General features: G+C 51.9%; 376 protein-coding genes, 6 tRNA genes and 1 pseudogene (1 of these 383 running past the window's edge). 158 read left to right on the top strand and 225 right to left on the bottom strand.

The window, feature by feature from the left end; genetic code table 11:
- Positions 1-677 carry the start of a DUF5686 and carboxypeptidase regulatory-like domain-containing protein gene (locus J3P34_RS18165; RefSeq protein ID WP_210490023.1) on the bottom strand. 1,933 nt of this gene lie to the left of the window's left edge, so only the first 677 of its 2,610 coding nucleotides appear in the window; the start codon lies at positions 675-677; the stop codon falls past the left edge of the window.
- A gap of 222 nt (positions 678-899) precedes the next feature.
- Entirely contained in the window at positions 900-1,793 is an 894-nt protein-coding gene (locus tag J3P34_RS18160; protein WP_345890378.1) for a DMT family transporter, read from the bottom strand.
- A gap of 139 nt (positions 1,794-1,932) precedes the next feature.
- Between J3P34_RS18160 and J3P34_RS18155 the strand changes: the two genes are divergently transcribed.
- Complete coding sequence (locus J3P34_RS18155; RefSeq protein WP_210490022.1) at positions 1,933-2,415, top strand: regulatory protein RecX; 483 nt, start codon at positions 1,933-1,935, stop codon at positions 2,413-2,415.
- Between the two features lie 440 nt (positions 2,416-2,855).
- On the opposite strand, the gene J3P34_RS18150 is transcribed toward J3P34_RS18155, so the two are convergent.
- From J3P34_RS18150 to J3P34_RS18120, 7 genes are all read right to left on the bottom strand, one after another.
- Positions 2,856-3,494 carry a DUF4230 domain-containing protein gene (locus J3P34_RS18150; protein WP_210490021.1) on the bottom strand — a complete coding sequence of 213 codons (639 nt, stop codon included), beginning with the start codon at positions 3,492-3,494 and terminating at the stop codon, positions 2,856-2,858.
- A 425-nt stretch (positions 3,495-3,919) separates the two neighbouring features.
- Positions 3,920-4,840, bottom strand: coding sequence for a 1-aminocyclopropane-1-carboxylate deaminase/D-cysteine desulfhydrase (locus tag J3P34_RS18145; protein WP_210490020.1), 921 nt, complete (start codon positions 4,838-4,840; stop codon positions 3,920-3,922).
- A 95-nt stretch (positions 4,841-4,935) separates the two neighbouring features.
- Positions 4,936-7,362: a YfhO family protein gene (locus J3P34_RS18140; protein WP_210490019.1), complete on the bottom strand. Its 2,427-nt coding sequence runs from the start codon at positions 7,360-7,362 to the stop codon at positions 4,936-4,938.
- 59 nt (positions 7,363-7,421) lie between these two features.
- Positions 7,422-7,718, bottom strand: coding sequence for a DUF4834 family protein (locus J3P34_RS18135; RefSeq protein ID WP_210462947.1), 297 nt, complete (start codon positions 7,716-7,718; stop codon positions 7,422-7,424).
- The gene (locus J3P34_RS18130; protein ID WP_210490017.1) at positions 7,718-8,470 is read right to left on the bottom strand and encodes an FkbM family methyltransferase; all 753 of its coding nucleotides are present in this window, start codon (positions 8,468-8,470) and stop codon (positions 7,718-7,720) included. The genes J3P34_RS18135 and J3P34_RS18130 overlap by 1 nt, the downstream gene beginning before the upstream one ends.
- Positions 8,471-8,642: 172 nt before the next feature.
- The gene (locus J3P34_RS18125) at positions 8,643-11,813 is read right to left on the bottom strand and encodes an nSTAND1 domain-containing NTPase (RefSeq protein ID WP_210490016.1); all 3,171 of its coding nucleotides are present in this window, start codon (positions 11,811-11,813) and stop codon (positions 8,643-8,645) included.
- Positions 11,810-13,135, bottom strand: coding sequence for a toll/interleukin-1 receptor domain-containing protein (locus tag J3P34_RS18120; protein ID WP_210490015.1), 1,326 nt, complete (start codon positions 13,133-13,135; stop codon positions 11,810-11,812). Before J3P34_RS18120 ends, J3P34_RS18125 begins: the two co-directional genes overlap by 4 nt.
- A gap of 728 nt (positions 13,136-13,863) precedes the next feature.
- Between J3P34_RS18120 and J3P34_RS18115 the strand changes: the two genes are divergently transcribed.
- From J3P34_RS18115 to J3P34_RS18090, 6 genes are all read left to right on the top strand, one after another.
- Positions 13,864-14,190, top strand: a complete 327-nt coding sequence (locus J3P34_RS18115) for an ArsR/SmtB family transcription factor (RefSeq protein ID WP_210490014.1) — start codon at positions 13,864-13,866, stop codon at positions 14,188-14,190.
- A complete protein-coding gene (locus J3P34_RS18110) occupies positions 14,187-14,699 on the top strand; it encodes an SRPBCC family protein (RefSeq protein ID WP_210490013.1) in 513 nt (170 codons plus the stop codon). The genes J3P34_RS18115 and J3P34_RS18110 overlap by 4 nt, the downstream gene beginning before the upstream one ends.
- A 156-nt stretch (positions 14,700-14,855) precedes the next feature.
- Positions 14,856-15,239, top strand: coding sequence for a DoxX family protein (locus tag J3P34_RS18105; RefSeq protein WP_210490012.1), 384 nt, complete (start codon positions 14,856-14,858; stop codon positions 15,237-15,239).
- Positions 15,240-15,485: 246 nt separating this feature from the next.
- Entirely contained in the window at positions 15,486-17,033 is a 1,548-nt protein-coding gene (locus tag J3P34_RS18100; RefSeq protein WP_210490011.1) for a glucuronyl esterase domain-containing protein, read from the top strand.
- Positions 17,034-17,127: 94 nt separating this feature from the next.
- Positions 17,128-18,363: a serine hydrolase domain-containing protein gene (locus tag J3P34_RS18095; protein ID WP_210490010.1), complete on the top strand. Its 1,236-nt coding sequence runs from the start codon at positions 17,128-17,130 to the stop codon at positions 18,361-18,363.
- A 263-nt stretch (positions 18,364-18,626) separates the two neighbouring features.
- Complete coding sequence (locus J3P34_RS18090; RefSeq protein WP_210490009.1) at positions 18,627-23,390, top strand: T9SS type A sorting domain-containing protein; 4,764 nt, start codon at positions 18,627-18,629, stop codon at positions 23,388-23,390.
- 8 nt (positions 23,391-23,398) lie between these two features.
- Here the strand turns inward: J3P34_RS18090 and J3P34_RS18085 are convergent, their stop codons facing one another.
- Positions 23,399-24,439, bottom strand: a complete 1,041-nt coding sequence (locus J3P34_RS18085) for an LLM class flavin-dependent oxidoreductase (protein ID WP_210490008.1) — start codon at positions 24,437-24,439, stop codon at positions 23,399-23,401.
- A gap of 219 nt (positions 24,440-24,658) precedes the next feature.
- Here J3P34_RS18085 and J3P34_RS18080 point away from each other — a divergent pair, with 219 nt between their 5' ends.
- From J3P34_RS18080 to J3P34_RS18065, 4 genes are all read left to right on the top strand, one after another.
- The gene (locus tag J3P34_RS18080) at positions 24,659-25,246 is read left to right on the top strand and encodes a carboxymuconolactone decarboxylase family protein (protein WP_210462934.1); all 588 of its coding nucleotides are present in this window, start codon (positions 24,659-24,661) and stop codon (positions 25,244-25,246) included.
- A 16-nt stretch (positions 25,247-25,262) separates the two neighbouring features.
- Positions 25,263-26,177 carry a pirin family protein gene (locus tag J3P34_RS18075; protein WP_210490006.1) on the top strand — a complete coding sequence of 305 codons (915 nt, stop codon included), beginning with the start codon at positions 25,263-25,265 and terminating at the stop codon, positions 26,175-26,177.
- Between the two features lie 284 nt (positions 26,178-26,461).
- Positions 26,462-27,271, top strand: coding sequence for a helix-turn-helix domain-containing protein (locus J3P34_RS18070; RefSeq protein ID WP_210490005.1), 810 nt, complete (start codon positions 26,462-26,464; stop codon positions 27,269-27,271).
- Between the two features lie 529 nt (positions 27,272-27,800).
- Entirely contained in the window at positions 27,801-28,616 is an 816-nt protein-coding gene (locus tag J3P34_RS18065; RefSeq protein WP_210490003.1) for a hypothetical protein, read from the top strand.
- 81 nt (positions 28,617-28,697) lie between these two features.
- On the opposite strand, the gene bglX is transcribed toward J3P34_RS18065, so the two are convergent.
- The 8 genes from bglX to J3P34_RS18025 form a co-directional block, all read right to left on the bottom strand.
- A complete protein-coding gene (gene bglX, locus J3P34_RS18060; RefSeq protein WP_210490002.1) occupies positions 28,698-30,938 on the bottom strand; it encodes a beta-glucosidase BglX in 2,241 nt (746 codons plus the stop codon).
- A 398-nt stretch (positions 30,939-31,336) separates the two neighbouring features.
- A complete protein-coding gene (locus J3P34_RS18055) occupies positions 31,337-32,815 on the bottom strand; it encodes a glycoside hydrolase family 30 protein (RefSeq protein WP_210490001.1) in 1,479 nt (492 codons plus the stop codon).
- A 142-nt stretch (positions 32,816-32,957) separates the two neighbouring features.
- Entirely contained in the window at positions 32,958-34,391 is a 1,434-nt protein-coding gene (locus J3P34_RS18050) for a glycoside hydrolase family 30 protein (protein WP_210490000.1), read from the bottom strand.
- A gap of 311 nt (positions 34,392-34,702) precedes the next feature.
- The gene (locus tag J3P34_RS18045) at positions 34,703-36,172 is read right to left on the bottom strand and encodes a glycoside hydrolase family 30 protein (protein ID WP_210489999.1); all 1,470 of its coding nucleotides are present in this window, start codon (positions 36,170-36,172) and stop codon (positions 34,703-34,705) included.
- Positions 36,173-36,420: 248 nt separating this feature from the next.
- A complete protein-coding gene (locus J3P34_RS18040; protein ID WP_210489998.1) occupies positions 36,421-38,148 on the bottom strand; it encodes a SusE domain-containing protein in 1,728 nt (575 codons plus the stop codon).
- 180 nt (positions 38,149-38,328) lie between these two features.
- On the bottom strand, positions 38,329-39,813 hold the full coding sequence (locus tag J3P34_RS18035; RefSeq protein WP_210489997.1) for a RagB/SusD family nutrient uptake outer membrane protein: 1,485 nt from the start codon (positions 39,811-39,813) through the stop codon (positions 38,329-38,331).
- Between the two features lie 10 nt (positions 39,814-39,823).
- Positions 39,824-43,105 (bottom strand): TonB-dependent receptor, encoded by a 3,282-nt coding sequence (locus tag J3P34_RS18030; RefSeq protein WP_246853772.1) that lies wholly within the window; start codon positions 43,103-43,105, stop codon positions 39,824-39,826.
- A 138-nt stretch (positions 43,106-43,243) separates the two neighbouring features.
- On the bottom strand, positions 43,244-44,281 hold the full coding sequence (locus J3P34_RS18025) for a FecR family protein (RefSeq protein ID WP_210489996.1): 1,038 nt from the start codon (positions 44,279-44,281) through the stop codon (positions 43,244-43,246).
- 232 nt (positions 44,282-44,513) lie between these two features.
- Between J3P34_RS18025 and J3P34_RS18020 the strand changes: the two genes are divergently transcribed.
- Entirely contained in the window at positions 44,514-45,110 is a 597-nt protein-coding gene (locus tag J3P34_RS18020; RefSeq protein ID WP_210489995.1) for an RNA polymerase sigma-70 factor, read from the top strand.
- A gap of 140 nt (positions 45,111-45,250) precedes the next feature.
- Here J3P34_RS18020 and J3P34_RS18015 read toward each other — a convergent pair whose 3' ends face one another.
- A complete protein-coding gene (locus tag J3P34_RS18015) occupies positions 45,251-46,090 on the bottom strand; it encodes a hypothetical protein (protein WP_210489994.1) in 840 nt (279 codons plus the stop codon).
- A gap of 133 nt (positions 46,091-46,223) precedes the next feature.
- A tRNA-Gly gene (locus tag J3P34_RS18010) sits at positions 46,224-46,296 on the bottom strand.
- A gap of 162 nt (positions 46,297-46,458) precedes the next feature.
- Here J3P34_RS18010 and J3P34_RS18005 point away from each other — a divergent pair.
- The 8 genes from J3P34_RS18005 (at position 46,459) to carB (ending at position 59,084) form a co-directional block, all read left to right on the top strand.
- Positions 46,459-47,643 carry an alpha/beta hydrolase gene (locus J3P34_RS18005; protein WP_210489993.1) on the top strand — a complete coding sequence of 395 codons (1,185 nt, stop codon included), beginning with the start codon at positions 46,459-46,461 and terminating at the stop codon, positions 47,641-47,643.
- A 591-nt stretch (positions 47,644-48,234) separates the two neighbouring features.
- Entirely contained in the window at positions 48,235-50,178 is a 1,944-nt protein-coding gene (locus J3P34_RS18000) for an LTA synthase family protein (RefSeq protein ID WP_210489991.1), read from the top strand.
- A complete protein-coding gene (locus J3P34_RS17995) occupies positions 50,178-50,327 on the top strand; it encodes a hypothetical protein (RefSeq protein WP_210489990.1) in 150 nt (49 codons plus the stop codon). The genes J3P34_RS18000 and J3P34_RS17995 overlap by 1 nt, the downstream gene beginning before the upstream one ends.
- Positions 50,328-50,452: 125 nt before the next feature.
- Positions 50,453-50,686, top strand: a complete 234-nt coding sequence (locus J3P34_RS17990) for a hypothetical protein (RefSeq protein ID WP_210489989.1) — start codon at positions 50,453-50,455, stop codon at positions 50,684-50,686.
- A gap of 396 nt (positions 50,687-51,082) precedes the next feature.
- Positions 51,083-51,541 carry a MarR family winged helix-turn-helix transcriptional regulator gene (locus J3P34_RS17985; RefSeq protein ID WP_210462918.1) on the top strand — a complete coding sequence of 153 codons (459 nt, stop codon included), beginning with the start codon at positions 51,083-51,085 and terminating at the stop codon, positions 51,539-51,541.
- Positions 51,542-51,595: 54 nt separating this feature from the next.
- Positions 51,596-52,714, top strand: coding sequence for an alkene reductase (locus J3P34_RS17980; RefSeq protein ID WP_210489988.1), 1,119 nt, complete (start codon positions 51,596-51,598; stop codon positions 52,712-52,714).
- A gap of 200 nt (positions 52,715-52,914) precedes the next feature.
- On the top strand, positions 52,915-55,863 hold the full coding sequence (locus J3P34_RS17975; protein ID WP_210489987.1) for an ATP-dependent DNA helicase: 2,949 nt from the start codon (positions 52,915-52,917) through the stop codon (positions 55,861-55,863).
- 407 nt (positions 55,864-56,270) lie between these two features.
- Complete coding sequence (gene carB, locus J3P34_RS17970; RefSeq protein ID WP_210489986.1) at positions 56,271-59,084, top strand: carbamoyl-phosphate synthase large subunit; 2,814 nt, start codon at positions 56,271-56,273, stop codon at positions 59,082-59,084.
- Between the two features lie 737 nt (positions 59,085-59,821).
- Here carB and J3P34_RS17965 read toward each other — a convergent pair.
- Complete coding sequence (locus tag J3P34_RS17965) at positions 59,822-60,223, bottom strand: thiol-disulfide oxidoreductase DCC family protein (protein WP_210489985.1); 402 nt, start codon at positions 60,221-60,223, stop codon at positions 59,822-59,824.
- Between the two features lie 182 nt (positions 60,224-60,405).
- On the opposite strand from J3P34_RS17965, the gene J3P34_RS17960 reads away from it, so the two are divergent.
- The 3 genes from J3P34_RS17960 to J3P34_RS17950 all read left to right on the top strand — a co-directional run bounded on the left by J3P34_RS17960 (position 60,406) and on the right by J3P34_RS17950 (position 62,709).
- On the top strand, positions 60,406-60,804 hold the full coding sequence (locus tag J3P34_RS17960) for a hypothetical protein (RefSeq protein WP_210462914.1): 399 nt from the start codon (positions 60,406-60,408) through the stop codon (positions 60,802-60,804).
- 164 nt (positions 60,805-60,968) lie between these two features.
- On the top strand, positions 60,969-62,411 hold the full coding sequence (locus tag J3P34_RS17955; RefSeq protein WP_246853771.1) for an HTTM domain-containing protein: 1,443 nt from the start codon (positions 60,969-60,971) through the stop codon (positions 62,409-62,411).
- A gap of 121 nt (positions 62,412-62,532) precedes the next feature.
- Positions 62,533-62,709, top strand: a complete 177-nt coding sequence (locus tag J3P34_RS17950) for a hypothetical protein (protein WP_210462912.1) — start codon at positions 62,533-62,535, stop codon at positions 62,707-62,709.
- Between the two features lie 95 nt (positions 62,710-62,804).
- Here J3P34_RS17950 and J3P34_RS17945 read toward each other — a convergent pair whose 3' ends face one another.
- Positions 62,805-63,329 carry a hypothetical protein gene (locus J3P34_RS17945; protein ID WP_246853770.1) on the bottom strand — a complete coding sequence of 175 codons (525 nt, stop codon included), beginning with the start codon at positions 63,327-63,329 and terminating at the stop codon, positions 62,805-62,807.
- 260 nt (positions 63,330-63,589) lie between these two features.
- Between J3P34_RS17945 and J3P34_RS17940 the strand changes: the two genes are divergently transcribed.
- Positions 63,590-64,957, top strand: coding sequence for a DEAD/DEAH box helicase (locus tag J3P34_RS17940; RefSeq protein ID WP_210489983.1), 1,368 nt, complete (start codon positions 63,590-63,592; stop codon positions 64,955-64,957).
- Positions 64,958-65,051: 94 nt separating this feature from the next.
- Here the strand turns inward: J3P34_RS17940 and J3P34_RS17935 are convergent, their stop codons facing one another.
- Entirely contained in the window at positions 65,052-65,432 is a 381-nt protein-coding gene (locus J3P34_RS17935) for a hypothetical protein (RefSeq protein WP_210462910.1), read from the bottom strand.
- A 709-nt stretch (positions 65,433-66,141) separates the two neighbouring features.
- Between J3P34_RS17935 and J3P34_RS17930 the strand changes: the two genes are divergently transcribed.
- Positions 66,142-67,449: a M28 family metallopeptidase gene (locus J3P34_RS17930; RefSeq protein ID WP_246853769.1), complete on the top strand. Its 1,308-nt coding sequence runs from the start codon at positions 66,142-66,144 to the stop codon at positions 67,447-67,449.
- A gap of 21 nt (positions 67,450-67,470) precedes the next feature.
- A complete protein-coding gene (locus J3P34_RS17925; RefSeq protein WP_210489982.1) occupies positions 67,471-67,836 on the top strand; it encodes a DUF3592 domain-containing protein in 366 nt (121 codons plus the stop codon).
- A 427-nt stretch (positions 67,837-68,263) separates the two neighbouring features.
- On the opposite strand, the gene J3P34_RS17920 is transcribed toward J3P34_RS17925, so the two are convergent.
- From J3P34_RS17920 to J3P34_RS17910, 3 genes are all read right to left on the bottom strand, one after another.
- A complete protein-coding gene (locus tag J3P34_RS17920) occupies positions 68,264-70,666 on the bottom strand; it encodes a TonB-dependent receptor (RefSeq protein ID WP_210489980.1) in 2,403 nt (800 codons plus the stop codon).
- A gap of 30 nt (positions 70,667-70,696) precedes the next feature.
- Positions 70,697-71,176 carry a GNAT family N-acetyltransferase gene (locus J3P34_RS17915; RefSeq protein WP_210489979.1) on the bottom strand — a complete coding sequence of 160 codons (480 nt, stop codon included), beginning with the start codon at positions 71,174-71,176 and terminating at the stop codon, positions 70,697-70,699.
- A gap of 89 nt (positions 71,177-71,265) precedes the next feature.
- Positions 71,266-72,150: a hypothetical protein gene (locus J3P34_RS17910; protein WP_210489978.1), complete on the bottom strand. Its 885-nt coding sequence runs from the start codon at positions 72,148-72,150 to the stop codon at positions 71,266-71,268.
- 100 nt (positions 72,151-72,250) lie between these two features.
- On the opposite strand from J3P34_RS17910, the gene J3P34_RS17905 reads away from it, so the two are divergent.
- On the top strand, positions 72,251-73,447 hold the full coding sequence (locus J3P34_RS17905; RefSeq protein WP_210489977.1) for a C40 family peptidase: 1,197 nt from the start codon (positions 72,251-72,253) through the stop codon (positions 73,445-73,447).
- Between the two features lie 612 nt (positions 73,448-74,059).
- Here J3P34_RS17905 and J3P34_RS17900 read toward each other — a convergent pair.
- Entirely contained in the window at positions 74,060-75,433 is a 1,374-nt protein-coding gene (locus tag J3P34_RS17900; RefSeq protein ID WP_210489976.1) for a D-alanyl-D-alanine carboxypeptidase/D-alanyl-D-alanine-endopeptidase, read from the bottom strand.
- 444 nt (positions 75,434-75,877) lie between these two features.
- Between J3P34_RS17900 and J3P34_RS17895 the strand changes: the two genes are divergently transcribed.
- Positions 75,878-76,933, top strand: a complete 1,056-nt coding sequence (locus tag J3P34_RS17895) for a S66 peptidase family protein (protein WP_210489975.1) — start codon at positions 75,878-75,880, stop codon at positions 76,931-76,933.
- 337 nt (positions 76,934-77,270) lie between these two features.
- Positions 77,271-80,171, top strand: a complete 2,901-nt coding sequence (locus J3P34_RS17890) for a serine hydrolase domain-containing protein (RefSeq protein WP_210490219.1) — start codon at positions 77,271-77,273, stop codon at positions 80,169-80,171.
- Between the two features lie 294 nt (positions 80,172-80,465).
- On the opposite strand, the gene J3P34_RS17885 is transcribed toward J3P34_RS17890, so the two are convergent.
- The 8 genes from J3P34_RS17885 to J3P34_RS17850 form a co-directional block, all read right to left on the bottom strand.
- Positions 80,466-81,356: a carboxypeptidase-like regulatory domain-containing protein gene (locus J3P34_RS17885; RefSeq protein ID WP_210489974.1), complete on the bottom strand. Its 891-nt coding sequence runs from the start codon at positions 81,354-81,356 to the stop codon at positions 80,466-80,468.
- Between the two features lie 143 nt (positions 81,357-81,499).
- Entirely contained in the window at positions 81,500-82,606 is a 1,107-nt protein-coding gene (locus tag J3P34_RS17880; RefSeq protein WP_210489973.1) for a DUF3616 domain-containing protein, read from the bottom strand.
- A gap of 134 nt (positions 82,607-82,740) precedes the next feature.
- The gene (locus J3P34_RS17875) at positions 82,741-83,226 is read right to left on the bottom strand and encodes a hypothetical protein (RefSeq protein ID WP_210489972.1); all 486 of its coding nucleotides are present in this window, start codon (positions 83,224-83,226) and stop codon (positions 82,741-82,743) included.
- Between the two features lie 70 nt (positions 83,227-83,296).
- Positions 83,297-84,412 carry an efflux RND transporter periplasmic adaptor subunit gene (locus J3P34_RS17870; RefSeq protein ID WP_210489971.1) on the bottom strand — a complete coding sequence of 372 codons (1,116 nt, stop codon included), beginning with the start codon at positions 84,410-84,412 and terminating at the stop codon, positions 83,297-83,299.
- A 115-nt stretch (positions 84,413-84,527) separates the two neighbouring features.
- On the bottom strand, positions 84,528-85,778 hold the full coding sequence (locus tag J3P34_RS17865) for an ABC transporter permease (protein WP_210489970.1): 1,251 nt from the start codon (positions 85,776-85,778) through the stop codon (positions 84,528-84,530).
- A gap of 153 nt (positions 85,779-85,931) precedes the next feature.
- On the bottom strand, positions 85,932-87,176 hold the full coding sequence (locus J3P34_RS17860) for an ABC transporter permease (protein ID WP_210462897.1): 1,245 nt from the start codon (positions 87,174-87,176) through the stop codon (positions 85,932-85,934).
- Positions 87,177-87,187: 11 nt separating this feature from the next.
- The gene (locus J3P34_RS17855) at positions 87,188-87,907 is read right to left on the bottom strand and encodes an ABC transporter ATP-binding protein (protein ID WP_210462896.1); all 720 of its coding nucleotides are present in this window, start codon (positions 87,905-87,907) and stop codon (positions 87,188-87,190) included.
- A gap of 536 nt (positions 87,908-88,443) precedes the next feature.
- Positions 88,444-89,319, bottom strand: a complete 876-nt coding sequence (locus J3P34_RS17850; RefSeq protein WP_210489968.1) for a hypothetical protein — start codon at positions 89,317-89,319, stop codon at positions 88,444-88,446.
- A 103-nt stretch (positions 89,320-89,422) separates the two neighbouring features.
- Here J3P34_RS17850 and J3P34_RS17845 point away from each other — a divergent pair, with 103 nt between their 5' ends.
- A complete protein-coding gene (locus tag J3P34_RS17845) occupies positions 89,423-90,394 on the top strand; it encodes an isopenicillin N synthase family dioxygenase (RefSeq protein ID WP_210489966.1) in 972 nt (323 codons plus the stop codon).
- A 134-nt stretch (positions 90,395-90,528) separates the two neighbouring features.
- Complete coding sequence (chrA, locus tag J3P34_RS17840; protein ID WP_428480482.1) at positions 90,529-91,671, top strand: chromate efflux transporter; 1,143 nt, start codon at positions 90,529-90,531, stop codon at positions 91,669-91,671.
- Positions 91,672-91,779: 108 nt separating this feature from the next.
- On the opposite strand, the gene rfbA is transcribed toward chrA, so the two are convergent.
- The 7 genes from rfbA to prmC all read right to left on the bottom strand — a co-directional run bounded on the left by rfbA (position 91,780) and on the right by prmC (position 98,865).
- Positions 91,780-92,655 carry a glucose-1-phosphate thymidylyltransferase RfbA gene (gene rfbA, locus J3P34_RS17835; protein ID WP_210489964.1) on the bottom strand — a complete coding sequence of 292 codons (876 nt, stop codon included), beginning with the start codon at positions 92,653-92,655 and terminating at the stop codon, positions 91,780-91,782.
- Positions 92,656-92,659: 4 nt separating this feature from the next.
- Entirely contained in the window at positions 92,660-93,667 is a 1,008-nt protein-coding gene (locus J3P34_RS17830) for an SDR family oxidoreductase (protein ID WP_210489963.1), read from the bottom strand.
- Positions 93,668-93,884: 217 nt separating this feature from the next.
- A complete protein-coding gene (gene rfbB, locus J3P34_RS17825) occupies positions 93,885-94,931 on the bottom strand; it encodes a dTDP-glucose 4,6-dehydratase (protein ID WP_210489962.1) in 1,047 nt (348 codons plus the stop codon).
- A 1-nt stretch (position 94,932) separates the two neighbouring features.
- Complete coding sequence (gene galE, locus J3P34_RS17820) at positions 94,933-95,964, bottom strand: UDP-glucose 4-epimerase GalE (protein WP_210489960.1); 1,032 nt, start codon at positions 95,962-95,964, stop codon at positions 94,933-94,935.
- Between the two features lie 9 nt (positions 95,965-95,973).
- A complete protein-coding gene (locus tag J3P34_RS17815) occupies positions 95,974-97,263 on the bottom strand; it encodes a nucleotide sugar dehydrogenase (protein ID WP_210489959.1) in 1,290 nt (429 codons plus the stop codon).
- Between the two features lie 2 nt (positions 97,264-97,265).
- On the bottom strand, positions 97,266-97,865 hold the full coding sequence (locus J3P34_RS17810; RefSeq protein ID WP_210489958.1) for an acyltransferase: 600 nt from the start codon (positions 97,863-97,865) through the stop codon (positions 97,266-97,268).
- A 142-nt stretch (positions 97,866-98,007) separates the two neighbouring features.
- Complete coding sequence (gene prmC, locus J3P34_RS17805) at positions 98,008-98,865, bottom strand: peptide chain release factor N(5)-glutamine methyltransferase (RefSeq protein ID WP_210489957.1); 858 nt, start codon at positions 98,863-98,865, stop codon at positions 98,008-98,010.
- 79 nt (positions 98,866-98,944) lie between these two features.
- Between prmC and ribD the strand changes: the two genes are divergently transcribed.
- On the top strand, positions 98,945-99,982 hold the full coding sequence (gene ribD, locus J3P34_RS17800; RefSeq protein WP_210489956.1) for a bifunctional diaminohydroxyphosphoribosylaminopyrimidine deaminase/5-amino-6-(5-phosphoribosylamino)uracil reductase RibD: 1,038 nt from the start codon (positions 98,945-98,947) through the stop codon (positions 99,980-99,982).
- Between the two features lie 192 nt (positions 99,983-100,174).
- Positions 100,175-100,657 carry a GAF domain-containing protein gene (locus tag J3P34_RS17795; protein ID WP_210489955.1) on the top strand — a complete coding sequence of 161 codons (483 nt, stop codon included), beginning with the start codon at positions 100,175-100,177 and terminating at the stop codon, positions 100,655-100,657.
- Between the two features lie 160 nt (positions 100,658-100,817).
- Here the strand turns inward: J3P34_RS17795 and J3P34_RS17790 are convergent, their stop codons facing one another.
- The 4 genes from J3P34_RS17790 to J3P34_RS17775 all read right to left on the bottom strand — a co-directional run bounded on the left by J3P34_RS17790 (position 100,818) and on the right by J3P34_RS17775 (position 104,867).
- Entirely contained in the window at positions 100,818-101,504 is a 687-nt protein-coding gene (locus tag J3P34_RS17790) for a phosphatidylserine decarboxylase family protein (protein WP_210462879.1), read from the bottom strand.
- A 113-nt stretch (positions 101,505-101,617) separates the two neighbouring features.
- Positions 101,618-102,892: a Glu/Leu/Phe/Val family dehydrogenase gene (locus J3P34_RS17785; protein ID WP_210464048.1), complete on the bottom strand. Its 1,275-nt coding sequence runs from the start codon at positions 102,890-102,892 to the stop codon at positions 101,618-101,620.
- 120 nt (positions 102,893-103,012) lie between these two features.
- A complete protein-coding gene (locus J3P34_RS17780) occupies positions 103,013-103,843 on the bottom strand; it encodes a phosphatidate cytidylyltransferase (RefSeq protein WP_210489954.1) in 831 nt (276 codons plus the stop codon).
- 79 nt (positions 103,844-103,922) lie between these two features.
- Positions 103,923-104,867 carry a CPBP family intramembrane glutamic endopeptidase gene (locus J3P34_RS17775; protein ID WP_210489953.1) on the bottom strand — a complete coding sequence of 315 codons (945 nt, stop codon included), beginning with the start codon at positions 104,865-104,867 and terminating at the stop codon, positions 103,923-103,925.
- A 56-nt stretch (positions 104,868-104,923) separates the two neighbouring features.
- Between J3P34_RS17775 and dusB the strand changes: the two genes are divergently transcribed.
- Both dusB and J3P34_RS17765 read left to right on the top strand, forming a co-directional pair.
- The gene (gene dusB, locus J3P34_RS17770; protein ID WP_210489952.1) at positions 104,924-105,922 is read left to right on the top strand and encodes a tRNA dihydrouridine synthase DusB; all 999 of its coding nucleotides are present in this window, start codon (positions 104,924-104,926) and stop codon (positions 105,920-105,922) included.
- Positions 105,923-106,378: 456 nt separating this feature from the next.
- On the top strand, positions 106,379-107,293 hold the full coding sequence (locus tag J3P34_RS17765; protein ID WP_345890376.1) for a DMT family transporter: 915 nt from the start codon (positions 106,379-106,381) through the stop codon (positions 107,291-107,293).
- A gap of 15 nt (positions 107,294-107,308) precedes the next feature.
- On the opposite strand, the gene J3P34_RS17760 is transcribed toward J3P34_RS17765, so the two are convergent.
- Together J3P34_RS17760 and J3P34_RS17755 are read right to left on the bottom strand one after the other, a co-directional pair.
- Positions 107,309-107,731, bottom strand: coding sequence for a hypothetical protein (locus J3P34_RS17760; RefSeq protein WP_210489951.1), 423 nt, complete (start codon positions 107,729-107,731; stop codon positions 107,309-107,311).
- Positions 107,732-107,879: 148 nt separating this feature from the next.
- Positions 107,880-109,580, bottom strand: coding sequence for an amino acid permease (locus tag J3P34_RS17755; protein ID WP_210489950.1), 1,701 nt, complete (start codon positions 109,578-109,580; stop codon positions 107,880-107,882).
- 137 nt (positions 109,581-109,717) lie between these two features.
- On the opposite strand from J3P34_RS17755, the gene J3P34_RS17750 reads away from it, so the two are divergent.
- From J3P34_RS17750 to J3P34_RS17740, 3 genes are read left to right on the top strand one after another with little or no spacing between them, the layout of a single operon-like run.
- A complete protein-coding gene (locus tag J3P34_RS17750) occupies positions 109,718-110,452 on the top strand; it encodes a carboxypeptidase-like regulatory domain-containing protein (protein WP_210489948.1) in 735 nt (244 codons plus the stop codon).
- 48 nt (positions 110,453-110,500) lie between these two features.
- On the top strand, positions 110,501-111,256 hold the full coding sequence (locus tag J3P34_RS17745) for a carboxypeptidase-like regulatory domain-containing protein (RefSeq protein WP_210489947.1): 756 nt from the start codon (positions 110,501-110,503) through the stop codon (positions 111,254-111,256).
- Between the two features lie 49 nt (positions 111,257-111,305).
- Positions 111,306-112,052: a hypothetical protein gene (locus tag J3P34_RS17740; RefSeq protein WP_210489946.1), complete on the top strand. Its 747-nt coding sequence runs from the start codon at positions 111,306-111,308 to the stop codon at positions 112,050-112,052.
- A 42-nt stretch (positions 112,053-112,094) separates the two neighbouring features.
- On the opposite strand, the gene J3P34_RS17735 is transcribed toward J3P34_RS17740, so the two are convergent.
- The gene (locus J3P34_RS17735) at positions 112,095-113,282 is read right to left on the bottom strand and encodes a sensor histidine kinase (protein ID WP_210489945.1); all 1,188 of its coding nucleotides are present in this window, start codon (positions 113,280-113,282) and stop codon (positions 112,095-112,097) included.
- A 181-nt stretch (positions 113,283-113,463) separates the two neighbouring features.
- On the opposite strand from J3P34_RS17735, the gene hemA reads away from it, so the two are divergent.
- Positions 113,464-114,738: a glutamyl-tRNA reductase gene (gene hemA / locus J3P34_RS17730; RefSeq protein WP_210462857.1), complete on the top strand. Its 1,275-nt coding sequence runs from the start codon at positions 113,464-113,466 to the stop codon at positions 114,736-114,738.
- Between the two features lie 380 nt (positions 114,739-115,118).
- Positions 115,119-116,072 carry a phosphodiester glycosidase family protein gene (locus tag J3P34_RS17725; protein ID WP_210489944.1) on the top strand — a complete coding sequence of 318 codons (954 nt, stop codon included), beginning with the start codon at positions 115,119-115,121 and terminating at the stop codon, positions 116,070-116,072.
- Positions 116,073-116,179: 107 nt separating this feature from the next.
- Here J3P34_RS17725 and J3P34_RS17720 read toward each other — a convergent pair whose 3' ends face one another.
- Positions 116,180-116,488: an ArsR/SmtB family transcription factor gene (locus tag J3P34_RS17720; RefSeq protein ID WP_066830613.1), complete on the bottom strand. Its 309-nt coding sequence runs from the start codon at positions 116,486-116,488 to the stop codon at positions 116,180-116,182.
- 104 nt (positions 116,489-116,592) lie between these two features.
- Between J3P34_RS17720 and J3P34_RS17715 the strand changes: the two genes are divergently transcribed.
- Entirely contained in the window at positions 116,593-117,666 is a 1,074-nt protein-coding gene (locus tag J3P34_RS17715; RefSeq protein ID WP_210489943.1) for an anhydro-N-acetylmuramic acid kinase, read from the top strand.
- Positions 117,667-118,184: 518 nt separating this feature from the next.
- Positions 118,185-119,411, top strand: a complete 1,227-nt coding sequence (locus J3P34_RS17710; RefSeq protein ID WP_210489942.1) for a Glu/Leu/Phe/Val dehydrogenase dimerization domain-containing protein — start codon at positions 118,185-118,187, stop codon at positions 119,409-119,411.
- 174 nt (positions 119,412-119,585) lie between these two features.
- On the opposite strand, the gene J3P34_RS17705 is transcribed toward J3P34_RS17710, so the two are convergent.
- Positions 119,586-119,954, bottom strand: a complete 369-nt coding sequence (locus tag J3P34_RS17705) for a hypothetical protein (protein WP_210489941.1) — start codon at positions 119,952-119,954, stop codon at positions 119,586-119,588.
- 72 nt (positions 119,955-120,026) lie between these two features.
- On the opposite strand from J3P34_RS17705, the gene J3P34_RS17700 reads away from it, so the two are divergent.
- Positions 120,027-121,139: a mechanosensitive ion channel family protein gene (locus tag J3P34_RS17700; protein WP_210489940.1), complete on the top strand. Its 1,113-nt coding sequence runs from the start codon at positions 120,027-120,029 to the stop codon at positions 121,137-121,139.
- 277 nt (positions 121,140-121,416) lie between these two features.
- Here J3P34_RS17700 and J3P34_RS17695 read toward each other — a convergent pair whose 3' ends face one another.
- Positions 121,417-122,241, bottom strand: a complete 825-nt coding sequence (locus J3P34_RS17695; protein ID WP_210489938.1) for a tellurite resistance TerB family protein — start codon at positions 122,239-122,241, stop codon at positions 121,417-121,419.
- 115 nt (positions 122,242-122,356) lie between these two features.
- Complete coding sequence (locus tag J3P34_RS17690) at positions 122,357-123,532, bottom strand: serine hydrolase domain-containing protein (protein WP_210489937.1); 1,176 nt, start codon at positions 123,530-123,532, stop codon at positions 122,357-122,359.
- A gap of 394 nt (positions 123,533-123,926) precedes the next feature.
- Here J3P34_RS17690 and J3P34_RS17685 point away from each other — a divergent pair.
- Positions 123,927-124,001: transfer RNA gene (locus J3P34_RS17685), tRNA-Val, on the top strand.
- Between the two features lie 83 nt (positions 124,002-124,084).
- Positions 124,085-124,159, top strand: a tRNA-Val gene (locus J3P34_RS17680).
- A 95-nt stretch (positions 124,160-124,254) separates the two neighbouring features.
- On the opposite strand, the gene J3P34_RS17675 is transcribed toward J3P34_RS17680, so the two are convergent.
- Positions 124,255-125,418, bottom strand: a complete 1,164-nt coding sequence (locus J3P34_RS17675) for a vanadium-dependent haloperoxidase (RefSeq protein ID WP_210489936.1) — start codon at positions 125,416-125,418, stop codon at positions 124,255-124,257.
- 587 nt (positions 125,419-126,005) lie between these two features.
- Here J3P34_RS17675 and J3P34_RS17670 point away from each other — a divergent pair.
- Both J3P34_RS17670 and J3P34_RS17665 read left to right on the top strand, forming a co-directional pair.
- Positions 126,006-127,043 (top strand): sensor histidine kinase, encoded by a 1,038-nt coding sequence (locus tag J3P34_RS17670; RefSeq protein ID WP_210489934.1) that lies wholly within the window; start codon positions 126,006-126,008, stop codon positions 127,041-127,043.
- Positions 127,036-127,731 (top strand): LytR/AlgR family response regulator transcription factor, encoded by a 696-nt coding sequence (locus J3P34_RS17665; protein ID WP_210489933.1) that lies wholly within the window; start codon positions 127,036-127,038, stop codon positions 127,729-127,731. Before J3P34_RS17670 ends, J3P34_RS17665 begins: the two co-directional genes overlap by 8 nt.
- 55 nt (positions 127,732-127,786) lie before the next feature.
- Here J3P34_RS17665 and J3P34_RS17660 read toward each other — a convergent pair whose 3' ends face one another.
- The 8 genes from J3P34_RS17660 to J3P34_RS17625 form a co-directional block, all read right to left on the bottom strand.
- Positions 127,787-128,599: a hypothetical protein gene (locus J3P34_RS17660; protein WP_210489932.1), complete on the bottom strand. Its 813-nt coding sequence runs from the start codon at positions 128,597-128,599 to the stop codon at positions 127,787-127,789.
- A 99-nt stretch (positions 128,600-128,698) separates the two neighbouring features.
- A complete protein-coding gene (locus tag J3P34_RS17655) occupies positions 128,699-130,015 on the bottom strand; it encodes an efflux RND transporter periplasmic adaptor subunit (protein ID WP_210489931.1) in 1,317 nt (438 codons plus the stop codon).
- Positions 130,012-131,367, bottom strand: coding sequence for a heavy metal-binding domain-containing protein (locus J3P34_RS17650; protein ID WP_210489930.1), 1,356 nt, complete (start codon positions 131,365-131,367; stop codon positions 130,012-130,014). The genes J3P34_RS17655 and J3P34_RS17650 overlap by 4 nt, the downstream gene beginning before the upstream one ends.
- Positions 131,345-132,598, bottom strand: a complete 1,254-nt coding sequence (locus J3P34_RS17645; protein WP_210489929.1) for a TolC family protein — start codon at positions 132,596-132,598, stop codon at positions 131,345-131,347. The genes J3P34_RS17650 and J3P34_RS17645 overlap by 23 nt, the downstream gene beginning before the upstream one ends.
- Complete coding sequence (locus J3P34_RS22275) at positions 132,585-134,477, bottom strand: efflux RND transporter permease subunit (protein WP_210489928.1); 1,893 nt, start codon at positions 134,475-134,477, stop codon at positions 132,585-132,587. The genes J3P34_RS17645 and J3P34_RS22275 overlap by 14 nt, the downstream gene beginning before the upstream one ends.
- Positions 134,470-135,747 (bottom strand): efflux RND transporter permease subunit, encoded by a 1,278-nt coding sequence (locus J3P34_RS22270; protein WP_210489927.1) that lies wholly within the window; start codon positions 135,745-135,747, stop codon positions 134,470-134,472. Before J3P34_RS22270 ends, J3P34_RS22275 begins: the two co-directional genes overlap by 8 nt.
- A gap of 149 nt (positions 135,748-135,896) precedes the next feature.
- A complete protein-coding gene (locus tag J3P34_RS17630) occupies positions 135,897-136,181 on the bottom strand; it encodes a heavy metal-binding domain-containing protein (RefSeq protein WP_210489926.1) in 285 nt (94 codons plus the stop codon).
- A 337-nt stretch (positions 136,182-136,518) separates the two neighbouring features.
- Complete coding sequence (locus J3P34_RS17625) at positions 136,519-136,908, bottom strand: HYC_CC_PP family protein (RefSeq protein WP_210489925.1); 390 nt, start codon at positions 136,906-136,908, stop codon at positions 136,519-136,521.
- Positions 136,909-137,516: 608 nt separating this feature from the next.
- On the opposite strand from J3P34_RS17625, the gene J3P34_RS17620 reads away from it, so the two are divergent.
- From J3P34_RS17620 to J3P34_RS17605, 4 genes are all read left to right on the top strand, one after another.
- A complete protein-coding gene (locus J3P34_RS17620) occupies positions 137,517-139,283 on the top strand; it encodes an APC family permease (RefSeq protein ID WP_210462807.1) in 1,767 nt (588 codons plus the stop codon).
- A gap of 203 nt (positions 139,284-139,486) precedes the next feature.
- Positions 139,487-141,016, top strand: coding sequence for a PD40 domain-containing protein (locus tag J3P34_RS17615; protein WP_210489924.1), 1,530 nt, complete (start codon positions 139,487-139,489; stop codon positions 141,014-141,016).
- Between the two features lie 265 nt (positions 141,017-141,281).
- Positions 141,282-141,488: a hypothetical protein gene (locus J3P34_RS17610; RefSeq protein ID WP_210462803.1), complete on the top strand. Its 207-nt coding sequence runs from the start codon at positions 141,282-141,284 to the stop codon at positions 141,486-141,488.
- Between the two features lie 75 nt (positions 141,489-141,563).
- On the top strand, positions 141,564-142,730 hold the full coding sequence (locus tag J3P34_RS17605) for a hypothetical protein (protein ID WP_210489923.1): 1,167 nt from the start codon (positions 141,564-141,566) through the stop codon (positions 142,728-142,730).
- Between the two features lie 585 nt (positions 142,731-143,315).
- Here the strand turns inward: J3P34_RS17605 and coaE are convergent.
- From coaE to J3P34_RS17565, 8 genes are all read right to left on the bottom strand, one after another.
- Entirely contained in the window at positions 143,316-143,912 is a 597-nt protein-coding gene (coaE, locus tag J3P34_RS17600) for a dephospho-CoA kinase (protein ID WP_210489921.1), read from the bottom strand.
- Between the two features lie 3 nt (positions 143,913-143,915).
- Entirely contained in the window at positions 143,916-144,896 is a 981-nt protein-coding gene (locus J3P34_RS17595) for a YbbR-like domain-containing protein (RefSeq protein ID WP_210489920.1), read from the bottom strand.
- 8 nt (positions 144,897-144,904) lie between these two features.
- Positions 144,905-145,240 (bottom strand): preprotein translocase subunit YajC, encoded by a 336-nt coding sequence (yajC, locus tag J3P34_RS17590; protein ID WP_210489919.1) that lies wholly within the window; start codon positions 145,238-145,240, stop codon positions 144,905-144,907.
- Positions 145,241-145,255: 15 nt separating this feature from the next.
- Complete coding sequence (locus J3P34_RS17585; protein ID WP_210489918.1) at positions 145,256-145,801, bottom strand: DUF1573 domain-containing protein; 546 nt, start codon at positions 145,799-145,801, stop codon at positions 145,256-145,258.
- Between the two features lie 31 nt (positions 145,802-145,832).
- Positions 145,833-146,831, bottom strand: a complete 999-nt coding sequence (locus J3P34_RS17580) for an isocitrate/isopropylmalate dehydrogenase family protein (protein ID WP_210489917.1) — start codon at positions 146,829-146,831, stop codon at positions 145,833-145,835.
- Between the two features lie 10 nt (positions 146,832-146,841).
- A complete protein-coding gene (locus tag J3P34_RS17575; protein ID WP_062543282.1) occupies positions 146,842-147,147 on the bottom strand; it encodes a YtxH domain-containing protein in 306 nt (101 codons plus the stop codon).
- A gap of 131 nt (positions 147,148-147,278) precedes the next feature.
- Positions 147,279-148,418, bottom strand: coding sequence for a transcription antitermination factor NusB (gene nusB, locus J3P34_RS17570; RefSeq protein WP_246853768.1), 1,140 nt, complete (start codon positions 148,416-148,418; stop codon positions 147,279-147,281).
- A gap of 1,177 nt (positions 148,419-149,595) precedes the next feature.
- The gene (locus J3P34_RS17565) at positions 149,596-150,696 is read right to left on the bottom strand and encodes a Glu/Leu/Phe/Val dehydrogenase dimerization domain-containing protein (protein WP_210489915.1); all 1,101 of its coding nucleotides are present in this window, start codon (positions 150,694-150,696) and stop codon (positions 149,596-149,598) included.
- A 146-nt stretch (positions 150,697-150,842) separates the two neighbouring features.
- Here J3P34_RS17565 and J3P34_RS17560 point away from each other — a divergent pair, with 146 nt between their 5' ends.
- Entirely contained in the window at positions 150,843-152,630 is a 1,788-nt protein-coding gene (locus J3P34_RS17560) for an ABC transporter ATP-binding protein (RefSeq protein ID WP_210489913.1), read from the top strand.
- A gap of 131 nt (positions 152,631-152,761) precedes the next feature.
- Positions 152,762-152,835, top strand: a tRNA-Pro gene (locus J3P34_RS17555).
- A 122-nt stretch (positions 152,836-152,957) separates the two neighbouring features.
- Here J3P34_RS17555 and J3P34_RS17550 read toward each other — a convergent pair.
- The 16 genes from J3P34_RS17550 to J3P34_RS17475 form a co-directional block, all read right to left on the bottom strand.
- Positions 152,958-153,638 carry a DUF2490 domain-containing protein gene (locus J3P34_RS17550; protein ID WP_210489912.1) on the bottom strand — a complete coding sequence of 227 codons (681 nt, stop codon included), beginning with the start codon at positions 153,636-153,638 and terminating at the stop codon, positions 152,958-152,960.
- A 175-nt stretch (positions 153,639-153,813) separates the two neighbouring features.
- Positions 153,814-155,835 (bottom strand): DUF3857 domain-containing protein, encoded by a 2,022-nt coding sequence (locus J3P34_RS17545; protein WP_210489911.1) that lies wholly within the window; start codon positions 155,833-155,835, stop codon positions 153,814-153,816.
- A gap of 101 nt (positions 155,836-155,936) precedes the next feature.
- Positions 155,937-157,850, bottom strand: a complete 1,914-nt coding sequence (locus J3P34_RS17540; RefSeq protein ID WP_210489910.1) for a DUF3857 domain-containing protein — start codon at positions 157,848-157,850, stop codon at positions 155,937-155,939.
- 30 nt (positions 157,851-157,880) lie between these two features.
- Positions 157,881-159,914, bottom strand: coding sequence for a DUF3857 domain-containing protein (locus J3P34_RS17535; protein WP_210489909.1), 2,034 nt, complete (start codon positions 159,912-159,914; stop codon positions 157,881-157,883).
- A gap of 392 nt (positions 159,915-160,306) precedes the next feature.
- Entirely contained in the window at positions 160,307-161,587 is a 1,281-nt protein-coding gene (locus J3P34_RS17530) for a carboxypeptidase-like regulatory domain-containing protein (RefSeq protein ID WP_210489908.1), read from the bottom strand.
- Between the two features lie 78 nt (positions 161,588-161,665).
- The gene (locus J3P34_RS17525; protein WP_210489907.1) at positions 161,666-163,024 is read right to left on the bottom strand and encodes a sensor histidine kinase; all 1,359 of its coding nucleotides are present in this window, start codon (positions 163,022-163,024) and stop codon (positions 161,666-161,668) included.
- Positions 163,014-164,393, bottom strand: a complete 1,380-nt coding sequence (locus J3P34_RS17520; protein WP_210489906.1) for a sigma-54-dependent transcriptional regulator — start codon at positions 164,391-164,393, stop codon at positions 163,014-163,016. Before J3P34_RS17520 ends, J3P34_RS17525 begins: the two co-directional genes overlap by 11 nt.
- 700 nt (positions 164,394-165,093) lie before the next feature.
- On the bottom strand, positions 165,094-166,047 hold the full coding sequence (locus tag J3P34_RS17515) for an adenylate/guanylate cyclase domain-containing protein (RefSeq protein WP_210489905.1): 954 nt from the start codon (positions 166,045-166,047) through the stop codon (positions 165,094-165,096).
- Positions 166,048-166,107: 60 nt separating this feature from the next.
- Positions 166,108-166,386: a GNAT family N-acetyltransferase gene (locus J3P34_RS17510; RefSeq protein WP_210462768.1), complete on the bottom strand. Its 279-nt coding sequence runs from the start codon at positions 166,384-166,386 to the stop codon at positions 166,108-166,110.
- Positions 166,387-166,418: 32 nt separating this feature from the next.
- On the bottom strand, positions 166,419-167,057 hold the full coding sequence (locus tag J3P34_RS17505; protein ID WP_210489904.1) for an alpha/beta hydrolase: 639 nt from the start codon (positions 167,055-167,057) through the stop codon (positions 166,419-166,421).
- Positions 167,058-167,065: 8 nt separating this feature from the next.
- Positions 167,066-167,629 (bottom strand): NADPH-dependent FMN reductase, encoded by a 564-nt coding sequence (locus tag J3P34_RS17500; protein ID WP_210462764.1) that lies wholly within the window; start codon positions 167,627-167,629, stop codon positions 167,066-167,068.
- 33 nt (positions 167,630-167,662) lie between these two features.
- Complete coding sequence (locus J3P34_RS17495) at positions 167,663-168,025, bottom strand: cupin domain-containing protein (protein ID WP_210489902.1); 363 nt, start codon at positions 168,023-168,025, stop codon at positions 167,663-167,665.
- 63 nt (positions 168,026-168,088) lie between these two features.
- Positions 168,089-169,024, bottom strand: a complete 936-nt coding sequence (locus tag J3P34_RS17490; protein WP_210489901.1) for a ring-cleaving dioxygenase — start codon at positions 169,022-169,024, stop codon at positions 168,089-168,091.
- Positions 169,025-169,030: 6 nt separating this feature from the next.
- Positions 169,031-169,741, bottom strand: a complete 711-nt coding sequence (locus J3P34_RS17485; RefSeq protein ID WP_210489900.1) for a pirin family protein — start codon at positions 169,739-169,741, stop codon at positions 169,031-169,033.
- A 99-nt stretch (positions 169,742-169,840) separates the two neighbouring features.
- The gene (locus tag J3P34_RS17480) at positions 169,841-170,377 is read right to left on the bottom strand and encodes a YceI family protein (protein WP_210489899.1); all 537 of its coding nucleotides are present in this window, start codon (positions 170,375-170,377) and stop codon (positions 169,841-169,843) included.
- Positions 170,378-170,692: 315 nt separating this feature from the next.
- Positions 170,693-171,151, bottom strand: a complete 459-nt coding sequence (locus J3P34_RS17475; protein ID WP_210489898.1) for a nuclear transport factor 2 family protein — start codon at positions 171,149-171,151, stop codon at positions 170,693-170,695.
- Positions 171,152-171,487: 336 nt separating this feature from the next.
- On the opposite strand from J3P34_RS17475, the gene J3P34_RS17470 reads away from it, so the two are divergent.
- From J3P34_RS17470 to J3P34_RS17435, 8 genes are all read left to right on the top strand, one after another.
- Positions 171,488-172,738 (top strand): efflux RND transporter periplasmic adaptor subunit, encoded by a 1,251-nt coding sequence (locus J3P34_RS17470; protein ID WP_210489897.1) that lies wholly within the window; start codon positions 171,488-171,490, stop codon positions 172,736-172,738.
- Between the two features lie 335 nt (positions 172,739-173,073).
- Complete coding sequence (locus tag J3P34_RS17465) at positions 173,074-173,763, top strand: ABC transporter ATP-binding protein (protein ID WP_210489896.1); 690 nt, start codon at positions 173,074-173,076, stop codon at positions 173,761-173,763.
- A gap of 11 nt (positions 173,764-173,774) precedes the next feature.
- Positions 173,775-176,186, top strand: coding sequence for an ABC transporter permease (locus J3P34_RS17460; protein WP_210489895.1), 2,412 nt, complete (start codon positions 173,775-173,777; stop codon positions 176,184-176,186).
- 323 nt (positions 176,187-176,509) lie between these two features.
- Positions 176,510-177,397, top strand: a complete 888-nt coding sequence (locus J3P34_RS17455; protein ID WP_210462752.1) for an STAS domain-containing protein — start codon at positions 176,510-176,512, stop codon at positions 177,395-177,397.
- 12 nt (positions 177,398-177,409) lie between these two features.
- Entirely contained in the window at positions 177,410-177,808 is a 399-nt protein-coding gene (locus J3P34_RS17450; RefSeq protein WP_210462751.1) for an STAS domain-containing protein, read from the top strand.
- Complete coding sequence (locus J3P34_RS17445; protein ID WP_210462749.1) at positions 177,792-178,205, top strand: anti-sigma regulatory factor; 414 nt, start codon at positions 177,792-177,794, stop codon at positions 178,203-178,205. Before J3P34_RS17450 ends, J3P34_RS17445 begins: the two co-directional genes overlap by 17 nt.
- The gene (locus J3P34_RS17440) at positions 178,195-179,238 is read left to right on the top strand and encodes an ATP-binding protein (protein ID WP_210462747.1); all 1,044 of its coding nucleotides are present in this window, start codon (positions 178,195-178,197) and stop codon (positions 179,236-179,238) included. Before J3P34_RS17445 ends, J3P34_RS17440 begins: the two co-directional genes overlap by 11 nt.
- Positions 179,239-179,245: 7 nt before the next feature.
- Positions 179,246-180,613, top strand: a complete 1,368-nt coding sequence (locus J3P34_RS17435; RefSeq protein WP_210462746.1) for a sensor histidine kinase — start codon at positions 179,246-179,248, stop codon at positions 180,611-180,613.
- Positions 180,614-180,676: 63 nt separating this feature from the next.
- On the opposite strand, the gene J3P34_RS17430 is transcribed toward J3P34_RS17435, so the two are convergent.
- Positions 180,677-181,099 carry a response regulator gene (locus J3P34_RS17430; protein ID WP_210462745.1) on the bottom strand — a complete coding sequence of 141 codons (423 nt, stop codon included), beginning with the start codon at positions 181,097-181,099 and terminating at the stop codon, positions 180,677-180,679.
- 341 nt (positions 181,100-181,440) lie between these two features.
- Here J3P34_RS17430 and J3P34_RS17425 point away from each other — a divergent pair, with 341 nt between their 5' ends.
- The 4 genes from J3P34_RS17425 to J3P34_RS17415 all read left to right on the top strand — a co-directional run bounded on the left by J3P34_RS17425 (position 181,441) and on the right by J3P34_RS17415 (position 185,482).
- A complete protein-coding gene (locus J3P34_RS17425; RefSeq protein ID WP_210462744.1) occupies positions 181,441-181,845 on the top strand; it encodes a hypothetical protein in 405 nt (134 codons plus the stop codon).
- Positions 181,846-183,109: 1,264 nt separating this feature from the next.
- Complete coding sequence (locus J3P34_RS22265) at positions 183,110-183,238, top strand: hypothetical protein (RefSeq protein WP_262713900.1); 129 nt, start codon at positions 183,110-183,112, stop codon at positions 183,236-183,238.
- 332 nt (positions 183,239-183,570) lie between these two features.
- Entirely contained in the window at positions 183,571-184,239 is a 669-nt protein-coding gene (locus J3P34_RS17420) for an outer membrane beta-barrel protein (protein ID WP_210489894.1), read from the top strand.
- 112 nt (positions 184,240-184,351) lie between these two features.
- Positions 184,352-185,482, top strand: a complete 1,131-nt coding sequence (locus J3P34_RS17415) for an alkaline phosphatase D family protein (protein ID WP_210489893.1) — start codon at positions 184,352-184,354, stop codon at positions 185,480-185,482.
- Positions 185,483-185,670: 188 nt separating this feature from the next.
- Here J3P34_RS17415 and J3P34_RS17410 read toward each other — a convergent pair whose 3' ends face one another.
- From J3P34_RS17410 to J3P34_RS17395, 4 genes are all read right to left on the bottom strand, one after another.
- Positions 185,671-186,189, bottom strand: coding sequence for a GyrI-like domain-containing protein (locus J3P34_RS17410; protein ID WP_210489892.1), 519 nt, complete (start codon positions 186,187-186,189; stop codon positions 185,671-185,673).
- A gap of 127 nt (positions 186,190-186,316) precedes the next feature.
- Complete coding sequence (locus J3P34_RS17405) at positions 186,317-188,083, bottom strand: ABC transporter ATP-binding protein (RefSeq protein WP_210462740.1); 1,767 nt, start codon at positions 188,081-188,083, stop codon at positions 186,317-186,319.
- A gap of 121 nt (positions 188,084-188,204) precedes the next feature.
- Positions 188,205-189,014 (bottom strand): tRNA pseudouridine(38-40) synthase TruA, encoded by an 810-nt coding sequence (truA, locus tag J3P34_RS17400; protein ID WP_210489891.1) that lies wholly within the window; start codon positions 189,012-189,014, stop codon positions 188,205-188,207.
- 178 nt (positions 189,015-189,192) lie between these two features.
- Entirely contained in the window at positions 189,193-189,651 is a 459-nt protein-coding gene (locus J3P34_RS17395; protein ID WP_210489890.1) for a hypothetical protein, read from the bottom strand.
- 275 nt (positions 189,652-189,926) lie between these two features.
- Here J3P34_RS17395 and J3P34_RS17390 point away from each other — a divergent pair, with 275 nt between their 5' ends.
- Positions 189,927-190,403, top strand: a complete 477-nt coding sequence (locus J3P34_RS17390) for a DUF4293 domain-containing protein (RefSeq protein WP_210489889.1) — start codon at positions 189,927-189,929, stop codon at positions 190,401-190,403.
- Positions 190,404-190,572: 169 nt separating this feature from the next.
- Here J3P34_RS17390 and J3P34_RS17385 read toward each other — a convergent pair whose 3' ends face one another.
- The 6 genes from J3P34_RS17385 to J3P34_RS17360 all read right to left on the bottom strand — a co-directional run bounded on the left by J3P34_RS17385 (position 190,573) and on the right by J3P34_RS17360 (position 198,120).
- A complete protein-coding gene (locus tag J3P34_RS17385; protein ID WP_210489888.1) occupies positions 190,573-191,259 on the bottom strand; it encodes a proline and serine-rich protein 1 family protein in 687 nt (228 codons plus the stop codon).
- Positions 191,260-191,409: 150 nt separating this feature from the next.
- On the bottom strand, positions 191,410-192,579 hold the full coding sequence (locus J3P34_RS17380; protein WP_210489887.1) for an AIR synthase related protein: 1,170 nt from the start codon (positions 192,577-192,579) through the stop codon (positions 191,410-191,412).
- A gap of 422 nt (positions 192,580-193,001) precedes the next feature.
- Complete coding sequence (locus J3P34_RS17375; protein ID WP_246853767.1) at positions 193,002-194,930, bottom strand: CHU_0125 family OmpA-like outer membrane integrity protein; 1,929 nt, start codon at positions 194,928-194,930, stop codon at positions 193,002-193,004.
- Positions 194,931-194,945: 15 nt separating this feature from the next.
- A complete protein-coding gene (locus J3P34_RS17370) occupies positions 194,946-195,437 on the bottom strand; it encodes a hypothetical protein (protein WP_210489886.1) in 492 nt (163 codons plus the stop codon).
- A 426-nt stretch (positions 195,438-195,863) separates the two neighbouring features.
- Positions 195,864-196,670 carry a (Fe-S)-binding protein gene (locus J3P34_RS17365; protein WP_246849914.1) on the bottom strand — a complete coding sequence of 269 codons (807 nt, stop codon included), beginning with the start codon at positions 196,668-196,670 and terminating at the stop codon, positions 195,864-195,866.
- 97 nt (positions 196,671-196,767) lie between these two features.
- The gene (locus J3P34_RS17360; protein WP_428480481.1) at positions 196,768-198,120 is read right to left on the bottom strand and encodes a 4Fe-4S dicluster domain-containing protein; all 1,353 of its coding nucleotides are present in this window, start codon (positions 198,118-198,120) and stop codon (positions 196,768-196,770) included.
- A gap of 183 nt (positions 198,121-198,303) precedes the next feature.
- On the opposite strand from J3P34_RS17360, the gene J3P34_RS17355 reads away from it, so the two are divergent.
- From J3P34_RS17355 to J3P34_RS17320, 8 genes are all read left to right on the top strand, one after another.
- Positions 198,304-198,379, top strand: a tRNA-Phe gene (locus J3P34_RS17355).
- Positions 198,380-199,008: 629 nt separating this feature from the next.
- On the top strand, positions 199,009-200,490 hold the full coding sequence (locus J3P34_RS17350) for a type I restriction-modification system subunit M (RefSeq protein ID WP_210489885.1): 1,482 nt from the start codon (positions 199,009-199,011) through the stop codon (positions 200,488-200,490).
- Positions 200,487-201,665 carry a restriction endonuclease subunit S gene (locus J3P34_RS17345; RefSeq protein WP_210489884.1) on the top strand — a complete coding sequence of 393 codons (1,179 nt, stop codon included), beginning with the start codon at positions 200,487-200,489 and terminating at the stop codon, positions 201,663-201,665. The genes J3P34_RS17350 and J3P34_RS17345 overlap by 4 nt, the downstream gene beginning before the upstream one ends.
- On the top strand, positions 201,665-204,994 hold the full coding sequence (locus tag J3P34_RS17340) for a DEAD/DEAH box helicase family protein (RefSeq protein ID WP_210489883.1): 3,330 nt from the start codon (positions 201,665-201,667) through the stop codon (positions 204,992-204,994). The genes J3P34_RS17345 and J3P34_RS17340 overlap by 1 nt, the downstream gene beginning before the upstream one ends.
- 17 nt (positions 204,995-205,011) lie before the next feature.
- Positions 205,012-205,266, top strand: coding sequence for a hypothetical protein (locus J3P34_RS17335; RefSeq protein WP_210489882.1), 255 nt, complete (start codon positions 205,012-205,014; stop codon positions 205,264-205,266).
- 93 nt (positions 205,267-205,359) lie between these two features.
- Complete coding sequence (locus tag J3P34_RS17330; protein WP_210489881.1) at positions 205,360-207,327, top strand: hypothetical protein; 1,968 nt, start codon at positions 205,360-205,362, stop codon at positions 207,325-207,327.
- Between the two features lie 592 nt (positions 207,328-207,919).
- Entirely contained in the window at positions 207,920-208,819 is a 900-nt protein-coding gene (locus J3P34_RS17325; protein ID WP_282597090.1) for an AAA family ATPase, read from the top strand.
- Positions 208,794-209,786 carry a DUF3871 family protein gene (locus tag J3P34_RS17320; RefSeq protein WP_210489880.1) on the top strand — a complete coding sequence of 331 codons (993 nt, stop codon included), beginning with the start codon at positions 208,794-208,796 and terminating at the stop codon, positions 209,784-209,786. Before J3P34_RS17325 ends, J3P34_RS17320 begins: the two co-directional genes overlap by 26 nt.
- A 120-nt stretch (positions 209,787-209,906) precedes the next feature.
- On the opposite strand, the gene J3P34_RS17315 is transcribed toward J3P34_RS17320, so the two are convergent.
- Positions 209,907-210,125: a hypothetical protein gene (locus tag J3P34_RS17315; protein WP_210489879.1), complete on the bottom strand. Its 219-nt coding sequence runs from the start codon at positions 210,123-210,125 to the stop codon at positions 209,907-209,909.
- Positions 210,126-210,435: 310 nt separating this feature from the next.
- Here J3P34_RS17315 and J3P34_RS17310 point away from each other — a divergent pair, with 310 nt between their 5' ends.
- The 5 genes and pseudogenes from J3P34_RS17310 to J3P34_RS17290 all read left to right on the top strand — a co-directional run.
- Positions 210,436-212,067: a hypothetical protein gene (locus J3P34_RS17310; protein WP_210489878.1), complete on the top strand. Its 1,632-nt coding sequence runs from the start codon at positions 210,436-210,438 to the stop codon at positions 212,065-212,067.
- A gap of 235 nt (positions 212,068-212,302) precedes the next feature.
- Positions 212,303-212,641, top strand: coding sequence for a hypothetical protein (locus tag J3P34_RS17305; protein ID WP_210489877.1), 339 nt, complete (start codon positions 212,303-212,305; stop codon positions 212,639-212,641).
- A gap of 46 nt (positions 212,642-212,687) precedes the next feature.
- Complete coding sequence (locus J3P34_RS17300; RefSeq protein ID WP_210489875.1) at positions 212,688-213,050, top strand: hypothetical protein; 363 nt, start codon at positions 212,688-212,690, stop codon at positions 213,048-213,050.
- 159 nt (positions 213,051-213,209) lie between these two features.
- Positions 213,210-213,674 (top strand): LexA family protein, encoded by a 465-nt coding sequence (locus tag J3P34_RS17295; protein ID WP_210489874.1) that lies wholly within the window; start codon positions 213,210-213,212, stop codon positions 213,672-213,674.
- Between the two features lie 5 nt (positions 213,675-213,679).
- Positions 213,680-213,832, top strand: a pseudogene (locus J3P34_RS17290) (Y-family DNA polymerase); the annotation flags it as partial.
- Positions 213,833-213,876: 44 nt separating this feature from the next.
- Here the strand turns inward: J3P34_RS17290 and J3P34_RS17285 are convergent.
- The 7 genes from J3P34_RS17285 to J3P34_RS17255 form a co-directional block, all read right to left on the bottom strand.
- Positions 213,877-214,833: a hypothetical protein gene (locus tag J3P34_RS17285; RefSeq protein WP_210489873.1), complete on the bottom strand. Its 957-nt coding sequence runs from the start codon at positions 214,831-214,833 to the stop codon at positions 213,877-213,879.
- Between the two features lie 12 nt (positions 214,834-214,845).
- Positions 214,846-215,244, bottom strand: a complete 399-nt coding sequence (locus J3P34_RS17280; RefSeq protein ID WP_210489872.1) for a nuclease A inhibitor family protein — start codon at positions 215,242-215,244, stop codon at positions 214,846-214,848.
- 15 nt (positions 215,245-215,259) lie between these two features.
- Entirely contained in the window at positions 215,260-216,111 is an 852-nt protein-coding gene (locus tag J3P34_RS17275) for a DNA/RNA non-specific endonuclease (protein WP_246853765.1), read from the bottom strand.
- A gap of 167 nt (positions 216,112-216,278) precedes the next feature.
- Positions 216,279-216,383 (bottom strand) — tRNA-OTHER (locus J3P34_RS17270).
- A gap of 283 nt (positions 216,384-216,666) precedes the next feature.
- Positions 216,667-217,785, bottom strand: coding sequence for a tyrosine-type recombinase/integrase (locus J3P34_RS17265; RefSeq protein ID WP_210489870.1), 1,119 nt, complete (start codon positions 217,783-217,785; stop codon positions 216,667-216,669).
- A 304-nt stretch (positions 217,786-218,089) separates the two neighbouring features.
- Positions 218,090-218,497: a cupin domain-containing protein gene (locus tag J3P34_RS17260; RefSeq protein WP_210489869.1), complete on the bottom strand. Its 408-nt coding sequence runs from the start codon at positions 218,495-218,497 to the stop codon at positions 218,090-218,092.
- Between the two features lie 236 nt (positions 218,498-218,733).
- Positions 218,734-219,876, bottom strand: a complete 1,143-nt coding sequence (locus J3P34_RS17255; RefSeq protein ID WP_210462713.1) for a putative sensor domain DACNV-containing protein — start codon at positions 219,874-219,876, stop codon at positions 218,734-218,736.
- A 421-nt stretch (positions 219,877-220,297) separates the two neighbouring features.
- On the opposite strand from J3P34_RS17255, the gene J3P34_RS17250 reads away from it, so the two are divergent.
- Together J3P34_RS17250 and J3P34_RS17245 are read left to right on the top strand one after the other, a co-directional pair.
- Positions 220,298-221,170, top strand: coding sequence for a DNA/RNA non-specific endonuclease (locus J3P34_RS17250; RefSeq protein WP_210489868.1), 873 nt, complete (start codon positions 220,298-220,300; stop codon positions 221,168-221,170).
- Positions 221,171-221,357: 187 nt separating this feature from the next.
- The gene (locus J3P34_RS17245) at positions 221,358-221,750 is read left to right on the top strand and encodes a nuclease A inhibitor family protein (RefSeq protein ID WP_210489867.1); all 393 of its coding nucleotides are present in this window, start codon (positions 221,358-221,360) and stop codon (positions 221,748-221,750) included.
- A gap of 10 nt (positions 221,751-221,760) precedes the next feature.
- On the opposite strand, the gene J3P34_RS17240 is transcribed toward J3P34_RS17245, so the two are convergent.
- From J3P34_RS17240 to J3P34_RS17225, 4 genes are all read right to left on the bottom strand, one after another.
- Complete coding sequence (locus tag J3P34_RS17240) at positions 221,761-221,904, bottom strand: hypothetical protein (protein ID WP_210462707.1); 144 nt, start codon at positions 221,902-221,904, stop codon at positions 221,761-221,763.
- A gap of 519 nt (positions 221,905-222,423) precedes the next feature.
- Positions 222,424-223,014, bottom strand: a complete 591-nt coding sequence (locus J3P34_RS17235; RefSeq protein ID WP_210489865.1) for a hypothetical protein — start codon at positions 223,012-223,014, stop codon at positions 222,424-222,426.
- Position 223,015: 1 nt separating this feature from the next.
- Complete coding sequence (locus J3P34_RS17230) at positions 223,016-223,828, bottom strand: metallophosphoesterase family protein (RefSeq protein WP_246853764.1); 813 nt, start codon at positions 223,826-223,828, stop codon at positions 223,016-223,018.
- Between the two features lie 809 nt (positions 223,829-224,637).
- Complete coding sequence (locus J3P34_RS17225; RefSeq protein ID WP_210489864.1) at positions 224,638-225,726, bottom strand: DnaJ domain-containing protein; 1,089 nt, start codon at positions 225,724-225,726, stop codon at positions 224,638-224,640.
- A gap of 230 nt (positions 225,727-225,956) precedes the next feature.
- Between J3P34_RS17225 and J3P34_RS17220 the strand changes: the two genes are divergently transcribed.
- From J3P34_RS17220 to J3P34_RS17210, 3 genes are read left to right on the top strand one after another with little or no spacing between them, the layout of a single operon-like run.
- Positions 225,957-226,328: a phage holin family protein gene (locus tag J3P34_RS17220; protein ID WP_210489863.1), complete on the top strand. Its 372-nt coding sequence runs from the start codon at positions 225,957-225,959 to the stop codon at positions 226,326-226,328.
- A 14-nt stretch (positions 226,329-226,342) separates the two neighbouring features.
- Positions 226,343-227,002 carry a hypothetical protein gene (locus tag J3P34_RS17215; protein WP_210489861.1) on the top strand — a complete coding sequence of 220 codons (660 nt, stop codon included), beginning with the start codon at positions 226,343-226,345 and terminating at the stop codon, positions 227,000-227,002.
- Positions 226,962-227,741 (top strand): geranylgeranylglyceryl/heptaprenylglyceryl phosphate synthase, encoded by a 780-nt coding sequence (locus tag J3P34_RS17210; RefSeq protein WP_210489860.1) that lies wholly within the window; start codon positions 226,962-226,964, stop codon positions 227,739-227,741. The genes J3P34_RS17215 and J3P34_RS17210 overlap by 41 nt, the downstream gene beginning before the upstream one ends.
- A 360-nt stretch (positions 227,742-228,101) precedes the next feature.
- Here the strand turns inward: J3P34_RS17210 and J3P34_RS17205 are convergent, their stop codons facing one another.
- The 7 genes from J3P34_RS17205 to panC all read right to left on the bottom strand — a co-directional run bounded on the left by J3P34_RS17205 (position 228,102) and on the right by panC (position 234,166).
- Positions 228,102-229,022 (bottom strand): helix-turn-helix domain-containing protein, encoded by a 921-nt coding sequence (locus J3P34_RS17205; RefSeq protein ID WP_149089989.1) that lies wholly within the window; start codon positions 229,020-229,022, stop codon positions 228,102-228,104.
- Between the two features lie 168 nt (positions 229,023-229,190).
- Positions 229,191-230,330 (bottom strand): acyl-CoA dehydrogenase, encoded by a 1,140-nt coding sequence (locus J3P34_RS17200; protein ID WP_210462695.1) that lies wholly within the window; start codon positions 230,328-230,330, stop codon positions 229,191-229,193.
- Positions 230,331-230,554: 224 nt separating this feature from the next.
- Positions 230,555-231,214 carry a zinc metallopeptidase gene (locus tag J3P34_RS17195; RefSeq protein WP_210489859.1) on the bottom strand — a complete coding sequence of 220 codons (660 nt, stop codon included), beginning with the start codon at positions 231,212-231,214 and terminating at the stop codon, positions 230,555-230,557.
- Between the two features lie 40 nt (positions 231,215-231,254).
- Complete coding sequence (gene rfaE2, locus J3P34_RS17190) at positions 231,255-231,746, bottom strand: D-glycero-beta-D-manno-heptose 1-phosphate adenylyltransferase (RefSeq protein ID WP_210462691.1); 492 nt, start codon at positions 231,744-231,746, stop codon at positions 231,255-231,257.
- Positions 231,747-231,858: 112 nt separating this feature from the next.
- The gene (locus J3P34_RS17185) at positions 231,859-232,878 is read right to left on the bottom strand and encodes a lysylphosphatidylglycerol synthase transmembrane domain-containing protein (protein WP_210489858.1); all 1,020 of its coding nucleotides are present in this window, start codon (positions 232,876-232,878) and stop codon (positions 231,859-231,861) included.
- Between the two features lie 13 nt (positions 232,879-232,891).
- Positions 232,892-233,239 (bottom strand): aspartate 1-decarboxylase, encoded by a 348-nt coding sequence (panD, locus tag J3P34_RS17180; RefSeq protein WP_210462687.1) that lies wholly within the window; start codon positions 233,237-233,239, stop codon positions 232,892-232,894.
- Between the two features lie 87 nt (positions 233,240-233,326).
- Complete coding sequence (panC, locus tag J3P34_RS17175) at positions 233,327-234,166, bottom strand: pantoate--beta-alanine ligase (RefSeq protein ID WP_210489857.1); 840 nt, start codon at positions 234,164-234,166, stop codon at positions 233,327-233,329.
- Between the two features lie 142 nt (positions 234,167-234,308).
- Between panC and J3P34_RS17170 the strand changes: the two genes are divergently transcribed.
- The 5 genes from J3P34_RS17170 to J3P34_RS17150 all read left to right on the top strand — a co-directional run bounded on the left by J3P34_RS17170 (position 234,309) and on the right by J3P34_RS17150 (position 242,211).
- Positions 234,309-235,121, top strand: coding sequence for a glycogen/starch synthase (locus J3P34_RS17170; protein ID WP_210462683.1), 813 nt, complete (start codon positions 234,309-234,311; stop codon positions 235,119-235,121).
- Positions 235,105-236,511 carry a DUF4270 family protein gene (locus J3P34_RS17165; RefSeq protein WP_210489856.1) on the top strand — a complete coding sequence of 469 codons (1,407 nt, stop codon included), beginning with the start codon at positions 235,105-235,107 and terminating at the stop codon, positions 236,509-236,511. Before J3P34_RS17170 ends, J3P34_RS17165 begins: the two co-directional genes overlap by 17 nt.
- Positions 236,512-236,553: 42 nt before the next feature.
- On the top strand, positions 236,554-238,392 hold the full coding sequence (gene glmS, locus J3P34_RS17160; protein WP_210489855.1) for a glutamine--fructose-6-phosphate transaminase (isomerizing): 1,839 nt from the start codon (positions 236,554-236,556) through the stop codon (positions 238,390-238,392).
- A gap of 517 nt (positions 238,393-238,909) precedes the next feature.
- The gene (locus J3P34_RS17155; protein WP_210489853.1) at positions 238,910-240,919 is read left to right on the top strand and encodes a DUF1800 domain-containing protein; all 2,010 of its coding nucleotides are present in this window, start codon (positions 238,910-238,912) and stop codon (positions 240,917-240,919) included.
- Between the two features lie 26 nt (positions 240,920-240,945).
- Positions 240,946-242,211: a DUF1501 domain-containing protein gene (locus J3P34_RS17150; RefSeq protein WP_210489852.1), complete on the top strand. Its 1,266-nt coding sequence runs from the start codon at positions 240,946-240,948 to the stop codon at positions 242,209-242,211.
- A 409-nt stretch (positions 242,212-242,620) separates the two neighbouring features.
- Here the strand turns inward: J3P34_RS17150 and J3P34_RS17145 are convergent, their stop codons facing one another.
- Complete coding sequence (locus J3P34_RS17145; protein ID WP_210489851.1) at positions 242,621-243,028, bottom strand: hypothetical protein; 408 nt, start codon at positions 243,026-243,028, stop codon at positions 242,621-242,623.
- 48 nt (positions 243,029-243,076) lie between these two features.
- Here J3P34_RS17145 and J3P34_RS17140 point away from each other — a divergent pair, with 48 nt between their 5' ends.
- On the top strand, positions 243,077-243,460 hold the full coding sequence (locus J3P34_RS17140; RefSeq protein WP_210462670.1) for a RidA family protein: 384 nt from the start codon (positions 243,077-243,079) through the stop codon (positions 243,458-243,460).
- A 126-nt stretch (positions 243,461-243,586) separates the two neighbouring features.
- On the opposite strand, the gene J3P34_RS17135 is transcribed toward J3P34_RS17140, so the two are convergent.
- Positions 243,587-244,579 carry a YihY/virulence factor BrkB family protein gene (locus tag J3P34_RS17135; protein ID WP_210489850.1) on the bottom strand — a complete coding sequence of 331 codons (993 nt, stop codon included), beginning with the start codon at positions 244,577-244,579 and terminating at the stop codon, positions 243,587-243,589.
- A gap of 210 nt (positions 244,580-244,789) precedes the next feature.
- Between J3P34_RS17135 and gltX the strand changes: the two genes are divergently transcribed.
- The 3 genes from gltX to J3P34_RS17120 all read left to right on the top strand — a co-directional run bounded on the left by gltX (position 244,790) and on the right by J3P34_RS17120 (position 247,699).
- Positions 244,790-246,328: a glutamate--tRNA ligase gene (gene gltX / locus J3P34_RS17130; protein WP_210489849.1), complete on the top strand. Its 1,539-nt coding sequence runs from the start codon at positions 244,790-244,792 to the stop codon at positions 246,326-246,328.
- 232 nt (positions 246,329-246,560) lie between these two features.
- Positions 246,561-246,923 carry a hypothetical protein gene (locus J3P34_RS17125; protein ID WP_210462663.1) on the top strand — a complete coding sequence of 121 codons (363 nt, stop codon included), beginning with the start codon at positions 246,561-246,563 and terminating at the stop codon, positions 246,921-246,923.
- Positions 246,924-246,937: 14 nt separating this feature from the next.
- Positions 246,938-247,699, top strand: a complete 762-nt coding sequence (locus J3P34_RS17120; RefSeq protein ID WP_210489848.1) for a TIGR00266 family protein — start codon at positions 246,938-246,940, stop codon at positions 247,697-247,699.
- A gap of 69 nt (positions 247,700-247,768) precedes the next feature.
- Here J3P34_RS17120 and J3P34_RS17115 read toward each other — a convergent pair whose 3' ends face one another.
- The 3 genes from J3P34_RS17115 to lptB all read right to left on the bottom strand — a co-directional run bounded on the left by J3P34_RS17115 (position 247,769) and on the right by lptB (position 251,474).
- A complete protein-coding gene (locus J3P34_RS17115; RefSeq protein ID WP_210462659.1) occupies positions 247,769-248,389 on the bottom strand; it encodes a c-type cytochrome in 621 nt (206 codons plus the stop codon).
- 518 nt (positions 248,390-248,907) lie between these two features.
- Complete coding sequence (locus J3P34_RS17110) at positions 248,908-250,428, bottom strand: GH3 auxin-responsive promoter family protein (RefSeq protein ID WP_486966783.1); 1,521 nt, start codon at positions 250,426-250,428, stop codon at positions 248,908-248,910.
- A gap of 314 nt (positions 250,429-250,742) precedes the next feature.
- Positions 250,743-251,474 (bottom strand): LPS export ABC transporter ATP-binding protein, encoded by a 732-nt coding sequence (lptB, locus tag J3P34_RS17105; protein ID WP_210462655.1) that lies wholly within the window; start codon positions 251,472-251,474, stop codon positions 250,743-250,745.
- 183 nt (positions 251,475-251,657) lie between these two features.
- Here lptB and J3P34_RS17100 point away from each other — a divergent pair, with 183 nt between their 5' ends.
- Positions 251,658-252,428, top strand: a complete 771-nt coding sequence (locus J3P34_RS17100) for a glycoside hydrolase family 25 protein (RefSeq protein ID WP_210489846.1) — start codon at positions 251,658-251,660, stop codon at positions 252,426-252,428.
- Between the two features lie 300 nt (positions 252,429-252,728).
- Here J3P34_RS17100 and J3P34_RS17095 read toward each other — a convergent pair whose 3' ends face one another.
- Positions 252,729-255,650 carry a S9 family peptidase gene (locus J3P34_RS17095; RefSeq protein WP_246853763.1) on the bottom strand — a complete coding sequence of 974 codons (2,922 nt, stop codon included), beginning with the start codon at positions 255,648-255,650 and terminating at the stop codon, positions 252,729-252,731.
- 514 nt (positions 255,651-256,164) lie between these two features.
- Positions 256,165-257,874 (bottom strand): single-stranded-DNA-specific exonuclease RecJ, encoded by a 1,710-nt coding sequence (gene recJ, locus J3P34_RS17090; RefSeq protein WP_210489845.1) that lies wholly within the window; start codon positions 257,872-257,874, stop codon positions 256,165-256,167.
- Positions 257,875-258,248: 374 nt separating this feature from the next.
- Between recJ and J3P34_RS17085 the strand changes: the two genes are divergently transcribed.
- Positions 258,249-258,683, top strand: coding sequence for a PH domain-containing protein (locus tag J3P34_RS17085; protein WP_210489844.1), 435 nt, complete (start codon positions 258,249-258,251; stop codon positions 258,681-258,683).
- A gap of 92 nt (positions 258,684-258,775) precedes the next feature.
- On the opposite strand, the gene J3P34_RS17080 is transcribed toward J3P34_RS17085, so the two are convergent.
- The 13 genes from J3P34_RS17080 to pdhA form a co-directional block, all read right to left on the bottom strand.
- A complete protein-coding gene (locus tag J3P34_RS17080; protein WP_210489843.1) occupies positions 258,776-260,599 on the bottom strand; it encodes a tetratricopeptide repeat protein in 1,824 nt (607 codons plus the stop codon).
- A gap of 165 nt (positions 260,600-260,764) precedes the next feature.
- Entirely contained in the window at positions 260,765-262,870 is a 2,106-nt protein-coding gene (locus J3P34_RS17075; protein ID WP_210489842.1) for a peptidylprolyl isomerase, read from the bottom strand.
- A gap of 83 nt (positions 262,871-262,953) precedes the next feature.
- On the bottom strand, positions 262,954-264,219 hold the full coding sequence (locus J3P34_RS17070) for a hemolysin family protein (RefSeq protein WP_210489841.1): 1,266 nt from the start codon (positions 264,217-264,219) through the stop codon (positions 262,954-262,956).
- A 13-nt stretch (positions 264,220-264,232) separates the two neighbouring features.
- On the bottom strand, positions 264,233-264,391 hold the full coding sequence (locus J3P34_RS17065; RefSeq protein WP_190300305.1) for a hypothetical protein: 159 nt from the start codon (positions 264,389-264,391) through the stop codon (positions 264,233-264,235).
- On the bottom strand, positions 264,388-264,957 hold the full coding sequence (gene lptC / locus J3P34_RS17060) for an LPS export ABC transporter periplasmic protein LptC (RefSeq protein ID WP_210462646.1): 570 nt from the start codon (positions 264,955-264,957) through the stop codon (positions 264,388-264,390). The genes J3P34_RS17065 and lptC overlap by 4 nt, the downstream gene beginning before the upstream one ends.
- Before the next feature lie 96 nt (positions 264,958-265,053).
- Positions 265,054-266,394, bottom strand: a complete 1,341-nt coding sequence (gene bamG, locus J3P34_RS17055) for a BamG family beta-barrel-assembly machinery protein (RefSeq protein ID WP_210489839.1) — start codon at positions 266,392-266,394, stop codon at positions 265,054-265,056.
- A complete protein-coding gene (locus J3P34_RS17050; protein WP_210489838.1) occupies positions 266,387-267,103 on the bottom strand; it encodes a type III pantothenate kinase in 717 nt (238 codons plus the stop codon). Before J3P34_RS17050 ends, bamG begins: the two co-directional genes overlap by 8 nt.
- Before the next feature lie 15 nt (positions 267,104-267,118).
- Positions 267,119-268,894, bottom strand: coding sequence for a pseudouridine synthase (locus J3P34_RS17045; protein ID WP_210489837.1), 1,776 nt, complete (start codon positions 268,892-268,894; stop codon positions 267,119-267,121).
- A 54-nt stretch (positions 268,895-268,948) separates the two neighbouring features.
- The gene (gene scpB, locus J3P34_RS17040) at positions 268,949-269,512 is read right to left on the bottom strand and encodes an SMC-Scp complex subunit ScpB (RefSeq protein ID WP_210462641.1); all 564 of its coding nucleotides are present in this window, start codon (positions 269,510-269,512) and stop codon (positions 268,949-268,951) included.
- Between the two features lie 16 nt (positions 269,513-269,528).
- Complete coding sequence (locus J3P34_RS17035; protein ID WP_210462639.1) at positions 269,529-269,912, bottom strand: TraR/DksA family transcriptional regulator; 384 nt, start codon at positions 269,910-269,912, stop codon at positions 269,529-269,531.
- Between the two features lie 423 nt (positions 269,913-270,335).
- The gene (ribH, locus tag J3P34_RS17030; RefSeq protein WP_210462638.1) at positions 270,336-270,818 is read right to left on the bottom strand and encodes a 6,7-dimethyl-8-ribityllumazine synthase; all 483 of its coding nucleotides are present in this window, start codon (positions 270,816-270,818) and stop codon (positions 270,336-270,338) included.
- A gap of 167 nt (positions 270,819-270,985) precedes the next feature.
- Positions 270,986-271,690 (bottom strand): tetratricopeptide repeat protein, encoded by a 705-nt coding sequence (locus tag J3P34_RS17025; protein ID WP_210489836.1) that lies wholly within the window; start codon positions 271,688-271,690, stop codon positions 270,986-270,988.
- A 95-nt stretch (positions 271,691-271,785) separates the two neighbouring features.
- Positions 271,786-272,832 carry a pyruvate dehydrogenase (acetyl-transferring) E1 component subunit alpha gene (pdhA, locus tag J3P34_RS17020; RefSeq protein WP_210462634.1) on the bottom strand — a complete coding sequence of 349 codons (1,047 nt, stop codon included), beginning with the start codon at positions 272,830-272,832 and terminating at the stop codon, positions 271,786-271,788.
- A 139-nt stretch (positions 272,833-272,971) separates the two neighbouring features.
- On the opposite strand from pdhA, the gene recF reads away from it, so the two are divergent.
- From recF to J3P34_RS17005, 3 genes are all read left to right on the top strand, one after another.
- Entirely contained in the window at positions 272,972-274,090 is a 1,119-nt protein-coding gene (gene recF / locus J3P34_RS17015; RefSeq protein ID WP_210489835.1) for a DNA replication/repair protein RecF, read from the top strand.
- A gap of 443 nt (positions 274,091-274,533) precedes the next feature.
- Positions 274,534-274,860, top strand: a complete 327-nt coding sequence (locus J3P34_RS17010; RefSeq protein WP_210462630.1) for a DciA family protein — start codon at positions 274,534-274,536, stop codon at positions 274,858-274,860.
- A 500-nt stretch (positions 274,861-275,360) separates the two neighbouring features.
- Positions 275,361-275,936 carry an acyl-CoA thioesterase gene (locus J3P34_RS17005; RefSeq protein ID WP_210489834.1) on the top strand — a complete coding sequence of 192 codons (576 nt, stop codon included), beginning with the start codon at positions 275,361-275,363 and terminating at the stop codon, positions 275,934-275,936.
- A 462-nt stretch (positions 275,937-276,398) separates the two neighbouring features.
- Here the strand turns inward: J3P34_RS17005 and cls are convergent, their stop codons facing one another.
- From cls to J3P34_RS16970, 7 genes are all read right to left on the bottom strand, one after another.
- The gene (gene cls / locus J3P34_RS17000; protein WP_345890375.1) at positions 276,399-277,871 is read right to left on the bottom strand and encodes a cardiolipin synthase; all 1,473 of its coding nucleotides are present in this window, start codon (positions 277,869-277,871) and stop codon (positions 276,399-276,401) included.
- 100 nt (positions 277,872-277,971) lie between these two features.
- On the bottom strand, positions 277,972-279,024 hold the full coding sequence (locus J3P34_RS16995; protein ID WP_210489833.1) for a metal-dependent hydrolase: 1,053 nt from the start codon (positions 279,022-279,024) through the stop codon (positions 277,972-277,974).
- A 281-nt stretch (positions 279,025-279,305) separates the two neighbouring features.
- On the bottom strand, positions 279,306-279,998 hold the full coding sequence (locus J3P34_RS16990; protein WP_210489832.1) for an ABC transporter ATP-binding protein: 693 nt from the start codon (positions 279,996-279,998) through the stop codon (positions 279,306-279,308).
- 37 nt (positions 279,999-280,035) lie between these two features.
- Positions 280,036-281,523, bottom strand: a complete 1,488-nt coding sequence (locus J3P34_RS16985; protein ID WP_210489831.1) for a DUF5687 family protein — start codon at positions 281,521-281,523, stop codon at positions 280,036-280,038.
- Positions 281,524-282,292: 769 nt separating this feature from the next.
- Entirely contained in the window at positions 282,293-282,931 is a 639-nt protein-coding gene (locus J3P34_RS16980; protein ID WP_210489830.1) for a hypothetical protein, read from the bottom strand.
- Positions 282,915-283,433 carry an RNA polymerase sigma factor gene (locus tag J3P34_RS16975; RefSeq protein WP_210489828.1) on the bottom strand — a complete coding sequence of 173 codons (519 nt, stop codon included), beginning with the start codon at positions 283,431-283,433 and terminating at the stop codon, positions 282,915-282,917. Before J3P34_RS16975 ends, J3P34_RS16980 begins: the two co-directional genes overlap by 17 nt.
- Before the next feature lie 829 nt (positions 283,434-284,262).
- A complete protein-coding gene (locus J3P34_RS16970) occupies positions 284,263-285,711 on the bottom strand; it encodes a Glu/Leu/Phe/Val family dehydrogenase (protein ID WP_210489827.1) in 1,449 nt (482 codons plus the stop codon).
- A gap of 230 nt (positions 285,712-285,941) precedes the next feature.
- Here J3P34_RS16970 and J3P34_RS16965 point away from each other — a divergent pair, with 230 nt between their 5' ends.
- The 3 genes from J3P34_RS16965 (at position 285,942) to J3P34_RS16955 (ending at position 291,518) form a co-directional block, all read left to right on the top strand.
- On the top strand, positions 285,942-287,318 hold the full coding sequence (locus J3P34_RS16965; protein ID WP_210489826.1) for a M28 family metallopeptidase: 1,377 nt from the start codon (positions 285,942-285,944) through the stop codon (positions 287,316-287,318).
- A 164-nt stretch (positions 287,319-287,482) separates the two neighbouring features.
- Positions 287,483-288,850 carry an HTTM domain-containing protein gene (locus tag J3P34_RS16960; protein WP_210489825.1) on the top strand — a complete coding sequence of 456 codons (1,368 nt, stop codon included), beginning with the start codon at positions 287,483-287,485 and terminating at the stop codon, positions 288,848-288,850.
- A gap of 349 nt (positions 288,851-289,199) precedes the next feature.
- Positions 289,200-291,518: a patatin-like phospholipase family protein gene (locus J3P34_RS16955; RefSeq protein WP_210489824.1), complete on the top strand. Its 2,319-nt coding sequence runs from the start codon at positions 289,200-289,202 to the stop codon at positions 291,516-291,518.
- 59 nt (positions 291,519-291,577) lie between these two features.
- Here J3P34_RS16955 and J3P34_RS16950 read toward each other — a convergent pair whose 3' ends face one another.
- Together J3P34_RS16950 and J3P34_RS16945 are read right to left on the bottom strand one after the other, a co-directional pair.
- Positions 291,578-292,576: a hypothetical protein gene (locus tag J3P34_RS16950; protein ID WP_210489823.1), complete on the bottom strand. Its 999-nt coding sequence runs from the start codon at positions 292,574-292,576 to the stop codon at positions 291,578-291,580.
- Between the two features lie 410 nt (positions 292,577-292,986).
- Positions 292,987-293,715, bottom strand: coding sequence for a head GIN domain-containing protein (locus J3P34_RS16945; protein ID WP_210489821.1), 729 nt, complete (start codon positions 293,713-293,715; stop codon positions 292,987-292,989).
- 354 nt (positions 293,716-294,069) lie between these two features.
- Between J3P34_RS16945 and J3P34_RS16940 the strand changes: the two genes are divergently transcribed.
- Together J3P34_RS16940 and J3P34_RS16935 are read left to right on the top strand one after the other, a co-directional pair.
- Positions 294,070-296,442 (top strand): TonB-dependent receptor, encoded by a 2,373-nt coding sequence (locus J3P34_RS16940; protein ID WP_210489820.1) that lies wholly within the window; start codon positions 294,070-294,072, stop codon positions 296,440-296,442.
- 21 nt (positions 296,443-296,463) lie between these two features.
- Positions 296,464-297,267, top strand: a complete 804-nt coding sequence (locus J3P34_RS16935) for a DUF4249 domain-containing protein (RefSeq protein ID WP_210489819.1) — start codon at positions 296,464-296,466, stop codon at positions 297,265-297,267.
- Between the two features lie 130 nt (positions 297,268-297,397).
- Here J3P34_RS16935 and J3P34_RS16930 read toward each other — a convergent pair whose 3' ends face one another.
- From J3P34_RS16930 to J3P34_RS16910, 5 genes are all read right to left on the bottom strand, one after another.
- Positions 297,398-297,898, bottom strand: a complete 501-nt coding sequence (locus J3P34_RS16930) for a fasciclin domain-containing protein (protein WP_210489818.1) — start codon at positions 297,896-297,898, stop codon at positions 297,398-297,400.
- A gap of 101 nt (positions 297,899-297,999) precedes the next feature.
- Positions 298,000-298,635, bottom strand: a complete 636-nt coding sequence (locus J3P34_RS16925; protein ID WP_246853762.1) for a rhomboid family intramembrane serine protease — start codon at positions 298,633-298,635, stop codon at positions 298,000-298,002.
- A 325-nt stretch (positions 298,636-298,960) separates the two neighbouring features.
- Complete coding sequence (locus tag J3P34_RS16920) at positions 298,961-299,935, bottom strand: polyprenyl synthetase family protein (RefSeq protein WP_210489817.1); 975 nt, start codon at positions 299,933-299,935, stop codon at positions 298,961-298,963.
- 183 nt (positions 299,936-300,118) lie between these two features.
- A complete protein-coding gene (rnr, locus tag J3P34_RS16915; RefSeq protein WP_210489816.1) occupies positions 300,119-302,473 on the bottom strand; it encodes a ribonuclease R in 2,355 nt (784 codons plus the stop codon).
- A 188-nt stretch (positions 302,474-302,661) separates the two neighbouring features.
- Positions 302,662-304,485 (bottom strand): ABC transporter ATP-binding protein, encoded by a 1,824-nt coding sequence (locus J3P34_RS16910; RefSeq protein WP_210489815.1) that lies wholly within the window; start codon positions 304,483-304,485, stop codon positions 302,662-302,664.
- A 253-nt stretch (positions 304,486-304,738) separates the two neighbouring features.
- Between J3P34_RS16910 and J3P34_RS16905 the strand changes: the two genes are divergently transcribed.
- On the top strand, positions 304,739-305,353 hold the full coding sequence (locus J3P34_RS16905) for a hypothetical protein (protein ID WP_210489814.1): 615 nt from the start codon (positions 304,739-304,741) through the stop codon (positions 305,351-305,353).
- Between the two features lie 59 nt (positions 305,354-305,412).
- On the opposite strand, the gene J3P34_RS16900 is transcribed toward J3P34_RS16905, so the two are convergent.
- Both J3P34_RS16900 and ileS read right to left on the bottom strand, forming a co-directional pair.
- Positions 305,413-306,030 carry a lipoprotein signal peptidase gene (locus J3P34_RS16900; protein ID WP_210489813.1) on the bottom strand — a complete coding sequence of 206 codons (618 nt, stop codon included), beginning with the start codon at positions 306,028-306,030 and terminating at the stop codon, positions 305,413-305,415.
- Positions 306,031-306,128: 98 nt separating this feature from the next.
- Positions 306,129-309,689: an isoleucine--tRNA ligase gene (gene ileS / locus J3P34_RS16895; protein ID WP_210489812.1), complete on the bottom strand. Its 3,561-nt coding sequence runs from the start codon at positions 309,687-309,689 to the stop codon at positions 306,129-306,131.
- Positions 309,690-310,402: 713 nt separating this feature from the next.
- Here ileS and J3P34_RS16890 point away from each other — a divergent pair.
- Positions 310,403-311,491 (top strand): dipeptide epimerase, encoded by a 1,089-nt coding sequence (locus tag J3P34_RS16890; protein WP_210489811.1) that lies wholly within the window; start codon positions 310,403-310,405, stop codon positions 311,489-311,491.
- A gap of 729 nt (positions 311,492-312,220) precedes the next feature.
- Here J3P34_RS16890 and J3P34_RS16885 read toward each other — a convergent pair.
- A complete protein-coding gene (locus J3P34_RS16885; RefSeq protein ID WP_210489810.1) occupies positions 312,221-313,717 on the bottom strand; it encodes a glycine--tRNA ligase in 1,497 nt (498 codons plus the stop codon).
- A 244-nt stretch (positions 313,718-313,961) separates the two neighbouring features.
- Between J3P34_RS16885 and J3P34_RS16880 the strand changes: the two genes are divergently transcribed.
- Complete coding sequence (locus tag J3P34_RS16880; protein WP_210462584.1) at positions 313,962-315,368, top strand: inorganic phosphate transporter; 1,407 nt, start codon at positions 313,962-313,964, stop codon at positions 315,366-315,368.
- A 600-nt stretch (positions 315,369-315,968) separates the two neighbouring features.
- Here J3P34_RS16880 and J3P34_RS16875 read toward each other — a convergent pair.
- The 10 genes from J3P34_RS16875 to J3P34_RS16830 form a co-directional block, all read right to left on the bottom strand.
- On the bottom strand, positions 315,969-316,448 hold the full coding sequence (locus J3P34_RS16875) for a hypothetical protein (RefSeq protein ID WP_210462582.1): 480 nt from the start codon (positions 316,446-316,448) through the stop codon (positions 315,969-315,971).
- 568 nt (positions 316,449-317,016) lie between these two features.
- A complete protein-coding gene (locus J3P34_RS16870; protein WP_210489809.1) occupies positions 317,017-318,606 on the bottom strand; it encodes an Ig-like domain-containing protein in 1,590 nt (529 codons plus the stop codon).
- Between the two features lie 67 nt (positions 318,607-318,673).
- Entirely contained in the window at positions 318,674-319,561 is an 888-nt protein-coding gene (locus tag J3P34_RS16865; protein WP_210489808.1) for a class I SAM-dependent methyltransferase, read from the bottom strand.
- 1 nt (position 319,562) lies between these two features.
- Positions 319,563-321,425: a tRNA uridine-5-carboxymethylaminomethyl(34) synthesis enzyme MnmG gene (mnmG, locus tag J3P34_RS16860; RefSeq protein ID WP_210489807.1), complete on the bottom strand. Its 1,863-nt coding sequence runs from the start codon at positions 321,423-321,425 to the stop codon at positions 319,563-319,565.
- Between the two features lie 69 nt (positions 321,426-321,494).
- A complete protein-coding gene (gene ybeY / locus J3P34_RS16855) occupies positions 321,495-321,926 on the bottom strand; it encodes an rRNA maturation RNase YbeY (RefSeq protein ID WP_210489805.1) in 432 nt (143 codons plus the stop codon).
- Complete coding sequence (locus J3P34_RS16850) at positions 321,907-322,326, bottom strand: ATP-binding protein (protein WP_123127003.1); 420 nt, start codon at positions 322,324-322,326, stop codon at positions 321,907-321,909. The genes ybeY and J3P34_RS16850 overlap by 20 nt, the downstream gene beginning before the upstream one ends.
- 33 nt (positions 322,327-322,359) lie before the next feature.
- Entirely contained in the window at positions 322,360-325,662 is a 3,303-nt protein-coding gene (locus J3P34_RS16845) for a DUF4175 family protein (protein ID WP_246853761.1), read from the bottom strand.
- A 376-nt stretch (positions 325,663-326,038) separates the two neighbouring features.
- Positions 326,039-326,812, bottom strand: coding sequence for an exodeoxyribonuclease III (locus J3P34_RS16840; RefSeq protein WP_210462575.1), 774 nt, complete (start codon positions 326,810-326,812; stop codon positions 326,039-326,041).
- The gene (locus J3P34_RS16835) at positions 326,809-327,153 is read right to left on the bottom strand and encodes a hypothetical protein (RefSeq protein ID WP_210489803.1); all 345 of its coding nucleotides are present in this window, start codon (positions 327,151-327,153) and stop codon (positions 326,809-326,811) included. The genes J3P34_RS16840 and J3P34_RS16835 overlap by 4 nt, the downstream gene beginning before the upstream one ends.
- A gap of 236 nt (positions 327,154-327,389) precedes the next feature.
- The gene (locus tag J3P34_RS16830) at positions 327,390-327,746 is read right to left on the bottom strand and encodes a carboxymuconolactone decarboxylase family protein (protein ID WP_210489802.1); all 357 of its coding nucleotides are present in this window, start codon (positions 327,744-327,746) and stop codon (positions 327,390-327,392) included.
- Between the two features lie 68 nt (positions 327,747-327,814).
- Here J3P34_RS16830 and J3P34_RS16825 point away from each other — a divergent pair, with 68 nt between their 5' ends.
- Positions 327,815-328,528 carry a ComF family protein gene (locus tag J3P34_RS16825; protein WP_210489801.1) on the top strand — a complete coding sequence of 238 codons (714 nt, stop codon included), beginning with the start codon at positions 327,815-327,817 and terminating at the stop codon, positions 328,526-328,528.
- A gap of 79 nt (positions 328,529-328,607) precedes the next feature.
- Here the strand turns inward: J3P34_RS16825 and gldJ are convergent, their stop codons facing one another.
- A complete protein-coding gene (gene gldJ / locus J3P34_RS16820; protein WP_210462569.1) occupies positions 328,608-329,795 on the bottom strand; it encodes a gliding motility lipoprotein GldJ in 1,188 nt (395 codons plus the stop codon).
- Between the two features lie 73 nt (positions 329,796-329,868).
- Positions 329,869-330,945: a PorP/SprF family type IX secretion system membrane protein gene (locus J3P34_RS16815; protein WP_210489800.1), complete on the bottom strand. Its 1,077-nt coding sequence runs from the start codon at positions 330,943-330,945 to the stop codon at positions 329,869-329,871.
- Between the two features lie 45 nt (positions 330,946-330,990).
- Between J3P34_RS16815 and J3P34_RS16810 the strand changes: the two genes are divergently transcribed.
- Both J3P34_RS16810 and J3P34_RS16805 read left to right on the top strand, forming a co-directional pair.
- On the top strand, positions 330,991-334,008 hold the full coding sequence (locus tag J3P34_RS16810; protein ID WP_210489799.1) for an AsmA family protein: 3,018 nt from the start codon (positions 330,991-330,993) through the stop codon (positions 334,006-334,008).
- Between the two features lie 150 nt (positions 334,009-334,158).
- Positions 334,159-334,950 carry a DUF4382 domain-containing protein gene (locus J3P34_RS16805; RefSeq protein WP_210489798.1) on the top strand — a complete coding sequence of 264 codons (792 nt, stop codon included), beginning with the start codon at positions 334,159-334,161 and terminating at the stop codon, positions 334,948-334,950.
- A gap of 115 nt (positions 334,951-335,065) precedes the next feature.
- Here the strand turns inward: J3P34_RS16805 and J3P34_RS16800 are convergent, their stop codons facing one another.
- From J3P34_RS16800 to J3P34_RS16790, 3 genes are all read right to left on the bottom strand, one after another.
- Positions 335,066-335,551 carry a DinB family protein gene (locus J3P34_RS16800; RefSeq protein WP_210489797.1) on the bottom strand — a complete coding sequence of 162 codons (486 nt, stop codon included), beginning with the start codon at positions 335,549-335,551 and terminating at the stop codon, positions 335,066-335,068.
- Positions 335,552-335,635: 84 nt separating this feature from the next.
- Complete coding sequence (locus tag J3P34_RS16795; protein WP_210462560.1) at positions 335,636-336,028, bottom strand: diacylglycerol kinase; 393 nt, start codon at positions 336,026-336,028, stop codon at positions 335,636-335,638.
- Positions 336,029-336,175: 147 nt separating this feature from the next.
- Positions 336,176-337,351: an acyltransferase family protein gene (locus J3P34_RS16790; protein WP_246853760.1), complete on the bottom strand. Its 1,176-nt coding sequence runs from the start codon at positions 337,349-337,351 to the stop codon at positions 336,176-336,178.
- A 600-nt stretch (positions 337,352-337,951) separates the two neighbouring features.
- Here J3P34_RS16790 and J3P34_RS16785 point away from each other — a divergent pair.
- Genes J3P34_RS16785 through J3P34_RS16775 form a run of 3 tightly spaced genes read left to right on the top strand, consistent with a single transcriptional unit; the run spans position 337,952 to position 343,814 of the window.
- Positions 337,952-341,044, top strand: a complete 3,093-nt coding sequence (locus tag J3P34_RS16785) for a SusC/RagA family TonB-linked outer membrane protein (RefSeq protein ID WP_210489796.1) — start codon at positions 337,952-337,954, stop codon at positions 341,042-341,044.
- A gap of 18 nt (positions 341,045-341,062) precedes the next feature.
- On the top strand, positions 341,063-342,532 hold the full coding sequence (locus J3P34_RS16780) for a SusD/RagB family nutrient-binding outer membrane lipoprotein (protein ID WP_210489794.1): 1,470 nt from the start codon (positions 341,063-341,065) through the stop codon (positions 342,530-342,532).
- Between the two features lie 34 nt (positions 342,533-342,566).
- Positions 342,567-343,814, top strand: a complete 1,248-nt coding sequence (locus J3P34_RS16775; RefSeq protein ID WP_210489793.1) for a hypothetical protein — start codon at positions 342,567-342,569, stop codon at positions 343,812-343,814.
- A gap of 147 nt (positions 343,815-343,961) precedes the next feature.
- Here J3P34_RS16775 and fumC read toward each other — a convergent pair whose 3' ends face one another.
- The 3 genes from fumC to J3P34_RS16760 form a co-directional block, all read right to left on the bottom strand.
- Positions 343,962-345,359: a class II fumarate hydratase gene (gene fumC, locus J3P34_RS16770; protein ID WP_210489792.1), complete on the bottom strand. Its 1,398-nt coding sequence runs from the start codon at positions 345,357-345,359 to the stop codon at positions 343,962-343,964.
- 134 nt (positions 345,360-345,493) lie between these two features.
- On the bottom strand, positions 345,494-346,210 hold the full coding sequence (locus J3P34_RS16765) for a M15 family metallopeptidase (RefSeq protein WP_210489791.1): 717 nt from the start codon (positions 346,208-346,210) through the stop codon (positions 345,494-345,496).
- Positions 346,207-346,371, bottom strand: a complete 165-nt coding sequence (locus J3P34_RS16760; RefSeq protein WP_190300310.1) for a hypothetical protein — start codon at positions 346,369-346,371, stop codon at positions 346,207-346,209. Before J3P34_RS16760 ends, J3P34_RS16765 begins: the two co-directional genes overlap by 4 nt.
- Positions 346,372-346,773: 402 nt before the next feature.
- Here J3P34_RS16760 and J3P34_RS16755 point away from each other — a divergent pair, with 402 nt between their 5' ends.
- Positions 346,774-349,647 carry a M16 family metallopeptidase gene (locus tag J3P34_RS16755; protein ID WP_246853759.1) on the top strand — a complete coding sequence of 958 codons (2,874 nt, stop codon included), beginning with the start codon at positions 346,774-346,776 and terminating at the stop codon, positions 349,645-349,647.
- 967 nt (positions 349,648-350,614) lie between these two features.
- The gene (locus tag J3P34_RS16750; protein WP_210489790.1) at positions 350,615-351,316 is read left to right on the top strand and encodes a hypothetical protein; all 702 of its coding nucleotides are present in this window, start codon (positions 350,615-350,617) and stop codon (positions 351,314-351,316) included.
- A 52-nt stretch (positions 351,317-351,368) separates the two neighbouring features.
- Here J3P34_RS16750 and J3P34_RS16745 read toward each other — a convergent pair whose 3' ends face one another.
- Positions 351,369-354,086, bottom strand: a complete 2,718-nt coding sequence (locus J3P34_RS16745) for a TonB-dependent receptor plug domain-containing protein (protein WP_210489789.1) — start codon at positions 354,084-354,086, stop codon at positions 351,369-351,371.
- Between the two features lie 199 nt (positions 354,087-354,285).
- Between J3P34_RS16745 and J3P34_RS16740 the strand changes: the two genes are divergently transcribed.
- Both J3P34_RS16740 and J3P34_RS16735 read left to right on the top strand, forming a co-directional pair.
- Positions 354,286-354,603, top strand: coding sequence for a thioredoxin family protein (locus J3P34_RS16740; protein WP_149090075.1), 318 nt, complete (start codon positions 354,286-354,288; stop codon positions 354,601-354,603).
- A gap of 8 nt (positions 354,604-354,611) precedes the next feature.
- The gene (locus J3P34_RS16735) at positions 354,612-354,854 is read left to right on the top strand and encodes a DUF6952 family protein (RefSeq protein ID WP_210489788.1); all 243 of its coding nucleotides are present in this window, start codon (positions 354,612-354,614) and stop codon (positions 354,852-354,854) included.
- A gap of 82 nt (positions 354,855-354,936) precedes the next feature.
- On the opposite strand, the gene J3P34_RS16730 is transcribed toward J3P34_RS16735, so the two are convergent.
- The 5 genes from J3P34_RS16730 to J3P34_RS16710 form a co-directional block, all read right to left on the bottom strand.
- Positions 354,937-355,545, bottom strand: coding sequence for a TetR/AcrR family transcriptional regulator (locus J3P34_RS16730; protein WP_210489787.1), 609 nt, complete (start codon positions 355,543-355,545; stop codon positions 354,937-354,939).
- A gap of 134 nt (positions 355,546-355,679) precedes the next feature.
- The gene (locus tag J3P34_RS16725; RefSeq protein ID WP_210489786.1) at positions 355,680-356,288 is read right to left on the bottom strand and encodes a TetR/AcrR family transcriptional regulator; all 609 of its coding nucleotides are present in this window, start codon (positions 356,286-356,288) and stop codon (positions 355,680-355,682) included.
- A 229-nt stretch (positions 356,289-356,517) separates the two neighbouring features.
- Positions 356,518-357,999, bottom strand: a complete 1,482-nt coding sequence (locus J3P34_RS16720) for a hypothetical protein (RefSeq protein WP_210489785.1) — start codon at positions 357,997-357,999, stop codon at positions 356,518-356,520.
- A 165-nt stretch (positions 358,000-358,164) separates the two neighbouring features.
- The gene (gene crtD / locus J3P34_RS16715; RefSeq protein WP_210489784.1) at positions 358,165-359,652 is read right to left on the bottom strand and encodes a 1-hydroxycarotenoid 3,4-desaturase CrtD; all 1,488 of its coding nucleotides are present in this window, start codon (positions 359,650-359,652) and stop codon (positions 358,165-358,167) included.
- Positions 359,653-359,781: 129 nt separating this feature from the next.
- Positions 359,782-360,225, bottom strand: a complete 444-nt coding sequence (locus J3P34_RS16710) for an SRPBCC family protein (RefSeq protein WP_210489783.1) — start codon at positions 360,223-360,225, stop codon at positions 359,782-359,784.
- Between the two features lie 111 nt (positions 360,226-360,336).
- Here J3P34_RS16710 and J3P34_RS16705 point away from each other — a divergent pair, with 111 nt between their 5' ends.
- From J3P34_RS16705 to J3P34_RS16695, 3 genes are all read left to right on the top strand, one after another.
- On the top strand, positions 360,337-361,011 hold the full coding sequence (locus J3P34_RS16705; protein ID WP_210489782.1) for a hypothetical protein: 675 nt from the start codon (positions 360,337-360,339) through the stop codon (positions 361,009-361,011).
- A 118-nt stretch (positions 361,012-361,129) separates the two neighbouring features.
- Positions 361,130-361,783: a hypothetical protein gene (locus J3P34_RS16700; protein ID WP_210462531.1), complete on the top strand. Its 654-nt coding sequence runs from the start codon at positions 361,130-361,132 to the stop codon at positions 361,781-361,783.
- Between the two features lie 253 nt (positions 361,784-362,036).
- Entirely contained in the window at positions 362,037-362,651 is a 615-nt protein-coding gene (locus J3P34_RS16695) for a DUF2939 domain-containing protein (protein ID WP_210489780.1), read from the top strand.
- Positions 362,652-362,809: 158 nt separating this feature from the next.
- Here J3P34_RS16695 and J3P34_RS16690 read toward each other — a convergent pair whose 3' ends face one another.
- The 8 genes from J3P34_RS16690 to rbfA all read right to left on the bottom strand — a co-directional run bounded on the left by J3P34_RS16690 (position 362,810) and on the right by rbfA (position 371,839).
- On the bottom strand, positions 362,810-363,952 hold the full coding sequence (locus tag J3P34_RS16690; RefSeq protein ID WP_210489779.1) for an acyltransferase: 1,143 nt from the start codon (positions 363,950-363,952) through the stop codon (positions 362,810-362,812).
- A 162-nt stretch (positions 363,953-364,114) separates the two neighbouring features.
- Positions 364,115-364,495, bottom strand: coding sequence for a DUF2255 family protein (locus J3P34_RS16685; RefSeq protein WP_210489778.1), 381 nt, complete (start codon positions 364,493-364,495; stop codon positions 364,115-364,117).
- 207 nt (positions 364,496-364,702) lie between these two features.
- Positions 364,703-365,152 carry a hypothetical protein gene (locus tag J3P34_RS16680; RefSeq protein ID WP_210489777.1) on the bottom strand — a complete coding sequence of 150 codons (450 nt, stop codon included), beginning with the start codon at positions 365,150-365,152 and terminating at the stop codon, positions 364,703-364,705.
- A 185-nt stretch (positions 365,153-365,337) separates the two neighbouring features.
- The gene (locus J3P34_RS16675) at positions 365,338-368,277 is read right to left on the bottom strand and encodes a DEAD/DEAH box helicase (RefSeq protein WP_210489776.1); all 2,940 of its coding nucleotides are present in this window, start codon (positions 368,275-368,277) and stop codon (positions 365,338-365,340) included.
- A 215-nt stretch (positions 368,278-368,492) separates the two neighbouring features.
- On the bottom strand, positions 368,493-369,716 hold the full coding sequence (locus tag J3P34_RS16670) for an FtsX-like permease family protein (protein WP_210489775.1): 1,224 nt from the start codon (positions 369,714-369,716) through the stop codon (positions 368,493-368,495).
- A gap of 173 nt (positions 369,717-369,889) precedes the next feature.
- A complete protein-coding gene (locus J3P34_RS16665) occupies positions 369,890-370,363 on the bottom strand; it encodes a GNAT family N-acetyltransferase (protein ID WP_210489774.1) in 474 nt (157 codons plus the stop codon).
- Between the two features lie 174 nt (positions 370,364-370,537).
- The gene (locus tag J3P34_RS16660) at positions 370,538-371,347 is read right to left on the bottom strand and encodes a class I SAM-dependent methyltransferase (RefSeq protein WP_210489773.1); all 810 of its coding nucleotides are present in this window, start codon (positions 371,345-371,347) and stop codon (positions 370,538-370,540) included.
- 39 nt (positions 371,348-371,386) lie between these two features.
- Entirely contained in the window at positions 371,387-371,839 is a 453-nt protein-coding gene (rbfA, locus tag J3P34_RS16655) for a 30S ribosome-binding factor RbfA (RefSeq protein WP_210462510.1), read from the bottom strand.
- A gap of 95 nt (positions 371,840-371,934) precedes the next feature.
- Here rbfA and J3P34_RS16650 point away from each other — a divergent pair, with 95 nt between their 5' ends.
- Positions 371,935-373,344 carry a hypothetical protein gene (locus J3P34_RS16650; protein WP_210489772.1) on the top strand — a complete coding sequence of 470 codons (1,410 nt, stop codon included), beginning with the start codon at positions 371,935-371,937 and terminating at the stop codon, positions 373,342-373,344.
- A 382-nt stretch (positions 373,345-373,726) separates the two neighbouring features.
- On the opposite strand, the gene rpiB is transcribed toward J3P34_RS16650, so the two are convergent.
- From rpiB to J3P34_RS16605, 9 genes are all read right to left on the bottom strand, one after another.
- Positions 373,727-374,158 carry a ribose 5-phosphate isomerase B gene (gene rpiB, locus J3P34_RS16645; RefSeq protein WP_210489771.1) on the bottom strand — a complete coding sequence of 144 codons (432 nt, stop codon included), beginning with the start codon at positions 374,156-374,158 and terminating at the stop codon, positions 373,727-373,729.
- 12 nt (positions 374,159-374,170) lie between these two features.
- Positions 374,171-375,025 (bottom strand): twin-arginine translocase subunit TatC, encoded by an 855-nt coding sequence (gene tatC / locus J3P34_RS16640; RefSeq protein ID WP_246849905.1) that lies wholly within the window; start codon positions 375,023-375,025, stop codon positions 374,171-374,173.
- 129 nt (positions 375,026-375,154) lie between these two features.
- Positions 375,155-376,429, bottom strand: a complete 1,275-nt coding sequence (locus tag J3P34_RS16635; protein WP_210489770.1) for a serine hydroxymethyltransferase — start codon at positions 376,427-376,429, stop codon at positions 375,155-375,157.
- Positions 376,430-376,606: 177 nt separating this feature from the next.
- Positions 376,607-379,009, bottom strand: a complete 2,403-nt coding sequence (locus tag J3P34_RS16630) for a T9SS type A sorting domain-containing protein (RefSeq protein ID WP_210489769.1) — start codon at positions 379,007-379,009, stop codon at positions 376,607-376,609.
- Between the two features lie 476 nt (positions 379,010-379,485).
- Entirely contained in the window at positions 379,486-382,200 is a 2,715-nt protein-coding gene (locus tag J3P34_RS16625) for a choice-of-anchor D domain-containing protein (RefSeq protein WP_210489768.1), read from the bottom strand.
- Positions 382,201-382,597: 397 nt separating this feature from the next.
- A complete protein-coding gene (locus J3P34_RS16620) occupies positions 382,598-383,293 on the bottom strand; it encodes a metallophosphoesterase family protein (protein ID WP_210489767.1) in 696 nt (231 codons plus the stop codon).
- Between the two features lie 203 nt (positions 383,294-383,496).
- Entirely contained in the window at positions 383,497-383,739 is a 243-nt protein-coding gene (locus tag J3P34_RS16615) for a hypothetical protein (protein ID WP_210489766.1), read from the bottom strand.
- Between the two features lie 50 nt (positions 383,740-383,789).
- A complete protein-coding gene (locus J3P34_RS16610) occupies positions 383,790-384,077 on the bottom strand; it encodes a hypothetical protein (protein ID WP_210489765.1) in 288 nt (95 codons plus the stop codon).
- Between the two features lie 66 nt (positions 384,078-384,143).
- Positions 384,144-385,001 (bottom strand): SDR family oxidoreductase, encoded by an 858-nt coding sequence (locus tag J3P34_RS16605; protein WP_210489764.1) that lies wholly within the window; start codon positions 384,999-385,001, stop codon positions 384,144-384,146.
- Between the two features lie 207 nt (positions 385,002-385,208).
- Here J3P34_RS16605 and J3P34_RS16600 point away from each other — a divergent pair, with 207 nt between their 5' ends.
- The 6 genes from J3P34_RS16600 (at position 385,209) to J3P34_RS16575 (ending at position 389,598) form a co-directional block, all read left to right on the top strand.
- Positions 385,209-385,454 (top strand): 4a-hydroxytetrahydrobiopterin dehydratase, encoded by a 246-nt coding sequence (locus J3P34_RS16600; protein ID WP_210489762.1) that lies wholly within the window; start codon positions 385,209-385,211, stop codon positions 385,452-385,454.
- A 103-nt stretch (positions 385,455-385,557) separates the two neighbouring features.
- Positions 385,558-386,247, top strand: a complete 690-nt coding sequence (gene rsmI, locus J3P34_RS16595; protein ID WP_210489761.1) for a 16S rRNA (cytidine(1402)-2'-O)-methyltransferase — start codon at positions 385,558-385,560, stop codon at positions 386,245-386,247.
- Positions 386,248-386,266: 19 nt separating this feature from the next.
- Entirely contained in the window at positions 386,267-387,889 is a 1,623-nt protein-coding gene (lnt, locus tag J3P34_RS16590) for an apolipoprotein N-acyltransferase (RefSeq protein ID WP_246853758.1), read from the top strand.
- A 4-nt stretch (positions 387,890-387,893) separates the two neighbouring features.
- A complete protein-coding gene (locus tag J3P34_RS16585) occupies positions 387,894-388,694 on the top strand; it encodes an inositol monophosphatase family protein (protein WP_210489759.1) in 801 nt (266 codons plus the stop codon).
- Between the two features lie 129 nt (positions 388,695-388,823).
- Entirely contained in the window at positions 388,824-389,006 is a 183-nt protein-coding gene (locus J3P34_RS16580; protein ID WP_210489758.1) for a FeoB-associated Cys-rich membrane protein, read from the top strand.
- Positions 389,007-389,265: 259 nt separating this feature from the next.
- Positions 389,266-389,598 (top strand): hypothetical protein, encoded by a 333-nt coding sequence (locus J3P34_RS16575; RefSeq protein WP_210462483.1) that lies wholly within the window; start codon positions 389,266-389,268, stop codon positions 389,596-389,598.
- Between the two features lie 36 nt (positions 389,599-389,634).
- On the opposite strand, the gene J3P34_RS16570 is transcribed toward J3P34_RS16575, so the two are convergent.
- The 4 genes from J3P34_RS16570 to radA form a co-directional block, all read right to left on the bottom strand.
- Complete coding sequence (locus tag J3P34_RS16570) at positions 389,635-390,621, bottom strand: mechanosensitive ion channel family protein (protein WP_210462482.1); 987 nt, start codon at positions 390,619-390,621, stop codon at positions 389,635-389,637.
- A gap of 108 nt (positions 390,622-390,729) precedes the next feature.
- Complete coding sequence (locus tag J3P34_RS16565; protein ID WP_210489757.1) at positions 390,730-391,755, bottom strand: SPASM domain-containing protein; 1,026 nt, start codon at positions 391,753-391,755, stop codon at positions 390,730-390,732.
- 183 nt (positions 391,756-391,938) lie between these two features.
- A complete protein-coding gene (locus J3P34_RS16560) occupies positions 391,939-393,381 on the bottom strand; it encodes a TlpA disulfide reductase family protein (protein WP_210489756.1) in 1,443 nt (480 codons plus the stop codon).
- Between the two features lie 87 nt (positions 393,382-393,468).
- Entirely contained in the window at positions 393,469-394,848 is a 1,380-nt protein-coding gene (gene radA / locus J3P34_RS16555; RefSeq protein WP_210489755.1) for a DNA repair protein RadA, read from the bottom strand.
- A 206-nt stretch (positions 394,849-395,054) separates the two neighbouring features.
- Here radA and J3P34_RS16550 point away from each other — a divergent pair, with 206 nt between their 5' ends.
- From J3P34_RS16550 to J3P34_RS16540, 3 genes are all read left to right on the top strand, one after another.
- The gene (locus J3P34_RS16550; protein ID WP_210489754.1) at positions 395,055-395,510 is read left to right on the top strand and encodes a hypothetical protein; all 456 of its coding nucleotides are present in this window, start codon (positions 395,055-395,057) and stop codon (positions 395,508-395,510) included.
- A 196-nt stretch (positions 395,511-395,706) separates the two neighbouring features.
- On the top strand, positions 395,707-396,780 hold the full coding sequence (locus J3P34_RS16545; RefSeq protein ID WP_210489753.1) for a hypothetical protein: 1,074 nt from the start codon (positions 395,707-395,709) through the stop codon (positions 396,778-396,780).
- Positions 396,781-396,871: 91 nt separating this feature from the next.
- Complete coding sequence (locus tag J3P34_RS16540; protein ID WP_210489752.1) at positions 396,872-398,287, top strand: methyltransferase RsmF C-terminal domain-like protein; 1,416 nt, start codon at positions 396,872-396,874, stop codon at positions 398,285-398,287.
- A gap of 436 nt (positions 398,288-398,723) precedes the next feature.
- Here J3P34_RS16540 and J3P34_RS16535 read toward each other — a convergent pair whose 3' ends face one another.
- Positions 398,724-399,911, bottom strand: a complete 1,188-nt coding sequence (locus tag J3P34_RS16535) for a class I SAM-dependent rRNA methyltransferase (protein ID WP_210489751.1) — start codon at positions 399,909-399,911, stop codon at positions 398,724-398,726.
- 169 nt (positions 399,912-400,080) lie between these two features.
- On the opposite strand from J3P34_RS16535, the gene J3P34_RS16530 reads away from it, so the two are divergent.
- From J3P34_RS16530 to J3P34_RS16505, 6 genes are all read left to right on the top strand, one after another.
- A complete protein-coding gene (locus tag J3P34_RS16530) occupies positions 400,081-401,070 on the top strand; it encodes a dipeptidase (RefSeq protein WP_210489750.1) in 990 nt (329 codons plus the stop codon).
- A 201-nt stretch (positions 401,071-401,271) separates the two neighbouring features.
- Positions 401,272-403,974 carry a carboxypeptidase-like regulatory domain-containing protein gene (locus tag J3P34_RS16525; RefSeq protein WP_210489748.1) on the top strand — a complete coding sequence of 901 codons (2,703 nt, stop codon included), beginning with the start codon at positions 401,272-401,274 and terminating at the stop codon, positions 403,972-403,974.
- A 123-nt stretch (positions 403,975-404,097) separates the two neighbouring features.
- Entirely contained in the window at positions 404,098-405,171 is a 1,074-nt protein-coding gene (gene prfA, locus J3P34_RS16520; RefSeq protein ID WP_210489747.1) for a peptide chain release factor 1, read from the top strand.
- Between the two features lie 118 nt (positions 405,172-405,289).
- The gene (locus tag J3P34_RS16515; protein WP_210489746.1) at positions 405,290-405,865 is read left to right on the top strand and encodes a hypothetical protein; all 576 of its coding nucleotides are present in this window, start codon (positions 405,290-405,292) and stop codon (positions 405,863-405,865) included.
- A 54-nt stretch (positions 405,866-405,919) separates the two neighbouring features.
- Positions 405,920-407,341, top strand: coding sequence for a hypothetical protein (locus J3P34_RS16510; RefSeq protein WP_210489745.1), 1,422 nt, complete (start codon positions 405,920-405,922; stop codon positions 407,339-407,341).
- 15 nt (positions 407,342-407,356) lie between these two features.
- Positions 407,357-407,779 carry a secondary thiamine-phosphate synthase enzyme YjbQ gene (locus J3P34_RS16505; protein ID WP_210489743.1) on the top strand — a complete coding sequence of 141 codons (423 nt, stop codon included), beginning with the start codon at positions 407,357-407,359 and terminating at the stop codon, positions 407,777-407,779.
- Positions 407,780-407,877: 98 nt separating this feature from the next.
- On the opposite strand, the gene J3P34_RS16500 is transcribed toward J3P34_RS16505, so the two are convergent.
- On the bottom strand, positions 407,878-410,112 hold the full coding sequence (locus tag J3P34_RS16500; protein ID WP_210489742.1) for an ATP-binding protein: 2,235 nt from the start codon (positions 410,110-410,112) through the stop codon (positions 407,878-407,880).
- Between the two features lie 168 nt (positions 410,113-410,280).
- Here J3P34_RS16500 and J3P34_RS16495 point away from each other — a divergent pair, with 168 nt between their 5' ends.
- The gene (locus J3P34_RS16495) at positions 410,281-410,580 is read left to right on the top strand and encodes an antibiotic biosynthesis monooxygenase family protein (RefSeq protein ID WP_210462457.1); all 300 of its coding nucleotides are present in this window, start codon (positions 410,281-410,283) and stop codon (positions 410,578-410,580) included.
- Positions 410,581-410,599: 19 nt separating this feature from the next.
- On the opposite strand, the gene J3P34_RS16490 is transcribed toward J3P34_RS16495, so the two are convergent.
- The gene (locus J3P34_RS16490; RefSeq protein WP_210462455.1) at positions 410,600-411,175 is read right to left on the bottom strand and encodes a hypothetical protein; all 576 of its coding nucleotides are present in this window, start codon (positions 411,173-411,175) and stop codon (positions 410,600-410,602) included.
- A gap of 165 nt (positions 411,176-411,340) precedes the next feature.
- Positions 411,341-412,876 carry a 2,3-bisphosphoglycerate-independent phosphoglycerate mutase gene (gpmI, locus tag J3P34_RS16485; protein WP_210489741.1) on the bottom strand — a complete coding sequence of 512 codons (1,536 nt, stop codon included), beginning with the start codon at positions 412,874-412,876 and terminating at the stop codon, positions 411,341-411,343.
- A gap of 142 nt (positions 412,877-413,018) precedes the next feature.
- Between gpmI and J3P34_RS16480 the strand changes: the two genes are divergently transcribed.
- From J3P34_RS16480 to J3P34_RS16430, 11 genes are all read left to right on the top strand, one after another.
- Entirely contained in the window at positions 413,019-413,420 is a 402-nt protein-coding gene (locus tag J3P34_RS16480) for a DUF4783 domain-containing protein (RefSeq protein WP_210489740.1), read from the top strand.
- 77 nt (positions 413,421-413,497) lie between these two features.
- On the top strand, positions 413,498-414,358 hold the full coding sequence (gene nadC / locus J3P34_RS16475) for a carboxylating nicotinate-nucleotide diphosphorylase (protein ID WP_210489739.1): 861 nt from the start codon (positions 413,498-413,500) through the stop codon (positions 414,356-414,358).
- A 111-nt stretch (positions 414,359-414,469) separates the two neighbouring features.
- Positions 414,470-415,069, top strand: a complete 600-nt coding sequence (locus J3P34_RS16470; RefSeq protein ID WP_210462447.1) for a hypothetical protein — start codon at positions 414,470-414,472, stop codon at positions 415,067-415,069.
- Positions 415,070-415,114: 45 nt separating this feature from the next.
- On the top strand, positions 415,115-415,426 hold the full coding sequence (locus J3P34_RS16465) for a hypothetical protein (protein ID WP_210462445.1): 312 nt from the start codon (positions 415,115-415,117) through the stop codon (positions 415,424-415,426).
- 82 nt (positions 415,427-415,508) lie between these two features.
- Positions 415,509-415,793 (top strand): heavy metal-binding domain-containing protein, encoded by a 285-nt coding sequence (locus J3P34_RS16460; protein WP_210489738.1) that lies wholly within the window; start codon positions 415,509-415,511, stop codon positions 415,791-415,793.
- 47 nt (positions 415,794-415,840) lie between these two features.
- A complete protein-coding gene (locus J3P34_RS16455; RefSeq protein WP_246853757.1) occupies positions 415,841-416,578 on the top strand; it encodes an SAM-dependent methyltransferase in 738 nt (245 codons plus the stop codon).
- Positions 416,579-416,581: 3 nt separating this feature from the next.
- Positions 416,582-417,376: a ZIP family metal transporter gene (locus tag J3P34_RS16450; RefSeq protein WP_210489737.1), complete on the top strand. Its 795-nt coding sequence runs from the start codon at positions 416,582-416,584 to the stop codon at positions 417,374-417,376.
- Positions 417,377-418,214: 838 nt separating this feature from the next.
- Positions 418,215-418,889 (top strand): DUF2939 domain-containing protein, encoded by a 675-nt coding sequence (locus J3P34_RS16445; RefSeq protein WP_210489736.1) that lies wholly within the window; start codon positions 418,215-418,217, stop codon positions 418,887-418,889.
- 97 nt (positions 418,890-418,986) lie between these two features.
- Positions 418,987-419,817 (top strand): formyltetrahydrofolate deformylase, encoded by an 831-nt coding sequence (gene purU / locus J3P34_RS16440; RefSeq protein ID WP_210489734.1) that lies wholly within the window; start codon positions 418,987-418,989, stop codon positions 419,815-419,817.
- A gap of 195 nt (positions 419,818-420,012) precedes the next feature.
- Positions 420,013-421,920 (top strand): TlpA disulfide reductase family protein, encoded by a 1,908-nt coding sequence (locus J3P34_RS16435; protein WP_210489733.1) that lies wholly within the window; start codon positions 420,013-420,015, stop codon positions 421,918-421,920.
- 147 nt (positions 421,921-422,067) lie between these two features.
- A complete protein-coding gene (locus J3P34_RS16430; protein WP_210489732.1) occupies positions 422,068-422,700 on the top strand; it encodes a hypothetical protein in 633 nt (210 codons plus the stop codon).
- Between the two features lie 64 nt (positions 422,701-422,764).
- Here J3P34_RS16430 and J3P34_RS16425 read toward each other — a convergent pair whose 3' ends face one another.
- The 3 genes from J3P34_RS16425 to J3P34_RS16415 form a co-directional block, all read right to left on the bottom strand.
- Positions 422,765-424,132 carry a deoxyguanosinetriphosphate triphosphohydrolase gene (locus J3P34_RS16425; protein ID WP_246853756.1) on the bottom strand — a complete coding sequence of 456 codons (1,368 nt, stop codon included), beginning with the start codon at positions 424,130-424,132 and terminating at the stop codon, positions 422,765-422,767.
- A 181-nt stretch (positions 424,133-424,313) separates the two neighbouring features.
- Positions 424,314-426,464, bottom strand: a complete 2,151-nt coding sequence (locus J3P34_RS16420) for an IPT/TIG domain-containing protein (protein ID WP_210489731.1) — start codon at positions 426,462-426,464, stop codon at positions 424,314-424,316.
- A gap of 595 nt (positions 426,465-427,059) precedes the next feature.
- On the bottom strand, positions 427,060-427,557 hold the full coding sequence (locus J3P34_RS16415) for a YciI family protein (RefSeq protein WP_246853755.1): 498 nt from the start codon (positions 427,555-427,557) through the stop codon (positions 427,060-427,062).
- 367 nt (positions 427,558-427,924) lie between these two features.
- On the opposite strand from J3P34_RS16415, the gene J3P34_RS16410 reads away from it, so the two are divergent.
- Together J3P34_RS16410 and J3P34_RS16405 are read left to right on the top strand one after the other, a co-directional pair.
- Positions 427,925-430,117, top strand: a complete 2,193-nt coding sequence (locus J3P34_RS16410) for a prolyl oligopeptidase family serine peptidase (protein ID WP_210489729.1) — start codon at positions 427,925-427,927, stop codon at positions 430,115-430,117.
- Positions 430,118-430,300: 183 nt separating this feature from the next.
- Positions 430,301-431,149, top strand: a complete 849-nt coding sequence (locus tag J3P34_RS16405; RefSeq protein ID WP_210489728.1) for a LytR/AlgR family response regulator transcription factor — start codon at positions 430,301-430,303, stop codon at positions 431,147-431,149.
- Positions 431,150-431,239: 90 nt separating this feature from the next.
- Here J3P34_RS16405 and J3P34_RS16400 read toward each other — a convergent pair whose 3' ends face one another.
- On the bottom strand, positions 431,240-433,318 hold the full coding sequence (locus J3P34_RS16400) for an acylase (RefSeq protein WP_210489727.1): 2,079 nt from the start codon (positions 433,316-433,318) through the stop codon (positions 431,240-431,242).
- Positions 433,319-433,669: 351 nt separating this feature from the next.
- On the opposite strand from J3P34_RS16400, the gene J3P34_RS16395 reads away from it, so the two are divergent.
- Positions 433,670-434,146, top strand: a complete 477-nt coding sequence (locus J3P34_RS16395) for a GNAT family N-acetyltransferase (RefSeq protein WP_210489726.1) — start codon at positions 433,670-433,672, stop codon at positions 434,144-434,146.
- A gap of 104 nt (positions 434,147-434,250) precedes the next feature.
- Here J3P34_RS16395 and J3P34_RS16390 read toward each other — a convergent pair whose 3' ends face one another.
- Positions 434,251-435,102, bottom strand: a complete 852-nt coding sequence (locus J3P34_RS16390; protein WP_210489725.1) for a hypothetical protein — start codon at positions 435,100-435,102, stop codon at positions 434,251-434,253.
- A gap of 59 nt (positions 435,103-435,161) precedes the next feature.
- Complete coding sequence (locus J3P34_RS16385; protein ID WP_210489723.1) at positions 435,162-435,467, bottom strand: DUF4286 family protein; 306 nt, start codon at positions 435,465-435,467, stop codon at positions 435,162-435,164.
- Positions 435,468-435,535: 68 nt separating this feature from the next.
- Between J3P34_RS16385 and J3P34_RS16380 the strand changes: the two genes are divergently transcribed.
- Entirely contained in the window at positions 435,536-436,369 is an 834-nt protein-coding gene (locus J3P34_RS16380) for an energy transducer TonB (protein WP_210489722.1), read from the top strand.
- 37 nt (positions 436,370-436,406) lie between these two features.
- Here the strand turns inward: J3P34_RS16380 and J3P34_RS16375 are convergent, their stop codons facing one another.
- Complete coding sequence (locus tag J3P34_RS16375) at positions 436,407-437,642, bottom strand: MFS transporter (RefSeq protein WP_210489721.1); 1,236 nt, start codon at positions 437,640-437,642, stop codon at positions 436,407-436,409.
- A 205-nt stretch (positions 437,643-437,847) separates the two neighbouring features.
- Between J3P34_RS16375 and J3P34_RS16370 the strand changes: the two genes are divergently transcribed.
- Positions 437,848-438,738 (top strand): TraB/GumN family protein, encoded by an 891-nt coding sequence (locus tag J3P34_RS16370; protein WP_210489720.1) that lies wholly within the window; start codon positions 437,848-437,850, stop codon positions 438,736-438,738.
- A gap of 159 nt (positions 438,739-438,897) precedes the next feature.
- On the opposite strand, the gene J3P34_RS16365 is transcribed toward J3P34_RS16370, so the two are convergent.
- The 3 genes from J3P34_RS16365 to J3P34_RS16355 all read right to left on the bottom strand — a co-directional run bounded on the left by J3P34_RS16365 (position 438,898) and on the right by J3P34_RS16355 (position 442,333).
- Entirely contained in the window at positions 438,898-439,452 is a 555-nt protein-coding gene (locus tag J3P34_RS16365; protein ID WP_210489719.1) for a hypothetical protein, read from the bottom strand.
- A gap of 37 nt (positions 439,453-439,489) precedes the next feature.
- Complete coding sequence (locus J3P34_RS16360; RefSeq protein WP_345890383.1) at positions 439,490-441,868, bottom strand: TonB-dependent receptor; 2,379 nt, start codon at positions 441,866-441,868, stop codon at positions 439,490-439,492.
- Positions 441,869-442,033: 165 nt separating this feature from the next.
- The gene (locus J3P34_RS16355) at positions 442,034-442,333 is read right to left on the bottom strand and encodes a hypothetical protein (RefSeq protein ID WP_210489716.1); all 300 of its coding nucleotides are present in this window, start codon (positions 442,331-442,333) and stop codon (positions 442,034-442,036) included.
- A gap of 385 nt (positions 442,334-442,718) precedes the next feature.
- Between J3P34_RS16355 and htpG the strand changes: the two genes are divergently transcribed.
- On the top strand, positions 442,719-444,545 hold the full coding sequence (gene htpG / locus J3P34_RS16350; RefSeq protein ID WP_210489715.1) for a molecular chaperone HtpG: 1,827 nt from the start codon (positions 442,719-442,721) through the stop codon (positions 444,543-444,545).
- 265 nt (positions 444,546-444,810) lie between these two features.
- Here htpG and trxA read toward each other — a convergent pair whose 3' ends face one another.
- The 4 genes from trxA to ygiD all read right to left on the bottom strand — a co-directional run bounded on the left by trxA (position 444,811) and on the right by ygiD (position 447,939).
- Entirely contained in the window at positions 444,811-445,131 is a 321-nt protein-coding gene (gene trxA / locus J3P34_RS16345; RefSeq protein ID WP_210489714.1) for a thioredoxin, read from the bottom strand.
- A 76-nt stretch (positions 445,132-445,207) separates the two neighbouring features.
- Positions 445,208-446,017, bottom strand: a complete 810-nt coding sequence (locus J3P34_RS16340; RefSeq protein ID WP_210489712.1) for an AraC family transcriptional regulator — start codon at positions 446,015-446,017, stop codon at positions 445,208-445,210.
- Between the two features lie 87 nt (positions 446,018-446,104).
- Positions 446,105-446,872, bottom strand: coding sequence for a DoxX family membrane protein (locus tag J3P34_RS16335; RefSeq protein ID WP_210489711.1), 768 nt, complete (start codon positions 446,870-446,872; stop codon positions 446,105-446,107).
- A gap of 236 nt (positions 446,873-447,108) precedes the next feature.
- Complete coding sequence (ygiD, locus tag J3P34_RS16330; protein ID WP_210489710.1) at positions 447,109-447,939, bottom strand: 4,5-DOPA-extradiol-dioxygenase; 831 nt, start codon at positions 447,937-447,939, stop codon at positions 447,109-447,111.
- Here ygiD and J3P34_RS16325 point away from each other — a divergent pair.
- The gene (locus J3P34_RS16325; protein WP_210489709.1) at positions 447,938-448,120 is read left to right on the top strand and encodes a hypothetical protein; all 183 of its coding nucleotides are present in this window, start codon (positions 447,938-447,940) and stop codon (positions 448,118-448,120) included. The two genes, ygiD and J3P34_RS16325, sit on opposite strands and share 2 nt — an antisense overlap.
- On the opposite strand, the gene J3P34_RS16320 is transcribed toward J3P34_RS16325, so the two are convergent.
- The 7 genes from J3P34_RS16320 to J3P34_RS16290 all read right to left on the bottom strand — a co-directional run bounded on the left by J3P34_RS16320 (position 448,117) and on the right by J3P34_RS16290 (position 453,166).
- Positions 448,117-448,707: a Crp/Fnr family transcriptional regulator gene (locus J3P34_RS16320; RefSeq protein ID WP_210489708.1), complete on the bottom strand. Its 591-nt coding sequence runs from the start codon at positions 448,705-448,707 to the stop codon at positions 448,117-448,119. The genes J3P34_RS16325 and J3P34_RS16320 overlap by 4 nt on opposite strands.
- A 2-nt stretch (positions 448,708-448,709) precedes the next feature.
- Entirely contained in the window at positions 448,710-449,033 is a 324-nt protein-coding gene (locus J3P34_RS16315) for a DUF5615 family PIN-like protein (RefSeq protein WP_210489707.1), read from the bottom strand.
- Positions 449,017-449,259 carry a DUF433 domain-containing protein gene (locus J3P34_RS16310; RefSeq protein ID WP_210489706.1) on the bottom strand — a complete coding sequence of 81 codons (243 nt, stop codon included), beginning with the start codon at positions 449,257-449,259 and terminating at the stop codon, positions 449,017-449,019. The genes J3P34_RS16315 and J3P34_RS16310 overlap by 17 nt, the downstream gene beginning before the upstream one ends.
- 140 nt (positions 449,260-449,399) lie before the next feature.
- The gene (locus J3P34_RS16305) at positions 449,400-449,777 is read right to left on the bottom strand and encodes a hypothetical protein (protein ID WP_210489705.1); all 378 of its coding nucleotides are present in this window, start codon (positions 449,775-449,777) and stop codon (positions 449,400-449,402) included.
- Positions 449,778-449,936: 159 nt separating this feature from the next.
- Entirely contained in the window at positions 449,937-450,884 is a 948-nt protein-coding gene (locus J3P34_RS16300) for an NAD(P)H-dependent flavin oxidoreductase (protein WP_210489704.1), read from the bottom strand.
- 17 nt (positions 450,885-450,901) lie between these two features.
- Complete coding sequence (locus J3P34_RS16295) at positions 450,902-452,095, bottom strand: hypothetical protein (RefSeq protein WP_210489702.1); 1,194 nt, start codon at positions 452,093-452,095, stop codon at positions 450,902-450,904.
- A gap of 72 nt (positions 452,096-452,167) precedes the next feature.
- Positions 452,168-453,166 carry a sugar phosphate nucleotidyltransferase gene (locus tag J3P34_RS16290; protein WP_210462373.1) on the bottom strand — a complete coding sequence of 333 codons (999 nt, stop codon included), beginning with the start codon at positions 453,164-453,166 and terminating at the stop codon, positions 452,168-452,170.
- A gap of 319 nt (positions 453,167-453,485) precedes the next feature.
- Between J3P34_RS16290 and J3P34_RS16285 the strand changes: the two genes are divergently transcribed.
- The 3 genes from J3P34_RS16285 to J3P34_RS16275 all read left to right on the top strand — a co-directional run bounded on the left by J3P34_RS16285 (position 453,486) and on the right by J3P34_RS16275 (position 455,435).
- The gene (locus tag J3P34_RS16285; protein ID WP_210489701.1) at positions 453,486-454,064 is read left to right on the top strand and encodes a LemA family protein; all 579 of its coding nucleotides are present in this window, start codon (positions 453,486-453,488) and stop codon (positions 454,062-454,064) included.
- 120 nt (positions 454,065-454,184) lie between these two features.
- Positions 454,185-454,646 carry a TPM domain-containing protein gene (locus J3P34_RS16280; protein WP_210489700.1) on the top strand — a complete coding sequence of 154 codons (462 nt, stop codon included), beginning with the start codon at positions 454,185-454,187 and terminating at the stop codon, positions 454,644-454,646.
- Positions 454,647-455,435 carry a TPM domain-containing protein gene (locus J3P34_RS16275; protein ID WP_210489699.1) on the top strand — a complete coding sequence of 263 codons (789 nt, stop codon included), beginning with the start codon at positions 454,647-454,649 and terminating at the stop codon, positions 455,433-455,435.
- A gap of 1,140 nt (positions 455,436-456,575) precedes the next feature.
- On the opposite strand, the gene fbaA is transcribed toward J3P34_RS16275, so the two are convergent.
- Both fbaA and J3P34_RS16265 read right to left on the bottom strand, forming a co-directional pair.
- Positions 456,576-457,643: a class II fructose-bisphosphate aldolase gene (gene fbaA / locus J3P34_RS16270; protein WP_210462354.1), complete on the bottom strand. Its 1,068-nt coding sequence runs from the start codon at positions 457,641-457,643 to the stop codon at positions 456,576-456,578.
- A 52-nt stretch (positions 457,644-457,695) separates the two neighbouring features.
- Entirely contained in the window at positions 457,696-457,977 is a 282-nt protein-coding gene (locus J3P34_RS16265; RefSeq protein ID WP_210489698.1) for a 2TM domain-containing protein, read from the bottom strand.
- A 467-nt stretch (positions 457,978-458,444) separates the two neighbouring features.
- On the opposite strand from J3P34_RS16265, the gene polA reads away from it, so the two are divergent.
- Positions 458,445-461,315, top strand: a complete 2,871-nt coding sequence (gene polA / locus J3P34_RS16260; RefSeq protein WP_210489697.1) for a DNA polymerase I — start codon at positions 458,445-458,447, stop codon at positions 461,313-461,315.
- Positions 461,316-461,373: the final 58 nt, after the last annotated feature.

Below are 461,373 nucleotides of genomic sequence, written 5' to 3'. Positions count from 1 at the left end.
TTGAGGAGGTTCTGGTAAAAATTGACGTTAAACTCCGAGGCTTGGTTATAGCTGAAGGCCCGGCTGCTACCGCTCACCTTGGAGGAAATCATGCGCTCCCGGTATTTGCCCGGCTGCATAAAACTCATCTCAGACACTGATTCTGACAGGTACAGGATGCCCGGTTTAAGGCCGGCCGGCACTTTGATAATGCCCAGCAGCCGTTTGGGCATGTTGATGAGGCGCTGCAAACCCTTCACGTATACCTGGGCAGTAAAGGCCTGCACTTCTTTTAAATGGTATTCCCGTTTGGCAATGGCCTGCTCCATGATACCGTACGCCGGGTTCTTGCCGCTGAGACTCACCCGCACCTCATTGAGGTTGTAGACATCGGGGAGCAGCTGCACGTTGAGCACAAGCGGCGTGGGTTTTTCCTCTTCCGGTACCTCAATGGCCCGGGTCTGGCTTTTGTAGCCCACGTACTGGAACACCACCGTGTGCTTGCCCGGGTCCACGTTGAACTGGTAATCGCCTTGCTCATTAGTGGTGGAACCCACGGTGGAACCCTGCAGGTACACCGTCGCGAAGGCCAGCCCCGCTCCTTTCTCATCGGTCACTTTCCCTTTCAGCACACCAGCGGTGACTACCCCCGCCAACAGGAACCAAAGGCCCAGCACAGAGGCAAGCTTACGAGACATTCTGGGGGAAAGGCACGGGTACAAAGAAAGCATGAGCAAAGGGTTTGGCTGTTTAACGAAACTGGCCTCGGTTTCTATATCAGCAGGTATTCAAAAACCTTAATATTACACTTCTCACTGAGAAACAGAGCAGTAGGTTTTAAAGGTAAAGAGAAGATGCGTTAGGAAACAAAAGCCGATGCCCATTTTAGGCCCGTTTCATTTAAAAGATGCCCAAAACGCTCAGGAAGTTGCCTGCGCGGCCTCCAGTTTACGCAATTTGCGGCTGTACTGCATGTTCAGGAGCACGCCCAGAAGCACCAGAGCAATGCCCAGATACGCATACAAATGGAACGTCTCCCCGAAGAACACCATGCCCAGCCCCAGCGCGTACAGAATGCCGATGTAGTTGAGGTTGGCCACCCGCGCCAGCTTCTCCACCTGGTAAGAACGCGTCATGAAATACTGCCCCAGCTGCGTGAGAATGCCCGTCAAACAAAGCCACAGCCAATCGTTGCCCTGCGGCGGTACCCAGTCAAAGAGGCAGAACACCAAAGACAAAGGCAGAGACACCAGCGGGAAATAAAACACGATGACCAGCGGATGCTCGGTCTCGCTCAGCTTCCGCACGGAATTATACGCCACCCCGGACAGAAACGCACTCCCAATGCCGATGAGCAGGTAATACAGCGAGATACGGGTATCCACGCCCTCAATCACCAGCACCCCCGAGAAGGAAATCAGGAAACACACCCACTGCCATGATGCCACTTTCTCCTTGGCAATGAACACGCCCAGCAAAGCCGTGAAAATGGGCGCCAGGTACTGGATGGTCACCGCGCCCGCCAGCGGGATGTTCTGGATGGTGGTGTAGAATAGAAGCAGCGAAAAACCTCCCGCCAACCCACGCAGCACCAGCACCGGCTTGCGGTTGCCCCACGGCGAAACCCCGGCCTGCCTGATCATGCCATAACTAAGGATAAGCGAAATCACCGACCGGAACAGCACCACTTCCATGGGCGGCAAATGCGACAAAAACTTGACGCACACGTTCATCAGCGCGAAAAAGAACGTGGAAAGCAGCATGTACTGAACCCCTTTGGTCATGGCGGTAAGCGGAAAAATTTGAGGCTGCAAAGGTCGGGCTTTTACTCCAAGCATTTTGCATCTCTTTTTGAATTTCGGGGCTTTAAACGCCAGCCGGGCAAACTGTTTTTGCCTACTTTTGGTTTATAGAATATACCGGCAGCGGTAGTTTCAGCTAAAAACCAGACCCGTGTTCCAGCCCAAAAAGAAGAAAGTTTACACCAAGAAAGAGGCCCTGCCCAAGATAGCCTCTTACTGCGCCTACCAGGAACGGACCCAAAACGAGGTACGCGCCAAGCTGCTGGACTATGGCCTGGACCTTGACGAAGCCGATGAACTGGTCATTCTCCTGACCCAGGAAAAACTGCTGGACGAGGAGCGCTACGCCCAAGCCTTCGTGCGGGGCAAGTACGGCCTTAAACGCTGGGGCCGCCGCAAAATCCAGCTGGGCCTCAAAGCCAAAGGCCTCTCGGACTACTGCATCCGAAAAGGCCTCCAGGAAATTGACCCCGATGTTTACTGGGAAAACCTGTTGCACCTGCTGGAGAAGAAAAACAAAACCGAAGGGGAACGCAACCCCATGGCCCGCCGCCAGAAAATCCAGTACTTCCTCCAAAGTAAAGGCTATGAACTAGACCTGATCCAGGATGCCTGGCGGGAGTTGGGTTTGTAGATGTGGAGATTTGAGAATGTGCTGATGTGATAATGTGCTAATTTCTTAATGTGCTGATGTGTTAATGTGTTTTGATTTAGCGGCTACTGGCACAGACGCTCGCAGGACCTCCGGACGCTGCGAGGTCTTTTGATCAAGCGCCATACCGTTAGCCCACATTAAATCCCCTCCTAGTTCAGGAGGGGTGCCCGAAGGGCGGGGTGGTTAACAGGCTAACAACGAGCTATGAAAGCTATACCGTTGTTGGTGTTATCACCAACAATCTATAAAAGTGCAACCACAAGGGATTGTCGCTACATCAACCTATTGAAACGCCATTACCAGTACTAGTCACGCCAGACCTTCAAAAGGACGACAAACAACCACATTCTCCCATAAAGAAATTAGCACATCAGCACATTAAGAAATTAGCACATTCTCACATCTTCAAATCCTAAAAATCACCTTTTCTTCGGCATAGCCGGAGGAGTGATAATCTGCCGCGGCATGAGGTAGACACGGCGGCCGGTCATGTTCTCCAGCATCGGTTTCAGGATTTTCTCAGCGTTGACAGAAGTCTGTTGGAGGATGCCACTGCTCAGAGCTGCCTGTTTTACGTTTTCCTCGGCGTACTTGTAACCCTCGTCTACCAGGTCAGCATCCTGGAAGTAGGTATTCTCCTTCCCGAACACCTTAGATTGGGTGTGGTCAACGCGATAGTAGCAGATCTCAGGAGCAGGCAAACTCACGTGCAGGACAGAATCCCCGATGAACTGCAGATCACTTTCCTGCAATTTCTGCAGGTCAATACAGCCCACTGCCTCACCGCCCACAATGAGGGCCACCTTGGAATCGGGCAAGAACCGAGACACTTCCTTTTTGTATTCCACCACGTCTTTGAAGTTGTAGCGCACCAACTCCAGTTTACCCATCGCCTCAATCTTGGTCAAGACAGTATTATGTGTCACCTCCACCGCAGGCTCATCGGTGGGGTTAAGAAAATTCTTCACGGGCATCAACAGGAATCGCCAAGCCAAACCGGCCACAATCAAGAGCAAGAGCCAGGGAATGAACTTACGAAGAACAAAAAGGAGTCGCATGGAATGAAAATAGGTGTATGTGTCTATATGCGAAAACCGCACCGAAAGTTACTCTGCTCGTTTTTGGCCTGTTTTCAAGAAACTAGGCCCCAAATGAATACTCAATTTGGCAGACTCTATTAAGGCATTTCTATCATAGCAATCCATCGCTGGGGCGAGTGTCCCGCTCGTGTCCGCACGCATACCTGAAGGTTCCTATTTGCTTTCCTGAGATCAAGCTCTTTAGCCTACCAAAGCCTTCCCCCCTTCCTGTCATCTTAGGAAGATTCTGTGGGCGAATCAGAAAGGCCGGGTAGTAAACGCTACTACAGTTTGCCCCCAAGATCCTTTCAGGATGACAAAAGAGTGAGTATGCGGCTTTTACTCTCTGGTATGCGTGCGGACACGAGCGAGACGCTCGCGCCAGCGAAAAGCACAGGTTAGTTTTATTTGATGATGTCCGCCGAGGGCCACGCCAACCCATACCGCTGCGCGTAGCCGGCCCAGCCTTGCTGCCCGCCGGTATGCACCGCTATCAATTTGGTGCCTTCCGGGAAATAATCTTTTCTGATTAGGTCAAATACGCCAAACAGAATCTTGCCCGTGTATACCGGGTCTAGCAGAATATCGTGCCGTTGGTGGAAGGTTTGAATGAAATCCAGGAGTTCCGGGGTGTGTTTGGCGTAGCCGCCGAAATGATAGCCCGTTTGCAGTTCCCAATTTTGGTAGGTACGTCCGGCATATTCCTGCACCAACTCTGTCACCTCATCCCACAGGAATTCCCCTCCTTTCAGAGCCGGAAACCCGATGATCTTTCCTTTGCCCACCGCGCCGGCTACTATCCCAGCCAGGGTACCGCCGGTGCCTGCTGCTACGCAGAGCATATCCCAGGGTGCGGTAAGTTCCGTGACAATCTTGGTGCAGCCTTTCACAGCCAGCAGGTTCGTGCCGCCCTCGGGGAGCAGATAAGGTTTGGGGGCTGATTTCAGGATTTCGGCCTGGAAACGGGTGTCTTGACGGAGGCGATAATCTGAGCGGCTGAGATACCGGAGTTGCATGCCGCAGCCCGTGGCAAATGCCAGAGTGGGGTTGAGCGGTAAGGTCTCCTCGCCTCTAATGTAGCCGATGGTGGAGAACCCGAACTCTTTTCCAGCAGCGGCCACGGCGGCGATGTGGTTGGAGAAGGCCCCTCCGAAGGTGACCAGCGTCTCGCAGCCTTGCTTCTGCGCCGCCTGTAGGTTGTATTTAAGTTTACGCCACTTGTTCCCGGGAATGCCCGGGTGCAGCAGATCCTCGCGCAGCACGGCTAGCTCAACTCCTTTATGGGTGAGCAGCGGATCTGAAAGCGGTTGCAGGAGAACAGGCATGCGGCAAGTCTTTAAAGCGGTAAAATACAGCAGCGCCCGCTTCTGGCCTGTTTTTGGGAAAACAAACCGGAAACGGGCGCTGCCTCTGTCAATATTTAAACGGTGGCTGGAGTAGCAGGTCTTCTACGCAGACCGTACACCACAGCCCCAATCAGGCCGGCGAACAGCAGCAACGAGGAAATAAGCGCCACGGTATTGCCCAGGCTGTACTCCTTCGGCTCAAACTTGAATTCCACCACGTGTTTACCAGCTGGCAGGTTCATGGCGCGCAGGATGTAGTTGGCCCGGAAGTGGTCTACCGGTTTGCCGTCCAGGTACGCTTGCCAGCCGTCTTTGTAGTAGATCTCAGAGAAGACCACTACGCTGGGCTGCGCTACCACGGCCGTGTATTTCAGGAAGTTAGGCTGGTACTCAATCAGTTTGATGATGGAACCGGCAGTGGTATAGTTCTGCGGCTTCACGTTCGGGAATTTAGAGACATCCACAATAGCTTCGTGCTTCGCGTCAATGCCTTTGAGGGCAGCCAATTCCTCGTCTGGAGAATTCACGGCGCGTACCTCATCCACGTACCAGGCGTTGCCCAGGTAACCCGGAATGATCTGCACCGGCTGTTGCTCCTGACCGGTGATAGCATATTTGGCGTTGAGCATGTTCAGGACCTGCACGTTGCCCTGCGCGATGTGCTGCTCAATGACATCCTGGTAGCGGCGCAGTTTGGCACCGTGGTACCCGCCAATAGACTTATGGAAGTAAGAGGTACGGGCATCGCCGAAGGCATTAGGCACATTGAATACGCGGTAACTCAGATCTTTGTCCTGCAGGATGGCTAAATCAGCGGGCGTTGGCTGGAAGTAGGTTTTGCTGTAATCCTGCTGGAAATCATCATTGTTGAGGTAGCGCTTGTCTACGGTCCAGAGGTCTACAAGAATGAGCAAACCAATCACGGCGGTGGCCATGAAAGAGGTCACTTTGCGTTTGGTGTAGAGGTAGAGCGTTCCGGCAGCCAGCACAATGAAAATAAGCGAGCGCAAGGCATCACCGCGGAGCATGGAAGCCCGGTCTGCCCGGATAGCCTCCAGCGGGTACTGGTACTGGGCCAGCTGCTCGTCTACTGCGCCTACGTAATCAAAAGTTCCGCTCAGGAGCACCAGGAGTAAACATACGCCACCTGTGGCGGCCAGCGCGATCATGAGTTTTTTCTGGAGGTTCTCAATGGGCTCATTCTGCAGCACGCGGCACAAAGCCAGAATGGCCAGCAGCACCATGGTTACCTGGGCAATCACCAGCGCCATGCTCACCGCCCTAAACTTGTTGTAGCCCGGAAAGTAGTCAAACATGAAGTAGTTGAAGGCCTCAAAGTTCTTACCCCAGCTCAGCACAAAGGACAGAATGGTGGCGCTCAAAAGCCAAATCCAGAGGCGACGCGGCGTTACCAGCAAGCCTAGCACAAACAGGAAGCAGATAATAGCGCCCATGTACACCGGACCGCCCACGAACGACTGATCACCCCAATAGAAAGGCATGGTGGCGTTCTGCAATTGCGCCTCGGGCACGCCGCCCTGGGCTAGTTGCTTGTAGGTCTCGGAGTCTTTCTCCAACGGACCTTGCGAGGCCCCGCCGTAGAAGTTAGGCACCAACAAAGTCATGGTCTCACCCACGCCGTAGCTCCACTGGAAAGCATACTCGCGGTCCAGGCCCGAACCCATTTCTGAAGCGTCTTTGCCCTGGGTCAGTTCAGAAGCGCCCCGGATGGAATATTTACCGTACTCAGCGGTGGTGTAGATACGCCCAAAACTCACGCCCGCGGCCAGGGCTGCCCCGATGGCCAGGATCAAGGTACGTTTGAAGAAATCAGCGACACGGCCTTCTTTGGCCCAGCTCACCAGCTCCACAATACCAAAAATAAGCACGATGAAGAGCAGGTAATAAGTGATCTGCAAGTGGTTTGTGCGGATGTGCATGGTCAACCCGAAGGCAAACAACGCAGCCCCCAGCCACAGGTTTTTACGGTAGGCGTACCAGAGCCCACCCAGCACCAGCGGCAGATAGGCAATAGCCAGTGATTTGGTGTTGTGCCCGGCCTCCAGAATAGCGAAGTTGTAAGACACGAACGCGTAAGCCACGGCTCCTACCGCCGCCAGCATCGGCCGCAGGCCAAAGATGACGAACATGATGTAGGCGCACAGCAGCGTGATGAAGATGTTGGAGGCCACCAGCGGCAAGCCGGCGGTGAAAAGCGAGTGCACGTACTGGAACAGGTCTCCAGAGAACTGCACGCTGATGAGGTACGCCGGCATACCGCTGAACATAGAGTTAGTCCAGAGGGCCTCTTCGCCGGTTTTCTCCCGGAAATCGGCTATCTCTTTGGCACCGCCCTGGAACTGCACCACATCGTGCTGCATGAGGCTTTTGCCGTCAAAGAAAATGGGTGAGAAATACGCTACTACCAGCAGCAGGAAAAACAAAAGCACCAGCAGGTGCGGCAGCACGTGGCGGTTGAAATCGATTTTAGAAGTGGCCATGAGATTTAATTGCAATAAAAAAGCCCGATGCGGGGCATCGGGCTTGAAAGATACTCAGTTTATTTCACTTCTTCATAATCTACGTACTCGCCGCCGGGGAAGTCTTTGCGCGGTCGCCGGTCTTCGGGCACGTACTCTACCCGCACTTTGCCCCCGCCGCCCGTTGATTGGCTTCTGGTCTGGCCCTGCGCCTGCTGGTAATGCGGTTGCTGGTGGGGCTGTCCCTGAAATGCCCCGTACTCCTGAGCCTTGCGCATCTGCTTCTGGACAAACGTTTTAAGAAGAAAGCGGATGATGTACGGCATAAGGTACCGCATCAAAAACATCACCGCCAGCATGATCAAAAAGAATTTCACTAGGCGTATGGGTTTGGTTTAAAGTAAAAGTCGCCGCCCTGGTACTGGTCTATCTCCTGCGGGCTACACGGAGATAACGTCTGTTTGTCTGTTAACGTGTACACGCCGTAACCTAAACCGGCCAAAGTCTCTACCACGGCGCGGCGGTTCTGGGCGCCGTTCAGCTCTGTCTGAATCAACGGCCTGAACTTCTTTATAGTTTCCTGCAGGTGTGCAAATACCTGGTGTTCATAACCTTCTACGTCGCATTTAATGAAATCCAGCCGATCCAGGCCTGCGAACAGCTCGTCTGGCACGCGCATGTCCACCTCATAGGTCTGGGCGTACTGCTCCTGCGCCGAACTCGCGATTTTGGTCATGCCGTGGTGCACCAGCCCGTCTCTTACCGGCGTGCCCATCTCAATGGTAGTGTTCTCGCCACCTAGGGCAAAGGGTAACAAGGTAAGATTTTCCACCCCGCTGGCTTTCACGTTGTCTCGCCAGATGCGCCCGAACAGCGGCACCGGCTCCACGGCCAGCACTTTGCCCTTCGGCCCGGCCAGCCTGGAGAGGAACGTGGAATAATAGCCCAGATTCGCGCCGATGTCTACACACGTAAACCCCGGACGGATGATTTTCTTCAGGAAGAACAGCTCTGGGTATTTTTCACGGCCCCGGCCCGAGCCCACCATGATGATGTACATCCGGCTGACCAGCCTGAGGTAGCCCTCAAACCCGAGCGCCTTGACCAATAATTTGCGGAGAAGTTTCACGCGGTAAAGTTCAGGAATATGAGGGGAGAAAACAAAGGGCTGCGTTTTGAGGGTGTTTTGAGGAAATGTCTTCTAAAGTATTTAAGATTGAAACAATTTAATCTAATGATCAAAATAAATAAATACAGGGATACTCTTAGAATTTACTCAGGACCAATACGGAAATCAGCTACTATTGTAAGCCAGAATATTTCATAAGTTGGCTATAGGAAAAGGTAGCTAACTTACCTTGTTTATCTAAATCCTCAGGTGTTCCGTAAATCCATAACTTAGAAACATATCCTTCTTTTTCTGATTTAGCATTAGTTAAAACAAATTCACCTTGAGGGCTAAACTCTATAAAATTATACTTAGCACCCCTCCCAAACTCACTTATCTTATCCCCTGATTGATTGAAAACTGTTATCTTATCACCCATCGGTGACAAAATACTAGCCCCATCAGGAGTAAAAACCGAATTACTCAAGTCATATTCTTGAAAAATTGAGGCTTGTTTGGTATTAAAATTCACGATCAAGGTTCTCGAATTACGCAACGGGTGAAATATGTGCTTACCTTTTTCCTGTAGTTGCAATCGGCTACTCAGGTTTTCCAAGATTAGAAGCACCTTAGACGCATCATTTGATGATACAACAGAACGAACCTTATCAAACCCTTTACATAATTTTTTTACATCAACGTTACTAATCACGTTTCCACTATTGTCCCTAAGCGCAACCACTCCATTACGGAAACTAACAAATCCGCTCGCATTAGGATTAATAAATGCTTGGTCTTTTAAAACTGAAATTAACTTGATATCGGCATCATATATGCTTATTCCATCAATAGAATTAATAAGCAACCTATCACTACTACCCGCAACTGAAAGAAAAGACCTTTTATCATAAGGAATGTTATCACTTTGCTTTACTGGAATAGCATGTAGAAATACACCTGTTTTAGAGTATACTTTTACTCTACTATTTGACCTTGATATAATATTCTCACCTGTACTAGAGAAAGTAACCATATGTGCGGTTTCACTACCTTTCAGCTCTTTCGCACCTTTATTACTTACATCATACAGAAGCGCCTTTTTATCTTTAATTGCCACTACCTTGTTCCCATCAGGCGAGAACTGAGCTGAAGTTATTTCTCCCCCTGTGTCTATTTCCCAAAGAACTTCACCGTTCAGGCTCACTGCTTGCAACTCTTCTTTGGGGCTTATTAGGAGCATGCGTGATCCATCTGATGAAAATTCCAAAAATTCACCCTCTTCAACCAAACCTTCATAATAATTTTTTTTATTTTGCATCATATCTAATAAAGCTCTAATTAAATAGTTTGAAGTATCAAGTTTTACTTGGTATTCAGCCAACCTATATGCAAGCGCCGGATCACTTTTTTCAAGGCTCTTGATTTTTGCAAAAGTTTGACCTACTTTATTTGCCTCCAATATTTTTTTATTTGCTTCTTTAATCTCCGCTAATTGTTTCTCAGCGAGGCTATATAGAGAATCCTTTTGAATAATATCAGTCTTCAACATTTTGTTTAATTCCTTATTCATTATAGCAATTCTATTAGCTCTATTTGCCTCTAATTTTGCTAAAACCATGCTTACAATAGACTTTCTCCTCTCTGCATTCGCAATATCTTCTTGCCGCTGAGCTTCCTTATTTTTTTTTACGGCTAATTTCGTTTGTTCTACAGCCCTCTGTTTCTCTTTCTCTGCTATATCCTTTTGCTTTTGGGCTTCATAACTCCTTTCTTCAGCTAACTTTCTCTGGATTTCAGCCTTTTTTTTCTCTTGCTCTGCTATTTCCCTTTGTTGCCTAGCAATCAAACTAGATTTTTCAGCTTTAGTTCTAAGACTGAAAGCATAAGCTGTTGTCAACAGAGAAAAGACCAGAAGTCCTATGAGAACCTTTTGTATTTTTCTTTTAAAATCAAATTTCTCATTTATTGCTTTATTAGCCTTCTCTTGCTCTTCTAACTTTATGATTGCCAAACGTTCTCGCTCCTCTGCTAGCGTCCTTTCATATTCCACTTTCCTTTCATATTCTTTTTGTTCCTCCAAAATTCTTCTTTCTAGCTCTTTTTGTTCCTCCTCAAACTTCAATCTCTCTACTTCAATTGCTTTCCTATTGTCCCTCTGTATTCTTATTGAATTTGCGTATTTATCATGAATAATTTCTACACAAGGCTTCCCGTCCACAAAATACCTCTTTAATATTTTCTTCCTTTCTAAGTTCTCTATCTTTTCAGGCCTTACATTAGGATTAGAGAATACCATATTAAGGTATACTGGCAAACGGTAGCCTTCAGGAGTAATTAATTTCTCTTCTAGCAGTTCTTTCTCATCATCGTTTAAGTCCAAACTCTTTATTGTAGAAAGATATATAGAATTAACTAAATCTTGCACGTTCACATCTTGCACTTCCTTAAACCCTATTACAGGATCTCCTTTTGTCAAAGACCTGTTGATTTGAGACTCACAGAATATACTTAAAAGAAAAGAATCTATATCTCTCACTTTAGCCTCCTCAACATCTTTTGCTTCAGTTATAATACACAAAGTTTCATCAATTGCTTGATCATTGAAAATACCATATGATGCATTTTCAATTATTCTAAAGCCTTGTTCATACGTTAAAGGGCAAAGCCTATACTGAAGGTTGCCATAAGCTATAGAAGGAATAATATTAGATAGGGAATAAAAATGACTCAAGTACTCTTCCCTAAAAGAAAACAACACTTTTACAGGAATAATAGAAGACGCATACTTATATTGCAATTCAATCCTTTGTTCTTCAGGAAGTATCTCAGGAGGATTGTTTTCTATCAGATCCGCAAGAAAATCTATCAAATTTTTAGTATTATCTCTTAATTCACTAGACTTATCTATAGTTCCTAAAGTAAAGATCTCTTCAAACTGGTCAAAAACTAGCACAGGTATCAAGCGCTTACCTGTTATGACATCCTTAATTGGAGACCTATGGAAGAATTCCCAAAGCGTTTCTTTACTATTAATTGCCTCTACCTCTACATTAAAACCTCTTTCTTTAGCTGAGTTGAATATAGATTTTTGAACCTCTATTACAAAGTCACCTTCTTTATCTGAATAATTAGGCCTTAAATAAACTGGGAAGAAGCCGTACTCCCTTAGCAAAGGAAACATTCCTGCTTTCAGTAGGGATGACTTACCCAAACCTGATCTACCATACAATAAAGAAAAGGCGTTAACTTGTACAAGCTGAAATAAATCAATAATCTCCTTCTCTCTCCCAAAGAAGATATCTTTATCTTTCTCATCGTAAGACCTGGCACCTACAAAAGGGTTTTCTTTAATTAAGGCAGTCATAATCTTCTCCCAATAATGTTTATATCACCTTCAGATATTCCATTATCATCCATAACAACATAAAGTAAGTTAGCCCCAAGTGTAGCAAACTCATTATCTAGACTTAACCCTAGCACACCTAAGTTTACTCTATTACTCACAATTGGTACCACTTTAGGGTTTCCCCTAAAATTGTCTCTATAATAAATCCATTCTTGTCTCACATAGGCATCAGGTCCTCTCCTGACAGACTCCTCAGTAATTACAGGTAAAAACAATTTACAATTCCTAATTCCCTCTTTAATCTCTTCATTTATTGAATCTCCAGGAAAGAGCTTAATTTTATCAAACCAAATATTCATGCGGTTTGCAAGCTGGCATACTATCCTTTTTACCAATAAAGAATTTTCTCTTGTATAGCTGACAAAAACAAAACTGTCACTTCTAACATCTATAACAGCTTGATCTCCCAGCAAAACTTCATGCAGCTCATCTACAATTTCAAGTGTCTGGTGATTACTTTGAAATTTAAAGCTATGTTTATCTAAGAAGAATGAATTGGTTATATCGTTACAATAATCAAAAAATACTCTGGCTTGCAGAGGGGCTCCAAAACCGAGAGAACCAGGCTTTAAAGTGTGTATTAAAACCCTTATAAGCCAATCAGGATATTGACATCCTAAAAATAACAAGGATGATTGAGAAACGACTTCTTTATAATTAATCAAATCAATTTCAAACCTTCTATTAAATTCAGGAATAAATTCTAGTATATCGTCATCAGAATAAAAGAAATTAAAAAGCCTTTCATAGTTGCGCGATCTTTTATAAGCCAATCCGAACAAATTATATACAACTCCTTCATAGCTACATTCATTCTTAATCAAATCCTCAGGCTTTTTAGGATTTTTAAGCACGAACGGAAACATTGATTGTTTCACCTCAATATTAGGGAAAGCCCTTCTTGTTGAAACTACCTCTGACAAATGGGTAGTGAAGGTTAAGTTGAAGAAATACTTGAATCTAGATACAGACACAACCTTTTCAAGATATGACCTATCTACCAGATCATGAATCTCTATTGCATATTGGGAAAGCTTCTTTATAGTATCTAACTTATTATATCTATTAGACACTAATAATTTATGAATCACATGATTGAACAAACCGAATCCATGATCGTCCTGAGGAATATCATGCTCCTCACTCTCGGCAATATGCTTTGATAAGTAATCCAAGTATGGCACAAGAACTCCATCCTTCCTAATTGGTAGCAATTCAAAACCAAAGACGGGAACTATGCTATCGTTATTTAGAATAGCCAACCTTATATCATCTATCATGATTCAAAATCCTTTAATAAACTAGGCTTATATAAAAAACACAATTAAATTTCAGATTATCTTTTATTTTAATAAATAAATAACTTTTTAAATAGTTCTTAATTTACTTTACCCTCAATAACTAATTTACATAAGATATAAATTTATCATATACAACTTGAAAAAAAATAAGACAAATTTTTATAAACCAGGATTTTATTTGCAAATTTTTCCAAACCTTTTAGAAAGTGACCCTGTGACAGCAATTCAAAACCTTTCAGCACGGCAACTATATAGATCTTCTATTTATTGAATTCACTTACTTGATGTTTCGTAAATGGTAATATTCTCACAGGAGGTCTCTTAATAATTTAACTAGGTATTATCAATTCCCCTACTAACTAGTTATATCACCACTAACTAGCCTACCCATTGTCATCTGCCTTTTACAAGGGCATTTACTCAATAAGAAAATGAAGAATCAAGGAAGCGCCACAAAAGCAGGACAGCTTTCTACCTAGAAAGCTGTCCTGCCTTGACGGAGAGGCTTAGGCTTGAATACTCAGCCAAAGAAAGCCGCCTTAACTTAAACTGTCTTATATCAACAACTACCAACGTTTAGCATCGGTGTAAATACCTCAACCTAATAAGCACTTCATCCTCCCACACTTAAAAAAATGGAGAAAAAATTTGCGCAACTAAATAGTTGCACGTATATTCGCAACCATATGGTAGCAAATAAAAAATAGATGGAGACGAGAAGAGATGTATTTCAAGCCATAGCTGACCCTACCCGGAGAGCCATTATTCTGCTGCTGGCCGTTAGCGCCATGACCCCTAACGCCATTGCCGAGCACTTCAACAGTAGCAGACAGGCCATCTCTAAGCACATCCAGGTTTTGACGGAGTGTGAGATTCTGAAACAGGAGCAGAAAGGCAGAGAGATTCACTACCACCTGAATGCCAGCAAAATGAAGGACATTGAGAAATGGCTGGAGCAGTTCAAGCAGCTACTGGCCAAGCGGTTTGACCAACTTGATGATGTATTAAAACAACTTAAATCAGATAAGAAATGAACAAGGCTATTTTATTCAACTTTCTGGTAGACAAGGAAAACAACCAGATCAAGGTAGAAAGATCATTTGAGGCGCCTCTTGATTTGGTGTGGGCCGCTTGGACCGAGGCTGCCATCCTGGACCAGTGGTGGGCGCCCAAACCTTACAAAGCCGTCACTAAATCCATGGACTTTACAGAAGGTGGCCGCTGGCACTACTATATGCTGAGCCCCGAAGGAGAAAAACACTGGTGCCTGTTTGACTTTGACGTAATAAAGCCCCAAATCTCTTTCTCCGGCTCGGATGCCTTCTGTGATGAACATGCCGTGAGAGACAGTTCCATGCCGCAAGTAAGATGGGAGAATGCCTTTAAAGCAGATGGCGAAGACACCCTAATCAATGTCCTTTTAACCTTTAAAACATTGGAAGATCTGGAAACCATTGTTCAAATGGGCTTCAAGGAAGGGTTTGCCGCCGGGTTAGAAAACCTGGACCAATATTTCCGCTCAGTTCTGCCCAAAAGAGGATAGGAAACCAACTACAAGGCAAGAGCCTCTACTTTCGCCAGAGATACAAAAGCAACGCCTCTCCAGAATATGCCTTAGGGTGCTTTCTACAGAAACTTCACTTATCAAAATAGAAATAACCTTCAGACCATTTAGCCAAACAAATAAAACTTAACAACTATGAAGCAAAAGATCTTAACCGGGCTCTGCATCCTACTCGGGTTATTACTCATCAACGGAGGCTTAAACAAATTCTTCAATTATATGCCCGTTCCCGAAGGTCTGCCAGAGCCTCTCATGAAAGATACGGCAGCCTTGGCAGAAATCTCCTGGCTGATTCCTTTAATTGGCTTCGCCGAAGTCTTAGGTGGAATACTCATCATGTTCCCCAGAACAAGGGCTTTGGGCGCCTTGGTGGTTTTCCCCGTGATGATAGGCATTCTGCTCACCCACCTTTTCGTGGACACCAGCGGGCTGCCCATCGCCATCGTGATCTGGTTGATTCTGCTCTGGGTCATTTTTGAGAACAGGAAAAGATACTTCCCCCTGATCAACCAAGCGTAAAGAGCTTCAACAGGTAGAGAACCAGCAACCTTGTTTGTGAGTCATTGCGCGTAAAGGCGTAGTTTGAAGATTTGGGTGAAGTATACCCTTCCACCAGTCACGAGGCGAAAAGGAAACCTTATAAATCTTTCCTGATTAGCCTAAATGATGTTCAAACCTTTGAGATAAAAATAACCCGGATGGTAGACAACTTCTTCTACCATCCGGGTTATTTTAATATTTATCTTAAGGCACCAATAGGTCATTATGAAAAAACTATTCTATCTCCTGCTTGCCTTCACTGTTTCCTCTGCCTCGGCGCAGCAGGCGTCCACCGGAACAGCCGCCAACCATCCTGCCCCGGTCAACTTCACCGCCGAGCAGGACCACCAGCACATGATGAAGCAGCTGGGCATCAAGGCGCTTCGGCCGGGACCCAGCGGGGATGAGAAGGCACCTAATGCGGCCAACTACGATGAAGCCAAGGCCAACCCCTACCCTAACCTGCCTGAGCTGCTCACCCTTAAGAACGGCAAGAAGGTGACCACCCCGGCCATGTGGTGGAACCAGCGTCGGCCCGAGATAGTGGAGGATTTTGAGCGGGAGATTTTTGGCCGAATTCCTAAAAACGTGCCCAAAGTAACCTGGAAGACCCTGATCTCGGAGCGGGAGATGGTGGGCTGGATTCCGGTGAACGCGAAGCAACTGGTGGGCCAGGTAGACAATTCCCAGTACCCGGCGCTGGAGGTGAATATCGCCATGACGGTGGTGACGCCTGCCAACGCCAAGGGTCCCGTGCCGGTTTTGATGATGTTCAGCCGCAGTGCTCTGCCCGCCCCGGCGCAGCCGCCCAAAGAAAGCCTGGAGAAGATCAATGCCGCCATGAAGGAACTGCTGATAAAACAGGATCCTTCGCTGAAGACGGTATTTGAGCAATATCCCGCCTTTAACCCCATTACCTCCCAAACACCTACGTTTAGCCCGCCCCAAGCCGGCGATCCGCCCACCACGCAACAGTTACTGGCGGCTGGTTGGGGTTACGTACTGATTGAACCCGGCAGCATCCAGGCCGATAACGGTGCCGGTCTCACCAAGGGCATCATTGGCCTGGTGAACAAAGGCCAGCCGCGCAAGCCGGACGATTGGGGTGCCCTGCGGGCCTGGGCATGGGGTGCCTCCCGCGGGCTGGATTACCTGGAGACCGATCCGGCAGTAGACGCCAAGCGGGTGGGCATAGAAGGCGTGTCAAGGTTCGGAAAGGCGGCTTTGGTGGCACAGGCCTTTGACCAGCGCTTTGCCGTGGGCCTCATCGGGTCTTCCGGCGAGGGCGGGGCCAAGCTGCACCGCCGCAACTTCGGCGAAGCCGTGGAAAGCCTCACCAGCAGCGGCGAATACCACTGGATGGCCGGCAACTTCTTGAAATACGGCGCCTCGGAGGCTACCTTCGGAAGCAAGACCGCCAATGACCTGCCGGTAGACGCGCACCAACTCATCGCCCTCTGCGCCCCCAGACCCACGTTTATCAGCTATGGCATCCCCGAGCAGGGCGATGCAAAATGGCTGGACCAGCAGGGCAGCTACATGGCCACGGTAGCGGCCGGACCGGTCTACAAATTACTAGGCGCTAGAGACCTAGGCGTGGGATTTGACAACAAATCGGCCAAAATGCCTGGCGTAAACGTGAGCCTACTGGACGGCGAGCTGGCCTGGCGCCAGCATGACGGCGGCCACACCGATGCCCCTAACATCAAGTACTTCATTCCCTGGGCCGATAAGCTGTTGAAGCAGAAGGCCGCCGTTGGCACCAGCCGTTAACCAGATTTCTGCGCCGCCACCCTGGGCTTTTTGGGGAAAATTTTCTTAAGTTGTCTTATCTTTAAAGCTGGTATTTGTGTTGGTAGTTTCTGGTATGACCTTTCTTAGAGCAAAATCGCTGTTTTTGGGCTGTCTCACGGCCGCTGTGTGCTGTCTGTTTCTCTCTGGTTGTGAGAAATCGGGGAAGAAGCGTCAACTGTGGGGCGGAGACGAGGAAGAAAAGCTGCAGGTGGCCATTCCGGCCTCGTTCACGGCCGACAGTATCCAGAAGCTGACCGTGAAGCTAGATTCCGTTTTCAGGCACTTTCACAAAAAACGGGGCTTTAACGGCACGGTGCTGGTGACCAAATATGACAAGGTCATCTACAAAAACGCCTTCGGCTTAGCCGATTTTTTCAAGAAAGACTCGCTCACCGTGGAGACCGCTTTCCAGCTGGCCTCGGTGTCCAAGCAGTTCACGGCCATGGCCATTATGATGCTCAAAGAAGAGGGCGAGCTCAACTATGAGGACAGCGTGCAGCAGTACCTCCCCGATTTTCCCTACCACGGCATCACCATCCGGCAGTTGCTCACCCACCAGAGCGGCCTGTCTAACTACACTTATTTCAGCGATAAGCTGTGGCCCAACCGCAACAAGAACCTCACCAACGAGGACGTGATTCAGTTGATGGTGACGCACCGCCCCCAGCCGTACTATCCGCCTAACACCCATTTTGACTACAGCAATACCGGCTACAGCCTGCTGGCCTCCATTGTGGAGAAAGTATCTGAGAAGCCTTTCGCCGAGTTCCTGCGCGAGCGCATCTTTGACCCGCTGGAGATGAAGCACACCTTCACCTACAGCCCAGACTTGCTTACCCTCACCGGCAAAATTGCCACCGGCCACACCCGCTTCCGGCAGAAACGCACCACCGATTACCTGGACACCGTACTGGGCGACAAAGGCGTGTACTCTACTGTGGAGGACCTCTACAAATGGGACCAGGCCCTGTACACCCAGAAACTGGTGAAGCACGAGACTTTGGCAGAAGCGTTTACCGGCGGTATCCTGCACAAAAAGAAAAACCAAACCGAGGATTACGGCTTCGGCTGGCGCATCCGTCCGCTGGAGAACGGCGATACCGCCGTATACCACGGTGGCCTGTGGCACGGTTTCTCTACCTATTTCCTCCGGAACCCCAAAGAACACAGCGCCCTCATCATCCTCAGCAACCTGCCCAACGGCAGCTTCAGCTACCTGCAGGACCTCCGCAAATTCCTCTATCCCGCCCACCCGGACAGTGTCGCGCATAAAGAGCAGAAACTGGCGGTTCGCGGACGGAGAAGGTAGTAGAACTGAATGAACTTAATCATTTGTCTTATGTCCGTTCACGGATAAAGTATTTTTCGACTTCAAAACGGTGCTTATTGCCTTGGCTTAAACATCACTAAATTTTTATTCAAATCCCAAAGCTATAAATCCAGAGGGGCTACCAATTATTGGTAGCCCCTCTGGATTTATAGCTTTTAACAAAGAAATAGCTTCTATATAATATAAATTCTTTATATATAGTATTATAAATATTTTATACAAAATATTACTCCTAATTCTATATGAATAGAACTCTATTACTGTTTCTATACTTATTTACAACTTATTTATCTTATGCTCAATCTGCCTCTTCAACTGGATCTTTGAATAAGGGAAGAACAGATCATGAATCTCAGCTTCTTCCAAATGGGAATGTAATAGCATTTGGCGGCAATAATCATGATGTTCAAAACTTTCAAAGGCTTTCTTCAGCAGAAATTTATAATCCGGTTACAAAGGTTTGGGAGTTAACTGATCATCTGCAAACAGAAAGGGACAATTTCACATCTGTCCTATTGAATGACGGCAATGTATTAGCCATTGGTGGGATGAATCAAAAGGAGGAGCCTCTTGCCAGTTGTGAATTGTACAATCTTACAACGGGTAAATGGCAGGCAACCGGTAAAATGGGAACCCCTAGGGCACAACATTTATCTGCTAAACTTAACGATGGCAAAATATTAGTTGCAGGAGGTTTACTGGGTAAAACCACTGAGATTTTTGATCCGGTTACAAACACTTGGTCGTACGTAGGCGAAATGGCCGTAGAACATGGAGGTGGAATGTCGCTTACCTTGTTGGACAATGGCAAAGTGTTTGCGCTTGGCGGAACTTTAAACCCCAGCAAGGCAGAAATTTTTGACCCAGCCACTTCAGAATGGACTCTATTGTCTGTTTTTACGCCACAAACGTACCTCTTCCATTCTGTAATCAAACTTACGTCAGGGAACTTATTGATAGTTGGCTCACAGTCTTCTAAAGCAACAGAGAACCTCAACTCTGTTTTATATGACCCTTCTGGTAACTACTTCTCTTCAACAGGTAACCTGGTAACCCCCGTTGGCAAAGTCTCTATGGTTTTATTAGATGATGGAAAAGTAATGCTTTACAGCATTGGGGACTTTTTTTCACCAACAGACACAAAATGCATTCAGGTTTATGACCCAAACACCGGTAAATGGACCGTACAGCCCTATTCTTTTATAGGAAATAATTCGTCTACCGCTCACTTACTGCATGACGGGAAAGTTCTATTTATTGGGGGGCAATGGACAACCGGGAACGGAGCTTCAAACAGTTGTTTGCTGGTTAACCAAAATTTCAATCCTGAATGCAGTCCTCCTAATTTGAACCTTCTTGTGAATGGAAGTAAAGGATGCAATGGGAACCAGGCTTCTATTACTATGCCTATATCTGAGAGCGGCATCTATTATGAAGCTTATGTTGGTGATACCCGTCTCACCAACTCGTTAGGGTACTCTGGTGGTGAATCCATCACTTTGTTCTTACACCAAAGCTTTTTAGCCCCCGGAAAGAACGTTATAAAAATTAAGGCTATAAAATATGGGTGTCCTAATAGGGCCTACTACCAAAGCTATTTTCTAAAGGATACAGCCATCGTTGATGTTCAGATACCTGCTGTATTCAAACCAATCATTAAAGCAAATGGGCCAACAGTATTTTGCCAAGGGGAAAAAGTTGAGCTACAAGGCCCTAGTGGCATGTCTGGTTACTTATGGAGTACTGGACAAACCTCAGAAAAAATAACCGTGACAACTGCTGGTTTCTACCGCTTAAGGATCAAAGATGCATCAGGTTGCTTTTCAGATTACTCAGCCCCAATTAAAGTATCTACCACTTTGGCTAACGCTGGAATTGCCGAGTCCTTCTGTGTAAATCAATCTGCTATTACCTTAACTGGCTTTTCTCCATTAGGCGGTACATGGTCAGGACCCGGAGTAAGTGCTGATGGTGTTCTGACACCTGCCTTGGCTGGCGAAGGCCAACACACGCTTAAGTATACGGTGTGCGGTCTCTCCGCTACTAAGTCTATCTCTGTCCTACCCAAGCCAAAAGCACCCGATTTTAATTTCTATGTTAAAAACGATAATGTCTGTTATAATGAAAGCACCGGGGTAACGGTATACAATCACAAAGGAGGGAAATTTGACATATGGAAGGGTGGCAAATTTTACCACTCCTTTTCCTCCTATAGTATCTATGGCAGTGGCTTTGACACAGGTCCCATTACAGAAGATACTCAATTTTTAATCAAAAGTATTAGTAGTACAGAATGCGGCTCAGACACTCTTACCAAATCATTTACTATACATGTTGTCACCAAACTGAATCTTACGGTTGGCACATCTACTCCTTTTGTATGTAAAAAATCTGAAGGAGAAGTATATATAATCAAATCTCAACTCGGTTTTCAATATCAAATGAAAGTAGGGAACAAGCCTATGGGCCTCCCTAAAGCAGGCAATAATGACACTTTATTCTTTGCTACTGGTCCTCTTCTGCAAACCACTACCTTCTCCTTTGAAATCACCAACACATACTGCCCAACTACTCTGCAGCAGACTGCCACTATTGAAGTGTCTGGTCCTTCTGCTCATTTTACCGTCTCTACTTACAATCCAGAAATAGGCGAAGAAGTAAAAATAATTAATACCTCTCATAATGATGGAAAAGTATACCAGTGGACCTTTGGGCCTAACGCATCTTCAAAAGGTTCTAGCCTTGAAAACCCTCCTTCACTTGTCTTTGATAAAGTGGGTTCTTCTTTTATAAAGCTGGTTTGTACAGGGGCAGAAGGCTGCCAGGATTCTTTACTGATCAAAATCAACGTAATTCCCAAAGTAGAGGAGAACACGATAAATCAGACCATTAGCGCTTCAACTAGTCCTGTCTATGCCATAGCAACCACTAAAGACGCAGCAGGCAATAACTACACGCTATTACAGGGTTTTACTAAAGTATATAACTATAGCCACTCAGGAGACAGCCTGCATGTGGATCATCCGTATTTTGACGCTTTCCATGAAGCCTCTTTTGGCTACGTGAAATTTCAATTAGTCAAATACAATATAAAAGGCACAATTGTCTGGGCCAATACCATCTACACCCAGTCTGAAATTGGAAGTGCTGAACTAAAGGTTGATTCATTAGGCAATATCTACATCGCTTACTTTCATTCTGATTATATAGACAGTGTGAACGTTGTCTCCACCGATGGGAGTATTACCAGCTTCAAACCCCCACATGACGGAAGCAATAATACAGCAGTTGTTATTCTTAAGTATGATAAAATAGGATTGCTACAGTGGCACAGCAGTTATTTGGAGTCGTATTTAAATGACAGAACCAGAATAACCTTAGACAAAGACCTTAACATCTATGTAAGCAGCTTTAGTAAGTTATACAAATTCGACCAAAACGGAACTTCTCAGTGGATGGTTAATCTAGGTTACAATGATGATGGGTATACCGATCTGAAAATTGATTCCAAGGGGAACGTACTGGGATTAAGACATAAACAATTGAAAGTAGACACCTATAACAATGCGGGCCAACTCATAGCAAGTACACAAGAACCCGTAAGCGCTGGCGCCTCCTTCCAAATGGTTCCTGCACAATTGAGAATTGATGCTCTAGACAACCTCTATATTTCAGGAATATTCTCTGGAGACTTCATTTTTAACAATCAACATTTTAAAAGTGCCACCAACTCTACCTATGACAAAAAAGATGTCTTCCTTCTTAAACTGAACAAACAAGGAGCACAGATATGGGCGAAGCACTTCAGATCTTCTGCCACTGTCGCTCTGCGCGGCTTTGACTTACGGGAAGACAAACTCGTCTTTATTGGCCAAGGAAGGAGCGGTTCCACCATTTATTACAACAATACTTCTGCCCCAGGTGTGTTTCTTAAGGAAATCCGGTTTAACCAAGAAGGAATCTATATTGGTGTTACAGACACTACCCAAACAGGAGAAATAAAGTTGGGCAAAATAGAAACAAATGAACCAACCAGTAACATATACCGCTACAGTTCTTCAGTTTCCTTTTTCAAGAACTCTATAAAAGCAAAACTAGGCTTTCATCTTTTAGGTAAGAGTGCCACCATAATGGGGAAAAATATTTCTATCATCCCGTTGTATGACTCACAATTACCAGAGGAAATAATAAGGGAAGAGCAGACCTCCTTTATTAACTTTGAATTACCCTTAGATTATTTGATTATCGCTACTCCTCCAGTGGCACAATTTAGTTTATCCGGATCACTGTGTTTGGGCTCTCCTATTGCATTCACAGACAATTCCCTTCCTTTTGCCACCTCTTGGAACTGGTCTTTCCCTGGAGGCAATCCTTCCTCTTCAACAGTACAAAACCCTATTGTCATTTATGAAACTCCTGGCACTTACTCTGTAACTCTAACGGTCTCTAACACTTTAGGAACGGGAACTCCAACTACGCAGTTAATTAGGTTAAATAATCCCCCAAAAGTGACCCTAGCCCCATTCTCTTCAATATGCCTAGGGCAACCAAATGTTTTCCTAACAGGAGGGCTTCCCCTAGGTGGAACTTATAGTGGCCCTGGAGTAATAGACGGGACTTTTCATACTGAAATAGCTGGCTTAGGTACTCATAAAATAACCTACACTTACACAGATGCAACCGGTTGCCAACAAAAGGCTGATAGAGATTTAGTGGTAAGTGTCTGCACTGGCATAGAAGACGAGGTCGGCATAAGATCCGGAATTTCCATCTATCCTAATCCTACTTCTGGCAAGCTCATCCTTGAATTTGATCTTGTAAAAAACCAGGCCTTTGAATATTCAGTGTATGATGCTACCGGGAAAGTAGTTATACAAAAGCGCGCTTCTTTTTATCCCGATGGTAGAAAAGAGATTAACTTAGGCCATCTCGCAAAGGGCATTTATCATTTGCAGGTAATCACAAAAGACAAAAAAACTATTCAGAAGAATATAGTAGTACAATAATTTAGAATTTAAAACTTCTTTCCAATCGCCTTCTTCACCGCCGGGGCCACCACTGTCCCCAATAATTCAATAGCATGCATCACCTGCGCGTGCGGCAGGGTGCCCACGCTGATGTGTAGCAGGAAGCGGGTGTTGCCAAACAGTTCGTGCTCCCAGAGGATCTTGTCTATGACTTGTTGCGGACTGCCTACGAGCAAAGAACCGCCAGGACCGCGCATGAGATCATACTGTTCGCGGGTCATGCCAGACCAGCCGCGCTCCCGGCCAATTTTGCCCATGACGTAGGCGTAAGGTCCGTAGAACTCATCGGCGGCTTTCTGTGAATCATCCGCGAGGTAGCCGTGCGAGTTAATGGCAAGCTGTAGTTTGTCCACGTTGTAACCAGACTGCAGGTAGGCTTTCTTATACAGATCAGTGAACGGCACAAAGCGCTCTGGCATGCCACCAATGATGGCCAGCGCCATGGGTAAACCGTGGGTGGCAGCCCGCACCACCGATTCTGGGGTACCGCCCACCGCCACCCAGATGGGCAGTTCCTGCTGATAAGGTCTGGGGTACACGCCCAGATCATCTATAGCCGCCCGGTGCTTGCCAGACCAGGTGACCTTTTCGCTTTTGTTCAGTTTAATGAGCAGGTCCAGCTTCTCAGAGAACAGCGTATTGTAATCCTGCAGATCATACCCGAAAAGCGGAAAAGACTCAATAAACGAACCCCGGCCGGCAATGATCTCCGCGCGGCCCTCTGAGAGCAGGTCTACGTGCGCGAAATCCTGGAAGACCCTCACCGGGTCATCGGAGCTGAGGACTGTGACGGCGCTGGATAGCTTGATGTTCTTGGTTTTCACCGCGGCTGCGGCCAGCACTACGGCGGGCGAGGAGACTATAAAATCGGGGCGGTGGTGTTCACCGATGGAGAAGACATCCAACCCCACCTGATCGGCGAGTTCAATCTCTTCCATGAGGTTGCGCATGCGCTCGTGCGGCGGCAGCAATTTGCCGGTAGCGGGGTCTGGGGTGTTCTCTACGAAGGTGGTGATGCCTATTTCCATAGCCAATGTTACGATGTCTTTGGAATAAGGGAAAGAAAAAAGCACCGGGAACAGCGCTGCACCCGCTATCCTTGGGGTAAGTACCTGTTGGTAAGATGCTGATTTAAGGCTATATTCATGAAACCGCCCCCAAAACAGAAAGCACGCAGAATACAAATACAGCCCCGTAGGAAATTCTTCAGCCCATTAAGAACAGACTGAACCAAAAACATTAAACCTATGACCTACATTAAAACGGGCGTAAACCAACCCGGCATTGTGGAACTGCTCTTTTACAAAGGCCCTACGGGCAAGGCTTTGTCTAACCTGGCGCACACGCTCCTGCACGGTCCGTCTACCCTCACCTCGGCGGAGCGGGAGCTCATTGCGGCCTACGTTTCTAAGCTGAACAACTGCGAGTACTGCCACCAATCGCATGCGGCGGCGGCCAACGTGCATTTCAGAGACACCGGCGAGACCGTGCGCTGCGCGGTTGAGAACAAAGACACCGCCCCTATCTCGGAGAAGATGAAGGCGCTGCTGGTCATTGCCGGAAAGGTACAGCAGAGCGGGAAAGCGGTCCGGCCCGAAGACATAGAGCAGGCCAAAGCCAGGGGCGCCTCAGACGAGGAAATCCACGACACCGTACTCATTGCCGCCGCTTTCTGCATGTACAACCGCTACGTAGACGGCTTGGGCACGAACGTGGCCGCAAAAGAAGCTTACCCTGAAATGGGCATTCGGCTGGCGAAGAAGGGCTACAAGTACCCGCCCTTGTTTTTGCGCAAGGCCATTGTCTGGATGATGAACAGGAAAAGCCAGAAGTGAACCCATACCATAGATCATGCTGGACATTGTAATTGAAGCCCGCAAAGCCTCCCTGGCGCCGGGCATGGACGTACGCCGCATCCTTCCCTTTCGGCTCCGCCGGATGGTGGGGCCCTTCATCTTCATGGACCATGCCGGTCCGGTAGATTTGCAGCCGCCCTTAACGCAGAACCTGGATGTTTTGCCGCACCCGCATATTGGCCTGTCTACCGTGAGCTACCTGTTTGGCGGTCAGGTCACCCACCGCGACAGCTTGGGAGTGGAGCAGGTCATCAGGCCCGGAGAGGTAAACTGGATGACGGCCGGCAGCGGCATCGCGCATTCTGAGCGCTTTGAGGACCCCGCTACTCTGGCCGGCGGTCAACTGGAAATGATCCAGACCTGGGTGGCCCTGCCCGAGAAAGACGAAGAAGCCGCGCCCTCCTTTGACAACTACAAACCAGAGCAACTGCCTATCTTCACCGATACCGGCGTCTGGATGCGCCTCATCGCCGGAGATGCTTTCGGGCTGCGGAACGGGGTTAAGACGCACTCTCCGCTCTTTTACCTGCACGTGGTCCTGGACCAAGGCGCGCGTTTCGGGTTGCCGAAGGAACATGCAGAGCGGGGTATCTACATCGCCAAAGGCAGTCTGGAGGTCTCCGGCCGCACCTACACCGTGGGTCAGATGCTGGTCTTCACCAAGGGTGTAGATCCTATTATGCTGGCCAAAGAACCCACCACGCTCATGCTGCTGGGCGGCGAGCCCCTGGGCGAAAGGTTTATCTGGTGGAATTTCGTGTCTAGCCGGAAAGACCGCATTGAGCAGGCCAAAGCAGATTGGAAAGAAGGTCGCATTCTGCTCCCGCCCACCGATAACGCCGAGTTCATACCGCTACCCGAGGACAAGTCCAAACCCGCCGGCAGCCCCGCTCCGGAGGCCCTTTCCTGAAAACAGGCCAAAAACAGAATCCTCCTTTGAAATCCTTCTGAAGAAAAATAGCACGTTTTAAGGCCGTTTTATGAAAATAGCCTTAAAACGTGTACTTTAGTTGAGCTATCCCCCTTGACTTTAGATGTTTACGCATGTGAAAATCTTCCACTGGACCAATTCCCAGCCTGAAAGAGAAGAGTCAAGCGCTCCCGGCAACGCTACTTTCAGGTAGTTTGCGGCAAGCCGATGTTTGCCCCCGATGGATGATTCAACAGGCAACTGAAGTCATTTAAGGAAGGAGCATGGAGGTAGAAATACAACGGCATACCGCTACGGCCGCCCTACAGCCTTTTATTGCCCAGTATTGGTCGGGCGCGTTCAGGGGTAAATCCATGGCGATGCTCAGGCAGAAAGTTCTTCCCTCAGGGTATATTGAATTGGTCTTGCACCTGCCCAAAGCGCGTGGCACCCTGAAGGGAAAACCTCCACAGACTTCCAGCAACGCTTTTTCTTTCTTTGGTTTCTGGACCGTGCCTTACGTGCTGCAGTTCAGGAACGAGGTGGAGACTTTCGGGATCTGTTTCAAGCCCGAGGCATTACACGCGGTTTTCGGGGTGGCGGCCGCTACGCTGCTCAACTGCCCGGCCAACCTGGAAGAAGTGCTGGGCGCCTCCTTTTCTTCCTTCTGCCGCAAGCTAGGGCAACTCAAGACCTTTGAGGAACGGGTAAACGCCGCCGACGCCTATTTCCTGAAACAAGTACCGGCCACAGATGCGCCTCCGTCCTTTGTGCAGCTAGCCGCCAACCTCATCCGCTGCCAGGAAGGTGGTACCTCAGTTGAGCGCCTAAGCCACGAGGTCTGCATCGGGATGCGGCAACTGGAGCGGGAGTTCAAGAACAAGCTGGGCCTTAGCCCCAAAACCTACATGCGTATCTTGCGCCTGAACAAAGTCCTGCAGCTCATCACCCAAAACCCCTCCCTCAGCCTGGCGCAGCTTTCCTACCTGGGCGGCTACGCAGACCAGGCCCACTTCAACCGCGACTTCAAACAAATCACCGGCGAGCTTCCTTCGGTTTACCTGGCAGAACAGGAGAACTTTCTTACCTTTTAAGCACACTCCTATTCTGCCCCTTTTCTGTGAAGTGCCCAGGTTCTGGTCAAAACTGTTTTCCTGCCAGAATCATAAAAACAGGCAGTAAACATAATGTCGGATTTTTACAAGACTCTGACACTCTCCAAGATTACCTTTGGCGCCATGCCTTGTTGAATTGCCCTCAGCAAAGGCACCGCAAAGTATCTATTGAAGTTGTTCTGTGCCTGCCGAAGGTATTTACCTGCAGTCACACACCGGGATCATGCATTTGCTGCAGCCCTTTGCCCGGGCTTGCAGCCGTAACTGAATAAGGAACTGCTTTATTCAACCTAGGCTGGGGCCTGCCTTCTGTTCTATCTGCCTCAGTACGAACACAACCTTACTACCTGCCAGAGCGTCCCCCTCTGCTTTAAAACAGTAAGCATCTCCTCCTCTTCTCCGTCAGAAGAGCCCTTTCCTATTCTCTACTCCTTCTTAACCGTGCCGCTACCTGGGCACGGCGTCTGATGTTCTGTTCAGCTTTACACTCACCTAATTAACCAACTTGATGAAAAATTCAATACTTCTGGGAATCTGCCGCCCAATGGCATCTTTCCTCTTCCTGTTATTCTTCCTGATCAGCTGCGAAAGCCCTGAGGATGTACAACCCAGTAGCATGCTATCCAAAGACCGGAAAGGCAGTTCATCTAACATCATCTATGGACGAACCATGGACTTATGGGGAGGCACGGCCCGCGTATGGGTAGAGCGGGTGCAGGGCAAACCAACCGCCATCGGGATAGAGTTGTCAGCGGATGCGCTGGAGAACCTGCCGCATGAGGTACAGGAGATTGCCTTACCATTGCCGGGCCCGCTGCATGCCACCGGATACAAGACCATTATGATAGGCTGGAACCCAGAAGGACATGAACCAGAAGGCGTGTATACCCTTCCGCATTTTGATTTCCACTTTTACATGATCACCGAAGGGCAGATCCACCGGATTATGGGTGGGATTGACCCAGGCGGGTATGACTTACTGGCCAGAGGCGTCTTCCCTGATGTGTATACCTTCGGGCCGGTTCCGTTTGCTGTTCCTCACATGGGTCTGCACTGGAGTGACATTACTTCTCCGGAGTTCTCGCCTGCCGGTTTCAGCAAGACCTTCATCTATGGTTCCAACAAAGACAAAGTCACTTTCCTTGAGCCCATGATCACCCTGGCGTATCTGCAGAGCCTGGCCCCGGGCACCTCCGTGGAAAGCCCGGTTCGGCAATTACTCATCCATGATACCCCAGCCTACTATCCTACCTCCTACACCATTACCCGCACCAGCGACTCTTACATCATCGCCCTTACAGATCTGGTGTGGAGACATAAGTAGGCCTCTCCCCTATAAAAAATCCCTGCCACCTCTATCAAAGGAGATAGAAGCGGCAGGGATTTTCTTTTGATGGGCGCAGTTTTACTTCAGCTCAAAGGTTTGCTGCAGTTTGATGTTATCTGAGGCCGTGCCAATCATGAGTTGGAACTGGCCGGGTTGGGTGATCCACTCCAGGTTATCGTTGTAGAAAGAGAGTTTCTCAGTATCAATGGTGAAGGTGATGGTTTTGCTCTCGCCTGGTTTCAGGGCTACTTTCTCAAAACCTTTAAGTTCCTTCACCGGACGAACGGGTTGGGCTACCACATCGCGCAGATAAAACTGGGCTACTTCTTCGCCGGCTACTTTGCCGGAGTTGGTGAGCGTGAACGAGGCCGTGATGGTTTCGCCTTTGCCCATGGCTGGTTTGCTCAATACCAGGTTGCTGTAGGTAAACGTGGTGTAGCTTAACCCATGCCCGAAGGCGTATTGCGGGCTTTTCACCATGTCTATGTAGCCGGAGCGGTAGTTCGTATCCTGGTCGTTCTGGCTCGGGCGACCGGTGTTATAGTAGTTGTAGTAAATCGGAATCTGGCCTTCGGAGCGCGGGAACGTCATAGGCAGTTTCCCGGACGGATTATATTTGCCATACAGCACATCAGCGATGGCGTTTCCGGCCTGGCTGCCCAGCCACCAGGTGTAGGCAATGGTAGGCACATTCTTAGCAGTCCAGTCAAACACCAGCGGACGACCGGCCATGATGAGTACCACCACCGGTTTGCCCGTAGCCTGAATGGCTTTGATGAGTTCTTCCTGTACACCGGGCAGGTGGATGTTGGCGCGGCTCTTGGCCTCACCGCTCATATTGGCCTGTTCTCCTACTGCCATTACCACTACATCGGCTTGCCTTGCTACGGCTAAAGCTTCCGCGAAACCGGATCTGGAAGTATCCTGCACTTCGCAGCCTTTGGCGTAAAGCAATTTGGTTTTTCCGGCCTGGTTCTGCAAACCTTCGTACAGCGACACCAGTTTGTCTTCTTTGCCCCAGTCAATAGACCAGAAGCCCTGCATGTCTTTCTCGGCTTTCGCCAACGGCCCTATGACCGCCACCGATTTCAGGTCTTTGGAGAGCGGCAGTACCTGGCCTTCGTTTTTCAGGAGCACGATGCTTTTGCGGGCCACGTCGCGGGCGGCTTCCAGGTGCTCTGGTTTGTTCAGGGTTTTCTTCTCGCGCTTCTCGTCGCTGAAGCGGTACGGGTCATCGAACAGGCCCAACTCAAACTTCTTGCGGAGGATGCGGCGAACGGCATCGTTGATGAGTTCTTCCTTTACCTTTCCTTCGCGCACCAATTGGGGCAGGCTGCTGATGTAGCTACGGCTTTCCATGTCCATGTCGCTGCCAGCATTCAGGGCCACCTCGGCGGCGTGCTTGTTGTCCTGTACGAAGCCGTGGGCGATCATCTCGCCAATGGAACCCCAGTCACTCACCACAAAGCCCTGGAACTTCCATTGGCCTTTGAGGATATCGCGCTGCAGGTAGCTGCTGCCGGTGGCCGGAATCCCGTTGATATCATTGAACGAGTTCATAAACGTAGCTACGCCTGCATCCAGAGCGGCTTTGAACGGGGGCAGGTACACTTCATGCAAGGTGCGCAAACTCATCTCTACGCTGTTGTAATCCCGACCACCGATGGCTGCACCGTACGCCGCGAAGTGCTTCGCGCAGGCCATCACGGCATCCACGTTGCCCAGACCTTCGCCCTGGAAACCTTTCACGCGGGCTCTGGCGATAAGTGAACCCAGGTAGGGGTCTTCGCCGGCGCCTTCCATCACGCGGCCCCAACGCGGGTCACGCCCGATGTCCACCATAGGCGCAAACGTCCAATGGAGGCCAGACGCGGCGGCCTCGGCAGCCGCAATGCGGGAACCTTGCTCAATGGCTTTCAGGTCCCAACTGGCGGCCTCGGCCAATGGAATAGGAAAGGTCACGCGGTAGCCATGGATCACATCCTGCCCAAACAACAGCGGAATCTTGAGCCTGGACTGCATGGCGGCATCCTGCAGGGCGCGGGTGAATTTCACGCCGCGCACGTTCAGCATGGAGCCGATCTTGCCCTGCTTTACATCGGTTACTTTATCGCCGGATGCCGTGATGGGCCCGGTGGCATCCTGGTCGCCGGTGTACTGGTTCAGTTGCCCTACTTTTTCCTCCAGGGTCATTTTCTGGAGCAGGTCGTTCACCCGTTGGTCAATGTTGGCGGTATTCACCTTAGCGGGTTTCTTCTGCGCCATGGCGCCGGAGCTGAGCAGCACCGCCAAAGCCAGAGAAGAGAGTTTTAGTTTCATTGGTTTAATGTTATATGCTTTGATGTTCTTTTAGAAAGCTTGATTGTATAAGTAGAAAAATTGGTTGTTTTAGCCGATTAAATAAGCATTCCGTCCCCCTTTGAAGGGGGTAGGGGGATGATTACTCGTGCTGATTACACGCATTCCCGAGCATAATGTAGGGGCAATCCCTTGTGGTTGCCCTTATATGAGGTGCGCAACTGCTTTTAGTAAAAGCTATTGGTTCCTGACGCGGCCTTGTCATCCCCCTACCACCTTCAAAGGGGGACATTCAGCAAGAGTAAGTGAAGATCATCACCTTCCGTTTTCAACCTGTTTTCTTAAAAACGGCCCTAAAAAAGGCAGACGCAAGTTTGCACCTGCGTCTGTCCCAAAAAAGTAAATCCTGAAATAATTAATTACAGCACCAGCGTAGCGATGGAGTGCGGCAGGCTCTTGGCATCGGCGGCTTTGCCGTTTATCCAGAGCTTGTAGTCCAGCGGCTTGTCGGTGGTGTTGAGCACGATCACGGCTACCTTTCCGTCTGGGTTCAGGAAGGCGGTGGTTTGCAGGGCATCGCGGTTTGAGGAGCTGATGATGCGCTTGGCACCCGGCTTCACGAACTTGGAGAAATGGCCCAGGTAGTAGTAGCTGTTAGTATAAAGCACTTTGCCGTTGCGGGTATCAGCGTGAATTGGCGCGAAGCAGAAGTTGCCCACGTGGTTAGGGCCGCCTTTCTCGTCCAGCACCATGTTCCAGTCGGTCCAGGCGGCGGTTCCGGCGTTGAAGTCGTTCACCATAGAGTAGCCGTAACGCTCGCCCAAGGCCCAGTCGTTGATGCGGTTGAAGTCAAATTTCTCAATGCAGCCCTCGGTGAAGATCAGGTTGGTCTCCGGGAAGGTCTCTTTCACCTTGCGCAGGTTGTCAAACAGCATGTCAGAGCCGGTCCAGGTCTCGTACCAGTGGTAGCCAATGCCCCACACGTATTTAGCGGCCTCCGGGTCGTTCAGGACGGTGCTAGCGCGTTGGTAGATCAAATCACGGTTGTGGTCCCAGGCAATCAGCTTTTTGTCTTTCATGCCACTTTTGTGCAGCGTAGGCCCTAAGTATTCCTTGATGAAATCACGCTCTTCCTCGCCGGTGAAAATGCACGACTCCCAGGTTTGTTTCGCCATGGGTTCGTTCTGCACGCTCAGGCCCCAAATAGGAATGCCCGCCTGCTCATACGAGTTGATGAACTTGATGTAGTAGTTCGCCCAGTTCTGACGGTACTCCGGCAACAGTTTCCCGCCGCGCAGCATGGTTTTGGTGTCTTTCATCCAGGCCGGAGGACTCCACGGGCTCACGTACATGGTCAGTTTGCCGCCTGCGGCCTGAATAGCCTGCTTGATGAACGGAATGCGGTACTGCTCATCGTGCTTCACGCTGAAGGTCTTCAGCTCCTTGTCGTTGTCCTCCACGTAAGTGTACGAGCCGCTGGAGAAGTCAGAGCTGTGGATGGTGGTTCTGCCCAAGGTGTACCCGATGCCGTTGGTAGGGTCATAGTACGCCTTCATGATCTCCTGCTGCTTGTCCTTCGGCAGTTTGGCGAAGGTCTCGGCCGTGGCATCGGTGATGGCGCCCCCAATTCCCACCATCGTCTGGAAGGTCTTGCTGGGGTCTACGAACACGCACACCTGCGTCTCCAGTGGCTGCCCGAAGTCCTGGAACCGCAGCGTTCCGTTCTGCGACAAGCGCAAATCGGTGTCTTTGGCCGTGGTGTACACCGTCACCGAACGATTGTCTACCTGAAAGGTATTGTTGCTGGTTTTGCTTTGGCTTGTTTTCACCTGCGAGCAGGAAAACGCTACACCCGCGGCCAGCAAAGTAAGGGATGCTAGGGATTGTATTTTCTTCATTTTGGAATGAGTGATTGAATGATTGAGAGAATGAGTGAATAGAAGCTGTTGTACTGCGAAGGTAAAACTGTTTTGGGCATGTTTTTCTTAAATCAACCCGAAAACAGTTTTACTCCAGCCGCTGCTCACTCCTTCTAGAAATTTACCACACGTAGGTACCTACCGCACCGGCGTTCAAGGTAGCCGCAACAGTTTTGCCCTTGTGTCTGATGTTGAAAGTCTGCGTAGTTTCCCCGTTGTTCAGCACAATGACCACACGTTCGCCTTTGGGCGTTTTGAAGGCCACGTTCGGCAAGTTAGTAGGCACGTTGGACGCGATTCGCACTGAACCCGGACGCACAAACTTAGAGGCATGGGCGATGACGTAGTAGGCCGGATTGCGGATGACCGTGTCCCCATCGATTGTCAGGGCACCTAAGCACTCGGTGCAACCACCGGGCGTGTGCGGTTTCTGCTGCGGATCAGCGGCCAGGTTCCACTCCAGCACGTTGCGGGACCAGTTGCGGGGAGCGCCTATGATGAGTTCACGCACGTGCCATTTCAAGTCGCCGGGGAACTTGCCGGGAGCACCAATCCACTGCTCGGTGAAGTACACGTTCTTGTCCGGGTGCGCATTGTGCACCTCAGACATGGCCTCAATCTTGCCGCCGTACAGGTGAAACGCTGAGCCATCAATGTATTTCTTCGCCTCGGGATCGTTCAGAATAGTGATAGGGTAATCCGGACGATCCAGGTTGTGGTCGTAGACGATGATTTTGGTTTTTACGTTCGCTTTCTGAAAAGCAGGACCTAAATGGTTCTTCACGAACACCGCCTGGTCCGGCGCCAGCATCAACAAACTGGGGTTGTTGCCCGGGTGCAGCGGCTCATTCTGCACCGTGATGGCATCGATGGTGATGCCTTCTTTGGCCATTTCCTGCACGTACTTCACGAAATATTTCGCATAAGCATCGTACCACTCCGGCTTCAGGGAACCACCTTTGGAGTTGTTGTTCGTCTTCATCCAGGTAGGCGGTGACCACGGCGAGCCCAGGATCATGATTTTGGGGTTAATGGCCAGAATCTCCTTTAAAACCGGAATCAGGAACTCACGGTCCGGCGCCAGGCTGAACTTCTCCAGGTTGGGATCGGTCTGGCCTTCGGGCAGGTCGTTGTAAGAGAACACCTTCTCGTCCAGGTCAGACGCCCCGATGCTCACGCGCAGGTAACTCACGCCAATATTGTTTCCGTCCGTTGCGAAGAGCTCTTTCAGAATCGCCGCCCGCGCTGCCGGAGTCATTTTGTGCAGGTGGTACGCGCTGCCGCCGGTCAAGGTATAGCCAAAACCGTCTATGGTCTGGAACGTCTGCTGGTCATCAATGTCAATGACGGAGGAAGTCGTAGCTGCCGCATCTGTAAACGCCAACGGCTGCGCCTGCTTCTGGAACAGCGAAGATTTATCAGCAGTTGTCAACCAAAGATCGGCCTCGTTCTTGGAGAAAAGGTTTTTGTTGGAGGTACAGCCCACCGCACCGCCCAAACAAAGCCCACTGATGAGGAGGGTGTGTACCCACTGTTTTTTGAGGGAATGAATCATGAAAAGGTATTAAAATGATATTGGCTCAGTAGAGTTAGCGTAGGTCTCGAAGACGAATCCTCGTCATCCCCATGCATCACTCCCATTAACCACTTCCCTTTTTGCCATCTTGGAAAGATAATAGCGTCTAAGAAAGGGCTACCTAGTTCGCTCACAAGATCCTTTCAGGATGACAAAGGGGTGGAGAATCGCTTTAGAATCTTACTTCTAGCTGAGTCTGAATTCAAAATTTAAAACGTACTGCCTCACTGCGAGACAGTAATCTGTTTAGGAGCTGTTTTATCTAAAACAGCCCCTAAATAGAATAAGAATTACCACACGTAGGTACCCGTGGCGCCGCCTCTCAAGGTAGAAGAGACAATCTGGCCGCGGTACCGGATGTTGAAGGTCTGATCAGAACCGGTTTCGTTCAGGACCAGCAACACCTTTTTGCCCGCCGGGTTCTTGAACGCTACGTGCTGCAGAGTGCTGAACATCTCGGTGTTCTGGGCGTTCAGCAACGTGGTTTTCACCCGCACGGAGCCCGGCCTAACAAACTTAGAAGCATGCGCGATGATGTAGTAGGCTACGTTGCGGGTAGCAGTGTTTCCGTTTACCGTTACGGCAGGAAGACAGGTGTTACAGCCGCCAGGAGTGAATGGTTGGTTGTTCTGGTCAGCGGTCAGGTTCCACTCCAGGGCGTTCTTGCTCCAGTTGCGCATACTCCCGATAACCACGTTGGTCATGTGCCATTTCAGGTCTGCGGAGAAATCGCCCGGGGCGCCTACCCATTGCTCGGTGAAGTACACGTTCTTGTCTGGGTGGGCATTGTGCACGGTGGTCATACCGGCAATGTTCCCGGCGTACAGGTGAAAGGCCGATCCATCTACATACTGCTTTGCCGCCGGATCGTCCATGATGCTGATGGGGTAGTCCACGCGATCCAGGTTATGGTCATATAGGATGATCTTGGTCGCCAGGTTCGCGGCGCGCAACGCCGGCCCGATGTTGTTCTTCACGAAATTCGCCTGGTCCTGCGCCGACATGTACATGCTGGGGTTGTTGCCGTCGTGCAGGGGTTCGTTCTGAATAGTGATGGCGTCAATGGTGATTCCGGCCGCTTTCATACCCTGGATGTAGTTCACCAGGTACTCGGCGTAATCATCGTAGTACTCCGCTCTCAGCGAACCGCCTTTGGGGCTGTTGTTCGTTTTCATCCAGGCCGGCGGGCTCCACGGCGAGGCCAGTAGTTTAATGTTAGGGTTGATGGCCAGAATTTCCTTGAGCACTGGAATATAATAGGCTTGGTCAGGCGCCAGGCTAAAGGCGGTACCCATCACATCCTGGTACGAATACACGGTGGGGCTCAGGTCAGAGGCACCTACGTTCAGGCGCAGGTAACTCACGCCAATGGTACCCTCTTCGTTGTCCACCGCAAACAATTCTTTCAACAGATCGGCGCGGCTGGTGGCGGCCATCTGGTTGAGCACGTAGGCGCTGCCAGTGGTTAAGGTGTACCCAAAGCCATCCACGGTCTGGTAGGCCTGGGTAGTGTCTATATCTATAGTCAGATTATTGTTGGCCTCGGCTTTGAAGTTCAAGGTCACGTTCTGCTTCTTGAACAGCACCGATTTGTCTGGGTTGGTGAGCCAGAAAGCTACCTGGCTGGTACCGTTACCGCCCGGGGGTGGCGGGGGGGACGGAGTTGGGTCAGAGTCGCCACCACCGCAGCTGGCCAAAGAACCGGCCAGTAACGCGAGCACACTCAGTTTAGATATTTTCTTTAAGAAGGGATTTCCCATGGTTACTTTTTGAACAGACAGGTTTAGCTTACCAGAGGGCTGCTTGAACCTGTCTCATGAAACACACGGCTGCGCTTGGCTAACCCTAACAGGTGAGCTTCGCGAACAGCTTTTTTGTTGGCAGGCTTCAGGTGTTTCAGGTCTCTTTTCAAGAAATCGGTCCTAAAACTACGCAAGGTATACCTGCACCTCTTTTGAAAGAAAACGGGCGCTTCTTCCTTCTTCTGAAGCCGAAGCGCCCGTTCTGATTATTGTTTTACAAACGAATACTCGGCGGTTTTGTAGTCGTTGGTGACGGTGATGGTGGCTTTGTAATTACCAGCCTGCGTGATGCCTTTGTAGTTAGGACCTCCGTTGGTCATGGTTCCGGTGAGCGCAATGCTGTTGGTCCCGAACTGCACATCCCAAGGGGAGTTGAACTTCAGGTCATAGTTGGCCTTTAGTGCGAACGTACCTTCAAAGGTAAAAGGGTGCTTGTAGGTCATGAGGTACTCATTACGGGCATCCCAGCCTCCGCCGGCATCATCCCAGTGGAAAAGTTTGATGTTGTAGTACTTCCAGGTAAGCTTACCGGTCTGGAAGTTCAGGGTGAGTTGGTAAGCCTGGTCACGGGAAACCACGATCCCTGCATTACCAGTCCCGAAATCAACCGGCATAGATACCGCATCTGCGTTTGGTGTGGTGGTCTCGCCTATTTTGGCGGTGGTAGTGAAAGAAGTACCAGAACCGTCATTGGCAGAGTTCAGTCTGTATTCTTTGCTTGCTTCCAGCGCCAGGAACACGTTTGATTTGAACGTGTTACCGTCTTTGGTGAATTCAGCCACCACCGTGTTGCCTTGCAATAAGAAGAGTTTATCCGGGATAGTGGCCGGAGGCGGTACCGAGGTGTCTTTCTGCAGAGAGTAAGTGTATTGCTCACCAGACAGGTTCAAGGTCACGATATGACGACCAGTAGCCGTAGCCGGGATGTCTTCAAACGTACCGGCAGGGGCCTGAGACTCCATTACCAGTTGGTTGCTGGTGCCTTTCACACGTTTCATCAGGTAACCCCAGTCACCGTTGGCTCTAAAAATGAAGCCCTCGGTTTTCTCAACGTCCAGAGAGGCTTTCCAAACACCGTTACCCTGGTACGCGAGCGGCTCCTCGGTATTCCAACCGCCGGCAAATGCACCGCCAATCACGCTCCATCTGTCAATCTTCAGGAAGCTGATTTTGTTTGTGTTCAGGTCTACAGTAATGCGGTAGGTACCAGCCCCCGGAGCGGCAATAGGAGTTCCCTTTTTACGCAGCCCGCCGTCTGTGCCCGCGCCGTACACCACAGAGGTGGCGTTCTGCTGGCTGTAGAATCTGAAAGTACCGCCCTCGGTTAAGCGGGTGTACACTTCAAATACGTTGGTCCGGTTTCCGTTGGCATCTTTCAATGGGCGCATCTGAATGGCCTGGCTTACATCGGCGCCTTTCTCAGTCGCCGTACCGGAGATGTACAGGCGGTCTGGGTGCGTCTCGTTTATGAAACGTTTAATGGAGATAGGCTTGCCTGCAGACACGGTTTCCTTGCTCAATGACTGGGCCACCACGGCCCATTTCAACTGGGCCACGGCGTTGGCGTCATAACCAGCCATGGACAAGGCCTGGTCAATCTGCACCGCGGAAGGCGTGATGAACAGGTTTTTCCCGCCGTTGCCGGTAGGCATGCTCAGGATAGGCGTGCTGAAATCTGCGTTGGCGGCAGAGTCAATCACCAATCTATAGGTGACGCCATAGTTCTTGCTGGACATTGCCGGAGCCCACTCAAAACGGGTAGTGGCGTTAGGGCTGGCCTGGTCCAGGGTGATGGTGGCATTTTCTGCCGGGTTAGCCAGCACAGGGGCACTCAGTTCCCAGTTGCCCACTGGCTCAATATTATCTTGCTCCTCGCAGGCGCCCACCACAAACAGCAGGGCCAGGAGCTGGAAAAACACGTTTATCTTTTTCATGATGACTATTTTTTAGACATGAATTCTTGAAGAGGATCTTTGGCAAACACCTGCAACCTTCCTTCCTGGCCCCGCAAAGTATTTGCGGAGCCAGTTATTTCAGGACTGTTTTTCTAAAATCAGCCCTGAAACAGAACCTCGGGGGAAAGGTTCTGAGACGGGTGCCTTGCGGCCGAAGGATTAGTTATAACCCGAGGTTTGCGTCAACTGCGGGTTACGGTTGATTTCTGACTGCGGAATTGGCAGGAACAACTCATGCGGCGCTACGTTGTACTCCTTGCGGGTATTGGTGCGCAGGTCAATCTCATTGAGGCTGTTCATCACCTGGGCAGCCACGCCGTAACGGCGCAGATCATCCCAACGGTGACCTTCCTGGGCCAGCTCCAGACGGCGCTCTTTCAGGATGGCCATTCTCATATCCTCTTTGGTAGTGGAGGTATTCGCGCCCAGGTTTACTCTTCTGCGCACGGTGTTCAGCACGGTTCTGGCTTCTTCCAGGCGGCCCAGTTCGTTCAGGGCTTCGGCTTTCAGGAGCATGATATCTGCCAGTCTGAAGAGGTACTGGCGGTTGGTGCTGGCCCAGCCGTTGGCGCTTTTCCAGCGGTATGCGAATGGCACGCTTCCGCCGGTGCTCACTGACCAGAACTCATCTGACCAAGGCGCATTCTCAAACAAGATGGTGGTGTTTCTCCGGACGTTGTCGTTCTCAGAGTTGTAGGCATTCACCAGGTCATGCGACGGGGTCATGAATTTGCGCCAGGTGTCACCGCTCAAGGATGGTGGGAGCAGCATCTGAGGGCCCCAGTTGGCTTCGTTTCCGCCAATGAACTGCACCTCCATGATAGACTCGGCATTGTTGTAATGGGCACCGTCAAACAGATCGTTGAAGTTGCTCAGCAGTTGGTAATTGGCCGGGCTGTTGATCACGGCATCGGCGTACTGCAGCACTTTGTTGTAGTCGCGGTCTGGGCGTTGGGCCCAGGCTTTCGCTAACAAGGCGTTGGCGGCACCACGGGTAGCACGGGCTTTGTTCACGCTGGCATTCTCTCCGTAGGTATCAGGCAGTCTGTTTTCCAAGGCAAAGGTCAGGTCGGCCACAATCTGGTTGTAGACCTCAACCTCGGTGGCGCGGGGCTTTTGAGTCGTAGCTGGATCAAGCGAAGTTACTGGCTCTAACACCAACGGAACACCGCCCCACATTTTCACCAGTTGGAAGTAATGGTATGCGCGCAGGAAAGCAGCCTCACCCAGGATCTGGTTTTTGCGGGTCTCTGATAACTGCGGGTCTGTGATCTGAGGTACCTTCTGCAACACCACGTTGGCTTTGGCAATGGCGTTGTAGATCTGGCTCCAGTTGTTCCACAGACGGCTGTTGGTAGGCGTGATGGCTACGTTGTCAACGGCAAAGATCTCGGCGTTGTCACCCCCGGCATAATAGTTATCAGAGAGAATCTCGCTGAACACCAGGTTATCCCAGATGTAGTACTCTGCCTGAAACGATTCATACACCCCGGTGAGGGCAGCTTCAGCGTCACTGGCAGATTTGTAAGCGTTTTCTGTGGTGGCCTCAGAAATTGGCTCCAGTTCCAGAAAGTCGTTACAGGCTGGGGCTCCCATCATGAGAGCACCGGCCAAGGTATATATTGCTATTCTGTTCAGTTTCATAAATTCTTAATTAGAAAGAAAGATTCAGACCTAAGATTAAGTTGCGCGTCTGCGGATAGGTACCAAAGTCAATGCCTTGGGCCCGGTTGCTTCCGCCAAAGGCGTTCACCTCTGGGTCAAACCCTGAATAGTCTGTGAGGGTGAACAGGTTCTCGCCGGTAGCGTAGATGCGCAGGTTGTTCATTTTGATCTTAGACAACAGCGTAGTAGGCAGGTTGTAGCTCAGGGTAAGAGTTTTCACGCGCAGGTAAGAACCGTCTTCCACAAAGCGGGAAGAGATACGCGAGTTGTCTGTGCTGGCCCAAACCGCCTTAGGGATATCGGTTACATCGCCGGGGTTTCTCCAGCGGTTGATCACGGCGATACCCTGGTTTTTAGGATCTGACATGCCTTCCATCTCTATGCGGGTGGCATTGAAGATGTCGTTGCCTTGTGAACCTTGCAGGAAGATGCTCAGACCAAAGTTTTTGAAGGAGAAGGTGTTGGTTACCCCGTAGATGAAATCTGGGTTAGGGTTACCAATGATCACGCGGTCATCCGCCGAAGGCGTGAAAGTGCTTTCGCCGTTCTTGTTGATGTAGTAAGCCATACCGGTGGTTGGGTCTACCCCGCCCCACTGGTAGCCATAGAACAGACCCAAAGGAGAACCTTCTCTTGACAAGCTCACATCACCTCTACCGGCCACTCCGCCGCCATAGAAGTTCTGACCCAAAATATTGATTACTCTGTTTCTGTTGAAAGACAGGTTCAGGTCTGTAGTCCAGGAGAAATCACCCACCAGGTTCTGCGAGCTCACCAGGAACTCAAGACCTTTGTTTTGCAGGCTTCCTACGTTGGCATCACCGCCGTTGAACCCGGTAGATCTTGGCACTTCAACCGGCAACAGCAGGTCAGTGGTTTTTTTCAGGTAAGCATCAACGGTTAACGAGATACGGGAGTTCAGGAAAGCCACATCCAGACCTACGTTGGTTTGCTCTGAGGCTTCCCAACCTAACTGGTTGTTCCCGATGGAAGACGGGTAGCTACCAGGCTGGGCCGTACCACCAATAGGGTAGTTGGCGCCGTAACCTACGCGGGCCAGGTACGCATACGCTCCCAAGCCGGTATCATTACCCACCAGTCCCCAACCTACGCGTAGTTTCAAATCATTCAACACGTTGGTTTTAGGGAAGAAATTCTCCTCAGAGATTCTCCAGCCCAAAGACGCAGAAGGGAAATAACCCCAACGTACCTCAGGACCGAACACCGAAGAAGCATCTGCCCGGAAGTTGGCGGTTAACAGGTACTTGTTCGCGAAGTCATAGGTCACCCGGCTAATGAAAGAGGTGTTGGTTTTCTCAGACTTATTAGCGTCTGCCGACTGAATCACCGCACCGGCACCAGGAGTAGTCACCGCAGTACCAGAGAACTCAGTACGCTCAATGCTGCTGTTTTCCCATCTGAATTTCTGCTGCACAGAACCCACCATGGCGCTGAAGTTATGCTGGCCCACGGTTTTAGTGTAAGAAAGGGTGTTGTCCAGAATCCAGTAGTTGGTCAGGTTGGTGCTGTTACGGCCAATTCCTTTTCTGGCGCGGCCATAGCTGGTTCTGAACGGATCCAGGAAGTAGTCATTGATGGCGCTGATATAGTCAATACCAAAGTTAGCGCGGTATTTCAGGCCTTTCAGCAGTTGCACTTCGCTGTACACGTTGCCCAAAAGACGCTGGTTACGATAGTTGCGGTCAGAACCGTCGGTGCTGGAGATAGGGTTTTCCCAGTCCTGGAACGGGTTGCTGGTGAAGGTTCCGTTAGCGTTGTATATTCCAATTACTGGCGGTGTAGATAATACGCCCAGGATCACCCCGCCCTGGTTTACAGACTGGTTATCGGCTACGTCTACGTCATGGTAGCGGGTGTAGCCCATGTTGGTACCCACGGTTAACCAGTTGGAAAGCTTCTGCTCCAGGTTCACTTTAAAGCTGGCGCGGTCCATGGTAGAGCTGCGTACGGCTCCGTTCTGCTTCATCCAACCGCCAGAGATGTAGTAGTTCGTTTTGTCAGTCTTCCCGGAAACGGCTAACTGGTAGTTCAGAGAGCTTCCGTTCTGGAAAACTTCATTCTGCCAGTCAGTATTCTCCTGGTAGCGGCTCCAGTCTGTGTTCTGGCCCAGCTCGGTCATCAGGTCACGGTACTGCTCGGCGTTCAGAACGTCCAGCGTGTTCCAAACCTGGGAAACCCCGGTGTAGGTGCTGAATTCAAAGGTTGGTTTTTCGGTTCTACCGCGTTTGGTAGTGATCAACACTACCCCGTTGGCACCCTGCGCACCGTAAATGGCGGCAGAAGAAGCGTCTTTCAGGATAGAGATGCTTTCAATATCGGCGGGGTTCAGGCTTCTGGTGTCTGTAGAAGGAACGCCGTCTACCACGTACAAAGGATCACTGTTGGCGGTGATGGAGCTGGTACCCCGGATGCGGATGTTGAAACCCGCTGATGGCTTTCCAGAGTTGGTCAACACCTGCACACCGGCGGTTTTACCCTGGATCAGGTTTCCTACCTGGGTGTTAGGGCGGGCGTCAAAGGCTTCGTTGTCAATCACCGATACAGAGCCGGTAATGTCTTCTTTTTTCTGCGTACCATACCCAATCACCACTACCTCTTGCAAGGATTTGGTATCTGGAGCCAGGGCTACGTTGATGGTAGAACGGCTTTCAATGGCTACTTCCTGGGTCATGTACCCGATGTAAGAGAGCACCAGGGTACCGGTTCCGTTTGGGACGTTCAAAGAGAAACCTCCGTTCACGTCAGTGGAAGTGGCATTGGTGGTCCCTTTCACGGAAACGGTAACGCCGGGCAATCCGGTGCCGTTCTCATCGGTCACTTTACCAGAAACCCGGAAACCGTCCTGTACCACCGGGGCCACAGAAGCTTTTGGTTGCGCTGCTCTGGTATTTCTGGTGCGCACATGAATGTTGTTATTCACCTGCTTGAACTCCAGGTTGGTGGTAGCCGCTACTTTCTCCAAGACTTTATCCAGGGGCTCATTCTTGGCCTGCACCGATACCTTAGACCGGCTAGGCACTTCGTTCTCATCAAACGTGAACTTGAACAGGGTCTCGGCCTCAACCTTCCGGAAGAATTCCTGCAGGGTGCCGTTGGTGATGGAGAGGGTGATTTTGGTTTTTTGAATAGTGCTCACCGGTGCCTTGCCGGGTGCGGCAAAACCAGATGAGAAGAAAGCCAGGTGCAGCACAAGTACCGCCAAAGCTTTCCAGGACATTCCTTTCAGGACGCCGTAAACGTTTTTTTCCATATATTGAGAGTGTTTAGTATTTAGTGTTTGAATTGCCTCATGGATCTGGATGCGCCAACATCTGGTTTCCGGAGGTAGTTGACAGGTAGGCCACCCAGTGGCTTACCTGTTAAAAAAACCGGTCATCTTCTCATAAGCTCATGGTCTTTTGAAGGTTATCTGCACTTGGTTCTGGTTCACCTGGTAAGTAAAGTTCTTCACAAAGCCAATGCCTTCCAGTACCTGGGGCAGGCTTTGCTGCCTGTATTCACCGGTGTAGCTCCACGTTTCTTTACTGGCTGGCCCCATGCCTTGCACTTCAACCTGCACGCCGTACCAGTTTTCTATTTTATTTACCACTTCTTCTAAGCTTGCTTTTTTGAAATAAAGCACCCCGTCTTTCCAGCCCAGCACTTCCTCTGCTTTATAGGTACCCACGGCATGTCTCTGGTTTCTGCGGTTGAACACCAGTTGCTGCCCCGGCACCAATTTGGCCAAGGTGGTTTCCTCTTCTGTCTCTCCTTTGCTGATTTTCACCACACCGGTAGCTAGCGCCACAGAGATGGCGGTGTCTTTAGGCTGGTATCTGATATTGAAGGAGGTACCCAGGGCCTGGGTATAGATAGTACCTGACTTTACCACAAAGGGACGGTTTTTGTCTTTGGCCACCTGGAAGAAAGCCTCGCCCTCCAGCGAGATGTCTCTTCTGTTCTGGGCAAAAGGCACCAGGTAGCGCACCTTGCTGCCCGGCCGCATCACCACCGAGGACCCGTCTTCCAGTTGCACGGTTTTCCACTCGCCGGGGGCAGTTTGCACGGCCATCATTTCCCCAACGACCATCTCCTTTTGAAAGTATTGCGAGGCCACAAACCAGATCAAGCCCAGCGGCAACAGAATGGCGGCGGCTACACGCATCCATTTGGCCCAGGCGTTTGGCTGCAGGGGCAGCACCTTGGCTTCGGGCTCCTGGTTTTGGGTGTCTTTTTGAATAAGGGCCTCTAAACTGCGCCAGGTTTTATCTGCGTTATGTGCGTAAGCCGGCTCAGACTGGTGGTGTCCCGCCTGCGCCCACAGCTCCTTCATTTCAAGCTCCTGCTCAGGGGTAAGTTTCTGATTCTTAAACCACTCCAATACCGCCTTCACCTCATCAGGGGTACATGCCCCCTTGTAAAAACGGTCTAGTAAGTGTTGATCCATGGGTTATAAAAGATTAGCGCTTTTCCTTACTACACTTAACCCCGGGCTTGCACCACCTCCGTTTTCAAATATTTTTAACAAAAGTTTCGGTTTTTGTTTTTTCTATAAAATGGTCTACATTTATCCTGAGTATTTTAGGTTTTTGAAATTGACTACTTCAAAAGGAGATCTGAGGAGTTTGGAAGAGAGAGATTGTAGTAGCATGAAAGACAGGTACTTTAACCAAGAAACCATGCAAACAGAAAGCAGGGAAAGTTTCATGGAGGACATTGAGGCCTTAACCACCGGCAACGTGGCGGCCTTTGAGCGTCTGTACCGGAAACTGGAACCCAAACTTTTTGCCTTTGCCATGAAACTGGTTAGGAACCGCGAAGATGCCGAAGAGATAGTGCAGGAGGTTTTCCTGAAAGTGTGGGAACGCCGCAGTTCCCTGGACCCTGCCCAGAACCTTGACGGGTACCTGTTCACCACCGCCAAGAACCTGGTGTACAACAAAGCCCGCCACCGGGTGTACGAGTTCGCCTTTGGCCAGTACCTGGCCGATTATGGGGCAATTTCTGAAAACTCCACCCAAACCACCCTGGAGCACAAGGAGTTGGTGCAATTATTTGAAGAGGCCTGCGCCTCTATGCCGCCGGTGAGGCGCCAGGTATTTGTCATGAGCCGCACCGAGGGCCTGAGCAATACCGAGATCGCCAGCGCTTTGAATACCAGCAACAGCAACATAGAGAACCACATCAACAAGGCCCTGAAAATGCTGCGCGAGAAGTTCAAGAGCTATGACATTGTCTATGGCTTCCTGTTGATGGTTGCTTACTTGCTACGCTAAAGCTTTTACAGGACTTCCTGAAAAACAAGCTAAAAAGAGAAGCCCTGGGCAGATGAAAGACATCAGCCCAGGGCTTCTTCGTTTACAATGCATTTTTGTTTAGTGCCAGATTTGGGAAAAACAGCCTCTAAATCAGGAAATTATCTTCCTACTTTACCCTGCCCCAGCCCAATCTGCAGACCTATAGAAGGTACAATGGTGATACCGGAGTAATCTACCTGCTCGCCTTTCAGGAGTTCAAAGGTGCCGTAATTCTGGTAGAACATAGAGAGTGCGGGCAGCAGGAAAATGCGCTTGGCCCCTATCTTGGCATTCACGAACAGGCCGTAAGACGGAAAGTTTCCCTTTCTGGTGAGGCCTTCTAGCTGCACGGCTTTACCATCGCCCACTTTTTCATAGAGCCTGCCGGGCACTAACCCGTATTCCACGAAGGTGTGGTTGTAAGCCACCCCGAAAGAGATGTTCCCGAACTCTTCATCTACCCCAAATGACCGGCTGAACACCAACGGCACCAGCACATCTCTTCTGGAGGCTTCAAACTGTAGAATAGGAGAAAGCTTGTCCAGGAAAATCTTGGACAGGACGTCTGATTTCTGCCCGGCGTACTGAAAGCCTACGCTGCCGTACCATCTTTCGGCGCTCTTGGCAGAGCCGGCCAACGGCCCCATGAACTGGTACATGGCATCCAACACGTGTACCCCCGAGGCGTATTTGTAGCCCACATCCACGCGGGGCAGCACCCCGTAGCGCACATAGAAATCAAAGTTGGGTCCTACCGGGTCAAGGGTGTAGGCAATGGCAGCCTTCGTAGCAGATTTCACCAGCCCGTCATAGTACACAGAATCACGGTTCGCGAGCGCCTTGATGGCGTCTTCGCCCACGTCTTTAAGCTGACTGATGGGTTCTGAGGCGATGTTCCCCCCAAAGTTGGCGCCCACCTTGAACTCCCCATGCGGGGTAACCCTGCCGGACTGGATCACGGAACGGGGTGCCGTACAACTGGCCACCGATACTAAAAGGACAAATGCTAGAACTTGGTAATAGCGGGGGAAATTGAGAACTCTACACTTACCCATCTTAAGGAACCGGAAAGAAGATACTTGAATGATTTAGAGCGAGAAACGGGATTCGAACCCGCGGCCCCCAGCTTGGGAAGCTGATGCTCTACCAACTGAGCTACTCTCGCTTGCTACTTAACAAAGATAGCCAGTTTTCTTTTAGACGCAAGAATTGGGCCACCTTGGTTCTCCCCGCCTTTTCTCTGGTTAGAGCCAGAAATAATCCGTATTCACCGCAGCCCCGTATGTAGATAAATACGTATTCTGTTTATTACAACCATCTCAACACTATGAAAAAGAAAATTTTAGCCTCCGCCCGCCAAGGCGGATTTATTTTGGCAGCGGCTTGCTGCTTTTTAGCCATATCCTGCGAGAGCAAACGCCCCGTGGCTGAAACCGAGAGTGTCAGCCGCGAAGGAGCCATTGACACCACCGCCGTTGACCTTGATGCTGATGCAGACACCTCTGACCAGGCAGCATCCAGCCTGAAGCCCACCGGCACCAAACCGGCCTGGGCAGACACCATCACGGGCCCTATGCAGGCAGTCATTGAGAAACTGGCCAGCTACAACGCCAAGCCTATTCCGCAACTCACCGCCAAGCAGGCCCGGCAGAACCCCACCCCTACCACCGCCGTCATGGACCTGATGAAGGAGAACAACATGCCCATGCCGCCTTCTAAGGTAGATACCGTGGGCAAAACGATTCCGGTAACGGGTGGCCAGATCCACGCCCGCGTATACACCCCCAGAACAGGTACCGCCCCTTACCCGGTGATTGTCTACTACCACGGGGGCGGCTGGGTCATTGCCGATCTGGACACGTATGACGCCTCGGCCAAAGGACTGGCTGAGCAGGCCGAAGCGGTGGTAATCTCTGTGGCGTACCGTCAAGCCCCCGAAAACAAATTCCCCACCGCCCATAACGACTCTTTCTCAGCCTATAAATGGGCTCTGAAAAATGCCGCTTCCCTCAAAGGCGACCCTAAAAGAGTAGCCGTAGTGGGCGAAAGCGCCGGGGGAAACCTGGCGGCCGCCGTGAGCATGATGGCCCGCGACCAGAAAGTGCAGATGCCGGTACATCAAGTATTGGTTTACCCCATTGCCAGCTATAACACCAATTCAACTTCTTACCAGAAATACGCCTCGGCCAAACCCCTGGACAAACCCATGATGGAATGGTTCTTCAAACAGTACCTGCGCTCCCCTAATGATGGCAAGAACCCCTGGATCAACCTGGTGGGCGCCAACCTCAAAGGCCTACCCCCTACCACCATCATTAACGCCCAACTGGACCCACTCCAGACCGAAGGCCAGCAACTAGCCCAAAGACTGGATTCCACCGGAGTAACCGTGAACCACAAGGTTTTCAACGGCGTGACGCATGAATTCTTCGGGATGGCCTCAGTGCTCCGCGAAGCCAAGTACGCTCAGGAAATGGCGGTGGCTGATTTAAGGAAGGCTTTTGAGAAGTAAAGTGTTTTTGGTTTCCTTTTTTGAAAACAGCCTTGAAACGGAGTGACGTTTCAAGGCTGTTTTTTTGTTCAGTTTTGCTTTTCTGCTTAGCTAATTTCCTATTTGTTTATTTTTTCTAATCACGTAGTCCGCTTTCGCTGGCGTGGCGCTGTTGTTTGCGTGGGTTCATGAACTGTATTGTTATATAGCTAAGCTCCGTGCGCTCATGGCCGCGAGGCCCCGCCTTCCGGCCTCGCGCTGCGCCAGCTTCCTTTGCTCCCTAGCGGTCGCAATGCCTCACGGCACCGGAACCTGACAAGGCGCTCCACCGAAAGGCTGGAAATGGGAATGCCTGGTAGGAACGCCTCAGACCTCACAGGTTTTGAAAACCTGTGAGGTCTTCTAAATACTATGACATGGTTCAAGCCTGTGACTTGGACCCAAAATGACCGGCAGTTTGCAAAGCCGTGAGGCGCCAACCTCAAAAGTAAGGTTTCTATTTTCACCCTTCTTTCCCGAAACTACCCCAGAAACGCAACTTATTCCCATGACTTGCTCCTGGTTTCTATATCTGCTTCGGGTTCAGTAATTTTGCGGTTCTTTCTTTAGGACATGATAAAATCTTTTCAGCCGAGGGCGTTGCGACGGAGCGTGCATGTGGCCATGCTGCTGGCGCTGGGCGTGGCGATGCTGCTGTACACGGTCTGTCGGCTTCTCTTTTTCTTTTTCAATAAGGGCTTTTTCGCGGAAACGTCATTCTCTGATCTGCTGTACCTCATGTGGGGTGGGCTCAAGTTTGACCTGGCGGCGGTTCTGTATACCAATCTGCTGTTCATTGCGCTTATGATTCTGCCGTTCCGGTTCAGGCATCATCCGGTGTACCGGAAGGTGGTGAAATGGGTCTTCCTGGTGTTCAACGGCATCGGGCTGGCGCTTAACTCCGTGGATTTCATCTATTATCGGTTTACCCTGCGGCGGACTACCGGCAGCGTGGTGAAGGAGTTCGCGAATGAGGACTGGGGTGGCTTCGCTTCCAGTTTCCTCGTCGATTTTTGGTATATAGCCCTGATCTGGATAGGCTTGATAGCCTTGATGACCTGGCTCTACAACCGTATCAGACTGGAGAAAGCGCCTACCTACAACCCGTGGTTTTATTATCCGTGGCATACCGTCATGCTGGTGCTTACCATTGGGCTGAGCATTGCGGCTATGCGCGGCGGTTTCCGGCACAGCACGCGGCCTATTACGTTGAGCAACGCCGGCGAGTATGTGAAGCGGCCGCAGGAAATGTACATCGTGCTCAACACGCCGTTCTCCATCATCAGAACCATCAACAAGACCAGCTACCAGAAAGTGGCGTATTTCCCCGATCAGCAAGTAGCCCAGCTTTACTCGCCCGTGCACCAGCCTGCAGACTCGGCCCAGTTCAAGCAGAAGAATGTGGTGTTGATTGTGCTGGAGAGTTTCGGGAAGGAAGCAGTGGGTGGTTATAACAAGCACCTGGAGAACGGCAAGTATACCGGTTTCACACCTTTCCTGGATTCACTCATGGGCCAGAGCAAGGTGTACTGGAACTCGTTTGCCAACGGCCGGAAGTCCATTGATGCACTGCCCAGCGTGCTTACCAGTATTCCCAGCATCCAGGAGCCGTTCGTGCTCACGCAGTACGTGAGCAACAATCTGCCCAGCCTGCCGCGCACGCTTCGGCAGAAAGGCTATTACACATCTTTTTTCCACGGGGCGCCCAACGGCTCCATGGGCTTTGATGCGTTTATGAACCTCATTGGCGTGCAGGACTACTACGGCATGACGGAGTACGGCAAGCCCGAGGATTTTGACGGCATGTGGGGCATCTGGGACGAGGAGTTCCTGCAGTTCATGGCCGGCAAGCTGAACACTTTCAAGGAACCATTCATGAGCGCGGTGTTCACCACCTCGTCGCACCACCCCTACAAAGTGCCGGACCGTTATAAAGGCAAGTTCAAAAAGGGGCCGTATGAAATCTTTGAGTGCATAGGTTACTCAGACATGGCCCTGCGCAAGTTTTTCCAGAAGGCCAGTCAGGCGCCTTGGTTCAAGAATACGCTCTTCGTAATCACCGCCGACCACTCAGCCACCTTCACCTACTATCCCGAGTACCAGACGGCCTGGGGCAACTTTGCCGTGCCCATCATTTTCTACGCCCCCGGCGATGCCTCCTTCAAGGGTGTGGAGCAAGACCGCGTGGTGCAGCAACTGGACATCATGCCCACCGTGCTGGGTTACCTGGGCTACGACCAGCCGTACTTCTCCTTCGGGAAAAACATGCTGAATCCAGCGGAAGGCAATTTCGCCATCAGCTACCAGGGCGGCTACCAGTGGACCGAGGGCGACTACTTCCTGCAGTTTGACGGTACCCAGACTCTAGGGTTGTTCAATTACCGGGAAGACAAATTCCTGAAGGAGAACCTCAAAGACAAGGAGCCGCTCATCAGGGTAGCCATGGAAAACAAGCTCAAGGCCTTTATTCAGCAGTACAACAACCGCATGCTGGAGAACAAGCTAACTGCGAAATAATGGTTAGCTGTCTGGACGGGTTTGCGCAGGTGCAGGCTTTGGGCATCAACGGCTTCCTGCCCGTGGTGGCACAGCACGGGGCCAAGTTGTATCTGGTCACCTGGGCGACGCCAGATTTGAAGGCTTTACACGAGCGCTGCAGTGGGTAGTGACGCTGCAAAAACGATACTCCGGCACCTTCTTGCGCAGTCATTGTTAAAATGGAGTTCTGGTTTCTGGCGATAAGCCGGTGTTTTCCGTAGAGGAGGATTAATCAACCTTACCTACAAGCACTATGAAAAAAGAAATCACCTCCGTGGGCGCCACTTTCCGGAAAGCAGGAATCCTGGTTGCTTTCTCCGGCCTTTTCCTGCTAGGCGCCTGTGAAACCAAAAAGCCTGCCGACCAGGAAGCCAAAGACCGGGATGACGCCGCCACAGACATCACCGAGGATGCCGACCCTGACAGCACGGTAGAATCTCCGGCCACTACCGGTTACCTACCCCAGCCTGCCCCTAGCCGGACTTAGTTCTCTACCCAACCTACCTATAGACAGCCTCCCTGGCGCAGTCTTCCAAAAACTTCAAGCCTGCACCGAGGAGGCCCAGGTGATTTCTGTTTATGGGCCGAAATTAGAGAACTGATTTAAAAACGCTTGGACCATCTCCAATCTAGTTGTTGTCCGGTCAGCTAAAGCTAGTTCCGTTTTGGCGGCAGATGTCCTTCTACAGTGTTGCAGAACCTGAATTTACAGGTGAAAATGGATCCTTATGCCGGGGTAAACCGTTTTATGGCTTATTCGCGTAAAACACCTCAGAAACGGTGATTTCCTGGAAGAAACCTGGGCTCAGCGGAACAAAGCCACTACAAATATTGTATATACAATTATAAGACTTAGATTTGCCGCATGAACGGCAGAAAGCCCATGAAATTAGAGGACGAATTGAAGCAGAAGACATTTGGCAGCCCATACCGCCGCATGGTGGTGAACGTTATGTTCACGGGCAACTGGCTGCAGAAAGCGTTTTCCTGCCAGTTGAAGCAATATGGGTTGTCGTTGCAGCAGAACAACGTGTTGGGCATCCTGCGCGGGCAGTATCCTAATCCGGCCACGCTGGGCCTGATTCAGGAACGCATGCTGGACCGTGACTCTAACGCCACCCGCCTGGTAGACAAACTGTTGGAGAAAGGCTTGGTGACCCGCTGCCAGTGCGCCGATAACCGCCGCAAGGTAGACATCGTGATCACCGAGAAAGGCTTGGAACTGCTGAAGCAGACCGACACCATTATGCAGAACCTGGAAGAGAAATACAGCCAGATTACCCCAGAAGAAGCCGTACAGATTGGCGAACTGATGGACAAATTAAGAGAACGAGAAGGTTAATATTTTTTTACCCATATAGTTGTATATACAACTTATGTTTACACAAAATAGATTATGAGCCAAATAGAAAATCAACCGCTGTTACAGCCTTATCAGAAAGGCGCTTTGCAACTGAACAACCGTTTAGTGATGGCCCCCATGACCCGTAGCCGGTCTAATAACCCTGAGAATGTACCCACCGAGCTGAACGCTGAGTACTACGCCCAGCGCGCCAGCGCCGGTCTTATTATCTCAGAAGGTACGCCGGTGAGTCCGCAGGGCGTGGGCTACATCAACATCCCAGGCATTTACTCTGCCGCGCAGGTAGAAGGCTGGAAACTGGTGACCAAGGCCGTGCACGAGAAAGGCGGAAAAATCTACGCGCAATTGTGGCACGTGGGTCGTATGTCGCACCCAGATTTCCACAACGGCGAATTACCGGTGGCACCATCGGCTATCAACCCCAATGACCAAGCGTTCACCGCCGAAGGCTTCAAACCAACCGTGACGCCACGCGCTTTGGAAGTATCCGAGATTAAAGGCATTGTAGAGGACTTCAGGAAAGCCGCTGTTAACGCCGTGGAAGCTGGTTTTGACGGGGTGGAGATTCACTCTTCCAACGGATACCTGTTCCACCAGTTCTTCAGCCGCTGCTCTAACCAGCGCACCGATGAATACGGCGGAACAATTGAGAACCGCGCCCGCTTCTTCTTTGAGGTTTTGGATGCTGTGAAGGAAGTAATTGACCTGAGCCGCGTAGGTGTTCGTCTAAACCCATCCATGCACGAGCAGTTCGGTATTACCGTTGATGAAGAGACTGCGCCTACGTTTGAGTACATCGTGCAGCGTTTGAATGACTACAACCTGGCATATCTGCACCTGACCGAGGCTTCTCCTAAAGTAGCTGCTTTACCGTACGCCATCAAGGAAATTGCCAAGCACTTCCGTCCGTTGTACAACGGCACCTTGATTATCAACGGTGGCTTCACGCAGGAAACCGGTAACCAGGTGTTAGCCGATGGCTTCGCTGATTTGGTGGCTTATGGCCGTCCGTTCATCGCGAACCCAGACCTGGTAGAGCGTTTCGCGGAGAATGCCGAGCTGAACGCCCCGGATTACAACACGTTCTACAGCAACACTGCAGAAGTAGGCTACACCGATTATCCTACGCTGGCTGAAGTTTCCGCTGCGTAATCATTAAGAACAACACACAACTGCATATATAGAAAAGGGCCGCACGCTTTGTGCGGCTTTTTTCGTTTCAGGCCTACTTTCCCCAAAACACCCTCAAAACAAACCCTCCTAAACTGCTTAGCATCCAGCACTATTTTGCGGCAAATTCCTTAGCATAGAGTACCTTTGTGGTTCTGCTTAGACGAGTGAACGAGGTCCTGATGAAAGCTGATTCCCCAACCTTTGCCATCCTGCATTTATTTGCCACCGGCCCATATGGCTCCAAACATGGGTTGCTGCAGGTGGGCGTGCTGTCGTTGCAGAAAGGGAATGCCGTACTGAAGGAATGGTTTATCAACCCCGAGGCGGAGTTTGGCCGCAGCGTGCAGAAACAGTCTAAAATCAGCAAAGAGCAGGCGAAAAGTGCTCCCTCCTGGCAGGAGCAGAAAGCCGAGGTCCAGGCATACCTGAGTTCTTTCACGCACGTGTTTTTCTTCCACGAACGGCACGAGCAAACCTGGCTGAAGCATTACATTCTGACGGGTATGCCCTCGCCACCCGTCTGCGCCGATCTGGCCGTACTGTCCTCGTTCTTTCTGCCGCACCTCAACCTGATGGAAATGGGCGATTTGGTGGCGCTTTCCACCGCCGCCCAGAAGAAGCCCGCTTCTCAACCTATGCACGTGGCTTTAGCCGCCCTGCATACGCAGCTTTTCAAACTACTGGAGGTGCTGCTGCAGAAAATCCCCAGCACCCCGGAAGATGAACCCGGCGAACCTACGCTATTCATGCAGTTGCTTCAACAGGTGCTGGACTTAGGCGCCATCTTCATGGGCACCGCCTGGCGCACCTTGCTGCATGCCGCCGAGCACATCGAGACCTTGGAGCCGCTGGATCTGCATTGGCTTACGCCGCCTGCCACCACCCAAGTGCCGGTTTTACCCTTTCACCTGCGGGAACTGCTCACCTCCTGGCTCCCCACCGTACCCGATGCCCCCACGGTAAAACCCCGCGTAGACATCGCCCAGCCGTCTGACCAGCTCATCCACGATGCCCTGCACGCCTGGTACAAGAAACACGGCCTGCCCGAGCGCTACGCTCAGATGCAGTATTCCAAATTCTGCAACAAAGCCCTCACAGATAAAGGCACGTTTGTGGCCGAGGCCGGCACTGGCACCGGGAAAACCATGGGCTACCTCATGGCCGCTGCTGAGTTGCTGCGCTTGAACCCTGGCCGCAAGGTGGTGGTGGCCACGGCGACCAAAAACCTGCAGGAACAGGTGATGCAGGGCGAGATCCCGCGCCTGCGCTTCAAGGGTGGTTTACACGCGCACCTGCGGCCCGCCATCGTGAAAGGCAAGAACAACTACCTGTGCATCTCGGCGCTGCTGGATCTGTATGACGAGTTGGTGGTGCAGGAGAAAGGCACCATTCGGGAAGGGCTGAGTTGGCTCTACCTGGTGCTGCGCGTACATCATACCCAGGGCGAGGTGGAAGAGATTCCGCACAACATCAGGGCCATTTTACCGGATACCTACCGATTGCTGTCGGAGGCGAACGCCCAGGAGGTCTGCGTGCCCAAGCTGTGCCTGGAGCCCGCCAAGTGCACGTACGCCCGCCACATGGAGCAGGCCTACGCCGCCGATATCATTGTCACGAACCACCACAAGCTGCTGCAACTGCCGCCCAAACTCACGGACTTAATCAAGCACTGCATCATTGATGAAGCCGATCAGTTCCCCGATTTCGCCCGGAGTGCCCTCAGCATGAACTTCAGCCTAGCCGTCATGGAAGCCCGGCTGCTTCGCCCGTTGTTGGGCAAAGACTACCGCAAAGGTTTCCTGGATATTGTGGCCGGAAAGGTAGCCCACCAGGCAGACACCGAAACCGCCCAACTGGTGCTGGCTGAAATTGACTCTATCCACCGCGACTGCGCCACCATCAGAACCAGCGGCGAGTTGATTCAGGCCCTGCCTATCCAAGGCGAACAGCGCTGGCAGGAGGAAGTCGCGTTGGTAGAAAACGGCCGCTGGACCAAAAGAGAATTCAGCGCCGATATTGAACAAGCCCTGCAGGAACTCTTGACGGCCGTTCAGTTTGTGGCCGGCAAGATAGACCGCATCCTCAAGCTCCTGAAAAAGCCCGAGGACAAGACCTACAGCCGCCTGGAGACCTACAGAGAAAAGGCCGCTGAGTTCGCCGATTCGCTAATGAAAATCACCAGCGATTTCCCGGCCCGCAAGTGGATTCATGTGCTGGAGAAAAGCGGCCAGAACTGGTCGGTGAGCAAGATGCCGTACTACCTGCAGGACGAGATGGACAAACTGCAGAACATCTACCCCAGCCTGTTGTTTACCTCGGCCACGCTGTATGTAGGCGGCAACACGCAGTACTTTAGAAATCAACTGGGCCGCCAGGAGCCGTTTGAACAGGAAGTGCGTTACCTCTCGCCGTTCAACTATGAGCAGCAGGAAAAGGTCCACGCAGTGGTCCCCGCGTTCATCCCCTGCTATGAGCACAAGATGGCGCAAGACCAGAAACAGGCTTGGCTGCAGACCTCCATGGAAACGCTGCTCAAGTGCATTGTGGCTTTGAACGGCAGAACCCTGGTCCTCTTCACCAGTCGCCGCGACATGGAAGATGCTTACCGATGGCTGCACCCGCGTCTACCCGCCTATGACATTGAACTGCTCAAGCAGGAAGGCACCAGCCTGTGGGAAATCAGAAGGTTCCGGCAGGAAGAGCATTCCGTTTTGCTGGGTCTGGACCGCATGTGGTCAGGCGTGGATTTCCCGGGCGTCACGCTCTCGCAGGTCATCGTTTTCCGATTGCCTAATCCATCCTTGGGTAACCCCTTGGTAGCACACCGCCGCGAGGTGGAAGGCGGTTACTTCTGGAGCAAATTCTATTACCCGGCCAGTCAGCACAAACTCCGGCAAGGCTTCGGGCGACTGGTGCGGCGCGAGAAAGACAAAGGCGCATTTGTGATTCTGGATTCCCGGGTACACCATACCGCCCGCATGCAGCACCTAAAAGACGAACTGCCCGTGGACATCACGCATTTCCACGCCGGGGAAGAAATGGAGAACTGGTTGCTTAAGACCCTACTGCCTAAACTGGAACTGGCCTCTGAGTGGGAGCGCCGCGGGGTTTCGCTTTCACAGTCTTAATCATTTCAGGCCTACTTTCCGGAAATCAGGCCTGAAACGCATCACTACCCGGTATTTTCGATGGAATGCGTACGACGTTACGGTGTAACGTCGCTACAGGGCAATATGTAGCGTCGTTGCACTGCAACGACGTCATCCAGCAGGATGAAAAACCGCTGGCTTCTAAAGCATGGCAAGTAAGACGCAAAACACCTTCCACACGCCTCAGACTTAGTCTTTATTCTGCCTTTCTAATATTCAGGAACTCTTCCCAACCCTGCTACTGTTCACAATCGGTTTCTGCCTTCTCACTGACAATCAATCAGTTTAAGCGCAGAGGCGAATAATTTAACCGCCCGAGGCAGTTTATTTCATAATTCTAAACTTTCTGCCTTAACTTTGGGCAATTTATACATACCGCTTTACTAATGCCGAAAGATAATTCCATCAAGTCAGTCTTAATCATTGGTTCCGGTCCCATCGTTATTGGGCAAGCCTGCGAATTCGACTACTCTGGCTCCCAAGCCGCCCGCTCCCTGCGCGAGGAGGGGATTGAGGTAACCCTCATCAACTCAAATCCCGCCACCATCATGACCGACTCCATCACCGCGGACAACGTGTACCTGAAGCCGCTGGAGAAGAAGTCTATCATTGAGATTCTGGAGAAGCACAAGATTGACGCCGTACTGCCTACCATGGGTGGACAAACTGCGTTGAACCTGGCGATCGACTGCGAGAAAGCTGGTATTTGGAAAAAATACGGGGTAAAAATCATTGGCGTAGACATCAAAGCCATTGAGACCACCGAGGACCGCGAGAAATTCCGCTTGTTAATGATTGAGCTGGGCGTGAACGTCTGCAAAGGCAACACCGCTACCTCTTTCTTAGAAGGCAAGGAAATCGCCCAGGAAATCGGCTTTCCATTGGTAATCCGTCCGTCGTTCACCTTGGGTGGAACCGGTGGTGGTTTCGTGAACACGCCCGAAGAATTTGACGCCGCCCTCACCCGCGGTCTGCACGCCAGCCCTACCCACGAGGTACTGGTGGAGCAAAGCATCCTGGGTTGGAAAGAGTACGAGTTGGAGCTGTTGCGCGACAACATCGGCAACGTAATCATTATCTGCTCTATTGAGAACTTTGACCCAATGGGTATCCACACCGGTGACTCTATCACGGTAGCGCCGGCCATGACCCTGCCAGACACCATCTACCAACAGATGCGCGACTTGGCTATCAAAATGATGGCGGGTATCGGTCAGTTTGCCGGTGGCTGTAACGTACAATTCTCGGTGAACCCAGAGGATGACACCATCATCGCCATTGAAATTAACCCACGCGTGAGCCGCTCTTCGGCGCTGGCCTCTAAAGCGACTGGGTACCCAATTGCCAAAGTAGCCGCTAAACTAGCGATTGGTTATAACTTAGACGAACTGAAAAACTCTATCACCAAAACCACCTCGGCGTTCTTTGAGCCCGCGCTGGACTACGTGATTGTGAAAATACCGCGCTGGAACTTTGACAAATTCAAAGGCGCGAACAAGAAATTAGGTCTGCAGATGAAGTCTGTGGGCGAGGTAATGGGCATCGGCCGTACCTTCCAGGAGGCACTGCAGAAGGCTTGCCAAAGCTTAGAAATTAAGCGGAACGGCTTGGGCGCCGATGGCAAAGAGAAAACAAACTATGACCAGTTGATGGATAGCCTGGCCAACCCAAGCTGGGACCGCCTGTTCACCATCAAAGACGCCATGAAGTTTGGTGTAGCCACCAGCACCATCCAGAAAGTAACCAAAATTGACCCTTGGTTCCTGCAGCAGATTGAGGAATTGGAGCTCACCGAGCGTGAAGTTCTGAAATATACCATCGACAATATTCCGGTGGATCTGATGCGCAGCGCTAAAGTGAAAGGCTTTGCCGATAGACAGCTGGCATACCTGCTGCGTTGCAAAGAGAGCGAAGTGCACGAGAAACGCACGAGCATGGGTATCAAGCGCGTGTTCAAGATGGTGGATACCTGCGCCGCCGAGTTTGAGGCCGTGACACCTTACTACTATAGCACCTTTGACGGCGAGAACGAAAGCGTTGTCTCTGATCGCAAAAAGGTAGTGGTGTTGGGTTCAGGTCCTAACCGTATCGGGCAGGGCATTGAGTTCGACTACTCCTGCGTGCACGGCGTACTAGCCGCCAGCGAGTGTGGCTACGAGACCATCATGATCAACTGTAACCCCGAGACCGTTTCTACAGACTCTGACATCTCAGACAAACTGTATTTTGAGCCGGTGTTCTGGGAGCACATCTACGACATCATCCTGCACGAGAAACCGGAAGGTGTAATCGTGCAGTTGGGTGGGCAGACAGCGTTGAAGTTGGCTGAGAAACTGACCCGCTACGGCATCAAGATCATGGGTACCACCTATGAGAGCCTTGACCTGGCTGAGGACCGTGGTGCCTTCTCTACCTTGCTGAAAGAAAACAACATCCCGTATCCTCCGTTCGCGAGCGTAACGTCTGCCGAAGAAGCGCTGGAAGTGTGCAAAGATTTAAAGTTCCCACTGCTGGTGCGTCCTAGCTACGTACTGGGTGGCCAGAACATGAAGATTGTCATCAACGAGAAAGAGCTGGAAGCGCAGGTACTGGACATCCTGAAAGACAATCCGGGCAACAAAGTTCTGCTGGACCACTTCCTGGACCGCGCCATTGAGGCCGAGGCTGATGCCATCTGCGACGGTGAAAACGTGCACATCCTGGGCATCATGGAGCACATTGAGCCGGCCGGTATCCACTCCGGTGACTCGTACGCCGTGTTGCCTCCGTTTGACTTAGGCGAAGACGTGATCCGCCAGATTGAAGAGCACACGAAGAAAATCGCGCTGGCCCTGAACACCGTTGGTTTGATCAACATTCAGTTCGCCATCAAGCACGGAATTGTGTACATCATTGAGGCGAACCCACGCGCCAGCCGTACCGTGCCGTTCATTGCCAAGGCTTATCAGGAGCCGTATGTGAACTATGCCACCAAAGTGATGCTGGGCGAGAAAAAGGTAACCGACTTCACCTTCAACCCGGTGAAAAACGGTTATGCCATCAAGGTTCCGGTATTCTCCCACAGCAAGTTCCCAGAGGTAAATAAGGAACTGGGCCCAGAAATGAAGTCCACCGGCGAGGCCATCTACTTTATTGATGACCTGGAAGACGAGTATTTCACCAAAGTGTACTCAGAGCGTAATTTGTATTTGAGTATGTAATTCTGGTAGCTCGTATCACATAGTCCGACGTTTACCGATAAAGAAAAGGCTGTCCCGGTTGGGACAGCCTTTTTGCGTTTTAAGGCTAATTTTAAGGAAAGAGCCTTAAAATGGGGAAAGCCTGCAGATACCCTTCCTCCTCTCCTCCTTTAAAAAAGACTTTACGGTTGGTAAACGTAGTTCAGAAATCTTGATGCTAAGTAAAGACAGAAAGGTAGTGTTGGTTGATCAAAACCCCACACTACTTTTAGAAAAGCTTTTCTGGAATGCGTCCGGACACGAGCCGGAGGCTCGCGCCAGCGGATCAGCACAGGGGCTTATGAGATTAGCGCCTCACGGCAGTTGCAAACTGCCGGTCATAGTAGGTCCAAGTCACAGACTTGAACCATGTCATAGTATTTAGAAGACCTCACAGGTTTTCAAAACCTGTAAGGTCTGAGGCGTTCCCGTCGGCGCATTCCCTTTTCCAGCCTTTCGGTGGAGCGCCTTGTCAGGTTCCGGTGCCGATAGGCATTGCGACTGAAAGGAGCAAAGGAAGCTGGCGCAGCGCGAGGCCGGAAGGCGGGGCCTCGCGGCCGTGAGCGCACGGAGCCCAGCCATGCAACAATCAAATTTATGCACCCGCGTAAACAGCGGCACCACGCCAGCGAAAGCGGACTACGCAAACACAAGAAATTCAATAGAAAGGCAATTATCCGCGCAAACCAACTACAATCAACAAAAGCCCAAGAAAAAAATCAAAGAAAGCGCGCTTTTAACTCCGGCGTAGGCAGCATACAACTCTCCTGCTGGCCAAACCAACGGTACCGGTTCTTAGAAACCCAATTATACAAAGGGTCACGGAGAAACTTCGGCATCAAGACAAACACGTACAAACCAGCCCATCCGCCGCTTAAACGACGCACAATGCGCAGGGCCGCGGTAGACCGGGTATAGATTTTTCCGTCTTCTACTAACAATACACTCTTGAATTGCTCCGTTGGTAAACCATACGCCTTTAGCACCTGCTGGCCTGTGTCAGACTGCAAAGAGGCGAATTTGAAATAACTTTTTGGATCATTATTGATCACAAACTGCACAAATCCGTTACAAAGGTTGCAGACACCGTCAAAGAGGATAGTTGGAGAGGAAGGCAGCATAAAGGCTTGGTTTGGTGGCGTGATCCCTGAAGTGGTACGCACAAGATACAACGCCAGTTAAAGAATTTCTCTCTCAATGAATAATTTTTGATGAAAACATGGCACCTTTCTAAGAAGCGTGCGTAAAAGATGAACTTGAAAAGGGAAACCAAATAATAACCATTCATTAACCTGTCAAAACTATGAAAAAGACTTTTGTAAACATGTTCGCAGTTGCCGCATTTGTAGCAGCCTCGGCACTAACTTCTTGCTCAGGCGCTTCTGAGACAACCACGGATACTACATCCACAGATATGAGCACTGAGTCTGGTACTACCGGAACTACCTCCGGCACTACTGGCACAACTTCTGGAACCACTGGTACGACTACTGGTACTACCACCGGCACCACTACTGGAACTACTACCGGTACAACCGGAACCACTGGTACCACTACTGGCACAACTACCGGAACTACTGGTACCACTACTGGCACAACCACCGGAACTACAACTGGTACTACTACCGGAACCACCACTGGAACTACTGGCACAACTGGTTCTACAACCGGCACAACCACAGGCACTACTACTAGCCGCTAGTAGTTTTCAATAAACGTTCTTTGTAACGTAATGTATTGCAGAAAGGCAAGACCCCAGGGTTTTGCCTTTTCTGTTTTCCCTTCCACCAATTCACAGACTCTATGCATCTACTTATACAGTATCTGCATCGTGTATTCTATACAGATACCCGGGCACTCTCTTTTATGCGGATCTGGGTAGCCAGTGTACTGTTGCTGGACATTGGCATCAGGGCTTCTGATCTGGAGGCGCACTATTCCAACATGGGGGTGCTGCCCTTACATGTGCTCCATGCCAATGCCTGGAACCAGTACTTCTTCTCTTTCCATGCCCTAAGCGGCCTGTGGCAGTTTGAATTGGTTCTGTTTATCATAGCCGGCGCGGCCGCTATCTGCCTGTTGCTGGGCTATCACACACGTTGGGCCACCTTCGTATCCTGGATTCTGCTGCTTTCGGTCCAGAATCGCAATCCGTTGATCACCCAGTCAGGGGACAGTCTGTTGCGGATGCTCCTATTCTGGGGGATGTTCCTGCCTTGGCACCGCCATTACTCTGTGGATGCGCGACGTTCCCTCACCTCTGAGACCACACCGCATTACCTGAGTATGGCTACCGGGGCCTACCTGCTGCAGGTTGCCTGGGTATACGTGTTCACCGCCCTGCTCAAAAGCGGCCCCGACTGGACCACCGATGGTACTGCTCTTTACTACGCCCTCAGCTTGGACCAGATTCTGATGCCGGGCGGCCGCATCCTCTATCGGTTCCCTGAGCTAATGAAGTTCCTCACGCACGCTACCTACTTTATGGAGTTATGGCTGCCATTTGTGTTACTCATTCCGTGGCGTACCACCTGGTTCAGAATGCTGTTCATTGGGACCATCGTAGGTCTGCACATAGGCATCAGTTTGTCTTTATTTGTGGGCCTGTTTTACCTCATCAGTATCTCGGCGGTCATTGGGTTGCTGCCCACCCCGGTCATGGATACCGTAGACCGCTACCTGCGCGCCGGCTATAAAAGGCTGCATAAACGTTGGGCCCGGGCTGGCAAAGGCATGCGCTCCCCTTTGGAGATTGATGTACAGTTGAAGTGGAATTCGCCCCGGTGGGCAGAAAGCTTTCCGCTTAGGTACCTGCGCGAAGGCGTGGTGCTGGTGGCGCTCATTTTGGCCTTGTGGTGGAACCTGAGCACCCTGGGCAAACCGTATTTTCAGATACCAGCCCAGATACAGTGGGCGGCGTTGGTGCCGCGGCTGGACCAGAACTGGAGCATGTTCGCGCCCAATGTTTTCAAAGACGATGGCTGGTATGTTCTGGAAGGCTTTACCAACAACCAACGCAAAGTAGACCTGAACCAGCAAGGCAAAGAGCCCGATACCGTAAAACCAGCCTCCGTGATGAGTCTCTTCAAAAACGACCGCTGGCGCAAATACTCAGAGAACTACCTGTTTGTACCCAATGAGTACATGCGGCCTTACTACTGTTTTTACCTCATCCGCCGTTGGAACCAGACCCATCCCAAGCCTGAGCAGATCAATGAACTGAATGTGATCTACATGAAGGAATTCACCCTGCCAGACTACAAAACCGCTCCCATCAAGCGCGAGGTCCTCTGTAACTGCAAGCCTTAAAACTCAATATTTAAGATTGATTTAGCCTTCTCAAATTCTTTGCGGTAGAAAAGGCATCGTTCTTTCCGGCAGCAATCGTATAAAAACTGAGAGTCTCAACCTAAACAGAAAGGAGTTTCTTATGCCACAAGGAGATAAATCTGCCTACACCGATAAACAGAAACGGCAGGCTCAACACATTGAGGAAAGCTACGAGAAACGCGGCATCAGCGAAGAAGAAGCCGAGAAGCGCGCCTGGGCCACCGTGAACAAACAAGACGGTGGCGGCAAGAAAAGCGGTTCCGGCCGTAAGAAGTAAGGACCTAGGAAGTAAGAAATACAAAAGGCGTTTAGAGGCTGTTTCAATGAAAACAGCCTCTAAACGCCTTTTTATATGATGTATCTCTGGGTCTTCTACACCTTCACCTTCCGCAGCCACTTGGCTACGGCGCCGGCTACTACACCGGCTACCAGGTAATAGCCAATGGTCAGGGCCTGGGTCTCTTTGGTTCTTCCGCTGGGGGCTACGCCTAAGCCCATCGGGCCAGGCAATATTACCCCGCCTACGCCGGCGGCCGCACCCAGAATGGTGCCGCGCCAAAGGGCCATTTTGCCACCGCCGCTGAGGCTGTAGTACAAGCCGTTGGAGACAATATCGCCCAGCAAAGACAAGGTGTGCAGTTGATCGTCATCGGGTGGGGTCTGGCCCGCGTAGCGCAGGCCTTTGGCAATGGCCCGCATCCCCAGAATATCCATCCGGGGGGCGTTGGGGTAGAAGCGGCGCACGGTCTCGTGCAGTACCGTTACAGCCATGGCGCCTGCTAGTCCGCTAAGTCCGGATCTCAGCCATTTGTTCAATCTTTTCTTAGACGCCTTCTTCGTTTTCTTAATCCGCCTGGGGGTATTGTCAAGCCCTCTTGCAGTGTTGTCTTGTTCCATAGTTTACTCTGGTTAAGCGTGTTCCTTTCTCCTCAAGCGCCCTCACGTGGACTAGTATAAACCGATTTTCAGACCCGAAGGTTGCCTTCGCTCTGGTGCCTCTTGAAAGCGGCTATCTGTTTCAAAGCCTTTTTCCTGAAAATAGGCCTAAAATTGAGACTGAATCTTTTTACCTATCTTTGTGTCTTCTAATGACGGGCGCCATTTCGCCGCGTCTTTTTTTCATGCCTGGCCAAAGCTTACGGCCGTTACAATTCAGAATGACTTTTTCAGAACTCAATTTAATAGAACCTCTGCTGCAGGCCCTGCAGGAAGAGGGATACACCACCCCTACTCCCATCCAGGAACAAGCCATCCCGCCGGTTTTAAACGGTGACGACTTGTTGGGCTGTGCCCAGACCGGGACGGGTAAAACCGCCGCCTTCAGCTTGCCGCTGTTGCAGCGCCTGCACGAGGCAGGTCCGGCCCATCCGGCCAAGGCTATCAGGGCGCTCATTCTTACCCCTACCCGGGAACTGGCTTTGCAGATTGGCGACAGCATCAACGCCTACGGCCGGTACACCAAGATCAAACACACGGTGGTGTTTGGCGGCGTGGGTCAGGTACCGCAGGTAGAGCAGATCAAACGCGGCGTAGACATTGTGGTGGCTACCCCGGGCCGATTGCTGGACCTCATGAACCAGGGGCTTTTGTCTCTGAAACACATTGAGACCTTCATTCTAGACGAGGCCGACCGCATGCTGGACATGGGCTTTATCCATGATGTGCGCAAGGTTATCGCGCAGATTCCGGCGCACCGCCAGACCCTTTTGTTCTCGGCCACCATGCCGCAGGAAATCCAGAAACTTTCTGCCAGCATTCTGCGCGAGCCCGTGTACGTAGAGGTGACCCCGGTTTCCAGCACGGCTGAGAAAATCGCCCAGAAAGTATATTTCGTGGATAAAACCACCAAGCGCGCTCTGTTGAAGCATCTGCTCAAAGGAGATGAGATCCAGCGGGCGTTGGTTTTCTCCCGTACCAAACACGGTGCCGACCGCATAGCCAAGGAACTCTCCAAAGTAGGCATCTCGGCGCAGTCCATCCACGGAGACAAAGCCCAGAGCACCCGCGTAAAAGCGCTTACGCAGTTCAAAAACCACGAGCTCAAAGCCTTGGTGGCGACTGACATTGCGGCGCGCGGGATTGACGTGGATGATTTAACGCACGTGATCAACGTAGACCTGCCCAACGAACCAGAAACCTACGTGCACCGCATAGGCCGCACGGGCCGGGCAGGTGCCGAGGGTATGGCGCTTTCTTTCTGCGACGATACCGAGCTCCCGTACCTGCGTGATATTGAGAAACTCACCAAACAGGTTATTCCGGTAGAGGAAGACCAGCCTTTCCACGTAGACTATACCAAACTGCCCCTAGCCGGTGGCAAAGGCACTGATAAAGCAGCCCGCAAAAGTGCCGGCGGCGGTGGTCAGAGCCATAGCCCTAGAGGCGGTGGCCAGGGCGGCAACAGACGTCCTGAGCAGCGGCGCAGCGGCAGCGGTCAGAACAGCGGCGGCAGAACAGAACAGGGCCAGGGAGGCAACCGCAGCGGCGGCGGCAGAAACTCCTCCGGCGGACGGAACAGCAGATAAACGTTTCCAACTAGCTATAAAACAGAAAAGCCGTTCACTAATTAGTGAACGGCTTTTCTGTTTCTGGTAATAGGTTCAAATAAGCGCTACCGCCTTAAGAGCTGTAGTCGCCGGCATTATGACCAGGAGAATATGAGTTTTTAGAGCCTTTTTGTTTTTTGCCCAGTTTTGCAACTTTGGCTTGGCCCTGGCCAATCCAGCCTTGCTTGCTGGCTACCCAGTAAGAAGCGCCCAACAGAGCAGCACCGCCCAATACTTTTTGCGTAGTGCTCATGCCGTTGTAAGAGCTGGAAACGGTAGTTCCTAAATTTTTAACCGCCTGTGGTACCTGAATGTTGCTCAGACCACTGGTAATGCTGCCTAAGATTCCTCCTTGTCCTTGTTGGCTGCCGGTTCTGTTTTGGCCGGAATCCTGTGAGTAAGAAGTAGCATCCTGTGCTGCAGCCCCTGGCTGGTTGTTAAATTGATTTTCCATAATTTTAAATGTTAGATGTATAGATCATTTTCTTCCCGAAGCAGCCTGCCTCGGCTCGCCGATTTCATGCATCGGCGAATCCATTTTATCGCAAATGCGCCCGAATAGTTGCGTTCACATCTGACTTTTCTCCAATTATTTTAAATCCGCCGGCAAACTCCAAACAGAAACCAGGCGCCAGAGTATTCCTCCCCGGATATATATAAATTTTTACCTTTTTACATGAAATCACCTCAAAAACAGCACAATATGATTACAACACCACTAGTACTTGCCCTAATCTTTTCCGTAAAAATCGCATAAAAACGCCAGCACCCGCATCTTGGCAAAGTATTAATACCTACCCTGAAAGCACGCAGTTTTTTTGCTCTTCTAAGGGAAGACCTTAGGTTTTCCAGGCTTTCCCGCCCCCTATCCTTCGGCCAGATGTCCCTTTCCTGCGGCACTCCGCAAATCCTACCCAAACCATAAAACCACCGGGCCGGTTTCCCGTTTTCCTTTTAAGCCTTCTTCCTGGAAAATGGCCCTAAAACGCTCTTCGGCTTTTCACTGAGCGGCAGTTGGCAGGTGCCAATTGATTTTTTGCCTCAAATCAGTTCTTCCCAGAAGAAGCTGTAAGAATAAACCCCGATGGCAGACTAATAGCAGTAGTTATACAGAAGAAAGTATCTTTACCCCACAGTGCCCTTGACCTTACCTTCACCAAGCTATGATCCTAAAGAAAACCATTGTCCTTTGCTTTTCCCTGTTGCCGCTTGCCGGGGCTTTTGCGCAGAAAACCACCCAACTGAAAAACATTCAGCAGAAAGACGTCACTCGCCTTGTGAGCACGCTGGCCGCCGATGACATGATGGGCCGCCAGACCTTCACGCCGGGCATTGACAAGGCCGCCGATTTTATCTCCGCGGAGTTCAAGAGCATCGGGTTGAAGCCTTTAACCGGCGACACAGATTACAAGCAGGAGTTTAAGATGTTCGCCCTGAAACCCAGCAAAGCCGATGTCACCCTCAACAAGCAGAGCCTGAACCCCGACGAGTTCTTCTACAGCACGGTGCACCGCAAGTTTGAATGGGAAGAGAAAGCCCCCAAGCCTGTGTTCATTGGCGAGAACGATGATTTCAGACAGGGGGTAAACACTGCCCGCAAAATGGATAAGGACGTTTTGGTGATGGTGCACCCCAAGCACCAGGAAATGTTCAAGCGCTACGCCAACTCGTTCCGCCAGGCCCGACCGGTGATGGAACTGGGCAAAGGCAACACGCTCATTTTCGTGCTCTCGCCGCTCACCGAGGTCACTTCTTTCAACATTGAGATCAAGAACGAGGTGGACGAAATGCCGCTGGCCAACGTGGCGGGCATGATTCCGGGCAAACGCGCCAACGAGTACGTCGTGTTCTCGGGCCACTATGACCACATCGGGACTATGAAACCCGTGGAAGGCGACTCTATCGCCAACGGCGCCGATGACGATGCCTCCGGTACCACTGCCGTGATCACCCTGGCCAGACATTTCCAGAAGCAGGGCAAACCAGAGCGCACCCTCCTTTTTGTGGCCTTCACGGCCGAGGAAATCGGCGGTTTCGGGTCGCAGTACTTCTCCAAGCAATTGAACCCAGATGAGATCGTGGCCATGTTCAACATTGAGATGATAGGCAAAGGCTCCAAGTTCGGACCCAACAGCGCCTACATCACCGGTTTTGAGAAATCAGACTTCGGGACGCTGCTGCAGCAGGCCGTGAAAGGCACGCCGTACAGCTTCCACCCAGATCCGTATCCCAGCCAAAATCTGTTCTACCGCTCAGACAACGCCACCCTGGCCCGCCTGGGCGTTCCGGCCCACACCATCTCCTCGGTGCAGATTGACCAGGACAAACTCTACCATTCCGTGAACGACGAGGTGGAAAGCCTTGACATGGCCCACATGACCAACATGATCAAAGCCATCGCCATGGGTGCCAAAGACTTCGTGCAGGGTAAGAAAACCCCTAAGCGCGTGGATAAGACGCAGGTGCAGTAGGAGCAAAAGAGTATTATAGGCTTGATAATTAGTTCTGTACTCCTTGGAATAGGACTTCTATTTTTAGTTCGTGAATACAAGTTTTCTCAATATGGCTTCCATACTACAGGGACCGTCATTGATACAGGCGGGAAATGGGTTTATAAAAGAAGAAGCGCTGAATACATGTTCTACCCAATTGTTCAATTTTACGCAGAAGACGGTAAGCTTATGCAAGAGAGACTTGCTGTAGGAACCAATGTATCTTTTCATAAAAAGGGCCAGTCCATCAAAGTAGTTTACTATGATGGATTGGTCTACCCTAGAGGACTTGGGTGGAAGCTTTTAAACTGGAGCTTTTTTCTTTCAGGATTGGGCGCTACGGTTTACCAGATCTACTACTGGTAAGTCTCCCTAAGAAGCTAATTTTTATAAATGGATGAAGCCCGTGCTTTGGGCCCCTTTCTTATAAAATGGGCCTAAAACACGGGCTTCAACTTTTAACGCTTCAACTATCTTTCCACCCCATTGTCATCCTGAAAGGATCTTGTGGGCCAACTAAAAAAGCCTTGCTCAAGCGCCATTACCGTTCGCCCACAAGATCCTTTCAGGATGACAGAGAGGGAGAATAGTACCAGCAAGAAAATAAGACTGGGAAAGCTGTTTCTAATGACCTCGTAGTGTGCGAAGTTCCTATTAGTGGCTCCTCTAAAAACAAAAGACCTCACAGGTTTTCAAAACCTGTGAGGTCTAAACCACCGACTTCCACTTTTGGCTTACTTTTCTGAAAACAGCCCTAAAACTGGAGCCGATGCTTTCAAGCCAACCCTTTTCGTTAAAAATTCCCTCTTAACGTCAGCATGAAATTACGGCCGGGGGCGCTTACCCCAGAGGCGTAGACGCGGTAGAACTTGTCCAGGATGTTTTCCAGGGCAGCCTGCACCTGTATTCTTGGGTGGATCTGGTAAGCGGTGCGCAGGTTGAGCGTGTACCAGGAAGGCACGCCCTGCGGAGTGGCGTATTGCAGGTTGTCTTCGCCCACGGGGTTGTAGTCTTCCAGGTGTTTCCAGCCGTTGTACTGCACGAAGAACTCAGTACGGAACTTAGGCAAGGTCAGGAACAAACTCGTCTTCCCGAATACTGGCGGAATATGGTCCAGCGGGGTTTCACCGGTTTCTGATTTGATTCGGCCATAGGTGTAGGTGAGCGTGGAAGACAACCGGAAAGCCGAAGTGATATCAGCGTTGATGGCGCCGCTGAAGCCGTACAAGTAGGCTTTGTTCGCGTTCACGCTGGCCACCACGCGGCTAAGCTGCCCGTTGTACTCCACCTCGTCCTGTCCCTGGAAAAGAAACGGCTGCGTAGTGATGGCATCGCGGTACCAGGTGTAGAAGCCGGTGCCCTCTACCCGCACACTCTGCGCGATGGTTTTGCCTATAGACAGCTCGGCATTATAGGTGTATTCTGGTTTCAGGTTGGGGTTAGGCACCACCAGTTGCCCGGCTACAGACTCAAACACCTTTGCCAGGTCATCTACGTTGGGCGCCCGGAAGCCCGAGGATGCCACGGCGGAAAACCGCCAGTCCTGTCCCGGCTGGTACACCAGGCCCAGATTGCCGTTCACGGCGGTGTTCTTCTGGGAGACCTCGTCAAACGGGAACGGGAAGAAGGTTTTGTCCTGGAAGTTGGCGTTCAGCTCCACGCGGCTCAGCCTAATTCCATCAGAGAAAATCCATTGCGGGGTGATCTCCCAGGTGTGCGTAAAATAGGCGGCGGCCGTACGCATGTCCGAGCCGCCGCTGGGGTAACGAGTATCCAGGGGCGAGCGCTCGCCGGTGATCAGGTCAGAGCCGTAGGCGCGGGAAGAGACATCGTTGTAGGTGCCTTCCAGGCCATAGCGCAGTTCATGGTTGCCCAGGAGTCGGCTGGCATCGGCGTTGAGGGTGTAGACATCCACGTGCTCAAAGCGGTTCTGCAGGGTGGTACGTTTGAACCGGCGGTTATGCCGACTTTCCTCCACGCTCTGGTAAGCGGCCGTCACGCGCACATTCTCCAGCCAGCCTCTGCCCTTGGTAGCGAAGGTATAGGCCGCGAGCCAGCGTTCCTGCGGACCGTAATACCAGTCGCCGTGGTTCAGGGCGCCCTGCCCATCTACCTCGGTGAGGCGGTCGTAGCGCGGAATGTCTGAGGAGGTGGAGAACTGCACGTTCAATAGATGTGAGGTGTTCGCCGAGGGCTGGAACAGGATTTTCTGCAGGGCATCGTACTGCTTGTAGCCGGTGAATTTCTGCACGTTGATGTTCTCGTTGGGCACTGTCACGTCTTTGCCGTCCTGCCATTGGGCGTAGGACGGGCGCAGCCCCCAGGTGCCGTAGAACGGGTTGCGGTTCCTGCCCTGGCGCAGATCCCCAAAGTCTGAGTAAGTGAAGCTGGTGAAGCTGCCCCATTTCTGTCCGCCTACTGAAAAGTCCACGTGGCCGGTTTTCTCCTGGTTGGCCGTGGCGTAGCGGGTGAAGGCGCCGCCCGTCACGCGGGTGCCGGCGCTGTCGCCTAGCACAGGGCTTTTGGTGTAGAAATGCACCACGCCGCCCAGGGCATCGGACCCGTACACCACTGATCCAGGGCCAAACACCACCTCCACTTTCTCCAAGGCCGCATTGTCTACCGTGATCACGTTCTGCAGGTGGCCGCCGCGGTAAATGGCGTTGTTCAGGCGCACGCCGTCAATCACCATTAACACCTTGTTCGCCTCAAAACCGCGCAGGATGGGACTTCCGCCGCCCGCCTGGCTTTTCTGCACCAGCACCTGGCCGCTTTGCTGCAGCACATCGGCGGAGGTTTGATTGCTTTGGAAGGCCAGTTCACGCGCTTTCAGTACTTGGATCTGCTGCGGCACATCGGCACGCTTCTCCTCAAACTTACTCGCCGAGACCACCACTTCGTCCAGGGAATAGCTTCTTTCCGTGAGGCTCACCCGGAAGTTCAACGCGGCCAGTTGGTTTACGGCCAGGGTACGTGTCTGGTAATCGGTGCGTTCAAAGCGGAGGCTGTCGGTGTCAAGGAAACCCTGAGTGTTGAATTTGCCCCGGGCATCGGTGAGGAGCGCGTTGCCGCCCTGCGTGGGTATTACCCGCACACCGGCCAGGGGCTGCAGGTTGGCCCGGTCTTGCACCACGGCGGTCTGTGCCGAGGCCGCCAAAGGCACCGCCACCAGCAACAGAGATAGAAATGACTTCATATGGGGATAGTAGAAGTTGGAGAAGGAAAATCAGAGCGCGAGCTCCATCTTTATATCGGCGCGTTTGTATTCTTTCAGTTCATCGGGCACCTCCACAAAACCCAGTTTGTGGTACAGGTGCAGGGCTGTTTCCAGTTTGCGGTTAGAGAGCAGCATGAGCGTAGTGGCGCCCAGCTCGCGGGCTTTCTGGATGGCGGCCTCGCCCAGGCGTTTGCCAATCTTCAGGCCTTGGGCCTTGTCGGTGACAGCCATTTTGGCCAGCTCGTAGGTCTGGTCATCTACTTTGATCAGGGCGCAGGTACCCACAATCTCGCCGTTGTACTCGGCCATGAAAATGTGGCCGCCCTTGGCGATGATGTAGCCGTCTGGATCACCCAGGGATTTGTGGTCCAGTTCTTCCATCTCAAAGTAATGCTCAATCCAGGCTTGGTTCAGCTCGCGGAATCTGGCGGCGTGGGCAGGGGTATAGTCAATAATGGAAACAGAGGGAAAAGTAGATGCGGAATTCATGGTGAGGATTTGTTCTTGCCGCCAAAGATACTGAAACCCACCTGCGATTCTGAGGTGTTTTTCTCAAAAACTGCCTAAAACAGGGCTGACTAATACTGCACCGGCTCGCAGATATCTTCGTCACAGACCAAGCGGCTTAGCACGGGGTCTGCCAGCAGTTCCTGCAAGGTGTAATAGCGGCCATTCACCTCAAATCGGTTGTAAAGTAACCTGATGCCGTGGCTGTAATCTGTGTACCAGGCCACGTGCCCCAGGTACAGCGGCTGAATAGGTCTGCCATCTGGCTTATGCCACCCGTAAATGGCCACCCGGTCTTTCTTCTCCAGCCGCAGCAACCGGGGCGATAACACCACATCTTTCTTATGCCCGGCAATGAGCAAGCCCTGCTTGTTTTTACCCTTCAACTGCCCTTGTATGATTTGGTTATGCTCCAGAAAGGTGGTGACGCTGTCACGGTGCTGGGTAAGCGGGTACGGCTCCAGTTTCACATCGGCGGCGGCGTAAATAGCGTCTACAATCTTACGGGTGGGTAAGGTACAGCTCCAGGCCTCTGCCACGGTTTGGGCATTTTGGGGTTGCAACGGTACCCGGACAAAGTCTTTGTTTCCGCCCACCGCCAGATAGTCCAGCAACGGAAAGCAATACCCCCTCAACGTGTCTCCCTGCGGGCTTACAGCCAACAACGGAACACGTTTGGTTTTCCGGAGGAAATCAGGGCCATTTGCTTCTGTCAGAAGTTGGTGCAGCAGGTAAGTTTCCCGTTCCTCTAATGATAGGCTTCTAAGCGCCCCTATGATTTCCGGCCCGGTGGGTTTATTAGTTGAACCCAGCTTGGCAGTTGAAGGTTGACTAACAGAGGTCTGTGTAGAGTTTGAGGAGGATGAGCAGGCACTCATACCTAATAGCAGGAGCATAAAGCCTGGCCCAAACAGAAACAGCTTGCAGAACACGCAGGGCCGATAGCTGCTTCTCATTTTAACTTGTTTTAATAGCACTTTCTAAAATTAATTAATAATTACCTTACAAGATATATAGCCAAACCCTTAACTTAACCGCTAAAGGTTTAATCATTGCATGAAAAATATAATACCTGTTTTATTTCTCGGGTTTCTGGCGGCCTGCACCAGCAGCAAACCCCTCCCAGATTCAGTCCAGGCAAACGCCACGGAGGCTCCAACCGCTACACTGGCGCCCCACGTGGAAGCCATCAGGCAGCAGTTTGCCCCAGATAAAAGGGTAGCGCTCTTTGATGTGAAAACCAATGGCCCGGTGCTCACCGGCGAGACCAATGTGCCCGCCGCCAAGACCGCCCTGCTGGAGCGCCTGCAATCGGCGGGCATCTCTTTCCAGGACAGCATCCAGGTCTTGCCGGAAGCGGGGCTGAATGACAAAACCTATGCGGTGGTTACTTTGTCCGTGGCCAACCTGCGCTCAGAACCCAAACACCCGGCGGAGCTGGCCACCCAGGCTACCATGGGCACTCCCTTGCGCGTCTGGAAACACAAAGGTGGCTGGTACCTGGTGCAGACCCCAGACAAATACCTGGCCTGGGTAGACGGCAGCGGCATCAAGGTCATGGACAGTACCGCTTTCAATGCCTGGCAGCAGGGCGAGAAACTCCTGTACACCAATCCCTACGGTTTTGCCTACGCCACGCCCAACGCGCAGGGCGCCACCGTCTCTGACCTGGTGTACGGCGATATGATGGTGCTGAAAAAGCAAACCAAAGGTTTCTACGAAGTCTCTTTCCCCGATGGCCGCTCGGCCTTCGTCTCCGCCCCTGAGGTTCAGAAATACACTGACTGGGCGGCCACGCGCCGGCCTACGGAACAGAACCTGGTGGAAACCTCCAAGCGCCTGCTGGGCCTTCCCTACCTCTGGGGCGGCACTTCCTTCAAAGGTGTAGACTGCAGCGGCTTCACCAAAACGGTGTATTTCATGAACGGCCTGGTCCTGCCCCGCGATGCCTCCCAGCAAGTGCACTCCGGCGAATTGGTTGACACCAAGGACGGTTTCCAGAACATGCGTCCCGGCGATCTGCTGTTCTTCGGGACCCCAGCTAAAGACGGCAAACCTGAGCGCGTGGTGCATGTGGGCATGTGGATAGGAAACAACGAGTTCATCCACTCGGCGGGCCGCGTGCGCATCAACAGCATGGACCCTAATGCTCCTAACCACGACGCCTCCGAACTGAAACGTTTCCTGCGCGCCAAACGCATCTCCCCGCAAGCCTCCCTCATTGACCTAAGAACCGCCTCGCTGTTCCAATAAGCAATTGACAATAATCAAAGCGCCTCGCTTTTAGCCTGACTCTCACAGAACAGGCCAAAAACGAGGCGCTTTGTTTTACCATTTTTCCCGTTCGCAGGACGATGCAGGCATTGCAGCGACACAAGCCAAGACAGCTCACCTGCGGCGGGTCGGGGCGAAGGCCTACAGTGAGGCCGAGGCCCGGCCTGCCGCACGCTTGAACGGGTCATTTGGCGATAGCCTACATGAACTATGAAGCAGATAACTTTTCTAGGTGGTACCTTGATTGAAGCCTCACTGTCCGAGCGTCAGCGAGTTTGAGGCTTCTTGATTCTTTTGGTTACTTTTCTCATCAAGGAGAAAAGTGACAAACCTCTCAGGGAGAGTCCTGAGTCCAGAGTTCTATGTCATAGAGTAGGAAGTAATATCTCCAAAGTGATTTTGAGGCTGACGCCTCACTGCAGTTGCAAACTGCAGCCCATAGTAGGTCCAAGTCACAGACTTGAACCAGTAAAGAGGGGAATAGGTCCAAGTCACAGGCTTGGACCAAGGGAGTTAGATAAAAGTCCGTTTCAAGGCTGGTTTTACCAAAATAGCCTTAAAACGGACTTTGCTTCAACAGGAGAGCTACTGCTAATACTTCTCGTGCACCTCAGTCATAATACGCACCATCTCATTACGGATATCACCGGAAGAGACACTGAAGTTATTGTTCATGAAACTGAAGAGAAGCAGTTTTCCGCTTTTGGTGAGGAGGTAGCCGCTTTGATTGTGCACGTGGGCCAGAGTACCGGATTTCCCGAAGACAAAGGGAGGCTCGGCTCTGTAGATGTTCCGGAAAGTGCCGGGTCGGCCGCCGGTAGCCATGAGCGGAAGCAGTCGCTCAGTAGGACGTTCCTGCTGGAGTTTCTGCAGCAGCGCGATGATACTGCGCGGCGTGAACAGGTTCATGCTGGAAAGACCAGAGCCATCCACCCAAACGGGAGCATCAGGTAGGTCTGCCAGGTAGGTTTTCACGGCGTACTTGATGCCGCGCTCAATGGATAACGTGTCTGACAGGGTGCCGGAGCAAAGGGCCATGAGCTGTTCGGCCATCAGGTTATCGCTCACCTGCAGCATGCGCTTGTACACCGAGTCTGAGGGCAGGCCATAGAACGTCTGGGCGCCCTGAGGCAGGGCACGCTTCTTCAACAAGGTCACTTTCCTTTTCAGGGTATCGGCGAGGAGCCGCACGGTCATGTCAGGAGACGGGATGAACGGCACTTCCACGGAGAAATCCGCCGAGGCGTGCTTGGGATAATAGGTCAGTTCATTCGTGCGCCAGGCCCGCATAAAGGTGTCATTATGCGGATAACGGGCGGTATCGGTTTTGATGGTAGGCTTGAAGATGGCCGGCGTGGTAGTGTAGCGCTGGGTGGGGCCTCCTTTGCGGGTAAACTTCACAATGTTGCCGTGAATGGGGAAAACGCTGCGCTCGGGCTGGTAGTAATAGTTATAATCGTCCCAGCCCCAGTTGGTGGCGAAGGGCGTACTGGCGAAGGGAGCCTCCAGGTAGTACAGCTTCTCTTTGCGGTTCTTCAGGAAGTCATAGGCGCGGGTGTTCTTCAGGTCCATGTGGGTGAAGGTAGGGTCGCCGGTGCCCCAGAAGATCAGGGAATCTCCGTGCACCACATATTTGAGTGCCGGAATAGAATCGCCCAGCATCTTCAAGCTGGCATAGAAGGTAAACAGCTTGGTATTGGAGGCCGGCACAAAGTATTTATCAGTGTTATGCTCCACCACCATCTTTCCCAGGGCCGGGTCATACAGCGCGAAGCCCACAAACCGGTTCTTCCCAATTTCAGAAGCCAGCACCTGGCGTTTGATTTCCTCTGGTCCGTACGGCGGGGGCGGCGGTGGGGCCGTCGTGACTACCGGCGCTTGTTTAGGTGTACTACAGCCCAGCAGAAACAGCAGGAAAAGGCAAGAAAACGAGAGCCATGGGCGGCGCGGGAGACGAAGGAACATACAGGAACAGTTTAGAACCCATAGTTAATCCAAGATTCTGACAGCATCAAAATTTACTTCAGAAAATTGTGACTGGTCTTCTGTTCAGGACTATTGCAGCACGCATATCGTCCCCCTTTGAAGGGGGTAGGGGGATGACAAGGCAGGTTAAAGAGCCGTTCTTCTATAGCTACAAAGCAAAGGCAATTACAAGGTCTTGTCTTTACTAAAGATTAGAAATGCGTTTGCTCAGCACGAGTAATCATCCCCCTACCCCCTTCAAAGGGGGACGATATGCGTGTGAAAGCATGCGCACACATCAACCATCACCAGCCATTAATAAACCGTGCTGCTTATCCATTTTGAGCCTGTTTTTGAAAAACGAAGCTTAAAACACCCGAAACAGAAACAATCTCTTTATTTTAACGCGGTGTTTTCCCACCCATCTGCTAAACCTTCTGACTTATGATACTCCGATCTCGCCGCGAGGTGCTGGCTTCGCTTTCTGTGGCCGCTGCGGCTCTTCCTTTGCTGGGCTTCAGGCCGGCTACTGCCCCTGAGAAAGGTCCTAAAACCATTGTGCCGCCCCGCCTCAAGCCCGGCGATACGGTAGGGCTCATCTGCCCGGCGGGCGCGGCGTTCAGCAAAGAAGTGGTGCAGATCACCAAGGAGTCTATTGAGGCATTGGGCCTGAAGGTGAAGATGGGCAAGCACGTGTTTGACCGGTTCGGGTATCTGGCGGGCACGGACCAGGCGCGAGCCGAGGATGTGAACACCATGTTCGCGGATAAATCTGTGCAGGGCATCCTGGCCATCCACGGAGGTTGGGGCTGCGCCCGATTACTGCCTTTACTGGACTACAAGACCATCCAGAAGAATCCTAAACCGCTCATCGGGTACTCAGACATCACGGCGCTGCTTTTGGCCATAAACGCAAAAACTGGCCTCATAACGTTCCATGGGCCGGTGGGCTCCGCTACCTGGAACAAGTTTTCTGTTGACTCTTTCCGGCAGGTCTTGATGGAGGCCAGTTCGGCGTTGTTTGAGAACCCTAAGGAATTAGGCGATAACCTCACTATCACCAAAGACCGCATCACCACCATTACACCCGGCACGGCGCAGGGCAAACTGGTGGGCGGCAATTTAACAGTGCTCACCGCTATTCTGGGCTCAGATTATCTGCCCAACTGGAAAGACGCCATCCTGTTCCTGGAAGACACCAACGAGGCCGTGTACCGGGTAGACCGCATGCTCACGCAACTGAAATTGGCTGGCGTGCTGGACCAGGTCAAAGGGGTGGTGTTTGGCAAATGCTCTGACTGCGAGCCCAGCAAGGGAAGTTACGGGTCGCTCACGCTGGAGGAAGTTTTGGAGCAGCACCTGCAGCCTTTGAAGATTCCGGTGTATTCCGGGGCCATGATCGGCCACATCACCCACAAATTTACCGTACCAGTAGGAGTTGAGGCCGAGATAGACGCCACCGCCGGAACTATCAGGTTATTGAAGAGCGCCGTGGCTTAAAACTGGAACTTTGCTCCTTTATGAGCCTGTTTTCCAGAATTATGCCGTAATTTGCACTCTTACGCGCTACGTACTTCCATTATCCTTGCTTTTTGCCTTGAAAAAACTCCGTTTTCTCCCCCTCGTCTTCATTTTTCTGTTTGCGGTAGGGTTCTTTTCCCTGCACGGCCAGACCCGCGGCAAAAAATCCGCTAAAACCACCAAAACCGTTTCCAAAAAGGCCTCGGCGGCTGCCAAAAAGAAAGCCCCGGCCTCCAAAAAGGTAACGGCAACCAAGAAAGCGGCAGCCAAAAAACCCGCGGTGCCGGTGTTTAATCCTAAAACCGATCCGCCATTTATGGGCGCGAACCAGAAATGGGTAGATTCCGTGTTCAAAACCCTCACGCCGGAGGAACGCATCGCGCAGCTGATCATGATTCCGGTGTACTCCAACAAGAACCAGGCGCACATTGACTCCATCAGCCGGTTAGTGACTACCTACAAAGTGGGTGGATTGATCTTCTTCCAGGGCGGACCGGTACGGCAGGCGCACATGACCAACCGCTACCAGCGAGAAAGCAAGGTGCCGCTCATGATCTCTATTGACGGGGAGTGGGGTTTGGGCATGCGCCTGGACAGCACGGTATCGTTCCCGTACCAGATGAGTTTGGGCGGTATTGAAAACGAGAAGCTGATCTATGACATGGGCGCGGAGATAGCCCGCCAGTGCCGCCGGTTGGGCATCCACGTGAACTTTGCGCCGGTGGTGGACGTGAACAACAATGCCAACAACCCCGTGATCGGGTTCCGCTCCTTCGGCGAAGACAAATACAACGTGACCCGCAAATCCCTGGCCTACGTGAAAGGCATGCAGGACAACAAGGTGATGGCCAACGCCAAGCACTTCCCCGGCCACGGCGACACCAACGTAGACTCGCACTATGGCTTGCCGGTGCTGCACTTCTCTAAACTGCGTCTGGACTCTACCGAGCTGTACCCGTTCAGAGAGCTCATGAAAAACGGTCTGGGTAGTCTGATGGTGGCGCATATGAACATTCCGGTGCTGGACAACACCAAAGACGTAGCCTCTACCCTCTCCAAGAACATTGTGAGCGATCTGCTCAAGAAGGAAATGGGCTTCAAAGGCCTGGTTTTCACCGATGCCCTGAACATGCAAGGCGTGGCCAAGTTCTATGCGCCCGGCATTGTGGACGTGAAGGCCCTGCTGGCCGGGAACGATGTCCTCCTGAACACCATGGATGTGAAAACCACCATTGAGGAGGTGAAAAAAGCCATTGCGAATAAGGAAATCACCCAGGCCGAGGTAGATGCCCGTTGCCGGAAAGTACTGGCCGCCAAACAGTGGGCGGGTCTGGACAAGTGGCAACCCATTGAAACCAAAAACCTGATCCAGGACCTGAACAACCCCACCGCCGATTTCATCAACCGCCAGCTGACCGAGGCCTCGCTCACGCTGCTGCGCAACAAAGACAACATCCTGCCTATCAAAACGCTGGACACGTTGAATATCGCTGCGCTGGCGCTGGGCACCAGCACTGAGACTGAATTCCAGCGGAACCTGGCCAAGTACGCGAAAGTGGACAACTTCTTCTTGCCGCCTACCAGCTCCATCGCTGACCTGCAGGCGCTGAAAGACAAGCTGAAAAATTACAACACCATTTTAGTAGGCGTACATAAGCTGCAACTGAAGGCCTCAGGCAACAACACCTTCGGGATTACCGCCGAGATGAACCTGTTCCTGAAAGACCTGATCCGTTCCAAACAGACCATTGTGACCGTATTTGGCAATGTGTACAGCCTCAACCGTTTTGAGGATATTGAGAAAGCGCACGGCGTGCTGGCCACCTACCAGGAGAATGCCTTAACCCAGGACGTAGCCGCCCAGATTATTTTCGGGGGCGTGGGCGCCAAAGGCAAGCTGCCGGTGAACGTATCTAACTACTTCAAGATCAACAACGGACTGAAAACCGATGGTGGCCTTCGTCTGGCCTACACCCAACCAGAAGCCGTAGGTCTGCGGTCAGAGGATTTTGCGCAGATAGACACGCTGGTGAACCAGGCCATTAGAGCCAAAGCCACCCCGGGCGCCCAGGTGCTGGTAGCTAAGAACGGAAAGGTGATCTATGCCAAGTCCTTCGGGTATCATACCTATGAGAACCAGACGCCGGTGAAGAACACAGACCTTTACGACCTGGCTTCGGTGACCAAGATCACTACTTCCCTGGCGGCGTTCATGAAACTGAACGGCGAAGGCAAATTTGACGTGGACAAAACCCTGGGCGAGTACCTGCCCATGATGAAAGGCTCTAACAAAGAAAACCTACGCTACCGCGACATCCTCACGCACCAGGCCGGCCTCAAATCCTGGATTCCGTTTTGGAAAGAGGCCGTGAAAAGCAACGGCGAGCTGAAGCCGAACATCTTCAAAGCAGACTCTTCTGATAAATTTCCGTACCGCGTGGCCCAGCACCTGTTCATCCGGAAAGATTACGCCGAGGAGATTTACAAGGAGATCAGAAACTCGCCGCTGAACGACAAACCAGGCTACGTGTACAGTGACCTTTCTTTCATTCTGGCGCCGCTGGTGGTAAAGAACATCACCGGAGAGGATTTTGAGACGTATCTGAAAAAGAACATCTACGGGCCGCTGGGCGCTTCCACGCTAACGTTCAACCCTTACAAGTACTACCCGCTCTCCCGCATTGTGCCTACCGAGGTGGATACCCTGTTCCGGAAGCAGTTGCTGCACGGCACCGTGCATGACGAGGGCGCTGCCATGCTGGGCGGCATCAGCGGTCACGCTGGTTTGTTCGGGACCGCGAATGACCTGGCTAAAGTGATGCAGCTGTACCTCAACGACGGTATCTATGCCGGCAAGCGCTACATCGCCAACAAAACGGTGAGCACGTTCAGCAAATGCCAGTTCTGCCCAGACAACTACCGCGCCCTCGGGTTTGACCGTCCGTCCAAGCCGGGCACCGAGAACGGGAACGCCGCCAAGAGTGCCCCAACCGAAAGCTTCGGGCACACCGGCTTCACGGGCATTTACACCTGGGTAGACCCGGTGAACCAACTGGTGTATGTGTTCCTGTCTAACCGCGTGCACCCCACCCGCGAGAGCTCGGTTCTGAGCAAACTGAACACCCGCACCAAGGTAATGCAAGTGGTATACGATGCCATTGACAAATCCCGGATCACCCCGCCTAAACCTGATACCGTGGAAAGCAAGCGCAACTAACCACTTTCAGTAAATAGTCAAACAGAAGAGCCGCCCTGGTAACCCGGGGCGGCTCTTCTGTTTGGTAAAGGTTCTGAGTTTAGGAACGTTTCTAGGAGTTTTTTCTGGGAAAGAGGCCAGAAACGAAGCATCCTTCAGGATTACCCCACCCTATTGTCATCTTGGAAAGATCTTGTGAGCGAACGGTAGTTGCGATTACTCCAAGGCTTTTCTAGTTCGCTCACAAGATCCTTTCAGGATGACAATAAAAATAAAGAAGTCAGGAGGGGAATTTCTATTACTCCAGTTCAGACCTCAATTACTCAAGGTGAGCTGGAATTGTGGGGTGGCGAAGCTGATAGCATCGCCTTCGCGCTGACTGGTGCTTACCCATTTGCCCTGGTGGTAAATCCAGCCGTTGGGGCTGCGTTGGTCAGGACCGTAGCACCGGATGCTGGGCTCGTAGGAGATTCTGGCGGGTCCTTCCTTGGCGCCGGTCTCGGGGTCAACGGCCTCATAGCGGTTCTTCTTGATCACGAGCCACTCAAACGCGATGAAGAAACCCTTGGCTGGCATCTGCAGGTCATGCTGGCTTACATCCAGGGTCACGGTTTTGATGCCTTTCGGGGCCAGGCCCATGAGGGGTGTGGAAAGCAGATCGGAGCCGGGGGCGCCATCCTCGCCTACCCGCAGGAGGCGGAGTTTGAAAGAGGCATTTTTGAGATTGCTCAAGGTCACGATAGAGATCTGGTCCAGGAAAGGCGTGGCAGCGTAACCGGTTTTGTAAGGGATATACTGGGCCACAATCCAGGGCGTGCCGTTGCTCCCGAAGGAATACTCAGTGTTATCATCCAGTTTGTTGATGACAAGCTTGGTGCGTTTGGTGCTTTTCTTCACCGTGACCTCGTTAAGGGCCACCGCCGAGGGCACCAAAGCAATAGTCAGATTTCCGCCCGAGATAGGGAGGCGCGTTCGCTCATAGCCTAAACAGGAAATGACCAGCGTTTTCCCCTGCAGCTCCGCAGAGGCAAACCCGAACTCGCCTTTCTCTGAGGAGGTGGTGCCCAGGTTCTCGTCCTCTACCCAAATGTTGGCAAAGGCCACCGGTTTGCCCGTGGCTTTGTCGGTGACGGTGCCTTTCACTTGGCTAAATCCGGTGCCGGCAAAAAACAGAACCATCAGAAGCAGGGCGAAAACGTGTTTCATGGGGCGCGAGTACGGGAAGGTGAATTGTTCCGGGGCTGTTATACAGAAAACAGCCCCGGAACGGTCATGTTTGATTTGAAGAGAGTAATCTTTTTCTCAACGCCAGGCCAAGCAACTTATTTAAAAGCAAGCTTTAAATTTCACTAGTCCTTGATGCGGTATACATCGGCGGTGACAGCATTTTTATCTGTTTTACGTTCGTCTTTGGGGCTGTCGAAGACCACCAGCAGGTGTTCCTCGTCAAAGATGCCCAGGCCTTCGGCTTTGTCCAGGCCCGAGTGGGAGCCGCTGCCGTGGGGCACATCAAAGAGGTGATCCAGTTCTTTGCGGTGCACCATCTGTTCACCCTCCAGGGACTGCACCATGGCGTTGGGCCAGCGGTACACGGCAATGGTGCCGTCCAGGTCCATGGTGGGGCCCGCCAGGATGTAGAGGTCATTATCTTTGACGCGCAGTTCCCGCACACCTTTGCCTACCATGTGCAGGAAGTGCTTTTTGTATAGCGAGCCATCTGCGTTGGCCTTGAGCTGCAGGGTACCTTTCTCTTCCCCGTCCTTTAACTGCAGCTCCACTATCATGGACCAGCCGCGCAGCACCGGTCCGCGCAAACCCACAAAGATGCGGTCTTCGTGCACGGCCAAGCCCTCAATGTCAAACCCGTTGTCTTTCCCCGGAATGGGCAGGAAATCCTTTAGGTGGATGTCATCCTGGAAGGCATCCATAAGTTGGTTTCCCGTTTTGGTACCCACCAGTTGGGCGGCCCGAAGCTTTTTGGAGGGGTCCTCGGGATCAGTGCACTTTTTGGCCAGGGTATACTCGCCGGTTTCGGGGTCCTGCACCAGCGGGATACGGGCCAGCAGGTAGCGGTTAGGATCAGATGAGACCTTGGCCAGCCTCTTGATCTGCTTTTCCACGGAGTCTTCTTTGCGTGGTTTCTTGCGCTTGAGGCTATGGGAGCCTACCAGCCAAAGGTATCCCCCGCCTTCGCCCAGACCTTCAATGTCAATCTCTGAATTGGTGCCATCGGGCAGGTCCAGGTACTGGCTCAGGTCAAAGTGCACGTGCTCGCCGAAGGTCTGGTCACCGGTGAGTTTCAGGCGCTCCAGGGTGGTTTGCTCATCGCAGCTCATCCAGAGGTAATCGCCGGTGCGCAGTACGGCGGAGAGGCCGTCGCGCACGTGTTTGCCGGTGGCGGTGATGCTGTGCTCAGACTCAAAGTGCAGTTGAACAGTGAAGGCGGGGCTTTTCATTTTGGTTTTTGGTTGGGTGAATGCCTGGGTGGCAGAAAAGGGTTTTACGGCTCTTTTCCGGGAAACAAAGCTAAAACAGAACGCGACAACCCCGGGCAGAGTTGTCGCGCTTTGAGAGGAAGTGGGCAAAGGTTTTATCCTTCATCAGATTCAGAAGCTTCTTCTATGTTGCTGTCCTCGGCAGATTTGAAGTTAGGGAACGCTTTGTTGCCTTCTTTGATGGCTCTGTCCAGGGCCGGATTGGCTTGCAGGCGTTTGGCTACGGCAGGGTCCAGCATCACCTCAAAGATGGTTTTGAAATAAGGCTTGGACTGGAACCGCTTCTCAAAGGCCTCTTTCTCGGCACCTTTCAAGTTTTTATGTTCCTGGGCCCACTTCTCCAGCTCGGGCTTGAGTTTGTGCATCTCGGCGCCGGCCTCATCAGAGGCGGTTTTGATGAGGGCGATGGTTTTCTCGTCGTTTTTCTCCAGGAAGGCCGCTTTCATCCTGGTGGCATAGGTGTTCAGGATCTTGTCCATCTTCAGCTCGGTAGGACTGATACCGCCCGCCTGTGCCGTGAGCATGAAAAGGGAGAAGACCATGCTTAACATCCCGGAGGCAATCCACTTTGTTTTTTTCATCTGGTTTGATTTGATGTTTGAAACACTGTTTTCTACCCGGCTTGCGGCCGCGCTTACTTTCATTTATTCACTACGAGGCCTTCTTTTCCTCATCCGGCGAGGCCGCCTCCACCACTTTCACTTTGTCGCTGGCTTTGAGGCCGTCTACCACCTGTATGTTGATGCCGTCAGACAGGCCGGTTTTCACCAGTTTCTTCTTGAACTGCTGAGGCCCGGTTTCCACCTCTACAAACACGCTGTCTTTGCCTTTCTTCCCGAACTGCAGCAAACCTTCCTTGATGGCCAGCACGTTCTGTTTCTGGTCCAGCACGATGTCGGCGTTCGCAGAGTAGCCAGCCCGCAGGAAATCGCCGGGCTGCAGCATCACCTGGGCTTTCACCTGGAACTTCACGGCGCCTTCCTCCAGCACGCCTTTGGGGGCGATGTACTCCAGCTTGGCCTTAAACACTTTATTTTCGATAGCCCCGATGGTGAGGTTCAGGTCCATGCCCTCGCGCAGTTTGCCCACCTCAGACTCATCAATCTTGCCCTCAAAGATGAGGCTCTTCATATCGGCTACAGCCGCAATGGTGGTACCCTCGTTGAAGTTGTTGCGCTCAATCACCGAGGCGCCCACTTTCACGGGCACATCCAGCACCATGCCGTCCACGGTGGAGATGATGATGTTGGAGCCGCCCGTCCGCCGCGAGGTGCCTGATTTCACCAACTGGCGGTTGTTCTCTGCCGCGGTCAGGTCTTCCCGGCGCAGCTTGTAGTCCAGCACAAACTTGTTGTATTCCTGCTCCGCGATTACTTTTTGATCATAAAGCATCTTCTGGCGCGCCAACTCCCGTTTGGCCTGCTCAAACGCGATGCGGGCCGTCTGCACGCTGGTCTCGGCGTTGTTCACGCTCACCATGTTGGGCACTATCCTGATTTTGGCAATGGTTTGCCCGGCCCTTACGCTCTGGCCCGCCTCCACGTACAGTTCCTCCACAATACCGCTCACCTGCGGCTTTATCTGGATTTCCTTCCTCGGCACAATGGAGCCCGTAGCCACGGTTTTCTTCACAATATTGGTGTAAAACGGCTTCTCGGTCTTATACACCACCGGATCAGCGTTCGATTTCTTGTAGAAGTAGTACCCGATCCAGACGCTGCCGGCCAGAAACAAGACGATGAACAACCCTAGAAATACCTTTTTCATTGGTTTAATGTGCTAATGTGTTAATGTTCTGATGTGCTATCTCAAATCCCCGGCTCTTGTAGTGCCGCAGAGGTGTTTTGGTGTCGTTTTCTGTAATTCGGGCTCAAAATGGAATTTACTCATCCTTCAAAGCCTCTACCGGGTTCACCCGGGCGGCTTTGGTAGCGGGGATAAGACCGGCAATGGCGCCCATCACCACCAGCAGCACCACGGCCATCAAAGCCACCTGCGGATCAACCTCAGGGCTGGCGAAGAAGCCGGCATCCACCTCAAAGCGCACCATGAGGTAATTGATTAAAGCCACTAGTCCGGTCCCCACAATTAAACCAGAGATGCCTGCGATACTGGTGATCACCACCGATTCCTGCAGAATCAAGCTGATCACCGACCAAGGCGTGGCGCCCAGCGCTTTCCTGATACCTATTTCCTTTGTGCGTTCCTTCACCACGATGAGCATGATGTTACCCACCCCGATGATGCCCGCAATGATGGTCCCGATGCTCACAATCCAGCTGAACCCTGAGATGCCGGCAAACAGCCCCTGCACGTCTTTGAACTCCTTCTCCACGTTGGCCGAGCCGAAAGCTTTCAAATCTGTAGGAGCTACCTGGTGACGCTGTGCCAGGAGGGTTTTTACCTTCTCCTCCACTACTTCGGCGGGCACGCCCGGTGCGGGAATGATCTTGAAGTGCCCGATGCGGTTAGGCTGGTTGAAGGTTTGCTGCAGCGTGGTATTGGGGATGTAAATGGTCTGGGAGGCGTACACAATGTCTTCGCCTTTGCCTACCGGCGTGAACTTGCCTACCACCTGGAAGTAACTGCCCTTAATGTTGATGTATTTGCCAATAGGGTCTACACCCTCCTTAAACAGCACCTCCTGCACGCGCGGCCCAATCACGGCCACTTTGCGTTTCTCCTCAATGTCAATGCGGTTGATGAAACGCCCGGTAGAGATGGTAAGCGGATCCACGTACAGCATCTCGGGGTAATCGCCGCTCACGTTGAAAGATGAGTTCTTATTGGCGTAGCTAACGGTGAACGTGCCATCCAATCCGTTGCTGGGTGACAGGATGCCCACCTCAGGCAACTGCTCCTGAATGGCTTTCACATCATCATTGGTCAGGTGCACAAACCGGCCGGCCTTAAGGCCCATGTAAGGTACGCTGGTGCGCTGCGTCCAGACGAATACGGCGTTCTTGGCGATGTTGAAGTCATTGGTGATGCCGTGCTCCAGCCCTTTGCCCGCGCCCAGCAAAAGCACCAGCATGAAGATGCCCCAGAAAACGCCAAACGCCGTCAGCGCCGTCCGCAGCTTGTGCTTCTTGACAGTGGCGTAAATCTCAGCCCATTTGTCTACATCAATCATAAGTGGGAATTCTGAGTCCTGAGTCTATTGTCCTGAGTCAATAATCGTTTTAAGCCTGTTTTCCGGAAATCAGCCCGCAAACAGCTTCTGAGTTCCTTGGAAAGAAGGTGTGGGGGCACCTGTCTGCACAAATTCCTAATTCTTAATTTTAAACTACTCTGCTCTGAGCGCTTCAATGGGTTTGATGCTGGCAGCTTTCAGGGCGGGCATGAGACCGGCTATGGCCCCGGCCAGCACCAGCAGCACCGTGGCAGAAACCGCTACCCCCAGGTTCACGCCAGGGTTGGCGAAGAACGGCAAATCGGCGCCGGATTTCTCCAGAGCATAGCGCATCAGGTCCAGCAGACCCACGCCGGCCAATAGTCCCAGATAGCCCGAGAAAGCCGTAATCACCACCGATTCCTGCAAAATCATGCTCACGATGGACACCGGCGTAGCTCCTAAGGCTTTCCGCACGCCGATCTCGCGGGTGCGTTCCTTCACAATGATGAGCATGATGTTACTCACGCCCACAATGCCCGCAATGAGCGTACCTATGCCCACCACCCACACAAACATATTGATGCCGTTGAACAGGCCCATAACCTGCTCGTACTCCTTCTCGCCGTTGTTAATGTCCAGCGCCTGGACATCCTCCTGGGAGAATTTATGCCGCTGGGCCAATAGCGCTTTCACCTTTTCTTCAATCACCACCGCCTTCACGCCAGGCTGTGCCACCATGGCCACCAACTGTACCTGATTGGGCTGGTTGTAGGTAGTCTGCAGGGTGGAGAAAGGAATATAAGCCCGTTCCTCCCGGCGACCGCCGTTGTTGCCACGCACCGTGAAGATGCCCACCACCTTGAAGTGGATGCCCTGGATGTTCACGTACTCTTCCAGGCCGGTCTTGTCTTTGAACAGCACCTCGCGCACTTTCTCGCCCAGCACAATGACCTTCCGTTTCTCTTTGATGTCGTTCTCGTTGAGCAGGCGACCCACTTTCAGGCGCTCGCCGTTGACCTCCAGAAACTCCGGCGTAGACCCGAAGACCTGGTAAGAGCCGTTCTCGGTTTTGTAGTTGATGGTGTACTCGCCCCAGAGGCGGTTGCGCGGCGAGATGATCTGCACCTGCGGCACTTCGCGCTCAATGGTGGCCAGGTCCTCGTTCGTGAGTTTGATCTCGCGGCCCGGCCCCAGACCAGCATAAGGCATGGAAGACTTGCCGCCGGAGAAGAATATCCCATTCTTGGCTCCATCCCCGAAGCGGTTGAACACCCCGTTCTGCAAGCCTTGCCCGAAACCCAGCAGCATGACCAGCATGAAAATGCCCCAGAACACGCCGAAGGCTGTGAGGAAGGTACGGAGCTTGTTTTTCCGGATGGTGCCCAGAATCTCCTGCCATTTGTCAACGTCAAACATGCGCGGCGATGTTAAGCTTGGGTATAGGCAACAGGCGTCAGGAATTCCTCGGTTTTATTCCCCAGACCATCATCCAGGATGAGGCCGTCTTTCAACCGGATCACCCGTTCGGTCTGGTCTGCGATGTCGTTCTCGTGGGTCACAATCACCACCGTGATGCCTTGCTTGTGCACTTCCTTGAAGATCTCCATCACCTCGTAGGAAGTGTTGGTGTCCAGGGCGCCGGTAGGTTCATCAGCGAGGATCAATTTGGGCTTGCTGATGAGGGCCCTGGCGATGGCCACGCGCTGCCGCTGCCCCCCAGACATCTCGTTGGGCGAGTGCTCGGCCCACTCTTTCAGACCCACGCGGTCCAGGTACTCCAGCGCCAGTTTGTTGCGTTCCTTCCGGCCCACTTTCTGGTAGTAGAGCGGCAAGGCCACGTTCTCCATGGCATTTTTGAAAGACAGCAGGTTGAAGCTCTGGAAAACGAAGCCCAGGAACTTGTTTCTATAGTAGGCGGCTTTGGCCTGAGAGAGGTTCTTGATGGGTGTGCCCGCCAGGGTGTAGTCGCCGGAGTCAAAGTCGTCCAGAATACCCAGGATGTTGAGCAGCGTGGATTTGCCAGACCCTGAGGAACCCATGATGGAGACCAGTTCCCCTTCCCGCACGTGCAGATCAATTCCCTTCAGCACATGGAGCTTGTTCTGCGCCATGGCGTAGTATTTATGGATGTTCTGGAGCTGTATCATGGTCAACGCTGGTGAAATGCCCTAAACAAATGCTCTCTGCCGAAAAGCGTCACCCTAAAGATGCAGGTTTTCCGGCGGTGGTTGCCTGCACAAAAAAATTTGCTGTTTTGGGCCCGATTTTCTCTAAACCTGCCCAAAACAGCCTCTGTGAAAGCGACTTACCTTATTTGTAGCATTCACCAATTATTTATTACAACTCTTTCAAGACAAATATCACAGGCTTTTCCCCTATCTGCAGCAGCAAATTGTTTTAGGCCGATTTCTTAAAAACAGGTCCAAAACATATTTGCCCCCAAGCCGAGAGTCATTCCCTCTTCTGTCGTCTTGGAAAGATCTTGTGGGCAAACGGCCATAGCGCTTCTCCAACGCTTTTCTAGTTCGCCCACAAGATTCTTTCAGGATGACAAAGGAGAGAAGAAATTGAAGAGACAAGGCATGCCTTTTCTACACGTTTGCCACCCACATTTCAACTTTTACCCAACAAAAAAGCCGCTCCTTCTTAGGAGCGGCTTTGCTGAAAACGGGCCGGAAACAGATTACTGCGCCAGCGTGATTTTGCGTTCAACCGTGTTGAACGGGCCAGGGATCACCTTACCCGCGTTATCGATCAGTTCCAGTTTGAAGGTGTTCTCGCCCATAGGCAGGCCTTCTACCAGGTACGGCAGCCACTGGTCCAGGATGAACTCATTGCCGTTGATGGTAGCGCGCACCTTGTTGCCGTTTTTGGCTAACTCTGTGTTCACCAGGTAGAAATCAAGCATCACCTTGCGGGTATCGGCGCCTTTGTACTCGCCTTTGGGGCGGCTGTAGAACAGGTGCTGGCCTTTCTCATCAAACTTGGCCGCGCTGGCCGGGGCATTGCCTACGTTGATCACGCGCAGGTCATAGGCCTCGTCATGCTTAATGCTCTCGTGGTAAGAGCGTGACAGGAACGACAACACCACGTGCTGACCCGGCTTAATCGCTTTCTTGAACGTGGGTTTGTAGTGCGCGGTGTAAGGCTCGTTGTCCACAATGTTGTGGATGTGCTGGCCTTCTTTGGAGTTGGCGTGCTCGTGGGTGCCCGCGTCTGAGGTTTGCTGGCTCAATTGGAAGTTCTTCACCTCGTAATTGAACTGCACTGAGTCACCGGTTACTTTACCGTTCTTTTCGGGTTGGTTCAGTTCCAGGTCGGCATTCGGGAAATCCACGGAGTTACTGTAGGAGTAGACTTTAAGGCCTCCCTTTTCCATTGGCGTGCCCATGGCGCCCTGGTGCTGCACGCCGGCGGTGTCATGCGCCATGCCAGAATGGTCAGCAACAGCTGTGGTATCTGTTACAGTTGCCTCAGTATCAGAGGCACGTTTTCCATCACAGGCAGAAGCCAGCAGCATGGCCGCTATCGCTACAAAAGACAAATGTTTCTTTTTCATAGTTTAGGTTTTCGTATAAATACGCAGAATGTTTCAAAGATAGAAATTTCGTAACTTGTGCCGCATTTAAAATGAGTTTTTCAAAACACGTCAAGACAGGTTTATGAACGATAAATTATTAGAGGAAATCCCATCGCTGGACCTCGCCGATTTCACCTCCGGCGACCCGGCCCGCAAAGCGGCCTTCGTGAAAGGAATGGGTGATGCGCACCAGAATATCGGCTTTGCCGCCTTGAAAAACCACGGCCTGAGCGATGAGTTGACCGACCGCCTGTACGCGGCTATCAAAAAGTTCTTCGCCCTCCCAGATGACGTGAAACAGAAGTACGAGATCCCGGGTCTGGCGGGCCAGCGCGGCTACGTAGGCAAGGGAAAAGAGCACGCCAAGGGCCGCAACACTGGTGACCTGAAGGAGTTCTACCACGTGGGCCAGGAAGTAACCGACAACGATCCTATCAAAGAAGAATATCCAGACAACGTGTGGCCTGAAGAGGTGGCCGAGTTCCGGGAAGTGGCCTTGGAGGCGTACAGCCGTCTGGAAGCCGCCGGTAAGCAGGTTCTGCGCGCCTTGGCCTTGTATCTAGGTCTTTCCGAGGATTACTTCGATGCCAAAGTGCACAACGGTAACAGCATCCTGCGTGCCATCCACTACTTCCCTATCGAGAACCCGGATGCCGTACCAGCCGATGCCGTACGTGCCGCCGAGCACGGGGACATCAACCTCATCACCCTGTTGATGGGCGCCTCCGCTGATGGCTTGCAAGTGCTTCGCCGCGACGGGAAATGGATTCCGATCACGGCCCTGCCTGAGCAGATCATTGTGAACGTGGGCGACATGCTGTCGCGCCACACCAACAACAAGCTGAAGTCCACCATCCACCGCGTAGTGAACCCGCCGCGTGAGCTGATGCACACATCCCGCTTCTCTATTCCGTTTTTCATGCACCCGCGCTCAGAGATGGACCTGACCTGCCTGGAAGGCTGCATTGACGAGCAGAACCCGAAACAATTCCCAGACATCACTGCCGGTGAATTCCTCAACGAGCGCCTGGTGGAGCTGGGTCTGAAGAAATAAGCTCTTCTTTTGACTTTGAAAGGAGCCTTTAGGGGCTCCTTTCGTTTTTTAAGTCTATTTTTATAAAACAGGCCTAAAAACGCTTTCAACACTAAGTTCTATTGCGCCCTCGTAATTATATTTTCCTAAAGGATGTGGCTTCGCTCTCGCTCACGGCGTTTGGCGGACCTCAGGCGCATATTGCCATGATGCTGCGCCTGCTGGTGGAAAAACGGCGCTACATCACCGAGAAAGAGCTGCTGGAACTCAACGCACTGTGCCAGATTCTGCCCGGCCCCTCCTCCACCCAGACCATCACGGCCATCGGGTTCAAAGTGGGAGGCCCAAACCTTGCCTACCTCACCCTATTGGTCTGGATTGCGCCCGCCGCCATCATCATGATTGCTGCGGCCCTCATCATTTCTTTTCTGGAAGGCAAAGGCGCGCCCCTGGGTTTCACCCGGTTTATCCAGCCCATGGCCGTGGGTTTCGTGGCTTTTGCTGCCTGGCGGATCAGCTCTAAAGTGGTCTACACCAAAGGCGGGATTGTGATTATGGTGTTTTCCGCCATTCTGGCCTTCTTTTTTAGGTCGCCATGGGTGTTTCCTGTGCTCCTGCTGATAGGCGGTAGTCTGACTGCACTCAGGTTCCAGAAGCAGCCGGTGCTGGAGAAGCAGCCAATGAAGATAGAATGGGCCAATTTCCTGTTGTTCCTGGGGGTCTTGATTGCGGCGGCTTTGCTGGGGCGATTCACGCAACTGCGGGCGGTACTGCTATTTGAAAACTTCTACCGCAACGGCAGCCTCATCTTTGGGGGCGGGCAAGTACTCATCCCCGTGATGTACACCGAGTTTGTGGAGTTCAAAGGCTATCTCAACTCCAAAGAGTTTTTGTCTGGCTTCGCGCTGGTGCAGGCCTTACCAGGTCCGGTTTTCTCTTTCTGCTCTTATATCGGCACCCTGGCCATGCGGCCCTACGGTTGGGGCGGGCAGATTCTGGGTGGTGTGGTGTGTACCATCGCTATTTTCCTGCCAGGCACCTTCCTGATCTTCTTCGTGATTCGCTTTTGGGAGGAACTCCGCAAGTACCGGGTGATCCAGGCCTCGCTAGAGGGCATCAACGCCGTAGGCTGTGGCATGGTGTGCGCGGCCGCCATTATGCTCTACCATCCCATCGAGAACACGCCTTATAACTTCGGGCTAGTCGTACTCACCTTCGCGCTGCTGCAATGGACCAAGATTCCGGCTCCAGTCCTTATTTTGACCGGCTTGGTAGTGGGTCTGATCTTTCCGAATTAGTCAGTTTTGAGCAACTTTTCCTGAATCAGCCTTAAAACGAAAAGCCCTGTGAGAAGAACTCAATCTCACAGGGCTTTCTATCTACCTTTCTATCTACTATATAGTTTCTTATAAGCTGTTCTGCTCTTTCAGGACACTTAGCAGGTAATCGCCGTAACCGCTCTTACGCAGAGGCTCGGCCACACGCTGCAACTGCTCGGCATTGATGAAACCCATGCGGTAGGCCACTTCCTCAATAGACCCGATCTTCAGTCCCTGGCGTTCCTCAATCACCTGCACAAACGTGGCCGCCTGCATCAAAGATTGGATGGTACCCGTGTCTAACCAGGCTGTTCCGCGGTCCAGGATGCCTACTTTCAGTTTGCCCTGACGAAGGTACTCTTTGTTCACATCGGTGATTTCGTACTCACCACGGGGGCTGGGCTCCAGATTCTTGGCAATTTCTACCACGTCATTATCATAGAAGTAAAGGCCCGGAACTGCGTAGCTTGACTTAGGCTGCTTCGGCTTTTCTTCAATGGAGATGGCTTTCATGTTCTCGTCAAACTCCACCACGCCGTAGCGTTCCGGATCATTTACGTGGTAGGCATACACCACCCCACCATCCGGGTCATTATTGGCTTGCAGGAGCTTGCTCATTCCGGAACCGTAGAAGATGTTGTCTCCTAAGATCAAGGCCGCTTTGTCATTCCCGATGAAGTCAGCGCCTAACACAAAGGCTTGGGCCAATCCGTTAGGAACTTCCTGCACCTGGTAGCTGAAGTTACACCCAATCTGGCTGCCATCGCCCAGCAGACGCTCGAACATGGGCAAGTCATGGGGCGTGGAAATAATGAGAATGTCTTTGATGCCGGCCAGCATGAGCGTGGACAGCGGGTAATAGATCATGGGTTTGTCATACACGGGCATCAGCTGCTTGCTAACGGCGAGCGTGAGCGGGTGTAACCTTGTTCCTGAGCCTCCGGCTAAGACGATTCCTTTCATTCTCTTATTTCTGGTTGTATATAAAATCTTGGTTGTCACGGAACCAGGCCAGGGTTCTCTGCAGCCCTTCCTGGATTCTGATTTGTGGGTTGTAGCCCAATAAGCGTTGCGCCTTGGAAATATCAGCCAAACTGTCGCGGATATCACCGGCGCGCTCAGGGCCATACTCCGCCTGCACGTCAACGCCGGCTTCCTCTTTTAGGATGTTGAAGAGGTCATTCAAAGAAGTCCGGTCACCTACCGCGATGTTGTAGACCTGGTTGATCGCCTCAGGGTTCACTACCAACGCAGCGCGGATGTTTGCTTCCACGCAGTTCTCCACGAAGGTAAAGTCACGGGTTTGCTCACCGTCGCCGTTCATTCTTGGTCCGCGGTTGTTCAGCACGGCATCAATAAACAACGGAATCACGGCCGCATAAGCGCCATTAGGGTCCTGTCGCGGACCGAAAATATTGAAATACCGCAGCCCGATGATTTCCATATCGTAAGTCTTGCCAAACACATCGGCATACAACTCATTGGCGTATTTGGTAACCGCGTAAGGAGACAAGGGTTTCCCGATTTTATCTTCTACTTTAGGCAAAGATTTGCTATCCCCGTAGGTGGAGGAAGAGGCGGCGTACACAAAGCGCTTCACGTTCTGTTCTTTGGCGGCCATGAGCATGTTCACGAAACCACCCACGTTCACCTCATTAGACGTCACCGGATCCTTCACGCTTCTCGGCACCGAACCTAAAGCGGCTTGGTGTAATACCACGTCCATTCCCTCGCAAGCTTTCATGCAGGTTTCCAGATTCCGGATGTCGCCTTCCAGCACTTCCAGACGGTCATTATCTTGGAAAGCCCTCAGGTTTTTATGGAAACCGTTGGAATAATCATCCAGCACCCGCACTTTCTTGGCATTGTACTTCAGAAGATATTCTACCAGGTTAGAACCAATAAATCCGGCACCGCCGGTCACTAGAAAAGAAGTCTGCTCCAGGGAGCCGTTATGAAAAGGATGCTCGTACACAGAGGAATTAAATTATGAATTTAAATGAGTTTTAAGGTTACTTTGAGAAAACTGGCTTAAAACCACAGTTCCCTTTTACCCAATTTGGTTCGCTTGAATATGGTGTTATCTCTTTCAAAAGGAACCTTTATTCTGCTTTGCAGTTAAACAAAGATGCGTTTACAGGCTGTTTTCATGAAAACAGCCTGTAAACGCATCTTAACTTTGATTCAGTGATTTAGCGGGCATACTGCTCATTGTAGTACTCCTGGTAGCTGCCGGAGGTCACATTCTGCAACCACTCCTCATTTTGCAGATACCAGTCTACCGTTTTCTCCAGACCTTCCTCAAACGTAACGGATGGCTTCCAGCCCAACTCGTTCATGATTTTGGAAGAATCAATGGCGTAGCGTAGGTCATGCCCGGCTCTGTCTGTCACAAAGGTGATAAGTTTGCGGGAGGTACCTGGCTCACGGTTCAATTTCTGATCCATGATGTCGCAGAGCAGGTGAATGAGGTCAATGTTGCGCCACTCGTTCACGCCACCTATGTTGTAGGTATCGCCTTCTTTGCCTTTGTGAAACACATCGTCAATGGCACGGGCGTGGTCAATCACGTACAACCAATCTCTGATATTCTCACCTTTGCCGTAAACCGGTACCGGTTTGTTGTTCTTGATGTTATTCAGCGCCAGCGGAATCAGCTTCTCGGGGAAGTGGTTTGGCCCGTAATTATTAGAGCAGTTAGACACTTTCACCGGCAAGCCATAGGTGTGGTAATACGCCCGTACAAAATGGTCTGAACTGGCTTTAGAAGCCGAGTAAGGAGACCGCGGATCGTATTTTGTTTCCTCCGTGAACATGCCTTCCTCGCCCAGTGAACCATACACCTCGTCGGTGGAGATGTGGTAGAACACTTTGCCGGCGAAATCAGACTTCCAGAGTTCTTTGGCGGCGTGCAGCAAATTGCAGGTCCCGTTCACGTTGGTGCGCACAAAAGCCATGGGATCGGTGATGGACCGGTCCACGTGCGACTCCGCGGCTAGGTGCATCACAGCATCAAACTTATGCTCCTGGAACAACCCGTTGATATACTCCTGATCGGTGATGTCGCCTTTAATGAAGGTGTAGTTAGGAGCATCTTCAATGTCCGTCAGGTTCTGAAGATTGCCCGCATAGGTAAGCTTATCCAGGTTGAATATCTGGTAGTTTGGATACTTGGTCACAAATAGCCGCACTACATGGGAACCAATGAAACCGGCTCCGCCTGTGATTAGTATTTTCATCTTACTTAGAGGTTACCTTCATCAATTGTTGCTGCCAGGCCCAGGAACTGCCCAAGCTATCTTCCAGTGATAATGACGTTTTAAAGCCGAGTTCTTGGGTGGCTTTGGTCACATCGGCGTAGATGGCAGGAACGTCACCGGCGCGGCGCGGACCAATTTTGTAGTTGAATTTCTGGCCGGTGGCTTTTTCAAAAGCTTTGATTACTTCCAGTACGCTGCTACCTTGCCCGGTCCCGATATTGAAGACTTCGTATGGTACGGCGTCTGGTTTCTCCAAGCGTTTGATGGCGGCTACGTGTGCTTTGGCCAAATCCACTACGTGGACGTAATCACGGATATTGCTTCCGTCAGGCGTATCGTAGTCGGTCCCGAACACGGTTAGACTCTCCCGGATTCCGGCGGCTGTTTGAGTGATGAAAGGCACTAGGTTGCTTGGGATACCCAGTGGCAACTCCCCAATCAGGGCTGATTCATGTGCGCCTACCGGATTGAAGTACCGAAGGGCAATGGACTTCACAGCATAGCTTCCGCTGTTGGCCACATCCTGCAGGATTTCCTCGTCAATCTTCTTGGTATTGCCGTAAGGCGAGTTGGCTTTCTGCGTAGGGGTTTGCTCTGTTACCGGTAGCTTCTCGGGAATACCGTAGACCGTGCAGGAAGAAGAGAAGACCAACTGAGTTACCTTATTGGCTTCCATCACCTGCAGCAAGGTTATCAATCCGGCCACGTTGTTGTGGTAGTACTTCAAAGGCTCTTTCACCGACTCTCCTACCGCCTTATAAGCCGCGAAGTGGATTACGCCGGTAATATCGCCTTCTTTTGAGAAAACTTCCTGTAACGCAACGGCATCGGTGCAATCTACTTTATAGCAGGGTACTTCCTTTCCCAGAATCTGGGTAAGACCCTCCAGCACTCGTTCCTCAGAATTGCTGAAATTATCAACGATGATGGGTGTATAACCAGCCTGCGCCAGTTCTACCACGGTGTGGGAGCCAATGTAGCCTGCTCCGCCGGTAACAAGAATTTTACTCATAAGAATAGATTATAAGCTCCAGTAAGGCAATGTATTGATTTTTCCGCGATAAATCCCTTTTAGGTCGATGACAATAGGACTATCAGCGGAGATGCTTTGGAAATAGTTTTCGTCCAGCTCCAGATAATCTTTATGGTTTACGGCCACAACCACCGCATCATAGTCATTGCTTGGGTTAGCCGTTAAGGCGAAACCATACTCATGCTCCAGTTCATCCGAAGAGGCATACGGATCCACCACGTCTACCTGCACCCCGAAGCTCTTCAGTTCGTTGATCACATCGGCCACCTTTGAGTTACGGATATCCTCTACGTTCTCTTTGAAGGTAGCACCCATTACTAACACTTTGGCTTTAGAGATGGCTTTCCCTTCCTTGATCATCATTTTGATGGCTTTGCTGGCTACATAAGCACCCATGCCGTCGTTGATGGTACGGCCGCTCAGGATGATTTTGGAATCGTAGCCCAGCGCTTTGGCTTTGTAGGTTAGATAGTAAGGATCCACCCCGATGCAGTGGCCACCTACCAGACCCGGGAAGAATTTCAGGAAGTTCCACTTGGTGCCGGAGGCCTCCAACACTTCGTAGGTATTGATGTTCATCCGGTCAAAGATGATGGACAGCTCATTCATCAAGGCGATGTTCACGTCGCGTTGAGTGTTCTCGATGATTTTGGCAGCCTCAGCCACTTTGATGGAAGAGGCACGGTGCACCCCAGCCTGAATCACCAGCTCATAAACTTTTGCAATGATGTCCAGCGACTCTGCGTCACAACCGGATACCACTTTCACAATCTTGGTAAGCGTGTGCTCTTTGTCGCCTGGGTTAATGCGCTCAGGGGAGTAACCTACTTTGAAATCAGCAGGGAATTTCAGACCAGACTCACGCTCCAGGATTGGAATACAGTCTTCTTCGGTGCAGCCTGGGTAAACGGTAGACTCATACACCACATAATCGCCTTCTTTCAAAACCTTACCTACCGTGGTGGAGGCACCTAGGAGAGGCTTCAAATCTGGCAAAGCGTGGTTATCAATAGGGGTGGGCACGGCTACAATGAAAAACCGGGCTTCTCTTAAAACTTCCAGGTCATTGGTGAAGGTGATATCACATCCTTCAAACGCAGATGCCTCCAGCTCACCGCTTGGATCCACGTTGTTTTTCATCAACTCTACCCGCTTGGCATTGATGTCAAACCCGATAACACTGATTTTTTTGGCGAACTCCAGGGCAATGGGAAGTCCTACATATCCTAATCCGATGACAGCCAGTTTGGCTTCTTTGTTGAGGAGTTGCTGGTACACAGTTAATCTATTTGAATGGACGATTTAGTTACTTGATTATTGTCTAATTTATATTTCTCGCCCGTTTCCGGGCAAATAGCTTCATTCATGTCATCAAAGGCCAGCTTGTGCCCAGCCTCACTGACCCAACCGTGCTGCTTAGAGGGGTTTCCGTAGACCAGGGCATAAGGTGGCACATCTTTAGTCACCACGGCTCCGGCACCAATTAGGGCGTAAGCCCCAATGGTATGGCCGCACACCACAGTGGCGTTGGCCCCGATGCTGGCACCCTTCTGTACCAGGGTCTTCTGGTACTCTCCCCGCCGGTTAATGGCGCTTCTGGGGTTGAGAACGTTGGTAAACACCATGGAAGGGCCTAAGAAGACATCGTCCTCGCACACCACCCCAGTGTAAACCGATACGTTATTTTGGATTTTGACATTCTCCCCCAAGACGACGCCGGGGGAAATAACCACGTTCTGCCCAATATTGCAGCGCTTCCCAATGACACAATCAGACATGATGTGTGAGAAATGCCAGATCTTGGTCCCCTCCCCAATGGTACAGCCTTCGTCAATGACAGCGGTTTCATGGGCGGTGTACGTGGAAGCAGGTTGGTTCATGGTACTGGAGCTTGTTCAAAGAGCCGGACTCTTTACGGATAACCGTCTTATTTGGATATCATTTTTTTGCAGCCGCAAAGGTAGGGGTTTTTATAATAATTCCCGGTAACGTGGTTGTATTCATCACGCTTTCAGTAGAAAATCATTCCCAGACTGCTTCAGATACCCGGTCTTTTCCCCGCAGATCCTTATAAACTTTGATTTCCTGATAGCCCATTTCTTTCAGCATTTCTAGTGTCTCTTCGGCGAAGCGCTCATTTATTTCAAAGTAGAGTTTGCCCCCCTTCTTCAGCAGTTGCTGCGCCACCATCGCAATGCGTCGGTAAAAAAGCAAGGGATCTTCATTGGGAACAAACAGCGCCAGGTGCGGCTCAAACCCCAGCACGTTCTGCCGCATTTGGCCTTTCTCTTCCTCCAGCACGTACGGCGGGTTACTGATCACGGCATCTAGACTTTCCGGCTCCATAGCTGGAATCTCCTGAAGGATATCGTGCCGGAGCCAGGCTACTTGCGGAGCCATTTTTTGGCCGTTTGCCTTTGCGACTGCCAATGCCTCTGCAGAGATATCCAGTCCCCAGACACGGGCATTTGGCAATTCAGCCGCGAGCGTAATAGGAATGCAGCCGCTACCGGTGCCTATATCCAGTAGCTTTATGTCCGGACGATGCTGATAGGTTCTGATGACGCGCTGCACCAATTCTTCTGTCTCGGGGCGGGGAATGAGGACGGCCGGTGTGACCGCAAACTCACGACCATAGAAGGAGGCTTCGCCCAAGACATATTGCAGAGGCTCATGTTCCAACAGCCGCTCCAGGTAGCCCTGCACCTGATTTTGCAGTTCATCAGAAGCCTCCTCTTTCCGCCGGCGCAACAGCTCAAACCTCCCTACCCTTAATGCATGTTGCAGGGTCCACTCGGCTATGGTGCGGGCCTCCGGGGCTTCATAGAGCGTTTCCAGTTGGTGAGCCAGGTGCTCTAAAATAGCTTCAAGGGTCTGCATAAAGGTCAGTTTTAGGCAATTTCTGAAAAAACACCCGATATTCGGGCATGGATCACCAAAGGGCGCGTAAATACAGGTAATGCATACAGAGGAAAAATACATGCGGCGGGCGCTGGATCTGGCAGCCGTAGGCAGTGGCTACGCACGCCCTAATCCCATTGTGGGTTGCGTGGTAGTTCACAAACACAAGATCATAGGCGAGGGCTGGCATCAGCAGTACGGCGGCTCCCATGCCGAGGTCAACGCCATCAACAGTGTGCAGGACAAAAGCCTGCTCCCCCACAGCCGTGTGTACGTCACGCTGGAGCCTTGCTCCCATTACGGCAAGACCCCACCCTGCGCTGACTTCCTCCTGGAGCATGGCGTGCGCGATGTCATAATCTGCAACACAGACCCCAACCCGCTGGTGGCGGGCAGGGGGATCAAGAAACTACTGGATGCCGGCTGCAAAGTCCATATCGGGGTACTGGAACAGGAAGGACTGGAGTTGAACCGGCGGTTCTTCACCTTCCAGACCAAAAAGCGCCCTTACTTGGTCCTGAAGTGGGCCGAGTCATCGGACGGGTTCATTGCCTTGCCTGATTACCAGGCGACCCAAATCTCCGGCCCTATGGCAAAGCAACTGGTGCATAAGTGGCGCACCGAAGAACAAGCCATCATGGTGGGCACCCGCACGGCAATCCACGACAACCCACAGTTGAATACCCGGCACTGGCCCGGCCAAGCCCCCTTGAGAATCGCCATCGACAAACAATTACAGATTCCCGAAACGCACCACCTGCTGGATGACAGCCAGCCCACGGTTATTTACACCTTACAAGAGAAGGCGAGCGGCGCCCAAACAGAATTCGTTCCCCTGCCCACTAATGGCGTTTTCTTAGACCTGATGCTAGCCGATTTATACCAGCGAAACGTGCAATCCATTTTGGTGGAAGGGGGCACCGTATTACTGGAGGCGCTGCTGCAGAATAATCTATGGGATGAGATCAGGGTTTTCAGAAGCCCGAAGAAACTGGCGCACGGCATCAAGGCACCACAGTTGCCGAATCTTCAGTTTGCCTCCCGGAGAATGGTGAGAGACGATGAACTGACGATCTACCGAAATTATCACTCCTAGCAACAGCCTCTTTTTGTCTTGTTTCGCCAAAAACAGTCCCAAAACTGAAAGTTCCTCCAGCACCCTTTCCCGCAGCATACCGGCAGCATTTGCGTCAGGAAACCCCTAAGGTTACCTTTGCCGTTCAAGAAAACGTTGTGCTTTACAAATCATTAGCACATCAGCACATTTACCAATTAGCACCTTACCCACATGGCCGAAGACTTATTCATTGATACCACGCTCTCCAAAGAAGAGAAATACAAAACCCTGCTTCCGCAGATCGAAGCCTTGGTAGCCCCGGAAACTGACCTGATCGCCAACCTTTCCAACGTGATGGCGGCTCTGAAAGAGACTTTCAACTTTTTCTGGGTGGGCGCTTACCTGGTGAAAGAAAACCAACTGGTGCTTGGGCCATTCCAGGGACCGGTGGCGTGCACCCGCATTCCGTTCCACAAAGGCGTGTGCGGCGCCTGCTACACCCGCCGCGAAACCATCCTGGTGCCGGACGTAGAGGCTTTCCCCGGCCACATCGCCTGCAGCAGCGCTTCCAAAGCCGAGATCGTAGTACCCGTAATCAAAAATGGCGAGGTGAAGATGGTGCTGGACGTAGACAGTGACCGCCTGGATGACTTCGATGAGGTGGACCAGAAATACCTGGAGCAACTGATGAAGCTGGCTGAGAACTGGTTCTAAGGTCTTATAAGATAGCGCGTATCAGGTAGTACGCCATTTCAGGCCCGATTTCTAAGAAACACCTGTAAAACGAAGAAGCCTCATCTTTCCCAGATGAGGCTTCTTCGTTTTATCAGAAATTAAAAAGTCTTGTTACTTAATACCTGCTACGTGACACCGACTATCCGAAGAAAGAACCGGAAGCGCTGGTTTTCAGCTGCGCGATGACGGTCTGACCACCTTTGGTTTTCTGGCCCAGTTCTACTTTCACCTCGGTGTCTACCGGCACGAAGATGTCTACGCGGGAACCGAACTTGATGAAACCGAACTCTTCGCCCTGGTTTACCTCATCGCCCTCGGTCACGTACCACACAATGCGGCGGGCCATGGCGCCGGCAATCTGGCGGAACAATACCTCAGGGCCGGCCAGCGATTCTACCACTACTGTGGTGCGCTCGTTCTTGGTGCTGGACTTTGGGTGCCAGGCCACCAGGTAATGCCCAGGGTGATATTTGAAGTATTTCACGATGCCAGACACTGGGTTACGTGTGATGTGCACGTTAATAGGCGACATAAAGATGGAGATCTGCTTGCGCACATCGTTGAAATACTCAGGTTCCTCCACGTTCTCAATCACCACCACTTTACCATCGGCGGGTGCCACCACCAGGTCCTCGTGCAGGAGCAGGTTGCGGTAAGGGCTGCGGAAGAACTGCAGAATGAGCAGGAAAACGATAAAGGAAACGCCAGAGAAGATCCTGTTAAAAGTTAAGTGCTCGCTGTTGAAGTAGTAAAGCGCCATGTTCACGACCAACATCCCTAATAGGGTAAAAAACAGAATCTTTCGTCCTTCTTTATGAATTTTCATTAGATACTCTTTGGCTGATTAAGCAAAAATATAAAAAAAACCGCCCCCTGTCTAGAAAAAAGACAGGAGGCGGCAAGATTATATACTTCCAGACGTTGCCGGAAAGCTTCTACTTAGAAGCCTCCGCGGAATTTATACGTCTGCGCTACTTTGTCAATGGCCACAATATAGGCGGCAATCCGCATGGGTACGCCGTATTTCTGGGAGGTGGCGTACACCTTGTTGAAGGCCTCAGTCATGATCCGGTCAGAGCGCTCGGTCACCATGTCCAGGCTCCATTTGTAGCCCAAACGGTTCTGCACCCACTCAAAGTAAGACACGGTCACCCCACCGGAATTGGCCAGGATATCCGGCACTACCATAATACCTTTCTCGTTGATGATCTTGTCAGCGTTGGCCGAAGTTGGTCCGTTAGCACCCTCCACAATCAGTTTGGCCTGGATCTGGTCAGCGTTACGGGCGGTGATCACGTCTTCCACGGCGGCAGGCACCAGCAGATCCACGGCAGAGGTCAACAGTTCATCGTTGCTGATGGGTTCTGCTCCGGCGTAGCCTTCCAGACGGCCGTTGTGCGCGTTCTTGTAGGCAATGGCTTCCTCTATATTGATGCCGTTCTCGTTCCAGTAGGCGCCGCTCACGTCACTCACGCCCAAGATTTTCACGCCGCGCTCAGCCAGCAGTTTGGCTGCCCAGGAACCCACGTTCCCGAAGCCCTGCACCGCAGCGGTAGACTGCGTTGGGTCCATGCCCAACACTTCCATCGCGGCCATCGCCGATACCATCACCCCGCGTCCAGTAGCTTCCACGCGACCCAAAGAACCGCCCAATACCAGCGGTTTACCCGTCACCACCGAGTTCACGGTCATGCCTTTGGTTTTGGAGTACTCGTCCATGAGCCAAGCCATCTCGCGCGGGCCGGTACCCATGTCCGGGGCCGGGATATCCTGGTCTGGACCGAAGGTGTCAATCAAAGCCACGGTGTATGCGCGGGTCAAACGCTCAATCTCACCAGCAGACATGGTAGTAGGGTCACACACGATCCCGCCTTTGGCACCGCCGTACGGAATATCCACCACGGCACATTTCCAGGTCATCCAGGCAGCCAGGGCTTTCACCTCATCCAGGAAAACGCCTTTGTCATAGCGGATACCACCTTTAGACGGACCTAATATATTAGAGTGCACCACCCTGAATCCCTCAAACACCCGCACGCTGCCATCGTCCATGGTAACAGGAAGATTCACAATCACTTGCCGGGTAGGGGATTTCAGAACTTCATACGTCTCATCATCCAGACCCAACACTTCCGCCGCAATGTTGAAGCGGGACATCATAGACTCAAAGGGATTCTCTTTGTCTTTTATAGGAGCTGGTTCTTTATAAGCCATCTTGCTGTTGTATGCTGCCATAAATTATAAATTTTGCAATTCAGGGGAATTTATTGGCGGCAAAATTATCAATTTTATAACACTAAACTAAAATAAGCGCCTTTTATAAATAAGGAAATTTTACCGCACAAGTTCCAGGAAAGCCACCAGGAACGGAATTACCAGTATTAGGCTGTCAAACCGATCCAGAATGCCGCCGTGACCGGGAATAAGGGTGCCGGAGTCTTTCACGTTCAGGCTTCTCTTCAGCATAGACTCCACCAGGTCACCCAGCGCCCCGAACACAGACACCAGGACGGCCACGCCCAGCCAATGCTCCAGTTCCAGGTCCTGGTAGTAAAGCGACAATATCCATGCCACGCCAAGCGACAAAAGCACGCCGCCTACCCAGCCCTCCCAGGTTTTGCCGGGCGAAATACGCGGAAATAATTTATTTTTCCCAAGGGTTCTGCCCGCCGCGTAGGCCCCCGTGTCTGAGGCCCAGATGAGAAACATGACGCCCAGAATAATCTGCCAGCTGTATCTGTCTGGCAGGAAAGCAAGTACGTGCAAGAGCGTAAACGGAGCGGCAATGTAAAAAACCCCTACCAACGTGAGGGCCACATTGGTGAAAGGCTGCTCTTTTTTGCGGTACAGCTCGGCTACCAGCGCCAGCAGCATCACCGGGGGCAAAAGAAAAAGCCAGTCGCTGCCCACATCGCCACGCTCCACAAGAAAGCCCAGCACGTACAGCCCAAGACCCAGAATGGTCCCAATCACTCTGTTGGGCTGGAACCCCTTATCAGAAAGTAGGCGGTAAAACTCCAGCAGGCCCAGCACCGTGAGCGCCAGGAACAGCCCGAAGAACGTCCACTCATGAAAGTAAATGGCGCCAATAAAGACTGCCCCGCCAATCACGCCGGCCAGGAGGCGCAGCTGCAGATTGTTCAATTGTTTTTTCTCTGTTTCCATTTAAAAGGATTGGTAATACGGCATAAGGCAGCAAAAGGCTGACTTGGGGCTGTTTTAAGGCTGATTTCAGGAAAAGGGCTTAGAAACGGGCTTCCTCCTCTACGGGTGCCGGCAAGCGCCGGAAAGAGGTGTACAAACCGTACAATAGAATGGCGGTGAGACCCAGGGAAATCAAGGACAATGGCCAGGAATTAGGCTCCGTTGACTCCACGTTCATGGTTACGGCCTGCCGCTGGGCCAGAAACATCATGAGCACCATGAAGCCGTTGTTCATGAAGTGCCCGATGATAGGCACCCAGATATTCCCAGACCACCAGTACAGATACCCGAAGATCAGCCCCAGCATAATGCGCGGCACCACGCCGTAGAACTGCAAGTGAATGATCCCGAAGACAATGGCAGACACCCAGATGGCCAGGTGCGGGTTGCGCCACCAGCGCTGCAACTCCTGCTGCACAATGCCCCTGAAGGCCAGCTCCTCGCCAATGGCGGGCAGCACCGCAAACACCACCATGCCCAGAATCAGCTGCGGAATAGTATTTATTTTGGTCAGTTCCAGGGTCAGTTCCCGCAGGGCTTCTTCCTTGGCTTTGGCCCAGCGCTCAAAGCCCTCCAGAAAAGCCGGAAAATCTACGGTTGCATTCCAGTGCACCACCCAGGAAGAAGCCGGCAGAATCACCAGCAACAGCACGGCACTCCCTAAAAGCAGGTAAAACGGCACCACCGCCCTAGGCGAAAGGAAAGCGCCGGGCCTATGGGCGTTCACCCGCAGGAAAGCGAGCGAGGCTACTGTGAATCCCACAAAGTGCACCATGCCCTGGAACAGCACCAACGCGCTGCGGCTCTCCGGGTAGGCAGAAGGCTTACCCAGCATCTCGGCGGTCTGCACCACCCCGTAGCCCCAGATCATTTTCACCAGCACCACCGCCAGGAAATTCCCGATGAACAGCCCCGCCACCACGAACACGATAAACAACAAAAGTGACTTTAACGGATGCAGGGTAGGCGAGATGAAACCTTTCATATAGGCGGTGTGGTTTTAATGAGGTAAATTTACGCGAAATATTTAAACTCATTCACGTGGTAAAAATCGGTCAGATAGAGCTACCAGACTTCCCGCTGCTGCTGGCGCCTATGGAAGACGTCAGCGATCCACCCTTCCGGGCAGTGTGCAAGGCCAATGGCGCCGACTTAATGTATACGGAGTTCATCTCCTCAGAGGGCCTTATCCGCGACGCGGCCAAGAGCCGCCAGAAACTGGACATCTTTGACTACGAGCAACCCATCGGGATCCAGATCTTCGGTTCCGATATTGATTCCATGCGCGAATCGGCGGTGATCTCGGCGCAGGTGGGCCCGGATCTGATAGACATCAACTACGGCTGCCCGGTGAAGAACGTGGCCTGCAAAGGCGCCGGCGCGGCCCTGCTGCGTGATATCCCTAAAATGGTGGCCATGACCTCAGCCATTGTGAAAGCGGTAGAGCCTTTCGGGTTGCCGGTGACGGTGAAAACCCGCCTGGGCTGGGACGACTCCACCAAGAACGTGGAGGAAGTAGCCGAGCGCTTGCAGGACATCGGGATCAAAGCCTTGACGGTGCACGGCCGCACCCGCGTGCAGATGTACAAAGGCGAGGCCGACTGGACCCTCATCCGGAAGATCAAAGAGAACGCCCGCATCCAGATCCCCATCTTCGGGAACGGCGATATTGACACGCCGGAAAAAGCCGTGGAGTACAAAAACACCTACGGGGTGGATGGCATCATGATTGGCCGCGCCTCAATCGGGTACCCCTGGATTTTCAGGGAAATCAAGCATTACCGGGAGACCGGCGAATTGTTAGCCCCGCCTACCATCCAGGAGCGCATTGACATGTGCAAAATGCACTTTGACAAGAGCCTGGAGTGGAAAGGCCCGCGCCTAGGCATCTTTGAGATGCGCCGTCACTACGCCAACTACTTCAGAGGCTTGCCTAACGTGAAAGGTTACCGCACGCGCCTGGTGCAGACCGAAGACCCGCAGGAAATCTATGCTATCCTGGACGAGATTGCCAATTCCATGGAGTACGCTGAGGCGTAAAGCTTTTAGATTATAATAAGAAGCGTTTCAGGGCTGATTTACGAGAATCGGCGCTGAAACGCTTTTTTGTTTGCAGAGGCATCAGTCTTCGGCACAGACGCTCGCAGGACCTCCGGACGCTGCGAGGTCTTTTGAGCAAACGCTATTCTGCGGGTGAAACAGCGAAAAGGTTGTTGGAAATTGGCACGTACAACTTTGGCGAACGCCTTTTCACCACCCCATCCTACAAGCAATTCTCCTGAATCAGGAGGGGAGTTTCTGGCTGCCAGCGCTATACCGTCTACTCAGAAGACCTCGCAGCGTCCGGAGGTCCTGCGAGCGTCTGCGCCAATACCTTTTCAAGTCTGTTTTCCCAAAACCAGGGCTAAAACAGATTCAGCCCTGCTATCCTTCACTCAACCTCTTATTAGTTTAGAAGCATCCCTTATCTTTGCACTTCATTTTCAAGCTATTTCCGTGTCTACTGAAGTCTCTTCTCCCACTCTTGCCAAACCTGCCTCTTCTACCCCCGCGCTGGCGTGGATCATCCTGACCGGATTGGCTCTTATCTGGGGCACCTCGTTTATTTTGATCAAGAAGGGCCTAGAGGTTTTCTCCTCTGATGAACTGGGCGCCATCCGGATCACGATTGCGATGCTGGCCTTACTGCCTTTCGCGCTGAAGGGGTTGAAAGCACCTAAACCCGGCCAGTGGAAGTTCCTGCTGCTAAGCGGCCTCATAGGCAACCTGATTCCGGCTTTTCTTTTTGCCTATGCTGAGACGAAACTGGCCAGCGGCCTGGCAGGCGTGCTGAATTCTTTAACGGCGCTGTTCACGCTTATTATAGGAGCCATTTTCTTCCGGCAGAAGATCACGCTGCTGCGGGTGCTGGGGATTCTGATCGGGATCATTGGAACGGCGGTGCTTATTTTCTCGGGCAACGCCCAGGAAACCTCGTCCAATTCTTTCTATGGCTTGTATGTGGTGCTGGCCACTGTGCTGTACGGCGGAAGCCTGAACATCATAAAACACTGCCTTGCCGGTATTAAGCCTTTGACCATGGCTAGCCTGGCTTTGCTTACAGTGGGGCCGTTGGCCTTTGCGTATCTCTGCACCACCCCGGCGCTGGAAAAACTGGCCACGCAGCCTCAAGCCTGGGAAGCTTTGGGCTATATCACGCTGTTGGCCGTATTCAGTACCGCTATTGGGTTGGTGTTCTACAACAAGCTCATCCACATGACCAACACGCTTTTCGCGAGCACCTCCACGTACCTCATGCCTATTGTGGCCTTGATCTGGGGCGTAGCCGATGGGGAGACCATTCACCTGATGCACTACGTGGGCATGGCCATTATTTTGGGTGGGGTATTGCTCGTGAACCGGGCTAAATAGAGGAAGAAGAGATAACTACCGGTCGGCGCGGCTTTTCAGGAGCCAGGCTACAGCATCCTGCTCAGACAGGAAAATACCCATCTTGGTTAGGTCGCTGTACTGTTCCAGGAACTCAAGCCCAACCGTTTCCTTAATATAATTGAAGTGCGTGGGAGTAACTAGGTTGGCGCAGTAGCTTTGATGGTTGCATTCTTCTTCCATGGAGGGAAAGAAATTCTGAAGCAACCAAGCCTCGTCATCGGCAGACACCTGGCCCCGGCTTCGCAGGTCAAACATGTAATAGGCTGTCTTCACCTCTTTGGCCATATCAAGCGCCTGCAGATATCCCTGCCGCAACTGCACAGAATCGGGACTCCTATACCACCGCAGGAACAGGATATCCAAATCCCTTCGGTAAGTCAGGTGCAGATTACTTTCAATGATCTCTCTCTCAACCACAGCCTCAGCTTTTCCTTTTAATATGCAGACACGCCTCTGCCTGCCTAAACTATAGGAAAGATACCACCTAATAGGGAGGAAAGAAAAAAATTTGCAACCTTTTAGCAACAATAGCGTAGTTGCCGCACTACAAGCAAATTTGTACGCGCTACACTACTTGCCGGCGCACCGCCAGTTTACTGTGTTTGTAGCTGTACCCGAAGTAGATAGCTAAACCAATCAGCAGCCAGACGGTGAAAAGCAGCCAGTTGTTCACGCCCAGTTGGGTCATGAGGTAGAGGTTGGTCAAAAGCCCCAGCACCGGCAGCAAAGACAGGTTCCGTCTGAAAGAAACCCAGGCCATGAGCACGCAGGAAATCAGGAACACCAGCATAGGAATCTGGTGGCGGAACTCTTCATAGCCACCGCTCCAGGCCACCGCCCCCCAGAACTCATCAATGGCTGTTCGGTTATACATTAATACCAGCACGCCAATCACTCCCAGGATGAGGGGCACCAGGAATTTGCCGTTGAGGTAAGGCACCTTGAAACGGGCCTCGGAAGTACCGTGGGGGTCAATCATGAGAATACCGCCACACACCAGGGCAAAGGCAAAGAGTGTTCCAATGCTGGTCAGGTCAATCACCAGGTCCATGTTCAGGAGCAGGGCCGGTACGCCCACAAAGAGACCGGTCACTATGGTGGAGAAAGACGGCGTCCTGAAACGCGGGTGAACTTTTGAGAACAAAGGAGGCAACAATCCGTCACGGGACATGGTCATCCAGATACGCGGCTGCCCGATCTGGAACACCAGCAGCACCGAGGCCATGGCGAAGATGGCGCTCACCGCCACCACACCGGCCAACCAGTCAACCCCTACTTTGGTGAAGACATACGCCAACGGATCGCCCACGGCCAGTTCTTTATAGGATACCATTCCGGTAAGCACCAGTGTGATGATCACGTACAGAATAGTACAGATAATGAGTGCATAAATCATAGCGCGGGGCAAATCGCGCTGCGGATTTTTACATTCTTCGGCGGTGGTACTAATGGCGTCAAACCCGATATAGGCAAAAAACACCGCTGATACGCCTTTGAGCACGCCACCTATGCCGTTAGGAGCAAACGGGCTCCAGTTGGCAGGGGTAACGTAGAAGATCCCCACGGCAATCACCACCAGTACTACCGCCATTTTCAGTAATACCAGCAGGTTAGAGGCGTTTTTAGACTCTTTTATCCCAACATACACCAAAGTAGTGATCACGGCATTGATTATAAACGCCGGCAAATCTACCACCAGTTTTCCGCCCAGGAAATTAGGGGCTGCCAGCCAGGTATTGTACGCCTCCAGCTGCACCGGATCTGCCGCAGAAAGCGGTTGCCCGGCCTGCAGCAGCGCCACCACTTCGTAGTAACCTTTATGGGCACTTTGGGTTCCCATGGTAAGCCAGGCCGGAATATCAAGTCCAACCCCGCTCATCAGCCCAGTAAAATAATCGCTCCAGGAGATGGCCACCACAATGTTCCCCACCGTGTATTCCATGATCAGGGCCCAGCCGATGATCCAGGCTGCCAACTCCCCGAAGGAAGTGTAAGCGTAAGTGTATGCCGAGCCGCTCACCGGAATGGTAGCCGCAAACTGCGCATAGCACAACGCCGAGAACGCACACGCAATGGCCGTAAAGACAAACAGCAGAGACACCGCCGGACCGCCCTCGTAACTCGCATTCCCGATGGTACTGAAAATACCGGCCCCAATAATGGCGGCGATCCCCAGGGAAGTCAAGTCCCTTACAGTAAGGTTACGCTCCAGGCCTTCCTCCACAGCCCCTGGGTGGGTGGCTACATCGGCAGGCGGGGTATGCAAAACAGCGGTTAAACTCTTGCGGCGAAAAAGACTTTTTAAATTCACTTGGTCTGTTGGGTGTAAAAATTCAGGGGAAAAGTTAAGCAAAATATTCTGAAAGCGGCGAAACCACGCTATATTTAGACAAACCGCCACCCATGCCCACCCAGCGCCTCACCGTCTCTGTGCCCCAACCCTGCCATCAGGATTGGCAGTCCATGACGCCTCTGTTTCAGGGCCGATTTTGCCAAAACTGCGCCACAACAGTGGTGGATTTCACGGCAATGTCTGATGCGGAAATAGTGAAATGGCTCTCTCAGCAGAAAGGTCGGACTTGCGGAAGGTTTAGGCCAGATCAACTAGGGAAAGAGCTGGTAGCTTCTGGTAACAGAAAGCGCTGGACTTGGCGAGCCATGGTTTTAGGTCTTTCAGCGTGGTTAAGCACGAAGACCGTGGAGGCACATACGCCATCCTTTGCCTTCCCATCTTCCATTAGAGACGTTACGCCACAAGAAGACATCTATCAGAAAACTTTTGCCGCAGATAGTTTAGTTGTACTCAAAGGGAGAGTGCTGGATGCAAAAGACCATACCCCTATACCAGGAACAATGGTGCACCTCAAAGGCACTTCAGAGGCCGCCCCTACAGATGCAAACGGATACTTTTCACTAGGTCTTCCACCGGCCATAGAACCCAAAGAACAAACGGTTATTTTCTCCTTCATCGGCTATAAAACCCAGGAGAGAAAAGTGTCAGAATTACTTAAGCGAGACATACTAATCATTTCAATGGCAACCGATGACCATTGGATAGGGGAAGTTGCCGTAGCGGATTATGGCAAATGGTATTCTCCACGTCGCTTATACTTCAGGGTTAGAAATCTCTTCCGCTGATAGCCTGTTTTTGCCCCACTTTTCAGAAACCAGCTCAAAAAAGAAGCCATGCCTACTCGCCAACTCACCGTCACCATACCACAGCCTTGCCACGAGGATTGGGCCTCTATGACACCCCAGAATAAAGGCCATTTCTGCCAAAACTGCCAGAAAACGGTAGTGGATTTCACCATGATGTCTGATGCGGAGATGGTAGATTTGTTAGGGAAAGAAAATACTTGTGGGCGTTTCAGGTCAAACCAATTAGGAAGAGAGTTAACAGCTCTTCCCGTACCCTCAAGAAAGTGGGCTTGGCGACCAGCCTTGCTGGGCCTATTTGCTTGGTTCAGTTCCAAGACGGCAGAAGCACAGACATCAAATGCATCAATTCCTGCACAGGACCGTGCGCAGGCCTTACCTTCTATAATCCGCGATTCCGCCGTAACCCCTTCTTCTGTTTACAGAGGCATAATTGTAGATTCTATCAGCCTGGAGCCCATACCTGGTGTCACTGTGCAAGTCGCGGGAACTTCTATAGCAAAACCTACCGGCGTTCACGGAGAATTTGAAATTATGTTTCCGGAGGGGACAGCCACAGAAAAGCTATCGCTCGTCGTCTCTTTTATTGGCTACATGACAGAAACTATTCCTCTGAAAGAATTAAACTCCAATGTTTCCAATGAAATCAGATTGCGGCTAGATCGCGCTTCCTTAATAGAAGTTGTAGTGGTGGCGGGGAATGTACAACTAGTGAGAAACCCACCGGTTCAGCAAAATAAGCCGCAGCTTAACTTCTTCCAGCGACTAAAAGAAAAGCTCTTTTAGTTTTTATTTCTAGCCTCTATTCCGGAAATCAGCCTCAAAACAGGAACTCATGTTCAGAGACAAAATCAGCCTCACCATTCCAGAACCTTGCCATGAAAGCTGGAATAAAATGACACCAAATGAGAAAGGCAGATTCTGTCAAAACTGCCAGAAAACGGTAGTAGATTTCACGATGATGTCTGATGTGGAGGTGGTAGATTGGCTGACAAAACAATCTGGGAATGGCTGCGGAAGATTCCGCGATGATCAACTCAACCGGGAATTTAGACCCAAGGCTAGCTCCAGAAAGAAATGGACTTTACCTGCTTTGGTCTTGGGTTTAGCAACATGGCTAACTGCTCGCCCAGCTGCCGCCCAGCAAATCCAACAACGCAGCACAGAAATAGAACTCTTACCAACACCCAAGACTCTACTTTCTCCCACTGCTCCTGCGCAGGACAGCACCGCTGTAGGCGGAAATGTTCTAGCAGGTAAATCAGCAGTCATAATCATTCGGCTGAATGACTCCGTGGAAACAAAGGCAGATGGTTTAGGTAATTTTCGTCTACCGTTTTCTAGAGCAATACCGCTAGAGAATCAATGGTTAGTGATTTCAGCTATTGGGTACCAAACTCACCGGTTCCGCCTTTCAGAATCGGAAAATCTTCAAGCAGTTAGGATTGCGCTGCTACAAGACAAACCAACCCATAATTCATTTCAGGGAGTATTGGGAGGTATTTCAGTGAGCGGGCTTCCAGTAAAAGACACTAGCTTTCCCAAAAACGTGCTCTACCGAATAGAAGACTTTTTTCGCTAATCCGTTTAGCACCTCTTTTCCAGAAAACGCCTCCAAAACACCCTACCTATTCAACACTACTCTAAACGTAGTACCCTTCCCTACTTCAGAGGATTTCACGAACAGCCGGCCTTGGTGGTAATTCTCAATAATCCGCTTGGCCAACGCCAGACCTAAGCCCCAGCCGCGTTTCTTAGTGGTATAACCGGGCACGAACACTTCTTCCTGCTTCGTCTTAGGGATGCCTTTGCCGGTATCCTGGATGTCCAGCGCGATGGCGTCTTTCACGTTGGCTTTCACCAGGCGAAGCGTAATGCTGCCCTTGCCTTCCATGGCGTCCACCGCGTTCTTGCAGATATTCTCTATCACCCACTCAAAAAGCGGAATGTTCACTTTGGCCGTGGTCTCCGGCGGAAACTCAGATTCTATAGAGAAAGCCACTTTGTTAGAGACGCGGTTGCGCAGGTACCCAATGGCGTTTTCCAGCACCCGTTGCAGCGGCTCGTCCTTGAGCACCGGCACCGACCCAATGTTGGAGAACCGCTCAGTGATGATTTCCAGGCGGCGCACGTCTTTACCTAGTTCTTCAATAATAGGCTCGTTCTCAAACCGGGGGCTTCCTTTAAGGTACTCGTACCAGGCCATCAAAGAAGAGAGCGGCGTGCCCAACTGGTGAGCAGTTTCCTTCGCCAGCCCCACCCACACGCGGTTCTGCTCCGCTTTGCGCGAGTAACTGAAGGCGTAATAGGCAATCACAGAAAGACACGCGATGACAGTGAGCTGCACGTACGGGTAATAGCGTAACTGCGTGAGCAACTCAGAATCCTTGTAGAAAATGTAGTTCTTGAACTCCTGCTGGTAAGACACCACAATGGGCTTATGCTGCGCCTTCATCTTGGCTATTTCGCGCTGCAAAAGCCTTTTTTTGCGGTTTTCTGAAATTTTTTCGGGAATATCAAGGTTCTTATAGGCGATAACGTTCTCTTTCTCGTCGGTTTGGATAACGGGTACGGAGCGGTTCGCGTCAATGATCTCCTCCTGGATGAACACCAGGTTGTCTGAGTCAATCTCGGCGTTGATCATGTAGCGCAGACCTTTGGCGTACAAATCAATGAGTTGCTGTTCCCGCTCAGAAAGCTTGGCTACCAACAGGTTAGTGTAGATGACGGTGGCCGCGCCAATAATCAGTGCAATGGCAATGATGAGCAGCTTTAACCTGGATTTCCTGGAATAAATGGAGGTCGGGATCATGTACAAAGGCAACGCTAGAGGAAATACGCCCGTCTAGGGATTGGGTTCTCTCTTAACGAAGATAGTAGCCCGAGCGTCTGTTATCAGCAATTTGTAATGAGTATAAATAAAAGAAAGATACAAAAGTAATTCATTATTAAAAGTATGTGCTGTAATTTTGCATGCTATTTCAAACTGCCGTATGCTTCACAACTTTAGAGCCGTCAGTCTTTCTTATAAAAAAGCTCCCTTAGACATAAGAGAGCTTATCGCCTTGGATGAGGGGTCGTGCCGACAGTTCCTGCAAACGCTCAAAAATTTCATTCAGGCAACTGACATATTAGTTCTTTCCACGTGCAACCGCACCGAGGTTTATTACACCTCTGATGATGACTACAGCCACGAGATCGTGAAGCTGCTGGGCATCAGCAAAGGCATTTCCAATATTTCCCAATACCTGGATTATTTTACCATCGTGAACGAGCATGCAGATGCCGTTCAGCACCTGTTCAACGTGGCCATGGGCCTGGACGCGCAGGTGGTGGGTGACATGCAGATCTCTAACCAGGTAAAACAAGCTTACCAGTGGAGTGTAGACAACGAGGCCGCCGGACCATTCCTGCACCGCCTGCTGCACACCATTTTCTTCACCAACAAGCGCGTAGTACAGGAGACCTCGTTTAGAGACGGCGCTGCCTCTACATCTTACGCTGCCCTTGAGTTAGTAGAAAGCCTTACCGCCGATATCGCCAACCCTAAAGTTTTGGTAGTTGGTTTAGGCGAGATTGGCGCCGATGTGTGCCGCCACCTCTCTGATTCAGACTTCCAGAACGTGAAGATCTCTAACCGCACCAAAGCCAAGGCCGAGATTCTGGCCGAAGAGTGCGGCCTGGAAGTGGTTCCGTTCGAGAACCTGGTGGAAGCCATGAAAGAGGCCGATGTCATCATCTCCTCCGTAGCCCGTGATGAGCCATTCTTCACCAAGGAAATGGTGAGCCGCCTGAACGTGCTTACCTACAAGTTCTTCATTGACCTGAGCGTGCCCCGCAGCGTTGAGCCGCAGATAGAGCAGATTCCGGGTGTGCTGGTGTACAACATTGACACCATCCAGAACAAAGCCTCTGAAGCCCTGCAACGCCGCCTGGATGCCGTGCCGCAGGTAAAGCAGATCATCAAAGAATCCATTGCCGGTTTTGAGGACTGGAGCAAGGAGATGAACGTGTCGCCAACCATCCAGAAGCTGAAGAACGCGCTGGAGACCATCCGCCAGGAAGAGATGGCGCGGTACATGAAGAAACTCTCTCCGCAGGAAGCCAAGCACATGGATGACGTAACTAAGTCCATGATGCAGAAGATCATCAAGCTGCCGGTACTGCAACTCAAAGCCGCCTGCAAACGCGGCGAGGCCGAAACCCTCATTGACGTGCTCACCGACCTCTTCGACCTGGAGAAACAATCCGCCGAGAGCCACTCCTAACTAGAATTTCATTATTGACCATACCAATCGGGACGTTCCTCCAAAGAGCGCCCCGATTTTCTTTTTGCGGATACCCTGAACGATGTTTCTGTTGCAGGCCATTGTAGGGGCAGTCCCTTGTGGTTGCCCGCATGCCGGAGCAAAAGCGAAAGGGCAACCACAAGGGATTACCCCTGCAATCGTTTTCTGCCTCCTTTCAAAAAAACAAGGCACAAACAGGAAACTTAGTTAATTTCACTCGCCATTGTTGGTGTTATCACCAACAATCCATTCGGCGTCTGCTACTCCCAAAAGGAAACCACCAAATCCATTTTAAGCCTGTTTTCTTGAAAAGGGGCCCTAAACAGAAAACATCACCGGCTACGCTTTATCTTGGCGCCATGAAAAAGCTGCTCCTCGTCCTCTCCCTGGCTTTATTGTCTTTCCCAAGCCTTGCGCAAGTGAAATGGTCTCCTTCCCCAACGCACCAAGCAGGGCTGCCGACCTCAGTGAAAGTGTTTACTACATCAGACTCGCTGGATGGTAAGCCGTTTAGAGCCTATTACTTGGAAGCAGACCTCAAAGACCCCAAACTGGAGATCGTGGCCAGGGTTGGCAACGGCCAGCGCTTTACGCCCAAGCAGTACTATGAGCAGGAAACCGGCAACGTGCTGGCAGTAGTGAACACCACCTTCTTCTCCTTCGCAGACAACAGCAACCTGAACCTGGTCATCAACAACGGGAAAGTTCTGGCTATGCAAGCGCCAGTGTGGCGAAAGAACCCCAACGGCACTGATACGCTCACCTATTATCCTACCACCGGCGTCATCGGGTTCTTCCGCAACCGCACCGCCGATGTGGCTTGGGCATACAATGTGGGCAAGAAGAAGAAAACCATGGAACTGGCGGCACCTTATGCTGCCGGAACCAATGGACAGCCGGCGCCGGCACCTTCCAGGCGCACCGCCAGGCACATGAAACGCTGGAAACCGCAAACCGCCGTAGGTGGCGGGCCGGTGCTGGTGCAGGATGGCAAAGTACATGTCACCGCTCAGGAAGAGATGCGCGGCGGCGCCAGTTTCATCGGGCCCAATCCGCGCACGGTGATGGGCTATACCCCAGACCAGAAACTGATTATCTTGATGGTGGAAGGTCGCAACAAAGGCATTGCCGAGGGGGCCAGTTTAGACCAGTTGGCCCAACTGATGGTGAGCCTGGGCTGCCGTGAGGCCGTGAACCTTGACGGCGGTGGCTCCAGTGCGCTGTACGTTAAAGGAAAAGACACCATCAAGCCCTCAGACAAAGAAGGCCAGCGGCCGGTGCCGGCCGTGCTGGTGCTTAAATACAAGGAGTAGGGAAAAGCCTAAAAAATTAAAACCGTTTCTGGCCTACTTTCTTGAAAACAGGCTGGAAACGGTTCCGGGGATACTTACTTGACGGGGGAAACTAGCAGAAAGGAATGTTACAGGTCGCCGCAACACTCCTCCAGGCAGTCAATCACATCAATCAGCTTAGGGATGGAGAGAGAATAATAGATCTTGGTGCCAACCTTGAAAGACGAGAGCACCCCCTTGTCTTTCAGCGTGATCAAGTGCTGTGAGGCAATGGCTTGCGGTAAATCCAGGTATTGGTAGATCTCCGTCACAGTCATCTTGTCTTCCTTACCCAGAAGATCCACGATGGCCAACCTTTTTGGGTGCGCCAATACCTTCAGCATTGAGGCAGCCTTATCAATCTTCTTAGATTCCACTCTGGATAATAAACTTTTCATAAGGACACACAAAAATCAATACTACAATAGACGCGTCTCCGCGCCTTTAAACCCGCCCTGCAACCCGTTTTGCTTCATACCTGAACATTACGTTACTTTAACGCATGGCGACTTACCATGTTATAGGTATTATGTCGGGCACTTCGTTAGACGGAGTTGACTTGGCTTATTGCAGATTTACGTATAATGATGACAATTGGATATATAAAATACTTAATACTGAAACAGTTCCATATTCAAATATTTGGGAACAGCGCCTGGCGGGCCTCACGGAGGTTTCTGCCGCTGAAATAATCGCCACAGACCGCGCCTACGGGCACTTTTTAGGAGAGCTGACCAAAGACTTCGTGGCGAAAAATAATTTGGCGGTTGACTTCATCGCCTCGCACGGCCACACGGTTTTCCACCAGCCCCAACTGCACATCACGTTCCAGGTGGGCAGCGGCGCCTACCTGGCCGCCGAGGCCGGTCTGCCTGTGGTCTGCGACTTCAGAACCCTGGACATTGCCCTGGGCGGACAAGGCGCCCCGCTCGTACCCATCGGGGACCGATTGCTGTTCTCTGAGTATGATTTCTGCCTGAACCTGGGCGGCATCTCCAACATCTCGCAGGAAGGCCCAAATCACCGCGTGGCGTTCGATATCTCCTGCTGCAACATGCTCCTGAACCCCCTGGCCGAGCAACTGGGCCAGCCCTACGACAAAAACGGAGACCTCGCCCGCACTGGCCAGTTTGACCAGACCCTCTTCGATCAACTCAACGAGCCCGCCTATTTCACGGCTCCTTTCCCCAAATCAATAGGAAAAGAGTGGGCCGATACCCATAGCCTAAAAACGCTGCAAGCCTCTACCGCCACAGTAGAGGACAAATTGCACACCGCCTGCCACCACATCGCCTGGCAAATAGCCCAATCGGTAAGGCGCTACACGCCTCAGGGCCGGGGCAAACTGCTGCTTACTGGCGGAGGCGCCTTCAATTCTTTCCTGGTGGAGCAGATCAGGTACTACCTGGGCCCCAACTTTGAGGTAGTAGTCCCCGAGCCCGAGCTTGTCAACTTCAAAGAAGCCCTCATCTTCGCTTTCCTGGGCGTGCTGCGCTGGCGACAGGAACCCAACTGCCTCCGCAGCGTCACCGGCGCCCGCCACGACAACTGCGGCGGTGCCATCTACTGGAACTGAGTTCCGGGGCTGTTTTAGGGAAATAGGCACAAAACGTTATTCTGAGGCTCTCGCCTCACGGAAGTTGCAAACTGCCGGTCATTTTGGGTCCAAGTCACAGACTTGAACCATGCTAAATATAGAAGACCTCACAATATAGGAGACCTCACAGGTTTTCAAATCCTGTGAGGTCTGAGGCGTTCCTAACAGTGTATTCCCTTTTCCAGCCTTTCGGTGGAGCGCCTTGTCAGGTTCCGGTGCCGTAAGGCATTGCGACTGAAAGGAGCAAAGGAAGCTGGCGCAGCGCGAGACCGGAAGGCGGGGCCTCGCGGCCGTGAGCGCACGGAGGGAAACGATGAAACAATAAAGCTCATGCACTCACGCAAACTGCAGTACCACGCCAGCACAAGCGTACTACAATTGCACAAAGCAACCTTCAACCCAAGTTCCCCTATATAGCGTCAGCAAAACTTAAAATTCCCATTAGGCTAACAAGCGTTATGCCGTACCTTTGCGGGAGAACGCAACCCCAAACCTTTATGAAAGACCTCCTCGCCAAATTTGAGAACAAGCGCCCTGAAATCGTTTTTGAGTGGAAAGATGCTGAGACCGAAGCCGAGGGCTGGGTGGTCATCAACTCTTTAAGAGGCGGGGCAGCCGGCGGAGGGACGCGTATGCGCAAGGGCCTGGACAAGCGCGAGGTGGAGTCGCTGGCTAAAACCATGGAGGTGAAATTCACGGTTTCCGGTCCAACTATTGGCGGCGCAAAATCGGGGATCAACTTTGACCCGGCAGACCCCAGAAAGCAGGGTGTGCTGGAGCGTTGGTACCGGGCGGTGTACCCGTTGCTGAAGAACTACTACGGCACCGGCGGTGACCTGAACGTAGACGAGATCCATGAGGTGATTCCCATCACGGAGGAATACGGCCTGTGGCATCCGCAGGAAGGCATTGTGAACGGACACTTTAAGGCCACCGAGCCGCAGAAGATAAACAAACTGGGCCAGTTGCGCCAAGGTGTGAGCAAGGTGCTGGAAGATGCCCACTACTCCCCTTCCCTTTCCCGCAAATACACCGTAGCTGATATGATCACGGGATACGGCGTGGCCAAGGCGGTAGCGCATTATTATGAACTATGGGGCGGCGAACTGCAAGGCAAGCGCGCCATCATCCAGGGTTGGGGGAACGTGGGCGCGGCAGCCGCTTACTACCTGGCGGCAGAAGGTGCTAAAATTGTGGGCATCATAGACCGCGTGGGCGGACTCATCAAAGGAGAAGGCTTTTCTTTTGACGAGATCAACGCTTTGTTCCAGAACCGGGTGGGCAACACTTTAACGGCCGATAACCTTCTCTCCTTCGAAGAAACGAACAACCGCATTTGGGATCTGGAGGCCGATATTTTTATTCCGGCGGCGGCATCCCGGCTAGTGTCTACTGAGCAGATTGAACGCATGAAGCAGCACGGCCTGGAGGTGATTTCCAGCGGGGCCAACGTACCATTCAAAGACCCGGAGATTTTCTTCGGGGCTACGGGCGAGTTCGCTGACCAGCAGGTGTCCGTCATCCCGGACTTCGTGGCGAACTGCGGCATGGCACGCGTCTTTGCCTACCTCATGGAGCAGGACGTGGAAATTACCGATGAAGCCATCTTCACCGATATCTCCCGCACCATCCGGCAGGCGCTGGAGAAAGCCCATGAGCGCAATCCAAAGAAAACCGAGATCGCGAAGACCTGCTTTGAAATCGCTTTGAGCCAGTTGCTGTAAAGACCTGAACAGGCCAACCAGCGCATCTGCTGCCTGGCTTAGAATCATAAACAAACACCCTAGCCGTTTTACCTTTGATTTCACAAAATCGGGTTAAAAACGGCTGGGGTGTTTGGCATTTAAATCATAGCATGACAATCCTTTCAGAAGAGGATTGTGCCCAAGCTTTTTTTCTTACTGCTTCTTGAAGCCGGCGGCCAGCAGTTTAGCTACGTCCTGCTCCGCCACCCTTACTTTGAAGGTGCGGCCGGTAGGGCATGAACAGGCGGCACAGGTGATCAGGTCGGCAGGGGCCGGTGTCATGCCCACCTCCAGCACCGTTAATCCCTGGTCCTGCACGTACTTTTTCACGCAGACCTTTACGTCTGGGTTGTTGTTGCAGTAACCCCAAGGGTTATTGTTGCATTGCAGCTCGCTGTAAACTAGCCATTGCCCCGTGGAAATGCCACCGCCCTCTTCCGCGGCCTCAGATGGCATCTGGCAGGCCACCGCATTGAGAAACAGGCCCAGGGCAAAAATCTGGAATAAGATTTTTCGTTTCATAGATTTGCTGGTTCATTTACAAGATGACCCTTGCACCCGTGTTTTGGTTGCAGGCCGCTTTAACTTTTATAGATGCAAGAGCAAGTTTCAGATATCCTTAAGTTCGTTTTCCTGGGCAACACCGTGCAGCAGTACCTCATTTTTGTGGGCATTATGCTGTCTGGCTTCCTATTCAAAACCGTAGTCTCGCGGCTGCTTTCCACCATTCTCTTCCGCGGCATCATCAAGCGCATCAACCAGGATGTGACCAAAGAAGAGTTCAAGCGCCTGCTGGTGACCCCGCTGGAGGTGCTAGCGTTCCTGGTGTTTCTTTACATCGCCTTTGACCGGCTCAACTATCCGCCGGAACTGGGTTTGCCAGGCAAAGAGGAACTGGGCCTCAAGCGTATTCTACAACGCATTTACAGCATTTTCCTTATCTGCTCGCTTACATGGGTGATCCTGCGGCTGGTAGATTTCATCGGGATGATGTTCTCTAAACGTGCAGCCCGCACACTCTCCAAGCTGGACGACCAACTGGTGCCGTTCTTCGTGGATTTTTCCAAGGTGATCATCGTCATTATCGGGTTCTTCGTGATCCTGGGCACGGTGTTCAAGGTGAACGTGGCGGGCTTGGTGGCCGGTCTGGGGGTGGGTGGTCTGGCCATCGCGTTTGCCGCCAAGGAAAGCCTGGAGAACCTGTTGGCCTCCTTTACCATTTTCCTGGATCACCCCTTTGTGGTAGGCGACCTAGTGCAGGTAGGCGAGATTACCGGCACCATTGAGAAGATCGGCTTTAGAAGTACCCGCATTAGAACGCTGGAGAAAAGCTACGTGACGCTGCCCAACAAAAGCATGATTGACAAGCCCCTGGACAACCTTACGCTGCGCACCTTCCGGCGGGTGAAATTTGACCTCACGCTTACCTACAGCACCACCTCAGAGCAACTCAAAGCCATTGTGGCCGATATCCAGCACCTCATTGACGCTTATCCGCGCACAAACCAGGATGGCCGCGTGCGCTTCTTCAACCTGGGTCCGCACTCCAAAGACATCATGGTGCTCTACTTCATTGACACCCTGGACTACGACCAGTACATAGACGTGAAAGAGGAAATCAACTACCAGATTGTGGAGATCGTGGAAAAACACGGCGCGGAGTTCGCTTTCCCAACGCAAACGGTGTACATGAAGCAGGAAGCGTAGGAGATTTGGGGATTGGGAAATTTGAAGATGTGAGGATGGTTTAATGTAGGGGCACCCTTGTGGTTGTCCTAGCCCTGTAGCACCACCTCGTTACAGTGTAACGAGGCTACATTTTAATCCTGTAGCGACGTTACACTGTAACGTCGTACGCATTGCCACTTTGCTTCACGACTTTGTTATTATCACCACCAATGGCGAAATAAAGAACCCTTGTTTCAGTGCCGATTTCCAAAAATTGACACTGAAACAGGGGTTCTGCTTTTATCTGGAAATCAGCTTACCAGCCGGTGCCTCTGCGGCCTCCGCCTAGGATACCACCCAGCAGACCGCCTAAGCCGCCGCTGCCCATGCCGCTGCCGTAACCTCTTCGGCCGCCCAGGCCACCCAGGATAGAGGCCATAGAGCCCAGGCCGCCCATCCGGCCACCGCCGTACATGCCGCCGCCCATCATACCGCCACCTAACAGACCACCAAGCAAGCCTCCCAGGCCTCCGCCCATGCCCATACCGCCTCCCATCATGCCACCACCGTAGCCATGGCGGCGGCGGTTCATCATGCCGCTGATGACCATGGGAGCCAGGATACCCAACATGCCGGTCACCATGCCTGGGGAAATGCCCGAGTTCTTGAACATATCCCCGAAGCCGCTTTTACTCATGAAAGATTGCGAGGTAGGGTCTTCGCCTTGCTGTTGTGCCTGGTTGGCCTTGTCCACAAACTGGTCCAGGATACTGAACTGCTTCTGGTCAATGCCCAGGTATTTGCCTATCTCGGCAATGCGCTGCTGCTCATCGGCGGTGTATTCCCCGTCAGATTTCGCGAAACTGATGATGTCAGTAATGAAAGAAAAGCGCAGCGGACTGCCTTTGAGTACATCCAGGCAGCGTTGCAGGCTTATCTGCGAGGGGTTCTTGGCGATGGAGACTACTTCCTGCTGCAGGTTTTCGGGCAACTCCGCGGCCTCGCCCAGCAACTGCAGAAAGGCTAGTTCTTCTTCTGACACATGCCCGTCTGCCGAGGCAATGGTGGCCAGCGCACCCAGATAGGCGCCTTTTTCCTGATCTGAGTACTCCTTGAGAAGCGTGGTGGGTTGTTCAGCCATAGTTTTTTTGCGTTGGTGTAGAATAACACAAACGACAAGGCTAAAAACGAGTTGGCGTTTAAGGGATGTTTTCTCTAAAACAGCCCCTAAACACCAACCTGGTACTATCTCTTTTCTACTGCTTTACCGCCGCTATGATGCGCTTGAAGAACTCATCGCCGTTGGTGCCGTGCCAGCGCCAGACCACCACCAGGTCATGCTCCGGGTCTACCCAGATGGTGTTGGAACCGGCGCCCAAAGCCGCAAAACTGGTGGCCGGTGCGTTGGGCCATTGTTTTTTCTGGGTGTTCAGCCACCAGAGGTAACCGTAATCTGGCCCGTGCGGACCGGGGGTGGTGGCTTCCTTCACCCATTCTTTAGACACGATCTGTTTGTTTTTCCATTTGCCCTGCCGCAGGAACAGGTACCCGAAGCGGGCTTCGTCGCGGGTGTTGATCCAGAGGCCGCCGCCCCAACGCGTGCCGCCGCTCACGCTGGGCAGCTGTTTGCCGTCCACGTCCACCACAGAGTTCCGGTACGGCAGGTACTGCCAGGTCTCAGAGGCGCCAATAGGATCCATGACTTTCTCCTTGAGCACCTGCGGCAGGGGCTTTTTCCAGAGCCGCAGCAAAGACAGAGACATCCGGTTAATGCGCACATCGTTGTACTCATAGAAGGTGCCGGGCTCCTTCAACTCGCGGGGTTTACGCTCGCCGCTGCCAAATTCCTCTTTGCCTACAAAGGTGTGCGTCTTCCCGAAGAGCTCTCCCTCCCACTCGCTCGTCTGTTGGGCGTGGTGCTGCCAGGTAATCTTGCGGTTGTGCTCAGAGTCGTAGCCCCCGTCTTTAATGTATTGGCCCACCGGATCGTGAATGTCCTTGATCATGCCCTTGTCCACCGTGATGCCCAGGATGGTTGACAGAAAACTCTTCGCGATGCTGTAGGTTGGGTCCACGCTTTTGGTTTCGCCCCACTCGGCCACAATGTAGCCGTGCCGCAGAATGATGCCGTTCGTGCCCGCCCGGCTAGAAGGGATAGGCCCCAGCAGTTTCCCGAAAACTTCTTCCTGGTTGGAGAAATCACGCGGCCACTTAGTTTCCTGGGTCTGGGCGTACAGCACCGCCTGCGCCAGCAACTCGGGGTCCATGCCTATCTGCTCAGGGGTACGCTTTTCCCAAGCATCGCCTTTCTCCGGGTAGTAGACTTTCGCGTTCCCCGATGTGCTTTTAGAAGTAGTGGTACCGGTATTGCTCTGGCAGGCGAAGAGGCCCAGAAATACCAACGGGAGCCACGGGCGGAAATACTTTTTCATGAAGGCAGGTGCGTTCGTTTTCAGCTTGTTTTCGGGAAAATACGACAAAAACGGTTCACTCCTCTTTTCGGCCCAAAGGTAAAATCAGTTCACTAGGCGGAGGTCATGGCTTGCTCCAGGCCTGAAAACCTGTGCCACTAAGTTCGACTCTAGTCAGGTTTTGCCAGCCTTTACCCAACTACCGCAGACATGAACAGACTTTTTCTCCGTCTTATCATTCTCTTTAAAGAGTGAGTAGCTTCCTGCAAATGAATATTTTACCTCCGCTTTCCGTCTCAGGCGCCCACCTGTCGCATAAATTTTTATCTACTTTTTTGGGCCAGCATTTGGTGATTAAAATTCTACCTGCCATATTTGCATCATCAAACGGAGACAACAGGTCTTCTACCGATAAGGGATGTTAGCTCAGCTGGTTCAGAGCATCTGCCTTACAAGCAGAGGGTCGCTGGTTCGAATCCAGCACGTCCCACTAAGGAAAACCTCTCCTTCTAGAGAGGTTTTTTTATGGAAAGATTACCCTTGAGGACACACGGTCTTCAACACCACAAGTTTGGGATGTTAGCTCAGCTGGTTCAGAGCATCTGCCTTACAAGCAGAGGGTCGCTGGTTCGAATCCAGCACGTCCCACTTAAGTAAAAAGCACTTATCAGGTTCGCCTGGTAAGTGCTTTTTTGTTTTATGGCTATTTTATGGCTTTTGCCCTCAAACTGAGTTGCGGCAGCTCATTTCCCTTTCCAACTCTTCAGGCTCACTGACCCTTGCTTTTGCATCAGGGTTTCCACCACGTATCTGCCCAGTTCTCGGCCCATGGCCAGGCCTACCTCATTGTCTGACCGGAAGTGGATGCCGGCGTAGAACCTTGAATCGGCGCAGTCTTTGGCTAGTTTCCGAAAATGTTCTGCATCGGCGGGGAAGAAGTAAGACAGGATCCCGCATGACGTGGAGGCCGCGGCGGCGTGGCCCGATGGATAACCAGGGAAGGGCGGCGTGGAGATCAGGGGCTTGTAGGTGGAGTCATACTGGTTGGGCCTGACGCCCCAGTAGGCGTACTTGGCATCCATAATGGCGATGGCTGCGTCATGGTAGCCGGTACTCAACACACAGTAAATGCGGGCTGCTGCGGGGGCGTCATCCTGCAGGCGGTACTCAAACATTTTCTTGCCGGCCAGATCGGTCCAGAGGTCTCCGCTGTTAGCCCAGAAGTAGGCGGTGGCGGCAGATTTGAACGTCTGCTTGAATTCTTTCATCTCCTTCATGTCGGCGGCGAAGTCTGGGGGAGCGGGTGGCCTGAACTGGCTAGCCGACTTCAGCACCAGGGGCACATAGGAAACCAGGTTGATGCCCACCGGGTACTTGCCGGTCCACTTCTTAGGGTCTTTGTTCATTTCACCCTTCCAAACCGTGGCCGAGCCGTCCTGCTTCGCCTTTTCTATAACCTGCTTGGCTACCTCTTCGCCCAGTTTCCAGCCGGCTTCCACATCGCTGGGGAACTGCACGCCCGCATCTATGCGCGACTGGGCCGCGGCCCGCCCCAGCTGCAGAATGGAATCGGCTTTGGCAGGGAAGAAATAGGCCAGCACGTGGGCGGCCGCGGCGGCCGTTACCGTGTGCTCACAGGGGTAAGAAAAAGTTTGTGGTGCATTGATGGCAGGCTTCAGCGAAGGGTCTACCTGGTGGGGACGTTTCCTTTGGTATTTGGCTTTCTCGCGCCAGGCCAGCACCGTGGCGTCATAGATGGCCATGTTCATCCACGCTGAGGGCATCCTTAACGCTACCTCAAACTTCTGGGCGGTTAACTCGGGCACCAACTGGTTCCAGCGGTAGGCCGGGGCGCCCGCATCCCAGTATTTGATCGTCTTCATTTTGGTCTCGTCAAGTTTAGCCACGCGCTGTTTAACGGTGCGCAGTTCAGCTTTTAACACCGCTGAAGAAGGGGGCGGAAGTACGGTTATTTGCTGCTCCCTATCCACCAACCAGGTATTCCAGTTGGCTGCCTCATAACCTGGAGACTGGGAGAAACACGGAAAGAACACCCCATTGGCGAAGAACAGGGTAAAAAATAGGAGCCTAAATTTTCTTTGAGGATTTGTGAGGTGCATAATGGTTAGACTAAATGAGTTGGGCTAAAAAGTTTGCGCAGTTTGACTCCGTTTTTACATATAGAAACTTATATATTGAAACGGATTCCTGATGATCAGCTGGAGCTCCCGGGGATGATGACACAAGGATATACAATAAAACTGAAGGCAAAAGCGGCCGTCAACAGACAGCACGCTTTGGTCAACAAACAACGTTTTTAAGCCGATTAGCAGAAAACAGCCCCAAAACAAAAGAGCGTATTTCTAAATAAGGAGAAGCGTTCGGAACACAGCCCATTGACCTTGACCGGTTGTCTGTGCGCGGCAAACCACCTTCTATAGACAGCCATAAGAACGGATTCAGATTTACCGAAATAAATCCCATAATTAGCAGCATGAAGAAAACACTGGATAGAAAGCGGGTGACACTCTATGCGGGCATAGGGCTGGTCTTTCTGTTGCTCTGGCTGTTTTCTGATCTGGCCAAGAACCCCGATTCCTTTGGGCAAAGGGCGCTGAATAACATTTGGCGGGTGAGTTATGTGGTGGTGCTCAACTACGTGCTGTTTGAGTTTACCCTGGCCCGGGTAAGCTGGAAAAGGATCTTCAGCTCGCTGTTTCTCTTTGTGGCCCACGTCATGCTGTACTCCTGGGGCTTGTATGCCTGGCGGTTCATAGGCATCCAGCTGGGGGTTTACACTGCGTTGAAGACCTTTCCCTCGGCGGAGGCAGGGGCCACGGAGCAGATGGGGTTCAGCGTAATGTCTATCTTCTTCTTCGGGGTGATCAGGCACATTTATGACTTTATCCAACTGAAGCATGCTGCCCAGCAACTCCGCATTGAAAAGCAGGAGGCAGAGCTGAACTACCTCAAGTCGCAGACAAATCCGCACTTTCTCTTCAACACCCTGAACAACATCTATTCCCTGGCCCGCGATAAGTCTGATTTGGCTCCGGAGTCCATCCTGCGGCTTTCTAAGATCCTGCGGTTTATGCTCTATGAGGCCGGCGGCTCTTTTGTAGCCATAGAACAGGAATTGAAAATCATCAGCGACTACCTCGCCCTGGAGCAGCTGCGCTATGATGAGACTTTGCGGGTCAATTTCAACTATGACGTGGAAGACATGAAGCAGGCCTTACCGCCATTATTGCTCATGCCGCTGGTGGAGAATGCGTTCAAACACGGCGTGTCCGAGACCCGAGATCAGCCCTTCGTGGACATCCATTTATCCGTGAACAAGCGGCAGTTGGTGTTTATCGTAAAGAACTCTACGGAGGCATCGTCAGAGGAAAGGCCGGTGAAAGAGAACATCGGGCTTTCTAACCTCAGGCGGCAACTGGAACTGCTTTACACAGATTACAGCCTTTCTGTGCAACCCGGTGACTATGTGTTTACGGCAACTTTGAAAATAAACCTCGCCAGCCATGTCTAACATCAAGTGCATCATAGTGGAAGACGAGCCCCTGGCCGTGAAGGTCCTCGCCGATTACGTGTCGCAGGTGCCGTTCCTGGACCTGCAGGGAACCTTCAAAGACGCAATCCTGGCCACGGACTACCTGCGTGACCACGCCGTGGACCTCATCTTTCTGGACATCCACCTGCCTAAACTGAAAGGAATGGCTTTCCTGAAAACGCTCGCGAATCCGCCTGAGGTCATTATCACCACCGCCTACCACCAATACGCCGTGGAGGGTTTCAACCTGAACGTCACCGATTACCTCTTAAAGCCCATTGAGTTTGAGCGGTTTCTGGTAGCGGTTAATAAAGTAAAAACCGCCCATAAAGATAAACCGGGCACTCCTGCCCTTCCCCAGGAAGCCAAAGATTATCTGTTCCTGAATGTGCAGAAGAAGAAGGTGAAAATCCTGTTCTGTGATATCCTGTACATAGAAAGCCAGAAGGAATACATCAAACTGGTCACTACCAAAGGAGAATACCTTTCCAAGATGAGCACGCATGAGATTGAGTCTCTACTGCCGGCTCATCTTTTCAAAAGGATTCACCGCTCGTTCATTGTGTCTAAAAACAAGATAGACTCTTATACCATGGAGGAGGTGGAGGTGAATGGCGTCTCCATCCCTATCGGGCGGGGCTACCGAGATGTGCTGGCGGAACTGTAATGCTAAGTCCCACTCTTGTAACAAAAACCAATACCTGCTATAGCTGAAAAGCGGTTTACACCCGGTGGCTGCCAGCCTTCTTTTTCACTTTCCGCATGGCAGAAGACGAGACGAAGTAAAGCACAAACCCAGACAGGACCGTTATCAGCCCGAAAAACGAAAAAGCCTTTAAAAGCAAATTCCCTATGTTATCGCGGGTTTGGAAATCCATGGTGTGCAGCATCCAGAGGAAGTCAAACATGCGCCACTGGTTGTGCCGGATGGCCTGGAAAGTGCCCAGCTCCGCAGAGACATACACCGTGCAATTGGGTTCGCTGAAAGTAACAGCCCAGGCGGGCAGAGGCTTCTCGCGGTATTCATGGTGGCCACCCACCTCGGTGAGGTACTCTACTTTCTCCACCTGGGCTGGTGCCACTACGTTATTTAGGGCAACCTGCACCGCAGTCTCCTTGTTGAGTGGCGCCATTAATTGGCCTGTTGTGGCATTGGCCAGTTGCACCTTGCTGCTGGCGCCTGCGTGTCCGCCGCCGTGCGCGTCACCTTGCTGGGCATTTTGGGTAGTATCTTCCTTGGAGAAGTAGCGAATCTGGTATGTGGGCAAACCCAACACCTCCACCAACTGAATGGAGTTGATAGAATCCACAGCGGTAGTGGCCTGTAGTTCCCTCAGGGGTATTTGCGGGGAAACCAGGTTCAGGGCGGCGGGCAGATACCTTTTCTCTTTCCGGAGGTGATCGCCGTGCACCTTGTCTATGTCATTCCAGCTAAAGTACAAGCCGCCCAAGGTCCAGAAAAGGAACTGAATGCCCAGAATAACCCCAAAATAGCGGTGGAACTTCCGGATATAGTAATGCCTGCTTCTTACCATACCGGCAATTTACGACAAGAGACAGATTAGCCGCAGCGTCCATCATTTTTATGGCTGTTTTCTGAAAACAAGCCCTAAAACGACTTTGCTTTTGCGTGGTTAGTGGTTGTGCCCGGCCATGGGGTCTGAGCCTTTCTTCAGCACATATTCACTGTAGAGCAGGTAGGCGCCCGTCACCACCACGGTGTCTTTCTCGGTAAGGCCGCTGTTAATGGCCACTTGGTTCGCACTTTCCTTGCCCAGGGTCACCATTCTGGAGGCAAACGTATTCTTGCCCCTCTGCACCCAAACGTGCGCCCCTTTGGAGTCCCGGATCACCGCATCCAGCGGCAAGGTCAGGGCCTGGTTTGCAGCCGCCGGCAACGTGATAGTGGCCTGGGTTCCCGGAATCAATCTTCCCTGCGGATTGGGTAAAGCAACCCGTGCCACCACTACCTGGCTGTTCTGCCGGAACTCAGGGTTGATGAAAGATATTCTGGTTTTGATGGGAGAAGTGGCTCCGGGCACGGTGACTTCCACCTGCGTGCCTACCTTCAGTTGGTTTGCTTCCTGCGCGTACAGCTCCGCCTCGGCCCAGATACTCCCGAAGCGGCTCAGCCGGTACAGCGGACTTCCTTCAGCCACGTACATTCCCTCGGCGGCGGAGATCTCCGTCACGGTGCCCGAGGTGGGCGCCACAAACGTGATGCGGGTGTCAAACCGGCGGGTACGGCCAATGCGGTTGATTTGCGCGTTGGTAAGACCCGATAGCTGCAGTTTTCTTTTGGCAGCATTCAGAATGGAAGCAAACTGTTGCTCGCCGGGGAAAGCCTTCACCTGGTCCAGTGCCAGCAGGTATTCCTGCTCCAGCGTGAGCAACGTCTCGCTATATAGGTCATAGAGCGGTTGCCCTTTGCGGATGGGCTGGCCCGTTTCCTTCACGTACAGCCTTTCAATGCGACCCGCCGCCCGGCTGCTGATCAGATCGGCCTGGGTCTGGTCCACCACCAATCTTCCCGTAAGCACCGTATTGCTGCCCACTTGCCCCATCCGGGCCGGGCGTGTGGTTATGTTGCCCAGTTGAATTTGGTTATCGCTGAGCATGATGCTTTCCGTTTTAGGGCCGTTTTTCTGATTTTGCACCGGAACTAAGTCCATCCCGCAGATGGGGCATGAACCCGGCTTGTCCTCTACAATCTGCGGGTGCATGGGACAGGTATAGGAGCTGGCCGTTTTGGCCTCGGTTTTCTGTTTTTGGACCGGAACCAGATCCATGCCGCAGACCGGACAGGAGCCGGGCTCGTCTTCCACTATCTGGGGGTGCATGGGGCAGGTGTAGGTGGTGCCCGCCTCGGCGTGCTGGTGCTCGTCTTTTCCGGTACAGCCCACCACAAAGACGGCCAGCAACACGAAGAATAGGTTCTTTAAAGTTCTCATTGGTTATTCTCCTCCACCCTGATAAAGCTTTCACTGTCTACCAGGAACTGCGCGTTAGCGGCAATCACATCCTGCGCGGTCAGCCCTTGTACAACTTCCACCCGTCCGTCGGCGCGCTGGCCCACCTGCACGGAAACCGGTTTAAACACCCCATTGACTTTGAGGAAAGCCACAGACTGGGTACCGATGTCCAGCACGGCTTCTTTGGGCACCCACAAGGCCGAACCAGTGCTGTAGCTGGTTTTTCCGGTGATGACCTGTCCGATCAAAGCGGAATTCCCCTGCGCCGGTAAGGAAGCCCGCACCCGGGCAAAGTTCTCATTCGCCTCGAAAACCGGCTCCACCAGGTTCACGGTAGACTGCAGCGTTTTCCCCGGCAGTTGGTTGAAAGTGATGGTCACCGGCGTTCCCTTTCTGAGCTGATTCACCAAATTGCTAGCCACGTTGAACTGCGCCCACACCTGCGAGGCATCTACCACTTTGAGCAGCGCCTGCCCAGTGGTCACGTACATCCCCTCCCGAATGGCGAAGCCTCCACCCTGCCCTGGTGCCGAAGGGGTGCTTGCGCCGGGCGCTGCCCCTCCTGCGGGAGCCGCACCGCCCCCCATGCCGCTCATCCCATCTCCTCCACCCGCAGACGCGGCAGCAGAAGGAGCCACGGTTGGCGCTGCGTTAACAGCAGGGTCAAGCACGTAGCCCGTGTAAGGACTGAACACCGGGAAAGTATAAGACTCTCTGCCCGTTCTGGCCAGTTGCTTGATCTGCGCTTCGGTGACGCCTAAGAGCCGCAGCTTTTGCCGCGACCCCGAGATAAGCGCCGAGTTGCCGGGGTCATTCTGCAACAGGTAAAGGAGTTCTTTCTGGGCGGTCACCAGTTCGGGGCTGTAGATATCGTAGAGCCGTTGGCCTTTGCGCACCGGTTGGTAGTTGAATTTAACGTACAGTTTTTCAATTCTTCCCCCAAAACGCACCGGGATGATGTACTGGCGCCGCGTGTTATAGGTCACCACGCCGTTCATGGTGATCTCATTCTCCACCTGCTCCTGCACCGGGTGCGTGGTTTGGATGGAAGAAATCACCGTCTGATTCGCGGGTTGCAGCAGGTAGTTCAGGTCGGTTGGCACGACGGTGGCTGGCGCATCTGCGGGTTGTTTGGCCACCAGGTCCATGCCGCAGATGGGGCAGGAACCGGGTTTGTCCTGCACAATCTGCGGGTGCATGGGGCAGGTGTATTCCATGGCGTGGACGGCTGCTTCGGTTCCCGCGCCGTGCTTGTCTTTGCAGGCCGAGAAAAAGAACGGCAACAGCAGGATGAGCAACCCTATCAGCTTATTTCTCCAGTTCTTTCTCATAGTTCACACCAATCAGGTAAAGCTGTTCCAGGTTGTTGAGGTATTCCATTTGGGCCATGTTCAGGGCTTCCCAGGCGTCAATGACCAGGGGCAGCTGGCTTGTGTTCTGCTCGTAGCTCAGGAGCGTGGTTTCATAGTTGCGCCGCAGCGCCGGAATAATCTTCTTCTCGTAGTTCTGCACCTGGGTGCGTTTGGCCTGCAGCTCCAGCCCCATGCTGGCCACCATGTTGCGGGCCTCGTTCAACAGGTTTTCGCGGCCCTTCTGCATGCCTTGTATCTCCAGGTTCATGGCCTTGAGATTGGACTTGTACATTTTTGAAGACCAGGGCGCGATGGGAATGGAGACCATACCCATAAGCGTGTACACTTGGGGCATCATCTTGTCGCGGGGCATCATGTTCTCAAAACGTACCCCAAACTCCGGCTTGCGTTCCATGTTCTCCAGCCGTAGGTTGAGTTGCATGGACTCAATGGTGCGGTCTATCTGGCGCACATCGCTGCGGGCGGTGCTCAAAGCTGCGGTATCCGGTAAGGGCAGCAACTCCGGAGTCTGCACGGTAGTGTCTATCCTGAAACGGGTTTCGGCGGGCAGATTCATAAGCATGTTCAGCTGGATGTTCTTTAGGATGATCTCGCTGTCGGTCATGGTGAGCATGTTTTCCACTTCGCCCAGGCGGCCTTCGGCTTTGTAGATACTGCCCAGCGAGCTTTGGTTATAAGGGTAGCGGACCTTGCTCAGCTTGAGCATGAACTGCATGATGCGCTGGCTTTCGCGCAGCACCGACTTTTTCTTCTCCAGCACCACCCACTGGTAATAGGCGGTCTTGGCCTGCGCCCTGAACTGGTTCATCATCACCTGGTGCTGTTCTTCTTCTATGGAGGCCCTGGATTGCAGGTACTTTTCCTTGGCCTTCAGCTTCGCCGGATTGGGAATGTCCTGTTCAATGGCGGTCATCAGCATGCCTTTATCGCGGTCTTCCATCACCGTCTGGCCCGGGTACGGCACCATGAACACCCCTGCACCCACCATGGGCGCCATCCAGCTTCGGGCACCTTTGGCGGATTCTTTTATCGCCTGGGTTCGCAGATCATGCTCCTGCAACATGAGGTTGTTGAGGTGCACGGTATGGATAACGGTTTCCAGGGTATACACCTCCTGGGCCCTGGAACTGAGCGCTGGCAGCAGCAACAGGCCGGCTAAAAGGTAGTTCTTATAATTAATGCTTAACATCGTAGATTTCTAGTTTGCCGTGTTTCTTCAGCTCGTACTCTTTGGTCATTTCAAACACCACGGGGGTCACCAGCAGGATGTGGATGGACGAGGAGAACACCCCGCCAATCAAGGGTAGCACAATGGGCAGCATCACATCGGTGCCCACGCCGGTAGCCCACAGAATGGGAATCAACCCGAACAGCGAGACAGAAACAGTCATGATTTTGGGGCGCAACCGCTTGGCCGCCCCCTGGAACACATATTCCCGGATATCCTGCTTGCTGATCGTCTGGCTGGAGTTGCCTTTGAGAGCAACCAGCTCGTTCATGGCTTCGTTCAGGTACACCACCATCAGCATGCCCGTCTCCACCGCCATCCCGAACAAGGCAATAAAGCCCACCGCCACGGCTACGGACAGGTTGATGCCGTAGAAGTACACAATGAACACGCCGCCCACCAAGGCAAAAGGAATGGTGATTAGGTTGAGCAAGGCCTCCTTGAAGGATTTGAAGGAGAAGTACAGAATCAGGAAGATGATGAGGAGCACCAGCGGGATAATGATCTTCAAGGTCTGGTTCGCCCTGAGCTGGTTTTCCCACTGCCCGCTCCACTCCAGGTGGTAACCATTGGGCATGCCCGTCACCTGCTGATTGATGGTGTTGATGGCTTCCTGCACGGTGCTGCCCAGATCGCGGTCCCGCACGTTGAACAACACGGCTCCGCGCAGCTGCGCGTTCTCCGAGGCGATCATGGGCGGCCCATCCACAAACCGGACATCGGCCACGGCCGAAAGCGGCACGGTTCCCGCTGTCCCGGATTGGATAGGGATGCGGCGGATGCGGTCCAGGCTGTTGCGGTACTCCTGGGCCAGGCGCAGGTTAATGGAGAAGCGTTGGCGGCCCTCAATGGTGTTGCCAATGGTCATGCCTCCTAGCGCCGACTCCACAATGCTGTTCACATCATCCACCGACAGGCCGTAGCGCCCCAGTTCCTCGCGCCGGGTCTGGATCTCCAGGTACCGGCCGCCGGTCACCGGCTCAATGTACAGGTCCTTCACGCCCTCCACCTTTTGCAGGGCATTGCGCACTTTCTCGGAAACCGCGGCAATGGAATCCAAGTTTTGTCCGTAGACCTTCACGCCTACATCCGTCCGGATGCCGGTGGCCAGCATGTTGATGCGGTTGATGATGGGTTGTGTCCAGCCGTTGATCACACCCGGGATCTGCAGTTTTTGGTCCAGTTCCGCGATGATCTGGGCTTTGGTCATACCCTCGCGCCACTGGGACTGCGGTTTGAGCTGGATAATGGTCTCAATCATACTGATAGGCGAGTTATCCGTGGCGGTGCTGGCCCGGCCGGCTTTGCCCAACACCTGCTCCACCTCGGGCACCGACTTGATGATTTTGTCCTGCACCTGCAGAATGCGTTTGGCCTCGGCGTTGGAGATATCGGGCAGGGTGACGGGCATGAACAGGATGGAGCTCTCGTCCAGCGGCGGCATGAACTCAGAGCCCAGGCTCATGAGCATGGGAATACTCACCAGCAGCGCCAGCAGGTTCACCCCGATGGTGGTTTTTCGCCATTTGAGGCACCAGCGCAGAATGGGGGCGTACACCCGCTCCAGCCCACGGTTGATGGGATTGGCGCTCTCGGGTTTGAACTTGCCTTTGAGCAGCAGCGACAGCAGCACGGGCGTCACGGTGATGGCCACAAAGGCATCCACAATGAGAATGAAGGTCTTGGTCCAGGCCAGCGGACTGAACAGTCTCCCTTCCTGCCCCGTGAGCAAAAACACCGGCAAAAAGGAGGTGATTATGATGATGGTGCTCCAAAACACGCTGGGGCCCACCTGCCTGGAGGCTTTCTCTATGATGGTCAGTCGCGTTTGCTTATCCATTTTCTTCGGTTTGTTGGGCATCGGCTAGATGCCGGTAAGCGTTCTCCACCATCACAATGGCGTCATCCACAATCACCCCAATAGAGAGGGCAATACCCGTGAGCGACATGATGTTGGAGGTGATATCAAAGACATTCAACAGGATGAACCCGATGGCCACGGATAAAGGCAACTGGATGATGATGATGAGGGCACTGCGCCAGTGGAAGAGGAACAGAAACACAATGGCCGAGGCTACCAGCATCTCCTCTATGAGCGTGGTTTTGATGGAGTCCACCGATTCATTGATCAGCCCGCTGCGGTCATAGACAATGTTGAACTTCACGCCTTTGGGCAGGCCCGTAGACACCTCCTCCATTTTGGCTTTCACATTCCGGATGACCTCGTCGGCGTTCTCACCGTAGCGCATGACCACGATGCCGCCCACCGCTTCGCCCTCGCCGTTGAGGTCAAAGATGCCCAGGCGGCTCTCGCCCGTCATCTGCACAGTGGCAATGTCGCGCACGCTCACCGGGATGGTGTTCTGCGTGGCGATAGGGATGTTCTCTATTTCCTCGGTTGACTTAAGATAACCGGTGGTTTTGATGATGTACCCGATGTCGCTCATCTCAAACTTGCGGCCGCCGCTCTCGTTGTTGTTGGCCCTTACCGCCGCCATGACCTGAGGCACCGACAAATTGAAATAAGTGAGTTTATTGGGATCAAGGGTAATCTGGTACTGTTTCTGAAAGCCCCCAAATGAGGCGATCTCGCTCACGCCCGGCACGTTCTGCAGCGCAAATTTCACGTACCAGTCCTGTACGGCGCGCTGCTCGCCCAGATCCATTCCCGAGGCGTCCAGCGTGTACCAGAGGATGTGGCCCACGCCTGTCCCGTCCGGTCCCAGGGTGGGGATGGCGCCCTCGGGGAGCAGGCGGTTGGCGTAGTTGAGGCGCTCCAAGACCCGTTCTCGGGCCCAGTAGATATCGGTCTGGTCCTGGAAGATGATGTAGATGAAACTCATCCCGAACATGGAGACGCCCCGCACATATTTCACCTGCGGCATGCCCTGCAGGTTGGTCACCAGCGGGTAAGTCACCTGGTCTTCAATAATCTGCGGACTGCGGCCCATCCACTCGGTAAACACGATCACCTGGTTCTCCGATAGATCCGGGATGGCGTCTACCTTGCTGGTGGTCACCGAATATACGCCCCACCCGAACAGACCGGCCGCGATGAGCAGCACAATCACCCGGTTCCGGAGCGAGAAAGAAATTAAGTTGCCTATCATAGAATGATGGAATTATCCTGCCGGCGCCACGGCTCCCGTTGCCCAAGCCCTAGGGCGTTCTGAGCCTGTTTTGATGGAAACAGGCTCAAAACAACCGGGCCGGCCTGGAGCTTGGGAAGCCACTGGCGCCTGAGGCAGGACATTAAGACTTAGTGTTGATCGCCTTCGTGGTGCTGCTGGGCAGCGGCGGCAGAGTCAAGCTTCTGGCCGGGTTTTACTTCTTCCAGGAACATGCCGCACTTAGGGCATTTGCCTTTCTCCTGACTCACCACCTCGGGGTGCATGGGGCAGGTGTAACTCACGCCCGCTACCTGGGCTTCTGTGGTGGTGGTAGTTCCTTCGGCGGCTTTCTGTTCTGAGCTAGAACCGTTGCAGGCAGTGAAGAGAGTCAGGCCGAAGAAGGCCACCGCGATGTTGATTTTGAGAGATCTCATAAATAGATATGGTTTGGATAAAAGGAAAACTACCAGTCTACCTCCCGGAAACAGTTGTTCCGGCAAGGCTGTTGAAAGACACGCTCCGGCCATAGCAACGCTAGAGCCTGAGAAAAGAAGGACAGGAAAATGAAAGCGTGAATGCTGTAAAATCAGGTTAGGCAAGCAGGCAAGCCCTGGCTTAAGCCCCAGCCGCTCTGGAAGAAAATAGCGTCAGATACCCGCAGCTATGACTTAAAGCCACCCGCACAGGTCATCAAAACAGAACTGATTTTACAGAACAGAAGGCAGCCAAAAACAACAGAATAGCGGCCGCTTCTGAGAAAAGAGAGGAAAACTAGATAAGGAAACTTTGGTGCAGGATACCGATTTCTCGGCCCGAGACAGGCGGCGGCAGGGTTACCCGCGGAAGGGTCTCCAACAGCACCGGCCAAATAGCCTGGGAAAAGCCTGGGTAGCTTACCGGCTTGGCTACGGCCTTTACCACTTGCTGGGCAGAGACGCTGAAGGTACTTGTAGAGGCTACGCTCCGCTGCATCACGCAGGTGGCGTCATTGCAAGGGGCTTGCTTTTCCTTGGCCTTTTTGCTGCAGCAGCAACCAGAGTCCATGGAGAGGCTTAGCGCTACACCATCTTTCTTGCCAGCGCAACGCATAGGATCCACACGGAAGCCGAAGGAGCCCATCAAAAGGGCTACTACCAAGCTGAGGTGAATAAATCTGTGCATTGCCTTCATGTGGCTTGATGTTCAACTGTTTACTGCCTTAACGCGCTCTGTGGACCAGAGTTGTGCAAGACCTGTGTTATTACCTGCAAAAGTAAAGACATCACCGGAACTGCTGTTATACAATTTTATTCGGTTGTTACATAAATCAGACAGCCACCCTCAAAAACCTGATGTTCTTTTGCCATTAAATATAGACAAACAAAGATATTGCTTCTATTCAACCATAGCCCTTCAAAGAGATTTATATCGGCCAAGGCCTGAAAGCTGTTTAGGGGCTGTTTTTCCTGAATCAGGCCTTTTCTGAGGGAAGGTGCTCTGAGCCTACTTTCATCCTCGTCACAGGCCTTGCCGCACCGGGAAAACCCAACTTTCAACCAGTCCTTTAAACGCCCGTATAGCATCCGCTGATCTGTCTGTTTTATAGAGAAACGGGGTGAATCACAATTCAGCAATTTTGATATCTTCGTCTCAGACTTCCCTCGTATAGGGGTTGGGTTGAAGATGTGCTTACCAAACTTTTACCTGTTTAGCTTACAGGGGTGCTGAAAAGCCTCGGTTAGCCAGGGTTCATAAGCTGCCACGTGGCAGACTTATTACAAAAAAGACGGATGAAAAAAGACCTTACAAACTCAATCTCGCCCACGCACGCGCCCAAACTAAAAGAGTTGGCGGCCACTGCCATCTGCGGGAACGATATTACCTCCTCCTGCCTGTATGTATCGGCGCTGGCCATCATCTACTCGGGCCAGTACGCCTGGATTGCACTGCTGCTGGTGGGTGGGGTACTGTATCTGTTCCGGAGCATCTATGGCGAGGTGGTGGGTGCCCTACCCCTCAACGGTGGAGCCTACAACGCACTGCTGAACACTACCAGCAAAAGCACAGCCTCCATGGCAGCCTGTCTTACCCTGCTGTCTTACATGGCCACTGCGGTGATCTCGGCCAGTGAGGCCATGCACTACGTGCACCACCTCTGGGAAGGGCTTCCCATTATCTATGCCACCATTGGCTTGCTGGCCTTTTTCATGGGCCTGACCATTATGGGGATTGGGGAGTCTTCCATAGTGGCTATCATTATCTTCATTACCCACATGTGTACGCTCACCCTGCTGGTGCTGATAGGATTCTACTATCTGTTCAACCATGGGTTTGATACGCTGGCCCTGAACTACAGCCAACCTTTGCAGGGAAGCATCTGGCGGGCCCTTTTCTACGGGTTTGCGGCGGCCATGCTGGGAATCTCCGGCTTTGAGAGCTCGGCCAACTTTGTGGAGGAGCAGGCTCCGGGCGTGTTCGCCAAGACCTTGCGCAACATGTGGCTGGCAGTGACCATCTTCAACCCCCTTACCGCTTTCCTGGCTATCGCCATCATTCCGATGGCCCAGGTAGCCGAACATCAGACCGCTTTGCTTGCTTATTTGGGGGAAATTTCGGGCGGCCATTGGCTCTCCATCCTGGTCTCCATCAACGCGGCCATGGTGTTGAGCGGGGCGGTGCTCACGTCTTATGTGGGCGTGACCGGCCTGGTGCACCGCATGACACTGGACCGCTGCCTGCCCCAGTTCCTGCTCACCACAAACAAAAGAGGCTCGGCGTACCTCATCATGATCAGTTTCTTTTTGCTGTGCGTATCCATTTTGTTGATTACCCGCGGAGACATTGCGGCACTGGCGGGCGTGTACACCATTTCGTTCCTGTCTGTGATGACCTTATTTGGGGTGGGCAATATCCTGCTAAAGATGCGCCGCAACCGCCTGCCGCGGCCGGTACGCGCGCGTGGCGTGGTGGTCTTTGTCGCTATCTTGGCTGTGGTAGCGGCCTTGGTGGGAAATGCCCTGCTAAACCCAGCCTACGTGTGGGTTTTCCTCAAGTATTTCATTCCTACAGTTTCGGTGGTGTTCATCATGCTGTTCCGGATCAGGCTGCTCCGTTTGTTTGCGTACCTGCTGCAGCAGATAGAGAAGCCGCTGGCCAAAATACTTCCCTTCACCTCGTACACCACCATGCGCCTGATCACCACCATCCGGTCACAGGAGTTCGTCTTCTTCACCCGCGGCGATAACATTGCCAACATCAACCAGGTGATGCGCTACATTGTGGAGAACGAGCAAACCAGCCGTATCAAAATTGTGAACGTGCTGAGGGAAGGCGAGGCTCCGCCTAAAAAACTGATGCACGAGGTAGAAGTCCTGGACCGGGCCTACCCCGAGCTGGAGGTTGATTTCATTGTCATCAGAGGGCACTTCGGCCCCGATCTCATTCAGGAACTATCCTCCAAGTGGAAAATCCCGAAAAACTTCATGTTCATTGGCTCGCCCGGTGACCGCTTCGTTTACGGTCTGCAGGAACTGGGCGGCGTGCGCCTGGTGATCTGACAACGATCGGCTGTTTTAAGCCTGTTTACTGAAAACCGCCTAAAAACAAGTAACCTTAGAAAGCCCGGGCTGCCATGGAGCAGTCCGGGCTTTCTGCCTTCTTTCCTGAAAAGGCCCCTAAAACGATTGCTGCGCCTTGATTTTCAGTAAAATACCCTATCTTATTGGGTAAACAGATCATCACTGACCTAACCTGGCCCAATATGAAAAAGAATTCCTGCGGTTTGCTTCTCTTTTGCACGGCTTTGCTTGTCCTCATCAGTCTGCCCGCCTTCTCGCAGCAGAAACCAATTGGGGTGTTTGACGGCAGCAAAGACATTGGCAGCGTGCTCAAACCCGGCTCCGCCACGTACAACCCCAAAACCCAGGAGTACGAAATCGCCGGCTCGGGCTACAACATCTGGTTTGACAAAGACGAGTTCCACTACCTCTACAAGCGCATGTCCGGTGATTTCATCCTCTACACCCGGGCCAGGTTCGTGGGCAAAGGCGTGGACCCGCACCGGAAAGTAGGTTGGATGGTGCGCAAAGACCTGGACGGAAACTCGGCCCACATCAACGCCGTGGTGCACGGCGATGGCCTGACCTCCCTGCAATACCGCAAAGCCAAAGGCGACAGCACCCAGGAAATCAAATCAAGTTTGACCGGCGCCGACGTGATCCAACTGGAGCGCAAAGGCAATACCTTCACCATGCGGGTGGCTAAATTCGGGCAGCCGTTTGTGACCGAGCAGGTGTCTAACCTGGATCTGGGCCAGGATGTGTACGTGGGTTTGTTTGTGGGCTCGCACAACAAAGACGTGCTGGAGAAAGGCATATTCAGGGATGTACGCCTCACCGTACCCGCCCCGGATAACCTGGTGCAGTACCGCCAGTACCTGGGCAGCAACCTGGAGATTCTGGACGTAGCCACCGGCAACCGCGAGATCATCTACACCTCGCCCAAATCACTGCAGGCCCCCAACTGGACCCCCGACGGCAAAACCCTCATCTATAACTCTGATGGCCTCATGTACACCTTTGACCTGGCCACCCGCAAACCCAAACTCCTGAACACCGGCCCGGTCAAAAACAACAACAATGACCATGTGCTGTCTTTCGGGGGCAAGATGCTGGGCCTGAGCAGCGGCGTGGAGGAACTGGGCGGCTCCATCATCTACACCGTTCCGGTCACCGGCGGAAACCCCAAACAGATCACGCCCCGAGGCCCCTCCTACCTGCACGGCTGGTCGCCGGATAACAAGACGCTTACCTTCACCGCCGAGCGCAACGGCGAGTATGATATCTACACCATCCCCGCCACCGGAGGCCCGGAGAAACGCCTGACCACCGCCAAAGGCCTGGATGATGGCTCTGAGTACTCGCCTGACGGCAAATACATCTATTTCAACTCCAACCGCACGGGCACCATGCAGATCTGGCGCATGAAACCCGATGGCACAGCCCAGGAACCCGTTACCAAAGGCGACTTCCATGACTGGTTTCCGCACATATCGCCCGATGGCAAGTGGCTGGTGTTTGTGTCTTTCCTCAAAGAAGAAGTGCAGCCCGGTGACCATCCGTTCTACAAACATGTGTACCTGCGCCTGATGCCTGTAGCCGGTGGAGAGCCTAAGGTCATAGCCTATGTATACGGTGGGCAAGGCACCATCAACACTCCCTCCTGGTCCCCGGATAGTAAGAAAGTCGCCTTCATCAGCAATTCAGATATGGGTTCTGCGGCTGTAAAATGAAATGAGGGTAAAAGTGAAAATACAGGCGCTAAACGGCGTATCTTTTTCACTATTTCTTTTGCCTATCTCCTGCTCAGCCAAAGCAAAAGCCTTCCTGTTTAGGAAGGCTTTTGCTTTTATCTGCCCATAAATCATTTTATTTCAATAAGTTCTATGGCCATACCAAACTAGCGTCTTTTTTTTTCGTTGTATGAAGTAGCCATTGAGGAGGTTTCACACCTTGTAAAACAATGGTTTATAATAACCACCGATTGAAGAAGTCGTTATGGAAGAAGATACCCACATCTTGCTGAGACAAGGTTGGCGCTGGAGCCTGAAACCCGTTTACTTCATGGGTTTCAATATCTCATGGTTGGTGATGGAAGAGGTATTCATCAGTCCATTTGACCATCAGAAATATCCTTTCACTGAGGCCATGCACCTGGCCAGGTTCTACCAGGCTTGGCTGAACTTCCAGAGAAAACTGAGCTGACAAAAGAGAGAACGGCTTTGCATGGTGCTTCTGGGGCAATTGCATACTTTTGCCTTTCTTAGCCCCCTTCTGGATATGCAGTTACTTGAAGTTACCAACGCTTCCACCATCAAAGCCTTCTTAGACCTTCCTTCCTCCATTTATCAAGACCATCCCAACTGGATCCGTCCGCTGGACAAGGACATTGAGCAGGTATTTGATCCTAAACAAAACCCCAACTTCAGGAACGGAACTGCCATCCGGTGGATTCTGCGAAACAGCCAGGGACAAACCATTGGGCGGGTGGCGGCCTTCGTGAACAACAAAACCAAGAACGCTTCTGAGTACGTGACCGGGGGCATGGGCTTTTTTGAGTGCATCAATGACCAGTCGGCCGCCAATATGCTGTTTGATGCCTGCCAGAAATGGTTGGCGGCACAAGGCATGGAAGCCATGGACGGGCCTATCAATTTCGGGGAGCGTGACCGGTGGTGGGGCCTGCTGGTGCAGGGGTTCACGGAGCCAAACTACGGCATGTTCTACCATCCGCCATACTATCAGCAACTATTTGAGGGCTACGGTTTCCAGGTGTATTTCAAGCAGTACACCTACTACATGGATACGCACGCGCGGTTCGGGGAGAAGGTGTACCAACGGGCTGCGGCATTGGACGCCACACCGGGGTACAGTTTCGGGCATCCTTCTAAAAACAACCTGGAAAAACTGGCGCAGGACTTTCTGGAAGTCTACAACAAAGCCTGGGCCGGGCACTCGGGTATCAATGAGATGACGCTGGAGAAAGCCCTGAAGATGGTGAAAAGCATGAAACCCGTGATGGTGGAGCAGATCATCAACTTCGTGTATTTTGAGGAGAAACCCATCGCGTTTTTCATCATGCTGCCCGAGCTGAACCAGATTTTCAAGCACCTGAACGGCAAGTTCAATTTACCCGCCAAACTCAAGTTCCTCTATCACCGCTGGCGCTACAACAAACGCAATGACAAGAAAGTCTTTGGGGTGATTTTTGGCGTAGTGCCTGAGTTCCAGTCAAAGGGCGTTGATTCCTACATGATTGTGCATGCCCAGGGCCCGTTGAACGACTATGGCGCCCGTGAGATTGAGATGAACTGGGTAGGTGATTTCAACCCGAAGATGATGCTGGTGACCCGGGGTCTGGGCGCCCGCATTTACAAAACGCATGTCACGTACCGCAAGATCTTTGATCCTTCCAAGCCTTTCACCCGGTATCCTATTATCAAATAAGTACTTTCTGTTTTGAGTGAGTTTTCTGAAAAGGAGCTGTAAAATGGGATGATTGCTTGGGCTTATTTTTGCAATCGTAGTCTGTTTGTGCTGGCGTGGCGCCGCAGTTTGCGTTAGCTCATAAGCTGGGTTGTTGCATCGCTAGGCTCCGTGCGCTCACGGCCGCGAGGCCCCGCCTTCCAGTCTCGCGCTGCGCCAGCTTCCTTTGCTCCCTAGCGGTCGCAATGCCTTCGGCACCTGAACCTGACAAGGCGCTCCACCGGAAGGCTGGAAAAGGGAATACGCCAACTAAGCGGAGATTCTCCCCTTGAGGGGAGCGAAGAGGGGTGTTTACACCTGCCAGTCTTGGCGCTTGCTCTCCACTTACCATGGTTCAAGTCTGTGACTTGGACCCAAAATGGTCGGCAGTTTGCAACTGCCGTGAGGCGTTAGCCTCAGAACCACTTACTGGGTCAGCTTGCACGCTGCTTCAGGGCCTCTACTCGTCTGAATCATCATAGAAGAAATTCCCTATTGAGAAGGCCGAAGAAGGGAACTTACATTTTCTATTCCTATCCTATTTTCTTAAAACCAGGCCTGAAACGTCTACTTGGCTAATTGCAAAAAGCGCTCGTGCAGTTGAACTACCTGGGGCAGCACCAAGCGAGTGTCATCATTGTAGAGGACAAATTGGGCGCGGCTCACCCTTTCTTCTTCTGAGAGCTGTTTGGCGATGATGGCTTCTACCTCGGTGGCGTTGCGGTGGGTGTCGCGTTGGAGGGTGCGGGCCAGGCGCAGGGATAGTGGCGCTGATACGGTGAGCACGTGGTCTACCTGGGTGTAGGCGTTGGACTCAAACATGAGGGCTGCTTCTTTGAGGATGTAAGGAGCCCGTGCCTGTTGCTCCAACCAGGAGTAGAAATCTTTGCGCACCTGCGGATGCACCAACCCGTTGAGTTTGGCCAACTCGGCAGCATTATGGAAAACCTTCTGGCTGAGGTAAGAGCGGTTCAGGTTTTGCCGGGCGTCAAAGGTTTCGGGCCCGAAGGCAGTGATGAGCTGTTCGCGCAGTTCCGGACCATGGTTCATGACCCACTTGGCGCGGGTGTCAGAATCATAGACCGGCACGCCCAGCAATTGAAAACATCGGCAGACAATGCTTTTGCCCGAGCCAATACCACCGGTGATGCCTATCTTCAGCATGGTTTACTGCGGAGTTAAGGATATTTTCACCTTGCCTGGCATAATGGCTACTTGTCTGGTATTAGGCGATTTCTGCAGCACGGTGGGCACAATGGTGGAATCTTCGGGGTTGAACTTCCTGAAATCAAGGGCTACCTGGAACTGCTCGGGCTGAACCACCTCCCGGTGACGGGGCAGGTAGGAATAGTGGAGGACCAAGGGCCCGTTTACCAGCCGCAGTTGGTGACCCGCAGGGAAATTTTGCAATACAGGCTGTACGGCAATCTCTTTGCGCTCCAATGGCACCACGTTAAAGTGCACCTCGGCCTCGCTCACGTCTGCCTTTACTAGGGAAGTGAAATCATGGGTAACCGGTACCTCGCCTTTATACGGGCCTGTAAGGTTCTGCACCGGCAGGGCCAAAAGGAAAGGATTGGGAAATTGCTTCAGGATCAGTTCCGGCCCGGTGAAGGTCACGGAGTCAGGCAGGATCTTGGCCGGGCCTACAAACGCGTGGCTGGCGGCTACCTGTATTTGAGTGGTGTCAATGGCCAGTGGGAACTTGCGCGAGACCAGGCGGTCAAAGTCAAAGCTGATGGTGTCTGTCACCACGAAGTTAAGGCTCAGGCCATCCAAGACGTTAGCAATAGCCGGTCGAAGGGCTTGTCCGGGTAAACGCTTTAACTGGGGCAATCCACTAATGGTGAGTTGCGCTGGCCTTACGTTGAAGAGCAGGTTTTTGCGGAGCAGTTTCCATCCTTTGCCGGTCACGTTGATCATCACCTCCTCGGGTAATGGTTTCACCGGCACCAGTTGCCTGGGGTTGTATTTGAACAGGATGGGGTAAGAGACCTGGGTGGTATAGCTCTTGTTGAGCGCGTTAAGCAGCCAGAAAGTAGAGGCCGTAAAAAAACAAAGCAACACCACCCTCCAGTACTGTTTCTGCTTGGGCGAGAATGGCCTCAGTAACCAGAGGAGGGCGTGCTTTGTCTTGTTAAATGGCAAGGTGGCTTTTAGGTGTTAGGGGTATCGGCGGTGGTGTTGGCATTCACCCGGCTAGTGGCTTCCACCGCAATCGCTACTTTGTCAAACTTAAGTTTAATGCCTTTGTCTACTTCAATCCAGACGGTGTCATCGTCTATGCTAAGCAAGCGGCCGTGCATACCGCCAATGGTTACTACGTTCATCCCGCGTTTCAGCTCCTCGCGGAATTTCTTCTGGTCCTTGGCTTTTTTCTGCTGCGGGCGCACCATGAAAAAGTAGAACACCAGAATAATCAACCCGATGAACAGGAAGTTGGAATAAAGGTTTGCGCCCCCAGGGGAGGCTTGCAATAATACAGTTAACATAAGGATGTTCTAAAATTACATGCGAACAGGTCCGTCTGCTCCTGCTTGTGGCACTGCGCCGGTGATGTTGGTTTTAATGCTTACCTGGTTGATCTGCGGATCAGTGTTGGCCGTGATGGTGATCTGTTTAGACTGCTGCCCGGTTTTGCCGGTTGGGTCAAATACCACTTTGATCTGACCAGTCTCACCTGGGGCAACTGGCTCATGCGGCCACTCTGGTACGGTACAGCCGCAGGTAGCGGTGGCGTTCTCAATAATCAACGGCGCTTTACCGGTGTTGGTGAAAGTGAAAGTATGCTCTACTTTCTTATCGGCTTTGATGTCCCCGAAGTCAAACTCGGTTTCCTTGAACGTCATGACCGGCTTAGGGGCATTAGGGTTCACCGCCTCCTGGCCCGTTACGTTGGGGTTGGTGGCGGGGTCATTGGCGGCAACGGCAGCGCTGCCTTCAGACGCGTTCTGCTCAGTGGCAGTGGCGGTCTCTTCTGTTGCTTTTTTCTCGCAGCTAGAGGTCCAGAGGCCACCGGCTAGGAGCAACGCGATCACAAATTGCTTTTTCATATTATTTAGCCTGATTTAAGTACAGGACAAGTTACAAATTAGAAATGATATGCTGCGCAAATTCTGAGGTAGAGGCGGTTCCGCCTAAATCACGGGTGCAGCAGCTTTTATCCAGCAGGGTTATTTCCAGGGCATTGTCAATGCGGTCTGCGTGCTCATGCAAGCCCATGTGCTGCAACATCATCAGGCCTGAACGCAACAGAGCAGTTGGGTTGGCCAATCCTTGACCGGCAATGTCAGGGGCAGAACCGTGTACGGCTTCAAAGATGGCCATATCGTCACCTATGTTGGCACCAGACACCACACCTAATCCGCCTACCAAACCAGCACACAGGTCAGAAAGGATATCCCCGAAGAGGTTGGTGGTCACAATCACTTCAAACTGCTCTGGCTTGCTCACCAGCTGCATGCACATGTTGTCAATGATCTTCTCGTCCCACTGCACCTCAGGAAACTCTTTGGACACGTTGGCAGCGGCCTCCAGAATCAACCTTCCGGCCGATTTCAGGATGTTGGCTTTATGCGCTACGGTTACTTTGGGTCGGTTGTGCTTAGCAGCGTACTGGAACGCGGCGCGCACAATTTTGTGGCAGCCTTCCACGGTCACGCGGGCCACGGAGTCAGAAATCCCCAGACGCTCATCGTACATCTCCAGGCCCGAATAAAGGCCCTCGGTGTTCTCTCTGAACAGCACCAGGTCTACGTTGTCAAAGCGGGTTTTCACGCCGGCCGTGGTTTTGGCAGGGCGCACGTTAGAATATAAATCGAATTTCTGGCGCAGCTGCACGTTGATGCTCTTGAACCCTTTGCCCACCGGCGTGGTGATAGGGCCTTTCAAGGCGATTCTGTTACGCTCCAGGGAGTCAATGAGGGATTGCGGGATAAGCTCGCCTTTAGAGTCAAAGGTAGTTTGGCCGGCGTTTTCTTCTTCCCAGGTAATGGGCACTTCTGCGGCTGCAAAGATCGCCTTTACGGCTTCTGTGATCTCAGGACCTATCCCGTCGCCGGGAATAAGGGTAACGGTTGTCATGGTCAGGGGCTTATATTTCCTTTTTACTGTTTATTTCGTTGATGAGGGAGTCCACGTCCAGCAAAAGGCGCTCGGCTTTGTCACGGGCGTCTTTGATCACGCGCTGCCCTTCGGTTTTGGCGGCAGAACCTTGTTCTTCTCTTCCGGCAATCAGGTCATTGGAAAGCTCCAGCAGCCTGGCGCGGTATTTCTCTAATTGAAAACTCAGTTTGTCACGGGTTTCACGGCCTTTTTCCGGCGCAAACAGGATACCTAATACCGCCCCTGTGGCGATACCGGAGGAAAAGGCAAGGATAGCATTGGTTTTTTTGCCCATAGTTTAGGTAGTGTTATAGTAGGTTGTATTTGGGAGCCGCACCGCGTTTAGGGCTTGTTTTAAAAAAAACAGCACCTAAACGCTGCACGCAAAGCTCATTTATATTCCTTACGAACGAAAACCGGCCGAGATTATTTGTTGTCCAGCAATCCTCTGCCTGATTTCCGGATGGCACCGCTGGAAAGCAAATCCTGCGAGAGCTTGTCCAGCACCCCGTTGATGAACTGCTTGCTTTTAGGCGTGCTGTAAACCTTGGAGATGTCAATGTACTCGTTGATAGTCACTTTCACGGGGATGCTCAGGAAAATGTGCATCTCGCAAAGTGCCATTTTAAGGATGATCTTGTCTAGCTGGGCCACGCGCTCCACATCCCAGTTTTGCACGCTCTCAGAGATCATGGCCTCGTACTTCTCGTCGTTCTTCAGGGTCTCATTGTAGAGGTCCTCAAAAAACGCCTTGTCATCTTCCCAGCTGGCAGACAGGTCCAGAAGCGGCAGGTTCTCATCGGTTTTCTCCTCCAGCATCTTGATGGATTTGTTCACCAGGTTTTTCACCACCGATTTGTTCTCAACCCAGTTCAGGTCTTTTTCCTCAAACAGGGTCTGCAGGTTCTCGTCCTTAAAGATAACGTTTTTGAAGATATGTTTGAGCAAATCATGGTCCTGCTCATAGGTAGGCTCCTGAATCTGCAGATAAGCCAGCACTTCCTCATCGGTCTTGAGGTTGTTGCGGTAGATCTTCTGGATGACCTCCATCTCACCGGCCCAGCTCAGGTTTCTCCGGATCACACGCTGCTCCAGGAATTTGTTGGCCAGCAGTTTCTGCAGGGCTTTATTGTCCAGCAGTTTACGCAGGTTCACGTCTTTGCGCTCAGTAAAGCGGGTGGCCGCTTTCTGCTCCTCGCCTTCAATGAGGTTAACCAGTTCCTGGCCCACCAGCAGGGTAAGCAGGTAGCGGTCATAGATTTCCTCTGCGGCGGTGAGCATTTGGTTCCCAAAATATTTAAGGTCTTTGCGCAGGGTGTTCTGGTAGAAGTTGACGGCTGCCTGGGCAGCGTCCAGGATTTCACGGTCTTTTTCCTCGGTGTCAAACTTCTTGGTCTCGTACCATTCTTTGAACAGCAGGCTGGCGATCTGCTTCTGCCCTTCCAGTTTTTTACGGTCCTGGACCTCAATGGCCATCAGGTCGGGGGCAAATCTGTCCGCAATCAAGTCCAGGGCCAACTGGTAGTCAGACCCTTCTGCCTGCACATAGGCGTAAATAGCTTGCATGGCTTTGATTCGGAGTATTCTGCGGTTGAGCATGATAATAAGGAAAGAACGTGGTGAACGTGAAAATTACGGTAAAAGTTGGCTTGAAATGGGCCACCTTGAAGGCTTATACGGCCCGGCCCCCAATTCAGCCGCAAAGGTCCGAACTAACGGGGCAAGAAGCAAACCGGAGTTATTTTAATTTAGTTTCGCCTGTGGCGAGGTTCCTCCATGCTTGCCTTTTGTCACCGCCGTTGTTGGTCTTATTACCCGAAGACGTAACCTGCACCTCTCCATCTGCCGCTTTTGCTTCATTTTCTGGAAAACGCCTGCAAAGCACAAGGTCCCCTTTTGAAGGGGGTAGGGGGATGACTTCTTCTGCAGATCCTTCTTCTCTCTTCTCTGGTTCAAGTTTTCAACTTGGACCTATCATGGTCTGCAGTTTGCAACTGCAGTGAGGCGAAAGCCTCAAACTACTATGGCAAGGGTTTACTTCCGTGACACTCTTTCTTCTGCCTATAATTTCTAATTCTTCCTTGCCAAGCCTCAGAACTGCAGCCGCGGTCTGCGAGCGTTTGTCACTTTTCTCCTTGATGAGAAAAGTAACCAAAAGAATCAAGAAGAAAAGAAACTCGCTGACGCTCAAACAGTCTTTTCTTCAGTAAGGGTACCACCTGGCAAAAGCCTTTTGTTTCATGGTGAACTTACGCCACTGCCAATTGAGTAGCCACTACTTGCGCTCGTCTGAGGTTGGGTTACGCACGCGCCCAACCTCCGCCTCCCTGCCTGGAACTGCGTTGCATCAGAACCGCTGCAATGCCTGCATCGTCCTTCCGGACGGGTGGAATCTTATCTTCTCCAGGCCTAGTTCCTACAATTTTGAAAATGTAGAGACAAGGCATGCCTTGTCTCCAGCGGGTCCTCCGCAATAAACAGTAGCTACCGGAAATAACAGTTTCTACCGCAAAAGGCACCCTCGTGCCCCTATATTTGCCTTGCCTCTCACCTCCAAATGTCACCCGCCGTTGTTGGTGTTATCACCAACAACCAAAACTGCCATTCAGCCAATTTCTTACACATTCCAAAACTCCCTTCCTCGGAGGGGTGGGTTAAAAAGCAGAATGCGTTTCCAAGCCAGTTTTCTCAAACCAGCCCGGAAACGCATTCACTATCTTTAGCTCTCTAGCGAGAGGTGCAATTAGTAGGTCTGCTTGATCTTGGCCATGTCATCTACGCGTTTCTGCGCGATTTCTGTGGCGGCTTTCTGGGTGTGCGTACCGTCTGCCTCGGCTTTGGCGAAGATGTTGAGCGTGGTGTTATAGATCTGTTCGGTCTGCTGCATGGCCCACTCGCGGTTCAGTTTCTTCACCTCTGAGTACACGTTGATGATACCCCCGGCGTTGATCAAAAAGTCTGGGGCGTACACGATGCCCATGTCTACCAGCGCTGGTCCGTGGATGTCTTCGTTTTTGAGCTGGTTGTTCGCGCAGCCGGCAATCACCTGGCACTTCAGGCGAGACAGGGTGTTGTCGTTGATGGTGGCACCCATGGCGCAAGGCGAATAGATATCTACATCTACGTCATAGATTTCGTCCAGACCTACTACGGTGGCACCGGTAGCGGCCGAGATGCGCTTTAAGCGCTCCTGATCAATATCGGTGATGAACAGTTGGGCGTTTTCTTTCACCAGGTAGTCAATGAGGTAACCACCTACGTGACCTGTTCCCTGCACGGATATTTTCTTTCCGGCCAGGCTATCAGAGCCATACGCTTTTTTGGCGGCGGCTTTCATACCCATGTAAGTTCCGTAAGCCGTAACCGGCGAGGGGTCACCGCTACCGCCCTGGGATTCTGGCAAACCAGCCACGTATTTGGTCTCCATGCCAATGTAGGCCATGTCCTGGGTAGTCATGCCCATGTCCTCGGCGGTGATGTACTTGCCGTTCAGGTTGTTCACGAACCGCCCGAACTTGCGCATCATGGCCTCGGTCTTGTCTTTTTTGGAGTCGCCGATGATCACGGCCTTTCCGCCGCCCAGGTTCAGACCTGAGATAGCCGATTTAAACGTCATGCCGCGCGAAAGACGCAGTACATCGCGCAGCGCTTCTGCCTCAGTTGCGTATGTCCACATACGGGTACCACCCAGGGCAGGGCCCAGCACGGTGTTATGCACGCCAATGATGGCTTTTAAGCCGGTGTCATGGTCATGGCAGAACACCACCTGCTCATGGTTGTATTCGCTTATTTGGCTGAAAACCGAGGTTTCCTGCTCAGTAGTTAGATCTTTAACTTCTATCATGATTTGTGTTTACCTTAAATACCAATCATACTTTGTTAGATATTGGGGAAGCTAATCGGTAATTTTGATGCAAAATTAAATTTATATTTTTGAAGACCAAGAAAATCCTAACAAGTGTTAGTACGTATTTTCTTTAACCGAAGCCTGTGAAATCACTCAAATACCTGAATAAATATCTGCTCAAATACAAATTCCGGTTCTTCTGGGGCATTGTGTTTGTGATTGTCTCCAACATCTTCGCCATTATTCCGGCGCAGGTGGTACGCCACGCCTTTGACCTGGTGCGCGAGGGCATTACCATGTACAACCTCCACGACGGGTTCGCCCAGCAGGAAGATGTATATGATTCCTTCGCCCGAAGCACTTTGTTCTATGGTGCCGTGATTGTGCTCATGGCCCTCTTGCGCGGCATTTTCCTGTTTTTCATGCGGCAGACCATCATTGTGATGAGCCGACTTATTGAAAACGACCTCAAAAACGAGATTTACGCGCACTACCAGACGCTGCCGCTCTCTTTCTACCGCAAGAATAACACCGGTGACTTGATGGCGCGTATTTCTGAGGATGTGAGCCGCGTGCGCATGTACCTGGGGCCAGCCATCATGTACGGCATCAACTTGGTAGTTTTGTTCCTGATGGTGATTCCGTACATGCTCTCGGTGAACGTGGAGTTGACCATTTACACGCTGTTGCCGCTGCCTATCCTGAGCGTGAGCATCTATTACGTGAACAACATCATTGAGAAGAAATCTGACGAGATCCAGAAAAGCCTGAGCGGCATTACCACGTTTGTGCAGGAGGCGTTCTCGGGCATCAGGGTGTTGAAATCGTTTGTGCGGGAGCAGGATTCGCATGCCAACTTCACCACCGCCAGCAACACCTACAAAGACAAATCGCTGGAGCTGAACTTCGTGAACTCGCTGTTCTTCCCGCTCATTCTGTTTCTGATTGGCTTGAGTACCATCATTACCGTGTGGTTTGGGGGCAAGGAGGTCATCAACGGCAGCATCACGCCCGGGGTCATCGCGGAGTTCCTCATCTACGTGAACATGCTTACCTGGCCGGTGACGGCGCTGGGCTGGACTACCTCCCTGGTGCAACGGGCCGCGGCCTCGCAGCAGCGCATCAACGAGTTCCTGCACACCAAAACCGATATCATCTCACATGAGAACCTGGAGAGAGAGATCACCGGCGCCATTGTCTTTGACGAGGTCGATTTCGTGTACCCAGACACCGGCATCCACGCACTCAAGAAACTCTCCTTTGAGATCCATCCCGGCGAGACGCTAGCTGTGATTGGCAACACGGGTTCGGGCAAGAGCACCATCGCGGCGCTGCTGTGCCGTCTGTATGACACCACCGGCGGGCGCATTCTCATTGACGGCGAAGACATCCGGAACTACAGCCTCTCCAGCCTCCGGAGCCAGATTGGGTACGTGCCGCAGGACGTGTTCCTGTTCTCAGACACCATCCGGAACAACATCGGGTTTGGGGTAGAGGCGCTGCCCGAGGAGAAGATGCTGCAGGCCGCTAAAGACGCCGCCGTCTACGACAACATCATGCACTTTCCGGCGCAGTTTGACACCGTGCTGGGCGAGCGCGGCATCACTTTATCCGGCGGTCAGAAACAGCGCGTATCCATCGCCCGCGCCTTGGCCCGCGAGCCCAAGATTTTGATTTTAGACGATTCACTCTCGGCGGTAGACACCAAGACCGAGAACGCCATCCTCAACAGCATGCACCGCGTGATGGAGAACCGGACCTCCATAATTATCTCGCACCGCGTGAGCTCCGTGAAACTGGCCAACCGCATTCTGGTGCTGGACGATGGTGTGGTGGTGCAGCACGGCACCCATGAAGAGTTGATGCTGGAAGTAGACGGCCTGTACCGCGCCCTCTACGAGCGCCAGCTGCAGACCGAGGACATGGAATAAAGCTGTTTAGGGCCCGGGTTCTGAAAACCGAGCCTAAAACAGCTTTATTCTGCTAAATTCCTGCACACATTTTTCAGGACACCTTTCCTCAAATCTGAAATTTGTTTTACTTTGCAGCAGATACCAATGATCGGGATGTAGCGTAGCCTGGTATCGCGCCAGCATGGGGTGCTGGAGGTCGCAGGTTCGAATCCTGCCATTCCGACGAAAACAAGAAAGCCCGTTGTTCTCTAAGAGCAACGGGCTTTCTTGTTTTTACGCTTTTCTGTTTTTCGGCTGATTTTAAGAAATCGGCCTGTAAATGGCTATGTGCTTTAAACCCGGCCGCTACTCCATCCGCCCGAAATCGTGGCGCAGGAGGAACATGGTGAAGTGCTGGTGGTTGCCGCCGCCGGCCAGTTGAGACATCCACATGCCCTCCAGAGTGAGATGCTTGCTGAACGTGTACCCTACCCCACCGAAAACCCGGTTAGAGTCAAAGGGCTGGTCGCGGATGATGACCCGTATCTCGTTGCGCAGAATACCATACCAGGGTCGCTCCTCCTCTTTCTTAGGCCCGAATGGTATCCGTAGGGCCACCTGGTAGCGCAGGCGCGTGTGATAACCTTGGGTAAGCCACCGTTCCTCTATTTGATACCTATGCACCATGCCCACATTGCCAAGCTTACCTCGCACGGAAACCTGCTGGTAAAGCCGGTCCTCATTGGTGAGGTTGGTTTCCTCGGGGGAAACGTAGTTGCGGTTGAACAGGTGCGCGTAGCCAGCCCCAAAAGTGACCGGAACCTCTTTCAGGTTATACTGCAACTCGGCACCCAGGAATCCCACCCTGGGGTCTTTGAAAGGTTTGTAGGTGCGGTACTGAAAATTGGTATTGACCACCCACCGGGGGCTGACCCAGTAAGACCCTGAGTACTGCAACCAGTGGTTGACATTATTAGGCTGCCCCTGCGCAACCAACGCCAGACCTAACCCACACACCAGGGACACCAAAAACAGCCGTAACTTCATTTTAATCTTTCCATAAATAACACCAAGGAGGGGTAGTCCTCACCATTTTGGCTCTATAAAAACCAGAAAGCCCTGCGCATGGGCAAGGCTTTCTGGGTGTGGTTGGTTTACTAAGAGCTGCTACTCCTTGAAGTGTTTCCGGGGCATTTTAGGTAAAACCCCCTTAAAACATGGATCAGCTTTTCTTCTTCAGTACAATTTTCTCTGCGTGCTTGGCTACCAACCTATTATAGAACTCCCGCAGGTTTCCGTACTCAGAGGCATCAAATAAGGTTTTGTTTATGTTAAGTTTACTGATGATCTGCAGCTGTCCGTTGGTCATCTGCACCACGTAGGAGAACTTTGCGGCGTTGCCAGGCAGTACAGAAGTGGCACTTTTAGGCATTTCCTCCACCTCGTACCCCTGCGGCAACTGGTAGGTAAACACGTAGGTCTCGTCTACCGGCGTCCCGAAATCAATGGGGTACAGCCGGGTGGCCAGCTTGAACGGGTTCTCTCCCAGCCCGTGGGTGAGCATTGGGGAAATGTAGAGCAGATCAGCGGAGTTGGCCTCGCCGGTTTTGCTGAGCTGATATTCTTTCTTGAAAGACTCCTGCAGGTTCTCCAGGTTATGGATCTTCACGCCCTGGCGCACCCAGTCTGTTCCGGCGTTGGCAAACTCCTTCAGGTACGCCTCCTGGCCTTTGTCCCGGATGGCGGAACGGGCCTGCAGGGCCGGCACCCCTTGGAAATTCTCAGTTAGCAAAGCGCTTACCTCACCAGTTGGCTGGATTTTGATGTTCCCGGAGACCAACTGGGCATTTCGCTCTGAGCCGGTGAGCGGCAGCCATTTCCCGGCGGTGCCGGTCATAACCCAGCCCTGCACGTTAAGGCAGCGCAATGGCAGCATCCCGAAAGGCAGGTCCTTTTCGGTGGCATCCAGGAGGTAGTTTTTACCCCCTATGGCAACGTGGGAAATGACGTAGTCAAACTTGCTGATCATGGGCGAGTTGGTCACCGGGCGACCGTGCTCACGGGTACTCACCAGCATGGGGTTGGCGTCAAGGCCCGCCTGGCGCAGCATGGCGGTGAGCACCAGGTTCACCTCAGCAGAAGACCCCAGCCGGTTGTCAAAGGCTTTGCGGAGGTTCTCAGTGTAGATGCGGTGCTTGCCATCCCAGCGCATGTTGTTTTTCACGAAGTTCAGGACCGCTTTCACTTTCTCCATGGAGTCTGTCTTACCGGCGATGAGCCCATCGGTGGTTTTCTTCAGGAAGGTGGCGTTGGCGAGCTGGCCCCCAAACTCCTCTTCCTTCACCATTTCTTTGGTGAAACTTTCCCAGTCTCCGGTCATGTACACCGGCTTCTGCTCTGGGTATTCCACCTTGGCCAGTTCAAACTCTATTTTGGAGAGGTAATCCTTGGCATTGGTAAGGTAAGGCTCCTCAACAAAGGCGGGCACATCTTTCATCACCCACTGGTACTGTACTATAGACATGGACATAGATCCGCTTTTATCCACTTTGGCCAAACCCACATCATCGGTCCAGGCAACGGGCACCGTCTTGCGTTCTAACTTGGCGTCTTTGATATGGTACGGGTGCCCTCCGTACGTAATGTGCTTGTAATCAAAGAAAGGCACCATGCCCACGCGGTACTCGCTCCACTTCACCGGGACGCGGTGCTGGAACTCCCACTCGCGCAGAAGCTTGAAGAAGTCTGAAGTGATGGTATAGGAGAGCTCAATCACGGAGCCTACTTTCACCCCGGGCATGGTAAGCTTTTTCAGGTACCAGTTAGCGTCCTGCTTTTCGTCAAAGATGGCGTTTTCATCCAGCTTCACCTTTACCATCTCGCCGTTCTCCAGGTTGTACGTAAACCCTTTCACGTTTGAGACCTCTTCTTTTTTGCCGTCGCGGCGGCGGTAATACGGGATAAGGAAATCGGCCTGGTCCAGACCGCTCTTCTTCAGGATCTTTATCCTGACGATGCGTTTGAACTGCAGTTGGGTGTCTTTGGTGAAGCGGAAGGAAGACTCGCCCAGGTCATACAGTACCACGGCTGCGGCACTGGTATCCGGGGCGTAGGACGTCATCTTCAGCTCCTCGGGCGTGACCTGGCCCAGTTTGAAAGGATCGGCGGAGAAGCCCGGCGTGCTGAGGCCCATGGCCAGGCACAGCAAGACAAGCCAAGGCCTGAAAAACACATTGGTATTCATAAAATAAAGGGTTGTGGGGATGGATTAAGTGCTGCGTTAAAAGCCCCGGGCAGCGCTGAAACAACACCACACCACCCGGGGCTTTGATAAATTTACCTGAATCAGGTGGTTTCGGCGGCCAGCACCACCTGCTGCTGGTCTGCCCTGGAAACCTGCTTGAGGAAGTTGACCAGTTCTTTGTACTGCTCTGCCTTATGACGGCCTTTATGCATGGTAAGCTGGCGCACGTAGATAAGCTTGGTGCCTTTCATCTGCACCTGGGCCTGGTACTCGCCAAAAGCGGTAATGATCTTCACCGGCTGGGGCATACTTTCGGCTTTGTAACCGGCCGGGATCTCGTACTCTACAGAATCTACGTCATGGAAAGACATGGGCCAGATGACCTCATGCTTCCGGCTCTCAGCCACGGCGGGCGCTGAGCTCCAGCGGTTCATGAGGTTAGGCGTGATGAAAAGACGCTTCCCGCTCACCGAGGCCAGTCTGGGTAGTTCCAGTTGCAGCTTCTCTTTTACAATAGGGGCGTTCTTTACCTTCTCCAGGTTGTAGGTCTTGATTTCAAACGCCGGGATCTTGGTGTTTTTGTACAGCCATTTCAACTGTTCCTCAGGGTTGTAGTGCTGAAGCACGCCATTGCGCTCCTCGTGCTGGATTCCGGTGTAATTAGTAAGCGCTTCTCCTACCCCACTTCCCTGGGCGTTCAGTTTTACCTGTATCGTGCGTCTCTGGATGTTATCAAATGCCTTGAACTTGGGCGTAGACACCAGTTTACCGCCATCCGGGGTGATGAGGAGCGAGTAACGGTCACCAGTAGAGGAACCCGTGTACCCGGCATCGGCCATTTGGCTGGTGCATTCAAGCCAGATAGAGTCTTTGGCCATGGGCACACAAACCACCACGTGGTTGAACTGGCTGTTAGGGAAATCCTTCAACACGGGGCGGTCGTCTTCTCCGGCATAGATAAGGGCGTAATGGCTCTTGATCCCGGCCACTTCCAGCAGGGCTTTGGTGTAATTGCTCAAGGCCTTGCAGTCGCCGTAGCCTTTGCTGTCTACCATAGAAGCCTCAAAAGGCTGCCAGCCGCCAATTCCCAACTGGATAGACACGTAGCGCGTCTTGTTCTGCATGAACTGGTAAATGGCTTTGACCTTCTCCTCTGGCGTGCGCAGGTCTTTCACCAAAGCCAGAATCTGCCCCTTGGTTGCCTCCGGGATTATATCTCTGCCCTGGTTCAGCTTGTTCTGCCACTCCCCGAAAGACTTCCAGGTCTCCAGAGTTCCGGCGTAGCCCTGCACCTCAAAACTGGCCGGTGCCGTACGCACCAATGGCACCAACTCACTGAAGGCCGGGCCGAAGGGTTCCCGCTCAATAGGTGCCAGGTCTTTCACCTGCCATTGGTACACCTGCTGCCCTCCCTCCTGCTTTACACTTGCCTTCTCAGGCACCAGTTGTTCATGGTACCGCAGCGGCATGCCGGCGGGCATGTTTACCTGGAAGGTGGCTTTCTCTACCGCCAGTTTCTCCCCGTCCAGAGGACGCCACTGGGTATAGAACAGCATGTTGTTAGACGTGGTCTGGTACTCAAACTCTACGGTATAGGGGTAAGAGGAATGGGACACGCCCGCCACCTTCACCCGGTTATCCTCATAGAGGGAGAAATCGCTGGTATTGCTGTAGTCCTTGATGTCAGACGCTTTCAAGGTGCTGGCTTTCTTACCGAACATATCATAAAGCGTGCCTTTGATATAGTCTACCTTGTTGAGTTTGTCATAAGGCACCACCAGTTGGGCATAACCCTTTCCTTCTTCGTTCAGGACGGTGATGACCCGCCTGATGCGTTCTGTGGCCGTTTTTGGAGAAGTCACCGTAAACGTGGTTTCCTCTATCCGGACCACGGCGTTGGCGCCTTTGGACAAGGCTGGGCTGATGGTTAATGCCGCGTAGGTGGGCGTGTCTCCGGCCCGGGAAGTGGCACCCACCAGCAGGCAAAGCAGGAGCGCCAATAGTCTTTTTTGCATGGTTTTAAGGAAAATGAGCCAAAAACAAGATTAACCCTTCTTTTTCAAGACAATCTGCTCTGCGTGCTTCGCTACCATCTGGGTGTAGAACTGCTTCAGGTGCTCGTACTCCTCGGCGTAGAAAACCGGCTTGGCGATGGTCACTTTGCTCATTACCTGGATTTTATTGCCCGTTACCTGCAGCATATAAGTGAATCTGCCGCCGTTCTCCGGCAGCGCCAAAATTAGGTTCTTGGGCATTTCCTCAATGGCGTAGCCTTCCGGGATGATGAAATTGCAGATGTACACCTCCTCAGAACCATGACCGAAGTCAACAGGGTATTTGCGGGTGGCGTTTTTGAAGGGGTTATCCTCCTGCGTTTTCAGCATCATGGGGTTAAGGTAGATGATGTCTTTGTTCTGGGTATCTCCCACGCTGGTCACCTCATACTGCAGGGCTAAAGGTTTGTGTAGCTCCTTCAGGTTCTGCAGAACCGGCGTTTTCCGCTCCAGTTGGGTCTGGGTGCTCACCAGTTTCTCCAGGTACTTGGCCTCCCCGGCTTCCTGAACGCTATGCCGTGTGTTCAGGGCCCACAGGCCGCTGGTAGACTCCATCACTTTCCCGCTGAGCACGCCGGTGGCCAGAATCTGCACGTCTGCGTTGATCAGCTCAGTGGTACGGCTGGAAGACTGCAGCGGCACCCAGTCACCACCGGTTTTGGTCACTAGCCAGCCATTGCCGTTGAGGCAACGCTTAGGCAGCATCCCCATTGGCATCAAAGGATCAGTGGCGTCCATCAGAATTTGCTTATCACCCACTTTGGCATAGGCAATGACATAGTTGAAGCGGCTAAGGATGGGCGAGTAGGGAACGCGTCCGTTGTCACGGGTACTCAAGATCACCGGATTGGCCTCAAACCCCGCATCGCGTAGCATGGCTACCAGCATCAGGTTGATGTCTGCCACGTTGCCGGTTTTATTGTCAAAGGCTTTGCGCAGGCTGGTGGTCACGTATTTGCCGCCGTTCCCGTTCCACTTCACCGAGTTCTTCACAAACTCATAGATGGTATTGAGGCGGGTTAAGGTGTCTTTCACAGACTGCAGGGCGGCCACCTCGTTCTTGAAGAACCCGGTGCGGTTCAACTGCAACCCAAAGCTTTCATCGGTCATCAGTTCCTCAGAGAGGCTGTTCCAGTTGCCGGCAATCCTCTTGGCAATCTGGTTAGGGTACCGCACCCACTCCAGCTCGAATTCAATTTTGGAAACGTAGTCATCCAGGGTGGTGATGTGCGACTCTGGGGTGATGGCCGGCACGTCTTTCATAACCCAACGGTGGTTCATGCTTCTGGCCGAAACAACTTCTGAACCGCCGGAGGTACGGCCTCCGCCCATGCCCGCTTCAATGGAACTGCTCCAACGCACGGTAAAGGTCATATTGCCGGGAATAGCCTCATTTATGGTAAATGGCTCATAGCCCTGCGGATTCTGCTTGTACTCAAAATACTCTGGGATGGTGGCTCTGTATTCACTGTAGACTACAGGAATGGATTTCTGGAAAGTCCAGTCACGCAGGTTGAAAAGAAAGTCTGAGGTAATGGTATACGAAATCTCCAGCACCGATCCCTCTTTCACGGCTGGTAGGGTGAACTTTTTGTTTGACCAGTTGGCACTGGCTTTTTCATCAAAAACGGCTTTATCCTCCATTTTCACTTTCACCATTTTACCGGCTTCCAGGTTGTAGGTGGCGCCTTTGATGTTGATGACCTGCTCTTTGTCACTGTTGCGCTGGTAATACGGCACCACTACGTTTGCCCAGTCATAACCAGTCTTCTTTAGGATCTTTATGCGTAAAACGCGCTCAAAATTCACTTTGAAGTCTTGGGCATACGAGAAATAAGACCGGCCGTAATCCGCCAGGATAACGGCGGCGGCGCTGGTGTCTTTGTCATAGACTTTCATCTTGAGCTCTTCTTCGGTCACTTTCCCGAATTTGACCGGGGCATCCTGGCCAGCGGCCGCAAAATGGAACAGAAGGAATACCACAGCCAGTAAAGACCGTGTGTTAAAAAGGGTAGAATTGGGCATAGAGCGGGGTAAGGTTTAAAATATATAAATAATTGAATGAATTCGTTATGTATGCATAGCTTTCCCCCATAGACCAGAGAAACAGCCTTTATTATTCACTTTGTCTAAAGGAGCCAAAAAGCACTTTCAGAAGAGATTATTATCCAGAGGATATTTTATAAAAATTTAGTACCGATGTAAAGATTAGATCCTTACACCGCCTATCCCCGCAGAACCCACTGCACTTTTCTCAAAAAAATGGTATTAATGGTTGTTCTTACTGAATCTGAACCCAATATATAATTATTCCATCTAAAAACTTCTATACCCCAACCTAATTCAGAAAAATTCTAATATAATTATTCAAATTAGCTCGTCTCCCTCAAGCGGACTAAAGCCACTGCCAGAATTGCCTATTTTGAGCTTGGCGTATAGTCCAGGGGCAGCATCTCGGCCAGCTTTTCCCAGCCCCAATACCCTTCTACCAGGTGCGAGTAAGGGTTCAGGATCATGCCGTTGGGCTCAATAAAAGTGTAGGGCTCCGTTAACGTGAGCAGCGAGGTCTGGAGGCCAGGCGGCCGAGGCTTAGAAAAAACCCGTTGGTTTACAAAACCCGGCTCCTCCTTTTCTTTGGTGTACACCACATTTAGATTATCCTTGAACTGCAGCCGCAGTCTATCGCCAGAGACATCCGGGGCTATCAACTGGTCATAGGGAATAGGGTCTTTGTATAGATATGCCACAGTCTTGTCCAGCCCGGCCATCCGGCTCCAGTAACTGAGGCTGTCTTCCTGCGCGCTCCCCTTGTTTATTTTTATGGTGGTAGCCATCTGCTGATCCCTGGCCCGGTTCAGCCCGGCCTGAATCTCAGCCTCGGGTGGCCGGTTTGGATTGGGCCGCCGCTCCAGCCTTCTTACGTTGAAGCCCTCGGCCTCCAGGTTTCTCTGGTAAAGGGCGCGCGTGAAATGCATGAGTGAGCCATTGTAGGCTTTGCGCCGGGCTTCTTCCCAGCGGTTCTGCTGGGCCTTGCTGCGGGGTTTCATCTCCTCAAACCTGGGGTACCCGGCATGAAACGTCTGGCCATGGGCAAAGTCCACCTGGAAGTCTTCCAGCACAAAGTGCAGCCGGTAACCCAAAGCCCTGTTTTCTATGATCAATGGTTTAGAGGCCTCGGCGGTCAGCAACCCCGCCTCAGGATCAAAATGGAAATACAGCACATCGGCGTTGATGATCTCGGTTTTGGCCGCGTTGGCCGTCTGCCCTATAAAGTTCTTAAGAAAGATGGCGTAGTTCTGTTTCCAGTTGGTGTCTGGCCTGATGACGATTTCCTGCAGCGCATTGGCCTTGGGCACGAGCTCAAACCTGAAGGAAAGCTGCTGCCCGGCCTGCAAAGTGAATTTATGCGACAGCGTTTCGTAGCCCAGGAAAGACACTACCAGTTCATGGGTGCCCGCAGGCAGGGAAGAAAGCTTGAAGGTGCCGTTCTCGGTGGAGTTGGTGCCGTAGGTGGTTTGGGCGATGAAGACAGTGGCAAAGCCCAACGGCTTCTTGGTTTGGGCATCAACCACGGTACCGGCCACGCTGGCAGAACTCCCCGCCTGCCCATGCGCAGGTCTGCCCAAGCCGCACCACAGCAGGAACATCAATGCCAGGATACTAAGCGGGTGCGGGAGTTTAAAGGCCGGGGGAAACATAGCGGAAACTTATCTCAGGAAAGATACGCATCTATCAGAAACAGCCCCCCGTTTTTAACATCCTTTAACTAAAACGGCCTAAAAACGCATGGTGAACGTGGTGCCCTGCCCCAGCTCTGAACTTACCGTGAGCGAGCCTTTGTGCAGGCGCATGATCTGCCGGGACAAACTCAACCCGATGCCGGTGCCAGTGGCTTTGGTGGTGTAGAAAGGCAGGAAAATCTGCTCCAAGGCCTCCTCGGCAATGCCGCTCCCGTTGTCGGTGACCTGGATGACCACGCGGCTGTCCTGGTCGGGGAAGGCTTCTATCTGCAGGGTTTTGGTGGGTTGGTCAGCCAGGGCGTGGATGGCGTTCCGGATAAGGTTGATGAGCACCTGCTCCACCAGTTCGCGGTCAGCGAGGACCTGCAGTCCGCCCGAGGGGTAGTTGACCAGTAGCAGGATGTTCTCGTGCATGAGTTCTTCCTGGAAAAGTGTTTGCAGTTGCCGGAGCATATCGGGCACGGAGAAGAACTGCTTTTTGGGTACGGGTACCCGCGCCAGGCTCCGGAAATCCTGCACAAAACGCACCAGGCCCTGGCTTCGGCGCTCAATGGTCTGCAGGGCCATGCCCATGTCCTCGGTTTCCTCGCGCTGCAACAGAATCTGTCCGTTGGTCTGCGCCTCCAGCACGTCCTGGATATCGGCGGCCACGCTGCCCGCCAACGAGGAAATTGGGGTCACGGAGTTCATGATCTCGTGGGTGAGCACCCTGATGAGGTTCTGCCAGGCTTCCATCTCCTTCTCCTCCAGCTCCCGCTGGATGTTCTGAATGGAGGCCAACCGGAAATCATCGCCGCGCATGACCAGATCCACCACAAACAAAGACACCGGCACCCGCTCCTTGCCATGCTTTAACTGCAGCACCTTGCTCTGCCCGGCGGGTAAAGTCAGCAACTGCTCCACCAGTTGGGGCGCCTCATCCTTAAGATGTTCCACGTGGGAAAGCTGCGAAACCTGCAGTAGCCGCTTGGCCGCGTTGTTGATGAGCTGAATCTCGCCCGTTTTCCTGAACGTGATGATGCCGATGCCGATGTGCTGCACCACCGTTTGGTAGTACTGCGTAGTGGCCTCCTTCTCAGAGCGGATGTCGCGGAACTTCCGGATGACCTCGTTGTAGCGCTGGTAGAGTTCGTCAAAGACTTTGCCCTCACCGCGCGAGGAGAAAACCTCTGAGAAATCATCGTACTTGATGGTGTTCAGGAATTTGATGAGCCGCTCAGTAGTGTTTTCAATAAACAGGATCAGGGCCACGGTCTGCACCACAATCAAGACGCCCATCGCTACCTGCGTAGCCACCAGCGAAGACTTGAAATCGAGCCGGAAAAACAGGAACACGGAAACCACCAGCAGCAGCACCCGCAAAATGACCTGAAACCGGAAGTTCTTAAAGCCCATATTTCTCCAGGCGGCGGTACAAGGATGCGCGGGACAAGCCCAGTTCTTTGGCGGCTTTGGAGATGTTGCCGTCGTACTTGCCCATCGCTTTGACTACCGTGGCACGCTCCACCTCATCCAGGTTATGCGTTTGGGGCACGTTTTCAGCAAAAGAAGGCTGTTGCATCTGCAGGAAAAAAAAGTCCTGGGGCTGCAGCACGTGGTTTTCTGAAATGATGGAAGCGCGCTCCAGCACGTGCTCCAACTCCCGGATGTTGCCCGGCCAGTCATACCTTTTCAGCCGCTCCAGCGCCGCCGCGGAGACCGACTTGGCAGGCTGCTTGTACTTCTGGGCGTAGCGTTTCAGGAAATGGTCTACCAGCAGCGGCAGATCCTCCAAACGATCGCGCAGCGCCGGCAAATTCAATTCAATGGTATTGATGCGGTACAGCAAGTCCTGCCGGAAACGCCCCTGCTGCACCATCTGCTGCAGGGGCATGTTGGTGGCGCAGATCAACCGCACATTGATGGGAATAGGCTGCCCGGTCCCTACCCTGATGACCTCACGACGCTGCAAAACGGTGAGCAGTTTGGCCTGCATGGCCAGGGACAGGTTGCCAATCTCGTCCAGGAACAACGTGCCGCCGTTGGCCATCTCAAAACGGCCCACGCGGTCTTCCTTCGCATCGGTAAACGCGCCTTTCTTGTGCCCGAAGAGCTCGCTTTCAAACAAGGTCTCCGTCAAAGAACCCATGTCCACGGAGATGAACACCTTATCGGCGCGGGCCGATTGTTGGTGCAGGCTTCTGGCAATGACTTCCTTGCCCGTCCCGTTCTCGCCCAAGAGCAGAACATCGGCATCGGTTTTAGCCACGCGGTTCATGAGGTGCAACAGTTGCTGCATGGCGGGGCTCTGGCCCGTCACCAGATTCACGTCCTGGCTCAGCTGCGAGGCCAGCGCGCGGTTGGTTTTCTTCAGCGTTGAAATCTCTTTGTAGGAAGTCTTGAGCTTAGAAGCGGCGGATAAGGTAGCGATAAGTTTCTCGTTCTGCCAGGGCTTGAGCACGAAATCGGTGGCGCCTTCTTTCAGGGCCCGTACCGCCATCTCCACATCCCCGAAAGCCGTGATCATGATGACCACCGCGCTGGGGTCTTTGGTCAGGATCTCCTTCAGCCAGTAAAAGCCCTCATTGCCGCTGGTGGTGTCTTCCATGAAATTCATGTCCAGCAGAATGAGGTCATAGGTATCCTGGTTGAGCAGGAACGGGATCTTGCGCGGGTCTTTCTCAATAAGCACCTGCTGGGCATACTTCTTCAACAGCATCTTGGCTGAGAAAAGAATGTCCTCGTTGTCGTCTATGATCAGGATCTTACCTAGGCTCTGTTCCACGGGTTTTGGTTACGTTTTGTATAAAGTACACCTAAACTGTGCCATACCCGGCAAAAGGCGCTTTCTGGGCTGGCAAGGTGAATTTACAAAATCCCCGGATAGCGTGGTGTTCAGGGCTGAACAAAAAAGTGTCCGCTGGTGAACAGTTGAGAAGGAAGGAGATAAGGCAGTGCATGATTTCAATAGATGGAAAATTGCAGATGTAGGGGCAATCCCTTGTGGTTGCCCATGCGCATTCCTCTTGAATTCTGATCCTTAGTGATAACACCCACAACGGCAGGAAAACGCCAATCTCCTTCTTTAGAGAACACGCATATCGTCCCCCTTTGAAGGGGGTAGGGGGATGACAAAGGCGCCTAAAGAACCGTTGGCTTCTCTACAGAGCAGAAATTTCAATGGCACCGAAGCCACGGAAGTAACTTCCGCGCCATAGAATAAGAATTTGACTCTCTGGAAAGCCATGCTCAGCACGAGAAATCATCCCCCTACCCCCTTCAAAGGGGGACGATATGCGTGCAAGAAGTTGTCTTTTATCATCTGTTGCCGCCGTTGTTGGCGTTATCACCAACAATCCCAATGTCCGTGGCATGCGCAAGGGCAACCACAAGGGGTTGCCCCTACATTCTTATGATGCACAACCTCTGTTTTAGGTCCTCTTATCTAGAAAACAAGCTTAAATCGGATGTTTTTACTGCGGCACTTAATCAGCCTTAACGGTGGCAGCGGCGGCGTTTTGGTAGGGCTTCCCGATGAGCATGACTTCAAAGGCATTACTCACGCCTTTGAGGTTGATTTTAGCGGTCCTGACGGAGAAAGGAGGATTCCTTAGCATCCCGTAGGCGGCCTCAGAGATCACGAAGCTGTTGTTCAGTTCTTTGGTGGCAGCCTGGAGGCGCGCCGCTACGTTCACCGGGAAACCCATCACCGAGAGGCTGTTGTTCAGCCCGATGCCCACGTTGCCGTAGATCACCTGGCCCACGTGCAGGCCAATGCCTACCTCAAAGAAGTGGTTGAAATAGGCCCGCATGTAAGTGTTGTTGAAGATCTTGACATCCTCCAGGATCTTAATCCCGGCAAATACCGCCGACTCGGTGGCCATCTTGATGTTCGTGTCCAGTCCGAAGACGGCATACACGCCATCGCCGGCGGTGTCTATGATCTTACCGCCGTAATGCTCAATGGCATTTCTAAAGAGGGTGATAATGCGGCGCATGATGTGGATCACGTCAAACGGAAGGTTGGCTTCCATGAAGGGCGTGAAATTGCGGATGTCAATGAAGAACAGGGCCATTTTGCGCCGTTTCCCTATGGCCTCTGAAGGGTCTTCCTTGATTCCGTTGATGAAGATGAAGCGATCTATGTCATCTTTGATGAGCCTGTGCACCTGCACGCCCTCTCCCCTCACGTTGGTCTGGCAGGCCAGTCGGACATTATCGGGGAGTTTGCGCACTTCCCGCACCAGCCTTTCGCAGCTGTTTACCTCAGAGAGCTGCTCAGCGCCGTTCAGCACCAGCACACGGCAAGTGGTGCACTGCCCTTTTCCGCCGCAGGCATGGTAATGCGGGATACCCGCCGCCAGGGAAGCCTCCAACAGGGTCTGGCCATCTGCTATTGAAACTTCTTTCTCGCCTTTGAAATCTACCTGCACGTTCATCCTGCTTAAGCGTTAACGGTTACAGATAAAACCTGCGGCTTGCCTGGAGCGCACCGCTCCTTACTTTTTCACCAGCGATTGGTACTCGGGGTGTTTTTTCAGGTAAGCCGCCATGTACGGGCACAGCGGAATCAGCTCCATGTTCTCTTTTTTCAGGTACTCCAGCACCTGTTTGGACAAGGCCGCTGCAATGCCCCGGCCCTCCAGCTCTTCGGGCACCTCGGTGTGCAGTACGGTCATAACGTTGTCTTTCAGCTTATAACTCACCAGGGCGGTTTTGCCTTCAATGGTGGTCTCAAACTGATGTTTAGCCGTGTTGTTTTTGATCTCCTGTTCCATTCAGAGGGTTCTTTCTCTCTAAGATAAGAAGATTATTCACTCTCCTGGGTTCTGGTCAGGATTTCTTTCGCCAGTTCCAGCTCTTCCTGCAGAATGGTATGCGGCCGGCCTCTGTAGATCTTTTTGGTAACCACCGCGCCGTGCGCTTCCAAGGTTTTCACCGTCTCCTCTACCCGGCTCACGGGCACGTGGGGGTCTGGGTCACCGGTGGTAATCAGAACGGGGGTATTTTTGAAATCGCCTTTGTAGTGGCTGGTGTTCAGTTGCGGACCTATCAACCCGCCGGTGAAAAGGAACAGACCGCCAAAGGGCTGGGCGTTTCTAGCGGCGTACTCGGCGGTGAGGCAGGCCCCCTGCGAGAAGCCCAGCAAATAGATGTTCTGGCTGCTGATTCCCTCGCCCGCCATGGATTTCACCAGGTCATGGATCTGCTCCAGGGCCGAGTCCAGCGCCGGTTGGTTTTGCTCTGTGGGCGCCATGAAGCTGTAGGGGTACCAACTGTGGTTCGTGGCCTGCGGGGCAAACAGCGAGAAATCCGCTACCGGCAGGTAATCAGCGAGCGACAGAATGCTCTCTGCCGAGGCACCCCGTCCGTGGATCATGATCAGGGCCTTGCCCGTCTGGGACAAAGGCTTGCCGTGGGTGATGACGTGTCTTTCGTGCGTGTACATAGGCAGCTTTATTGTATAACCTGGTTAACCTGGGTGGCCTGAATGGCCTGCCCTAACCACAGAAAATCTTCCAGAAATTTATCCAGGCGCCCACTGTACGCGGCATCGGTCAACTGCCCGTCCTGGAACAGCGTCTGCACTTTGGGCGTGAGGAGCGCATTGGGCAGCACAATCCCGTTCAGGGTTAGGGCGTAGTGCTGCAGGCTTTTGGCGGCGTTGATTCCGCCCAGCATGCCTGCTGAGACCGCCACAATCCCGAACGGCTTATGGAAATACTCTTTGTAGAAATAGTCCAGAGTGTTTTTCAGAGCGCCGGAATAGCTGCCGTTATGCTCCGGCGACACAATCACCAGGCCATCGCTCTGGGCAATGGCGGCGCTGGTTTCCTTCATCAGATCAGAAGGATTGGGGGTTTTGTCAAAGATGTTTTCCAGCAGCGGGAAATTGAGTTCCCGCACGTCCAGCAGATGAACGCTGTGTCCTTTTGCTTCCAGTCTTCTCCCCACTTCCAACGCCACCTGGTGTGACTGCCGCTGCGGGCGGGCACTCCCAGATACTACTACCAGTTTCATGTGTGTTTATTTAGAATGATGGGTAAACTGCTATTATGGTTTCAAGGTAACAAAAATGGAGTTCCTAACCGCGGGTAACAGGTTTCTGGTGCGGTGTCCTTTGCCATTGGTGTCTTCCACCAGCAGAATGTCTCCGGCTTTGAACTGCCGTTTCTCGCCCAGAGAGGTTTCTATCTCAATCTCGCCGTCCAGCAGCACAATGTATTGCCGGGCAGGCGCGCAGTGGAAGTCATAGTCATAGCTGGGCAGCACCTTCCGGAAGATGATGCTTTCCACTTCCTCGGGATCAGACAAAAAGCCAATATCCCCTGCGGAGCGCAGGGGCTTGGCAAGTTGGGCAAAATGGCTCTCGCCGCTTTCATCCGCGTACACGCGGGTGATGTTGAATACTTCCATTCTGGGTCTGTTTTTCCCGAAACGGCCCTAAAACTGTTTCGGGAGATTTGATCCTAAACTAACTTAGTCCAGGCTTGGCAGAACCGCTTCAATCTCGGCGCGGTGCGACTCATATTGTGGCGGTAACAGCAGGCTGGAGCCCAACTGGTCCCAGGACTCGTCAATACCAAAACCCGGGTTATCAGTGGCAATCTCAAACAGCACACCGCCCGGCTCCCTAAAGTAAAGCGAATAGAAGTAGTTGCGGTCAATCTTTTCGGTGATGTTAAGACCAGCCTTGGCCACTTTCTGCCGGAACGCCATGAGGGTTTCCTCGTCTTTCACCCTAAAGGCGATGTGGTGGTTGGTACCGGCCCCGCCGATGCCGCGGGCCTCGTTGGGCAGCTCCACCAGGTCAATGATGGCTGCGTGCTCCACCGCATCGGTGATGTAGCGGTAACGGTTACCGCTTTTCTCCTGCAAGGTGTAGCCAAACACATCGGTGAGGACGGCGGCGGTGCCTTTGATGTCGCGCAGGGTAAGGGTTACGCTGTGGAAACCTTTGGTGGCCACGTTGGCTTTGATCTCGTCGGTTTCCCAGGCCAGGCGGTTGTCCGGATTTTTAGGGATTACCAGCTCCAGTTTCAGGCCATCGGGGTCCAAGAACGTGAGGTACTGCTCCCCGAATTTCTCTGAGGGCTTGTTGTAGATGACGTTGTGCTTCTCAAAGCGGTCAATCCAGAAATCAAAGCTGCCCTCTGGCACGGAGTAGCCGATGTTGGTGGCCATACCGGTGCCGGCGCTGCCGCGGCGGGCGTCTTCGTAGGGGAAGAACGTCAGGATGGTGCCCGCACTGCCGCGCTCATCGCCGTAGTACAGGTGGTAGGTACCCGGATCGTCAAAGTTGACAGTCTTTTTGAGCAGGCGCAGACCCAGCACTTTGGTGTAGAAGTCCACGTTCTTTTTGGCCTTTCTGGCAATAGCCGTGATATGGTGCAGGCCTAATATTCTGTTTTCCATGATGGCTTAGTGATTGATAGGCACCTCTATGAGGAGGAATTTGCTATCGGTTGAAAAGCTGAAATCTAACTTATCTGTCTCCCAGATGCCTACCGCGTCGCGCTGGTTCAGCGTCTGGCCATTTACCTGAAGCGTACCGCTGATGTTGAAGACGAACACGCCTTTGTTCAGCGGGTTGAAGGAATACGTGAGCGGCTGCCCCTGTTCAAAAGAACCCAGGGAAAGCTTCGCGTTCTGGTTTATCCAGCAGTGGGCCTGGCCTTCCTCGTTGCTCACGATGGTGACCAGCTGGTTCAGCCGCTTTTCCTCCGGGAAGAACCGGCGCTGGTAGCGGGGCGTGATGTTCTGCAGCTTGGGCTCAATCCAGATCTGCAGAAAATTCACCTCGTCCTGGCCCACGTTGTGTTCCTCGTGGCGCAAGCCGCTGCCCGCGCTCATGATCTGCACCCAATCTTTGTGCACCACCTCTTTGTAGCCCAATGAGTCTATGTGGTTCATGGACCCCGATAGCATCACCGAGATGATTTCCATGTTGGCGTGCGGATGGATGCCGAAACCGTTCTCGGGCTGCACGTAGTCATCATTGAATACCCGCAGCAACCCAAAACCCGCCCGCACCGGGTTGTAGTGGCTAGAGAAACTGAAGATGAAATTGCTCTTCAGCCAACCCAGGTCTTTGAGGCCTCGGTCAGCGGGGTTATATCTTTCAAATTGCATTTTAGGTCTATTTAATGATGTTTGTACGAGCGAAACCCGAAAAGGAACAGATTGTACTAACCGGAAACCGAAACCGCAGCCTCGGTTTCCGGCAGCGCCTTAACCTTGTTTCACCAACTGGATCTCGGCCTGCAGTTTGATCTCGTCGCTTACTACCACGCTGCCCGCCTCGGTTACGGCGTTCCAGGTAAGCCCGAACTCTTTGCGGCTGATTTTACCTGTTACTGTGAAACCAGCTTTAGTCTGGCCGTAAGGATCTATCACAATACCCCCGAACTCCACTTTCACCGTCACTGGCTTGGTGATGCCTCTTATGGTCAAATCGCCGTGCAGTTGGTAATCATCGCCGCCTACGTTCTCGTATTTGTTGCCCACAAACCGGATCTCGCCGTGATTTTCCGCATCAAAGAAATCAGCTGATTTCAGGTGGGTGTCGCGCTGCTCGTTGTTGGTGTTGATGGAGTTCACATCGGCGGAGAACACTACGCTGCTGGCGCTGGTAAACTGCTCATCCTCGGTCTCCGCCTCCACGTTGAAGCTCTGGAAATAACCCGTCACAGTGGTGATCATCAAGTGTTTCACTTTGAACTGTACTTCTGAGTGCATTGGGTCTACTGCCCATTTGGTAGTTGCCATGATTTTGATTTTAAAAGGTTAAAGTCTACTTTTTAGCTCGGTTATTGAAATCCTATGCACAAATGTATATACATTTAATGTACATACATATAATTATGCCTAAAAGTTTCGAAATATTTTTCTCTGGTCTGAGCAGCGCTTATCTAAAGTACTTTAAACCACAGAAAAACTGCCTCGGCAGGCTGTAGGCCTGCCACCCAATCGCTATTTGCCCCAGCGGCTTGACCTTCACCCAAACACAACCTATCAACAACAAAGAAAGCCCTGTTTCCGGGATATTTTTCCGGAAACAGGGCTAAAAGCAACAGAGCAAACCTATAGCTTTTGTTGCCGCACAGACTGCCACAGCACGTTCATGACCCACCACTTGCCTTGTTCTTTCACCAGGTGGATGTAGTCAATGCCCCACACGGCGGTTACTTTCGCCGAGGCGGTTTTATCGCAGATATCCAGGATCTGTACTTTCTGCACCGAGTTCTCATTGGCCTGCTTGCCGTCGGCATTCCACCGTTTAGCCAGACTCACCAAGGCCGGGAAAGGCATCTCCAGTTGTTTTGAATAGGCCTGGTTCGCGGCCGAATAGGAGAAACCGCGCTTCTGCAGCAAGGGATGCACGCTGCGGTAGGCAATGGTGGTGTCTGCCTTGTAAAAGGCCTGAATGTAGTCTTGGCAGGCAGCGGTTACCCCGGCCTTGTCCTGCTCCGTGGACACGCACTGCGCCCAACCAGCCGAGAGGGAGAAAGAAAACAGTAAAGCGGCGAACAGTTTCTTCATGGTATATTTAGGGTTTAGGTGAGACGAGATGGGAAATTGCCCGCTGCCGGATTTTTGCAGGAAATCGCGCTCAAGTTGAGGAAAGACCTGGCTAGGCTACGGTCAGGTTATCACTCCCTTATCCGGGAAGCGAAGCTGCTTTTGGCCTGTTTCCCAGAAAAGACGCAGGAAACCCCGGGTGGCTGCACGCTTTGCCCGGGGAATGTTCGGGCATGAACAAAAAGTGTACGCCAGCGGACACTCTTCGCTACACATGAATTCATATTTTATTGATTTACAGCATTTTATAAACCCGGCACAGCAATTGGGAGAGAATAACAAAATTGCTTTAACACCATGGACCGTATCATAGAAAAGAAGCGTTGGACGCCCAAGAAAATAGCAGCCTACATAGGGGGCATCCTGCTCGTAGCCCTGGTCACCTACTTCATCGCCTTCGCCGATAACAGCTCTAAGCTGAACGTGGAAAGCCAGAAGATCACCATGGCCACTGTGAGCCAGGGTTCTTTCCAGGAGTTTATTCCGGTAGATGGCACCGTGCACCCCATCAAAACCATTCTAATCCCGGCGGTGGAAGGCGGCACCGTGGACGAGAAGTACCTGGAGGGCGGCAAGCCGGTGAAACAAGGCGACCCCATCCTGAAACTCACCAATAACCGCCTAGTGCTGGACTTCATGAACCAGGAAACCCTCATGAATGACCTCATCAACAACCTGCAGAACTCTAAACTGAGCCTGCAGCAGAACAAATTCAATCTTCGTCGCCGCCTGGCCACCTTAGACGCGCAGGTAGACGCCGCCAAGGATATGTATGAGCGCAACATTGCCCTCTACGAGGCCAAAGCAGTTTCTCAGCAGGAGTTCTTTAATTTCAAGAGAGAGTATGAGCGCCTCAAGGCCGAGCGGGCCATTGAGCAGGAATCGCAGAAGTTTGAGGAGAACAACGCCCGCCAGCAGATTGCCCAACTGGAAACCACCATTGCGCGCACCAGCCGCAACCTGCACATGATGGAAGACAACCTCAAGAACCTCTACATCAAAGCACCTATCTCAGGGCAGCTTTCCTCTATTCAGGTAGAGTTGGGTACTCCGGTGCAGTCTGGGCAGGTGATTGGCCAGATAGATGATCTGAGCGGCTTCAAAGTGAAGGCCGAACTGGACCAGCACTACGTGAGCCGCGTGTTCGCTGGCCAGCAGGGCTCCTTCACCTACAACGGCCAGACTTACCCGCTGGAGATTGCCCTGGTATACTCTGAGGTGACCAACGGCCGCTTCCCCATTGACATGAAATTCATTGGCAAGGTACCGGAAGGCATCCGGCGCGGACAGACCCTGCAGATCAGGTTGCAGCTCTCTGACCCGGCCCCGGCGGTATTGCTCCCAAGAGGCGGCTTCTACCAGAGCACTGGTGGCGCCTGGGCCTACGTGCTGGATGAATCCGGAAAAGTAGCCTCTAAACGCAGCATCCGGCTGGGCCGCCAGAACCCAGAGTACTACGAGGTCCTGGAAGGCCTGAAACCTGGCGAGCAGGTGATTGTCTCCTCCTATGACGCCTTCAATGATAAGGATAAGCTGGAGCTTAAATAGTCCTGAGTTCTGAGTTGAAGAACACACGCATTCCGTCCCCCTTTGAAGGGGGTAGGGGGATGACAAAGACGCGAAAAGAACCCAAAAGCCTCCCCTCGGTCTGTCCCCTGACAGATCGAAACAGAAAATCGAAAATGGCCTGTCAGGGGACAGGCCATGGGAACAGGCAGTTGAAGAACTGAAAAGCAGTTGAATAAAAGATTAGATAATGAACCTCGGGAATGATTGATCAGCAAGAGTTATCATCCTCCTACCCCCTTCAAAGGGAACGATCAAAACGAGAAGAACAATAAGCGATATAACAATCAACAACCAGCAATAAGCAATTAAAAGATATGTTAAAGACCGTCAATCTTCAGAAGAAATATACCACCGATGAGGTGGAGACCACCGCGTTGGTGAATGTGAACCTGCAAGTGCGCCAGGGCGAGTTCGTGGCTATCATGGGACCATCGGGCTGTGGGAAATCCACGCTGCTCAACATCATCGGGTTACTGGACAACCCCACCAGCGGCGAGTTCTATTTTCTGGATAAGGAGATCTCTAGGTTCAGTGAGCGCCAGCGCGCCAACCTGCGCAAAGAGCACCTGGGCTTCGTTTTCCAGAGCTTCAACCTCATTGATGAACTGACGGTGTACGAGAACGTGGAACTGCCTTTGATTTACCTGAAGGTGGGCAACGCCGAGCGCAAACAGCGGGTGGAGCAGGTGCTGGAGCAGATGCAGATCGCGCACCGCCGCAACCACTTCCCGCAGCAGCTCTCGGGCGGTCAGCAGCAACGGGTGGCCATCGCCCGCGCCGTGGTGTCCAAACCTAAATTACTCCTGGCGGATGAGCCCACCGGTAACCTGGACTCGGCCCACGGCCAGGAAGTGATGCAGCTCCTGAGCAGCCTCAACGAGCAAGGCACCACCATTGTGATGGTAACCCACTCCCCCACCGATGCCGACTATGCCCACCGCATTGTGAACCTGTTTGACGGTCAGATCATCTCTGAGAATGTGAAAGAGCTCGCCATCCTGTAAGCCCGGTAGCCATGTTCAAAAACTATTTTTTAGTTGCGGTGCGTACCCTGCGCCGCAACCTGGGGTATACTATGCTCAATGTGATAGGCCTGGCCCTGGGCATCACCTGCAGTCTGCTGCTATACCTGGTCATCCGGCACGAGCTCAGCTATGACACCTTCCACAGCAAGGCAGACCGCATCTACCGCATCAACGTAGACAAACTCACCGCCAATGGTCCAGAGACCAACGCTGGTACTCCTTTCCCAATGCTGGCCACCATCAAGGCTTCTCTGCCCGAGCTTTCCCCGGCCACGCACCTGTACAACACCGAGGGCGGCACCTTTACGGTGCTGTCTAACAATGATAAAGTGCCGGCCAAGAAGTTCAGGGAAGAGAAAAACGTGCTGTTTGTGGAGCCTGCCTTTTTTGACCTGTTCGATTTTCCTACCGGCAGCGTCAACGCCAGACAGGCCCTGAAAGACGTAAACACTGTGCTGCTCACCCAAAGCATTGCCAACCGGTATTTCCCCGGTGAGAACCCCGTGGGCAAGGTCCTGCGCATGGACAACGTGGTGAACCTGAAGGTAACCGGCGTGATCCCAGACGCCCCGGAGAACACAGACCTGCCTTACCTCATGCTCATAGACTATGAGTCTTCCAAGAAGATCAACACGTTCATGAACGATTCCTGGAACAGCACCAACAGCAACCAGCAGGTGTACTTTGCCATGTCTCCGGGTTCTTCTTTGAAGCAGGCCGAGGACCGGCTCAACCAGATCACGTCTAAGTACCGGCGCATCTCGCCCGGCGAGAAGGAACGGTACATCTTCCAGCCCTTACTGCAGATGCACTTTGATGATGAATATGGCACGCTCAGCAGCCGCACCATCAGCAAGACCACGCTCTGGGCCCTGGGTCTGATTGGCATGTTCCTGGTGCTGGTGGCGTCCATCAATTTCGTGAATCTGGCTACCGCCCAGGCCCTGCGCCGGTCCAAAGAGGTAGGCATGCGCAAAGTATTGGGCGCCAGCAAACCGCAGCTTATGACGCAATTCCTCTGCGAGACCGGGCTCATCACCTTGGTGGCCCTGCTGCTGTCAGTAGTGTTTGCCGAGTTGCTGCTGCCTTTCCTGAACCAGTTACTGGAGTTGCAGATTTCTTTCTCCATTTTGCATGACCCGCAGATGCTGCTCTTTTTGCTGGCGGTACTGGTGGCGGTGACTTTCTTCGCGGGTTTTTACCCAGCCCTGGTAATCTCCGGCTTTCAGCCTATCTCTGCGCTCAAAAGCAAGGTGGCTACGGCCCGGGTGGCAGGTTTATCGCTGCGCCGCACGCTGGTGGTGGTACAGTTCACCATTTGCCAGGTCCTCATCATCTGCACCATCATTGTGCACAACCAGATGGAGTATTTCCGGAGCGCCTCGCTGGGTTTTGACAAGGAGGCTATTGTGAACATTCCGGTGCCGGCTGGTAAGGCGGGAGACCTGATGGCCCTGCGCCCACAGCTGGAGTCCCATTCTGCGGTGAAGTCCACCTCATTTGCCATCGCGCCGCCCTCGGCCAACATTGACATGAACTCCTCTTTCCAGTACGATGACTTTTCTGTGGACCGCAACTTCAGCGTGAACTTAAAGCTCGCCGATGAGAACTACCTGAAAACGTTCAGTATTCCGTTGCTGGCCGGCCGCATGTACGAGAAAAGCGATACCATGCAGGAGTTTGTGGTGAATGAGACGTTCCTTCAGAAAGTGGGCGTTAAAGATCCGCAGGAGGCAATAGGCAAAAAACTGCTTGTGAACGGCGGCCAAAACGAAGGCAAGATTGTGGGCGTGGTCAAAAACTACCACTTATCATCGCTACGCAATGAGATTCCGCCGGTGGTCATGTCCACCATGACCCAGGTGTACTTCTATCTCAACGCCAAAATAGAGCAGAAAAACGCAAAAGCCGCCCTGGCCCACCTGCAGAACGTATGGCTGACCGCCTACCCAGATGACGTCTTCTACTATGAATTCTTTGATGATTCCATTGCCCGGTTCTACGAGGAGGAACAGCGCCAGGCGCACCTGTTCAAGGTCTTCTCCTTTATTGCCATTGTCATCGGTTGCCTGGGCTTGTATGGGTTGGTGTCCTTTATGGTGGCGCAGCGCACGAAGGAAGTGGGCGTTCGCAAAGTGCTGGGGGCCTCCTCAGCGAGCATCGTGGGCCTTTTCTCCGCCGATTTCGTGAAACTGGTCTTGATCGCCTTTGTCATTGCCGGCCCTATCTCCTACTACTTCATGGACAAATGGCTGCAAGACTTCTCGTACCGGATCAACATAGGGTACTGGGTGTTCCTGGCGGCCGGCGCCCTGACGCTCCTCATTGCCCTCACCACCGTGAGCGTGCAGGCGTTGCGGGCGGCGTTCTCTAACCCAGTGCGGGCGCTTAAAACCGAGTAGCCGCCTCTCCATTCCTGTTTAAGAGCCGATTTTCTAAAACCAGCCCTGAAACAGAAAACCGCTACTCTCACCGCTTACTCCCTTTTTAACTTTCTGCCTTTTTCCCCGCCGTCTTCCCGGCGGGGATTTTTTATGCATCCTCATTAAAACCGGCCTTCTTTAAAAACAAATTCCTGGCGTACCCGTTTAGCCGCTTTATTTATTACTTTTACCCCAAATTATTACTTTCAACCCAAATGCCTCCCCCATATTAAGGGCTGTTTTCAGGAAAGAGGCACAAAAACGCAAATTTGTCTTCTTACTCCCTGACAACCCAACCCTTTATGAACAAAGAAAGCGCCGCAGCACTCAAAGGCAAGAAAAAGCAAATCCTGGATACCTGGATGTCCAACCAGACCAAAGATGCCGCCCTCCGCGATGACCTTATGAGCGTAGCTGAGTTGCAGCAGCAATCAGAAGAATTCCTGAACTCCCTGCTGAAAGCCTTTGCCTCATCCCAGGCAGAAAACCCTGACTCAGCGGGGTATGAGCCCATCCACGATATCCTGAGCGAGATTTCCATCTCCCGGGCGCGTCAGGGCTTTTCTCCCCGCGAGACCAGTGCCTATATCCTCAGCCTCAAAGAAGTACTGAGCCAAATGCTGGAAGAGCGTTACAAAGAAGACACAACCGTTTTGTACCGCGAGATCATCTCCATGAATAAAATCATGGACAGCCTGAGCCTGGTAACCACAGAAACCTACATCAAAGGCCGCGAAGAGGTAATCCTGCGCCAGACCAGCGAAATGAGCGAGATCTCCACCCCTGTAATCAGGGTATGGGAAGGCATTCTGGCGTTGCCCATCATCGGCACCCTGGACAGCGCCCGCACCCAGGTGGTGATGGAGGCCCTGCTGGAGGAGATTGTGGCCACCGGCAGCCGTATTGCCATCCTGGATATCTCCGGCGTACCTACCGTTGACTCCCTGGTGGCCCAGCACTTGATTAAAACCGTGAGCGCCGCCAGACTGATGGGTGCCGAGTGCATCATCAGCGGTATCCGCGCCGAGATTGCCCAGACCATTGTGCACCTGGGCATTGACCTTACCAACATCTACACCAAAGCCACGTTGGCCAGCGCCCTGAAGATGTCTTTCTCCATGCTGAACATCCAGGTGTCCAAAGCTGCCCAGAACGGTCAGATAGGGTCTAAACAGAACTTCGGGTTTTAAGGAAACGCTGCCATGGAAAGAATACCTATTTTAAAGATGGGCCCCTTCCTGCTGGTAACCATCCAAGTGGATTTATATGACCGGCTGGCCCTTACCCTGGAGAACGACCTCATCAACATGGTGAGCAAGACCGAAGCCAAGGGTGTATTGATTGATATTTCTGCCGTAAGCATAGTAGACTCCTTCATGGGTCGTATTCTGGGCAATATTGCGTCTATGTCTAAAATCATGGATGCCGCCACTGTGGTGGTAGGCATGCAGCCAGCGGTAGCCATTACGCTGGTAGAACTAGGTCTTACCCTCGCGGGCGTTCACACTGCCTTGGACGTGGAGCAAGGCATGGAACTGTTGCGCAACAAAATTGGCCAAATAGACACCGACGAAGAAGGCCTCTATGATAGTTTTATCTAAGGAGAAGCTGAGCATACAGAAAGAGCAGGACGTAGTTTTGTTCCGGAACCGGATAAAGGAGCTGGCTACTAAAATTGGCATGAGCCTGGTGAACCAGACCAAGTTGATCACGGCAGCCAGTGAATTAGTCCGGAATATGCTGCGCTACGGCGGCGGCGGCATTACCCACCTGGAGATTGTGAGCAAAAACAGCATCCCGGGGGTGCGCCTGGTCTTTGCCGATGAAGGGCCCGGCATAAAAGATGTAACCTTGGCCATGAAAGACGGTTATTCTACCGGAAAGAGTTTAGGACTGGGCTTGCCGGGTGCCAAACGGCTAGTGAATGAGTTTGACATCAAAAGCGAACCCGGCAAAGGCACCACAGTCACCATAATACGGTGGAAAAATGGACTTTAATTTTGCTGAACACCATCATTTCCCGCTGGCAGACAGGACCTTCCTGAACATTATCCGGCGCGATATTGCCAAAATTGCCGAGGCCACCGGATTCACCGAAACCGAGGCCGGCCGCGTGAGCCTGGTAATCACGGAAATGGCCACCAACCTGGTGAAACACGCCGACTCCAAAGGCGGCGAGCTGTTGGTGAAGGCCATCTGTGAGGAAAACGGGAAAACCTGCGGCGTGGAACTGATCTGCCTGGATAACGGTCCTGGCATGAGTGATCCACAGCGCATGATGGAAGACGGCGTCTCCACATATGGCAGCATGGGTCAGGGTTTGGGCGCCATCAAACGGCAGTCTGACTTCTTTGACATCTATTCCCAGCGCGGTATTGGCACGGTGATTCTTTCCCGGGTCTACCGGAAAGGTAAAATCCCTAAATCGGCGGCCAGAAGCGAGCAGAAATTCCAGGTGGGCGCGGTACTGGTACCCAAACCCGGCGAGAAAGTAAGCGGCGACGGCTGGGGGCTGCGGCTGTCTCTCCAGGGAGCGCATCTGCTGGTGCTGGACGGACTGGGCCATGGGGAACATGCCCATGAGGCCGCCCAAAACGCCTTGCAGGCTTTTAAGCAGCAACCCAAACAAACGCCTTCCGAGATGCTGCGCGGTATTCATGCCCTCATTAAACGCACCCGCGGGGCGGTGGGCGCCATTGCCCAGTGGAACACAGAAACCAATAGCCTGCTGTTTTGCGGCATCGGTAATATTGCCGGACGGGTCATCATGCCAGACAAGTCCAAAAGCCTGCTGTCTTATAACGGCACCCTGGGCATGAGCATGCCTAACACCATCAATGACCAGCACCTCACCTGGGAAAGGGGCAATATCATGATCCTGCACTCAGACGGCCTGAAAAGCCGGTGGGATTTAAGCAAGTACCCGGAACTGACCAGGCATGACCCAACGTTGATTGCAGCAGTACTCTACAAAGACAATACCCGCACCACCGATGACACTTTGGTAGTGGTGGTGCGCGCTACTGATTGAATCTGTTATGGACCAGCCCATCACCACCATAAAGCTGCAGAACGAACTGGATGTTGTACTGGCCTACAAAAGGGCCATGCAGCTTTCTGAGTTCTCGGGGTTACCCGTGGCCTCCCAGACCAAGTTCGCCACGGCTGTTTCTGAGATCTGCCGCAACGTATTGGAGCACGTGGGGGAAGGCACCATCAGGTTCAACATGCTGGAAAACCGGGGCATTATGCTGCTGGAGGCCTTTGTGACCGACCGGGGACGGGGCATCCCTAACGTACAGACCCTGCTGGACCGGCAATACACGCCTCCGGCCGGCGGCAAAGGACAGGGCATCTACAGCTCCCGTAAACTGGTGGACTACTTTTTCCTGGACAGCGATTTTGAGAAAGGCACCCGCGTGCGGCTGCAGAAGCGCATCCCTAGTAACCATCCGCCCATCAACAAAGCCATTATCCAGGGGTGGGCGGACTATTTCAACCATGAGTCTGAGATATCGCCTTACGCCGAGATAAAGCGGCAGAACATGCAGCTCATTGAGCTCATGGAGCAGCTGCGGGTGCGCACCATTGAGGCAGAATACCAACTGCGAGAAATCCAGCACCTGAACCAGGAACTACAGACCTCTAACCAGGAAGTGAACGCCCTGCTGCAGGAACGCGAAACCAAGAACCAGCAGCTGGAGAAAGTAAACAAGACCCTGGATGAATTCGCGCACACCGTGACCCATGACCTGAAAGCGCCGCTCCAGAACATAAAAGGTCTGGCAGATGCCATCACCGATTTCATGGAAGAGGGCAGCATTGAGGAGGCCCAGGCCGTAATGCCCATGATCCAGCTGCAGCTCAAGCGCATGGACCACCTGATCACAGACGTGCTGGCGTATTCCCTAACCGGGCGGCAGCAGATCCAGAAAAAGCCGGTCTCCGTGGGTAAACTGGTGTACAATGTTGTTACTTCCCTCACCGTACCCGAGGGTATTTCTATCTACATCCCAGACAACCTTCCGGTACTGGAGGCCGAGGAGATTTATCTGCAGCAGATTTTCAGCAACCTGCTGAGCAACGCCGTGAAGTACCATGATCTGCCCACCGGTAGCATTTGGGTAAGGGCCTATGAAAGAAACGGCTTCTGGGAGTTTGTGGTAGAGGATGATGGCCCCGGCATTCCGGCCGCCGATCAGGAGAAGATCTTTGAACTGTTTGAGACCACCAGTGACGTGAACCACGCCGACAGCACTGGCATTGGCCTTGCCATTGTGCGCAAGATCATGGAAGAGAAAGGCGGCCGCGTATGGGTACAGTCAGAAGACCGGGGAACGGCCATGCATTTCACCTGGCCCTTTGAACCAGACACTGTCCGGCAAATAACCGACCACCTGGTCTAAGCCCCATATAAAAGCAAAAGGCGCAGTGATCCTGCGCCTTTTGCTTTTTAGAGATAAGTAAACTTAGTTTTTCTGGTAATAGTCGGCCATGATTTCTTTGACGTCACTCTCCGTCAAGGCCTTGGAGAAGTGCTTCTTCACAGATTCATAGCCTTTCAGGCGCTCCAGGTCATAGAAACTGGCTGAGGAGGTAAGCATAAGGATGATCATGCTACCGAACTGCGATAAGGCTTGGTTGTGGTACTCGTCCAGAAAGCTGAACCCGTCCATCACCGGCATTTTGATGTCAAGGAAGATGAGGTCTGGGTATGCCTGGCCACTCTGGGCCGAATTCTGCAGATACTCAAGGGCTTCCGCTCCGTTTTTCTTGATCAGGATTTCTTTGGCCACGCCCAACTTGGTTAATAAACGCTTATTCACAAAGTTGGTGGTATCATCATCATCAACCAACATGATCAAATTTAAGGGCTCAAACTGAGTCTTCATGCAAAAGTTTTAAGAGGTAGGTAAGAAAAGGTCCCTTTGTCTTCAACCGCCAAATATAGCAAAACTGTGGTAATTTTTATTTTAACGTAGTTTTTAAAGCCAGAAACCAATGGCTAAACGCAAGGCCCGTTTTCTTGTTCTGCTAAAAATTTCTGCTCCCTGCCCTTTGCCTGGGTTTGTTTAAGCCCTGTTTTTCTGAAAACGGCCCTGCAACCAACTTTAACACAATCTGTGGGTATTGCGTATGAGGAAATGGATTGACATCGCGCCTCGTACGTTTTTTCCCTTTGTACAAAGATCCGGATGCACCCGTTTACTCGTACTTATAAATCATTGAGAACATGGCCATTAACCTACAGCAAACCAGTGCCCGCCTGAACTTCTACATGCGCATAAAAGAGTTGGACGTGTACCAGCTTAGTGTGCTTACCAAAACGCCACCAGACGTTGTGGGCTGCATTCTGCAGGGGGAAGATTATTGTATGGATGACCTGGTTACGCTGCTGAAGCAGTTGCCGGACCTGAACTCCAGGTGGGTGATCTACGGAGAGGGAAACGTATTTAAATCTGAGACGAAAGAAGGCGAAGGTGCTTTGCCCACCGGCCTAAAGAAAGACCGTTCTGCTTACTTAGCCGAGATGCAGGCCTTGCTCCACCAACTGGAGGAGATTGACAAACAGAAGCAGCAGCAGAACCACTTAGACCAGCTGCGCAACAGAATAAGGGATCTGACCAAGCATATTTAGGCCCGTTTCTGGCATAGTTTTAGCAGATTAGCTTAAAACTGCACTACTCATGCACGGGAATGGTAGACGGAAGCCTGCTGGCCCCGTTATCTGTTATATCTCTGTAGAGTTGGAAACCAAACAACCCTAAGGCCAGTACTATGCACAAAAGCGTGAGGTATTGCCTAGGTGTTTTAGGGGGTTCTTTGTCTGGCAGGAGGCCGTTCTCCGGACAAGGTCACCACCAATTCCAGAATACCCCAGCCGCAGCTGCCACATACTTATAGGAGAATGCCGGCAGAAGCGCAATCCCAAGCAGCAGAGTTACTGCCAGTATTCGCCCTGTTTTTGATTTCATTTCTACAACTGGTGCCCATGGCTTAAGACAAACGAGAAGCGCTCAATAATGCCTTGGCCCTGATAATAAATTTAAAGGAAGTAACGTGTTTAGGTAGGGGTAAAACCCTGTAATTCAATCTTTATAGTAGGAGGTATACATATTATGGGACAACACCGAAAACTAGAATTGCCGAAAGAGTTGTACTACTGCAACCGAAACCGATGGGGTTTTGAGTCAACCCACAACCCCCCGCTGGTGCTGCAAGAAACCATGCCACCAGTAGCTCCGCTGGCTGAGATTTATAACTTCTGCGGTTATACCTTCTCAGATAACTAGGAATACTTTAGCAATAGATACCCAAGTACTAGCCGCAGGCCGCTTTCTAGTGCTTGGGCTTTTTGTTGCCCTTTTTTTCTGTTTCGCTGTTGAGATCATAACATCTGGGTTCTTCAAAAACCCTAATAGTGGTTCCTTTTTTTTCAGAATACCTCTTCCTACAGCCATTTCCCGGGTTTTTAATGCACTTTAAGCCACCTTTTGTATTTAAACCTAAGGCACTTTGTACATTCTAGGGTTTAAACTCTGATTAAACCCACAGCCATAGCCAGGCAATCTCAGTATTTCCCGCCTTCCATGATGCTTTTTTAACCTCTTATAGAAAAAGTCTAAACATTTCTGAATCTAAATGGTTAAAAATTGAGCCAATCACCATGAAACAAGGGTTTTAACAACCATAAAGCATTTGCTGCTATTTTTAAAATACAATTTGATTCTATCTTTTTTACCGCAACCAGCACCCTGTATTTAAGTATAACTACTCACAAACTCTTGCATGAGGGGAGGTTAGGAGCAATGATGAAAAAACTGAGGCAGGTAAATTTGGAACTAAATAATTTAAAGACGAAAGCCAGAAACATTTTCAGACGCGGATACGAGGATCTAACCATGTTGATTTACTACCATGACTTGAAACAGCAATTTCAGCTCCTGATTGTAAACACCAACAACCTGCTGCTTCTGAAAAGAGAGATCACCCGGGCCGAGGCGTTCAGGATCATGAACACCCGCGCTTAGACTAAACTGTACCCCTATATGGGGCTTGTATATAATAGATAGGGCGCAAGCCAAGCATAAACGAAAGGACCAGCCGTAGAAAGCTGGTCCTTCTTTTTTGTGTTTGCTGTCGCGTCTTTAAAGTCTTTTACAACTTTCTACAGGGTACAGTAATTTGAGCCAATGTTGAAGCCTCCCCCTTTGTGACTATTAATAGATGTTTCTACCACCTGACAGGTGTTTTTATCAACATTTCGTTTAACTCCGCTTTTCTCTAAACCCCTTCAATTAACTTTATCATGAAATAAATACATCTATAAATTCATTATTATTTAATCCCCCTTCCACACTTCATGAAAAAGCTTTTAGCGGCACTAGCGTTCTGCAGCATGTCTTCTATGACTTTAGCCCAGGACTTTGGCAAAATGCTCATTTCAGGATCTGCGAGCTTCTCCACAAACAAAACTGAGAACGTAGTTACTTATGGTGAGATGAGAAGTACCAGGTTTGCCATCAGTCCAAGCGTTGGATTTTTTGTAAACCCTAAAATAGCCGTGGGCGCCTATGGCAGCTATTCTTTGAACTCCGCCCCCTTTACTTTGGGCCAGTCTAGTTCTGGAGAGTACCCTATTATAGAAAATAAAATTTCCGCCTACAGTTTTGGATCATTTGCCCGCGCCTACCAGCCCATTGGCACCAAGGTCGCTTTCTTTGGGCAATTAAGTGCCTTTTATACCCGTTCTAAAACAGAATACGATGAGGGGGAGCTCTCCTCTTCTCTTCATTTCCATGAGACATCCTCTAAGGGAGGCGGCGTAACCCTTTCCCCAGGCTTTGTGTTTTTCCCTTCCAATTCCATAGGGCTGGAATGTCTTCTAGGGAGTATTGCTTACTCAAGAATGACATCACAGATTGAAAAGCCGGTTTCCTCCACTGTAAACAACGCCTTTGATGTTAACATAGGGTTGAGAGGCTTATCCTTGGGCATCTCCTTATATCTGGGCCGAACTACCGCTGAATAAACAGCATATCTTCTATATAACACAAAAGCCGCTGCCTGCCTGTGGCTTTTGTGTTTATCGCATTACCTCAACTCACCGCATCCTGCACTGCTCCTCTGCCGTACCCTTGCGTATGCGTCACTTTAGAGATTGGCTCCTTTTTTCTCTGCTGCTTTCCCTTTTCTCCTGCACCTCGGCAGACACAGAGCGGGGTTTAGAGACCCTGCCGCTGGTTAACAGCCAAACGCCGCTAACCGTCATCGCGCTGGGTTCCTGTAACTCTCAGGACCGGGAGCAGCCGCTGTGGCGCGAGATCCTCAAGAACGAACCGCAGCTCTGGGTCTGGCTGGGCGACAACATCTACGGCGACACCGATGACATGCGTGTTTTGAAGGCAAAATACGAAAAACAGCTCCAAAACGAGGATTACCAAAAGCTAATGCAGACAGTGCCGGTGATTGGTATCTGGGATGACCATGATTACGGTCGCAACAACGCCGGCAAAGAATACAAACACAAAAGCCAAAGCGCCCAACTATTCTGGGATTTCCTGGATGAGCCCCTGCAGAGCCCGCGTCGGAAGCAGAAAGGCGTGTACAGTGCCCACACCTACGGCCCGCCGGGCCAGCAAATCAAAATCATTCTCCTGGACGGACGCTACCACCGCGATTCCCTACGGGGAGGGGAACCCGCTTACCAGAACAACCTTAAAGGCGACATGCTGGGAGAAACGCAATGGCGATGGCTGGAGAAGGAGCTCAGAAACAGCAAGGCCCAGTTTCACCTCATCGGGACGGGGTTGCAGATTATCACCAACGACCATGGCTTTGAGCGGTGGGGCAACTTCCCCAAGTCCAGGGAGCGGCTGTTCAACCTCATTGCCAAAACCAAAGCGCCCAACGTGATCCTGCTATCCGGGGACCGGCACTTCGCCGAGCTTTCCAAGATCTCGTGGCCCGGCGTGCCTTACCCCATCTATGACTTCACCTCCAGCGGCCTCACCCACAGTTGGATGGGCGGGCTGGTGAATGAACCCAACCGTTATCGCGTGGGGCAGATGCATGACAGACTCAACTTCGGGGTGATGCGCTTCCACTGGGAACAGACCATTGCCGCGGTAGACTTTGAGATCAGGGGCCGGGATAACGAGCTGCACCAACTGGTGAAGGTAGAATATGCGCTGCCCAAAACATCAACGGCAGCATCAGCAGCCAAACCACCTATTCTGCAGGAAGGTCAGAAGGCCAAGGTCCTGCACAAGTAAACCTCTCATCTCCTGAGATTCTCAGCATAAGAAGATGCCGTAACGAGGAGAAAACCGAAAGACTTCTCACAAAGCAATTGAACACGGCTCCACCGGCTTAAAAGCAAAAGCGCCTCAGGACAGATTCCCAAGGCGGTTACGTTTTGAGGCCGTTTTCCTGAAATCGGCCTTAAAACAGATAATTACTTCTAGGTCAGGGCCACCTCAATGACGGCTGGTTTGCCCTCTGGGAAACGTTCCACGTAAAACTCCTGCAGTTTGAGCTTCTGCTCCTCGGCGTACTCAAAGAGGGTGCTGTAGATGCGTCTGGGGGCAATGGTGATGTTGGCGTCTACCTCGCCTCGCAGGACTTGCCGGCCGGCGGGAACCACCCTATAAGTGAATCCGGAGGGTAAAGCAGCACTGGAATCCTTCACGGCTACGCCAATAAAGGCCTTGAGTGTTTTAGAGGCTTTGCCAGGGTTGTTGTAATAGATGCCCGCGAAATCACCGGAGAGTTGCTTCTGCTCCACGGCTTTGCCTACCTGCTGATAGATCTGGCCCAGCTCCTCAGAATCAGTGCTGCCTTCATAGTATTTGCCGGCCACAATCACCCCAGAAGACGTTGCCCGGGAAACCTTCACTTCGGCGAAACCGCCCATATAAGTATACACCACTAGTCCCAGACCAATGATCACCGCCAGGACAATCAGAAACTTTTTACCCATCTGTTTATTTATTCTCTTTGCGCCGCTTAGGGCAAGGCAAAGGTAAGGCTCAACCGCAAACCAGGCACCAGGTAAAAACCCGTTTAAGAGCCGATTTTCTAAAAACAGCCCCTAAACGGGTTTTCCTTTATACGAAGTTCTTGTACTGCATCTCGTGAAGCTGGGCGTAGTAGCCGCCCGACTGGATCAATTCCTCGTGACGGCCGCTTTCCTTGATCTCGCCGCGGTCCAGCACAATAATGTTATCGGCTTTCTGGATGGTGGAGAGGCGGTGGGCGATCACGATGGAGGTACGGCCCTCCATGAGCTGCGCGATGGCGAATTGGATCAGTTCCTCGGTCTCGGAGTCCACGCTGGAAGTGGCCTCGTCCAGGATGATGATTTTGGGGTTGTACACCATGGCGCGCACAAACGAGATCAACTGCCGTTGCCCCACGGAGAGCGTGGCGCCGCGCTCCATCACGTTGTAGTGCAGACCACCCGGCAGGCGTTCAATGAACCTGTCGGCGCCCACCAGTCGGGCGGCTTCCCACATCTGGGCCTCGGTGATGTCTTTGTTGCCCAGGCTGATGTTATCGGCGATGGTGCCGGAGAAAAGGAACACGTCCTGCAATACCACGCCAATCTGGCGGCGCAGCAAGTCCAGGTCGTACTCTCTAATATCAGTGCCATCTACCCGGATGGTGCCTTTGTTGATCTCGTAGAAGCGGCTGAGCAGGTTGATGATGGACGTCTTGCCTGCCCCCGTGGCGCCTACCAGCGCTACTGTTTGTCCGGCATACACATCGAAGGAAACCCCACGCAGCACCCAGTTCTCGTCATTGTAAGCAAACCAGACATTCTCAAACTGCACATCGCCGTTCACTTCCTCGGGCGCGTGGGTCCCAGAATCAGAGATCATCTCCTCGCTTTCCAGCAGGCGCATGATCCGCTCAGAGCTCACCACGCCCAATTGCAGCGTGTTGAACCTATCGGCAATCTGCCGGATGGGCCTAAAGAACATGGCAATGTACATGATAAAGGCGATGAGCGAGCCCAGCGTCACGGTATCCTGGATCACGCCTTTGGCCCCGTACCACACCAACAGACCCGTTCCGGCCGCGCCGATGACCTCGGCCACCGGAAAATAGATAGAGTAGTACAGCACCGATTTGATGTTGGCGCGGGTGTGTTCTTTGTTGATGGCCTGGAACTTCTTCATCTCGCGCTCCTCGTTGTTGAAAATTTGCACCACCATCATGCCCGTGAGGTGCTCCTGCACAAAGGCGTTCAGTTTGGCCACCGCGCCCCGCACTTCCTGGAAGGAGGCCTTCACCTTCTCCTTGAAAATATAGGTACTGATGATAAGTAGCGGGAACATGGAAAGGCTCACCAATGTAAGCTTCCAGTCAATCCAGAACATGTAGGCCAGGATGAAGAGAAGCTGCAGCACATCGCCAATCATGGCCGCGAGGCCTTCGGAAAATACATCAGACAGCGTTTCCACGTCGCTCACGTTCCGCGTCACCAACGTGCCGATGGGTGTGCGGTCATAGAACTTGAGCCGCAGCTTGAGGATGTGCTCATACAGCTTCACCCTGATGTCGCGCACCACGTACTGGCCCAGCCAACCGGCAAAGTAGGTGTGGAAGTACGAGACTGCCGTGTGGGCCACCAGCAGCACAATGAGCCAGATGAACATGCGGTTCACCCCTTGCCAGTTGTACTGCAGAATCTGCTTGTCCACCATCTCCTGGATGAGGAACGGACGGATGGTAGCCAGGATCGCCGAGGCCACAGTTAAAAAAATCACCAGATAGAACACCTTCTGGTACGGTTTCACAAACCGGAATATCTTGCGCAGGACTTCCCAGTCAAATGCGCTTCCGGTCTTGCTGCCTCCTATTTCACTCATTAGATCAATTGCTGGTTAAGTCTGAACCCGGTAATGCCGGGACCAAAACGTAAAAGTAAGGTAAGCCTCTCTGCATTTAGGCCTTGGTTTCTTAAAAGAAAGCGTAAAACAGGAGGTTTGGTTACGAGGATGGTTCCTCTGTTCTCACCTGTGCGGCAAGGACTTCCTCAAAGAGTACCCGCTGTTGGGCAAAATAGTTCTCCGGATATTCCACCCGGTGCAGAAACAGCCCCTCGGCAGGGGCGGCACCACTAGCCAGAGACCGGTCCTGGCGCTGGATCAGGTCCCGGAACTGAGCCACGGTAAGCTTACCTTTGCCCACGTCCAGCAAGGTTCCTACCACCAACCGTACCATGCCGCGCAGAAAGCGGTTGGCCTTGATGGTGAAGATTAGCTGCGGTCCGTTCTCCTGCCAGAAAGCCTGGGTAATGGTGCAACGGTAGTGCTTGGTGTCGCCTTTCACTTTGGAGAAGGTGGTAAAATCCTCCAGTTGCAGCAAGACCTGCGCCGCCTCGTTCATTAGAGCCACGTCTGGTCTGCGGGAAAGATGATACGCGTGCCGCACCAGAAAGGGGTTTTTCTCCAGGGTGATGCGGTATTCGTACGTTCGGCTGGTGGCATCAAAGCGCGTGTGCGCCTCGGGGCCTACCGGCAGAACCTGCCCCACGGAAATGTCAGGGGGAAGGATGCGGTTGAGCCTGTGCTGGATTTCGGCTGGTTTGTAGGCCTGCGGCAAGTCTACGTGCACCCATTGCTGGGTCGCGTGTACGCCCGTATCGGTGCGGCCGCTGCCTATGGTCTCCACCTGGAGTAACCTGAACACCGTGCGCAGGCAGTTATCCAGCACCTCCTGCACCGTGAGTGCATTGGGCTGTATCTGCCAACCGTGGAACCTGGTGCCGTCATACGCCACTTCTAAAAAATACCGCATGCCGCAAAGATACGCAATTACCGGGTGAGTCTCAGGCTCTGGCGCACTACCCCAGAACGGTCGGTTCTGTTTTGAGGCCGTTTTCTGAAAAACAGCCCCTAAACAGCCTTATGCCTTCCGCCGGAAAACACCCAGGAAAAAAAATCGGCCTCTGGAGAAGAGGCCGATTAGCTAGTATTTAGAACGGATTGGCGAAGGAGTTGCCCGTGGGCGAATTTCTATCTGCCTGCCAGGCGGCCTGACGGGCATCGCGTTGGCGCTCGTACTTGGTTTGCAGGGCTTGTCTTTCCTGCTCGTAGTCATTCTTCAGGCGGGCCATCTCCTGCTCATAAGAACCGGTGGTATTGCCGGCCTTGGTGAGGCGGTCATTCAGGCGGTGTTGCTTCCGGTTGTATTCCTCTTTAAGGTTCACCTGGTCGCGCTCATACTTAGCTTTGGCCTTGGCCGAGGCCTGCTGGTATTTCTCGTCTTTGCGGGCTGCCTTGGCCAGCAACTTGGCTCGCTTCTTCTCGGCTTTGGCAGATTGCTTGTCTCTGATCCCTGTTGAATACTTAGTCCCGGCAAGTTCTACTGCCGATGCTGTTCCCCCGCTTACTAACAGCAACCCTACTAAACTGAATACCGCAAGTCTTTTCATGATTCCAAGATTTTTATATAACTGGCTTTGCAACGTTCATGCCAACCAGAGCAAGTTAACCGCTTTGGCCAGACCAAAAAATCTTTTCTTTGCACACCTGTGTGTGGAAAACCACCCTTCAGCGGTGGAATACCTCTTCAACCAACTAATCCTCAGAACCTTAGTTTCCACATTATTCCTCCTCATCCCTGGCCTAAAGGATTGGTCTGGGGCGGGTATCTTGGTAAGCAAGATTTATGTAGTTTTGTAAAAGATATAGAAACCAATAAATAATTATGATTCAGAGAATCCAGAGCGTTTTCCTGTTTTTGATTGTGGTAGCCATGGTGGCTTTGTTTTTCCTGCCAATCTGGGCTAAAACCAATCCGGCCAACAACCAGGAGTACGCCTTAACCGCCTTTTCCTTAGGTCCTGTGAATGGCGCTGCCGATGCCGCCTCTACCAACACTATTTTCATCGCTATCCTGGCCGGGGCTGCCGCCCTTATTGCCCTTTATGAGATTTTCCAGTACAAGAACCGCCTGACCCAGATGAAACTGGGTTTGCTGAACTCACTGGTGATGGCCGCTCTCATGGGCTGCGCTTTCTATTTCTCCTCTTACGTGGGCGAGGACCTGATTAAAACCAATACCCAGGGCGAGTACCTCTCTGGTTTCTACCTGCCGGCTTTCGGGTTGCTCATGAACGTACTGGCCAACCGTTTCATAAAACGTGACGAGGACCTGGTGCGCTCTATGGACCGTCTGCGGTAAATCATACGGTTTAAGCTTAAAAACAGAAAGGCCCTGCTTCTAGAAGCAGGGCCTTTCTGTTTAGGGCCTTTTGATAATTAGCTAAGGTGTTCTGGCGGAGAAAACTCGCCCCTACCCCTCCAAGGAGAGGAATTTCTCCTTATGTATTTTCCCTAGTCCAGTTTAGCTTCTATCGTTTGTACAGGAAGTCCTGCAACTCACGGCGGTTACTGCTGAATTCCAGGGCATCAAAAACGCGGCTGAAGCGTTGGCGGTCGCAGACGTAGTCATAGGCGAATTTGGCCAGCGCTACCCTTCGGTCCTCAAAAGAGATGGCTTTCATGAGCAGGTAGAGGTCTTCGGTCATAATGCCGCCAACCAGTTTTATCTCGCCCTTGGCGATTTCCAGCCGCCGATCATCAAATCCTTCGTCCTTCATGAACCGGAGCACCCGGTCCACATCCTGCTGATCCATTACGTACTGACAGGCCACATTTCCGCCAGCGGGAGGCAAAGGACGGGAATAAGGCACATCCTCCACTTTGCGCAGCACCAGCGGGAAAGTACGGCCCGGCACGGTAGGCACCAACGTATACACGCTTTCATAACCACTGGCCAGGATGACCTCGGCGGTGATGTTCTGGGCCCGGCGGCCTCTGCCCAACACCCGCAGGTGCAGGATATGCCGGCCCGCCGGCAACTCGCCCACGGCTACCCTGGGCGCCGGAGATGGATTGATCAAACGGCCGCCAATGGTAAGTTGAAAATATTCGCCGCGCTGGGTTTCCACTAGAAGGGCGGCGTCCAGGGCTGGCTGTGCCTGCACTAACTGCATCAGGCACAGCATGAGTACACTCAGGATGTAAAAACGTTTCATAAGAGTAGTGGCTAACTGCTAAGTAGGTTATAACCCAATATTGTGCCAAACCTATATAACAACAAAAGTCCTTTCTGCTTAAAGACTGTTTTCAGCAAACAAGCCCCTAAACAGAAAGGACATTTATTTTTATCCTCCTGCTCTTATCGTTTATCCCTGGTAGTAAAACTGACCGTACGGGCTCTTGATGGTGAGTTCGTTTTTCTCGCTGGCCTCTACCCGCCCAATGATCTGCGCGTCTAGGTTGAATGACTGACTGATGCTGATAAGGTCCCGCGCGATGGCCTCAGGCACATACAGTTCCAGGCGGTGGCCCATGTTGAAGACCTTGTACATCTCCTGCCAACTGGTATTGCTCTGCTCCTGGATAAGCCTGAACAGCGGAGGTACCGGCAACAGGTTGTCTTTGATGATGTGCACGTTCTGGGTAAAATGCAGCACCTTAGTCTGCGCTCCGCCGCTGCAATGCACCATGCCGTGCAGCTGGCTGCGGTAGTCTTTCAAAATGGCCTGTACCAGCGGTGCGTAGGTTCTGGTAGGCGACAATACTAGTTTGCCCACAGTTAAGCCCGTTTCCTCATTGATATCTGTCAGTTTGCACGAGCCGGAGTACACCAGGTCAGAAGGCACGGCCGGGTCAAAGCTTTCCGGGTATTTCTTGGCCAGGTAATTGGCAAACACATCATGGCGGGCCGAGGTTAAGCCGTTGCTGCCCATGCCGCCGTTGTACTCGGCCTCATACGTAGTCTGACCGTAAGACGCGAAACCCACGATTACGTCACCGGGTTGGATGGTGTGGTTAGAGACCACATCTGAGCGTTTCATGCGGGCCGTTACGGTGCTGTCCACAATGATGGTACGCACCAAGTCGCCCACATCGGCGGTCTCGCCGCCGGTGCTGTAGATGCCTATTCCATTGTCGCGGAGCATCTGCAGGACTTCCTCGGTACCGTTGATGATGGCGGCAATGACTTCGCCAGGCACCAGGTTCTTGTTCCGCCCGATGGTGGAAGATAGCAGGATATTGTCGGTGGCGCCCACACAGAGCAGGTCATCGGTGTTCATCACGATAGCGTCCTGCGCGATGCCTTTCCAGACAGAGAGGTCGCCGGTCTCGCGCCAATACAGGTAGGCCAGGGCAGACTTGGTGCCGGCGCCGTCGGCGTGCATGATGTTGCAGAACTCAGGGTCGCCCACCAGCAGATCCGGGATGATTTTGCAGAACGCTTTGGGGAACAGGCCTTTGTCAATGTTCTTGATGGCGTTGTGCACATCTTCTTTGGAGGCGGACACGCCGCGTTGCAGATACCGGTTTTCCATGGCGGGAAAGATAAATTAGAAGCCGTTTAGGGCCAGATTTCACAAAACAGCCCTAAAACGAAGAGCCGCCCTTTGCTGGGCAAAAATAAGAAAGCCTCCCGGTTATGGGAGGCTTTTCTTTTGGTATTTCAAGTCGAGTACAGATTAGCCTGTGTTTTATTTAACTATTCGCTGGCGCGAGCCTCCGGCTCGTGTCCACACGTATTTTAAAATTACATCTTCCCTCTGCTGTCATCTTGGAAAGATCTTGTGGGCGAACTAGAAAGACGTTGACATAAACGCTTCTACAGCTTGTTCATAAGATCTTTCCAAGTTTACAAGAGAGGGTCATTGTTTCATTTGAAATGCATGTTTTCAAGAATGCGTGCGGACACGAGCCGGAGGCTCGCGCCAGCGTTCAGCAGAAGACTCGCTTTACTTCTTTACGGAGCCGGCTCGTCAATGCGGGTCACCTTGAATTCGGTGCGGCGGTTGCGCTGGTGCTGGGCCTCTGTTTTGGCGTTGCGCACCACTGGTCTTGACTCACCGTAACCGCGGGCTGTGATGCGTTTCTTATCTATGCCTTTGGAGATGATGTAATCCACCGCGCTCTGCGCTCTGCGTTGCGACAGGTCCTGGTTGTAGATGTCCACGCCGCGGCTATCGGTGTGCGAACTCAGCTCAATGGTGATGGTGGGATTGTCTACCAAGGTCTGCACCAGTTTATCCAACTCCACCGCCGCATCTGGGCGGATGTTGGCTTTGTCGTAGTCGTAGAAGATGTTCTCCACCACAATGGCTTTGTTCTTCACGATTTTGGCGAGCGTGAGCGTGGTGGTCAGCCTGATCTCGGTTAACGGTTTGGTCAGTTGGCTCTGCGGCGGGGTTTTGCCCTGCGTGATCACCGAGTTCCGGGCCGCAAAGTAGCCAGTTCGCTCCGCGATGACCGAATACACGCTGGCCGTATCCAGTTTGAAGGTGAAGTTACCGCTGGCATCTGAGGTGGCTTCGGCTACTTTCTGGCCCTGGGCGTTCTGCAGCGTTACCCGCGTGCCCAGCATGGGGGTGGTAGCGTTGGTTTTCTCGTTGCGCTCCAACACTTTTCCGTCTACGAAGAAGTTGACCAGCTTGGGTTGCCGTTTCGTGAAAGAGTACAGGTCATCGCCGCCCAATCCGCCGGAACGGTTAGAGGCGAAAAAGCCCTGGTCTTTGCCAGTAATAAGGATGGAGAAATCATCGCCCACTGAGTTGATGGGCGTACCCATGTTGATGATGGAATCGCCATTGATCCGGAAGACATCCAGTCCGCCCAGCCCAGGGTGACCGTCTGAGGCAATGTACAGGGTTCCGTCTTGCGCTACGTACGGAAAGGACTCGTTGCCCGGTGTGTTGATGGTAGGCCCCAGGTTTTCGGGTCGGGAGAAACGGCCGCCTTCATCCAAGGTGGTTTTCCAGATGTCGCGTCCGCCCTGGCCACCGCGGCGGTCAGAGGAAAAATAAAGGGTACGGCCATCGGGAGCAAACGCCGGGGACGAGTCCCAGGCTACCGGATCATTGAAACTGGCGGCGCGGGGCTCAGACCACTCTCCGGTTTTGTATTGCGAGATGTAGAGGTCTACGTTGGCGCTGCCGTTCTTTTTGCCGGTGTTGCCCCGCGCGAAGATCATGGTACGGCCTTCATTGGTGAAAGCCGGGGATGCGTCATGCACCTCGGGGGCGTTGAGTTGCGCTGAGAAAGGTCTTACCGGAGCGGCCGTGTTGCCGGTATCAGCCACGGGCACTACGTACAGGTTCAGGAAGCCCTCGCCATTGCCTTTGTATTTGGCTTCTTCGCGGGAAGAGGAGAAAATGACCTCGTTGTTCAGGATGATGGGCGAGAACTCAGAGGCGGCGGTGTTGGCGGCGGGAACCGGCCGTACAATCTTGTATGTGGGCGTATTCACGATGCTGGCCACCTGCTTCAGGTTTTCCACCTCTCTTTGGGCCAGCCGGATGAGCGTCTTGTTAGAAGCAACGGCCAGGTAGTTCTGCAGCTGCGTGGCGGCTTCCTCGTATTTGCCGTTGGCCTTTAATGCCATGCCGTAGCGGAACATGGTCTCCTCGGTTTTACGGGCATCCAGGGCGGCTTTGTAGTATTGCTCAGCCTGCGACAAACGGTTAGACAGGCGGTACGCCTCGGCCAGCTTGAAATTGACCTCAGCCCCGGTGCGGCCTTTCTTCAAAGCGGCCTGGTAGTGGTCAATAGCCAACTGGTACTCCTCTTTCTCGAAGTTCTTGTTGCCTTTCTGCACGGAGCTTTTGAAGGGCCCGCAAGCCGCCACCGCCAAAGACAAGGCCACTCCCATTACAAGCGTTCTGTTCTGTCGCATCATGTGCATTCCTACGCGTTATTGGCCCTGGAAATACCGAGCCAGCCAAGTATCTTTTGCCGGTTTGGGCCACTGCTCCTGGAGCGCCCCCACCGTTGGAATCAATGTATCGAAATAAAGAGAATCAGGCGATAAAGCTCCTACCGCCACCTCGGCTTTTATTCTGGCCAGGGGAAGCGTCCGCACACCACCTTCCTGCCTGAAAGCCAGTTGGGTACGGTCAAATAATTGAACGTTGAATTCCTGCTCTAATTGCCTTAAAAAGGCGACTGATTTATCAATGGAACACCCGCTGGCCGAGGCCACTTCTTCATTGGTGGCCAGAAACAGGAAGTGATGTTCCTTTATGCTGAAAGATGCCTGTAAATCGCGGCCGTGGCTGCTCCACTCCGTTACGAAATCCTGGAGTAGCCCGTTCATGCGCGCCTCCTCCCCTTCGGTCAGCGGACGGTCTATCTGGTACACCCACACCCGGCTATACGGCGGTAATTGCTCAAAAGGAACGTACATTTTTTGTAATATGCTAATTTTAAATAGACACAGTTAGATACAAGTATCGCGTATCATGTATCAGGACTGTGCATTGTTGTTTTCAGGCTAATTTTCTGGAAACAGACCTGAAACGCTTTTCTCCTGCTGCACCACCTCGTTACAGTGTAACGAGGCTACATTTCCGGCCTGTAGCGACGTTACACTGTAACGTCGTATGCCATGCCCATAGCCTAACAGCTAAATCGCAGTCAAACCCTTCCGCAAGTTCTCAACTCGTGTTTCTACCTTCTTTGGTATTCACGCAAGTTGAAAACTTGCGACAAGAATAGCTCCAAGTTAGAAACTTGAAGCAGGGTATACTATTTCAAGCCTGTTTTCTGAAAAACGGCCTTATATCGCTTCTGCTCTTCTCCTAAAGTCGTGCTACGCGATAATTGATACCAGTTACGCGTTAATCCCCTCGGCCTGCGCGATGAGTTCTGCGATGTCAAATACCTGCACGGAGTCTTCTTTGTTCTGGCTTTTCACGCCGTCAGACATCATGGTCATGCAGAACGGGCAAGCACTGGCAATGATAGTGGCGCCGGTCCCGATGGCTTCCTCGGCACGTTCCACGTTGATGTCTTTGTTTCCGGGTTCCGGTTCTTTCCACATCTGGGCACCGCCGGCACCGCAGCAAAGGCCATTCGCACGGCTGCGTTTCATTTCCACCAGGTCAGCGTCCAGAGCGGCCAAAACCTCACGAGGCGCCTCATAAATATTGTTCGCGCGGCCCAGGTAACAGGAGTCATGGAAGGTGATGCGCTTACCTTTGAACTCGCCGCCGCCGGCAATTTTCACTTTGCCTTCGTTGATGAGGTTCTGCAGGAACGTGGAGTGGTGAATCACCTCATAGTTTCCGCCCAGCGCCGGGTACTCGTTCTTGATGGTGTTGAAGCAATGCGGGCACGCCGTCACGATGGTCTTGATGCCGTAGCCGTCAAACGTGGCGATGTTGGTCATGGCCTGCATCTGGAACAGGAATTCGTTGCCTGCACGCTTGGCGGGGTCTCCGGTGCAGGTTTCCTCCATGCCCAGCACGGCGTATTTGGTGCCTACGTGCTCTAAAATCCGCACAAAGGCACGGGTAACATTTTTATATCGGTCGTCAAAGGCGCCGGCGCAGCCCACCCAGAATAATACTTCGGGAGTTTCACCACGGGCAGCCAGGTCGGCCATGACAGGTACTTGTATCTGTTTTCTTTCTGACATCAGGGTAATGTGCTAATTAGATAATGTGCTCATGTGCTAATTTATTAGGCATGTCGCACAAAAGCTAATGCTTGTTAGGCAAGCTGCTGTTTAGAGGCTAGTTTTTAGAAACGGTGTATAAATCATCGGCCCAGTTGAACCGGTCAGATGGAGAGAAGGCCCACGGCGCGCCGTTGTTCTCAATGTTATTGAACATGGTGTTCAGAGACGCCGGTGCCGCCGATTCTTCCAGCACCAGATAGCGGCGCAGGTCAATAATGGTAGACAGCTGGTTGATGTTCACGGGGCAAGACTCCACGCAGGCGTTGCAGGTGGTACAGGCCCACAGTTCCTCGGGCGTTACGTAGCCGCGCAACAGGGTCCGCTCTTCGGTTACTTTCACGCGCTCAGATTCCTGGCCGTAGTGCGCCGGGTTGAAGAGCAGCGGCGACTCGCCTTTCTCCTCCATCCGGTCACGGGTATCCATCACAATCTTGCGCGGTGACAGCAGCTTGCCGGTAAGGTTGGCCGGGCACACGCTGGTACAGCGGCCACACTCGGTGCAGGTGTAGGAATCAAGAAGCTGTTTCCAGGTAAGGTCTTCCACGTCTTTGGCTCCGAACTTCTGTGGATCAGCGCCCTCTGGGGCGGGTGGCACTACGTAAGCTGGGTCCAGCATGGCTTTGATCTCGTGCGTGATGCTCTCTACGTTGCTGAACTGACCTTTCGGCTCCAGCTTGGAGTAATACACGTTGGGGAACGAGGTAATGATGTGGAAGTGCTTGGAGCTGGGCAGGTAGTTCATGAACGCCAGGATACCCAGAATGTGCACCCACCAGCCAATGCCGGCAATCACCTGCAGGGTATTCACATCGCTCCCAAATAGGTCCACCATGAGACCGCTTACCGGGAATGCCCCCGCCAGTTGGTGTCCGCTCAGTTGCGCCAGTTTCTGGTCTGCGATGTTGAAGGCGAACAAAGCCACCATCAGCACAATCTCGGTGATCAGGATCACATTCGCATCCATTTTAGGCCAGGCGCGCATCTCGGGTCCGCGGGTCAGGCGCGGCACTTTGGTGAGGTTACGGCGGGCCAGGAAAATCACGCAGGCAATAATTACCAGAAGACCCAGCACCTCATTGATGGCCATGAGCACGCTGTACACCGGCCCCAGCACCCCCAGGATACGGTGCGTCCCGAAGACGCCGTCAATCAGAATCTCTATCAATTCCACGTTGATCACCAGAAATCCGATGTACACAAACAGGTGCAGCACGGCGGGCAAGGGCCGTTTAAACATTTTTTGTTGGCCAAAAGCGACTAATAAAAGGGCCTTCAAACGCTGGGAAACATCGCCTGAAATGGTCTTGTCCCTACCCATGTTAATGTTGCGCACAATCTTACGGATCTGCCACACAAACAGGCCGATACCTGCCAACGCCACCACCAAAAAGATAATATTACTGATCACAGAAAGGATATTTTAGACATGAAAACTGCTTGTACTACGAACGAATTTAACAAAGTATTCTGAAAAGGGCAGAAAAGATTTTTTTGCAAGAAGTTTTGCAAATCCGCGCAGGCTCCTTACATTTGCATACTTTTTCACCAGAACGGTAGCGAAACACCTCCGGGACGGTTGCTAAAAGATGCTGGTGATGTAGCTCAGTTGGTAGAGCAAAGGACTGAAAATCCTTGTGTCGTTGGTTCGATTCCAATCATCACCACCAGCAGAAAAGAGAATCCCGCTTCAGATAATGGAGCGGGATTTTTGTTTTCCGCTCATACACAGAATTTTAGCACTCTCTTCGAGCGTTTTAAATCATTGTGCGACCATTCGCATACGTCTAGTGCAATATACGCACACCTCAGCGAAAAGCATAGACGCTCCAGTTTCTGACACATCAACTGACGCATTTACTGACGCACTACTGCATCTCACGTCATACATTCTACTATCTTAGGGGTTAACATTACTACTGCATTGTATCACCTCAATGAAAAACCACGCGCTTAAGATCAAAAAAAGGAAACAGGAGATATCCTCTAATGGAGAATTGTTCGAACTAACCTCTCCTATACCATTGAGTCTTAGAGAAGTTTACCTGTTAACAAAGTCACTCAAAGACGAAGGTTACAGGATCAGGACCAATAAAGTTAAAGGAGGTATCCTTGTCTACAAAGCAGTACAACCCGGTCCAAAAGAACTTGATAACTAGCAGCAGAAAGAAACACAGACTGTACCATTATTAACAACAGGATGCATCCTAGCTGGTGGAAGTATCTTGGAACAACAACCCTTCCTTTTTAATACACAAGGTTGTTACCTTAGCATGATTAACCATTTACCCTCATAATTTTGATTACTGGAGAACTGAAGAGCAAGATTGACAAGGTATGGGAAGCGTTCTGGACCGGCGGTCTGTCGAACCCCATCACCGTTATTGAACAGATGACTTTTCTGCTGTTTATCCGCAGGCTAGACGAACTGCACACCCAACGCGAGCAGAAAGCAGCATTCTTGAAAAAGGAAATAGAAAACCCGGTTTACCAAAAAGACGAGTACGAGCTGCGTTGGTCTTACTTCAAGAACACGGACCCAGATGTAATGTACCGTCTCTTCACGAAGGAGAACGGGGTATTTGATTTCCTGAAGAACCTGGGAGCGACAGACGGCACCTTCTCTAACTATATGAAGGGTGCAACCTTCATGATTCCTACTCCCCGCCTGCTTGCTCAGGTGGTGGACATGCTCAGCGGCATCAACATGGAAGACCGTGACACGAAAGGGGATGTGTATGAGTACCTGCTGAGCAAGATTGCCAGTGCCGGACAGAACGGTCAGTTCCGAACCCCCCGCCACATCATCAAGATGATGGTTCAGCTGGTAAATCCAACCCCAGAAGATATTATTGCAGATCCAAGTGCGGGGACCTGTGGTTTTCTTGTGGCAGCGGGTGAATACTTACGGCAGAACTATGCAAACGAACTTCTTAAACCTGAAGCACAGCAGCGCTTTCAGACGCAGACTCTCTTAGGAACTGAGTTCGATCCTACGATGATTCGTATAGGGGCAATGAACCTGATGCTGCACGGAATGGATAACCCCAATCTAGTTGCGGTAGACGCACTAAGTGAAGCAAACACTAACTTCACAGAGCGTGCAACGGTGGTTTTAGCAAACCCACCTTTTAAAGGTTCACTAGACCGGGAAGCAGTTGATCCAAAGTTGCTGAACATTGTTGACAGTAAAAAGACTGAGCTTTTGTTCCTAGGTTTGATTTTAAAAGGACTGCAGCTTGGTGGACGTGCAGCCGTGATTGTACCAGACGGCGTGTTGTTCGGCAACAGCAAGTCACATCAGCTTATCCGCAAGACCATTGTTGACCAACATAAGCTTCAAGGAATAATTTCCATGCCGTCAGGTGTATTTAAACCTTATGCAGGAGTAAGTACTGCTGTATTATTGTTTACTAAAACTGATAGTGGTGGAACAGACAATGTTTGGTTCTATAACATGCAAGCCGATGGGTACAGCTTAGATGATAAACGCAACCCAATAACAGATAACGATATACAAGACATTATAGATCGCTGGAGCAACAGTTCCAACGAAGCTGCACGGACTCGTACAGACAAAAGCTTTTTTGTACCTGTAGAAGAGATCCGTAGCAACAATTACGATCTCAGTATCAATCGATACAAGGAAGTAATAAATGAGCAGAGACAATTCGATCGTCCAGAAGTAATTATTCTACAAATAGAAGAACTTGATCGGGAGCGCCAACAGCTCTTAGATGACCTTAAAACCATGGTTTTATCTGATTTGCTTGTGATATGACCCGTATAAAGAAGGCTATTAAAGAGTTTTGCTTTGTTACAGATTATGTTGCAAACGGAAGTTTTGCATCACTGAAGGAAAATGTCATTTATAAGAACTCCCCTGATTATGCAGTGTTAGTCAGGGTTACTGACTTTACAAAGAACTGGAACAACAATTACGTTTGGGTAGATGAAGCATCTTTTAGATTCTTAGGGAAAAGCACCCTAAATCCTGATGACTTGATAATGGCGAATGTGGGTGAAACAGGGAAATGCTTTATAGTTCCAGACTTGGGACAACCAATGACATTAGGTCCAAACGCAATCCTAATCAGACCGGATTTAACTGAAAGTACATCTCGCTACTTATTCTACTATTTCACTTCTGAAATAGGTAGACAATCTATTGAAAAGATCTCATCAGCAACAACTCAGAGCAAGTTCAATAAAACATCCTTTCGAGAGCTCGAGATTCCCTTGCCACCTCTCCACATCCAGCAGCAAATAGTGGATACACTAGACAAAGCGAATGATTTGCGAAAAAAGGATAAAGAGCTAATCCGAAAGTACGATGAACTTGCAAAGAGCATCTTTTACGACATGTTTGGGGACCCAGTAACCAATGAGAAAAACTGGAAAATAACACCTCTTGGTGAGCTTGGGATATGGAAAAGTGGAGGTACTCCCTCAAGAGCAAACTCATCGTTCTTCGAAGGATCTATTCCTTGGTTATCATCAGGTGAACTGAATGACATGTATGTAAGTAAGAGTAAAGAGCATATCACTCCTGAAGCAGTAAGAGACTCAGCTGCTAAAATTATCACACCTGGTAGTTTGCTACTTGGAATGTATGATACAGCAGCACTTAAATCTTCTATCACTAAACATGAGCTATCTTGTAATCAAGCAATAGCATTCGCAAAGCTTGATGATAGCCTTTGCTCCACGCAATTTGTTTACTTCTACATTCAAATGGCTAAAGAGCATCTTAAACGAGGACAACGCGGGGTCCGTCAGAAGAACTTGAATCTCTCTATGGTTAAGGAACTACCAGTCATAGCTCCTCCCTTAGAAATGCAACGTGCTTTCACATCTATCCTGAATGACTTGTACAAGCAGAAAAAGATAGCGGAGCGAAACGCACAACAATCAGATGTCCTTTTTAATAGCATGCTCTGGACGAACTATAACTAATGTCGAACTTCTCATTCCTCACTACCAACTGGAGCAAGCTTGCTCTATCTCTGCAACAAGCGGAACAGCAGGTTTACACCGCTGCGCCCTATGCTGCTGTATTGTGCCGAAAGTCATTGGAGGAGTGGATACGTTGGATATATGAGAATGATGGTGAGCTAGAACTTCCTTACGACACATCGCTTAATTCATTGCTTCACCAGCCGGATATGCGGGAACTACTCGCTCCTTCCCTGTTCAAGCAGGTAAATCTCGTTCGGAAGCTAGGTAATGACGCAGCTCACAGCACCATAACTGTAAAACCCGAACAGGCATTACACGTGCTGCAGATTATGCACGGATTTGCTGTTTGGGTGGTGCAGATGTACAGCGCAGAAAGAGTACCTGTACCAGCATTTGACGTGGAGCTGGTACCTAGAGAGGCACCCGCTACCAAGTACAAAGACAGAATTAAAGAACTTGAAGAAGCGTTCCGGCAGACTCAGGAACTAAATCGGAAGCTGCAGGAAGAACTGGAGCGCACAAAGGAGATAAAGGAGTCTCATGCGAAGGTTCCACCTCCTGCTGACCCTAACGAAGCGGTTACTCGTGAGCTCTATATCAACCTACTTCTTCAGGAAGCTGGTTGGAACCCCACTGGTCCGAACGTAGCGGAGTACCCTGTGACCGGTATGCCAACTGGAAACGGAGTGAACAACGGACCGGGTAAGGTAGACTACGTGTTATGGGGTGACAATGGCAAACCCTTAGCGGTAGTTGAAGCTAAACGTACCAGTAAAGATCCCCGCGTTGGGCAGAACCAAGCAAAGCTCTACGCTGACTGCCTGGAACAGATGCACGGTCAACGTCCAGTGATCTTCTATACCAACGGTTTCGAGACTTGGATGTGGGATGACAAAGAATACGCTCCCAGACGCGTGCATGGGTTCTACAAGAAAGAAGAACTAGAGCGGCTGATCCAGAGAAGAGAAACCCGTTCTCTCCTGTCGGAAGCAACCATTGATCCGGCTATCGCAGACCGCTACTACCAGATAGAAGCTATTCGCAGCGTGGGCAACGTGCTGGAGAACCGAGGACGCGAAGCACTGCTGGTGATGGCCACAGGTACTGGCAAGACTCGTACTGCTGCTGCACTAATCGATGTTATGAGCAAGTGCAGTTGGGTAAAGCGGGTGCTGTTCTTAGCAGACCGCAATGCATTGATCTATCAAGCAAAAAACGCTTTCACGAACAATCTTCCAAATCTACCAGCGGTTGATCTCACTCGGGAGAAGGATAACACGCACGCACGGGTAGTGTTCTCCACCTACCAGACAATGATCAACCAGATTGATCAGAACTATAACAACGGGTTGCGTCACTTCGGTGTAGGACACTTTGATCTAATCATTTTTGATGAGATTCACCGCTCTGTCTACAACAAATACAAAGCGATATTTGAGTACTTTGACGGATACCGCATCGGACTCACTGCAACTCCAAAAAGCGAAGGAGATCGGGATACTTATCACCTGTTCGGACTGGAACCCAACAACCCTACTTTTGCTTACGAACTGGATCAGGCAGTCGCTGATGGGTACTTGGTACCACCAATGAGCGTCTCTGTTCCTCTGAAGTTCCACCGAGAAGGGATTAGATACGCAGATCTCTCACCGGCAGAGAAACTGCAATACGAAGAGAAGTTTGCGGACCCTCTTACCGGTGAATATCCTGATGAAGTGGACAGCGGTGCGCTAAATTCATGGTTGTTCAACATCGGCACTGTGAACCAAGTTCTGGCATACCTGATGCAACACGGCATCAAGGTAGCTGGTGGTGACCGTATCGGAAAGACCATCATCTTCGCACGCAGTCACCTTCACGCGAAGTTCATAGAGGAACAGTTCAATAAGCAGTACCCACAATACAAGGGTGAGTACTGCAAGGTGATTGACAACTACGAGGAATACGCGTACGATATTCTGAAGCAGTTTTCTGAGAAAGATGGTAAACCCCACATAGCTATCTCAGTGGACATGCTTGACACCGGTATAGATGTTCCAGAGGTAGTTAATCTGGTTTTCTACAAACCTGTTCGCTCCAGTGCTAAGTTCTGGCAGATGATCGGACGTGGTACACGCCTATGCCCTAAACTGCTAGGTGACGAGCAGGACAAACAGGAGTTCCTCATCTTTGACTTTTGTGAGAACTTCGAGTTCTTCGGTCAGAACCCTAATGGAAAAGACAGTAAGACGGGGAAATCACTTACACAACGGCTGTTTGAGCAGCGTCTGAAGCTGATCTTCCACCTTCAAAAGAAAGAGGAAGACGAGTATCAGCAATACGCACAAGAACTACGCACTTATCTTCACAGCCAGGTGAACCAACTGGAAGAAACCAGCTTCCTAGTGCGTCAACATTGGAGGGTAGTGGAGAAGTATAAAGACCTCTACTGCTTCAACGCTCTGAACGAGCTAGATGTGAAAGAGCTGGTAGACCACATTGCACCTATCGTGTTCGAGTCAGAGGAAGACGAACTCGCCAAGCGCTTTGACCAGCTATGCTTCACCATGGAGTTGGATGTCATACAAAGCGGTTCTATTGCAGCTCACCTTGTCCAAGAAGTCCGCTCCCTTGCTGACGCACTTTCTAAACGGGGTGCAATTCCAATGGTAAACGCCAAGATGGACCTCATCAAGCAGGTACAGGGTACAGCTTACTGGGGAACTGTGAATCTAAAACAGTTGGAGCACCTTCGGAAAGAGCTAAGAAACCTGATGCGGTTCATCAAATCTGAGAAGCGTCCACCTGTCTATACAGATTTGGATGATGAAGTTCTTCAAGTAACTGCACCCCAACCAGTTGTTATCACCTCTTCTAACTTGGAGGTATACAAGAAGCGAGTAACCCAGTATCTGATGGAGAACAGGACCCACCTGACTATTCATAAGTTGCGCACGAACCAGAACATCACACTGGCAGATCTTCAACAACTGGAGCACATGCTGTTTGAGCAGGGAGAAATAGGAACCCGTGAACAGTTTGAGAAAGCGTACGGAAAGCAACCTTTGGGTAGATTCGTACGCTCCATCGTAGGTTTAGACTTGAACTCAGCTCGGGAAGTGTTCAGCAAGTTCATCAACAATCCCACACTGAATGCTCAACAAATTCGGTTCATGGACATGATCATCCAGTACCTGACCACTAACGGAGTCATTGAAGCGGAGAAACTCTTTGAACCACCCTTCACAGAAATATCAGGTGGACTTCTAGGAGTGTTTAACTCTGACCAAGCTAATGAACTGGTGACCCTGATCGGACAAGTGAACAGCTATGCTGAAGTAGGGTAAACTTGATAATCATACACATGACAGAAGAAGCATTTGAAGAAAGAACTCAGCATCTTAGAAAGCTTGAGTTAAGTCCGGATCTTGAAAAGATAGTAAAAGGTTTGATGCTCCATAACCACACAAGAACCCAAGCAATCCAGCGGTTGATGGATAACGGTTTACTTTTGCAACTAGGTCCAGGTACTGCGCGGCTATTAAGCAATATGGAAAGAAATGGTATACCAAGACTGCTAGGACTCCAACTTCTGAGAGAAGAAGGACTGATAGATTAAACCAAAACAGAAATATTGAATCCCCACTCTTAGGTAGTGCCTATAACGACAATTGCCTAAAGATAAGCATTCACCGAATGGAATGCGCACAACATGGAAGAACACAACCCAAAGGTCATCTCAAAAGAGCTTGAGAATAACACAGCTACATGGAAAATCCACAATGGCACTAAGTTGAGCGAAGTCCTTGACTTTCTTCCTTTTGGTATCGTCAACAAAACAGAAACAGGGATTGGAGCAACCACTCTTGAACTGAACTCTGAGAGAAACTCTATTATTGTAGAACCCCTCCGAGTTACAGCTTCAAGTAAAGCAAAGAAAACAAAAGGGTCTCTTTACGTTGGTAGTTCCACCAAAGCACATCCCCATAAAGTAACTGATGAAATTATAAAGAAGTATGTCTCTACAACGGATGGTAACTGTAAGAAGATTATAGTTGTAGCAGACAGTCTTCCCCGCGTTATAGAAGCGATAGGGAACGATGTGTACAAGGACTATTTCCTAATGATCGATGAGATCGATGCTTTTCAGAATGACTCCAACTTCAGGGACAGTATGGAGAAGTGCTTAGACATTTACAAACGATTTCCAGTCACAGGTCGCGCACTGGTTTCTGCAACCCAAATTGGATTCTCTGATCCTGAGCTTGAGAAAGAACACCTTACAACTATAAAGTACGAAAGTCCCTCTAGTAGAGAAATTGCTTTAAATCATACTGATAATGTACCAGGGACAGCATACGAAACTATAGTAAAGCTGCAAAAGGAACATCCAGAACAGAAAATCGTTGTTGCCTACAACTCTGTCAATGGGTGTGTAGCGTTAGCGAATCTACTTGTGAAGGATAAAGGATTTTCTCCGGACACAATCAAAATCTTGTGCAGCACCGCAAACAAGGACAATGCAGGGAAGTACTTTGCCGAACTTGATGGAGAGACTCTTCCTGGTTCACTTACATTTCTCACGTCAGCATACTTCAATGGATTTGACTTGGAGGAGAAGTACCACCTAGTATCTGTCTCAGATCCTAAGCTGCCAGTAACTGCGTTATCGGATCACAAGTTAAAACAGATTGCCGGAAGATCTCGCAGAGGGCTATTATCTGAAACAGTTGTGTATGGTACAACAAATGAACTCCCTGAAGAGATCACAACCGCAGACAAAGAAGGATTGATCAGAGCTGCAGTAGACGAGATTAAAGCACTCGAATGCATAGAGAAGAACTTTCAGAGTAACCGCATCTTAAAACACAGCTTGCATAAGATTAGGGAGATGATAGTGGAGAAAACCCGTCACATGAAGTACTCCCTTGTACGTATGGATGTAGACCGAGCACCTAAAGTCTCTTACTTCAATATCGATGCTTGCTTAGAAACCATACGGGTAAACAAGGAAGTGTATCAGGAAGAGCACTCTTTGAAGAAGCTTTTAGAAAAAGAGAATACCATCACACACTTTCGTTCTTCAGTCTCAAAGACTATTGTCAAACACGACTTTGCCAAAGATGCAGGAATAAGAAAGCGCAATGTTGAGCAAGCAATCGCATTGCTTAGAGATGTATCTACTGCAGGTGAGATCCGTCAGTTGTTATATCAACCAGAATTATCAAAGTTACAAAGAAAGATTATTGAAGGGTTTCAATCGCTCTGGAACAACATTAACAGAGAACAGTTGTTGGAGAACCTTGAGTCCTGCAATCTGAACCGTGATAATAGAGCGTGGGACAACTTTCATTATGCTGCTCACTTTGCAGCTTTACATGATAACCATCCCTTCAAACAGAGAATCTCACGCCATTTCAAGGTTGGTGATCAACTTACAGGTGCCCAAATCTTAAGGAAGCTTAACGCAGCTTATGAAGAATCACAGGTACACCAAAAGATTGAATCTGAAGTAAGCGCTGTAAAAAGACTCAAGTTGTACTTCAACATCAACTCTAACAAGAGAGATGCTGCTAACAAAAGAACACACCGGATTATTTCTGAGAACCCCAAAGGTGTGATTGTTATAAAACACATAACCGATACCACCAGTTTTGACCCTGCAGAGTTTAGCAAATAGTTCTTCTAACGTGTACAGATGCATAGTAAAGACGCGTATCGAACTATAATCCACTTTGTCCCACTTACTCGGTTCTTATTAAGGGGAGTAAGTGGATATTGCTGTTTTCAACATCTCGCCCGCAGGTAAAACGACTTAAAAGCACGCGTATCTGCATTCACTCGCATCATCGCGAAGCTTTAATACTGCAACCTTATACGCAATCTGCCCCAACCTATATAAATAGCTATGACGGTGATCTACACTCTCTCCTCTTACCGGATGGAGAATTTTGTTGTATGCTCACGCAAACACGCTCTATCGTATACCCGCGAATCTTTATCTTCCCAGCGCCGGCACAATCAGTTTCTCTGTAAATAATATATAAATAGCTATAACTTCAGTAGTCACGGCAGCAACAACACTTTGTATGCGCACGTGTGCACCATCTATAGCTTCACCCCCCCGGTACGGGAGCTAGTTCCACTCCCCCCCTATGCGTCAAAGTCCGCAAAAAATCACACCTGTCGCAGACCCAAAATTCTGACTAGACAAGGTACCCACCCCCCTAGTGAAGCAGTCATAAACATGTTTCACTACAAGTCTTCACATCATGGAATTACGAAGAGCAAACCGCCAACGGTCAAAGATCCGCCTGTTGCTACAGTCCCCGAGCGGAGGTGGCAAAACGATGTCAGCACTGCTGATCGCAAGAGGTATCACGGAGGGGGACTGGTCAAAAGTCGCCGTCATCGACACCGAGAACCACTCTGCCGACCTCTACTCTGATCTCGGTGAGTACCAGGTACTGCACCTTGCACCACCGTTCACACCTGAACGCTACATACAGGCGATCCAGACCTGTGAGAACTCTGGTATTGAAGTCATCATCATTGACTCTATCACGCACGAATGGGAGCACCTTCTGGACTTCCACGGTTCCCTGCCCGGCAACTCTTTCACCGCATGGAGCAAGGTGACCCCACGCCACACCGCTTTTATTCAGCAGATGCTCCAGTCTCCTTGTCACATCATCGCCACAGTACGCTCAAAAACAGAGTACGCCATGTCTGAGAAGAATGGCAAGCAAGTGCCGGAGAAAATGGGGATGAAAAGCGTGCAACGGGACGGGATCGACTACGAGTTCACGGTTGTCTTGGAGCTTGACCTGAAGCACAACGCCACCGCGTCCAAAGACCGTACCCGTCTGTTCATGGACAAACCACCTTTCCGGCCGAGCGAAGAGACAGGAAAGCAAATCCTATCCTGGTGCATGAGCGGTTCGGCAGAGGTATTATCCTTAGATGATGAACAGATACATCAGCAGGTGTCTCAGTGCGCCAGCCTGAGCGAACTCACCGCGCTTTACCACCGCTGCTCAGATACGCAGAAGGAGACTCTGGTCGCATTGTTCCAGCAGCAAAAGCAGTTCATCTTACAGTCAAGTCTTTTAACCAATCAACTCCTAAACCAAACAATTAACAAGAATGGAAGCAACACACGCACTCGCTAGAATTCCAAGACCTGCAATGCAGATCAACAGAGAGCTGGACCAGAAATCCAGCTCTCGCGCTTTTATAGAAGCCAACACCACACCAGTAACGTTCGCAGAGATACAGCAGGACCACATCATCCCTGTCTTCGTCAAAGACAACGAACCGCTGATCTCCCAGTCTGATTTTATCTTGGCTACACAGGAAGCAGTTAGTGATCTCTTCCGGGGAGAGACCATTCTCAAACCGGAGATCCGCGTTTCTCACCCGATAAAGGGACGCATTCCCGAAGCGAAAGACAAACCCGCGAATCAGCTGCAGGAATGGGAACGGACGATATATTACGAGCGGATGATGCACGTGGTAGAGATCCCCACAGTCATGGATGTCATCGACGGGAACACGCTCACACTGATGGTGGGCGGGGTTAAGGCGTACAACCTGGACAACCTCTACAACAAGAAGGGGGCGGCTGAGCACTTCAAAATCTTCATCGGTTTCCAGAACCTGGTATGCACGAACCTCTGTGTGCGCTCCGATGGATACGTGGCAGATCTACGCGTAACGGACTTGAACCAGCTTCGTGAGGGGATTTACAATCTGTTAGGGAACTACGATCAGCACTATCATCTGAGACAGATGCAAACGCTCACGCAGTACTCCATCACGGAGCAGCAGTTCGCGCACCTTCTCGGACGGTGCAGGATGTACAATTACCTGCCGCCAGCGGACAAGAAGCAGATCCCCGAACTGCTCTACGGAGACTCGCAGCTTAACTCCGTGACAAGCGATTACTACCGTGACCAGAGCTTCTGCCGACAGGAGGATGGGAACATCAACCTATGGCGGCTGTACAACCTCTTCACCGGTGCGAACAAGTCCACCTACATCGATCAGTTCCTCGACAGGAGCGTCAATGCGCTGGATTTTGTGTCCCAAGTGCAGCACGCGCTTGACAGTGGGAGCACCAGCTGGTTCCTAAGCTGAATCGGCATTCCATTTTGTATGTGGAGGGGGAACGCACATTTAGTGTAGCTCCCCCTCTACTACAGCTTGTCACCTCTTCGTCTGAGTAAATATTGCTACAGACTATGAACGAACCCCATCTTAGTCCATTGTGCTTGCGATGCCTGCAACGATGAGTCCTAATACAAAGTCAAACACTTTTCCCATTATTCCCCATACTATAATAAAAATGACTGCACCACCGAAGCTATCTGGTTCAACGAGGTTCCATGAAACCACTCCTGAACCAATCCAAGAAGTCATTGTTGCGATGAACATTAAGATTGCTAGAATACCACCTGTAGAGTTAGAGTTTCCCATATAGAATATTAGCTAGAGTATATATGCGGAATATCTAATATTTTCCACAGAAAAGCAAATTGTCAACACAGTATATCTCCCAGTATCTCCCAGAGAGTTCTTATTGCAGCTTCTCAACAAGAACCTCCAAGTGATACCATACCAGATAGCAATAACTTTGAAGCTAAACTCTAGAGGTTTAAACTCCACAGGTTTAAACTCCATCGCACTTCGTCTCTTTCTAGGTTTTCTGCATATCAACAGCAAAACCGGAAATTCTTATTGTTTAATATATATTATTTTCGATATTAACTCTCCAACAAACATCAACATGGAAGTCATAGGTATACTCTTCACCTTTTCTATAGTAATCTGGATACTGCGCGCTGCATATAAATCCATCACTGCCGCTCAAAACGGCAAACAGCTTAATAGTGAGCTTTCCAAAGCAAGCGACGATATTCTTAACCTTCTGCTACAACGCTCCCCGGACACTGCCATTGAAAAGCACAAAGCTCTGAAGCAGCGAACTGAGTATTTTATCCAGTATAACATGGTGAAGGAAGATGAATATCCTAAACTACTTCCCGCTTACAGTTTATTTCTGGAAAACTATGATATTGCAGAGAAAGAGTGTAGAAAACCGTTGTCAACCTACCCTCAAAACGCAGCGAATCTAGCTGTGCAACAAAGGACAACCAACCAAAGGGAGAAGAACAGTATGGTTGCTTCGCTGTCAGAACCCAAAGTTTCAAAACCTAAACGGACGGTAAAAAAAGACACACACACAAGTGAAGAGACATCGGCATCTACTCAAAAAAGGTTGTCCAAGAAGCCGATACTCAGTCACAAGACTTCTATAAATCAAGATGATGTTGCTGCTGACGTTCATACAGCAAACTACATTGTTGGGATAGTTCCTAATAAAGACAGCGGTGCACTTTTCACGGCTTACCCTAGGAATCCCGAGTTCGGCTATATCCATCTCTCGCAGACCGATATGTTAGCCGACGACGAATGGTTGCGCTTCAAGACGCGCTCCACGCTCTTGCGCGCGCGCGTGGAAGAACTGGCGCTCTTCATCAACACGTTCGCCAAGGGTGGCAAATTGCCTGGAAAGATCGTCGTGAGAGAGTTCTTGGAGAGTCAGCTGCTGAAGGGTGAGCTGCCAGAACAATTTGCCTCGCGCGTAGATCAGAAGGTTGACTACGAGGTAGCGATTGCTCCGTTTATCAGGCGCTCTGGGAAAGACGGTCCAGAGCTAACCTTGGGAGGACAGAGGATACTGCGCTTTACAAACTATGTGATACATGCGTCAGATGAGGACTTTGACGAAATTATCCATCCTGACAACCTAGATGCAGTGACTAAGTTGAAAAACTCTCAGCATAGGGCTAGTGCACCACTTGTACAAGGTACTATACCTGCAAAGATTCAAGATAGCAAAGAGGAGAAAGTTTGGAATTTAGATCGAATAACTGTCATTGACACTTTCTCTTTGAAAATTGTTAATCCGTTCTACCTAGCTTTCAAGGATGAGCATGACGCCCTAAAGCTCCCCGTGTGCTACTTTTTTGTGTCGCTGGTTCATCAAATGAATCTCATCACAGAAAAGGAGAGCTTGATGTGGTTGAAGACATTGCTTTTCTCACTTGAGCTACCTGAGAGTAAAACAATAGCGGAAGGTGTTACCTTGAGTCCGATGTTCGAGGAAGCTAAATGCGGTGAAGCGATATTCTCACCTTTAGAAATAATGAATGAAAAGCAGGGACTACTTTTTACCTGGATGCTCTACAAAATTCTACAGGACCATAAAAACCAGAAAGGAACGTCCGAGTACGCGTATTATAAAAAAATGCTTTCTTACTTACCATCTGAAGTTTTACAATACAGCTTTTTACCCCACTCTGTTTTCCTTGATAAGGTAACACATGTTACAAAAGAACTGGTCACAAAACAGTAGTAGCATGGATGCGGTGCAAAGTGCTTGAATAGTTGTAGGTCTACCTTTTGACAAACCTTTATAATTGAAGACCTTCTCACCCATGAGACAGGGTAGTCTCACCAGTGAGACGTTGGTCCCAGGTACAAACTGACAGAAGGAGTTACATTGACAAGGAACGTGCTTTAAATATTGTACTCTAAAGCGCAACTGTCCTACTTTTCGTCATCTTGGTTTCCCATACTTATACGATTACATGGGTGATATCATCAAAGCAGCTTGTCCCTGTGGGTTAACCTCTAAGCAGATCTACCGTGGGATCGGGTTCGGTTATTTCGAGACAGGTTACTTCTGCGAACCAGCATACTGTGATACATGCGGTATTGTGGAAGGAAAAGATGCAAGTAAGAGCTTTTCCAAATGCCCGAGCTGCCGCAGCAAGGTGAAGTTCTATAATCCACAGCTCAACGAGCAGGAAGAAGAAACGACCGGTGAACCAGCTTTCTCACACTACCTTGCGGGTAAAAAGCAGTGGCACTGCCCCAAGTGCAAGCAAGACACCTTGAAATTTGAGAACCTCGGATGCTGGGACTGACCTGCAGTACTTCACAATTCGACTTCCAGGAAACAGACGAACAGCAATGATTTTCGAGTTCAGCATGGGTGGGTACTACGCCACCAACTATTGGGTACGCTATAAATGCGGGGTGCTGCTGTGTCACACCTCGGATTACCCAATGCCGCCTATCCCTGAAGAGATGCTGATTGTGCAACTGAAAGACGAAAGCTGGAACCTGTTTCTTGCGTTTCTATCAGAGTGCACTTGGGAGAAGGAGTACTTGACCGATGTCTGCGACGGCATTCAGTGGGAACTCAGGGTGAAGCGAACCGGCGTCAACCTCAAATTGTATGGTTCCAACGCTTTCCCGGATGATTTCTCCGTGTTCATCGGACTGCTAAATACCGTGATCGCTGAAGCAGGGTTCAGCATATCCCTTCCGTGACCTACGCTCCTTCCGACAGGAGAGTTACTAACATTTTTGGGGTTGTTAACACAACTTGTCAACAATGTTAGAAAAACAGGTACAAGCATTCGCCTTTTCTATATAGTTTCGCGTAATTACTAACTTTATTAGTATTCGTAATACTCCGAAGGTGTTGATATGAGCTGCGCAAAGATAATACCTATTGATTCCTCGGTTCTGGAACTCTGTCCGGTTGAGATTCTAGAAGGACTGGATGTCCCCTTATATGCTTCTTACATCAGCGCAGGTTTCCCGTCTCCCGCCGATGACTACCTGGAGGACAAAGTTGAGCTGAGCAACTACCTAGTTCAGAACCCGACTTCCACTTACATGATGAAAGTCAAGGGTAATTCCATGCAAGACGCCAACATTCATGAGGGAGACCTGCTGGTGATAGACAAAAGCCTGAAGCCACGCGACGGGCTGCCGGTGGTCTGTTTCTTGGACGGGGAGTTTACCGTGAAGACGTTCCGATATATCAGCGGGAAAGTGTACCTGGAACCCGCCAACCCTGCGTACCCTCGAATAGAGATTACCGAAGAGATGGACATGCGGGTCTGGGGTGTGATTGTCTGGATACTGCACAAACCGGTAAAACAATGACTACCTTGTTTGGGTTGGTGGACTGCAACAACTTCTACGCCTCCTGTGAGCGCGTCTTCCAGCCTTCGTTGAATGGCAAGCCGGTGGTGGTACTCTCCAACAACGACGGCTGCGTGATCGCTCGCAGCAACGAGGCGAAAGCACTGGGGATCCAAATGGTAGGTTCATGGCGAGCATAAGTAAACACAAATGCTCATCAACTCTATCTTAACATCTCTTTAGCATCATTTATAGCAAAAGAATCCCCACGCAGGAAAACATTATAAGAATTAAGAATAATCTGGTCTTTAAGACTCAAGCTTTCAAAAGTGCGGAGAACGCTTGGGAACAAGTTTATATAGTCAGCAATAAAAACACTGGTGAGATAAAAAACATACTGCAGCTTAAAGGTTGTTAACTTCAGAAATGCTCTATCGTCACGAAACATTCCTCTAAACTGAAATACGGATACATTAGATGGATGTGCATACAGAGAGAGGTATGTGTACATAGCATCTAAGATCCCATTCCCATCACCAATCACCTTTGTAACACTTTGCCAATGCAGGAAAACAACTTCTGAGTCTTTGAACTGTAGTAAATACTCTTTGTCTTCCAACCTAGCTCTTATCTTCTTCTGATTCTTATCATTGAGGCTCTTGAACAAACTCGTGCTCTCTATCTCTGCTACAAGTGCGTCAAGCTGTTTTCTCTCATGCTCTATCTTCTGAGTATTCTCTTTAGTAGTAACAAGCGATTCAAATCTCTGGCGATACTTCAACCCCGCGTGTACCCATAAACAATACAAGATTGTCTTCTCATCCTGAGACTTTGTGTTACGATAGATCACATTGAACATTGCAACTGTCTCGTAAAGATTCCTGGTCAAAGAAGCTACGATTGTGGGATCTATGATGCTATCTAGCTCAGAACCATAAGGAGAAGAGTAGGAGACCCCGTGCTCAACCATGTTCTTAATATACAGAATCTTAGTTAACACCATCTGTAACACCACCTTGGCATCTGCATCAACTTTGTTAGTAGGTGTATCCTGTCTATGGTTGTCAACTACTCTAAATAAAAACTCTGAGTAAATGTTGAGAAGGTCAACACAATCACTAATATGCTCACACCGGCGTAAACGCATGTATTCTTCTAGAAATGCTCTTCTATCTATCATCTTAAAAAGTGTTCACGTTTCTACTTGCAGAGTTTTCAACCCAATCAACAGGTTATCAGGAGTCCATCCCAGCAAATATGCTTCAATCTGCGTCTGACCAATCCTGTACACTTTCACCATGGTAAGGGTGGCAAGCAGAAGACCTTGGAGCTGCCGAAAACGCTCAATCTCCGCTTGCTTCTCAGCACTGGCTCCCTCCCACACTTTGGTCATGTTGCGCAGGAAATAGGATAGTTCCTGCTCTTCGACCGGAGAATCTGCGGGTTTGCTTAAGAGCGAAAGCAGCCGTTCACCGTTAAACCCTTCGCTGGGTTGTTGTCCAAGGTCTAAGGGTTCGAATGGTGCATCCGTCTCACTCAGCATGTAAAGTCCCTGGGCTGCCTGCAGTATCTTCTCTAAAGTCTGTTCCATAGGATTGAGTAGTAATTATTGCGTAGGACCGGTATCCACCTTAGCTTCTAGGAATGACTCTAAATTGTCGGGAAGATTGGCGAGCAGATCATACCCTGTGGATGCTTCAATAGCGTCCACAGTGGTCCTGTACGTACCCCAGGAAGGATTGACGGAGTTGATGTTTGGGGTATTGACTGCAATCACCCTCGTGCTCGCTGTGATTCTGTTCACATCATCATCTCCTTCCGGCAATACCACGACCACCTTCCAGATCTGGCTGGGAACGGTAACCCTGCCCTCGTCAATGGTAGTCATCCTGCCGTTGCTACCCGTTCCGCCGGCCCCGTAGCTTCCCATGATTACGTACACTTCATTTCCCGCTTGCACCAGAGAACGCGTGTAGTCCTCCAGTCTCGCCCAGGTCTGCTGGTTGTTGTTTGGTGCCTGTGGGATCATGTTTGTCATCAGGAAAGTAGCTGAGTTGTCTTCCACGGTCTTGGTCCTGTCAGCGGAGGGAGTGTTGTGCCCCCTGTCGAACCCACTACCTCGGTAGCTGTCCTCGTCCACCCGGTACCACCCAGAAGGCAGGGAAGTGTCTGCCCTAAAATCGTCCTGACGGGGTGCATTACCCAGCCAGTCCGTAGTGATATGCCAGCTCACCCAGTTCGGGGTACCCCTGTCTCTGCTGTACGACAGCGCATACTGCGGTTTCTCCATCAGGTAATTGTTAGCGTTGCTTACGTCCGTGGTAGCATTGCTTGGGTTTCCAAAGGTGAGATGCTCACTGAAGACCAAGTCCGGTGATTTTTTAGGAACTACCTCTGTCTCCTTACAGCCGATGAGCACTAAGCAGATGATGGTGATATAAGTAAGGTGTCTTCCCATGAGCATGCAACGACCAGGATTCTCAGGTATTCTACTTTGGAAACTTTACTATAGTTTGGTGAAGCAGCTACAAAGACTCATAGCAGTCTCAAGATTCCTTCCCCTATCATTGTTGCTATATGAGCTTCTTGCGCAAAAAAAAAGCTCAACATTACGTTGAGCTTTGATGGTGGGAGGAGAGGGATTCGAACCCCCTCACCTTGTTATTCCAGTAAAATGTCTTTCGATGCTCTCCAGCATGATCAAAGCGTTTGTCGTAAACCTACCCTCCCATAACAAGGAACGCTCCAATAATTAGTGTTGTTTTCATTAGATTAAAGTCAATACGTTCAACTAATTTTAGGATGGTGAAGACTACAAAATGTCCGATCAGTAGGTCTAAGACATACTTCACTAAACGTGAAAGAGTAGGTTCAGCAACAAACGCAGTGACTGCTAAAGCAGACGAATCGATAAAACAAAGAACCGAAGTTGTAAATGTCTTTGGTAACACAGTACCTACTACAAAGTTCAGAGTAATTTTCTTACTTTTCAAGTACCCGAGTAAACTTTTTCTTACAGCTCTGGCATCATTGAGCTTTCAACTTGTATAGCACCTATGCTACGGAGGTATGTCATACTGGTGTTGAGGTTTGAATGCCCCAACAACTGCTGAAGGAGTTTCAGGTTCTGTGTACGGGTAAAAACATTTACTGACGCTGCATGACGGAAGCTATACAGAGTCTGCTGCGGTTGGATCAAACGAAGTTCTGACATCTTTGCTTTCGCACGTGACCACATAGTATTGAAGTAGGATTCGTTGAACGGTTCAAGAGAACTAGTGAAAATGTTCTCTTCCGGCTGGAGATCACCAACCTGTCTTCTTACCAGTTCTTCACGCACGAACTCCGGTACCGGTAGACTTCTGATGCGACCACTCTTGTTCTCCTTTCCGTCAAGAGAGAAGGTGGTAAAGTCTTCATTGAAGTGTCTGCGCTTGAGTAATCGGATCTTGCGGTGTGGGCGAAGTAAGGTCCCATACATCAGCAGCGCACACAAATACAGGTTAGGGTACTCACCTTTCAGGAAACTTAACACAGGCGCAAGTTGCTCAGGAGTGTATGCCTGGTGTAATACTGCTTTCGCTTTCCGCTTACTTGTCTCCAGCACAGGGTTCACTTTGCAGAACCCCTGCTTTACAAGCCGTGAGAAGACCGCTGCAAGCGTTCGGCGTTTATTCTGGTAGTATGTACCCGATGAAGAGAACTGCTGAAGGAAACGCTCTATATCCGCTGACACGACTTTCTCTGGCAGCGCATCTCTTCTTCCATCAGAAATAAGGAACTCAGTGAAGTTCTCAACAACTTTGATCATGTCTCGTTGGTAGACGCTGCTGTACGAGCTTCCCTGTACATCTTTCACCACCTGCTCAAGAAGCTGAAGTAAAGAGCGCTTCTGCACCTTGGGTTTCTCCTGCTCAGGAGTCCACCCCGTCAGGAGTGCTCTGGTATAACTTCTCAGAAGCTGCTTTAGCAGACGCTCCCGTGCAGCATGGGTATCACAGCTGTTGGGTGCACAGTTAATACCAAGCGCTTTCCCGTTGTAGAAACGGTACCGTTTGCCGTCGTAATAGAAAAGGATGTACCCGCGCTGATTAAGATCTTGCGGGTTGATGATTTTTGGATCAGTGAACATGTGACAGTATTAAGGATTACTGACGCATGCGCTGACGCACAATGATGAGCTAACCAGAAAAACTGCATTAGCTGTCCGTAAAGAGCGCTCTCAGTTGGTAGAGCAAAGGACTGAAAATCCTTGTGTCGTTGGTTCGATTCCAATCATCACCACCAGCAGAAAAGAAAATCCCGCTTCAGATAATGGAGCGGGATTTTTGTTTTTGGGATGTTTTATGAAAACAAGCCTGAAAGCGCATTGATCCTGGCGAACGATGCTGCCCTGCTGCCAAAGCCGACGCTCCCGGTGCAGGAACAGCAAACGATTATTCTGCTTTAGGCAACAGCCGATGGTGGTGGAAGGTCTCCATTCCCAGCCTGCTCAAAGTATCCCTCTCAAAATCAAACTCAATCAGGACGGCGGGCTCCTCGCCTACTACCCACCCGTCATGGCCGGGCTCTATGGCTACTACCTGGGGCGCCACGAAGTCTTCGGTGATACCATCGGCGTACAGGATTTGGAGGTGCCCCTTGGCCAAGAAACCCAGATGGGCGTGCATGCAGAGATCAGTGCCCACAATCTGTTTCATGTGGGTAGACCACTTAAAGCCCGGCGGATACACCACCCGCTTTACCCGTGAATCACCAGTCCGCACAAAGTCCATCAGAACGCCTCCTACCTCGCGGTGCTCGGCTCCGGGCATGGGTGCCAATAGTGTGTCTGTTGTTTCCATAGTCTTATTTCTTGAAGGTGTGGGAAAGCAAATTGTCTTGAAGCAGTACCTATTTGCAAACTTGTAGCGCTTGCCGCAGTTCCTACTTTAAGGTAAGCTTTTATTAGTGAATCCTTTACAAGCGTGACTAAATTATTTCTGCCAAACAATTCTGACTGGTCTTCATAGATCAGAAACCAAGGCCAAACAGATAATGCTGTTTCCTCCTTTCTTTCATCAAACCAACCCCAAAACACCTACAACAGCAACGTATCTACCCGATGGGCGTGCACCATCATCTCGCAGGGTGACCAGCTGAAGATGGTGAAGCGGCCGTCTTGGGAAGCTACCAGGGCGGTGGCATTGCGCTGGTCATGCACAAACTGGGCGGCAGAAAGGTGACGGGTGCCACCGTTGTTGCTGGGGTGCATAATGACGGGCTCGTTCCCCAGCACCGGCTCTGTGAGGGCAATCTGCTCCACCAGGTCATTGCCGTCTGCCCGGATGATCTTCACCCCGAAAGCCAGCAACTCATGCTGGTCATTGATGATAGTAGCGCCGTCTACCGCCGTGAGGCCTGCCAGGCCGTCAATCTCCCGGCGCAGGGCGCCTTGCCAGATGCTGCGGCTCCGGTCTTCCTTTTCCTGCCGCATCAGCTCGGCCAGCGCCGAGAAAGCCGGCGAGATGGCGTACTGCACCGGGTGCAGAATGGACTGCTGCCAGGTTTCAGAACCGGTAGGCACCACCAGCAGCGTACCGCCCCTACCGTGCGCCCGCATAGACACGGCAAGCTGCACCAGAATGTTCACCGAGTCGTCCCAGGTGGAGGGAGTATTGAAACCCAGCAGGGAAGTCAGTACCTCGGGGCAATCGGGTAGGCTGTCGTTGCGCTCATCTATGAACTTGATCACATCGCCCTTGAGCACGGCCACGTTGGCGAACTTCCCGAACCCGCTAGACCTTCTATGCTTCACCACCAGCAGACCTGGCTCAGAGACGTCCAGCACAAAGCAAAAACTGAGGATCTCTCGGGTGGTGCCCCACATGTACAACTCGCCATGCTCTTTCCAGACCCCAATATGGATTCCGGGGCGCTCTACGCCGGGCGCCAGCTTGGTGAGGTTATGGGTGGTAAGCGGGAGCCGATGGGCAAACAAAAGCGGTTTCACGGCTTGGTCTGGGGGCAGAAAAGCCAGGGAGATGCGGGGCGACTGCCCTTCTTCCTTTCTGAGGCTGGCCCAGAAAGCGGCATCAATCAAGGCCTCAATCACCTTTACCGAGGGGGTAGGCGCCAGGTTCAACTCTCCACGTTCCTGGGCTTCAGTCTGGTGGTGGGCAAAATGAGCTTCTATGGCTGGCGCCACGGTTCTGGCCGCAGCATAGGTGGTTTTACGATTCATGCAATCTGGATGGTCAATGGTATACGAATCCGCGGGTAAGGGCCTGCCCTGTGGTTTTCCTGGCATTTTTGGCTTGGCCGACGATGGACAATAAGCATCCCCGGTTTCAGAATCTAACTTACATTTTGTTTCGCTGTGTACAAGCCCCTAATCCAAATTGTTTCACCGGGCCCAGATATCAGATTACCAGTGGTAAAGCGCCTCACCTACTTGAAATTTCCTTCTACCCTCCTAGCCCCTCCTTGTTTTCGGCCTGATTTCCAAAAAACACTTGTAAACCCTTCCGTCGTGCTTTCCTGCCCCAGAGTTGAGTTTACGATTATTTAACATGAATTATTCCTATCTAAATCCTTGCAAGTAGCTCTTTGCAAGCTATCTTGCTTTAAATAATCAAACTAACCACCCAACAAAACAGCCCCTCATGAAGAATTTGTACCGTTCCTTGCTCATGGCTTTCACCCTGGGCTTTGCTGCTTCCTGCTCCGTGGAAGACGTGGAACCCAATCAACCCCTGAGCCACACCTCCACCGACAGCGCCACCGCCACCCAGGACAGCCACCTGACCATGGGTAATCCCAGCGCCGCCGGCACCAGTTACAGCAACTACCTGGTAAGCAAACCACAATACGTGATGTCCTACAACAGCTATCGGGGTACGCCCAACTGGGTAAGCTGGCACCTGAGCAGCGCCTGGGTAGGCAGCGCTCCCCGCCAGGATGATTTCCGGGCAGATACCTCGCTCCCCAGCGCCTTTTACCGGGTGCAGTCCACAGATTACACCGGCAGCGGCTTTGACCGGGGCCACAACTGTCCCTCGGCAGACCGCACCCTCACCACCACAGACAACTCGGCCACGTTCCTCATGTCTAACATGATTCCGCAGGCCGGTCCAAACAACCAGCAGACCTGGGCCAACCTGGAGAACTACTGCCGCACCCTAATCAGCGCCGGCAATGAGTTGTACATCATCATGGGAAGCTACGGCAAGGGCGGCACCGGCAGTAACGGATACGCAGAGACTCTGGCGGCCGGAAAAATCACCGTGCCTAATCGTATCTGGAAAGTGATTGTGGTGCTGTCCAACGGCTCTGGTGATGCAAGTCGCGTCACTTCCAGCACCCGCGTAATTGCTGTGAATACGCCTAACACTACCAGCATCAGCAGCACCTGGGGCACGTACCGCACCACGGTAGATGCCATTGAGGCAGCTACGGGCTATGACCTGCTCTCCAACGTATCGGCTAGCGTACAGAGCACCATTGAAGCGCGCGTAGACAGCGGTCCTACCCAATAAAAGCGCCAAAGGTGAAAAGAAACCGTAAAGCTTGGTGAATCTTGCCTGATAAAAAGAAAGGATCCTGCGCGTGAACCTATGCAGCTTTTTTCCGCTGCTGCCGTTCAAGCCCAGGATCCTTTCTTATATGGGTGCAAATTGAATGAATACGTTGCCTCTGTGAGGCGCAAATTAAAAGCTTAACCAGATGTCTACACTTCTTCAGGACTTAGCGCAGGCAGCCCAGGGCTTGCTGTTCATCAGTGAAATCGAGGCTCCGCTGGAGCCTTTCACGCTGCCAGCCGGTACTTCCATCCAAACCCCCGCCGATTTTCTGAATGCTATAGGAAAGCCAGACCAGCCGGCGGAAGAGGTAACCCTTACTTATTTTCTCCGGAACATGGTACGCACATACCCTGAGCAAGACCACACGCAGCAGGCTGTTGCCCAGCGGTTCATGGCCTTGCAAGGGTGGTTAGAGACTCATTTACAGGAAATACGCGTGTACCGGATAGGGCAAGTACAGGTACAGGCCTACGCCGTAGGGAAAACCCCGGAGGGATCGTGGCTGGGACTGAAAACCACGCTGGTAGAAACGTAAACCCGCGGCCTTAAGGCAGCAATTCTTGTACAAGTTTTTCCATAGAGGAAGTTTTGAGGTAGGGTTCCAGTTGCGCCTGGGAGGTAAACGTCCTGATCATGCCAATGCTGCCGCAATGCTCCAGAAGCCAGACCTCGGCGTAAAAGGTCCCCATAAAATATAGACTGATGTGGCACCAACCCTTGAGGCGTGCGTGTAGATACCTGCCGGTGCTTTGCACACAATTGATTTGCTCTGTCAGGGGTAGTTGGCTGAACTCCTTCACTTTTATTTCCATCTCTGCGTGGCCTTTATTGTAGTCTCATACGCTCCAGAAGACTGCTTTAGTGCTTAAGGTAGCGTTTTTTTATTTTTCTGCGGCGTAGAAAGGACCCTAATCTTTTCACCTTTCTTTTGGTGCGGTCTGCCTGGCCACAGCAATTGGGTTTATGTCTGCCTCTTAACTTAAGGTTCCGGCACCAGACCCTCTCCCTTCCAGGCGGCAGCCTCCCGGATACTCAGAAATTAACTTAGCATCTAAAACGCAGGCATTTAACCGTTGGTTTGTCTCTACTTTTATTATCTAATCTTCTTCTTTATTGGGTACCATTTTCGGCGCATTTTCTTTAAAAACGGCCCCAAAACAAGCCCAGCCCCAAGTAGCCTGGGGAGCAAACCAACTTAATAACGCTTTCTACAGCCGCATCTTAGCGCCCAGAGCCAGATGGAATATCTTAGCGGGGTTCAGGTAGCGCGGGTTCTGCACGTAAGAGATCAGGTATTCTCCCATGGTTCCCATCTCATAATAGCCGCTGAAACGGTTCAGCTTTTCTACCCTGGTGAGGTTCACCTGGCCGCCCGCAAAAAAGTACAGGTGAAGCGCGGTTGAAAACCGATAATAGCTGTTAGGGTACCGGCTGAGGAACCGCTCAGAGGCGAAATACTCATCCCCGAAGGTGTAGCTCAGTTGCATGCCGGTAGTAAGCGGATACCAGTCTACCTTCTCTATCTTGATGGGTTTGGTAGCCAGCCATGATGATTTCACCGCGACGGTAAGCAGGTGATCTCCGCCCACTTTCTTGGGCAGATACCCAAAAGACACGTCCGTTTCCAGTTTCCGGTTCAAAGACTGCCGCCCCACCCCCACCGACACCAACCCGATATCACCGGCGAACTGGGTTTTCAGGTAGAACGGCGACAGCTCTTTTTCCGGAGTTTGGCAATGGCCGGGGAAAGCCCATAGAAACAGACCCAGCCCCAAAAGGAATTGCGTGAAGCGCTTCATCTTAGTAGGCTATTTTCTCCACAGAATATCCCTGGTCCCAAACCTTGAGGTAAGTAAACCCGCGCCGCTTTACCGTGGTGGTCACGTGGTAGAGGACATCATCGTCATAGGCCTTCTCTGAACTCCAGCCATGCTGATGCCCGTGCAGGCTCAACGGTACCCGGCCGCTGGAGGCCAGCGCCCGGTGAAAATCCATCTCCAACTCAGGGTCAAAATCAGAATCAAAGGGCGGGATGTGTGACACCACAATAGCCTGGTTCCAGTTCTCCCCGGCCGCGGGCCGAAGCTCATTCTCCAGCCACTCCAGGTTGGGGATGTTCCCATTGAAGCCGTACTCGCGGCCGTTGGTGTCCAGGAAAACAAACTTGGTGTGGCCGTAGGTAAAAGCGTAGTTCAGGTCGCCGTACATCTCGGCGTACACCTTGCGCGCGTTGCCCAGCAAATCATGGTTCCCGATGACGGTGAGGTAAGGCCACCTGAGGTCTTTCATGATGTCATGCACCCATCGGAACTCCCTGGACATGCCAAAGTCAGAGATATCACCCAGGTGAATCACAAAGTCTATGTCTGGGAAGGAATTGGCTTTGTGCACAAAATCCACGGTCTCGTCATAGAACCGCTGGGTGTCGCCCATAACCAGGATGCGCAGCGTATCGCCCGGTGATTGGCCGGCCAATTGCCGAAGGTAAAAAGCGGTGAGGTTCTTCTCCTCGGGTTTCAGCCGGATCTGGTTGGGATGGTATTCAAAGAGATCTGAGCAGGAAACCAGGAAGAGCAGGAAGATGGAAAAAAGGAGGGGTAAAGGTTTCATCATAGTAAGCGGAAAAACTAAAAAGCCTTGGCTTCTTAGGAGTGATTTCTGGGAAAAGAGGCTCAATTCTCTTCCCAGCGTCAGGGATGCCACCTACAAGGTGATGGCAAGATCAGCGAACATTGTTCTGTGCCTGGCCTTTCAGGAAACAGAGGCGCCACAGCAGAACGGCGGAATCAAAAGCAGCCACTGGCCTGGCCAGGAACCGCGTTTCTCAAATGCAATTGTTTCTCTCTTTCTTTACGTTTCCTGGCGCAGAAACTCCATCAGAAAATCACAGGCCTTTTTGTTACTATTAACATCTGCATCGGGCTATATTACCTAAAGGCTGATAATCTGGGTAGCCAGGAAAGTGTACCAAAGGTAAGGTCTGGCTGGATTTTTCCTATCCCGAGAAGGCCTATCGGCACTAAACCATAGCAGGTATACAAGGAGAAATCAACCGTGTTGAAACCGGAACAGGCCACTTCTTGGGCTGAAGCTCTGATGATTCAAATCCCAGTTTTTAGAATGATTTCTGAAAAATACTCCGAAAATGGAAGAGCTTATAGAGCACAGGAAAGATCAGACTGAGAAAGTTTGCCAATCTAGAACGCATCTCCTTCTGTGACCGGGCACGCTAGAGCAACGTTATTGCAGTTCGCCCATAAGATCCTTTCAGGATGACAAAATGGGGAGGGAAAGGCAAAACAGAAAGGAAGGAGAACGGTGGACCAGGCTTTTAGAACATAGTTAAAGCTTGTACAACATCGCTCAAGATTAAGCTCGGAAAGCTAGGCTAGGTCAGATACCTTTTATGATTGGCATTGACTTTATGGCTGGCACTGGTATTTCACTTCCTGGGCGGCCAGGGCGAAACCCAGTTGGGCGGCTTTGACCAACAGTTCACAACCGAGGGTGGAGTCGCCCTGGGCTTGTTTTATTTTGGCCTGGAGGTAAAAAGCCTTTGGGTTGGCGGGAGATTGACGCAGGGCCTGCTCAGTGTCTAGCCAGGCTTTCTGCAATTGCTGCATTCTGTAGAGAGCGAAGGTACGGTACAGCAGGGCCTCGGTGGTGTGGGTTGAAGAGGCCGGGGCTTTCCGCAGGTAGGTGGTGATATCAGCCTCGGCGGCAGGCCAGTTGTCTTCCAGTTGCAGGTGTACCACGCCGCGGTCCAGATAGGCGCCGGCTTGGGCCCCGTCCAGGGCAATGGCTTTGTTCAGGTCATGGAGGGCTTGCTGGTACTGCTTGGTCTGCAGATAACCCTTGCCCCTGGCGGCATACCAGGTAGCCTTCGGGTTTTCGCTTTCGCGCAGTACCGCCGAGTAATCTTCAATGGCACCAGCGGGGTTCTTGAGGTAAGTCAGCCGGAGAGCGCCGCGCCGTACCCGGGCACCTTCCAGGGCTGGCTTATGCTCCAGCACGGTGGAATAAGCCTCATCAGCCTGCTTCCAGAGGCGTTGCTTCTCTGCCTCCTGCGCCTGCTTCAAAGCCCGACTGGAGGCAATCTGGCGCCAGCCAAAGTAGAGGCCCATCACCAGCAACACGGCGGCTACCACCACTCCCAGCACCACCTGCAGGTCATGCCGGGAGAAGTGCGTGTGCTTCTGAGGCCGCTGCCGGTAATGCCGCTCCCTGAATCCGGCGGGCTGGCGCGTGTGGTGGTAGCGGGGCATGGCATGGGCTTGGGCCTGCCGCTGACTTTTCTCATACTGCTGCTGCAGGTCAAAGGCGGCGCGGCGCCGGGGGTTGGAGAGCACCTGGTAGGCATCATTCACCTGCTTGAACCGCTCCTCGGCGTAGGTGTCGTGCGGGTTCTTGTCGGGGTGCCATTTGAGGGCCAGCCTTTTGTAGGCGGCTTTTATCTCAGCGGCCGATGCGTTGGGGGAGACTCCCAGAATATGGTAGTAGTTCTTTTTCAATGGTCATAGGGCCGGCAGGCCATCTGCAAAAGTACGAGTTAGCCCGGCTGCATGGGTGGCGTTTTGGCCTTATTTTCTTTTAAACGGCTCTTAAACGGCGGCAGATATCCAATGCCAAATGGTATCCGTAAAATGCCTTATCCCGTATGGAACTCTAGGGAAGATTATTTCTGGAATATTTTTCAGCAGATGTTCCGTATATCTCCTACGCACCATCAACTAGAAAACACATGGCTACCGAAGACAAAAGTAAAACCGACAGCATTATAGCAAACCTGATGGGGTACATAGATACCCGCATTGACCTGGTGAAGCTTGATCTGCAAACCAAACTGAAAAGCATCTTTGTGAGTACGGTGCACGGCGTGCTGCTGGGTCTGGTGGGGTTGATGGTGCTGCTGTTCCTCAACGTGTTCATTGCACTACTGTTGAACGACTTACTTGACAGCCACTTCTGGGGCTTCGGGATTGTCACACTTTTTTATCTTATCTTGCTCGTCATATTAATTGTGGGGCTGGACAAGAAAGTATTCCAGGGCATGGCCGACAAGGCTTTCCGGAATACCATTTACAAGACTGATGAATCTGAACAAACCATCTAACTATACCTGCTGCCATGAGCGAACTAACCAATCCGCTTTTTGATGATCCGCGCGAGTTCCTGGAACGTCAGAAAGAAGAATATAAGAATGCCTTACTCAGCGATGTCACTGAACTGAAAGACCAGTCACAGCAGATCGGGAAGAGCATTGCCATTGCCGGCGGCGTGCTGGCGGGCATCTACCTGATCAGCAAAGCCTTTGGCAGGGGGAAAGACGCAAAACCTAAGAAGAGAAGGAAAAGCAACCGCCTGGAGAACCCGGCCCGCTTCAAAGGCGCCGAGGACCGCGCCTGGATCTCGTCCATCCCTGATGTGGAGGACGATGAGCCGCTCTACAGCGCCATTGAGCGCACTTACCCGGCGGTCTATCACCCTAATACCGGCACTGTGGCCACCTCTTCTTACCGCTCACGACACAAAGAGGAAACTTCCGGGCTCAAGGCGTTTTTCCAATCAGATTTATTTAAGATATTGGAGCAGCAGTTGGCGGCTTTGGTGGTAGTGTACCTTTCAAAATTGGTGGAAGAGCATCTGCACCAACCGGCTACTACCTCGCAGCCAATTCTAACCCAACCTCTTCTAGTGGAGGAAAACACCACTGTTGATTACCAGTCACAGCCTGACGTTAGCCCGAATGCCCAATCACCTGAATCACCATCTTTTTCCGATATCTAATACCTCAGACACCGCCAACCACCCAAAACGGCTGGCGGTGCTCCTGGACCCAGACCACCTCACCGTAGCCCGCTGCCAGGAGATCCTGGCGCTGAGCCACCGGCACGAGGTGGATTTCTTTTTCATGGGCGGCAGTCTGATCTCTAACCCAGACCAGACCTCCTTTGTGAGCTACATCAAGCAGCACAGCTCCATTCCGGTGATTCTGTTCCCCAGCAGTGGCCTGTACATAGACCCGCAGGCCGACGGCATGCTGCTGCTTTCGCTTATCTCGGGCCGCAACCCAGACTTCCTCATCGGTCAGCACGTGGCCGCGGCGCCTTTGCTCAGATCCAGCGGTTTGCCCCTCTACCCTACCGGTTACATGCTCGTTGACTCTGGGCGGCAGACCACGGCCTCCTACATGAGCGGCACCACGCCTATCCCGTATGACAAACCCTCCATCGCCGCCGCCACTGCCCTAGCCGGCCAGATGCTGGGTTTGCAGTACATGTACCTGGACGGCGGCAGCGGCGCCATGTACCCCGTGAGCGCTGCCATGATCCAGGCGGTGCGCCAGGCCGTTTCCGTGCCCATTATTGTGGGCGGCGGCGTGAACACAACTGAGAAAGCCGAGGCCGCCTGGAAAGCCGGCGCCGATATTCTGGTAGTAGGTAACCACATTGAGAAAAGCCCGCAGTTCATACAAGAGGTGAGCGAGGTAAAGCAGCGCTTCAACGTGGCACTGCCGCAGGAGTAAACTGATAAGACAAGCAACCATCCCTTGCCCCTCCTTAACTAAGGAGGAGAGCTATTCGCCTGAAAGGCTTTAGGGCTGATTTTGGGGGAATGACGTCTAAAACGCTTCCCTTTATAAAACTCCCAAGCCTCAAGAACTGTGAAGCTTTTCTTCCGCGAGTTCACCCTTTTAATCAAAAACCTGCCAACAGCCGTAAGCGCCTGCCCAATCCTATTCAAGGTTCAGCAGACCAACTTCCCTCCTGCCTTAGGAGGGATGCCCGAAGAGCGGGGTGGTAAATCGCCTCTTTCCCCCAAAACACCCTAAAAACAGAAAGGCCCGCTTTTGGCGGGCCTTTCCTTTTCATCTATGTGCAAGTGCTTACACGTTCATGGATGACTCACGGCGGCGCATTTTACCGGCCGGAATCCCGAACATCATTTTGAAGCGACGGCAGAAATACGCAGTGTCTTTGTATCCCACGTCTTTGCCAATCTCTCTGATGCTCTTCTTGGTAGTGCGCAGCAAGAATACGGCACGCTCCATGCGCTGGTATTCAATGTAGTCCTGCGGGTTGATACCGGTGAGCATCTTGAAGTACTGGCCCACATAGTCCTCAGAAACGTTGGCCACGTTGCTGAGCACCTTGTTAGACAAGTCGCCGCCCAGGTTCTCCTTGATGTAGTTGAACAGGTCAATAAGGCGCGGATCTTTGAAGTAGGTGCTGTTGGTAGCCAGCTGCTCCACAAACATCTTGTTCTTTAAGATGTAGCGGATCAGTTCTACCACCATCTGCTCTGTGTACAGGCTGATGATGCGCTCCTTGCCCGGCAGATCCTGCATGCTTTCCTCCACAATCTTGATCACCAGCGTGGCCAGCTTGTTGCTGGTAATCACAAACGCCGGCACCTCAAGGGAGGTGAAGAAGTTCACAGAGTCAAATACCTTGGCCTCAAAGCTCACAAAGCTGTGGCTGTCATCGGCTTCGCCGATTAAGTCAAGGTCATTGTTGCTTTTGAAAAACTTATCTTTGGTGGTGATATAATCATCATTGGAGATAACCCGGCTCTCGGTATCGCCATAATAAAGCTTGGTACTACGGCCGCCTGGAATGAAGAGTAGCTGACCCTCTTCTGCTACTTGTTTATCGTCTCCGAAAGCAACAATGCCATTGTGCACTAAAATAAGGTTGTTTCCAACATCATAGTAGTTACGCACCGTCAGCGGCTGCTGCAACACCAGGTTTTTAGCCTTGATGTAGCGCACTTTCAGCGACTCAATTATTTTATTGTAATCTTCCATGTAAGGGCACTTATTAAAGGGTTTTAACTTATGTTGATTTTTTAAGTTGTCTGTCGGTTTAAAATTAGTACTTATCTTTTAAGTTATCAAACAAAAAAGGTAGATATTTATAAACTGACAATTACTATATACCCTTATATCAACAATAAACGTTATTAATCCCCTTTTCTATTTCAATATCTCCCTAGAGATTACTATTTTCTGTATCTCAGAAGTTCCCTCGTAAATTTGCGTGATTTTGGCATCGCGCATGAGGCGCTCTACGTGATATTCTTTCACAAAGCCGTACCCACCATGGATTTGAACAGCCTCAACGGCCGTATCCATGGCTACTTTGGAGGCGAAAAGTTTGGCCATTGCCCCGGATTTTGAGTAATCGCGGTGGGCGTCTTTATCGGCGGCAGCCTGCAGGCAAAGCAAGCGGGCTGCGTCAATATTGGTGGCCATGTCTGCCAACTTGAACTGGATGGATTGGTGTTGCGAAATAGGCACACCAAACGCTTTCCGCTCCTTAGAATACTTCAAAGACAACTCATAGGCGCCGGAGGCGATGCCCAGGGCCTGCGAAGCAATCCCGATGCGGCCGCCGTTGAGGGTAGACATGGCAAACTTAAACCCGAAGCCATCCTCCCCGATGCGGTTCTCCTTTGGAACCTTAACGTCTGTGAACATCAAAGAGTGTGTGTCTGAGCCTCTTATGCCTAATTTATTTTCTTTTGGCCCAATCTCAAAGCCTGGCATGCCTTTTTCCACGATAAGAGCATTGATGCCCTTGTGACGCAGCTCTGGGTTGGTCTGCGCAATCACCAGGTACACAGAGGCGGTGCTGCCGTTGGTGATCCAGTTCTTGGTGCCGTTGAGCAGGTAATGGTCGCCCATGTCCACGGCGGTAGTACGCTGCATGGTGGCGTCTGACCCAGCCTCTGGCTCAGAAAGGCAGAAAGCGCCAATGATCTCGCCGGTAGCCAGGCGCGGCAGGTATTTCTGCTTCTGCTCCTCAGAGCCGTACTTCTCCAGCCCCCAGCACACCAGGGAGTTGTTCACAGACATGACCACCGAGGCGGAGGCATCTACCTTGGAGATCTCTTCCATGGCCAGCACATAGGAAACGGTGTCCATTCCGCCGCCGCCGTACTTAGGATCCACCATCATGCCCAGGAACCCCAGCTCGCCCATCTTCTTGATCTGCTCCGCCGGAAACTTTTGGTGCTCGTCACGTTCAATCACGCCCGGCAACAGTTCTGTCTGGGCGAAGTCGCGGGCAGCTTCCTGCACGGCCAAATGCTCTTCCGTTAATTTAAAGTCCATATAAGGTGTTTATTATGAATGCTATGGTGTGAGAATGATAAAACAAAAATAATGAAAAAATAGTATGCAAGCAGCCTACTATACCTGCAAACGCAGACTAAAGCTAACATTTGTTCGGTTTTTTGGCTATTTACTGAATAACAGCCTAAAAACGAAAAGGATGCACAAAAAAAGAGGATAGCTTCCGCTATCCTCTTTTTTACATATAATTGGTTTAAAGGTTCCTAGTCTCTACGGCCGGTAAGCATGGACGCATAGTAGAGCAAGGTAGCCAATGAACCAATGGCGGCCACCACGTACGTCATCGCGGCCCATTTCAAAGCGTCTTTGGCCATGCCGTGCTCCTGGGTAGTTACCACGCCTCTGGTGTCCATCCAGGCCAAGGCCCGCTTGCTGGCGTCAAATTCCACCGGCAGGGTGATAAAACTGAACAGGGTAGTCAAGGCGAACAGCAGCACCCCTACCGCCAATGGAATGGGTGTGGTCTGAATCATCAGCACCCCGATCAACAGAATCCATTGCATATAACGGCTGGCCACGCTCAAGGCAGGCACCATGGCCGAGCGGAACTTCAGGAAGGCGTACGCTTTGGCGTGCTGCACGGCGTGTCCGCATTCGTGAGCCGCCACGGCCGCTGCCGCTGCGCTGCGCCCCTCGTACACCGGCTCGCTCAGGTTCACGGTTTTATCTGCGGGGTTGTAGTGGTCCGTCAGCCGGCCGGGGGTGGAGATCACGCGCACATCGGTGATCCCGTTATCGGCCAGCATCATCTCCGCGACCTCGCGGCCACTAAGCCCAGATCTTAGGCCCAGTTTGGAGTACTTCTCGAACTTACTTTTCAATGTCCAGCTGACCAGCGCCGAGGCCAGCATCATTGCAATCATGATTATCCAAATACCGCCCATTTCTCTCTTTCTTTTAAGGTTAACTGTGTTGGTCGCTCAGGATCTTGTTCACCACCTGCGAAGTAGAGTACCCCTTCACCAACGGAATTGTTTTCACGGCACCGCCTCTGGCTTGCACTATATCATGTCCCACGATATTCTCTATGGCATAATCGTCGCCTTTCACCAGCACGTCCGGTCCTATGGCTTGGATCAACTCGCGGGGTGTTTCCTGGTCAAACAACACTATAGCATCTGTAAACCAAAAGGATGCCATAACCCTTATACGTGACATTTCGTCTTGCAATGGCCTGGATGGCCCTTTTAATCTACTGACAGATTGGTCAGTATTCAATCCCACCACCAGTTTATCGCCTAATAGACGTGCCCGCTCCAAGTAATCCACGTGACCCACGTGCACAATATCAAAGCAGCCGTTGGTGAACACTATTTTCTGGCCCTGCGCCCGCCATTCTTCTACTTTGGTTAAAAGCCGGGAGAGCGACATGATTTTCTCTTCTGAAGGAAGCATAGGATGGGAAACGGTTAGATGGTACAATATAAAGGAGCGGTTCCTGGGAAAAGAACGCAAAAACCCGGCTTCTGTTTTCAAGCCGATTCAAAGAAAACGAACCGGAAACTGCTTACGCGACTTGCCTGGCGGGTTGGTCTTTGCCTTTGGTCTGGCCCAAGCCGGCCACCAGGCTGATGCCGCCCATGAGCACCACCAGCAGGGCGCCCGTGGTATGAGTGATGAGGGCATAGGCCATTCCCTTGTCAAGAGGTACGGCGTACAGCAGCAGAGCGGTTCTTACCAATATGTGGTACACGCCAATGCCGCCCTGCACCGGCGCCGACATTCCCAGGCCACCTACCACCAGAATGGCCATACCTGCCTGCCAGGAAAGTCCTGAGGTACCGGGTAAAGCAAAGAAAGCCAGGTAGCTGCCCAGGTAATAGGTAAGCCAGATGAATACGGTATGGAAAATGAAAGCGCCTTTCTGCTCCATTCTCGCTACGCTAGAGATTCCCTGCCACAAGCCTCGTACAAACGCACTCAACTTCTTAAAGAAAGTGTTCTGCCGCAGTTTGGCGATGTTTCGGTACACAAACCAAATCATGGCTCCCGTCCCGAAAACAGCTACAGCCGCCAGTACATACAGCGTCTGCAGGTTCTGCTCCAGCCCGTGGAATTTCTCAGAGAAGATTTCCAGGAAGAAATCTTTGAGGCGGTCAAACTCCAGCAACAGCGTAATGCCCATGCACGAGAGCAACATCAGCAGATCTATGACCCGCTCTGTGATCACAGTACCCAGGGAAACGTTCACCGGTATGCCGGATGACTGCCTGAGCAGAGTACACCTGATGACCTCGCCCGCGCGCGGCAGCACCACGTTGGCCAGGTAACCCACCATAAGGGCATGATAGGCCTGCATGACCTTAGGCTTATACCCCAAAGGTGCATACTGCATCCGCCAGCGGATGGCGCGGCTCACGTAACCAGCCACCGAGACAAGCAAGGTAACGGCTACCCAAAAGTAGTTCGCCTGGGAAAGCTCAGCTTTTACCGCGGAGAAGTTGATACTACGCAAGGCATACGCCATCAAGAAAACCGATACCGCCAGCAGCAGCAGGTACTTCAGTACGTTGATGGTTTTCTTCATGCCGGGGCGGGAACTACACCAGGCGGTTATGCTGGTCTGGGAAAATAACGGTGGGCTCGTGGGTGCGGGCGTCCGCGAAATTAATCAGGGCGTAAGAGATGATGATAATGATATCCCCTACCTGCACCCGACGCGCAGCCGGGCCGTTGAGGCAAATCATACCAGAACCTCTTTCTCCTTTTATAATATAGGTCTCAAAACGCTCGCCGTTGTTCACGTTCACGATCTGGACTTTCTCATGGGGAACCATGTTGGCCGCATCCAACAGATCTTCGTCTATGGTAATGCTTCCCACGTAGTGCAACTCGGCCTGGGTTACTTTGGCCCGGTGTATCTTGGATTTAAGAACTTCAATCTGCATCAAAACAATCTAAAAACATGCAAAGTTATAGATTATTTATGAGACAAACAGGCAGTTGACTTTTTGGTTTTAATGCAAGAATAGAATCTACAACAGCATATTATCAATGAGCCGCACCTCGCCCAGGAAAGCCGCCAGGCACAGGGCCACCGGCACACCCGCTGAGATCTCTTCTACCGGCTGCAGGGTCTGTGCATGCACTACCTCCAGGTATTCCAGCCTGATTTCCGGAAAAGAGGCCAAAAACGCCTCCGTCTCCTTTTTGGCTTCTGCCACCGGTTTAGACTGAAGCTGTGTTTGCAGGAGCTGCAGGGCTTCGTAGAGGTGCGGTGCAACCGCCCGCTGTTCCGGCGTGAGGCGCCGGTTGCGCGAGGACATGGCCAGGCCGTCTTCTTCCCTGATGATGGGGAAACACACCAACTCCAGGTCAAAGCTCAGGTCCAGCACCAGTTGTTGGATAATGGCAAACTGCTGCAAATCCTTCTGCCCGAAGAAGGCCTGGTGCGGCTTCACTAGATGGAAAAGCTTGCTCACCACTGTGGCCACACCGTTGAAATGACCCGGACGGTGCGCGCCCTCCATTACCTGCTCCAACTCCCCAAAATCAAAAGACAACCGGGCTTTCTGCCGATACATCTCCTCTGCCGTGGGCGCAAACAGCACATCGCAGCCTTCCTGGTTCAGCATCTGGGCATCCGCCTCCAGCAGCCGGGGGTAAAGGCGGTAATCCTCGGCGTTGTTGAACTGCACCGGGTTCACGAACACGCTGCAGACGGTGATATCGTTCTGGCTTTTGGCCGCCCTGATGAGCGACAGATGGCCTTCGTGCAGGGCGCCCATAGTAGGGACAAACCCAATGCGTTGGCCTTGCTGGCGCAGCATCTCGGTGTGCTGCCGGATATCAGATAAAGAGGTAAGCTGCAACATGGAGGGCTGCGGGTTTAATATTGAATTGGCAAAAGACGCCAAAGGTATGATTTTATTCAAATAAATTGAGAATCAGCTGATAATTGCTTAATTTTGCATTTCGCAATTACTATTGCCTGTTTTATTTTAATCACTCCAACCTATGTCCAAATTGAGAATCTTATACGCGGCTACTGAGATTGATCCCTTTCTGCAAACCACAAAAGTAGCGGAATTCCTGAGGATGTTGCCACAAGCGATGCAAGAGCGTGGGATGGAAGTAAGGATTTTTGTGCCTCGGTTTGGTTTGATCAACGAGCGCAAGAACCGCCTGCACGAGGTGGTTCGCCTTTCTGGCATCAATATTGCCGTTGGCGAAGAGGAAAAGCCCCTGATTATCAAGGTGGCCTCTATCCCGAATGCCAAACTCCAGGTTTATTTTATTGACAACGAAGACTATTTCCACCGCAAGTCCGTTTTGGTGGACAAAGACAATAAATTCTATCCAGACAATGATGAGCGGGCCATCTTTTTCTGCAAAGGCGTGTTAGAGACGGTGAAGAAACTGGGTTGGGCCCCGGATATTGTACACTGCAACGACTGGATGACGAGCCTGATTCCGCTGTACCTGAAGAGCACCTATAAGAATGACCCTATCTTCAAGACGGCCAAATCTGTGTTCTCGGTTTACAACAGTGAGTTCACCCACAAATTTGAGGGCGATCTGCTGGAGAAAGCCAAGATGCTGGACATTGAAGACGAGATGCTGACGAACCTGAGATCAGGTGACTTCGGTGCTTTCATCAAAATGGGTCTTCAGTACGCTGATATGGTGATCAAATCAAACGAGGACTTCAGCGACAACCTGAATGCCATGTTTCAGGAGTATAACAGCACCAAGCAGATCAACACCATTAGCTCAGACGAAAACACCCTGGATTCTTACTTTAACTTGTATAATGAACTTGCGAATTAGTAAAGCAGCTGCTGTACTCTTTATTTTCTCTTTCTTTTTCACTGCGTGCGAAGACCCAACGGCTATTGGTTTGGAGCTGCAGGAACCAGGTACCCAGATAGGCACTTCTTATACAGACACAGCTACAGTAAGAGCTTCTACTGTTTTACTGAAAGACTCTATTATTGGCTTGGGCGCGGCCCGGGTACAGGTAGGTAGAATCACTGATCCTGTCTTTGGAACCGTGACGGCTAAAACGTACGCAGAGTTTGCCCCCCTGACTTTCCCTGCCAACGCTGATTCCATTGATGTAAGCAAAGGCGCCGACTCCTTGGTCATCAACCTGGACTACAACTATGCTTTCGGGGATACTACCAAGGCCATAGCCATGAATGTCCACCGTCTGACCCAGACATTCAGAGATGATGAGACCTATTTCATCAATGAGCCGATGGCGTACAATGAAACTCCGGTAGGGACTGTGACCTTCAGCCCCCGGCCCAGCACTACCTACAGAAGCACCACCGATACGACCAAAACGCTGCCGCTTTTATTGAAAATCAAGATAACCGGCGCTTTCGCGAATGAGGTTCTTCAGGCTTTGGCGCAGACTTCCTCCACCCAGACGTTTGCCAACGTCATCAATGGACTGGCTCTTGTACCCGCCAACGGTTCTGATGAGCAAGGCAGCATTGTAGGGTTCCTGCCCACTTCTGCCAACACAACGCTTACGTTGCACTACAAGTCAAAGAAAAACATCGCAAAGACTACTTCGCTGCTGTTCACTGACCGTTATTACAACCATATTGATGCAAACCGAGCCGCAACGCCACTTGCTTCTTTAATCGCCACCGGCAATACCCTGTCATCTGCCAACGCGGGAAACCGCACCTTCCTTCAGGCTGGGGCTGGGCTGGTTACCAAAATAGAATTGCCTTACCTTGCTGAGTTCCGTAAGACGCAGTCCGGCGGAGAACAGAACCTGGCCATCAACAAAGCCGAACTGATTATTCCGTTGGTAACCTCCACCGTGATCTCCGCCAGAGACTCCGCACTTTTGCCTCCAGTTATTACCGTAGTGGAAGCAACCACCTCTAACCGAATTGCGTTGAACGCCGGAGTACCAAGTGCGCTGCTGGCAGAAAATTCTACCGCTCCCGCTACCCTCCAGTACAGAGGGGCAAAAGGAGGCTATGTGTATGTGGTCAATATCACTAGCTACATGCAGAACCTGCTTTATAACAGAAGAACGAACAATGGACTTATTCTACTGCCTTCCAACGTGAGCAGTTCCCTGTCAACACCTTCTAACCTGGCACAGACCATAAACCGCGCTATTATAGAAGCGAATCAAAGCCTCAGCGCTGAGCGCCGGATTAAGCTAAGACTCTTCTATTCAACTGCTCAATAATAGTTTTTATATACCCCTAGCTTAACAGTAGATTACATCACTATGTGTGGAATAGTAGCTTATGTAGGGCAGAGAGAAGCCTGCCCCATTATCTTAAAAGGATTGAAGCGTTTGGAGTACCGCGGTTACGACAGTGCCGGTGTAGCTTTGTTAAACGATGGTGATCTTAAAGTTTATAAGAAAAAAGGTAAAGTCGCTGATCTAGAAGCGCATATAGGTACCCAGGACACCAGCAGTACCATTGGGATTGGTCATACCCGTTGGGCAACCCACGGTGAGCCGAACGATGCCAATGCGCACCCGCACTATTCCTCCTCCAAGAAGATCGCTATTATCCACAATGGTATAATTGAGAACTACGCCTCCCTTAAAAAACACTTGATCAACAAGGGCTACGAGTTCCACAGCGATACTGACTCTGAGGTATTCGTTAACCTCATTGAAGATGTACAGAAAAACAGCAATGTTTCTCTGGCTGAAGCCGTACGTCTGGCCTTGCACGAGGTAGTGGGCGCTTACGCCATCGTGGTTATCTCCCATGACTCACCTACTCAATTGGTAGCGGCCCGCAAAGGTAGCCCGTTGGTGATTGGTGTAGGAAAAGGCGAGTACTTCCTGGCCTCAGACGCTACCCCTATCATTGAGTACACGAATGAAGTAGTGTATTTAAATGACTATGAAATTGCCGTGATCAAAGACGGAGTAATGGACATCCGGACCAAAGAAGATGTGGTGCAGACGCCTTACATCCAGAAACTGGAGCTGGAACTGGAAGCCATTGAGAAAGGCGGTTACCCGCACTTCATGCTGAAAGAGATTTTTGAGCAGCCTCGTTCTATCATGGACAGCATGCGCGGCCGTCTGGTGGCAGAGAACACGCAGTTAACCATGTCCAGCATCAGAGAGTATGCTACCCGTTTCAAGAACGCTGATCGTATCATCATCGTGGCCTGCGGTACTTCATGGCATGCTGGTCTGGTGGCCGAGTACATGATTGAGGAGTTTGCCCGTATCCCGGTAGAAGTAGAATATGCCTCTGAGTTCCGCTACCGGAACCCGGTGATCCGTGAAGGGGATATTGTTGTGGCGATTTCTCAGTCTGGTGAGACCGCAGATACGCTTGCCGCCCTGGAACTGGCCAAATCAAAAGGCGCCATGATCTTTGGGGTGTGTAATGTGGTAGGTTCTTCTATTGCCCGGGCTACCGATGCTGGTGCCTATACCCACGCTGGTCCTGAGATTGGGGTGGCTAGCACCAAAGCCTTCACTGCGCAGGTAACGGTTCTTTCCCTTATCGCGATGATGATTGCCGAGATGCGCGGCACAATGGAGTTGACTGCTTTACGTAGCTTAATGCTAGAGATGGAGAAAATCCCGGCTAAAGTGGAGCAGGCACTTCAGTTAGACAAAGAGATCCAGGCTATTTCTGAGATCTTCAAAGACGCCACTAACTTTATATACCTGGGCCGTGGTTTCAACTTCCCGGTAGCTTTGGAAGGCGCCTTGAAACTGAAAGAGATCTCTTACATCCACGCAGAAGGATATCCGGCGGCAGAAATGAAGCACGGACCTATCGCGTTGATTGATGAGAACATGCCAGTGGTGGTAATTGCCACTAAAGACAGTTCTTACGAGAAGATTGTTTCTAACGTACAGGAAGTAAGAGCCCGTAAGGGTAGAGTGATTGCGGTGGTTACCGAAGGTGATACCGTAATCCCGCAGATGGCTGAATTCGTGATTGAGGTGCCTAACACCCATGAAGCCTTGATGCCGTTGATCTCGGTTATTCCTTTACAGTTGCTGAGCTACCACATTGCGGTACTGCGCGGCTGTAACGTTGACCAGCCACGTAACCTGGCTAAGTCTGTAACTGTAGAGTAATTTCTACCAATCATAAATCTGAAAAGGGGAAGCCAAACAGCTTCCCCTTTTTGTTTAGGTTAATTCCCAAAATTGATTTGACTGCTTGTTTTGGACCTGTTTTTGTTAAAACAAGCTCAAAACCGGAGACTACTTCTGTTCTTACAAAAATCCAGCTTTAAAACGAAAGGCACTAAGCAGAGCACCCGAGGAACTACTCTGGGAATGATGACAAGAGCTTGGTTCTAACGGTAAATGGCTGTTTATTAGCCAAGTACTTGGGATTCTCGCAGAATATCTTTTTATTAACATTAAACCATTACACCCATTCTCCGCTCTATAGGAAAAAGCGGATACCTCAGGTTAAAGGCTCCATGCTTCCTTTGCCGTTCTCACTTTGGAATGAACCAGGAAGCATGAGCAAACCATTTATATAGTACCATGCACACGGGTTTGGCGGCAGAACAATATACTGTTAACCGTAACCCCAGCCTTGAGAAAGAAAGTAACCACTTAAAATATCGGCAGTATGCACCGTATGTTTAGATATCCCGGTCTGACGCTGGTCTTCATCCTTACTTCTTTGCTGCTTTCCTCATTTGAAAGTGCAGAGAAACCGGTGGCAAACGTGCCCAAATTTCCTTATAAAAAGGCGGGCCTCACCGAGCGGCAAGCAGCAGCGCATCTACTTAGCCGTTTCACCTTCGGGTCCAAGCCGGGCCAGGTAGATGAGGTGGTGAAAATAGGGCTGGAGAAATGGTTTGCGCAGCAGCTCCAGGCCAATCTACCAGACCCTGAACTGGAGCAGAAGCTTGCTCCCTATCGCTCTTTGAAAATGTCAAATGAGGAGATTGTGTACTATTATCCGCAGAAAGGGCAGATTCTCAAATTAGGGATGCAGGAAGGTGTCTTTCACATAGACTCCCTTAAGAACAGTGAACTGACCAAAGAAGGCAGAATAGCGCAACGGGAGAAACTGGGTGCCTATATGCGGGAAAAAGGCTTCAGGCCGCAGGGGGAACTTCACAATGCGCTCTTCAATCAAAAAATCCTGCGGGCCACTTACTCGCAGAACCAATTACAGGAAATCCTGACCAGCTTCTGGTTTAACCATTTCAACGTTTCGCTCACGAACAAGAACTGCGACCTGTACCTTACCTCCTATGAGCGGGATGTGATCAGGCCTAATGTATTGGGTAAGTTCGAGACTATTTTGCTGGCCACGGCTAAATCACCGGCTATGTTGGCCTACCTGGACAATTTCAAAAGCGTAGCCGAAAAACAAAGCCTCACCCCGGAGCAGAAAAAGCGGCAGGAGCGCCAACAACTAATGCTGGAGGCCCGCCTGACCCAAGACACCGCGCTACAGCAAAAGCAATTGGCTCAGAAAATAAAGACGGTTAAAAGAGGTGCGGGCTTGAATGAGAACTACGCCCGCGAGATCATGGAACTGCATACCTTGGGAGTAGATGGTGGTTATACCCAGCAGGATGTGACGCAAGCAGCCCGCATCTTAACTGGTTGGACCATCAACCCCGAGATGAATCATTTTAACCTGAAAAAGCCAGCTTCTGAGCAGAACCCAGACCGGGCTGCTTTGCTGGCAAAACAAGGCAGTGTGCAGGAAGGAGACTTCTTCTTCGCGGCCAATAAGCATGACCAGGGACCGAAAGTAGTGCTGGGCACCAATTTCCCGGCTAACGGCGGCTACGAAGAAGGCCTGCGGCTGATCAATTTACTCGCTCACCATCCATCAACGGCAAAGTTCATCTCTAGAAAGCTGGCTATCCGGTTCGTGAATGATACGCCGCCCCAAAGCCTAATAGACAAGATGGCCAAAACCTTTCGGGAGAAGGATGGAGACATTAAGGAGGTGCTGCTGACCATGGTCACCGCGCCCGAGTTCTGGAGCAAAGAGGCCCTGCGGGAGAAAACGAAATCGCCGTTTGAACTGGCCATTAGTTCAGTGCGCAGCCTAAACGCTGATATTCAGGACCCCGCTCCATTGAATGCTTGGATCACCAAAATGGGCGAGCGAATCTACTACTACCAGGCTCCTACCGGCTTCCCGGATAAAGGCGCTTACTGGATCAACACCGGCTCCTTGCTCAACCGCATGAACTTCGGGTTGGCTTTGGCTTCGCAGAAGATAAAGGGCATTTCCTTTGACCTGGTGGCCCTGAACCAAAATCGGGAACCGGAAAGCGCCGAGGCGGCTTTGCTCACTTACAGTCAGTTCCTGCTGCCCGAGCGCAATCTGGAGGCCACTATCAAACGCTTAACGCCTACCCTCACTGATCCTAGTTTCGGGCAGAAGGTAGATGCAGCGGCTAATAAAAAGCCAGTGGCAATGCAGAACGAAACCCGGGAGCAAGAGGATGAGATGATGATTGAAATGCAGGAGAAAAAAGGCCAGGACGGTAAAAAGAACCAGAAGAAAGACCCTGCCATGCCGATGAACCCCAAAGCCCTGAAAGGCACCAACACGCCCATGCTGGCCCAGGTGGTGGGCATCATCATCGGGTCCCCTGAGTTCCAGCGCAGATAATCTGTTTAACCCGCAAAAAAATTGAGATGACTACCAGAAGAGGATTCCTGAAATCAGGGGCACTGGCGCTTTTCGCGGCGGGCCTAGGCGGCGTACCTAATTTTTTGGCGCAGGCGGCCAGTAGCAGCAAACTGGTGCTGCCCTACAAGAAAAACAAGATCCTGGTCTGCATCTTTCAGCGGGGCGCCATGGATGGCCTGATGGCCGTAACTCCCTTCACCGATGAATTCCTGCAGCAGGCGCGACCCGGCCTGTTCATGACTGCTGCGCAGAGTTCGGCCAATCCCCTTGTGGACCTGGACGGACGTTTCGGGTTGCACCCGGCCATGCGGTCGTTTGAGCCCTTGTTCCGGGAGAAGCGCCTGGCCATTGTGCACGGTATGGGATCGCCCAACCCCACGCGCTCACACTTCGATGCGCAGGACTACATGGAAACGGGCACCCCTTTTGACAAAGGCACCGCCAGCGGATGGCTCAACCGGGCGGTGGGTTTACTAGGCCACGAGCCCACCCCATTCCAGGCAGTCAGCCTCACCTCCTCGCTGCCCCGCTCGTTCTACGGCGACCATGCCGCTATTGCCATCAGCAACCTGCAGGATTTCGGGGTGCAGATGCGCGGAAACCAACAAGGTGCGGCGTTGGCCTCCAAGAACTTTGAGGATTTGTATGACCAGACCTCGTCTTCCCTGCTGAACAAAACCGGCAAAGAGAGTTTTGAGGCCGTGAAGATGCTGCAAAAGATTGACTCCAAGAACTATATTCCGGCGAATAATGCGATCTACCCTAACTCCGGGCTGGGAAAATCACTGAAGCAGATTGCCCAGATGATCAAAATGGACGTGGGCTTGGAAGTGGCTTTCGCCGAGTCCGGCGGATGGGACACGCACTACAACCAAGGGACCTCCAACGGCACCTTCGCCCGCAACGTGAATGACCTGAGCCAAAGCATCACCGCCTTCTGGACAGACCTGGACGCCTACCAGGATGACGTGAACGTGATGACGATGACCGAGTTTGGCCGCACCGTGCACCAGAACGGCAGTAACGGCACCGACCACGGCCGAGGCTCCTGCCTATTCATCTTAGGCAACGATGTGAACGGCGGCCTGGTACACGGCCATGTGCCGCCGCTGGCCAAAGAAAATCTGGAAGACGGCCGCGACCTCCCCGTCACCACCGATTTCCGGAGTATTTTCAGCGAAGTAGCCGGGAAACACCTGAACATCAAGAATGACAAAGTCCTCTTCCCTGATTTCACGGGAGAGAAGATAGGCGTCATGCGGCAAGTCTGACGCTTGACCTAACGATTTCAACTTATAAAAACAGTAAAGGCAGCGTTACGGCTGCCCTTACTGTTTTAAGCTGGTTTTTGGGAAACAGCCTTAAAACAAGCTTCGGATACTTCCCCCCGCTGGCGCGAGCGTCCCGCTCGTGTCCGCACGCATTCCTGATAACACGCATCGCAGGTAAATAGCTTACCCCTTATTCTTGTCATCTTGAAAGGATCTTGTGGGCAAACGGTAGAGTCGCTGCTTCACTGTCTTTCTAGTTCGCCCGCTAGATCCTTCCAAGATGACAAAGGGACGTGATTATCAGCAATGCAGGCGGACACGAGCGGGACGCTCGCGCCAGCGAAAGCTTATTGAAAGCTATTCTGTTTTGTGGCTGTTTTTGCCAAAAGAAGCGGAAAGCTTCTACTTCTTAAACCTTCACCAATTGGTAAAGCGAGGCCAGGAACACGAAAGCCTTGTCAATAGAGCGGTGGGAATCCTCGCGAAGAGGGACTACTTCCAGAACTTCTTTGTTCACAAGTGGTTCGCCTATTAATCCGGCTAGGTTGAAATTGAGTGGGGAGTAAGCTGAGGTAAACTCCGTTAGGTTTAGATGGTTTGCGTTGAAGAACACGGTTAGTTTGTCGCCTTTGCCTTGCTGGTTGTACTGTGCCAGGCGCTCTGGTCTTTCATGTAGAAGCAAATCAATCACTAAATCGGCTTGCGGAAGCCAGGCCTTCAGTTCTGCCGGGTCTTGTAAATGCAAATAGGCTCTGTTATAGAATTTAAGGCTTACTTCTGCTTCTTGCTCTTCCGTGGCTAAAACCAATGTGTTCATATTTCTGTACCTTTAAGCCTGTAAAGATACAGATTAACCATTTTGCATATGGCAACCAACATCATAGAAAGCAAATCTGCCCCGGCCCCCATCGGCCCCTACAGCCAGGCCGTAATGGCCGGTAATACCTTGTATATCTCCGGCCAGATCGCCCTGGATCAGGAAACTGGCCAGTTGGTACAGGCTGATATCCAAACTGAGACGCACCAGGTCATGAAGAACCTCCAGTACATTCTGCAGGAAGCCGGCATGGACTTCTCTAACGTGGTGAAATGCAGCATCTTCGTGAAAGACCTGGGCAACTTTGGGGCGATTAATGAGACCTACGGAAGCTATTTCACCAGCAATCCGCCGGCCCGCGAAACCGTGGAGGTAAGCCGCCTGCCCAAAGATGTGAATGTGGAGATCTCCTGCATCGCGGTTAAATTCTAATGAGTGATGGAGAGATTGAATGAATGAGAGAATGGAATTGTAATGGAGTCTACCTGATATATTTTAAGGCAGTCTTCAGGAAAACAGGCTTTAAGCAGACATCCGTCCTTTTATTCTCTCATTCATTCAATCCTTTACCTTCTCGTCAACTTCACAGTCTTCGCCTTTGGCTTTGGCCTCATTAGGGCCTGGTTCATCGTTCACGGGGGCATGCCCCACCTCCACTTCTTTGTTGATGACCCGTACCGCGTAGGTGGAAGGATAGATATCTGCGCCGTAGCGGCGGGCGTACACCAAAGTGAACTGTGCCCCGATGAAAACGATCTGCGAGGTATAGAACACCCAGGTGAGCACCACAATCACCGAGCCCGCAGCCCCATAGATACCAGCAAAGTCGCTGTTCCCCAGATAGAGGCCAATTAATGATTTACCCAGCGAAAAGAGGACGGCCGTGACCAGGGCCCCAATCCAGACATCGCCCCACCTGATTTTGGCATCGGGCAGGAATTTATAGATCAACGCGAACAGAAAGGTGACCACCCCCGTGGAACCTACCCAATTGACAATCCAGGTGAGTTGCAGGACAGACTCATCAACCCGGTTAGTCAGAAAAGAGGTAATGGCCACCAGCGCCGTGTGCACCACCAGACTCACCAGCAGCAGAAACACAATGGCCAGAATCATAGCGAAGGATAGCAGCCGGTCCCAGAGCAGCTTCAGGTACTCGTTTCGGGGTTTGGGTTTCACGCCCCAGATCTGGTTCAGTGACTCTTGCAGGGAGACAAAAACCCCGGTGGCCCCTATAAGCAATGTAAACACCCCCACCACGGTGGCAAAGGTAAAGTCAGCCGATTGGTTGATGTTCTCTACCATCTCCTGAATATCGTAGGCCCCTTTACTGCCCAGAAGATCGCGCAGTTGTTCGTACACCCGGCCCCGCACCGCATCTTTCCCAAAGATGGCCCCGGCGGTATTGATCATGATGATCAGGATAGGCGGCAACGCGAATATGGTATAGTAAGCCAGGGCCGCTCCTTTCTGGAACGAGTTGTTGTCCAGAAAATCCAGCCAAACCTCTACAATGATACTCCAAGCCTTCTTTAGCTTACTTTTCAGCATGTAGTTTATTTTCCTCCTTCATACGTACTAAAAGCGGCAGGTTTACAAACTTATTGGAACACAAGTGGTTTCCTTAGCAAAAGCCCTGAGAAGCAGGGAAAACCAGCCTGGAATAATTAGTAAACAGAGGCGCAAGGTTTTAAGGATAAAAGCTTTACGGAAGACTTGAAATACCGTACTTTTGCACCTCGATTGAAATACCTATACAACATGGAAAGAGAAGTACGAGTACGCTTTGCCCCTAGCCCAACCGGGCCGCTGCACATTGGCGGGGTACGCACAGCGCTGTATAATTACCTTTTTGCTAAAAAGATGGGCGGTAAAATGATACTGCGCATTGAAGATACTGACCAAACCCGCTTTGTGCCCGGCGCCGAGCAATACATTTTTGACTCTCTGGAGTGGTGCGGCATTAAGCTGGACGAAAGCCCGGTGCACGGCGGTCCGCACGCGCCCTACCGCCAGTCTGAGCGCAAGCCCATGTACATGGACTACGCCCTGCAACTGGTGAACGCCGGCCACGCCTACTACGCCTTTGACACCGCCGAGGAACTGGAAGAGATGCGTGAGCGCCTCAAGGCTGCCAAGGTAGCCACCCCACAGTATAACGCCATCACCCGCGCCACCATGAAGAACTCCCTCACCCTGCCTGAGGATGAGGTGAAACGCAGATTGGAGAGCGGTGACCCATACGTGATCCGCCTCAAAGTACCACGCAAAGAAGAGGTTCGTCTGAAAGACATGATCAGAGGTTGGGTAATGGTGCATTCTTCGGCCATTGATGACAAAGTACTGATGAAGTCTGACGGAATGCCAACGTACCACCTGGCCAACATCGTGGATGACCATTTGATGGGCATCACCCACGTGATCAGAGGCGAAGAGTGGTTGCCAAGTGCACCGCTACACGTGTTGCTGTACCGCTACTTTGGCTGGGAAGACACCATGCCGGAGTTCGCACACTTACCATTGCTATTGAAACCAGATGGTAACGGTAAACTGAGCAAGCGCGACGGTGATAAGTTAGGTTTCCCGGTATTCCCGCTGAACTGGGTAGATCCGGTGACCGGCGAGAAATCAAGCGGCTACCGCGAGGCTGGTTACCTGCCAGACGGTTTCGTGAACTTCCTGGCCTTCCTGGGCTGGAACCCAGGCACGCAGCAAGAGATCTTCTCTATGGAAGAACTCATTGAAGCCTTCAGCATCGAACGCATCGGGAAATCCGGTACCCGTTTCGATATTCAGAAAGCCCGTTGGTACAATGAGCAATACCTGCGCGCCAAACCAGACGCAGAATTAGCTCAGTACCTGTTGGCGGCCCTGCCCGAGCAAGGCATTGAGTGCTCTGAGGAGCGCGCCGAGAAGATCGTTAGCTTAATGAAAGAGCGCGTGACCTTCCCGCAGGATTTCTGGAAAGAGGCTGCTTACTTCTTCGTGGCGCCAACGCAGTACAATGAGCAGGTAGCGGCCAAGAAATGGTCGGCTGTTGCGGCCGGAGCATTTGAGGAATTCAGAAACGAGCTGGCTTCTCTGCCAGAGTTCAACGCTGATTCTGTGAAAGCCCTGTTGCTACAGGTTCTGGAGCGCAATGGCTTGAAGATTGGCCAGGTAATGCAGGCCTTGAGAATAGCCCTGACCGGCGTAGAGGCAGGTCCAGACCTGATGGCCATCATTGAGATCATCGGAAGAGAAGAGACTGAAAGCCGCATTGACGCCGCGTTGACCAAGCTGGCCCAGTACGCTGCCTAACGCTAATTTCTGCGTAGGCAGAGAAATACGACACATATGATTTCGGGGCTGTTTTCTAAAAAACAGCCCCGAAATGTTTTAAGACAACCACCAAATCCGCCGTCATAAACAAGCATCTGGGGCTTGCTTATGACGGCGGATTCTTTTTAATTCGTTTATCCTTCTGCCAGATTTCCCGTTTGTAGTAAAAGCAACTGGCCCGGCGGCTTGCCTGGGCGTAAACTTTACTACTATGGCAAAGAAGAAAGCAGACAAGGACAAACCAGAGAATAAACCGGAGAAAAAAGCGAAGGTGCACCCTGAACTGGAGGGCTTCGAGATCAAGATCAATCCCTTGGGGGACATCACCTCTAACTTCAACATTGACCAGCTCAATTCTTTCCTGGACCGCAACGTCTCAGACAAGAAACTGGTAGGTGACCAGGGCAAGAAACGGCCGCAGGAAGAAGACGAGGAATTCCCCATTGAGGAAACCGTGGATGAGGAAGAGAACGAGGAGGATTTCTTCAAGAAAGGGACATCTTTTGATGATGAGGCCGATGATGATTTCTCTGACAAAGGGAAACCAACGGACCCTAAGCCGAAGAAAAAATAAACCTAACCTCACATATGACATCCCACGAAGTAGATTACCGCATTTACGGCTCAGACATTCAGGTACTGGAAGTAGAACTGGACCCGCAGGAAACCGTGATTGCCGAGGCCGGCGCCATGGTGTTCATGGAAGACGGCATTCAGTTCGAGACCAAGATGGGCGATGGCTCCAACCCTGCCTCTGGCTTCTTAGGCAAGCTGGTGCAGATGGGTAGCCGCGCCATTACGGGTGAGTCGCTGTTCATGACGCATTTTACCCACCGTGGGTATGGCAAAGCCAAAGTGGGCTTCTCGGCTCCTTACCCGGGCACCATCATGCCCATCAACCTGGCCGAGTTCCCGCAGGGTTTGATTGTGCAGAAAGACGGTTTCCTGGCCGCGGCGCTGGGTACCCGCATTGCCATGCACTTCAACCAGCGTCTGGGCGCAGGCTTTTTCGGGGGTGAGGGTTTTATCATGCAGCGCCTCACCGGCGATGGTCTGGCCTTCATCCACGCGGGTGGCACCGTAATTGAGCGGCACCTGCACAACGAGACCCTCCGCATTGATACTGGCTGCGTGGTGGCTTATGAAAACGGGATCGATTTTGATATTCAACGCGCAGGCGGCCTGCGCTCTATGGTGTTCGGGGGTGAAGGCCTGTTCCTGGCCACGCTCCGGGGAACCGGCCGGGTTTGGATCCAGTCCATGCCGGTGAAGAAACTCATCCAAGCGTTGATGCCCTACGGCGGCAATACAAACAAAGAAGGCGGTTTGCTGAGCAGCTTCTTGGAATAGCGTTTCTTTGTAGAGATATTTTAAACGGAAAGGGAGAAGGCACATGTGTCTTCTCCCTTTCCGTTTAACCTAGGCTGCGGGCGGAAGAGGTGCCGGCACCACGTTCTTCACGGGTTTTATAGACTTAAGGTACGTAAAAATGGCCTCTATGTCTTCATCTTTCATTTTACTGTAGTGCGGCCAGGGCATGGGCGGAAGTATTTGCCTAGTATTGTCCATACCTTTGTATTTCCCTTCACGCAGCGCTTTCTTGAAGTTATCCAGCGTCCAGTTACCAATACCGGTAGGGTCTGGCGTTAGGTTCGCAGAAAAAGAGGTACCCCAGGGCCCTACCGCCGCCGTATTATTCATACTGAAAAGCACCCATCCGTTTTTTCCCGCACCTGCAGGCATAGGTGGAAGTTTTTCGGATGCAGGATGCCCAGACAGGAACCGATCAGGGTCTGGCGTCATGGGTGGTATCTTGTCTGTGGGAGTAAGTTTGGGCGAGTGGCAATCACTGCAGGCCCCGATGGTGACCAAATACTCTCCCCGTTCTTTCAGTGCCTCCTGGCTCAAGATCGTAGGCTGCGTGGATGATTCGGTCACGGCATTGACGATCCCGGCCTCGGCAGTTTTGTTTTCCTTGGGTTTGCTCTCGCAGCTGTAGAATAAAGCGGCGACACACACAATGGCAAGAACTCTTTTCATGGCTTTAGTAAGGTTAAAGTTGGAAAGGCGAATGGTTACAGCCGTATAGCGATTCCTTTGCCGGAACTATACTCTGAATTTCACGTGAAGAGTACTAGAAACTGTGGGGGACTTTCCTGATGAACCGTATTGGTTTCTCCGGCTACCTAGACGCCGGCACTTTGGGTCTTCTACTTCCTGGCAGAAAGCCTAAGAGTAGCTTTAAAGGCGTGCTATCTGCTTTACTGGAAGAGCGATGTTATTCTTGAAAATACTTCAAGTGGTATAAAGATAGAGTAATTATGTATTTATACAAATTTTACCTGTATAAATACTATTTATTGCAACAGTAGTTATGATCCTGATATTATGACCTGCCTCAAAATCAGTGGCTTCTTTTGAGCCTCTTTTTCTGAAATGCCATGCAAAACACCCAGGTCAAAAACTAAGGTTATAAGCCCGCTATTCCAGAGCAGTTTACGGGAAAACAGGCGCTAAACGCCGATACTCACAGGTTAGCGGAAGGTTCTCCCTTTTGGCTAAGAAAGGTTATTTACTGCCAGAATCTCCTCCAGGTACTCACGGTTATTTGCAAGGCGCGGCACTTTGTGCTGGCCACCCAGTTTGCCTTTGTGCTGAAGCCAGTTCAGGAAGGCCCCAGACGGAGCCACGGTGATGAGCGGTGCCTGCAAGGCCAGGTCTTTCTGCCGTTTGGCATCATAGTCTGAGTTGACTTTGCGCAGGGTTTGGTCTAAGACATCGGTGAAGTGCGCTAAACTGGAAGGCTGCTGGGAGAATTCTATGACCCATTGGTGCCCGCCTTTGCTCTTGCCCTCAAAGTACACCGGCGCGGCCGTGAAGTTGGTGATGGTGGCGCCAGTGGCCTCGCAGGCCTTCGTAATAGCGGTCTCGGCATTCTCTACCACCACCTCTTCGCCGAAGGCGTTGATGAAATGCTTGGTTCTGCCCGAGATCTTGATGCGGTACGGATCCAGAGAGGTGAACTTAACGGTATCTCCTATTTTATAGCGCCACAGACCGGCATTAGTGGAAATCAGCAAAGCGTAGTTCTTACCAAGCTCCACCTGGTCTAAGGTCAGCACCCTGGGGTTTTGCTGGTCTGCTTCTTCCATGGGGATGAACTCGTAGAATACGCCGTAATCCAGCATCAGGAGCATCTCATCTTTGAGGCTGGGCTCGTCCTGTATCCCGAAGAAGCCTTCCGAGGCGTTGTAGACCTCCAAGTAGTTCATCTTCTCAGAAGGAATCAGCTGCCGGAACAGTTCTCTGTATGGACCGAAAGCCACCGCTCCGTGGGTAAACAGCTCTAGGTTAGGCCATACCTCGGTGATGTCTTTTGCGCCTGTTTCTTCCAGAATGCGGTTTAGAAGCACGTAGGTCCAGGTGGGCACGCCCGAAAGGCTGGTCACATTTTCTTTGACGGTGATCTCTACCATCTTCTCAATCTTCTCTTCCCACTTGTCCATGAGCGCCACCTTGAGCGGCGGCGTGCGCATGGCCTCAGCCCAAATAGGCAGGTTCTGCATAATCACCGCCGAGACATCGCCGCAACGGGTATCTGAGTTGAATTCGTTGGGATGATGGCTGCCCCCGATGGAGAGGCCCTTCCCCGAGAAGATCTTGGTGTCTGGGTAGTTGTTCACGTAGATGGAGAGCATGTCTTTGCCTCCTTTGTAGTGACAGTCTTCCAGGGCCTCGGGGGTAACGGGAATAAACTTGCTGCGGGCGTTGGTGGTACCCGATGATTTGGCAAACCACTCCACCTTGCTGGGCCACAGCACGTTCTGCTCGCCACGCATGACGCGCTCAATGCAGGGGTACAGATCTTCATAGGCGCAGACCGGCACGCGTTCCTGAAACTCGCGCACGCTCAACTTATCTGAGTAGCCGTATTTCTGTCCCCACTCGGTATTCTTGGCCGTGGAGATGAGGCTGGTGAACAATTCGTTCTGAACATCATGCGGGTACTTCCGGAAAAGGTCTATCTGATGGATCCTCTTCTTCATTACCCACGTCACAAGCGAATTGATTATCTCCACTATCTAATTGTTGATTGTTAGTTGTTGATTGTTGTTTTCCTAGCTACGTTTTCAGGTTGTCATTCGTCACTTTGATGAGGCCATTGATCAAGAGAGGCAACCGCAGTAAGCGCTGGAATATGTGCTTGTACTGTTCTACAGAGATTAAGTTTCTAACCAGTGATGTAAGCGAGGAAACCACTTTTCCTGTTCGCCATTTTGGTTGCAGAAGGTAATTGCGTTGAAAAGAAGCCTTTCTAGTTTGCCCATAAGATCCTTTCAGGATGACAAAAAATCAAAGGCCGCCAAAACAACAATCAGCAATCAACAATAAGTTAGACTTTCCGCTTCAGCTCGAAGTGCTTACCCAGGTAAACGCGGCGCACCTGCTCATCGGCGGCGAGCTCCTCGGCAGAGCCGGCTTTTAAGATTTTGCCTTCAAACAATAGATAAGCGCGGTCTACGATGGAGAGCGTCTCGTTCACGTTGTGGTCAGTGATGAGGATGCCGATGTTCTTGGTTTTTAGCTTGGCCACGATGGTCTGGATCTCCTCTACTGCAATGGGGTCTACCCCGGCAAATGGCTCATCCAGCAACACAAAAGATGGGTCTACAGCCAAAGCGCGGGCGATCTCGGTACGGCGTCGCTCACCCCCGGAGAGCACCACGCCTTTGTTTTTGCGCACGTGCGTGAGCGAGAACTCCTCCAGCAGCTCCTCTACTTTCTCGCGGCGCTCCTGCTTACTCTTGCCCGTCATCTCCAGCACAGACATGATGTTCTCCTCCACCGTCAGGTCACGGAACACCGATGCCTCCTGCGCCAGGTAGCCTACGCCTCTTTTGGCTCTTCGGTACATGGGCAGTTCAGTGATGTCTTCCTGGTCCAGGAAAATACGCCCGGAGTTTGGTTTCACCAGCCCTACAATCATGTAGAAAGAGGTGGTTTTTCCGGCGCCGTTAGGGCCCAGCAGCCCTACAATCTCTCCTTGGTTTACTTCCACACTCACATCGTTAACTACCGTGCGAGACTTGTATTTTTTGAACAGGTTTTCAGAACGTAAAATCATTGCCTTAAAATTAAGGAATAAACCGCAGATGTGGTACGGTAACGCAAAAGAGCTGCAGCTACGTACGCAGGAACCACAATGTTCCACATAGGAGTATAAATTTTCAAACAAAGTGATTGACCCATAGGGATATTCCTTGCGCAAGCTGTCATTTAGCTGTAACTTATACCTCTTCTTTCACCCATGCGTTTTCCATCTATGTTTTCCTTCCTGAGGAAAGTTGCCCTTCGTGCTGGAGTGGCGGCGGCCTTATTTACTTTCTGCGTGGCCCTGCTGAGTGCCGGCAACGATCCTGTGTCGTTTCTGCATGGCATTGACGTGTCAAGGTACCAGCGTGAGGTGAACTGGGAGCATGTGAAAGACTCCAATATCAACTTCGCCTTTGTGAAAGCCACTGAGGGCGATTTCATGAAAGACCCTTACTTTGACCGCAACTGGGAGCTCAGCCGCCAGCACGGCATCAAACGCGGTGCCTACCATTACTACCAGCCTTGGGTGAGCGTTGAAAAGCAAGTTGCACACTTCAAAAACACCGTTACCCTCCTACCCGGCGATCTGGCCCCAGTGCTGGATGTGGAAGCTTACGCCAGCGACATCCCCGATGCCCAGATGCGCAGTGGTATCCGCCAGTGGCTCACCGATATTGAGAAGCACTACGGCGTGAAACCCATCATCTACAGCTATCAGAAGTTCTATGACAGCAAGCTCCGGGGCTATTTTCCGGGTTACCATTTCTGGATCGCCCGCTACCAAAACGCCGAGCCCTCCATCCACCCCGGTGACAAGATGGCTTTCTGGCAGTATTCAGAAAAAGGCATCGTAAGAGGCATTGACGCTCCCGTAGACGTAAACTGGTTCTACGGTGATTTAGAAGCTTTAAGTGCTTACTGCGTGCCTGCTGCCAAGGCTGTTCCTGCTCCAGCCACTACTCAGGTAATGGCCCAGTCAAACTAGTTTTAGCGCTCTTTTCCTGAAATCAGGGCTAAAACAGAATCGTCTTCTTCCTGATCCCAAACCAACCCCAGGCTTTCGCCTGATTCCGTGGTAAGGGCACCTCTTTAGCCTTTGCAGCGCGAAGGGCCTGAACCCCGCTCACGCCATATCCTTCCAGACCTCAGGTTTTTCGGGTTGATTCCTTTTTATCTAACATGAAATAAATCCTTAGGCTTGTAGTCTTTTCATAAAAAAAGCCCATCCTCTTCTCACCGAGGATGGGCTTTTTAGCTGTTTTCAGGAAATCGGCCTGAAAGCGGGTTATTTCGTGGTAGTAGGCTGCGCGGTTACAGGAGTAGTTGGTTGCTGACCGGGCGTTGGCGTGGTAGTGGCCGGTTCCTCAATCAGTTCCAGACCGTACTCTTTGCCTTTCACCAGCGTTGGTACGCCTTTCTTCATCCAGGCGGGCTCCGGGGCGCCTTTGAGGTAATGGTCAAAGAACTGCGACATGCGTACCGAGAGGTCTTTGCGGTTCTTGCGCTGCACCAGGTTGTGGGCCTCGCCGTTGTACACCAGAAGCCAAACCGGTTTGTTCAGACGGCGCAAAGCCATGAACATCTCAATGCCCTGATACCACGGAACGGCCCCGTCATTGTCGTTGGCCATCATCATGAGCGGGGTCTCCACCTTGGGCACGAAGAACAGCGGCGAGTTCTCAATGTACTGCATGGGTTTCTCCCACAGCGTTCCCCCGATGCGGCTCTGGGTGCGCTCGTACTGGAACTGGCGGCTCATGCCCGTTTCCCACCGGATTCCGCCGTAGGCACTGGTCATGTTGCTCACGGGCGCTCCGGCCATGGCGGCTTTGAACATGTTGGTACGCGTCACCAAATAGGCCACCTGGTAACCGCCCCAGCTCTGTCCCTGCAAAGCCATGTTTTTCTCATCCACGAATCCTTTGGCTACCAGGCTCTGCACGCCCGGAATGATGCTGTGGTAAGCACTCTCGCCGGGGTAACCGTCTTTGTAGATGATATCCGGCACAAACACCAGGTAACCCTGACTCACGAACAGCGGGATGTTGATGGTGGAGGCACTTGGCGCCGGCGCGCGGTAGTTGTGCAGGGTCTCGGCATTGCGCTCATAGAAATACACCAGCATCGGGTATTTCTTCTTGGGATCGAAGTTCTCTGGTTTGAACAGCAGGCCTTCCAACGGCACGCCATCGTCTGAGCGCCAGTTGACCAGTTCCACGTTGCCCCACAGGTACTCACTCTGCTGAGGGTTGGCGTTGCTGATCTTTTGCGGTGCATTGAAGCTGGTATTAGTCACCCATACATCTGAATACTCCCTGAAGCTGGCTCTCCGGAAAATGAGGCGGTCACTGCCTTTGGCTTTGCGCACGCCCGTGAAACTGTACGGCTCCATCAGGATTTTCTGCGGCGCACCGGCTTTGGCCACGTAGTCGGTGAAGAAACCAGCGTCTTTGGTTTTCAGGTCCAGGGCACGCAGCAATAGTTTCTCCTCGGCAGGCACCACCCGTTGGCTGGGGTTCAGGCTCACGTAGCGGAACTGCAGGCTGTTCTGGCGGCCATAGCCATCGGTGATGTTCACGGCAGCGGCTTTTCCCGAGGGATCCAGGCGCCATACGTCGTAACGGTCGTTTACCAGCAGGTACTGGTCATCTTTGGTCCAGCCAGTGAGGCCATATTCCTCCGGCAGGGTGGGCATGTCGTTCTGCTCATCGTAGAAGGCCACTTTCAGCTTTTTGGTCAGGTTCACCGGGTTGCCACCTTTCACGGGCATGGCTTTCCAAGAACTGTCCGAGGGCTCGTACCAGTACAGGTATTTGCCGCCCGGCGATAACCTGGGTGTGCCCCGGGTGTCTTTCACGGCCAGTTTACGGCTGCCGTCTTTCAGGTCAATGAGCCAGGCATCCTGCCGCGAGGGTGTGTCATAGCCCACGCTCAGAAGGTAGTTCACGCTGCTGCTTCCTACGGCCACATCGGCGGTGCGCCCGGGGTTCAAAGCCACATCCGGGATCTCCAGCGTAGCCAGTTGCACCATTTTTTTGCCTTTGAGGTCATACACAGCCAGGAACGAGCGTTTCTGTTCGCGCTCCAGCTGCTTCAGCTGCATGGGCTGGATCAACGGATCGCGGTAGGTCCAGACATCTAAGCTCACTTTGTCTTCCTCCAGCTTGGTGGTGTCTTTCTCGTACTGCGTAGGCCTTGGGAACGTCCCGAAGAACAGGCGGTCGCCTTTGTCTGAGAAACCCAGCTGGGCGTGCTCGCTCACCATCCATTTGGCCGGCATGCCTTTGTAAGCGGTATCAGCGAGGACGCGGGTTTTGTTATCCTTAGCAACCCAGTGCAACAGCTGGAAGTACCGGAGGTCTTTGCCGGTACTGTCTTTGCTGGAGACGAAGGCCAGTTGCTCACCGGCTTTGTCTGTTACCAAGTTCTTGTAAGTCACGCGGCCGCTGTCTACCGGCATGGCTTTCCGCGCCGAGGTATTGAAGACGTGCAGACTGCTCTTGCTCTTGGCGTTCTTACCGGCCTGCACGAAGAACAAGCGGTTGCCTTTGTCTGAGAACAGGAAATCAGTCACGCGGTCAAAGCGGTACTCCTGACCGGAGGGCAGGTGGCGCAACACCAGCTCGGTGGCGTCTTCTTTCTTGCCGGCGCCATTGGCCGGCGCTTTGCTAACGGTTGGCGCTGAGGCTGCGGTTTTGGTAGTGTCTTTGGCCCCTCCTTTGGTGGCCAGGGGTGCCTCCATTTGGTAAGCCAGCCACTCGCCGCTCTGCTTGGGCAGCTTGTAGGATTTCACCCGCGCCACGTACTGCGTGTTGCCTTTGCCCAAGTCCAGGATAGCCAGGGAATCCTTGGGCATCTCCTCAGGCTTCTTTTTCTTCAGTTTGGCCTGTCGGGTAGCGGCATAAGCAGGCTTGATCTGGAAAATGGCGAAGCGGCTATCTGCCGTGAATGCGCTGCGGTACCCTCTAGGGAAAGTCTTACCGGAGTTCTGGCTCAGGTCTCTCAGGTGCAGCACCCCGTCACCTTCCTGCGGATTCACGGTGTACAGCAAGTATTTCCCGTCGTTGGAGAGCGAATCTCCTTCCACGCTTTTCCACGAGTCATAGACGTCATGGGTCAATACTTTTTTGGCGGGCGTCTGCGCCTGTGCCGTCAAAGCACCAGCGCTCAGCAAGAGTCCCGCCAAAAGGATTCTGGGTTTCATCATCAATAGAGCTTGTTTGTGTAGGATGGAAATCTAAAAATACACCATCTGCCCCTCACATGCGAACTTATCCACAGCTAAATGCTGCTTCTAATGTGTTTTAGGGAAAATAGCCTTGGAACGATAACCCACCTCTACCCCTCCGAAGAGGGGATTTCCACATGTGTCACGAGGAAGTCGTGCCGCAGTTTGGGTTAGTGATGATAACACCAACAACGGCGGGGTTCTCCGTCGGAAGTACAGCCTGCTCAAAAGACCTCGCAGCGTCCGAAGGTCCTGCGAGCGTCTGCGCCAATGGCAGGAAATGTAGGGGCAATCCCTTGTGGTTGCCCTAAATGGTAGCCTTCGTAATGGAGGTGACTTTTGGGAGTAAGCTACAAAGTGGAACGATCAGGCAGACCATCCGTCGTGTGAAGCAGTTGGAACGGCCAAGGGCAACCACAAGGGATTGCCCCTACATAATATTTATACCCTGCTTTTGGGAAAACAGGCTTAAAATAGCAGATTACAGATTTGTTTATCCCGCGAAACGGATGTCTTTGATGCGCAGCTGCAGGGTTACATTGCCCCGAAAGACGTTCTCTTCTATGGCGTAGCAGACATCGAACGGAATGCCTTTCTGGATGCGTGGGTAGTACTCGGCCATGCCGAAGGCGATGGCATCGAAGAAGGTCTCCCCGTCCTGGGTGAGGCGCAGTTTGAGGTGGGCATCGCCTACCACGCGGGCCGAGCCGGTGTCATACACGCAGGTGCTCATGAACACGGGCGCCATGTTGCCCGGACCGAACGGCTCCATCTGCCGGAGGATGTTGAAGAACCGCTGGTTGATTTGGTGAAACTCCAGCGGAATATCGATCTCTACCATGGGCACCCGCTGCTCCTCCCGGATGGTTTCGGCCACGATTTGCTCAAAACGCTCTCTAAACGCCGGCACGTTCTCTACGGGCAGGGTGAGGCCGGCAGCGTACATGTGCCCTCCAAACTGATCCAGCAGGTCTGAGCAAGCCAGAATGGCTTGATGCACGTCAAACCCATGCACGGAGCGGGCCGAGCCGGTGGCCTTGCCGTTGGACTCCGTGAGAATGATGGTGGGGCGGTAGTATTTCTCAATGCAGCGTGAGGCCACAATGCCTACTACGCCTTTGTGCCAGCTTTCCTTGAAAAGGACGGTGGAGCGGGCGCTGCGCAGGAAATCATCGTCCTCAATCATCTGCAGGGCCTCTTTGGTGATGCTGGTGTCATGGCCGCGGCGCTCTGAGTTGGACACGTTGATCTTCTGCACCATGTCAAAAGCCTCTTCTTTGGTTCTGGCCAGCAGCATGGCCACGGAGCGCTTCGCATCGCCCATGCGGCCGGCGGCGTTGATGCGCGGCGCAAACCCGAATACGATCTGGGTTATGTCCAACTCGCTGCGCAACTCGGCAAGTTCTTTCAAGGCGGCCAAACCGGGGCGTAGAGGCGCGTTATTCATGCGCCGCAGCCCGTGGTAGGCTAGAATGCGGTTCTCCCCGGTGATGGGCACAATATCTGCGGCGATACTCACCACTACCAGATCCAGGAGTTGGAGCAGGGGCTCCTCGTCAAAGCCCTGCTGCTGGCAGAACGCCTGCATGAATTTGAAGCCTACGCCGCAGCCGGCTAGTTCCTTGTAAGGGTACGGGCAATCGGCGCGCTTGGCGTCCAGCACGGCCACGGCCTGGGGCAGTTCCTCATCGGGTAAGTGGTGGTCGCAGATGATGAAGTCCACGCCTTTGGTGTTGGCGTACGCTACCTTGTCAATGGATTTCACGCCGCAGTCCAGGGAGATGATCAGGCTGAAGTCATTCTCCTGGGCATAGTCTATCCCCCGGAAAGACACGCCGTAACCTTCTGAGTAACGGTCTGGGATGTAGTACTCAATCCGGTCCTGGAAAAAAGGCTGCAGGAAGCCATACACCAGGGCCACCGAGGTGGTGCCGTCCACGTCATAGTCGCCGTAGATGAGGATGCGTTCCTGGCGGTGCAGGGCATCTACGAGCCGGTTCACGGCCTTGTCCATATCTTTGAGCAGGAACGGATCATGCAGGTCTTGCAGCGAGGGACGGAAAAAGGCTTTGGCCTCGTCAAAGGTGCAGATATCCCGCTGGCAGAGAATGGCTGCCAACGCAGGAACCAGGTTCAGGCTCTGGGCTATATGCTGTACTTTTGCGGCGTCCGGCGCGTCCTTAACTACCCATCGTTTCTGCATCGGCTGTTGCTGCGGCTTAGTCTGTGAAATGAGGTCACAAAAATACGAAATCTGCGAGAGAACCGGGCACTCCTTTTGGCCGCTGGCTGTTTTTAAAACCAGATCGTTTTCCCTTAGCTTTACGGCCGTGAAAAAACTCAAAGCCTTTTACCACAAATACAAAGACTACGGCCTGGTAGACGGCCTCATGTACCTTTCGTTTTTCCTGTTCTTGGCCATGCTGTTTATCTTCTTCCGGGATTAGCGTTTCAGGTTTGTTTTAAGGAAATCAGGCCCAAAAGACTTTGGAAACGGGCGTCGCTATAAAGCGTTGGTTCTTCCTTCTTGGTTTTCTCTCTGGTATTTCTACCTTAGGCGCACCAACCCGTAAGGCCATGGCTTCTGTGAAATTCACTTCATCAAAAAGCTGGTTTATCACGCTCACCATTTGGGGCACCGTTGCCTTACTGGCCGTATTGCTGATTCAGGAACTCCGAAGTGGGATGTCGTTTCCAAGAAAGCTAGGGCTGCTAGTTTTCTGCCTCCTTACCAGCGGCTTGTTGCTCTGGACCTGGTTTGGCACCCATTACCTCATCTCCGGGGAGACACTCCAATACAGATGCGGGCCGCTGCACGGTACTATCCCTATCCGGCAAATCAGGGAAGTAAAGCAGAATCAATACCTATGGGCGGGACTCAGGCCGGCGCTGGGGTTACATGGCTTGGTCATCAACTACAACCGCTGGGACACCATTTACCTCTCTCCTGCCCAAAAAGAAGCCTTTCTCAATGCCCTGCAACAGGTGAATCCGCAGATTGTGGTGGAATAATATCATCTCAATAAAAAACCGGCTGCCTTTTTAGACCCACTTTCGTGAAAATGGACCTAAAACAACAGCCGGATTCTTGCAAAACCTCCTTTCTACACTTTATCCCCGCGCAGTTTTCTTAGCCTTTTGCGGGCCTCAGCTACGAAGACGCTGCCGGGATGCTTCACCAGCAGTTGGTTGTAGAGTTCCTGGGCTTTTTCGGGTTGCTTGAGGTTTTCCTCGTTCAGTTTGGCCAGCAGGAATAGGGCATCATCTGAGAGGATGTCGTATTTAGGGTTTTCGATGATGAGCTGCAGGTTCTTGGCGGCCTCCTGGAACTGACCTGTCTGCTGCAACAGCTCTGCCTTCTGGAAATAGATCTCATCAGTGAGGCTGTGGCCGGGGTACTTGGTGAGCAGTTTGTCCAGGGCGGCCATGGCCTCGGGATATTTGTGCTGGAATACCAGGAAATCAATAGCAGCGTACTCTTTGAGCGCCGCCGCCGAGGTATCCATTCCCGTGTTATCAATGATGAGCAGGCTCAGATCCAGGGCATCGTTGGCGATCTCGCGGCTGGTGGCCAGTTTCAGGATGTCCAGGTGGCTCTGGGCCAATTCGAAATCACCTTTGTAGTAGCTGAGGCGAGCATTGCGGAGTTTGGCCTCATGGCCCAGCGGCTGTTCTTTGTGCGTTTTCTCTACCTGGCTGTACAGCAGGGTGCTTTCCCAAGGCTCACCCCGCAAGAGGTACACATCGGCGAGGGCCAGTTTGGCCTCGGCCACCACGTTAGGATGCGCCCTGGGCATGTCAATCACTTCCTGCAGGTTTTTCACGGCCGCCTCCTGCGCGCCCAGATAGAAGGCCTGCAACTCACCCAGTTCTTTGATGACCTCAGCGGTACGGTCGTTGCGGCCCAGTTCCTGCAGCAGCCCCTCGTACTCTTGGGCCAGCAGCTTTATCTTCTCTTTATCTAAGGGGAAAGTATTCTTAACCTGCTCCTCGCGGGCCTGGATGATGCGTTGTCGTGCAATAGGATACAACTCGCCGGTGCGGTACTGCTGCATCACGTAGGTATAGCCCTCAATGGCCGTAGCGTAGTCTTTGTTCCGCAGGCTGATATCTGCCATGGAGAGCACCCGGGCCCCGCCGCCCTGGGTACGGCGGTCCAGCGCCCGCGTCTGCAGGAGTGCCGGCCCGAAGTCTTTGCGCTGCAGAAGGGTCCAGATGAGCAGTTCCTGCACGGAGGTGGCATCCGGCTCGGCCTGCACGGCAGTCATGAGGCGCTGTTCCAGCATGGAGAGGGATTCCTCATCGCGGAGGGCGTTCTGCAGCATGTTCTGGGCGAACGTAAGCGGTACGTTGCTGCTTCTCACCTGCCGCAGGACCTCCTCAATCAACAGATCGGTTTTGCGCTGGTAGGAATAGAGTTGGAGTAGTTGGGCCGCGAAGGTCTTATCACTGCCGCTCAGCTGGCGAGCCCGCAGATACACCTGCTCGGCATAAGGGAGCATATCAGCTTGCTGAAACGCCGTAGCGATGCCGTACACGTTCTCGGGAGTGGCGGTCTGCACTACCTGGGCCCATTTCTTTTCGGCGGCGGCGGTATTGCCGGCGGCCTGCAGCACGCGTCCCTCGTCTATGGCATAGGCCGGCACGCCCGGATGCCTCTTCTGCGCTCGCTTTACCAGTTTCTCGGCTTCTTTGAAGTTGCGCAGGGCTAATAGCGTGGTCAGGTAATCTGGGTACACCAAGCCAAACTGCACGTCTTGCTCCACCAACTGCACGAATAGCGCCTCGGCTTTGCTGTATTCACTCTGGCGCAGGTACTCTTTAGCCAGGGCCATCTGCTCAGGAACGCTCTGGGCGCTGACCTGTGGCACAGCCATACCCAAAATGCCTAAGGCCAGAAGCCAAATCAACAATAACTTTCTCTTCATGGTATTCTCCAGCTAAGCTATTCTTCCTTAACGTATTCTATGCCTGTTCAATATACTGTTTTAACCCCGATTTTTGAAAATAGGCCGCTAAACGAATATGTCGGAAAACACAAGAGCCGCGCTGGATGGCGCGGCTCTTGCAATATTTCTGAAAACCGGTTTGGCTTAGAAGAATCTAACGCGGTTGTCTTCAATCTTGGCGTTTTTGCGAACGGCCTCATACAAGGCGCTTTGTACACGTCCGGCACGGGTGCCTTGCAACTGCTGCTTCACAGAAGCAACATCGGCTACCGGAGCGGCTGGGGTCAGGCTGTTCAACTGCACGATCACGATACCGCCTTCTCCGTCAATAGGGGCGGAACGCTGACCTGGCTTCAGGCCGAAGATCTTACCAACGGCAACCGGCTCCAGGCCTAAGCCCGGGATAGTAGCGGCACCTAAAGTAATATCGTTGGCCGGACGAACCAGCGCATCTGGGCCATATTTTGCAGCAATCTGATCCAGGGTACCGGTGGCAGAAGCCAGTTTCTCTTTGATTTTCTGGCCTTTCAGCTCGTTACGTACAGCGGCAGTCAGTTCTTCACGTACATCGGCTACTTTGGCGGTTCCTTTTTCACGTTTGCCGGTCAACACTGCTACCACGTATTGGTCATCCATGGTGATCACCGGAGAGACTGAACCTTCTTTGGTGTCTTCAGAGAAAGCCCAACGTACCAGTTCACGCGCATTCTGCAGGTTGTTGATAGAACGGTCAGCAGGGTTGATGTTCTTGGCCTCTACTTTAGACAGGCCTTTCTCGCTGGCGATGGTCTTGTTGAAGCTCTCCAGGTTGGTGCTGTTGGCGGCGATAGCACCGGCACGGCTGAAAGCAAGCTCACGAGAGTTGTCACTTGGCGTAAGGGCGCGGGTTACCTGGGCTACCTGGTAAGTTTTGGTAGTCTTAGGCTCAGTAATTTTCACGATGTGGTAACCGTAGTCTGTCTCTACCAGGTTTGGCAGCAAACCAACACCCGGCGCGGCGAATACTGCTTTCTCAAAAGAAGGCACCATACGGCCTTGGGTGAACCATCCTAAGTCACCACCTTGGGAGGCAGTTCCGTCAGTACCGTGCTGGGCAGCCAGTTGGGCGAAGTCAGCACCGCCTTTGATCTGGTTCAGGATGCCCTGGGCTTTGGCTTTCGCGGCGGCTTTGGCTTCTGGGGTGGTGTTGTCTGGCTTGATCAAGATGTGGCTGGCACGAACAGAGGCTTGACCGCCTTCTTTCACATCCATGATCTTGTACAGGCTGAAGCTTCCGTTCTGGGCGAAAGGTCCGTATAGCTTGCCTTTTTCCAGCGCCTGATTTTTAAGTTCTTCTGGCAACTCGTTCGCCGGCACGTAAGCTGGGTTGAACGGCGTCTCAGATTCAGCTTTCACAAACAGAGAGTCGTTCTCAGTAGTGGCGAAACGTGTGGCCAGTTCAGAGGTCTCTTTGCTGTAGTCTGTGCTGTCTTCTTTAGAGGCGGTTACCGGTACTGTTACATAAGTAATAGAGCGGCCTTCCTCAACCTCAAATTTCTTTTTGTTTTTGTTCAGGTACTCGCTCAACTGGTCATCGGTTACTTTGATGGTAGAGTCTGCGATGCTGAAGTAAGGCACAAACAATGAAGTTATGGTGGCCTTGGTGTTTTGCTCAGCGTTGAAACGCTTGGCTTCTTCTGTGGTCACGTAGTTAGAAACCGTGAACAGATTATAGTATTTATTGCGCAGACGGTCTGTAGCCAGATCCTGCTCGTATTTACGCCAAGCGGCTTGTTGCTCCGGAGGCATGCTGCCCAGGTTACGCAGGGTTTGTTTTACCTGCTCTACGCTGAACTGGCCAGTCTTAGGGTCGGTGAACATCTGTTTCAGGGCCGGGTGAATGTTACGGCCTTGTACCATGTCTACCTGCTCATCGGCGGAAACGCCAATGCCTACTTTCTCAAATTCATCCTCAAATGCGTATTTGAACACTAATTGGTTCCAGGTCTGCTCGCGCAGGGAAGACAACTCAGCTTCTGAAGGCTGGCGGCCGTACTGGCTGGCGTAGTTGTTTTTAGCCTCCTCAAACATGGCTTCAAATTCCTGCACAGACACTTCATGCCCGGCCACTTCTCCTACTACCATCTTGTTGCCGAACAGGCGGGAATTTGGTCCCAGCAAGTCTCCCAACACAATGAAAATGAGCAAGCCAATGGCTATGGCGCCAATGGCGAACCCTGACTTCTCCCGAATCTTGTTAATTAATGCCATGTAAGTATTAGACGTATTTTAAGCGTTATGCAAAATAATCGCAATAAGTGATAAAATCAAAATATAAGTCTCTATAGCGCAGGTTATTCTTCTGGAGAGGCCAACCTTACTGAAAGATGTACCGTATTGATGCGGTGCTCATCCATAGAAAGGATCCTGATCTCAAATGGCGGGACCACTATCACATCGCCCGCCTTGGGTATTTCCTCCAGTACAGACAAGATAAAACCACCTAAAGTTTCATAGTCGCCCTCGGGCAGGTTAAGCTCGTACTTCTCATTGAGGTAGTCTATTTCCTGACGGGCGCTGAAGAGGTAAGAACCCGGCTGGGGCAGCGCCTGCTCCAACAGATCCTCCTCGTCATACTCATCATTGATATCACCCAGGATCTCTTCCATCACGTCTTCCAGGGTCACAATCCCAGAAGTGCCACCAAACTCATCCAGCACCAGCACAATGCTGCGGTGTTCGGTGATGAACTTCACAAAGAGCTCGCGGGCCAGCATGGTCTCGGGCACGGCTTCCATGGGCGTAAGGATCTCTTCTACCGTAGCCGGATTGTTGAACAGGGAAAATTGGTGGCAGTAGCCCAGAATATGGTCCAGGGAGTCCTGGTAGATGAGGATTTTGGAGTGGCCGGTCTCAATGAACGCCTCCCGCAGAACCTGTACGCCTTCTTCCAATTCTATGGCGTCAATCTCGGTGCGGGGCACCATACACTCCCGTACCTTCACGTTCTTGAACTCCAAGGCATTGTTGAAGATCTTGCTGTCCACCTCGCTAGAGGGCGCCAGCACAATCTCATCCGGGGAGGAGAGCCTTACCGCAAAGGGCTGAAAAGCCAAGGCGTTGGCCAGAACATCAGTCTCGTTTTCGTCCTCATTTGAAGAAAACAGGCCTGAAACCGCGGTAGACAGAAAAGTAATGGGGTAAAAAAGCACAAAGAAGAAGGCTACCAGCGGAGAGATCACTTTCAGCAGACTGGCGGCCGCCACCAAGCTGGCCAGCATACCCACCACCAGAAACAGCAGCCAGGCCAACAGGATAGTGGCCAGACCCGCCAATGCAAACGCAAGGAAAAGCTGTAAATACGGCTGCAGTAGCGCAGAAAGGCTTCCCAAGCCTCCTAAACCCAATAAAAGGAAACCCAATCCCAGACCTAACTGAATGGTGAACAGCGTCTGCTTCTCACGGCTCAGGAGAAACCCGATGATGGACTTTTGGTTTTCCGTGACCTGTAGTCTGATGTAGGCCCGCCCAATCTGCCGCAAAGCCACCTCTGCCACACTGAAGAGTAAAAGCAGCAGGAATCCTGCCGCGGCAATCATATACATGTAGGCAAGGTCCATAAAGCGGGGAAGATCAATGCTTTGCCTTGTTCATACGGAAAAGCATGAGAAAGATAATGGACAACATGATGATCCAATAGCTTTGCAGCACGCCGTTCACAATGGACTGGTGCACGCCAATGACCAGAAAAGCAACGGCCAGGGCCATATAGATGGTTTGTTTTAAGGTCATTGCTTTAAGACAAAAGAGCCGGAGAATTGCTTTAAGGTATAGTCAGAGAAATCCTGTTTGGCAGTAAGGCCCACGCCTGTTACCACTTCCTCAGTGCTGGTGATACGTACAAACTTGTCTGTGAAAATGCTTTGCTTCTGACGCTCCCAGAACAGCTCCTCGGTGTTCAATTGTTCATTCTTCACGATGTTTTTCACCACCACATCGTTGCGGGCCACATACTGGTCTTTGGCTTTGTCATACCGGCCGAACTTGGCCGTGATGATGGTAGTAGGCTTGCCTTCTTCGTAGAAGGTGATGTACATGCCCTTGGAGTAAATAATGTCTCCGTTCTGGAGCTGCTGTTCTACCGGGGCACTCAGCTTCAGTTTCATCTTCGCCGAGTCACTGTAGATGGTGACCTGGTTGTAGGTTTCTGAGGTGGGACCCTTGTACTCAATGGGCTTGATATTCTCGTCTGCCTTCTTACAACTCCAGCTCATCATCACGCCCAGGAGAAACACCCAGAGGAGCGGTGTCTTGATGCCCCAATACTTTGTCAGCAGCACTTGAATCTGATTACTCATTCCTTTAAACGGTTCAGATACCAGACCCAAAAATCAACTGTAGATTCAGGGGCCTGGTATCTGTCTTTTTATCTGAGTCTGTACGATGAATGTGGCTTAGTCAAACTTCCGTTTTATAAACCACCGGTTGTTGAAGGTGATGCCCAGGTTCACCCGCAGATACTGTTCTTTGAGGCCCGTGTTCTCCGCTTTCAGCTGCCCTACGGTGAAGCTGGTATTCAGGAGCGCCTGGGTGTAGTCTGGCGGACGGACGCCTCTGCCCAAAGGCAGGGAAAAACCAAAGGTAAGGGCCATGTCTTTCAGGTCATGGGCCCTTGGGGTAGCGTTACCCGGTGTAATGGCATTAACCTGGTTGTTTCCGTAGTAACCGCCAAAGCGGTAGGTTACCCTTTTAAAGTAAGAGCTCACCGAACCCGCATCTGGCGTGATCTCAGAACCAATGCCAATGCGGTATCCGTCTCCCAGTTCCTGACGGCCGCCTTCTTTGGCCAAGCTGAAGCCTCTGTATTCTGAGCCTTTGGTTTGGGTATAGTCAGCGCCCACCGACCAGTTTTTGTTATTATCAAAAGACAAACCAAGCTGCAGTATATGCGGCAGGGTGGTGTAGCCTTCCAGACTGTCGGTTACCAGGCTGGAGATCAGGGACTCATCCAATAAACGACGCTCCTGGGCTACCTGCCGGTCTGTGCTGATGTTGGCTTTGGTGGTATAGGTACCGCCAATGCCTAGGCTGGCTTTATCGCTTATCTTCTTCCGGTAGTGCAAGCCTCCTTTAAACATGAGGCCAGTGTACTTGGAAGTAGTGTGGATCAAAGTTTTCTGCAAAGCGCTGGTAGAATCTTCTCTATCTACCAGAATGGTGGATTCCTGGCGGTCAATGGTCCCGAAAAGGTAAGACCCGGAAACACCCGCGGTTAAGCCATTGGCGATTCTGAAACCGTGCGCAAAATAAACCTCGTTGATGCCCCCGGTGCCGTTGTACTCATTGTAAGAGGTAACGGTAGATCCTGACCCGGCCACTGGCGCCGTGGAGATAGTAGTGTAGTTCACCCGGCTGTAAGGTCTCAGGCCAATAGAAGTAGTCCATCGGCGCGAAAGCGGCAGAGCCAAAGACAGGTAACCAAGATTGGCGGTACCGTCTACCTGGGAGGTGTTCTTGTCAGACAACCGCTTCAGTTCAGAGGCTACGGCGGCTTCAAACGTCACGGAGTTGTTATAGTACAGCAGGGCTGGGTTAAGGTCATTGATGAGAGCAGCACTCCCGTTGGCCACCCCCACCTGTCCCATGCCGGCGCTGCGGATAGACCCGGTGCCGTGCACCAGATCGCCCACGCCGAAGCGGGAATAAGGGGAATTGGAAAGCTGTTGCGCCTGTAGTTGCTGTGACCCAATAACTAAACCAGAGATCAATAACAGGGCGCGGAAAGGCTTATACATTATACTCAAGTATTCGGTTTAACCCGATTAAAACCAATTCGGGAATGACAAAGATGCGTGCTTTTACTGTACTTTCAAAAAACGGGGCGTCGCCGCCGCACAGAATAACCGTCAACGGTTTGTATTGACGTTCATAATGTTGAATCATGCCTTCGGCCTCTGCCACTGCGCCGTAGAGAATGCCTCCTTGGATGGCTTCGGCGGTGGTTTTGCCGGGCCTGGGCGGTAACTCGTAGCCTTCCAGCAAGGGCAGTTTCCCGGTGAAGGTATGCACCGCCTGGTAACGCATAGTTACGCCCGGCGAGATGCTGCCGCCCTGGAACGTTCCATCGGCCTCCAAAAGGTCATAGGTGATGCAGGTTCCTGCGTCTATGATGAGGCAATGGTGGTCTTTGAACAGGTACTGGGCCCCTACCGCTGCCGCCAACCGGTCTACGCCTAAAGTATGGGGCGTGCCGTAGTTGTTGTGCACCGGCACCGGTGTCTGGGCATGGAACAGAATCCTTTGCCCCGACACCGGGATGTGCTGCACCAGTTCAGCCGATTCCTGGCTCACAGAAGACATGATGGCGTTTTGCAGGTTAACGCCCGCCAGCTCTTTCCCCAGTGCGGGGAAGTCTGGACAGGTGAACTGTTGCACCAAAAGCCCGTCTCTGAAGAGACCGGCTTTAATGCGGGTGTTACCCCGGTCTATCGCCAGATTCAGCATTCTATGAACGACAGATTACATAAAGTATTTCAGACGCACTACTTCTTTTTCGGTGAGGAAACGCCAGTTGCCTCTTGGCAGGTCTTTTTTGGTTAAGCCAGCGTATTGCACACGATCCAGCGTCACTACATCGTAGCCCAGGTGTTCAAAGATGCGGCGCACAATGCGGTTTCTTCCAATGTGGATTTCAATGCCCAAGAACTTGTTGCTTTCTCCCAGGAGCGCTACTTCATCAACTTCGGCTTTGCCGTCTTCCAGCATTAAGCCGTCCTGAATCTGCTTCACGTGTTCCTGCGTGATAGGCTTGTCCAGTTCTACCTGGTAGATTTTTGACACTTTGTTAGACGGGTGCGTCAGTTTCTGGGCCAGTTCACCGTCATTGGTGAAAAGGAGCAAACCGGTGGTGTTTCTATCCAAACGGCCAACCGGGAACATACGCTCTTTGGAGGCATTCTTCACCAGGTCCATCACGGTCTTGCGGCCTTCAGGGTCATCGGTGGTGGTCAGGAAGTCCTTTGGTTTGTTCAGGAGCACGTACACCGTTTTCTCACGGCTCAGGGTCTTGCGACCATACTGCACGGTATCCGTTGGCGCTACTTTATAGCCCATCTCGGTAACCACCTGTCCGTTTACCTTGATCTCGCCGGCGGCGATGAGCTCATCTGCCTCGCGGCGGGAGCAGATCCCGGCGTTGGCGATGTAGCGGTTCAGGCGCAGGTCTTCGTTGCCATAGGAGTCGTCTCTTTTCTTGCGGCGCTCTTCGTAGCGTTTCAGGTTATAGAAAGGTGCCTCCTGGGTTTCTTCGTCTGAACGACCAAAGCGCCCTTCTTTGAAACCTTTGCCGCCGCGGTCTCCGCGCTCAGGGCGGCTGTTGCCACGCTCTGGACGGTCATCACGTCTCTGGAAAGAAGGACGGTCCTCGCGGCCGCGGTTTTCACGTGGAGCACTGCGGTCAAAGCCTTTGCCCTCTTCCCGGCGGGCCGGACGCTCAGCGCTGTTTTCGTCCCGCTTTCCGGAAAACGGCCTGTTTTCGCGCGGTGCATCTCTGCGGCTGTCATCTGAACGGTTGAACCTGTCCTCACGGCGGTCACCTCCCCTGTTAAAGCCACGCTCTTCTTTGTCAGCGCCTCTTTCTCTGCGGTCATCGCCGCTGCGGTTGAAACCACGGTCATTGCGGTCAGAGGAGAAACCACCTTCGCGGCGATCTCCACCACGGGCTGGACGGTTATCTTCTCTGCCGGCGCCGAAAGACGGACGGTCTGTGCTACGGCGATCGCCGCCCCGGTCATCACGGTTGTTGAAAGAACGGCGTTCGCCTCTTTCGTCACCACCACGGGCTGGGCCTCTGCCACCTTCCCGACGGTCATTGAAAGAACCACCACGGCGGTCATCTCTGCCTTCGCGGTTGAACCCGCCTTCTCTGGCTGGTCTGCGGTCAGAGCGGTCCTCGCCTCCGCGTGGGCGGAAGTCAGAACGGTCATTGTTGCCTCTGTCTGGCCGGTCAAACCCACGGGCCGGACGGAAATCGCCACCTCTACGGTCGCTTTCCCTTCTGGGCGCACGTTCTCTGTTCTCGCGGTTGGTATTTATATCGCCCTCGCGGTCGTCGCGGCGCGGTCTGTCTGAATTATCTGAGTTTCTGTCCCGGTTGCGGAAGCCCTCTTCGCGGTTACCTCCTTCTGGACGGTCAAAGCGGGTGCCTCTGCCAAATACTTTCTTTCCTTCGTTCCAGGAATTGTTATTCCGTGGACGTTCGTTGCCTTCTTGAGGCGTATCTTCGTTTCTAGCCATGTTGTTGTGAAAAACTGCAGTATCGCTACTGTATAAAAGATGTGATTGTAAAAATTAGAGCGCGGCGGTCTCACCGATGCTGTTCTCTTCCGGGGCAAGGTCTCTGAGCTGCGGAAGGTCTTTGAGGTGGTTGATGCCAAAATACTCCATGAACTTCTGGCTGGTGCCAAACAGGACGGGGCGACCGATGGTATTGGCTTTGCCTTTGATTTCCAGCAGGCCTTTCTCCAGCAGGCGCTGGATGGCGTAGTCACAGCTCACGCCTCTGATCTGCTCTATCTGGGAGCGCGTGATGGGCTGTTTGTAGGCAATGATGGCCAGGGTCTCCAAGGCAGAGGCAGAAAGCTTCTTCTTGGATTTGTGTTTGAGTAAAATACTAACCGAGTCCTGATAGGCCGGCTTGGTCAAAAACTGATAACCACCCCCAATTGCGTATATCTGGAAAGCGAAAGCATCAGTAGAGAATTGAGCATTTAACTGCTCAATTCCCTCCAATACATCACTTACGCTCACCTCGGTGACCAGGGCCTCGGAAAGGCATTTCTGCAGTTCCTCTATAGACACGGGCGAGGTGGCACAAAATATCAGCGCCTGAAGATGGTTCAGTAACAGGTTCAAATTCTATGCGATTTAATTAGTCGTTGCGGCTCATTTTGGCCTCAATGGTGTGCTGCGTGTGCGGCACCGCCTTCAAACGCTCCTTCGGGATCAATTTGCCGGTCTTGATGCATACCCCGTAGCTTCCGTTCTTGATCCGGATGAGGGCGTTCTCCAATTGCTGGATGAATTTCAACTGCCGTGACGCCAACTGGTTCAAGCTTTCTTTCTCCTGGGTATCTGCACCGTCTTCCAGAACTTTGGAAGTAGAGGCCGTATTGTCAGTTCCGGAATCATTTCTGCGGCTCAGGGTCTCCTTTATAAAGGCTACCTCTTTGCGGGCGTTATTTAGTTTCTCAATGATGATTTCCTGAAATTCGTTCAATTCCTCTTGAGAATACCGCTGTTTTTCTTCACTCATGGCTTTAAGGGTTCGTAACAGTTTAGCTATAGTTTGTTAGTATAAAAGGTTAGCAGCCAAGCTAGAAGATCCTTCTTAGTAAAATACGCAGAATTTATACGATCCCCTGATTAATGAAAGTACTGCTACTTATTTTTTGCGCAAAAATACAATTAATATTTCTATAAAGTAAGCAGAGAATCAAAATGATAACTGAAATCTATAATTTTATTGTAATTAACTACTACTTTCTACTCTGTACCTGCCTTTTTGGGCCTATTTTTCAGCTTTTTGCCTTAAAACAGAAGCAGGTTTTCAGACTGTTTTGGAGGGGGGAATACAGCCTGTTTTTTACCTTTTAACATCTAAGGAATGTCTATAAAAGCAAGAAGACCAGCTACATCATAACTGGTCCTCTTGTTTAAACGTTTAGCACAAAATGTTTTAGTTAACCCAATTCAGCATCTGGATGGCGGTAGCCGCGGCTTCCACGCCTTTGTTCCCGTGCTTGCCACCGGCGCGGTCCCAGGCCTGCTGCTCATCATTGGTGGTAACCAACCCAAAGATTACGGGTTTGTTGAACTTGAGGCCTACCTGCGTGAGTCCCTGGGCTACGGCGTGGCAGATATAATCATCGTGCTTAGTTTCACCTTTGATGACTACCCCTAAGGCGATGACCGCGTCTATCTCGTTGCTCTGGGCCAGGAACTGGGCGCCCAAAGTCAGCTCAAAGGAACCGGGCACGGTGTTGCGGTAAATGTTCTCGGGCTTGGCGCCATGCTGCAGCAGCGTCTCGTAGGCGCCTTTGCACAAGGTATCGGTGATTTCTTTGTTCCACTCGGCCACTACCAGGCCAAACTTCTTGCCTGAAATATCCGGGAGATTATCTGAGTTATACTCACTAAGGTTTTTAAGGGCGCTTGCCATCTTTAAGGGAGTTTAAGGGAGCGTTGGTATCTCTGGACTTTGCGGTTTAGGCCTTTTTCGCCAAAAACGGCCCAGAAACGGTTCTACGCAAATTTGCATAAAAAAACAGAGCGGCTGCCGAATTTATTTTCAGCAGCCGCTCTGTTTTTATTTAACTCTAAGGAGCCTTATTTCTTGGCTAATCCCTCGGCACGGGCCTTGTATTTCTTGGCCTCGTTTACCTCTGGGCTTAACGGGTAGTCATTGATCACGCGGTCATACACTTCCACAGCCTCGGCGTACTGGTTCGCGGCTTCGTGGGCCACGGCAGCTTTCATGAGGTACTGCGGAGAGAAGAAGTCGTTGGCTTTGTGCTCAGCGGCTTTCTTGTACAGGGCAGCAGCCTCTTCTTTCTTGCCCAACTCCAGGTTAGCATCGCCTTGCAGGCTGTAGGCACGGGCCTGCAACAGAAGGTCATCAGACTTGAATTCCTCCAAGTAGTTCAGGGCCTCCTGGTATTTGCCTTGCTTAAGGGAAACAACACCCGCGTAGAAGTTAGCCAGTTTACCAGCCTTGGTGCTGCCGTACTCATCGGCCACGGCTTTGAAACCGTCGTTTTGGCCATCGCCGTTCAGGGCTTTGCTCAGGGAATCAGCTTCTAAATAGTATTCGGCCTGGAACATGGCCGCCAATGCTTCCTGGTTTTTGGTCTGCTGGTTCTGGTAATACAGGAACCCTCCAACCACAGCGGCAGCAATGGCTACAAAAATCCCGATGAACAGGTTTTTGTGACGCTCCACATAACTCTCCGACTTCAACAACCGGTCAGCCAGCGCATCCGGGTTTTCTAATAGCTCGAATTCGCCTTCTCGCTTAATTGTGTTATTTGACATCAGTAATTATAAAAAAGGATTTAGATGCTGTTCTTGAAAAAGCCCTGCCCGTTGAACCACAAATCGTTAGCTCAGGTTCCCACGGCCCTGGTTTTTTAGTCCATCACGTAAGGATAGTCTTTCTCTACGTAGATATCGGTGTACAATTCCTCGGGGGCTGGATAAGGAGATTTCTCGGCGAACTCCACAGATTCCTGCACCTGGGCCTTGATCTTATTATCAATCTCTTCCAGTTCCTGCTCCGTGGCGAAGTTGTTTTCCAGGATGGTGTAGCGCACGCTCTCAATGGGGTCCTGGTTGCGGTAGCTTTCCAGCTCTTCTTTGGTACGGTACTTAGCCGGGTCAGACATAGAGTGGCCTTTGTAGCGGTAAGTGCGGAATTCCAGGAAGGTTGGACCCTCACCGGCGCGGGCACGCTCAGCAGCGCGGGCTACGGCTTCGTGTACATCCTCGCAACGCATGGCGTTCACGGGCTCAGACGGCATGTCATAAGACAGACCCAGTTTGTACAGCTCGGTCACGTTAGACGTACGCTGCACGGAGGTACCCATGGCGTAACCGTTGTTCTCCACCACAAAGATCACGGGCAGCTTCCACAGCATGGCCATGTTGAAGGCCTCGTGCAGGGCACCCTGACGAACGGCACCGTCACCCATGTAAGTGATGGCTACGTTACCGGTCTTGTTGTATTTCTCAGCAAATGCCAAACCAGCGCCAAGCGGAACCTGGGCACCCACAATACCATGGCCACCTACGAAGTTTACTTCTTTATCGAAAATGTGCATGGAACCGCCTTTGCCTTTAGAGCAACCGGTGGCTTTGGCGTACAGCTCGGCCATCACAGCGTTAGGAGAAGTTCCTAACCCAAGCGGGTGGGCGTGATCGCGGTACGCGGTGATCCATTTATCGTCTTTGGTGAGGGCGGTGATGGCACCGGCCGCACAGGCTTCCTGCCCGATGTAAAGGTGACAGAAACCTTTGATTTTCTGCTGGCCGTATAACTGACCGGCTTTCTCCTCAAATTTGCGCATGAGCTGCATCATCTCATACCAGCGCAAGTAGGTCTCTTTTGAAAATGCTGGGGCAGCGTTTACCTTTGCCTTGTTCGCATCTTTCGTCTTCGCTGCTTTCGTCTCTGCCATACTGTATTTGTATTGGTAAGGGTTAAGTCAAAAATATTGAGACCTCGCCAAAAGCTTTATCAAGGTAGATGTAGCCTGGACTCGGTTCCGTAAGGTATTCTAAACATGCGAAATTAAGTAAAAATCTGTAAACAAGTTCATGCTCCTCGAAAATCTACACGTACTGCACTTCAAGAATTACGAGGAAGCCACCCTGCCTTTTTCTTCGCACATCAACTGTTTCATTGGCGACAACGGCAGCGGCAAAACCAACCTGCTGGACGCCATCCATTATCTGTCGCTCACCAAAAGCGCCTTCACCTCCTCTGACCTGCAGAACATCAAAGAGGGCGAGGAGTATTTCATTGTACGAGGCCGGTTTAAAACCGAAGAGAAAATAAGTGCGGTTCAGTGTTATTTAAAGACGGGCCAGAAAAAGATTATCACCTTAAACAAAGCGCCTTACGAGCGGGTGAGCGAGCACGTGGGCAAGTTCCCGGTGGTGTTGATCTCGCCGTATGACACCGACCTGATCAGAGAAGGCAGCGAGGAGCGCCGCAAGTTCTTTGACTCGCTCATGGCCCAGCTGGACCACTCCTATCTGGACCTGCTTATCCAATACACCTATATTCTCAAGCAGCGCAACTCGCTTCTGAAGCAATTCTATGAGAAAAGCTACGTAGATAAGGAGTACCTGCAGATCCTGGATGAGCAGATCATGCCTTTAGGCACCGAGCTGAGTATCAGGCGGGCCGCTTTCCTGGAAACGTTTGAGCCCGTGTTCCAGCGCCATTACCAGCACCTCTCAGACTCGCATGAGGTAGTGACCCTCGGGTACCAGAGCCAGTTGATCCGGCAGAACTACGCCTATCTGCTGGACCAGAGCCACCGCAAAGATCTGCTCCTGCAGCGCACCACCGTGGGCCCGCACAAAGACGATTTCGTGTTTTTGATGGACGGGAAGAGCGTAAAGAACTTCGGATCGCAGGGGCAGCAGAAGAGTTATGTCATTGCTTTGAAGCTGGCCCAGTTTGAGGTGCTTTCTTCAAAAAATGGCCAGAAACCGCTCCTGCTCCTGGACGATATCTTTGACCGCCTGGACGAGAAACGCATCACGCAGCTCATGCAACTGGTAGCCAACAACACCTTCGGGCAGATCTTCCTCACCGACACGCACCTGGAACGCACTGACAAAATTCTGCAACCGCTTTCTAACAACATCCGCCGGTTCAGAATCTCCGAAGGCACTGCTGTGACCATTGAGGATGAAGACCTGTAGCGGCGTTACACCGTAACGCCGTGGTTCTACGCAGCGGAACTGGGTCAAATCACCTGACACCACTTCTTGCAACCCTGTTTCCTGCTGTGTAGTCATGCTCGTTCTAGTGGAGGCGTTTTCGTTTCATGGAGCCTCGGCGTAACAGTGTTACGCCGCTACGGTAGAATTTGGTTCTCATTCGCTCCTATAGACGTTCTCATCAACTAGCACCACAGCAGTTCTCCTAAATAAATCTGTCCTCATCACCGTAAAAAGAAAAGAACTCTCGTATCAGGAGGAGGCGCTTTGAGGGTGTTTTCTGTAAAACAGTCTGTAAATAGCAGGTGTATAACTGAGGTTGATTTGGGGATAACCGAGTGGGTAAATTCATCTGGCCAAACCTCACCGAAACGCTTGAGATTAGAGTAATTTAGCGCCGTAGCAACACCTTAAAAGAGCCTCCTATGTCCCTGCGTCCGCTTAACCCCAGAAACCCGTTCATGCGCAAAGCCGATACTATCTCCTTGAAAGACAGTATTGATGCCATGCTCAAAGCCTATAAACTGAACGGAAAACTAAACGAGGTGCAGTTGGTGAGCTCCTGGGAAAAGATCATGGGCAAAGCCATCTCCATGAAAACGCAGGAGGTATTTGTGCGCAACCGCAAACTGTACGTGCGCCTTTCCTCAGCCCCGCTTAAGCATGAACTGAACATGGCCCGGGGGAAAGTGATGGCCTTGATCAACATTGAAATGGGCGAGCAGGTGGTTGATGATGTCATCTTCCTGTAGGCATTCAAACTATTGAAATTCGCCATTTCTGACGTATGATCTCAAAACATAGGTGGGTATTTACCCTTTCCCTGTTAACCCCATTGCTCCTGATAATGGCTGTTTTCTCAGCGGGCGGAGGTCATGGTTGGTATGGACCAGCGTTTTTTCTATTTCCCTGGGCATCAATTGTAATGGTATTCACAGCTTCCGAGGCAATGGATATGGAATTCCTTATCATTGGTTTAGGCCTACTTCAATATCCCATCTACGGATTTTTGATTGACTTAACTCTGGGTACATCACGCTTCAAGAGCACCTTCATGGGTTTGGTGGGATTACACTTTGTCTTTTTTATGCTATTACTACTCTATAGCAATAATACTTGGCGCTAACTGCTTGAGCGCTCATTGCAATTAGAAAGCAAAACACTCCTCCCTCTCTGTAATTTTCTGGCAAAACAGAGGATAAGCAGGTTTCCCGTTTTAGACACTTTTCCAGAAAACAGCGTAGAAACGGGCATGCAACCACCCAGACTTGAACCAGATTTATTCCGCCCGGTTTCCCACTCCCGTACCACGCTCACCGAGCTGATGATTCCCAGCTACGCCAACTTCGGCGGTAAGATCCACGGGGGTATTTTGCTTTCGCTCATGGACAAGGTGGCCTACGCCTGCGCCGCCAAGCACGCGGGCAACTATTGCGTTACCGTGACGGTAGACGGCGTCCATTTTCTGCAACCCGTGGAAGTAGGCGAACTAGTCAGCCTCATGGCCTCGGTGAATTACGTGGGCAAAACCTCGCTCATGGTGGGCATCAAAGTAGTGGCCGAGAACGTGAAATCTGGGTTTATGAATCACACCAATACCTCATACTTCACCATGGTGGCCAAAGGCGAGGACGACAAACCTGCCCAGGTTCCTGGCCTGCTCCTGGAAACACCGGATGACGCCCGCCGCTTTATTGAGGCCATCCAACGGAAAGAAATCAAAACCCGCTCAGAACAAGAATTTAAGGAGATCAAAACCAACCTGGAACTGCGCCAGAACATTACGGCCCTACTAGGGCAACGGTGCCAATTGGGGTTTGAGCTGTAGTCTACTTTAAGGCAGTTTTTGAGCACTTGGGGTAAAAACGGGAGCCGTGGTTTTGCAAGGTATTGAGGAGACTGCTGGTAGAACTACTTTCCAAGGGGGAACCTACCCCTTCCAGAGGGGAATTCCTCCTACCAAAGACAAAGCCAAATCATTGATGCATTCTCCAAAAACCTTGTTCAAGTCTGTGACTTGAACCTACCATAGCCGGAAGTTTAAAACTTCCATGGAGTGCCGCCTTAAACCAGCTTTGCTGATGCCGTGGCCCTAAGCCTCCTGCTTTTCCTCGGTCTGTCCCCCGACAGGCCAACCCATTATCCGCCTTTTTTCGGTTTGTTATTTCCGTCTGTCAGGGGACAGACCGAGGAATGAGCTTTTTGCGCATGACTGTTTCATTCCAAGTTTAGCTTAATCTAATCTTCAGTATTAGTCTACTAGGAACTGATATTTTCCAACCTCCTCCTTCTAAAGCAGCGGTGAGAGCAGGCGGGCGAGTTTCTCGAAGAGCTGCTTCAGGCGGGGTCTTTGCCTCCAGGCTTCCAGGTCAATTTTGGTGGCGTGCTCCAGATCCCGGTAAAAGATGCCGCGGAGCTGCTGGGAGAGATCTGTATCATAGACAACGGCATTCACCTCAAAATTCAGCTCAAAGCTGCGGTTATCCATGTTGGCGGTGCCCACCATGCTCACGGTGCCGTCAATCACGGTGGTTTTAGAATGGATAAAGCCTTTCTGGTACAGGTAAATCTCCACCCCGGCATGGAGCATATCGTCATAGTAAGACCAGGCCGCCGCGTTCACCAGCGCCGAGTCTGAGATGCCCGGCACCAGCAGTTTCACTTTCACGCCACCCAGTGCCGCCACCGTGAGTGCCTGCAGAATGCCTTCGCCGGGAATAAAGTAGGGCGTGGTGATGAGCACTTCTTCCTGGGCCAGGTAGATGGCCTGCAACAAGGAGAATAGAATGGTGGGCATGGGTGAATCTGGGCCGCTGGCGGCTATCTGCACGGGCGCATGGCCATCTGGGAGCGGCGGGGTCAGGAAATACCTCCGGTGCGGCGGCAGCATTTGTCCCGAGGCAAAATTCCAGTCGCAGAAGAAAAGGTACTGCAGATAGTAGATACCCGGACCGTCAATACGCAGGTGGGTATCCCGCCAGTACAGCCGTTTGCTTTCCTCGGGATGGTTAATGTAACGGTCGGCCACGTTGATGCCACCCACAAACGCAATTTTGGCGTCTACCAGAATGATCTTGCGGTGATTGCGGTAGTTCAGGCGGTTGGCCAGCAGCAGGAAACGCACCCTATGGAAAGGGAAAGCCTCCACGCCCGCAGCCCGAAGCTCGGCCACGTATTTCTTCCGGATAGACCGGCTACCGTAGTCGTCATAGATGAACCGCACCTGCACGCCTTCCTGCGCCTTCTGAATGAGTAGGTCTTTGATCTGGTTTCCGATGACATCGTCTTCAATGATGTAATACTCCAGGTGGATGTGGTGCCGGGCCTCCCGGATCGCCTGCAGCACCTCGGGGAATTTCTCTTCGCCATTCAGCAGCAGCTTCACCCGGTTCCCTCCCGTGAGCGGACTAAGCCCGTCGTTGAGTAAGAGCTTCACCAGTTCCCGGTAGCCTTGCACCTTCTCGTTGCTGGCCGCCAGCGTTTCCGCTGAGTAAGTTTCCACGCGGTGCTCCAGCTTCTGCAGGAAAATCTCATCTTCCACCAACTTCTTGCTGTAGATCCGGCGCTTCTTGTAGTTGATCCCGAAGGAGAAGTAGATGATGATGCCTACAAACGGCACAAAGATGGTGAACAGCAAATAGGCCAACGTTTTAGACGTAGAGCCCGTGTCATAGATAATGCGCAGGCACACCAGAGCCACCACCGTAAAGTAGACGATGTTCCAGATCAATAACCAATCTACGCTGTTCAGCAGGTACGCCACAGAATCTATGTTTCAGGTTTGTTTATGGAAATTTAAGCGTAAAACCACTTTAGCGTACGCTTTCGCCACACAACCCCAAAAGAAGCGCTTTGCTGGTTGCTTATTGCTCTCTGGGCTTCGCCCGATGTCTTTCCTCCGGCACCCCGAAGATGGCCCCATACATCTGCTGCAGGGTTTCTTTGGTCCAGCCCTTCACCCGGCCGCGCTGCATGACCAGTTTGTTGTCGACGCCTGCGGGGCTCAGGAAATAATGGAACGTGAAGCGGGCATCGGGGTTTTGCCAGCCCAGGATCTGCCCGTACCGCAGCACATTGAACACCAGCGTATCGTTCCAACGCTCGGCGGTGTAGTAGCCGGCGGCAAACCGTTTCAACTCCTGCACTTCCTCCGGGCTTACCGCCGAAGTCAGCAGTGCCTCATTTTTTGGGAAAAGCCTGAAATCCGTGGCATAATCATCCGGCGCGAAAACAGAGCGATGGCCCACGTAATAACCACTATCAGTAGCGGCCACGGCGTACCACAGCCAGTTATTGAACGGCGTAGGCGTGACCATGAGGCCAATATGCGGCACCTGCTTGTTCGCCAAAGAAGCTTCTATTCCCTCCTGGATGAGCGATTTATTTACCACCGCATACAGCAGATACAGCCCCGCAGGCAGCAAGCCCACCAAAGCCCATCGCTTTCTTACCGGTAAAGGATTTTTGAGAATCAACAGCGCAATTAAAGCCGCCACAGGCCAAATGGTGAAGAACGGATCTGCTACGTACAGCAGGTGAAAAGAGAACCGTTGGTGACTGAACGGCTCCAGCAATCCGGTACCGTAGGCGTTACAGGTATCCAGCAGATCATGGGCAATTATCTGCACCACAAAAAACAGGAAGAACTGCTGCCACCGTACCCCGCTGCTCCGGTGCCACTTACCCGCCAAAAACGTGAGCAGCACCGCCAAAAGCAGCCCGAAGAAAAAGGAATGGGTAAACCCGCGGTGTACCAGCAAATTCTCTGAGGGATGCAGCCAAAGCGCCGCCACCACATCCATATCAGGAAGGTTCTGGGCCACCACGCCGTAGAGCAAAGCCCGCTTCCCCAGCTTCCTGGAGAGCATGATCTCGCCGAGGCAGGCGCCCAAAGCAGCGTGCGTGAGTGAATCCATTTGGTTTCTGTTTGGTGTTTCTCTACGCACAGGAGCCAAAAGGCGTTTTGCAGCCGCTTCTCAGAAATCGAGGCTAAAACAGAGTTAGGCTCCAGACTTTTAATGGCGCCATTACGGCTTTGTTCTTACCAGTTATCATCAGAAACCATCAGGCATAAAAATCCCTCTTTCAAGGCTGTTTTGCAAAAAACGGCCTTGAAAGAGGGATAAGTCAAATCAGTTTGCGTGTGGATTACTCTTACGGAACCAGATGCTTTTCCACAAGTTTCTGCTGTGGATATCTATATCGTAAAATAACTTTCCAGCTGTTTGAGCGTGGTTTCGTCGGTTTTCATGTCTTCTATGACTTGGCCTTTCTCCAGCAGCACAATGCGGTCACAGACCTCTATTACGTGGCTAAGGTCGTGGCTGGAGATGAGCAGGGTCATGCCCTGGCGTTTGAGGTCTTTCAACAAGTTCTTGAGCCTGATCTGGGAGCTGGGGTCCAGGTTGGCGAAGGGCTCATCCAGGATCAAGAGTTCCGGGTCAGACATGACGGCGGCGGCTACGCCTACCTTCTTCTGGTTGCCCTTGGAGAAATCCCTGATGTACTTGCGCTGCTCCAGAATCTCGCCGTTGAAGAAATCGCGGAAGCGGTCCAGGAAAGCCTGCACGTCTCCGGTGGTCAACCCGTTGAGCTTGCCAATGAAAGCGAAATACTCCTCGGGCGTGAGGAAGTCAATGAGGAAGCCTTCGTCCAGGTGCGACCCAGTGTACTGTTTCCAGTCCTCGGTGGCGCGCACGTTCTCGCCCTTGCTGAACACCTCGCCTTTGGTAGGGCGGATCAGGTCCAGGATCATCCGGAAGAAAGTGGTCTTGCCAGCGCCGTTGTTGCCTACCAGGCCAATGGTTTCGCCTTTCTGTACGGTTAGCGCCGGGATGTTCACCACCGTTACGCCGTTGTAATTCTTTTGGAGATCGCGTACTTCTATCATCTCGTTATGCGGCTATTTTTTGAAATCAGGGTTAAAACTAAGCTTGCCGGAAACCGGCCGCAATGGCGTATTTCTCGCGCTGGAAACGGTTGACCACTATGCCCAGCAACTGCCTATGGAAAAGGAATCCCAGTAGACCAATGATGCCCACGGCCGCAATTCCCCACCACGGTTTGTCCATCAGCCCGAAGGGCAGATACACCAGGATTGGCAAAAGCAGCGCCGGCAGCATGAGAATGAACTGTGAGGCACCCACGCCCTGCCAGTTGAAGGAAGCGCTCTTGCTCAGGTCAATTCGCTTTTTATTGTAAGTACTCAGGTACAGCACCACAAAGGTGTTCACACCTATATTGTAGAGAAAGCAGGCCGTGTTGATGAGCATGATCTTGCCTCCGCTACCCGGCATGAGGCCATACAGCAGTGTCACCAGGTAAGCGATGGTACAGGCGGGCACAAACATCCAGAACTTGCCAAGGTAGAAGGTATATGGGCTCAGGCGCTTGGTAAGCAGGGCATCAAAGTGGGCGCTCTGCCAGCCCGGCACAAACTGACCGTAGCTCAGCATCATGAAACCCGTCATGAAAATGCCTGGAAAGATGAGCATGGCAAACCCCTTGGTGTACATTTCCTGAGTGTAGAAGATGAACCCATAAGCCAGGAAGAGGACAGACATCATGGTGGTGGACTTAGGCCGTTTGTGGCGCATGATCAGCTTCAACTCCAGCCCAATGAGCGTACCCAACTCCCCGAACCGCTGCAGGAAACCGATCTCAGCCGAAGTGCCCACCTTAGACTGTTTACTGATGCGCATTTCCTCTGGATAGGTGTGGGCAATCAGGAAGCGGTAGTTAAGCAGGTATACTGCCACCAGTAGCGCCAAAGGCACCAGCACCCAGACAGGGTTTTGCCCCAAGGCCCGGAAGAACGATCCGGAGGCCGCTCCTACTGAGATAAGGTTAAGGTAATCTAATGTGGCCAACGCAACTATCGCCAACAGGAACCCGAAGGTCACCAAGGGTTTCTCTACCAACTGTCGTTTAAAGTAAAGCGTCAGGAAATTGTTGATCAAGGTGATCAGGAACAGCCCCAGCACCCACATCCAGGCTCCGCCTAGTCCGTACACCTCCGGCAGCACTTTGAGCGCAAACGGGATGAACAACAGCAAAGACATGTAATTGAAGAAGCTGGTAATAGATTTCCAGAGCACAAAATGCACCAGTTTGCCTTTGCCCACCGGCAGGTGCAAATACGGCTGAATGCCCAGCACCGGCAACTCCTGCATGAAGAACCTAAAGGCCAGGTCAAACAGGAAGTAATACAGCAAAGCCCCATTGATCACCGCCACCGGATCTTTGTCTGGCCACGCCTTCTCAATAATCACGTCCATAAACGCACTCAGCGCCACCACATACAGCAGCAAAAGGAGCATGAAGAAGCCCAGCACCAGGTTCACGGCAAGGTTCTTCTGCCATACACTGGAACGAGTAGCTTCTTTCCATTGATGAGAAAGTAGAAGTCTGATCATAAAGGGAAGGTAGTAAGGAAGGCTGTTCCATTCGTTAGTATCCCGAACTGCCTAAATATTACAGCCTTGCCCTGCTTTTTCTTTGTCTGCCAAGGAAGTCTGTAGGATTTGTTGGAGTTGGCTGTGATTGCGATGGGAACGGTAAGAGGCAAGGCGGTGCCTGGTCTCTACCTTTTCTGGGAATGTTGGAATGCGTGGACCGGCAGGTGTAAACATTCCTCTACTTTTTCAAAGGAGTAATCTAGGAATATAATGAAAGGGGGAAGATTGAGGCCGAGGAGAACAATGGAGTAGGCAAAAAGCTTGTTCTGAGGCTAGCGCCTCACGGCAGTTGCAAACTGCCGGCCATTATAGGTCCAAGTCGCAGACTTGAACCATGGTGAATGAACCTACCCCTACCCCTCCGAGGAGGGGAATAAAAACCTGCCATATTTTGGGGTGGTTCGATGTTGCGAGCTGCAAAGGCTTTAACCAAAAGCACCAATTCCAGCCTTTCGGTGGAGCGCCTTGTCAGGTTCCGGTGCCGACAGGCATTGCGACCGAAGGGAGCAAAGGAAGCTGGCGCAGCGCGAGGCCGGAAGGCGGGGCCTCGCGGCCGTGAGCGCACGGAGAGATGCAATGCAACAATACAGTTCATGAACCCACGCAAACAACAGCGCCACGCCAGCGAAAGCGGACTACGCTTGCAAAAGAAAATAGAAAGCTAATAGCAGCACAAACGAAATGCATGCTAAGAAAACATCAATTCTTTAAAAGAAGATAAATCCAGCTATGCTGCTACCTCCACACTCTCCAACTCACTATAAGCAGCTTTCAGCGCCTTGAGATGGCCGCCGAACATCTGCCGGATGTACCACTTCAAAAAGAAATAACCCAACACGGCGCCAATGACAAACCCGATGATGAGGCGAAGATACATTTGCTCCCAGGGCAGGTGCGAGATGTTGATGCCTTTGGCCAGCTTAAGATATGCCAGTTGGCCAGCCGCCAACCCGATGGGCGCCAGCAACATGTTAGTCCAGAAGTAGAGGCGGGTGAGGCCGGTGAGCATTTCAATAAGGTTACGCAAGGTAGACCTGAGATTGGCGGTGGTCACGTTAAGGCCTTTCACATAAGACAGCCTTGCCCAGAAATAACCCAGAAACGGTAAACACACCACCATTACTACCACGCATAAGACCTGGAAGGCAGGGTCTTCTTTGACCAGGATGGTGCCCGCCCCAAACAACAATACCGTAAAGACCTGCACTACTAACTCAAAGTAAATGTTTCGTTTGAGTTTAGTCAGGGCGTTCTCGGTACGGGCCTTGAGCAAGCCTGTGATCTGGTGCTCGGTCACCTGGTGCTCCGCCGCCGCCTGGGCCGCGTATACCTTCCAGGTATCTTTGAGGCTATCTAAATTCATCATACACCGGGGTTAACAGCTTCTCTAGTTTCGCTTTGATGCGGTTCAACTTCACACCTACGTTTGATTTGGTGATACCTATGATCTCAGCCATCTCATCGTAGCTTTTGTCTTCCAGGTACAGCATCACAATGGCCTTCTCCACCTGCGAGAGCTGGTCAATGGCGGCGTAGAGATATTTTATTTTCAACTCGTATTCAGCGGAGGTATCGGGCGTGGCCGGAATCTGCAGGTCCATGTCTGAGAGAGAGCCGTGGTGGGGGCGGCGGCTGTCTTTCCGGAAACTGGAGACGGCGGTGTTCAGCGCTACGCGGTACATCCAGGTACTTACCTTGGACTCGTGCTTAAACGTGGGATAGGACCGCCAAAGTTGCAGCACTATGTCCTGAAACAGATCTTTCCGCTCCTCGGGGTCCCGGCAGTACATGCTGCACACCTTATGGATCAGAGCCTGATCCTGGGCAATGAGCTTGACAAATTCTGCGCGTAAAGCCGGATTCTCCACCGTGGTACGTAAAGGTTTAAGGTATTAGTAGCCTTGGCCCCAGGTAAATTACACTTTCTGCCGGAAATAACGGCTCCTTTGACTCATCAGAGTTATTATGGACCTGATTTTCAGAAAATGGCCCTGAATCATCAAGCTGAAGTAAGGACCTGTAAGCACCCTCTTTACTGCCCTTTAGGGGGAATCTCTGGTATGGAGGTAACCATGGTAAGGCAAATAAAATCCTGTGAGCAGAACGAAAGGTTAACTGAGGCTTTCGCCTCACGGCAGTTGCAAACTGCCGGCCATTCTGGGTCCAAGTCACAGACTTGAACCAGAGAAAAAGAAGAAATGGAAAGGAAGTTGCCTAAGTTGAATCCAAAACGATGCAGCAGGTGTAAACACCCCCTTCGCCCCCCTCAAGGGGGGAGTCTCAGCAGGAAAGACGCTCGCAGGACCTTCGGACGCTGCGAGGTCTGAGGCGTCCCTTCCTACGCATTTCCTTTTCCAGCCTTTCGGTTGAGCGCCTTGTGATTTTCCGGTGTTGGGCAAAGCCCAACATTCCGATGGCTTCAGCCGAGGAAAGGAAAAGAACACAGCGCGAGGCCGGAAGGCGGGGCCTCGCGGCCGTGAGCGCACGGAGCTTAGCTATACAACAACCCAGTTTATAAACCTACGAAAACTGCGACGCCACGCCAGCACAAGCAGACTACTCATGCCCAACAAAAAACCACAAAAGCAACGCCATAACCAAACAATAAAATAGAAACGCCTCGCCAGATCCACTCCAGCGAGGCGCCCCTTTCCTGCCTGTTTCAATAAAAACAGCCCGAAAACAATTCGTAAACCATCACGGGAAAATACCCAGTGACTGATAACTCACGCCAATTTTCTCAATGGCGGCGTAGAAACCGGCAGTGCGTAGATCCGTGATGCCTTTGATTTGGTGGGTTACTTCGCGCATCTCCTGGTAGGCCGTTATCATGGTGTCTTCCAGGCCGGAGTAGACCAAATCCCGTTCATCAGCGCCGTGGATGATCAACAGCTTTTCCTCGGCGGAGAGGCTCTTGCCGGTGGTTTTCTCAATGGTGCTCACCAGGCGCTTGAGACTGGCTTCCTCGGCGCGTTTGCCCATCCGCCCGAAGCGCACGTTGGAGAGGTTCTTGAGCCACTCAAAATAGGAGACGGTCACCCCGCCGGCATTCAGGTACAGGTCTGGGATAATGACTACGCCACGGGCGTGCAGAATCCGCTCGGCCTCCTGGGTAACTGGTCCGTTGGCGCCCTCGGCGATGATTTTGGCCTTGATGCGCTCGGCGTTTCCGCTGTGGATCTGGTTCTCCAGGGCAGCCGGTAGCAGCACATCGCAGTCATACTCCAGCATCTCAATGGAGTTCTGGATGAAGTGACCGTCTGGGTGTCCTTCAAAGCTTTCGTTCTGCTTGCGGTAGTGGAAGATGCTGTCAATATCTACCCCGTCTGGGTTATAGATACCGCCCTCGCGCTCGGCCACGCCTATGATAATGGCACCCTCGTTCTGCAGGAACTTGCCCGCATGGTACCCTACGTTCCCCATGCCCTGAATAATGATTCTCTTGCCGGCCAATCCGCTGGTGAGACCCAATGGTTTCAGTACGGCCTGGTCCTGCATGGCTTCCCGCAGCCCGAAGAAAATGCCCAGACCGGTGGCCTCGTTCCGGCCCCGGATACCCCCCTGGCCCACTGGTTTACCGGTAACGCAGCCCAGCGCGTTGGTTTCCCCAAATTTGAAAGCATGGTAGGTATCGGCAATCCAGGCCATCTCGCGGCCGCTGGTCCCGTAGTCCGGGGCGGGTACGTCTACGGCCGGCCCGATGAGGTTTTTCTTGATAAGCTCAGAGGCAAACCTGCGGGTTACTTTCTCCAGCATCTCCACAGAGGAGGTTCTAGGGTTTATTTTCACGCCGCCCTTGGCCCCGCCAAACGGCACATCCACTACGGCGCACTTGAAGGTCATGAGGCTGGCCAGCGCCACTACCTCATCTTCGTCTACGTGCATACTGAACCTGATACCGCCTTTGGTGGGCAGCTTATGCTGACTATGCTGGGCCCTGATTCCCTCAAACACATGTACCTGCCCGTCTACCTCCACAGGGAAATTGACTTTGTAGACGCTGTTGCAGACCTTGATCTGCGCCAGAATACCGGGATGAAGTTTGGAATGTTGGGCAGCCTGGTCATAGTAGTAATGGACACTATCCAGAAATTCTCTGCCGGGTGACACAGCGGGGCTCTTAATGGATGACACGGATTGACTCATAGTTTCTGCAATTGGTGGTTTAGGTAAAACGTACTAACACCAGTTCACGTTGCTTTGCCTGTAAAATGTTCCACGGAGAACATTTTTGCACCCTGCCGTTTCTGCCTTCTTTTCTGGGAAACAGGGCCTAAACCGTTTTTCGCTTTCTGTCCAGCGCTTTACCATTGGTTTCTGCGGAATAATCCGGAAATTACAGGTCAGGTTATACAAACAAAGCCACAACCCCATTTATGTTTACTTCTGTTTCCTCGTTCGCCCGTGCGGGTTCCGCCGCCCTGGGTTTACTTTTCCTTTCCAACCTTACCTCGGCCCAGGACATCATCAGAACCGATCCCACCATCAAAACCATGACCGAGCAGGTCTCGGCCCAGGAACTGGAGCGTTTGGTGCGCGGGCTGGTAGGCTTTGAGACCCGCCACTCCCTCAGCACGGTTAAAGACAAGAAAAAAGGCATTGGCGCGGCCCGCAACTGGGCCCAGGCCGAGCTGGAGAAAGCCGCCGCCACCTCGGGCGGGCGCATGACCGTAACCCAGGACAAATACATTGTGAAAGCAGATGGCCGCCGCATTAAGGAAGACGTGGAGATGGCCAACGTAATGGCTACCCTCAAAGGAACCGACCCTAACGATGACCGTGTGTTCATTGTGAGCGGCCACATAGACTCCCGCAACACCGATGTGATGGACGTCAAAGGCAAAGCCCCGGGTGCCAATGATGATGGCTCCGGTACTGCCGCGGTTATTGAACTGGCCCGTGTCATGGCTAAGCAGCAGTTCCCGGCCACCATCATCTTTGTGTGCGTGCAGGGCGAAGAGCAAGGTTTGTACGGGGCCAAGCACCTGGCCGAAAAAGCCAAGGCCGAAAACTGGAACCTGGTAGCCATGCTCAACAATGACATGATTGGTAACTCTTTCTCTGACGAGACCAACCTCAAAGACAACACCCGCGTGCGGATTTTCTCTGAGGGCGTGCCCGCGTTTGAGACCCCGGAGATGGCTGCCCTGCGCAAAAGCATCGGTGGGGAGAACGACAGCCGCAGCCGCCAGCTGGCTCGCTACATGAAAGAGATGACCGCCCGCTACGTGCCGCAACTGGAAGTTGTACTGAACTACCGCACCGACCGTTTCCTGCGCGGCGGCGACCACACGCCGTTCAGCCAGGCCGGTTTCACCGCCATCAGGGTGTGTGAGATGAACGAGAATTACCGCTACCAGCACCAGAACGTACGCACCGAGAACGGCATCAACTACGGCGATTTCCCGGAGCACGTAGACTTTGAGTACGTGCGCAAGAACACCGCCATGAACCTGGCTACGTTAGCCAACCTGGCCTTGGCACCGGCCTCACCCGAGGAAGTAGGCGTAGTCACCAGCAACCTCACGAACCAGACCGAGCTGCGCTGGAAAGCCCCGTCAAAAGGTGAAAGGCCAACCGGCTACTACATTCTCATGCGTGAGACTTCTTCGCCTATGTGGGAGAAGAAAATCTACGTAGACGGCACCACCACTACCCTGCCGTACTCCAAAGACAATTATTTCTTTGCCGTGCAGGCAGTAGATGCTGAGGGGCACGAAAGCTTACCGGTGGTTCCCAAGCCTCTCCGGTAAAGAGCAATTCAGGCCTTTTTTCCTGAAAACACCTTCAAAACAGCCCGGCATTACAAGTGCCGGGCTGTTTTGGTGTAAGGCTGTTTCTTTTGGTTTACTTCATGGGCAAAGAACCGTAGACTTGTACATTCAACTGTTTTATCTTGCCTGGAGTACAACTATCCATGCGCTCAACCGCTGTCTTACAAACTTCTAAGTCCTCGTTCCTGACCTGGCTCCGTGAACCGGTAGACAATGCGCCGCTTATTGTGTTCAGGTGGCTGTTTGGCTTGCTGTTGTTTCTGGAGACGGCCGGCGCCATTCTAACTGGCTGGGTGAAGAAAAACCTGGTAGAGCCTACGGTCTTTTTCCCGTTCATCGGGTTTGAGTGGCTCAGGCCTTTGCCCGGTAACGGCATGTACTTCTACTATGGCACAATGGCCGTATTAGGGCTACTGGTGATGGTAGGGCTGTATTACCGGGCCAGTATCATTCTCTTCACCGTGCTTTGGTGGGGCGCTTACCTCATGCAGAAAACCAGCTATAACAACCACTATTACCTGTTGCTGGTGCTGTGTTTCCTGATGCTGCTGGTGCCCGCCCATGCGTACGCCTCTCTGGATTCCAGGCGCAAGCCGGAGCTGAAATCCCTTTCCTGCCCCCGCTGGTGCCTGCTGGTGTTTGTGGCGCAGATGGCAATTGTCTATACCTATGCCGCCGTTGCTAAAATGAATGCAGATTGGCTGGCGGGTATTCCCATCAAAGTCTGGTTTGGGAACAAAACGCAGTTCTGGCTCATTGGCGGGCTTCTCCAGGAGGCTTGGTTTCAGAAGCTGGTGGTGTACGGCGGTATCTTCTTTGACCTTCTCATTGTTCCGCTGCTGCTCTGGCCACGTACGCGGGTCCTGGCCTTCTGCATGGCCATCTTCTTCCACGGCTTCAACTCGGCTATCTTCCATATCGGTATTTTCCCGTACCTGGCGCTGGCCTTGTGTTTGTTCTTCTTTCCGCCGGAAACCATCAGAAGAATGTTCCTCCGGAAGAAGCCGGTATTTACGGCCACTGAAAACCCCATTCAGGAAATAAGCACCGGAGAAAGGATTTTCTTCTGGTTTCTAGGGGTGCATTTCCTGATACAAGTTCTTCTGCCGCTGCGGCACTGGTGGTTTCCGGGTAATCCTAACTGGACCGAGGAAGGGCACCGCATGTCTTGGCACATGATGCTGCGCACCAAAAGCGGCTATGTAAGCTTCAAAGTACTGGCCGACAACCAACTGTTCTGGGAGTACCCAGAAAACCATCTCACCCCAAAACAAGCCCGTACCGTAGCCACGCACCCGGACCTTATGTGGCAGTACTGCCAGTTCCTGGAGCGTAAGTACCGGCAACAGGGCTACAAGCAAGTGCAAGTGTTTGCCCACACCCAGGTGAGCCTCAACAAACGTCCTTCCCAACCTCTGGTAGATTCTACGGTGAACCTGGCCGGGGTTCCCTGGTTGCCACATCAGCACTCTCCCTGGATTGTCCCGCTGCAGGAGACCAAGCGCCCTTGAATTTCCCTACCTCCCGCAATGGTGTTTTGCGGCTGAAATCCTTAAAACGGACCTGAAACGGAACTTCCTTTCTCTGCATCCAAGCTCGTGTTCCTCTGATTTGTGCAAGATTCCTGGGCAGATTTGCCTTGCCTTTGGCGGGTAAGATAAAACCAAGCCTTTTCTGCTTCAGGACTCCAACCTTTTCCGGGCTATGCCAGTAAGTGCTCCTAAGCGGCTTTGCCTTTGATTTTTAGTGTTTCTTACCGGTTTTCTCGTTTAACAGAAAAGTCCCCCTTTCTGCTTCCAGGAGAACAGAGCAATTGCAATAAGCCAATTCTTTCAGATTCATTTTCTAGTCAGATTTCATATGATTAAACTCTTATCTCGGTTAAGGGTATTCCTGTTCCTGCTGTTATTTGTTTCCTGGCAAGCCTCTGCCCAGAAAGTGGGCCTGGTGCTCAGCGGCGGCGGCGCCAAAGGCTTGGCCCACGTGGGCGTGCTCAAAGTGCTGGAGAAAAACAATATTCCCATTGACTACATTGTGGGCACCAGCATGGGCTCTGTGGTGGGTGCGCTGTACGCCGCCGGCTACTCGCCCCAAGACATTGAAGACCTGGTGTTGTCGCCAAAATTCCAGTACTGGGTTTCTGGCCGGCCGCTGGAAGAACACGCCTTCAACTATTTCAGCTTAGACCCCTCGCCGGCAGCATTGCGCTTACCCATTTCCCTGCAGAAAAGCATCAAAGTACAGACCACCAGCGGACTGGTGAGCGACGTGAACCTGAACTATGCCCTGGCTTCTACCCTGGCGGCGGGCGGAGCCATCTCTAAGTATGACTTCAACAGGTTGTTTGTGCCTTATCGCAGCCTTACCGCCGAGATCTTCACTCGGCAGCAGATCGTGCAGCGCGGCGGGTCTCTGGCCGATGCCGTACGTAACTCCATGGCAGTGCCGCTGGCGTTCCGCCCCATCCGGCAGGCCGATGGGCGCTACCTCTTTGACGGGGGCTTGTTCAACAACTTCCCCACCGATGTGATGCGCTCCGAGTTTAAGCCGGACATCATCATTGGCGTGAACGTGGGCGATGTTTCCTTCAAGAAATACCCGCATGAAAAGGACGATGAACTGTTGAGCTCTTCCCTGGTTTTCCTGGGCTTTGACGTAGCCGATACCCTGGCGGTAGGCCCTAACGGCATCCTCATCCAGCCCGATCTGGAAGGGTACGGCACCACTGCCTTTGACCGCGTGCGGGACCTGATTGATATCGGGGTAAAAGCCACCGAAGAAAAGTTGCCGCTCATGAAACAGCGCATCCGGCGCGAGGTAGACTCAGTGAGTTTGCAGCAAAGACGGCAGGCGTTCCAGAAGCAGGCGCCGCCGCCGCGTTTCGCCAGCGTCAAGATCCAAGGCCTGAAAGAAAACCAGCACAACTACGTGCGCAACTTCTTCCGCCGCGGCGATGACAACCAGTATGAGATTGGCGACATTGAGGAAGGCTACTACCGCTTAGCCGCCAATGATTTCTTCAAAGGGATTTATCCGCGCATCCGTTTTGACAGCCTGGCCGGAGGTTATGAACTCAGCATTGACGCGCAGCAGAGCAACAACGCCACCGCCGAAGTGGGGGCCGTTTTCAGTACCCGGCCGGTAGACAACCTGTACCTGGGCCTGGAGTACCGTTACCTGAACCGGTTGCTGTACACCATGGGCGCCAACGCCAACATAGGCCGGTTCTATACCGCCGGGCAGTTCGGCTTCCGGGTGAATATACCGGCCAAGCTGCCGTTCTACGTGGAACCATCGGTGATGTACAGTTCCCTCAACTACCGTGACGTAAACGATTTCCTGAACCGCGATGCCGCCAGCACCCAGGTGCGCCAGCGTGATTTCAAGCTGGGCGTGCAAGCCGGGTTCAGCCATAATTTCAGGAGTAGGGTGGTAACGGATGTTTCCTATTTCTCCAATGAAGACGAGTACGCCAATGTCAGGACTGTTTCCTCTGAGGATGTGCTGGACGAGACCGATTTCACCGGCTACACAGCGGCTATTCGGTTTGAGCGCAACTCCCTGAACCGCAAAATGTACTCCACGCGCGGTCGCCGGGCGGTGATGGGCATCCGGGGCGTGACGGGCGAGGAAGCCTACAAACCCGGTACTACCTCCCTGAACCCGGACAGACGCACAGCAGACCATCAATGGCTTCAGATCTCTGGTACGCTGGAAGAGTATTTCCCTTTTAATAAGGATAGAAGCACCTGGGGCTATTTTCTGGAAGGTGTAGTCAGCACGCAGGGCACCTTCTCCAATTACCGGTCATCGCTCACCAGTTCTCCAATTTTTGCGCCACTGCCAGATTCCCGCACGCTGTTCCTGGACAAGTACCGCGCCAGCAGGTTTGGGGCAGCGGGTTTGCGGTACTCTACCACCTTCCTGACCAAGTTTGAATGGCGCACCGAAACCTATGTACACGTGATTCATGGCTTACTAGAGGAAGGCCCTATGCAGGAAGCCATCAGAACCAAAGGGTTTGAGCGCCCAAGACTCACGGCCAGCACCGGGGTTATTTTGCATCTGCCCATAGGGCCGGCGGCTTTGCACTTCATCCACTATGATAATGATGAGCATCGCTGGGGCGTATTTGGGCACGTTGGTTTCCTGTTGTACCGGCCACGCACGCTGCAATAACCGTGCAGCGGGTTTAGGGGCTTTTTTCAGAAAAGAGGCGCTAAAACAGAACCTGTAGGTCAGTTCAGGGAAAGCAGGTTGTAGTAGTCGTAGACGGTTTTCAGGAAGGGGATGGTCTGGCCGTGCTGTACTTTCTCATACAGGGTGCTCACCAGTTTACCATCAGCATCATACGTGTTGGATTCTTGTAAGACGAGCTGCTTATTGCGGTAGATGTGTTTCTGGGTGACCTGCCCCTGCGCATTGTAAGTGATGGTAAGAACCTCAGGCTGGGCCGTGACCGGATGGCGGATCTCCAGCTTCTCGGGTAATTGGGCCGCATTGTAACTGATCTTGATGTTCTTGACAGGGCCGCTGCCATCCATGCTCAGGAGTTTTCTTCTCACCACCAGTCCGTTCTGCTCCTGGTAATGCCAGTTAGAGCCCTGCTCTTTCAGGAGGTGGTCTAAGCTGTACCGGTGCACGAACCTCTGGTAGGTAGGCGTATTGTTCACATTTTGGTACGTTACTTTCTGGTCCTGTCCCAGGTGGTCAACGGCCACTGTGGCCAACAGAAGCTCCTGACCTTGCTCCAGGGCGTAAATGCGCTTGCTTTGCACGTACTGGGGCAGGTACTGCAGGTTACGTTTGTATTTGATGCCCACGGCGCTCAGTTCATGGGTGGTCACGGAGTGATAGTTGTCCTTGATCTCGTCGCCGGAGGCTATCTCCAGGATGACCTCAAACAAGGTGGCATCGTTTTTCAGTTGGGTGCCCTGAGTTTTGCCCAGGATGAGGATTGCGTCAAGGCCCTGCTTCTGCGCTTTTTTCCTGAGTCGCTCCACCAACTGCGCGTACGCCACCTCGCCTTCTGCTTTCTCCTCCACCACGGCAATTTTCACATAGGCTGTATCAGAGGGTCGCTCACCGGGGAAAAACACCTCCACTTCCTGGCTGTGGCTGGGCGTAGGCAGCGATGACAGCCGGTCACTAGAAGCCACCGGCTCATAGACCCGCATGCAGGCGGTTTGAAGAAACAGAACCAAGAGCAGGAACGCCGGGGAGAAATAGGTTTTCATAGAAGTGTTAGTTCGGGGCATCTTCTTCTTGAGACCGATAACCGGCGCTTTACCCCCATATTCTCTTCAGTGGCTAAGATAAGGACAGAAAAAAGCCCCGTTTCTTTGAACACAGTTCTTTGAAACGAGGCTTAAAACAGAAAAGGGTATTGATTACATTTCAGGCAAATAGTATAACTTCAGGCCTGGCAGTTCACCAGAAGTGAAGGGAAATCGGAAGCTTTATTTCATGTCTCTCTACAAACACCAGATCCAAAAAATCTGAAGAAATGCAGCCCTATTTCCCCTACACCCTGGCTTTTACCTGTTACACTATTAGCAGGTAAGCCGTTTTAAAGCCGATTTCCGGAAAACAGGGTAAAAACGATGTCTTTCTTTAGCCCTCCGGAACGGCAGATAACTCACTTGAATTAACCGCGTTTCTTCACGGTGCCGCTGCCACTCACGCGGCTGTCTACGCTGGGCGAGCCCTCATAAGAAACCCGGCCGCTGCCGCTGATGCTGGATTTAAGCGTAGAGGTGGCGTTGATCTCGCAGGTGCCCGAGCCGCTGATGCTTACCTTGGCATCGGAGGTCTTGAACTCAAAGCCTTTGAGGGAACCTGAGCCGCTCACCGAGATGGTGCTCTGCTGGCCTTCGCCTCTCAGTTCAATGCTGCCGGAGCCCGAGATACGGCTGGACAGGTCCTCTACGTTGGCGTTCAGCTGGATGCCACCGGAGCCGCTCACCGCCAGGTCCATGGATTTGGCCTTGAAAGTACCCTCCCCTTTGATCTTGCCCGATCCGCTTACCGCCAGGTGGTCTACCATGGGTACGGTGATGTAGATAGTCACGCGGTCATTGTTGTTAGAAGACCAGTTCCAGTTTCTGTCCTCGTCTTTTCTCTTGATGGAAAGGCGGCCGTCTTTCACTTCCGTTACCAGATCTGCCAACTGGTCTTTGTCGCCCTCTACTTTCAGGCTTTGGGTGCTGCCCTGGCGCAGGATCACGTTGGCCGGATAAGCCAGCCCTATGGCATGGAAAGCCGGTACATTACGGGTTTGCTCATCAAAAACAGAGCGGCTGGCCACCCTGAAGGAAGACAAGGAGGCAATGAGGGCCAGTACAGCCAGCAGAGGAAACAAGTTGGTTTTTTTCATAGAAGTAAGCGTTACGTTTCATTCTAAAGATGAGCCATACCCGCTAAGGGTTGCACGGCCGTGCGCATTTATTTGCCGTTTTCCCTAAAACAGCCTCAAATCACAATTCCTCAGTTCAGACAATTCCTCCCCAAGCCTCTCAGGAATTTTAATTCTGGGATAGAGGTGCCGAATTCTGAAAATCCCTTTCAGGCCGTTTTCCTGGCTTTTGGCCTCTATGCTGTGGTTGTTTCAAGCCTTATTTATCCAGGTTGGGCTAAGAATAGGCCTTCTCCGTCATATATAGAAATGAAGATATAGGGGTAAAAGATAGGTTTGCGGTCATATTCCCAATGTACCAGAGATTACATAGTTATGATTTTCAGCAAACCCTTTCCCATTTATCACAGAAACCTGCTGTTGTTGTCTTTCTGCGTGTTCCTCTCGCTTCTTCCATTTGCCGGGAATGCCCAACAGAAACTCACTCTCAGCGGCTACGTGAAAGACCAATCCTCCGGCGAGGGCCTCATTGGGGCCACTGTGAGCGTACGCGAACTCTCGGGCGTGGGCGCGGCCACGAACGAGTACGGCTTCTTCTCCCTTACCCTGCCGCAGGGCACCTACACCGTGGCGGTGAGCTATCTGGGTTTTGCCACGCACACCCAAACCGTAAACCTTTCCTCCCCGCAGAAACTTAACATTGAGCTTAGAAGCGACCAGACCACCCTGCAGGAAGTAGTGGTCACCAGCACCGATGTAAAGGACGAGAACGTGCGCAGCATGGAAATGAGCACCATGAAGATGCAGGTGGCCGAGCTCAAGAAAATGCCGGCGCTAATGGGTGAGGTGGACGTGATTAAGGCCATCCAGATGACGCCGGGCGTGCAGACCGCCGGTGAGGGCACCAGCGGCTTCTACGTGCGTGGCGGCGGAGTGGACCAGAACCTGATCCTGCTGGATGAGGCCCCAGTGTACAACGCCTCCCACCTCATGGGCTTTTTCTCGGTCTTCAACGCCGATGCAATTAAGGACGTGCAGCTCTACAAAGGCGGCATTCCTGCGGAGCACGGCGGTAGGTTGTCCTCTTTGCTGGACATCCGGATGAAAGAAGGCAACAGCAAGCGCTTCGCCGCCTCCGGCGGAATCGGGACGCTGAGCAGCCGCCTCACCGTGGAAGCGCCGATTGTGAAAGACAAGGGCTCGTTCATCCTCTCGGGCCGCAGAACCTACGCCGATGTGTTCTTCAAGCTCAGCTCAGACGAGGGTATCAAAGACAACCAGCTCTATTTCTATGACCTGAACCTGAAAGCAAACTACATTCTGGGTCCGAAGGATAGGCTGTTCGTGAGCGGGTACTTCGGGCGCGATGTGGCAGGCAACAACTCCGGCGCCTTTGACTGGGGCAACGCCACGGCCACCCTGCGCTGGAACCACCTCTTCAACGACAGGCTGTTCACCAACACCACCCTCATCTTCTCCGATTTTGACTACTCGCTGGGCTCCAAAGAGAAATCCTCTGAGTTCACCTGGACCTCGCACATCATTGACTACAGCCTCAAAAACGACTATACCTATTACCTGAATCCGCAACACCAGTTCAAGTTTGGGTGGGTAGGCACGTTCCACCGGTTTCAGCCGGGCGTAGTAAAACCGGGCCCCGAGTCGTACTTCAACGAGATCAGACTGGCGGGCAGCAATGCCCTGGAAGCCGCCGCGTACCTGAGCCACCAATATGAGATCACGCCGCGCCTTTCCATGGAGTACGGCCTGCGCTTCTCCTATTTCGCCAACGTGGGCAAAGGCACCATCTACGAGTACGCCGAGGATGGTTTCACCAAAATAGGGCGCAAAGACTACGGTTCTCTGGAGGTGATTAAAGACTACATGGGCTTTGAGCCGCGCTTCTCGGCTAAGTACCAGCTTGACGAGAAAAGCTCGGTGAAGGCCTCTTACAACCGCATGCGCCAGTACCTGCACCTGCTGTCTAACTCTACCGCCTCCCTACCTTTTGACGTGTGGGTACCCAGCAACCACTACACCAAACCACAGATCGCCGACCAGGTAGCGGCCGGGTACTTCCGCAACTTCCAGGATAACATGTTTGAGGCCTCGGTGGAGGTGTACTACAAATGGATGCAGAACCAGATTGACTACAAAGACAACTCCGATGTGTTCCTGAACAACCGAATTGACACAGTGCTGCTGCGTGGCTCTGGTACCTCTTACGGCGCGGAGTTCCTGCTGCGCAAGCAGAAAGGCGATTTCACCGGCTGGATTGGCTATACCTGGTCTAAAACCGATCGTACGGTGCCCGGCATCAACGGCGGCAAGGCCTATCCGGTACGTTATGACCGCCGTCACTCGGTTAATGTGGTCACTACTTACCAACTGAACCAACGCTGGAGCTTCGGGGCCAACTGGACGTACGCCACCGGGGGAGCCACCACCATGCCTGTGGGCCGTTTTGAGTACGAGGGGCACTCCTATCCTATCTACTCCTCGCGCAATGGCTTCCGGTTGCCCGCTTACCACCGTTTGGACCTGGCCGTGACGTATGACCGTCCGCGCAGCCTCACCGGTAAGAAGCACGACAGTAGCTGGAGTTTGTCGCTCTACAATGCTTACAACCGCAAGAACGCCTTCTCCATTGCCTTCCGGGAGAACGAAGACGATGCCAGCCAAACCGAGGCCGTGAAAACCTACATGTTCGGGATCATCCCGGCTATTACTTACAACTTCAATTTCTAAGTGAATTACCCAGAATAGATCATGAAAAAGTATTTGTTTTTCCTGGTTTCCTCTCTGCTTTTATTCAGCAGCTGCGAGGAAGTCATTGACTACGATCTGCCCGAGGACGCCGCCAAAGTAGTCATAGAAGGGCTTGTCACCGATCAGCCGGGCCCTTACACCGTGCGCATCTCTACCTCAAAAGGCTACCTGAACCAAGGTCCGGCCGCCGGGCTGGAAAATGCGGTGGTGCGTATCAAAGACAGCGAGGGCTTTGAGGAAATCCTGCAAGCCAAAGGCAACGGCCTGTACCAGACCAGCCAACTGCAAGGCAAGCGCGGCAACACCTACCACCTCAAAGTGCAGCTGAACGGCCAGGAGTACACCGCCAGCAGCTTCCTGAAACCCGTTAGCACCTTGGATTCTCTTACCTACCACTTCAAAGAAGGCAACGCCCAGGTAGACGAGGGCTACTACGGCACCATCTTTTTCCGGGAACCGGCCGGCAAAGGCGATCTGTACAAGTTCAACATCTACGTGAACGGCGAGCGCGACAAAGAAATAGTAGCCATCAACGATGACCTTTACGACGGCAACTATGGCGACCCCGAGATTGGCATTGAACTAAAAGAAGGCGACGTGATGAAGGTAGAAATGCTCTCGCTGGACCGGCCCGGGTACGAGTTCTTCCGCGTGCTGTCGCGGATGCAGTATTACACCGGCGGACCTTTTGATGCCCCACCAGCCAACGCACCCGGTAATATCAGCAACGGAGCCATCGGGTACTTTGGGGCCTCGGCGGTATCCAGCATTGAGCGTAAGGTGGAGGCAGATAACATCCGGTAATCGCTTCTGCCTTCCAATGCGTTATTGCGTTGTTTTTCAGAAACCAGCTTAGAAACAGACCGATGAACCGAGCCTAAAACAAAAGGGCCTGCTATGGTAGCAGGCCCTTTTGCATTCACACATGCTTTTATCAAAGCGTACTGGAGCTGCTTTGGATGGCTCCGCTCAGCTGGTGCCAGACGCCGTTCATATACAGTTGGTCTGATTTCACCAGGCGCAGGCCACTCACCATAACATTTCCTTTCTTGCGGCAGACACGCAGGTTGTTGCCGCCCATTGATTTTATATCAGCGCCGTCGCGCAGGTCCTCGGTGGTGAGGGTTCCTTTCACAATGTGCTGCTCCAGGAAGCTTCTGAGCTGTTCCGGTGAATCGTTCTGGTGTTGGGTTAATGCCTGGCCTGAGGGCGCAAAAAAAGTGTATTCCCCCCCATTGGTGAGCATGGGCATTAAGCCTGCTTTGGTCACCAGGTCCAGGAGCACAGGGTCTTTCTGCGCAATGCCTTCGCCCAGGCTGGTTTGGTTTACTTTAGAAACAGCCGCCACCTTGGCCACCAGAGACTGGGCCTCGCCGTTTGCCTGCAAACCCAGGCAAATGCAAAACACCAGACATATCTTCGTAAAATTCAACATCTATCTACCCTCCTGTTTTTTAAAAACACTGTAATACAATAGTATACGTAATTTTCAAAGAAAAGGCGAAGCCCTACCGCTAGGGTAAATACAAAAGAACCCTAACCAGCAATGGATTGGATAATAGTTTGGAAGAAATTCAGCAGCTGACTTGGTATTAGAATGATGCTCACCACAAACCCGAAAGCCGCCCCATAGAAGTGGGCGCTGTGGTTGATGCCGTCACCGCTGGACCTTGTGCTCAGGTAATAGGAATAGAAAAGATACAGTGCCCCGAAGATGTACCCTCTTATGGGAATAGGAATAGGGAAAATGAGCATCTCTGTGAGCGGGTTGAAATAGATGCTGGCAAAGATGATAGCCGCTACCCCGCCCGAGGCGCCCAGAGAGTAGTACCGGCTGTCGTTTTTATGCTTGAAGTACGTGGGCAGGTCTGAGGCAATGATAGCCACCAGGTACAGCAGCACGTAGAGAATGGCCCCGGTGGTAAACCCGAACACGGCCATGAACTGGTTCTCCACCACCCCCCCGAAGAAGTACAGCGAGAACATATTGAAGAAGAGGTGCATGAAGTCGGCGTGCAGGAAGCCCGAGGTCAGCAGTCGCCACCACTCATTATTGCGCGCCACCGACTGCGGATGGTGCACCCAATTCTCCATCAGGTTCTGGTTCTGCCAGGCAAACAAAGAAGCGAGGACGGTAACGGCAATGATGATAAAGGTGATGGAAATGGGCATGTGGCTCTAAATAGGTACAGAAAAGATAGGGCAGCAGCCCCAGACAATGGCCCAAGTTAGCAAAACCTGCGCAATTAAGATGATGACCGGCATTCTCCCTGGGGTATTCTAAGAGAAAAGAATCACTTTTTGCGGCCAAAGCAACTCAGACAAAGCAACCAAAAGCATAGAAGTTGTTTTACGCACCAATCACGAAAAACAGGGCTAAAACAGCTTACCTTCAAGTTCAATTGGCTTGAAAGTAGAAAGCCATTCCCCAGATCGGCAGCACCGACTTTCAGTCTCTCCCATTGGTTATGGTGTTACCTGTAGTCGGTTTCAGATTCTAGCTCTCGCGCTCAATCAATTGCAAGGCAAGTTGCCGGAGCAGCTCTTTTTTGCTGTTAAGGGCGTTGACCTCGTTCAGGTGGTGCAACGCTTTCTGGAAGTAGTGGTTGATCTGGCTGTGGGTAGTGCCCTGGATGTCCAGCTCGTCATAGATGGATTTCACGGCCTGCACCTTTTGGGCTTCCTGACCGTTGCTGCCCTGGCCCTGCCACTTTTTCAGTTCCTCGCGCTGAGTGGCCGAGGAGCGTTCCAGGGCTTTCAGCAGCAGGTACGTTTTCTTGTCTGAGACAATATCACCGCCCACGCGCTTGCCAAACTTGGCCTGGTCACCGTACACATCCAGCAGGTCATCGCGGAGCTGAAAGGCAATACCCATGTTAATCCCGAACTCCTTCAGGTGGCGGGCATCCTCGGCGGCGGCGTTGTTGAGCAGCGCGCCCAGTTCCAGCGCGAAGCCCAGCAGCACGGCCGTCTTGAGTTTGATCATCTGCAGGTATTCCTCAATGCGCACATCCTGGCGGCTCTCAAAGTTCATGTCCAGCTGCTGGCCCTCGCAGACCTCGGCGGCGCAGGTACTGAACAGTTGCAGTACCTTGGGTAACTTCAATGGGTCTACGCCCAGAAAGCATTCATAGGCGCGTACCAGCATCACATCGCCGCTGAGAATGGCGGTGCTGGTGTTCCATTTCTCGTGCACGGTTTCCTGGCCTCGGCGCAAAGGCGCGTTGTCCATGATGTCATCGTGCATGAGCGTGAAGTTATGGAAAACCTCTACCCCCACGGCAGGCATCAGGGCCTTCTCCACGTCGTCATGGAAGAGGTAAGCGCCCAGGACCGTCAGCAGCGGACGCACTCTTTTGCCACCCAGATCCATCATGTAGCGGATAGGGGCATAAAGTTCATCGGGGGACTGCCCGTACCGGAGCGTGGACAGCGTCTGTTGTATACGTTCTGAGAATTGGGAGATATTCACAGGAGTATTTTTTAAGCGATTGGGCAAAGTCCTTTGGTTTAGATGAAAATGCGGCTTCTTTACTTACCGCCAAAGCTACAGTAAAATAAAGAAACCGCATTTTTGTTTTTACTCACAAGCCTTAAAAAGCGTTTCAAGGCCCTTTTCAGCAAAGGGACCCGAAAATGCTTTCAAAGAAACCGCTTATTTCTTCACGGTGTCAATCAAGATCAGGTCAATGGTACGCTCCAGCACGTTGGCGGCTTTCACCTCCACTATCACCTCATCGCCAAACGAGATAATGCGTTTGTTGTTCTGCCCGATGATGCGGTAGTTAGCCGAGTCCAGTTCGTAAAAATCGTCCTGCAGATCTGCCAGGCGAACCATGCCTTCGCACTTGTTCTCCTCAATCTCCACGTACATGCCCCAGTCAGTAAGACCAGACACGATGCCCTTGAATTGCTGCCCAATGAACCCGCTGATGTATTCCACCTGCTTGAACTTGATGGAAGCGCGTTCGGCATCGGCGGCGCGTTTCTCCATGTCTGAGGAGTGCAGGCTGCGCTCTTCAAACTCTTCCTTCTCGGCGGTGAAATCCTTCTGCTCATACTGATGGATGAGGCGGTGCGCCATCATATCTGGGTACCTTCTGATAGGCGAGGTAAAGTGCGAGTAGTGCGCGAACGCCAACCCGAAGTGGCCTTCCTCCTCGGTGCTGTACTTGGCCTTGGCCATGGTTCTGATGGCCAAGCTCTGCAACACGCTCTGTTCCGGCTTGCCCTGGGTCTGGTCGGCGAGCTTGTTCAACTCTTTGGAGATGTCCTTGCCTTCCTCCAGGTCTACCTTGTACCCGAATTTGCGCGCGAACACAGAGAAGTTCATCAGTTTCTCAGGATCAGGGGCGCCGTGCGTACGGTACACCATGGTCAGCTTCTTGTTGCCTTTGCGCTGCTTGTACACGTGCTCGGCTACGTACTTGTTGGCCAGCAGCATGAACTCCTCAATGAGTTTGTGCGCGTCTTTGCGCTCTTTCACGTAGAGGTGCAGCGGCTTGCCATTCTCGTCCAGCTTGAATTTCACCTCAATGGTCTCAAAGTTCACGGCTCCGTTCTGGAAGCGTTTGTCTTTGAATTTCTTAGCCAGTTCGTTCAGCTTCAGAATCTCCTGCGCGTAGTCACCTTCGCCGGTTTCAATCACCTCCTGGGCTTCTTCGTAGGCGAAGCGGCGGTCTGAGTGGATAATGGTACGACCTACCCAGTAGTTGTGGACCTTGGCGTTGTCATCAATCTCAAACACCACCGAGAACGTGAGCTTGTCTTCATTGGGCCGCAGAGAGCACAGGCCGTTAGACAGGCGCTCGGGCAGCATGGGGATGGTACGGTCTACCAGGTACACCGAGGTGGCCCGGCGGTAGGCTTCTTTCTCCAGTCTGCTGTTAGGCTGCACATAGTGCGTCACATCCGCGATGTGCACGCCCACTTCCCAGTGGCCGTTCTCCAGTTGGCGCATGCTCAGGGCATCGTCAAAGTCTTTGGCGTCTGCCGGGTCAATTGTGAACGTGGTGATGTCTCTGAAGTCGCGGCGCTTGGCGATTTCCTCCTTTGTGATAGCCTCAGGAATAGCATCTGCCTCTTTCTCCACCGACTCCGGGAACTCAAACGGCAACCCGAACTCGGCCATGATGGCGTGGATCTCGGCATTGTGCTCCCCGGCCGGTCCGAAGACGCGGATGATCTCGCCCGTTGGGCTTTTCTGCGGGTCCTCGGGCCACTCCGTTACTTTCACCAGCACCTTGTCGCCGTGGTTCGCATCGGCTAAGCCACGTTCACCCACAAATACGTCAAAGTACATTTTCTTCTGGTCGGGCACAATGAAGCCGTAGCCTTTGGACATCTCCAGGCGACCTACAATCTCCTCGCGCTGGCGCTGGATCACCTCCACCACTTCGCCCTCAGGACGTTCGTTCGCCCGGCGACTTTTGCGCAGTTGTACACGCACGGTATCGCCGTCCATGGCAAACATGAGTCTTTCTACCGGTACCCGGATGTCCTGCTCGCTTTCCTCGGTCACCACGTAGGCGTGGCGAGCGTTGGCTAGGTCCACCTTGCCTACCATGGTAGGGCCTCCGCGGCGGGAGACGGTGGCACCGCGGTCAGAATCTCTCTCTCTGCGGCTACCGCGCTCAGGGCGGTCAAAGCTTTTCTCCACGCTGCCTCTGAACTCTGGGTTCAGGATATAGGAATCGTCCGGCAGGAAAATCAATTCGCCGTTCTTGCTCATCTTTTTCAGGAGACCGGAAACCAGTTCGCGGCCTTCTTTGTCGGTGACACCCAACCGGCGGTGTAGCTGGCGGTACGTGAATACCTTCTTAGGCTCCTGCCCGAAGATATTCAACAGCACCTCCCTGGACACTTGGCCAGCCGTATTCTGGCTGCGGCCACTGCGTCTGCCTGAACCTCCGTCTTTTTCACGGCGGGGAGCGCCTTTGTCTTTTCTGTTATTACCAGACCTGGAGGCAGAATCTCTGCCGGCACCCGGGCCTCTTCTTTTTCTTTCCATTAATTCTTTTCTATTTCTAATAGATTCTGTTTTCAAAGGCAGAACCTGGGCGGCATTGCAGCCGTCAAATAAGTTTCAATCCTGCTTTCCTTCTACGTTGGAAAGTGTTTACCAAATGCTGTTTAAGACCTGATTTTTGGGAAACAGGGTAAAAACACCTTTGCGGGGGGAAGCACCTGCAAATATATCTATTGTTCTATACTTGCTTTGTACGCTTTTCGTTTCTCCTCCGCCGCTAAAATATCCTTCAGTTCTCCAGCCGGTACGGCCTGAAGCAAGGCTTTGGTGTAAGGCTGCTGCGGAGAATTGAAAATCTGGTGCGCGGATCCCTCTTCCACTACGCGGCCCTGGTCCATCACCAACAGGCGATCAGATATGAACCGAGCCACAGAGAGGTCATGGGTGATAAAAAGGAGCGTGAGGTTGAAATCGCGCTTGAGACGGTTGAGTAGGTTCAGGATTTGGGCCTGCACCGATACGTCTAAAGACGAGACAATTTCATCACAGATGATACACGTGGGTTCCAGTGCCAACGCTCTGGCAATGCAGATGCGCTGTAATTGGCCACCGGAAAATTCATGGGGATAACGGTGAAAATGCTCAGGCAGAAGCTGCACGGTCTCCAGTAATTCAAGGGTGCGCTGCCTTCTCTCCTGCTGGTTATGTAACACCCCGTGTACCTGCATGGGTTCCATAATGGATTCCCCTATTTTCATCATGGGGTTCAGCGAGGCCAACGGGTTCTGGAAGATCATCTGGAAGTCTTTCCGGCTTTTCCTCAGCTCCTCAGCAGGTAAATGGAACCAATCTGTGCTGTTGAAAACTACTTTGCCCGAGTTGGGCTCTATCAACCGCAACAAGGCCCGTCCCAGGGTAGTTTTCCCACAACCAGATTCGCCTACGATGCCTAGAGTCTGGCCCGGGAAAACTTCAAAGGAAACCCCGTTTACGGCTTTCACAATCTCTTTTTGCTGCCAAAAGAACAATCTGCTTCGGGTGAATTCCACATGGATATCCTGTACTTGCAGGATGGGTTCCCCTGCTTGTTCTTCAGCCCTTGATGGGTCCTGATTTGCCTTTATCTTCTCGGGCTTTTCCACTGCTTTCTGAGGTCTTTCTGTTTGGGAGCCGCTTTCCTGAAAACGGCTTTGAAGCTCTCCGGAAACGAAGTCTGAAAGGGTGGGCAAAACGTTTCTCTGGGTCTGCAAGGTGGGCCTGCAGGCAAGCAAGGCTTTGGTATACGGATGCTTTGGGTTGCTGAAAATCTCCGTCACTGCACCCTCTTCCACCACGCGGCCCTGGTACATCACCAATATCCGGTCAGCGATCTCGGCCACTACCCCAAGATCATGAGAAATGAACAGCAAAGCCATCTCTTTCCTCAGCCGAAGTTCATTAAGCAACTGCAGAATGCCGGCCTGTATGGTGACATCCAACGCCGTGGTAGGTTCATCGGCGATGAGGAGAGAAGGCTCGCAGGCCATGGCCATGGCAATCATGATCCGCTGCTTCTGCCCCCCAGAAAGCTCGTGTGGAAAACGCTTGAAAATCTTTTCAGGCTCAGGTAGCTTCACCAACTCAAAAAGCGCCAACGTGCGGGAATAAGCCTCTTTCTTGGAAATGGGCAAGTGGATGAGCAAAGCCTCTGCTACCTGTTTTCCACAGGAGATCACGGGGTTCAGAGAAGACGCTGGGTCCTGAAAAATGATGGAAATCTCCTTGCCTCTTAACTTAGGGAGCTGCTTTTCTGAGAGTTTCAATAAGTCTATCTGACCTAAACCCGGGGACTGGAACGTAGCAGATCCCGAGGTAAGCACCCCGTCCCGGGGCAAGAGCTGCATGAGTGATAAGGCGGTTACCGTTTTACCCGAGCCGGACTCCCCCACAATGGCTACCGCCTCTCCTTTCCTGACCTCAAAGGAAATCCCGTTTACGGCCGCCACTGCTTCCTGCCCTGCCTTGAAAGCGATGTTCAATTGGTCTACCTGTAACAAGGAGGTGGCTGAGGACATGTAAAATGGGTAATGGGGAAAGGCAGAATCAGTTTAAGGGAATCCCTTCAGGTAAGTTCATCGGTCATACCTGAATACAAGCTAATGATTGAGGCGGAATTATGGCAGGATTTTGGCTAGATTCCTTCAAAAACGCCTTCAAAGCCTCTATATAGCAGAAAATTTATTTAGCGGCACAACTTAAATAATTAAACCTGAGTATTGTCATTACCGCGTGCCCATCCCCTTTTCCTTTGAATTAAGACCCGTTTTTATGAAACACGTTAACTTCCTAAGTAACCTTCTGCTGAAAAGCGCTTTAGTTGGGTTCTTCTTCCTGTTTGCCGTACAAGGTGTCTCGGCGCAATACCGCTATCCAAACCACTTCAGAACCGGCGTGAACTTTGCCTATATCCTGGACGGAGACAACAGCGGGGCCTTGTTCTCTCAGCAGTATACCCGTGAACTCACCGACCATTTCCATTTCACCGTCTCCGGGGAGTACCTCAGTTCGTCCCGCTACGATAAGAACATCCAGCTTTTCACTTCCCGGAAAGCCTTTGTCATGTTTGACGCCTCTTTCTATTATGACTTGTATGAGACGGAGAAGTACACCTTTAAATTCGGGGTGGGGCCTGCCGTACGGAGGCGCTCAGAGCTGGATCTGAAAAAAGGAGATATTCCCCAGGGAGCCACTACCACGCCGGGCAGAAACGCAGATGAATTTTTCGTGCATATCCGGGAAAAGGACTTTGGAGGCAAAGCGGTCTTCGAGACAGATTTCTTTGATGACACTCGCTTGTTCTTCGGGATGCGCGCGGCAGGCTATTTCTACAATAAAGGCACCTCCATTTTCGCCGTTGGCTTGAACATGGGCTACTCTTTTTAGGCTGATTTCAGAAAAACACCCATAAAAAAGAGGGCTGCCCAATTGGACAGCCCTCTTTTTTACGCCTCTACAATATTTATTTCGTGTTTCTCCTTTACCGGCGGATGGTTCAGGAATCTATTCTGGTTGAAGATGATGATCAGAACCCCTACGAAGATAGCAGCATCGGCAACGTTGAAGATAGGCCACAGCGACATGGGTGTTCCTCCAATGATAGGAATCCAGTGCGGTACGATGCCTTCCCATATATCAATGTAGAACATGTCAATCACCTGGCCGTGCAGCCACGGGGTGGAAACTCCGTAAGGCGCGTTGTCCAGAAATACGCCGTAGAAAACACTGTCAATCAGGTTCCCGATGGCGCCGCCCAGGATCAGGCCCACACAAAAGATTAGCCCTTTGTGGTAACGGTTTTGAACGAGGTAGTACACCAGGTACCCGATGGCTACCATGGCCACCATCCGGAAGACCGTCAGGATGATTTTGCCATAGGCCGATCCCAGTTCCACCCCGAACGCCATGCCCGGGTTAAGGGTGTAATGCAGTTTGAACCAGTCTCCAAAGACAGGGATCTGCCCGGGCAAGCCCATTTGCATCTTTTCGTGCACCAGCATTTTCACGGCCTGATCCACCGCGATCACCAGCAAGGCAACCAGATAGTATTTTGCGTACTTCATGATTAAGGTTTAACCGGTCGTTTAGCGCTTCTTTTTCTCAAAAGAGGCTCCAAACGGCCGGCGTTCAATCTTCTTTTAAATTCCTGGTAAGCGTATTCTTATCTGGCTACTTCCAGCCTAACCGGCAGGCTGAAGCCTTCCATGTCCAGTACGGCGGCTTCGGCATCTGCCAGGCTTGGAACCAGGGTCAGTTCCACGGCCTGTACTTCCTCGGAGATGTACCCTCCAAAAGCTTGAACGGCGGCGGCTACTTCTTCATTGCCATCCTGCAGGAAGACTCTGATTTTATCCTGCACGTCCAGACCGGTGTCTTTGCGCAGGTTCTGCAGGCGGTTCACCAGCTCGCGGGCCATACCTTCCAGACGGAGTTCCTCGGTCACGGTGATGTCAAGGGCAACGGTCAAGGCTCCTTCCGAAGCTACGAGCCAACCGGGGATATCCTCACTCATGATCTCCACGTCTTCCCGGCTCAGCACGGTGGTGTCATCTTCCACCGGAATCTCGAAGAAACCTTCGCGCTCCATCTTGGCGATGTCTTCCTGGCTCATCTGCTGGATCTGGGCGGCCACCAGCTTCAGCTTCGGCCCGAATACCTGACCCAGACGCTTGAAGTTAGGTTTGATCTTCTTCACCAGGATGCCGGTGGTGTCTTCCAGGTACTCCAGGCTCTTCACGTTCACCTCAGAGAGAATCAGGTCTTCTACGGCTTGCAGCTGGGTCTTCATCTTTTCATCTAGAATCGGAATCAAGATGCGGCCCAGCGGCTGACGCACTTTGATCATGTGCTTCTTGCGCAATGAGTGCACCAGAGAAGATACGCTCTGCGCCAGTTGCATGCGCTGCTCTAAGTCTACGTCTATCAGATTCTCGTGTACCTGCGGGAAAGCCTCCAAGTGGATTGACTCGGCTTTGCTGCGACCACTCACTTGGTTCAAATCCAGGAACAGGCGGTCCATGTAGAACGGTGCAATCGGCGAAGCCAGTTTGGCTACCGTTTCTAAACAGGTGTACAGCGTTTGGTAAGCGGCCTGCTTGTCCTGGTTCAGTTCGCCTTTCCAGAAACGTTTGCGGTTCAGGCGCACGTACCAGTTACTCAGCTCATCGGCCACGAAATCTTGGATAGCACGGGCGGCTTTGGTTGGGTCGTAATCATCAAAGTAGGCGCCTACCTCTTTCACTAGCGTGTTCAAACGGGAGATAATCCAGCGGTCACTCTCAGTGCGGTGCGCTACCGGGATCTCGGCTCCCTCAAAGGTGAAGCCGTCCAGGTTAGCATACAGCGCGAAGAACGAGTACGTGTTCTGCAGTGTGCCGAAGAAACGACGCTGTACCTCAGTGACCCCGTCCAGGTTGAACTTGAGGTTATCCCATGGTGGGGCGTTCACGATCATATACCAACGGGTGGCATCGGGGCCGAAGCGGCCGATGGTCTCAAACGGATCCACGGCGTTGCCGAGGCGCTTGCTCATCTTGTTTCCGTTCTTGTCCAGCACCAGGCCGTTCGCGATCACGTTTTTGAACGCCACGCTGTCTTCCAGCATCACGGCAAGCGCGTGCAGGGTGAAGAACCAACCACGGGTCTGGTCCACGCCTTCGGCGATGAAGTCAGCGGGGAAGTTGGCTTTGAACGTTTCCTGGTTCTCAAATGGGTAGTGCCACTGGGCGTATGGCATGGCACCGGAGTCAAACCACACGTCAATGAGGTCAGTCTCGCGCTTCATGGGTTTGCCGCTCGGGCTTACCAGGATGATGTTGTCTACGTACGGACGGTGCAGGTCAAAGCCTTCGTAGTTGAAATCGGTGATGCCAAGTTCAGCACGGGGCTCCTCGGTACCGGTGGGGCTCAGCGCGAACTCGCCTGCGAATTCCAGCAGAGTGTTGGTCTGGTGCTGGGCAGGCGTGCCGGTGGCTTTGCCTTCGGCTTTCTTGGCTTGGCGCAGCGGGTTCTCTTTCATGAAACCGGCATCTAAGCTGCGCTCAATCTCGCGGTCCAGCTCAGCTACGGAGCCGATGCAGATTTCCTCGTCGCCTTCTTCAGTGCGCCAGATAGGCAGCGGCGTTCCCCAGTAGCGCGAGCGCGACAGGTTCCAGTCCACCAGGTTCTCCAGCCAGTTCCCGAAACGGCCCGAGCCAGTTGATTCCGGTTTCCAGTTGATGGTTTTGTTCAGGTCAATCAACCGCTGCTTCACCGCGGTGGTTTTGATGAACCAGGCATCCAGCGGATAATACAGAATCGGTTTATCAGTGCGCCAGGAGTGCGGGTACGTGTGCTCGTACTTCTCTACCTTAAAAGCCTTGTTCTCTTCCTTCAGGATGATGGAGATGATGACATCCGTGGTTTTATAATCCGGGTGGCTCTCATCTTCATTCGTGTAATTTTTCACGTAGAAGTCATCGGCCCCAAGCGGCTTGTGGGTTTTGATGTTATACTTCGCAACGCCTTCCTGCAGTCTTACGCCAATCTCGTCAATGAACTTTCCTCTCCTGTCAACAGTAGGGAGCTCATTGCCCAATTCGTCTTTGATGGTGAGGGCCGGAATGCCGTGTTGTTTGGCTACCCTAAAGTCATCGGCCCCAAAGGTTGGTGACGTGTGCACCACGCCGGTACCATCTTCGGTGGTCACGAAATCTCCGGCCACCACCTGGAACGCTTTGTCGGCATCGTAGAAGGGCTGCAGATACGGCATCAGTTGCTCGTAGCGGATACCCACCAACTGTTTACCGGAAAACTCCTGCACAATCTCAAAAGGGATGGCTTTGTCTCCGGGTTTGTAGTCAGAAAGCTGCAGGTCTTTGTTCTTGTCTGAAAAATACTTTCCTACTAATGCCTTCGCCAGCACTACACTCACAGGTTTGTGGGTGTACGGATTGAAGGTATTTATCTGCACATAGGTGATCTTCTCCCCAACGGCCAAAGAGGTGTTGGAAGGCAAGGTCCAGGGTGTGGTAGTCCAGGCCAGGATGTAGACCCCATCATTAGACCCAGAGAAAAGGAACTCCGAGGCAGAATTCCTGATGACTTTGAACTGCGCCACGATGGACGTATCCTTCACTTCCTTGTAACAGCCCGGCTGGTTCAGCTCGTGGGAGCTGAGTCCGGTTCCGTCTGAGGGCGAGTACGGCTGAATGGTATAGCCTTTGTACAGGTAGCCTTTGTCATAGAGTTTCCGGAGCAGCGCCCAGTTGGATTCTATGTATTGGTTGTCAAAGGTGATGTAAGGTTTGTCCAGGTCCACCCAGTAACCCATGCGCTCAGTAAGGTCATCCCACTGATGTTTGAAGCGCATCACGGTCTCGCGGCAACGGGCATTGTACTCCTCCACCGAGATGGTCTTCCCGATGTCGTCTTTAATAATGCCCAGCTCTTTCTCCACCTGCAGCTCAATGGGCAAGCCATGGGTATCCCAGCCGCCTTTGCGAACTACCTGGAAACCCTGCAAAGTTTTGTAGCGGCAGAAAATGTCTTTCACGGCACGGGCCATCACGTGGTGAATACCCGGCGCGCCGTTGGCAGAGGGTGGTCCCTCATAAAAAACAAAGGTGGGCTGCCCCTCACGGGTCTCCACCGATTTTTCAAAGATGCGGTTCTCTTTCCAGTAGGCTCTCACCTCTTCGGCCAGACCCGCATAGTCCAGTTGCTTATACTCGTTGTATTTCACCTTTAATGTTTCTCTGGTGTACTCGCTGTTATTCTATTCCAATCAGTACCGGGTTGGCGGAACGCATACCCCTCTAACCCGAAATCTGTAAAACCTTTCCGAGGCGGAATAAATTCTATATACCTCGTTCGGCTCAATTTAGCAAAGTTAAGCAATAAAAAACTTGCGGAGAGATTCCAAGGCTTTTTTCCGTTTCAGGGCTAGTTTTTTGAAAACAGGCCGGAAAGGGTTCACTGCTTATCTACTGTGATTAGAGGAAGTAACCAGCAGTAGATTTAACGAAGTGCCTTCGCTGGCGCGAGCGTCTCGCTCGTGTCCGCACGTATTCCTGAACGCTCCTTAGTTTGTCATCCTGAAAGGATCTTGTGAGCAAACGGCAGTAGCGTTTCTTTTACGCTTTTCTAGTTCGCCTACAAGATCTTTCCAAGATGACAGGAATGTGTGAATGGGATATACCCGGAAATGCGTGCGGACACGAGCGGGACGCTCGCGCCAGCGATAGGGTATTTACCATCTCTGTTTTCCCATACATGATGTCGTTGAAAACTCTTCGTTTTTGAGGCGATTTCTGAAAATCACCTCAAAAACGAAAACCTGGTTTTTCACAGGATAACTTCCATGCTTTCGGCCTTGGCAGATTTTATTCGCTGTTTTCTTATCGGCGGCATTTGCTTTCTTTGTTTCTTTGCCGGCACACCTATAAACAAAAAAGCATGAATTCTACCCAAATCGTTTCTGTGAGTTATCAACCGTTGAATTTGCCTCTGATTGAACCTTTCGCCATTGCCACGGGCACGCAGTACCAGGTGGAGAATGTGGTGGTGCAGGTGCAGCTGGCAGATGGGACCACCGGTTTGGGCGAGGCGGCTCCGTTCCAGGCGGTGAGCGGCGAGACGCAGGAAAGCACCCTGGCGGTACTGCAGGATTTAGAGAAACACCTCATCGGTAAAGACGTCAAGAACTGGCGCACTCTGGCCAAGGACTTGGATAAACTCGCACATGATGCACCCGCTGCCAGGTGCGGGGTAGAGATGGCCATCCTGGATGCGCTATGCAAACATTACCAGATGCCGCTGTATGTTTTCTTTGGGGGAGTGCAGACGCAGTTGGTAACGGACCTCACCATCACGGCCGGCGATGAGGCCCATGCTGCCGCCTCAGCCAAGTCCATCGTGGAACGTGGGTTCTCTATTATAAAGGTGAAGACTGAGGGAACCGATGTGGATTATGATCTTCGCCGACTCCAGGCAATCCACAACGCGGCGCCGGGGGCAAAACTGATTGTAGATGGAAATTGCGGCTATAATCTGGCCCGCGCCCAAGCCTTTGTCAACAAAGCCGCCGAAGCCAAAATCCCGATTATCTTACTGGAACAACCACTTCCACGTGATTCTTGGGAAGACTTGGCCGTGTTGGCAACCACTTGCCCTTTCCCCATCGCCGCTGATGAATCTGCCCGAAGCGCACAAGATGTTTCACGGTTAGCACAGGACCGAAGCGCCTCGGTTGTCAACATCAAATTGATGAAGTGCGGCGTGTTGGAGGCATTGCAGATGGCAGCCTTGGCGCAGGTCCACGGATTGGGTCTCATGATTGGCGGTATGGTGGAGAGCATTCTGGCCATGACCTTCTCCGCTCATTTCGCCGCCGGCATTGGTGGGTTCGGGTATATAGATCTGGACACTCCTTTATTTATAGCGGAGCATCCGTTTAGCGGTGGATTTGAACAAGTGGGTGGGAATCTCCGCTTGTGTCCTGAAGTAGCCGGACATGGGGTTACCCTCGCTCCTACCCTATCCTGAGGAAATCCATCTGCAAATTGAAAAGCGAATCGGGCCTGTTTTGGTGAAAACAGGCCCGATTCGCTTTTTTTGTTTATGTACTTTTATTGAAGTCTCCTTTAGAATTTCCATGGTTCAAGTCTGCGACTTGGACCTACTATGATCTGCAGTTTGTAACTGCAGCTGAACTAAATTCTTGATCTTTCGCTGGCGCGAGCTTCCCGCTCGTGTCCGCACGTATTGCTAATGGCGCTTTCTTCCTTTGTAAAGGTCAAGCTTTAGGTCTATCAAGCTATTTACCCCCTCTTCTGTCACCTTGGAAAAATCTTGTGGCAAACGGCAGAAGCGTTACTTCAATGCTTTTCTAGTTCGCTCACAAGATCCTTTCAGGATGACAAAATAATATAGAGTATGCAGATTTTATCTCAGGAATGCGTGCGGACACGAGCTGCAAGCTCGCGCCAGCAGTTTACTCCCAGCAATTTACTCTATTAATAAGGTGAACGTCTTTTGAAGCTAACGCTTCACTGCAGTTGCAAACTGCAGCCCATGGTAGGTCCAAGTCACAGACTTGAACCATGAGAATTGTTTTGATAAGGAGCTTATACATCCAAGTGGAAAACCTACCTTCAGGCGCTTGCTTAATCTTAGTTTATCCCACACAAAATAGGCCTCCGCATTTCTGCAGAGGCCTTTTCTGTGTTATTGCGTTTATAAGCTGTTATTCAGAAAACAGCAGATTTCCACAGGTTAGATTTTCTCGAAAATGCGCTTGAAGCTGACGGCATCACCGATGTATTGACGAAGTTCAGAGATGTGCATGCGCTTCTGCTCGCGGCTATCGCGGTCGCGGACGGTGACGGTGTCGTTCTCCAGAGTCTCGTAGTCTACGGCGATACAGAACGGCGTTCCGATCAGGTCCTGGCGGGTGTAGCGTTTCCCAATGGCATCACGCTCTTCGTAGATGATATTGAAATCGTATTTCAGGTCATCGAAGATCTGCATGGCTTTGTCTGGCAAACCGTCTTTGCGCACGAGTGGGAAAATGGCGGCTTTCACCGGGGCAATGGCCGGGTGGAATTTCAGGAAGGTACGGGTTTTGGTGGCGTCCCCTTCGGTTACTTCTTCCTCAGTGAAGGCGTTGCAGAGCGTCATCAGGAACAGACGGTCGGCGCCCACGGAGGTCTCTACCACGTAAGGCACGTAGTTTCCGTAGGGTTTGCCGTCTTCGTTCAGGTCGTTGTCAAAGTACTGCTGCTTTTTGCGGCTCAGGTTCTGGTGCTGTGTTAAGTCGAAATCAGTTCTTGAGTGAATACCTTCTACTTCTTTGAAACCGAACGGGAATTCGAACTCGATGTCCACGGCGGCATTGGCGTAGTGGGCCAGTTTCTCGTGGTCGTGGAAACGGAGTTTTTCGGCGGGCACACCCAAAGCTTCGTGCCAGTTGCGGCGCATGGTTCTCCAGTGCTGGTACCATTCCATTTCGGTGCCAGGGCGTACGAAGAACTGCATCTCCATCTGCTCAAATTCGCGCATTCTGAAGATGAACTGGCGGGCCACAATCTCGTTACGGAACGCTTTACCTATTTGGGCAATTCCGAAAGGCACTTTCATGCGGCCTGATTTCTGCACATTCAAGAAGTTCACGAAGATTCCCTGGGCAGTTTCGGGGCGTAGATAAATGGTGCTGGAGTCCTCGGCTACGGATCCTACCTGTGTGGAGAACATCAGGTTGAATTGGCGTACTTCTGTCCAGTTAGAAGTACCTGATATAGGGCACTTTATGTTTTCTGAGATAATCAATTCCTGTACGCCTTTCAGATCCTCGGCACCCAGCAAACGGCCCATTTCCTGCAGCAATGATTGGGCTTTCTCCACATCGCCGGCTTTCTCGTACTCGGCGGCTTTTTCCTCAATCAGAACATCGGCGCGGTAGCGCTTCTTGGAGTCGAGGTTATCAATCATGGGGTCGTTGAACGAGTCTACGTGGCCCGATGCTTTCCAAGTATTGGGATGCATGAAGATGGCGGCGTCAATGCCCACCACGTTCTGATGCAGTTGGGTCATGCATTTCCACCAAAGCGTTTTGAGGTTGTTTTTCAACTCCACCCCATTTTGCCCGTAATCATACACGGCCTGAAGTCCGTCATAGATCTCGCTGGACGGGAACACGAAGCCGTATTCCTTTGCGTGCGAGATGATATCTTTTAACTGTGCGTTCTCTGTGGTTTTCTCAGTTGTGCTCATGGGCGCAAATATAGAGGTTTCGTTGGCACTTTTGGCAAAACAACGTATGGGTTTGGTTAGAGAGATACCGCCTGCGGGGCGTAAATGTTCTGTCTGGCCCCCTGATTATGAGTGGAGTTAACGCATGCTTCGTACTTTTACTGAGTCTAAAATTGAAGGGGGCAGCATTCCTTAACAATTCGGTAACATTGCAAGGTATTTAAACCCTTAATTTTGGCAGCTTTTTTCTCACCTATAATACATTATGTTTGGACTAGAAACGGATCTTTTGATCTTGCTGGTAATCTGCTTACTGGCCGCGTGTGCATTTGAATTTGTGAACGGTTTCCATGACACGGCTAATGCTGTGGCCACCGTTATCTACACCAACACCTTGCGCCCCTGGGCAGCGGTTGTCTGGTCTGGCTTCTGGAATTTCATTGGCGTTTTTGCCGGCGGTATTGGGGTAGCCATGGGTATTGTGTACCTCTTGCCCATCGAAACGCTTATTGACCAGGACGTCTGGCACGGCATTGCTATGATTGGGGCTTTATTGATAAGCGCCATCATCTGGAACGTGGGTACCTGGTACTACGGTCTTCCTTCTTCCAGCTCGCACACCCTCATCGGCTCTATCCTGGGATTAGGGATCGCCTATTCGCTGCTGCCTTCTACCACTGAGGCTACCTTTGCTTGGTCTGAGGCCACCAAAACCGGGATGTCTCTTCTGGTATCTCCTTTCCTGGGTTTCACGTTGACCGTTTTCCTGATGTTCCTTTTGAAGCGGTTCGTGAAAAACAAGACTATCTTCAAAGAGCCGCACAAACGCAAAGCACCGCCTTTGTGGATCCGTATCATTCTTATTATCACCTGTACCCTGGTATCTTTCTTCCACGGATCAAATGACGGCCAAAAAGGGGTTGGTCTGGTGATGCTGATCTTGATCGCGATTGTGCCTTCTTACTATGCCTTGGACCGGGACAAAGATCCGGCGGGCCTGTTGGGTTCCGTTACGCAGGTTGAGCAGGTATTGACCAAAGTAGACAGCACCGTTCTTTCTGCCACTGATGCCAAGCAATTAAGCCTTTTGAATGCTGAGACACGCGAAATGAGAAGCCTTCTTACCGCTAACCCGTCTACCGAAGCTTTACCTAAAGACAGCCGTTTCCTGCTTCGCCGTGACATCCTTTTGATCACCAAAGGATCTGATAAGTTGATGGAAAGCCAGGATATTACCCTAAGCCAGCGTGACCGCGATCAATTAAAAGCTGGGGTAACCGGCCTGCGCTCTTACACAGACTACGCGCCTAACTGGGTGATCATGATGATTGCGCTTTCATTGGGTATCGGGACTATGATTGGCTGGAAACGCATTGTGAAAACCATTGGCGAGAAAATAGGAAAGGAACACCTTACCTACGCCCAAGGTGCTTCGGCTGAGTTCATGGCCGCCAGCGTAATTGGTTTCTCCACGTTCGTGTTCAAACTTCCGGTGAGTACCACCCACATCCTTTCTTCCGGTATTGCCGGTAGTATGGTGGCCAACCGCGGGATCAAGAACCTGAATGCCGGCACCATCCGGAACATTGCCCTGGCCTGGGTACTGACCCTGCCGGTTTCCATGTTCTTATCCGGAACGTTGTTCCTGATCTTCCGCTGGATGTTTGCCTAAACCACCTTTACCTCAAAATAAAAGAGCCGCTGCAGTGATGTAGCGGCTCTTTTATTTTACCCCGATTTGACCTCAACTGCCTACCTGATCTCTGCTCTCCGTTAAACCTAAAGCTGGTTTAAGGCTGATTTCTGTAAAACAGCTCCCAAATGGAACGGCAATCTGAATCTGTCTGGAGTCTTGGCTTATTTCATCTCTTTTAGCGTTCATCTAAGGCTTCTTGAGCCAAGCTCAAGATGAACCTAAACCCAAATAGGCAATTCGTGAATAGAGGCCCTTCTTAAGGCTGCAGCTTGATCTGGCTAATGAGGCTCGTTATTCCTGGCCCGATGTCTGTACGGTCTTAAAAATGGCTTCTATAAGCCCTTTATTTTAGAGGTTCCACGGGTATTTTCGTGGAACCTCTAAAATGAACCTCTTCAGGATTGCGTATTAAGTGAGAACCGGGCATGTGTTTTGGTATACCCCAGCCATTTTAGGCTTGTTTTTGGTAAAACATTGGCAAAACACCTAGATTGGGAACTGGCTATAAACAGAAAGAACCGCTTTAGGCGGTTCTTTCTGTTTAATAGAGTATGTAGCTATTACTGGTTGATGCCCTTAGCCTTCTTTTGGCCAAAGTACTTCCAGGTTATCGTCCATGTGTACTCCGAAGTTCACCGCCAGTAGCTTGCCTTCTTCAAAGTACAGGTCAATCATCTCGCGCTCGTAAGAAAGGCAGGTCACGTTGTTCTCGATTTTCTCCTTTTCCACGTTCTGCACGCCATTCTGCTTGAACAGATCTTCTACTTCCTGCTGGCTCATTTCAAAGATCTTCTTCCCGAACAATGTTACGTTGGGGTTGGCGGTCTCTATGCAGCTCAGGCGGTAGTCGTCTTCTTTGTCAAAGTAGAACGAGAAGCCGCTGTCCCAGTAGTTCCAGGCCTTGTGCTCAAACTCATCTTCCTCGTCAGACTCTTCTACTTCCTCGGGCTCGCCCATGATCTCCTCCACATCATCCATGCTTAACCCGAAGTGTAAATCGCCAATGCCGTATCCCAGCTTTATCTCATTGTCAAATTGTTCTTTGTCCTGTTCCATAGTTTCAATTGGTTATATGGTTCCGTTTCCGGGTTTATTTTCCTAAAACTACTCAAAAATAGCGGGTCTTCCACAATTGGCCCCTGTTCGGGCCATCTGCGGCAAAACCGCGCCGCGCCCCAGCTCCCCCTTCTCATTCCTGATTTTTCGGCTTTTCCCACTTTTCCACGGAGTCAACTTGATATCTATTATAAAATGATTTTTTAAAAAAAGAATCTTGTTCGTCATTAGGGCTGTGCAGAAGTGGATAAAATTTCTTGTCCCCACGTTTTCCCCGCACTTCTGAAATATCCTCGCAGTAGTCCCATTTATTCCCAAGTCTCTGTGGATTCTTTTACCATCTTTATCAAGCACTTACGGGAGCTTTCCACTTCTTCACACAAAAAGGCGGGGAAAAGGCCCAACGTTTATACTCACGTGCATAACTTTTCGAAAATTCTGTTTTTATGCACGGCCACCCACAATTGCATGTTTGAACGTAGAATCTTCGGTTTTGGGTTTTTGATTTATCAGACTTGCGCCGGTTTTATCCATATTCTTGTCCACAGTTATCCACCCCGTTTCCACGCTAGAACTCTATGACCTGGGATTCAATTTCCCAGTTGGCCCTGAGCTCCCAAATGTCCTTGGGTAAGACTACCGGCTCGGGCAATCGGCGCTCCTTCAGGAGGCCGTTGTCCCATTTTCCGTTGCCGTTCAGGTCTACCAGGATCCTGATCTGATATGACCCCGGCTTGAGATCGTCCCAGAGAATAGTCTTTTGGTTCTTCACTTCCTCCACCACGGCATTCTGGGACAGGAGCTGCACAATGAAGTTCTTCTGGGTAGTTTTCAGGAGTACTTTCAGGCTACCGGCATCCACCTTATCGCTTACCTCCAGGTTCTGCGGCATTTTGCCATAAGGTTCCCCGATGTAAGGCAAGACCTTGGTCGTATCCATGTTCACTTCGATCTCGCGTTTGGCTGCGAGCGGCAACCGGAAAGTGATCTGGGTGGTCTCGGGGTTGAACCGGAACTCTGAGGTGTCTTTGGTGGAGACGGTGGTCACAGAATCCAGCACGAAGGAGAAGGCCCCCACCGGATTCACCACTTTGGTGGGTACCTCAAACTGTACCCTGATCTGCTCGCCGGGTTTCACGGGTGACCCGTTCAATACCGCAAAGCTGTTGTTACGGCGAGGGGACGCTTTCCCGCTGAGGCGCACGGCCACAGTATCCAGGCGGGAGTTGCTGGCGCTATCCTGCACTTCCACGAGCCACTGTTTTTCATCTGGTTTGGCTGGGAACAGGCGCAGGGTTTTCCCGTTGTTGGCTATGAGGTACCTCATGTTAGGATCTTTGTCAGCGGCGGTAACCCTGGCTTGGGCTATTCCCTCATTGTACTCCACCTCATACATGTTCAGGAAACTTCTTCTGGCCACTACGTTGGGCCGGGTCACATCTTGCGTATGCAGGCGCAGCTGAACGCCCTCAACCGAGGGCCGTACTTTGATGGTGTCTGTGGTGTAGGCGATGAATTCATTTTCATTGTCGTACCGCAGGTTGTTGTTGGTTTCAGTTAAGCCGTAGATGAAGTAGTCTCCTTCTTTGATGTTCCTGAAGTTGAAGTTTCCGCTGGAGTCTGTGTTGGTCACGTACAGCGGCCGGCCTTTGGTCACTTGGGAAGTATCCGTTACCGGGTATAAGAGCACGTTCACTTCTTTTGGCGGCGTGTTGCTGAACAGCAGGTTGGCCTTGCCGCTTACCCTCCCCGAGTCTAATAAAGGACCAGTACTGAAAGTGACGACCACGTTGCGGGCCGGGTTTTTCTCCGTGAGATCTGCTAGGCTGTTTCTGAAGTTGAGGCTATAGGTGGTGTTCTCGTCCCAAGGCTTGGAGAAGGTAAGTTCTATGGTCCCGTCTTTAACCCTGCTTTTGTAATTGTTGTCTGTAAACGGCGCGATGATCAATTGCCGGGTGAGGTCTACGGCCTGAATGTTTTCATCGAAGGTCAGGACAATTTCCTCGGGCTTTACATTGGTCTGACCATTCTTAGGGTTACTGGATACTAATTTAGGAGCGGTTACATCTTTGGCTCCCCCCTCAGGACTACTGATGCTGGCGCATCCACTCATGAACAGGGCAAGACCTGTAAGTGCGCTTATAAGCTGCTTTTTCATTTTTAGCTTTAAAATGGAAATGACCTTACAGTGTGAACTGCAAGGTCATTATTCTTAGTGTATGGGGTTATTTTTTCTGGGCGATGAAGATCTGGCTGGAATAAGAATTATCATTCTTGGCTCCATGCAGGTTAGACCTGAAGCCGGTGAAGAACGAGTCCAGCATCTTGGTTTGCCCGTGCTTGTACTTTCCACTGAGGATGCTCACGTAATACGAATCCCACTTCATAGGCAACACTTCCTTCAGATCCAGTTTATGCTTTCGCAGAAGCTTCTGCATGCTGGGTTTGTTGAAGTGGTACAAGTGCCGAGGCACATCATACGCGGCCCAATCGGCCCCGTACTTCTTAGCGTCATAAGAATCAGCATTCGGAACGGCGATAACCACATGACCTCCTTTTTTGGTAGCGTTCACCAGAGCTTTGAGCGTTTCGTTCAGCTGGTGGATGTGCTCCAGTACGTGCCACATGGTGACTACCTCAAACGTTTCCTGGCCAATTTCTTCTAAACTGCCTTGAAACAGTGGCTTGCCAATTTTCTCTTCAGTTTGCTTTCGGGCGACTTCATTAGGTTCTACTCCTTCTACTTGCCAGCCTTGTTTTTGGCAGGCCTGCAGGAAATACCCCACCCCGCAACCGTAATCCAGGATTCTGCCTTTTGCTCCCAGTTTGTTCACCAACTCCACCTTGTTTTTTACCGCCATAGATCTGACTAGACGGTAGGTTTTGTTCAGCAAACCTTTGCTGGTGTCTGAATGGGAAATGTAAGCTTCGGAGGCATAGTACGGGGCTATGCTGTCTTCAGGCGGGCGCGGGTTCGTGAATTTGAGCTGGCAGTTGGTGCACTGCACAATCACGAAACTCTCCTGGCTGACGCTCTTGTCTTGTACTACTAGAAAATTCTTAAACTCTGTTTTTGAACAAATGGGGCAATGGTCTAGCCGTTCGTAGGTCATTCTATTTTCCTAAATATACCATCAGGATAGAGATATCTGCGGGAGATACGCCACTGATGCGCGATGCTTGTCCTAAGGTTTCGGGCTGGATTTTGAAAAGCTTCTCGCGGGCTTCGTTGGAAAGCGCCGTGATGGTTTTGTAGTCCAGCCGGTCTTTGATGCGGTAGTTTTCCAGTTCCTCCATTTTAGAAGCCATCTGGTTTTCTTTCTCAATATAGCTCGCATATTTCAGAAGAATAACCGCCTGCTCCAAGCTATCGGGTAAATATTTGCTCAGGTACAATTTGAGGCTCTCTGATGATTCCACCAGGTGCTCCAATTCTACATTCGGGCGTTTCAGCAGGTTGCCGGCTTTGGCCCGCTCGCTGATAGGCGCGGAGTCCAGAGAAAGCAGCATGGCATTCACTTCTTCCGGCTCAATTCCTTTCTGCTGCAGATATGTGAGCACTTCCTGCGTCTCTTGTCTCTTGCGGTTCACTTTCTGCAGTCGCTCTTCTGAGGCAAGACCCAGTTGGTAGCCTTTCTCTGTGAGGCGAAGATCAGCGTTGTCCTGACGAAGCAAGATGCGGTGCTCCGCACGGGAGGTGAACATCCGGTAAGGTTCGTTTGTGCCCTTGTTTACCAGATCATCGATTAAAACACCTATGTACGCCTCTGATCTTTTTAAGACGAACGGTTCTGAGTTATGCACCTTATTATGGGCGTTAATTCCCGCCATAAGGCCCTGGCAGGCCGCTTCCTCGTATCCGGTGGTACCGTTAATTTGCCCTGCGAAGTAGAGGTTATCCACCAACTTCGTCTCCAGCGTAAGGTTCAATTGGGTAGGTGGGAAGAAGTCATATTCGATGGCATAACCTGGCCGGAACATCTTCGCGTTCTCAAATCCGGGGATCTCGCGGAGGGCTTTGAACTGCACATCCTCTGGCAATGAGCTGGAGAAACCGTTCACGTAAACTTCCACGGTGCTCCATCCTTCCGGTTCCACGAAGATCTGGTGACGGTCGCGTTCCGCGAAGCGGTTGATCTTGTCTTCAATGGATGGGCAGTAACGCGGACCTATCCCCTGGATTCTTCCCTGGAACATGGGCGATTTCTCAAACCCAGTTTTCAGGATCTCATGTACTTTGGAGTTGGTGTAAGTGATATAGCAGCTCCGTTGGTTGGTGAGCGCCGGGGTATCGGTGTAGGAGAACTTGGATGGATTCTCATCTCCTTTTTGCTCTTCCATCACGTCATAGTTCAGGCTGCGGCCGTCTACGCGCGGCGGGGTTCCGGTTTTCATGCGACCAGCCTCAAAGCCCAGCTGCACCAATTGCTCGGTGATTCCTTTCGCGGATTTTTCGGCGGCTCTGCCGCCGCCCAATTTTTTCTCCCCGATATGGATAATGCCGTTCAGGAAAGTACCGTTGGTTAACACCACGGCTTTGGCTCTGATCTCAATGCCTAGGCTGGTTTTCACCCCTACTGCCTGGCCATCTTCCACCAGAATCTTGGAAACCATCTCCTGCCAGAAATCTATGTTAGGTGTTTGCTCCAGGGCCATTCTCCATTCCTCGGCGAAACGCATACGGTCGCTTTGGGCACGCGGGCTCCACATGGCTGGGCCTTTGGACATGTTCAGCATCCGGAACTGGATCATGGTCTTGTCCGTGATAATTCCGCTCATGCCGCCCAAGGCGTCAACTTCTCTTACAATTTGCCCTTTGGCCACGCCGCCCATAGCTGGGTTGCAAGACATTTGGGCAATGGTGTTCATGTTCATGGTTACGAGCAATACCTTCGACCCCATGGTGGCGGCCGCATGTGCTGCTTCGCATCCGGCATGTCCCGCCCCAACTACTATTACATCATAACTTGTGAACATAGTGTGGATTAGTGTGATGTTTCACGTGAAACATTGTTGATAAGTGAGGAAAACTCTAGAAAGAGGTGTTTACAACTTCAGCAGATCTAAACACTCATTTTCCTTGGTTCGCATTAAAGCCTTCTTTTCAGGCGTTTTATCGTCAAAACCAAGCAGGTGGAGCAAGCCATGCGCCATTACCCGGTGGAGCTCTTCTTCTGGGGTAATGTTGAAAGTAGCGGCATTGTCCACAATGCGATCTATACTAATGAAAACATCACCTTCAATAACTCCTTCAAAGTCGGAATTATCAAAGGTGATGACATCAGTGAGCGTATCATGATCGAGGTATTCTACATTCATCTGATGAAGATATTCATCGGAACAAAAAATGTAGTTCAAAGATTCTATTTCGAAGTCATATTTCGAAATTATTTCTGAAAGCCACGTCTTGACCTTCTCTTCATTTTTAACCTCAAATTCTACCTCTTCGGTAAAGAACTCAATGGGTAGTTCCTGCATTCTCAATATTGAAAGTTAAAGAAACGGTGCGGCCGTCATTGCTGAAAGAAACATCGTCGCAGAGGTTACGCATTAAGAAGATACCTCTTCCGCCGGGGTTCTCCAGGTTCTCTGGGGCAGTAGGATCAGATAAGGTCTCTGGGTCAAATCCGTTTCCTTCGTCCTGTACTTCAAAGCGCAGTTGGTTGGGCTCTACAAAAAGAGAAAGATAGACGTTCTTATCTTTATCAAACTTGTTGCCGTGTCTAATGGCGTTGTTCACAGATTCCGTCACGGCAACCATGATATTACCATAGATGTCATCCTCAATCTGAAATTTCTCCCGGGAGTTGTCAATGAAGCTCTCCACGATGCGGATATTCTCAATGATAGAAGGAATCTGAATTTTTACTTGATTCATAATATGTACACTATATCTGAAATGTCTGCAAATCTAATAACCTAATCGCTTAAAATAAGCATCTACTTGCTTTTTATAATAAGGTGTCAAAGCCGGTAGGTTCTGACGGAGCGATTCTGTCTGCTGTTTCTGCCGTTCTTGGTACTTCTGAAGCGATGGCGGAATACGGGCGGGCAATTCCTTGGCGGTATTTGCCTCTCGTTTCTCGTCCAGGTCGCGTTCATTGGCGGCTTTCTCAGCTTGCAGCAAACGAGTCAAAATCTCCTTCTGCCGCATCATGGTCTGCTCTGTAAGACGTTTATTAACGAGATCAGTTTCGGTTTGTTCCATGAGCTTGCTCAAATTACTGAGTTTCTCCCCTCCTTCTTTACCCCCCGGCTGGGTAGGCGAAGGGGCCAGTTCCTTCATGGCATTCCGGAGCATTTCCTGTTGCGCCGCCAAACGGGCCAGTTGCTCTGACAATTGCTGACCACTTTGGCCGCTTTTCTGCAACTGCTGGATCTGCTCATTCAACTGCTGCTGCATCTGCCCCAGGGCACCCGGCTGGTTCTTGCCGTTCTTGCCTTTGCCTTTCTTTTTGCCGGGGCCGGCTTGCTGCATGGCCATCATGGCCTGTTGCATCTGTTGCTGCACATCACTCAGCATCAAGGCCAGGTTGTTCATGGAGGTCATGGCCAATTGCTGATGCTGACCCGTCTTGGGCAGGTTACTGTCCTTGATGGCCTCAGAACTGTTCTGCATTTCCCCTTCCATGGCACCCACCTCGCGGGTCACAAAGGACTGAATCTGCGGCACGCGTTTGGCCAGGGAGAGCAATGAGTCTTCAATGATCTTGGCGTCATCTGAGAGTTTGATTTGCTGTTGGGCCAGCCCGATGAACCTTGGGTCGCTCTGCTGCACGTTCCGGAAGTCCTTCATCAATTTCTCCTGGTCAAAGGACAGTGTTACCAGGTTCTCCAGGATGTCCCGCAGATGGTCCAGGTTCTGCTGGGCCTGCTGCATGTCGCCTTCCATTTCCTGGCTCTCCATCTGCTGCGACATCTGCTTCATCTTCTGCGCCGCCGATTTCTGTGACTGACTCGCTTTCTTGTTCTGGCCTTTCTGCATAGACTCCTGGGCATTCTCCTGCTCCTGCTCAATCTGCTCCTCCATCTTCTCGGTGTCCGGGATATCCTCAGGGTTTTCCAGCTGCTCGTTCATCTTCTCAGCCTCTTTGAGGTCTTCCTGCATCTGTTTGAATTCCTCTTGCAGTTGCTTTTGTTCCTGCTGCAGACCCTGATCGGGCTTGTTGTTCTGCTCACCGGTTTTGTTCGCCAAATCTTCCTGCTTCTTGGCCAGGTCATCCAGCTTCTGTTGGGCGTTGTCAAGTTTCTGCTCTACCTGCAGTTGCTTGAACATCTCCAGTAAACGGTCCAATTCTTTCTGCAGGTTCTCTTCTTTGTTGTTGAGTTTGTCCAGAAGCGGCTGGATCTGTTCTGGCCGAGGTTGTTTCTGTTCCAGCAGTTTCTCCAGTTGCTCATAAAGCTTTTTAGTTTCCTCATCCAGCAGTTGGTCCATCATCTTCTTGAGTTGATCGCGTTTTTCGGCTAGTTTTTCGTTTTGTGGCGAGAAACGCTCCTGCTGCTGGTTCAATTGCTCGTTCATCTTCTGCAGTTGGGCCAGTTCTTCCTGTAGAGCCTTCTTCTTATCGGCGAGTTCCTGCAGGGCTTTTTTATCCTGGTAAGAGAGTTCTTTCTTCAGTTTGGTCTTTTCCTCGTTCTGCTCCAGGGATTTCTTCAACTCCTCGGCCTTGGTAAGCGAAGACTTCATCTGGGACTGCACCTGCTGCGAGGATTCTTCAATGGATTTCTGCACTTCAGACGGGTCTGGGTACTTGAAGATGAAGGTAGAAGTACGGGCGCTTTTTGGTTGGGGCACCTGGTCGTTGTCGGTTACTTGCACGAAGTACTCCAGTCTGTCGCCGGGCTGCAGGTTCAGCGGCTTCAGGTTCATCTGCCGAAAATATGACTGCGTAGCCAAAGAACCGCTGAACGGAATAGAAACCGCTTGGTAGCCTGTGGCAGCTTTGTTTCCTCTGAGTACCCGGTAGTGCAGGGAAAGATTGCTGAAGCCGTAATCATCTGAGATGGTCCCACCTACTACTAAATAAGAGTATAGCACCGAGTCACGGAACTGTTCCAGGGTGATCTCAGGATTACGGTCTGGAATAACAGTGATCTGGTGCGAGATCTGCTCTTTGTTCTCTGAGTAGCGGTTCTTGAGGTGCATGCTGTAGCGTTGGCTTTGCATGAACGTCTTCCGAACCACGTATTCTTCGTCTTCGGTTTGCGCTTTTACTTTCTGGACCGGCACATTAAACTGTAGCCAGAGCGAATCAGCGTTGTCTGCGGCCAGGCGCCAGGTCACTTGCGTTCCCTCGGGGATGGTGAGGTCTCCCGTGTTGTCCAGGATTTCTGAAGGACGTTTAGTGTACGCCGGGTATCTCAGTTGAGCCTTCAACTGCCGAAGCATGGGTCTGGCCACTACGGTTAAGCGGTTTTCATCTGAATAGAAGCCGGCGCCGGTCAACTGGAAATCCACAGACTCCTGCACTTGCTCAAAATCATAGACGTAGGTCTGGTCTTTCAATTTCTTGAGCGGCATCTGCCGGCCGTCAATGACCAGAAACACTTCCTCAGGTATTCGGTTACCTTCAATGTTTACCTTCAGCTGGAAGTCCTCGCCTTTGAAGGCCTGCAAGGAGGAATTCTGGATTTCAAACTGGAAAGGAGCTTTGGGGGCATAATGCCGCTTGAAATGGATAATGCGTTCCGTTCCCTGCACAAATAGAGTCGGGTAAATGAAAGCCAAGACTACCACTAAAGTGAGCGGCAGCAGCAGGTATTTGTAGTAAGAGCGGTTCTGGGTGAATTTAATCCGTTCCGGAAAGCGGTACCCTACCAATTCCTCTGAGCGTTGCTCCACACTGGCGGCCACCAGGTCATTGCCCATGGCTACGTTTTTCAATTGCAGTAGATTGAGCAGGTGGTCCTGTATCTCGGGGAAGTAATGGGAAACCTGTTGGGCGGCCTGCTCATCGGTGAGGAGTTTTTTCAAGTTGGTCAATCCCATAATAGGTGCCCAAAGCCACCTAATCACGGCAAAAGCACTGATGGCCAGAAACGAGAATAGCAGAAAGGCTCGTACCTCCGGCTGGAAATAGAAGAAATACTCCAGAACGGTGATGAGCAGATAAGAAGAAAGCACCAACCCCAACGAGAGTAAAGCACCTTTAAAAAGCAGGTTCAGGTAGAATTTGCGTTTAAACGCCTGAAGCTGCTGTAAAACTGTATCCAAAGAACCGGCAGCCCGCATAAATGAGATAAGATTAGAGTAGCCCGAAACAACGGTACGGGAGAAATGAGTACCAGCCGCTTCCTTTTATTGTCATACGTATTTAATCAGCAGAGTATTAACTCTTTTGCTTACTAATTTATTGTTAATTCTCTGATTTGGGAGCATTCCGCAGGGTTTTTGGGCTATATTCCTCAAATCAGGTGAAAAACGAGACGGCGCAGGAAAATGGTTCCTGTGGATAGGTGGCAGATGGTTTGCCCTGCTCTATAATATAAGGAGCGGCGCTGTCCACAGAAGAAGTAAAACAAAAATGCGTTTCTTGCCTGTTATCAAAGAAACAGACCAGAAACGCATTCATAAGGTAGGAGGATAAAACCTAGTTTTCCACGGGGTGCATCTCCAAAAGAATAGGGCAATGGTCCGAGTGTTTAGCCTCGGGTAAGATAGCCGCCCGCTTCATCAAAGGCTTCAGATGCTCAGAAACCAAGAGGTAATCAATCCGCCAGCCCAGGTTCTTGGCCCGAACATTGGCCCGATAACTCCACCAGGTGTATTGGTGCGGCTCCTGGTTGAAGTGCCGGAACGAATCAATGTAACCATCTTTCAGGAAACTGGAGAACCAGTTCCGTTCCTCGGGCAGGAAGCCGGAGGAATTAGCGTTTGATTTGGGGTTGTGGATATCAATGGCCTGGTGGCAGATGTTGTAGTCGCCGCAGATCACCAAACCGGGCACCGTGTCCTTCAGACCCTGAATGTACTGTTGAAAATCGCGGAGCCACTCCATCTTGAATGCTTGGCGGTGCTCGCCGCTGGAGCCTGAAGGCATGTACACGTTCAACACCGAGTAGCCGTCATAATCTGCCCGGATCACTCGGCCCTCGTGGTCGTACTGCTCAATTCCGCAGCCAATGCACACGTTTTTAGGCTCCTTTTTAGAAAGGATGGCCACGCCGCTGTAGCCTTTCTTGATGGCCGGATGCAGGTACACATGATACCCGATTTCTTCAAAGCAGGCTTTGTCAAACTTAGTCTCGTCGGCTTTGATTTCCTGCAGGCAAAGCACGTCTGGGTTGGCGGCTTTCACCCAATCCAAAAAGCCTTTGGAGATGGCAGACCTAATGCCGTTTACGTTGTAGCTGATAATCTTCATGAATTCATTTCGTCAAAGTACTCCAGGGCGTGCCACTTGAGCATGCGCTCCTGCTCTTTCAGGTTACAGGCCGGCAGCGGCTTCACCGATTTCCAGTGCGGCCAGCCTTCCTGGTCCAGACCTTCCAACTCATAGTAGCCAGACAGACTCAGGAGTTTGCAGGTGGCAATGTGCATCAGGTCCTGCTTCTCTTCTTTGGTGAACTCCCGTATCCCCTGCCCTAGTTCCTGCACGCCAACCAAAAATAGGATGGCATTGAGGTCGGGCTTTTTCCCAAACTGTTTCTTGATGTCCTGCCGCAACGCGGCCCACCTAACATCAAAATCTTCTTCGTTCTCCATAGAATTTCTGTGTGCATAAGTGGTAAAGTGCCGGAGTGGATTTCTCTGCCTTTTCCACCATTTTCTTAACTCGTTTTAGACCTGATTTGATAAAAACAGCCCTAAAACGCTGTTTTAAGTAGATTACGTCTTCTTATCTTCTCTGTGATTAGATGAAGTAAAAAACAGTAATCCACAAGTACAAACAACGGCTTTAGGGCTGTTTTCCCGAAAACAGGACTGAAACAGAAATCGTTCTAGGCTTGGGTCTGGCCTTCGGTTTTCAGTTCTTCCCAGTACTCCACAGCTCTTCTGAAGTGCGGGATCACGATGGAACCACCAATCAGATTGGCGATGGCGAAGACCTCGTACACTTCCTCATCAGAGAGGCCGCACTCAAAGCATTTGCCCAGGTGGTACTTGATGCAGTCGTCGCAACGTAATACCATGGAGCAGGCCAGGCCCAGCATCTCCTTGGTTTTCACGTCCAGCGCACCTTCTGCGTAGGCATTCGTATCTAAGTTGAAAAAGCGTTTGATCACTTTGTTATCCGCCTCCATGATCTTCTCGTTCATGCGGGTGCGGTAGTCGTTGAATTCTGTTACTAAGCTCATTTTATGCGTCATTAAAGGCGGCATACTGCGCCGCTATGTAAAGTTACACCAAAATCCTAAAGTAGTCTATGTTGCCACCGCAGTTGGGCCTCCGTACGCTTTACCACGATTTCCTGGCGCTGCTTTTCCCAGAGGATTGCCGGGCCTGCGGCGGCGATTTAGCCATGGGTGAGGAAATCATCTGCAGCTACTGCCGCATCAAACTTCCGTACACCAATTTTCACCTCTCCCCTACTGACAACCCTTTGCACCAGGTTTTCTGGGGACGGGTTCCCATTCAACTGGCGGCGGCTTACCTTCTCTTCCAGGAGAAAGGACGCGTGCAGCGGCTGCTTCATCAGTTGAAATACAAAGGCCAGGAAGAAGTAGGTGAGTTATTGGGAAGGTGGTTCGGTGCTCAGCTTAAAACGCACGAGGAATTCAGGGCTGTGGAGGTAGTGGTACCCGTACCCATGCACCAAAGCAAAGAGCGGCAACGCGGCTATAACCAAGTCCTGGGTTTTGCGAAGGCGATTGCGGATCACCTGGAAGTACAGTTGGCAACTGACGTCCTCCGGAAAAACCGACTTAGTGCTACCCAGACCACCAAGAACCGGCAAGCCAGATGGGAAGCCATGCAGCAACTATATGCCATCCACAAGCCGGAAGCCATACTGGGGAAACACGTCTTACTCGTAGACGATGTCATTACCACCGGTGCTACCATAGAAGCCTGTGCCCAGGTTCTGCTCAAGTATGGGGCCAGGGCCGTAAGTGTGGCGTCTATTGCTTACACCTTATAAATAGCGTAAAAGAAAATAGTCATAAACAAGAAAGGCCGGATATACCAGCCTTTCTTGTTTATGACTATAAAATGATTTCTTATTTGTTTGAGCCAGTGTTGATCATGGCGCAACGGAAACCAATGGTAGAGGTAGCTGAATCCTGCTCCATGTAACGACGGGTTCCTGGAGACAACCAGTAAGCCACGTCTTTCCAGGAACCACCTTTGTACACGCGCACGGTGTTGGTGATCAGAGACTGGAAGCCGGCTACATCATACATTGAAGAGTCATCCTGCACACCGTTACGACGCACTGGGTTTAGGTCTTCCACATCCTGGAAAGAAAGCGGACGGTACACGTCTTGTACCCACTCGTTCACGTTACCAGCCATGTTGTACAGACCGAAGTCGTTTGGCGGGTAAGCGTACACATACTCAGTGATCATGGCACCGTCGTTCAATGAGCCAGCAATACCGGCGTAGTCACCACGGCCACGTTTGAAGTTAGCCAGGAATTGGCCTTGACCTTTGCCGTAAGGGTTACGCACCTGGTGTCCATCCCAAGGATAGATACGCTTGTTGGTTTGGTTTTCTTCTTCGCTCAATTGGGTTCCAATCAAAGCCTGGGCAGCATATTCCCACTCAGCTTCTGTTGGGAGACGGTAATTGGGCAGAATGGCGCCAGACTCAATTGGAGGAGTTGTGCCTTCAGCTAATTCGCCATCATAGTCAGCAGCCAGGTTTTTGTTTACCATGGCAGTTCTCCAGGTACAGTAATCCTGGGCCTGTAACCAGCTCACCCCTACTACCGGGTAGTAACGGAAACCTGGGTAACGCAGGTAATAGTTTACGTAAGGGTCGTTGAAAGACAATTCACGCTCCCAAACGGTGGTATCTGGCAAAGCCTTGGCGTAGATTTCTTCAGAAGAGTCTTTTCTGATGTAGTGCAGATACTCCAGCCAGTGAATGTTGGCCACCTCTGCTTCATCCATGTAGAAAGACGCCACTGTAACGGTACGCTCAATGTTGTCGCGGGTCATGGCCACATCTTCCTCAGAAGAACCAAGGGTGGTTCTACCGCCTTCAATAAATACCAAACCGGGTCCTTCAGGTACGTCGCTATAGTCGGCTACAGCAAAACCACCTTCTTCATCATCATAGGCAATCCCAGTGGCAGTACTGTTTTTGCCGGGATCCTGGCTAGTGGGACGGTTGTTTTTAGAGCAGGAGGAGAAAACGATTGCTCCCGCCGCCAACACGTACATTAAGTGTTTAGAAACTTTCATAAAATTGGTAAATACCGGTAAGATTGTATTCTTTAGATCAAATGTGGCTTTTAACACGCAATAATATAGAAAATTAGAATGCCGGGCAAGAAATCCGATTGTATTTCTTGTCTGACCCAGACCTTTTAAAAATCTTCAAGTAATCCACTTTCTCAAAGGAAAGAACGAGCTCATGCGTAGGGCCTATGGCAACCGGGCTGGCCGCAAGCGGATGTCGGTAGGCATATCCTATTTTAAATCCTTTATGTGTAACGCCAACTATCCCCTGAATAGTGCTTGCAATTGAAGTATTTTTTGCGCCCGGTAACAAGGTGGTTCCCAACCCTAACGTAACCGGCGTGATATTGGCGTAAATAGTTGCGTCTAAGCGGTTAAAGCTTCGCTGGTGCGTATACGAAATAGTGGGTATAAAGCTGATTTCCTCAAACCTATCCCGGTTGAAATAGCTCCTCACGTAGAACTTGTAACCCGTCTGAAATTGCAGAACCGGAGCCGCTGTACTGGCTGCCATCTCCCCTACTTTGGGATTATTCAAATGGTGCCCCGAGACGCCCAACCAGAACTGCGGCGTGAACAGCAGCAGCCCACCGGATAAAGTTAGGTAAGAGGTTCTGTCCAATCCAAAGGTCTCGGCGGTAGGGTTGGTGACCGTACCGTTGGAGTTTAGCTGGTCTTCAAAGATGAGCCCGTTGGCAGACGGCTTCTGCGACCCGTAACCCACCTGCATGCCGGCACTTAAATCCAATTTGTCCTTTAATTTGGTATGGTAAGCGTACAGCAGGCCAGCCTGTATTTTCTGGTACCCGCCTGCCGGTGCCTTGTCTGCCATGAACGTAGCACCTACTGCATTTTTGTTCTGGGAAAAACGGTACTCCCCGCTGGCCCATTGGGTGCTGTAGCCGCCGTTGACCCCCGTCCATTGTGACCTGTGGCCTGCTGTAATGCTGTAGTCAGACAATAATCCCGTGAAAGCCGGGTTAAGAAAGAGACGGTGCGCATACGGCAGGGTGCTGGTGCTTTCCTGTGCTAAGGCTCCATTGGACAATAAGAGCAAAGAGGAAACCAGTACCCCTGACTTTACCAATCCACCTTGCCACCGGTTGCACCCACGGCACACAAATTGCAGGAACCCATGTAAGCGTATATTCATTTGAAAATACCTAAACTTACAAGCTGAAAACACATCATTAATAACATGAGGAAAGTATTTATAGGTCTGGCAGTATTTATTGTGGTATTGCTGGCCGCGGCTGCTCTCATCCCCATCTTCTTCAAAGATAAGATCAAAGAGCGCCTGGATAAAGAGATTGCCAAAAGTATCAACGCCCGCGTCTTATACGAAACAAATAACGTAAGTCTGTCACTGTTTCGCACATTCCCAGACCTGGGCCTGAGCGTGAAAGAACTCACCATTGTGGGCAAAGATTCTTTCCAGCGCGACACCCTCGCCTACCTGCCTGATTTCAACCTGGGCCTGGACCTGATGAGCGTCATCTCCGGCGACCAGATTGAGATCAACTCGGTGCAGATGAACGAGCCGCGGCTTAAGCTGCTGGTGCTCAAAAGCGGGAGAGCCAACTGGGACATCTTCATCCCAGACACCGCCGCCACCCCAGAAGCCCAGGACACCGCAGATTTCAAAATGGGTATTGAGGAATGGAAAATCAACAACGGCCAGATTGTCTACCAGGACCTGAGCATTCCTTTTGGGGTAAATGCCTACAATGTGCAGCACACCGGTAGCGGTGACCTGGCCAAAGACGTCTTCGATATGGAGACCAAGACCCAGGCCGAGCGCTTCACCATGACCTATGGCGGCGTGAACTACATTGAGAACAAGAAACTGGATGCCGATGTGACCATGGCCATGGACCTGGCCAACATGAAGTACACCTTCAAAGACAACAATTTCCGGATCAATGATTTTGCCCTGGGTATGGCCGGCTCCATTGCCATGCCCACCGATGACATCAACCTTGATTTAACTTTTAAGGCCCTGGAGACCGATTTCAAGAACATCTTCTCCCTGGTGCCCGGCGTGTTCACCGACAAGTTCAAGGACGTAAAAACCGATGGTAAGGTAGCATTCAACGGTTACGTGAAAGGAATCTTCAACGAGGCCTCTATGCCGGGCTTCGGGGTGAACCTGAAAGTGAACAGCGGAACCTTCCAGTACCCAGACCTGCCGCAGGCTGCCAGGAACATCAATATTGACATGAGCGTGAAGAACGCAGACGGCAACATAGACCATACCTTGGTAGACGTGCGCAAACTGCACCTGGACCTGGGCAAGAACCCGGTAGATGGCCGCGTAGTCATTGACGGGTTGGAGCCGATGAAGATAGACGGAAACCTGAAAGCCAAGTTAGACTTAGCCGAAGTAACCAAAGTATTTCCGCTGGAGGGTACTACCCTGCGCGGTTTGCTGGATATAGATGCCAATGCCAAAGGCGTGTACTTCGAAAACCACATGCCCGTGGTTACCGCCGCGCTCAACCTCACCAACGGTTACGTGAAGTCCTCTGAGTTCCCGGCGCCGCTGGAGCAGGTGAACGTCACCTCCACAGTAGTGAACCGCACCGGCAACGCCGCCGATACGGACATTCAGGTTTCCCGCTTCAAGATGCTGCTTGACAAAGAACCGCTGGAAGGCCGCGTGTCCATCAAGAACCTGGCCCAACCCCAGTTCGATGCCGACATCAGAGGCGTGCTGGATCTGACCAAACTCACCAAGATCTTCCCTATTGAAGGCACCACCCTCAGCGGACGTCTGAACGGCAACATCCTGGCCAAAGGCAAGATGACCGACGTAGACGCCGGCAGATACGGCAACGTGCAGGCCAGCGGTACGGTACAGATCACGCAACTGAACTACAAGAGCACCGATCTTCCGCAAGGCATGCGCATCAACTCGGCCAAGGCTACTTTCAACAATGAGAAGGTGGCGCTCCAAGGGCTTGATGGTTTCCTGGGCAAGAGCGATGTGCAGATGGACGGCACCGTCTCTAACTACATGGGCTACCTGTTTTCAGAGAACCAGCCTTTGCGCGGCAATTTCTCCCTGCGGTCCAACAGTTTCAATGTGAACGAATGGATGGTAGATGAGCATACCGGCCAAACGGTGCCCGCCTCAACCCAGCAAGCGCAAGGCGTGGTACAGGTACCAGCCAACCTGGATATGGTGTTGACAACCCAGGCCGGAACCGTTATCTATGATAACCTCAAGCTGCAGAATGTGAAGGGTAAAGTGAGTCTTAAAGACCAGATTGCCAGGCTGGAAGATGTTTCTTTCAACACGTTGGGCGGGCAGTTTTCCACTACCGGTTCCTATGACTCCAGAGACCTTATCCACCCTAAATTCTCCTTCGGGCTGGACATCAAGAACCTTGATTTTCAAGAGTCCTTTAACTCATTTAATACCATTCAGCGCCTTGCGCCCATTGCCAAACTGTTGAAGGGCGAGTTTTCTTCTAAGTTTAATTTCAGTGGAGAACTAGGCAGTGACATGATGCCGGTGATGAGTTCTCTTACAGGAAAAGGCATGATTGAAGTGGTAGAAGCCGTGGTTGCCAACGTGCAAGCGCTAGCCAAAATCAGCCAGCTGACCAACCTGAAGGAAGTGCAGAACTTCACCCTCAAGAACCGGGGCTTCGCCGCTGAGATCGTGGGCGGGAACCTGGTGGTGAAACCGTTTGACTTCGCCGTTGGCGATATCAAAATGACTGTGGGAGGCACCAACAACGTGAGCGGGAAAGTAGACTACGTGGTGGCCATGGATGTTCCTTCCGGTAAGGTAGGCAACGCTTTGGCCGGCAAAATCACCAGCCTCACGGGGGTACAGAGCCTCAACGGTCTGGAGCGCGTGACCCTGCAACTGGGCGTGACCGGAAATTATAATGACCCGGCCGTGGCACTGAAAGGCAGCAGCCTCAAAGCCGAGGCCTCCTCGCTGGTGAAGCAGGTGGTCACCAGCAAACTGGAAGGCGTGAAAGAGAAATACAACGTGAACGTGCCCACGAACAAAGACAGCCTCAAAGTGGAATTGGCCCGAAAGCAGCAGGAAATGGAATTGAAGGCCCGCCAGGAACTGGAGCAGAAGCGCCAGGAAGCGGAGCAAAAGCTCAAAGCCGAGGCCAAGTCAAGGCTGAACAAACTTCTGGCTCCCAGAAAGCCAACTACATCAACACCAGCAGATACCACCAAGAAGCAGTAAGAATAACCATATAAATAGAGCCGTTTTTAGCCCTTTATCTTAAAATAGACTAAAAACGGCTCTATTTTTGTTTGGCAACCTTCCGCAGGCCTTGCGTATAAGGTGGCGGCCGCCAAAACTGGTGGTCTTGTTCCTATTCACCTTTCTATTATGAAAAAACGATTGCTATTTGGAATGCTGTGGACGGCAGCCGTAGGGTTTGCCGCTTGTTCAGATGAAAATGACCCGGCCGGTTCTTCCCGCATGGAGGTACGCCTAACCGATGCTCCCGGGAACTATGAAGAAGTAAACGTGGATATCCGCTCCGTGCAGATCCACCGCGAAGCCAACGATGATGAGGCTGGTTGGGAAACCCTGGAGACCATTCATCCTGGCGTATACAACCTCCTGGACTTCGCCAACGGCCGCGATACATTGCTCGCCAGCGCCAACCTGCCTGCCGGACGTATTTCCCAAATCAGATTAGTATTAGGGAACAACAACACGCTCAAATTGAAAGGTGAGAACACTACCCGTCCGCTTACCACGCCTAGTGGCCAGACCTCGGGCCTTAAACTGCAGATCAACGCAGACCTGGTGGCCGATGTAACCTATAGATTACTGTTAGACTTTGATGCGGCTAAGTCAATTGTTCCACGTGGGAACAGCGGTCAATACAACCTGAAGCCGGTTATCCGCACGTATGCGCAAGCCATTGCGGGTGGTATCAGAGGCACCGTGACCCCAGCCGCCGCCAAGCCCGGCATCCTGGTGATATCCGCGGCCAATGACACCATAGGCGGTTTCACTGATGACGCAGGCCGCTACCTGATCAAGGGCATCCCGGCGGGAACCTACAAAGTGCAGTTCAGCACCACCGCGCCTTACCAGAACAAAGAACTCACCAACATCACGGTCACCAATGAGACCATCACCGATGTTCCGGCGGTAGACCTTAACTAGAAAGAAAAGCAGCAAAAATGAAGAGGGGAGCCCATTATAGGCTCCCCTCTTCATTTTTATATCATGATCTGTTTTCAGGCTCATTTTAAGAAATTAACCTGAAAACAGGATTGGATCAGATCTCCAGGTCCTGGCCGTAGCGAATGCGCACGTAGGTTACGTAGTCTGAGTTGATGGGCTCATGCCCAGCCAGGCGCAGTTCACGAGCTACCTGACCGCGGTGGTAGGTAGCGTGGTTGATGGCGTGGGTAAGGATGTCCTGCACTTTGGTGGAGTATGCTTTCCCCTGGGTGTTGGTGTATTCAATGGTGCGGTTCAGTTCGGCATCATCGGCTTGATCATACAGCTCCGCCAGTTTCGCCGAGGTCTGCTCATGCAATTGGTGCAGCTCAGCCAAGCTATGGCGCTGCAGCACGGTTACCGGGCTATTAGTGCCGGTGATACGGGCAATCCAGATGGCCTGGGCGTTCAGGACGTGGCTGAACATGAGTTGCGCGTAATCAGGGAGGTCTCCCTCAATGCGGTCAAAGCTTTTGAGCACGCGCCAGTTCGCCCAGATGTTGTATTCAGTGAGGTTTCTAAGTACGTCGTTAGTAGTCATGGGTCAGGTAATTAGGGGTACAGGAAGGCTTTCTGCCGCTCCGGTTTGGGCAAAAGTAGTAAACGTGACGGTTAGAAAGAATGTTTACGTATACTTTTGCAGCAGGGCCCACACGTAAGGCAAGAATACCAAAAGCCCCGCCAGAGCCGCGGTAATGGAAGCAATAAGCACCGCGCCCGCCGCAATGTCTTTGGCTTTGCCCGCCAGCGGATGCCGTTCCGGCGACACTAGGTTCACCACCACCTCTAGGGCCGTATTGAAGAGCTCGGCCATCCAGACCAGCCCGATGCAGAAGATGACAATAACCCATTCTACGGTAGTCAGCCCAAAGTAAAACCCGGCCGTCACCGCCGCCCCGGCCGATAGCACGTGCCACCGCAGGTTGATTTCAGACCGGAAAGCCGCCGTGATTCCCTTCAAAGCATACCCGAAACTGTTCAGGCGTCTTCTAAAAAAGGTGGGTTGTTGTGGTTCCATCTTGGGTACTTACGCAAGGCAAGCCGGGCAGGTGCAATTTCTATTCTCCATCACCTGAAGTGAATGAACATCTAACTGCGTTTTAAGGCCATTTACACAAAAATGGCCGCAAAAAAGTGTAGGCTTGCCAATTGACTAAGGAATTGATCATACTTTGATGATGATGTTCTTCCGGTACATGGCATAGAGCAACACCATGAAGAAGAGAATCCAGGTGATGGCCCAGGCCAATGAGGCATTGATGGGGCTCAGGTACGGCGTGTAGAAAGACTCGTAGAGGAATGTCTTGCTGTCTACCTCACCGGCCGGCGTGTCTATCTTGATCATGGACAGGATTCTGGGCAGAAGTCCGGAGAGAAAGAAAACAGTGATGGCATTCACGCCATATACCAGAAACGGTGTGGTGAATCTTCTGTAGCCTTTCACATCAATAAGCCAGTAGCACAGCCCTAAGCCCAGCATAGCTAACCCCGAGGTGTACAGCACAAAGGAACTGGTCCAGATGCTTTTATTGATAGGAAAGTGCAGGTCCCAGATGAGCCCCAGGCAGGTACAGATCACTCCCCATACCATAAGCCAAGCTATTTTGTTTCCGGGATCGTCTTTCTTTTTGAGCCACTGCCCTACCAACACGCCAGATAGTGCGGTAGCCACGGCCGGGAACGTACTTAGAATGCCTTCCGGGTCCCAGACCTTGGTTGATTTCCAAAGGTGGCCAGGTAGCAGTTTGTTGTCCAGCCAGGCGGCCAGATTAGTGGTAGGTTGCAGGTTGGCCTCCCCTATGCCGGGCACCGGGGCAAACATCATCAGGGCCCAATACCCTATCAGTAGAAAAGCGGCAATCAGGATCTGAGTACGGCGCTCAGTTTTAAGGAAGATAATGGCCGCGATGATGAAAACCACCCCAATGCGCGCCAATACTCCCGGTATCCGGACCGTTTCGAAGTCAAATTTGGGAAACAAGGCCAGAAACAAACCCAGGGCAAATAGGGTAAGCCCGCGCCTGATAATCCGGAAGATGGTAGCCGTATGCTGCTCAGGACGCTGTTTGGCGCCGGACAAGGCATAGGCAATAGACACACCCACTATAAAAAGGAAAAACGGAAAAACCAGATCGGTGGGGGTGCATCCGTGCCATTCTGCGTGCTTGAGCGGAGCGTAGATCTTGCCCCAATTGCCCGGGTTATTTACCAGAATCATGCTCAGCACCGTGATTCCCCTGAAAACATCCAGAGACCTGAGCCTTGTTTTATCGAGTTTCGTCAAGGCCTCTTGCGAGATCATTTCCGCTGGCGCCGATGTTGAAGTAGAGATTGTATTCATAGAAGATTATATCAGAGGTGGGAAAACAAGATGTTTAGCTAAGGTGCAGTACCACAGAACTTTGTAAAAGACAAGATAGCAGATTTTGCCAGTTTTACACTAGAAACCCAAGGAAATCTGCGGCCTGAGACCAAGATAGGTGGAAAGGCACTGATTTAAGTATTTAGCTGGGTCCTTTCATTTGTGTTAGTAAATTATTTAAGAAAGTCTTCAATAGTCAAAAATAAAAATTAACACGTGTCGGCTTTAAATTAAAAATACTTACAATTGCTAGTGATGCTTTGCTAGGTTTTTTATAATTTTCCAATCAAATTTCATATAGACTCTACCCTATACTTAGGTAAACTGGTGAAATCACCGTTTTAAGGGCCTTTTCTGAAAAATTCACCCTAAACAAAGCAATTTTTGATGAAAAAAATAAATTGCGGCTTAAAGAAGAGTAAGTTTTTAGCAAATCTATAATTTTGCGCCTGCCTTGCCAATCAGTGGTTTATGCCAAGGTTTACCTACTTACCATCTATCTTCATACATTGATTTATTCACTTTCCCAGAATTCCGCAGATCAACAACAACAATCAGTACACCCCTAAATCCTTATTTATGAGAATAATGTTACGGCTAATTCTATTTGCCCTGTGCATCTGCATTGCGCAGGCGGGTTTTGCCCAAAGCAGAACCATTACCGGAAGGGTCACCTCTTCTGAAGACAACTCCGCCATGCCCGGCGTAAGTGTGGTAGTAAAAGGGTCCTCCAACGGTGTCTCCACCGATGCCGAGGGCAGATACTCTATCCAGGCGGCGCCGGGTAGCGTGTTAGTGTTCAGCTTCATTGGTATGGTTCCGCAGGAGCGCACCATTGGCGTAGACAATACCATCAACATCGCGCTGGTTTCAGATTCCAAGGCTTTGGAGGAAGTGGTAGTAACCGGTTTCAACATTGCCCAGGAGCGGAAGAGCATCAACTATGCCGTGCAAGAGGTAAGCGGTGCGGCCCTGGAAGAGTCTCGTCAGCAGAACGTGGTGAACGCCCTGCAAGGGAAAGTGGCCGGGGTAAATATCACTAGTTCCGGCGGGGGTGCCGGCGAAGGCTCAAGCATCGTGATCAGAGGGGGTTCTTCTATTGACGGTGACAACCAGCCTTTGTTTGTGATTGACGGTATTCCGGTAGACAACTCTTCGTTCCAGGAGTCTACCGCGCCTGGGGCCGGTAGCGGTTTCAACGGGATGTTGGGTCGCTCGGTGGGTGCCTCTAACCGTGCTGGTGACATCAACCCAGATGACATCGCTTCTATTACCGTTCTGAAAGGACCTGCCGCGGCAGCGCTTTATGGTCTGCGTGCCGGTAACGGTGCCGTGATCATCACTACCAAAAAAGGCGTGGCTGGTCAGACCTCTATTACTTACAACGGTCTTTTCTCAATGGACCAGGTAAACAGACTGCCTGAAGTGCAGCAGGTGTACCAGCAGGGAACCAACGGGGTGTTTGACGCTACTACCCGCAGATCTTGGGGACCTAAGTTCCAGGAAGGGCAACCTGTCTACAACAACGTGGAAGATTTCTTCCAGACCGGCTTTAAGATGAACCACAACCTGAGCATCTCGGGTGGCTCAGAGAAAACCAGTTTCTATATCTCCGCAAACCACTTAGACCAGGGTGGGGTGGTGCCTGAGACCGAATATGAGAAGAACTCTGTGCGGGTGTCTGGTACAGCTAAATTCAATGATAAGCTTTCTTTTGACGGATCTGCCAACTACTTGCAGACAAGCGGTAAAAGAGCCTTGCAAGGTCCGGGTCTGTTTGGCGGAACCGGTGGTTTCCTGGTAAGTATCTTTAACTGGCCATTAAACGACAACATGTCTGACTGGCAAAACCCAGACGGTTCACGCCGCAGATTGTTAGAGAGCGTAACCGGTGACATTGACAACCCTTACTTCACGGTTAACAAAAACCCACAGACTGACCGCACGGACCGTATCATCGGGAACGTAGGCATCACCTTAGATCCTACAAAATGGTTAAAGATCAACTACCGCGTTGGTACCGATGTGTACACCGAGCGTACCCAGAGTGTGCGTTCTCCAGGTACTTCTTTGCCTAACAACCAATCTGGTGGTCTGGCCATCTCTGTGAATCAGTTCCAGCAGTACACCTCTAACTTTGTGGTAACCGCCAACAAGAACATCACTGAGAAATTTGGGGTGGGCTTGGTATTGGGTAACACCGTAGAGCAAACCGAGACCAAAGGCGTTGACTACTTAGGTCTGATTTTCCAGAACCCCGAGTTTGTGGGTCTGAACAACACCACCAACCGCAGCGTGATCCAGCGGAACTCTCTGCGTCGTCTGATTGGGGCGTTTGGCCGGGTAAGCTTTGACTATGACAACTTCCTGTTCCTGGAATTGCAGGGCCGTAATGACTGGTCTTCTACCCTTCCGGTGAAAAACCGTTCTTTCGCCTATGGTTCTGCTAGCTTAGGCTACGTGTTCACCGAGCACCTGCCGCTTAGCTCAGGCTCTTTCCTGAAGTTTGGTAAATTCAACATCTCCTACGCGCAGGTAGGTAAAGACTCGCCTCCTTACCGCGTTACTTCTCCGTTGACCAACAACACCTTCCTGGGTGGTGGTTTCCGGAACAACTTCTTCGGTGGTAACCCAGAGCTGAAGCCAGAGACCAAGAACTCCTTTGAGACCGGCCTGGACTTCAACTTCTCTAAAAACAACCTGCGTTTCAACGTTACTTATTATAATGACAGAACCGTTGACCAGATCATTGCGCCGCGTCTGAGCCAGGCTTCTGGTTTCATTCTGCAGTACGTGAACGGCGGAACCGTTGAAAACAAAGGGGTTGAGGCGATCTTGTCAGGAACTGCTATCCAGAAAGGTGGCTTTGCCTGGGATGTAGTAGCCAACTTCTCCCGCAACAGAAGCAAAGTGGTGAGCATCCCTTACCCATTAACCGAGATCTACCAGTCAGATGCCTGGATCGTAGGTTTTGCCAGAGGCGGTGTGTTCCAGGGCGGTTCTTTGAGCGGCCTGAGCGCCATGCAGTATGAGCGTGCCCCAGACGGCCAGATGATCATCAGCGCCGCTGGTTACCCAACCTTTGTGGACCAGAAATTCACGTATGCCGGTGACCGCGCCCCTAACTACACCCTGCAAATCACCAACACCTTCAACTACAACAACCTGTCGCTTTCTTTCCTGACAGATATCCGCAAAGGCGGGGTGGTAGTGAACGGTAACGAGGCTACCCTGGTAAACAGTGGTTTGAGCACCCGTACGTTGGACCGTTACAAGAAAGCTGTGTTCCCAGGCGTAGTAGCCGTGACCGGTGCCGATGGAAAAGTAACCTACGTGCCTAACACCAGAGAAGTAGAGTTGACTGAGAGCTACTACCGTAACATCATGTCTGTGGTAGGTGACGATTTCATTGAAGATGCTTCCTGGATCCGTCTGCGTTACGTGACCCTGGCCTACAAATTGCCTAAATCAGCTTTCGGCCGCATTCCTTTCAAAAACGTGGAACTGAACTTGACGGGCCGTAACCTTGTCCTTTTGACCAAATATTCAGGATCTGACCCAGAAACAGCTTCTGCCGGAGCGGGTGTTCGTGGTGGTGGTTCCGGTGGCTTCGATTACGGAAGCGTACCAGGTACCAAAGGTGTTGACTTCGGCGTGAAATTATCCTTCTAGTTTATTGAGACTCAAATCATGAAAAAATTTATCATAGGTTTTTGCGCAGTGGTAGGCTTAGGGCTTACCTCCTGCGACAACTTTTTGGATGTCAATGAAGATCCAAATAACCCGGTTTCCACTACGCCTAATTACCTGCTGCCAAGCATCATTGGCAACGGCTTGCAGGTGCAGCTTCTGTCTGAGCTGAGAGTGGGCCAGATCACGCAGAACATTGCCGGTAGAACCGCTAACATCACTACTGACCAGTACTTCTTCACGCCAAGTAACTCTACCTCTACCTTCAACAACACCTATTACCTAGTGGGTAGCAACATTGGCCCCATGATGGAGTCAGCGGCGGCTGAGGGTTCTCCTTATTATGTAGGAGCCGGCAAAGCCATGAAAGCGATCATCATGGCCCACCTGACAGATATGCTGGGCGATGTTCCTTACACCGAGGCGTGGCAAGGATACACTAACATTGCGCCTAAGTATGATCCGCAGGAGCAGATCTATTCTACCATCCTTACCTTGTTAGATGAGGCCGAGGTGGAGTTCTCTAAACCAGCCACCGAGAACAAGCGCCCGTTCTATACCGCTAACCCGGTAAGCGGAGACATCCTGTACCAGGGTGATGTAAGCAAATGGATTAAACTGGTGAACTCTATCAAGGCTCGTCAGCTGAACCACTTGACCAAGAAAGCCAATTACAACCCAGATGCCGTTCTGGCCGCCATTGACAAAGGAATCAAATCTAACGCAGATGACGCTATGTTGGGCTACAGACAACCTACCAGTGTGGAGTCTGCCACTACCAGCATCTTCGGGCCTACCAGAGCCAACTTTGCGAGCTACACCTTCGGTAAAATGTTCGTGAACCTGCTGAACGGAGCCACTTTGCTGGGTGATGCCACGGCGGCTGATGATCCTCGTTTCCCTATCATCTCCCCAACCCTGAGCAACGGAGCCGTACCGGGCGCTGGTTCTTCGCCCGCCCTTGCTGCCACTGATATCTATGGCGGTTACTACTCTACTGACAACAGTCCTTTCCCGATGGTGACCAATGCTGAGATGCGTTTCATTGAGGCAGAAGCTGCTTTCCGGAAGGGTGACAAAGCCCGTGCCTTTACCGCTTACAAAGCCGGTATCACTGCGCACATGACCAAGCTGGGAGTAGCTGCGGCTGCCCAGGCTACGTACATGGCCAGCGCGGCCGTAGCCCAGAGCGAGACTACCCTGACCCTGAAGAACATCATGGAGCAGAAGTACATTGCCATGTTCCTGAATCCAGAGTCATGGTCAGACATGCGCAGATTTGATTTCGATCCTACCATCTACCCTGGTTTCCAGATGCCAACCGGCGTGAATGCCCTGCTGAACGGTAAAGTAGTTCGTCGCCTCCCTCCTGCCCAAACTGAGACGCAGTTTAACCCAACTGAAGTAGCCAGAATGGGCTGGGGTGCCCAGGATTACGTGACCATCCCGGTTTGGTGGGATCAGCAATAGTAGGTTGTAGTAAAGGAATTAATCTAAAGAAGATATGAAAAGCATTTTTAATAAATACCTGGCCCTGCCTGCTATAGCTTTCACATGTTTGTCTTTGACATCGTGTGAAGAAGATTACGAGCCACCCTACAAAATCACTGAAGACTCTTTCCAGATTTTCCAAGCTACCGGTACACTGCCGATTGCAGCCAAGTACGCGGCCGGTGAGACCGTGAAAGTGGAGTTGGTGTACAATAAATCTGATGTAAAGGAAATCGTGCTCCTGCAGAAGTTTGATAACCAGGACTCCTCCGTGGTGAGAACACTTCCGGCCCAGGGCGCTTTCTCAAAGATCAAGAGAGCCGATACCCTGGTGGTGGAGTACGTGGTACCTGCAGGCTTAGCTAACAAAGCCACCGTACGGTTAGATGCCAAAGCCATTGGGTTCAACAATGCCTCTAAAACCAGAAGCGCATCTTTCAGAATAGCCGAGGCTACGCCTACCATCAAGATCAAAAGCGTAGCGCACCGTTCTGCCGTGACGGCCGGAGCCAACACCGCCAATGATGTGATCCGTTACGAATTGGTGCTGAACGAGGGTGGCGTAACTTCCGCTACTGCTACTACTTCTGCTTCTGCCATCCTGTTCAAGGACCTGGACAGCTTGAACGTGTACGCTACCGTGGGCACCAACCCAGAGACCAGAATTGACAGAATCGGGTTGACCAAATCTGGCGCCGCGCTTACCAGAAACGTGGATGTGAAGGTTCCGGCCAACGCCGTTGGTCAGGACGTGGTTTTCCGTTTCGAGGCGAAAGCGGTTTCTCCTAAGAACGCTGCTTCTGTTTCTTCGGCACCGGTGAGCATTGTGGCTGCCACTCCTTTCACGGGAACTGCTACCGCTACCATAGGGATCAACGGTGATGCCGCGGCCACTTCCTTCAACTTTGTGGGAAGAGCCAATGTAGGAACCGAGACTGCCACCACAAACAAGGATATCACGGTGACCAGCGTAGGGGGCAACAAGTTTGCGGTAAAAGCCGAGAACAAGACTGCTTTTGTGAAAACCACGGCTACCGTGTACAACAGCGCTACCGTGAACAGCGTGCGCCAGGCGTATTACACTGCTTCTGCGGCCACTCCAAGCCAGGTAGTGACTTCCATTGCTGACCTGGTAGTGGGTGATGTGTACATCGCTAAATTGGTGGATACGAACAACTACGTGATCTTCAAGGTGACCGGCATCAACAGAGCCGGCGCCGATAACCAGACCACCGCAACGTTAGAGTACAAGTACCTGTAACCATAAAGAATAAAAAGAAGGGCCGCACATAAGAGCGGCCCTTCTTTTTTGACCTTACTTAGATAAAAGAGAAAAGCCCTTCCGCAGCAGCAGAAGGGCCTTTCTCTTTAAGGGCTGTTTTTGCCAGAAGAGGCTAAAAACCCGGAATTACTTTTTCAAGCTTCCGATCATGTCCTCCGGACGTACCCACTCGGTGAACTGCTCATCGGTGAGCAAGCCAAGGTCAAGGGCGGCCTGGCGCAGGGTGGTGCCTTCTTTGTGGGCTTTCTTCGCTATTTTAGCCGCGTTGTCATAGCCTACGTGCGGGTTCAGGGCAGTCACCAACATGAGTGAGTTCTCCAGTTGGCGTTTGATCACCTCGTAGTTCGGCTCAATACCTACGGCGCAATGCTTGTCAAAAGAGTCGCAGGCATCAGCTAATAAGCGGGCGCTCATGAGCAGGTTGTAGATCATTACTGGCTTGAACACATTCAACTCGAAATGACCGTTCATCCCTCCTACCGAGATGGCCACGTCGTTCCCGATTACCTGGGCGCACACCATGGTCATGGCCTCGGCTTGGGTTGGGTTCACTTTGCCTGGCATAATAGAAGAACCCGGCTCGTTCTCTGGGATGATGATTTCCCCGATACCGGAACGCGGACCAGAGGCCAGCAAACGGATATCATTGGCAATCTTCATCAGACTCACTGCCAATTGCTTCAAGGCACCGGAAGTCTCCACGATGGCGTCATGGGCAGCCAAAGACTCAAACTTGTTCTCGGCAGTTTTTAAAGGCAAGCCTGAGAACTCAGCGATTTTCTGAGCCACCAGCTCGGCGTAGCCTTGCGGCGTGTTCAAGCCTGTTCCTACGGCAGAACCACCCAAAGCAAGTTCGCTCAGGTGATCTAAGGTATTTCTGAGGGCGCGCATGCCGTGGTCCAGCTGAGACACGTAGCCAGATAGCTCCTGGCCCAGGGTTAAAGGCGTGGCATCCATTAAGTGCGTCCGGCCAATTTTCACCACGTTCATGTACTCCTGTGACTTGGCGTACAGAGTATCGCGCAGTTTCTGCACCATCGGCAGGGTATGCTCAGCCACTACCTTGTAGCCCGCAATGTGCATGGCCGTCGGGAAGGTGTCATTGGAAGACTGCGATTTGTTTACGTCGTCGTTCGGGTGGATTTTCTTTTTCTCGTCCATCAGATCGCCGCCCAGCAACACGTGCGCGCGGTTGGCTACCACTTCGTTCACGTTCATGTTGCTCTGGGTACCAGAACCGGTCTGCCATACTACCAATGGGAACTGATCGGCTAGGTCGCCAGCCAGGATCTCATCGCACACGCGGCCGATGATCTCGGCTTTGTCCTGGGGAAGTACGCCTAATTCGGCGTTGGTGTACGCGGCTGCTTTCTTTAAGATAGCGAAAGCGTCAATCACCTCAGTAGGCATCAACTGGCCCCCGATGGTGAAGTTTTCTTTGGATCGTTGGGTCTGGGCACCCCAGTATTTATCGGCGGGCACCTCTACCGGGCCCATGGTGTCTTTCTCTATGCGTACGCTCATGTCTGTTAGAAAATGGTTAATACTTTAGATAGCTCAAAACTACGCAATTATTCATAAAAACGGGCGACGATCACGCCTCCCGTTTCTGGTCTGTTTTCTAGAAAAGAGCCTTGAAACAGCAGCTTTCTTAAGGGTTATTGCTTCATCTTTTTAAGTTCCTCAAACCTAATGTCCATCAGCGGGTACTTAGCCCAGTCATTGAAGTCAAAATGCCACCATTCATTTTGGAAAACGGTGAAACCGTGGCGCTGCATGGTGTTGATAAGCAAGGCCCGGTTCTTCTTCACCTGCGCAGAGACATGTGGATAATCCGGGTGGGACTGTTTTACTGTGGCATCATACGGCGTGGGCATCTGTAGTTCCTTCCCGTCTTTAAGGGTGATAAGGGTAAGGTCCATGGCACAGCCGCGGTTATGGCGGGAGCCGTCTTTAGGATTAGCCACATAGTCTTTCTTCTTTACTTTTTTGAAGAAAAGCTCCGTGACGTGGTAAGGGCGGTAGCCATCATAAATCTTCAAGCCCAATCCAAGCGGTTTCAGTTCCGCCTGTATCGTTTTCAGGGCATCGGCCACGGGTTTGCGGGCGTAGGCAGTGGCAATGGTATAGACCGGCTCCTTCACCAGATTATCTGCCGTGGCATACTTGATGTCCAGCACCAGCCCCGGTATGTAGGACTGCAGTTCCACCAGTTCCTGGTCTGGGTTCTGTGCTACTAGTTTCTGGTACAAATCGGTGGAAGTCACCACGGGCAGGCCATACTTGTTTTTAGGAATGGAAAGGGTAGCTGGTGCCTGCGCCCAAGTGGAAATGGCGACAAACCAGAAGAGTAAAATGAGGTGCAGTTTTTTCATTTGCGTCTATAAACCACGTACGCCAGAATACCAGATACCAGGAAAGTGAGCAGCCTTAACCATTCAATACGGCCGGTGGTGAAATAGGTAAGACAAAGGGCGGTCCAGGCGAGCAGTGTACCAAGGATAAAGAGAAATAAGATAAGCCTTCTGTTTTTCATGTAGGTGTAGGATGAAGACGGGCACCAGCAGCGGCCAGTCATGACTTTTCTTTTACTATGCCTCAACAACTATTCCCCTGAAAAAACTCATTTATAGCCTCTTTTTATAGAACGAGGATTAAAACGGCAGATGGGTTCAGAGGTAAGAAGCATTAAATATAGATAAATAATAATATTACCGGAGCACGTTTAAGCCGGAGGATTCCTCTTTCTCCCTAACTTCTCTCCGTTGGGTTCATTCAAATGCTTTAACGGTGTTTTCTGGAAAACAGGCCTAAAACAGAAAGGAAACCTGAAATGAAAAGGAAGGTGTTGGCTGTAATAAATACCTATCTTTCCCTACTAATACACCGGCCGCTGTAGGTCTTATCTAAACAAGAGAACAAACCCTTTTCCCTTACCATGAACAGAAGATTAAAAGTAGCTTGCCTTTCTGTGTTGATGGGCAGTATGGCCTTGAGCCCTGCCCAAAGCGTATGGGCGCAGGCCTCCAAGAAACCTGCCGCCAAAACCGCGGCCAAATCTTCCACCGCTACCCCGCAATTCGATCTGAAGTCTGAGAAGTACAAGTTGGCCAACGGACTGGAAGTGGTGTTGCACCAGGACAAATCAGACCCCAAGGTAGCGGTGGCCATCATGTACCACGTAGGCTCTAACCGTGAGAAGCCAGGCCGCACGGGATTCGCACACTTCTTTGAGCACATGCTGTTCCAGAACTCAGAGAACGTGGGCAAGGGCAACTTCATCAAGAACGTGAACCAGATCGGGGGTACGTTCAACGGCGGTACCTTCACCGATGGCACTGTGTATTACGAGGTGGTTCCCAAAGACGCGCTGGAGAGAATCCTTTGGATGGAGTCTGACCGCATGGGCTTTTTCATCAATACTGTGAGTGAGTGGGGCCTGGAGAATGAGAAGCAGGTGGTGAAAAACGAGAAGCGCCAGCGTGTGGATAACCAGCCTTACGGACACACCAACTATGTGATCCTGAAGAACCTGTATCCGGCAAGCCACCCGTATAATTGGGAGGTGATCGGGTCACTGGAAGACCTGCAGAATGCTACGTTAGGCGATGTAAAGGAATTTTATGAACAATGGTACGGTGTGAACAACGCCACGCTGGTACTCACCGGAGACTTTGAATCCGCCGATGCCAAGAAACTGGTAGAGAAGTATTTCGGGGAATTGAAGCCACACGCCCCAGTGAAACCTTTAGCTCCTATGCCGGTGAAACTGGCGGCTACCAAGTCACTTTTCCATGTGGATAACTTCGCCAACCTGCCGGAGCTTACCATGGTGTACCCCACGGTAGAGCAGTACCACAAAGACTCTTACGCCTTGAACATGTTAGGCAGCCTGTTATCTGATGGCAAGAACTCGCCGTTTGAGCGCATCATTGTAGAGGAGAAGAAACTGGCGCCTGGTGCCTCTGCGGGCCAGTCATCAGCCGAGATTGCCGGTACCTTCAGAGTGCGGGTGCGCGCTTTCGATAAGAAGGATCTGGACGAGGTGCAGGCTGCCGTGTTCGCCGCCTTTGACAAGTTTGAGAAAGAAGGCGTGAACGAGAAAGAACTGGAGCGCCTGAAAATCCGCCAGGAAACTGCTTTATACAACGGTATCTCCAGCTTGCTGAACAAGGCCTTTCAATTAGCCCAGTACAATGAGTTTGCCGGTGACCCAAGCTTCGCGAAGAAAGACATCGCCATGACGCAGGCCGTGACCGCACAGGACATCATGAACGTGTACCGCAAGTACATCAAAGGCAAACCCTATGTAGCGACCAGCTTCGTACCGAAAGGCCAGGAAGAGCTGGCGCTGAAAGGTGCCGTGAAAGCCGAGGTAGTGGAGGAGAAAGTAGTGGCCGGCGCCGAAGGAGCCAATACCGGCAAGGAACCGACTACCTTCGTGAAAACGCCGTCTAAAATTGACCGCAGCAAAATGCCGGAGTTGAGCAAGAACTTCAGCTTCAAAGCCCCTGTTATCTGGACCTCGCAGCTCAAAAACGGCATGAAAGTTTACGGCATTGAGCAGAACGAACTGCCGTTGGTGCAGTTTAGCATCCAGATCAAAGGCGGCATGCAGCTGGATGATGCCAAGAAGATAGGCACCGCCTCACTGGTGGACGCCATGCTCATGGAAGGTACCAAAAACAAGACCCCGCAGCAGCTGGAGGAAGCCATTGGGCAATTAGGAGCCTTCGTCAACGTGAATTCATCCTCTGAGGACATCACCATCTCGGGCAACACGCTTTCCCGCAACTTCCCGCAGGTAATGAAACTGGTGGAGGAGATTCTGCTGGAGCCGCGCTGGGACGAAGCCGAGTTTGCCAAAGCCAAGCAGGCGAAACTGAACCAAATAAAGCAGAACCAGGCCAACCCGGGTAGCATCGCCTCGCTGGCCTTCAACAAAGTGTTGTACGGCGAGAACAGCCGCTTTGCCTACCCTACCATCGGGACCATGGAAACGGTGCAGGGCATCACGCTGCAGGACCTGAAGGATTACTACCAGAAAAACTTCTCGCCGAGCATCGCCAGTTTCCAGGTGGCCGGTAACGTGAAACAGGCCGAGGTAGCCAAAGCATTGGCGGGTCTGGAGCAGAAATGGGCCGCTAAAAACGTTAGCTTGCCTACGCCAATCACTGCTACTAATAAACCAGCCGCCCGTCTGTACTTCATAGACCAGCCAGACGCGAAGCAATCAGTGATTTACGCGGGTTACCTGGCCGTGCCAGTGGGCTCCCCAGACTATGCCGCCTTGCAGGCTATCAACCACAAACTGGGCGCCGGCTCGGCCTCTACCCTGTTCAACGTGCTGCGTCTGCAGAAAGGCTACACCTACGGGGCCGGATCGGGCTTCTCGCGCCGACCAACCGCGCCAGGTATATTTGCCGCTTCTTCCAGCGTACGTACCAACGTGACTAGGGAATCCCTGCAGACCCTGGATGAAATCCTGAAAACTTACGGTACTACCTACACCGAGCAGGACCTGGCTACCACTAAAGGCGCTTTGGTCAAAGAGACTGCGTTGAGCTACGAAACCCTGGGCAGCCTGGTAGGCTTGCTGGAAAACATCAGCACCTACAACCTGCCCCTGGATTACCTCAAACAGAACGAATCCGCTATCCAGAACCTGAGCTACACGCAGGCCAAGAGCCTTATCAACAACTACATTGACCCCAACAAAATGGTCTACGTAGTAGTAGGCGACGCCAAAACCCAATTAGCTGGTCTCAAAGACCTGGGCTTGGGAGAGCCGGTAGTATTGCAAAACAAATAAGCCGGAAGAACCTTCTTGCTTATACCAAAAGCCCGTTGCCCACGCAGCGGGCTTTTCTTTTTGGCTTTGTTTCAGGGCTATTTTGGAGGAAATGCCTAAGAAGCGTGAACCCACCCCAACTCCTCTGAGGAGGGGAATCTAGCAATGCGTGAGAAGGTTGTTGAGCCGTAGTTCTGGTTGTTGGTGATAACACCAACAACGGCGAGTGAGGTTGCGAGAGAACGGAAAGAAATGTAGGGGCACCTCTTGTGGGTGCCCCTTTCAGGTAGCGTCTGTCCTTTGCGAAGGAAACCCGCTGGAGACAAGGCATGCCTTGTCTCTACATGATCAGGTACTCCGAGAAGACACCATAACCATCTGTATCCTGCGGCGGGCCGGGGCGAAGGCCTACAGTGAGGCCAAGGCCCGGCCCGCCGCACAGAAGAACAGTTCAGGTGGCAATGGCCTGCGTTGGCAATGCAAAAGATAGCTTTAGCCGGGTGGTACTTTAAGTGAAGCCTCACTGTCCGAGCGTCAGCGAGTTGGAGGCTTCTTGATTCTTTTGGTTACTTTTCTCATCAAGGAGAAAAGTGACAAACGCCCGCAGAGCGCATCTGCAGCCTTGAGGCTTGGTAGAAAGGTAGTAGAAAGTAAAGGCCCAAAAAATGGTTTTGAGGCTAGCACCTCACTGCAGTTGCAAACTGCAGCCCATGCTAGGTCCAAGTCACAGACTTGAACCAGAGAAAGAGAAATTAGAAAAGGAACCACCACCTATACCCATCAAAATGGCAGCAAAATAGAAAAGCGCGGAGAATCAATCACCTTATTCCCTTCAGGCCTATTTTCCAAAAACACGGCAAAAGCCCACCATTACCAAAAGCTTTTATCTAACTCCCCCAAGCGGGAAACCGTACGTTGTGTATAAGCTATCCAAGCCCCATCTTTGCCATTTGTAAGGCGCCTGAGGCGTTGGTTTGCATTGATACCCATGATAAAACAGAATTCATACTTAGTCCTGCTTGCGCTTAGCTTTTTCACGTTGGCCTGTGAGCCGGAAAAACTGGAGCGAGGTAAGGAAATGGCCGTGGAGGCTGAGCGCCACAAAGTGAAGCGGATCACGCAGGAAGACATGGAGAAGCAGGCCTTGCTGGCCGGCGATACCATCATCAGGTTGGTGGAGGGCGCTTTCCTGCAGCTAGCCGAGAGCCAGCCTAAAGAGCAGGCGTTGTTTGTGGCCCAACCAGACAAACTGCCTACAGTTAACAGCATCCTGCAACGCTACAACGCCACCTTAACCCGGCAGAAGTTCAGTTCTGAGAACGAGGCCAAACAGTTCCTGACCCAGAACCAGCTTCTTGCCGAGGGCGGAAAACCGGTGCCCCACGTGGAACTGCAGGTGCGCGAGGGCCTTTTCCAATACCAATGGCCTATTGAGATTAAAAGAAGGAACTGCGCCAGCTGCGATGAGCCCAGCCTCTTGGACTATACCTCCTCCACCCTGGATCAGTTGCGCGTGTTCTCGGCGCAGGGCCAGCCCAACGGCTTTGAGGAAGGACAGGTAAGAGGCATATGGGTTATCTTATTCCCTCGTCAGAAAATCATTGAGCAGATCACGTTGAAGACCAAGCCCTCCCGACGCGGACGGGGCGGGTTCTTCGGGACCAAGCCTGATACTGCCAAATCCGAATAAGAACGATAGTAACCAGTTTCTGCCTCGGTTTCTCTAAAATGAGCCAAAAGCCTTACCTCACCTGGAACGTGGTGGCTAGATGCCCCAGCTTACCGGTAGGAGTCATCCCCTCTAAGACAGCCCGGTAGGTGGTTCTCTGGTCAGCGGTGAAGAAGGTGATCTCGGCTTTACCGGAGGCGTCTGTCTGGATGCTTGGGTTCCAGACAAGCGTGGTGCGCAGGTCTGGCATGACCACGTTGCTGGTGTCTGGCTTATCATAGCGGGGCAGGTAGAATTCACGCGCTTTCTGGAAGTACAGTCCCTGGTAGGTAGCCATGCCCGGCATTTTCCCCGAACCAGCTGGTCTCTCGCTCTTATCAGGTCCTTTCTTGGTGGTGATGGCAATGACTCCGTTCCCACCGCGGGAGCCGTACATGGCTGAGGAAGCCCCCGGTTTCAGGATCTCTATCGCTTCTACCTGGTTGGGGTTCAAAGATTGGACAAAGGAGGCATCTGTCTGGGTGCCGTCTATCAGGAACAGGGGCTGTCCCCCACCCCGCATGCTCACCATGCCGTTGGTAACCTGCAAACCGGCTACCCGGCCCTGCAAGCCCTGGATGATGTCTATGCCGCGCGGAAGTTCAGATCCCCTTAACACGCGATCGGCGGTGGTGTGCAGGCTACCGGCAGCGGGTTTGAACTCCTCCTGTTGTTTCTTGCCGCGCACGTTTACCTGCTGGAGCAAGATGCCGCTCTTACCTGAGAACTGGTCCAGTTTCAGCTGCTCGCGGTTGCGCTGCAGGTAAGCCCAAACCTCGTTGGAATACGGCGCCGGAATAGGCTCATACGGTACTTGCGGGAAGGCTTGGATCTGCGGCAGGTTGTTGTCCAACTCCACAAAGGCGGAAGCCACGCCCTTGGCAGATTGTACCGTAATGCTGGAGGTATCCGGGAAACCGGCCAGGCTGAACTGGAACTTGCCGCGGTCATCGGTCTGGAGTTTGATGGTGGCCATGGGGTTGTTGCCGTTCATGAGCATGATGTCTGAGTAGGCATCCGGCTGACCAGTGATCTTGGTCACCGTGCCGCTCACGTACAGGTCCCTTTCGGCGCGGTACGGCAGCTGCGGGAACTTGTCTTGCAGAATCTCTTTCCAGACAAACCTGCGCCAGCCTTGGGTGAGCAAAAGGTTATCCAGGGCAAGCACCACCTCGGGCGCAGCCGAACTGAAGTAGTAGGAAGGGTCTTCCACGTGCCCTTTCAGATCTGAGCTGAGGAGTAGGTAAGACACCAGATTAGCCACGTGCGGCGAAGGGGTGACGGTTTTCTGGTCGGTGATGGCCAGGGAGAAGTTTCCAGCCACGGGGGCGCCGGTCTCGTCTTTGGCCTGCAGTTGCAGCGTCACTTTCTCGCGGGGTTTGTAGGCGGGCTTGTCTGGGGTGATGGTCATTTGTACCTGCGGAGCGTGGTTTACAAACACCAGGCGCTCGGCCAGGGGCTCACCGGTCTCAGAGAAGACCGTGAACTGCACCAGTCCGGAGGGGAACTTGTTTTTGGGCACTTCCATCTGGAAGACCTCCTGGGCTACTGGGCTGGAGGCTGCGTACAGCACCTCGCCGCGTACCTGTGCCACTAGGTGCAGAGACTTGGGTTTGCCCACGCTGTCCTGTTTAAAGCCCAGGCTGTAGAACTTGACCCTGATGTTAGGCCCCGATTTGCCGTCTACTGAGAAGACGAAGCCTTTTTTCTGCGGCACCGGCAAGGGGTATTCCTTCGCTGCGCCTTTAGGAGAAGTAATGCGGGCCATGTACTGCTGGTTGGCCTCGGGGATGAAGCCCAGGCGGCCCATCCCAAACTTGAGGCTTTTGAAATCAACTACTTTCTGGCCCTGCTGGTTGTAAATGGCGCCTTGCACGTCTTTGCCCACGCCATTGGCATCTACCGCTTTGAAACCTACCATATTCCAGAGACCAGCTACCAGATGGCCACCCTCGGGGAAGAACTGCACATCCAGTTGGTCTTTGGGCGTAGGAATGGCAATGGTGCGGTTGAGGTTGCCGGCCTGTTGCTCTATGGTCAGAAAGAGTTTAGGGCTTGAGGTCTCATTATGGGGCAGAAACAACCGCAGGGAAGATTTACCCTCAGCAGAGGTAGTGGCCTTTTTGGCGGACCCTATTTTGTCAAAGTTGGTGGAGTAGGAAAAAGTGGTCTGGGCCAAAGGCTTTGCCGCGTAGTTCTGCAGGCGCAGGTTCACCAGCACAGAGTCGCCGGAGGGTTGGGGCTTGAAGGTGAAAGCGGTGGTAGTAACTACGTCGTTTTTGCGGGGGCTCCAGACGGTGATGTTTTGGTGAAAGAAATAGGCCTCGTCAAAGTTCTGCATCCAACTGGTGTAGGCGCGCAGCCGGTAAGTGCCCTCGGGCATGTCATCGGGCAGGGAGAAATCGCCGTGGCCTTTGCCTTTGTCCAGTCGCACCACGCTGGTCTTGTAGAACGTGTTGTCTGGGGTGATCAATTCTACGTACAGCACCTTGCTCATGTCGCTGGGCACGTGGTCATGCGCGTTGACCAGGTAAGCCTTGAACCAGATGTCCTCGCCGGCGGCATAGTACGGTTTGTCCAGGTGCAGGTACACTTTCTCCTGCGGGTATTTGTTGTGCAGCGTGGTGAGTTTGGCTACTACCCGGTTAATGACCTCATTCTGCTGCCAGGCCGGCGGCGCAAAGGCTGCCAAAAGGCCCACCATGGCCAGCAGGAGAAAGAAAAAGCTTTTGGGAAAACGGCGAAATGACATACGGCAAGAATGATTAAGGCCCTGAAAAAGCACCAAGACCTGAGTACATCCGGCGCTTTCCAGAGACAACGTAATTTACTTCGGTCTTTTACATAATAAAAGTGACAGGCGTATTTTGGGCTTTATTTCTGAAAAAGAGGGCAAAAGCGTTAAATTTGCGTAAGATTTGAAATTTTAATGTACCTTCATATTTAAACCTATGGCTATTATCCAAGCTACCGATACAGATTTCCAGGATGTGCTCAAGAATAACGAGCGCGTGGTGGTGAAGTATTTCGCCGATTGGTGCGGCAACTGCCGTCTGTTTTCCCCTAAATTCAAGCGCATGTCTGGCAACGAGGAGTTCGCGAACGTGGCTTTTGTGGATGTGAACGCGGAGACCAGCCCCGAGGCCCGCAAACTGGCCGGCGTAACCAACCTGCCTTTCTTCGCGGTATTCAAAAACGGCGAACTGGTAGAAGGCGCTGCCACCAGCAAAGAAGACTTTGTAACCGAAATGGTTCGTAAACTAGCCTAATTTCCCCCATGAAGATACCAGCCATCAAGAAACTGGTGGAAACGCAGACCATTGAGAGCCTGCGCGAAGCCGAGGAGCAACTGATCAACGAAGAAACCCCTGCCTTTGAGATTGAAGGCGCCGACGAAGGCGAGAAACTGACCCACGTGTTTGGCGCCATCTGGATCCTGAACCACATGGGCGACCATAACTCTGATTTCAAGACCGCCCTGCGCGAGTTCACCCAAAAGGTACGTATCTCTATCAGCTAAGACAGAGACGTTGCCGTAAAACCAAAAAAGCCTGCTAAAGATGTTTAGCAGGCTTTTTTTGTTAAAAGAGGTATGAAACGGTTTACCGTAGCTTAGAAAAGAAATCCTCGGCGGTTTTCATGGCTTCCTCCGTACAGATGCCGCGTATGTAGTACAGGAATACACTCCGGAAAACCTCAGAGATGTCAAACCTGTCTGGCGGGAACGTCATTGGGTTCACAACCAGGCCCAATTGCTCCAGCATGATCTTGGTGACCAGCTGAATGTTAAGATCCTGCCGGAATTCCTTTTGCAGCACGCCCTCATTGAGTAGGTCATACAGCAGGTGCGTGGTATAGTCATTGGAGTGGTTCCAGTAAAGAGCCCAGGCGGCGGGGTAGTTCTCCTGGATTTCCATGAGCACGGTAGGCTGCGAGGAGCGCAGCGTGTCCAGGCCCAGTTTCACCACCAGAAGCAGCCGCCGAAGCGGGCTAGGCTCCCCAGCAAAGATACGTTCATGGTCTTTTTTGCGGCTTTCCAGATCATACTGCACCACCTGGGTGACCAAATCTTCCATTCCCTTGAAAAACTCCCGGTACGTGGCCGAGGAGATATCAACACGGTCCAGGATTTCCTGTTCATTCAAATGGGCCACGCCCTCCTGCCTGAAAAGGTTGAGCACTTCCTGTAAAACAGTTTGCTTAAATGTCATCTATAATCTGAAAAATCGGGTTAAAACCAGATAATGGCGCGCAATTCAATGGCTTACGAACCACAAAGATATTGTTTTCTTTCTAGCGGAAATAGGTACTTCCCGCAGAAAGGAGCAAAAAGCCCGGTGGTAGGCTAAAGAGTAAAACTAGAGAAAAAGTTCTCCAGTTCTTTGTTGCCCTTCTCAGTGGAAATGCCTTTGAGGTAATACAGGAAAATGCCCCTGAAAACCTCAGACAGGTTGTAACGGTGGGGCGGGAAAAGGGCCTGGTTCAGCAAGATATTGATCTGTTCCAGCAGTACCTTGGTGACTACCTCAATGTTGAGATCTGGCCGGAAAATCTGTTGCTGAATGCCCTTGTTCAGCAAGTCATGGAAAAGGTAATAAGAATGCATCTGGGCGTGGCGCAGATAAAGGGTCCAGATGCGGGGATAAAGGTATTGGAGCTGGATGAAATAGTTGGGGTTGATCTGCTGCAGCTGTCTCACGTGCTGCTTAATGACCTGCATGATCTTGCCTATGGAATGGTCTACCTCCAGCAGAAGCTTGTCCTGGATCTCTTTCTGCTCAGACAGGTAAAGCTCCACGGCTTGGCGCAGGAAGTCCTCCTTATCGGTGAAAGACTGGTTGAAGTCCTCCACAGATAAACCGAAGTTCTGCATGAGCTGCCGCTCTGTTAAGTCTTTGACACCGTTGGCAGAGAAGGAGCGCATGGCCGTGCGTAAGAGCTCGTCCTTGGTCATTTTCGGGTTCCATTAAGCAGGGGTGGGCTTAACAAATATAGTAAATTTTAGATGAGAACAAAGCTTTAAATAGGGTGGATAAAGGGTTATTTCAGACCACCATTTATTATCCACAAACACTTACATGTTGCTGATATTCAGTAATGGTTGAATTGTTTAAGGCCTCAGGAAAGGAAGAAAAAGGAAGTATTATCAACACCCATTTATAGCCTTGTTTGGCAAAAACAGCCTATAAACCAACGGGATGTTTCAACAGAGACAGTGCTGTTTGCTGATGATGGTAAAGGGCTTTCTTCTTCCGGTACAGGCGCATGTATACCTGGCCTTTCTTTACCTCATGAATCACGACCCAGTGGTGTCTTAACTCGGCCAGTTCGTAGTCATTGAAGCCGTTGAACACATTAGAGTAGAAGATGTAGGTTTGGCGGGTGAGGTCCTTGGCTGGGAACTGCCGGAAGTCATGGGTGAGATCCGTGTCAGCGGGAGCGGCTAGGTTGGGGAAATCGCTGCCCACCTCCTGCCACGGGATCTGCTGGCGGTCTAGATAGGCGATCATCTGGCGGCGCAGTTCAAAGTAGGGCAAGTGGGCCAGTGTGGCATCCCAGCCTTTGGCCACTCGCTCGGGGTAAACCCAGAAGTGCCCGCTTATTAAACTCGCAGCCAGAATTAGGTACACGGTGAGCCCAACCCGCCGCGTCAGGACCTGGTCCAGCAGATGCACCGCCAGCAGCCCTAGCAAGACATACACCACCAGCCAGTACCTATGCCCGATGGGGTTGGTGAACCAGACCAGCACCGCTATCAAGGTCAAGAGCGGGACCAGCAACAGGATGAGCAGTTCCTTCGTGGGTTGGGCAAACTCATTCCTTATCCGCCAGAGCAAAATGAGCCCCGTAAGCCACAGACCCACCCGCCCGAAGTCAATGAGCCGCCAGTTGATCAGGAACAGGTTGCGGGCAAATTCCTGGGCGCTGACAATGCCCGCATACGCGCTCCAGTCTGAGGAAGGCGCGTACCCCACCCACCCGAAGTGCCGGTAATGCAGCCACAGCCAGAGAAGAAGCAGCAAACCCGCGGGCACGTACGGCAGAAGCAATTTGCCCAGCGCTGGTACAGACAGTTTCCCGTATTCCTGCCAAAGCAGAAACAAGTGCGTGAAAAACACCGCCACCAGCATGATCTGGCTCCTGGGCGTATGGATGGCCATGAACCCCAGCGCCACCGCAAGAAGCACCGGCCGATGTTGCAGAATAGCATTGAGGCAGACCAGGTAGAAGAACAGCAGTACAATATCCGGGGCCACCTGCGCGCTTTGGGCCAGTACCGTTGGGTCCAGGAAAATGAGGAGCATGCCCAGGAGAACCCAGGAAGAAGGCAGAAAGCGCCGGGTCAGCAGATACACCTGCCAGACAATACCCAGCAGGAAAGGGAGCATCAAGAAATGGCTCACCGCTACGGATTTCCCAAATAGATGCCACCCGGCCGCCAAATACATCCCGAAGAGCGGCGGGTAGCCCGCCATCTGTTCCGGCACATACAAGGTGGTGAACCTGGTCTGGTAGTACCACTGCCCGTATTTAGAAGCCAGCAGAATACTGTCCCAGAAAAAGCCGTTATCCCGCACATGCCACGTGAGCCACACCATGAGCCCCGCAAAGGGAAGCACCACGGGCAGCGCCTGCCGGACCGATGAAGCAAAAGGCGTTCTCAAGCAGTTTCTGGAAACGGTTTAGGATGACGGACTTTGAAGTTCAGTGTCTGCAAAGAACAACAATTGCCCCAGAAAAACCACCCGTAGCCAAGGTAATCTTCCATAGGGCGGAAACCAGATTTCAGCCTGTTTTCAGAAAAGGAGCTTAAAATGAAAACGCTTGCCTCAGGCCTGCACCTCTGATCTTACCACCGGCACTAAGTCTGCCGCTATTTTGGCCGAGAGCAGGCACAGCGGAATGCCGCCGCCCGGGTGTACGCTGCCGCCTACAAAGTACAGGCCTTTGAGTTTATTGGTGAAGTTAGGATGCCGCAGGAAAGCCGCCATCATGTTATTAGAAGAACTACCGTACAGGGCACCCGCAAAAGAAGACGTATCTGCCTCAATGCCGCGGGGGTCCCAGACCTTCTCCACCGTAATAAGTGCTTCCAGGTCCACACCTAAGGCCTGGCTTACTTTCCTGACCACCTGCTGCCGCGTTTTCCGGATGAGTTCGTTCCAGTCTTGCCCGGCGTTGTGCGGTACGTTCACCATCACAAACCAGTTCTCGTGCCCGGCAGGTGCATCTTCTGGCGTGTATTTGGAGGTGATGTTCACGTACACCGTAGGGTCCTCGGCAATGGTGCCTTTCTGGAAGATGTGCGCAAATTCCTGCTGGTAATCCTGGCTGAAGAAGATGTTGTGCAGGTCTAGCTCAGGGAAAGTGCGCGAAATACCCCAGTAATAGATAAGCGCCGAGCTGCTGCGCGGTTGCCGCAAGGTTCTCTCCGGCGCGGGTTGTTTGGGCAGCAGCTTGCGGTAAGTAGGCACTACGTCCATGTTGCTGACTACTACCTCGGCTTCATACGTACCCTGCGCCGTGCGCACGCCCGTGGCCTTTCCTCCCTGGGTAATGATTTCCGTAACCGGTTCATTGTACCTGAATTGCACGCCTAACTCCTCCCCCAGCCTCACCAGACTCTCCGCGATGGCGTAAATACCACCCTGCGGGTAGAACGCGCCTATGTTGAATTCCAGGTGCGGAATAAGGTTGAGGGTGCCGGGTGCCTGGTAAGGGTCTGAGCCGTTGTAGGTGGCGTATCGGTCCAGAAGTTGCACCAGGCGCGGGTCTGAGAAGGCGCGGGCGTTGGCAGCATGCATGGTAGTGGTGAGGCCCAACTCGGGCAGGGCCGGCAGCGTCTTCAGCACATCGGGGCTGAGGTAGGTATCAAGTTTGTGCAGCGATTTATGCAGGAACGTATTAGCGGTGGCGTGGTACAGGCGGGCCACTTTCTCCAGGTGCCGGTGCAGTTTTTCTTGCGGAATACCCAGTTTGCTCTCTACTTCGCGGGCGAAATCGTCTGCGGCGGCATGGGCGGTGAGGCGCGTTCCGTCGGGCCAGAAGTATTGGGTGACAATGGGCAAGCGCTGGTATTGGAAGTAGTCTTTGGGATTTCGGTTGGCAAGGTTGAACAGGTCGTCTACCAGGTGCGGCAGCGTGAACAACGAGGGGCCGGCATCAAACCTATAGCCACCCGGCAGGGTGAACTGCGTCATTTTCCCCCCGAAGGAGGCGTTCGTTTCCAGCACCGTCACGGCGGACCCTTTCACCGCCAGCCTGATAGCCGCCGCGATGCCCCCAATGCCCGAACCAATTACTACTGCTTTTGCCATATCGCCAATCTACGCAGTTTCGCGCTTTTTCCAGACCATAACCTGTTCCCCGGGCAAAAGGTTGGAAGAATCTCTTTCCAGGCCATTACGTTTCAGGCCCAATTTCCCGAAAACAGCCTCTAAACCCTCCTACCCCACCTTCCCGAAGAACCGGCGGTACACCGGTCCTCTCAAGGAGAACTGCGCATACATGACGGGGTAAAGCAGCAGATCCAGGGGGCGGGAACCGGTGCGGAACTCAATCTGCTCATGGATGATGCTGTACCCTTTCTCCTGGGTGATGAGGTGGCGGTGGCGCCAGAAGGTCAAAGGTGCCGGCAGTTCCTGGCCCTCGTCCACAAACCAGCTTTCCCGCTCGTTTTCCTCCCGCTCGGTGATAAGGCTGGTCCAGCGGCGCCTGATGGGGCCAGCCTGCAGTTCTATCTCCACCCTGTCACCGGGGAAACTTCCATCGAAACGTAAAATTTTTAGCTGGGGGAATGGGGGTGAAAGGGCCCTGAACAGGTCTACTGTAAAACCTTCTAGAATAGCCCGGTGGTGCTGGGCTACCTTGAACTGGAGATGGAGTTTCATGCCGGCAAATTGGTACAGTTACTTAACCTGTTCCCTGCGGCATTGTTCCGGTAAAAGGCCCGCAAAGAAGGAAAGCATTTGTTAAAGTAAGCATCAACCTGTAAAAAGAAAATGAGAATTACGCTTCTGGTGATCATGACGATGATAGTGGTAGGACTGGGCAGCTGTAACCATTCCCGGAACATGTACACCAGCCCTGCTTTTGCTGCGGCGGCCAAACACCATAAAACCATTGCTATCCTTCCCTTTGATGTGCAGGTGGGCCTGCGGCCGAACCAGATGCGCAAACTGACCCCTGAGCAGCTGTACGCGCTGGAGTTGCAGCATGGCAGGGCGGTGCAGAGCGCGTTTCAGATCCATTTTCTCAATAAGGTGAACAAAGACGGAGAAAAGGTAGCCGTGCAGGACGTGAACGTGACCAACACCATCCTGAAAGAGCACGACATCCAACCGGAGGAAATCCCCAACTATCTGCCCGCCGAACTGGCCCAGATGTTGGGCGTGGATGCGGTACTGGTAGGCTCCCTCACCACCGAGAAGCCGGTTTCCACGGCGGTGGCAGCGGCCGTCGCGATCTACACTTTCCTTTATACGCCTTACGTGGGCGGTGCCGGGCCTACCAACTCCGGCAACACCATGATGCGGATCTATGACGGAGCCTCGGGAGATCTGCTGTGGAGCTATGACAAGGCTTTGTCCAGAGGTATTGGCAGCGATACCCACAACATCATCAAAGCCATTACCCGCAAAGCCACCCGGCAAATTCCTTACGCCAAAATGAAGTAGTCTGCAGGGCAAAGTTTTTGCTAAATAAGCTGTTTACTATATAGTAAATAATTAATTAAAATTTGTAAGTTCACCTGAAAACCAGTATTAACCCTTCATTCTAAAAAAACCAATTATCATGAGATCAACTTCATTATTTTTCATCCTGGTGGCCTTGCTGGTAAGCTTGGGTGCCTCTGCCCAAACAAAGGAAATCTACACCAACCCGGCGTTCGCCAGCATTGCCAAATCGCACAAAATGATTGCCATCCTGCCCTTTGACACCAAAATTGGCTTGCGTCCTAACCAGATGAAAAGCATGACGCCAGAGCAGATCAAGGAGATGGAAGTGAAAGAAGGCCTGGCCGTACAGAGCGCCCTACAGACTTATTTTCTGAAAGTGAGCAGCAAGGATGACTACACCATTGGTTTCCAGGATGCAGCCACTACCAACGCCATCCTGCTCAAAAACAACATCACCCCGGAAAATATCAAGAGCTTCACCCCTGCTGAGTTGTCTAAAGTACTGGGCGTGGACGGTATCATCACCGGTACTTTCAGCACCGACAAGCCAATGTCTGACGGTGCGGCCCTGGCCATGACCTTGGCCGTAGGTTTCTCCGGCGCCACCAACTCCGGTAAAACCGCCATCAACATCTATGACGGCGCCTCCGGCGATCTGCTCTGGAAATACGAGAAAAGCCTGTCGCGCAGCTTCGGGAGCGATACCAACTCCATTATCACTACCATTATGCGCAAAGCCTCCAAGAAATTTCCTTATACCAAAAGCTAATCTGAAGGCTTAAGCCGCATCTAAGTTTTAGGCTGACATCGCCCCCTGATACATGGTTATCAGGGGGCGATGCTGTTATAGGGCTGTTTTCCTGAAAGTGGGCCCAAAGCCTCCATGAAGTAAAAAGAGGTATGCCAGGTGGGGTCTATAAATAATGGTATGTTAAATATTTTTAGTAATATTACTAGCCTTCTGCGCCGGAAAAAGGCTGTCTTTTGTATTTATTGATCAAGATTTAATTATACATTCTTACATGAAAAAGATTTTACTTCTCTTGGTAGTGGTGGCGCTCTGCGCTGGCGGGTATTGGTTCTATAACCGGGCAAAAACTGGTCCTGAAGCCTCTATTGTGGAGATAAGGGCAGCGCTGGAAGCCAAAGACATGGAAAAGCTGCAGAAGTACGTAGACTTTAAGCGCACCTCCAGCAGTATTGTAGAGCAGAGCCAGAACATGGTTGTTGATTTATTACCAGAAGAGCTGCAAGGAGCCGCCAACTTGCTCAGAAAAGGACTAAAAGCGAAAAATCAACTGACCTCTGCCGTGCGCAACCAACTCATCCAGAGCGTGGAGACAGTGTCTGGGCAGAAGGTGCCCGAGGTAGCCGATGTGGTTAAGCTGCTGCCGGTGGGCCGCCTGGTGAACGAGAAGATGCTGCCCAAGCTGGAGTTTGAAGGCGTGGACCACATAGACCGCCAGGATTCCATCGCGCTGGTTGGCCTCAAAGTAAGACCCCAGAACAGCAATGAGTCTCTGGTGCTGGAATTGCGCATGCTCCAGAAAGAGGATTACTGGCAGGTGGTTGGGGTGAATAACTTCGGGGAGGTGCTGCCCCAGTTAATCTCCATCGGGAAGAAAAACAAAGACTAGGTTACGGTAGAATAAGCTTTATCGCCGTTTTCCTGAAAACAGGTATAAAACAGTTTCCATAAAGAAAGGAGCACTACTTAGCGGTGGTGCTCCTTTCTGTTTTTTTTAGGGTTGGCCTCTACAAAATAGCTGGACTTGTCCAGGCACGCACTTACCGCTTATACAATGAACAGAGATCTTACCACGGGTATTTTCCTCAGAGCCCACACCGCCAATAAAGAGCTGAACAGAATGACCATCGTGTACCCCACATTCATGCCTAGGGTAGCTGAGAAAGCCATGGGTTTGTAATAGGGCTCCAGAAGCGAACCGATGATGATGTGGATGAAGTAAATGCCCAAAGAGTTCTTGCCAACAAGCGTAACCACTTTCCCCCAAACCCCTCGGTGTCTGTAGGGCAGCACTAGGACGAAAATGGCTACCACGTTGATTAAGGTGAAAATGGTGTCATAGCCAGACCAAACCAGGTCAAGGATGCTGTTCTGCCTCACAGAGGCCAATACGCCATAAGAGAATAGCATGAACATAGAGAGTGGGAGAATAATCCAGGCCAGTGTGCGGTATTTCTTAAGGTGAAGAATCTCTCGCTTGGCAAAAAGCAGTCCGCCCAGGATAAAGTAACCGATGGTATAGCCGTGGATTCCCCTGAAGGGGTTGAACTCACCGAAGTAGTTCACGTCAAAGCCTCTGTTCAGGAATCTTTGGGAGAAGAAACTGGCCGCAGTCAGGAGCATGCCTACAAACGTATTGCCAAACGTGAGCAGCATGACAAAAGCCAGGAAGAAGTAAATGCTTTTGGTGCTGTGCTTGTAGGTGGTAAACAACAGGGGCAAAAAGATATAGATCACCACCAACGCCGGCAAGAACCACAGATGGGTGGTCCAGCCTTCCTTTATCTGCCACACGCTTTTGAGGATCTCCTTCACCGGCAAAGTCTCTCCCCTGATCACCATCAAAGCTGCAAAAGTAATAACCGCCCAAAGTGTGACGAGCAATACCATCCGGATGATCTTAAACGTGTGTCTTCTAAGGTTTAGGGTAGGTTTGTTTAGGAGCAGAGCCCCGTTTATAAAGAAGAAAATAGGCACGCAGGTGCTTAGAACAGAATTAAGGAAGTAATACGCGTACGTGGAAAAGCTGGCATGGTGCAGGAAGTCTATCTCAGTGGTGCTGCAGTGGTAGACCACCACAAAATAGATGGCAATGGTTTTGAGTAAATCAAAGTAATCAAAATTCTCTTTGAGGTGCTTTTCCGTGTATATCCGTTGCCATGGCTTGCCTGCGGTTGTTTCTGCTAACATACTTGTCTAGATAGGTGGACAGCCTACCCGAAGCAGAGCGGCTACACGAAATAGGTAAATATTTTTTCTCCTTTCGTATAGTACGTTATTATTTTGGTACTTTAATATGAAAATTTTAAATTTCTTACTTAAAAAGAAGATTGTAGTGAGCAGGAGGTTTGCTTACGCGTCATAAAAGAACTCCATGGTATACTCATGGTATTCTGGTTGGGTGATTCCGTTTACATAAACCAGATTATGCGCTTGCGTGTACTTTTCTTTGTAAGCCTGGTCTATGAGGGAATTTGTTTGGCTATCCGTCAAAGGCTTACCATTCACCGGAATAATCTTGTCTCCGAACTTCAATTGGCCAATCCCTTCCTCTTTAAAGGCAGTGAACCAGCTTCTATTGCTCTTTGACCAACTTCTGGCAAACACTCTTCCGTTTACTTCTACCATCCAGATGTCTAAGAATCTATGGCCGTCTTTCCCGCCCTTCACCCCTGCTAGTGTATGAGAGGCCAAATAGTCTATGAATTCCTGAGGAAAGGGATGATTTGCCACTTATCTTAATTTGAGTGTTAGAGATTGTAAAAGGCGATATTTTTGCCTAAAGGGATAAATTCTTCGGCTATTATCTAAGTAACTCCCAAATTTAGCAGAACTGAATAATAGAAATCCCTTAGGAAGGTTTATACTTTAATTGAACTCTATTTGCTTGTAAAAGACACTTATATAAGGAAGGTTGTCTCAAGGGCAATTATGTAAATACTACTTAACTTGAATGCTATTGGGTAGGAATAGAACGGTAATATCATTAGCACTTTCTCTGGTGAATTTTTCTATATTCTTGTTCTTTAGAAATAGAGTTCCCACCATTGCCATCCCATCATTATTAGTCATTTCAAATTTATAATGGTCTTCATGTTTGAAACATGAGCTAACCAAAAATTCTTTCTGGTTTCCGTTTATGTCTTCAACTAATTTGCCAGTACCATCACTAAGTATTTGGATATAGAGATTTATTTTTGCCCGATCTGTTCGTAAGCTTTGATCTGAACCAAATATTTCAGAATAGATGTGGGTAAAATAGTACTTCGTTATAAAGTTGGAAACTTGCTTCGTATCCGGATCGACATTAAAGGTGTAAGTACCGCGTTGGGCAAATGAAGAAAAGCTAATTAATACTATACTTATGGTAGTTAAGAGTATTCGTTTCATAATATATTATTTTTATTTCCTTAAGATGCAAACATCTCTTTGAAATAAAAGCGTACTGCTATATAATATTCATGTAAGTAACTTATACTGCCATTTAACAACAATACAATGGATTGTTGTAAGTGATTGTAAAACAGATTTATATCTTAGTTATTGAGAACTTTCCTAAAAAAGCCTCTAAACGCTTAACTCAGCAAACTCTCAATATCCTCTTTGGTGAGGCGTTTGATGACGGCTTCGTCGGTGGAGATGAGGTCTGACACCATCTGGAGTTTCTTGTCTTGCAGGGCCAGGATTTTCTCTTCCACGCTGTTCTTGGTGATGAACTTGTAGGTGAAGACGGTATTCTGCTGCCCGATGCGGTGGGCGCGGTCCACGGCCTGGGCTTCCACGGCGGGGTTCCACCAGGGGTCCAGGATGAACACGTAGTCGGCGGCGGTGAGGTTGAGACCCACGCCCCCGGCTTTGAGGGAGATAAGGAAGACCGGCAGTTTAGGGTCGTTCTGGAAATTAGCTACCTGAGCCTGGCGGTCCTTAGTAGAGCCGTCCAGGTAGGCGTATTTGATCTTACGCTCATCCAGGGCGGCCCGCACAATGTCCAGGTGCTTCACAAACTGACTGAAGATAAGAACCTTATGCCCTTCGTTGACCACGGTTTTGGTCAGGCGCAGCACCTCGCCCAGTTTGCCAGACTCCGCATCAGATTCCGGATCAGCCATGCGGGGGTGATTCGCGATCTGGCGCAGTTTCATGAGGCCCTGCAAGAGCATGAACTGGGACTTGGCCGTGCCCTGCTCCTCAATGTTCTTCAAGATCTTGTTGCGGTAAAAAGACTTGGTCTCCTCATAGGCATGTTCCTGCTCCTCGGTCATCTTGCAGTATGCGATGTGCTCAATCTTCTCGGGCAGTTCCTTGGCTACCTGGCTTTTGTGCCGGCGCAGGATAAACGGCTTGATGAGTGCATGCAGGCGCCGGGTTTTGTGCTCGTCCTTCAGCTTCTCTATAGGCCGAAGGAATTCTTTCTTGAAGAAGTTCTGGGTACCCAGCAAGCCGGGGTTGATGAACGACATCTGGCTCCACAGATCCAAGGTGCTGTTCTCCACGGGTGTACCCGTCAAAATCAGGCGATGTTTGGACTTGAGCTCCCGGATGCTGATAGACGTGTTAGAATTTGGGTTCTTGATGGCTTGGCTCTCATCCAGGATGATATAGTCAAACATGTACTTCTTCAGGATCTCGTGGTCCAGGCGCACAATGCCGTAAGACGTGAGAATAAGGTCATAGTGTTTGAACTGCGCCACGCTTTTGTTCCGGTAGGTGCCGGTGTAAGTGAGAATGCGCAGTTGGGGCGTGAACTTCTGAGCCTCGGCGAGCCAGTTGTAGACCAAAGAGGTAGGCATCACCAGCAGAGAGGCCGTCTGAGCGCCGTTTTCCTTGCGGTGCTGCAGCATAGCCAGCGTCTGCACGGTTTTCCCCAGACCCATGTCATCAGCCAGACATCCCCCAAAATGGTAATCCTGTACAAAATGCAGCCAGTTATAACCTGCCTTCTGGTAAGGGCGCAACTCGCCCTTAAAGCCGGCGGGCAGCGGCCGGTCTTCCACGGCCTCAAACTCGCGGAGCTTCTCCAGTTTGCGGCTCATGGTCACGTGGGCCAGGTTGCCGTTCTGCAGGTCGCTCACCAAAGAGAGATGATGTTTGCGCAGTTTCAGCTCCTCGTCGCCCTCAGAGAAGGCAAACAGCTCCAGGTACTGGGTAAACCATTCCTCGGGAATGATGGCGATCTGGCCGTTGGGCAGCTTGTACTCGCGGCGTTTGGTGAGGATGTGGTTCCTGAGCTTGATGAACGGGATCTCGTAGGGCCCAAACCGCACCGTGCCGTAGATATCGAACCAGTCATTGGTCTCGTTGATACCCACGTTCACACTTGTCTCGCCTATGAAGTAGTTTTTCTCAGACTGGCTCTGTTTGAGCGTAAAGCCCAGTTCTTCCAGGTCCTTGGCGTAGGTGTTCAGCCATCCGAAGGCCTGGGGTTTGTCCATGACCGCTTTGCCGTTCCTTACCTCCAGGCCGCGGTTTGAAAGCTCACGCAGGAAGGAGGTCTCACGGTCCAGGTCACGGTGCAGGCGGTGGAACACGTAGGAATCCGGGGTTTTCTCCACACTCACGCTGATGTTGCGCGCTTCCTGGGTACCTACGGTGTAAGTGCCGTACTTGAAGCTCAGCTGAAAGACGATTTTGTCGCCCTCAGACGGGTTCTTGATCTCCTCTTCTTCCTCGTCTTCGCCAGTAGTAGCGAATAAGGCCGGGGAAGGCTCGGCCACCGCCAGTTCAGAGAACAGGAGCTGTGGCTGCGGCACGTAGCGTTCAGATTTTATATCGAAGCCCTTGGCATAGACGTCAAACTGCTCTACCAGCGGGGCCACAAATTTACGGTAATAGCTTTCCTCCACGTTGCGCGGCACCACAATGAACTTTTTATTGAGGAAAGGCTGCAGCTTTTTGCCGTCTACCTGTTTCTCAAAGCTGTAAAGCACATCGTTGAGCAAAAGCCAGGCGGGCTCTTTGCACACCAGCACCGCGTCTTTGTACTGAAACTCCAGGCGCTCACCTTTGTACTTGATGGTGGGGAAATAATGGGTGTTGTCGTCGTTGCGGCGGAAGTGGAACAGCACGGTGGCTTTCTCAGAGGCCATGTTCAGGCGCTTCCAGGTGGGCTCGCCGTCCTTGCCCATCACAAACACCATCTTGTCCTGCAAGAGCTCCAGAATGCGCGCCATGCGGCTCTGGATGTAATGGTCTATGCTCTCCTGCAGAAGCTTGTCGCCTTTGGCGGGGTCGTAGGTCTTGAAGAAGAAATCTGAGAGGGTGGTTTTCTTCAGGGCGAATCTCTTGAACACCGCATCCTGCTGTATCTGGTCAGTGAGTTCAATCAGCTCAAAGTCCACGTCGTTGAGACGGGAGGCGAACTCATCGGCGTTCTTGCTGGAGATGTTCTGGTGCTGGAGCGTGAGCTGCCGCTTGGAGTTGACCTGCACCACGAAAGACTCAAACAAATAGCCCAGGTATTCATGCTCAAAGAGAGAATAGATTACTTGAAACGGCTGTGTTGTGTATACTTTCATGGCAGAGGCTTCCAATCCCAATATTGAAAGTACAACAAAATCTTTTTTTACCCGCAGAAAAAGGCAGAAATTTTAGCAAATTACCATCTTTTAAGTAATGACAATCCTATTTTAGAGTCATTTTCTTAAAATTTTGCAGATAACAAACGTTAGGAAATCAGGGGATTGGGCCCAATTGTTTAGGGGCTGTTTTCAAAAAAGAGGTCCTAAACCGATCAAAGGTTCTCCCTGATGGTAAGGGCGGCGGCGCGGCGGGCCGGCCGGATAGACACCAGGAACGTGATGAGGATAATGGCCGCTGCGGTAAGCAGGAAGTCTGTAGGCCGCATCAGCACGGGGTACGCCTCCACCACCGAGGTACTCATGCCCATGGAAACCCACCCGAACGTCTGCTGCAGCCAGCAGATGGTACCACCCACCACTAAGCCCACAACGGCCCCGGTAAACGCCACAATAGCGCCCTCCAGCAGGAATACCTTTCTGATGGTGCCCGGGTCGGCGCCCAGCGAGGCCAGGATGGCAATGTCTTTCTGCTTGTCCAAGACCAGCATGGAGAGCGAGAAGAAGATGTTAATGGAGGCAATGAGCAGCACAAACGTGAAAGTGACAAACACAAACAGCTTCTCCACTTTCACGGCCCTGAGCAGGCTCACATGCTGTTCTTCGCTGTCTTGCACGTTGAAATCCTTGCCCAGCAGTTTCTGCAAGTCAGACTTTACCTGGTCAATGTTGTCCAGGTTATCGGTTTTGATCTCCAGTGAGGTGCGCTTGTTGCCGTAGCTCAGCAACTCCTCCGCGAAGGCCAGCGGCACAAACACGTATTGGTCATCGTACTGCCGCTCAATGGCGAAGATGCCGCCCGCCTGGATGCCAAGCTGCCGGAAAGCATTCTCTGGGTTGATGATGGTTTTCTTTCCAGCTTTGGGATACAGGAACTGCAACGGCGAAAAAGGGTTCTCTGGCCTGATGGAGAGCTGGTACTGCACGCCCCGGCCAATGAGGGCAAACTGCTGGTTTCCGCGTTTGAGGTGGTAGTCGCCGTCTACTATAGCTGAGTCAATCTGGTTCTGCTGAAAAAAATTATCCGTCACGCCTTTCACCTTCACCACCATCTGGCGGTCGTTGTAGCGGAGCAGGGCGTTGTCTTCTATTACCTCGGTGAGCAGGGCCACGCCCGGCGTCTTTCGGATTCTATCCAGGAACTGGGCGTTCGTCTCAAAGGATTTGCCCTCCACGGCCGTGATCTTGATCTCGGGGTCAAACTTGCCGTACAGCGAGCGGATGAGGTCTTCCAGGCCGTTGAACACCGAGAGCACCACAATGAGCGCCATGGTGCCCACCCCCACGCCAATCATGGCAATGATGGAGATGATATTGATGATGTTGCGCTTCTTCTTGGAGAAAAAGTACCGCCGGGCGATAAAAAGGGCAACGTTCATCTTTGGGTAAATGCGTGGATTAGTGAATGAGAGATTAAGTGAAGGAGTGATGGAAAGAATGGGTAAGACTCATCCATCACTCAGGTCACCTTTACTGTTCTGTGGCAAAAGGGTTATGTTTTCTTCTAGGCCGGTATCCGTTTCAGGGATATTTCTGTAAAAAGAGGGCCAGATTACAGCTCCTTCACGGGTTGCCCCTGAACGGCTTTCTGCATGCAAACGCTGCTTTCTATGTTCTCGTATTGCCCGAAATTGGGAATGACCTTGAAATTGCTCTTGGTGTACAGCCTGATGGCCTCCGGCTGCGCTTTGCCGGTCTCCAGGATCAGCGTTGAGTAGTCCAACTCGGCGGCCCAGCACTCAAGTTCCGCCAGGATTTTCCCGGCAATGCCCTGCCCCCTGAACTCAGGCAGCACAAACATCCTTTTCACCTCCACGGTGTCCTGGGAGTAGGCTTTAATGGCCCCGCAACCTACCGGCACCTCATGCAGGTACGCCACCACCACGTGTTTGATGGCCGTGATTTTATTGAATTGTGCAAAAAACGAGTGGTCGTCCCCGTCCCGCACGTGAAGATCGGCATCTAAAAGGGAAACAAGCTCTACAAAATCCGGGTTGGTTGAATCTGTCCTGACTAACTCAATCATCTTGGAGGTTTATAAGGAATAGCAGAGATATACAGGTGAAGTTAGCAGTTCTTGGCAGATTGTCAAAGCCCGGAAGGCGACGCCTGTTTTGGGGCCGTTTTCAATAAAATAGCTCCAAAACAGTGAGACTTCGTCTTTGTATCTTCCAATAAGCTAACTAATTGCCTGCTTTCGCTATTTCCAGGCTTTCACAATAAGGCCGGTACCGGTGGGGTGCTTGCCGTTGGTGTCCAGCCAGTTCAACAAGAGGCAGAACGGATACACCACCAGGTAGTAAAACGGCAGGATGATAAAGAACAGCTTGCTGGCTCCCAGCATTAAAATAGGGTACTTCATGCTCAGGCGCCAGGAGATCTTGCCGGGTGCGCCGTAAGAGTAATGCGCCTCAGTGCGGCTGAAACCGGCGCTCTTCAGTTTCTGCTGTATTTCCTGGATGTTGTAGCCGTCGCGGACGTGTTCCTCAATAAAGGAGCTCTCATCGTCGCCGTGTACGTCTGAACCACCTTGATCCGATGGCGTGGAGATGAGCACCATGCCGCCCGGCCGCAGAGACGCGTGGAAGTTTTTGAACACCTCCACGTCTTCCAGGATGTGCTCCATTACGTCTACACTCAGCACCAGGTCAAAGGCCTGCGGCTCCCGGTAGGTAACCAGGTCCTCTTTCCGGAACATCACGTTGTGGCGGCCTATCTTCTGGAAGAAATTGCTGCAATCCGCTATCTGCTCGTCTTTCACATCCACGGCCAGGATACGCCAGTTGGCCCCCAAACCCGAGAGATAGTAGCTGTACTGCCCGAAGCCCGAGCCGGCGTCCAGGATCTGCACGGGCTGCTGGCGTTTGCCTTTGGCCCAGGCCCGCAGCTCTTTATGGATGTGCCACGTACGCAGCAGAAGCAGGTCTAAAAGGTTGTAAAAAAGCTTGCGCAGGAAAGGGGTCTTGTTGAAGGCCTCGCCCAGAACGCGTTTAATTGGATCGTACTGCATGGGTGGGTTTAGTAGCTGGCTTGGAGAACGGGTAACGGATTAGCGCCCGTCGGCGTCTTCCTCATCGTCTTCGCCATCTTCGTCAGATAGGTAGTAGTCTTCTTCGGTGCGGAAGGGATTGGTTGGGTCTTCTTTTGACTCGGACGGGATATCCAGCTCAGAGATGATCTTGTCCATTTTGGCGGCGTACTCGGCGGTATCGTCCAGGTAGAAGATCAGCTCCGGGATCACGCGCACCTGGTTCTTGATGCGCTTGGCCAGTTCGTGCCTGATGGTCTTGGTATGTACTTTTATCTCATTGAGCAGATTGCGCCCGTTAGGGTTAAGCAGCAGGCTCAGATGCACTTTTGCCACACCCAGATCTGGAGACACGGCTACCCCGCTCACCGATATGTAGGTGCTCTGAAACAGGTGGGAAACATCGCGCTGGAAGATCTCAGCAAGCTCCTTCTGAATCAGTCTGGCGAATTTTTGTTGGCGTTTACTTTCCATGGTTCCGCAAATATCGTATTAATTTCACATTTTTACCCCACAAACCGTCCTCCTCTTTGCCGCAAGGTCAGAGCGAAGGCTAAGCCGCGCATTGCTTGATACGATTCTTCCGCAGTTTGTTTCCGTCCAGGTGGGTGGTGTTGGTACTGCTGTTTCTCCTCATCCGGCTTCCATTGCTCATTTTTGGGCTCCCTGCTACCCTCTCAGAGCTGCACCACGTGCTTCTGGGAGAGCGCCTGCACGCCGGTTTTACCCTCTACCAGGATGTCTATGACACCACGGCCCCGCTCTCAGCGGCCGTGTACTGGTTTCTGGACATGGTAGCCCCGCGCTCTTATCTGATGCACCGCCTCCTGGCCACTTTCCTGATAGGTTATCAGGCTTTCCTGCTTAACTATGTCTTTAACCGCAACCAGGTGCACCCCTATAGGTCTTACGTGCCGGCCTTGCTCTACATGCTGTTCGGGAGTATTTTCTTTGAGCTGGATGTGCTTTCGCCGCTGCTGCTGGGCCATACGTTCGTGATCCTGGCCGTGTACAGCCTTACGGCTATCTCCAAAGAGGCCGCCAACGCCCGCCGTCTGTTCAAAGCCGGCTTCATGCTGGGGCTGGCCGCGCTGTGTTACCTGCCCTTCGTATGGTTTCTGTTTTTAGGCTTCTTCGCGATCATCTACTTCGCCTCTGGGGCCTTCCGAAGCACGTTGCTGATGCTAACGGGCTTTGTGTTCCCGTTCACGGTGGTGCTCACCTATTTCCTGTACCAGAATTCCCTGGGGCCTTTCCTGGAGCAGGGCCTGACCTGGTCCTGGCAATTTTCCTTTGATTTTGGGTTACCCATGGCGCAGGTCATGACCGTGGCGGCGCTTCCGTTGGGTATTCTGGTGTTGTCTTTCCTTAGTCTGCCGCTGGTCACGCTGGGACCCAATTACCAGGCGCGTTTCCTGCAGATCATGCTCATCTGGACCATTGTGGTGGTGCTGGTGCTGTTGAATGGCCACGATGCCTCGGCCAAAGGCCTGGTGCTACTATTGCCGCTCATCTCCTACTTCGGGATCTTTCTCTTCAGTTGGTGGGGAAGCCGTCTCTGGATTGCCGAGCTCCTTTTCCTGGTGGTGGTTGCTGCCGTGGTGGCCGTGCGTTACAATCCGCTGGGGCTGGTGTACCCCGCCCTCCGCTTGCAGCCTGAACTGGTACAGGTACGGGAGGCGCCCAAATACCAGCAGGTAAAAGGGCAGCAACTCCTGGTCTTAGGCCCAGATCTCAACTATTACCAGAACAACAGCATGGGCTCTCCCTACCTGCGCTGGGACCTGGCCAAACCGTACTTCGGGCGCCTGAGCCACTATGATGCGTTGTTCACCATCCTGCAGGACCTCCGGCAGAACCCTCCTGCCTACATCATAGACCAACAGAGCCTCATGCCCGAGCTGCAATACAAGCTGCCCTTGGTGTTCCAACGCTACGAAAAAGTAGAAAACGGCCCCATTTACCGTAGGGTGCGGTAAGTTTCAGGTGTGGGTTCTGGATTGCGGCTTTTGGGATGTTTTTTGGAAATCGGGCTTGAAACAGGAACCCACCCCTACCCCTCCAAGGAGGGGATTCTCCGGTTGTTGGCGCAGTAGCTTTGGGCAACCGTATGTATGCGGTATTCTCCAAAACGGGATGTAGGGGCAATCCATTGTGGTTGCCCTTTTCAGTTTCAGGTGAGGCTATCGCTATTTCTTGCTGGTAACTGTTTTCCAATTCTCAGCTTTCTGATTCAGGCTCCTTTTTCAGAAAATAGCCCTGAAACAGCAAGGGCGTCTACAAGAGGCGTCCCTACAATTCAATCAATATTTTCAGACTCAGGACTCTGAACTTAAGACTCAGAACTCGCGCGATGCGCCGCTAAGCGCAGGCAATCTTGTCTACGCGGGTCTGGTGACGTCCACCCTCAAACGGAGTGGTTAAAAAGGCTTCCACCATCTCGCGGGCTACTTCTTCACTCACGAATCTGGCAGGCACGCAGAGTACGTTGGCATTGTTGTGGGAACGGGCCAGCTCGGCGAGTTCTTTTTGCCAGCATAGGGCTGCCCTGATGCCAGCGTGTTTGTTTGCGGTGATGGCTACGCCGTTGCCGCTGCCGCAGAGCAGGATGCCCAGTTCGTATTCTTTGTTTTCCACCGCCGTGGACAGCGGGTGCACGTAGTCTGGATAGTCCACAGAGGCCTCTGAGAATGGTCCGAAGTCCTTCACCTCGTGACCCAGTGCCTCCAGTTGCTCTTTCACCATCCCTTTGTATTGGTATCCGGCGTGGTCGCCGCCTAGTGCTATTTTCATCTTAGTCTTTCTTTAAGAAGTAGCTTGTTGGTTCAATTTTGCCAAATCGCGGCGGCGCACCCACCAGGAGATGTTGATACTCACCTCGTAGAGCAGCAGCAGCGGAATGCCCATCAAAGTCATACTCAGCACATCCGGCGGCGACAAGATGGCCGCCACGAAGGCAATTACCACAATGGCGTGCTTGCGGTAGATGCGCATGAGCTCCGGAGACACAATACCCGCCCGTGACAGAAAATACACAATCATGGGCAACTCAAACATGATTCCGCAGGACAACACCAGCGTAACCAGCGTAGAGATGTAAGACGATAAATCGAACTCATTGGCGATACTTGGGTCTACCTGGTACGAGGCCAAAAAGTTGATGGAGAGCGGCGATACAATAAAATACCCAAACAAGGACCCTAGCAGAAACAGGAATGACACGAAGAACACCGCTCCTCTGGAGTTCTCGCGCTCATTGGGGTACAGACCTGGTTTAATGAAGCTCCAGATTTCCCAGAACAGGTACGGGAAGCCCAGCAGCAACCCAATCACGAACGAACTGGTAAGGTGCATGGTGAACTGCGAGGAAAGTTCGCGGCTCTGCAGCGTGAAATCCAGCTTGTTGATGCACAGGCCCGGCGAGCTGATGGCCGCGCCTACCTCGCAGAGTTTCCTGTAAGTGAAAAAATCGGTACGCGATGGACCCAGGATAATGTCATGGAAGACAATCTCCTTGTTGGCCATGGCAATGCCCGTGAACACCACTACAGCCGCGGCCGAACGGATCAAATGCCACCTGAGAATCTCCAGGTGGTCCAAAAAGGTCATTTCATGCTCTTCTCCGCTGTGCGCTGCCACCTCTCCGGAACGTTGTGCCATTGGTATTTTAATGTTTTACAAATAGGCAGGAGTGTTAACCCTCTAAGTTTCGCGGGGTTTATGGGTCGTTTTCCAAGAAACCCCGCGAAAAGTCTTGTGTCTAATGTCTTGCTACCTGTGTCTGATTACTTAGTAACTGAACAACGGGAATTGTTGCATCCAATTGTTGATTTCTTTTCTGGTATCTGCCAGGATGGTCTCGTTGTCATGGTTCATGAGCACGCGGTCAATGTAGTCCACAATGCGGTCCATTTCTTGTTCCTTCAGTCCCCGGGTAGTTACGGCGGCGGAGCCGATTCGGATTCCGGAGGTCACAAAAGGAGATTTATCGTCAAACGGCACCATGTTCTTGTTGATGGTGATGTCGGCCTTGATCAACGTGTTTTCGGCCAGTTTCCCTGTAAGGTCTTTTGAACGAAGGTCAATCAGCATCAGATGGTTATCGGTGCCCGAGGAGATGATTTTGTATCCGCGGTCTACGAACGATTTGGCCAAAACCTGCGCATTGCGCTGTACCTGGGCCGTGTATTCTTTGTAAGAAGGCGATAGCGCCTCAAAGAACGCCACCGCCTTGGCCGCGATCACGTGCTCCAACGGTCCGCCCTGCGTGCCTGGGAATACGCCGCTGTCCAGCAGAGAAGACATCATGCGCAACTCGCCCTTAGGGGTTTTCAGCCCGAATGGGTTCTCGAAGTCTTTCCGCATCATGATCATGCCGCCGCGTGGCCCACGAAGAGTCTTGTGGGTAGTGGTGGTCACGATGTGGCAGTGCTCAAACGGATCGTTCAACAGGCCGGTGGCGATCAGACCTGCCGGGTGTGAGATATCGGCCAGAACCAGCGCACCTACCGCATCGGCGGCCTCGCGCAGGGCTTTGTAGTTCCAGTCGCGGGAATACGCCGAGGCGCCACAGATGATCAGTTTCGGTTTTTCGCGCTCGGCTACTTCCCGTACTTTGGTCCAGTCAATCTCACCGGTCTCCGGCTCCACGCCATAGAAAGACGGTTTATACAGTTTCCCGGAGAAGTTCACCAAAGAACCATGCGTCAAGTGCCCGCCGTGTGATAAATCGAAGCCCAGGATCTTGTCGCCGGGGTTCAGCACCGCCAGCATCACCGCCGCATTGGCCTGCGCGCCGGAGTGCGGCTGCACATTCACCCATTCAGCCCCAAATAGTTGCTTCGCGCGGTCAATAGCCAGCTGCTCAGACTGGTCCACAATCTCGCAGCCACCGTAGTAGCGCTTGGCCGGCAGACCCTCGGCATATTTATTCGTCAGCACACTGCCCATGGCCTCCATCACCTGCTCTGAAACAAAGTTCTCAGAGGCGATGAGTTCTATGCCGTGCAGCTGGCGCTGGTGCTCTTTCTGGATAAGATCAAAGATTTGGGAATCGCGTTGCATTTGAATTCTGTTAGTGGGTGCCCAAAAGTACGGCCATTGTAGCAAATAACCAATGGTTTAGCCCGCCAAGGCGCAAGAGAAAGCCGTCTTTGAGTTTTAGAGCCGTTTTCCGGAAAACAAACAAAAAACCCTCAGGCACTGCCTGAGGGTTTTCTGGGTGAATAGATGATGTACTGCTTATTGTTTGATGAGGCGCTGAGAAAGACGCTCGCCGTCCAGTTCAGTTACCAACAGGTAAATCCCTGATTTCACTTTGGCGCCCATCACCAACTCTGCCTCAGAAGTGCCTTTAGCCACTTTGATTTTCTTCTCCAAAGCAACGTTGCCCTGCTCGGTCATGAGTTTCACGCTCATTTCACCGGCTTTCTCTGCGTTTACCGTCAGCTTCACTTTATCCGTGAACGGGTTTGGAGAAGCCTGCACGGCCGTTGCGTAAGCCTTGTTGTCTACTTTCAGCGTCTGGCTGTAAGTAACAGTGGCGTCTGCATTGGTGCGCTTCAGGCGGTAGTAGTTGGCCGGGCCGGCCGCCGGGGTGAAGTCCTCTGCATGGTACACCGCTACTGCCGCATTGTCGCTGTTCTGTCTCGGGGCATTAGAGATGATGGTTTTGAACTCTTTGCTCTCCGGGCTGGAAGCTCTTTCTACATCATAAGAAGCCGTTGTTCTGCCAGGAGCCATCCACTTCAGCTTCACCGTCTTCGCGTTCCAGTGGGCAGTGAAGTCCATTTCTTCTACTGTAGCAGTTGGCTCTTCTTTTACTGGCTGTGAAGCAACAAAGTCGATGGCTGATGTGCCGTTGTGTAGGTAAAACTCACCTAATTTTGTTAAACCATTCAGCTCTGCGGAGAAATAATTTCCAACTTTATAGAAGCTAGCATTCGTGATTAAAGCAGTAGTTCCGTATTTGGTATTGTTGTCTAAATACGTGCAGTTTTCAGATGAATCTGTAGCACTATAGGTGGTGAATACCAGGTCATCAAAGGTTGTGCTGCTTTGATCTGCGCCTTGGTTATTCAGAAGCTCTGATTGCAGGCCAAAGATTTTTATGCTTACTGGTTTGTCAGTCCTTATTAAAGAATCTGCTTTAACAGACCAGTTTCTAGGAGTTAACTTGATATCTGCCCCATTAGCTCCTTTTACTGCGCGGGTTTGGGCTGAATCTATGGTGAAATTGATGGTTACTTTACCTAAGGCATTTCCGCCGTCATGAATCGCCCCTATCAGTTCATAGTTGTATCTGATTTCCTGCCATTTGTTTTCTCCGTTTGAAATAATAGAAGTAGTTACCTGGCAGTTGTTCAGGTCTCCGGCGGTTTTAGGTGTATAGACTTCTGAGGCGCAGCTGGTGAAATTCCATCCTGAGGTATTTCCTACTCTCTTGGCGTTTGCTCCCGCGAAGAATGTACCTGATCCTACAGCCTTGATATCCGAAAGGAGTAAGTAATCTGTACATAACCTAAAGCAAGTAAAGTTAATAATTGCATTCTCTCCATTTACTGAGGAGTTAATGGAAGTATAAGGCTCTGTACCAGACGTTGATAAAACTTCTATTGTTTGTGTCTTACCTGCTTCTAACGTTAAGTTATTGCCCACTGGCGTGGTGTTAGTAATAGGTAAAGAAAGCTCAATAAATGTATTGCTATCATATATATATGACTCTGGGCCTAATAGAGCAACTGATTTGTAGCTTAAGCCTCCACCTTTAAAAAAATGTGCTCCTGGGCCGTTTAAGATAATTGTTCCTTCTGATGCAGAAAGAATAAGGGAAGAGGATACCTCCCAAGTGTCTAAGTTAGATACTTGGGAAGTGCCTAATTCTAAGGTTCTGTTTTGTTCACCTAAAGATTTGAATGATTGGGCAGACACAGAGAAATTATTAGTCTTAAGTGTTCCTTCTAATAATGTAATGGTGCCTCCGGTTCCGGCTAGTAAGTTGCTTTGCATCATCCAACTTCCCGGACCATTGAAAGAAACCAATGAACCTTTAGGAAATGATTTACTTAGAAGATTGATCGGAGTGTCTTGAGTAGATGATTTGAATTCAATATTAAACGTACCAGTGCTTGAGAAAATAAGATTGCTGTGGGCTTGTAAAGAGCCGAAAACTTGTAAAGCTGCATTGCTTATCTCAAAAGTGGTTGGCCTGATGTTAACCCAGGAGATATTCTTTACTTGTGCCTCTACATCAACTACAACCGTCTGCCCAGAAAACGAGAAGGATTTCAAGTCAAATACCACATTATCATTAGCAGAAGGTAAAGCAGTATGCTTTTCGGTCCCTCCGCTTGAAGTAGCCCAGTGGTTAAGGTCACTCCAGGCTCCGCTTCCTCTATTGTTTGTACCAAAGGGCACCCAATAAAAAGTCTTGGCTGCAGGCGCAGGATCTTCTGGCAAGGAGCCAAATAATGTTCCATATAGCAGAGAGAAATTAGCCAGAGACGTTATAGAGTTATCTGACTTGAAGGTTCTTGGTTTTAGGTAATGCCTTGCCCCAAAGCTAGGAGAAAGCGAGCCATAGACTAAAACGATGCAGAAGGTAAGACATAGAACCCTCCTTAATTGAGTAAAAGTTCTTATCATAATTTTTAAATAAAGGGTTAAGGTGAAATGGTGTTGGCTTATGCATTATGCAGTAAATAGTTCAATCGTGATCGAACCCTTTTTCTTGCACAAATTCTATAATAAATTGCTAAAGGGTGATTTCAGCTGATTATTACTTTTATGCTTTGAATCGGCTTTATTCTCCAATTTAGTTGACCAATAGATATATTACCTTATAATCTCGACTAATATATAGTATAAATATATATAGGCAACATTAAGTTATTAAAAATTTATATTTCATTCAAAAATTTATATCTCTTGTTTGACTTTTCATATGCCCATTGAAGTAGTAATTGGCACCTTTGGCAACGAGGTTAGTTTCATGAAGCCCAAGGTTCAAGCCAAGCCTATGGTTTACTTTTTAGTGTCTGGGAAAAAAAGATAAAGGCCGGTAGTTTATAGCATAAAAAAAGGGAAGCATTAGCTTCCCTTTTTTTATGCTATAATAAAGTCTATTGCTTCACTACTCTAGTGGTAGTAACCTGATTGTTTACTTCAGTAGAAAGGATGTACAGGCCTACGGGCAAAGAAGCTTTGCTCACGGGGATTTCAATAATTGAGGCACCCTTTTCAACTTTGAACGTTTGTTCAAAAGCTTTCTTACCAGTAACATAGTAAAGAACTACATTCAATTCACCTGATTGAGTTGCCTCAATTTCTACATTAAGGTTTTGGCTGCCATTAAATGGATTTGGGTAAACTTTCACAGAATTTAGTTCTGAAGAGTTATTAGCTGTTGCCTTTACTGCAACCACCTTGCTGTACTCAAACTTGCCATTTAAATCTACCTGTTTTAGGCGGTAGTAGGTAATACCTGTTTTAAATGTATTGTCTACATAATTGTATGAGGTCAATGCAGAGCTATTGGTCACCTTGCTATCTACCTGTGCAATAGTTTTAAATTCATCTTTCGGATCTGAGGCTGACTGCACTTCAAAGAAGTCGTTGTCTTTTTCAGAAGCAGTTTGCCAAGTCAAAATAGATCCTTTTGCAGTGGAAGTTGCTTTCAAGTTTACCAACTCTACCGGAAGGGTGCTGGTTTCTAAAACCAAGAAAGAAGACTGAGCAGATCCTCCTGAGTTTGTCACCACCAAGTCGCCTGATTTAGCGCCCGGTGGTACAACGGTAACCAAGCCGGTGGGGTCAGTGTCATCAAATTCAGCTGCTATGCCGCCAAATGTGACAGCGGTGATATCGACCAGGTTGTTGCCGAGAATAGTAACTATAGTGCCTACCGGGCCACTATTAGGATCAACTTTAGTAATGGTCGGTGCAGGTGAGATCACGGTTACAGTAAAATCGTCAGTGCTTTCGGCGTAGTCTGCACCTGCCACCAGTAGTGTCCCGGATGCAGCACCCACCGGAACATCAGTTATGATTTCGGTGCTGCTAACGTATTCGTATACATCAGAGGACACAAATTCGCCGGCCTCGTCTTTGAAGTAAACATAGCCAGTTTTACTAAAGTTGGCTCCCGTAATGGTAACTCTGGTGCCAACCGGACCCGAAACTGGTGAGAAGGAGGTGATAACTGGAGCTTTAAGAATAATAAAATCCTTTGTGCTCACAGATGATCTTTCTGCCGCTCCTCCATTATAAAATATAGTAACTGGGCCTGTTTCAGCATCAGGTGGAACATTAGCGGTTATTACTTTATCAGTGATAGTAATAGATGCATCTACTGAGCTCCCCTTGAATCTTACTCTCACAGTATTTGTAAGATCTGTACCAATTATTTTAATTGTCGCTCCTGCCAAGGCTTCTGCAGGGTCAAAATCTGTTATTGTTGGAGTTCTTAAAACGCCTGAGCCAGCAAGGTTTATGATGTACGGGTTTTCGTCAGCGTCATTGTTAGCAATAGAGATAGACGCTACTTTGCCTAACACAGAGGTTGGCTTGAACACCACCTTGAAAGAGGTGGAACCCCCTGGGACGACCAAGTTGGTTGATGGTTGCTCGGTTATCTCAAACTGGTCAGCGTTTGCTCCCGACAAAGCCAGTGAAGTTGGTAGAGATAGGTTCTGGGTTCCCGTGTTCTGAATGGTGAATGTTACCGGCGCACTGGTAGTGTTGATGTTCTGCTGGTTAACAAAAGTATAGGTGGAGCCACTGGCATGCTGAGTGCTGGTGCCCGAGAAGAGGTTGACCTCAGGGCCTGCAACTCCCGAGCCAGCAAGGTTTATGATGTACGGGTTTTCGTCAGCGTCATTGTTAGCAATAGAGATAGACGCTACTTTGCCTAACACAGAGGTTGGCTTGAACACCACCTTGAAAGAGGTGGAACCCCCTGGGGCGACCAAGTTGGTCGATGGTTGCTCGGTTATCTCAAACTGGTCAGCGTTTGCTCCCGACAAAGCCAGTGAAGTTGGTAGAGATAGGTTCTGGGTTCCCGTGTTCTGAATGGTGAATGTTACCGGCGCACTGGTAGTGTTGATGTTTTGAGGCGCAAAAGTATAGGTTGAGCCACTGGCTTGCTGAGTGCTGGTGCCGGAGAAGAGGTCGATCTCAGGGCCATAATCGGCAAGTAATACCTTGTCTAATAAGACTTGGGAAGCATTAGAAGGAGTTTTGAGATGAAACCTTATGTATTTAGCTGAAATATCTGGCTTAGCTGAAGCTGTGTCTGAGTTTGTGGTGGTATTTAAAACAATTTTAGTTCCGCCGGTGCCAAATGTGCGAAGAACAGGAAGGCTTGCCCAGTCAATGCCATCTTTAGACTGTTGAACCTCAAAAGAACCATCAAAGTCGCCTGACATGCCTGGTTTAAGCTTGTAAGCTATCACGAAAGTTAATTTTCCTGCTCTTTGAGGCGCTGTAGAATAATTGATTGTAAGAGAGCTGCCTTGTGTCGTGAATGCCGCAGATTTTGACAAGCCTGAATTGTATTGTGTTGATACTCCGCCATTAGGAACATAAGTGCCAGTTCCACCTAAGTTGTTGGTATACGTTGATAGGGCAGGGCCGTCAACAGTCCAACCTGTTGGAAGAGCTGAACTCCAGGTAGCATTAGCTGCAGTATTTCCACCATAGGCAGTTGGTAAACTTGTTACCTGCGCCTGGGCTTGTAGCACAGACGCCATTCCGCAGAGCATCAAGACTAAAAATAGCCAAGCCCTGCTTACACTTTTTTCCCCGGAAGCACTTCTTCTGAGTAAATTTTTCTCCATAAACGCTACTTTATAATTGATAAACTTATTTGTATTCCTATTTTAGTTTGCTTTCTCCTGCCCGCCTGTTAGCCTTCTTTGTCTTTTTCTTATTTAAATATTGCTACTTAAAATATAAGTATAAGTACTATGTTGTCTCGCTTGGGGCAGGCGAGCTACGGGTAAAATTACTAGAATGTTTAAGATTGTCTAAATATTCATTATAATTTTTTTGCCATAGGATTCTAGGCAATTTCGGTAAATTGATAAAGCACTATTATGTAAAGTGTGTTTATAGTTAATAGGTAGGGTTTTTGGTAAAATCAAAAAGAAATTGCTGTTTCATTAATTTATAAAAAATATGATAATTGGAAGTATATATTAATGTTTTGAAATATAATGCACGAAATATTCTAAACTACTTTATTTTTATTGGGTAAGGTTGGTCTTGGTTATGTAGGAAAAAAAGTCCTATTTTATCTAAGTTGAACGCACAAAGGTTGCCAAATTCTGTATTCCGGTAGAATACACAGCCGGCATCCAGGTTAATGGCGGGTCTTTTTTTTGCTACCGCTTTTTCAATGGTGGATTGTGGGACGGGAAGGTGACCGTGGAGGAGTCGGCGGCCGCCTAGTTTGGCAAGGGTGGGTTGCATTTGCCCGGTGTTTAGCAGAAGGTGGTTGCTGGTAAGTAGCGGGTTGTTAAGGCTGAAGTCTAAGCCGGCGTGTACCAATACATAGTCATCCAGCACTACCATAAGGGGCAGAGACCTGATAAAGGAGAGGTATTCTGAGTCAATGTCTTTGATTTGGGTTACGCCAAAATTCTCCAGGGTTTTCTGTTTGTCCTCGGGAGTGAGCCAGACAGTGTGTTCTCCCTGGTCAACGGCATCTAACAGAAGTTGGTCATGGTTGCCCCTGATGCAGGTAAGTCTGTAGCCTTGGCGCTGGAGCGAAAAGATATAGTCCAAAACGCCTTTGCTGTCCGGGCCTTTATTGATGTAGTCTCCCAAGAGGTAGAGATGGTCCTGGGGTTGCAACCGGATCACTTCTTCCACCATCTTGCGGAAAGTGACAAGACAACCATGGATATCTGAGATCGCGTACCGGGCCATGAAGCAAAAGTTAGAAAGTGGTTATGCCTACCATCGGCTTTGTCTAGTTAAAGCAGATGGGCTAAAAAGATGAATGAGTAAACGGAAAGTTAAAACTCATGGAAACGGTATTTAGCGCCTGTTTTCCTTGAAACTGCCTGAAAACGGCACAAAAAAGCACCTCCCGTTCAGGAGGTGCTTTTCCTCTTCAAGTGAAGAATACATCAAGATCCGCCGTAGCTGGGTTTGTTGATGTCTGGTTTATGGAGATTGCGGTTAGGATGGGTGATGGCCTCCGGGGCTGGATTGCCGTTTTCATCCAGGAATCTGTCCGCTATTTCTTCGCTACGATCAATCGCGTCTGGGCCACCAGTGGTTTTAGCACCGGCTTTGCTGATGCCTTCACCGGTAGGTTCACCTTTCTGTGACTTTGAGTCGTGACTGGTGTTCTTGCTCTTATATGGCATGAGTTCCTCCTTTTCTATTTAGTTAAACATTCAAAAGCTTTGGGTCGGCATCAGGTGCCGCGGCCTTCGCCGTCGGTCCGCATGTTGTCTTTGGGCGGCTCGTTGCTGTCGGCTTCCTCGTTCACGCTCACGCCGGTTGGTCCGTCTGAGCTGTCAGAGCCATAGCCTTCTTTGCCGTCGCGGTTCCCGAAACCACCGCGTTGTGCCTCGTTCTTAGGCGGATCAGCACCTGGTATGATATGCCCCGCCATCATGTCTTCCATGTTGGTGGCGGTATCATCTATCACCCGTACCGGACGGTCGTGTCCGTTGGGGTGGCCGTTATTGTCAGTAGCCATAGGCGTATGTAGTTAAAGTGTACTAGTTCCCCTTTTTACTGTTTCCACGTGGAAAGGTTGAGAGAATTACCCACCTATCTGTTCGCCGCCGTTCACGTGAATGGTCTGCCCGGTAATGTAAGAGCCGTCTTCTGAGGCCAGGAAAACATACGCCGGCGCTACTTCAGAGGGCTGTCCTAAGCGGCCCATTGGCTGGTCTTTTCCAAAATCCCCTACTTTTTCCAGGGTAGCCGGAATTAGCGGGGTCCAGATAGGGCCGGGAGCCACGGCGTTCACCCTGATGCCTCCTTCAGCCAGGTTTTGGGAGAGCGAACGGGTAAAGGAAGTAATAGCGCCCTTGGTAGAGGCGTAATCCATCAGGTGACTGGAGCCCCGGTAAGAAGTGATAGAGGTGGTGTTGATGATGCTGTCCCCTTCCTTCAGGTGGTTCAAGGCCGCCTGGGCCACATAGATGTAGGCGAAAATATTGGTCTTAAAAGTTTTCTCCAGTTGCTCAGGAGTGATCTCGCGCAGGTCGTTTTTCTCGTGCTGCTCGGCAGCGTTGTTCACCAAAATATTGAGGCCGCCTAGTTCCTGTACCGCACGCTCCACGGCTTGTTTGCAGAAACTCTCGTCACGCAGATCGCCGGGGATGAGCACGCATTTCTGTCCTTCGGCCTCTACCATCTGGCGGGTGTCTTGCGCATCCTTCTCTTCATCAAGGTACACAATGGCCACATCGGCACCCTCACGCGCGAAATGAACGGCCACGGCCCGGCCAATGCCGCTGTCCCCTCCGGTAATCAAGGCTTTTTTGCCCTTCAGTTTCTCACTGCCCTTGTAGTTCTCCCTGATTACAATAGGTTCTTGCTGCATCTGGTGTTCATGACCGGGTTGGTGTTTCTGGTGCTGATCTGGAACTTCCTGCGGATATTCTGTTGCCATTTCTATAGTAGTTTTTGTCTGTTATTGGTTTGATTCATTACTGTTCGGGGCCTTAGCCGGGGAAACAGATTAAGAAATACGAGGAAGTGTCTGGAGTTAGCTACGTTTTACCATCGTTTTCATAAAAAGAGAGTAAAAACACGGAGACGCCGGTAGGCAGGAAATACCAAGGCAGGTAGCTCTTTATCCCCACCGGCAAACGCACCTATGTGGACCGAACAAGACAACCATCTTACCCGCAGCTTCAAGTTCCGCGACTTCAAAGAAGCCTTCGCGTTCATGACCGAGGTGGCCATAGTGGCCGAGGAAATCAACCATCACCCCTGGTGGAGCAACAGTTACAACAAAGTGGAGATCAGGCTTACCACCCATGACGCTGGCAACACCGTCACCAACCGTGACCACGTGCTGGCCCAGCGCATCAGTGCCCTGGCCGAGCGATACGGAGTCTAGTTCCTGATTCGGGAGCGTTTCCCTATAAATAGGCTGAAAGTGCCTATTTTACTCAGAACTCAGGACTCAAGACTCAGAACTCAAATTTCCGTATCTTTGAGCTATGGCCGAACCCGTAGAAGAGACCAGTCTGTATTTAGTGCCCACACCCATCGGGAACCTGGAGGACATCACCCTGCGGGCGATCCGGATTCTGAAAGAGGTGGACGTGGTGCTCGCCGAGGATACCCGCACCAGCGGCAAATTGTTGAACCACCTGGGCATTGACAAGCGCATGCACAGCCACCACCTGCACAACGAGCACAAAGCCGTAGCACACCTGGTGGAACGCCTGAAGAAAGGCGAAAAGATGGCCATGGTCTCCGATGCCGGCACGCCCGGAATCTCGGATCCCGGTTTTCTGCTGGTGCGCGCCTGCGTGCAGGAAGGCATCAAGATAGAGTGTCTGCCCGGTCCTACTGCATTTGTGCCCGCGCTGGTGAAATCAGGCTTCAGCACAGATAGGTTCACGTTTGAGGGTTTTCTGCCTATCAAGAAAGGCCGGCAGACGCGGCTGCAGAGCTTGGCCCAGGAAGAGCGCACCATGATTTTCTACGAGTCGCCGCACCGGGTGCTCAAGACGCTGGAGCAGTTCAAAGAAGTGTTCGGGGCGGAGCGCATGGTCTCGGTGAGTCGCGAAATAAGTAAGATGTTTGAGGAAACCCTCAACGGCACCTTAGATGAGATGGTGCAGACGTTTACAACCAAAGCAATCAAAGGAGAATTTGTCATTGTTGTCCAGGGAAACAAATAATCGTTTTTACCTCCCGCTGTTGGCGTTTCTGAGCGCCTTTCTGCTGTGGTTGGGTTGGCCGGTGAAACCACTGGCCTTTGTCTTGTTTATAGGCTGGGTGCCGTTCCTGCTGCTGGAAAAGGCTATTTCTGAGAAAACGGCCCCTAAACGCGGGCGCACGTTCTTCAAATATGCCTACCTCACGCTGCTGCTCTGGAACATCTTCACCACGTATTGGGTGAGTTACTCCACGCTGGGCGGCGGCATTGCGGCCGTGGTGTTCAACGCGCTGTTCATGATGATGCCCATGATGGCCTTCTTCTGGACCAAGCGCGCAGCCGGACGCACCATAGGGTACCTGAGCTTGCCCATCTACTGGATCGCGTTTGAGCAGTTTCACCTGAACTGGGACCTGAGCTGGCCCTGGCTCACGCTGGGGAACGGCTTTGCTTCGCTGCCCAGTTGGGTGCAGTGGTACGAGTACACCGGTTTCCTGGGCGGCTCGGTCTGGGTGTGGGCGGTGAACCTGGTGGTGTTCTTCGCGCTGACCTCACCGGAGAAGAAGAAAAGCAAATGGCTAGCTCCGGCATTGGCCTTTATTTTACCGCTGCTTCTCTCCTTCTTCATCGGGAGTCAATACCAGGAAAAAGGCGAGTTGGCCGAGGTGGTGGTGGTGCAGCCTAACGTAGACCCGTACAAAGAGAAATTTGAGGGAGGCGAAGGCTACATTCCGTTTGAGCAGCAATTTGCGCGTCTGCTCAAGCTCTCAGAGGAGCAAATCACGCCCAACACCAAATTCGTGCTCTGGCCCGAGACCTCCATCAGCAACGGCATCAACTGGGAAGAAGGCTTCGAGCGGAGCCCGGTGAGTTACGCCCTGCGCGATTTCCTGGCCCGCCATCCTGGTGTGGAACTGGTGTCCGGCATTACCTCGGCTAGACTGTACCCGGATTCCACAAAGAGAAGCAGCACGGCCCGGTTCCATGAGCAGATCGGGTATTACGATGTCTACAACGCAGGGCTCCATTTCAAGCCAACGGGGCAGCATGAGTTCTACCACAAGTCCAAGCTGGTGCCGGGCGTAGAGAAGACCCCCTACCCGGGCGTGTTCAAAGTACTCAAAGCCTTTGCCATTGATTTGGGCGGTATTGCCGGGAACATGGGTACGCAGGAAACCCGGGCTATTTTCCAGCACAGCCAAGACCCCAAGCTGGTGGGGGCGCCGGTGGTTTGCTATGAATCCATCTACGGCGAGTACGTGAGCGAGTACGTGCGTAACGGGGCCAGCGTCATCTTCATCATCACCAACGATGCCTGGTGGAGCGACTCGCCGGGCTACAAACAGCACTTGGCCTACGCCTCTTTGCGGGCCATTGAAACCAGACGGGCCGTGGCGCGTTCAGCCAATACGGGTATCTCGGGGTTCATAGATCAGAAAGGCGAGCTGCTGCAGAAATCGGGGTGGTGGGTGCCGGCGGCGCTGCGTGGCCAGATCAGGTTCAACCAGGAGCAGACGTTCTATACCCGCCACGGCGAGCTCATCGGACACGGCACACAATGGCTCGCGCTGGGTCTGGTGGTGTTGGCCATCGTCCTTGGGTTTACCCGCCGGGCACCTAAAAACGTAATCAACACGCATTCCGCGCAGCGGACCCATACCTAAAATTATGAAAGACATATCCGCTCTCCGCGATCAGGTAGTACAACTCACCAAAGAAGTAGGCAAGTTCATTTTGCACGAGGCCGCCAACTTCGATATCTCCAACCTGGAGCACAAGGGCTTGAACAATCTGGTCTCGTACGTAGATAAGGAGGCCGAGGAGCGCCTGGTGGCTGGTCTGGAAAAACTCCTGCCCGAGGCTGGCTTCATCACCGAGGAGGAAACCAAAATGGAGAAAGGCGAGGAGTTCAACTGGATCATTGATCCGCTGGACGGCACCACCAACTTCATTCACGGCTTGCCGGTGTACTCGGTGAGCATCGCGCTTATGCAAAAAGACGAGCTGGTGATTGGCGTGGTTTATGACATCACCCGCGATGAATGCTATCACGCCGTGAAAGGCGGCGGGGCCTTCTGCAACGACCGCAAGATTTCCGTGTCCGGTGCTCCTTCCCTGGCAGATTCCCTCATTGCCACTGGTTTCCCCTACTACAGCTTTGACCTCATGCAGAAATACCTGCAGGTGATGGGCTCTTTCATGCAGGGCTGCCACGGCGTGCGCCGATTGGGTTCTGCCGCGCTGGACCTGGCTTACGTGGCCTGCGGCAAGTTTGAAGGCTACTTTGAGTTCAACATCAACTCCTACGACGTAGCAGGCGGTGCCCTTTTGGTGCAGGAAGCCGGCGGGCAGGTCACCGATTTCAGGGGCGGCAAGAACTACGTCTTCGGGCGCGAGATCTGCGTGAGCAACAACCCCAAGGTGCAGCAGGAAATGCTTCAGCTCATTGAGCCGTTCTGGAAAGAGTAGCTTGTCGCGTTTACGGGCTGTTTCTGAAGAATCGGTCGTAAAATGGCACAGGTAGTTTCAACCGTGAAACCGGTAATTCCCAGCTAATCTTTAAACTATTTCTACCTTTGCCGGCGTTACCCACATGTTATGGTACAGGAAATCATCATCGTCTTAATCTTTCTGCTGGCGGCAGGCTATCTGCTCCGGATGGGCTACAAGAGCTTTTTCTCCAAAGAGGCTGGTTGCGCCAAAGGCTGCGGCGGCGCTTGCTCCACCATTGACCTGGCCAAGATCCAGCGGGAAATAGAAGCTAAAAAGGCCTTCAAGTAAAAATCTTGTTCTTACCGATATCCATAGAAAGCCGTTCCAGCAGGAGCGGCTTTCTGCTTTTATGGCTTTCTGTTTAGGGTCTATTTTTCTGAAAACAATGCCAAAACAGGTTTCCAGGGCAAAGTGCCCCAAAGGGAAAAATGGCCTTCAGGTGCCTCTAATATCATTTATTTTGAATATTGCTGGCAACCAGACCGGATTTTTACGTATAGTCCAGAAACCACCAATTGATACGGAAAACATCTAAAGATATCAGGTTATGCAAGACAAAGAACAATTAACCAGCCAAGTGAAAGTAGAGGCGAAGCTCAACCAGGAGGGCTTCACAGAAGACTTCAGAGTGACTGAAGACAACCGCCTCGTAAACCTGAAAGGCGATAAAAGCTATGGCGTGGAAGAAGTGAGGATTGTGGATTTCTATCGTTTTGAAGGCGACACTGACCCAGATGATATGGCCATTCTCTATGCCCTTGAGTGCACAGACGGCACCAAAGGAACCATCTCCAACTCCTACGGCCCTTACGCCGACCAAAACGTGGATGCTTTCCTGAGACAGGTAGAAGACCTGGGCAAGAAGATAGACAAAAAGTAGGCATTACTTTTTACCCCAAAGCAAAACGGCCGGAGACTATTCTCCGGCCGTTTTGCTTTGGTTCTGGTTTCCGTCGTCAGAAGGTTCCGGGTCTTTGGGTGTTACCTTCAGTTCCACCGGATGGTCTATCGGCGAGGCCGGTTCCTTCATCTCAATAGACAGGTCTTTGCCGCCTTTCACCCCGAAGTTGAGCGTGGTGATTGGGAACGGAATCTCTATTTTATGCTGGTCAAAGGCCTTTTTGATCTTGATGATGGCCTCGCTCTTAGCGTACACAAAATCTGTCTGGCGTTTGTAGGTGATCCAGTAGCGCACCAGAAAGTTGATGCTGCTTCCCCCAAACTCCTCGTACACCACCTCCACTTCTTTGCTGTCAATCATGTTCCTGATACCCACCATGGCGTCTTTCACCACCTGCTGTACCCGTTCCAGGTCCTCGGCGTAGGAAACACCCACCTTCAGGTCAATCCGGCGGATGCCGTAGTGCGAGAAATTGGTGAGCGCCGACTCAAACACCTTGCGGTTAGGCACCTTCACCAACTCGCCGGTCTGCCGCCTGATATCCACGGTACGCAGGTTGATCCGCTCAATGGTCCCGAAGTGGTCATTGGTGTCTATCACGTCGCCTACCACAAACGGTTTCCTGAACGCGATAATCACCCCCGAGATGAAGTTGGCGGCAATGTCCTGAAACGCGAAACCCAAGGCCAAACCAATGATACCGGCACCGGCCAGCAAGGTGGTCACCGTCTTGTCCAGCTTCAGGATGCTCAGGGTAAAGAAGATGCCCAGGGTAAGCGTACTCACGTACACGGTAGTGCCCACCAGGTTGTTGAGGGCGCTGCTGTGGGTAAACCGGATGAGCAGTTTGTCTGAGGTCCTTCTTAAAAGCCGGGCGGCAATAAAGGTAAGCACCAGCACCAGCATGGCCAGGAACAGGTTGGGCAGCATGAGCACTATCTGCCTCAGCCAAATCTCCAGCTTGCGCCAAAGGAGTTGAAATGCTTCGTTGATTTCAGTCACGGGGATGATAATTGAATAACCTTGAAACTCTGCCCAGAGCCAAGCCTTGGGGCTAAATTCCTCATACGGAATATAAGGCAATCCAGCTAAAGAAAGCAAGAAGGGTTTCTAGCCCCAGACTTTGGTACCCTCAGAGCAGTTGCGGCACATCTCTATCTGGCTTCGGCCTTGGAGCAGCGAACCCCTGAACTTGCGGTAACCATCGCTTTTCCAGAGCTGTCTAAAACTCTGTTGCTGCAGGTTGCCTAGTCTGTAATGGGCGTCTTTGTCAAAGCAGCAGGGTACCACCAGCCCATCCCAGGTGATGACGCAGGAGTGCCACATCTTCCAGCAGCCGTCAATGAGCTTGTTTTTGAGCGTGTAGGTGCCGTTGGGCTGCTCTTGGTAGCGCGAATAATAGTCTATGGTAGGAATAAGCGGCGAGCCCTGGGCATAGTCATAAATCTGCGCGGTCTTGAACCAGACATCGTCCACGCCCAGTTCTTTGGCCAGCTGTTTGGCGTCTTCAATCTGGTGCTCATTGGGGCGCACCACCAGAAACTGGAAAATGAGGTACGGGGTCTTTGATTTGAGCTCGCGCTTGTATTTCACCAGCCGTTTGGTACCCTCCAGCACCTTGTCCAGCTTGCCGCCCACCCGGTACTGTTTGTAGACCTCCTGCGTGGTGCCGTCCAGAGAGATGATGAGGCGGTCCAGGCCAGATTCCACGGTTTTGCGGGCATTTTCCTCGGTGAGGTAATGGGCGTTGGTGGAAGTGGCGGTGTAAAGACCCTTGGCGGAGGCGTATTTCACTAAGTCCAGGAATGATGGGTGCAGGTAGGGCTCGCCCTGAAAATAGAACAGCAAGTACAAGAGCCGGTTGTGCAACTGGTCAATGGTCTGCTTGAAGAGTTCGTTGGAGAGCATGCCCGTAGGACGGGTAAAAGACCGCAATCCGCTGGGGCACTCGGGGCACCGCAGGTTGCAGGAGGTGGTTGGCTCAAAAGAGATGCTCACCGGGTCTCCCCAGTGGCGGGGTTTTTTGGTGAGGCGGGCCAAAGCGTAGCTGCTCACCACCTGCAGCGCGTTCCAGAAACGGCGCGGGGTAAGCTTAGACGCTAAATTCAATCCATCCTGAAACGTGCCTCGGGTCAAATGCTTGGGTGCTTATAAAACAGGTGCCACCTTCTGCGGATAGCACCTGTTTCTGTTTTAAACCTGTTTAGGCAAAAGTAGGCAAAAAAGGCGAGGCTGTGTGCTGTAGCGGTGGCCAGTTTCCTTTGTTATACTGAGACCTTTATCTTGAAAGATGCCCGAAAGTTTGGGTTAATCTATGCCCTACTTCTTGGCGGTCTTCCGGTATTGGTCCACGGCGGCGGCAATGTCACGGGCACCTTCAGCGTGGCCGGGACGGCGGGCGTTGGTGCTGATGAGGGTGCCGTCTGGGGCAATCATGAAATAACCGGGGAAGGATTTCACGTCATAGTCCTTCAGGATTTTGGCCGAAAGGTCTGGCGCGTACAAATGGATGCCCGGCAGTTTCTTCTGCGCGATGCCCGTCTTCCAAGCGTTGAAGTCTTCGCCCACCGATACCTGCAGCAAGACAATGTCTTTGTCGGCTAACTGCTGGGCAAAGTATTTGTAGGCTTGCTGGTCTACGTTGCAGATGCCACAGTGTGTGCGCCAGAAGCCCAGGTACACAATCTTGTCTTTGAAGCTGCTCAGGGAAACGCTGTCGCCGGTAGAAGAAAGCAGGGTGAACGCCGGGGCGGGGCTGCCCAGTCCTACTCTTCTGAACTGCTTGTATTGCGCGTGCACAAACGAGATGAAGTTTTGGTCCTTGGCCTCTTTCTGGAAATCGGAGTACATGGCATCAGCGTCTGGCACGTACCCGAACCTGAAAGCCTGAGAAAGGATGCGGGCCATCATCATGTCACGGGCGGTGCCCTGCAGTTCCTGCTTCACCAAACCGTACATGACTGGGTAGTAGTCGCGCTCCAGGTTGGCCGGTTTCTGCTCCAGGGCGCGGTATTGGAAATAGTTGTTCAGGAAATCGAGGTAAGCCTGGTTTCTCATGGCGCCAGGGGCGTTAAGGTTTACCTTCTTCAGAAAGTCATAGTAATTAGGTGAAAGCTGGGGCGGCAGATCACCCACGCGTTTGCGCACATCCACGTAGGTGAGGCGGTCATTGGCGTAGCCAAATTCAATCTGCGCCCGTGCGTAGCCTTTGAATGCCTCAGAGACTTTAGCGGTTTTCAGGAATTTCTCCAGGAATTTGATCTGGTCCTCGCGGCGCTCCTCCAGAAAAAGCAGGAACTCCTTTTCACGCTTGTGGATGTTGTCTGGCAGCACCTGGTAGTCTTCCTCCTCCTCAAACTTACGCTCAAACTCCAGCAGAAAATTGTTCTCGTCAAAACCCTGCCCCTTGAATTTCACCGTAGAGATAAAATCCTCCGCATCGGCGCGCACCTCCAGGTTATCGCCAGGCTGCAGGAACAGCATGATGGACTCGGGACCGTGCACCAGTTCAGCCAGCATGGGCTCATTAACCGGGGCCGTGAGGGTGAACTCGCCGTTCTTGGACAAAGCCACCGTGTGCGACTCACCGGAGTAGGAGGCCGGAACGGTGTAAAGCTCCAGCAGTACGCTGTCACTTACCGGCTCATTTATTTTACCGGTGATGGTTACCGTGCCTTGAGAAGCGTGAGCGGAAATAGTGCTAAAGCAGAGCACCAGGCCCAGCACTAAAGAAGTCAATAATCTGTGAGGGGTGAAAGACATCTTGAAAATCAATAAAGAAGATACAATCTTTGATTCAGTAATGGTTTTCTAACGCCACCGGAAATAAAAATAGTTCAAAGGATTGGCTTATCCAAATAAACCACTGAAGACTTCCTCCAGCCTGCTGGCCGCGTGAATTCTGATGTTAAACCGGCTCAGGTCCACCCCTTTCTTGTTGTATTTGGAAATATAGATGTCCTGAAAACCCAATTTCTCAGCCTCTGAGATGCGCTGTTCAATGCGGTGCACGGCGCGCACCTCACCGCCTAAACCCACCTCAGCGGCAAAGCAAGTGGTGTGCGGAATAGCCACATCTTCAAAAGAAGAAAGAAGAGCGGCGCAAATGGCTAAGTCCAAAGCGGGGTCCTCCACTTTCAAACCACCAGCGATGTTCAGAAAGACGTCCTGCATGCCTAGTTTGAAGCCCCCGCGCTTCTCCAGCACGGCTAGCAGCATGTTCAGGCGCTTGGCATCGTAGCCGGTGGTACTGCGTTGGGGCGTGCCGTAGGTAGCCGGCGTCACCAGGCTCTGCACCTCAATCAAGAGCGGCCGGTTGCCTTCCATGGTGCCCCCAATGGTGATGCCGCTGAACGCCTCCTCTCGCTGCGAGATCAGGATCTCAGAGGGGTTGCTCACTTCCCGTAAGCCCGTGCCCAGCATCTCATAGATGCCCAGTTCAGACGTGCTCCCGAAGCGGTTTTTGGTGGTGCGCAGGATGCGGTAGGTCATGTGGCGGTCGCCCTCAAACTGCAGCACGGTGTCCACCATGTGCTCCAGGATCTTGGGCCCGGCCAGGTTGCCCTCTTTGGTGATGTGCCCGATCAGAAACACCGGCGTGCCGCTTTCCTTCGCAAATTTGAGCAGCTCGGCGGTACATTCCCGCACCTGGGCCACGCTGCCCGCGCCGCTCTCAATAAAAGACGAGTGCAGCGTCTGGATGGAGTCAATGATCAGGACATCGGGTTGGAGCTGTTCTATCTGCTTGAAGATGTTCTGGGTGCCGGTCTCTGTGAGGATGAAGCAGTTGGGATGTTTGGTGCCCAGGCGCTCGGCGCGCATCTTGATCTGCTGCTCACTTTCCTCGCCGGAGATATAGAGCACGCGCTGGCTGCGCAGGCTCAACGCGATCTGCAGCATGAGCGTGGATTTTCCTATGCCGGGCTCGCCCCCGATGAGGACCATAGAGCCGGGCACAATGCCGCCGCCCAGCACGCGGTTCAGCTCAGCGTCATCGGTGATGACGCGGGCCTGCTCAGAATAGGTAATCTCCCCAATGGGCTTGGGTTTGCTGGCCACCTGCTGGCTGCTGGTGCCCACTTTCCAGGCGGAGGTGGGCGTCACATCCTCGCGGGCCACTACTTCCTCTACGTAGGTGTTCCACTCGCCGCAGGCCGGGCAGCGGCCTATCCATTTAGCCGACTGCGCGCCGCAGCTCTGGCAGAAATATGCTGTTTTGATCTTAGCCATAAAATTGATTTTCCGCGCCGCGAAAACGGCGAAGGTAAGGAATTGCGGTAGATTAACCGGATACAGAGATAACAACTTCTATCCTATAAATACTCCGTTTTGGGCCGCATTTTCCAAAAATAAACCAAAAACACCAGCATCTCTTTCTTCTGTTCAGCCATTTGGGCGCGGTTTTCGTTCATAGATTTCTAGCTAAGTACAAGACCATGAAGAAGATAAAAACCCTCACGCTGTATTTGTTCTTTCTGTTGACTGCCGGCCATTGTTTGACTAGTTGCCAGACCACTGCTCCTGCCGGCACTGAGAATACAACCGCCACCTCCAATGCTGAGGAAGATACCACTCCGGCCGGACCCAGGTTCTCGCCGCAGCGCGTAGACGTAAGAGGCACCATCACCCAACGGGAATACAACCAGGGCCAAATGCTCATTCTGGTGGAAGGTTTCCCCGATAGGTTTTCCCGTTTCGGGCGGGCAGTGGTGCTGGTAACGCCCATAACCCAGATTGTGGGCCTGGACGGAAAGACCATCAGTCTGAGCGAGCTGCAGACCGGGCAGCAGGTGGCGGTGCAGTTCAGGGGCCGGTTCCGGGAGTCTGTCACGGGTTTCGCGGCCCAAGCGGTCGCCCGCAAGATGTGGATTGAGCCGTTGGGTGGTTATTAGCGACCGCTTCAGCCTAAACGGGTGCCGTTAGCTTTGATTTGACGAGCGCGCAGCCCTTAATATAATATAGACGAGCCCGGAAGCTGGAGCAGGCGGGAACTGGCGGGCCTGGAAATATGTAGCGGAAGCCTATCTGCTGATTATGAGGCGATTTTTGTAAATTGCACGCAAATCAGGTTTGGCTTCTGTTTACTATATGTCTGGGACTTTTCTTCGTGCTGCGTTGGCCTTTTGCGGGCTGCTTTTCACCTTCTCAATCGCTGCATCGGCGCAAGCCGGCAAACCCATCAAGATCGCGGATCTGGAATTGCAGGTAGCGGGCATCGGGCAACCAGCCACGCAATTGCAGTACGCCTTCCAGGCTGGCGATGTGCTGGTGCTGGACCTGGAGAACAAAGCCAAGACGAACTACAAGGTAACGGTGCAGGAGTATTTCTCCTCTTCGCCGCTGTACAGCATTGAGGAAACGAAGAAACTGAACAACCTGCGCCTCACAGCGCCGCAGAAATCGGTGTACACCATTACGCTGCAGAGTCTGTCGCAGACCAGCACCAAGAGCCATTTCACGCTCACCCGCATTCCTAAAAGCGAAGCCACGCAGAATTTTAGCACGTTGGTGGCCTGGCGCACGGTCAAAGACACCCTCTGGACCACCACCACCGAGAAAGTTTTGGTGAAGAATGACCTCAAATCTGAGACGGTGGTAGACAAAACCTTCCGGCTGGCGTCGCTCACTAATATCACCAGCAACAACCGCAGCACCGAGCGTTTCAAGCTGCCAGCTGGTACCAAGCACTGGGTGTACTGGGTGGGTGTAGGGCAGGAATCTGTGCAGGCGCTGCAGGAAACGGGCAAAACGCTGGCCAAAGGCGCCACGGCTTTGCTCACGGGCAGCAACCCGTTGGTGGCTTTCGGGTTGGGGCTGTTGCCGCAGCTGCCGCAGGTAAAATCCAGCGGGTACATCAGCTACCATCTGTTCAACAAGAACAACGCCTACCTGTTCAAGGAAGACGAAGACGGCTGGAAACCCTACGGCGTGGCCAGCGGCAAGGATGTTCTGTCTGATTACGGCAAGGTGCTGATCAACCAGACCCCCAAAACCGATGACGGCTACCTGTACCTGGGCTTCGAGAACCCCAGCACCATTACCGGCCTGGACCTGACCCTGAAAGTGGTGGCGTTCATAGACAATCCTGTGTACCAGACCCGCACCGTGCGCAAGCCGGCCAAAATCACCACGCGCCGCGAGCCCATCCTGGCCGCGGACTAATTCTGCTTTCGGGCGCTTTTTAGGGAAACAGGCCAAAAACAGAAGTAGTATCTTTGCAGGAGCTTCGGCCTAAGCCCGGGCACCTAAGTTTATGAGCCTAGCACTTCCTGCTCCTTTCCAGACCCGCATGCAGACGCAATTGGGCGAGGCCTACCCCGCCTTCGCCGATGCCCTGAACCAACCCTCGCCTACCAGCATCCGGGTGAACCGCGCGAAGATGCCGCTACCCACCAGTTTGCCCCAGGTGCCCTGGACAGAGACCGGGTTCTACCTCTCAATGCGGCCCAGCTTCACTTTGGACCCCATGTTCCACGGCGGCGCCTATTACGTGCAGGAAGCCAGTTCCATGTTTCTGGAGCAGGCCTTGAGGCAGAGCGTGAACCTGAGCGAGCCTTTGGCCGTGCTGGACCTGTGTGGCGCCCCGGGCGGAAAATCCACCCACATCGCCTCATTGCTCTCTGAGGAAAGTCTGCTGGTCGCCAACGAAGTCATCAAGCCCAGGGCCAATATCCTCGCGGAGAACATCCAGAAATGGGGCTCCGGCAACGTGGTCGTCACGAACAATGATCCAAGCCACATAGGCCAGCTCACTGGTTTCTTCGATGTGATGGTGGTAGACGCCCCCTGCTCCGGCGAGGGCATGTTCCGCAAAGACCCCGATGCCGTGAACGAATGGTCTGAGGCCAACGTGAAACTCTGTTCTGAGCGCCAGCGCCGCATCCTCATGGATGTCTGGGATGCCCTCAAGCCCGGCGGCGTGCTCATCTATAGCACCTGCACCTACAACCTGGAGGAAAACGAAGAGAACCTGGCCTGGCTATCCAAGCAACAAGATGCTAAATCCATCTCCCTGCAACTACAACCTGACTGGGGCATCACCGAGACCGAACTGGAAGGCATGCACGGCTACCGCTTCTACCCACACCGCACCCAAGGCGAAGGTTTCTTCCTGGCCGCCGTGCGCAAAACCGGTGGCGATGAGGCGCGGGCCTACCGCAAGAGCAAGCGCCCGTTCCTGGTAAGCGCCTCCAAGCAGGAAAAAGCTTTGGTGCAGGATTGGCTGAAAGAGCCCCAAAACTGGGAACTGGTGAAGCACAAGGAAACCCTCCGCGCCCTGCCCCAAGCCTGGATGCTGGAACTGGAACAACTCTATGAGAACCTGCGCGTGGTCTACGGCGGCATTGAAGTAGCTGAGGTCATGAAGAACAACGCCAAGCCTCTGCCCGCCCTGGCGCTGTCCCAACATGTATCAGAAGATACTTTCCCCCGCGCCGAGGTGGATCTGGCCACCGCCCTCAAATTCCTGCACCGTGAAGACATAGTCCTGGAAAACTCCGCCAACGGCTGGGTACTGGTGCAGTTCAACGGCGTAGCCCTGGGCTGGGGCAAGAAGCTCCAGAACCGCGTGAACAACCACTACCCCAAAGAATGGCGCATCAGAATGAGCCTGGATGAAGCTTTGAAACCGGAGAACGTACAGGGGCTGTTTACGCTGGGAAGCTTTTAGTATCGCGTATCAAGTATCACGATGCTGGGCTGTCTTCCTCATCATCGCAACTTTCTCTATTGTCATCCTGAAAGGATCTTGTGGGCGAACTAGAAAGGCGTTTTTGCAAGCCACAGCAGCCTAATTTGAGTTGATTGACGTCACTGTTTCGCTGCTTGCCCATTCACCACCCCGCCCTTCGGGCACCCCTCCTAAATTAGGAGGGGAGTTTTGATCTGCCTGCGCTATACCGTCTGCTCAAAAGACCTCGCAGCGTCCGGAGGTCCTGCGAGCGTCTGCGCCGATTACCGTTCCGGTTAGTCACAAAAAGAGGAAGGCCTCTGCAGTTTATTCGCTGCAGAGGCCTTCCTCTTTTTGGTTTTATGGCTGTTTTTTTCAAAGTAGCCTTGAATCCCCTCTAATACTAAAGTCGTGCTACTTGCTACCTGATACGACCTTATTCCACGTACAGCACCAACCCTTTGAGATACTCGCCTTCCGGGTGGAAGATGCTTACCGGGTGGTCGGCGGGTTGGGAGAGGTGGTGCATGACTTTCACGTTGCGGCCGGCTTCAATGGCGGCGGCCATGACGGTGCTGGCAAAGAGATATTTGTCCACCACCCCGGAGCAGGAAAAGGTGAAGATGATGCCACCCGGTTTAATCTTCTGGATGGCCTCGGCGTTCAGGCGTTTGTAGCCCATGAGCGCGTTATGGCGCACCTTCTGGCTTTTCGCGAAGGCGGGAGGGTCCAGCACAATCAGGTCGTAGAGGTCTTCTTTGCCGCGCAGGAACTCAAAGGTATCTACGGCATAGGCCTCGTGGCGGTCCTGGCCGTTGTTCAGGGCGGCATTCTGATCAGTCAGCTCGATGGCTTTTTTGGAGACGTCCACGGAGTGCACGGCGGTGGCCCCGGCGTTGAGCGCGTAGATAGAGAAGCCCCCGGTGTAGCAGAAGGTGTTCAGGATGGTTTTGCCTTTGGAGTAATGCGCCAGCAGTTGGCGGTTCTCGCGCTGGTCAATGAAGAAGCCGGTTTTCTGGCCTGTTACCCAATCTACCAGGAACTTGTTGCCGTTCTCGGTGACCACGTGCGGCGTGGGCGTCTCCCCAATGAGGTAGCCGTTCTGGCCTTGCACCGGACCTTTGGCCGGCAGGGTCTCGGCGCTCTTGTCGTATACGGCAGTTAGTTTGCCGTCATAGACTTCCATCAGCGCTTGCGCGATGTGCTGTCGCACGTGGAACATGCCTACGTTGTGCGCCTGCAGCACAGCAGTATTGCCGTACACGTCAATGATGAGGCCGGGCAGGTTGTCGCCCTCGGCGAAGACCAGGCGGTAGACATCGGTATCGGGGGTATCCAGGAAGCCCTGCTCGCGCCGATAATCCACGGCCCGCTGCACGCGGCTTTTCCAGAAAGCGTAATCAGGCTCCACCTCCTCAAAAGAGAAAATGCGTACCGCGATGGAACCCGGCTGGAAATGCCCGAGGCCCAGGAACTCGCGCCGGTTGGTGTACAAGGCCACGATATCGCCCTCCTGCACCTCGCCTTCCACTTTTTTGATAGCCCCCGAGAAAACCCAAGGATGGAAGCGTTTGAGGGAATGTTCTTTGCCTGCGTGTAATAATATAGAAGGAAGATTTGTCATAAAGAGAGAAGTACGCGCCGGCGGCAGCGCACGTTTTTGAGTTGTTTTTGCAAAATTCGGGAAAAAATCCGGCTTTTGGGCTGCGGCCCGGCAGTTCTTCGTAAACTCTGGCTTAGTTAGATTTCTTTGAACCCGTATTCACGCCATCGCGCCTTCACCTATTCACAATTTGGAAGATTCCCGCCTGCCCATCGTTGACCTGCACTGCGACCTTACCGGTTACCTGGCCTGGATTCCCGGGGCTACGCCCTTGGACGTGAACCGCATTGGCTGCGCCATCCCACATCTGCAGGCCGGACGGGTAAGGCTGCAGACCATGGCTTTCTTCACGCCCACCGAGCCCGGCAGCGCCGCTTTTACCCTGAAGCAGGCCCGCCTGTATAGAGACGATTTGCTCCGGCAAGAAGACGTTTTTGCCCCGATTTGCCCAAAAGACCTCCAAAACCAGGTCCTGCACGGTGACCGGATTGCCATGGTGGCTGCCATTGAGAACGCCTCGGGGCTGTGTGAGGAGGAAGAACCTTTAGAACTGGCCTTTTCCCGGCTGGAGGAAATCATAAAACTGGCGGGGCCGGTGCTCTATATCAGCCTGAGCCACGTGGACGAGAACCGGTTCAGCGGCGGTAACCTCACACCCGGCATCGGGCTGAAGCCGGATGGCGAGGAGCTGCTTCGTTACCTCAGCGGCCGGCGCATTGCCGTAGACCTGGCCCACGCCTCAGACGCCGCTGCCTTCGATATTCTCTCTTTCATTGACCAACAGAACCTGAATATCCTCGTCATGGCCAGCCATTCCAACTTCCGGGAAGTGTGCGACCATCCGCGCAACCTGCCGCAGGAACTGGTGCAGGAGATAGTACATCGCCAGGGACTCATCGGGCTCAACTTCCTGAAGAACTTTGTGCACCCAACCCACCCCGAGGCCCTGCTGGAGCATATCCGCTACGGCTTCAGGCACGCGCCCCAAACCCTGGCCTTCGGCGCCGATTTCTTCCAGGAATCCGGTGTGCTGGGCGAATCTTATTATCATGAGGAACATCGCTCAGCAGCCCGGTACCAATCCATTCTGACGGAGCTAAAGCAGGAGTTTTCCCCGGAGCAGTTAATGGACCTCAGCTACCGGAACGTGCTCCGGTTTCTGGAAAGGCTGTGGGGCTGACCCGAAGAAAGAAATGTACATAGCGTTTCAGGGCAGATTTACGGAAAAGCGTCGGTAAACAGTGGGCTATAACTTGTATGAGGCAGGAGAAATAAAGTATATAAAAAGGGCTATGTCTTGTAGTCAGGGTAATCAGGGATTTGGCTATATTTAAGAGTATATCTGGTATTCCTATTCAATCTATTATCCTTTATCCCTTACATGCCCCCAAGAATAAGACTAATCCCCTGCCTGCTGCTTTTTGTTTTAGCCGCACTTTTCGCATTTGGGCCTAAAAACGCGTCCTTCCTCACCAGTTTTGAAGAGATTATTGCCCGGTTCCAGCTCCTCGGGAAGGAATATCCGCAGGAGAAAGTGTACCTGCACCTGGATAAACCCTACTATGCCGCCGGCGAGAATGCCTGGTTCAAAGCCTATTTGGTGAACGCCAATGTGCATACGCCCAGCCAACTTAGCAAGGTGCTGTACGTGGAGTTAATCAACCCCGAGGATTCTGTTTTCAGCCGGGTAGCGGTGGACGTGCAGAACGGGCTGGGCCACGGTGATTTCGCCTTGCCAGACACCATGCCGGCCGGGCAGTACCGGCTGCGGGCCTACACCAGCTGGATGCAGAACTTTGATGAGGAGTACTTTTTCCACCAGAACCTCACCATCTACAACCCCAGGATGGAGGATGTGGTGCCTTCCATGGCTTTCGAGGTGAAGCCGCAGAGCAATGGAGACTCCGTGCAGGTAAGCCTTTCTCTGAAGAACCACCAGGGAGAGCCACTGACCAATACGCCCTTCACTTACCTTACCCAAACAGGACGCAAAACATCATCCAGACGCAAAGGCGTAACCAATGGCCAAGGATTGTCCCGGTTTACGCTGTTCCTGCCAGAGGCCGAGGACCGCCAAAACGCCAAACTGCAGCTAACGGTAGCCGAAGGCCAGGAACCGTACGTGAAAAGCTTTCCTATTCCGCTGCCCAACCCTAAACCGGATCTGCAGTTCTTCCCCGAGGGCGGGAACCTGATTGCGGGCATGTGGAACGTAGTGGGTTTCAAAGCCGTGGATGCCACTGGCCTGGGTGCAGACGTATCCGGCGCCCTCTATGACCAGACCGGCAAGAAAATAACCGATTTCCAGAGCTTGAAGTTTGGGATGGGCCGCATCAGGTTCATGCCTTTCAAAGGAATGAAGTATGAGGCCCGTTTGTCGCTGCCCAACGGAAAATCCGCCGTGTATCCCCTGCCCGCTGCCAAAGAGCAGGGCGTGCTGATGACCGTGGACAATGGCAACCTTGAGAACATCAAACTGAAAGTTTACCTGCTGGGCTTCGCCGATGGCGTGAACCGACCCAGAAACCTTCATTTTTTGGGCCAGAGCCGGGGAGAGATGTATTTCAAAGGATCTGGCAGTACAGATAAAGACCTGGTGGTAGTGGAAGTGCCCAGAAAGAGCTTCCCGGATGGGGTTTCCCAGATCACCCTGTTCTCAGACACAGGCGAGCCGCTGGCCGAGCGCCTTATCTTCGTGAACCAAGGCCGGCAGCTGCAGTTAAGCCTCACTTCTGATAAAACAACCTATAAACCCCGGGAGAAAGTGACCATGCGCCTGCAGGCCAAAAATGAGGCGGGCAATCCGGTGGTGGGCCATTTCTCCGTAGCCGTCATGGATCAGCAGAAAATCATGCCGGAAGCCAACGGCGGCAACATCCTCACCAACCTGCTGCTTACCTCAGACCTGCGCGGGCACATTGAGCAGCCCGGTTATTATTTCTCCGGGCAGGACTCTGAGGCCGTCCTGGCGCTGGATAACCTCATGCTTACCCAGGGCTGGCGCCGGTTTGTGTGGCAAGACCTGCTGCAGAACAAACCTCCCCAGCTTACCCATCCCATTGAACAGGCGCTCACGGTGAAGGGTACGGTACTGAAAACATCGGGTAAGCCGGAGCCCAACGCCGTGGTGAACCTCTTCGAACTTAGCAACATTGCCGGCATGCTCACCGATACCACAGATGCGCAGGGCAGGTTCATGTTTGGGGTGGCCGGCCTGGATGACAGCGCCCGCATTGTGGTAAAGGCCCTCTCGGCCAAAGGCAAAAATGCGCTGGAAGTGGTGCTGGAGAAAGCATTGCCGCTCACGCTGGTGAAACCAAGGGCTCCGCTGGCCCCGCCGCCCGGACCTTTCTCCCAGGAACTAGCCAGATACCTGCAGGGCAACCGCGAGCAGCTCAAGCTAGACCAGTTATCCGGGAAAAGTATTCTCCTGAACACGGTGAACATCAAAGGCCGGAAACAGAAAGAGGAAGAGGATTATTTCAGCCGGGGCCTTTACAGCATGCCAGACAGGAGCATCAAAGCGGCAGACCTGCCACCGGGCATGAACCTTATTTCCAGTCTGCAGGGCCGCATCCCGGGAGTATACGTGGCAGGAGACCAGATTTCCATGCGCGGGGGCGGAACGCCGCTTTTCCTGCTGGACGGGATGCCCATAGAGATCGAATTCATCAGGACTATCTCCATGAGTGACGTGGACCGGGTGGATGTGCTGATGCCCGGCGCGTCTTCGGCCGTTTACGGCTCGCAGGGCGGGAATGGTGTGATTGCCGTTTCGCTCAAACGCGGAGGCTCCGCCAGGCCTGATTTCTCCCGCTGGAGAGGTATTGCGTCATACAAGGGAGTCCGGTACCAGACCGCCCGGGAGTTCTACATGCCCCGCTACGATGTCCCCGCTGAAACCGAACTTCCTGATCTACGGAGTACCATCTTCTGGGCACCTTCCATCACCACCAATGCCTCTGGTACCGCGGAGTGGACCTTTTTCGCCGCCGATGCTGTTACAACTTACCAGGCAGTAGTGGAGGGGATCACTGGCCGGGGACAGATAGGGCGCGGGCTGGCGACTTTGCAGGTACGGTAAAGAACCTGCTTAGGCAGAGCGCCTTGTTTTACGGGCCTTTTCCCTGAAACAACCCTAAAACGCACACAAACAATTGCGCCGGAAATTATGTATCTTTGCGGCCTGAATTAAGTAAAGCAGAAGATGTTAGATAAACTGGAAGCCATAAAACAACGGTTTGAAGAGGTTAATGAGCAACTCATCCAACCAGATGTTGCCAGTGACCTGAAAAGATATAAGGCCCTGAACAAAGAATTCAAGGACCTGGAGAAGATTGTGGCCGAGTATGAGCGTTATAAGCTGCTGCTCAGCAACATTGAACACACCAAAGAAGTCATTGCCACGGAGAAAGACGAAGATTTCCGGGAGATGGCCAAAGAAGAGCTGGACGAACTCCTGCCGCAGCGCGACGAGATGGAAGAGGTCATCAAGGAAATGCTCATCCCCAAAGACCCCAACGACAGCAAAGACATCATCATGGAAATCCGGGCCGGAGCCGGTGGCGACGAGGCCTCTCTGTTTGCCGGTGACTTGTACCGCATGTACAGCCGTTTCGCGGAGAAGCAGGGCTGGAAAATGGAGGTCATTGACGTGATGGAAGGTACCGCCGGCGGTTACAAAGAGGTGATCGTGGGCATCTCCGGCGAGGACGTGTACGGCAAGCTCAAGTTCGAGTCTGGTGTGCACCGCGTACAGCGCGTACCCGCTACCGAAACCGCTGGTCGTATCCACACTTCGGTGGCATCGGTGGTAGTATTGCCCGAGGTAGAAGAGCTGGACATCGAACTGAATATGAATGATATCCGCAAGGACCTTTTCATGTCTTCAGGACCCGGTGGTCAGTCGGTAAACACCACGTATTCTGCCGTGAGATTAACGCACATTCCTACGGGTATTGTGGCCCAGTGCCAGGACCAGAAATCACAGCTTAAGAACTTTGACAAAGCCTTGGCCGTGTTGCGTTCCCGTATTTACGAGATAGAACTAGCCAAGAAAAACGAAGCCGAAGGTGCCCAGCGTAAGAGCATGGTGGGCGGCGGCGACCGTTCAGACAAGATCAGAACATATAACTACCCACAGGGCCGCGTTACCGATCACCGCATCGGATTAACCGTGTACAACCTGCCAAGCGTGGTTGACGGTAACATTGACGAGTTTGTGGAGCAGCTTCGTATTGCCGAGAACGCTGAGCGTTTGAAAGAAGGCGTACAGGCCTAAGCCAACCCATACCAGAAAGCGCAGTTCAACAGAGCTGCGCTTTTTTTATTTCTCTGTTTCAGGCCCTATTTCTTGAAAACGAGCTAAAAATCCCACACCATTATTTTCGTTTTCACCTATGAGGCTCCTCCTTTTACTTTTTACAGGGTTATTGTTCTTGTGCCCTGCCGCTTATAGCCAAACCGACAAAGAAGCTATCTCTAGGAATGTTACGCGCTATTTTACGGCAGTGGAAAAAGCCGATAACCAGACAGTAATGGACCTTACTTATTCCAGAGTTTACGAGCTTATCCCCAGAGAGAAGATGCGGGAAATGTTAGAAAATTTGCATAGTGATCCAGAGTATAAGATCACTATTTCAAATAACTCTATCAAGAATATCACAGAGGCAGTCCTTATTGCCGATACTAAGTACGCTAAGGTGGATTATTCTTTTACCATGGTGATGAAAATCAATAAACCAGAGGAAAAGAAGTCCGACAAGGACAAATTTGATACAAGGGCCGCTACTACTAATCTATTTAAAAAGATGTACGGTGAGAGTAATATCACCTATAACCAGCCGGAAAATCAGTATGTGATCAACATCCAGAAGCAAATGTTTGCAATTCTTGAGCCCAAGACGCAGCAATGGACGTTCATAGGCAATGAGAAAAACTTGAAACCTTTGCTGGAAAAGATATTACCTCAGTAGTTATTGACAGAGTAGAAGGTATTAGAATGCCTGCACTGCGCTAAAAGATCATACATGAAGCACACGTTTCTCTTTAAAAGGTTCCGTCTTTGGCTGCAAAGCCTGGCCCTGGTCTGCTTAATGGGTTGGTGGATGAGCGCCTGCACGCCCCGCGATGAGGAAATCACCGCCGATGCCGGGGCCCTGCTCCGGCTGGAGGCTGATACGGTGCTGTTTGACACGGTTTTCACGGAGGTGGGTAGCGTGACCCGGCGCCTGAAAGTCTACAACCCCAATAAGAACGCTGTCCGGATCTCCGAGATAAAAGTGGGCGGCCTGGCGACCTCGCCGTACCAAATTTTTGTGAACGGAAGGCCAGGCCCGCAACTGCAGGACGTGGAGCTTCGGGGTGAGGACAGCCTGCTGGTGCTGGTCCAAGCCACCATCAACCCCAACGCGCAGGAGCAGCCTTTCCTGGTGAACGACTCCCTCCTGTTCCTCACCAACGGGAACCAGCAGAAGGTGAAACTGGTGGCCTATGGGCAGAACGCCACCTATTACCGGCACAACTACAACACGGCTCCCGCCGAGGTCTGGTCTGCCGCTAAAGCGCACGTGATCTATGACTCGGTGACGGTGCCGGCCGGGCAGACGCTCACCATCCAGAAAGGCAGCCAAATCCATCTGCACCGCAACGCTAAGATCAAGGTACTAGGCACACTCAAGGTAGAGGGTGAGCCCCAGAAGCGGGTGGTGTTCCAGCAGGTGCGCCTGGAGGAGCAGTACCGTAACGCGCCGGGCCAGTGGCGGGGTTTGGAGTTCCATCCTTCCAGCCAAGGTAATGAGATCAACTTCGCCGAGCTGAAGAACGCAGTCACGGGCCTTTACCTTAAAGCCGAGGGGAACCAGGTGCCCCAGGTCACGCTTCGGAATAGTTTTCTGAAAAACATGCTGGAAATAGGCGTGCTGAGCCACGGCGGCGAGGTGCGCCTGGAAAACAGCATCATCACCAATTGCGCCGAGTATGCCGTGGCCGGCCTGGGTGGCGGCCGGTACGATATCATCTTCAGTACGCTGGCCAACTACGCGAATGATTTCGTGCGTTTCGGGCCTTCGTTTACCTTTCAGGAGAAATATGAGGTGGAGGGCAAGCTGATTAGAGAAGGCAGTTACGTGGTGAACGTGGTCAACAGCATTCTGTGGGGCCGGCAGGAAGAGGAACTGCAGTTCGGGAACATGGGCAGTGGCTCCAGCAGAACCATCCGGAACTCCTTCCTGAAAACCCAGGCTTATAAAACCGAGTTCGATAAGAACGCAAACCAGCTCAACGTAGACCCGCAGTTCCGTGATGCGCCCAAGTTTGATTTCCAGATCATCAAGCTCTCGCCGGCGAACGCAGCCGGAACGCCGGTGCCCGGCATCACGGTGGACTACGAGAACAAACCGCGCGATGCCCAGAAACCCGATGCCGGGGCCTTGGAAGTAGACTACCAATAATTTACCCTTAGCTGTATGAAGTGGTTCCAGAAAACCCTACGCTTACCCGCCGTGAAACGCGGCTTTCACCTCATCACCGATCTGCTGGAGGCGCATTTACCCGAGCTGGAGGAGATTGAAGTGGGTTTGGCGCACATCTTCATCCAGCACACCTCGGCCAGTTTGTCCATCAACGAGAACGCCGACCCCACCGTGCGCCACGATTTTGAGCAGCATTTCAACCGCATGGTCCCCGAGAACGCACCTTACTACCGCCACACCCTGGAAGGCCCCGATGACATGCCCGCCCACATTAAGGCTTCCCTCATGGGCGCCTCCGTGACGGTGCCCATCACCAACGGCCGCCTGAACGTAGGCACCTGGCAGGGCATCTACCTCTGCGAGCACCGCAACCACGGCGGCAAACGCACGGTGGTGGTCACCCTGCAGGGCAAGTAATTAGCATGAAATCCGAAAGCCGATTTAGGCCCGTTTTCCAGGAAACGGGCTTAAATCGGCTTTCGGATTTATCACAAAAACAGTAGTTGGATTTTGTTCTAACGGATGGCCGGTGAGTAGTCAATCTGCCCGAAATTCACGGTGAAGGCCGTGCCTTTGCCTTCTTCGCTTTCCACGTCAATGGTGCCACCCAGGGCTTTTACCTGCATTCTGGTAAGATACAGCCCTAAACCTTTTGACTGGTCGGTGACGTGGAAGACTTTGTAGAGCCCAAATAATTTGTCTCCTATCCGCTCCAGGTCCATGCCCAAGCCGTTGTCTGATACGGACAGATGAACGGTGTCTGCGTTGCGCCAGCTCCTGATTTTTACCTCTGGCTGCCGGTCTGGAGAGCGGTATTTGAGGGCGTTGGAGATGAAGTTGTGCAGAATGCTTTCCAGGTACAGCTTGGGGATGTAAATGGTGGCCACTTCCAAATCCGTGATGATCTGGGCATCGGTTTGCGCGATGACGGCGGCCAGGTTCTGCTTTTCTTTTTCAATGAGCTCAGCCAGTTGTACTTCCTCCTGCGGCAAGTCCTGCACCAGGTGCGTCTTCAGGATCACGTTTAGGTCACTGATGGTCTCATACATGTTGTCGCTCACCTGGTTCACTTTCTCCATGGCGTAGGCGGCGCTTTCCTCACCGGGTTCTGCCACGTAGAACTGGTGCAGACTTTTAATGGTGGCCAGCGGCGAGCGCAGGTTATGTGAGATGATGTAGGCGAAGTCCTCCAGCTGGGCGTTGCGGGTGCGAAGCTGGTCTGCGTTGGTCAAAAGCTCTTGGTTCAGTTTCTGTAACTCGGCGGTTTGGTTACGGAGCCTGATGGCAATAAGGTCTTTGAGCAATGCCTGCGTGATCTCCACTTCGTTCAAGGTCCAAGGCTGGGATTTCCCTCTGACCACCTCTATCCATTTCTCAAAAGACTTCCGGGGATGAATGCGCAAACCATCGGTTTCCATGGGCTTTTCTGGGTTGCCGGCCCAGATTCTGGTTTCCCTGATCTCGGGTTTGAAGAACAGCAGGTACTCCTGGTTGTAGCGCGAGATCTCCAGCGCCAGCAGCCCGCTGGCCACCTCACGGTAGGTTTCGGCCTGGGGCCACTCGGCAGACAAATTGCGGGTACAGAAAACCCCCTCAGAGACATGCTCAGAAAGCCAGCGCGTAAGGCTCTGGATGGCTTCCGCAGAAGGGGTCTGCCCGAAGGTGGTCAAAGATTTGTCAAGCAGCAGGGCGGCGCCGTGGCTCTCAGTAAGGTCTAGTAAAGAAGGCTGCGGTTTGAACAGTCCCTCGGCCAGGTCCATGCCGCTGTTGAGGCGCTGCACCAGGGTGCGCTCCACTTGCCTATACCGATTGAACTGCTCCTGGTCCCGTTTCTCCTGCAAAGAGGCAATCACGTTCCCGAAGGTCTTCGCCACCAGATCACAGAGCTGCCGGCGCCAGACGTCAATGTAGGTGGGTTCCACGTTGTGGCAGGCAATCACGCCCCAAAGTTGGTTCTTGACCAGGATGGAGAACGAGATGGTAGCCGCCACGCCCGTATTCCGGATGTATTCCAAATGGATCTCAGACGGATTACGCAGCTCTGAACACAGGATATTGGTAGGTTGGCCGGTGCCGGGGTTGAAGTACGGGTAAATCTCTACTGCCTCGGCGTCCACGTTGGGGATCTGGCGCACGTGCTTCTGCTTCAACAGCTCCCGTGCCGGGGCCGGAATATCAGAAGCCGGGAAATGGTGCCCAATAAATGAGTTCAGGCGCACATCTCGGCTTTCGGCAATCACATCGGTGTTCCACTCCTGGTCAAACTGGGTGATGTCAACGCGGTCATATTCCAGGATGGTGCGCAGCGTGTGGGCCACGGCCTCAGCCACGCTCTCAAGGGTATCTAGGCTGTTGAGTTGGTTGTGCAGCTGCCACAGAATGGTGTTGTGGCGCAGCTTCTCGGCGTCTGGGTACGGGGCGCTGGGCTCGCCCTCCAGAATCAGTTTGCCGCCGGATTTGTGAAAATGGCCAATAAACGGGCGGTTGCCTAATGTGAGGAACTGAGAACCCGTATAGGCAGAGTCAAAAGTCGCATCATTTGCAGAAAGCAGGGAATGAAGCGGTTGGCCCAGGAGTTCCTCCAGCCCGAGAGAGAGAAACTGGTCTACGTTGCGGCTGGCCTGCTCAATGGTGAGCGTCTCTTTGTCTAACACCAGCAGGAACCCGTGCGATTGAATCCGGCCGATGAGATGGATGGGCTCTTTGTCGCAGTTAGAGAGGTCTACCTGGTGGTTGTGATAATTTTGCATGCTACTTCTTGCTTCCCCGAGCTAAGGGGAAAGCCCAGCTGCGAAAATGCGGTTAACGGTGATAGGTTCAATTACGTTACAAATTTCCTTAACTTACCGGCTGTCACACCTTACTAATCTGAACGCTTTCTTACCACAAGGTAGTATTCAGTGTTTATACGTACAAATATGTTTATTTCTATCAGTACATTTACTATTGCCAACGACACTGAAGCCAGCGTGAAGGAAGCCTTCCGGAACCGCCCGCACCTGGTGGACGATGCACCGGGTTTCCTGAAACTGGAGGTTCTGTCTCCGCAGGACAATCCCAAGGAAATCTGGCTTAAAACCTATTGGCAAGACGAGGAAAGCTTCAAAACCTGGTACAAGAGCCACCAGTACCATGACTCGCACAAGGGCATTCCCAAAGACACCAAACTGGTACCGGGCAGCGTGAGCGTGCGCTACTTCTCCCTGGTGGGCGAATAAAAATTAAAACGATAAGGGACTATTGGGCCACTTCCCCGGTGACACTATAGCGCTCGGCGCCCATCAGCAGCAGCTTCTGGGTCTCGTCCAGGTGGTAACGCACCAGGTGCGGCGCGGTGCCGGAGTGGGCCTCCAGGTGCAGTACTTTTTTGGTCCCGAACAGCATGTTGTCCTGCAGAATGGTGGCGTCTAGCTGTACCAACTGGCCTTTGGCATCCAGGGTGTAGGTGACTTCCTGCACGTTGGTGCTCGCATCTTCCTTGGCCTTGTAGCGGCGCACCTGCTGACCTAAGGCGTCTGAGGAGGTCTCTACCGTGAACAGCCCTTTGAGCGCAGGTTTGTTGATATCGGCATCGGCGAAGGGTGCCAGTTCCTCGGTCCAGTTCAGGGAGGAGATGGTCTTGGTTTCTTTCACGGTACCATCTTCCGCTACGGTTTTGCGCACCTGGGCTTTCTTTTGGTTCAGCGCCAAGGCCTCACGGTCCAGGAAACCTACCAGGTCATACGCCTGGTGCGTACTCTTCACCGCCGGGGCCACGGTTCCCTCGTCCTGGCAGGCACTTGCCCCCAAAACTAAAGCCGAAAGCAGGACCAAGGTTGATTTTTGATACCAGAAGCGAAGAGTAGTAGCGTTGAACATGGACGGGGAGAAAGAGAAAGCTGTAAATGGTTTTTGGCTTGTTTTACGCAAAACAGATGAAAAACGGAGATAGAAAAGCAGCAGGTGCTTCGCTATCTCCGTTTCTTATTTAAGGTAAGGCTATTCTACGCTGGGGATCAGCAGCGAGGTACCACTCATATCGGCAGGAGCCTGAACGCCCAGCAAGGCCAGTACGGTAGGCGCGATATCGCCCAGTTTGCCGTCTTGCAGCTCGCCTCTGTAGTCGTTATCGGCTAAGATCACGGGCACCAGGTTGGTAGTGTGGGCGGTGTTTGGCGTGCCGTCTGGGTTGCGCATCACATCAGCGTTGCCGTGGTCGGCGATGATAATGGAGGCGTAGCCGTGGGCAAGCGCCGCAGTCACTACGGCCTCGGTGCACTGGTCTACGGTTTCCACGGCTTTCACTGCCGCTTCAAACACGCCGGTGTGGCCCACCATGTCTGGGTTAGCGAAGTTGAGGCAGATGAAGTCCACGGTCTCTCCTTCAATTTCCGGCACAATGGCGTCTCTGATGTCAAAGGCGCTCATCTCGGGCTGCAGGTCATAGGTAGCCACTTTGGGAGATGGGCACAGCAGACGCTTCTCGCCCTCAAACGGCTGCTCACGGCCACCGGAGAAGAAGAACGTCACGTGCGGGTATTTCTCGGTTTCGGCAATCCTGATCTGGGTTTTGCCGGCATTCGCCAGTACCTCGCCCAGCGTGTTGGCCAGGTTGTCTTTGTCGAAGATGGGGTGAACGCCTACAAAGGTATCATCATAGTTGGTGAGCGTGTAGTAACGGAGTTTCAATGGCGTCATGTCCTGCTCAGGGAACTCGCGCTGCGTCAAGGCCTGCGTGATCTCGCGGCCACGGTCAGTTCTGAAGTTGAAGCAAATCACCACGTCGCCTTCCTGGATTTTGGCAGTAGGTTCGCCGTTCTCGTTCAGGCACACAATGGGCTGGATGAACTCATCGGTGACGCCGTTGTCATAAGACTCCTGCACGGCTTCGCGCCAGTTCACGGAGCCTCTGCCCTGGGCATGCACCAAAAGGTCATAAGCCAGTTTTACGCGCTCCCAGCGGTTGTCGCGATCCATGGCGAAGTACCGCCCGATGATGGAAGCCAGCTTGCCGCCGGTAGCGTCCAGGGTGTTCTGCAGATCAGTGAGGTAGTCCAGACCGCCTTTAGGATCGGTGTCACGGCCATCGGTGAAGGCGTGAACATATACGTTGGGAGCCCCTTGCTCCTGCGCCAGACCGCAAAGTGCCTTGAGGTGCTCAATGTGGGAATGGACTCCGCCATCGGATACGAGGCCTATGAAATGCACCGGTTTGCCGTTCTCGCGGGCGAACTTGAAAGCGTCTTGCAGGATGGGGTTCTGGCCCAGAGTTTTCTCCCTGATGGCTACATTCACCTTCACCAGGTCCTGGTACACCACGCGGCCGGCGCCCAGGTTCATGTGGCCTACTTCAGAGTTCCCCATCTGGCCCTCAGGCAGCCCCACGGCCTCACCGGAGGCTTGCAGGCGCGCGTGCGGAAAACGGTGGAACAGGGAATCCATGAAAGGAGTATTGGCGTGCTCAATCGCCGATACGGAAGGGTCTGTGCCCAGGCCCCATCCGTCTAGAATCATCAAAAGTACCTTTTTGCTCATGCGCGTAAAGATACAAGCCTCTGGTGAAAAAGAAGCGTCTGCCGTTTGATTATGGAGATTTCCTGTATCTTTAGGCCAGTGAACTAATCAGCCTTTGGCATAGTTTTGGCATTGAAGTAGTAAAACCTGCTTAAAACGAGACATGAAAAATTTAAAGAGATTGATGGCGATGACCTTGGTGCTGTTGGGAATGCTGGTAGGCGCCGGACAGGTAGCGGCTCAATCTGACGTGATGGGTGGAATCCAGGCGGCGATCAAAAGCGGTTCATCCCGCGAACTGGCCCGCTACTTCAATTCCAAGGTAGACGTGAACATTGACGGCGACAACGGCAGCTACAGCCAAAGTCAGGCCGAGATGGTGGTACGCAATTTCTTCAGCAAGAATGCCCCGGTAAGTTTCAGCTTTGACCACCAGGGTGGTTCAGAAGACGGCCAGCGCTACGCCATAGGCAAATACAACCACAAAGGCGGCCGCTACAACGTGGTGGTGAAGGTGAAGAAATACGGCGATGCCTATAAGATTGACACCATTGAGTTTAAATAACAGAATATAATTGCCCCTAACAGGACAATCCATAGAAAAGGCACCGATAGTTCGGTGCCTTTTTTTATTTTTGCATCGTGAAAGCATCCTACCTTACCCAAGAAGGCATTAGGGCATTTATCCGGCAGGCCCTGCAGGAAGACGTAGCCGACGGCGACCACTCGTCATTGGCCTCCATTCCCGAGAGTGCCCAGAACCAGGCCAAGCTCCTGGTGAAAGACCGCGGTGTGCTGGCCGGGGTGGAACTGGCCTGGAAGATTTTCCATGAGGTAGACCCCACCCTCCGTCTGGAGGTGTTTTTGCAAGACGGGGCCCAAATCAACCACGGAGACGTAGCCTTCACCGTGCACGGCAAAGCCCAGTCTATCTTGACTGCCGAGCGCCTGGTCCTGAACTGCATGCAGCGCATGAGCGGCATTGCGACCTACACGCAGAGCCTGGCCAAGCTCATTGAAGGCACCGGCGCCAAATTGCTGGACACCCGCAAGACCACGCCTAACTTCAGGATGATGGAGAAATGGGCGGTTCTGATTGGCGGCGGCGCAAATCACCGATTTGGCCTCTTTGACATGATCATGCTCAAGGACAACCACGTAGACTATGCAGGGGGCATTAAACAAGCCATTGAAGCCACCCACCGCTACCTGGAGAAGCTGGGCAAGCCGTTGAAGATTGAAGTGGAGACCCGCAACCTGGACGAGGTGCGGCAGGCGCTGGAGACCGGCGGTATTGACCGCATCATGCTAGACAACTTTGAAGTACCTTTGCTGCGCGAAGCAGTGGAGCTCATTGGCGGCCGCTATGAAACCGAGGCCTCCGGCGGTATCACCGAAGAAACCATCAGAGCCGTAGCCGAGACAGGCGTGAACTACATCTCGGTGGGCGCTTTGACGCACTCTAACCGCAGCCTGGACCTTAGTTTGAAGGCATTTAAGTAGAAAGACCCAATAAACATCAATTAAACCAATAAAGGTAGAAGCGTAGGAAGCAGCAGGTTGGCAAGTGAATCATCATGTTACATGATACTTGCTACGTGATACCAGAGAATTATGCAACAACCAAATCAACGCGGCGGACAGCGGGTACAACAGCAGCAGCCTTTCAACCCCCTGGCCATCCGCACAAAGAAAAATCAGTTAGACAAGAATGATTACGCCAAGATGGCGCTGGTGCAGGTATGGAGAAAAGAATGGTGGCGGGCGCTTATTCCGCTGGTGCTGTTCTCTCTGCCAGCGGTTTTCGCCTTCTCATGGTGGTGGGTTGCGGGTGCCGTGATCATGACGGTACTCTACATTCTGGTGCGTTCTGCGCAGGTCATGGGCGTGACCCAGATGGAGCAGAGCAACGTGCTGTTTGAGCGCGTCATGTTTGAGATTGACCAGCGCCAGATTCTCATGAAACGCAATGACAAGGAAGGCATGGCCCTGCAGTGGGAGATGATTGACCGCGTGGTGCAGACCAAAGATGCCTACCAGATGTACCTCAAAGGCCCTGCCGCCGACCAGCTGCCTACCGGCTGGAAAGGCTGGGTAGCCAAGAATTTCAACGTGCCGGTGTTCCTGCACCTGCCGTTCAAGATTTTCAACAGCCCCAATGACATCAAGCTCATGGAAAGCCTGTTGCGCCGCAAAAACTTTATTCCCGCGTAAGCGTCTAAAACCAGAGAACCCGTTTACGACCTAAATTTCCTAAAGATGATAAAAAATACCCTTTCCGTATTCGCCGTGGCCGGTGCGCTTTTGCTGGCTTCTTGCAGCAGCCAACCTTCTGACCTGCGTCCTGAGGTTAAAGTTTCTGATGACAGCGTTCCTCCCGGAATGCGCAACAACACCGCCAACATTGACAATGCCCGCAATGATGAGGAAACCCGGGAAGATATCCTGATCAACCACGACGAGCACGAGAACCAAACCAAACCAGGTGCCCAGAAAGGCACGCTTCCTACCCAGAAAAGCAACCAGCAGAACGCGGTAGAAAACAACGAAGCAAAAGACCTGCACGAATAATCAACCTTAGCTAGAAGCCCGTTTTTGGCTTGTTTTCCCCAAAACAGACCAAGAACGGGCTTTGGCGTACCTTCTGATTTCTATGAGAAAGACTTTCCTTGCCTGGGCCCTTCTGCTGGGTACCCTGGCTTCTGTTTCTTCCTGCAACAGTTCCCCCAAAACGGAGGAACCCGCCGCAGCTACTGACGCGCAGCCAGGCACTGCCGTAGAAGGCACCGCTGCCCAAGGCCAGCAGCTGGCTTATATCTGCCCCATGGAGTGTGAAGGCAGCGCCAGCATGGAGCCCGGCAAATGCCCCGTGTGCAACATGGACCTGGAGAAGAACCCTGCTTACCAGGCCTCTGCAGACAGCACCGCTACCCTGTAAGCCCTGGCCCTGTAGCCACGTGCTGCCCGCTTTTTTCCCGCACCCGCATGATACAGCACCCGGAAGACTGGTTTCATACCTGGTTTGATTCTCCGTATTACCATCTCCTGTACAAGAACCGTGACACCCGCGAGGCCCAGGACTTCCTGGACAACCTCCTGCGGCATCTTCGGCCCAAACCCACTTGTCAGCTCATGGACCTGGCCTGCGGCAAGGGAAGGCACTCGGTCTACCTCAACCAGAAAGGCTATACGGTTACCGGGCTGGACCTCTCTGAGCGCAGCATTGCCTATGCCAAGCAGTTTGAGAACGAGAAGCTCCACTTCTATGTGCATGACATGCGCGAGGTGTTCAAACCCGAAGCGTTTGATTTCATCTTCAACCTGTTCACCAGCTTTGGGTACTTTGCCGCCGATTATGAGAACGTGATCGCGCTCAGGGCCAGCACGGCCTCACTCAAACCCAGGGGCAAGATCATCATTGATTTCATGAACACGCCACGGGTGATCAATCGGTTGGTGTCCAGGGAGACGAAGGAAGTGGGCGGCATTGTCTTCCATATCACCCGTAGAGTAGAGGCTGGCTTTATCATCAAGACCATTAAGTTTGAGGACCAGGGCCAGACACATGAATTTATAGAAAGAGTACGGGCGCTGCAGTACCAGGAATTTCTGGAGTACTTCCAGATGGCCCAGCTCCGGTTGGCAGACGTGTTCGGGGATTATCACCTGGGGCCGTATGATCCGGAGAAGAGCGAACGTATGATTTTCATCCTGAAGAAATAACCCATGTTAGTAGCGGTCTCTGTTCTGTTTTTTACCGTTTTGCTCGCCGGCTGGCTTGTGCGCTTCCTGCCCCAGGACAACCAGCGCTGGCTCAAATTGCTGCTGGCGTTCAGCGGGGCGTACCTGTTTGCGCTCACCATCCTGCACATTCTCCCCGATGTCCTGCTCAGCACCCAGGACCCGCACCGCGTGGGGTTCTACATTCTGGCCGGCTTCTTCCTGCAGTTGGTGCTGGAGGTGTTCTCGCACGGCGTGGAGCACGGCCACATCCATACGCATCCGCAGGGGAACGGGCACCATCACCACAACCACGGCACGGTGCCGGTGCTTTTGCTCTCCTCGCTCATCATCCACTCCTTTCTGGAGGGTAGCGTGATGGTGCAGAGCCGCATGGCTGCCCAACAGGTGCATGAGCACCTGCACGCCCATGTTCATTCCCAAGTTGGCGACAACTTCTACCATATTCTGGCCGGCATTGCGCTGCACCACATTCCGGCGGCTATTGCCTTGATGTCGGTGTTGGTGGCGCAGCTGCACAGTTTTAAAAAGGCGTTCATGTATCTGCTGTTGTTTGCCGCGGCCTCGCCGCTGGGCTTGCTGTTCAGCAATTACGTGGCCCTGGAGAAACTGCTTTCCAGCGAAGCCTACACTGTGCTCTCGGGATTGGTGGTGGGTAACTTCCTGCACATCTCCACTACCATCCTGTTTGAGACCAGCCCAGAGCATAGGTTCAACCGGGGCAAACTGCTGGCCACCATCGCCGGGGCTTTGATCGCCATTGGGGCGGGCATGCTGTAGAAATCCGGCCGGTAATTCTTAGGAGAAGCACTGCCGCCGATCTGTTTTACGCCTCATTTTCAGAAAACTGGCGTAGAACGGATCGGCGGTTTTTCTTTGGCGCTTTGCCCGGAAACGCTATCTTCATAAAACCCTTTATTGTATGGTCTTGAAAGCTTCTGATTTCTAATCCATTTTATGTATTACAGGCTAATATATGTATCTCTGGCCTTTATGATGATATCTCATTTTGCCTTTGGCCAAGATGAGAATCTGCTTGGAAACAATAAGTTTAGGAATGGCAATCTTAATAAAGCCTATGTGACAGACATATTAAGTAAGCACCCCTGGACTTTGATTAGAATTGACTCCACTTGCTTCGATGAAGGTATTAGCTCGAACACAGTTTCAAATAAGCACTTACTTAGGATTAAGTCTGGTGGGAGCGTAGAATCTGCAGAAGCAATGTTTAGCAGATATAAGTATGATGACGCCAAAAGGGATATCCTGTTTTACAATAGGGAAAATGATGAGTTTTTAGCCCTCTTTCTAACCCAAAAAAGTGGGATTTACTTCCTTGCAGTTCGGAAGCGCAGATTGAATGCCGAAGACTGCTTTACTGTAACCTATACATTCAAACAGGTGATAAAATGACTTTAAGAACTAAGGTAAAACGAGCAACTGAAGTTTAAAGAACTACACCATACAGCACTGTTACACGTCACCATCAGCAGACGGCCTCGCTAGTCGTTTATACTAGCCGGAGGTAAAAAAGAAATTTGCCGGTACTGCCTGCGCCGGGCCGGCGAACGCATAGGTTTTACGTAGAAAGGTTTCTACTCAGATTGAACATAATGCTATGAAGAAAATCATGGTTTGGCTCTCCATTCTGGTGTTGGTGAGCGCTGTGGGTTACTGGCTCTACAAACGCTACGCCCAAGGCCCCGAGTTTTCCTTGTACCAGATAAAGAAGGCGGTAGACAACCGCGATCTGGCGGCACTGGAGAAGTACGTGGACGTGGACCGCACCACCGCCAGTTTCCTGGACCAGGCCGTACAGGCGGGCATGGCCGAGTTGCCCCAGAAAGAACAGGCCCTGGCCGCGATGGCGCTGGGCATGGCAATGGCCTCTAAAAAAGAAGAAGTGCTGCAGACCCTCCGGGGCGGGATTGAGGAGTACGTGGCCCACCGGAAAGGCCTCAATGGCAGGCCTGAAACCGTGAGCGAGGAAGAGTGGCAGCAATTGCAGGCGGTACTTCCTATCCAGAAGCTTTTGAAGGAAAACCCGCTTTCTAACGGTCGGCTGGAGGGTATTTCCTACGTGAACCGCACCGATACCGTGGCCGTGGTTGGCCTTGACCTGCGCGTGCCTTCCCAGCCCAACCCCGTAATTGTGGAGGTGAAGATGCGGGATCGCGACGGTTACTGGCAGGTGGTGGGTCTGCCCAACGCCGGCGTGGTGATGAAGCAACTGGGGCTCCTGGAGACGTTCAAACAGTTCAAGAACCTGCCTCAGATGAAACTGCGCCTGTGATCTCAGGAGCACAAATCCTTTTCCTATCTCTTTTTCCCTTTTGAGGCTGTTTTCTGAAAAATAGCCTTAGAACAACCTGCCTGCCAATTCTCAGCCCATGGTTAATTTTCTGCTCATTGACTGCCCAGACCGCAAAGGCCTCATCTTCACCATCACGCAGATTGTCTTCCGCAACAACCTCAACATCACCAGCAACGATGAGTTTGTAGACCGGCAGCAAAACCATTTCTTTATGCGCGCTGAACTAGCCGGACAGGTGCAACCCGAGGCGCTGGTGGCCGAACTCAGAGCCGAGCTGCCACCCGAAGCCCACATCCGACTGGAGCCGGAGCGCAAAAAGGACATCGTGATCCTGGTTACCAAAGAGCACCACTGCCTGGGTGACCTGCTGCTGCGCCACGAGTACGGCGATCTGAATGCCAATATCAGGGCGGTGATAGGTAATTACGCCGAGTTGGATTCGCTTGTGTCACGGTTCGGGATTCCGTTCCACCACGTATCGCATGAAAATAAAACCCGCGAGGAGCATGACCAGGAGATGAGCCAGGTCATTGCCGCTTACGCCCCCGAATACGTGGTGCTGGCCAAATACATGCGGGTGCTGAGCCCCGGTTTTGTGGCCCAGTTCCCCAACCGCATCATCAACATCCACCACTCGTTCTTGCCTGCTTTCATTGGGGCCAATCCGTACCGGCAAGCTTATGAGCGGGGCGTGAAGATTATAGGCGCCACGGCCCATTTCGTGAACAGTGACCTGGACGAAGGCCCCATCATTGCCCAGAACGTGATCCAGGTGAACCATACCCAGGATGCCCGTGACATGGCCCAGTCGGGCCGTGATGTGGAGAAGATTGTGCTAGCGCAGGCCCTCAAACTGGTGTTCGCCGAGAAGGTGTTCGTGAGCAACAACAAAACCATCATCTTCTAAAGGACCTCGGTCCCGGCCGATTTCTCCCAGCTATGGGCGGCAAGCGTGCCGTTAAGTGCGTTTTGGGGTTAAAAATCAGAAAGTTAAACCTTTGTTAAACCTCAGGTGGGCCTAGGTTAAGTACAGTTATTTCTTCATATTTACCATAGTTGTTCCCGCTAGGGAGATGAGTTCACTTGGTTTAACGGTACAATCATGAAGAATCTACTACTGCTACTGCTAGTCTTGGGCTGGCTTCCGCTGGCCCAGGCCCAAACCCCCACTGGCTCCCTCACCCTGAAACAGGCGCAACCCAAAGCAGGTCAGGAAGTACGGTTCACCTATAACCCGGCCGGTACGGTCCTGGAGAAAGCCGCGAGTGTTACGGCGCTGGTGTACGCCTATGACCAGAACAAACCCAAGGTGCATGAGATAGAACTCAGGAAAGTCAAAGTCGGCTGGGAGGGCAGGTTTACGCCTGAACCTGGGGTAGACGGCGCTGTGCTGCTTTTCAGGGAAGAGGAGACCTATGATCGCAACAATGGCAAAGGCTATCCCTTCTATTTCTATACTGCCAAAAAGCAGCCGGTGCAGGGCGCGTTGTACGGTCTGGCAGCGGCTTACGCAGAATGGGGCGGTATGGTGGGCATTGAAAACGATGGCCCTAAGGCGCTGGATCTTTTAAGCCAGGAAGCTGCCTTGTACCCGGCCCAAAAGCGGGAAATGACCCAGACCAGAACCTACGCCCTGAGTTATGCTTACAAAGGGGAAGAAAGCAAGCAGAAAGTGCTGCAGGAACTGGAAGACCTGTCAAAAAAGCCTAATCTCACGGCCAAAGAACTGGGTTTCCTTGCCAACTACTACAACCGCCTGGAGCAGAAAGACAAAGGAGAGGCTTTCGCCCAGCAGGCCCGCGCCCTGGAGCCTAACGGCGAGTTTGTGCAAATCCAGCGCCTGATGGAGTATTACAACACGGAAGACCCCGCCAAAAAGAAAGAACTGGCCCTGGCTTTCGTGAAGGATTACCCAACCCACGAGCGTGTTACGAGTCTGTTGAACGGCATCGCGCTGGAATACGCCGAGGCAGGCAACTGGTCAGAGTTTGAGGCTTTGTTAACGAAGTACCCGGTCATGGCTACCTCCACCTTGTACAATTCGGCAGCCTGGCGTCTGTATGAGAAAGGCGAAGACCTGGCTAAAGCCAAAGCCCTGGCCCAGAAAGGCTATGAACTGGCCCAAAAAGAAGTCCAGCAACCCACTGAGCCTAAGCCAGACCTCTATGCAGCCACTGACTGGCAGAAGAGCCGCGAATATACCTTAGGCCAGGTGGCCGATACCTACGGTGCCATCCTCCTCAAAGAAGGCGACAAAACCGCTGCCGAGAAATACCTGGCGGAGGGCTACAAGTACACCCGCGGCAACAGCCCCGATATCACCGAGCGTTACGCTGAGGTTCTTGCTTCTGGAGGGGACAAAGCCAAAGCCCAGAAAATCATGGAGGAAATGGTGGCCAGCGGCAACGGCACCGCCAAAGTAAAAGGCTACCTAAAAGACATCTATACCCAACTGCAGAACGGCGAAACCGGGTTTGAAGCTTATCTGGCCAAAGTGGAAGCCCCCGCCATAGAAAAGCTCCGCACCGATCTAAAACGGAAAATGATCCTGGAATCCGCGCCCGCCTTTGAACTGCGCGACCTCAGCGGCAATGTCGTGTCCCTGGCCTCGCTCAAAGGAAAAACCGTGGTAGTGGATTTCTGGGCAACCTGGTGCGGCCCCTGCGTGTCCTCTTTCCCAAGCATGCAGCAGGCGGTGAACAAATTCAAAGACAACAGCAAAGTGGCGTTTGTGTTTGTGAACTCCTGGGAGAACGGGAAAGACAAAAAGAAAACCGCCTCAGATTTCATCAGCAAAAAGAATTACTCGTTCCAGGTGCTGCTGGACGAGGAAAACAAGATGATAGACGCCTACAAAGTCCAGGGCATCCCCACCAAATTCATCCTGGACGCCAACGGCAACATCCGGTTCAAAAGCGTGGGTTTCTCCGGCAACAGTGACAAAGCCGTGCAGGAAATCAGTATGATGATTGACCTGCTCCGCCCTGAGATGTTAACTAGCGTGAAATAACCGTCAAGATTAGTTTAGATAAACAAAGAAGGCCACTGCGTGATGCGGTGGCCTTTTTGTGTTGATTTGTGGAAATCAGCCTCTAAGCGCATCCTTTCTATGCGCTAGCCTACTATTAATTGGGTTGAGCCTTAAACGAAACCAGCTATGTTATTCAGGTTATTCTCCGCCCTTCTTTTAATTGGTTGTGTTTCTTGTTCTTTGAGTGATCCCAAAGCGGATTATCATGCTTTAGCGGCAGCCCAGATAAAAGAAAAAGGGTTTATAGCTTCAGGCGTTCTTGGCACTCCCAATGTATTAATTCAGGCAGAAGATTTCACGGGAGTGATTTTTGACAAAGGAAACAAAGACATAGTTGATGATAGCGCCTTTACCCCAACAGTAGAAGAGGCGATCCTAGCAGAGAATATCATGCGGAATTGTTTCGACATCAATACGGTGGATTATGCTTTTGATTCAGCCTATATAAATAAAAGAGAAATTGAACCGCTGATGGAGTACCGAAGACAGTATTCTGGATTTTATAACGAAGAAGGAGAGCGGGTAATAGGAGTGAATTGTTTCAGACATACCAAAGAAGACTTTCATTCTTCTCCCCAATGGTTAAGAAGAATGAAATATGTCAAAGATGGTGGAAATAGATTCTGGAGAATAGATGTGAACTTAAAGACGAAGCGTTGCGGAAGATTCAGAGTTAATGGACTTGCTTCCCAGCAAAGGCAGTTATTCAAAGCCTTCCTAGTTCGCCCACAAGATCTTTCCAAGATGACATGGGGGTAAGTGTCCTGCAAAGAACAGTCAGCTAAGAATAGTTAGCAATCAACGATCAGCAATCAACAATTCCCTAATACATCCTGGGCAAGTCAATCCCTTTAATTTTCCGGAACAGGCTGATGGCGCTGCTGTCGGTGAGGCCTGAGATGAAATCGGTGATGTTGAGGATCTTCTCGTAGTTGTCCTGGGAAAGCTGGCGTTGTGGGCCCAGGAACTGGTCGGGCACCAAATCCAAATATTTGCGGTGTTTTCCGGAAAACGGTTCGAAAACGGCTTTCAGGAAAGCTTCCAGCAAACCGCCCAGCACCTCAAAGCCGGCGGCTTCAATCTCCAGCACCGGGCGGTGGCGGTAGATGCGGTCTATGGAGATTTTCTTGATCTCGTCCAGCGCTGCTTTCTGCTGCACCAGATTGATCAAAGACTGGTCAAAGGTGCCGTTCAGGATGGCCTCTTCGTTCTCCAGGAAAATGCCGGCGCATTCATAGATCAGGTTATTGATGATCACGGCCCGCCAGACGCCCAGTTGCTCGCGCCAGTCATGGAAGGTGGTGCTGTGGGTTTTGCCCGGGCGTTCGTTCAGGAGCGGGTGCAGCAATGATGCGGCTTGCTCAAAAGGGATCAAGCCCAGGCGGCAACCGTCCTCAAAGTCAATGATGCGGTAACAGATGTCATCGGCGGCTTCTACCAGGAACGCCAGCGGGTGACGGTGGAATGCGTGTTCACCGGCCGGCAGCATGCCTAGTTCCTCGGCAATCTTCCTGAAATGCGCCTGCTCGGCTTGGAAGAACCCGTACTTTTTCTCGCTGGCTTTTTTGGTGCCTTTCACCACGGCGTCTGAGGGGCGCGGGTATTTGGTGAAGGTGGCCAGGGTGCTGTAGGTGAGGCGCATGCCGCAGGTGCCGGTGCTCTGGCCCGGGTAGGTGTGCGTGATGATTCTAAAACCGGCGGCGTTGCCCTCAAAGTTCTGCAAATCAGAAGCCTGGGCTGCGGTCAGGTCTTTCAGATAATCAGCGGCCTCAGAACTCCGGAAGAAAGAGGAAATAGCGTCTTCGCCGGAATGTCCGAAGGGTGGGTTCCCGATGTCATGGGTGAGGCAGGCGGCCGCCACCATGTCCCCGACATCAGATTCCAGCATGCCGGGGTGCGTCTCCAGAATGGCCGGGTGGCGCTCCAGCAGCACCTTGCCCACCATGCGACCCAGAGAACGGCCCACGCAGGATGTCTCCAGGCTATGGGTAAGCCGGTTGTGCACGAAATCGCTCTCGGGCATGGGCATGACCTGCGTTTTGTTCTGCAGCCGCCGGAAAGGCGTGGAGAACACCAAACGGTCATAATCGCGCTGGAATTCCCCGCGCACCGACTCATCGGTGGCGTGTTCTTTGGTCTGGAGGTCAAAGCGTTTCTTGGAGATCAGGCGCTCCCAATTCATCTGTGGCATGGCAAAACTCTAAGCCCCGAAACTACGCCTCCCCAACGTGCAATGCAAGCCAAAACTGCCCCAAGAGAAAACTCTGTTTCAGAGCGGTTTTCCTCAGAACGGCCCTAAAACAGATGGGGTACGGAAAGCCAAATGTTTCCGTACCCCATCTGTTTTCAAAGAAGCTTAGCCCAACAAGCGGCTAGTCTAACTTCAGGTACCTTAAGGTGCCGCTCTCGCGCGATGTGGACCACCTGATGAGCAGCAGGCCCCGCACGATTGGAACCTCGTCATCATCGTTTCCGGGGAACAGCGTGAGGTCATAGCGGTTGGCTTCTGGGGTTACTGTCACCTCAAAACTGCGGTAAAGCCGGCCAGTAACATCATAGATAGACAGTCGCACCCTTTCGTCCTGGGCAACATTAAAGAAGAGGGAGGTCTGGTTTCCGCCGGGGTTAGGGGCCAGTTGCCGCACAAAGCCCGGGCCGGCCACCTGCACCACATCAGAATACTCGGTTGTATTGTTCGTCCTCACCAGGCGCAGGCGATAATAGTTGAGTTGGGAGAAAGGGTTGGCGTCCACGAACTCATAAGAACGGGGGGTAGTGGAACTGCCGCTGGCGTTCACGGTGCCAATGGTGGTATAGTTCTCCCCATCGGGGCTTCTTTCTATGGCGAAAGCCGTGATGCCGTTTTCCTGCTGGGTAGTCCATTGCAACAGCACCGTGCCCTCTGTGGTGAGTTCTCCCGTCAGGTCAATCAGCTCCACCGGAATGGCGCAGGCGTTGGCGGGCTTGGGAACCATAGGGTCCACATTGCAGGGAATGGAAGTAGTGCTGCGGGCCATGACAAACTTACCACCGTCAATATCGCTTATCTGGTTCAAGGTTCTGGAAGACGGACCCCGGGCCACCGCGTAGTGCATGATGGCTCTGGGCAAAATAAGATGGCTTAGCTGATGCCCGTGCCCTAACTCATGCACCAGCACCGACGGAAAATCGAACTGGGTGTTGCCGGAGGCATCGGGGCCGTACTGCCAGTCACTGCGCGGAGAATACTCCATGTCTATCTCCTCTACCCAGAAATTCACCGTAGTGCCCGAGATACAGCCTTTGTACCGGCTAATGGTTCTGCCCAGCACGTTGGCGGGCAACTCGCCGGAACTGGCGAACCGTACCGAGTTGATGTTGTCATCGGCGGTGCTGGCCACCGGCTCATTGGAGGCGGTAATCCAGTTCACGAAAGTGTTGCAGGACCACTCGTTCATAGACCGCTTGAAGGCATACAGCGCCGGGGTATTGGTCTCAAAGTTGGCCGAGAACCGGAACGTGTACCCACCCAGGTTGTTTTGGTCAATCAGGCGGGGCTGGAAGCTCTGCTCTGGGATGTTGCGTTCATCGTCTTCATAGCTTACGTTGGAGTACGCGAAGATAATGGTGAGGGGAGCGGCCGAGGTGGCTGTATTGGGATCATTGTTCACCACCCTGAAATCGCCGGTGCCGGCGGTGCCCCCGTCTATGCCGTAAGAGGGTACTTTCACTTTTATCTGGGTGTTGGTCCAGCTCACATAATCGGTGGGCAGTGGCTGGATAAAGGTCTTGCCGCCGTCATCGGCGTTGCGGAACTCCACGTAGCCGTTGCCTCTCGTTGCCCCAAAGTTGGTGCCGTTGATGGTGAGCACATCGCCGGTGCCCGCCCGCAGGGTCAAAGGGCTGAAACTGGAGATAAGCGGAATAGCCCGGCGCTGGTTCTGGGTGCTGGCTTTGGGTTTCAGGGCCAGTTCCAGTTCTGGGTTGGCTTTTACGGAGCGCATGGGAGTGCCGGAGAGGCGCGAAAGCGAACCGTACAGTTCCAGCGGAATAGAGCCGTATTGGGCAAACGGGTCTTTGGCCGTGCCTTCTGCTAACTGGTACCTGATAAAACCCTGCATACTCCCGAAAACCGTGTAGCGGCTCTGGGCTTTGCCCGGTTGCAGAAAGAAAACGCCCTGCTGGTTTTTCTTCAGTTGCAGGGTGGCAGAGTACGTGTGCAGGTCCAGGCCTACACGGCCGCCCTCGGTGATGATTTCCACGGTGGTAGACGCCGGGGTGCCTTTGAACACTTTGTAGATTTCTACCTGGTTGGCGGTGTAGATGTTCTTGTGGCCTTCATCCCAAAAAGAGCGTTGGCCTATCACTTTCCCTTCCACCACCACTTGGGCGGACTGGGTGCGCTCTTCCAGAGACAGCGGAATAAGCAGACATGCGTCCTGGGCTTGCGCGGCTGAAGTGCCCAGCAGGCTCAGGGCCAGCAGAATGACAGAAAAAAGGTTCTTAGGTAAGCAAGAGAAAAGACGGGTAAAGCGATGCTTCATATTGTGACTTTGGATAGAGACTGCTGGTTGGAAGATAGTGCAGGGTAACGCCGGTTGTGAAAGATACTGGTCTGGAGACATCAATGCAATATCACTACGGATAAAATAGCCGCCACGGTTGGGTGCGATTGCTTCTGCCGGTAAAAAAATGAGGCACTTACCCAGTATAGATAAATGCCTCAAAGCTAAACAGAAACTACTTCGGGTTGAAAACGGGAAATGTGGGTAAGTTATTGTGGCTCAGGATAAGAGAGCCGGTGATTTTGGCCTCTTTTCAGAAAACCGGGCAGGAAACAAACCGGAAACTGCCTTACCAGGGAAGTGTAGAGGTAAGAAAGGGCTTCACACTTAACATAATGGGTAAATGCTATCAGAGGAAGGAGCAACGGCACGCTGATTTCTGCCGCCGGTAAGGGTGAAAGGGTGGGGCCTGGAAACGCAAAAGGATCCGGCTAAGTCAGTCGGATCCTTCTGGTACGTTACACAACAACTATTTCCCCCTTAAAACGGAAGTAGGTTGTGGTATATTGTGTGGCTGCAAAAGTTTATTTTGCGTTTTAGGGCTTTTTTCTGAAAAGGGGCGAAAAGCTACTCTTTATTTGAGTTTGGCTCCTTTCTGGGCAAACCACGGGTGCAGTTCCATGATCAGGCGACCGGCTTTCACGGCTGGGTCAGCCTCGGTGAGGGCTTTGGCTTCTTCCATGGTCTGGACGTTGAAAATGAAAATACCCCGCAGGTCGCCGTCATCCATGAACGGGCCGGCCAGGGTGAGTTTGCCCTCGGCGGCCAGCTTGTTGATGTGGGCCATGTGCGCGTCCTGTATCCTCATGGAAGTCAAGGAGTCTTGGTTGCGGTTGGGGCCTTTCCTCAGCAAAGCCATGTAGTAAAGCTTCATCTCGCCCTCGGCTGGCTCCTTGATTACGGGTTTCATCTGTTCCTGGGCGGCAGGTTTGGCGGCCTCTTTAGCTCCTTGTCTGGCCGGGGCTTTCGCGGCATGTTTGGCGGGTTCTTTGGCAACGGGTTTGTTTTGGGCCTGGGCAGAGGCAGCTCCCCAGAAGAGTCCGGCCAAAAGAAGAATGTGCTTTAATTGCATGGTTGTGGTAGGGTGTGTGGGTCTGAACGCTCAAAAGTCCTGAAGATAAAGGTTTGTGCAGGTAAATGACAAACCCGCCGCTGCTCTCCGGGCCAGCTTGTCTCTGGTTCTGTGCAGCGCCGCGCCAATATTCTTTATTGGGAATATAAGAATGTTTTCTCAAATATAGTATAGCTGGCTACAAGCCCATGGGTATGGCTTCTCAGGCTCAAACGCTCTCAGCGTTTTCCGGATTATAGCCCGAAAAATAACCCTGAAGAGGCTTCCATTTTGTAGATTTGGGATGGCCCGGTAAGTTTTCTTTAGGGTGCTGGCCATAAACCCGCGCTTTTTTGATTTTTAACTGGTGAAACTAACGCACATAAACATGAACAAGTCCTTTACGTTTATCTGGGTTGCTGCCCTGGCGGCGATGACCGGCTGCAAAACCAGCACGCCCACTGCTTCACCCTCCGCTGAGGCAAGCGCCGCAGCACCTGCGCCAACTGCGGCAGCCAAACCTACTACCCTTATGTACCCCAAAACCGAGAAGATAAACCATACAGACACCTACCACGGTACCCAGGTGCAAGACCCGTACCGCTGGCTTGAAGCCGATACCGCTCAGAACGTGGCTTCCTGGGTAAAAGAGCAAAACGCCGTCACCTTTGACTACCTTTCCAAAATCCCGTTCCGGGAGCAGATTCAGAAACGGCTTACCCAGCTTTGGAACTACTCCAAATACGGCGCGCCTTTCCGCGAGGGCGATTACTATTACTTCTATAAAAACGACGGACTGCAGAACCAGAGTGTGCTTTACCGCCAGAAAGGCCTGAACGGCACCCCTGAATTGTTCCTGGATCCTAACAAACTGTCTGAGGACGGCACCACTTCCCTGGGCAGCCTGGATTTCAGCAAAGATGCGAAGTACGCGGTGTACACCACCTCCACCGGCGGCTCTGACTGGCGCGATGCCTACGTGCTGGACGTGGCCACTGGCAAAAAGCTATCGGATGAGCTGCACTGGATCAAGTTCTCGGGCACCAGCTGGCACAAAGACGGCTTTTTCTACAGCCGCTACGCAGAGCCCACCCAGGGCTCCAAAATGGCCAACAAGAACGAGTACCACAAAGTCTACTACCACAAAGTAGGCACGCCGCAGAGCCAGGATCAGCTCATCTGGGAAGCCAAAGCGCACCCGCTGCGCCTCCTGTTTGCCAGCACCACCGAGGACGAGAAGTACCTCATTCTGACGGCATCGGAAGGAACCAGCAACAACTCTTTGTACGTAAAGGACCTCTCCAAAGCCAACAGCCCCATCGTGCCGCTGGTCCAGACCTTTGACAAGGAGTTTGGCGTGGTGGAGAACATCGGCGACAAGCTTATTGTGCTCACCAATCAGAACGCGCCCAAATACAAGCTCATTGAGATAGACCTCAAGAAACCGCAGCAAGCCAACTGGAAAACCCTGGTGCCCGAGACCGATAATGTACTGAACTACGCCTCGCTGGTAGGTGGCCGTTTGATCCTGAATTACATGAAGGATGCCGCCACGCTGGTGCGCGTGCATGACACCAGTGGCAAATGGCTGCATGATGTGACCCTGCCCACCCTGGGCACCGCCGATGGTTTCACGGGAAAAAAGGAAGACAAAACCGTTTTCTACTCTTTCACCTCCTACACGTATCCTACCACCATTTACCAGTACGATGTGGCTACGAACAAATCCACTTTGTTCCGGAAATCTGAGGTAGACGTGAACATGGAAGGCTACGAGACCAAACAGATCTTCTACACCAGCAAAGACGGCACCAAGGTACCCATGTTCATCACCCACAAGAAAGGCCTGGTGCTGGACGGAAACAATCCTACGTACCTGTACGCCTATGGCGGATTCAACGCGTCCATGACCCCGGGTTTCAGCATTGCGCGCATGGTGTGGCTGGAGAACGGCGGCGTATTTGCCGTGGCCAACATCAGAGGTGGCGGCGAGTACGGCGAGGCCTGGCACAAAGCGGGCATGACCCCCAACAAGCAGAATGTCTTTGATGATTTCATCGGGGCCGCCGAGTACCTGGTGAAGCAGAAGTACACCTCGTCTCAGAAACTGGCCATTGCCGGCGGTTCTAACGGTGGCCTGCTCATTGGCGCCGTGGTAAACCAGCGCCCTGATCTCTTCAAAGTGGCCTTGCCAGCCGTAGGCGTGATGGACATGCTGCGGTTCCATAAGTTCACCATCGGGTGGGCCTGGGTGCCGGAGTACGGTTCCTCAGATGATCCCGCGCAGTTCCAGAACCTCATGAAATTCTCACCCATCCACAACATCAAAGAAGGCGTGAACTACCCCGCCACTCTGGTCACCACCGCCGACCACGATGACCGTGTGGTGCCGGCGCACTCGTTCAAGTACATTGCTACGCTGCAGGAGAAAGGTGCCGGAACCAATCCGTACCTCATCAGGGTAGACGTGAAAGCCGGGCACGGTGCCGGGAAATCCACTACCGCCCAGATTGCGGAGGCTGCCGATGTCTGGTCTTTCGTGTACTATAACATGGGCGTGAACCCGTACGCGGCGCAATAGAAGCCTAACCTGTCATATAGCCAAAAGCCGATATTCCCCTGGAGTATCGGCTTTTGTGCTTCTTTTGGGAAATAAGGCTATAAACACATTTGGAATTTGAGATGAAAAAGAGAGCCGCTTGGGTTGGTGTCCTCTCCGGCAGATGATTATCTTTAAAGGGCAATCCACCCTATCTCCGCAAGCATGGCACGTTACCCCGACCTGAAAACCAGATTGGCCGTAGCGCCCTTCCTGGGGCTGCTGTTCAGGCACGTGGGGGAGCCAGCGCCCCTGATTGAGCTATTGCGCAACCCCGATTACTACGCGGACCTGGCTGTCTGCATGGTATCCATCTGGGCGCTCTGGGAGTACAACCGTTGGATCATTGAACGGCTGGACCAACGCTACTCCTGGCTCACGGCACCTTTTGAGCGCCTGTTGCAGCAAGCCTTTCTGGGCATCGGGGTTACGCTGCTGCTGGTTACGCTCATCTCCTTCGTTTACAACGAGTTCATCATGGCCGCGCAGCGCGCCGATGTGTTCAGTGTCACGGTGGTGTTCGTGACCGATGTGCCGGTGGCTTTCCTGATGTTTACGGGCCTTCACCTGCTGTATGCCCTGCTGCGGGTGCAGCAAGAGTACGAAACCAAACTCCAGGACCTGAAACAGGAATCAGTGTTCATTTTGGAACCAAAACCCGAGGCGCCTACCCGCAACATCATGGCCCAGCAGGGGAAATCCCAGGTGCCCGTGCCCCTCACCGAAGTCGCGTATTTCTACAAAGCCAAAGAACTCACCTTCCTTCGCACCTTTCAGGGGAAAGATTACCTGGTAGACGAGACGCTGGAGCACTTTGAGAATACCCTCCCCACCGAAGTTTTCTTCCGGCTGAACCGACAGGTGCTGGCCCAGATGAGCGCCGTGCAGCGCTTCTCCTCAGACGGCACCGGCCGTCTGCTCATTTCCCTGGACCCCGCCTTCAAAGAGGAAGTCTTCGTGAGCCGAAGAAGGACCCCGGAGTTCAACGCCTGGATGCGGGAGTACGCCCTGTAAACTGTCTTTCTCTGTTTTGAAGCCATCTCTATGAAAACAGCCCCAAAACAGAGAAAGACAATTTAGGCGAAAGCTAACCCACGGACCTGGCTACTGGTTCATCTGCAACTGTTCCCGCTTCTCCATATTCTTCAGGATCTCCTGTTTCTCCAGCAAGGCCGGCCGAAGCTTCTTTTCTGACAGCAACTGGAGTTGGTCACCGCGATGTTTGCTGCCGGGCTGGGTGGCGTTGCCGTAGCTGAGCAGTACCTGGGCTCTTACCTTGTCCCCGAACTCGGTGATGGCCACGTAGGAATCCCCGTGGAAGGCGTATTCTTTGTTGTCATCGGCGCTGTAGTAGTACATGGTCCGGAAGACGCCGTAGTGGCCGGGCGCGCCGTTGCCGGGCACGTTGTAATCGCCCACCCTGAAGCGGTACACTTCGCCCCAGGCTACATCAAGAGCGCCGTAGCGTTTCTCTACTTCGTTGGCGGTGGTCACCAGCAGGGCCACGGCTTTTTGCGGATCCTTGAGGCCGTCTGGCGTGGTGAAGGGTTGGTCGGGGTTCCAAGGCGTGGTGAACATGTCTTCGCGCATTTTGTCAAACCAACGGGCGAACAGGATGGCGCCTTTGCTGTGGGCCTCGGTTTGTCTGTCCCATTTCTGCAACACGGCGGCGGCTCTTTGGGCTACCGGATCAGGGTGTTTTTGCACCGCTTTGAGCAAATCATCCAGAAAACGGTCCCCGGCTTCCATGCCGGTGTTCATCTTGTAGGCCACCAGTTCGTCAAAGGAAATAGAGGTATCGTCTTTGAGCATGTTCACGGCGCGCTGTGGGCGCAATTGCGTTTCCAGCGGGGCCATGTAGGCGGGGAAATCAGCGGGTTTAAGGGCTACGGGGTAGGTGCTGGTCCATGGGGCGTCGTTGGCGTTCTGCACGAAGCCGGTGCCGGGGTTGAAGACTTTGGGCAGGTCTTCGTAGCGGTGGTAGGAGTTCCAGATGTACTTGGAGGAGCGTCCGTCTACGGTGCCGTTCCAGAACGCCCAGTCACCTTCGGGGCGTTTGGGCACGTTGCCGTTGAACAGGTACAGGATATTGCCGGCCTTATCGGCGTAGATGATGTTGAACAGCGGGTTCTGCATCATTTTAATCGCCGCTTCAAACTCCTGCCAGTTTTTGGCCTGCGCCATTTTGTGGTACTGCGTGCCCAGCAGTCCGTTCTCCAGCCCGGCAATGCGCACGGCATAGGCCTTGCCGTTCTTCTCTCCCACCACCGGGCCGTGCTTAGACGACGCGAGGACCAGGTTCTCCGTTTTCACAGAACCATCAGCTTGCCGGATCTTCAGCGGCACGGTCCTTTTCTCGAAGGCCTGTACTTTGCCATCCAGCAGGTAGCCGCCGTTCTGCAGCGTGAGCTCGTAGCGGTCCGAGGCATCGATGGTGTTCACGGTATGCGTCCAGCCCAGGTGATCGTTGAAGGCGATGTTCAAAATAGGCTGGCCCACCAATGACACCCCATAAGCGTTGAACCCCGGAGCCGATAAGTGCGCCTCAAAGAACACGAAGAAATCTTCCCAGGGCAGGTGCGGATTGGTCACCAGCATCGCTTTCTTAGACGCGGACCGGGACGGCGCAATGGCATAGGCGTTGGAGCCCGGAGTAATCTCGCGCACCGCCGCCCTGATGTCATCGCTGCCCAGGAATTCCAGGCAGATCACACGGGAACTATGGGCCAGCACATCGTAGGCGGTAATGGGCAGCACTTGCTTTTTGGCCGCATCAATGGCCTCTGGGTGCATCTGCGCGTAGGCATTCACCCCGCGCACGAAGGCATCCAGATGCTGCTTGCCCTCGGGTGGCTGTTGGGCATACTGTTTCCTGGCGGTTACGGGTAGATTGAAAAGGTGCACCTGTTTATCGGAATCGAGGTATTTGTCGCCCCAGTATTCCGAGGCGCGGCCCCGGGCCTGTCCGTAGAGTTCCAGGAGGAGGTTGGCGTGGTTGTGCATCTGCGCCCACCCGAAGGCGTAGTACATCTCAGCGGTGTTCTGGCTGTAGACGTGCGGCACGCCGTATTTATCCCAGATGATTTCTGAGGGAGTATTTTGGGCCTGCCCATTGCCGATGGCCGCGCCCAGTATGAACGCCAGCAGCGCGAAGGCTTTGAGAGGTAACAGTAACTGCTTCATAAAGCCAGTGGAATGACGTGGTACTTGCTGTGCCTCGGTGACTGGGTGTTTTAAGCTTACATTTTCCATTTTGGGTCTATCATTTTTTGTTTTCAGGGGATGGGTTTTGCTTTGGAAGACGAAGGCGGTTCAGCCGTTTGTCTGAGGCAATATTAACCAGTTTGGGAACTGAAAACCGTCCTGAATCAGCGGATGAGACGTATTCTGGGGTGAGTGGTAGGTGTTTAAAAGGTGAATGGCAGCCTGAGCCGGGCTGATGAATTTGGGAAAGCAGCGCCAAGGTCTTTTGGTTTAGGCCGGGGAGGCGTAATTTGCAGCACCATCGGCCGAGAGGCCTTTTAGAGAAGCATTATGAGCGAAACCATAAAAGTACGGAGAGGCATCGAGGCCGATCTGCCCGGCGTGCACGCCCTCATTGTAGAACTGGCCGTTTACGAGAAATCCCCCGATGAAGTCACCAACACCATTGAAGACATGCGCCGCGACGGTTTCGGGGGGCGGCCCATCTTTGAGTTCTTCGTGGCCGAGTCTGCCCAGGAAGGTATTGTGGGCATCGCGCTCTATTACACCGCCTACTCCACCTGGAAAGGCAAGATGCTGTTCCTGGAAGACATTGTGGTGACTGAACGGCTGCGCCGCCAGGGCCTGGGACGGATGCTGTTCAATGCCGTGGTGCAGACCGCCAAAGAAGAGAACTACAAGCGCATGAAGTGGCAGGTGCTTGACTGGAACGAACCCGCCATCAACTTCTACCGCAGCATAGGCGCCAACCTGGACGGCGAGTGGATCAACTGCAACCTGAGCCACGAGGAACTACAGCAGTTCTAATATATTGCGCCTACCAAATAAAAACGGCCCGAAAAGCAAGATGCGCTTTCGGGCCGTTTTGTGAAAATAAGACCGTAAACTAAGGTCAGGCTTTCTTTTGAATATCAATGAGCTTTCTGAAGGTTTTTTCTTGTCAGTTCTTTGATTGTTTGTCTTTGACCTGCTGATGCTGGTTTCATTAACTCAGATTCAAATTGGCGATCAGTTAATTCAACTAAATTACCCACTAGGTCGCCAGAGAAGCCATACTTCGTAGCACTTAGATCATAGCAAATATCTACTTGTATAGAATCCACTTTTTCGAAAAGGTGTGAGATCGCTTTAAATTTTACAGGGAAAATCCACCTTATGCTTGCTGTATCTTCCCATTTTGCGAAGTTTATAACCATTACTTCAGCACTTTCAAACTCTTCTTTAATTGGTTTAGTCTTTTGGTTTATGCGGGTAGTAGCAATTAAGTTATGGCCATATCCTGTCTTGTAATCTGACTCCAATACAACTGCCCCTCCAAAATTCCCATTAGCGAGTTTGAAGGTGATACAATCTCCTTTTATGAAAACAGGTTGCCTGTTAATTTTCTTCTTTCTAGTCTTTGCTTTAGGCCTTTCGATTTGAAGGTCAGACAAAAATTTATCAAGAACCATCTTCCGCTTCTTGATGTCCCTTGCATCTGCATCTAATTTCTGCCAAATTTCAAGGTCTGAGCCAGACTCAACTATCTGCTTCACTCTTGCTAAAACTCCAGAGTCTAGTTGTTTACATTCCCACTGCGCTTTTGCTAATGCAAACCAAAAGTTATTACTGTCATCCTCGTCATTAATGATTTCTGAATTACCAGAAACGAGAGCCTCTGAGATTCCAGGAACCTCTTGTCCGCTGTGGTAAAGGTCAAAGAAGGCCGAGTAGATATCAGCGTATGTGTCATTAGAAGAAATTGAGATACCCCAAGCTCCCATGCTATGTGTAATTTATGTGTGTTAAGGGTTTCTTCTAAGAATGAACAACTAATAACTAATTATTCTACCACTTCCAGTACGGTTCTGAAGGCGGCATACTGACCTGCATACTTAGCCTGCATTTTGGCCTGCATGTTCTGGTCATGGTCACGGTGGTATTCCATCAGGTCATCCATGTGGCGGGCGAAGTACTGTACGGCGTAGGTGGTGCCACCGGTATCTTCCTCTTCCATCACTTTGGCAATCTGGAACTTTACGAAATAAGTAGTGGCCATCACCTCAGGGATATGCGTTTCCTGCATCCACTGGAGCCACTCGGCGGCCACGGAGTTGTCTATGCTAACGGTCTCGTTGAAAAGAATCATTCCTAAAAATAGTGCTTATCTTGCAATAACAGAAAAAGTGTGCAAAATGTGCCATGAGCCAGAGGCGAATGGCTTCAGTAGTTATGAACAAACAAGTAAACGTATTGCTTATCCTATGCCTGTGGTTTTTTGCTGCCGGCACCTGCTTCAGTCAAACAGATTCTACCATTACTTACCTAAGCGCTGACTTTGATGAGGTTCCGCAGCCCGAGGCTGCCTATTATAGAGTAGTGCGCATTACAGACCCCAAAACTGGCCGTGGGTATCAGAAAGATTTTTTCATCAACGGCGAGAAGTATGAGGAAATCAACTTCAGCAAGGTCGATTCTGTGCGAGATGGGCTCTCTCTGAACTGGCATCGGAATGGACAACTGGAAAAGCGAACCATGTATGTTAAGAATCAGGTGGTAGGAAAATCAGAGGCTTGGTTCGAAAATGGAAAGTTAAGATGGGAGCAACCCCATGTAAATGGGAAGTTGGAAGGAGATATGAACGTATTCCATCCTAACGGACAACGGAAGCGGCACGAGGTGTATGCGCAAGGCAAATTAGTGAAAGGCACCTGCTATGATGAAAACGAGCAAGAGGTTCCGTTCTATCCGTTTGAAGTGATGCCGCAATTCCCTGGCGGCGACAAGGAGATGTTCAAGTATTTAGCCCAAAGTTTCAGGAAGGGCATAAAGGCACACCCCAAGAAAGTGAATGGATTGGTTGTCTTTTCATTTGTGGTAAACCAGAATGGTGACGTGGTCCAATTCAGGGTAGTGAAGACTACGCATGAGTTCCTGGGGGAAATCGGGCGGAAAGTGGTGCAAGCCATGCCCAAGTGGTCGCCCGGAATCCAAGACGGAGAGAAAGTGCCCGTGAAATATACAGCTCCAATAAGATCAGAGGCATTTTAAGTTTAGGGCCTGTTTTGAGAAAAACAGGCCCTAAACTTTATTCAGTGTAGTCCAGGTCTTTGTGGAAACTCTCGGGCAGGGTACTAATGGAGATGAGCGCGATGATGATAGTGATGGCGCCCAGCAAACCGGCGGTAGTCAGCAGGCCTAAATCATCCTGCAGGCTTTTGAAAGACAGGGTGAGCGCCACAACCGCCCCGCGCACGAAATTGGGAACGGTGGTAGTAACGGTAGCCCTGATGTTGGTGCCGAACTGCTCTGCCGCGATGGTCACGAACACCGCCCAGTACCCGCTCCCGAAACCCAAAGCCACGCACAGGGCATAGAAGTACGCTTCGCTGGCGCCCTGGGCCAGCAGGAACAAGGCCACAATGCCGGAAAGCAGCAGCAGGAACAGCACCACCACCCTTTTGCGGCTCCGCAGTTTCTGACTCAGCAGACCACTGGCAAGATCACCCACCGTTAGCCCGAAATAAGAGAATCCGATGCCTTTGGCTGCCGAGATGGGAGCCGTAATGCCCAGAGCCTGGCTGATCTCGGGGGAGAAGGTGATAAGCACGCCAATCACAAACCAGATGGGCACGCCAATAAGGATGCATTTGAGGTATTTGAAGAAGCGGGTACCGCTGGTGAACAGGCTCAGAAAATTGCCCCGGGCCACCTCCTGTTTTTGGGCTTTTTCAAACATTCCGGACTCGTAGATCCCAATCCTCAGGAGCAGCAGCAATAAGCCCAGGCCGCCGCCTACAAAGTAAGCCGTACGCCAATGGAAGTATTCGCCTATGATACCCGCCAAAATAGCCCCCGAAATGCCCACAGAAGCCACAATGGTGGTTCCGTAGCCCCGTTTCTCCTTGGGCAGAACCTCAGAAACCAGCGTGATTCCCGCGCCTAGTTCGCCCGCCAAACCTACCCCGGCAATGAGCCTAAGCCAGGCGTAAAGCCCCAGATCCGTCACGAAACCATTGGCGATGTTCGCGGCAGAATACAAGAAGATAGAGCCAAAAAGCACCGAAATGCGGCCTCGCTTGTCGCCTAGTACACCCCAGAAGATTCCGCCCAGCAGCATGCCCGTCATTTGCATATTTATTAGATGCACTCCCTCCTCTAGCAAGGCTGCCGGGCTGGTGATGCCTATCTCCTTCAGGCTCGCTATCCTTACTATACTAAAGAGGACAAGGTCATAAATGTCTACAAAGTAGCCCAGGGCTGCCACAATAACGGCGGTATTTAGCAGTTTACTCTTTGTGGCCGGAGAGGTGGTAGGTTGCATAAAGGAGAAACAGGTTTTAAGGGTGAAAGCGGAGTAGGACTTTAGTTATAATTCTGTATTCATGCCCATATGGGGGTAATTTCTTTATCGGCAGGAGGTTAGGTTTGAACGGGTAATCTTCCGGTTTCATCGGAATAATAACATAGACCGTATGGTGCTCTAAAAAAAAATTATAATTTTGTTAAAGTTCTGTAACCTTCTTTCTATGGGCACGTACCAACGCGGCATTTTTTGGTTTTTCTTCCTGAGTCTCTTCCTCGGCGTAATGCTTTCTCCTGAGAAGGGAATGTGCGCTACCCCAAATGCCCAAGGCAACTCCCTGCTCTGGAAAGTAAGCGGCAAAGGAATAAAAACCTCCTATCTCTACGGAACCTTCCACTTAGTACCAAAAGATCAGTTTGTTCTGCCTAATAAGGTAAAACAAAAAATGATAAAGTCCGAGACTGTGGTCTTTGAAGTAGACCTGGACAGCCCCAAGTTAACCCGCCTCATCTCAAAGTCCATGCGCATGAGTCAGCCGCTGGAGTCTCTGATGACGGTGCAGGAATACAGCCTTCTTACCAGCTTTGTGAAAGACACGCTGGAGCGCAGCATGCAACAGTTCCGCTACATAAAGCCCGGGTTCCTGGGTCAATTGCTTCTTTACCCAAAATTGCTGGGCTATAGCCCCGAGTCTTATGATCTGGCCCTGCTGGACCTGGCCAAAAAGTGGCACAAGAATGTGTATGTGCTGGAAACCCCCGAAGAGCAGGTGGCCCTTTTTGACCAATCTACCCTTGAGGACCAGACCTCGCAGCTACTCAACAACGTGAAGCAGTTTGACAAACAGCGCAAGCTCATGAAGAACATGCTGTCACTTTACCAACAGGAAGACCTCAACGGATTATATAATCTGATTACCTCCCAGGAAGACGCCGCCAAATCAAACGACATGCTGCTGGATGAGCGTAACCACAAATGGTTAGCCCCCATGGTAGACATGATGCAGAAAAGCCCCTCTTTTGTAGCCGTAGGCGCCGCCCATCTGGCCGGCGAAGAAGGACTCATCCAACTGCTGCGTGCCCAGGGCTACAAAGTAGAGCCAGTACTTGACTAATATATTTTAAAGCAGATCTATCTAAACCCGCAGCAAGACCCGCTTCATCTCCTGAGGCGGGTTTTGCATTTCTGGCCCCTTTGGAAGAAAACAGGCTAAAAAAAACAAAAAAGGCCCCGGCATGTGCCGGGGCCTTTTACACTATTGGGGTTATTACCCTTACTGGATGGTGATCGGGAAGCTTACCTCGGCGTCTGTCTCACCGGTGTTGATGGTGCTGGTAGCGCTTTTAGAGTTAGGCTGATGCTTCAAGACCACTTGCAGATTGCCGGTAGAGGAGGTAGTAGTCGTGATTCTGGTGTGGATGCCTACCGGACGGTTGTTGCTATCTGTGTCATTATAAGCCACAGATAGGTTCAGGCCATTGGAAACCACGTAGAAGAACTGGTGCTCATCGCCTTCTTCCTCCACTTCCTCAGTGATGTCCTCTGCGGGGTTTTTAGACTCATCCATCACTTTCACGGAGACGTCATAGGTTTTGTTCGCGGCCAAAGTAGCGCCGGTAACGGTAGGTGCCTGGCCTCCGTCGCCATCCAGATCACGGTACGTGGCGGTGACAGTAGCGCCGCCGCCCTGTGGAATCATGGTCAGCTGCAAGGTGGTGATCAGTTCTTCCTCGTTCGTAGGAATTGGATCTTCGTCATTGCTGCAGGAAGTCATGAACACAGAAGCAGTGAACAAAAGGGCGAGAGAAGGTTTCAAAAATAATTTCATATGGGTCTTAGGTCTTAAATCAAGTGAAAAATCAGATTTAGAAATTCAGCGGGATACTCACCCGCAGGGTAATGGACCGGCCTATTTCATCGGCGTAGTACCTGAAACGGTTCAGGTAATCGCGGTAGGCGGTGTTTAAGAGGTTGCGGCCAATGAGGCCTACCTCAATCTGCTGTTTGCCTAACTGCAGGGTGGTCCCGGCCTCGGCGTTCAGCAGGAAATAGCCAGCAGGTGGCATGGCGTAATCCCGGGCCAGGTAATTGTCTGGGATATGACGCTGCCGGGGCACGGCCAGGCCGCTGATTTGAAGAAAGTTTTGCGCAAATACTCCCTGGGTTCCCAATCTTTCTACGGAATAGCGCAGGCTGTTCTCATAGCGGTCTGTTGGAATCCAAATCAGGTACTCATCGGCGGTACGGTTGTAGGCCCGCACCAGCGAGGCTTTGGTGGCGAACAGAAGATGGTCCGTCAACTGATAAGACGCACTCACATCCATGCCGGTAAAGGTAGCATCGGCTTGTTTTTGCCGGGCCGTCAGGAAAGCGCCTCGGATGGTGAGCGTAGGCACCGTATCCGGCTCCTGATAGATGTAGTTGTCTATGAAGTTGTGGTACACACTGATCTCACCGTTCAGGCGCTTGTTCTGCACGTAAGCCAACGTAGCCATGAAGTTGTAGGCCCGCTCCACCCCCAGATTCGCGTTGCCGTACTCGTAGGTACCCGTACCGTGGTGAATGCCGTTGCTGTACAGCTCACTGGTAGTAGGCGAACGCCAGGCCGTGGAGGCATTCAGGTTCAAATCAAGGTGCGGTCCGAAGTGGTAGATGGCGCCCAACGTACCAGACAGGTTCTGGAACCGGTGCGTAGGCGTGAGCAGTTCATTGTCCAACTCAGACTGACCGGTTTTCTGCGGTGTGTCTTTGCGGAACAATTTGGCTTGCAGATAGCGGTAATCGTACCGGAGTCCTGCTTCCACGTGCCATTTACCTTTCTCCCAGTTCTCAATCCAGAACAGTCCACCGGTGTGGCTTTGGAAGAACGGCACGAAGAACCTACCCTCGTAGCGGTTGAACTGGTACTGGTACGTGGCCCCGATGCTGCCTTTCAAATTCCAAACCAAGGGATGTTCCCAGACGACCTCGCTGCTGTGGGTGGTGATCTCAAACCGTAAACCAGGGGTGCTTTGGTCGCCGTGGGCATCATACTCCTCGCGCTGGTTGTATTGCCGGGCGTAGGTGAAGAGCAGGCGGCTGGCCGGACCTGTGCGGTAGAAACCGTGCAGGCGCATCAGATCATGGGTCACGTTCTGATACGGTACCCCGATGTCATAGGTGAAAGCAGCCTCCGGCTCCGGACGTTCCCGTTGCAGGGCGTTGCGGATGTCGGTAAGGTTGCCCACGTGCGAGGCCGAGAATACGCCCAGCCTGGTGTCAAATCGGCTGAAAAAGGCATCTACCCCGAATTTTTGGCGGGTCCAACCGGCGGCGGCAGAGAAGTTCTGCTCCTGATAGCCGGTGTTGGCCAGGTAATAGTCGGGGGTTCTGCTGTTTCCAGCCTTCTTGAGCGTGCCTTGCAGACGCCAGCTCAGCGACGGGATACCCGCCGGATTGCTTTCCACCATGCCCGACACCACGCCCTGGCGGTTATGGCTCACGCCTACCAGGTTCAGCTCGGCACTGGTTCCAGTAGAGTCTCGCAACGGTTTAGGCTCCACCAGAATCACGCCGCCAATGGCATCGGCGCCGTAGCGTACGCCGGCGGCACCTTTCACCACCGTCAGTTCAGAGGCTACAAACGGGTCAATCTCAGGCGCATGCTCAGAACCCCATTGCTGGGCCTCGTGGCGCACGCCGTTGTTCATGACCAGCACGCGGCTGCTGTGCAGGCCGTGAATCACTGGCTTGGCGATGCTGGGTCCGGTCTGGATGCTGGTCACGCCGGTCATCCTTTCCAGCGACTGGGCCAGCGACTGGCCGTGGGTCTGCCGCAGTTCCTGTCCGTTTAGATGACCCGTGGCCTGGGGAATTTGCTCACGCTGTTTGGCGATTCGGACCTCCACCGAGTGCAGTTGAAGCGCGTCTGGATGCAGCCGGAAGTTGATGACCTCCGGGGAGCGAACCGACTTCTCCAGCCGTTCTGGGTTGTAGCCAATGTAAGACACCACCAACCGGTACGTACCGGGGCAAAGGTCATGGAAATGGTAATGGCCGTTGGCATCGGTGATGCTGGTGTAGGGGGTTCCTTCCAAAACCACGGTGGCACCAATCAAAGGGCTGCGGTCTTCATGGTCGGTGACTTTGCCGGAAAGCGTGATGCCGCAGTCTGCATCGGCAGGAGCATCTGTTCCGGTAAGTATAGGACCATTCTGTGCCAGGACACGGGCAGAAGCCAGGCCAATACACAGTAGTAGCAGCACCAAATATTTTAAGTATTTGCGCAACTCAGTAAGAAAAAAGAAATGGGAAAAGGAGGAGCGTCCTCCAAACCGCCTTCAAGGGTTGAGTTTAGGGCCTGTTTTTACAAAAACAGCCTGTAAACGGAGCCGCAAGGGAGTACCTGCCCAGTCTTGAAGGAAAAAGAATTAACTGAGCTGGGCTACAGGCGGGCCGCGCGGAGAGGCGGTATGCGGATAGCTGAACTTCCAGATGAAAGCGTAGCCATCCTGGTAACTGTCAACCAAAGGAATAGGAGCGGTAAGCTCCACTATGGTCTCTGAGGGTTGAAAAGGGGTGTTGAACAGCTCGGCCGTTGGACAGTGCGTGTGCTTCTTGTCAATATGGGGCCGGTTCTCATCGTGCGGTTTATCTTCTGAGTGGGCGTGGGCGTGCAGTGCCACCAGTACCTTTTCAGGTACCATCACCCGCATAAACAGCAGGAGCAAAAGGTAAGCACTTATATTCCTTAGACTTCGCACAACTAGAAGGTTATCCGCAAATATAGCACCAGCATTCATATTTCAGAGTGAAACTGCCGGGTATTGGTGTAATACGAAGGTCAAGCCCAAAAAGAACAGGTGCTTCCCTGCAGGAAGGCGTTTTTATTTTAGGGCCGTTTTTCAAAAATCGGCCCTAAAACAGGAAGAGCCGTTTACAGGAAGAGGGATTGCCCTCCGATCTGCAACCTACCGGCAACGTGCAAGATGCATTTGGGCGAGACGCTTCACCTGAAATCCTGCCATCCTGTCATTTTGAATGGTACTGGAACAGCTTTTGCCAAGACACTTTCACAAAACTGCAACACACATCATTATTTACATAGATAAGGAAATGGAAGAAAAAGGCACGATTTCGATTCACACCGAGAACATTTTCCCCATCATCAAGAAGTTCTTGTACTCAGACCACGAGATTTTCTTGCGTGAGTTGGTGTCCAACGCCGTGGATGCGAGCCAGAAAGCCAAAAGCCTCTCCAGCATTGGCGAGCTGAAAGGTGACCTGGGCGAGCTGAAGGTCACCGTGAAGGTAGACAAAGAGAAAAAGCAGATCATCATCTCTGACAACGGGATTGGGATGACCGCCGAGGAGATCAAGAAATACATCAACCAGATCGCTTTCTCTGGCGCCACCGAGTTTGTGGAGCGCTACAAAGACTCTAACGCTGACAAAAGCCAGATCATCGGGCAGTTCGGTTTAGGGTTCTACTCGGCGTTTATGGTGGCCGGTACTGTGGAAATTGACACCTTGTCACACCAGGATGGCACTGAGGCCGCTCACTGGATCTGCGACGGTTCCACGGAGTTCTCTATCACCAACGGAACCCGCACCGAGCGCGGAACGGATGTGATCTTGAACATCGCCGAGGATTCTGAGGAGTTCCTGGAGGAAGCCCGCCTGCAAACCATCCTGAACAAATACTGCAAGTTCCTGCCTATTCCGGTGGAGTTCAACGGCGAGACCATCAACAACCCGAACCCTATTTGGACCAAGTCTCCGTCTGAACTGACGGATGAGGACTACAAGAACTTCTACAAAGAACTGTATCCGTTCTCTGAGGACCCACTGTTCTGGATTCACCTCAACGTGGATTATCCGTTTAACCTCACCGGTATTCTTTACTTCCCTAAAGTGAAGAATGAGTTCGATTTCCAGAAAAACAAAATCCAGCTCTACAGCCGCCAGGTGTTCATCACTGATGAGGTGAAAGACGTGGTGCCGGAGTTTTTGATGCTGTTGCACGGCGTGATTGACTCGCCGGACATTCCGCTGAACGTAAGCCGCTCGTTCCTGCAGGCCGATGCCAACGTGAAGAAGATCAACACCTACATCACCCGTAAGGTGGCCGACAAGCTGAATGAGATCTACAAGAAAGACCGCACCGCCTACGAGGAGAAGTGGAACGACATTGCGGTGTTCGTGAAATACGGCATGCTTTCAGACGACAAGTTCTACGAGAAAGCCAAAGACTTCACCCTGCTGCAAAGCACCGACGAGAAATTCTACACGCTGGAAGAGTACCGCAACCTGGTGCAAGCGAACCAAACCGACAAAGACGGAAACCTGGTGATCTTGTACACCACCGATGCCGAGAAGCAGCACGCCTTCATTGAGACCGCCCAAACCCGCAACTACGATGTGGTGAAGCTGGACTCCATGATTGACCCGCACTTCATTGGCCAGTTAGAGCAGAAACTAGAGAAAACGACCCTAAAACGCGTAGACGCCGACACCATTGACAAGCTCATCCAGACCGATGCCAAGCCGGAGAGCATTCTGTCTGAAGACGAAACCAAGCGTTTAAAGGAGCTTTTCGAGAAAGCGATCTCTAACCAGAACATGACAGTAACGGTAGAAGCCCTGAGCACCGATGACTCCCCTGTAATTATCACCCTGCCAGAATTCATGCGCCGCATGAAAGACATGAACCGCATGGGCGGCGGTGGCATGATGATGATGGGCAACCTGCCAGACATGTACAACGTGACCATCAACGCCAACCACCCGATCAACCACCGCATTTTGAAGCACAACGATGAGCGCGGCGAGAAGATAGCGAAACAAGCCTATGACTTGGCGCTTTTGTCGCAGAACATGCTTTCTGGTGCTGCCTTGACTGCCTTCGTGAAACGCAGCGTGGAACTGATTGACAAAGAATAGTCTGCCGTTTCAAAGCGGTTTTTACTAAAAGAGCCCGGAAACGTAAGTTTCCGGGCTCTTTGCTTTTGTGCACTTTCCTTCCTCTTCTGTCATCCTGAAAGGATCTTGTAGGCGAATGGGAGTAGCAGCTATTAAATGTTTTCTAGTTCGCCCACAAGATCCTTTCAGGATGACAGAAAAAGGAATATACTGATGATAGGAAGAAGAGAAGTGACTAATTTGGATATTCCATGTAACGCGATTCAATACACCTAATATTTGTCTGTTACAAATGCGCAGTCAGTTTTTGCTCCAGCACCTTCTTGGGCACTGCGCCCACTTGCTTCTCTACCACTTGTCCGTTCTTGATGACCAACACGGTGGGCATGCTTCTGATGCCGTATTTAGCGGAGATGATGGGGTTGCTGTCCACGTCCAGCTTACCGATGATGGCTTTACCCTCGTATTCCTGGGCCAGTTCCTCTACCAACGGACCGATCATCCGGCAAGGACCGCACCACTCGGCCCAGAAGTCAACCAACACGGGTTTGTCTGATTGCAGCACCTCCTCAAAGGTGGTGTCTGTGAAATGAACTGCTTTTACCATTTTGCTTTCGTTTAAGTACAGAGCAAAAGTAGCAGCAGCGGCGCATGCGGGATTGTATCAGAACGACATTCTGTGGTTAGATGCGGAGGCCCGGGGCTTGCGGGTCATCAGCGAAAAAGGTGCGGGGCGTCACGCCCGATAATTCCTTGAAGTCGCGGTTGAAGTGGGCCTGGTCATAGTAGCCGCTGGAGAGGGCCAGTTGGGTGAAGCTTTGCTCCGGAGCTTGCTGGTACTGTTGCAGGGCGTACCGGAACCGCTGGATTTTGGCATACTCGCGCGGGCTGAACCCCAGCAAATTTTTGAACCGCCGCTCAAACTGCCGCCGCGAGGTGTGCATCTGTTCGTAGAGTTTTTCCACATCGGGTTGCTGCCCGGCGTCAATCTCCGCTTTGATCAACTGCTGGAGGGCAGCATCCGGGGTTTTGTCTTGCAGTAGTTGCTTCGTAAGGAAGTGTACCAGCAGCGCTAGGCGTTCATCGGTGGAAGCTGAGTTGGTGATCTGGTCTTCCAGGTGCCTCAAACTGCTGCCGAATACCTCCTGTACTGGCCTCACCTGGTCTCTTACTTCCTTCCCCGGGGTTTTGAACAGCAGACTAGCCGTGTACGGGTACAGCGCCGCCCCCAAGATCCCGAAACTCTCCTCTGTCACCAATTTAGTAGGCTTGCTGGATGGTCCCTGCAAATAGAACTCAGGCATGGCCTGTTCTGAGCCGGGCGCCACGAAGGCTCCTTTGTAGTGGAACGTGAGTTGCGCGCAGCCGTTGGCCACCGAGCTGAAGTGATATGGCGCGGAGATGTCCTGCCCCTCGGCAATCCAGAAATAACGCACGTACTCCGCCAGGTGCGGCGGCGGTGGAATCTGCCGGTAGGAAGTGGTGTGCGCCATAGAGGAGAAAGACTTTCGCTTGTCACCAGAACCTCGCACAGAGGAATTCTGCTCCGCTAAAGTAAAGAATCCAGACCATTTTACCTGCTACGCCACCACAGAGGCAAGTTGGGGCGCCCGCTCTGTTTTCCTCCTGTTCCGCCAGAGATACACCAGCAATACCAAGAGAATCAACCCGGAATTAACAGCCACCAACGTCGGAACAAAGGGTGACACAAAGCCCAGCGTCATCAGCCACATATTGGCAATGGCCTGCGCCACCAGCACCTTCTCCAGCTTCCTGAGGATGGCCGAGGTGAGTAAGATGGCCCCCGCCAGCCCGAAGGTCAGTAATCCGGCGAAATTGGTGAGTTGGTATTGGAAAGGCGCCAGTGCCATGGTCAACAAAGCGGCGCCCAAAATAATCCAGGGCAGGCGCCCGTGTCGGAGCGTTTCTATTCTTGACGGAGTTGCCGCGGCTGTCGCCTCTACTGAAAACAGAAACAGGAACCGCTGGTACTCATAAAACAACAGCAAGAGGTTGAGGAGCAGGAAAACGGCGTTCACGTAAGGCGTACCAGCCCAGTTCTGAGAAATAGTGACGGCCAAAATGGAAATGTTCATGGGCACCAGCATCACGGCACCCAGCGTGCTGAACCGCTGGCTCAGCAGCAAAGCCCCGCATACCACCTGGCAGCACGCTACCACCTGCGCAAACAAACCCAGACCGTACTTCGCCAGGGATTCCTCCAGCCACGGCGGCCCAATCAACTGCCCAAAATGCCCGTGCGTGAGTTTGCAGATGCCCGCCGAGAAAAACACGTAGCCCAGAAACAGGCGGATGAGCAGCACCAAAAAGTCTTTGTTCTTGAGCATGGCTTTGTAGTTTGATTTACGTTTCGGGGCTGTTTTCCGGAAAACGGCCCCGAAACGACTACAAGTAAAGAAGCCGGTAAGAACTGTGAAAATCTTTTAGACCAACCGCCTCAACACTTAGACCAACCCGGGTTTTCACTTCCCCCGGGTTGGGCGTTTATGGGCCGTTTTTAACAAAAGAGGCCAAAAACGCAGGTTCTTGGCCTCAGGCAAAGGTTAAGTCAAGGATAGGGCGCTTAGGCGCCTATTTTCACCGAGGTCATGGTCAGGGAACCGCCCACCATTTTGTCGTTGAAGAAAGTGGCCTCCTCCTCTTTGCCCTGCAAGCCAAGCGTGTACATCAGCGGCAGGTAATGTTCCACCGTCGGGATGGCCAGAAGCGCTTCCTTGCCCAAGGTCTGGTAGTTGATGAGCGGCTGGTGATCGCGGGTAGAGATAAGATCCTTGAACTTCTCGTTGATGGTCTGGGTCCAGTCATAACCGCCGCCGTTGATCATGCTCCAGTCCATCATGCGCAGATTGTGCACCATGTTGCCGCTGCCCACAATGAGCACGCCTTTCTTGCGCAATTTGGTCAGTTCCCTGGCCAGGTCATAGTGGTACTGCGGGCCTTTGGTGTAGTCAATGCTGAGCTGCAGCACGGGCACGTTGGCCTCGGGGTACATGTGCCGGATGATGGTCCAGGTACCGTGGTCCAGGCCCCAGTCGTGGTCCAGTTCCACCTGCGTGGTGGTGATGAGCGCAGCGGCTTCCTTAGCCAGGTCCGCATCGCCGGGTGAGGGATACTGCACCGCGAACAGCTCTCTGGGGAAGCCCCCGAAATCATGGATGGTCTGCGGGAAGTCCATGGCCGTGATCCTGGTGCCCTTGGTAAACCAGTGCGCCGATACCACCAGCACCGCCTTGGGTACCGGAATTTCCTGCGCCATCTTTTTCCAACGCTGACTGAATTCGTTGTCCTCGATGCCGTTCATCGGCGAGCCGTGCCCAATAAAGAGCACCGGCATGGTATAGTCCTGAGGGGTTAAATCCTCGGTGAATTTTCTGAAAGCACTTAAAGTTGTCATGGCTATTGCTCCTCCTGCAACTGATTTTATAAAGCTTCTTCTTTCCACGGATGTTGCTTTTAAGCGTGAAAAAGGGTTTGAGCCAGAGGATGGAGTCATCTGTAAAACAGTGTCTCTCCTGCCTCAGGTTCACTATACAAAGATCAGGAGGCCAGGGCATGAAAAGAATAAGGTAGTTTAAGAAATCGCCTGGTGGTAGAGGTCCAACCCTTCGGATTTGATGGAGCTGAAGAACTCGGGCGTGATGCCCAGGTACGAGGCGATGTGGTACTGCGGAATGCGCTGGCTAAGGGTGGGGAACTTGAGCAGAAAATCGCGGTAGTTCTCGGCGGCGGTTTGGGTCATGCCAGAGAGCATCCGTTTCTTGAAGGCGAAGTAGCCGTTTTGGAGCAGTTTTCTGTAAAACAGGTTAAAAACAGGTTGTTGCTGCGTGAGTTCCTCAAAAGCAGTGCTGCTGATCTGGGCGTACTGCGTGGGCTCCAGCGCCTGGATAGAAAGTAAAGCCGGTTTATTGAAGGCGATGTCACTGATCCAGTACCGCTCCACGGCAAACTCCAGGTTCACTTCCTTGCCCGCCTGGTCAATGATGAAAGAGCGCAGGCAGCCACTCAGCACAAAGTACAGGTAATGGTTCTGCTCACCGGTGCGCAGCAGGAATTCCTTTTTCTTCGCCTCACGCAATTCACAGATGGCCATGAACGCCGCTTCCTGTTCCGGGGAAAGGGAAACATGCTGGGCTAGGGCGGCTGTAAGGAGGTCCTGGGGCAAAATCAAATAGAAATAACAGTTGGGCCAGGATTCAAAGGATGAGCTAAAACCTCTTCGATAGCGGCAACCATCGTGCTCAACGTCACATAAGTATTGTCTGGGGCGGCCAATACAAGGACTGGGAGAGCGTACTTCTTGAAGTTCTGCTGAAACAGGAGGTTCTTATCAAAAGTAAGCAGGGCGTCAAAGTCTTCTGAAATGAGCAACTGCATTAGTTCCCCGTTCTTCTTCCCCTTCCAGCCTTTGTCACGAACGGTATAGATTTCATGTTCTGCAAAGTGGGCTTTGAGCCGTTTAGGTAAGTTCTCATCAAGCAGCAGTTTCATAGAGCTGCTCAATATTTTTTGACGTCATCAATTTTTCCGCGATTCCTAAAACGCCCACCGCATGTTCCCTGTGTACCGTAGGGAAATCCTCCAGAAACTCATACAGCGATATTCCCTTTTCCAGGTGAGAGAACAGGGCCTCAATAGGAACCCTGGTTCCTTTGAAAACGGGTTGCCCTGATAGAATATCCTGGTCAATGGTGATAAAGTCTTTGATGGCTGCCATATCCAAATATACGCATAATGCGAAAAAGAGGCATTGACTACCACTACCTACAAAATCAATCCCTTGCCTATTAAAATCCTGCTGCAGCTTCCACAGTATTCATATAAGCCATGGTGGCAGAGAGAAGGTCCTAGCCGAGTTTACTGTTTTGTCACCCGCAACTCCATGCGTGAGTCGGCTAGGATGGAATTATGCTCGTAGAGCGACATGGTCAGCACTGATCCCTGTAAGGTGGCTTCCAGGCTGGAGGTGCACCCGCAACCCTTTCCCGACATGAGGTAAGACAATTGGCTGCCTATCACATCAACTTTTATGTAGTTCTGGATGCGGCCGGTGGGCAGCTCTACCGTCACATACACCTGGCTGTCTTCCTCGGGGTTTCTGCCTATGGTTACCAGTACATTGGTATACGCCGTGTCTATCTGGGTGCCGCTTTTTGTGTCCAGGTAGTTCTCTTGGGCTGTGCCTTTGTAGGTGCCTATAAACTTTTGTGGGAAGTCCAGGTCCTCTTCTTCCAACTCTTTTTCTGCGCAGGAAAAGAGAAGCAAAACCAAGGGCAAAAGATACCAGGTTGATCTATGGAAGGCACGGAAGAGAAACATGGGCAACTTCGGTGATTAAGCGGAACGGTATACGTTCTTTACATAATGACAGCGAGCCACGGCCTTTCCCCTATCCTAAGACCAGGCCCCGCAGAACTTTGCCCGGGCCTCCAGAAACTCCTGCCACATCTCATGTAGGATCTCTCCGGCCGGTTGAATCTTCTGGACAATGGCGGCCGCCTGGCCAATCTCCAGTTCGCCTTCTTCCAGGTCACCCTCGTACATGCCGCGTTTGGCCCTGCGCGAGCCCAGCAGCTGAGCCAGTTCCAGGTTGCTGGCACCCCGGAGTTCAGCGGCTTTCACATCGTGGTAGAATTTGTTTTTGAGCAGGCGCACCGGTGTGAGTTGTTTTAGGGAAAGCTCCGTGTCGCCTTCTTGGGCCGCTACCACACGGTCTTTGAAACTCTGGTGGGCGCTGGATTCCACACTGGCCACAAAGCGACTGCCCACCTGCACGCCATCTGCACCCAGGGCCAGAGCCCCGAAGATTCCGGCTCCGTTCGCCACGCCGCCGGCGGCAATCAAAGGCAGACTCACAGCCTGGCGTACCAGCGGAATAAGGCAGAAGGTGGTGGTTTCCTCACGGCCGTTGTGCCCTCCGGCTTCAAACCCCTCGGCCACGATGGCATCTACCCCGGCTTCTTCGCATTTGCGGGCAAACTTCACGTTACTCACCACATGTATCACCTTGGCGCCGTTGTCCTGCAGCTTTTTGGTCCAGGTCTTAGGATTCCCTGCCGAGGTCACCACCACGGGCACTTTCTCTTCCATGATGATTCTGAAGTGTTCGTCCAGGTCTGGGTATAGCAGCGGCACGTTCACCCCGAAAGGTTTATCAGTGGCCTTTTTGCATTTCTGGATGTGCTCGCGCAGGACATCGGGGTACATGGAGCCGGCGCCAATGAGGCCCAGCCCACCGGCATTGCTCACCGCCGAGGCCAGTTTCCAGCCGCTGCACCAGATCATTCCGGCCTGAATAATGGGGTATTGGATATTGAAGAGTTGGGTAATTCTGTTTTGCATGTGTGGTTAAAAGAAATCTATTCTACTACCAGATACGGGACATCCAAAGCCCCGGAGTACAGCAACACCGGAATGGTTTCTCCCGCGGGTATTTGCTCATAATATTCCTCCGTGACGGTGATGTCTTCGGCCTCTTTCCTGGGGCCCCAGGGAGCAAGCGTCAGGTAGTATGTGGTGGTTTTGCCGTTGGAGATGTGCTTGTCAGTAACCTGGGCTTCAAACTCCTGGGGCGCGGAGTTGTCCAGCAGGAAGTTTGCCTCCACACTTACACCGTAACCATAGAAGGACAACAAAAGGAAAATAAGTGCCGCAATGGTGGCGTCCTTCAGCTTTGTGTATTTGAACTCATTTGTGGTGGAAAGGAGAAAAGCAAAGGTAAACGCAGCAACACCTGCTACCCAGGGCAAAATGTCTGCAAAACGCAGTAATTCTACATCCATGAGTGCTCTCAGGGCTATTCCTATTCCGGCAGCCAGAAGCCCTGGGGTGATAGACGGATGGGCACTGTTGTTTTTGGTATTCAGCCTGAAAATGCCTTTATACTTGAAGCTAACCAATGTTAGAACCAATGGGTACACGGCACCAGCTAACACAGCCCATCTATAAGGCTCCGGATAGAAAACAAGCCAGGCCATGATGGCATAGCCAATGCCGTTGAGCCAGAAAGCTACTTTGCGGGCCTGGGTCAGAGTTGCTTCCCGCTCTTGCTCCGTAAGCCCCAGAGTCTGGTCTGAGAGGAGCTGCTTTTCCTCTTCCTGAAAGGTGACAAGGTCTAAATTAGGCCCGTGAAAAGCCACCCATTGCAAAATCTCCTGATTGTCTGCTATATATTGTGAAATCTTGAGCTTGGGGCCTTTAGGGTCTTTAGGAAAAACCCTAATGTAGGTGTCATCAGCGGTGTACCCTTTTATGTCCTCGGCCAGCAGTTCTTTTTTGCCCAAAGCCTCTATTTGGATGATGCGTCCCTGCCCTAAGATTACCTTTCCTTTCACTGACTCTAGCAAAGCGTACAGCATGAACACGGCAAAGCCAATTCCTACCGGTACCAGGAAATAAGCCGCGCTGGGCTGCATTGTCTCATCTATGAAAGGAAGTACACATATGAAAATGGAGCCCCCCAACATGAGGACACATACTACAGAAAGGAAGATGCGCCAAGCGGCGCTAAGACGGTATTCTTTAGAAGGGCGGGTTTGGGTAGTGTTACTCATCTAAGCAGGTCTTGTTCACTTGCGTGAAATGATGTTTGTTTGGGCTTGAAGTCTTTCTATTTGTTATGCTTTTTAATGGCTGAAATCAATCTCGGTGCTGTCTCCGATGTTCAGGCGCTGGCTGAGGCCTTTGAGCGCGGAGTCTGAGCCCACCAGGGAATCTTCCAGCACGGCGTACCCCAGTTCGGCGTAGCCGCCAATGATGGAGTTGCGCACGATGGTGTAGTTGAGGATGGCGCTCTCGCCTATGGCCACGTTGGGCCCCACAATGGAATTGGAGATCTGCACGCCTTTGCCAATGCTCACCGGCGGAATGATGATGGTATTGGGGAACTCGGGGTACTCGGCGCGTTTGAACTCGGGGCGGTTCAGGAGCGTGGCGTTGGCCTGAAGCAGCGTGTCTTTACGGCCGCAGTCAAACCACTGGTCTACGGTGTAGGAGACCATCTTTTCGCCGTGCTGGATCATGTGCATGAGCGCATCGGTGAGGTGGTGCTCGCTCTGCGTGCGGATGTCATTGACCACAATATGTTCCAGGGCCTCCACCAGTTTGGCCGGGTGTGCGATCTTGTACAGGCCCACCAGCGCCGAGTTTGACTTGGGAATCTTGGGTTTCTCAATCACTTTGGTGATAAAGCCTTCGCCGCCCATCTCCGCGATCCCGAACATGGTGGGGTTTTTCACCGATTTCACCGCCAGAATGGTGTGCTCTGCCGCCAGAAATTGCTGCATGTCTGCGTCCACAATGGTATCACCCAGCTGGATCAGGACCGATTCCTCGTTCCGGAAGGTTTCCCGCGCCGACCAGAGGGCGTGACCCAGGCCTTCGCGCGGCTGTTGCACCACAAACTCGGCTTCAATATGCGGGTACTTGCGTTGCACGTAGTGCATAATCTTCTCGCCCAGGTAACCCACCACCAGCACAAACTGCGTGATTCCCGCCGCCTGCAGCCGCTCAATGATATGGCCCAGAATGGCTTTGCCGGCAATGGGAACCAAGGCCTTGGGTTGGGTGTGGGTGTGGGGCCGCAAGCGGGCGCCCATGCCAGCCACCGGAATTACTGCTTTCATACTACTTTCTAGAAGGCTTTTCACCACAAGCTACGGAATTCTTGTGGTTTTCCTGCACACCCGCCCAGCAGGAGAAAATCAGAAAATCTGGCGGATAGGAAATTTAAATAGCGCTTTTTGAATATTTAAGCCGAACCTCCTTATCTTTAGTCGTCTGTTCTTCAGGCGCTTCTAACACGTTGCCTAGGCTCCCGTTTACCGGCTGTTTACAGGAAAACGGGGCAAAAACGCACATTTCTGTCGCGGTTGCGTATAGAGGGTGCCAACGGCTATTAATACGCAAGTAATTACCACCATTCTGAATAAACTACCTTCAACTATGAAAAAACTATTGCTTTACCTTGTGGGTTTCGTGATTCTGGCCTCGCAGAGCTCCTGCGGATACAATGAAATGGTGCAGAAAGACGAGGCTGTCTCCAGCCAGTGGGCCCAGGTGCAGAACTCCTACCAGCGCCGCGCCGACCTGGTGCCTAACCTGGTGAACACCGTGAAGGGTGCTGCCAACTTTGAAAAAGAAACGCTGACCCAAGTAATAGAGGCCCGCGCCAAGGCAACCAGCATCCAGCTCAACGCCGATGACCTGACCCCCGAGAACTTGCAGAAATTCCAGGCGGCGCAAAGCCAGCTGAGCGGCTCGCTCTCCCGCCTGATGGCTACCGCCGAGGCCTACCCTGACCTGAAAGCGAACCAGAACTTCCTGGAGCTACAGGCCCAGCTGGAAGGCACTGAGAACCGCATCTCCGTGGAGCGGCAGAAATTCAACGGCTCGGTGCAGGACTACAACACGTACATCAGGGCTTTCCCGCGCAACTTCTTCGCCGGCTGGTTCGGGTTTGAGAAGAAAGGCTACTTTGAGGCCGAGGCCGGTGCCCAGAAAGCCCCAACGGTACAATTCTAAGCAGTATCAGGTAGCAAGACTTCAACTTCTGTTTAGAGGCTGTTTTCACAAAAGCGGCCTCCAAACAGAAACTGCCATTGACTCAGGACTTATCACTCAAGACTCAGAACTCTCCACACCATGCCCCGCGACATCATTACCGAAGCAGATGAGGCCATCATAGTGCAGGCCATTCAGGAAGCTGAACGCAACACCTCCGGCGAGGTGCGGGTGCACATTGAAGGCACCTGCGAAGGCGAAGTGCTGGACCGGGCCACCCAGGTGTTTGCCTATCTGCACATGCACCAGACCAAGCTGCGCAACGGCGTGCTGTTCTACGTGGCCATGAAAAGCCACAAGTTTGCTGTGCTGGGCGACGCCGGGATCAATGCCGTTGTTCCTAAAGATTTCTGGGTAGAGATCAACAAAATCGTCATCGCCGATTTCAAAGAGGGCAAGTACGCCGATGGCCTCCGGAAAGGCATTACCATGGCGGGCGAGCAACTCAAAAGTTATTTCCCTTACGCCGGAGACCATAAAGATATCAACGAGCTGTCTGACGATATCTCCTTTGGTAAAAACCTGGACGAGAATCAAAAATAAATGAGAAAATCAATCAGGCTTCTGGGGATTTTGTGGCTGTTGGCATGGCCGGTACTGGCGCAGGATTTTCCGCCCCGCCCTTCTCCGCCGCGCCTGGTCAATGACCTGGCCGATATCCTGAGCCCGCAGGAGGAGCAGGCCCTGGAGCAGAAGCTGGTCAACTACAATGACAGCACCTCCACCCAGATTGCCATTGTTAACATCACCTCTATTGGCGGGTATGACATTTCTGACTACGCCTTTAAACTAGCCGAACAGTGGGGCATTGGTCAGCAGGGCAAAAACAACGGTATTCTTATTCTCACCGCCGTCAATGAGCGCCGGGTGTTCATAGCTACCGGTTACGGAATGGAAGGCGTAGTGCCTGATGCCATTGCCAAACGCATCACCGAGTACACCATCAAACCAGAGTACCAGCAGGGCAATTACTACGCCGGCTTGGACAAAGGCACCAGCTTCATCATTGACGTGGCCAGCGGCGAATACAAAGCAGATCCCCGGCAACAACAAGGCGACGAAGGCGGAGGTATTCCTTTTCTCTGGATCATCATTGGTATCCTGATCCTTATCTTCATCATCAGCCGTCGTGGCGGCGGACGAGGTGGTCGGGGCGGCGGCATGCGCACCCTGGGCGGACCATTCTTCCCACCTGTGATCTTCGGGGACTTCTCCGGCGGACGCGGCATCTTCGGAGGCGGCGGTGGCGGCTTTGGAGGTGGAGGAGGCGGTGGTTTCGGCGGCTTCGGAGGAGGTAGCTTCGGCGGCGGTGGCGCCGGCTCAAGCTGGTAGAAATAGTTTGTTTTCTGCTTTAGCGGAAAAAGGATATAAGAGTAAGGCGCTTTGGGGCTGTTTTTTAGAAAATGGCCCCAAAGCGCTTTCTTGTTTATTTAGTAATTCTTGCCTGTCAGTAGACTTGAATGAACGCGGATTTTCCCTTTGAAAATGGAAGAGAATGTGAATGCTGACTTTTCTAATTTTTATCTCTGGCTCAAGTTTTCAACTTGGACCTACCATGGCCTGCAGTTTGCAACTGCAGTGAGGCGCGAGCCTCAAACTCGTATTTCGCTTGCGTTGTGCGGAGAGTTAGCGGCAGCGCTTTCCGCACTTCCCGGACAGCCAATCTCCTGATTGGCGAATTGGAAGCGGTTCCAGTTGGTAGTATATCGCCCTGTTGGTGTTTTCTCCAACGACCTCAAATAACTTCTATTCACTTACCGCAGTTACCTCCCACTTCCTTCTTACCAAGTCTCATTGCTGCAGTCGCGTTCTGCGGGCGTTTGTCACTTTTCTCCTTGATGAGAAAAGTAACCAAAAGAATCAAGAAGAAAAGAAACTCGCTGACGCTCAAACAGTCTTTTCTTCACTTTCTGTAACACCCCGCTGCCGTACTCTGTTGCATAGTGAACTTACGCCACTGCAATTTGAGAAGCCACTGCCTGCGGTCGTCGGAGGTTGGGTTACGCATGCGCCCAACCTCCGCCTCTCTGCATGGTCCGGCCCTGGCTTTAGAGCCGCTGCAATGCCTGCATCGTCCTAGCGGACGGGTGGAGCGTTGGCGTGTTTGCCTTGTTCTCCTCGTTTGTAGAATGTAGAGACAAGGCATGCCTTGTCTCTGACGCGTCCTTCGCAATAGACAGCAGCTACTGGAAATAACCTGTAGCTACCGGAAAGGGCACCCACAAGAGGTGCCCCTACATAATCCTTCCCGTTCTCCTAGCAACACTCCCCGCCGTTGTTGGTGTTATCACCAACAACCAAAACTGCCGTCCGAACGCTACTTGACGTATTCTAGAATTCTCTTCCAAAATAGGCTGATTTCACTTCCAAACCCTTATAAAACAAGAAAGCCGATCCTAAAGGATCGGCTTTCTACCAGCGCTGCTGTCTTAGAAATAGCACATCAGCACATTAAAAAATTAGCACATTAAACTATGCGTTACGGTTGATGCAGTTCAGGTCTTGGAAGGCTTCTTTCAGGCGGGCCACAAAGGTTTCTTCGCCGGCGCGTAACCATACGCGGGGGTCGTAGTACTTTTTGTTAGGGCTGTCTTCGCCGGTTGGGTTACCGATCTGGGCTTGCAGATAGTCTCTTTTTCCTTCGTAGTAATTTTTGATGCCGTCCCAGAATGCCCACTGCATGTCAGTGTCAATGTTCATTTTGATAGCGCCGTACTCAATGGCTTCGGTGATTTTCTCTTTCTCAGAGCCGGAACCGCCGTGGAATACGAAGTTTACAGGGTTGGCCTGGGTGCCGTATTTCTGCTGGATGAAATCCTGGGAGTTCTTCAGGATCTCGGGGCGGAGCTCTACGTTGCCTGGTTTGTACACACCGTGCACGTTCCCGAAAGCGGCTGCCACAGTGAAACGGTTACTGATTTTGCCCAGTTCTTCGTAAGCATAAGCTACGTGCTCTGGCTGGGTGTATAAGTGCGCGCTGTCTACGTCTGAGTTGTCAACGCCGTCTTCTTCGCCACCGGTTACGCCTAATTCAATCTCAATGGTCATGCCCATCTTAGACATGCGCTCAAAGTATTTGGCAGAGATCTCAATGTTTTCTTCCAGAGGCTCCTCAGAAAGGTCCAGCATGTGGGAGCTGAACAAAGGCTTGCCATGCTGGGCGTAGAATTTCTCGCCGGCATCTAGCAGACCATCAATCCAAGGCAACAGTTTTTTAGCGGCGTGGTCAGTGTGGAGAACTACAGTTACACCGTAAGCCTCGGCCAGTTGATGTACGTGGTGGGCACCGGAGATAGCACCGGCAATGGAGGCTGCCTGCCCTTCGTTGCTCAGGCTTTTGCCGGCATAGAATTGGGCGCCGCCTTGGGAGAACTGAATGATAACGGGAGAATTCACCGCTTTGGCCGTTTCCAACACCGCGTTGATGGAGTTGGTACCAATTACGTTTACAGCGGGAAGCGCGAAGTTATTGTCGTTGGCGTACTTGAATAAGTCCTGCACCTCGTCTCCGTACAGAACCCCAGATCTAAATTTAGGCATGGATTTGCTAGTTTTGGTCTACTAGCAAAACTAAGTAATAAATCCGTTAGTTCTAAAGATTCTTGTTTCTGGTTAGTTTCTGGTACTCGCGTTCCACGGCGTAGTCCTGGGAACTGTAGTAGGCATCATAGTAATTGAAGGCAAGTCCTATTCCCCAGCCAAAGGACATCCAGGCAGGCCAGGGCAACCCCATGTAAGTGTAATTCTGGTCTTTGGTAAAGAACCACACCAGCCACACCACCAGGTTAATCAGCAGGTATGTAAAAAGGTGCCGCCTGAAAGCCACGCGCTTTTTGGCCAGTTTCCATAAGAACTTATCTTTTTCTTCTTCCATCTGCTTTCCTATAAGCTTATTATATAGCAAAACATAAATATAATGCTTTAAGATTGAGATTTGCCTCTTTTCAGGTTGAAGTTTGTACAAATCCTACACATGGGGCCTGGTAACGCGCAAATGCAGACGTCCTTTACCTCTATGTCTACGAGAGTTAACCGCAAAACGGATTTTATGTTGGTAAAATGAAAAGAGGAGGAAAGCCAAGGGCCTTTTTAGCTTGTATATTAGTTCTTTGCGGGGCCACTAGCCAAACCCATGTACACGTGGACAGCAGTTTCTAGTTGTATGAATTACCAGAAGCAGTGTTAGTTCATCCAGAGGCAGAAGCATGGTGGCATCCCGTTTTGGGACTTATTTTTTCAGAATAACATAAAAACGGCGGGCTTTAACTTTTTGCCTGATCCAGAGTTTATACAAGAGTCACCATTGCATACGCGCGGCTTTGCCCGTACCTTCGCTAACCTATGAGTACACCAGACAAACGCCTTTTTCTGCTAGACGCCATGGCGCTCATTTACCGCGCCCACTTCGCCTTCAGCAAGAACCCTAGAATCAACTCCAAAGGCATGAACACCGGGGCCGCACTGGGCTTTACCAACACCCTGGTAGACCTGCTTAACCGCGAAAAGCCCACCCACATAGGTGTTTGCTATGACGCCCCCTCTAAAACCTTCCGCCATGACAGCTTTGTGGAATATAAGGCCAACCGGCAGGCCATGCCCGAGGATATTTCCATCGCCATACCGTACGTGAAGAAGATTGTGGAGGCGTTCGGAATTCCGGGCATGATGATGGACGGTTTTGAGGCCGATGACATTATTGGCACGCTGTCCTGCAAGGCCGAGAAGGCCGGCTACGATGTCTTCATGATGACCCCAGACAAGGACTATTACCAGTTGGTGACGGACCACGTGTTTGTCTACAAGCCGGCGTTCCTGGGCAACGCCATTGAGGTGATTGACAAGCCCAAAGTGCTGGAGCGCTGGGAAATCAGCGATGTGAAACAGGTCATTGACATCCTGGGTCTGCAGGGCGATGCCGTGGACAACATTCCGGGAATACCCGGAATTGGCGAAAAGACCGCTAAAACGCTCATCCAGCGCTTCGGGAGCGTAGAGAACCTGATCGCCAACGCGCATGAGCTCAAAGGCAAGCAGAAAGAGAACGTGGAGAAGTTCGCCGAGCAGGGACTCATGTCCAAAGAACTGGCCACCATTCACCTTGATGTGCCCATTGACTTTGACGAGGAAGGGCTGCGCTACGATGGTCCGGACATGGAGAAACTGGCCGCTTTGTTTGACGAGCTGGAGTTCCGGCAACTGGCTACCCGCGTGCTGGGCACCGCCTCTCCGGCCGTTCCCAAACCTGTGAGCAACAAACCCACCGTGGGCAAAGGCCTCAAGTCAGATAAACCCATGGGGCAGACCTCCCTGTTTGACATGCCCGCCGCCGAGACCATGGAGACGGCAGAAGGAACTGATGCAACTGCCGCCGGAGAGGATTATGCCCCCCGCGTAAGAAAAACCATTGACACCACGCTGCACGAATATCACCTGCTCACCACCCCCGAGCAACGGCAGCAATTGCTCAAATATCTAAAACTGCAGAAAGAGATTTCCTTTGACACCGAGACCACCAGCATTGATGCTATCACGGCCCGTCTGGTGGGTATCTCGTTCTGCTACATGCCGGGTGAGGCCTACTACATTCCCGTGCCGCCACACGATGAAGAAGCCGCCCGCGAGATTGTGCAGGAGTTTAAGGAAGTCTTGGAAAGCCCCACTATTACTAAGATAGGCCAAAACATAAAGTATGACCTGGTAGTATTACAGCGCTACGACATTGACGTGCAGGGACCGCTCTACGACACCATGCTGGCCCACTACTTGCTTGAGCCCGACATGCGCCACAACATGGACCTGCTCGCCGAGACGTACCTGCACTACACGCCTATCGCGATTGAGACGCTGCTGGGCAAAGGCAAGAATCAGCTCACCATGGACAAGTTGCCGGCCCTGCAGATCTACGAGTACGCCTGCGAAGACGCCGATATCACCCTGCAGCTCAAGAACTATTTTGACCCGCTTTTAGAGAAACAAGGCCTGAAACGCCTTTTCAACGATGTAGAGAACCCACTGCTGCGCGTGCTGGGCCACATGGAGCGCGAAGGCGTTAGCATTGACGCCGAAGCCTTGGCCGAGTCCTCCATCGTGCTGCAAACCGATATCAAGGAGATAGAGCAGAAGATCTTCAACCTGGCCGGCATGGAATTCAACATCGGGTCGCCGAAGCAGTTGGGTGAGGTGCTGTTTGACCGCATGGGCCTGGGCGGAAATAAGATCAAGAAAACCAAGACCGGGCAGTACGCTACCGGTGAGGAGATTCTCTCCAAGCTGGCCTTTGAGCACGAGATTGTGCAGCTCATCCTGGACCATCGGCAGCTGACCAAGCTCAAGAGCACCTACGTAGACGCCCTGCCGCAATTGATCTGCACCGAGGATAACCGCCTGCACACGTCCTACAACCAGGCCGTGGCTGCTACTGGGCGTTTAAGCTCTACCAACCCCAACCTGCAGAACATCCCAATCCGGACGGAAAAAGGCCGCGAAATCCGCAAAGCGTTTGTGCCGAGGGATGAAGACCACGTGCTGCTCTCCGCTGACTACTCGCAGATTGAGCTCCGTATCATGGCGCACTTCAGCAACGACGCTACCATGAAAGAGGCCTTCCAGAAAGGCTTGGACATTCACGCTTCTACCGCCGCCAAGGTGTTCCACGTGCCCGTTGACCAGGTAGATTCTGACATGCGCCGTAAAGCCAAGACCATCAACTTCGGGATTATCTACGGCATCTCGGCCTTCGGTTTGGCAGAAAGATTGGCCATTCCGCGCCGCGAGGCCGCCGAGATCATTGAAGCGTACTTCCAGGAATTCCCGGCCGTGAAACAGTACATGGACAGCGCCATCAACCAGGCCCGCGACCAGGAGTTTGTGGAAACCCTGCTGGGCCGCCGCCGTTACCTGCGTGACATCAACTCGCGTAACCAGAACATCAGGGGCTACGCCGAGCGAAACGCCATCAACGCACCTATCCAGGGCACGGCTGCTGATATCATCAAGATTGCCATGATCAACATTGACCAGTGGCTCCGTGAAGAGAAACTGGCCAGCCGCATGATCCTGCAGGTACACGATGAATTGGTGTTTGATGTGCTTAAGGAGGAGTTACCCATTGTGCAGCCTAAGATAGAGGACTTGATGAAGCACGCTTTCCCATTGAGCGTACCTATGGAAGTTGGCCTGGGTACTGGTGAGAACTGGCTGCAGGCGCATTAAGTGTTCTAAAGCCATTTTTCCTAAAACAGGGGAGAAACAAATGCCCATAAAACAGGAA

Origin of the sequence: Rufibacter aurantiacus (assembly GCF_017916345.1) — a bacterium.
Classification (GTDB): Bacteria; Bacteroidota; Bacteroidia; order Cytophagales; family Hymenobacteraceae; genus Nibribacter; species Nibribacter roseolus.
Note: the sequence above shows the minus strand (reverse complement) of the source record. Positions and strands in the feature narration are given on the sequence as shown.

Coding starts and splice junctions, on each gene's coding strand:
- J3P34_RS18150 (WP_210490021.1), bottom strand. CDS start 3,494: ATGCGACTCCTTTTTGTTCTTCGTAAGTTCATTCCCTGGCTCTTGCTC.
- J3P34_RS18145 (WP_210490020.1), bottom strand. CDS start 4,840: ATGCCTGTTCTCCTGCAACCGCTTTCAGATCCGCTGCTCACCCATAAA.
- J3P34_RS18140 (WP_210490019.1), bottom strand. CDS start 7,362: ATGGCCACTTCTAAAATCGATTTCAACCGCCACGTGCTGCCGCACCTG.
- J3P34_RS18125 (WP_210490016.1), bottom strand. CDS start 11,813: ATGACTGCCTTAATTAAAGAAAACCCTTTTGTAGGTGCCAGGTCTTAC.
- J3P34_RS18120 (WP_210490015.1), bottom strand. CDS start 13,135: ATGATAGATGATATAAGGTTGGCTATTCTAAATAACGATAGCATAGTT.
- J3P34_RS18115 (WP_210490014.1), top strand. CDS start 13,864: ATGGAGACGAGAAGAGATGTATTTCAAGCCATAGCTGACCCTACCCGG.
- J3P34_RS18110 (WP_210490013.1), top strand. CDS start 14,187: ATGAACAAGGCTATTTTATTCAACTTTCTGGTAGACAAGGAAAACAAC.
- J3P34_RS18105 (WP_210490012.1), top strand. CDS start 14,856: ATGAAGCAAAAGATCTTAACCGGGCTCTGCATCCTACTCGGGTTATTA.
- J3P34_RS18100 (WP_210490011.1), top strand. CDS start 15,486: ATGAAAAAACTATTCTATCTCCTGCTTGCCTTCACTGTTTCCTCTGCC.
- J3P34_RS18095 (WP_210490010.1), top strand. CDS start 17,128: ATGACCTTTCTTAGAGCAAAATCGCTGTTTTTGGGCTGTCTCACGGCC.
- J3P34_RS18090 (WP_210490009.1), top strand. CDS start 18,627: ATGAATAGAACTCTATTACTGTTTCTATACTTATTTACAACTTATTTA.
- J3P34_RS18085 (WP_210490008.1), bottom strand. CDS start 24,439: ATGGAAATAGGCATCACCACCTTCGTAGAGAACACCCCAGACCCCGCT.
- J3P34_RS18080 (WP_210462934.1), top strand. CDS start 24,659: ATGACCTACATTAAAACGGGCGTAAACCAACCCGGCATTGTGGAACTG.
- J3P34_RS18075 (WP_210490006.1), top strand. CDS start 25,263: ATGCTGGACATTGTAATTGAAGCCCGCAAAGCCTCCCTGGCGCCGGGC.
- J3P34_RS18070 (WP_210490005.1), top strand. CDS start 26,462: ATGGAGGTAGAAATACAACGGCATACCGCTACGGCCGCCCTACAGCCT.
- J3P34_RS18065 (WP_210490003.1), top strand. CDS start 27,801: ATGAAAAATTCAATACTTCTGGGAATCTGCCGCCCAATGGCATCTTTC.
- bglX (WP_210490002.1), bottom strand. CDS start 30,938: ATGAAACTAAAACTCTCTTCTCTGGCTTTGGCGGTGCTGCTCAGCTCC.
- J3P34_RS18055 (WP_210490001.1), bottom strand. CDS start 32,815: ATGAAGAAAATACAATCCCTAGCATCCCTTACTTTGCTGGCCGCGGGT.
- J3P34_RS18050 (WP_210490000.1), bottom strand. CDS start 34,391: ATGATTCATTCCCTCAAAAAACAGTGGGTACACACCCTCCTCATCAGT.
- J3P34_RS18045 (WP_210489999.1), bottom strand. CDS start 36,172: ATGGGAAATCCCTTCTTAAAGAAAATATCTAAACTGAGTGTGCTCGCG.
- J3P34_RS18040 (WP_210489998.1), bottom strand. CDS start 38,148: ATGAAAAAGATAAACGTGTTTTTCCAGCTCCTGGCCCTGCTGTTTGTG.
- J3P34_RS18035 (WP_210489997.1), bottom strand. CDS start 39,813: ATGAAACTGAACAGAATAGCAATATATACCTTGGCCGGTGCTCTCATG.
- J3P34_RS18030 (WP_246853772.1), bottom strand. CDS start 43,105: ATGGAAAAAAACGTTTACGGCGTCCTGAAAGGAATGTCCTGGAAAGCT.
- J3P34_RS18025 (WP_210489996.1), bottom strand. CDS start 44,281: ATGGATCAACACTTACTAGACCGTTTTTACAAGGGGGCATGTACCCCT.
- J3P34_RS18020 (WP_210489995.1), top strand. CDS start 44,514: ATGCAAACAGAAAGCAGGGAAAGTTTCATGGAGGACATTGAGGCCTTA.
- J3P34_RS18005 (WP_210489993.1), top strand. CDS start 46,459: ATGAAAAAGAAAATTTTAGCCTCCGCCCGCCAAGGCGGATTTATTTTG.
- J3P34_RS18000 (WP_210489991.1), top strand. CDS start 48,235: ATGATAAAATCTTTTCAGCCGAGGGCGTTGCGACGGAGCGTGCATGTG.
- J3P34_RS17995 (WP_210489990.1), top strand. CDS start 50,178: ATGGTTAGCTGTCTGGACGGGTTTGCGCAGGTGCAGGCTTTGGGCATC.
- J3P34_RS17990 (WP_210489989.1), top strand. CDS start 50,453: ATGAAAAAAGAAATCACCTCCGTGGGCGCCACTTTCCGGAAAGCAGGA.
- J3P34_RS17985 (WP_210462918.1), top strand. CDS start 51,083: ATGAAATTAGAGGACGAATTGAAGCAGAAGACATTTGGCAGCCCATAC.
- J3P34_RS17980 (WP_210489988.1), top strand. CDS start 51,596: ATGAGCCAAATAGAAAATCAACCGCTGTTACAGCCTTATCAGAAAGGC.
- J3P34_RS17975 (WP_210489987.1), top strand. CDS start 52,915: ATGAAAGCTGATTCCCCAACCTTTGCCATCCTGCATTTATTTGCCACC.
- carB (WP_210489986.1), top strand. CDS start 56,271: ATGCCGAAAGATAATTCCATCAAGTCAGTCTTAATCATTGGTTCCGGT.
- J3P34_RS17965 (WP_210489985.1), bottom strand. CDS start 60,223: ATGCTGCCTTCCTCTCCAACTATCCTCTTTGACGGTGTCTGCAACCTT.
- J3P34_RS17960 (WP_210462914.1), top strand. CDS start 60,406: ATGAAAAAGACTTTTGTAAACATGTTCGCAGTTGCCGCATTTGTAGCA.
- J3P34_RS17955 (WP_246853771.1), top strand. CDS start 60,969: ATGCGGATCTGGGTAGCCAGTGTACTGTTGCTGGACATTGGCATCAGG.
- J3P34_RS17950 (WP_210462912.1), top strand. CDS start 62,533: ATGCCACAAGGAGATAAATCTGCCTACACCGATAAACAGAAACGGCAG.
- J3P34_RS17945 (WP_246853770.1), bottom strand. CDS start 63,329: ATGGAACAAGACAACACTGCAAGAGGGCTTGACAATACCCCCAGGCGG.
- J3P34_RS17940 (WP_210489983.1), top strand. CDS start 63,590: ATGACTTTTTCAGAACTCAATTTAATAGAACCTCTGCTGCAGGCCCTG.
- J3P34_RS17935 (WP_210462910.1), bottom strand. CDS start 65,432: ATGGAAAATCAATTTAACAACCAGCCAGGGGCTGCAGCACAGGATGCT.
- J3P34_RS17930 (WP_246853769.1), top strand. CDS start 66,142: ATGATCCTAAAGAAAACCATTGTCCTTTGCTTTTCCCTGTTGCCGCTT.
- J3P34_RS17920 (WP_210489980.1), bottom strand. CDS start 70,666: ATGAAGTCATTTCTATCTCTGTTGCTGGTGGCGGTGCCTTTGGCGGCC.
- J3P34_RS17915 (WP_210489979.1), bottom strand. CDS start 71,176: ATGAATTCCGCATCTACTTTTCCCTCTGTTTCCATTATTGACTATACC.
- J3P34_RS17910 (WP_210489978.1), bottom strand. CDS start 72,150: ATGAGAAGCAGCTATCGGCCCTGCGTGTTCTGCAAGCTGTTTCTGTTT.
- J3P34_RS17905 (WP_210489977.1), top strand. CDS start 72,251: ATGAAAAATATAATACCTGTTTTATTTCTCGGGTTTCTGGCGGCCTGC.
- J3P34_RS17900 (WP_210489976.1), bottom strand. CDS start 75,433: ATGTTCCTTCGTCTCCCGCGCCGCCCATGGCTCTCGTTTTCTTGCCTT.
- J3P34_RS17895 (WP_210489975.1), top strand. CDS start 75,878: ATGATACTCCGATCTCGCCGCGAGGTGCTGGCTTCGCTTTCTGTGGCC.
- J3P34_RS17890 (WP_210490219.1), top strand. CDS start 77,271: ATGGGCGCGAACCAGAAATGGGTAGATTCCGTGTTCAAAACCCTCACG.
- J3P34_RS17885 (WP_210489974.1), bottom strand. CDS start 81,356: ATGAAACACGTTTTCGCCCTGCTTCTGATGGTTCTGTTTTTTGCCGGC.
- J3P34_RS17880 (WP_210489973.1), bottom strand. CDS start 82,606: ATGAAAAGCCCCGCCTTCACTGTTCAACTGCACTTTGAGTCTGAGCAC.
- J3P34_RS17875 (WP_210489972.1), bottom strand. CDS start 83,226: ATGAAAAAAACAAAGTGGATTGCCTCCGGGATGTTAAGCATGGTCTTC.
- J3P34_RS17870 (WP_210489971.1), bottom strand. CDS start 84,412: ATGAAAAAGGTATTTCTAGGGTTGTTCATCGTCTTGTTTCTGGCCGGC.
- J3P34_RS17865 (WP_210489970.1), bottom strand. CDS start 85,778: ATGATTGATGTAGACAAATGGGCTGAGATTTACGCCACTGTCAAGAAG.
- J3P34_RS17860 (WP_210462897.1), bottom strand. CDS start 87,176: ATGTTTGACGTTGACAAATGGCAGGAGATTCTGGGCACCATCCGGAAA.
- J3P34_RS17855 (WP_210462896.1), bottom strand. CDS start 87,907: ATGATACAGCTCCAGAACATCCATAAATACTACGCCATGGCGCAGAAC.
- J3P34_RS17850 (WP_210489968.1), bottom strand. CDS start 89,319: ATGAAAAAGAAACATTTGTCTTTTGTAGCGATAGCGGCCATGCTGCTG.
- J3P34_RS17845 (WP_210489966.1), top strand. CDS start 89,423: ATGAACGATAAATTATTAGAGGAAATCCCATCGCTGGACCTCGCCGAT.
- rfbA (WP_210489964.1), bottom strand. CDS start 92,655: ATGAAAGGAATCGTCTTAGCCGGAGGCTCAGGAACAAGGTTACACCCG.
- rfbB (WP_210489962.1), bottom strand. CDS start 94,931: ATGAAAATACTAATCACAGGCGGAGCCGGTTTCATTGGTTCCCATGTA.
- galE (WP_210489960.1), bottom strand. CDS start 95,964: ATGAGTAAAATTCTTGTTACCGGCGGAGCAGGCTACATTGGCTCCCAC.
- J3P34_RS17810 (WP_210489958.1), bottom strand. CDS start 97,865: ATGAACCAACCTGCTTCCACGTACACCGCCCATGAAACCGCTGTCATT.
- prmC (WP_210489957.1), bottom strand. CDS start 98,865: ATGCAGACCCTTGAAGCTATTTTAGAGCACCTGGCTCACCAACTGGAA.
- ribD (WP_210489956.1), top strand. CDS start 98,945: ATGCATACAGAGGAAAAATACATGCGGCGGGCGCTGGATCTGGCAGCC.
- J3P34_RS17795 (WP_210489955.1), top strand. CDS start 100,175: ATGGCCGAAGACTTATTCATTGATACCACGCTCTCCAAAGAAGAGAAA.
- J3P34_RS17790 (WP_210462879.1), bottom strand. CDS start 101,504: ATGAAAATTCATAAAGAAGGACGAAAGATTCTGTTTTTTACCCTATTA.
- J3P34_RS17785 (WP_210464048.1), bottom strand. CDS start 102,892: ATGGCTTATAAAGAACCAGCTCCTATAAAAGACAAAGAGAATCCCTTT.
- J3P34_RS17780 (WP_210489954.1), bottom strand. CDS start 103,843: ATGGAAACAGAGAAAAAACAATTGAACAATCTGCAGCTGCGCCTCCTG.
- J3P34_RS17775 (WP_210489953.1), bottom strand. CDS start 104,867: ATGAAAGGTTTCATCTCGCCTACCCTGCATCCGTTAAAGTCACTTTTG.
- J3P34_RS17750 (WP_210489948.1), top strand. CDS start 109,718: ATGCCCACCCAGCGCCTCACCGTCTCTGTGCCCCAACCCTGCCATCAG.
- J3P34_RS17745 (WP_210489947.1), top strand. CDS start 110,501: ATGCCTACTCGCCAACTCACCGTCACCATACCACAGCCTTGCCACGAG.
- J3P34_RS17740 (WP_210489946.1), top strand. CDS start 111,306: ATGTTCAGAGACAAAATCAGCCTCACCATTCCAGAACCTTGCCATGAA.
- J3P34_RS17735 (WP_210489945.1), bottom strand. CDS start 113,282: ATGATCCCGACCTCCATTTATTCCAGGAAATCCAGGTTAAAGCTGCTC.
- hemA (WP_210462857.1), top strand. CDS start 113,464: ATGCTTCACAACTTTAGAGCCGTCAGTCTTTCTTATAAAAAAGCTCCC.
- J3P34_RS17725 (WP_210489944.1), top strand. CDS start 115,119: ATGAAAAAGCTGCTCCTCGTCCTCTCCCTGGCTTTATTGTCTTTCCCA.
- J3P34_RS17720 (WP_066830613.1), bottom strand. CDS start 116,488: ATGAAAAGTTTATTATCCAGAGTGGAATCTAAGAAGATTGATAAGGCT.
- J3P34_RS17715 (WP_210489943.1), top strand. CDS start 116,593: ATGGCGACTTACCATGTTATAGGTATTATGTCGGGCACTTCGTTAGAC.
- J3P34_RS17710 (WP_210489942.1), top strand. CDS start 118,185: ATGAAAGACCTCCTCGCCAAATTTGAGAACAAGCGCCCTGAAATCGTT.
- J3P34_RS17705 (WP_210489941.1), bottom strand. CDS start 119,954: ATGAAACGAAAAATCTTATTCCAGATTTTTGCCCTGGGCCTGTTTCTC.
- J3P34_RS17700 (WP_210489940.1), top strand. CDS start 120,027: ATGCAAGAGCAAGTTTCAGATATCCTTAAGTTCGTTTTCCTGGGCAAC.
- J3P34_RS17695 (WP_210489938.1), bottom strand. CDS start 122,241: ATGGCTGAACAACCCACCACGCTTCTCAAGGAGTACTCAGATCAGGAA.
- J3P34_RS17690 (WP_210489937.1), bottom strand. CDS start 123,532: ATGAAAAAGTATTTCCGCCCGTGGCTCCCGTTGGTATTTCTGGGCCTC.
- J3P34_RS17670 (WP_210489934.1), top strand. CDS start 126,006: ATGAAGAAAACACTGGATAGAAAGCGGGTGACACTCTATGCGGGCATA.
- J3P34_RS17665 (WP_210489933.1), top strand. CDS start 127,036: ATGTCTAACATCAAGTGCATCATAGTGGAAGACGAGCCCCTGGCCGTG.
- J3P34_RS17660 (WP_210489932.1), bottom strand. CDS start 128,599: ATGGTAAGAAGCAGGCATTACTATATCCGGAAGTTCCACCGCTATTTT.
- J3P34_RS17655 (WP_210489931.1), bottom strand. CDS start 130,015: ATGAGAACTTTAAAGAACCTATTCTTCGTGTTGCTGGCCGTCTTTGTG.
- J3P34_RS17650 (WP_210489930.1), bottom strand. CDS start 131,367: ATGAGAAAGAACTGGAGAAATAAGCTGATAGGGTTGCTCATCCTGCTG.
- J3P34_RS17645 (WP_210489929.1), bottom strand. CDS start 132,598: ATGTTAAGCATTAATTATAAGAACTACCTTTTAGCCGGCCTGTTGCTG.
- J3P34_RS22275 (WP_210489928.1), bottom strand. CDS start 134,477: ATGGATAAGCAAACGCGACTGACCATCATAGAGAAAGCCTCCAGGCAG.
- J3P34_RS22270 (WP_210489927.1), bottom strand. CDS start 135,747: ATGATAGGCAACTTAATTTCTTTCTCGCTCCGGAACCGGGTGATTGTG.
- J3P34_RS17630 (WP_210489926.1), bottom strand. CDS start 136,181: ATGAGATCTCTCAAAATCAACATCGCGGTGGCCTTCTTCGGCCTGACT.
- J3P34_RS17625 (WP_210489925.1), bottom strand. CDS start 136,908: ATGCACAGATTTATTCACCTCAGCTTGGTAGTAGCCCTTTTGATGGGC.
- J3P34_RS17620 (WP_210462807.1), top strand. CDS start 137,517: ATGAAAAAAGACCTTACAAACTCAATCTCGCCCACGCACGCGCCCAAA.
- J3P34_RS17615 (WP_210489924.1), top strand. CDS start 139,487: ATGAAAAAGAATTCCTGCGGTTTGCTTCTCTTTTGCACGGCTTTGCTT.
- J3P34_RS17610 (WP_210462803.1), top strand. CDS start 141,282: ATGGAAGAAGATACCCACATCTTGCTGAGACAAGGTTGGCGCTGGAGC.
- J3P34_RS17605 (WP_210489923.1), top strand. CDS start 141,564: ATGCAGTTACTTGAAGTTACCAACGCTTCCACCATCAAAGCCTTCTTA.
- coaE (WP_210489921.1), bottom strand. CDS start 143,912: ATGCTGAAGATAGGCATCACCGGTGGTATTGGCTCGGGCAAAAGCATT.
- yajC (WP_210489919.1), bottom strand. CDS start 145,240: ATGTTAACTGTATTATTGCAAGCCTCCCCTGGGGGCGCAAACCTTTAT.
- J3P34_RS17585 (WP_210489918.1), bottom strand. CDS start 145,801: ATGAAAAAGCAATTTGTGATCGCGTTGCTCCTAGCCGGTGGCCTCTGG.
- J3P34_RS17580 (WP_210489917.1), bottom strand. CDS start 146,831: ATGACAACCGTTACCCTTATTCCCGGCGACGGGATAGGTCCTGAGATC.
- J3P34_RS17575 (WP_062543282.1), bottom strand. CDS start 147,147: ATGGGCAAAAAAACCAATGCTATCCTTGCCTTTTCCTCCGGTATCGCC.
- nusB (WP_246853768.1), bottom strand. CDS start 148,418: ATGCAAGCTATTTACGCCTATGTGCAGGCAGAAGGGTCTGACTACCAG.
- J3P34_RS17565 (WP_210489915.1), bottom strand. CDS start 150,696: ATGATAGAAGTTAAAGATCTAACTACTGAGCAGGAAACCTCGGTTTTC.
- J3P34_RS17550 (WP_210489912.1), bottom strand. CDS start 153,638: ATGAAGTTACGGCTGTTTTTGGTGTCCCTGGTGTGTGGGTTAGGTCTG.
- J3P34_RS17545 (WP_210489911.1), bottom strand. CDS start 155,835: ATGAATACCAATGTGTTTTTCAGGCCTTGGCTTGTCTTGCTGTGCCTG.
- J3P34_RS17540 (WP_210489910.1), bottom strand. CDS start 157,850: ATGCAAAAAAGACTATTGGCGCTCCTGCTTTGCCTGCTGGTGGGTGCC.
- J3P34_RS17535 (WP_210489909.1), bottom strand. CDS start 159,914: ATGCCCAATTCTACCCTTTTTAACACACGGTCTTTACTGGCTGTGGTA.
- J3P34_RS17530 (WP_210489908.1), bottom strand. CDS start 161,587: ATGTTTCCCCCGGCCTTTAAACTCCCGCACCCGCTTAGTATCCTGGCA.
- J3P34_RS17525 (WP_210489907.1), bottom strand. CDS start 163,024: ATGGGCTTTAAGAACTTCCGGTTTCAGGTCATTTTGCGGGTGCTGCTG.
- J3P34_RS17515 (WP_210489905.1), bottom strand. CDS start 166,047: ATGAACGTGCAGGTAGATTTCAAAGGCGAGAAAGAAGTTTCAATAGCA.
- J3P34_RS17510 (WP_210462768.1), bottom strand. CDS start 166,386: ATGGAACAGGAGATCAAAAACAACACGGCTAAACATCAGTTTGAGACC.
- J3P34_RS17505 (WP_210489904.1), bottom strand. CDS start 167,057: ATGTACACGCACGAAAGACACGTCATCACCCACGGCAAGCCTTTGTCC.
- J3P34_RS17500 (WP_210462764.1), bottom strand. CDS start 167,629: ATGAAACTGGTAGTAGTATCTGGGAGTGCCCGCCCGCAGCGGCAGTCA.
- J3P34_RS17495 (WP_210489902.1), bottom strand. CDS start 168,025: ATGGAAGTATTCAACATCACCCGCGTGTACGCGGATGAAAGCGGCGAG.
- J3P34_RS17490 (WP_210489901.1), bottom strand. CDS start 169,024: ATGGAAAACAGAATATTAGGCCTGCACCATATCACGGCTATTGCCAGA.
- J3P34_RS17485 (WP_210489900.1), bottom strand. CDS start 169,741: ATGCAATTTGAAAGATATAACCCCGCTGACCGAGGCCTCAAAGACCTG.
- J3P34_RS17480 (WP_210489899.1), bottom strand. CDS start 170,377: ATGGCAACTACCAAATGGGCAGTAGACCCAATGCACTCAGAAGTACAG.
- J3P34_RS17475 (WP_210489898.1), bottom strand. CDS start 171,151: ATGAAGAAACTGTTCGCCGCTTTACTGTTTTCTTTCTCCCTCTCGGCT.
- J3P34_RS17470 (WP_210489897.1), top strand. CDS start 171,488: ATGGACCGTATCATAGAAAAGAAGCGTTGGACGCCCAAGAAAATAGCA.
- J3P34_RS17465 (WP_210489896.1), top strand. CDS start 173,074: ATGTTAAAGACCGTCAATCTTCAGAAGAAATATACCACCGATGAGGTG.
- J3P34_RS17460 (WP_210489895.1), top strand. CDS start 173,775: ATGTTCAAAAACTATTTTTTAGTTGCGGTGCGTACCCTGCGCCGCAAC.
- J3P34_RS17455 (WP_210462752.1), top strand. CDS start 176,510: ATGAACAAAGAAAGCGCCGCAGCACTCAAAGGCAAGAAAAAGCAAATC.
- J3P34_RS17450 (WP_210462751.1), top strand. CDS start 177,410: ATGGAAAGAATACCTATTTTAAAGATGGGCCCCTTCCTGCTGGTAACC.
- J3P34_RS17445 (WP_210462749.1), top strand. CDS start 177,792: ATGATAGTTTTATCTAAGGAGAAGCTGAGCATACAGAAAGAGCAGGAC.
- J3P34_RS17440 (WP_210462747.1), top strand. CDS start 178,195: ATGGACTTTAATTTTGCTGAACACCATCATTTCCCGCTGGCAGACAGG.
- J3P34_RS17435 (WP_210462746.1), top strand. CDS start 179,246: ATGGACCAGCCCATCACCACCATAAAGCTGCAGAACGAACTGGATGTT.
- J3P34_RS17430 (WP_210462745.1), bottom strand. CDS start 181,099: ATGAAGACTCAGTTTGAGCCCTTAAATTTGATCATGTTGGTTGATGAT.
- J3P34_RS17425 (WP_210462744.1), top strand. CDS start 181,441: ATGGCCATTAACCTACAGCAAACCAGTGCCCGCCTGAACTTCTACATG.
- J3P34_RS22265 (WP_262713900.1), top strand. CDS start 183,110: ATGTTGATTTACTACCATGACTTGAAACAGCAATTTCAGCTCCTGATT.
- J3P34_RS17420 (WP_210489894.1), top strand. CDS start 183,571: ATGAAAAAGCTTTTAGCGGCACTAGCGTTCTGCAGCATGTCTTCTATG.
- J3P34_RS17415 (WP_210489893.1), top strand. CDS start 184,352: ATGCGTCACTTTAGAGATTGGCTCCTTTTTTCTCTGCTGCTTTCCCTT.
- J3P34_RS17410 (WP_210489892.1), bottom strand. CDS start 186,189: ATGGGTAAAAAGTTTCTGATTGTCCTGGCGGTGATCATTGGTCTGGGA.
- J3P34_RS17405 (WP_210462740.1), bottom strand. CDS start 188,083: ATGAGTGAAATAGGAGGCAGCAAGACCGGAAGCGCATTTGACTGGGAA.
- truA (WP_210489891.1), bottom strand. CDS start 189,014: ATGCGGTATTTTTTAGAAGTGGCGTATGACGGCACCAGGTTCCACGGT.
- J3P34_RS17395 (WP_210489890.1), bottom strand. CDS start 189,651: ATGAAAAGACTTGCGGTATTCAGTTTAGTAGGGTTGCTGTTAGTAAGC.
- J3P34_RS17390 (WP_210489889.1), top strand. CDS start 189,927: ATGATTCAGAGAATCCAGAGCGTTTTCCTGTTTTTGATTGTGGTAGCC.
- J3P34_RS17385 (WP_210489888.1), bottom strand. CDS start 191,259: ATGAAACGTTTTTACATCCTGAGTGTACTCATGCTGTGCCTGATGCAG.
- J3P34_RS17380 (WP_210489887.1), bottom strand. CDS start 192,579: ATGGAAAACCGGTATCTGCAACGCGGCGTGTCCGCCTCCAAAGAAGAT.
- J3P34_RS17375 (WP_246853767.1), bottom strand. CDS start 194,930: ATGATGCGACAGAACAGAACGCTTGTAATGGGAGTGGCCTTGTCTTTG.
- J3P34_RS17370 (WP_210489886.1), bottom strand. CDS start 195,437: ATGTACGTTCCTTTTGAGCAATTACCGCCGTATAGCCGGGTGTGGGTG.
- J3P34_RS17365 (WP_246849914.1), bottom strand. CDS start 196,670: ATGTCAGAAAGAAAACAGATACAAGTACCTGTCATGGCCGACCTGGCT.
- J3P34_RS17345 (WP_210489884.1), top strand. CDS start 200,487: ATGACCCGTATAAAGAAGGCTATTAAAGAGTTTTGCTTTGTTACAGAT.
- J3P34_RS17340 (WP_210489883.1), top strand. CDS start 201,665: ATGTCGAACTTCTCATTCCTCACTACCAACTGGAGCAAGCTTGCTCTA.
- J3P34_RS17335 (WP_210489882.1), top strand. CDS start 205,012: ATGACAGAAGAAGCATTTGAAGAAAGAACTCAGCATCTTAGAAAGCTT.
- J3P34_RS17330 (WP_210489881.1), top strand. CDS start 205,360: ATGGAAGAACACAACCCAAAGGTCATCTCAAAAGAGCTTGAGAATAAC.
- J3P34_RS17325 (WP_282597090.1), top strand. CDS start 207,920: ATGGAATTACGAAGAGCAAACCGCCAACGGTCAAAGATCCGCCTGTTG.
- J3P34_RS17320 (WP_210489880.1), top strand. CDS start 208,794: ATGGAAGCAACACACGCACTCGCTAGAATTCCAAGACCTGCAATGCAG.
- J3P34_RS17315 (WP_210489879.1), bottom strand. CDS start 210,125: ATGGGAAACTCTAACTCTACAGGTGGTATTCTAGCAATCTTAATGTTC.
- J3P34_RS17310 (WP_210489878.1), top strand. CDS start 210,436: ATGGAAGTCATAGGTATACTCTTCACCTTTTCTATAGTAATCTGGATA.
- J3P34_RS17305 (WP_210489877.1), top strand. CDS start 212,303: ATGGGTGATATCATCAAAGCAGCTTGTCCCTGTGGGTTAACCTCTAAG.
- J3P34_RS17300 (WP_210489875.1), top strand. CDS start 212,688: ATGATTTTCGAGTTCAGCATGGGTGGGTACTACGCCACCAACTATTGG.
- J3P34_RS17295 (WP_210489874.1), top strand. CDS start 213,210: ATGAGCTGCGCAAAGATAATACCTATTGATTCCTCGGTTCTGGAACTC.
- J3P34_RS17285 (WP_210489873.1), bottom strand. CDS start 214,833: ATGATAGATAGAAGAGCATTTCTAGAAGAATACATGCGTTTACGCCGG.
- J3P34_RS17280 (WP_210489872.1), bottom strand. CDS start 215,244: ATGGAACAGACTTTAGAGAAGATACTGCAGGCAGCCCAGGGACTTTAC.
- J3P34_RS17275 (WP_246853765.1), bottom strand. CDS start 216,111: ATGGGAAGACACCTTACTTATATCACCATCATCTGCTTAGTGCTCATC.
- J3P34_RS17265 (WP_210489870.1), bottom strand. CDS start 217,785: ATGTTCACTGATCCAAAAATCATCAACCCGCAAGATCTTAATCAGCGC.
- J3P34_RS17260 (WP_210489869.1), bottom strand. CDS start 218,497: ATGGAAACAACAGACACACTATTGGCACCCATGCCCGGAGCCGAGCAC.
- J3P34_RS17255 (WP_210462713.1), bottom strand. CDS start 219,876: ATGAATCGTAAAACCACCTATGCTGCGGCCAGAACCGTGGCGCCAGCC.
- J3P34_RS17250 (WP_210489868.1), top strand. CDS start 220,298: ATGAAGAATTTGTACCGTTCCTTGCTCATGGCTTTCACCCTGGGCTTT.
- J3P34_RS17245 (WP_210489867.1), top strand. CDS start 221,358: ATGTCTACACTTCTTCAGGACTTAGCGCAGGCAGCCCAGGGCTTGCTG.
- J3P34_RS17240 (WP_210462707.1), bottom strand. CDS start 221,904: ATGGGGACCTTTTACGCCGAGGTCTGGCTTCTGGAGCATTGCGGCAGC.
- J3P34_RS17235 (WP_210489865.1), bottom strand. CDS start 223,014: ATGAAGCGCTTCACGCAATTCCTTTTGGGGCTGGGTCTGTTTCTATGG.
- J3P34_RS17230 (WP_246853764.1), bottom strand. CDS start 223,828: ATGATGAAACCTTTACCCCTCCTTTTTTCCATCTTCCTGCTCTTCCTG.
- J3P34_RS17220 (WP_210489863.1), top strand. CDS start 225,957: ATGGCTACCGAAGACAAAAGTAAAACCGACAGCATTATAGCAAACCTG.
- J3P34_RS17215 (WP_210489861.1), top strand. CDS start 226,343: ATGAGCGAACTAACCAATCCGCTTTTTGATGATCCGCGCGAGTTCCTG.
- J3P34_RS17210 (WP_210489860.1), top strand. CDS start 226,962: ATGCCCAATCACCTGAATCACCATCTTTTTCCGATATCTAATACCTCA.
- J3P34_RS17205 (WP_149089989.1), bottom strand. CDS start 229,022: ATGGAAGATTACAATAAAATAATTGAGTCGCTGAAAGTGCGCTACATC.
- J3P34_RS17200 (WP_210462695.1), bottom strand. CDS start 230,330: ATGGACTTTAAATTAACGGAAGAGCATTTGGCCGTGCAGGAAGCTGCC.
- J3P34_RS17195 (WP_210489859.1), bottom strand. CDS start 231,214: ATGATTGCAATGATGCTGGCCTCGGCGCTGGTCAGCTGGACATTGAAA.
- rfaE2 (WP_210462691.1), bottom strand. CDS start 231,746: ATGCTTCCTTCAGAAGAGAAAATCATGTCGCTCTCCCGGCTTTTAACC.
- J3P34_RS17185 (WP_210489858.1), bottom strand. CDS start 232,878: ATGAAGAAAACCATCAACGTACTGAAGTACCTGCTGCTGCTGGCGGTA.
- panD (WP_210462687.1), bottom strand. CDS start 233,239: ATGCAGATTGAAGTTCTTAAATCCAAGATACACCGGGCCAAAGTAACC.
- panC (WP_210489857.1), bottom strand. CDS start 234,166: ATGTTGCAGCTTACCTCTTTATCTGATATCCGGCAGCACACCGAGATG.
- J3P34_RS17170 (WP_210462683.1), top strand. CDS start 234,309: ATGTCCAAATTGAGAATCTTATACGCGGCTACTGAGATTGATCCCTTT.
- J3P34_RS17165 (WP_210489856.1), top strand. CDS start 235,105: ATGAACTTGCGAATTAGTAAAGCAGCTGCTGTACTCTTTATTTTCTCT.
- glmS (WP_210489855.1), top strand. CDS start 236,554: ATGTGTGGAATAGTAGCTTATGTAGGGCAGAGAGAAGCCTGCCCCATT.
- J3P34_RS17155 (WP_210489853.1), top strand. CDS start 238,910: ATGTTTAGATATCCCGGTCTGACGCTGGTCTTCATCCTTACTTCTTTG.
- J3P34_RS17150 (WP_210489852.1), top strand. CDS start 240,946: ATGACTACCAGAAGAGGATTCCTGAAATCAGGGGCACTGGCGCTTTTC.
- J3P34_RS17145 (WP_210489851.1), bottom strand. CDS start 243,028: ATGAACACATTGGTTTTAGCCACGGAAGAGCAAGAAGCAGAAGTAAGC.
- J3P34_RS17140 (WP_210462670.1), top strand. CDS start 243,077: ATGGCAACCAACATCATAGAAAGCAAATCTGCCCCGGCCCCCATCGGC.
- J3P34_RS17135 (WP_210489850.1), bottom strand. CDS start 244,579: ATGCTGAAAAGTAAGCTAAAGAAGGCTTGGAGTATCATTGTAGAGGTT.
- gltX (WP_210489849.1), top strand. CDS start 244,790: ATGGAAAGAGAAGTACGAGTACGCTTTGCCCCTAGCCCAACCGGGCCG.
- J3P34_RS17125 (WP_210462663.1), top strand. CDS start 246,561: ATGGCAAAGAAGAAAGCAGACAAGGACAAACCAGAGAATAAACCGGAG.
- J3P34_RS17120 (WP_210489848.1), top strand. CDS start 246,938: ATGACATCCCACGAAGTAGATTACCGCATTTACGGCTCAGACATTCAG.
- J3P34_RS17115 (WP_210462659.1), bottom strand. CDS start 248,389: ATGAAAAGAGTTCTTGCCATTGTGTGTGTCGCCGCTTTATTCTACAGC.
- lptB (WP_210462655.1), bottom strand. CDS start 251,474: ATGATTTTACGTTCTGAAAACCTGTTCAAAAAATACAAGTCTCGCACG.
- J3P34_RS17100 (WP_210489846.1), top strand. CDS start 251,658: ATGCGTTTTCCATCTATGTTTTCCTTCCTGAGGAAAGTTGCCCTTCGT.
- J3P34_RS17095 (WP_246853763.1), bottom strand. CDS start 255,650: ATGATGAAACCCAGAATCCTTTTGGCGGGACTCTTGCTGAGCGCTGGT.
- recJ (WP_210489845.1), bottom strand. CDS start 257,874: ATGCAGAAACGATGGGTAGTTAAGGACGCGCCGGACGCCGCAAAAGTA.
- J3P34_RS17085 (WP_210489844.1), top strand. CDS start 258,249: ATGGCTTCTGTGAAATTCACTTCATCAAAAAGCTGGTTTATCACGCTC.
- J3P34_RS17080 (WP_210489843.1), bottom strand. CDS start 260,599: ATGAAGAGAAAGTTATTGTTGATTTGGCTTCTGGCCTTAGGCATTTTG.
- J3P34_RS17075 (WP_210489842.1), bottom strand. CDS start 262,870: ATGGCATTAATTAACAAGATTCGGGAGAAGTCAGGGTTCGCCATTGGC.
- J3P34_RS17070 (WP_210489841.1), bottom strand. CDS start 264,219: ATGGACCTTGCCTACATGTATATGATTGCCGCGGCAGGATTCCTGCTG.
- J3P34_RS17065 (WP_190300305.1), bottom strand. CDS start 264,391: ATGACCTTAAAACAAACCATCTATATGGCCCTGGCCGTTGCTTTTCTG.
- lptC (WP_210462646.1), bottom strand. CDS start 264,957: ATGAGTAATCAGATTCAAGTGCTGCTGACAAAGTATTGGGGCATCAAG.
- bamG (WP_210489839.1), bottom strand. CDS start 266,394: ATGTATAAGCCTTTCCGCGCCCTGTTATTGATCTCTGGTTTAGTTATT.
- J3P34_RS17050 (WP_210489838.1), bottom strand. CDS start 267,103: ATGCTGAATCTGGCGATAGACCGGGGTAACACCCGCATTAAAGCCGGT.
- J3P34_RS17045 (WP_210489837.1), bottom strand. CDS start 268,894: ATGGCTAGAAACGAAGATACGCCTCAAGAAGGCAACGAACGTCCACGG.
- J3P34_RS17035 (WP_210462639.1), bottom strand. CDS start 269,912: ATGAGTGAAGAAAAACAGCGGTATTCTCAAGAGGAATTGAACGAATTT.
- ribH (WP_210462638.1), bottom strand. CDS start 270,818: ATGGCAAGCGCCCTTAAAAACCTTAGTGAGTATAACTCAGATAATCTC.
- J3P34_RS17025 (WP_210489836.1), bottom strand. CDS start 271,690: ATGTCAAATAACACAATTAAGCGAGAAGGCGAATTCGAGCTATTAGAA.
- pdhA (WP_210462634.1), bottom strand. CDS start 272,832: ATGGCAGAGACGAAAGCAGCGAAGACGAAAGATGCGAACAAGGCAAAG.
- recF (WP_210489835.1), top strand. CDS start 272,972: ATGCTCCTCGAAAATCTACACGTACTGCACTTCAAGAATTACGAGGAA.
- J3P34_RS17010 (WP_210462630.1), top strand. CDS start 274,534: ATGTCCCTGCGTCCGCTTAACCCCAGAAACCCGTTCATGCGCAAAGCC.
- J3P34_RS17005 (WP_210489834.1), top strand. CDS start 275,361: ATGCAACCACCCAGACTTGAACCAGATTTATTCCGCCCGGTTTCCCAC.
- J3P34_RS16995 (WP_210489833.1), bottom strand. CDS start 279,024: ATGGATTCACTCACGCACGCTGCTTTGGGCGCCTGCCTCGGCGAGATC.
- J3P34_RS16990 (WP_210489832.1), bottom strand. CDS start 279,998: ATGATAGAAGTACGCGATCTCCAAAAGAATTACAACGGCGTAACGGTG.
- J3P34_RS16985 (WP_210489831.1), bottom strand. CDS start 281,523: ATGATCAGACTTCTACTTTCTCATCAATGGAAAGAAGCTACTCGTTCC.
- J3P34_RS16980 (WP_210489830.1), bottom strand. CDS start 282,931: ATGATGAATTTAGATAGCCTCAAAGATACCTGGAAGGTATACGCGGCC.
- J3P34_RS16970 (WP_210489827.1), bottom strand. CDS start 285,711: ATGAGTCAATCCGTGTCATCCATTAAGAGCCCCGCTGTGTCACCCGGC.
- J3P34_RS16965 (WP_210489826.1), top strand. CDS start 285,942: ATGTTTACTTCTGTTTCCTCGTTCGCCCGTGCGGGTTCCGCCGCCCTG.
- J3P34_RS16960 (WP_210489825.1), top strand. CDS start 287,483: ATGCGCTCAACCGCTGTCTTACAAACTTCTAAGTCCTCGTTCCTGACC.
- J3P34_RS16955 (WP_210489824.1), top strand. CDS start 289,200: ATGATTAAACTCTTATCTCGGTTAAGGGTATTCCTGTTCCTGCTGTTA.
- J3P34_RS16950 (WP_210489823.1), bottom strand. CDS start 292,576: ATGAAAACCTATTTCTCCCCGGCGTTCCTGCTCTTGGTTCTGTTTCTT.
- J3P34_RS16945 (WP_210489821.1), bottom strand. CDS start 293,715: ATGAAAAAAACCAACTTGTTTCCTCTGCTGGCTGTACTGGCCCTCATT.
- J3P34_RS16940 (WP_210489820.1), top strand. CDS start 294,070: ATGATTTTCAGCAAACCCTTTCCCATTTATCACAGAAACCTGCTGTTG.
- J3P34_RS16935 (WP_210489819.1), top strand. CDS start 296,464: ATGAAAAAGTATTTGTTTTTCCTGGTTTCCTCTCTGCTTTTATTCAGC.
- J3P34_RS16930 (WP_210489818.1), bottom strand. CDS start 297,898: ATGTTGAATTTTACGAAGATATGTCTGGTGTTTTGCATTTGCCTGGGT.
- J3P34_RS16925 (WP_246853762.1), bottom strand. CDS start 298,635: ATGCCCATTTCCATCACCTTTATCATCATTGCCGTTACCGTCCTCGCT.
- rnr (WP_210489816.1), bottom strand. CDS start 302,473: ATGGAAAGAAAAAGAAGAGGCCCGGGTGCCGGCAGAGATTCTGCCTCC.
- J3P34_RS16910 (WP_210489815.1), bottom strand. CDS start 304,485: ATGTCCTCAGCCACCTCCTTGTTACAGGTAGACCAATTGAACATCGCT.
- J3P34_RS16905 (WP_210489814.1), top strand. CDS start 304,739: ATGAAACACGTTAACTTCCTAAGTAACCTTCTGCTGAAAAGCGCTTTA.
- J3P34_RS16900 (WP_210489813.1), bottom strand. CDS start 306,030: ATGAAGTACGCAAAATACTATCTGGTTGCCTTGCTGGTGATCGCGGTG.
- J3P34_RS16890 (WP_210489811.1), top strand. CDS start 310,403: ATGAATTCTACCCAAATCGTTTCTGTGAGTTATCAACCGTTGAATTTG.
- J3P34_RS16885 (WP_210489810.1), bottom strand. CDS start 313,717: ATGAGCACAACTGAGAAAACCACAGAGAACGCACAGTTAAAAGATATC.
- J3P34_RS16880 (WP_210462584.1), top strand. CDS start 313,962: ATGTTTGGACTAGAAACGGATCTTTTGATCTTGCTGGTAATCTGCTTA.
- J3P34_RS16875 (WP_210462582.1), bottom strand. CDS start 316,448: ATGGAACAGGACAAAGAACAATTTGACAATGAGATAAAGCTGGGATAC.
- J3P34_RS16870 (WP_210489809.1), bottom strand. CDS start 318,606: ATGAAAAAGCAGCTTATAAGCGCACTTACAGGTCTTGCCCTGTTCATG.
- J3P34_RS16865 (WP_210489808.1), bottom strand. CDS start 319,561: ATGACCTACGAACGGCTAGACCATTGCCCCATTTGTTCAAAAACAGAG.
- mnmG (WP_210489807.1), bottom strand. CDS start 321,425: ATGTTCACAAGTTATGATGTAATAGTAGTTGGGGCGGGACATGCCGGA.
- ybeY (WP_210489805.1), bottom strand. CDS start 321,926: ATGCAGGAACTACCCATTGAGTTCTTTACCGAAGAGGTAGAATTTGAG.
- J3P34_RS16850 (WP_123127003.1), bottom strand. CDS start 322,326: ATGAATCAAGTAAAAATTCAGATTCCTTCTATCATTGAGAATATCCGC.
- J3P34_RS16840 (WP_210462575.1), bottom strand. CDS start 326,812: ATGAAGATTATCAGCTACAACGTAAACGGCATTAGGTCTGCCATCTCC.
- J3P34_RS16835 (WP_210489803.1), bottom strand. CDS start 327,153: ATGGAGAACGAAGAAGATTTTGATGTTAGGTGGGCCGCGTTGCGGCAG.
- J3P34_RS16830 (WP_210489802.1), bottom strand. CDS start 327,746: ATGAGCTTAGTAACAGAATTCAACGACTACCGCACCCGCATGAACGAG.
- J3P34_RS16825 (WP_210489801.1), top strand. CDS start 327,815: ATGTTGCCACCGCAGTTGGGCCTCCGTACGCTTTACCACGATTTCCTG.
- gldJ (WP_210462569.1), bottom strand. CDS start 329,795: ATGAAAGTTTCTAAACACTTAATGTACGTGTTGGCGGCGGGAGCAATC.
- J3P34_RS16815 (WP_210489800.1), bottom strand. CDS start 330,945: ATGAATATACGCTTACATGGGTTCCTGCAATTTGTGTGCCGTGGGTGC.
- J3P34_RS16810 (WP_210489799.1), top strand. CDS start 330,991: ATGAGGAAAGTATTTATAGGTCTGGCAGTATTTATTGTGGTATTGCTG.
- J3P34_RS16805 (WP_210489798.1), top strand. CDS start 334,159: ATGAAAAAACGATTGCTATTTGGAATGCTGTGGACGGCAGCCGTAGGG.
- J3P34_RS16800 (WP_210489797.1), bottom strand. CDS start 335,551: ATGACTACTAACGACGTACTTAGAAACCTCACTGAATACAACATCTGG.
- J3P34_RS16795 (WP_210462560.1), bottom strand. CDS start 336,028: ATGGAACCACAACAACCCACCTTTTTTAGAAGACGCCTGAACAGTTTC.
- J3P34_RS16790 (WP_246853760.1), bottom strand. CDS start 337,351: ATGAATACAATCTCTACTTCAACATCGGCGCCAGCGGAAATGATCTCG.
- J3P34_RS16785 (WP_210489796.1), top strand. CDS start 337,952: ATGAGAATAATGTTACGGCTAATTCTATTTGCCCTGTGCATCTGCATT.
- J3P34_RS16780 (WP_210489794.1), top strand. CDS start 341,063: ATGAAAAAATTTATCATAGGTTTTTGCGCAGTGGTAGGCTTAGGGCTT.
- J3P34_RS16775 (WP_210489793.1), top strand. CDS start 342,567: ATGAAAAGCATTTTTAATAAATACCTGGCCCTGCCTGCTATAGCTTTC.
- fumC (WP_210489792.1), bottom strand. CDS start 345,359: ATGAGCGTACGCATAGAGAAAGACACCATGGGCCCGGTAGAGGTGCCC.
- J3P34_RS16765 (WP_210489791.1), bottom strand. CDS start 346,210: ATGAAAAAACTGCACCTCATTTTACTCTTCTGGTTTGTCGCCATTTCC.
- J3P34_RS16760 (WP_190300310.1), bottom strand. CDS start 346,371: ATGAAAAACAGAAGGCTTATCTTATTTCTCTTTATCCTTGGTACACTG.
- J3P34_RS16755 (WP_246853759.1), top strand. CDS start 346,774: ATGAACAGAAGATTAAAAGTAGCTTGCCTTTCTGTGTTGATGGGCAGT.
- J3P34_RS16750 (WP_210489790.1), top strand. CDS start 350,615: ATGATAAAACAGAATTCATACTTAGTCCTGCTTGCGCTTAGCTTTTTC.
- J3P34_RS16745 (WP_210489789.1), bottom strand. CDS start 354,086: ATGTCATTTCGCCGTTTTCCCAAAAGCTTTTTCTTTCTCCTGCTGGCC.
- J3P34_RS16740 (WP_149090075.1), top strand. CDS start 354,286: ATGGCTATTATCCAAGCTACCGATACAGATTTCCAGGATGTGCTCAAG.
- J3P34_RS16735 (WP_210489788.1), top strand. CDS start 354,612: ATGAAGATACCAGCCATCAAGAAACTGGTGGAAACGCAGACCATTGAG.
- J3P34_RS16730 (WP_210489787.1), bottom strand. CDS start 355,545: ATGACATTTAAGCAAACTGTTTTACAGGAAGTGCTCAACCTTTTCAGG.
- J3P34_RS16725 (WP_210489786.1), bottom strand. CDS start 356,288: ATGACCAAGGACGAGCTCTTACGCACGGCCATGCGCTCCTTCTCTGCC.
- crtD (WP_210489784.1), bottom strand. CDS start 359,652: ATGGCAAAAGCAGTAGTAATTGGTTCGGGCATTGGGGGCATCGCGGCG.
- J3P34_RS16710 (WP_210489783.1), bottom strand. CDS start 360,225: ATGAAACTCCATCTCCAGTTCAAGGTAGCCCAGCACCACCGGGCTATT.
- J3P34_RS16705 (WP_210489782.1), top strand. CDS start 360,337: ATGAGAATTACGCTTCTGGTGATCATGACGATGATAGTGGTAGGACTG.
- J3P34_RS16700 (WP_210462531.1), top strand. CDS start 361,130: ATGAGATCAACTTCATTATTTTTCATCCTGGTGGCCTTGCTGGTAAGC.
- J3P34_RS16695 (WP_210489780.1), top strand. CDS start 362,037: ATGAAAAAGATTTTACTTCTCTTGGTAGTGGTGGCGCTCTGCGCTGGC.
- J3P34_RS16690 (WP_210489779.1), bottom strand. CDS start 363,952: ATGTTAGCAGAAACAACCGCAGGCAAGCCATGGCAACGGATATACACG.
- J3P34_RS16680 (WP_210489777.1), bottom strand. CDS start 365,152: ATGAAACGAATACTCTTAACTACCATAAGTATAGTATTAATTAGCTTT.
- J3P34_RS16675 (WP_210489776.1), bottom strand. CDS start 368,277: ATGAAAGTATACACAACACAGCCGTTTCAAGTAATCTATTCTCTCTTT.
- J3P34_RS16670 (WP_210489775.1), bottom strand. CDS start 369,716: ATGAACGTTGCCCTTTTTATCGCCCGGCGGTACTTTTTCTCCAAGAAG.
- J3P34_RS16665 (WP_210489774.1), bottom strand. CDS start 370,363: ATGATTGAGTTAGTCAGGACAGATTCAACCAACCCGGATTTTGTAGAG.
- J3P34_RS16660 (WP_210489773.1), bottom strand. CDS start 371,347: ATGCAGTACGATCCAATTAAACGCGTTCTGGGCGAGGCCTTCAACAAG.
- rbfA (WP_210462510.1), bottom strand. CDS start 371,839: ATGGAAAGTAAACGCCAACAAAAATTCGCCAGACTGATTCAGAAGGAG.
- rpiB (WP_210489771.1), bottom strand. CDS start 374,158: ATGAAAATAGCACTAGGCGGCGACCACGCCGGATACCAATACAAAGGG.
- tatC (WP_246849905.1), bottom strand. CDS start 375,025: ATGGCACAACGTTCCGGAGAGGTGGCAGCGCACAGCGGAGAAGAGCAT.
- J3P34_RS16635 (WP_210489770.1), bottom strand. CDS start 376,429: ATGCAACGCGATTCCCAAATCTTTGATCTTATCCAGAAAGAGCACCAG.
- J3P34_RS16630 (WP_210489769.1), bottom strand. CDS start 379,009: ATGATAAGAACTTTTACTCAATTAAGGAGGGTTCTATGTCTTACCTTC.
- J3P34_RS16625 (WP_210489768.1), bottom strand. CDS start 382,200: ATGGAGAAAAATTTACTCAGAAGAAGTGCTTCCGGGGAAAAAAGTGTA.
- J3P34_RS16620 (WP_210489767.1), bottom strand. CDS start 383,293: ATGGCCCGGTACGCGATCTCAGATATCCATGGTTGTCTTGTCACTTTC.
- J3P34_RS16615 (WP_210489766.1), bottom strand. CDS start 383,739: ATGCCATATAAGAGCAAGAACACCAGTCACGACTCAAAGTCACAGAAA.
- J3P34_RS16610 (WP_210489765.1), bottom strand. CDS start 384,077: ATGGCTACTGACAATAACGGCCACCCCAACGGACACGACCGTCCGGTA.
- J3P34_RS16605 (WP_210489764.1), bottom strand. CDS start 385,001: ATGGCAACAGAATATCCGCAGGAAGTTCCAGATCAGCACCAGAAACAC.
- J3P34_RS16600 (WP_210489762.1), top strand. CDS start 385,209: ATGTGGACCGAACAAGACAACCATCTTACCCGCAGCTTCAAGTTCCGC.
- rsmI (WP_210489761.1), top strand. CDS start 385,558: ATGGCCGAACCCGTAGAAGAGACCAGTCTGTATTTAGTGCCCACACCC.
- J3P34_RS16585 (WP_210489759.1), top strand. CDS start 387,894: ATGAAAGACATATCCGCTCTCCGCGATCAGGTAGTACAACTCACCAAA.
- J3P34_RS16580 (WP_210489758.1), top strand. CDS start 388,824: ATGGTACAGGAAATCATCATCGTCTTAATCTTTCTGCTGGCGGCAGGC.
- J3P34_RS16575 (WP_210462483.1), top strand. CDS start 389,266: ATGCAAGACAAAGAACAATTAACCAGCCAAGTGAAAGTAGAGGCGAAG.
- J3P34_RS16560 (WP_210489756.1), bottom strand. CDS start 393,381: ATGTCTTTCACCCCTCACAGATTATTGACTTCTTTAGTGCTGGGCCTG.
- radA (WP_210489755.1), bottom strand. CDS start 394,848: ATGGCTAAGATCAAAACAGCATATTTCTGCCAGAGCTGCGGCGCGCAG.
- J3P34_RS16550 (WP_210489754.1), top strand. CDS start 395,055: ATGAAGAAGATAAAAACCCTCACGCTGTATTTGTTCTTTCTGTTGACT.
- J3P34_RS16545 (WP_210489753.1), top strand. CDS start 395,707: ATGTCTGGGACTTTTCTTCGTGCTGCGTTGGCCTTTTGCGGGCTGCTT.
- J3P34_RS16540 (WP_210489752.1), top strand. CDS start 396,872: ATGAGCCTAGCACTTCCTGCTCCTTTCCAGACCCGCATGCAGACGCAA.
- J3P34_RS16535 (WP_210489751.1), bottom strand. CDS start 399,911: ATGACAAATCTTCCTTCTATATTATTACACGCAGGCAAAGAACATTCC.
- J3P34_RS16525 (WP_210489748.1), top strand. CDS start 401,272: ATGCCCCCAAGAATAAGACTAATCCCCTGCCTGCTGCTTTTTGTTTTA.
- prfA (WP_210489747.1), top strand. CDS start 404,098: ATGTTAGATAAACTGGAAGCCATAAAACAACGGTTTGAAGAGGTTAAT.
- J3P34_RS16515 (WP_210489746.1), top strand. CDS start 405,290: ATGAGGCTCCTCCTTTTACTTTTTACAGGGTTATTGTTCTTGTGCCCT.
- J3P34_RS16510 (WP_210489745.1), top strand. CDS start 405,920: ATGAAGCACACGTTTCTCTTTAAAAGGTTCCGTCTTTGGCTGCAAAGC.
- J3P34_RS16505 (WP_210489743.1), top strand. CDS start 407,357: ATGAAGTGGTTCCAGAAAACCCTACGCTTACCCGCCGTGAAACGCGGC.
- J3P34_RS16500 (WP_210489742.1), bottom strand. CDS start 410,112: ATGCAAAATTATCACAACCACCAGGTAGACCTCTCTAACTGCGACAAA.
- J3P34_RS16495 (WP_210462457.1), top strand. CDS start 410,281: ATGTTTATTTCTATCAGTACATTTACTATTGCCAACGACACTGAAGCC.
- gpmI (WP_210489741.1), bottom strand. CDS start 412,876: ATGAGCAAAAAGGTACTTTTGATGATTCTAGACGGATGGGGCCTGGGC.
- J3P34_RS16480 (WP_210489740.1), top strand. CDS start 413,019: ATGAAAAATTTAAAGAGATTGATGGCGATGACCTTGGTGCTGTTGGGA.
- J3P34_RS16470 (WP_210462447.1), top strand. CDS start 414,470: ATGCAACAACCAAATCAACGCGGCGGACAGCGGGTACAACAGCAGCAG.
- J3P34_RS16465 (WP_210462445.1), top strand. CDS start 415,115: ATGATAAAAAATACCCTTTCCGTATTCGCCGTGGCCGGTGCGCTTTTG.
- J3P34_RS16460 (WP_210489738.1), top strand. CDS start 415,509: ATGAGAAAGACTTTCCTTGCCTGGGCCCTTCTGCTGGGTACCCTGGCT.
- J3P34_RS16455 (WP_246853757.1), top strand. CDS start 415,841: ATGATACAGCACCCGGAAGACTGGTTTCATACCTGGTTTGATTCTCCG.
- J3P34_RS16450 (WP_210489737.1), top strand. CDS start 416,582: ATGTTAGTAGCGGTCTCTGTTCTGTTTTTTACCGTTTTGCTCGCCGGC.
- J3P34_RS16445 (WP_210489736.1), top strand. CDS start 418,215: ATGAAGAAAATCATGGTTTGGCTCTCCATTCTGGTGTTGGTGAGCGCT.
- purU (WP_210489734.1), top strand. CDS start 418,987: ATGGTTAATTTTCTGCTCATTGACTGCCCAGACCGCAAAGGCCTCATC.
- J3P34_RS16435 (WP_210489733.1), top strand. CDS start 420,013: ATGAAGAATCTACTACTGCTACTGCTAGTCTTGGGCTGGCTTCCGCTG.
- J3P34_RS16430 (WP_210489732.1), top strand. CDS start 422,068: ATGTTATTCAGGTTATTCTCCGCCCTTCTTTTAATTGGTTGTGTTTCT.
- J3P34_RS16425 (WP_246853756.1), bottom strand. CDS start 424,132: ATGCCACAGATGAATTGGGAGCGCCTGATCTCCAAGAAACGCTTTGAC.
- J3P34_RS16420 (WP_210489731.1), bottom strand. CDS start 426,464: ATGAAGCATCGCTTTACCCGTCTTTTCTCTTGCTTACCTAAGAACCTT.
- J3P34_RS16415 (WP_246853755.1), bottom strand. CDS start 427,557: ATGCAATTAAAGCACATTCTTCTTTTGGCCGGACTCTTCTGGGGAGCT.
- J3P34_RS16410 (WP_210489729.1), top strand. CDS start 427,925: ATGAACAAGTCCTTTACGTTTATCTGGGTTGCTGCCCTGGCGGCGATG.
- J3P34_RS16405 (WP_210489728.1), top strand. CDS start 430,301: ATGGCACGTTACCCCGACCTGAAAACCAGATTGGCCGTAGCGCCCTTC.
- J3P34_RS16400 (WP_210489727.1), bottom strand. CDS start 433,318: ATGAAGCAGTTACTGTTACCTCTCAAAGCCTTCGCGCTGCTGGCGTTC.
- J3P34_RS16395 (WP_210489726.1), top strand. CDS start 433,670: ATGAGCGAAACCATAAAAGTACGGAGAGGCATCGAGGCCGATCTGCCC.
- J3P34_RS16390 (WP_210489725.1), bottom strand. CDS start 435,102: ATGGGAGCTTGGGGTATCTCAATTTCTTCTAATGACACATACGCTGAT.
- J3P34_RS16385 (WP_210489723.1), bottom strand. CDS start 435,467: ATGATTCTTTTCAACGAGACCGTTAGCATAGACAACTCCGTGGCCGCC.
- J3P34_RS16380 (WP_210489722.1), top strand. CDS start 435,536: ATGGCTTCAGTAGTTATGAACAAACAAGTAAACGTATTGCTTATCCTA.
- J3P34_RS16375 (WP_210489721.1), bottom strand. CDS start 437,642: ATGCAACCTACCACCTCTCCGGCCACAAAGAGTAAACTGCTAAATACC.
- J3P34_RS16370 (WP_210489720.1), top strand. CDS start 437,848: ATGGGCACGTACCAACGCGGCATTTTTTGGTTTTTCTTCCTGAGTCTC.
- J3P34_RS16365 (WP_210489719.1), bottom strand. CDS start 439,452: ATGAAATTATTTTTGAAACCTTCTCTCGCCCTTTTGTTCACTGCTTCT.
- htpG (WP_210489715.1), top strand. CDS start 442,719: ATGGAAGAAAAAGGCACGATTTCGATTCACACCGAGAACATTTTCCCC.
- trxA (WP_210489714.1), bottom strand. CDS start 445,131: ATGGTAAAAGCAGTTCATTTCACAGACACCACCTTTGAGGAGGTGCTG.
- J3P34_RS16340 (WP_210489712.1), bottom strand. CDS start 446,017: ATGGCGCACACCACTTCCTACCGGCAGATTCCACCGCCGCCGCACCTG.
- J3P34_RS16335 (WP_210489711.1), bottom strand. CDS start 446,872: ATGCTCAAGAACAAAGACTTTTTGGTGCTGCTCATCCGCCTGTTTCTG.
- J3P34_RS16325 (WP_210489709.1), top strand. CDS start 447,938: ATGGCTATTGCTCCTCCTGCAACTGATTTTATAAAGCTTCTTCTTTCC.
- ygiD (WP_210489710.1), bottom strand. CDS start 447,939: ATGACAACTTTAAGTGCTTTCAGAAAATTCACCGAGGATTTAACCCCT.
- J3P34_RS16315 (WP_210489707.1), bottom strand. CDS start 449,033: ATGAAACTGCTGCTTGATGAGAACTTACCTAAACGGCTCAAAGCCCAC.
- J3P34_RS16310 (WP_210489706.1), bottom strand. CDS start 449,259: ATGGCAGCCATCAAAGACTTTATCACCATTGACCAGGATATTCTATCA.
- J3P34_RS16300 (WP_210489704.1), bottom strand. CDS start 450,884: ATGCAAAACAGAATTACCCAACTCTTCAATATCCAATACCCCATTATT.
- J3P34_RS16295 (WP_210489702.1), bottom strand. CDS start 452,095: ATGAGTAACACTACCCAAACCCGCCCTTCTAAAGAATACCGTCTTAGC.
- J3P34_RS16290 (WP_210462373.1), bottom strand. CDS start 453,166: ATGAAAGCAGTAATTCCGGTGGCTGGCATGGGCGCCCGCTTGCGGCCC.
- J3P34_RS16285 (WP_210489701.1), top strand. CDS start 453,486: ATGAAAAAACTATTGCTTTACCTTGTGGGTTTCGTGATTCTGGCCTCG.
- J3P34_RS16280 (WP_210489700.1), top strand. CDS start 454,185: ATGCCCCGCGACATCATTACCGAAGCAGATGAGGCCATCATAGTGCAG.
- J3P34_RS16275 (WP_210489699.1), top strand. CDS start 454,647: ATGAGAAAATCAATCAGGCTTCTGGGGATTTTGTGGCTGTTGGCATGG.
- fbaA (WP_210462354.1), bottom strand. CDS start 457,643: ATGCCTAAATTTAGATCTGGGGTTCTGTACGGAGACGAGGTGCAGGAC.
- J3P34_RS16265 (WP_210489698.1), bottom strand. CDS start 457,977: ATGGAAGAAGAAAAAGATAAGTTCTTATGGAAACTGGCCAAAAAGCGC.
- polA (WP_210489697.1), top strand. CDS start 458,445: ATGAGTACACCAGACAAACGCCTTTTTCTGCTAGACGCCATGGCGCTC.